Origin of the sequence: Pseudoalteromonas undina (genome assembly GCF_000238275.3) — a bacterium.
In the GTDB taxonomy this organism is placed as follows: domain Bacteria; phylum Pseudomonadota; class Gammaproteobacteria; order Enterobacterales; family Alteromonadaceae; genus Pseudoalteromonas; species Pseudoalteromonas undina.
Genome location: NZ_AHCF03000002.1, coordinates 287,118 through 637,750 on the forward strand (window position 1 = coordinate 287,118; position 350,633 = coordinate 637,750).

The following is a 350,633-nucleotide window of genomic DNA, read 5'->3' on the forward strand; positions in this document are numbered from 1 at the left end:
CGTATTACTCACTTTTGTGACCGAGTAACCTAACAGTGACTCAATAATATTGGCAAGTTTAATTCTGGCTTGTGCGGTTTTGACTGTCATGGCTTTCCATTATTGCTTGTGCATCACTGAGTTGGGCTACCGTCTTTAAGTTATTTAGCCCTAGGGTGACTATATTGCTTAATATATTTTCAGCAAATATAGCAACATAGCCAGATATAAGCGGCACAGTTGCTTGTCCTTCTATATGCCAGGTTACAGTTTTTGCATGGGGGCTAAATAGTAATCGGCTAGTAATAATATGTTCTTGATTAAATAATACATTAAATACAACTTCATTGGCGTTTAATGAAGTGATTGTCATTTCGCCTTGCCCCCACTTTCCTTGCCAAGATTGATAGGCTCCCGCACCAGCACTAGGTTCACCAATACTAAATTCAATATTGGGATCTATTTGCTGCCACGGCGACCATTTGTACCACTGAGTAAAATCTTCCACTAATGACTTTATAACAGGAGGGCGGGCATTTATTTTAATGCTTTTTTGCACGTGATAGTTTTGTGGTAAAAGTAATCCCACAACAACAAACGCCAACAGTAAGATGGCTGAAAACTGCATTAATTGTTTAAGTAGTTTAATAGGTATGCCTCATTGGTTTTAATATTACAGCATCTATGAATTATTAATAATCACAGCTTATTTAATAGTTTAGCCTAGAGTCGATCATTTTTATCTAGTTTATCTACTTTAAATAAATCTAAAAGCAGACATTAGCAGTAATCAGCTTAGATGATTTGTCTGTTTTAGTAATGCGATAAAGGTAAACAATTTTTAATCAGTGCTTTCATTTTGTGCTATATCAACGTGGATGTCGATAGGGTATAATTCGCGCCTTTTGTTATTGAACGGCCAATTTTATGAGCACATTAAAAGCTGATCGCGGCTTATTCTCATACCCTAAGTATTGGGCTGAGTGTTATGGCACAGCCCCATTTTTACCAACAACACGCGAAGAAATGGACGCGCTTGGCTGGGATAGCTGCGATATTATTATTATTAGCGGTGATGCTTATGTAGACCATCCTAGTTTTGGGATGGCCGTAATTGGCCGTGTGCTTGAAGCACAGGGGTTTAGAGTGGGCATTATTGCTCAGCCTGATTGGAACTCGAAAGATGCCTTTATGGCATTGGGTAAGCCTAACTTATTTTTTGGTATTACAGCCGGTAACATGGATTCGATGATCAATCGTTACACCGCTGAAAAACGAATGCGCCATGATGATGCTTACACACCGGGAAATGTAGGTGGCAAACGCCCCGATCGCGCCGTGATCATATACTCGCAACGTTGTCGTGAAGCCTATAAAGATGTGCCGCTCGTGTTAGGGGGCATTGAAGCCAGCTTGCGTCGTATTGCTCATTACGACTATTGGCAAGAAAAAGTACGTCGTAGCGTATTATTTGACGCTAAAGGCGATATTTTAATTTATGGTAATGCCGAACGCCCGTTAGTTGAAGTGGCGCATCGTATCGCTGCGGGTGAAACCATAGATACCATACAAGATGTGAGAGGCACGGCGGTTATTCGTAAAGAGCCTTTACCCGGTTGGCGTGGCAGTGATTCAACAGCCATTGATAAAATTGGTAAAATAGACCCTATTCCTAATCCTTATGGGGCGGATGATGTGGGTTGTGCTAAATCAGAATTTAAGCAAGCGGGTATTGATTTAAAAGCCGAAGCTGCAAAACCAATTACCATACAGCCTGCGCGTCCTAAGCCATGGGAAAAAACTTACGTTAAGTTACCCGCTTTTGAGCAGGTCAGTGTTAATAAACCATTGTATGCCCATGCATCGCGTATTTTACACCAAGAAACCAACCCTGGTTGTGCAAGAGCGTTGTTTCAGCGTCATGGCGATCGCTCTATTTGGGTGAATCCGCCAGCCTATCCACTTGAAACCCAAGAAATGGATGATGTGTTTGGTTTACCGTATCAGCGTATTCCGCACCCAAGTTATGGCGACGACAAAATCCCTGCTTACGATATGATTAAAACGTCGGTAAACATAATGCGCGGTTGTTTTGGCGGCTGTTCGTTCTGTTCTATTACTGAGCATGAAGGGCGAATAATTCAAAGCCGATCTCAAGAATCAATTATTGAAGAGATTGAGCAAATTAGAGATAAAGTGCCAGGCTTTACTGGGGTTATTTCTGATTTAGGCGGACCAACCGCAAATATGTACAAACTGCGTTGTACCAGTAAAAAAGCAGAGAGTACCTGTCGCCGCTTGTCGTGTGTGTATCCTGATATTTGTAAGCATATGGATACTGATCATACCCCGACTATCGATTTATATAAAAAGGCGCGTGAGGTTAAAGGGATCAAAAAGATCTTAATTGCTTCAGGTGTGCGTTATGACCTTGCCGTACGTGATCCTCGTTACGTTAAAGAGTTAGTAACTCATCATGTTGGTGGGTATTTAAAAATTGCACCAGAGCACACTGAAGATGGCCCATTATCTAAGATGATGAAGCCGGGTATGGGTGCTTACGATGAATTTAAAGCGCTATTTGATAAGTACTCTAAAGAAGCGGGTAAAAAGCAGTATTTAATTCCATACTTTATTTCTGCTCACCCAGGGACTAAAGACGAAGACATGGTTAATATGGCTTTGTGGCTGAAATCGAATGACTTTAAGCTTGATCAAGTGCAAAACTTTTATCCGTCACCGATGGCTAATGCGACCACCATTTATCATACTGAAATGAACTCGCTACGCAATATTAAAAATAATACTGAGCAAGTTGCGGTGCCAAAGGGCGCGCGCCAGCGTCGTTTGCATAAAGCAATTTTACGTTACCATGATCCTGCCGGTTGGCCAATGATCCGTGAAGCCCTTCGTAACATGGGCAAAGCTAAACTCATTGGTAAAGGTCCAAATTGCTTAGTGCCAGAAGAAGGCAGAGATGAAAGGCAAGCCAAAGGCGGTAAAGGTAACAAGGGCGGTCGCCCTGCGCTTACTCGTCATACTGGCTTTAGTCAGTTTAAAAAAGCCAACACTAAACCTAAGGTGGGCGGTAATCGCCAGCGCGCAAGGTAAAGTAATTATCGGCTTAAACAAAAACACCGCGTATTGACGCGGTGTTTTTATTTATAAAAAGATTAGAGCCTAAATCAATAACCAAGTTGCAGTGCCTAAAAAGGCAAATATACCAACAATATCAGTTACTGTGGTTAGTACCACACTGCCTGCCAGTGCTGGATCTATTTTCATTTTTTTAAGTAATAGTGGGATACTAGCACCCGCAATACCTGCTGCAACTAAATTCATAAACATAGCAAACGCTAAAACACCACCGAGTTTGAAATCCCATTGCCAAAGCGCAACGACACCGGCAATTAGGATAGACCAAACCATACCGTTAATCGCGCCGATAGCGAGTTCTTTTAATAATAAAAAACGTTGGTTAGTTTGGTTGATATGGCCCACCGCGATACCGCGAATAACCAAAGTTAAGGTTTGGCTGCCTGCAACCCCACCCATTGACGGGACAATGCCATTGAGCACAGCAAGAATTGGTAATATAGCTAAGGTGTTTTCAAAAAAGCTCGCCACAATTGCAGCCAGCAATGCAGTTAGTAAGTTTACACCTAGCCAAATTGAGCGCTTTTTAGAGCTTTTTAAGACCGGCGCAAAGGTATCTTCTTCATCATCAAGACCCGCTAAGCTTAATAAGCTATGCTCTGCATCTTCACGGATAACATCAACGATATCATCTATAGTAATACGACCAAGCAAATGCGCGTTGTCATCGACAACTGGTGCCGATATCCAGTTATGTCGTTCAAATAGTTGCGCTACTTCGCTTTCATCCATTGAAATAGGAATAGATTCACACTCTTCATCCATTAAATCCTGAACAATTTTTTCAGGGGGATTAGTTAATAAAGTGCTCAGCGATAAGGCGCCTAAAAAACAGTTATGTTTATCTACAACGTATAAGTCATCGGTGCCCTCTGGCAGTTCACCGCGTAAGCGAATATAACGTAGTACAACATCTAGAGTTACATCAGGGCGAATAGTTACGGTATCGATATTCATCAAGGCGCCAGCAGAGCGCTCTTGGTAAGATAGAGCTTGTGTTGCACGCTCCCTATCTTGAATATCCATAGCACTAACAACGTCTTTATATACGGTGTCTGGTAGGCTACGTAGTACTTCCCCTAAATCATCATGGCCCATGTCTTCTGTTGCAGCAGCAATGTGCTCAGGTGCCATTTGCGCAATAATACCCAAGCGTACGTCTTCAGAGAGCTCTTCAAGTACATCACCCTGTACATCAGGATCAACCAGTTGCCAGAGCATGCGACGAATTTTATGGGGAGATGATTCTAAAAGAAGTGCGGTATCACAAGGTGCCGTTTTTGCCAGCATGCGCCTAACTTGAACAAATTGACCACTATTTAGTGACTTAGTCACCTGTTTTAGTTGTTGTAGTGGAATATCTTGTTCTAAAGCTTCAGGCATTGGCGTCCTTAATTAAATTTTATTACACGATGATGGGGTATCGCTTTATCTTACTTTATATCAGTAAACTACCTCAACCACTATTAACCTTAGCTTATAAGCAGGATTACTCTTGCTCATTAAATCGTTGGTCAATGAGCTCACCTATTGCATTAAGTGCAGGTTCTGCGTCAGGGCCCTCACATACTACCTTAACTTCTTTGCCTTGACTGCTTTCGAGTAACATAAGTGCTAATACACTGTCGCCAGCGGCTTGTTTATCATCTTGAAATAACGTGATTGAGGCATCAAATTGCACAGAAAGCTGTGCCAGCACCGTAGCCGCTCTGGCATGCAGGCCTAACTTGTTTTTTATTAAAAATGTGTTTTCTAACCGCATTAATATTCTCTCAAGCTTTATTCTTGTTCTCGATGGCGAATTTTTACATTAGGATGACTCATTGCAAAGCTTTCACCTATAGTTTGCGCTAAATAAACTGAGCGGTGTTGCCCTCCGGTACAGCCAATAGCTATGGTCAAATAGCTGCGGTTATTTCTTTCTAAATGAGGCAGCCATGTTTGCACGAATGTTTGAATTTGCCATGTAAATTTTTGTACTATGCTGTGGCTGGCTAGGTAGTCTTTTACTGGTTGATCTAACCCTGTGAGTGGCTTAAGTTCAGGCTCCCAATGCGGGTTTGGTAAAAAGCGAGCGTCAAATACATAATCTGCTTCTTTGGGTATACCGTGCTTAAAACCAAATGACTCAAAGGTAATGATCAGTTGTTTGTCTTTTTTACCGAGTATTTTTTCACGAATAGATTCAGCCAGCTGATGCACACTTAAATCCGTAGTATCAATCATATAATCGGCACGGTTAATGAGTACATCAAGGAGTTGTTTTTCTTTTTTTATTGCTAAATCAAGTGGCAGTGAGTCAATCGAAAGAGGATGAAGACGCCGTGTTTCTGAAAAGCGTTTAATTAAGGTTTGATCGTCACTGTCTAAATAAAACACCGTTGGCTTAGTAAAACCAGGTAAATATTCAATGATTTCATTAAACTGTTGCTGCTCTTTAGGTAAATTACGCACATCAACACTTACGGCTATTTTGTTGTAGCTGTCGGAAACACTACGAACAAGAGATGGCAATAAATTTAAAGGAATATTATCTACACAATAATAACCTAAATCCTCAACAACACGCAGCGCAACAGATTTACCAGAACCTGAGCGACCACTTATAATTATTAATTCCATTTATCACCCTTAATTGTTACTACGGTTGACTTACAATTACTTGATACAGCTCATTGTCGGATTTTGCCGCTCGTAATTGCTTACAAAATTCTTTATCGTTGAGCTTTTCTGCTATAGTGGCTAAGGTTTTTAAATGCTGCTTATTGTCACCATCAGGTACAATTAAGGCAACAAAAATATCGACCGGTCTGTTATCTATCGCATCAAAATTAATAGCCGTTTCGCTCACTAATATAAGTGCAAGAGGCTCTTGTACACCACTCATACGACCATGTGGAATTGCAATTCCTCGACCTATACCTGTACTCCCTAGTTTTTCTCTGGCGGTTAACGCGTTAAGAATATCTTGTTGTGTTAAATAGGGCAGTTTATTGTGAGCCAATTCACTGATAAATTCTAAAATTCTTTTTTTACTATTAAAAAGGACCGCAGCTTTACTGCAGTCCTGACAGATAAGTGAGCTTAATTTCATAGTGTTAGTGTCGAGCAAGTTTCTCTTTGTGTTTAATTACTTGACGATCTAGCTTGTCAATCAGCGAGTCTATAGCGGCATACATATCTTGGTGTTCAGTAGAAGCAAAAATCTCAGCGCCACTAACATGAACGGTTGCTTCGGCTTTTTGGTTTAGTTTTTCTACATCGAGAATAACGTGCACATTCGTTATGTGATCAGTGTGCCTCTGTAACTTCGAAAATTTACTATTTACGTAGTCTCTAAGCGAGTCGGTAATATCTACATGGCGACCAGTTAAATTCAGTTGCATAAACATTTTCCTCTTTGTTGTACGCCTTAAATCAAACTTTTACGTTGATTAGACGGGGGAATAGCTAGAGATTCGCGATACTTTGCAATAGTTCTCCTTGCTACTTTAATTCCTTGCTCAGCCAATATATCTGCAATTTTACTATCACTCAATGGTTTAGCTGAGTTTTCTGCAGCGATTAATTTTTTAATTAATGCGCGTATTGCTGTAGATGAACATTCGCCACCATTTTCAGTGCTTACATGGCTTGAAAAGAAATATTTAAGCTCAAAAATACCGCGTGGTGTGTGCATGTATTTTTGCGTAGTAACACGTGAAATAGTCGATTCGTGCATTTCTACCATTTCGGCCACGTCATTAAGTACCATAGGCTTCATCGCCTCAGGACCATGTTCAAAAAAGGCCTGTTGTTGCTGCACAATACAGTTAGTTACTTTAAGCAGTGTGTCGTTTCTACTTTCTAAGCTTTTTATAAACCATTTAGCTTCTTGTAAGTGTGAGCGAATAAACTGGCTATCGCCGCTTGATTTAACCGTACGCGACATAGCTGCATATTGGCTGTTTACCCTAATTTTAGGCATACTATCTGGGTTTAGTTCAACCACCCAACGGCCTTTTACTTTTTTAACCGACACATCAGGAATAACGTACTCAGACTCTTCTCTAACAATAGTGTCAGCGGGTTTTGGACTCAGCGTGTGAATTAACGTCATGACCTCTTTAAGCTCATCTTCTTTAAGCTTAGTTTTTTTCATTAATGTGCGATAATCACGCGCAGCCAGTAAGTCAATGTGATCAGTTAAGATCATTTTTGTTTCGCTTAAAAAAGGCGTGTCTTGATCAAACTGATTCAATTGAATACACAAACACTCTTGTAAACTACGCGCGGCTATTCCTACCGGATCAAATAACTGAATACGCTTTAATACGGCTTCTATTTCATCAAGTTCAACTTCATCTTCTATGTCGTTTTCTTGATTAAAACTTTCTAATATTTCTTCACAGCTAAGGGTTAAAATACCAGAATCGTCCACGGCTTCTACGATTGCAATCGCGATGGCTTCATCAGTAGGGCTAAACGGTGTCAGTTGCAATTGCCACATTAAATATTCATGTAGCGTTTCAGTTGAAGAGCCTTGATAAATTGATTCATCTTCAGGCATTGGTCCTGATGAAGAGGCCGGTGCTGCGCTCATGTATTCATCCCATGTAACATCCATTGCCATATCATCGCTAATGGTGTCTTTGGTCATGGCTTCGCCGCTATCTTGCTCATATTCGCTAGGTTTTTCATCAGCTGAAGCACTTAGCGTTGATTCATCGGTATCGGCTTTTTGTTCGTTTTTACCCGCAGCATCTTCACTGTAATCTTGTTCTTCAACTTCAAGCAAGGGATTACTATCGAGTGCTTCTTGAATTTCTTGCTGGAGATCCAATGTACTGAGCTGCAATAAGCGAATTGCTTGTTGCAACTGTGGAGTCATTGTAAGTTGCTGGCCCATGCGCAGCTGTAATGATTGCCTCATTTATCTCTAACAATCCTTTTAAATTAGTATGATTAATCTTAGCAGATGCTTAGTGGAATAACACACATATTAGAGCTTGAACTGCTCGCCCAAATAAACATCGCGTACTGTTTTATCGTTTAATACATATTCTGGAGTGCCTGATGCAATTAACTCCCCATGAGAAACTATGTAGGCTTTTTCACAAACATCAAGTGTTTCGCGGACGTTGTGATCTGTGATCAATACGCCAATTCCTCGGTTTTTAAGGTGCTCTATAATCTTTTTAATATCTAATACAGAGATAGGATCAACCCCTGCAAAGGGTTCGTCTAGTAGTATAAATTTAGGATTTGCTGCTAATGCTCGCGCAATTTCAACACGGCGACGCTCACCACCTGACAGAGCCATACCTTGGCTGTCACGAATATGCTGAATACTAAATTCATCAAGTAAATTATTTAAGGTATCTTCACGTTGTTGCTTATTGAGCCCTTTACGTGTTTCTAATATAGCCATTAAGTTTTGATAAACCGTCAGCTTTCTAAAAATAGATGATTCTTGTGGTAAATATCCTATCCCTAGGCGAGCTCGACTGTGCATTGGTAATAAAGTGATATCTTGATCATCGATTGATATTTTACCTTTATCGCTAGGTACAAGGCCTACAATCATGTAAAAGGTCGTAGTTTTACCTGCGCCATTGGGGCCAAGTAAGCCGACAATGCTGCCAGCTTCAACTTCTAGGCCAACGTTTTTCACCACTTCACGGCCTTTATAGCTTTTTGCTAGTAGCTCTGCTTTTAATGTGCTCATGGTTGGCCTTTATCGTCTTCTTTTTTGTTTTCAACAGGCACTAAAATAGTGTGTACACGGTCTGTTGAGTTTTCGTCTTTTTCTGCGCTAATTAACTGCTGCTCTATATCGTAGGTGATACTTTTAGCAGTTATTTTTTGACCTGCTTGAGCAATACTGGCATCGCCGATTAAGGTTAAAAAACGTTGCGAAACATCGTAACGCACTTCATTCGCACTGGCACTCATGATGGTGCCATCTGCTTGTGTTTCTTCAAAATATGCAGGGCTGCCTGTGGCAATTAATAATTGCTTGTTATCGCCTAAGTCATCGCGTTTATGCACTTCTAAACGGTCAGCTGTGATACGGCGATTACCATGAATAATTTCAACATTTTTCTCAAAAATGCCCACGTTTTCTTTTAATTGACCTTCCTGCCTGTCAGCACTAATTGAGATTTGATTAGCCGCAGGGGCTTCAGTGGTTTCCTCTGCATGGCTATGAAATGCAATCAGTAATGAAGGAACAATTAGAATTTTAAATAGGTTATTGGTCATAATATAGGGTTCGCGTATGGTTAATAAGTTTAATCACTTCGGTTTTTAAATCGGCCTCAAGGCCTTTGCCTGTGATTTTTAAATTAGGTCCTGTAATAACGACAGGCTGCTCTGACTGCATAGTGAGTAGTTTTATATCTACATTGATGCTATCGGCTGTGATCGTATCGATCATGGCGTTATCGGCTAAATTTAGCGCTTTTACATTGCCCTCTAATACGAGTTGACGATCGTCGTAGAGGGTGGCCTCATCAGCGTTAATACGCCATGTTTGCTGCTCGTTGTATAACGTAAATATAGGTTTTTCAAAAAAGGTAAAACCAAGTTGTTGGTATAACTCCATTTTTACCGCAGTTACTTTGTGGCTTATTTTACCTTGCTCATTATAAGCGGTTTGTTTTAGCTCAATCGCAGTGTAATCAGGCTTAGCAATAGTTTGAGTTTGTTCATCCGCAATAATATCTACCTGAGAAAAATAAGGATACCAAAGCCAAACCATACAGCTTATGAATAAGATGCTCAGTATAATGCGAGCTACATTCATGAACTGGTTCCTTGGCTAGTAAGTGGCTTATTGTTTTCAAGCATCAGTAAATCTGTTAACTCTCTTACTGCGCCAAAGCCGCCTGGCAACTGAGTGACATAATGCGATAAACGTTTAATCAGTGGGTGGGCGTCGTTTACGGCTACTGCAAACCCGACTTTTTCCATCACTGGCATGTCAGGGCCATCGTCACCAATGTAAGCTATTTGCTCATCGCTGAGCGCTAATTTTTGTTTTAATTCTTGATAGGCAATGAGTTTGTCTTCTTGGCCTTGGTATATATGTTGTACGGTTAAATTGCTCATACGTTGTTGAACTATTTTTGAGTGACGACCTGTGATCACGGCAACTTCAAAACCACTATTAATAAGGGCTTTAATGCCAAACCCGTCTTTGGTATTAAAGGCTTTGAGCTCTTCACCTTGGTTGCCAAGATAAATGCGCCCATCAGAAAACACACCATCAATATCGCAAATTAATAATTTTATTTTTTTTGCGCGCGCTTTTGCATCATCACTTAACGGCTGATAAAGATCTTCAAACTGCATTTATAGCACCCCCGCTTTTAGTAAGTCTTGCATATTTAGTGCGCCAATGGGCTGATTATGCTCATTAATCACAATTAAACCATTAATACGTTTTTGTTCCATAATGTTCAGTGCTTCAGCCGCGAGTATGTCTTGTGTGGCTGTTGTACATGACTTTGTCATCACAACATTAATTTCTGTGCTGTGTATATCAATACGTTGCTCTAAAATACGGCGTAAATCACCATCGGTAAACAACCCCGATAATTGCTGATTACTATTTATAATAGCGGTCATGCCAAGCCCTTTGGCTGACATTTCAATTAAGGCGTCTTTAATGGTTTGCGTTTCATTAATAATAGGCGTGTGAATACCGCTGTGCATTACATCTTTTAAGGTTAAGAGTAAGCGTTTGCCTAAACTGCCACCTGGATGCGACAGTGCAAAATCATCAGCGGTAAAACCACGGGCTTCTAATAATGCTACCGCCATAGCATCGCCCATAGCGAGTGTTGCTGTGGTACTTGCTGTTGGCGCTAAGCCTAATGAGCAGGCTTCTTGTTCAACTTTAATACACACATGCACATTTGCCAATGTTGCCATGGTTGACGTTTCGTTGCCTGTCATAGCAATCATTTTTGCGCCAATGCGTTTTAATACCGGAATAATATTAAGCACTTCACTGGTTTCGCCAGAGTTAGATATAAGCATAACCACATCATTTGATGTAATCATACCTAAATCGCCATGACTCGCTTCACCAGGATGTACAAAAAATGCGGGGCTACCAGTACTCGCTAAAGTGGCTGCTATTTTATTACCGATATGGCCCGACTTACCCATGCCAATAACAATAATACGGCCTGAGCAGTCGTACATTAATTGGCACGCTTGATCAAAGCTTTCATTAACGTATTGTGCGATATCGCTGAGTGCTTGACGTTCTATATCAAGGACGCGCAAGCCTTGTTGAATAAAATTTAGCGTTGCCATGGATCACCCTACTTGACTAAAAATATAACCTTGGTAAATCATAAATGCGACGATGAGTACGCCACCTTCTAGTCTATTGATACGTCTTTGACCTCTAAAGTTCAATGACATAGCAATAAGTGCCAAGGTTGCACCGATCATAATTAAAACATCACGGTTAGCTACTGATGCGTCAATAACTGATGGGTTAATTAATCCTGCCAGCGGTAACACCGCGAGAATATTAAAAATATTTGAGCCAACAATGTTACCCAGTGCTAGATCATCTTCATTTTTAAGAACACCCGCAATGGAAGCTGCAAGTTCAGGTAAGCTGGTGCCTATGGCTATTATGGTTAAACCAATTACTAAGTCGCTTAAGCCAAAATATTTTGCAATATCAACGGCTGAGCCAACTAAAAAGTGTGAGCTAACAGGAAGTAAAATCATTCCGATGACTAACCAAAAAACGGCTTTTTTGGTTGGGACATTATCAGGTACTTCATCACAGGCTTCGCTAACAAAGGGATCGTCTTGGTTTTTTGCTCGCAGTGATACAAAAATAAGTCCACCAATAAAAACAACAAAACCAAAGAGTAAGGCTGCGCCTTCAAAAAACGAAAAGTAGTTATCTGAAAAAATATACCAAGTAGCGATAGACACCAATAATACCAGTGGAATTTCTCGTTTTAATGTACTTGAAGAGACTGAAAGCGGTCTTAAAAGCGCTGTAATACCTAATACTAATAATATGTTAGTGATGTTTGAACCAACTGCATTACCTACGGCTGTATCGGTTTTATTTGCCAAAGCAGCCGAAGCGGATACCATCATTTCAGGGGCCGATGAGCCCATAGCTACCACGGTTAAACCTACAATTAATGTTGGTACGCCAAAGTTTTTAGCCAGTGCCGCCGCACCATAAACAAACCTGTCCGCACTCCATACGAGAGCCGCAAAACCGAGAATTAAAATGACAAACGAGGTAACCATTGTGATAAGCCAGTTAGTGTAAATTCAGATAGCGCGAATAGTAACAAAAGCCACCATAAAAGTATAAGTAAAAGAGTAAGCTGTAATACATTAGGCGGTTATTAAAATAATTATTTAATGGGTTAACTTGCTTGTTTAAGCATCGGTTAAGTCAATTTGTCGCAGTCTTATAGCTGTTTTTACGTGGCTATTACAAAATCTTACGAATTGTTTTTTCCATCTTGACCAAAAAACCCTTAAAATAGAAATATGAGAGAATATTGTTATGGAGAGCGACTTGTCGCAATCAATAGTAGAAGTAAAGGATGTTACCTTTTCTAGAGGCGATAGGGTCATATACAAAAATATGAGCTTTGATGTCCCAGAAGGTAAAATTACTGCCATTATGGGGCCAAGCGGAATTGGCAAAACCACGATGCTGCGCTTAATTGGTGGCCAGCTCAAACCCGACTCCGGTGATATTTTATTTAAAAAAGACAGCATAGTCGCCATGTCCCGTAAAGAGCTCTACGCGGCACGTAAACGTATGAGTATGTTATTTCAAAGCGGTGCTTTATTTACCGATATGTCGGTATTCGACAATATCGCATTTCCTATCCGCGAGCATACACAACTCAGTGAAGACTTAATCCGTTTAGTGGTTTTAATGAAACTACAAGCAGTTGGCTTACGTGGTGCTAAAGATTTAATGCCTTCAGAGTTATCTGGTGGTATGGCACGTCGCGCAGCCTTGGCTCGCTCTATAGCGCTTGATCCTGAGCTAATTATGTATGATGAGCCTTTTGCAGGACAAGATCCCATTTCAATGGGAGTGTTGGTTAAGCTTATTAAATCTTTAAATGAAGTACTTGGTTTATCTTCTTTAATTGTTACGCACGATGTGAGTGAAGTAATGAGCATTGCCGACCACGTTATTATTATTGCCGATCAAGGTGTGATTGGTAGCGGCACGCCAGATGAGATGCGTCAGCACGAATCACCACTTGTGCAACAATTTTTAAAAGGATTATCAGATGGGCCTGTACCATTTCATTATCCAGCACAAACCTATGCAGATGAACTGTTAGGAGAGTCGCAGTAATGTTGGATTTACTACAAAAAATAGGCCATAAAACGCTGGGTCGATTTGCAGCACTCGGGCGTTCAACGCAAATGTTGGCAAGTGCATTATGGCATTTACCCAATTTAAAAAAAGGTACGCCTCTGCTGGTGCGCCAACTCTACATGGTTGGATCACAGTCATTATTGATCATTGTGGTGTCGGGATTATTTATCGGCATGGTTTTAGCGCTGCAAGGTTATACCGTTTTAGTTGATTATGGTGCAGAAGATAGCCTAGGCCCGTTAGTAGCGCTTAGCTTGTTACGTGAGCTTGGACCGGTAGTTACTGCGTTATTATTTGCAGGCAGAGCAGGCAGTGCGTTAACCGCTGAAATCGGCTTAATGAAAGCCACCGAGCAGTTATCGTCGCTAGAGATGATGGCTATTGACCCGCTTAGACGTATTATTGCGCCGCGATTTTGGGCTGGCTTAATTAGTATGCCGTTACTGGCATTAATTTTTTCAGCGGTCGCTATTATTGGTGCTCACTTGGTGGGTGTTGATTGGCTAGGTGTTGATACCGGAAGCTTTTGGTCAATAATGCAAGCTCAGGTGTCGTTTGAAAAAGATATACTAAACGGTTTAATTAAAAGTATCGTATTTGCGATTGTTGTCACTTGGATTGCACTTTATAAAGGGTATGACTGTGTTCCTACATCAGAAGGGATCAGCAAGGCAACAACAGAAACAGTGGTGCATTCATCACTGGCGGTATTAGGTTTTGACTTTATTTTGACAGCGGTAATGTTTACTAGCTAATAGGGTATTAAATAATGAATTCACGGAAATTAGAAATTTTAGTTGGTTTTTTTGTCGCGCTGGGTATCTTGGCATTTTCAATGCTAGCGCTTAAAGTGGCCAATTCAGGTATTAGCGGCTCAGGTGAAACCTACACATTAAACGCCAAGTTTGAAAATATAGGCTCATTAAAAACTCGCGCGCCTATTAAAGTAGGGGGAGTTGTTATTGGTCGTGTCGAGTCAATTTATGTACACCCGCAAGAGTTTTTACCTGTGGTGAACATGAGTATTGATGCGCAGTATTTATGTCGTTTTTCAGATACCAGCTCTATCTCAATTTTAACCTCGGGTATTTTAGGTGAGCAATATTTAGGTATTAACCCTGTGATCGCTTCAGATTCAGCTAAACAACGTTGTTTAGGCGAAGATGTTGCAAACAGTGCACAAGACCAAGCTATTGATGATTTATTTGGGGTGCAAAGCAAAGCATTAGCAAGTGGCGATTCAATTACTGATACCAAATCGGCATTGGTACTTGAAGAATTAATTGGCCAGTTCTTATTCAACCAAGGTAGTGAGTAATTATTATGTTGAAAACATTTTTAGTAAGTATTGCGCTAGTAAGTTTAATGCTATTACAAAGCGTGCAAGCAGCAGAAGTAAAATTAACTGATCCTAATAAAATGGTACGCCAAGTTGCTGACAATACCTTTGCACGAATTACCCAAGATCAACCATTAATAGTAAAAGATAAAGAACATTTACGTGTTATTGTTGAAGAAGAGTTAATGCCGTACATCGACTACAAATATGCGGCACTAAGAGTGTTAGGTAGCGAAGTGTCTAAGGTACGCGCAATTACCGACAAGGCAGAAAAAGCAAAAGCAATTGAAGATATTCAGCGTTTTATTGGTGCATTTAGAGAGTACTTAGTTGCCACCTATGCCGGTGTATTTACCCAATACACTAACCAACAAGTTGAATTTGCTGCCGAGCAACCTTTTAAAGGTAAAGACGTGGTGGTGGTAAAAACCAAAATTGTTGAAGCGGGTAAACCTGATATAAAAATTGATTTTAAAGTACGTGAAGACCGAAGCGGTGAGTGGCGCGCTTACGACATGATTGCTGAAGGTATTAGTTTACTTGATGCAAAACAAAGTGAACTTCAGGGTATTTTACGCCAACAAGGTATTGACCATGTTAGCGGCCTATTAGAGCAAAAAAGTAAGCTGCCGGTTCAGTTTAGAGGCAGCGATACAAATGAGTAAATTGGCAATCAGCCAAGTTGATGAGCAGCATTTACGAGTTACTGGTGAATTGACTCATAACTCAATTGGCAATGAACGGCTTCTGAACACTAAGCGACAAACTAAGCATAAAACCCTTTATTTTGACCTAACTGAGGTCACAAGGGTTGACACAGCCGGCTTAGCTTGGTTAATTCACTCTTTTACAGAATTTAAGCAGCAAGGCATTCGCCTTGAATTGCAAAACCCACCTGAACAACTGCAAAACCTTATGCAGTTGGGTCAGGTTACAACCCTATTTGAGTGAGAGTTATGGAAACGAGTCAAGTCGAAACATTATTACGCGACGAACTTCAGTTAGCTGAAGTACATGTAAAAGCCAATGGCAGTCATTATGAAGTAATTGCAGTTGGTGAATGCTTTGACGGATTAAGTCGTGTTAAAAAGCAACAGTTAGTGTATGGCCCATTAATGAATACTATTTCAGATGGTACCATTCATGCTGTTTCTATCCGCGCTTTTACTCCGACTGAGTGGAAACGTGAGCAAAAATTCATTTTACCGCAATAAATAAGGCCCCTTAGATGGATCAATTTGTAATTCAAGGTGGCACTTCGCTGGCTGGTGAAGTAACTATTTCTGGCGCTAAAAATGCGGCACTTCCTATTTTATTTGCAGCCTTATTGCCCGAGGGTAAAAGTACCTTTACTAATGTACCGCGCCTTCGCGATATTATTACTACAGAAGCTTTATTAAAAACCTTAGGCGCTGATGTTCAGTGGCAAGGTGATTCACTGATTATTGATGGTGCAACGGTAAATAGTACGTTAGCGCCTTATGAATTAGTAAAGCAAATGCGCGCATCAGTGCTCGCACTTGGCCCTTTAGTCGCTCGCTTTGGTGAGGCACAAGTATCCTTGCCAGGTGGCTGTGCTATTGGTGCACGCCCAGTTGATATTCATATTCAAGGTTTAGAGCGCATGGGCGCGCAAATAACGGTGGAAAATGGTTATATTAATGCCAAAGTAGATGGACGCTTAAAAGGCGCTGAAATTTTCATGGAAATGATCAGTGTCGGTGCTACCGAAAACTTACTCATGGCGGCAACGCTTGCAGATGGCAAAACTGTTTTAGAAAATGCAGCGCGCGAGCCTGAAATCATCGACTTAGCTAATTGCTTAATTGCAATGGGCGCTAAAATTACCGGTGCAGGCTCTAGCCGTATTGAGATTGAAGGGGTTGAGCGTTTATCGGGTTGTGAACACCGCATATTACCGGATCGTATTGAAACCGGCACTTTTTTAGTGGCCGCCGCGATGGCCGGTGGTGAAGTACTATGTAAAATGACCGACTTTCATTCACTTGAGCCGGTAATAGAAAAGTTACGTGCAACCAATGCGTTACTAGAAGTGCATGATGACAGTATTTATCTTGATATGCGTGGCCGAGAGCTTAAAGCGGTTAATATTAAAACTATGCCGCATCCAGGTTTTCCAACCGACATGCAAGCTCAATTTACCGCTTTAAATGTAGTAGCTAATGGCAGTGCGACCATTACCGAAACTATTTTTGAAAATCGTTTTATGCATGTACCTGAGCTACAGCGTATGGGCGCTAATATTCGTCTTGAAGGCAATACAGCTTTTTGTGGTGAAACACAAAGCTTATCGGGTGCGCAGGTTATGGCAACCGATTTACGAGCATCAGCAAGCCTTATTTTAACGGGAATTGTGGCTCAAGGTGAAACGGTTGTTGACCGTATTTATCATGTAGATAGAGGCTATCAGCGTATTGAAGATAAACTCAGTGCGCTAGGTGCTAACATTAAACGCAAAAGCAATTAATTAGTCTAATACATAAAAAACGCGATGACCTATCGCGTTTTTTTATGTCTAATGCCAAAGTATAAATAAGCGCTTTATAGTTTGGTTTCAAGCTCCGCAACCGTCACCATTATTTTTTCTATTTCACCATTACGGTATAGCTCAAACTCAATTTCTTTACCTGGCTCGGTCCCACCTATTTTTTTCAATACATTTTGTGGATTAGCCACAGAAAGTCCGGCAATTTTAATCACAATGTCTTGTTCTTCAATGCCCGCTTGCCATGCTGGACCTAAAGGGTCTAAGTTGGTAATACGCATGCCTGCAACGGGCGTTAAGCTATCATTGACCTCTTTGCCTGTACTATCTACTGCGGTGCCTTCAAAGCCCAAATAGCCACGTACAACTCGTCCATGGCGAATAAGTTTACCCATAACTTCTTTAGCAAGGGTGTAAGGTACAGCAAAAAATATTCCCTGAATGTTTAAGTTCTCACGGGTTTTAAATTGGGCAGAAGTTATCCCCACTAAGTCGCCATTAGAATTTACCAGTGCCCCCCCTGAGTTGCCCACGTTAATGGCAGCATCCATTTGCAATAAATTATTGTAGGGGCTGTCAGTAATTTTTTGCTTACCGGTGGCGCTAATGATCCCCTGAGTAATTGTTTGCCCTAAATTTAATGGGTTGCCAATTGCTAACACCAAATCACCGACACTTGTGGTGTAGTTGTCATTAACAGGGATAACGGGGAGGTGGTTGGCATTTATTTTTAATAATGCTAAATCGGTAATGGTATCAAAACCAATAAGTTGCACATCAAAAAAGCGCCTACCATCGGTAAGAATGACCAGTATTTGATCGGCATTATTGATCACATGGTAGTTAGTTAATATATAGCCATCGGGTGACATGATCACGCCAGAACCGAGCTCTTGCACGGTATTTTGGCGCTTATAGCGTGGCTCTTTAGAAATACTCTCTGAAAAAATAGTGACAACCGATGGTGCCGCGCGTTTAACCGCATCCGAAAAGCTTAAATGGCTTGTGGTCATTGCGCTTGGCAGGGGAACATTAGGTAGTAATGCAGTACGCATGTTAGGGCTGAAAAAAACCACTAAAAAAGCAATGCCTAAACCGGCAAACAAAGGAGGAAGTACAAATTTTAGAAGTTTTAGCACGATATTCTTATTGTTAGTGAGCAATCCCTTTATGATGGCACAAAAAAAATAACAGCGGCAAGTGCCGCTGTTACTTTTATTGTATTATTACTGAATTAATACAAAGATAGACTCGCGTCCGCGTTTAACACCTAACACAATATTACCTTGAATATCGTCGATAATTTGGTTCATATCGCGAATGCTTTCTACCCGTTGACGGTTTACTTGCACAATAACATCGCCTTCTTCAAGGCCAACCCGTGCTGATGGTGAACGAGGATCGACAGAGGTTACCTCAATCCCTTTCATTTTGTTTTTCTTCACGTTTTCAAGTGTTGCACCTTGGAATGCTGGGTGTAACTCTTCACCTGCAGCGGTAATTCCTGATGCGCCATCTAGGGTAACTTCAACGTTTTTAACTTTACCGTCACGGTAAATTCCTAGCTGTACTTCACGGCCTTCACCTAAAGTGGCAATTTTGCTTCGCAGTTCATGGAAGCCACTAATTTCACTGCCATTAATGCTAATAATCACATCGCCTGCTTTAATACCGGCTTTGCTGGCAGCTGTATCATCGAGTACCTGCATAACGTAAGCACCTTGTTTAACATCAAGCTGCTGTGCTTTGGCAAGGCCTGCATCAAGAGGGCGGCCTGAAATACCTAGCGAGCCACGGCGTACTTCACCATGTTCTACAATTTGATCAACAAGGTTTTTCATCATGTTTGATGGAATAGCAAAACCAATCCCCACATTACCACCCGATGCACCTAAAATAGCGGTATTAATACCAATTAACTCACCGTTTAAATTAACTAAAGCGCCACCTGAGTTACCTTGGTTAATCGCGGCATCGGTTTGAATGAAATCTTCGTAACCTTCAATATTTAAACCACTACGACCTAATGCGCTAACAATACCAGAGGTAACTGTGTGGCTTAAACCAAAAGGATTACCAATTGCAACGGCAAAATCACCGACACGTAAGTCATCTGAGTTAGCAAGTTTTACAGCGGTTAATTCATCTGCGTCTATTTGTAGTAGCGCAATATCAGATTCTTTATCGCTGCCAATTTTTGTTGCCTCATATTCGCGGCCATCTTCGAGGGTAACCACCATTTTTTCGGCGTCTTGTACTACATGGTTGTTGGTAACCACATAGCCTTTATCGGCATCAATAATAACTCCAGAGCCTAAACCACTAAACTGTCGCTTTTGGCTACGTGGCTGCGGGTTGCCAAAAAAGAAATCGAGTGGGTCACCGCGTCGACGCACTTCTTTAGAGCCTGAAACCTGAATACTCACTACACCTGGCGTGATTTGCTCAAGCATAGGGGCAAGTGTTGGTAATTGTTGACCATTAACGGCAACCGGCAACTTAGCAAACGAGGCGGTTGGACTTAATAATAAGCTAGTAGATAAAATAGCAGCACTGATAAGTGATAATTTCATTTTCATAGTCAGGGTTTACTCCACTTAAAAAGCAAAAGGCTGCAATAAGCAGCCTCAAAAAAGTATATCAGTAAGATAAAACAACAAAGCTGTTATATCTAAAGACTATGGGGTCAAAAAAAAGTTCATCAAGATGCTTTAGAAGTATTCACATCACCTGCAAATAAACCTGATTTACCCGACACATAATCGGCTGGTTGAGCATCGGCGTTTGAGCGGTCTGAGCTACGTTCTTTTAATGACGCTTGTAACTGCTCTGTGGTTTCTTTAGAGAAAAACGGTTCAGCAGGAGCTTTATTTCTGTCTTCAAGTAACAGTTGATTGGTTTCTTCAACATGACTTAATAACTGATCGTAGTTTTCTTTCATTTTGTTTACTAACTTACCAGTACTTGCTAAATGGTCGGCTACATCTTGGCGATACTGCTCTAAAGTATGCTTAGCTTGCTCTGCTTGTTGCTCTAACTCATCTTGTTTAAATTGTTTTTTAGTGACAAAGGCACCAACGAAAAATGCAGCAATAGCAACCACTATCACTAAGCCTACCCATGTAAATGTACCCATAAATTCACCTCTTTGCGAAAATAACTAAAAATATTTAGTTCAATAATAATTCATACTAAGTCTAATATACCCTGAGTATTGATGCGTGTTAATATGCATTACAAATTAAACTGTGTTTTAACTGTAAATAGATATGACTCCTTGGCAAACATACCAGCAAGACCTTCAACGCGATGACTTTGTACATGACGCAGCACAAGAAAATGCAGTTCGTCATTTACAGCGTTTATACGACGATTTAACACAAGCAAAACCGCAATCTAAAGGTTTTTTTGCAAAGCTTTTTAATAAAGCTGAACCCGCACCTATAAAAGGATTGTACTTTTGGGGTGGCGTAGGCCGAGGTAAAACTTACCTAGTTGATACTTTTTACGAAGCTTTGCCTGGCGATAGAAAAATGCGAGTGCATTTTCACCGCTTTATGCACCGAGTGCACGATGAGCTTAAAAAATTAAACAACACAGCAAACCCTTTAGAAACAGTAGCAGATATTTTTAAAGCTGAGACTGACATTATCTGTTTTGATGAATTTTTTGTTCAAGACATTACCGATGCCATGTTACTCGGTGGTTTAATGGAAGCGCTATTCGCTCGCGGTATTGTGCTGGTTGCCACGTCAAATATTGTACCTGACGACTTATACCGCAATGGTTTACAGCGTGCCCGTTTTTTACCGGCTATTGCCTTAGTGAACAAGCATACTGAAATAGTTAATGTGGATTCAGGTGTTGATTACCGATTGCGAACTCTTGAACAAGCAGAAATTTTTCATAGCCCGCTTGATGAACAAGCAGATAAAAACCTATTCGAATATTTTGATAAGCTCTCGCCGGAAGTCGGTAAACTAGACACCCCAATCGAAATAGAAGGGCGAATGATCAAAACTCGTAAGGTGTCTGATTGCATCGTCATGTTTGAATTTAGCGAACTGTGTGAAACGGCCCGTAGCCAAGTTGATTACATGGAAATAAGCCGATTATATAACACGGTGATTTTATCTAACGTGAAACAGCTTGGGCAAAATAATGATGATGCAGCAAGGCGTTTTATTGCGTTGGTAGATGAATTTTATGAGCGTAATGTAACGTTAATTATCTCTGCAGAAAAACCCATTACCGAGCTGTATACACAAGGCAATTTAAACTTTGAATTTAAACGCTGTATTAGTCGTCTGCAAGAAATGCAATCGTTAGAGTATTTAGCCCGAGAGCATTTAGCTTAAAATACGAAGGTTAGAGTTAACGGGCTGCGAGCTTCGGGTCTCGAGCAAAACACCTAACTTCTAAATAAAAAAACCTTGCGATGTTAACCGCAAGGTTTTTTTATTTCTCGAACCTCGAACCTCGAACTTATCTCATGGTAACAAACTCTTCCGACCCCGTAGGGTGTAGTGCAACCACGGCATCAAAATCAGCCTTAGTCGCGCCCATTTTCATGGCGACTGCAAAGCCCTGAATCATTTCATCAACAGTAAAACCAATACCGTGTAAACCTACTACTTTTTCATCATCACCTGCACACACTAACATCATATTACAGGCTTGGCGGTGCTGAGTAACGGCAGTGTACATAGCTGCAAAGCTCGATTTATATACTTTTACATTTTCGCCGCCGTACTGAGAAATAGCTTCTTGCTCAGTTAAGCCAATTGTGCCGATAGGTGGATGGCTAAATACTACGGTTGGTACTAGGCTGTAGTCCATTTTTAAATCGTTCGGCAATTCTTTATTAAATAAACGCTCCGATAGAGTACGACCCGCTTTAACAGCAACCGGTGTAAGCTCAATACCATTTTCGATAATATCACCCACAGCGTATACATTTTCAGCTGTGGTGTTTTGGTATTCATCTACTTTTACATAACCGCTTTCGTTTACTTCTACGCCAGCTGCAGCAAGGTTAATTTTATCAGTTGTTGGCGTGCGGCCTATAGCCCAAATAACCTGATCAACATTTTCGCTGTAACCATTCTCAAAGTGAATTGTTAAGCTGCCATTAGCCTCTTTTACCACTTCTTTTGGCGAACACTCGGTATGTAGAGTAGGGCCTTCTTTAGCCATAATATCAACCAGTGTGTCGATAATGTATGGGTCGAAGGTGCGCAGCGGTTTGCTCTTACGAACAAATAAGTGAGTTTGTGTACCTAGGCTGTGCAAAACACCCGCAATTTCCACGGCAATATAACCGGCACCAACAACAGCAACACGTTTAGGTTGTTCGTTCAGCTCAAAAAAGCCGTTTGAATCAATACCGTGTTCAGCGCCTGGAATGTTAGGAATAGTAGGGCGTCCGCCTACGGCAACTAAAATATGATCAGCTGTATAGTGCTCGCCATTTACTTCAACGGTTTTACTATCAACAAACTTTGCAAAACCTTTGATCACAGTTACGCCATTTTTAGCTAAACCATTATCATAGCCTTTGTGAATACGGCCAATATAGGCTTCACGGCTTTCTACTAGCTTTGACCAGTCAAAGCCTTTAACTTCAACATCAAAACCGTAATCAGGAGCATAAAGATTAATTGCTTCAGCAACTTGAGCGCCATGCCACATTACTTTTTTAGGAACACACCCTACGTTTACGCAGGTGCCACCCATGTGTTTAGCTTCAATTAATGCTACTTTTGCGCCACGCATTGCTGCACGGTTAGCTGATGCAATACCACCACTACCGCCACCAATTGCAATGTAATCAAAATGCTGAGCCATGTTTAATCCTCTAAATATTAATTTAACTTTTCTGTGCCGATGATAGCATATGCGATGAGCAAGTCACTTGTTCGGGGCTGCTAAAATCTATCAAACATCCTTCATCAAACGAAAGATATGCTATTTCAGATCAAGCTGCTAGGTGATCATTTAAAGATACACACTCGTTAACTAGTAAAACAGGTTTCCCCTTGTATTTACGTATTTTGCCCCAACTTCATTTTTATATTTGCACAAACTGAGAATGACTATGAGCAATGCACAAACAAATCCCCTTATTGGGCTTGAAGGACTTCCTCCTTTTTCAAAAATAAAGCCTGAGCATGTAGTACCGGCATTAAAAAAAGGTATTGAGCACTGTCGCAGTGCAATTGATGATGTATTAGCAAAGCAATCATACACCTGGAATGATTTAGTATTACCCCTTGAAGAAGCTGACGATAAACTATCGCGATTGTTTTCACCGGTATCGCATTTGAACTCGGTGATGAACAACGATGAACTTCGCGAAGCTTATGAGCAGTGTTTACCGCTTATTTCTGAATATTCTACTTTTGTTGGCCAACACCAAGGCTTATATGAGGCTTACAGCGCGCTTTATAATAGCGATGAATTTAAAACACTCACTACCGCTCAGCAAAAAACCGTTACCAACGCATTGCGTGACTTTAAGCTTTCAGGCATTGCACTAAATCCTGAGCAGCAAAAACGCTACGGTGAAATTAGTGCGCGTTTATCAGAGCTTGCTTCAAAATTTGGTAATAATGTGATGGATGCCACGCTTGCATGGCATAAGCATATTACCGATGAAAGCCAGCTAGCGGGTTTACCAGAATCAGCACTGGCATTAGCGGCCGATACAGCAAAAAGTAAAGACTTAGAAGGCTGGGTATTCACTCTCGATTTCCCTTCTTACTTACCTATAATGACTTACGCAGACGACCGTGAACTTCGCAAAGAAACATACACCGCGTTTTCTACTCGTGCATCCGATCAAGGGCCAAATGCAGGAGAGTTTGATAACTCGGCGATAATGAGTGAAGAACTGGCACTGCGTCATGAGTTAGCACAGTTACTAGGCTTTAATAATTACGCCGAAAAATCGTTAGCTACAAAAATGGCAGAATCACCTGCACAGGTATTTTCATTTTTAGAAGATTTAGCCGCTAAATCTAAGCCACAAGCAGAGCAAGAGCTTAAAGAGTTGCAACAATATGCAGAGCAACAGCACGGTATTAGTGAACTACAGGCATGGGACTTTGGTTATTACAGCGAAAAGCTAAAGCAAGAAAAATACGCGATTTCAGATGAAGTATTACGCCCATACTTCCCTGCCGATAAAGTGCTTAGTGGTTTGTTTGAAACGGTTAACCGCTTATTTGGTATTACAGTTAAAGAGCAAAAAGACATCGATACTTACCATAAAGATGTGCGCTTTTTTGAAATTTACGATAGCAACAATACTTTACGTGGCCGTTTTTACTTAGATTTATACGCCCGTGACCACAAGCGTGGTGGTGCGTGGATGGATGACTGTATGGGTCGTAAAGTGCGTGCTAATGGTGAACTTCAAACACCAGTTGCTTACTTAGTGTGTAACTTTAATAAAGCGATTGGCGATAAGCCTGCTTTGTTTACCCATAATGAAGTAACCACACTGTTCCATGAGTTTGGTCACGGCATTCACCACATGTTAACTCAAGTAGATGCAGCGCCTGTTGCTGGTATTAATGGTGTGGCATGGGATGCCGTTGAATTGCCAAGTCAGTTTTTAGAAAACTGGTGTTACGAGGAAGAAGCTCTAAGCTTTATTTCAGGCCACTTCGAAACCGGTGAGCCATTACCAAAAGAGCTACTAGATAAACTATTGGCCGCTAAAAATTACAACTCAGGTATGCAAATGCTAAGACAACTTGAGTTCTCGTTATTCGATTTTAAAATTCACCATGACTACGTGGCAGACAAACCATGTAACATTCAAGCTGTACTTGATGATGTACGCAGTCGTACCTCAGTCATTAAGCCGCCAGCGTTTAACCGTTTTCAGCATGGCTTTAGTCATATTTTTGCGGGCGGTTATAGCGCGGGGTATTACTCGTATAAATGGGCTGAAGTACTTTCGGCAGACGCCTACTCTAAATTTGAGGAAGAGGGGATTTTTAATCCACAAACTGGCCAAGCGTTTATGCAGCACATTCTTGAAAAAGGCGGCAGCGAAGAGCCAATGGCACTGTTTAAAAACTTCCGTGGTCGTGAGCCAAGTGTAGATGCACTACTGCGCCACAGCGGCATCGCCGCTTAGGGTCTGTTGACCTTTGCGGATTAAAATATAATTACAAAAGCGCCCCAGAGGCGCTTTTTTATTGCCTAAAACACAGTGCTGTTAAAGAATATTTTGAATAAATTTTAGTAGTTTTAACATGGCGTACTATGCTTTGAACAAAGTACTAAAAGGGACTAACGCATGGCAAAGTTAATACTGGCAATTGATGACGATAAATTAATGCACCATATTATTGAAGAATCTTTAGCTGGGTTTTGCAAAGTGATCCACGCCAAAAATGGTGAAGATGGCATAAGACAAGCGATTAAATATAACCCCGATATTATTTTGCTTGATGTTGAAATGCCGGGCATGTCTGGTTATGAGGTTTGCCAAACTATTAAACAAAATAAAGCCACAACAGATATTCCGGTAATGTTTTTATCATCCAAAGTGGGGCAAGCTGAACGTATTAAAGGGTTTAGTGTTGGCGGGGCTGACTACATTTTGAAGCCTTTTAACGCACAGGAGCTGATGGCACGCATTAAAATTCTTTACCAGTATCGCAAGCAGTGTGCAACACTGCAGTATGATATAGCAAAGGCCAATAAAACAGCTGAAATGGCGATGATTGAGACCGGTGACATGGGGCGCATTATGCGTTTTGTTTGTCAAAGCTATCATGCCGATAATTTAGAATTATTAAGTGAATACTTTTTAGGGTTTTTTACTCCATTACACCTCAATGTAGTGGTTGTTTTTTGGCAAAATAACCAGGGAATGTTTTATAGCCAAGAAACAGGCGTATGCCCATTAGAGCAAGAGCTACTCATACAGCATAAAAATGCAGAACGCTTTGTTGATATTGGTCATAGTACTATTATTAATTACCCTAATATTTCACTATTAATTAAAAATATGCCTGTAGATACGCCATCACTTTATGGCCGCTATAAAGATTTATTTCCGCATATTTTAGAAGTAACTAACGAAAAAGTAGTTACTATACAGCAGCACCAATATCGACTAATGCGCGACAATGAGCTAACCCTTGCTTTTAAAGATATTGTTGCCCAGCTTAAAAATCAAAACGCCATGCAAACGAGTGCAATTAGCCAGCTTACAGAGCAGCTTGAGCAACTCCAATCGCTAATGCAAACACACAACGAGATATCAACTTCGCAATTTAATGAGCAAATAACTCAGCTTAGTCATACATCACAGCAGCTGGTTGCAACCACTAATGATTTAGCCTTTATTAAGCACCAGCTAAAAACAACCACTCAACACCGTGATGACTTAATTACTCAAACACAACTAAGTAAACAACAAACGCAGCCAGAACCTGAGAGTGAAAATAACGATATTGAGTTGTTTTAAACTAGAGATCGTATATTGGCTTTGTTTGGGTATAATAACGGTGAAATTTATCATCGGAGTGTGAAGTGGTTATACAGTGTGCGTTTAAAGAGTGTCGACCTTATTTAAATGAGTTAGAAGCACGCTTTGGGCTTGCTCAATGGGCAGAGCAAAGCAGTGGTTTTAGCTTGCATTACGATGATAAAGGACTAAGCCTGTATAAAACTGACGAGCCAAAATTAGGTGCTATTAACGTAGACTTTGTAACTGGTGCCGTTGCACATAGGCGTAAATTTGGTGGTGGTAAAGGGCAATCTATTGCCAAAGCAGTTGGTCTTAACAAGGGCGCAACGCCAGTGGTACTCGATGCCACAGCAGGCCTTGGGCGTGATGGTTTTGTGTTAGCCTCATTAGGCTGTAAAGTAATTTTACATGAGCGCCATCCCGTGGTTGCTGCACTGTTATATGATGGCTTACAACGTGCTTATAACGATAGTGAAATTGGCCCATGGATGCAGCAAAATATGAGCCTTATCTTTGGCTCAAGCCATACTTTACTTGCTCAATGTGACAGCATGCCCGATGTGGTTTACCTTGATCCTATGTTTCCGCACCGTGAAAAATCAGCACTGGTTAAAAAAGAAATGCGGGTATTCCAAGAGTTAGTGGGTGGCGATACCGACGCCGATGATTTACTCGATTTTGCTTACCCCCTTGCCAGTAAGCGTGTAGTAGTGAAACGCCCCGATTACGCACCATTTTTAAATGATAAAACCCCAAGCATGCAAATCAAAACCAAGAAAAACCGCTTTGATGTGTATGTAAAAGCCGCGATGGTTTAGGTTAAAGACCAGTTTTTAGTCTTCATCTGTCAGTTGTCAGCAAAAGATTAAGCCAAGTACGGTGTTTGGGTTAAACGTAGGCGGGGCTTTACGCCGCGCAGGTAGTTTGACATGTTGTGAAAGTGCGCGAGGTAAACTCTCACCTATAATATAAAAACTGGGCTTGCATAAGGCTCGGTGTTTTATTTTACTACCTGACCGCTGACCGCTGACCGCTGACCGCTGACCGCTGACCGCTGACCGCTGACCGCTGACCGCGAACTGATCTTTAAGATCTCGACTATTGAATATAGGATCTCAGCGCGTTTTCATGCTAGAATTTGCGCAATTTTTTTGTACTCGATAAGTAGCACTGTAATGATCTTAGATGATATCCGCATCGTTTTAGTTAATACCTCACATTCTGGCAATATTGGTTCTGCGGCACGCGCCATGAAAACCATGGGATTATCAAAGTTATACCTTGTAGATCCAGCCTGTGAAATAGATAGTCATGCCAGCGCACTGGCTGCAGGTGCTACAGATGTACTTGGTAATGCGGTTATTGTTGATACGGTTGCCGATGCCATTGCTGATTGTGCATTAACTATTGGTACTAGCGCTCGCTCGCGTACATTATCGTGGCCTATGGTTGAGCCGCGTGAATGTGGTGAAAAGCTTGTTGGCGAAGCTGTAAATGGCCCTGTAGCACTTGTATTTGGTCGTGAAAACAGTGGCTTAACAAACGAAGAATTACAACTGTGTAATTACCATGTATGTATTCCTGCTAACCCAGAATACAGCTCGCTAAATTTAGCGATGGCAGTACAAACCTTATGTTATGAAACGCGTATGGCATTTTTAAATCAACAGCCTAAAGCGGAACAAGAAGAAGACGACACCCTATATCCATCGTCTAAACAAACAGAGCTGTTTTACGAACACCTTGAAGACACCTTGTTTAAAACAGGCTTCATCATTAAGCAGCACCCAGGCATGGTAATGACTAAGCTACGTCGCTTGTTTAATCGTGCTCGCCCTGAAGATGCTGAAATGAACATATTACGAGGTATTCTTACCTCAATTAATAAGTCTATAAAATAGCAATTAGTTATAAATAGCGCCCTTTATTACTCCACTAATACTTGACTAAATTACTCAGGTAATTACAATAGACCCAATACTTGACCAAAACAGTCGGGTATTACAAGTTTATCGGTTGCCGTTTGAGGCTAGCCAATCAGGATAATACTTGACTAATCTACTCTGGTAATTAAAATTTGCACTCTTTTGTGCGGGGGGCGTTATGAAGTTAACATCAAAAGGCAGATATGCCGTTACAGCCATGCTGGATGTTGCACTACATGCAAATATAGGCCCTGTAGCGCTTGCAGATATTTCGCAGCGCCAAGAAATTTCTTTGTCTTATCTTGAGCAGTTATTCGCCCGTTTACGTAAGAATGGGCTAGTGAGTTCTGTTCGAGGTCCTGGTGGGGGCTATTTACTAGGACGTGAGGCCGATGTAATTTCAGTTGGCGATGTTATCAATGCGGTAGATGAATCTGTTGATGCTACACGGTGTCAGCGAAGCAATACTGGTTGTCAAAGTGGCATGCGTTGTTTAACCCATACATTGTGGTCAGACTTAAGCGCACGAATTGAAGAATTTTTAAATAATATTACCTTAGCTGAACTGGTTGAAAAGTCGGACGTTAAAGCGGTCGCTCTTCGCCAAGAAAACAGCGTTAATGATGCAATTAAGCAGTTGGAAAATATTCAAGTAAGCTGTCAACTTTAAGGTTGACCTGCAGCGGAGAGAGAAATGAAGTTACCGATTTATTTAGATTACGCAGCAACTACGCCCGTTGACGAACGAGTTGCCAAAGAAATGATGCAGTGCCTGACTATGGACGGTAATTTTGGTAATCCAGCATCGCGTTCACACCGTTTTGGTTGGCAAGCTGAAGAAGTCGTTGACCAAGCACGTACTGACATTGCCGATTTAATTAATGCAGACCCACGTGAAATTGTATTCACATCGGGTGCAACAGAATCAAATAACCTTGCTATTAAAGGTGCGGCTCAGTTTTACAAGAAAAAAGGTAAGCATGTTATTACCGCTAAAACTGAACACAAAGCAGTTATCGACACATGTCGTGAGCTTGAGCGTCAAGGGTTTGAAGTAACTTATATGGACGTTGAAGAAAACGGCCTACTTGATCTGCAAAAATTAGCAGATACGATGCGTGACGACACTGTGCTTGTAAGCATTATGCATGTAAATAACGAGCTAGGTGTAATCCAAGACATCAACACTATTGGTGAAATGTGTCGCGAACGTAAAATTATGTTCCACGTAGATGCTGCACAAAGCGCAGGTAAAGTTTTAATCGATGTGCAACAAACTAAAGTAGATTTCATGTCATTCTCGGCGCACAAAGTATACGGCCCTAAAGGCGTAGGTGCTTTGTATGTTCGTCGTAAACCACGTGCCCGTTTAGAAGCACAAATGCACGGTGGCGGCCATGAACGTGGTATGCGTTCTGGTACATTAGCAACCCATCAGTTAGTAGGTATGGGCGCAGCATTTAGAATTGCAAAACAAGATTTTGAAAAAGATCACGCACACATCAGTGCGTTACGTAAACGCCTAATCGACGGCATTTTAACAGATATGGACGAAGTGTACTTTAACGGCACACAAGACCAATCAGTACCTGGTATTGTTAATATCAGCTTTAACTTTGTTGAAGGTGAGTCGTTACTAATGGCCGTTAAAGATATTGCGGTATCGTCAGGTTCAGCCTGTACATCTGCAAGTTTAGAACCTTCTTATGTATTGCGTGCATTAGGTCGCAACGACGAATTAGCACATAGTTCAATTCGTTTTAGTATTGGCCGTTTTACCACCGAAGAAGAGATTGATTACACCGTTGAGTTAATGAAAAACTCGATTGGCCGTTTACGTGAAATGTCTCCTCTTTGGGAAATGCACCAAGAAGGTGTTGATTTAGATTCAGTTGAATGGGCGCACCACTAATTAGTGGTGCCCATACCTAGCAGGTAGTGAGGATAGAATTATGGCTTACAGTGATAAAGTAATCGACCACGTAGAAAACCCACGTAACGTAGGTACTCTAGATAAAAACGATCCGTCAGTGGCAACGGGTATGGTAGGCGCACCAGCATGTGGTGACGTAATGAAGCTGCAAATTAAAGTGTCTGCAGAAGGCGTGATTGAAGATGCAAAATTCAAAACGTACGGCTGTGGTAGCGCAATTGCTTCATCTTCGCTGGTAACAGAGTGGGTTAAAGGCAAAACATTAGACGAAGCGTCTACTATCAAAAATACTGATATCAGCGCAGAGCTAGAATTACCACCAGTGAAAATTCACTGTTCAATTTTAGCCGAAGATGCAATTCAAGCAGCAATTGCAGATTACAAAAGCAAACATACAAACTAAGAGATATTCATGGCAGTGACATTGACAGATGCGGCAGCAAACCGCGTACAATCATTTTTAGCAAACCGTGGTAAAGGCATAGGCCTGCGAGTTGGCATTAAAACGACGGGCTGTTCAGGTCTTGCTTATGTATTAGAGTTTGTTGATGAGCTAAACGATGACGATGAAACATTTGCGGCTAAAGGCGTTACCTTAATTGTCGACGCTAAAAGCTTAGTTTATATCGACGGCACTGAGCTCGACTACACAAAAGAAGGCTTAAATGAAGGGTTTAAATTTAACAACCCTAATCAAGCTGATGAGTGTGGTTGTGGCGAAAGCTTTACCGTTTAAGCTCAAACTTGTTTTGAATACTTAGGGTTTGTTAACCTTTGCGGATTAAAATTTGTTTAAACTAGGGACGATTTAATCGCGGCGCGAGGTTTGTAACCTAGTGGGCTAAGTAAAAGCCGAGCAACAAAGAGTAAATCGCCCCTAGGCAGAACCCTTCGGGCAGCGCCTGTTTGGTATTGATGCTGCGTTATCGCCTATTTGTGGGGAATAACCACACCACATAGGCTCTGCCTTGCCTAAACACCAAACAGACTGCTGCAAATTTAACCTTGAAAGGTGAACAGACCCTGAGCTACTTGGGTATAACTAAGCCCTGCCAATTAATGTAGGGCTTTGTCATTTGTGAGAAGTTATGCGTTATTTTGAGTTATTTGCAATTCCCGTTGACTACAATATTGATTTAGCAACGATTAACAAGCACTACTTAGAACTTCAACGTGCTGTTCACCCTGATCGCCATGCTAACGCTAGCAGTCGTGATAAATTAATGGCCGTACAAAGTACTGCCGAAATTAATGATGCACTGCAAACACTTAAGCATCCCGTTAAACGTGCAGAATATATGCTGAGCGAGCTAGGCGTTGATATTCGTGCTGAGCAGCAAACATTGCAAGATCCTATGTTTTTAATGCAGCAAATGGAGCTTCGCGAAGAGCTTGAAGAGTTAGCGACCGCAAGCGATCCTGATTCTGCTATTGATAATTTTGAAAAACAAATAAAGCAGCTTGATCAGCAATACAGTGCGCAATTGGCAGAGCAGTTAGCAAGTAACGATGAGCAGCAATATCAACAAGCAGCAGACAGTATCCGTAAGCTAAAGTTTGTTTATAAGTTACGCGACGAACTTGAACGCATTGAAGACAGTTTATTTGACGATTAATTCACTTGCTGCAAAGCGAGCAACACGAGTTTAAAGAGCATTATGGCATTATTGCAAATTGCTGAGCCGGGGCAGAGCGCGGCACCACATGAACATAAATTAGCAATTGGAATTGACTTAGGCACTACAAATTCATTAGTGGCAACCGTACAAAGCGGCGAAGCACGCACTATTACTGATGAGTCAGGCGAAGCGATGTTACCCTCAGTGGTTCGTTATCAAGCTGGCGGCATTACCGTGGGTAATGATGCAATGCAAGCGGCTACACTCGATCCGGTTAATACGCTTATTTCAGTGAAGCGTTTTTTAGGTAAAACGCAAACCGAAATAGAACAAAGCTATGGTCAACTGCCTTATCAGTTTTGCGATGATGATGGTGCATTGGCTATCGAAACGGCTGCGGGAAAAATCAGCCCAGTTAAAGCCTCAAGTCATATTTTAAATGCATTAAAAGTACGCGCTGAGCAAAGCTTTGGTAATCAAGATATTTTAGGGGCAGTGATTACTGTACCAGCCTATTTTGATGATGCACAGCGTCAAAGCACCAAAGATGCGGCTGAACTTGCCGGCATTAATGTACTGCGTTTATTAAACGAGCCTACTGCCGCTGCCGTTGCTTACGGTTTAGATTCAGGGCAAGAAGGTATTATCGCCGTTTATGATTTAGGAGGCGGTACCTTTGATATTTCTATTCTGCGTCTTAATAAAGGCGTGTTTGAAGTGCTGGCCACCGGTGGCGATTCTAGCCTAGGCGGTGACGACTTTGACTCATTATTAGTTGATTACCTAAAACAAGAAACCGGCGTGACAGGCTTATCTCCTTCGGTATTACGCTTATTCATTAATAAAGCCAAAGCCTGTAAAGAAGCACTAAGCCAATACGAAAAAGTGAATGTTGGCCTTGAGTTTGACGATGAAAAATACATGGTTGAAGTAACGCGAGAAAAATTTAATGAGCTCGCTATGCCACTGGTTAAAAAAACGCTTCGTTCATGTCGTCGTGCAGTGAAAGATGCCGGTATTGAAAACCAGGAAGTATTACAAGTTGTAATGGTTGGCGGTTCAACCCGCATGCCGTTGGTACGTACTCAAGTTGGCGAGTTTTTTGATAAACAACCACTCACTTCAATTGATCCTGATCGTGTTGTTGCACTGGGTGCAGCATTACAAGCTGACGTATTAATTGGTAACAAGCCAGATTCAGACATGTTATTGCTGGATGTGTTACCGTTGTCGCTAGGACTTGAGACCATGGGTGGCTTGGTTGAAAAAATCATTCCACGCAATACCACTATCCCAGTTGCACGTGCGCAAGAATTTACTACGTTTAAAGATGGTCAAACGGCTATGTCGTTGCATGTATTACAAGGTGAGCGTGAACTGGTTGACGATTGTCGATCGCTGGCAAAGTTCAGCTTAAAAGGCATTCCACCTATGGCGGCGGGAGCGGCGCATATTCGCGTTACCTTTAAAGTAGACGCTGATGGTTTACTAAGCGTATCAGCCATGGAAAAATCAACCGGCGTTCAAGCAGAAATACAAGTAAAACCGTCGTTTGGTTTGTCTGACGACCAAGTTGCTAATATGCTTAAAGAGTCGATGAGTAACGCTAAAGGCGACATGCAAGCGCGTATGCTTAAAGAGCAACAAGTTGAAGCGCTTCGTGTAATAGAAGCAATGGAAGCCTCTTTAGCAGCTGATGGCGATTTACTTGAGCCTGAGCAACTAGCGGCGCTAAAAGTGGAAATAAACGAACTTGCAAAAGTACGCGAGAGTGCACAAGAGCCAAGCGAAATTAAAGCAGCCATTGAAAAAATGGACAATGCGAGTAGTGATTTTGCCGCGCGTAGAATGGATGCATCAATTAAAAAAGCCTTAACAGGCCAGTCAGTAGACAATATATAAGAGAGATTAGAATGCCACAAATTGTTTTTCTTCCCCATCCGGAGTTGTGTCCTGACGGTGCTGCAATAGAAGCGCCCGCTGGCGAAACGGTACTTGATATCGCGCTTAAAAATGGCATTAGCATTCCTCATGCCTGTGAAAAATCATGTGCATGTACAACCTGTCACTTAGTGATCCGTGAAGGTTTTGACTCATTAGATGAAAGTGACGACCTAGAAGACGACATGCTAGATAAAGCCTGGGGTTTAGAACCTGAGTCACGTTTAGGTTGCCAAGCAATTATTAGAGATGAAGACTTAGTGGTTGAAATACCTAAGTACAATCTCAATATCGTTAATGAAGAACACTAGTTTTTAATTAACGACTATTATATTAAAAGCCGCTGTTTAATACCGCGGCTTTTTTGTTTGTATTAAGTAGCAGCGGGTTTACCCCGCGTCTTTTTAAAGGTTACGAGCGACGGGCTGCGAGGTGCGGGTAAATTAAAAAACCTTGTAGCGTTAACCACAAGGCTTTTTAATATATCGAAGCCCGAAGCCCGAAGCCCGAAGCCCGAAGCCCGAAGCCCGAAGCCCGAAGCCCGAAGCCCAAAACCCATTTCGGAGGTGTATTTTGAGTGATCTTATTTTTTCAGACTCGTTTATAAACGGTGAATTTTATAAAACCAGCACACGCTTTAGCGTTGATGATCCCGCCACCGAACAAAGTATTGTTGAAGTAAGCGATATTGACGAGCAAGGTGTAAATATAGCTATTAATGCGGCAAAAGGCGCGTTTGTAAAATTAAAAGCAACCAATGCAACCGAGCGAAGTGAAACTCTGATGCGCTGGTATGAGTTGGTGATTAAACATAAACAAACGCTAGCTACACTTATGACCAAAGAGCAGGGTAAGCCGCTTAAAGAATCTCTCGGTGAAATAGATTATGGCGCCGGCTTTATTAAGTGGTTTGCTGAGCAAGCTAAGCGTAGCTATGGGGATGTGATCCCTGCAACCGACAATCAGCATCGCTTAACCAGTTATAAACAACCTATTGGCGTGGTTGCCGGTATAACACCATGGAACTTTCCTGTGGCTATGGTAACTCGAAAAGTAGCCCCTGCTTATGCTGCTGGCTGTAGTTTCATTTTAAAACCTTCTGAACATACACCACTATGTGCTATTGCTTTAGCGTATTTAGCTGATCAGGCTGGCTTTGTGAAAGGCGCATTTAATGTGTTGGTATCACAAAACGCTAAAGACGTTGGTAAAATGTTGACTGACTCAGAGGTGGTACGTAAGTTTACCTTTACTGGCTCTACAGGTGTAGGTAAGCAGTTACTATCACAGTGTGCACAGACAATTAAAAAAACATCAATGGAATTAGGTGGCAATGCGCCGTTCATTATTTTTGATAATGCCGATATTGATGACGCTATTGATGGCCTAATGGCAGCTAAATTTAGAAACAGTGGCCAAGCGTGTGTAGCGGCAAACCGTATATTCATCCAGCGCAGTATATTAAATGAAGTGCTTGAAAAAATTACACCCAAAGTCGCTGCGCTCAACGTTGCAAACGGTTTTGATGAAAATGCCGACATAGGCCCGCTTATTTATCCCAAAGCAAAAGAGAAAGTGCAACAACTGATTAAAGATGCTCTCGATAAAGGCGCTACGCTAATTGGAGATAACAGTAATTTAGGTGGCAGCTTTCAAAACCCATTAATAGTTACTAATGTCACTACACAAATGGATATTTATCACGAAGAAGTGTTTGGCCCTGTATTAACGGTGATCCCATTTGATGAAGAAAGCGAAGTCCTTGCACTTGCTAATGATGTCCCTTATGGATTAGCTGCGTATTTTTATAGCCAAAACATTAAACAAATCTATCGTATAAGCGAAGGGTTAGAGTTTGGCATGATAGGTGTAAATGAGGGGGTTATATCAAACCCTGTAGCACCGTTCGGTGGGGTAAAACAATCAGGTCTTGGAAGAGAGGGGGGTCACCAAGGTTTAGATGAATACCTAGAAGAAAAATACGTATGTATTAGAGTTTAACTCTCTAGACTGTTCCGATGAGTTAACCGTTTAGCGTTTTAAGTTGCTTGAAATGGGTGTAAATGCTACCTTTCAAAAAAATGTTTAAGTAAACAAAAAGTAAAAAATTTCTATAAGTAGAAATACCCCCGTGTGTAAATGCCACCATTTTGGTGGCATTTTTTTGTCCTTTTTTAAGGAGAGGTTTTTGGCTACTTCCTCCTTGTAGGTCTAAACTATTCTTAGTTAGATGCTATTCTGCTTATATCCTTTTTAAAAGTAGGCTTTTATGAAAGAGTAATTCTTTTTAATTCGCGTGAACATTTGTAACTGTATGTTTTTAAATGTATATTTTTGGTGTGTGAATGAGTAGAATAAAGTTTCAGTAGTTTCAATACTATTAACATATAGTAAAAATGTATAATTGTGTTTTATACACTTATAAATTAACATTCCGCAAATTCATCCATTAAAAAATAATGAAGCACCCACTATGAGTAGAAGAAATCAAGCAACGGTAGACCAGGAAGTTTCGTTTGGCATTGACGAAGAGTTAGTTTCTACAACAGATTTACGAGGGGTTATCACCTATGCAAATGATAGCTTTTGTAAAGTTTCAGGGTATACCATTAATGAGTTAAAAGGGAAAAACCATAACATGGTTCGCCACCCAGACATGCCACCTGCGGCATTTGGTGATATGTGGTCTAATTTAAAAAGCGATACCGCATGGCGAGGAGCTGTAAAAAATAGGTGTAAAGATGGGCGTTATTACTGGGTTGATGCATTTGTTACCCCTATTTATGAAAACGGTAAAAAAGTAGGTTATCAATCAGTTCGCCAACAACTCCTTCCAGAATATAAAAACCGCGCAGAAAAGCTTTACCAACGTTTAAACAACGGTCAATCAATTGTCCCTTTAAGTGAAAAATTAGCCGCATTTAAACTTCCTCTATTTATTGGCTGTGCAGCTTTAATTGCTTGGCTAACAAGTTATATGTTCTGGTTATGTTTGCTGTTTGTTCCTCTGCCTTTTGTTATTTTTTATGAAGAGTTAATTCGTTCGCAAAGCAAAATTAAAAAAAACAAAGCAGGTCCAGATAGCGTATCTCGGCATATTTATTCTGGTAGCGACAGCCTCAGCTATAGTGATTTTCAGATTAAATTACTTGAGGGTAAAGTAACGACCATTGTTGGCCGTATTATTGATGGTACTTTAAGCCTGAGTAAAGGTGCTGACTCTCTTAAAGCTTGTGCTGAAGCTGCGCAGGCCGGTGTTGAAAAAGAAGCATCAGAATTACATCAAGTGTCGTCAGCGGTTGAAGAAATGGTACATTCAATTGATGAGGTTGCTAAAAATACCTTAGTAACTAACCAACGAGTGCAACAAGCTCACCAAGACTGCGAAAGCGCAACGCAAGCAATGTCAGGCACCATGCGTGAAGTATCGTTACTCGCCAACGAGGTGGATAACTCGGCAAGTTCAGCGAGCGGGCTAGCAACAGAGGCTGAAAAAATTGGTGGCATAATGCAAGAGATACAAGGGATTGCCGATCAAACAAATTTACTTGCACTTAATGCGGCTATAGAAGCTGCGCGTGCCGGTGAGCATGGTAGAGGATTCTCGGTTGTTGCTGATGAAGTGCGTGCGCTTTCAAGCAGAACGCATACCGCTACAGAGCAAATTCAAGTTTCTATATCTGAAATGCAGTCTACGTTACTCAACTGGTCAAAAACAATGGAAGCTGGTAAGAATGCGGCAGAGAGCTGTGTTAAAGAAACCCGCAATAGCCAAGATATCGTCTCAAAAGTATATGCTGCAATTACTGATATTTCTGATTTAGCAACGCAAATATCAACCGCTGCGGAAGAGCAAAGCATGGTATCGCAAGAAATTAGCCGTAATATTTCAAATATTAGTAGTGCGTCTTCAGAAAACTTAGCCCAAGCGCACAGTGTAGGTATAGAGTCTGATGCGATTGAAAAACACTCTAAAGCATTAGCGTCACTAGGTCTTTCATTTAAAGTAGGTTAACAACTTAAGCAAGGGCAGCAAATATCCAAGTGTATGAGGCGCTGAGAATATAACATGTTCTCAGCGCGCCTAAAGCGTCAAATACGGGCAACGGGCTGTGTGGTGCGGGGAAAACCTGCTACTACTGGTGTTATTTGTAATATTTATTTAGCAGTGACTTCATGTCGCATCAGGCTTTTATCAAAAGCACCAAATAACGATATAAATCAACGCTGGGGAAACCGGCGGCTACAGATAAGAGTGTACTTTTTATTTTATGTTTGGCTTTATGAGAACTAGATATAACTAAAAAATTAACTTTGGATATTACTGAGAGGACTTAGAAAATAGTGGGGCGATTGACGGGGCTCGAACCCGCGACAACCGGAATCACAATCCGGGGCTCTACCAACTGAGCTACAACCGCCACTAGATACACCTTGTTTGGTGTGGCGCGCATAATACATAATATCCCTATGCTTGTGAAGCAAAAAATCAAAAAAAATTAAACTTATTATAAGTATTCTATATTTAAGCTTATTGGTAACGGGTAACGGGTAACGGGTAACGGGTAACGGGTAACGGGTAACGGGTAACGGGCAACGGGCCTAAAAACTCCACAACCGCGGCTCAACCCCCTAACCCCTTAGTAAAACGTTGTTGCAAACACCTATTAAAGATTTACAATACTACAAACAATACCGCTAAACTGCTTAATAACACTATCAGGAGTTAATATGGATTCAATACTCAATTGGCTGAATGAAAATTCAGGCTTAATTTTACACTATGGTATTCAAGCAGTTATAGCGCTTGTTATATTTTTACTCGGTGGCCGAATTGCCAAGTTTTGTGCAAATTTAACCGCTAAAGCATTCGACAAGAAGAAAGTAGATGTAGCGGTTTCATCGTTTGTATCTAGTATTGTGTATGCCATTGTGTTTGCAGCCACTATTTTAATGGCGCTATCACAAATCGGTATCGAAACCACGTCATTCATTGCTATTTTAGGTGCTGCAGGTTTAGCGGTTGGCTTAGCACTGCAAGGGTCGTTATCTAACTTTGCATCTGGTGTGCTAATTATTTTACTACGCCCATTTAAGTCAGGTGACTACGTTGAAGCTGGCGGTAAAGCCGGTACGATTAAAAAAATCGAAATATTTTCAACAGAAATGCGCACTCCTGACAACAAAGTTATTGTAATGCCGAATTCAAAAATAATGTCAGATGCAATTATTAACTACTCGCGCGAAGCAACGCGTCGCGTTGATCTTGTGATTGGTGTTGGCTACGACGCCGATTTACGTAAAGCAAAAGAAGTACTTAAATCAGTACTAGATAACGAATCACGCATTTTAAAAGATCCTGCATACAACGTATCGGTTTCTGAACTTGCCGATTCAAGCGTTAACTTTATCGTACGCCCGTGGGTTAACTCAGAAGATTACTGGCCAACATACTGGTCGTTAATGGAAAATATTAAAATAGCGTTAGACGACGCCGATATTACTATTCCATTCCCACAAATGGATGTGCATTTGCACAAGCAAGACTAATTTTAAAAAGTTATTAAGGTAATGCTCACGTTAGGTTTGCTAACGTGAGCGCTGCTTTAAAGAGCATGAATATTTTTACAGGGTTATTTTTTAATGAAACTTAAGCTTTTATCAATTTTAGTAGCAGCCTCAGCTACAACCAGTGCATTTGCATCAGAAGAAGAACAAAAAACCTGGGAAGTTACCAGCGAAGTGGGTGCTATCATTACCAGTGGTAATACAGAAACAACCACTTTAAAAGGCGGTATTAAAGTATTGCATAACTTAGAAAGTTGGAATAACGAGTATAAGTTAGACGGCATCTACAAAGAAGATGAAGTAGAGAACGACGACGGTACAAAAGAAAAGCAGCGTACTAACGAAAAGTACTCTATTTCAGCGCAGGGTAATTACAAATTAAACGAAAAGCACGCTCATTTATTTATTTATGGGTCGCACGTATCAGACTACTTTGGTGCATACCGAAGTGAATCAGTTATTTCAGCGGGTTATGGTTTACGTTTATTAAACGAGACAAACATGAAGTTAAACGCTGAAATTGGTCCGGGTTATAAGTATTTTAAATATCCAGATATTAGCGAAGAGGTTGATGAAAACGGCAACTCATTAGCGGGTGAATACGAAGGCGAAGTGATTGCCTTAGGTAAAGTAGACTTTAGCTGGAAAATTTCAGACAACGCGCGTTTTACTCAGTTAGTATCTGTGGAATACGGTGATACCAATACTAAAACTCGCTCAGAAACCGCTCTTCTGACTAAAATTAATGGCTCACTACAAATGAAAGTGGCCTACAATATAACCAACAACTCAGACGTGGCTGATGACAAAGAAGCAACTGATACAGAGACCTCATTAACACTTGTTTACAGCTTTTAACATCAAGTAGTAAATAAATTGTAATAAAACTATGAAAGGGGCTAAAGTCCCTTTTTTATTTGCTCGTAAATAATGTATGATACCCACCAATTTTTGGTTGTAGACCTAGGGAAATACCTACTCGTGAACGTTATTAAATATTTATTAAGTACTTTTGTACTTATATGTAGCTTTAGCACATTAGCATTTGCGCCAACAGCCGCTCAACTAGAGCAGTTTCAAAAATTACCTAAGTCACAACAACAGGCTCTGGCAAAGCAGTATGGCGTGGATATTTCAAGCCTTGAAGGTGCTGGTAGCACTAATGGCAAAAATAACGAACAAGACAAGCCCACAGTAGGTGAGCGTAATACCACCGACGAACGAGCTTTTACAGATGAAGAGCGATTCAAGCCAGAAGATAAATCAGTAAAGCCATTCGGTTATGACCTATTTGCAGGCGAACCAACCACATTTATGCCTAATGAAAGCGCTCCCGTTCCTGATACGTATTTAGTAGGGCGTGGCGATCAGCTATTAATTAACTTTTACGGTAAAGAAAGTGAAAGCTTTGAAGTGATTGTTGACCGTGAAGGCCGCATTAATATTCCCGATTTAAGCCCTGTACAAGTAGCGGGTTTAACGTTCGCTGAAGTTAAAGAACTAATTAAAGTAAAAGTAGAGCAAGAAGTTATTGGTGTTAAAGCGTTTGTATCGCTTGGCAAACTTCGCAGTATTCGTATTTTGGTTTTAGGTGAGGCTTACAAGCCCGGTAGTTATAGTGTGTCGTCGCTAACTACTGTTTCACATGCATTATTTGTAAGTGGTGGCGTGTCTGATATTGCCTCACTGCGTAATATTCAAGTAAAGCGCGGTGGTAAACTTGTTGCTAATTTTGACCTATACGATTTACTTATTCGTGGTGATAGCAGCAACGATATTATTTTAAAGCCTGGCGATGTGGTGTTTATTCCATCGGTAGGAGAGCAAGTAACAGTTGACGGTTTAGTAAAGCGTCCTGCTATTTTTGAGCTTAAAAAAGGTGAAACGGCAGAGCATTTATTAAAAATGGCCGGCGGTATTAAACCTAATGCTTATGCCAAAAGTGTGGTTGTTGAGCGCTTTAATAATCAACACAAAGAAGTGCTTTCAGTAGATTTTGGCAAAGAGCAAGTTAACTACATTCCACAAGATGGCGATCGGATTCACTTTAGCGCCATTGGCGAACAATACCAAACTTCAATTAGTTTAATTGGTGCCGTAGTACGACCTGGTAATTACCAGTGGTACAAGGGTAAACGCATTTCAGATATTTTAGGCTCTGTGCGTGGTGATTTATTACCACAGGCCGATTTAGATTATGCATTAGTAGTGCGTGAAACCAACGTAAATGGTGATATTGAGATTCATCAATTCGATTTAGCAAAAGCCATTACAAAAAATACTGAGAACAACTTGCAACTTAGCCCTAACGATAAAATTATTGTATTCAGTCGTTTTGAAGAAAAAACTTTAGAAGATATAGCGCTTGCAAATTTAGCGTTAACTAAAGAGCAGCAAGAACAGCAACGCAAAGCAGAACTATGGCATGAATACCAACAAAAAGAGTTTGAAAAATACGTTGGTGTAATAACTGAAGAGTCAGAGCCAGAAGAAGAAAACCCAAATTTAAGTATGGCTCAAATGCTTGAGAAAAAGCTAAAAGAACAAGAAGAGGATGCTAAAAGCTTTGCACTATTTAGCCGACATAATTTACTTAAGCCTGTAATTGCTAAGTTAGAGCAGCAGGCCGGTGTACTGCAGGCTATGCAGATTGTTGAAATTACTGGCAGTGTAATGTACCCAGGTATTTACCCGTTAATGGAAGGCGGTGAAGTAAAAGACTTAATTACTGCCGCAGGCGGCTTGTTAGAGTCGGCTTACACACAACAAGCAGAAGTAACAAGAATTGCCACTAATGATGTATCAAATATTGAGCATATTAAGTTTGACCTTAAAAGCGCCATGCAAGGTAAAACAGCATCTAATATTTCATTACAAAGTAAAGACAGCGTAAATATATTTGCTATACCAAATTGGCAAGAAAACTTAAAAGTAGAGCTAAAGGGTGAGCTTAAATTTCCGGGCACCTATACTATTCGCCGCGGTGAAACCTTAAGTAACTTATTAAAGCGCGCCGGTGGCTTTTCTGAGTTTGCTGCAACCAATGCCGCTGTATTTACTCGCCAATCAATTAAAGAGCAAGAGCAACAACAGCTAGCGCGTTTATCTACCGAACTTCGTCGAGATATAGCATCTAAAAGCTTTCAAAGTTCAGTAAGTAGCAACACACTTACTTACGATGAAATGAATAAGCTTTTGAAGGACCTTGCTAACGTTGATGCCGTAGGCCGTTTAGTTATAGATTTACCGCTTATTGTTAACAATGAGCAAAACCTAGTACTGCAAGATGGCGATGTACTTTATGTGCCTAGTGAACGCGACTCAATCAGTGTAATAGGTGAGGTTAATTACTCTACCTCGCATCTATATAAAGCAGGCATAAGCGTAGACGAATACATAGACCTAAGCGGTGGTTTAAAAGAGCGCGCAGCGGATGATCGTATTTATATTATAAAAGCCAACGGCTCAGTAAAAATACCAAATACCGGCAACTGGTTTGCAGTTAATAACTCAAACCAACTTGAACCTGGCGATACCATTGTTGTCCCACTAGATGCAGGCCATATGGATAAGCTAACGCTTTGGAGCACCGCAACACAGATTCTATATCAATTAGGTGTAGCAGTAGCAGCCATAAGTGGTATTTAATATAATGCAGTGCGGGTTTATCCCGCAGCTGCTCTAAGGCTCGAGGTTTTAGGAACTAGGTTTTAGACTGAGATTAAACCAAACACAGTATTTGGATTTAAAGAAGTCGGGGCTTTATGCCGCGCAAATGTAGCAGCGACTTTATCTCGCGTTAAAAACAATAGATACATTCACAAAGAGGTTAAGAGAGCGCCCCGCTTAAGAGGAAGACATAAATAAAATGGGTATGTTTTCTCATATTCTCTCATTCACTTCTCTTTGTGCATATTATTTTTAAAGAGTGGCTTTATGTCGCGTAAATGTAGCAGCAGGTTTGGTGTTACGAAGGACGAGCTAAAACTCCTAAAACCTAAAACCTAAAACAATAACTTGACCTAATGTTCTTGTTATACAACTTTTTGATAGCTGATAGCTGATAGCTGATAGCTGATAGCTGATAGCTGATAGCTGATAGCTGATAGCTGAACTTATGAGATTTAAATGGAAAACAACTCAAACAACCAAAATCAGGCAAATACACCATTGCAAAACAACATTGGCGATGACGAAATAGACTTACGCGAGCTCTTTACTGCTATTTGGCAAGGCAAGTGGATTATTATCGCTGTAACTACCTTATTTGCTGTGGCATCTGTTTTTTATGCCATTAACCAACCTAATATATATAAGTCTGAGGCGCTACTTGCCCCTGCTGAGCAAGATAAAGCTGGTGGATTGGGCGCTCTTTCGGGCCAGTTTGGTGGGCTTGCAAGTTTAGCTGGAGTTAACTTAGGTTCAGGTGGTGGGATTGATAAAACACAAATGGCGCTTGAGGTACTTAAATCGCGTAAATTTACCAGTGAATTTATTCAAAAGCACAATATTTTGCCAGATTTAATGGCTGTTAAGTCATGGGAAAGTGAAAAAAACACAATTATTTATAATCAAGAAGTTTATAACAAAGCTGAAAATAAATGGCTACGAAAAGTAAAGTCTCCTTTTAAACCTAAGCCTTCAATGCAGGAAGCTTTTAAAGTGTTTTCACAGGTTGTAAATGCTGATGTAAGTAAAGAGAGCGGAATGGTTTCGATTTCAATTGAGCATTTATCCCCCTATATTGCAAAACAGTGGGTAGATTGGCTAGTCGTTGATTTGAATAAAACAATGAAAGAGCGAGACGTGGTTGAAGCTAATAAAAGTACTGAGTTTTTAATGAACCAATTAGAAAATACTAAAATAGCAGATATTCGTGCAGTACTTTATAAATTGGTAGAAGAGCAAGCTAAAATCATCATGTTTGCCAATGTACGTGATGAATATGTTTTTAAGACTATTGATCCAGCATTAGTACCTGAGGTTAAGTTCAAACCAAAACGCGCAGTAATATGCGTTATAGGCGTTTTACTTGGAATGATGCTGTCACTTATGGTTGTTCTACTTAAGCATTTTTCAAAAAAACATAGTGATAAATAGGTTTTAATAAGCCAAATATTAAAAATATTTACGGGTGTCCTAGTAAATATTTACCAACGCTGAGGAAAATATGAATAGCCGTTTTGAAAATATAAATATAGCAGTCATTGGCTTAGGGTATGTGGGGTTACCACTAGCTGTTGAGTTTGGGAAAAAATATCCAGTTTTAGGGTTCGATATTAATCAATGTCGTATTAAACAATTGCAGGAAGGCCACGATACAACACTTGAAGTAAGTGATGAAGAACTTAAACAATCCCCACAACTTAACTTCTCATATACTATATCAGACCTTGAAAATTATAATGTATATATTGTAACTGTACCAACGCCTATTGATGCACATAAACAACCAGATTTAACACCGCTCATAAAAGCCAGTGAGATGTTAGGAAAGGTAGTAAAAAAAGGCGACGTTATAATTTATGAGTCAACAGTATACCCTGGTGCTACTGAAGAGGCTTGTTTACCGGTAGTTGAGCGGGTATCAGGCCTTGTATTTAATAAAGATTTCTTTGCGGGCTATTCACCAGAGCGTATAAACCCAGGAGATAAAGAGCACCGCGTAACTAACATATTAAAAGTAACTTCAGGTTCAACTCCTGAAATAGCTGAAAAAATTGACCAGCTTTATAAGTCAATTATTACTGCAGGTACTCACAAGGCAAGTTCAATTAAAGTTGCTGAGGCAGCTAAAGTAATTGAAAACACTCAGCGTGATGTGAATATTGCTTTAATTAATGAACTATCAATCATTTTTAATAAATTGGATATTGATACTCTTGAGGTTTTAGAGGCTGCAGGTACAAAGTGGAATTTTTTACCATTTAGACCAGGCTTAGTTGGAGGGCATTGTATAGGTGTGGATCCGTATTACTTAACTCACAAAGCGCAGACTGTAGGCTATCACCCAGAAATGATTTTAGCGGGACGAAGATTAAATGATGGTATGGGTAAGCATGTTGTATCTGAACTTGTAAAAAGCATGCTTAAAAAGCGTATTCATGTAGATGGTGCAAACGTGTTAGTGATGGGACTAACATTTAAGGAAAATTGTCCTGACTTACGTAATACAAAAGTGACAGATATCGTTACAGAGCTAAAAGAATACAATATAAATGTAGATATTGTAGATCCTTGGTGTTCAAACGAGGAAGCACAAAATGAATATGGTTTGAGCTTAACCGATGAGTATAAAAAAAATAACTATGATGCAATAATAATTGCAGTCGGGCATAACGAATTTAAAGAAATGGGGGCTGATAAAATTCGTAGGCTAGGCAAAGTAGATCATGTACTTTACGACTTAAAATACGTACTACCGAAACAAAGTGTAGATATGCGTTTGTAAAGCCATAGGCACTCGGCGCTAGGAAGATAAAGGCACTAGAAGTAAAGCTAGAAAATCTTTGACGGTAAAGTAAATGTTTTAATACTTTTATAGAACCTAGAACCTAGAACCTAGAACCTAGAACCTAATTTTTTAAAGGAAAATCATGACTCGTTACGAACAAATAAAAGCAGAATTATTGGTATCACCGAAAATTTGGCTAGTTACAGGTGTTGCTGGTTTTATTGGCTCAAACCTTTTAGAGCACTTATTAAAATTAAACCAAAAAGTAGTAGGGCTTGATAATTTTGCAACAGGCCATCAGCATAACCTTGATGAAGTAAAAGGTTTGGTTACTTCTGAGCAATGGGAAGGTTTTAGTTTTATTGAAGGTGATATTCGAAATTTTCAAGATTGCGAAATAGTATTAGCTAATAACGGTAATGGCATTGATTATGTATTGCACCAAGCAGCCCTGGGCTCTGTGCCACGTTCAATTGCTGATCCAGTAACAACTAATTCAGCTAACATTACTGGTTTTTTAAATATGTTACAGGCCGCAAAAGAGGCTAAAGTTAAAAGTTTTACTTATGCTGCAAGTAGCTCTACTTATGGTGACCACCCAGCTTTACCTAAGGTAGAAGAAAATATAGGCAATCCACTATCTCCATATGCTGTAACTAAATACGTTAACGAATTATATGCTGGGGTCTATGCGAAGACCTATGGCTTTAAAACAATCGGCTTACGTTACTTTAATGTTTTTGGCCAGAGACAGGAACCAAATGGAGCATATGCAGCAGTAATACCAAAGTGGACTGCTGATATGATAAAAGGTGAAGAGGTTTTTATAAACGGTGATGGTGAAACTAGTCGAGACTTTTGTTTTATAGAAAATACGGTACAAATGAATATTTTAGCTGCTACAGCGCCAGACGATGCTAAAGATAATGTTTATAACGTGGCTGTCGGTGATCGAACTACTTTAAATGATTTATATAAAGCTATTCAAGCAGCCCTGAGTGAATGCTCAATTGATGTTAAAAAAGGTCCTACTTATAGAGATTTTAGAGCTGGTGATGTTCGTCATTCTCAAGCTAATGTGAGTAAGGCTAACTCTAATTTGGGATATGCCCCTGAATATAGAATATTACAAGGTATAAGTAAGGCTATGCCTTGGTATGTTAAGTTTTTGAATGGTAATAAATAGAATTGAAAAGATTATATTTTTTTAGGCCTAATTTAAAAAACCACTTTTATCTTTATTATAGCTGGGTGTCTGCAGCTAAAGAAAAAGGGGTTGATGTAACAATGTTCACGGTTATGTCACGGCAGCAAATAAAAAAACAGATAAATGAATATAAAGAAGTAAGTAAACTTGATGGAGTAAAGGTAATAAAAACTCCACATACGACATTAAATATGCTTTATACAGCCATATACCTCTTTTTTAACATGCTCAAGTATAAAAAAGTGGGGCTTATAGCTAAAAAAGTAGAGTTAAGGCCGTTGAGACTAACAAAGTTTATTTTTGGTAAAAACTTCAAATATTATATTGAGGTCGAAGGTGATGGCCTATCTGAATATAATTATTTACAAAGGAATCCCTATAAAAATGGGTTTTATGATGACTATTTATTCTCTGCTAAAGCTAGTATCGATAGTTTTGCTGAAAAAATAAAAGACGCAGATGGATTGCTTGTTTTGTCAAAAGCATTTAAAGAAGTTTTATTAAAAAGACATAGCTTTCTCAAAGCCGAAAAAGTTCAAGTAACGTCTACTGGATTTGTCAAGGGGCGTTTAACTTTTAGTGCAAAGAACCGTCAAGCATTTAGAAATAAACTTTGCATTAAAAATGAACATGTATTTGTCTATGCAGGAAACGTATATTATTCGTGGCAAAATATAAAAAATACACTTTGTTTTTTTAAGTATTACTTAGAGAATGTAACTTCTAATGCCAAATTTATTATTCTTACACATAAAAGTGATCAGTTCATAGTAAAGGGGTTTATGTCTAAGTTAAGCCTTCCGGATGAAAAGATAGTTCTTAAAGAAGTGCCAAACTCAGAAGTTGTAAATTACTATAATGCAGCAGATATATGCGTTTTATTAAGAGATAATGATTTAATGAACGAGGTAGCATCGCCTGGTAAAATTGGCGAGTATGCTGCTTCAGGCACACCAATACTTACTTCCTCATACATAGGGGATTATGCACAATTATTTCAATCACAAGATTTAGTCGCCCAAGTTGATGATGTTAGAGATTTTGCATTAATGGCAAGGAAGGTACAGGTTTTACTGGAAGCTACAGATAAAGAAAAAACTGCATTTAGTAATTGGAGTAATGATAGATTGTCATCTCAAAATAATGTTAATAGCTTCATTAAAGCTTTTGAAATGTAATGTTTGTTAATTTTAAAATTTTTAGGAGTATTTGTGTTTAAAAATAAAAAACTATTGATTACCGGCGGTACCGGGTCATTTGGTAATGCTGTGTTACGTCGATTTTTAGATACAGATATCAAAGAGATCCGTATATTTTCTCGTGATGAAAAAAAACAAGATGATATGCGAAAAGTTTTTAATAATTCAAAGTTGAAATTTTATATTGGTGATGTCAGAGATGCACAAAGTGTAGCAACTGCAATGAGGGGAGTTGATTATGTATATCATGCTGCTGCATTAAAGCAGGTTCCTTCTTGTGAGTTTTACCCGTTAGAAGCCGTTAAAACTAACGTGTTAGGCACAGAAAACGTGCTAGAAGCAGCTATTGCAAATAACGTACAAAGAGTAGTGTGTTTAAGTACTGACAAAGCGGTTTACCCAATTAACGCCATGGGTATTTCGAAAGCGATGATGGAGAAAGTTATTGTAGCGAAAAGTCGTAATCTAGAAGATACCAATACAACTATTTGCTGTACTCGATATGGTAATGTAATGGCGTCGCGAGGGTCAGTTATTCCTTTGTTTATTAGACAGGTAGTTAATAATCACCCAATTACTATTACTGATCCAACAATGACACGTTTCATGATGACGCTAGATGATGCGGTAGATTTGGTTTTACATGCATTCGAAAATGGTAAAAATGGCGATATCTTTGTACAGAAAGCACCGGCTGCAACTATTGAAGTGTTAGTAAAAGCTTTACTTGAAATGCTTAAAAAGCCCGAGCATGTTGTAAACGTAATTGGTACCCGCCACGGAGAAAAACTATTCGAAGCTTTATGTAGCCGTGAAGAAATGTTTGTCTCACAAGAGCAAGGTGAATACTTTAGAGTACCAGCTGATAACAGAGATTTAAATTATTCAAAGTTCTTTGAAGAAGGTGAGTCTGACCTTTCAAAAGTAGAGGATTATAATTCTCATAATACTGAGCAGTTAGATGTTGAAGGCATGAAGCAACTGTTACGTAAGCTTGATTTTATGCGTGAAATCGAGTCTGGAAACATCATCGTTCCTGAAGGTGTTTAAGTATGAAAATATTAATTTTAGGTGCCACTGGCATGCTTGGCTATAGCCTGTTATGCAACTTAAATGAACACGCTAACTTATCCGTATTTGGCACAGTACGCAGTATTGATGGTAAAGAGTCTTTTTTTAGCGATATAGAGCAGCAATTAATTACTGGTGTTGACGCCTATGACATTAGCTCACTGGAGCTTGCGATCGAAACAGTAGCGCCTGATGTAGTAATTAACTGTGTAGGTTTAATTAAACAGCATGGTATTTCAAAGCAACACATTGATGCTGTTAAAATTAATGCGTTACTTCCTCATGAGCTTGCCGATATTTGCGATCGAGTTAAAGCAAAATTGATTCATTTTTCAACCGACTGTGTATTTACCGGTGACGTAGGTTTATACAGCGAAGATTCATTACCCGATGCGTGCGATTTATATGGTAAATCTAAGTGCCTTGGTGAAGTGAGCTATGGTAAGCACTTAACTTTAAGAACCTCAATTATAGGGCACGAACTTACTACTGCAGTAAGTTTAGTTGACTGGTTTTTATCACAAGGCGAAAGCGCTAAAGGTTTTTCTAAAGCGGTATTTTCTGGTTTGCCCACTTGTTATGTAGCTAAGCTGTTGGTTGAATATATTTTACCACAACCAGAAATCTCGGGGTTATTGCACTTGTCGGTGGATCCCATTGATAAATACACGCTATTAAAATTGATAGCAGAGCAATACCAAAAAAACATAACTATTTCTGAATCGAAAGAACTAGTTATAGATCGCTCTCTAAATTCAGATAAATTTAGACAATTAACTCAGTTTAGCCCACCTGCGTGGAGCAAACTTGTTGAGTATATGCATACAGATTACGAAAAAAGGTATAAAGCATGAAAAAGTTAAAAGTTGTTACTGTTGTAGGTACTCGACCTGAGATCATTAGATTGTCGTGCACCATAGCAAAACTTGATGAATTTTGTGAGCATATACTAGTTCATACTGGGCAAAACTATGATTATGAGCTGAATCAGATATTTTTTGAAGACTTAGAAATTCGAGCGCCAGACATATTTTTAGAGTGTGCAGGAGCTACAGCTGCTGAAACAATGGCACAAGTTATAAGCAAAGCTGATGGAATGTTTGCTGAAGTTAAGCCTGATGCTGTCTTGATATTAGGTGATACAAATAGTGCTATGGCTGCTATTCCAGCTAAGCGTAAGAAAATCCCAATATTTCATATGGAAGCCGGTAATCGCTGTTTTGACATGCGCGTACCAGAAGAGATCAACCGTAAAATAGTGGATCATATTTCTGACGTTAACATGCCTTACACAGATATAGCTCGCGAATACTTACTAGCTGAGGGCTTAAAGCCTGATCTGATAGTTAAAACAGGCAGTCCAATGGATGAGGTACTTAATCGTTACAAGGAAAAAATTACTAATGCTGAAATTTTATCAACACTAGATTTAACAGCTTGCGAATACTTTGTCGTAAGTGTTCATAGAGAAGAAAATGTAGACTCTGAAAAAAATATTCATAGTTACGTACAAGTATTAAATACAATTGCAGAAAAGTATAAATACCCGATAATTGTTTCTACTCACCCACGCACAAGAAAGAAGATTGATCTACTTAATTTAGAATTCCACCCACTTGTTAGATTAATGAAACCTTTAGGTTTTAGTGATTATATAAAGCTTCAAATGGAAGCAAAAGTGGTATTAAGTGATAGCGGTACTATTACCGAAGAGTCATCAATATTAAATTTCCCTGCTATTAACATTCGTGATGCACAAGAGCGGCCTGAAGGCTTCGAAGAGGGGGCTGTCATGTTTACAGGCATGAATGTGGAACGCATACTACAGGCAATAGATATTTTGGAAAATCAACCTAGGGGTAAGGTTAGATTAATCAATAAAGTTAATAATTATATAGCACCTAATGTATCAGATAAGGTTTTAAGAACAATTATTAGTTATACCGATTATGTTAATAAGTTTGTTTGGAAGAAGTCTTGAACTGTAACTTTTTATACTTTTTGGTTAGGAAACTAATTTTTGTCGCGCATTAAAAAAATCATTAAAAGCTCGTTGCTAAAGGAGTCAATCCTATATGGATTGACAGGCGTTATATCAAAGTTTGCTCCTCTTTTGGTTATACCTATTTATATCAATGTAATAGGTATTGAAGGCTTTGGAGTTCTTGACTTATACATAACAATTGGAATGGCTGTGTTTATTATATGTGAAGCACAGGCTGTTTCTGGAGTTATGAGAAGCTATTATGAGTGTAAGAAATCGAATACATTGAAAGATCTCATAAGCTCAGCGATTAAAATATATCTAGTGACTTATGTTTGTCTACTCATACTGTTTCTTATAACATTTCTACTACCTCTCCAAATTTCCGAAATACGCTTTGATTATTTGTTGCCTATTTTATTAGCTATCTTTCCTAGGCAGTTATTTGCATTAAATACAATAATTTTAAGAATGGAGCATCAAGCAAAACAATATGTGGCTCTAAGTTTGTTAAGTGTGCTACTAACAGCTATGTTAGGGATAATATTTATATATTTTTATGAGCCTAACGTCCTATCAGTTTTGTATGGTATTGCTCTTGCTCAGTTTGCTTTAGGAGTTATATCCACACTTTATCTCAAAAAGTTAGTATCTTTGAGTACGCCATCCAATTACCTCAAAGAAATAGTTTATTATGGCGTTCCAATCGCAATATCAAGCTTGGCTGGCTGGTTGCTAGCATCATCTGGCCGTTTGGTTATTGCAGACAAGTCATCTGATTTTGATTTGGGGGTTTATAGCTTATCGCTTAAGGTTGCAATGGTATTTATGGTTTTGTTGCAAGCATTTAGAACAGCTTGGGACCCATACTGTATGAGGCTTTTTGGCGAAAATAATTCCCATTTAATGTTTGCAAAGTCTTTAAATGTTTATTGGGTCTTTGGTAGCCTTATCATTTTACTTATTTATTTATTATCTCCATTCCTAATTTTATTACTAGGAGCTAATGAAGCAGCCTTAAATCGAAATTTAATCTTATTAATTTTATTTGGATATTTATGGCAAGGAGCAATAAACATAATTGCTGTTGGTAATGCTTGGTCAAGAAAAACTTATGTTAACTCATTTGGTACTATTGCCGGTGGAGGAGTGAGTTTATGCTTATCATATATGTTTGTTAGTGAGCTTGGAGTTATTGCTGGCGGTGTGGGTTACCTTTTTGGTATGATAGCAAGCTTTGCTATAATCTATTATCTAGCTCAAAAAAATCAGTATATTCCTTATAATAATTACATTTCAATTTTGTTTTTTCTCATTTCTATGGGTATTAGTTTCTTTGTTATAAATTAGGGGCTAGGGATTAATTAGGAAGTATTAAAATGAGAATAGAGTTAACCGGGAAAGTAAAATTAAAGAACAGACTAGTGAACAGTATCTCAATTTTGGATGACTCGATCTATTATTCAAGCTCTTTGATGAACTCTATATCTAAGTTAAATCTTTCGACTTTAGATGATGAGGTGGTTGTTGGAGAGGGTTGTGGATATGGTAGATATAAATTCAGAGAACCTGTACATGTAAAAGCTATTAAGGAGGGCGAAAAGGTTTGTTTACTAGTAAGTGATTGGCATAATCATAGACTACTGAAGTACAGTAATAATAAATATATTACTGAGCTAGGTTTTTTTGCTTCAACATCATCGAAAATAAAAAATATCGCTAAATTTATAAAGGGAATGAGTGTTTCAGGTTCTTATATAGAAACTCACTTCAAACCAAATAGTGTCAAGCATAATGTAAGAACAAGTTTTTTTCATAATGCTGCCTACTTTTTCTCATCCTCTTTTAGGCTAACTTCGAAAAGATTTTTCAATATTAATAAGCCCAATGGGGTATCGCTGTACAAAAATGGCTTTATATTTACTCAAAAAAATAGAAATGTATTGTCATTTGTAGATGAAAAATTAAACCCTATAAAAGAGTTTACTCCACCGGAAAGTGGTCGTTTAGCAAATGTAACACCTTGTGAGGATGGAGTTATATTTTGTATAGAATCTATAGGTGTCGTATACAGGCTAAACAATTTAGGTACCTTCTCGAAAATCTTATTGAAGCCCTCAAGTGTTAATTTTAAACCATTTTGCGCATGTGTTATTGAAGAGGACTTACTTGCAGTAATATCTATGTTTAACTTACATATTTTTGAAATGTCAAGTGGCCTTGAGAAGGCATGCTATAGCGTCGATGGTGAATTACATGGACTTGACGTGTCCAATAATAATATTTATATCTCGGATCGAGAAAATAGTGAAATATATATTTTGAGACTTAACAATGATTGATATTAATAACCCGCTTTCTATAGGTAGTTTTCTTAATTTTGGTTACGATATTACATACACTCCAAGTATTAAGTTTGATTATTCACAAATATCTTCCAATGCTAAAAAGCCTGATTATAAAACTACAAAAGATATATTTATGTCTTGTTTGGAGGGGTGTATAGGTGATACTAATGATGATATAGTTGTGCCTATAAGTGGAGGTCTCGACAGTAGAGCTTTATTGGCCGGTCTTCTGGAGCTTCGAAGTGCTGATAAAATTAAAACTTATACTTTCGGTACAAAATCCAGTTATGATTTTGAGATAGGCAAAGGTATAAGTAAAAAGTTAGGAGTCACATGTAACTCTTATGAACTATCTGAGTATAGCTTTGATGAAAAATCATTGTTTGATACAGCTTCAATGTTTGATTATCAAACTACACTATTTTATCACCCGCCATATGATGAAATTAAAAATACTTTTAACAGTGATTTGGTGCTTGTTGGTTTTATGGGGGATCCTTTAGCTGGTTCTCATTTGCCAGAAGTGGTGAGTGTAGATAACACACAATTATTACAAAGATTTTTGTCAAAAAACCAAATGGTTAGAAGCTGCTCTTTGCATGATTTGGAAGCATCTAATTTAAATGAGATAGTAAAGTTTCCAGAGCTTATTTTAAGTAAGATTACTAAAGACGAGTACTTAGACTTTGAAGTAAGGCAATTAAGGTATGTTCACCCTCATGTAATGCCAAAACAATTAAATTGTAAGTCTCCATTTATCGAGTCTGACTGGTTTAATCATATGCTTTCTTTACCCACAGAGTGCCGAAGAGAGCAGTCTTATTATAATGAATTCTTAATTAATGCCTTTCCCGCAGCATTTAACTTTCCTTGTAAAAATAACTACGGCCTTAAATTAAATACTCACCCAACTTTGATTAAACTTTGGCGAGGTGCCCATCGATTAAATTCGTTGAGGGATAAAACAATTAACTACCAAAATTTTAATCGCAGAATTTGTGATGATAAAGCACTTTATAAATTATTAGATATGCTTCTTCATAGGTTAGCCAAACGTAATCTAAATTTAAAGTTGGATCCAGTTGAGCTATTAAGAAACCATAAAAACCACAATGCTATTTTTTCAGATGCAATTATTAATTTAGCGTCTTTAGAAGTTAACTTATCCGCTAATAATCAGTAATAATCAGTAATAATCAGTAATAATCAGTAATAATCAGTAATAATCAGTAATAATACAGATTGTTGCTAAATAAAAAGCATAATTTAATCAATTAGGTAAAGTTTCAAGGCGTATTAATGAAAGTAACTTATATCTCTAGTTCTATAATCCCATCTAGGACTGCAAATAGTATTCATGTAATGAAAGTTTGTCAGGCTTTTTCAGAGCTGGGTCACGAAGTAACCTTATTAGCACCAGATGTTAAAGATAATTATGAAAAAGACATAACAGATGTCTATGAGTTTTATGGAACTAGTAATATATTTAATATAGCCAAGTTACCTTGGCTGACTTATTTGAAAGGAACATCACTTTTTTATGGTTTTTTTGCAGCCTTAAAAAGCCACAGAATGAATGCTGATTTAGTTTTTTGTAGGGATTTTCATGGTGCTTTTTTCGCGTCTTTAATGGGGAAAAAGGTTGTTTATGAATCTCACACTCCAATTTGTGATAGCAATGCCAAAGGCTTAAAACCTAGCATGTTTAGAAATATGATATCTAAGAAAAACTTTAAAAATTTAGTAGTCATTACGCATTCGCTTAAAGCATATTACTTAGCTAATTTTCCGCAATTAAAAGGTAAAATTATTGTTGCTGCTGACGGAGCTGACCCTATAGCTCCTGATACAGAGCCTTTTGACTTTGAAAATGATGAAAATCGCATGCAGGTTGGTTATGTTGGACACTTATACCCTGGGAGAGGGGTAGATATAATTATCGAATTAGCCTCTATGTGTGATTGGGCAGACTTTCATATTATTGGGGGGCAAGAGTCAGATATAAACCATTGGAAAGCACTATCCAACGATCTTTCTAATGTCACTTTTCATGGTTTTGTATCTCCGAGTGAGGCTGAAAGAATGCGAATGGGTTGTGAAGTTTTACTAGCTCCATACCAATCGAGTGTTGCCGTATCTGGTGGTGGAGGAAATACAGTCAAGTGGATGTCTCCCTTAAAGGTGTTCGAATATATGGCTGCCGGTAAGGCAATACTTTCATCGGATATCCCTGTATTACATGAAGTATTACAAGATAAAAAAAACTCATTACTTTGCATAGCTGATCAACCGGTTGATTGGGCTGAAAAGTTAATTACTCTCAGAGATGATCCTGTATTAAAAAACACACTAGGTGAATCAGCCCTGAAAGATTTTGTGTCATCTTATTCTTGGTATTCCAGAGTAGAAAATATTCTTAGGTTAATATGATGACCAGCTCACCTATCTGGATTAATTATATGGAGGTTTTGTGAAAGCCAAGGAAAATCCAAAAAAAATTACTTTTATCATTAACTCGCTTTCTGGAGGTGGTGCCGAGGGTGTGTGTGTGAATATAGCTAATGGTCTATCAGAACTAGGTTGGGATGTAACGTTGGTAGTATTGAATATGAATAGTTCTGTTTACCATAAGCGAATAAATAAGAGGGTTAACTTTATTACCTTAGGAGTTGATCATGCTAGGTATGCACTTTTTCCTATATATAAATTTATTAAAAATACCCAGACAACTAAGTTAGTGGCCTTTAGTTATGATATTACTATTTTGCTTGTTTTAATACGTATGTTTTCACCATTAAATTACTTTATTTTTACCCGTAATATGAACTCTTTAACACAAAAGCTAAATGATAGCTCGAAGGGAGTGCGCTCAAGATTATTGAAGTTTTTAATATCAAAGCTTTATAGTAAGGCCGACCATGTTGTAAATCAGTGCAAAGCTATGGAAAGTGATTTATTAAGTGTTTTCCCAGAATTGGATAAAAAAACAAGTGTTATATATAACGCTGTTAATCAAAAAATTGAAAGGGCTGCAAAAAATTATAACTTTCAGGGAGTTCACAAAAAGGAATACCTCCTTTGCGTAGGGCGACTAGAGAAACAAAAAGCTTTCCATAATGCCATTGAGGTATTTAGAAAAATAAGTCACTCTTACCCTAACATGGAATTAAAAATAATCGGAGTGGGAAGCTTAGAGGCTGACTTAAAGAAGCACGCTGATTTTTTAGGTATTATTGATAAAGTTGAATTTGTAGGTTTCACCGAAAATACGATTAGTTACTATTTACATGCAAGAGCAACTTTATTGACATCTTTATATGAAGGCTTCCCGAATGTGTTAGTTGAATCTATTACTCTAGGAACACCTATTGTCGCTTTCGACTGTTCTAGTGGCCCTTCAGAGATTGTGATACCTCATTGTAATGGTATATTGGTTGAAAACCAAAATTTAGATGCTTTTGCTCAAGCTATTAATGTTTTATTAAGTGATAATAATTTACAAGATCCTAAGGTGATAAAAAAAACCTCTAATAGTTTTTCAAATAAGACAATATTGACTGATTGGGAGCGATTACTTATCAAGCCTAACCGGATATGCAAATTATGATGTTAGTAAATCAATGTTTGGATCTAAGGTTTTAAATTGACTTATTACTTATTAAGCTCATTATTCCTATTTTTTTTTACATCCTTTGCTTACGCTTGTGATAATAGAGCTCAGATTAAAATTACTTTCGTAGTAGTTACTTTTTTTGCTATTTTTTGTGGCTTACGTTGGTATTCTGGTAATGACTACGGGGCTTATATAGATATATTTCAACTTGTGCCGAAAATTTCGGGATTCAACTTAACTGATGTTTCACATATACACTCTGAAATAGGCTATAAGTTCATAAATAGCATCTTAAAAACAATATCACTAGAAAGTTATAGTGCGATTTTTGTGATAGCGTTAGTTTCACTATATTTAAAATTCTTCTTCTATTTCAAATTAGTAAAAAATGTGTTTTTTTGCACTTGCTTTTATTTGGCTTTGCATTTTTTTCGAGCTGAGTTTATTCAAGTTAGGATGGCGTTAGGTTTAGCCGTGCTATGTGTAGGCTTAATTTTTTTCTTTAAGGGAGATAAACTTAAGTTTTTTGTAGCTGTTATTTTGGCTACAACAATACACTCTATATGTATTATTTTTCTTATTTTACTTATTACTCGTGATTACAAATTAAGATATTTGCTTTTTTGGGCATTGGCTTTACCTCTTGTTTCTTCTTTTTTTTCTTTACTGAAACCTCTATTGGAGATGCTAACGCAAATATTTAGTAATCCAATATTAACTATTCTATACAATTATGCATTTAGTGGTGTTCATGGGGACAAGGTATTAATATATAATTTAACACCATTGAGGCATCTATTAATGACTATTTGTCTTATAATTTTTTATAATAGCTTTCGTTCTGAAAAAGAGGTAAACCTTCAGATTATAAAGGTTTATTTGGTTGGTATAATTCTTACAAGTTTCTTTATGGATGTAGAGTTAATATATGCAAGAGCGATCTACTTATTCGATATTGTAGAGCCTATAGTGGCATGTATTTTAATAAATAAGATTCGTAATTTTTATTTCAGAAATTTTATGTTCTTTATTGTTAGTATGTTTTCTATTCTTTTAATGAGCAGAAATGCATTTAGTAACCCCAGCTTATTTGAATATGATACTTGGATAAGTTTAATTATTTGATTTTGGTGAGTAATGAAAAATCAGTTAGTTGTAATAGGTAATTTTGGAAGTGGACAGGGTAATTGTGGTCAAACAATTAAAACTAATGTTGTCTATAGCTTGCTAAAAAAAGAGCGGGCAGATGATACCATTGCATTTGATACATCAAATTTAAAAAGTATATCTAAAATTTTCTACTTATTATTCGTAGTGTTTCGTTATGATAAGTTCGTAATCCTTCCCGCTCAAAAAGCTTTGCCGATATTGGCCTGTTTATTTTATATATTTAATAAAAAAGCAGACTATATAGTTATTGGTGGTTGGTTGCCTGAATACTTAATGATTTCTCGTCGGTTTATAAAAAAAGCTATTTCAAGTAACTTTAGAATATTTGTTGAAACTAGGGATATGACAAGTAAGTTAATTAAAATTGGTATAAAGAGCTATGTTCTTCCAAATTTTAAAACTTTTGTTAAATTCAAATTGGAAAGTGTTTTAGAAGAAAAAGAAAAGAACTCTACAAAAGTTAATTATGTATACGTAGGTAGAGTAATTAAGGAAAAAGGCTTAATAGATTCAATTAATGCACTCTATAATGTCGCCTCTAATTTTAAAGATAAGCAATTTAATTTTGACATATATGGTCCTCTGGATAATTGCTTTGAAAGTGAGTTTAAAAACGCAATTAAAAAATTTAAATCTGAAAACCTGATAGTAACCTATAAAGGTTTTGTGTCCCCAAGTGAAATACAAGAAACTTTAGTTAGTTATAACTTTTTTTTATTTCCTACTTATTATGAAGGTGAGGGGTTTCCTGGTTGTCTAATAGATGCTATGGCATCTGGCGTTCCAATTATAGCTAGTGATTGGAAATATAATAAGGAGATTGTGAAAAGCAACGAAAATGGTTATTTATATAAAAGTAAAAGCGTTTCTGATTTAACTAATGTTTTGAGTCATTCGTTTTTATTAAGTCCTAAAGATTATAAAGATTTAGTTAGTAAGTGTTTAATTGATGCTGTTACTTACCATGAGGACAATGTAAAATTAACCATGGAAAAATATAATTTTTTTGTATCATAGCTAAAACACTTTTGATCATTAATCTTCTAATAGCTATTATCAAGGCTACCAAATGAGAATCATATATCTTCATCAATATTACTGTACACCATCTATGAACGGTGGAATTCGTTCTTACGAGTTTGCTAAAAGGTTAGCTAAAGCAGGGCATGATGTCATTGTTGTAACTAGTGATACCGAGAATAAGTTTAAAGGTTGGAAAGTTGAAAAACAGGAAGGTTTCGAGGTCCACTGGATTTCAGTAAGTTATAATAATAACTACGGCTTTTGTATGCGCTTATATGCATTTTTCAAATTCTTAATACTATCAAGTGTTCATATTTGTCGTATAAAAAGCGATAAACTCTATGCCACTAGTACGCCTTTAACCATAGCTATCCCTGCTCTAATTTATAAGTTATTTAAAAAAAAGCCTTTCATTTTTGAGGTAAGAGATGTTTGGCCCGAGGTCCCTGTTGCTTTAGGAGTTATCAAGAATAGAGCCCTAATCAAACTATCATCAATTTTAGAGAGACAAGCCTATAGCAACGCAGAACATATAGTTGCTTTATCTCCAGATATGGAAAAAAGTATCAGTAATGAAAAGATAAAGGGAAAAATAAGTGTTATACCAAATGCTTCTGATTGCCATCTTTTTAACCTCCCATTAAGTGAAAATGACTCGTTTATTAGTAAATTGAAAGTAATTAGAAGGAGGCATAAAAAGGTTGTTTTTTACACCGGTGCCTTAGGTGTTGTAAATAATCTAGAAAGTTTTATAAAGTTAGCCTCTTTTTCTAATGGTGAAGTTGCTTTTGTAGTAATAGGAAAAGGCAGGCAAGAAAGTGATTTAAGAAAATTTGCGGGCAAATTAGGTATTACAGATAAGGTGGTTTACTTTATGCCTAATGTTAATAAAAAGCAGTTATCAGCCGTTCATTCTATTTTTGACATGGCAGCATCTACGGTTTTACCAATTAAAGCGCTATATGCCAACTCAGCTAACAAAGTATTTGATGCTTTTGCTGCAGGAACCCCTCTTTTAATTAATCATGGTGGGTGGATTAAAGATTTAATTGAAAAAACATACTGTGGACTTGTTATAAACAATGATCCAACTGAGTCTGATTATATAGCTTTAAAAGAGTTCTTGTTTAATGATGGCAAATATAAAAATGCATGTAAAGCCTCATTAAATTTAGGTTTAAATGAATTCAATAGAGATAATTTATTTAAAAAATTAAACTCACTTTTTAAAGTTGGTGTTTCATGAAGTTTGTGTTTGATTTACTAGTTTCTGTGATCTTATTGATTGTAACAATGCCTTTAATTTTAATTGTTGCTGCTTTAGTGCGCCTTAAATTAGGCTCCCCTATATTATTTACTCAAAATCGCCCGGGTTTAAATGGCAATACTTTTAAGATGATGAAGTTTAGAACTATGTTAGATGCTAAAGATAAACAGGGAAATTTATTACCTGATGAGCAGCGTATGACTAAGTTAGGCTCTTTTTTACGCTCTACAAGTTTAGACGAGCTTCCTGGATTATTTAATGTACTAAAAGGCGATATGAGCCTAGTAGGTCCTCGGCCGCTACTTGTAGATTATTTACCTTTATACGATAAAGAGCAAGCTCGTAGGCATAATGTACGCCCTGGTATTACTGGGTGGGCACAGGTTAATGGTCGAAATGCTATTAGCTGGGAGCAAAAGTTTGAGCTAGATGTGTGGTATGTTGATAACCAAAGTATATGGTTGGATTTTAAAATTTTATTATTGACCATAAGAAAGGTATTCGTACGCGAAGGTATAAGTGCTGAAGGCGAAGTTACAATGACTCGCTTTAAAGGGAGCTGTAAAAAATGAAAGATTTGATAGTTATTGGTGGTGGAGGCTTTGCTAAGGAAGTTATTTGGCTCGCCAATGATTGCAGTCGCAAGGTTAGAGGCGTTTTAGATGACTCTGCTCAAACGCATAATACACAAGTGCAAGGTGCTACTGTTTTAGGTGATGTTTCTAATTGGATCAATTATAAAGATTGCGAGTTTATTATTGCAATTGGTTCGCCACGAACAAGAAAAAAAGTATTAGATAAGATGCTAACTTTTGGGGAACCTGATTTTGCCATCTTAATTCATCCTAGTGTGAGACTTTCTAATACGGTTAGCATTGGTGAGGGCTCTATTATTTGTGCTGGCTCTATACTCACAGCAGATATATCGCTAGGTAAACATAACATTTTAAATTTGAATGTAACAGTAGGTCATGAATGTGAATTCGCTGATTACGTTACTATTGCACCTATGGTGGCAGTATCAGGTAATGTTAAATTACAGTATCTAGTTGAGGTTGGTACTGGGGCTGTTATTAGGCAAGGTCTTGAACTTGCTGAAGGTTCAATGTTAGGTATGGGTGGTATTCTTACTAAGAATATTCCTGAACGTTTGATTTTTGCGGGTAATCCAGCAAAAAAATTGAAGGAAATTGTTGAATAATGGAAGTATCAATAATTGGTTCTGGAACGATGGCTACAGGCATAACTCAAGTGTTATGTATAAGTAACGAAGTTTCTAAAGTTAATTTAATAGCGAGAACTGAAGAAAAAGCTCTAGCTTCAAAAAATACTTGTGCAAAAAATATCTCTCGTCTTGCTCGAAAAGGCAAAATATCAGAGGAGCAAGCCAGTTTTGCGCTAGAAAAGCTATACTGTTGTTCTGAATTAGCTACTGTTGTTAATTCTGATTTAATTATAGAGGCAATAGTTGAAGATTTTACAGCTAAAATGGTGCTTTTCGCTAAGCTTGCTGAGTTTATAAATGAATCTGTAATTATTGCTTCGAATACATCATCATTATCTATTACTGCTTTTGCTAGCGTTTTACCAAATCCTAAAAATGTAGTTGGCTTACACTTTTTTAACCCAGCTCCGATAATGGAATTAGTTGAAATTATTGTAGGTCACGAAACTGCATTTGCAATAGTTGAGCAGTTACAGACTTTAACAAAAAATCTAGGGAAAGTGCCTGTAGTTGTTCAAGAGGCTCCTGGTTTTGTTGTAAATCGGATGCTTATACCAATGATTAATGAGGCCGTTAGTATTTTGGCCGAAGGTGTTGCTAATGCTGAGGATATTGATAAAGCAATGAAATTTGGAGCTCACCATCCAATGGGGCCATTGGCACTTGCTGATTTAATTGGTAATGATGTAAATCTTTCTATTATGGAAACTCTATATAACGAAACTGGCGATCCTAAGTACAGAGCACACCCTCTTTTAAGAAAAATGGTTCGAGCTAATCATTTAGGTCGTAAAACTAAAAAAGGCTTTTTTGAGTATTAATATATGCTAAATACCCCATTTTCTCCTTGGCCTAGCTTCACTCAACAAGAGGCCGATGCCGTAAGCAGTGTTGTTCTTTCAAATAAAGTTAATTATTGGACAGGTACCGAAGGCCGCGACTTTGAAAAAGAATTCGCTACATGGACTGATAGTGAATATGCAGTTGCACTAGGTAATGGTACATTAGCGCTCGACATAGCCTTAAAGGCGCTCGGTGTAGGTGCTGGCGATGAAATAATAACCACACCCCGTACTTTTTTAGCGTCGGCTTCCAGCATTGTAACGGCTGGAGCTGCGCCTGTATTTGCAGATGTTGATTTAAACAGTCAAGCTATTACGGCAGAGTCAATAAAAGCGGTATTAACACCTAAGACCAAAGCGGTTATTGTGGTGCATTTAGCGGGAATGCCTGCGGAAATGGATGAAATAATGGCGCTTAGTGAAGAGCATGGTTTTTATGTAATAGAAGATTGTGCACAAGCGCATGGTGCTAAATATAAAGGCCGCTCAGTAGGTAGTATAGGCCATATTGGTGCGTGGAGCTTTTGCCAAGATAAAATTATGACTACAGGTGGCGAAGGTGGCATGGTAACTACTAACTCTAAAGAGTTGTGGTCGGCTATGTGGAGTTATAAAGATCACGGCAAGAGCTTTGATGCTATTTATAACCGTGAGCATCCACCAGGCTTTAGATGGTTACATGAAAGTTTTGGCACAAACTGGCGCATGACTGAAATGCAGGCTGTTATAGGTAGAATACAATTAACTCGAATGGATGATTGGACTGCAAAACGCCAAGCTCATGGAGCATTATTAGATCAGGCGGCAAAAGGTTTCAGCTGTATTCGCTTAGTTGAAGTACCTGACTATACTAAACATGCCGAATATAAACATTATATGTTTATTAAACCTCAGCAGCTGGCTGATGGCTGGAGCCGAGATCGCATAGTTAATGAAATTGTTGAACGTGGCGTTCCTTGTTTTCAGGGGAGTTGCTCTGAGGTTTATCTAGAAAAAGCGTTTGATAATACACCATGGCGACCAAATAACCGTTTGCCTAATGCGGTTGAGCTGGGCGAAACATCAATAATGTTTTTAGTTCACCCTACACTAACTGAAACCGAAATGGCTAAAACGGCACAAGTAATAAAAGAAGTATTTGAGCTTGCATCTAAATAGCAATAACAGTTTCAGGTGTAGTTTGTTGTACTTATGATATTAAATAAATTTTGTATAGCTCTAGAGCCTAGAGTCTTGTATTAAAGGAACTTGTTGTGGATAGTTTTATCCGTTCTATTATTAACGCCTCACGTGCAAAGAAGCGAATAATTACATTATGTATTGATTCGCTTTTTATTATGTTGGCTTTTTGGTTGGCGCTTATTGTAAGGCTTGACAGCTTGGAGCCTCTTAAAAGTATAAATAATTGGTTGTTGCTAGCGTTGCTTATCCCAACAAGTTTGATTGCATTTATTAAGTTGGGTTTATACCGCGCAGTACTCAGGTATATGAATTCACAAGCGTTGTGGGCAATTATAGTAGGTACTTTAATAACGACAGTTAGCTTAGTGTTGTTAGCCTTTTTTACTGGTGTAAACATACCTAGAACTATGCCGTTTATATTTGCTTGGTTATGTTTGCTTACAGTAGGTGGTTCACGGATTTTAGTGAGGGCCATTATAGCTAAACTTATGACCAACAATAAAGAGTCAGTCATTATATATGGAGCAGGATCGGCAGGCCGGCAGCTAGCTACTGGCTTAAATGCAGGCCCTGAGTATTTTGTAAGTGCTTTTATAGATGATGATACTGCCAAACATGGCTCTATTGTACAAGGTATCCCTGTAATTGCTTTTAGAGACGTTCAGGAATTAATTGAGAAACGTAATGCCACCAAGGTTCTCTTAGCTATGCCTAGTGTCTCTAGAGCAAGGCGAAAAGAAGTATTAGCCCAATTAGAGCCGCTTTCTATTAAAGTGCTGTCTATTCCTGGTATGGCTGATGTAGTTGAAGGTAAGGCTAAGCTTTCTGAATTTAGAGAAGTTGAAATAGAAGACCTACTTGGTCGTGACCCTGTAACTCCAAAAACAGATTTAATGGCAGCAAATATTACCAATAAAGTGGTTATGGTTACAGGCGCAGGTGGCTCTATTGGGTCTGAGTTGTGTAGACAAATTATTAAACAAAACCCTTTAAAAATAATTTTATTCGAACGCAGCGAAATAGCTTTATACTCAATAGAAAAAGAACTATGTGAATATATTGATCATGGTCAACTTTCGATAGAACTAATACCTATAATGGGTTCCGTGCAGCGTATTAACAGGCTTGAAACTGTAATGATGGCCTTTGGTGTTCAAACGGTATACCACGCTGCTGCTTACAAACACGTGCCACTTGTTGAACATAATGTAGTTGAGGGGGTACGTAATAATGTATTTGGTACTTACTATGCGGCTAAGGCGGCGGTAAATGCCAAAGTAGAAACCTTTGTACTTATATCGACCGACAAAGCTGTTCGCCCAACCAATGTTATGGGAGCAACCAAGCGTATGGCTGAACTTGTTTTACAGGGGTTAGCTCAAGAACAAGGCGCTAAGCATAATACACGTTTTTGCATGGTGCGTTTTGGTAACGTACTAGGCTCAAGTGGATCTGTTGTTCCATTATTTAGACGCCAAATAAAAGAAGGGGGGGCTATAACACTGACTCATCCTGATATTACCCGCTTTTTTATGACCATACCTGAAGCTGCACAGCTTGTTATACAAGCAGGTGCCATGGGTAAAGGGGGGGATGTGTTCGTACTTGATATGGGTGACTCAGTTAAAATAAAAGATTTAGCGACTAAAATGGTTAGGCTATCTGGCTTTGAAATTAAAAGTGAATCTAACCCGCACGGTGATATTGAAATACTTTGTACAGGCTTACGCCCAGGTGAAAAACTATTTGAAGAGCTATTAATAGGTGATAATGTAGGCCAGACTACTCATGAGCGAATTATGACTGCAAATGAAGTGATGTTACCGCTTAGTGAGCTTAACGTGTTTATAGACGCGCTAGATACAGCTTGTCATAACTTTGATCATGAAAAGATTCGTAAATTACTACTTGATGCTCCAACTAGCTTCAACCCTACAGATGGGATTTGTGACTTAGTATGGAATGCTAGAAAAACTGCACCTGCAAATAAGAAAGTAGTTAAGTTAAGAGGTTAAAGGTTTCGGACTGCGGACTGCGGGCAACGAGCTACGAGGTGCGGGTTACTAGCAACTAGCAATGGGCTACGAGCTAAGTGTAATTGGCCTCTCACCTAGAACCTCAAACCCATATTAAGGAATTTAAATGAAAGTTGCCGTAGTAGGCACAGGCTATGTTGGCCTGTCTAATGCAATACTATTAGCACAACATAATGAAGTTGTTGCACTTGATATCGACGAAAAAAAAATAGCACATTTAAATAATAAGAAATCACCTATATTGGATGTTGAAATTAGTGATTTTTTAAAAAAGAAATCATTAAATTTTTCAGCAACTGCAAATAAAAACATTGCATTTACCGGAGTTGAATTCGTTATAATCGCAACCCCAACTGATTACGATCCTGAAACTAATTATTTCAATACTAACAGTGTTGAATCAGTTATTACTGATGTATTAGCGATAAACCCAGATGCCACGATGGTTATTAAGTCAACCGTACCCGTTGGATTTACAGAGTTCTTAAAACAGAAGTTCAATAATGCTAATATTATTTTTTCGCCCGAGTTTTTACGTGAAGGTAAGGCGCTTTACGATAACTTGTATCCGTCGCGTATTGTGGTGGGTGAGCAAAGCGAGCGAGCAGCAACATTTGCTGGCTTGCTTAAGCAAGGTGCCATAAAGCAAGATGTTGAAGTATTATTTACAGATTCAACCGAAGCTGAGGCCATTAAGTTATTTTCTAACACTTACTTAGCTATGCGGGTAGCTTACTTTAATGAGTTAGACAGTTACGCTGAAGCGCATGGCTTAAACAGCAAGCAAATTATACAAGGAGTTGGTTTAGACCCTCGCATAGGCAACCACTACAATAACCCGTCATTTGGCTACGGTGGTTATTGTTTACCGAAAGATACAAAGCAGCTTCGCGCTAATTATGCTAATGTACCCAATAATATCATTGGTGCAATTGTTGACGCTAATACTACACGCAAAGATTTTATTGCAGATTCAATTATTAAACGGAACCCCAAAGTAGTAGGTGTATATCGTTTAGTTATGAAGACGGGTTCTGATAACTTTAGAGCCTCTGCTATTCAAGGTATAATGAAACGCATTAAAGCTAAGGGCATTGAGGTTGTTGTTTATGAACCTGTACTTGAAGAAGATGAATTTTATCATTCGCGTGTAATAAAAAACTTAAACGAATTTAAGCTAATATCAGATGTAGTGGTATCTAACCGTATGGTTGATGAGCTAAGTGATGTTGCAGATAAAGTATATACACGTGATTTATTTGGTAGTGATTAAAATAAAGATTAAAGGTGACGAAATTTGAGCTTCGGGACACGGGCTTAAAACTTCTTTTAAAAGGTTTAAAATGAAATATTTAGTAACAGGCGCAGCTGGCTTTATTGGTAGTGCGGTTGTAGAAAAACTAACCTCTGCTGGTCATGAAGTGGTAGGTATTGATAACTTAAATGATTATTACGATGTAAATTTAAAGCATGCGCGCCTCAAACGTATTGAGCATGGCCAGTTTTTGTTTAAGCAGGTCGATTTGGCTGATCGTGTTGCGATGCAAAGCTTGTTTGAGGAATCACAGTTTGATCGAGTAATTCATTTGGCGGCACAAGCGGGTGTACGGTATTCATTAGAAAACCCCTATGCCTACGCTGACTCAAACTTAACAGGCCATCTAAATATTTTAGAGGGTTGTCGCCAAACGAATGTTAAGCATTTAATTTATGCCTCGTCTAGCTCGGTGTATGGCTTAAACGCCAAAGTGCCATTTGAAACATCTGACTCTGTTGATCATCCTGTATCGTTATATGCGGCAACCAAAAAAGCCAATGAGTTAATGTCACACAGCTACTCACATTTATACGATATACCAACTACAGGGCTGCGCTTTTTTACTGTGTATGGCTCCTGGGGCCGCCCAGATATGGCGCCATTTATTTTTACTAAAAAAATACTTGATGGCGACACCATCGACATTAATAACAATGGCGATATGTGGCGTGATTTTACGCATGTAGATGATATTGTTGAAGGTGTTGTACGCATTGCAGATGTAGTACCTGCTAAAAATGCTGATTGGAGTGTAGAAGCTGGAACGCCTGCCAATAGCTCCGCGCCGTATTCGGTTTATAATATTGGTCATGGTTCACCAATTAGTTTAATGGACTTTGTAAAAGCCATTGAAGATGAGCTAGGTATTGAGGCTAAAAAGAACTTCCGTGAAATGCAGCCCGGTGATGTATACCAAACCTATGCAGATACCCAAGATTTATTTGCGGCAACAGGTTACAAGCCAAAAGTTGGTATTAAAAAAGGTGTTGCCGAATTTATTACTTGGTATAAAGATTTTTATAACAAATAATAAAGCTTAGATTAAGATATAAAAAATAGACGTTATAACTAAACGTTAAAAAAGACCGAGCCTAATTTGAACTCGGTCTTTTTCTTTTTTTGATGATGTTGTTTTACTCAAACATTACTTAAAAAAGATTAAAAATGTTCAGCTTAGATATATTATTTAGCTGGTAATTTACAAAAATATTTAAATGATTTAATTAAAGGACTACCCTTGAAAGCTGTAATCCCCGTTGCCGGTTTAGGCACCCGTATGTTGCCAATGACTAAGGCAATCCCTAAAGAAATGCTCCCCTTGGTTGATAAACCGTTTATTCAATACATTGTAAATGAATGTGTAGCTGCGGGTATTAAAGAAATTGTACTCGTAACACATAGCTCTAAAAATGCCATTGAGAACCACTTTGATACCAGTTTTGAACTAGAGGCCACGCTAGAAAGGCGGGTTAAGCGCGCTTTACTTGAAGAAGTTCGTTCTATTTGCCCTGCAGATGTGACTATTATGCATGTGCGCCAAGGTGAAGCTAAAGGTTTAGGGCATGCCATTTTATGTGCCAAACCAATCGTTGGTGATGATGACTTTGTGGTTGTGCTACCTGATGTAATCCTCGATGCTTATACGGCAAATCAAAAAACTGAAAACTTAGCGGCGATGATTGCTCGTTTTGAGCAAACGAAAGCCAGCCAAATTATGCTAGAACCCGTTGCTCTTGAAGATGTTAGTAAATACGGTATTGCTGATATTAATGGTGTAGAGCTAACCGCTGGTGAAAGTGCAGTAATTAAAAGAATGGTTGAAAAACCAGCCGCAGATTTTTCTCCTTCAAACCTAGCGGTTGTTGGCCGTTATGTTTTAAGTAAAAATATTTGGCCATTACTCGCTAAAACACATGTAGGCGCAGGCGGTGAAATACAGCTTACAGATGCTATTGACTCATTACTTGCTATTGATACGGTAGAAGCGTTTCATATGAGTGGCCGTTCGCATGATTGTGGCGACAAGCTCGGTTATTTAAAAGCAATAGTTGAATATAGCATGCGCGATAAAAGCTTAGGCAATGAGTTTACTGAGCATATGAAAAAGTTGGTTAAAGGGTAACGGGCATCGGGTAACGAGCTACGAGCGACGGGGTATGGGCATCGAGCCTAGAACCTCGAATTAACCAGTTGGGCTAATGGTTTTATTTTCTCATTTACTCCTCATTCACTTCTCTTTGTGAATAAGATCTTAAAATATTTATGCGCAAAGAGTTTAAGAGACGCTGCGCTTTTAGAGGAAGTTACGGGCTGCTGGTTACGAGCGACGAGTTAGGGACCTAAACCTAAGCCCTAAACCCTAAAACCAAATACTGACGCGGGGTGAACCCGCTGCTACAGGCATAAAAAACCTTGCGACACTAACCGCAAGGTTTTTAAATATCTCGAACCTCGAACCTCGAACCTCGAACCTCGAACCTCGAACCTCGAACCTAGCCCTTAAAAGCGTCTTGTAGTGGTGGCACTACTTGCTTTTTACGGCTTAATACGCCGTCTAGCCATACTTTACCGTCTTCTGGTTTTTCACCATAGGCTTGCTCAACTAGGCTAGCATCGTCTGATGAAATTAGCATTTGTGAGCCTTCTTTCATAATGTCGGTCAGAAGTAAAAATACTGAATGACGACCGCCTTCTTCTTTAAGCTTCGCGATGTCGGCTTCAAGGTCGGCTTTAATCTCGTCAAATACCGCAAGGTCAATAACTTCTAACTGACCAATACCAACGAGGTTACCGTTCATGTTAAAGTCTTTAAAGTCACGCATTACTAAGTCGCGTACTGGCGTATCTTCAACGGCTGATTTAACGCGGAACATGTCCATGCCTAGTTCTTTAAAGTCTTCAATGCCTGCAATTTCTGCAAGTGCTTCAACACATTTAATATCGGCCGTAGTACAGGTTGGTGATTTAAAAATAACCGTGTCGCTTAAAATAGCGCAAAGCATAATGCCAGCAATATCTTTAGGGATCTCAACGTTGTAGAAGTCATACATCATTTTAATAATGGTGTTTGAACAACCAACAGGGCGGATCCAACACTCAAGTGGTGTTGATGAGGTTAAATCACCTAGCTTGTGATGATCTACCACGCCAACAACGCGAGCCTGGTCGATATCATCAGGTGCTTGGGTTTTTTCTGTGTGGTCTACAATATAAACGTCTTCGCCAGCGTAGCTAAGTTTTAGCTCAGGTGCTTCAAAACCGAATTTATCTAAAATAAATTGTGTTTCTGGTGAAACTTCACCTAAGCGAGTTGGGATTGCTGGTTCATCAATTTGGTTTTTTAAATAAGCCAGTGCAATTGCACCACATATTGAATCTGAATCTGGGATTTTATGGCCCACTACATACATTGACATGACTAAACTCCTTAAAATTTGCCGATATTCTAGCAAAGTCTTTGGGTTTTAACATATAGACAGTGTAATTAAGTTTTGGTTACACTTTAAATCGATATTATTAATTGGAAGACCCACATGCAACTCGGCCGAAAAGGTTGGAACAATGTTATTATTTTTTCGATGTTGATTATGATCTTCTTTTTAAATGGACTGCATAAAAACATAGGGAATGATGAAACACAGGCGCAACTGCAGCCACTACTTCCTCCTCAAAGTTTTGTATTAACACTTAAATTTATCGACCAAAAAATTGAGCGTATTGGCACTAGTTGGCGAACTACTGCTTTGCAAAAAAATGCACCGCTTAGTTGGCAAGGCTCAGAGCAGCAACTTAGTGAGCTAGTTTATTTATGGCAAAATACCGCGCTGATGACGACTACCACACCTGATGCGCTTGATATGAATAAGCCACTATCGGTAGCCACGCTTGAACTCGCCGGTGAGCCCCTACCTTGGGTGTACTTACTATTTGAGGCGAATGGTCAGTATTATTTATTCGATAAAACCAGTCAGCGGCTATTGTTGCTAGATTTAACCACTGCAAAACAATTATTTCCAAGTTTTACCTTTTCATAAGTGAGTTTTATTAATGCCTGAATTACCAGAAGTAGAAGTTAGCCGTATGGGTATTACCCCCCATGTGCTAAACCAAGTTGTGACTAAGGTAAATATTCATAATGCCAGTATGCGCTGGCCTGTGCCAGATGAGGTGTATCAACTTGAGGGGTTAGTGGTTAGCAGTATTGAACGACGTGCAAAATACTTATTGTTAGAATGCGAGCTAGGCTCGGCTATATTGCATTTAGGTATGTCGGGTAACTTGAGGGTTGTGAACGCCAATGAGCCACTTAAAAAGCATGACCATGTTGAGTTTATTTTAGCGAATAATAAGGCGCTGCGTTTAAATGATCCACGTCGCTTTGGTTGCTGTTTATGGCAAGCCCCCAATGAAGAGCATAAGTTACTTGCTAAATTAGGCCCCGAGCCACTCACCGATGACTTTTTTGCTAAACGTGTTTATGAGCAATCTCGCAATAAAAAAGTGCCTGTTAAACAGTTTATTATGAATAACGCCGTGGTGGTGGGGGTTGGTAATATTTACGCTAACGAATCATTATTTAAAGCAGGTATCGATCCGCGAAAAGAAGCGGGTAAAGTAAGCCTTAAACGCTACCAAGCGTTAATCCCAATTATAAAAGACACCCTAGCCGCAGCAATTACTCAAGGCGGCACAACGTTGAAAGACTTTGCCCAAAGTGACGGTAAGCCAGGCTACTTTGCGCAGCAGCTATTAGTGTATGGCCGAAAAGGCCAGCCTTGTGTAAATTGCGACACAGCACTAACAGAAATTCGTCTAGGCCAACGCAGCACCGTTTTTTGTGAGGTGTGTCAGAAATAATAAAGGTAAAGAGTAAAGTTCTCGGGCTGCGGGTAACAGGTCTCCTACCTCGCCCCCCGTAGCCCGACACTCGAGCCTAAAACTTTTTGCGGAAAAAACAACCGGCCGGTAGCAATGTAGTTTAAGTGCTGGTATACTCCCGCGTCTGCCACGTTGCGTTCTATGTCCTCATATAGTTTAGCCACTTGTGAGCGGCGAAAAAGTCTAAAACTCGAAGGGGTTGTAGCATACTTAGAGCGGTAGTTAATAATAACTACCTGTGGTTTTAATTGAAAAACATTGGATTTTTATAAATGAAAACGTTTGTTGCTAAACCAGAAACAGTAAAACGTGACTGGTACGTAGTTGACGCTGAAGATAAAACTTTAGGTCGCATCGCTACTGAAATCGCTCATCGCCTACGCGGTAAGCACAAAGCTGAGTACACACCACACGTAGATACTGGTGATTACATCATCGTTATCAACGCTGAGAAAGTTACTGTTACTGGTAACAAATTCAAAGATAAAGTGTACTACGCTCACTCTGGTTTCCCAGGTGGTCTTAAGTCTACTACTTTTGATAAACTTCAAGCTGCAAAGCCTGAAATGATCATCGAAAAAGCTGTTAAAGGCATGTTGCCACGTGGTCCTTTAGGCCGCGCTATGTTCCGCAAACTTAAAGTTTACGCGGGTACTGAGCATAACCATGCTGCACAACAGCCTCAGGTTCTAGACATTTAAGGAGCACTATCATGGCAAATCAATACTACGGTACAGGTCGTCGTAAAAGTTCAAGTGCTCGCGTATTCTTACGCCCAGGCACTGGTAACATCGTAATCAACAAGCGCTCTTTAGAAGAGTACTTTGGTCGCGAAACAGCACGCATGGTTGTTCGTCAAGCTCTTGAGCTTGTAGACATGACTGAAAAATTTGACCTTCACATCACCGTTGCCGGTGGTGGTACTACTGGTCAAGCTGGTGCTATCCGTCACGGTATCACTCGTGCACTTATGGAGTTTGACGAGTCACTACGTCCACAACTTCGTAAAGCAGGTTTCGTTACTCGTGATGCACGTAAAGTTGAACGTAAGAAAGTGGGTCTTAAGAAAGCGCGTAAGCGTCCACAGTTCTCAAAACGTTAATTTTTACGTTATCAAGAATTCAAAAACCCAGCTTATGCTGGGTTTTTTGTTTTGTAGCTATAAGATTTTGGTTCAAGGTTCAAGGTTCAAGGTTCAAGGTTCAAGGTTCAAGGTTCAAGACTCAAGGAGCAAGACCCAAGGTTCAAGCTATAAGTTTGATCTAAGCTTTGTGTCTTTCTTATTTTACAGTTATAAGTTAAGCATGTTTTAGCTGACTGGTTATGTTATGAGGTTTGAAGATTTAAGGGTATGGCAACGTTCAGCCGATTTAGCTTGCGAGATTTATTTACATTTTAAGCAGAGTAAAGAGTTTGGTTTAAAAGATCAAATAACACGATCTGCGCTTTCAATTTCTTCAAATATAGCAGAGGGTTATGAACGAGTAACTCCTAAAGATTATATTCGATTTTTATCATATTCTAAGGGGAGCTGTGGAGAATTACGCTCTCAAATTTACATTGCACTAAAAATAGGTGAAGTTGATACGACAAAGGCTAGTGAATGGATTGAAGAGACTCGTGAACTTTCCCGTATGATTTCAGCATTGATGAAATCAATCGATGCTTGGGATTAAGAGGTTCAAAATTAAATATTCATTCAAAAATATATGAGTATGTTTGACCTTTAACCTTTAACCTTTAACCTTTAACCTTTAATTCTCCCCTTACGACTAATGTCGACATTAGCTTGATCAGAATCGGCAAAGCATGCGTATTTATTGAACGAAAGCTTAAAAATGACCGACTAACGCAAAAAAAGTTAAATAATTATCGCAATTAGTTTAAATCCATCAGTTAATTGGTGAATTTTTTTGCTACAATTGGCGGGCAAATAAAGTGAATGAGTTTAATGTCGCCAAATTCAGTTGTTACTGTACTTAGTTGGTGAGATTGTACTTGTTTACAAATTGTTTTTACGGAAGCGATACTATAGTCATTTGGTTTCATACTCGAGCTTACTTAATCAACTATTTGAGCAAGTCAGGTTTATTCGAGCAGGAGGCTGTGAATAACCTTGTTTTAAACAAGGGTTTTAATTATGATCGTTTCTCTTTTAAAATTCGAAAAATTAACCTGCTGTAACTGATGTTCTCAATATAGCAAGTGTTGAGAATCATAGTGGAGATAAGTGGATGAGCAATGCGCCTGTAGACAATGGCCGACGTCGCTTTTTAACCATAGCTACCTCTGTTGTTGGTGGTGTTGGTGCGGCTGGGGCTGCTGTTCCTTTTATTGCGTCTTGGAATCCAAGTGAGCGAGCTAAATCTGCGGGTGCGCCTGTAGAAGTAGATATCAGCAAACTTGAGCCAGGACAATTAATACGTGTCGAGTGGCGTGGTAAACCTGTATGGGTTGTATCACGGACCCCAAAAATGCTTGAGCAGATGAAAGAACATGAAGGTCAACTTCGTGATCCGCAATCGCAAGAGCCACAACAATTAGAATCATCAACCAATGATTTCCGTTCATTACGCCCAGAGATTTTTGTCGCTGTAGGTATTTGTACGCATTTGGGTTGTTCACCTAGCTTTTTACAAGGTGGCTTTGGTGAGAAAGTGGAAGGGACTGATGACGGTTTTTACTGTCCATGTCACGGTTCTAAGTTTGATATGGCTGGCCGTGTATTCCAATCGGTACCTGCACCATTAAATTTAGAAATTCCACCATATACTTTTCTTGATGAGACCACTATTTTAGTGGGCGAAGAACAAGGGGTGGCCTAATGTTTGGTAAAATTGTTGAGTGGATAGACGACCGTATCCCAATGACACGTGTTTGGAACATGCACATTGCACAGTATCCAGCACCGAAAAACTTTAACTTCTGGTACTTCTTCGGCTCTCTAGCTATGTTAGTACTAGTAAACCAAATACTTACAGGTATTTGGTTAACGATGAACTATGTACCATCTGCTGAAGGTGCATTTGCATCAGTAGAATACATCATGCGTGATGTAGAGTACGGTTGGTTATTACGTTATTTGCATTCAACGGGTGCATCTGCGTTTTTCATCGTTGTTTACATGCACATGTTCCGTGGCATGATCTACGGTTCTTACCAAAAACCACGTGAATTACTGTGGTTATTCGGTATGTTCATTTTCTTAGCCCTAATGGCTGAAGCGTTCATGGGTTACTTATTACCATGGGGCCAAATGTCGTTCTGGGGTGCACAGGTAATCATTTCATTATTCGGGGCTATCCCGGTTATTGGTGATGACTTAACACTGTGGATCCGTGGTGACTATGTAATTTCAGGTGCAACGCTTAACCGCTTCTTTGCATTACACGTAATTGCACTGCCATTGGTTATTGTTATCTTAGTATTTTTACACATTGTTGCACTACACGAAGTGGGTTCTAATAACCCAGACGGTATTGATAACAAACGTAAAAAAGGAACTGTGGCTGAAGAAGACAAGCCTAAATTTAAGTTCCATGAATACTACACTGATAAAAAAGACATTATTGATGCGATTCCGTTCCACCCTTATTACACAGTAAAAGATATTGTGGGCGTGGTTGGTTTCTTAATCTTGTTCTGTTGGGTTGTGTTCTTTATGCCTGCTATGGGTGGTTTCTTCTTAGAAGCGCCAAACTTTGAAGCAGCTAACCCACTTAAAACACCAGAGCATATTTTCCCTGTTTGGTACTTCACGCCATTCTATGCAATCTTACGTGCAATCCCTGACAAACTAATGGGTGTTGCTGCAATGGGTGCATCAATTGTCGTGCTAGCATTATTACCTTGGATTGACCGTGGTTCGGTTCGTTCAGTTCGTTACCGTTGTGGTTTCCACAAATGGAACATTGCAGGTTTTGTTGTTACTTTCGTTCTTTTAGGTTGGGTTGGTGCTACACCACAAACTGATTTTAAAACGATTGTTTCGCAAGTCTGTACTGTGACTTACTTTATGTTCTTCGTACTGTTATTTGTTTACAGTAAGAATGAAAAAACTAAGCCATTGCCTGAGAGGTTAACGAAATGATGAAAAAGCTATTAATAGGTTTATTTGCTTTATCAGTAAACGTGTTACCTGCAATGGCGGCAGGCCCGTCAGTTCCTCTAATGGAAGCGGGTAACGATATATCTGATCAACCTTCTTTGCAGCGTGGCGCAAAGTTGTTCATGAACTACTGTCTTGGTTGTCACCAAATGCAGTATCAGCGTTATGAACGTACTTTCCGTGACATTGGTATTCCAACAGAGATTGGTCAAGAACAACTTATTTTTGATGGTTCAAAAGTGGGTGGTCATATCCTTAACGCGATGGCAAAAGAAGATGCTGCAAAATGGTTTGGTGCGGCTCCGCCGGATCTAACCAACGTTGCGCGTGTGCGTGGCAGTGATTGGATTTACACCTATTTAAAATCGTTTTACAAAGATGAATCTCGTCCGTTTGGCGTAAATAATACGTTATTCCCATCGGTGGGTATGCCACATGTTCTTCAAGAGTTGCAAGGTGTTCCTACTGCAATTACTGAAGAAGTAACAGTAGATGGTAAAACAACCACTCATATTACTGGTACAAAAACAGATGGTACGGGCGAATTAAGTGTAGATGAATATGACCAAGCAGTTCGTGATTTAACGAATTTCCTAGAGTATGTAGGTGAACCTACACGTCTCGAGTCGGAAGCGCTAGGTCTTAAGGTAATCGGATTTTTAATTATCCTATTTATCTTGGCATTTATGCTGAAGAAAGAATACTGGAGAGATGTTCATTAAGTTTGAACATATTTAAAGGTAATTTTGCAATAGGGGCTTAAGCCCCTATTGCTGTTTTAGTTATTTAATGGAGGTAGGCATGGCCGTAGCTGCCAATAAGCGCCCTGTAATGACCCTTTTTTCTGGTGCTAACTGTATGTATAGCCACCAAGTACGCATTGTACTTGCTGAAAAAGGTGTAAGTGTAGATATTCATATGGCTGAAAAGGATAACCTGCCAGAAGCACTTCACGAAATTAACCCTTACGGCACAGTGCCAACACTGATTGACCGTGAGCTTGGTTTATATCAGGCAAACATCATCATGGAATACCTTGATGAACGTTTTCCTCATCCTCCACTAATGCCTGTATATCCGGTCATGCGTGGTCGTAGTCGATTAATGATGCACCGTATTGATACTGATTGGTACAGCCTAGCTGAAAAAATCATTAACAACACATCTGATGCCGCGCAAGCTCGTAAAGAGCTGACAGAAGCATTACTTGCAATAGCACCAATCTTTAGTGAAGCGCCTTACTTTATGAGTGAAGAGTTTAGCTTAGTTGATTGTTATTTAGCTCCACTGTTATGGCGTTTACCAGAGTTTGGTATTGAGCTAAATGGTGCAGGCTCTAAAGAACTTAAAGAGTATATGATTCGTTTATTTGAACGTGAATCATTCCAAGCTTCTTTAACTGAAGCAGAGCGTGAGATCCGTTTATAATGACTTCTAACCGTCCTTATTTACTACGCGCTTTTTTTGATTGGATTGTTGATAACGAATGCACGCCACACTTAGTGGTTAATGCTGACTTTCCTGCAGTGCAAGTGCCAACACAGTTTGTCCAAGATGGTCAAATTGTATTGAACATAAGCCCTTCGGCGGTTACGCAGTTTTCGTTAGATAATACTCAGCTTAGCTTTAACGCGCGCTTTGGCGGCCAGCCAATGCAAGTATACGTGCCTTTAGGGGCTGTACTTGCAATATATGCACGTGAAAATGGCGAAGGCACAGTCTTTACTGCAGATGAGTTTTTAGAGGACGAAGACGATTTTGCTCCAGAGCTTGAAAGTGTCGATTCATCACCTGAAATAGTTGATGAAACGCCAGCTCCCAAGCCTGAAAAGAAAAAAGGCTCACATTTACGCGTTATAAAATAGCCCGTAAATGTTAGAAAAAAAAACCGCTTAATAAGCGGTTTTTTTATGTCTGTATGAAAATATTAGGTTAAAGGTTAAAGGTTAAAGGTTAGAAAGGCTCACGAGCGACGAGCTGCGAGAAGCGAGCAACGGGCCTAGAGACTCGAATTAATCAGTTGGGCTAATGGTTACTGTTTTCTCATTTACTCCTCATTCACTTCTCTTTGTTCATATGCTTTTTAAGGCTGGTTTACCCGCGCATTTGATTGGCAATACGTTACGAGCTACAAGTTACGGGCCTAAAACCTAATACAGACGCGGGGTGAATCCGCTGCTACAGGTATAAAAAAACCTTGCGATGTTAACCGCAAGGTTTTTAAATTTCTCGAACCTCGAACCTCGAACCTCGAACCTCGAACCTCGTACCTCGAACCTCGAACCTCGAACCTCGAACCTGATATCTTTACAAATACTCAAATACTTTAACTACCCGCTCTACGCCAGAGATATTACGGGCAATATTAACGGCTTGGTTTGCTTCAGCGTCAGATACTAGCCCCATTAAATATACTTCGGCATTTTCAGTCACTACTTTTATATTATTACTGCTGATGTTTTCAGCCGCTAAAAGCTGCGCTTTTACTTTTGAGGTTAACCATGAGTCGTGAGTTTGCGTGGTGATTCCAATATTAGAGCCAATGCGAAGTTGGTTATGAATTTTGCGAATACCAGATAGATTTTCAATGGTTTTAAACGCTTGGTTTTTCATTTCTTGGTTAGGCACTTGTCCTACCATTAAAACCACGCCATTTACGCTTATAACGCTGATATGAGCAAACTTATTAAGGCGTTCATCTTCGCTAATAGCAATGCTGGCTTTTATTTCAATGTTGTTGTCGTCTATTTGTGAGCCAATGGTTCGTCTATCGTTAGCGGCAGTAACAGCACTGGCTGTACCGGCGACCACAGCAGCGGCACAACCTTGCAATAACACAACAGTGCCTAAAATAATTAGGGAGCGTTTAAACATAATTTTCGTCCTGCGGGAAAAGGGTTAAATCCACCAACTCACTTAAACAGTGAAGGTTCACTAAATGCGATTCAATAATGCGACTCGGGCGTTTAGATGGCGTACGAATTTCTACATCGTTATGGCCAAGCAAGCCAACGAGTTCGCCGCCATCATCGCCTACCATTACTATGACCTTCATATCTTTGGTAAGTGCCGCTTCTACTGCAGAAATTATGTGTTTTTCATTACCATTAATGGCAAGTACCAATAATAAGTCACCTTGCTGAGCAAAGGCACGAACTTGGCGTGCAAATGTATCGTGGTCATCTATTTGATTGCCTTGGCCCAAGTTAATATTTTCTTGTGAGAGAGCGATTGCAGGTAAGCAGGGACGTTCTGTTTCGTAAAAATTAACCAGTACGCCTGCCATGTGTTGTGCCAGCATATGGCAGTTTGCAGTACCGCAACAGATCAATTTATTCCCATTGATCAGGCTTTGTGCAATGGTAAATGCCGCTGATTCTAACGCGCTTGGCAACACTTCGCCTGCAGCTATTTGAACTTGAATACTTTCTTTAAAAATTTCTTTAATTGTATCTTGCATGGGTTACCAACAATTTATCTCTAATTCTGTGTGAGCTCACACCGGCTTTATTAAAAGGTGATTATTTTAGGCGTAAGCTAATGTTTAACTGTATGCTCAACATGAAGCTGTTGTAATCGTCTTATTTTTATACATCAGACATTAAAATACGTTTTTCAGCCAGTTAATATGTAATGACGGTTCGCCTGTTATAGCTACGTAATCAATACGTAATGGCTGGTTTTTTAAGTTTTTAGCACCAAGGTAATGATAAATAGTGCGCTTTAACTTAGCTTGCTTTTGCGGGCTTAGCGCATAATTAGCGCCGCCTTTTATGTTATTTTTACGAAACTTAACTTCAACAAACACTAAGGTGTCACCGTCTTTCATAATGACATCAAGTTCGCCGTAGGGGCAGTAGTAATTACGCTCAATCGCTTTTAAACCTTGCGCTTCTAAATACTTTTGCGCTTGGCGCTCATAATACTGGCCTTTTTCACGACTATTTTGCCACAGCTGTTTAAACCACGACATGTTAACCCCTTAGTTAATTATGGTTATGCCATCGTTTGCTGATTGCATAAATAGCGGCACAGGGCGTTGTGTTTTTAATTCCACAGGTTTTATACGGCGATTGCTGTACTGCGCCCATTGCAGTGATCGTTCAATATCACCGGCACTATTAATGGATAATTTACCGCTTAAGCCTGAAAAGTATTTATCGGGTGTAATGCTCAGCTGCCTAATATCATTCAGCATGGCGACGGCATCGTAAGCCATGGCAAATAAACGTTGGCTAATATCAGCCTGTTCAGGCCATAAATAATTATATTGCTTACGAAGATTATGCTGCGTAATTTGTGAGTCTAACATCCAAGGAAGTTCGGTAAAATAGAGCCCGTCTAAATCGCCTTTGTCAGTGGTATCTATTTGCTTACTATGACTTTTAGAGCTGGCGTAAATAGGGATTCTGTCGGCAAAGGTGCTTACGTTAACATCTAGGTAAGGCTTAATTAATCGGGTCTCTATGGCGTCACCTAATATGTAAATTGCATCAATATCGCCACGTGAGCGGGTTTCACTTTCTACTTCTTTATTAAAGAGTGTTTTAACCGATTTAATACGCTCTTTTGATTTATCAACTTCTAGCAAGCTGGTAATGGTATTGGGCATATCTTTATTATCGTTGTAAAAGCCAACTTGTGTGGTTGTTTCACTATAGCGTTGCCATTGCAGATTAAAGTAGTCAATTAAGCGCTGACCATTGGTATTATTTGGCGCTAGCAACATAGGTTTTTGATAACCTTGCGCTAAAAAGTGCTCTAGAGTTTGTTGTACTTCATGCTCTGGATTAAGCGCAAAAAAGTAGTGTTGCAGAGAGGTTCGTTCGCCATCAAAGGTATTTAAATGTAATGTGGGTATATCGAGTAATGTATTGGTCTTAGCGAGCTTATCTATATTGGCTTTTAATAGCGGGCCAATAACAAAGTCTGGTTGTAATTGCGAAATCTGTGCGCTCAACGCTTCGGTTTCGGTATTTTCACCAATAAACAGCGTTTCGCTAATCTCTTTTTTATCAAGTGCAGCCAGTATGCCGGCTTTTAATGCATCCCCTAAGCGCTTGTTAGCACCTGACTGAGGTAATAGCACAACTAAGCGTTCAATATTTAGTGGTGCTAACTCATTGGCGTAAGTATCTTGTTTTGGTAGAACATTGGTACCAGGGTGCCCAAGGTAACGGCGGCGCCAATTATTAATCGCTTGGTCTAAATCAACAGAGCTGTTGGCATAAACCTGATGATACAAAGCTAAGTTAATCCAGCCTTGTTGAATAACCGAGCCACGATTAAATCGCTCTAATGCATACGAAGAAAGCTGCTTTAAATTATGCCAAAGTGCGTCATTAAGTTTAGGGATAGAAATATTATTTTTTGCTACCGATTCAGAGGCAGCAAAAAAGTAAGGAGCTGCACGTTTTGGTAAGTCTTGCGACGCAAAAATGCTGGCAGTTAAAAATTGGTGCCAAGCAAAATGCTCAGGTTGCTTAAGTTGCCCCTCAAGCGTGTTTAGTACCTCTAGTGCTTGCTGATTTTTATTTTGCTCTTTTTGCGCAAAGGCAATGTATAAACGATTTTGAATTTGATCAACACTGGCGGTAAGTGCAAGTTCAGTGCATATTTTTTCGAGTAGTGGCCAGTTTTCTTCTGTAATTGCGCTATCACGAGCACTATAAAGTAGCTGAATTTTATCAGCGCCATAGCGGTTTTGCGCTAATTGGTAAATAGATTGCGCATTCAGTGCTTCATTTTTCAGCGTATTGGCACTGTTACTTAAGTTATCGCTGGTTTTAGTTGGTTTTTCGGTTGTGCTACACGCCGATAACCCTGACAATATAATTAATAGACTAACTAGTTTAAGTCGCACAATGATTTCCCATACGTTAACGCGATTTGCTTATATTACTGACTGACGCAGGAGACCTCAATGTTAAATGAGGAGAATTCACAGAAAATTGGCACTCTTTACGTTGTTGCCACCCCAATCGGCAATTATGACGACTTAAGTCAGCGTGCAATCGCGACATTATCGCAGGTTGACTTAATCGCGGCTGAAGACACTCGCCATACTGGTAAGCTACTTAGCCACTTTGGTATTAAGGCTAAAACCTTTGCGTTACATGACCATAATGAAAAGCAAAAAGCGCAGCAAATTATCGACCAACTTAATCAAGGGTTAAATATTGCACTGGTCTCTGATGCAGGCACGCCGCTTATAAGCGACCCTGGTTATGCGGTGGTTAACTTATGTCGTGAGCAAGGCGCAAGTGTAACACCCGTACCTGGTGCATGTGCTGCTATTACAGCGGTATGTTGTTCTGGGTTACCTACTGATCGTTTTCAATTTATTGGCTTCACACCTGCCAAAAGTAAAGCGCGCCAAGACTTTTTTATAGATGCGGTTAACTCAAGTATTACCAGTATTATGTATGAAAGTACCCACCGTATTATGGCAAGCCTTGACGATTTAGAAGCAGCGCTAGGTAGTGAGCAGCAGGTGGTATTTGCCAAAGAGCTCACTAAAACCTTTGAAACCTTTTTTAATGGCACAGTGAGTGAGTTAAAGCAGTTTTTAACTGACGATCCAACTAAACAACGCGGCGAAATAGTACTCATGCTGCCGGGTAAAGCTAAGGTAGTTGACGATATTCCGCCAGAAGCCCGTAAAATGTTAGCGTTACTTGAAAACGAAATGCCAATGAAAAAAGCGTGTGGTGTAGTAGCCGATTACTTCGGCATGAAGAAAAACGCGTTGTATAAAACAATTATTGAAGAAAAACAGTAAATGTTTACTGCGTAGTGTTGTGCTCTCATGTATACTGCGCGCCGAGTTAGCCAAGATAATCGCTGCCTGTGACGAAAATGATCAGGGGGAGGAAAGTCCGGGCTCCATAGGGCAGAGTGCCAGTTAACGGCTGGGGGGCGTGAGCCCACGACAAGTGCAGCAGAGAGAAGACCGCCAATCTTCGGATTGGTAAGGGTGAAAGGGTGCGGTAAGAGCGCACCGGGCCGCTAGTAATAGTCGGTTGCAAGGTAAACTCCACTCGGAGCAAGACCAAATAGGGTTCCTTATGGCGTGGCCCACGTTGGAACCGGGTAGGTTGCTTGAGCCATAGAGCGATTTATGGCCTAGACGAATGATTATCACTTTCTTCGGAAAGGACAGAACCCGGCTTATATGGCTAACTCACTCATTCAATAAAAAAGCCCGCAGTTAACGCTGCGGGCTTTTTTGTGTTTGGAATAAGCTGTCAGGTTGCGGGCTTAAAACCTAAACTCGACGCGAGACTAACTATCGCCTTCAGGCATAAAAAACCTTGTAATGTTAACCGCAAGGCTTTTAAATTTCTCGAACCTCGAACCTCGAACCTATCTATATAATATTTTTACCCTGCTCCGGATCGCGCGATTCATCGGCTTGCTCGCGAATATCATCCGTATCACTGCTTACATCATCAATACCGTGTTCATGCTCTGTGGTTTTATGTTTTTGAGTATGTGGTTTCTCTTTAGTTTTTTCTGTTGTCTCTGTTTTAGCTTCGCTTGCTGTGGGGTAAATGTCTTCACCTTGGCTATTGAGCAATACACGTTCTCTGGCATCGTCAGGCATGCTTATATTATGTTGTGTAAAGCTGTTAATTAACTCTCTCATAAGCTGTGAGGCTACTTTTACAACGCTGTATTGTTCGCCATTGACCCAAAAGTAAACGGTAAAGTTAATAGTGGCGGAGCCTAAGTTATCAACCAATACTTGAGGAGGTGGATCGCTAAGCACAGAGTTTTGATTGGTTATAACGCTAATCGCAAGACTTTGAGCGTCGCGAATGTCATTATCGTAGCCAATACCAATTGAGAAATGACCGCGCATTTTTGGATTAGCGGTTAAGTTTTTAATGGTATTTTTATACACAGTCGCATTGGGTATTTGAATATGATTGCCATCGTAGTCAACTAAAGTGGTCGCTCGTGCAGTTACTTTTTTAACTATACCTATTCTGCCATCTACTTCTATTACATCATCAATTTTAAATGGACGTTGTACACTCAAAAGTAAACTGGCAATAAAGTTCTCAGCAATATCCCGAAAGGCAAACCCTAAAATAAGCCCTATTAACCCAGTGCCACTCATAATAGCGACCGCGAATTCAGTCAAGCCAGCCAAACGTAAAAATAGGTAAAACCCGAGTAAAATAATTAAGGTACTAATGCCACGCCTAGCAACTAGGTGTACTAATTTACTGTTGGTCATGTAAGTAACGGGCTTTATTAACAAGCGTGATAATGGGGTGGCGATTAAATAACTAATCACCAAAATAATAATCCCTAAAAACAAAGTGGGCAGTAATTGCACGAATGAGTGTAGTAATTGCACGCTTTGCTCTTTTAAAAAGCCCCATGAAACCGAGTTTGGCTGAACGGTGTCGATTGCGGGAATAGATGCGTTATTAGCGAGTGTTGCAATTAAAGCGCTGAGCATAGGAGCCATCCGTGTTGGGTTGAGTTAATTAGGGTCTGTGTAAAACAATAGCAGCAAGTTTAATACCAAGCAGTATTTGTTTGGTATTAAACTTGCTGTGAATTAAAGCAACAAAGGGGAGTTAACGATGAGTGACTTTAAGCGTGGCCAAAGAGCCAAGCAGCCTAACCATATCCCTCTACGTGGCTGGTGGGATATTGCAAAGCGAATTATAAAACAAATGAGCCGTGATAATTTATCCTTGGTGGCAGCAGGCGTGGCCTTTTATGCACTTCTTGCTATTTTTCCTGCCATTGCGGCGTTGGTGTCTGTGTATGCTTATTTTGCTTCACCGAACGATATTAGTGCGTATTTAAGTCAATTTATGGCGTTATTGCCGCAAAGTACCCAAGAGATTATTTTGTCTCAGGTTTCAAGCCTTGCGCAAAAGTCTCAAACTAGTTTAAGTCTTAGCGCGCTGGGCACTTTACTGCTCACTATTTGGAGTAGCTCTAAGGGCAGCCAAGCTTTGATCACCGCGTGTAATATTAGTTATCACGAATACGAAAAGCGTTCATTTTTTAAGGCGCAACTTGTACGTTTATTATTTTCAGTGGGCGCGATTGTGGTGGCGGTTATAGCATTGGTAATTATAGGTATATTACCGTTAGCACTTAACCTGTTAGGAATAAAAGAGAGTATTGATTTTTTAATCATGCTTATCTCATGGCCATTACTGGCACTAACCTTTAACTTTGCATTGTTAATTTTATATCGTTACGCGCCTCACAGAAAAGCAGCTAAGTGGCGCTGGGTTACCGTAGGCTCATTCACTGCCACAGTATTATGGATTGTGGCATCTTTTGGCTTTTCATTTTATGTATCTCATTTTGCCAGTTACAACGAAACATATGGCTCTTTAGGTGGGGTGGTTATTATGCTTATGTGGCTGTTTATTAGCACTTATATCATTATTTTGGGAGCCTCAATTAATGCTGCGTTAGAGCAGCAAACAGCGCAAGACAGCACAATAGGCCCAGATAAAAAAAGAGGGCAGCGAGGCGCTTATGTTGCAGACCACCTTGATATTAAATAACTCTATTACTTTTATCAGAGCTTAATTACTTGGTTCGTTGTTATCAGCTGCATAAACGAGGTTTTGTGCAGCGGCTTTGAAAACAAATAGCCTTGACCATAATCACAACCTGCCTCAAGTAATAAATCCATTTGTAATTTTGTTTCTATGCCTTCGGCAATTACTTTTAAACCAAGCTGATGAGCCATCATAATAATAGCTTCACATAAGGCCAGCTCCTGGCTGTCTTTTTGAATATTATCAACAAAGCGTTTATCAATTTTTAGGTAGTCGGTATCCATTTCTTGTAAGTAAGCAAGCGATGAGTAACCCGTACCAAAATCATCGAGTGCTAATTGCATCCCTGATTTAACCAAGGCTTTTAGGCGGCTTTGGGTCAGCTCTTCAGGATTAACCATCAAGCCTTCAGTAATTTCTGCCACAATACTCGATGCAGGTAAATTTGCTGTCTCAAGCATGCCATACCAATCGTCTATACCACTGTCTGTGGTTGCGAGCTGCACCGGCGATACGTTAATACTTATTTGAAATTCATCTTGAATGTGTTTTTTAATATCATTAAGTGTTTGCAGTGCTTCAGTAAATACAAATTGACCGAGCGCATTTATTTGTCTGGTTTCTTCAGCTAAGGGAATAAAGTCAGCGGGGCTGATCAGCCCTTTTTCTGGGTGTTGCCATCGAATAAGTCCCTCAGCTTTATGGACGTGTAAATCATCAAGGGACACAATAGGCTGATAATATAACTCAAATTGCTCTAACTCTATGGCTGAGCGAAGCTCTTTGAGCAACTGCATTCTTGCATTTGCATCTTCACGCATATCATGTGAGAAAAATTCAAAGTCATTTCGGCCGCTATTTTTTGCCTTATACATAGCTTGGTCAGCAGCTTTAAGCAGTTGCTCTGGGTTTTGGCCATCATCTGGCGCGCAGGCAATACCAATACTGGCACTGATATACACTTTTTCATCTTCAATAAAAATAGTCGAAGCAAGGCTAAGTAGCAGTGATTTTGCTATTTGTTTGATATTATCGCTACCGCGTAAGTCACTAAATACAATAACAAATTCATCGCCACCAATACGGGCTACAAAGTCAGCCTCTTTGGCTGTTTGCACAATTCGCTCAGATACTAATTTAAGTAATCTATCGCCATAATGATGGCCTAACGTATCATTAATATCTTTAAAGTGATCAATATCTAACAGCATAATGACCAGTTTTTGGTCGTGGTTGTTTACGCTCGTAAATCGTTTGTTCAACCGCTCTTTTAGTTCTAGTCGATTAGGTAAGTCGGTTAAATGATCAAAATGAGCTTGTCGCCAAATTAGCTCGTCAGCTTGTTTTTTCTCGGTTAGATCAGTAAAAATAGCAATACGGCTAGTTGGGGCTTTATTTTTATCGTAAATAGTATCTATGGTTAACCATTCAACATACAGCTCGCCATTTTTACGACGATTGGTTATTTCACCTTGCCAGCGGCCAGTTTTATTTATTGACTGCCACATGTAATCATAAAACTCTTTATCGTGTTTACCCGATGATAAAATACCCACCGTTTTATTGAGTACTTCTTTTCGAGAATACAAAGTTGTTTCACAAAATGCAGGGTTCACATCATAAATAACGCCATTTTCATCTGTGATTGCCATACCTTCACTGCTGTTGTTGTAAACTAATGACGCTAAATGCAAAGACTCTTGATTCTGCTTTCGTTGCGTGATGTTACTAATAACAATTATAAACTCATCCACTTTTTTCATTGGGCTGATTTTCGCTTCAAAGAACTGCTCGTTTTGTTTATGTTCAAGCTCAACAGTGACAGGAGCGCTCAAGGTTGTTAAGTACTCTTCTACTTGTTTTAAATTAGCACTAGAGAATAAACACGATAACTTTTTAGGCGGTGTTGAATGGCTATAATTTAACGATTTAATACGTCCACCGGTATCAAGTATATTGCCATTGGCATCTACACGTAAAAAAGCATCGGGTAGCGCATTAAGCAAGCTATTAAGCTCGTCATGTTTATGTTTAAGGCATGCTTCAGCTGTTAAGCGAGTTTCGGCCATATATTTAAAACGATGATAGAGTCTATTTAGCTCAGGACTATTGGGCTGCTCGTCGTCATGAGGCATATTACCGGCTGCTAAGCGGTTAACGGCCTGCGTTAAACTTTTAATCGGGTTTAAGATGCTTTTATTAACTAATCGTCTAGCCAATACGGCTAAAAGCAAAATGGTAATTAAAAATCCCAAAACCATTTTTACAAAGTTAATATCTATTTGCTCAAGTGTTTCATCTATTGGTTGAGTAATATAAATAGAGAGCTTATTGTTATTGCCATCACGATAGAGTGTTGTTTGATGGAAAACTCTTCGGATACCATCTTTTCCTTTAAAAATAACACCAGCTTGCAAGTTATGCGCTAAATCGAACTTTTCCAATTTGTTGCCTAGTCTATCGGCTGAAAAAGGGTAGTTAGTTAAAATACTACCGTTAGAGTCAGTAATGACAGCTCTGATTTCTGTCGATAAATTTAAAGTATTAAGTGCCGAGCTCCACCAGTCTAAAGCGATTACGGTCACAATAACGCCTTCAATATCATTATTTTCATTTAAGATAGGGTAAGCAAAGTTAATACTTTGCGCTTTGAGGCTGCGATCGTGCTGGAAATGGCCAATACTGAACTCTTTACTGGCGATCGCGTTTTTAAAATAGGGACGGTCACTAATGTTAATATTAGTGTCGCTACTTTTTGAGGTACAAATTAGGTCACCATTTTTATTTACTATACCAATATTCGCGATATTACCATTGAGTGCCTTAACATCTAAAAAATACGCAGGACAATTAGAGGGTAAAGACTTAATGTCTTTTTGTTTTTTTGCTAAAAACTCAGTAACTTTTTTGACATCATCAATCATGCTTTGTTGTTTGATAATTAGTTGCTCAGTGATGGTGCGCACTTTTGTCTCGTGCTCTTTAATGGCTGCGTCACGACTAAACCACAAGGTTACTAAAATAATAGCAGCAACAGGTATGCAAATTAGCATAAGAAGGCGGTAGAGTTGATGTTTTAATGATGAAGTAAAAATAGTCGTATCCAAATTAGTGCAAAGTAGAGTGACGCTTGATAATCCTACTATAAATAACCATTGAAGTACTAAGGTTATATCTAAGATTTTGCAATAAAATAGTGTTGCATATGATTGAAATATATTAATTTACGTATAAAAAACATGATGAAATAATAATTTAATCCCTTATATATTTACATAACATATTAGGCAAAAAATGAAAATAACCAAAGTTTTAACTGCTTATGCTACCCAAGATGGGGATGGCGTCAATATCCGTCGTATTCCAGGATTTGATGGTAAATATTTAGACCCATTTTTAATGATTGATGAGCTTAAATCTGATGATGAGAGTGACTATATTGGTGGTTTTCCTCCTCACCCTCATCGCGGTATCGAAACTTTTACCTATATTTTAAAAGGAGGATTTGAGCATAAAGATCAAATGGGTAACACAGAAGCAATTCGCGCCGGTGACGTGCAATGGATGAGCACCGGTAGTGGTGTTATGCACAGTGAAATGCCACTTGCTGATGCTGAACAAGGCTTACATGGCTTTCAAATTTGGCTCAATATGCCAAGCGCTGACAAAATGCGTGAGCCGCAATACCAGGATACCACAGAGCATCCAGCACCGAGTTTTACTAATCAGCAAGGTATTAGTCTTAAAGCGCTAGCAGGGACATGGCAATTTGAATCACAGCAATTGGCTTCAAGCTTACAAAACTTAGCCGCTAATGGTGCTATAGCCGATGTGGCTTTGCCTGCAGGTAAGGAGCTTTATCTACCAGCACTAAAACAGCAAAAAGTGATGATTTACATACACACTGGGTCATTAGAATCAGCGCAAGGTGAAACCTTTGATTCAGGAAAGTTACTTATTGTTGAGCCATCGAGTGATATTTGCATACGTGCCGAAGCAGCAGCAGGTGTTCTGATTTTAGCAGCTGATCCGCTTAATCAGCCAATTGCACATATGGGACCGTTTGTAATGACCACTGAAGCTGAAATTCGCCAAGCGGTTAGCGATTATCAAAACGGTTATTTTGGCTCACTGTCGTGACGATTTAATGCAGGAGTGAATTTTAAGCGAGTAGTTTTAATAACCAACTGTATTTTTTTACCATGTTGGTGTCTCCTTTTGCCGACTCCACAACCGCGCCTGCGGTAAAAGCACTAACGAGCCCCACTTTTGTTGCGGCAAAACGTTTGGCTCGATATTTTATTGCCGTGAGGTGCTGACGCTTTAGCTCAGAGCGCATCACGACTTCTTTGTGTAGCTGTTGCACTCGAGCATTCGGTGAGTTGATCAAGTAATTAATTAACATAATAGTGTATGCCTTATAATTTAAGTAGCTGCTTTAGACTATTTAGCGTTTTAGTAAAGCCAATTTTTTTGCTTAGATAAACTGCGTTTCGCCACAGCCAAATTAAGCATAAAATTTGTAGGCTGATCACTACAGTAATGCTCAGCCAAATCGAGCTAAATAAGTCAAAAGTCGCAAAGCCTACAATACCTAAAAACCCGACCCACAGTAACACCAAGCCACTGGCAAAACATCCAAGTAGGATGGTGATCAGTGCTAAGGATCTTAACGACAATTTCCATTCAGCTATGGCAAGCTGATGTGTCAACTTTCCTTGTTGATGATAATCATCCTTGAGCTGCGCTGCATAATCAGCAAGCTTAGCAACATGATCTTGCCAGTCATCGGCATGTTTTGCCGATGACTGCGAATCTGTCGATTGTGATTCACTTGATGTTGAATGTAGGTTTTGCATTAGTATTACTTGCGACGAAATAGTGCAGTAACTAACATACCAGCAGCAAATGCAAGACCAGCCGTTGCTAATGGGTTTTCTGATGCGAGTTGACGAGTCTTAGAAGTACATTCTTCTAATTTCTCGCGAGCTGCTAATTGTTTCTCATTAAGTGTTTCTGCTGAGCTGCTTGCTCCTTTACGAACGCCATTTTCAGCTACCGCCGCTTTACTCGATAATGCATCTACTGCGTCATGCGCAGCTGATGTTGCCTTATCTGTTAACGGGGCCTCAATCTCTTGTTTTGCATCGATAGCAGTTTTGCTCTTAGTTGCCGTAGCCATAATCAATCCTTAATAGTTTTTTAAAAGTAATTATTAAGGTGCAATGATTAAACCAGTTTTTAACTCATTGTTTTTTATGGATTGTATTTTATTTACTAATTTTTAGTAGGTTTATAGCTGTAACTATTGCGACAACAGTTTGTAATTTTTACAAACTAAGGCGTTTTGATCATTCGAGGTTGATTTTTCCTTTGCTTACTCGGTTATACATTTCAGGTCACGATTTAGTTGCACCTAGTTCGAATAAACAAAGCCCTACACACCCTAAATAAATTGTAATTATTCACTGTTTATTCATTAAGCAAATAATGCCAGTAAGCTAATAAAAAAAACGATAAAAAATTTTTTACTGGCTGATCAGATTTTTTACTAAACAATTCAACCGCTTTAATCTGAGCCTTATTTTTTCAGGCTTCGCGGGGCGCTAAAGCTGGGTGACTTACTTGACAAAAAGGCTTGTCAAGCCCTAAACTGGAGCACTGTGGTAAAAAGTGGTGTTTAGTGGATCAAACTGGATCGGGTTAATCAAAAAGTTGATTAAAATAATTTTACAATAGGCTTTTTATGTTTCGTGGCGCAAGTTCACTGAGTTTGGATGATAAAGGACGTTTTGCGGTACCAACAAAGTACCGAGACACGCTATTGTCTGAAGATCAGGGAACGGTTATTTGCACTGTTGCACTCAATGAGCCTTGCCTTTGGTTATACCCCCTTGCTGAATGGTTAGAAATAGAAAGCCGTTTAGCAAAAATATCTAATATGAATCCCAGAGCGCGACGGATGCAACGTATGTTGTTAGGTAATGCGACAGAGTATCAGCTTGATAAAAACGGTCGAATTTTGCTGGCGCCTTCTTTGCGCTCACATGCAGAACTTGGCAAAAAAATTATGCTGGTGGGCTTAATGAATAAATTTGAGATTTGGGATGAGGCGCGTTGGCACGAACAAATGCGACAAGACACTGAGCTTGAAAGGCTTGGCGAATTTGAACCGAATGACGATTTAGATAACTTTACCCTCTAGCGGCAAAACAAAAAGGCAAAAAATAGCTAATGACAGCGCAATTTGAACACGTATCCGTATTAATGGACGAAACCATAGATGCACTTGCAATTAAGCCAGACGGCATTTACATGGATGGCACCTTTGGACGTGGCGGGCATTCAGGGCAAATATTAGCGCGCTTGGGCGACGCTGGTCGCTTGCAGGCTATTGATCAGGATCCACAAGCTATAAAGTCAGCAGAAAAGTTTGCCGATGATTCACGTTTTTCGATTGCTCACTCACGGTTCTCAAAGTTATACGAAGTTGCTGAGCAAAACGATCTAATTGGTAAAGTTGATGGCATTTTACTTGATATTGGTGTGTCGTCACCGCAGTTAGATGATGCCGCTCGTGGCTTTAGTTTTATGAAAGACGGCCCGCTTGATATGCGAATGGATCCAAGCACAGGCCGTAGCGCTGCGCAGTGGTTAGCTGAAGCGGAACTAGATGACATTACCCATGTGATCAAAAAGCTAGGTGAAGAAAAGTTTGGTAAGCGCATTGCGCACAAGATATTGGAAGTGCGTGAACATACGCCAATCACTACCACTAAACAGCTCGCAGATTTAGTTGATGAAGCAGTACCTGTTAAAGATAAGTTTAAACATCCTGCAACGCGCACGTTTCAGGCAATTCGTATTTATATCAATAGCGAGTTAGAGGAAATTCAAACCGCACTACAAGCGGCGATTAAAGTTCTTAAGCCGGGTGGTCGCTTAGTTGTAATTTCTTTTCACTCTTTAGAAGATCGCATTGTAAAACAATTTATTAAAAAACAGAGTAAGGGAGAAGCGATACCCAGAGGTCTGCCTTTAACCGACGCACAAATAAATAAAAACCTGACGTTAAAAGCAGTGGGTAAAGCTATTAAACCAAGTGCTGATGAAGTGGCTCGCAATCCACGCTCTCGTAGCTCAGTACTAAGGATTGCACAGAGGTTGGGATGAGTAAAAAAGCGAGTTATCGCCAACCTAATCTATTTATTGAAATAATTAAAGGCCTAGGTGCGAACAAGATCACCTTGGCCTTGTTGGTTGTGATATTCGCGTCAAGTTTGAGCGTGGTGCAGGTAACTCATTTATCTCGTGCGCAATTAATTGAGCAAGATTCGTTACTGCAAGAGCGTGATGAATTGGATTTAGAGTGGCGTTATTTTTTAGTGGAAGAAGAATTTTATTCGCAACATGCACGCATTGAAGAAGTGGCAACGTCACAATTAGAAATGAAGCGGCCAACCAGCCAAGATGAGCAGGTAATTATATTACAATGAGAACGCGAGGCAAAAAACCAGTCAACAACCTAATCGCATGGCGCTTTATTTTAGTGTGTGCGGTGATTTTTTTAGTGTTTGTGACTTTGGTATCGCGCGCCGCATATTTGCAAGTAATTGAACCCGATAAGGCTCGCTCCGAAAGTGACAAGCGTACAGTACGTGTTGAAAAATTGCATGTGCAACGCGGTATGATCTTCGATCGTAACGGTAAAGAGTTAGCTGTTAGTGTGCCTGTAGTCAGTGTGTATGCAGATCCTAAAGCTTTGCATAAATCACTGGTGAGCAAAGTGCTCAGACAAGCCCGTAAAAATGGTGAAGATCAGCAAACTCTGCGTGAAAATGTTGCTGAGCTAAACAAGCGTACCGCCCTGTATTATAAAAACGATTTGCGCTGGCGTGAACTAGCCGATGTACTGCGCATTGAACCGAGCAAAATTAATACCCGACTACTTGATGATCCTACTCGTCGCTTTGTTTACTTAAAACGCCAAGTTACTCCGGCTGTTGCTAATTATATTGGCGATTTACGCCTACCAGGTATTCATTTATTAGATGAATCAAAACGCTATTACCCTGCCGGTGAGGTCAGTGCGCATATCATTGGTTTTACTAATATCGATGGCAAAGGCATTGAAGGCATAGAAAAGCTTTACGAAAATGCACTCACAGGTGAAGAAGGCCGACGTACGATTCGAAAAGATGCTCAAGGACGTGAAGTTGAAGTGCTTGATGAGCGCGAGCGAGTGGAGCCTGAGAGTATTCAACTGAGTATTGATCAGCGTATTCAGGCGATTGCCTACAAAGCGGTTAAATCAGCGGTATTAACTTACAAGGCCACTTCAGGTTCAGCCATGGTGGTTGATGTTAAAACTGGTGAAGTTTTGGCTATGGTAAATAGTCCTTCATTTAATCCTAACAATTTAAGCGGTGCGGCTCCTCATAAGCGTCGTAACCGTGCAATTACCGATTTGTTTGAACCCGGCTCAACCGTTAAGCCTCTAGCCATTTTAGCTGGATTAGACTACGGCACAATCCAACCGGATGACAAAGTTGATACCTACCCAGGCTGGATGCGTTTAGGGGGCAGCTTAGTACAAGATACCCGTAATCATGGTGAAATGACGCTGCGCGAAATTTTAAAGTACTCCAGTAATATGGGCGTAACGAAAATAAGCCAAACCGTGCCCAAAGACTACTTTGTAGGTCTTTACCAAAAGGTGGGTTTTGGTAGTGATAGTGGTACCGGCATGGTCGGGGAAAGCAGTGGTTTATTTTACCCAAACCGTCGTTGGTCAGATCACGAAATTGCCGCACTTTCGTTTGGTTACAATATTGCCGTGAGTACCGCGCAAATGGCTCGTTTTTACGCCATGTTAGGCGCAGGTGGGGTTAACCGCCCACTCACTGTACTAAAGCAAGACTCTATACCTGAAGGTGAACGTGTTTTTCAACAACAAGATGTTGAAGCTGTAGTTCATATGATGGAAAGCGTATTTGAAGAAGGTGGTACCGCACGCCGTATTAAAGTTGATGGTTACCGCGCTGCTGGTAAAACGGGTACTTCTAAAAAGGCCGCTGCAGGTGGTTATGGTGACGAATATGTAGGTTATTTTGCGGGCATTGCCCCAGCAAGTAATCCGCGATTAGCCGTTGTGGTATTAATCAACGAGCCCGGTGGAGATGTTTATTACGGTGGCGCAACGGCAGGTCCGGCGTTTGCAGAAATAATCTCTAATTCATTAAGAATTTTAAACGTTGCCCCAGATAAAGACTCGGTGGCATACGTGAAGGGCAAAGATGATGGTGCGTGATTTACACACAATTTTAAAATATTTAGAAATAGATGCAGCACGTTTAATGGTAAACGAGTTGCGTTTAGACAGCCGCGATGTAAAACCGGGTGATGTGTTTGTGGCAATAAAAGGTCATCAGCTTGATGGCGGACAGTTTATTGATAAAGCAATTGAGAATGGTGCCAGTGCAATTATTGCCGACAGACTGTGTGAGTTTGAAAGTGATTTTGAGCCGCTTTATTTAGTCTCAGAATTAAATAAAAAATTGCCTGTTTTAGCGAGTAAATTTTACCAGCAACCGAGCCTAGAGTTAGACTTAATTGGTGTAACAGGTACTAATGGTAAGTCGACTACTACAGCAATGATTGCTCATTTAGCACAGTTTTGTCGTACCCAAGCCGCAATTATAGGCACGCTCGGTTATGGCCATCCAGATAATTTAACACCGCTACAAAACACCACACCATCAACGGTTGATTTACAGCATATTTTAAGTGACTTAAAAGAGCAGCAACATCGCTTAGTAGCGATGGAAGTATCATCGCATGGTCTAGTGCAGCACCGTGTTGATCAGTGCCATTTCAAAGCGGCGGTTTTTACTAACTTATCTCGCGATCATCTAGATTATCATGGTGACATGGATAGTTACGGTGATGCCAAATTGATGCTGTTTCGTGATTTTGATGCTGCCAATGTCATTCTTAACCAAGATGACGGACAAGCAGAGCAATGGATTGAAAAATATAGCTTTAATAAACTAATTTGTTATGGCCGTAAAAACTTAGCCCCTAAAAACGCTCAGTTTGTGTATTTTTCTGATGTTAGCTATTCGGCAACCGGTATTTCGGCGCAATTAACTACAAGTTGGGGTGATATTGCCATAAAATCACCGTTATATGGTGAATTTAATCTATATAATTTAACCGCTGCTTTAGCCACATTATTAGCGCTAGGTTACCCATTAACGCAATTAGTGGCAGGGTGTGAGTATTTGCAACCTGTAGCAGGCAGAATGCAAGCATTTACAGCGCCAAATATGCCTACTTGCGTAGTTGATTATGCACATACGCCTGATGCACTCGCACTAGCGTTACAAGCGCTGCAACAACATGTACCAGGTGGAGTGAGTTGTGTATTTGGTTGCGGCGGCGACAGAGATAAAGGTAAACGTGTACTAATGGCACAAGCCGCTGAGCAGTTTGCAGACAAAGTGATCATTACCAGTGATAACCCGCGCTCTGAAGATCCCAATGAAATTATTAATGATGTAGCTGCAGGATTAACACACCCACAAAACGCCCATTTAGAGGCCGACCGTGGTGCTGCGATACAATTTGCTATAGATAACGCAAAAGCCGGTGAGGTTATTTTAATTGCCGGTAAAGGGCATGAAGACTATCAAATTATAGGTAACAAACGCATTGATTTTTGCGACCGCCAATTTGTACAACAACAATTAAAACAAGCAGTAAGAGGGTCTCAAGCATGATCCCAATGGATTTTGATTGGCTAGCTAATGTGCTAGCAACCGATTATCAAGGTGATAATCGTCAAGTAATAAATATAAACACCGATACCCGTACTTTATGTGATGGTGAAGTGTTTTTGGCACTTAAGGGCCCTAACTTTGATGGTCATAAGTTTATTGAGCAAGCAAAACAAAAAGGTGCTATTGGAGTCATTGTCGATCACGCTATTGATACCGACATTGCTCAATTTGTAGTTGCCGATACCCGTATTGCATTAGGCACAATTGGAACAGCGGTTATGGCGCAAGTTGCACCTAAAACTATCGCTATTACTGGCAGTGTAGGTAAAACCACAGTTAAAGAAATGTGTGCCGCTATTTTATCAAGTAAAGGGGATGTTTTAGCGACTAAAGGCAACTTCAATAATGATATTGGCGTGCCTCTTACCTTATTGAGATTAGAGCCACAGCATCGTTATGCTGTTATTGAACTCGGTGCAAACCATATTGGTGAAATTGCCTACACTACCGCCATGACCAAACCGGATGTTGCCGTGGTATGTAATGTTGCCGCGGCACATTTAGAAGGTTTTGGTAGCTTACAAGGGGTAGCACAAGCCAAAGGCGAAATTTACGATGGTTTAAAAGACGATGGCATTGCCATTGTTAATTGCGATAGCGAGTTTAGTCAGTATTGGCTTGATAAATTAGCAGCGCGAAAGGTTAAATGTTTTTCTAGCAGTGAAAAACTGGATATTTGGGCTGAGGACATCAGCCTAGATGCACAAGCTCGAGCAAGCTTTATGTTATGTACCAAACAACACAGAGTTCCGGTTACGTTAGCATTGCCAGGCAAGCATAATATTAGCAACGCGCTTATTGCTGCGGCATTAACCAGTGAGTTTGACGTGTCACTTGAAGAAATTGCCAGCGCCCTAGCGACCATGGGTGAAGTTAAAGGGCGGGTTAACCTGATTGAAGCTAGTGATTCACTCACCATTATTGATGATACTTATAATGCCAACGTTAAATCGGTAAAAGCGGCGATTGATTTACTTAGCGATATTCAAGGTCATCGTATTTTGGCTCTCGGTGATATGGGGGAGCTTGGTGAAGATGCTCGTAAGTATCATCAAGAAGTGGGCGAATATGCATTAGCGCAAGGCATTGATGAGCTATTTACACTCGGTGTATTAAGTAAGTCAGCAAGTGATGTATTTGAGCTGCCTAATCGTCACTTTTCAAATCGTGAGCAAATGCTGCAGCAAATTCAAAACAGTATTAGCAAAGTAGATAAAAAAATTACCCTTGTCGTGAAAGGATCACGCAGTTCTCGCATGGAGCTTTTAGTAACCGATTTAGTTAATGGCCAGCAACAAGCCATCAATGGAGTATCATAATGTTAGTTTGGCTGGCTGAGTATTTAACTCAATATTATAGTGGCTTTAATGTTTTTTCGTATTTAACTCTTCGTGCCATTTTAGGTATTTTGACCGCATTAATTATGTCGCTTTATTTGGGGCCAAAGTTAATTCGTGGTTTACAGCGCATGCAAATTGGACAAACAGTACGTGATGATGGTCCGCAATCGCATTTGTCTAAATCGGGTACGCCGACCATGGGTGGCTTACTTATTTTAGCGGCAATATTCACCAGCACTTTATTGTGGGCTGATTTGTCAAATAAATACGTATGGGCCACATTATTTGTGATTGGTTCATTGGGGATTGTTGGCTTTATTGACGATTACCGCAAAGTGATCCGCAAAGATCCTAAAGGACTGATTGCTAAGTGGAAGTATTTTTGGCAATCAGTAATTGCATTGGTTGTAGCAACTGCACTTTACATGACCAGTACCCAAACGACAGAGACATCTCTTGTTGTACCATTTTTTAAAGATGTACTGCCACAGCTAGGACTGTTTTATATCGTAATCACGTATTTTGCATTAGTGGGCACCTCAAACGCGGTAAACTTAACCGACGGACTAGATGGCTTAGCTATTGTGCCAACAATTTTAGTGGCTGCAGCGTTGGCTATTATTGCTTATTTAACCGGTAATATTAACTTTTCAGCTTATTTACATATTCCGCATTTGCCACTTGCCAGTGAATTGGTAGTGGTGTGTACCGCTATTGTGGGTGCAGGGTTAGGCTTTTTATGGTTTAACACCTACCCAGCACAAGTGTTTATGGGCGATGTAGGCTCGTTAGCTCTAGGTGGTGCATTAGGTATTATTGCTGTGCTGGTTCGCCAAGAGTTATTACTTATTATTATGGGGGGCGTGTTTGTAATGGAAGCGCTGTCGGTAATTTTACAAGTTGGCTCTTATAAATTACGCGGCCAACGTATTTTTAAAATGGCGCCGATTCACCACCATTATGAACTTAAAGGATGGCCAGAGCCACGCGTTATTGTGCGCTTTTGGATAATTTCTATTGTGCTAGTGCTCGCTGGCCTTGCGACATTAAAGATCCGATAAATGCAGTATTTAAACGAGATAAAAAATAAAAAAATAACAGTGCTCGGGCTCGGTGTAACCGGCCTGGGCATTGTGCGCTTTTTATTATCTCAAGGAATACAGCCCAATGTAGTCGATAGCCGAGAAAATCCTCCCGGTGTTGATTGGCTCAAGCAACATGCCGCTAATCTAAATACTCACTTTGGTGATTTAAATAACGCGGCGCTCAGTGCTTGCGATATGATCATTATTAGTCCCGGGCTAAGTTTAAAAACCCCTGCGGTTGCACAGGCAATGAATGCAGGTGTAGAAATAATTGGTGATGTTGAGTTATTTGCCCGCATTAACACTAAACCAGTTGTTGCGGTAACAGGTTCAAACGGTAAATCAACGGTAGTAACCCTTGCTTACGAAGTATTAAAAACCGCAGGTTATAAAGTAGCACTGGGCGGCAATATTGGCACAGCTGTACTGGATTTACTTGACGGTGACTTTGATGTATTTGTACTGGAACTATCGAGTTTTCAGCTTGATACCACTGACAGCTTAAAAGCCAGCAGTGCAACTGTGCTTAATATTTCAGAAGATCATCTCGATCGCTATGATAGCTATCAAGCTTATATAGATTCAAAGTTAAGTATTTATAACGGCGCTGAACTTTTAGTTATTAATGCTGACGATAGACAAACCCACCCAGTGAGTCGCACGTTAGCACCACAAGTTAGTTTTGGAGAAACACAAGGTGATTACCACTTAGCACAGCATAATAACGAAGCGCACTTTATGGTAAAGGGCGAAGCTTATTTGCCAGTAAGTACCTTAGCCGTTGTGGGTAAGCATAATTATTTAAATACACTGGCAGTAATGGCGTTACTCAGCCCGTTTGAAATAACTAAAGCGCATTATAAAACTGCGTTAGTTCAATTTAATGGCTTGGCACATCGTTGCCAGTTTGTGGGTGAGTTTAATAGCGTTAAGTATTTTAATGATTCTAAAGCCACCAATGTAGGCGCAACAATTACCGCTATTGATAGTTTAGCGGGTAAGCAACAAAACTTAGTGGTTATTGCTGGTGGCGATGCCAAAGGCGCTGATTTAGAGGCACTTAAACCTTATGTTGAGCAACACGTTAAAGCCCTCATTTGCTTTGGTAAAGATGCAAAAGAGTTAATGGCACTAACTGCTAAAGGTCATTTAACCACTAACATGTCTGAAGCTGTGGCGCTTGCTAAACAATTAAGTACGTCAGGCGATACGGTTTTATTAGCCCCAGCCTGCGCCAGTATAGATATGTATAACAACTATATGCAGCGCGGCGATGATTTTGTGCATTGTGTATTGCAGGAGCTGCCATGATAGCTTTTGCGGATATTAAAGAGGCATTTACTCCTAAACCTTCGGCGCAGCTTTATGATGTGCCGCTCCTTTATTGCATGTTAATGCTAATAGGGGTGGGCTTTGTGATGGTAACTAGTGCTTCAATGCCGACGGCCGATAGGCTGTTTGGCAATATTTATCATTTTACTATCCGCCACGGTATTTTTTTAGGGCTCTCGTTTTGTTTATTTTGCATTAGTACTCAAGTACCTATGTCGTGGTGGAAAAAAGCTAATCCCTACTTATTACTAATCGGCTTAGTGTTGTTATTGGTGGTGCTAATTGTGGGGCGAGAAGTGAATGGTTCGACCCGCTGGATACCTATAGGACCGTTTAATATTCAAGCCTCCGAGCTCGCTAAGTTATTCTTTTTTAGTTATATCGCAGGCTATTTAGTGCGTAAGCGCAGTGAAGTACAAGAAAACATAAAAGGCTTTGCTAAACCCATAGCGGTATTTGCCGTTTATGCGGCACTTATTTTAATGCAGCCCGATTTAGGAACCGTGGTGGTGATGTTTGTTACTACGGTTGGTTTATTGTTTTTAGCTGGTGCTAAGCTTTGGCAATTTTTTGCACTTATTTTAACCGGTATTGCGCTGGTGGTTGGGTTGATTGTGTTTGAGCCCTATCGTATGGCGCGTGTGGTGGGTTTTTTAGAGCCTTGGGACGATCCTTTTGGTAAAGGTTATCAATTAGTACAATCACTGATGGCTTATAGCCAAGGTGATTGGTTTGGCCAAGGCTTAGGTAATAGCGTACAAAAATTACAATATTTACCGGAAGCTCACACCGATTTTATTTTTGCCGTGATTGCTGAAGAACTTGGTTTTATGGGCGTATTGAGTATTTTAATGGTATTAGGGACATTAGTATTTAGAGCGCTACTAATTGGCCAAAATGCGCTTAAAAACGGTAAAGAATATGAAGGCTATTTAGCTTTAGCTATCGGTATTTGGTTTGCATTTCAAACTATGGTTAATGTAGGCGCCAGTGCCGGTATATTACCAACCAAAGGACTAACCCTACCGTTTATTTCCTATGGTGGCTCAAGTTTATTAATGATGACCATAGCCACTGGTATTTTATTACGGGTAGATTTTGAAACGAAGATGGCAACTAAACAGGCCACGTCGGGGGGAGCTAAACGATGAGTAAAAAAATAGTCGTTGTAGCAGGGGGCACAGGTGGACATATTTTCCCGGGGATTGCGGTTGCTGATTATCTCAAACAGCAAGGTTGGCAAGTTAGCTGGATAGGCACTCCTGATAGAATGGAAGCCAGTGTCGTGCCCAAGCACAACATAGAAATTGATTTTATTGATGTAAAAGGCGTGCGAGGTAATGGTTTAAAACGCCTCATTAAAGCGCCATTCATGGTTATTAATGCAATATTGCAGGCGCGTAAAGTATTAAAACAACAACGCCCTGACGTGGTTTTAGCTATGGGCGGCTACGTGACAGGCCCTACGGGTATTGCGGCAAAAAGTCTCGGTATCCCTTTGGTAATTCATGAGCAAAACGCCGTAGCTGGTATGAGCAATAAATGGCTAGCGAAATTTGCGAATCGCGTATTAGCTGCATTTCCAAGTGCTTTTGCCAGTGGTAAAGCTGAGCTGGTGGGTAACCCTGTGCGTCAGAGTGTAGTTGATATACCTAAGCGGGAAATATCAAGTCCAATTAATATGCTTGTAGTGGGTGGCTCACTAGGTGCGCAAGTACTTAACCAAACACTGCCTGAAGCATTTAAGCGCTTAAATGATACCTGTGCCATTAATGTTTGGCACCAAACTGGTAAAGGCCATTTTGCTAGTGTGAGCGAAAGTTACCAGCAGCAACAAATGGGCGATGAACAAGTAACTGTTGCTGAATTTATTGATGATATGGATACCGCTTATAGCTGGGCCGATATTGTGATTTGTCGCGCCGGAGCGCTAACGGTTAGTGAAATTGCTGCAGCAGGTAAAATGGCGGTATTTGTACCGTTTCCACATGCGGTTGATGATCACCAAACAGCAAATGCACAGTATTTAGTAATGGCAGAAGGGGCATTATTAATGCCACAGGGGCAATTTAATCAGCGCAGCATTGTTGAACTTTTAAGTCCCTATTTAGCCGAACCTTTATTAATAACTAAAATGGCTGCTAAAGCAAAGCAGCAGGCTATTTTAGATGCCACAGCCAGCGTCGCTATGCACTGTGAGCAAGTAACAAATAAGAGAATATAAGTGAAACAGACATTAGCAAAAGAAAAATATACACGCCCTGCGATGCGCCGCATTGAAACTATTCATTTTGTAGGAATAGGTGGTGCAGGTATGGGCGGTATTGCAGAAGTATTGGCTTTTGAAGGTTACCGTATTACCGGCTCGGATATAGCGCATAGCGCCATGACCGAGCGTTTAATTCAAGCGGGCGCTGAAGTATTTATTGGCCATCATGAAAATAATGTAAAAGACGCTAATGTGGTGGTGGTTTCAAGTGCAATTGATAAAACAAACCCTGAAATTCAAGCCGCGCAAGCTGCGCGTATTCCGGTGGTTCGCCGTGCAGAAATGTTAGCTGAGCTGATGCGTTTTCGTCATGGTATTGCCATTGCCGGTACCCATGGTAAAACCACAACAACTAGTTTAATTGCCAGCATTTATGCACAAGCAGGGCTCGATCCAACCTTTATTATTGGCGGTTTATTAAATAGTGCTGGCAGCAATGCTAAAGTAGGCAAAAGCGACTTTTTAATCGCTGAAGCGGATGAAAGCGATGCTTCATTTTTGCATTTACAGCCAATGGTATCGGTGATCACTAATATTGAAGAAGATCACATGGAAACTTACGGCGGCAGCTTAGAAAAAATGAAAGATACTTATGTTGAATTCATTCATAACCTGCCGTTTTACGGGCTAGCTGTAGTGTGTATAGATTCAGACGTTGCCGCAGAATTAATACCTCGCTTTGGTCGTCCGGTGATCACTTATGGTGAATCGCAAGATGCTGATTATCGAATGAGTGAATTTAGCCAAACAGCCAATACATGCCAATTTACTGTTACTAATAAACAAGGCGAGAGTTTAACCGCCAAGTTAAATATGCCAGGTAAACACAATGCCCTAAATGCAACCGCAGCGATTGCGGTGGCAAAAGATCAAAACATAGCTAATCATGCAATTTTAGCGGCATTAGGTACTTTTGAAGGCATTGGCCGTCGTTTTCAGCATTATGGTGAATTTGAAAACGAATGCGGTAATGTGATGTTAGTAGATGACTATGGTCATCACCCATCAGAAGTGGCAGCTACCATCACCGCAGCGAGAGAAGGCTGGCCTGATAAGCGTTTAGTGATGGTTTATCAGCCGCATCGCTATACTCGTACTCGCGATTTATACGAAGATTTTGTGAAAGTACTCGCCGAGGTTGATCAGTTGCTATTGCTTGATGTTTACAGTGCAGGCGAAGAGCCGATTGTGGGCGCTGATAGTAAGAGTTTATGCCGCAGTTTACGCCAGCGTGGCAAAGAGCCATTGCATGTAGCTTCAAGCTCAGAGCTTGCAGGTGTACTTGCTAACTGTCTGCAAAATAATGATTTAGTACTTACGCAAGGTGCAGGTAACATAGGTCAGTTAGTTAAAAGTTTAGCAGCAACAAATATGTCGATAGAAAAATTAAAGCAAGGTGAAGTATGACACAGGTAAGTTCCCAGTTTGGTAAAGTAGCGGTGCTGCTAGGTGGAAACTCAGCAGAGCGCGACGTGTCATTAAAATCTGGTCAAGCAGTCCTTAATGCACTTCTTGCCTGTGGCATTGATGCGATTGCGTTTGACCCTCAAAATCGTTCATTGTGGGAATTAAAAGACTTAAACGTTGATCGCGTTTTTATTGCGCTGCATGGTCGAGGTGGTGAAGATGGCACAGTACAAGGTGCTTTAGAGTTTATGAACTTGCCTTACACCGGCAGTAATGTACTGGGTTCAGCATTAGCAATGGATAAAATTCGTTGTAAGCACTTGTTTAAATCGGCAGGCTTAAGCACAGCACCTTATGCGGTAGTTGATGCTAAAAAAGGCTTTGATGCTAAAGCAATTATCGATGAGTTTAAAAAAGTGATGGTAAAACCATCGCACGAAGGCTCAAGTATTGGTATGGCACAAGCAAGCTCTGCAGAAGAGCTTGAAGATGCGCTCAGCAATGCATTTAAGTTCGACAGCCAAGTATTGGTAGAGCAGTGGATCTCGGGGCGCGAATTTACAATTACGGTGCTTGGTGATGAAGTACAACCTGTGATTGAAATGAGCACGCCAAATGGTTTTTATGACTACCAAGCTAAATATCAGTCAAGTACGACACAATATCATTGTCCTGCTGATTTATCACAACCGGATACCCAAAAACTACAAGCAATGGCACTCGATGCGTTTGATTTAGTGGGTGCAAGTGGCTGGGGTCGCGTCGATGCAATGCAAGATCAGCAAGGCCAATTTTACTTGTTGGAAGTAAATACAGTGCCAGGCATGACAGAAAAATCATTGGTGCCAATGGCTGCAAAAGCCAATGGGGCAAGTTTTGAGCAATTAGTTGTTCGCATTTTGGAGCAAACCCTTTAATATGCATCCCTTTTTAGAGAAAGCGCAGCAACTAAAACAGCAACTTAACTGGTCGCTGATTTTTGGAGTGAGCTTTTTTCTGGCTGTGGTGATTGGGTTAATTGAAATAACCAATGGGGTTTCCCATTGGTTAGTTGCAAATAAAGATGCGCAAATTAAGCATCTAACGGTGTTGGGGAGTCCCAAATACACTGATGAAAAAGCAATAACTACCGCGATAAAAAAAGCGGATTTAAGTAGCTTTTTTGAGTTAAACGTAAAGCATGTTCAGCATTTAGTGCAAGAACTACCTTGGGTTGCAACGGTATCGGTAAGAAAGCAATGGCCTGATACTATCCAAGTTTACGTGGTAGAGCATCAAGCAGTCGCTCACTGGAACAGTGATTTATTGATTAACCAAAGCGGCGATGCGTTTGAGGCTAAAAGTGATAAGTTAAGTGCCACATTACCCCAGTTATATGGGCCAGAGGGCAGTGAAAAAGAAGCATGGGTAGCGTTTAAACAATTTGATGAAATGCTTAAAATAAATGCACTAACGCTCACTAGCCTTGCGCTATCTGAGCGGTTTTCGTGGCAACTTTGGTTAGATAATGGCGTGCGTTTAAATTTAGGGCGCAAGGATAAAGCCAAGCGTGTACAGCGTTTTATAGACGTTTATTCACGCATAGAAAAACGTGCTGATGCACAAATAGATGCAATTGATTTACGCTACGATACCGGCCTTGCAGTGAGCTATAAGCCAATGCAAGAACAGCAATTATAATAAAGAGTAAGGCATGACTAAGTCAGCAGAAAGAAACCTAGTGATTGGATTAGACGTAGGCACTTCGAAAGTGGTGGCCACGGTAGGTGAAATCACCACAGATAACAAGCTCAGCATTGTTGGCGTGGGGAGCCAAGTATCTCATGGAATGGATAAAGGCGGCGTTAACGATTTAAATTTAGTGTCTGAGTCTATTCGCCGCGCAATTGATGAAGCCGAATTGATGGCTGATTGTCGTATTAGCTCGGTTTATTTGGGCATTTCTGGCAAACATATTCAATGTCAGAACGAAAGCGGTGTTGTCGCTATTAATAATACTGAAGTAACCGATGAAGACATTGAAAATGTAATCCATATTGCTCGCTCAGTACCAATTTCAGCTGAACGCAAAATGTTGCATGCCTTGCCACAAGAGTACAGCATTGACATGCAAGAGGGGATTAAAAACCCACTTGGCATGAGTGGTGTGCGTATGGAAGCACGTGCGCATATTATTACCTGCTCCAACGATATGGCTAAAAATATAGAAAAATGTGTTGAACGTTGTGGGCTTGAAGTTGACCAACTTATATTCACTGCGCTTGCCTCTTGTTACTCCGTACTGACGGACGATGAAAAAGAGCTAGGTGTTGCGGTGCTAGATATCGGTGGTGGTACTATGGATATCACTATTTATATTAATGGTGCACTGCGTCATTCTGCGGTTATTCCGGTGGCGGGCAACCAAGTAACCGGCGATATTGCAAAAATATTTCGCACACCTATATCACATGCAGAGTCACTCAAAGTACAATATGCCTGTGCAAGTAGCCAAATGGCGAGCAGCGAAGACACGATTGAAGTGCCAAGCGTAGGTGGACGACCAGCAAGACTGATGTCAAGACACACGTTATCAGAAGTGGTTGAGCCACGTTTTAGAGAATTATTTGAACTGGCGATGGAAGAAATTCGTCGCTCAGGATTAGAAGACCAAATTGCAGCAGGTCTCGTCATTACTGGCGGAACTGCTAAAATGGCTGGCGCAATGGAAGTGGCTGAAGATATTTTTCAGATGCCAGTAAGAATAGGTAAACCAATTGGTGTAGTAGGTTTAACTGATTATGTTGATGATCCATCGTACGCAACCGCTGTAGGTTTGTTACAATACGGGCGTACTATGCAGTCGATGAATGCACAAAAGTCGAAAGCGGATGATAATAATAATTGGTGGAATCGCATCACAAAATGGTTTCAAGGCGAGTTTTAGTACTCAAGTCGGAGAGTAAATATGTTTGATATAATGGAACAACACAGCGAAGAAGCTGTAATAAAAGTAATCGGTGTAGGCGGTGGCGGCGGTAACGCAGTTGAGCACATGGTAAAACAACAAATAGAAGGCGTTCGTTTTATCGCAGCCAATACGGATGCGCAAGCATTACGTAATTCAGCCGCTGATGTAACAGTACAATTAGGCACGCAAATAACCTCTGGGTTAGGTGCGGGGGCTAACCCTGAAGTAGGTCGTGAATCGGCTGAAGAAGATGCCGAAACCATTCGTGCTAGCCTTGAAGGTGCCGATATGGTGTTTATTGCGGCAGGTATGGGCGGCGGTACAGGTACCGGTGCTGCGCCAGTCGTGGCTAAAATTGCTAAAGAGCTGGGTATTTTAACTGTTGCTGTGGTAACCCGTCCGTTTGATTTTGAAGGTAAAAAGCGTGCCGCTGCTGCAGAGCAAGGTATTAGCGAATTATCTGAAATTGTGGACTCGTTAATTACTATTCCAAATAACAAGTTACTAAAAGTATTGGGTAAAGGAACAACTTTACTGGATGCATTTGCTAAAGCAAATGACGTATTGTTTGGTGCGGTACAAGGTATTGCTGAGCTAATCACTCGCTCGGGTCTAATTAACGTGGATTTCGCCGACGTACGTACAGTTATGTCTGCAATGGGCACAGCGATGATGGGCACTGCATCTGCGTCGGGTCCTGATCGTGCACAAGAAGCAGCAGAAGCTGCTATTTCAAGCCCGCTTCTAGAAGACGTAGATTTAACCGGTGCTAAAGGCATTTTGGTTAACATTACTGCGGGTATGGATATCGCGATTGAAGAATTTGAAATTGTGGGTAATCACGTTAAGGCGCTAGCGTCTGAAAACGCAACGGTTGTTGTTGGCGCGGTAATTGACCCAGAAATGACGGATGAGCTACGTGTAACCGTGGTTGCAACCGGCTTAGGCGGCGATCGTCGTCCACAGTTTGGTATTGTAGATAACGGTTTCAAAAAAGCGTCAGGCTCTGATGTAACTAGCTCAAGCACACAAACAAGCAGCAGCATGTACGTACCTAGCTTTGCAAGCCAAGGCACAAGCACGACTGAAGAGCCTGCAACGACATCGCAAACTGAATCAAAAGAGCAAAGCAGCACATCGACTAGCTCTTCAAGTTCAGCAACGAATACGTCGTCAAGTAGTGCTAATAAAACAGATAAGTCTGAGGGTGGCGATTATTTCGACATTCCTGCTTTTTTACGTAAACAAGCAGACTAATTAAAAACAGTACTTTTGTGCGAAATGTGAACAAATGTTGTAGTTATACCGTATTTATGTTACACTCCGCCGTCTAACTGTAATATATACTTAAAGTGAGCGAACCTATGATTAAACAGCGTACGATTGCACAAGTAGTCAAAGCCATAGGAATTGGACTTCATAAAGGTGAGAAGGTCACAATAACTCTCCGACCTGCGAGCGCAAATACTGGGATTGTATTTCGTCGTGTCGACCTTGATCCGGTTGTTGATTTTGAAACAACACCTGAAGCCGTTGGTGATACGCAATTGTGTACCTGTTTAATCAACAAAGATGGTGTTCGCTTATCAACTACTGAGCATTTAATTGCAGCTGTTGCGGCCATGGGTATCGACAATCTGATTGTTGAACTTGATAGCTCAGAAGTTCCAATAATGGATGGTAGTGCATTGCCATTCATTTATTTATTACAAAAAGGCGGCATTGAAGAGCAAAATGTTGCAAAACGTTTCATTCGTATTAAAGAAAAAGTACGTATTGAAGAAGGCGACAAATGGGCCGAAGTAGAACCTTACGACGGATTCCATATCGACTTTGAAATTGCCTTTGATCACCCTGCAATTAATGAAAGCCGCCAACGCATTGGCTTAGATATTACCGCACAAAGCTTCACTGAAGAAATTAGCCGTGCGCGTACTTTTGGCTTTATGAAAGATATTGAATACATGCATGCTAATAACCTTGCACTAGGTGGTAGCATGGATAGTGCAGTGGTACTTGATGAATTTAAAGTTTTAAATCCAAACGGTCTGCGTTACCCAGACGAGTTCGTCAAGCATAAGATACTAGACTGTGTAGGTGACATGTTTATGACAGGTCATAACCTTTTAGGTAAAGTAACTGCATTTAAATCAGGTCATGATTTAAATAACAAGTTACTACGCAAAATTATGGCAACCGAGTCAGCATGGGAGTGGGCAACCTTTGAAACGCCTGTTTCGATGCCTGCACCCGGCCTTGAATTAGCAAACGCCTAATCAGTTAATCGCTTACATACAGTTATAAAAAATGACGCTTATTAGCGTCATTTTTTTTGGCTGTTTGTAACCACAACCAGTCAGGTATTACAGACCTAAAATAGTTTGTAACTGTTTTAACTCAGTGACTTGGTACGTTGGCTTAATACCTTCAGGTAAGATTACCCCAGGGTGCTGTAACCAGCAGGTGTCTATGCCTGCATTTCGTCCACCAAGAATATCACTGCTGGCGGTATCACCTACCATTAAAATTTGTTCTTTCGGTGGATTCCCCATTAAATTAAAGGTGTGCTCAAATATCTCTTTTGCAGGCTTAGCAATACCTACTTTTTCAGAGATTACCAGCCAATCGAACATATCTTGCAGCCCCGTATGTGCTAAGCGACGTGCTTGCAGCTGACTAAAGCCATTAGTGATAATACCTAATTTGGCATGAGGTTTAAGGGCGTTTAATAATTCAACCGCACCGGGTAAAGGCATACAAATTTCAGCCATTGCCGATAAAAAGTCATCATTGAGCTGCTGGGCTGGAACATTAAGCTTATTTGCCAGCTCACTAAAGCGAGTTACTTGCAGGTGGTTTGCGGTAATTTCGTTATTTTGATAGGCAATCCATAATGGCTTATTGGTATTTTGGTAATGTTCATAATCTGCTTTGGTAAAATCCATGCCATAAGCTGCCAACATTTTTTGTAAGCCAGCAAAGGCATTAAAGCTAAATAAGGTTTCGTCGGCATCAAATAATACGTAGTTATACTTCATTAAAACATCCGTTATTGATTATATAAAGTGGGATTAAGAAAAGGCGCCATGGCGAGAGTCAGCGCTTGAGTATAGGTACTTTCTCGTGTCGCATGATGATCAGTTAATAAACCAATAGCACCCCCTTGTTGCTTAATATTGGTGGTATTAAAAGCCTTATCCATCACATCTCCGAGCTCTTCACCTTGCAGCAATGCTTTATAAAAAACCGAAGGCAAAGGTAAGTTACTGCTTCGTCCTGTAACTTGCTGTGCGCCGTCATCAATAACAACATAGGCAAAGGTTGCTGCACCATAGCTAAATTGCGCTGCGCCGCCTTCCATCGCTATGTAGTAGTCTGCTTGATGCTGTGCTTTACAGTAGTTAACTCGGTTTTGCGCTCCCAAACACGTTTGTTCTTCGCCTATAGGCTGATCGGGTACATCAGAGGGGGCGTGAACGCCACTACATTCAATTATATGCTCAGGGAAATACATCGCAAAAATGTGTTTAGCGGCATTTACTTTTACTGGGTTTTTAGACCCGACAACAATTTTAATGGCTTGCGACATACTACTCTCATCATACTTAAAATCAGCAGTGTACGTGAGTTAGACTAAACAAAAAAGAGCAGAATGTATTTGCGATCACTTGATAAAAGAAATGATCAGCTCCATAAGATCATCATATGTTGTTAGATCTTCTAAACCAAAAAGCCTCTAACAGATTATCGATACACTTAAATAGGAATTTCAGGTGGGGCTAATTTTGCTAAGGCGCGTTTTTTCAAAATAATATCTTTGATCAGTGGCGTAAGCACTAGCTCCATAGCGAGTCCCATTTTGCCACCGGGTACTACAAGCGTATTGATCCGCGACATAAAGCTGCCTTCAATCATGCGTAAATAATACGGGAAATCAACGTCATCAATGCCCCTAAAGCGAATAACAACAAAGCTTTCATCAAGGGAGGGGATATCTTTTGCGCTAAATGGGTTGGAGGTATCAACGGTGGGTACTCGCTGAAAGTTAATATGAGTACGAGAAAACTGCGGCGTTATATGATTAATGTAGTCATCCATACTGCGTACAATCGAGTCCATTACTTTTTCACGAGAATGGCCGCGTTCTGAGGTATCGCGAATAAGCTTTTGGATCCACTCAAGGTTAATAATTGGCACCATGCCTATGAGTAAATCAACATGCTTAGCAACATCATGATCTTCGTCGACCACGCCGCCATGTAAGCCTTCGTAAAACATTAAATCTGTATTTTGCTCAAGCTCTTGCCAAGGAGTAAATGTTCCAGGTAACTGGTTATAAGGCACGGCCTCATCAAAGGTATGTAAATAACGGCGCAGTTTACCTTCGCCTGTTTCACCATACTTGGTAAATAAGTCTTCTAATGCACCAAAGTCATTGGCTTCTCGGCCAAAATAACTTATGTGTTTACTTTCTTGTTGGGCTTCTCGAATTTTTTTGTCCATTTCAGGACGTGTGTAACGATGAAAGCTATCACCTTCAATAAATGCAGCATTGATATCGAGGCTGCGGAAAATATGCTTCACGGCATTGGTGGTGGTTGTAGTGCCTGCTCCAGATGAGCCGGTGATTGCAATAATAGGGTGTTTAGCTGACATGTTTGTTCTCTTTTTTATGACCCGTTAGTTATAAAGACCTTACTAAGCTAGGTCAAGTGACGTCATCAGTAAATAACGTTATCATGAGGTGCTTAAAATTAAAACGAGAGAAAGCATGAAACTGATCAAACCGTTGTTAGGGCTAATAACAATTAATGCTTTAACATTGGGCGTTGCCCAGGCAAATATGCCTAAAAGTCAAATACTGCTTGCCGATTTAAATACTCCGCATGGCATACGCGTAAGCATTATTAGTGATAAAACCAGCTACAACAATCAGCCTCACTTAACCGATACTGGCCTTTATTATACGCGTGAGGTAATCAGTAATAATCAGAGCCAAACTGATATTGCGCTTTACGATTTATCATCAAAACAAACCTCTATGATCACCAATACAGCTATAAGTGAGTATTCGCCAACAGTAACACCGAGTGGTGATAGTTTATCTGCTATCGTGGTTGAAGAAGATGGCAAACAAAAGTTATGGCAATATCCGCTGAGTACAGAGCAGGCGCCAAGTCGTATTTTTGATTGGATTGAGCCTGTGGGCTACCACGCTTGGGGTAATAACAACGATTTAGTGATGTTTATTTTAGGTGAGCCACATACATTACAATATACCTCGGTTGTTGCGGCTAAAGGTGAAGTTGTTGCAAATAACATTGGTCGCACACTTATTTACGATAAATCGCAAAGTGAATTTTTATTTAGTCATAGTAAAAATGGCCAGCACCAGTTAGCCCGTTTTGATCCTCAAACTAAGCAGGTAAGCAACATCCTTAGGCTGCCAAACCAAGTACAAGACTTCATCTTAAAAGATGAAAATACTATTGCTTACGCAGTTAAAAACCGTATTTATCAACGAAAATTAACAGCTGGATCTGACATATCTCAATGGCTCGATTTAAGCCAATATTGTGATACTGAAATAAGCCGGTTGAGTTATAAAAATCAGCAATTAGCGTTTGTATGTAGTGTTAAATAAGCACTAAATAATAAATTTCGGACTTTCACTCATGCATGAGTTAGTCTGACCCCCTATTAAATAAAAAGGAAAGTCACGTGGCATTTAGCGCAGACGAGTTAACAGAGCAGCTGATAAAACTAGAGTGTAGAAGTAACTTTAAAATAAAAAACATTGCTGAGTATATGCTAGCAAACTCTAAAGAAGCGTTTTACACCCATGCCGAAACGGGGAAAGGTAAAATTGTGATCCGCCCTGCATTTGAAGTGTTTAGTGATGACTTTACTGATATTGATGGGGTTGTGCGTACTCAAGGTTATTTTCATAGCAGTGAAATGACCCGTTTTCCCACTCGTATTTATAAAAGCGCACAGCCTATTCATTATGGTGTCGCTTTTAAAATTAACTCTGAACAAGCGGCAAAAGAGTTTATAGCTAAGCTAACCATGATTATTGGTGGTTAATAGAATGGTGCAGGGCTAAAGGCAAAAGGTGCAAGATAAAATCTTCAACCTTTAACCTTTATAACCCTTAATCTTTGTCTTTAATCACTAGCTCTAAAAGGGCTGCGCCTCTTAATCTCTTTGTGAATAAACTTTTTAAGATTTTATACACAAAGAGAAGACAATGAGAAAACATCAGCCATTAGCCCGAGTTTGAGCTTTTCGGCCCGTTACCCGTCGCCCGCAGCCCCCTATCCTTTGAGCTTTAACTTATTTACTATTCAAAAAGCTATTTACTGATTTGAGTTCACGGTTTTTAAGTGCAATACAGTCATTAGTACTTTCTGCAAGCTTACTTAATGTGCGCGCATAGCCAGGTACGTCATCAAGTTTAGCGTCAAAGAACGTTTGCGTTTTCGCTAAACTTTCAGCATCACAGCTAGCAGTAGTAAAGTAAGGTAAGTTAGGCACAAAAAATGGTGGCAAACTTGCTGTTACTTTATCGTAGTTGCTATATATCCAATCAATAAAGAGTGCTTGGCGTTCATCGGTGTAACTTTGCCCCGATAAAATAGTACGCATATCAGAAGCGGTTACTTCATCGGTTAAGCTATATGCAAGCACTGCTTTTTGGAGTTCAGGTTTACCAAAATAACCCATTGCTGCCAACATATTGGTACGAACTTGTGGATCTTTAGTGGTTTTAAAGGTTGCCATAAACTGATCAAGCAGCGCTTTATCACCATGAAAAGCCGCAAGACGTAAGTAAGTACCCGCTAAATAAGGGTCTACTTTTTGTGGATCTTTTAAGTAGGCAGCTGTTTGCTGCTTAGCTTTATTGATCACATTTTTATCTTCACCATCAAAGCCTAAGCGTGATACCACCGCAGCTCGCAATTGAGCAACAGCGCCATCTTCCCCCATTCTTGCTTCTAGGCCATATTTTTTAGCGGCAGGCATGACTGCATTTTGAATAAATGTAGGCCATAAATCTTTGTTGCTGTCGTCTTTAAAGGTACGCTGCTGAGATGCTAAATAACCTAAAGCAGTGTTAGCTACGCGTGGATGACTATCACTGGCAAATACTTCAAGCGTTTGCATCAGCTTAGCCGCAGAAATTACACCTGCGTCAAGTAAGGCGTCAGTAGCTGATAACAATGCAAGGCGCTCGCGGTCGTTTAATACGCTTGCTGCATTATCAATTAGTGCGTTAAATTGCGCATCGTCCATGACCCAGCGGTAGTAACCTAGCGCACCTTGGTCTGGATATATCCACTCTGGCTCAAAATCTAACTCTAGCGTTTGGTTTTGTTTATTAAGTAATACACTGGCAGTTTTTACTTTATCGCCTTTACCGTACTTAATGGCAACGGGTACATTCCAAAGTTGGGCTGGAGCATCAACACCGGCATTAGCAAAACGGCTTTGCGAAATAGTGATAGTTTTACCTTGCTGATCAACCTTGATTAAAGGAAATGACGATTGTTCAATAAATGATTTTAAAACACTCGCCACATCTTTATTTGAAGCCTTACCGAGTGCTTCCCATAAATCGGCGGCTTCGGCATTTTTATATGAGAACTCTTTTAAGTAATTTTGAATACCAGCTTGAAATGCATCTTCACCAATCCAATTTTCAACCATCGCCAGTACTGAGCTGCCTTTGCTGTATGCAAGGCCTAAACCGTCCATAATATCGGCTTCAGTTTTAATTGGTTTACGAATTGGCTTAGTGCTTAAGCGAGCATCTAACGCCATTACATTGTTTTGTGGTAAATCTAGGTGTGATTCAAACTCAGGGTTAAGTTGCTTAGTAATTTTTGCTGCCATCCAGCTAGCAAACGCTTCGTTTAACCATAAGTCGTTCCACCACTTCATAGTCACTAAGTTACCGTACCATTGGTGAGCTAATTCATGGGCAATAATAGAGACATTACGTTGCTTTTTACTACGCGTTGCAGCTTCTAAATCAACCAGAAGAATATCTTCGCGGTAAGTCACTAAACCTGAGTTTTCCATTGCCCCAAACGGAAACTCTGGAACAGCCACTGAATCTAACTTTTTATATACGTAAGGAATACCAAAGTACTCTTCAAGTGCGCCCAGTACTTTAGGCATATTCTCTTTTGCATACTGTGCTAAATGAATTTTACCCTGTGGAGTAATTACACGGCCAGGAATTGGCATACCCTTAATCTCTAGCTCTTCAAACGGGCCTACAGCCATAGCTACTAAGTATGATGGAATTGGTGGCGTTTTATCAAAGTAATGGGTAGTCATATCGCCATTCACTGTCGTTTTTAACTCAGGTGTATTTGAATACACTTTTTGTGAAGTGGGGGCGGTAATAGTTAACTGAAATGGAATTTTATAGCTTGGTTCGTCAAATACAGGAAACGCTCGACGGGCATCGCTCATTTCAAATTGGGTGAAAAGATAAGGAACGCCTTGATCTAGGGTTTTATATAGCCCCACACTTTGGCGATTATATGGCGCTGAGAAATCAATTTTTAAAGTGTATTTACCCGGCAGAATTTGCTCTTCGCAGCTAAATTTAACTTTACCGGTTTTAAGCATTTCGCTGTTTAAGTCGCAGTTTTGCTCACCCAATAGTTGAACCATTTTGGTTGCGTAATCAACACCATTAAGTTCAATGTAGCGTGTTGGTTTAAGCACCTCCAAACTGATTTCAGTCATTCCTGTAAAAGTATCCTGACTTGGGTCGAGCGTTAAAGCGACTTTTTGTGAACTTGGCTTTGCGAGCTTTTCAATGACGAACTCATTAGCGTTAGCAGCATTTATCGCAAGCGCAACGCTCACGGTTAAGAGGCTTTTAAAAAACATAGTTATCCCTAGATTTTTGTTGTTAGAAGAGTGAGTACACTCCATCCTAACAGCTTTTTTTGCTAGAGTAAGCGAACAACAATAAGGAAAAGAGTAACAAAGTTTGTCAGTGGCTATCTCGTGCTAAAAACCGCTGCCAATGAATGTGGGAATTAATAACCCGGAGCTGTTGCAGCACCTTATTTAACAAGGCTATATCGTTAAAGTTATCATGGGGGTAATCATTAAAGCCCATTAAGTAATTGAAGCAGTCTTTAGAGCCTGCTTGCAGGGCATAAATACGAATTTGCTGTTCAAAGTTAAGCCGCAAACTACTAATCGCGGTTTTCATTCCGAGTTGATCCACGGAAGGAATTGCACATTTTTGCAAATACCCCGCACGTTCGCCCTCGCCTGAAAACCAAATGCGTACTTTTTCACTGTAGCGTCCTGTTTTTGCTGGGAGGTCAAACAGTAAACGTGTGTGTTTTTGCGCTTTTACGTAGGCTAAATAATCATTAAGTCCGGCCTTAATAAGGGCGTTATGTACAGGAATTAAACGGGGTTTAATTTTACCATGAGTATGAAAGCTAAAGCAGAGAATGCTATTTTTAACCACCAAGTCATCTAGGGTTAAATAGCCAATTTCATCACTGTAAGCGCCACTGTAGTACGCAATTAAAGGCAGCCAAAAGTGCCAGTGCTTAGCTTGTTCGCGGGCAAGCCGAGTATCACTATAAATATATCCGGTATAGAGCGTATGCAGCTCCATAGCTGAGAATGGACGACGACCAAGATGGGTTTTCAACGCAGTACCTTGACAGTTTTTATTATTTTATACCCCAACTAATCGTTGTTGTTAATTGGGGGTGTGCCAGCAAATAAACAGTTAAAACTTATTCACTTAAAGCGCGAGCTAAACCAACTGGTTCAATTTCTACACACACTTGATCGTCATTCCAATTTAAACCAACTAATGCATCATCCGATTTAAGGTCTTCAACCCAATCATCTAAAAATTCATCTAGATTGATTTCTACCGGACTATAGTCTTTCCACTCTTCTTTACACTGCTCTTTTGCTGCGTCTTCTGATTCCCACAGTAAAAGTACATCGGTGTCGTCAAACTGATTTGATTCACATACAACAAAGCCACCATCTTGTGCACCCAGTGCCCAGATCTGTTCACTAACACGTACTTTTTCTACAAAGCTAACTAGTTGTGATTCAATTTCGATATCGCTCATGTGTTCACCTTTTAAAATTTGAGTCGAGGGTTGGTATTTTTAGCCGCTTGACGCTGACTAAACGCTTCATAAAACTTAACTAACTGCGATTGCGCGCTAAAATCAGTGAGTTCACGAAAGCAGATCCAATCTAGCAAGCAGTATAAACTGATGTTGAGGCATTCACAGCTTTTAAATTCATCATCGTTTAAATGATCATTTAAATAGTCTAAAGTTTGCGCAATTCGCTCATTTTGCAGATTAAAAAATAGTTTATCAGCTTGCGTGTCAAACCCAGAACGCTGACATATCAATAACTCAACCAATGAATCGTTACAGGCATTGATGCTAGTTAAAAAATGCTCTTGCGGCCAAGTTAGCGGGTTCTGCTGTGTTTTTTCAAGTAAGTAACGCAGTATATTGTTTGAGTCGCTTAAGTTAAGCGAGCCATCAATTAAGATAGGGATTTTAGCTGCCGGGTTGTGCGACATCATTAAAGAGCGGTCATCGCTTGAAAAAATGTCGAGATTTATAAACTCAAACTCACAGTTATTTTGTTGTGCCCAAATTCTGACACGGCGAACATAAGGGGAAGAAATAGAGCCAAGTAATTGCATATTGGGGCTTTTGCCAACTCCACATAAATAAAAAGCCGCTAATGCGGCTTTATTAATAAATCGATTTGCTTACTCTGAGCGGCTGGTTACTTCTAATAAATGGTAACCAAACTGTGTTTGAACAGGACCTTGTACTTGGTTAAGTGGCGCTGAAAAAACCACCTTATCAAACTCAGGAACCATCATACCAGGTCCGAACTCACCTAATGCGCCACCATCTTGACCTGAAGGGCAATTAGAGTGCAATTTAGCTAGCTCAGCAAAGTCTTCGCCTTGCTCAATTTTATCTTTAAGGTCTAAACATTGTGCTTCACTGTCTACGAGTATGTGCCTTGCACTTGCTACTGCCATAAAATCTCCTATTTATAAGTTTAGTTTTCTATCTACTAAGCAACATCTTAGTAAGGTTAAACTGAAAACACAAAATTAAAATGCACTTTTGATGGCGCTTTCTAATTTTGCTGAATCGGGTTTGACGCGGCTGTTAAAGCGAGTCACTGATTGACGATCTGCCGAAACCACGTATTTATAAAAATTCCAGTTAGGTGAACTAGTTTTTGCATTTAAGTGCTTGAAAATAGGGTTGGCATCGCTGCCACGCACTGCGCTGGTGGCTAACATAGGGAAAGTAACGCCGTAATTTACATAACAGACTTTAGCCGTATCTTTTTCGTCATTTTCTTCTTGAAAAAAATCGTCAGATGGAAAACCGAGCACCACTAAGCCTTGCTCTTTATATTTTTTGTATAGCGTTTCTAGCCCTTCAAACTGAGAAGTAAAGCCGCAATTGCTGGCAGTGTTAACAATCAACAGTGGCTTATTTTTAAATTCACATAGATTAAGCGTTTCGGTTGAACGAAGCTTTCTCAGTGACACATTTGTGAAGTCATCGCAGGTATCTGTCTTTGCTGAAGGGCTATTAGTGTCTGCTGCATTGGTGGTTACAGATACACAGCCTAGAGCCAATGTTAATCCGAATATTAATTTTCTTATCATGCGGTTACCTTGAATGCTATTCGATGGGTGTTTATGTAACTTATCATACGCTACTATAGACAAAATTGATCAATTTTACTTATTTTCTATGACTATACGTTTAGCAAAACCTGATGATTTAACTGCTATTGTTGCCATTTACAATGAAACTATCCCTAGTCGAATGGTGACCGCCGATACCGAAGAAGTAACCGTTGCTGACAAACAACCTTGGTTTGATAGCCATACAGCTCAAAGACCTATTTTTGTTTACTGCGAAAATGACCAAGTACTAGCGTGGGTAAGTTATAAATCGTTTTATGGGCGCCCAGCTTACGATGGCACCGTTGAACTAAGCATCTACATTACATCAGCAGCCCAAGGAAAAGGGTTGGGTAAAAAGTTGATGCAATTTGCACAACAACAAGCACAAAAGCTCGATATTGAAGTGTTACTCGGGTTTATTTTTAGCCATAACGAACCAAGCATTAAATTATTTAAGCATTTTGATTTTGCAGTATGGGGAGAGTTGCCCAATGTTGCAAGGATGGATAACCAGCTGTACAGCCTGACTATTTTTGGTAAGCATTTAATGTAATCCCATAACCATAGGCAAGCAAAAATTACATTTATGTAGACGATTATGCCAAACCAAAAATTCTATACTATGCTGAAAAGGTGTTTAATTAATTCTTAAAAGTGTACATAAATGGCGCAAAAAATACTTATTATTGATAGCAGTAGCATGATTGCTATGCGCTTAAAAGTACTGCTTGAGCTAATTGGTTGTGAAGTTGAATTAGTTCATTATTCTATGTTTGATCAAAGCAGCAACATAGATGCGTACGATATGCTTGCCTTTTCACAAGGGACACCAACAAATCTGGTTGCTTCGTTGGTAAAACAAGCAACCCGACAATCATTTTTACTTTTAGCTCCCAAGGCTGAAAGTGGTGAATTGCTTGATGCATTTGGTAAATTAAATGAGCTTGTTCCAGATGCCACTATTATTTATCCATTTTTTTCTAATAAAGAAATCACTTCATTTATTGAAGAACTATTAGAAATAGGCCCTGATCATATTTTTAAACTGCCTACAATTTTGTTGGTTGATCATGTTAGTGAGCGTTTAGAAATGCTAAAAAGTAGTTTAGTGGGTGCACATATAGAGGTATACACAGCTACGAATCATGATGAGGCACTTAATATTGCTAAACTCAGAATGATTGATATTTTAATTAGTGATTTTAGTTTAAAAGAAGGGCTTGGCTTAGATATATTTACCAGCCTTAAGCAGATACAGCCGCATAGCCGCTGCTTATTATTAACCTCGCGTCCTGCTCAGGTTTCTATGATTGAAGCAATTCGCCAAGGTGTTGAAGACGTTTTAATTAAGCCACTCGATGACAACGTTTTATTACAAGCAGTACATAAGTTGTGGCAAACCGAATTGCTAAAACGTCATAACGCAGAGCTAGTTGAAAGGCTACAAGATACAGTCGATGTACTTATTGAAAAAGACAGTTTGCTGCAAGTGATTTTTAAAAATACCCCCGATCCAATCTTACTTTTTGAACGTAAAGGCAAAATAGTAGAGGCTAACGACGCGTGCTTAAAGCTGTTTAATTTACCGTTTAAAAAGCTCATTGCTCACTCGTTATTTCACTTTTTAGATGACGATTCAGTAAAGGCAATAAAAGATAAAATATCGACTTTAAACAGTAATCGGCAATTTAGTTGCGACTTACACCTAGTCAATAAAGATGGGAGTAAAATTCCACTTGTCGGCTCATTTAATGAAATTGATCATCATGGTGAGATAGCATTAGCGGTTATTTTTAAAAACGTAACCCATTTAAAACAAAAAGAAGATTTATTACTTGAGGCCAAAGACCTTCTAGAAGAGCAGGTTAGAGCGCGGACTTCGCAACTTGAGCATGCGAAAAACATTGCTGAAGCAGCTAATTTAAGCAAATCAGAGTTTTTGGCGAATATGTCACATGAGCTAAGAACCCCTATGCATTCTATACTAAGTTTTTCACGCTTTGGTATCGGTAAGCTTCAAGATGATGATTTTAGTAAAGATAAACTTTTAAAATACTTAACCCGAATTGAATCAAGTGGACAAAGGCTGCTTTCTTTACTTAACAATTTACTAGATTTGTCGAAATTAGATGTAGGTAAATTCCCATTTAACCCGCGAGCATGCGATTTAACGACTATTGTTAAAACAAGTATTGATGATGTGTCCGGAATTGCCATAGAAAAAGATATTAAAATTGCATTTAAATCAGATAACCCACCAGTTATAGCGCAATGCGATGAAGAGCAAATTAATCAGGTACTTAGAAACGTATTGAGTAATGCATTAAAATTTAGCGAAGAACATAGCACTATCGAAGTTGCATTGGAAACAGACAGTGGGTGTGCAAATATTGAAGTAATAGATAGCGGAATAGGCATACCAGAAGACGAGCTTGAAACTGTTTTTCAAAAATTTGTGCAAAGCAGCAAAACAAATAGTGGCGCAGGGGGGACAGGATTAGGACTTACGCTGTGCCGTGAATTTGTTTCTTTACATCAAGGAACTATAAAAGCCTGTAATAACGAACTTGGTGGGGCAACCATTAGCATTCAGGTTCCTTTGGAAATAAACCTCGATGAATATTTAGCCGATGAGCAATTAGTGAAAAATGGTAGCTAATAACCGAATTGTTTTAATGAACACGATTTATATGGACGAAAAATTATGGCTTTAACTAAAATTCTTGCAGTCGACGATGAACCATTTAACCTCGAAATAATAGAAGAAATCCTAGAGGAATTAGATTTTGAACTTAAGCTGGCTTCGAGTGGCCCGGAATGCTTGAGCATGGTTGAAGAGTATATGCCGCAGGTTATCTTACTTGATGTAAGCATGCCAAAAATGAATGGTTACGAAGTATGTAAAGAGCTCAAAGCGAACCCTAAAACACAAGATATTATAGTGATGTTTGTATCGGCAAGGGGGACTGTTGAGGAACGTATGGAAGGTTATTCAGTAGGTGCTGAAGACTATATTGTAAAACCGTTTGGGCACGATGAGCTTAAGCAAAAGCTGAATAAGTTAAATCAAGTATTAATAGAAAAACAACAGCTTGAAAAGCAAGTAAAAGAAGCAACCTCAACCGCTTTTAATGCTATGGCAAATAGCAGTGAAATGGGTCAGATAGTTAACTATATTGAAAATATCGGTTTTATCAACGATGTAGAGGAGTTAGGTAAGGCATTAGTGGAGTGCTTACAGACATTTGGTCTACAAAGTAATATTGAATTTAGATGTAACGACACCAAATCGCACTTTGCTTTAAACGGTGTGTGTTCGCCGATTGTGATTGAGTTATTTGAAATGCTTAAAAACAAAGGTAGGTTACATGAGTTTTCTCATCGTATTTTGGTTAATTACGAGTTTGTCAGTTTATTGATTTTGAATATGCCAGAACAAGATGAGCAGAAGCATGGGCGTATACGTGATCATATTTGTTTTATTGTAAGTGTAACCGAACAGCAATTGCGCGCTATTACTACTAAGAAAATGTTGGTTTCGCAGCAAGAGCGATTAAACAAAGTGGCGAGTACTGTTCACAGTAAATTTCATAGTTTAATTGGATTGCTTAACGATAGCCGGATAAATAACGAAAAAGTATTTAAACAACTTCAAGAGGAGTTAGAAGAGCGAATCCCAACCATGGGACTAGATGAAGACCAGGAAGTGTTTATTTACAAAAAGGTCGACGAAACGATTCAAAATTCGGTGGCACGCCAAGAATCTGTTGATCAGGTTAAAAAAGCGTTCGCAGAGATAGAGCAAGATCTCGCTTTATTGTTGAAAGGCTAAAGGTGCGGGCTACGGGCTGCGAGACGCGGGGTAAATTCCTTACTACGATTGGACAAATTAACTTGTAGCAGCGGTTTTATGTCGCGTCTTTTAAAGGTTAAAAACGAAAGGTATGAGTAACAGGTTAACTAAGAGCTGTACTTTAATAGTAGCTTCTTATTTACTCCTCATTCTCTTCTCTGTGTTAAATTAGATGTTAGTAAATTATGCACAAAGAGGGCTAAGAGTTCATAGAGAAAGTGATTACATAAAAAGGTAAAAGGTTTACGCGTCTCTGGGGAGGCCTTTTTCGACAATACGAATTAATCGTGCTGTTTTGCGTAGCTTTTGCCTTTGTTTATCGTGTTGCTGGGCGAGTGCCCAATTTATATGTTCACCCACCAGGTCACTGACCGCTTGGCGCTTATCTTCGAGTGCAGCAATAATTGCCGGGCTAAAATCTGCGTTACCTAAGCCAACGGCTATATTTCGTAGCCAACGTTCATGGCCAATGCGGCGGATTGGACTGCCCTCGGTATTTTTTAAAAAGGTAGTTTCATCCCAAGCAAATAACTCGAGTAAATCTTTGTTTTTTAATTGTGTACGAGGATGAAAGTCAGCCTCATCAGTAATTTTTCCGTAGCGGTTCCATGGGCATACCAATTGGCAATCGTCACAGCCATAAATGCGATTTCCCATTAATGTTCTGTATTGCTCAGGAATAGCGCCTTGATGCTCTATAGTTAAATACGAAATACACTTACGCGCATCAACCACATAAGGTTCTACAATAGCACCAGTGGGGCATAGTGTTATGCAGGCAACGCATTTGCCGCAGCCCTCAAAAGTGTTTTCGTTATCAATAGGTAAAGGTAAGTCGACAAAAAGCTCACCTAAAAAGAACCAAGAACCCGCCTCTTTATTTATTAATAAAGAATGCTTTCCGCGCCAGCCTAATCCCGCTTTTTCAGCGAGTTGACGTTCAAGTACAGGGGCTGAATCAACAAAAGGCCTAAAGCTATAGTCACCCACATATTGTTCAATTTTTTTACCTAACTGTTTGATCCGGTTGCGCATCAACTTATGATAGTCACGGCCAAGGGCATATCGACTGATATAGGCTTTTTCGGTATTTTTAAGGTTTTTGGCAAAGCCAGAATCAGGTGGGAGGTAATTCATTTTAACTGAAATAACCCGCTGTGTTCCGGGTATTAGCTCATTAGGGCGAGCACGCTTCATACCATGGGCTGCCATATAATCCATTGAGCCATGAAAACCCGCATCAAGCCATCGCTGCAGCTGTGCTTCATGCTTAGTTAAATCAATGTCAGTAATACCCACTTCACTAAAGCCAAGTTCTTGACCCCATAGCTTTATTTGCTGGGCTAGCTGTTCATAATTTAGATTGACGTCGCTCACATGCTTCACACAGTTATATTATAAGCCGCGTAATTTAGCATAATCGCGGCTTGGGTAAAACTAGGGTCTGTTGACTTTTGCGGATTGAAATTTGTTCAAACTAGGGGCGATTTAATCGCGGCGCGAGGTTTGTAACCTAGTGGGCTAAGTAAAAACCGAGCAACAAAGAGTTAATTGCCCCTAGGCAGAACCCTTCGGGCAGCGCCTGTTTGGCATTGATGCTGCGTTATCGCCTATTTATGGGGAATAACCACACCACATAGGCCCTGCCTTGCCTAAATATCAAACAGACTGCTGCAAATTTAACCTTGAAAGATCAGCAGACCCTAGCCTACAAAACGCTTTAACTGTTGTTGGGTTTGTTGACTTAGTTTTTGTGATTGCTCAGAGTCATGCAATGCGGTGTCTATTTGTTGTTTTGCTTGTTCGCCAAGCGCCACAATTTGTTCAACCGATTCATGGGTTTGATTTTGTGTATCTTCAAGTAAATGAACTGCGTTAGCTATTTGCTGTAATTGCTGCTGATTATGCTCAAATTCATTGAGCATTTTTCCAAAACCTTCTGAGGTATCGTTGATTGCAGCTTGTGCGTTATTAGAGTGACTAATTAACTGCTGAGACTCTTTATTGGTTTCATTAACCAGCTCATTCATTTGGGTAATAAAATCACTAATTTGGCGGGTTGCATCACTTACTTTAACCGATAGGGTGCGAACTTCATCGGCAACCACGGCAAAACCTCGCCCAGCTTCTCCGGCGCGCGCTGCTTCAATTGCCGCATTAAGCGCTAATAAATTAGTTTGATCAGAAAACTCTTCTACCATTTTTAAAATGCTACGAATGTTTTCACTATTCTCTTTTAAGCCTGCAATCGTTTTAGAAAAACTACCCAGCATTTCATTAATAAGTCTCACCTGTTCAACCAGTTTTGACAGTTCGCTCGCAGAGAGCTTAACAAAACTAAGATGTTCATTATTTACCTGATGTACGCTATCAGTGTTACTTACTATATCTTGTAGGCTTTGGGTAATTTGGTTGCTGGCATTAATTATGGTGTGGCTTAAGTTAATTTGCTGTTCGCTTAGCTGCTCTGTGTGCTGCATTGATTGCGTTACTTGGCTATTACTTTGCACGCTTTCCTGAGCGCTGCTGTAGGTCGTACTTAATAAGCTGTTTAAATGCGTAGTAAACTGATTATATTGTTCACTTAAATCTCTAAATTCATCAAAAGTAAAATGAGGAAGTTTGGCAGCTAAGTTGGCATCTTGTTGATTAATATTAATCAACGTATCGCGCATGGCTTTTACCGGGCGCACAATTAAAAAGCGCATATAAAAAATAGTAAATATAAAACCGGCAACAATCAGCAGGGTTAATGCCCAAAATAGCCCTGTGCTTTGTTGATTTTCAGAGAGGCTACTGTGTAACCAAAATAATGTAATAGCTTGAAATAAAAATACAAAGCTTAAATTACCCACTATTTTTCGGGTTAAAGTAAAAAATAGAGTTTGTTCTAAAAAATTATAAATACGCATGTAGCTACTCATTAAATAGTGACCTACTAAATTATTGTTTTTATAGCATAAATAGCAATTAAATAATTAGTTATAGTTCATTTAATTGCGCCAAAAAATGCTTAGTTCGTTCAGGGTCGTTAGTAAAAATGCCATCAACACCACAGGCAAGCATCAGTTTAATATCTTCAACTTCATCTACGGTGTAGGCAAACACCTGTAAGCCGCGCAGTTTGGCATCGTCAACAAACGACTTGTTCATAAAGTTTTTGTCAACATGAATGCTAAAGGCCTGTAAGTCTTCAGCAAACTTCGCATACTGCAATGGAATTGATGCAGTAAGTGCGCCAATTTTAAGCCAAGGCAAGCGGTTCTTTAGCCAGTGTAGTTGATGATGATTAAATGATGAAACTAAAATATTGTCTGCTGATATCTTATTTGCAGTAATATTCATTTCTAGTTGCGCAGCAAACTTTTCTAGTTCAAAAGTATGTTTTAGCTCTAAATTAAGTAAGGTTTGGTTGCTATTCCAGTCAATTAGTTGTTGTAGGGTAGGCACTTGCTCACCATTTCCCGCATCAAATTGTTGAATTTGCTGAGCGCTTAGGTCGCACACTTTACCTTTACCATTAGTGGTTCTATCTAGGTAGGTATCATGAATAATCACGTAGTCATCAAGTGCGCTTTGTACATCAACCTCAATGCCATCTACATTTGCTTTTAACGCCGCCATAATGGCGCTATGTGTATTTTCAGGAAAGTGTGTGCTTGTGCCTCTATGAGCAAATATTTTCATGGCTGCTTTTTCCGTGAGATTGACCAAGTTTCAAAGCACGCAGCACTAACAATCAGTGCACCACCAATCAGGGTCATCACTGAGGGGCGTTCGTGCAAAATAATTATAGCCAGTATTGTGCCATAAAGGGGCTGTAAGCAAGAAATCAATCCAGCGGTCGCTGCTGATAAATGTTTTAAACTCGCTGCAAATAACGAATGCGGCATCGCAGTAAACACCACACCGGCGATAAGCAACAATATTAAATCAGTATCATTAATTTGTGTTATGGGTACTTCAATAAATGTACATAGCATCAGGCTTGCCACTAACGTTTGATAAAACATGGTTTGCGGTCCACCATACTCACTAAAGTAGCGTTTATGGGTAATATTACGAATAGCAAAAAACAACGCTGATACCACCCCCGTCACCACACCTAAAGTGATGTCATCGCCTAAATTAACGTTAGGGATCAATAAATAAATGCCAATAATCACCACCACAGCGCTTATTATATCTTTTGCTTTGGGCTTACTTTTATTAAATAGGGGCTCTAAAAATACCGTGATCACGGGATAGGTAAAAAAAGCTAACATGCCCACGGTAATTCCTGCCAATTGCATGCCTGCAAAGTAGGTTACCCAGTGAATACCTACGGCAACGCCTAATAAAATGGCAATCACATAATCTTTGGCGTGATGCAGCTTAATTGGTTTTTTTTGCAAAGTCAGTAGCACACAAATTGCCACCCCAGCGATAGCCGCGCGATAAGCGGTAATATCTAATGCATTCAAACCAATTAGCTTTGCGAATAAGGCGGTGCCGCCAAATAAAAGGACAGCAATATGTAAGTAAATTAAGCTTTGTTGTTGGGACTGCATGACGTTTCCTTGCGCTGCTTTTAATGCAGTTTAACATTACTATTAATTACTTAAGATGAAATTTTTAAAAGCCTTAATAATTAATATGCAATTATTTAGGGGATTAATTTTTTAAGTGTAATAGCGATTGTAAAATCAAAACTACGCGTTACTATGCTGTTTATAACTATAAAAGTAACGAAAAGTGCTAAAAGCGCAGCTAAATGCACTCAAAGAGGCTCGAATGACCGCATTAATAAAGATTACCACTGAGCAAAGCGTGGCAATACTTACCATGAATACCGCTGAAAACCGCCATAACCCTAGTTTTATAGCTGAACTTAATCAACACTTAGATAGCATAGAAGCCAATGGCGATATTAACGCCGTAGTATTAACCTCAAGCAGCGATAAAAGCTGGTCATTGGGAATAGATTTACAGTGGATGGCAAGTTCAGATAACACGCCTACAGTTATTGCCGATTTTATGGATTCGATAGGGCAGTTATTTAAACGCATAGTGACGTTTCCTATGCCTATCATTGCTGCATTAAACGGTCACACTTATGGTAATGGCTCGGTGTTGGCATGTGCCTGTGATTTTCGGTTTATGAAATCGGACAAAGGCTTTTTCTGCTTTCCTGAAGTTGATGTACTGGTACCGTTTGTACCGTCTATGTTTCCGATTATTAATAAAGCGATTAATCCTCAATTTTTTAACCGCTTAGCTATGACTGGCGAGCGTGTTGATGCGCAAAAATTGTTACAACAAAATGTGGTAGAAGCAATTTTTGCTGATGAGCAAGCCTTGCAAGCGGGTGTGTTAGAGTTTGCGCAAAGCTTTAATAAAAATCGTTGGATATACGCTCAAAACAAAACCCAAATGAACAAACCAATACTCGATGTTATGGCTGCACAAGACTCGGCTTTTATTGAAAACATCAGCACGCTATTGTGGAAGAAACTACAGCAAAAGTAAGCTGTTTTTATAAAAGTGAGTAAACATAACTACAGTTAATTTACTCACTTTCATGTGCATTAATTAAGTAGGTGTTAAGTGTTATTTAGCTACATTGCTACAAAATGCAAAAGCTAATAACGCTTTATTAAAAGTTTAATGGCTTTTACCTGTCTCATTTCGAGTATATGAGTTAAAATGCTTACATAACCAACTAACAAGATAGTGAATGTCAAACCAAGATCCAAATCTCAGTCGAGAACAAGAAAAGTACGAAAACCCAGTCCCTAGTCGTGAGTTTATACTTACTCACCTTCAAGAGCGTTCAAAACCTGCTAATTACACGCAACTATGCGAAGAACTCGCGGTCAACGATGAAGAACGACAAATAGCATTTAAGCGCCGACTTCGTGCCATGGAGCGCGACGGGCAATTGTATTTTAATAAATTTAAATGTTATGCCCTGATTGACGAAGCCGGTTTAACCAAAGGCAAAGTTGTCGGTCACAGAGACGGTTTTGGCTTTTTAGAAGTTGAAGGCGAGAGCAAAGACTGGTTTATTGCTAAGCATCAAATGAATATGGTGCTACATGGCGACATTGTTCTTGCGAAAGGCACTAAGCGTGGTTCAGGCTCAAAATGCGATGCCCGTATTATTAAAGTGCTTACTAATGAACGAGCGCCTATTGTTGGCCGCTATTTTGTTGAGCATGGTATTGCCGTTGTGGTTGCTGAAGATCCGCGCATTACCCAAGATATTATTATTTTACCGGGTAACGAAAAAGGCGCACGCCACAACCAGATGGTGCAAGTGCAAATAACTCAAAACCCAAGCCGCAATATGAATGCGGTAGGTAAAGTGATTGACGTACTGGGCGAGCATTTAGCGCCGGGTATGGAAATTGAAGTTGCGCTGCGTAATCACGATATTCCACACGTGTGGCCTGAAGAAGTTGAGCAGCAAGTTGCCCACTTAGGTGAATTTGTTGAAGAAGCCGATAAGCAAGGCCGTGTTGATTTACGCGGCTTACCACTTGTCACTATTGATGGCGAAGACGCTCGCGACTTTGATGATGCAGTTTATTGTGAGCCTAAAAAATCAGGTGGCTGGCGTTTATGGGTAGCCATTGCCGATGTATCCCATTATGTAGGTATGAACACGCCGCTTAACAAAGAAGCGATAGAGCGCGGTAATTCAGTGTATTTCCCTGAGCAAGTTATTCCAATGCTGCCAAAAGTATTGTCTAACGGTTTGTGTTCGCTTAACCCTGAGGTTGATCGCTTGTGTATGGTTGCAGAAATGACCGTATCGCAAGAGGGTAAGCTGTCGGGCTATAAGTTTTACGAAGCACTAATGAATTCGCATGCTCGTTTAACCTACACCAAAGTAAATGCCATTTTACAAAATGACGAAAAGCTCCGTAAAGAATACGCAGCTGTAGTGCCACATTTAACTGACTTACAGCAAATGTACATGGCATTAAAAGCAGCACGCCAAGAGCGTGGTGCAATTGAATTTGAAACACTCGAAACCCGTTTTGTATTTAACGCACAGCGTAAAATAGAATCTATTGTGCCAGTTATTCGTAACGATGCGCACAAGCTGATTGAAGAATGTATGATTTTAGCCAATGTATCGGCGGCTAAATTACTTGAGAAACACGAAGCAAGTGCGTTATTTAGGGTGCATGATGAACCTGATAGCGAAAAACTAGGTAACTTTACTCAGTTTTTAACTGAGTTGGGTATTGAGAGCACGCTAAGCGATGAACCTACCCCGAAAGAGATCACTCAAGTGTTGGCTCGTTTAGGGGATCGTCCTGAGGCTGAACTTATTCAAACTATGCTACTGCGCTCAATGAAGCAAGCGGTATATCAGCCAGATAACATAGGTCACTTTGGTTTAGCATTATCAGCTTATGCGCATTTTACCTCGCCAATTCGCCGTTACCCCGATTTAGTGGTACACCGTGCAATTAAAGCGGTGTTAAAAGCGCAAGGCCAACAAACGTCAGGTGAATATGCCTACAGCGATGATGAAGTCGATCAACTTGGTGAGCAGTGTTCTACCACTGAGCGCCGCGCAGATGATGCCACCCGTGAAGTAGCCGATTGGCTAAAATGTGAATACATGCAAGATCATGTAGGCACGGAGTTTAACGGGGTTATTTCATCGGTTACTAATTTTGGTTTATTTATTCGTTTAGATGATTTGCAAATTGATGGATTAATTCATGTTACCAATTTAGGTGATGAATACTTCCAACATGATGCGGCTAAACATTGCTTGGTGGGTGAACACACACATACGGTTTATCGTTTAGGCGATAAAGTAACTGTACAAGTTGCCTCGGTAAGCTTAGATGATCGCCGAATTAACTTAACGTTTAAAGGCGATGTGGCTCAAGATCGTTATGCGCGTCGTCGTGCGCCAAAAAAGAATGCCCCAGCAAGTGTTCGCTCGCAACTTAAAGCCGGTAAAATACCGGGTAAAAAGTCAGCAAGCGACAGTAAAAAACCAAAAGATGGAAAAAAGCCTGCAAGTAAAACTAAAGCAGCGGGTAAATCTAAAGTAACAGCGGATGACACCACCGCGAAGAAAAAAACCAAAAAGAAAGCGGTCAAAAAGCCTAAAAGACCAGGTAAAAATGCCCGTAAACGTAGTAGCCCAGGAGCAAACAATTCGTGAGTAATGAATTAATTTTTGGCTTTCACTCTGTTGAAGCAATTTTAGCAAAAGAGCCAGAGCGCTTTATAGAAATATACGCCCTTAAGGGACGTGATGATAAGCGTTTATCGCCTGTGATTGAGCAAGCGCGTCAGTTTGGTATTTCAGTACAGTTTATGCAACGAAAAGCGCTTGATAACAAAGCGAAAGATGAACAGCATCAAGGTATTATCGCCAACGTAAAAGCGGCGCGAGTGTTTAATGAAAAAGATCTCGATGAGATCATTGAACGCGAAGACACGCCATTTTTACTGGTACTTGATGGCATTACCGATCCGCATAATTTAGGCGCTTGCTTACGTAGTGCCGATGCAGCGGGTGTACATGCGGTGATTGTTCCTAAAGATAAATCAGCAAAGCTTAATGGCACAGCACGTAAAGTGGCCTGTGGCGCAGCAGAAACGGTACCGCTTATTCAGGTAACTAACCTTGCACGTACATTACGTGAAATAAAAGACGCGGGCGTTTGGGTTGTAGGTACTGCCGGTGAAACCGACACACATGTATTTGATGCCAGCTTAACAGGCCCAATGGCGATTGTGATGGGTGCTGAAGGCGAGGGCATGCGCCGCTTAACACGTGAGCATTGTGATGTGCTCGTTAAAATCCCAATGGCAGGCACGGTTTCAAGTTTAAATGTATCGGTAGCAACCGGCATTTGTTTATTTGAAGTGTTACGCCAGCGCGCAGAAACAAATTAAGCCTAAGCCTAACTAGCCTAAGTTCAGGCTAATTACATAGGGATTATAGGCATTAAAAAGCCGAGATTGATTACATCAACCTCGGCTTTTTTGTATTTTTAAGTTAGCGCTTTATTAAAAGCTGTAAGAGTAACCCATTTGTACTGAGCGTGGCTTACCAGGTTGAATACCGCCATTTGCGCGGTTAGCAATGTAGGTTTTATCAAACAGGTTATCAACGCTTAGGTATACTTTTTGATTTTCATCAATTAAGTACTTAGCAGCTAAATCCCATACAACACGGCTATCAATCGCATTTAAACCTGAGTCAGAAAGGTCAGCATGTGCATCCGATACGTAACGTATTTGGCTGTTAACAACAAAGTTATTCACTTCGGCGCCAAATGATAAAGCAACTTGGTTTTCTGGAACGTAAGGCATTGCATCGCCTTTTTCTACAGAGCCCCAAATTTCTGAATCAAATGTGTTTTTAAACTCTGAATCAGTGTAGGTGTAAGTCAGTTTAACTGGGAACGCTACTGATGCAGTATTAAACGTACGACCAGCGCTAAATTCAAAGCCTGATACTTCTACTTCACCGTAGTTGTATTGGTCGCCAATGTTGTCGTCGCTACAACCTACTGATGCGGTACAGTTACCATGCATGTTGTCGTAATCAGAGTAGAATGCAATCACTTCACCGTTAAAGCCGTTTGCATTAAAACGAGAACCAAACTCAATGTTGACGCTTTCTTCTTCGTCTTGGTCAGCATTGCCTGGCGCTGCGGGTGCATAACCTTTTTGAATGCCTGCAAGTAACGTTACGTTGTCGTTAAGTGTGTAAGTAGCACCTAAAGACGGTACTAAAATTTCAGTATCGTTTGAAATGTCTTTCGTTAAGCCTTGGCTACGAGTTGGATCTGATTTAGCCCATTCTTCACGGGTAATAGTAATGTCTTCATAACGCAGACCTGCACTCACTACTAATGCATCCATTGTCCATTCGTCTTGAATAAATAGGGTGCTTGCTTTTGCGCTGTCTAAGCGATTGCTATTAGAGCCAGGTGCGCCTTGCGAAGTAAGAGTCATGCTTAAATCTTGATTAAGCGTGTATTTGTCTTCCCACTGGAAACGATCCATTTCATCTTCGTGGTAACGTACGCCAACTGTAATGTAGTGATCGCCCGCTGGAATGTGTAATTCAGACTGCACACCTTTAGCTTGGTAGTCGCGGTTATTAGCTTTAACACCGATGTTTTCGATACCTTCAGCCGTTGGGTTTGCTTCAAATTCACTGTATTGCTCAAGGTAGCTTTCGCTTACTTTACTGGCTTTGTACCAGTTACGGTGGAAGTCATTTAAGTAAGCGGTTGCTAAAAATTCGTAACCTTCACCAAAGCGGTATGCATAGTTTACCTGGTATGCATTATGACGGGTGTTCATCTCATCATTTTGCGATGCCGCATAACGACGGTTAGGATTTTCTTGGTAATCGGCGTTAGTTAAGCCCATGTACGTTTCGTCTGATGTTTCTTCAGAGTACTTAGCTTTAAACTCAATGTTGTGGGCATCGTTTTCACCAAAGGTATGGCCAAACTTTACCAGTACGTCATTTTTTTCAAAACCAGTGTTGTCATCGCCTACAGGTAATTCTTTAAAACCATCAGCGCCGTAAGAAAACACTTCAATTAAGCCAGCAGTGTTATTTTTTTCTTTAGCGAAGTAAGCGTGACCTTTATAGTAACCATCGCTACCAAGTGCCGCGTCAACCATACCCATAGAGCTATTTGCTTCAGTTGGTAAGCTGCGAGAAAGTAAATTTAATACACCACCGGTAGTGCGCGGGCCATATTTAACTGAGGCAGCACCTTTTAATACTTCAATAGACTCCATACGACCCATAGTTGGGAAGTAATAAGCCGATGGTGCAGAGTAAGGAGCCGGTGCAACGAGTACGCCGTCTTCCATTACTGAAATTTTATCGTTACGGCCAGTACCTGTGCCACGCATACCAATGTTAGGACGCAGACCATAGCCATCTTCTTCTTGAACGTATACACCTGGTACAGATGCTAATACGCGAGAAATATCGGTAAATTCGAATTTTTGCAATTCTTCATCAGAGATAAATGTAGCCGATCCTGGAATATCGTTAATTGCTGCTTGTGAGCCAATAACGGTAATTTGTTCAAAGTTGCGTTCAACGCCGCCGGCATCTTTGGCCATTGCTGTAGCACTTAAAGACAGCGCTACGGCTGCAGTTAACGAGGAAACTAAAAATTTATGTGACATTGATTACCCTAAAAATAGTTCAACTACTAAAATTGGCGTAATTTAAACATGTTAACGAATGAGAATCAATATTATTAAGTTTTAGTTATATTTACATTTGCCGTAAAAATACGCTATTTTTATAACATTTTTAACTAAGTGTTTATTCTAATCTTATAAAATTAGGATAATGTAATGGCTAGTGGCAGTTAATTTAACCTGAACTCTGTGTGGGATAGATTTATTATCCAGAGTTCAGGTTATTTAAGCAGTGGGATAGCCTAAGCGCAGCTTAATAAATTCGGCGAGTTTAAATACCGCGTTTTCAGGTTCGCTGGCGGTTTTTACTAAACTAATACCTATACTGCCAAGCGCAGGTAAATGTTTAGTGTGTAAGTGATAGGCTAAATCGTTAGGTACGGTACTTTTTGCGAGCACTGTTATGCCTAAGCCTTCTTTTAATGCGGCAATTAAACCGGTTAAATCGGCATTACTGTAAACAATACGATATTTAATGCCCGCTTTTTCAAGCGCCTGAGTTGCTCTGCGGCGGTAAATACAGCCTTCAGGTGCGGTCACTAAGGTTACGGTTTCATTTTGTGCCAGTGATAGGTCGCCCACCCACACTAATTGGTCTTGAATAAAAATAGGGAATTTTTCTGAGTCTAGTTGCTCGTTAAGCGCTAACACTAAATCAAATTGATCTTGGCGCTCATCAGAGAGTAGGTGTTTACTTAAACGTGATTTTACTTCAAGTGATACCTCGGGGTAGAGCGCCACAAAATCGCCAATAATGGAGGGCAAAATACGCGCGGCAAATTCGCTAGGGATCCCCAAGCGCACTTTACCGGTTACACTTTCTGAGGTGAACAACTGCAAAATGGCATCGTTATGCTGCACCATTTGCTTTGCCATCGGCAGTAATAACTCGCCATATTGGTTGAGCACTTGTCGTTGCCCCTGCTTTTTAAATAATTTATAGCCGAGTAAGTCTTCTAAGCGTTTTACTTGTAAGCTCACCGCAGGTTGCGAAAGGCCAAGTAAATCGCCTGCTTTGGCAAATCCACCAACCTCAACCACCATAACAAAAGTTCGTAAACTGTCGGTTGAAATATTTTTCATATTTAAAATTACTATTTATATGGCTATATATATAAGTATTATTTATCAATTGATAAGTAATTACAATTTGTTGTTGTAAGGCTTGCGCAATATACTTTTGCTATTAAAGATTGATAGGTATTTGTTATGACTTTTAACCCGATTATGTTTGCCCGCCATAGCAACGCTAACAGCGCGGTTATTAATGCCTTACAAGCCGATAGCAGTCACGTTGTTATTGACTTTAGTGGTAGTGAAGCATCGGTATTTTTAAGTGCTATTTTAGGTCATGACCTCACCAAACTTACTGCTAGTGGCTTTGGCTTTAAAGGCACACTGGATGGCGATTTAAATTCTGATTTTAGCTACGCCGTTTACTACTTTAGCGAAACCGCCTTTCGATTTGTACTTCCAGTTAATGCTAGCCTGCAATTACAAGCGCTCATTAACGAGCAGCAGCTTAGATACGATATAGACTTTGTGGTACGCACCGACTTAGCGACCTTTACTTTAAAAGGCGACAATGCATTTGATACCTTAGTTGAGGCATTTAAACTAACCCCAGGGTTACGCCTTGCTGACGCGCAGCTTTGCTATGGCGCGCAAAGTGGAGACGTGTTTGTTACTGCAGTAGATCAAAACAACGAACAGCAGTTTATTGTTATTGCTAAAACGGCCACCCTTGATAAGTGGCAACAGTATATGCAGCAACAGGGCTTTAGTGTTACCAACACTCAAGCAGCCTAACGGGTAAAAAGTTAAAGATTACAATTTGGTAGGCTTATTAATGGCTACCATGTTATTCCCCCTCATTTAATTGAGGCCACGCCCACACACATGGGTTAATTTAAAAGTGAAGGAATATTATGACTTCTAAAACAGTATTACATGCAAAGCACCTTGAAGCCGGCGCAAAAATGGTTGATTTTCATGGCTGGGAAATGCCAATTAACTACGGCTCACAAATAGAAGAACACAACGCCGTACGTAACGATGCTGGTATGTTCGACGTATCACACATGACCATTGTTGATATTCAAGGTGAGCAAGCACAAGCGTTTTTACGCAAGCTAGTGGCTAATGATGTTGCTAAGTTAACCGTACCAGGTAAAGCGCTTTACACTGGCATGCTTAACGAGCAAGGCGGCGTAATCGACGACTTAATTATTTACTACTTTAGCGAAACATTTTATCGCTTAGTGGTTAACTCAGCGACCCGTGAAAAAGATTTAGCACATTTAGCTAAGGTATCGAGCAATTTTGCTGTAACGGTTACTGAGCGCCCAGAATACGCCATGATTGCAGTTCAAGGCCCTAATGCACGCGCTAAAACAGCCCAGGTATTAAACGCAGACCAGCAAGCTGCAGTAGAAGGCATGAAGCCATTTTTTGGTGTTCAAGCCGGTGATTTATTTATTGCTACAACAGGTTATACTGGCGAAGACGGTTACGAAATTGTAGTACCAAACGAGCAAGCCGCCGATTTATGGCAGCAATTGCTTGATGCCGGTGTGGCGCCTGCGGGCTTAGGTGCGCGCGACACACTGCGTTTAGAAGCAGGTATGAACCTTTACGGCCTAGATATGGACGAAAGCGTATCACCACTGGCAGCTAACATGGCATGGACTATTGCATGGGAGCCAGAAGATCGTGACTTTATTGGTCGTGATGTTTTGGTAAAACAACGTGCAGAAAAAAGTACTCACAAGCAAGTAGGTCTTATTCTTGAGGAAAAAGGCGTACTACGCAGTGGTTCTAAAGTAATTGTTGATGGTGGCGAAGGTGTTATTACATCTGGCACATTCTCACCAACATTGGGCTATAGTGTTGCATTAGCACGTGTACCACGTTCAACCGGCGACACAGCTCAAGTAGAAATGCGTAAAAAATTAGTTAACGTAAAAGTAGTTAAGTCGGGCTTTGTACGTAACGGTAAATCAATAATCTAAATAATTTGGTTATACCAATAAATAAGTTAGCCTTATTCATTGGTATTCTCCCAATCTAAACCAAAGGATGAAAAAAATGAGCAATATCCCTAGCGAGTTAAAATACGCACCTTCACACGAGTGGGTTCGTAACGAAGGCGACGGCACTTACACTGTTGGTATTTCTGAGCATGCACAAGAACTGCTTGGCGACATGGTATTTGTTGAATTACCAGAAGTAGGCGACGAAGTAGATGCTGGCGAAGACTGTGCAGTAGCAGAGTCAGTAAAAGCGGCATCAGACATTTACGCGCCAATCAGTGGTGAAATTGTTGCCATTAACGAAGAGCTAGAAGATGCGCCTGAAACAGTAAACAACGACGCATACGGCGACGGTTGGTTATTCCGTATTAAAGCGTCAGAAGAGTCTGAGTTAGATAACTTATTAGACGCTGAAGGTTACGCGCATACAATTGACGAAGACTAATCGTTAATTAATAAAAGCCCCTCTATGTTAAAACATTGGGGCTTTTATGATTAAAGCGCTTATTTTTCCATACAAAGTAGGCTGCTAAATCATCACATATTTTAATCAATACTAGTTACCCATTAGTATTTGGATCATAGGAATCTGGACACATGTCAAACGCCAAATCTCTTGAACAATTAGAGCAAAAGCAAGATTTTATTCGCCGCCATATTGGGCCAAGCCCAGCGCAAGTAAACGACATGCTTAGCGCTCTTGAAGTATCGAGCGTTGAAGAGCTGATCGGTCAAACTGTACCTGCTGGTATTCGTCTTGAGCAAGGTCTTAATATCGGCGAAAGCCGCACCGAAGTTGAAACACTAAGCTACTTAAAATCAGTAGCAAGCAAAAATAAAGTTTTCAAATCGTATATTGGCCAAGGCTACCACCCAACTCACGTACCGCACGTAATTTTACGTAACGTACTTGAAAACCCGGGTTGGTATACAGCGTACACACCGTATCAGCCAGAGATTGCACAAGGGCGTTTAGAGTCACTATTAAATTTCCAGACTATGACCCTAGATATTACCGGCCTAGATTTAGCAAGTGCCTCACTGCTTGACGAATCAACCGCTGCAGCCGAGGCTATGGGCCTTGCAAAACGTGTATCTAAAGCTAAAAAAGCCAATGCGTTCTTTATTGCCGACGACGTACACACGCAAACCATTGACGTAGTGAGCACCCGTGCAGAGCAATTTGGTTTTGAAATTATTGTAGGTAAAGCAGCCGATGCTGTGAACCACGATATTTTTGGTGCGTTATTCCAATACCCGTCAACATCAGGCGAAATTGTTGACATAACAGACCTAATAGCTGGCGTACAAAGCAAAAAAGCGATTGCCTGTGTAGCAGCCGACATCATGAGCTTATTACTATTAAAAGCACCAGGTAAATTAGGCGCCGACGTAGTACTGGGTTCAGCACAGCGTTTTGGCGTACCTATGGGTTACGGCGGTCCTCATGCAGCATTTTTTGCAACACGTGATGCGTACAAACGTTCATTACCAGGTCGTATTATTGGTGTATCAAAAGACCGTTTAGGTAACGATGCATTACGTATGGCAATGCAAACCCGCGAGCAACACATTCGCCGCGACAAAGCCAACTCAAACATTTGTACTGCGCAAGTATTGCTAGCGAACATGGCTGCGTTTTACGCGGTATACCATGGCCCGCAAGGCTTAAAAACCATTGCACAACGCATTCACCGTTTTGCTGATATTTTAGCAACTGGCTTAAAAGCAAAAGGTGTGGCACTTAAGCACACTACTTGGTTTGACACATTAACAGTGGTTGATGAAAACAAAGCCGACGTGATTGCGCGTGCTGTAGCTAAAGGTGTTAACTTTGCTACTAACCATGCAGGCGAGTATTCAATTTCAGTATCTGAAACCACAACCCGTGCAGACGTTGCTGAGTTATTTGATATTATTTTAGGCGAAGGCCATGGCCTAAGCGTAGATGCGATTGCTGCTGATGTTGAAGCAAATGGCAGCGACTCTATTCCTGCAAGCCTAGTGCGTGATGATGAAATTCTAACGCATCCAAACTTTAACAGCTACCACAGCGAAACAGACATGCTTCGCTATATTAAGCGCCTTGAAAACAAAGATTTAGCGCTTAATCATTCTATGATCTCGTTAGGTTCATGTACCATGAAACTAAACGCGACCGCTGAAATGATCCCAGTTACATGGCCTGAATTTGCTAACCTTCACCCATTCTGCCCGCTAGACCAAGCAGAAGGTTATCAAGTAATGATTAACGAACTACACGATTGGCTAGTTAACATTACCGGTTACGACGCGGTTTCATTGCAACCAAATTCAGGTGCACAAGGTGAATACGCAGGCTTAATCGCCATTCGTAAATACCACGAGTCACGAGGGGATGCGCACCGTAACGTATGTTTAATCCCAAGTTCTGCGCACGGTACTAACCCAGCATCGGCACAAATGGCCAGCATGAAAATTGTGGTTGTTAACTGTGATAAAAACGGCAACATCGATATGGAAGACTTAAAAGCGAAAGCTGAAGAAGTCTCTGAAAACCTATCATGTGCCATGGTAACGTACCCATCTACCCACGGTGTATACGAAGAAACGATTCGTGAGTTATGTGAAATTGTTCACCAGCATGGTGGCCAAGTTTACATGGATGGCGCAAACATGAACGCGCAAGTAGGTGTTACTAGCCCAGGCTTTATTGGCTCAGACGTATCGCACTTAAACTTACACAAAACCTTCTGTATTCCACACGGCGGCGGTGGCCCAGGTGTTGGCCCAATTGGTGTTAAATCGCACCTTGCGCCATTTATGCCAAACCACAGCGTAATTAACGTACCAGGTACTAATGAAGGAAATGGTGCAGTATCGGCAGCGCCTTACGGCTCTGCAGCTATTTTACCTATTTCATGGGCTTACATTGCCATGATGGGCTCTGATGGCTTAAAACAAGCGACAGAAATGGCGATTGTAAATGCTAACTACCTAAGCAATGAGCTTAGCAAGCACTTCCCAATTTTATACCGTGGCCGTAACAATCGCGTTGCCCACGAATGTATTATTGACCTTCGCCCATTAAAAGAAGCCTCAGGCATTACTGAAATGGACGTTGCTAAGCGCTTACAAGATTACGGTTTTCACTCACCAACGATGTCGTTCCCAGTAGCGGGCACATTAATGATTGAGCCAACAGAATCTGAGTCTAAGGGCGAGATTGACCGCTTTATCGAAGCGATGGTATCGATTAAAGGTGAAATTGATAAAATCATTTCAGGTGAATGGTCTATCGAAAATAATCCACTGGTATTTGCACCGCACACACAAGCTGATGTGTTAGGTAATGAATGGGACCGCGCGTATGACCGTTTTTACGCTGCCTTCCCAGTACCAGCGGTTGCTAAAGATAAGTTCTGGCCAACGGTTACACGTATCGATGACGTATACGGCGACCGTAATTTAGTATGTGCATGTCCTCCGATTGAGACATACCGCGACTAATTTTTGAACTTTAATTGGTAGTAAGTTCCACTGTAGAGTGGGATTTATCAAAATTATAAAAGCCGTTGCAGCAATGCAACGGCTTTTTTGTGTGTTTAAACATTACAGACGCAGAGCTTGCTGGCGTGTTGGGCGACAGCCCAAAAGGTGTTTAATTGTTGAAGGCGCATACTTTGCTTGCTTTTGGCTCATTGAGGAATTAGAAACCTTATTCAAGGTTTTATCGCGCTGGCGACGGCAGCCAAAGAAGAATCGATTTTCAAATTGATTCTGCTGCAAGCAATTCATCCCTGAAGCTGGGTTACTGTCGGCATCCATGCCTTCACTTCCTCATACTGCGAAGCTGCGCTTCGGTTATTCGTCACCTCCCAGCGCCACCCGAGCATCACGCTTAATCCTTCAAAACACAATTGATGTGAACGTAAGCGCCGTGTAATCGCCATCCATGGCGAAGTCACGGCTTTCATTTCATCCATGAAATGAATTACTCATCAATTGCTTATTTTCAGGGCGTGAGTTGTTAAACGTGAGATTGGTGTTTGGACTTTGCAGGTGGAATAAATTACCCACGAATTTTAACTTATAAAAGTACTATTTTTATAAATTCTTGTACTATAAGTTCTATGTCAAGTAAAACAGGAAAGCCAACTATGAAAGTTGGCTTTTAATTTTAATTATAAATTTCTTTAATTTATGCCGTAGCAGTTAGACGAAGACTTTCATGATAATCCTCCGCCAAGGCTGTCATTTTAAACTCGGCCTCTATTCCTGAAATTTTATTAACTGCTTCTTGGATTTCTACGAGATCAACATTGAAAAACTCTTTGCGAGTGTTAACGGCATTGACACGTTGCCGATGAAACTCACGATGTAGTGCAGACTCTAGCGCGGGCGCATCGTCGGTAAAAATCATAGCGTGAACATCAAATGAGAACGGAACACTTGCATCTCCAAGTTCTTTAACCCTGTCCATAGGCTCTAATCTACGAGTTAGACCAATTTTATATACATCTTCACCAAATGAACCAATATTACTAATTACATAGACATGACCTTTACGAGTTTGCTCAGCCATGCTTTTTGCTCGTTCTTCTTTCGTTTCGGCTTCTGCTAATTGTTGCTCTAAGATGGCAATTTTTTGCTCCATTTCAATACGCTCTTGATCTGTGGCCTTGGAAAGTTCGCCACGAGCTTTATCAAGAAGATTACGATACATCTTTTCTTCTTTTTCAGCTTCAGCAATTGCCTTTTCGAATTCTTTGATGGCTCGTTGCTCTTCCCGGATCTGTTCCTTAATTAGCTTCTGTTCAATAATTTCTTCTTGTTTCTTTAAGATATATTGATATTGAAGTTTACACTCTTCGAACTTTAATTCGATGTAGTCAATATCAAAACCGCATTCTAAGGTTGCTGCTGATTTTTCAAGGTTGTTAGCTAACTTTTCAATTCGTTCGAGTGTTCGATCAAATGAACTTGGTGATACTTTAGCAATCAACATGTCACATTCAACATTAAATGCTGTAAGCATTAATTTAACCTGACCATTGAGTATTTTCTTATTGAAAGCGTTGTCATTAGAAATGATAGTTGATTCAGGAAAAGTAATAGCTGTTTTTTCTTTGATCATTTCTTTTTGCTGTTGCCTGATATCCTTTATTTCTGATACATAACGGTTTGATGTTTCATATAAGTATTCTGGCATTTCGAAATGGCCATGAGTTGTATACTCATCAAGACGAGAATATAAATCAATACTGCTCATCAATTCGTTTAACTTGTCTTCGTTTTGATCAATGCTTTCAATAAGTTCATTTAAAGAGTTTTGAGCTTTTTGAAAGGATGCTTGTTGCTCTTGAATACTTGTTTTTAGGGAGTCATCTTGTCCTTTTAAAGCTTGTAAATTAGCCGTTTCCGCATTAATTCTACAAAGCTCTTTCTCAGCTGCAGCAATTGCTTCTTTTAATGCTTCTTGCGCTTTTTTGCTCTTTGTTAGCGCTTCATCAATAGACTTATATTGCCCAACTTTTTTATTTACAGATTGTTTTGTCAGTAGATAAGTTACAAAAATAGTGATTAATGATATGCCTGCCAGTATCAGTAAATTATTATCCATATATTACTTTAAAACCTCTTGTATGAATTGCTTTCTTAAGGTTGCTCTTTCATCACAACGTTCTTTATACTCCTCGCTAGCATCTTCCAACGCACTTTTAAAAGCTTGCTTTTCTGCCGACTTTCGCAACCTTGATTGCTTTTGCTGTTCACGTTGGGCTTCACGTACTAACTTATCATGTGCTCTAATAGCTTGAGCTTCTGTGCGCTGGCGAGCTTTTTCCCTTCGCTCACTTTCTCGAATAGCTTGTTTATTGGCTCGGTCTATCGCTTTAACAACTCTTACAGCTGTTTTAAAACCACTTCCTCGTCTGGCCAACTCATACCTCCTTAAATCATCAAGTTTTTCAATAGCTACATTATTAAACCTTTGTACGCTTTAATATCACACAGGCTATCTATAAACTCAATTACATTTGTAAACCAAAGAGTTCATCCATTAGACAGTTCTGCTCAAGCAGGCAGCTGTGTTTTCTTGATCTTTTTATTCAAAAACCAAGTGTTTTATTTTTACCTCAATTTTTTTAAGTGCTTAGTACTGATTAATAAGTACAATAGTTAAAATTTATTTATTTTAATTTTATATTTACAAGGAAGTTGTTTATATGAGTGATGTAACGCCATTTTTATATATTGCTGTTATGGCTTTTTATTTTTTACACAAAAACGAAGAAGGTAAAATACTAGTACCGATCGTTGCTTTTGCAGCAATACCGTTATTTAGTAACGATTACTGGCTGTGGTTTAAAGTGAGTATAGGGCTGAGCATCTATGTTTTAATGGTAGAAAAAGCTAAAGCCGGATATACAGGAGGTGGAGCCGTTTCAGCATTTGCTGCATTTTTTATAGGGGCTTATATAGTCAGTGCCATCATGCATACTGTGATGTTTATTGTAGCTGATATTAGTTTTTGATTATTTAAATCCAGATTACTTACCCATTAGATTTACATTAGCTCAATTCTAAAGTTATGTATTTTAGCTTGCTTTTTGAGCTCGTAAAATATAATTTAGGTACAACATAGACTAAATTAAAAGGAATTAACTATGATAAATCTACCTACATGGAATACTCTACAGAAAAACTATCCTGCACTGCCTGCGCCAGCTGTTTTTAAAAAAATAGGTGGTAAAGTGGAATTAAATCATGATATTGGTGTTTTTAATAACGCATGCGCAACACGAATCTCTCTCGCTTTAAATAGTGCAGACTCTACTCATAAGATTCCTTACTACAAAGCTATCGGTCCCAATGGAAAATTTGAAGGGCAGGTTTCTTCTGGAAAAAATAAAAACTGGTATATTTTTCGAGTAAAAATACTGATTATGTATTTAACAGAGAAGTACGGTAATCCAGATATGTATAAACCAGCAATACATGAAAAAGAGCTAAACGGTCGTAAAGGTATTATTATTTATGAAGTAAATGGTTGGTCTGACGCTACTGGACATGCAGATTTATGGGATGGAAGTAAATGCGTTTATAAAGGTTACGGTAGCCAGTCAAATAACGTTTTATTTTGGGAAGCACCGTGATGTCGAAGTTTAAGGTAATAGGGGTTTTTTTATTATTAACCTTGAGCTTTTCATGCTCATCTATGCCAGAGAGAAGTAAAGAACCACTGATGGATTTTGCTAGTGCAAATTGCTTTTTTTGGTACTTCAAAGATAATAACATTCCTACTAATGATATTAGTAAAATAACGGGTGGAATTGTTGAAATGAGTGGCTATTCGGCTAATAAGTTTCAACAGGTTGCGTTGCTGGTTAAAAATTACTCGCCTCAATTGAAAACCAAGCATGAAGTTGATATTCAACTGGCAAAATGCTTTTTATTAAAAGATGATGCAAGCTTCATAAAAGAGCTTAAAACCATAGGTGAATCTTAATTAACTTTATAAATTTTCCTTTTTTAATATGGAGGTCAGGTCTTAATCTTTAGAATGATCTCCATGAAGAACTAAAAAACGAAATGGGTCACCCATTAGAAACTACTGGTCAAACAGGGCACTTTGATTTCTTAATATTTTTATTCAAAAAGCCAAGCCTCCCTATTTTTTAAACTCAATTTAGCATGCCCCAAAACCTAAAAAGGAAAATCTAATGGGTGACCCCATTTGGTCTTCATTTGGTCTATGACCCCATTTGGTTCTGGTTTTGGTGTTTTTCTATAAACATATCTCAAATAGATTTGATATATGGAAGAAATTGTAGATTGAATCTTGTTAAGATTGGAGCATAATACTACAGCCATTAAGTCTATATTTAACTTGGAGAAAATGTGTTAGGACGCAGCGAAATTATAAAACTTATTGATGAAGAAAATATTTTGAGCGTTGATGGAAGCTCAACAGAGGATATCAAAAATCGAACGCAGGCGTCCTCAGTAGATTTAACTATCAAGTCGATTTATACAGCGGACAAAACAATATCTAATTCAAATATAGATATTGGCAATGCAGGTTTAGATTTGATTGATTTAGAACCCGGTCAAACAATTGTTATTCAAGTAGCTGAAAGGTTCGACTTACCTTCAACGATAGGTGGAATTATTTTTCCTCCAAACTCAATGTCTAAGTCAGGAGTAATAATGACTAACCCCGGTCATATTGATCCTTTGTTTTCTGGGTATATTAGTGTTTATTTGGTTAACATGGGGAAGTCCCCAGTGAGATTGAAAAAGGGTAGCAAGGTAGCTACTTTGCTATTGTATTACATTAATGGGGATGTTGGTGAAAGTAATATTTCAGGTGGAGGTGTTAGTAAGGAGCAAGTTTTAACTTTGAGCAAAGACTTCGCTAATTTGGATACTAGAATGCCTGATTTGCTTAACTCAGTTATTAGAAATAAAGCGTTATTGTGGGGAGGTGTGGTCATTAGCATTGTCGCTTTGTTTTTTACTTTAGTTCCGCTACTTAGTGAGCAAATATTTACAAATAAAGCTATTGATGCTTTCAAGCTGGAGCATGTTAAACCATTAAAACATATCAATAATCAGCAGCAGATAGAAATTGCGGCACTAAAAACTGATTTAGCAGACAAAAATAACCAACTGGAGAACCTCAGATTAAGAATTGATGAAAAGGATTCTCAAATCCAAAATCTTTCATCTGATGTGAAAAAATTATTTAATATTCTAGATAAAGAGTTAACTCCAGAAATTAGCCAAAAGAAAGGAGTTGAAAAAATTGAAAATTAAATGTGCGGACTTTAACGCTGTTGTCATTAGTCGACCAAGTTTTGATGATACTGCTTTAATCAGTTTTCTTGAAAGTCAGGGATTAGATTGGGTTAGAAGTGGTGGAACAGAGGCTGAGGAGATTGTAGAAGTATCAGGTAGAGTGTGCTATCTGTCATTTGGAAAAAATAGGCAGTCACCAAGAGACAATAAATCTTACATAGCGAACCTTATTTCTCAAGGACATGAAAGTGTCTTAGAGCATGTAAATTGGACAGTTTTACTGTCAGGAGTATCTAGAGGTTTCACTCATCAACTCGTTCGACATCGCGTAGGATTTGCATATAGCCAGCTCTCTCAACAATATCATGATGAGTCTGATGCTCTATTTGTAGTGCCTCCATCGATCAAAAAAAATAAAGAGTTATTTACTGAATGGGCTGATGATATATATCGAAGCTTATCCACATATAGAAAAATTATTAATACTGTTGAGAAAAGTCAATTAACAGATAAAGAATCACTGAGGGAGTTAAGAACGGCTGCTAGATCTGCACTACCTAATGCAACTGAAAGTAAAATTATTATTACAGTCAATGCTCGTGCGTTGAGACATTTTTTTGAGGTTAGAGGTTGCTTAGAAGGTGATTGGGAAATGAGACAGGTAGCTTGCAAGCTGTTCGAAATGGTTTGTTGCGATGCACCTTCACTGTTTTATGATTTTAAGAAAGTAGAAATGTTAGATGGTAGTTTTAAGTTAGTGAAGAGATAAAGTAATGTTTACATTTTAAATTGTATTTGTTAATTGAGTTTAAGAATCAAAGTTGAAAGCTATTCACAATTTTAATTGTCGGAATCGGTTTCGTAACTGATTGAATGTTAAGGGCAACTATTCACAAACTTAATTGTATGTAACCATCAAAACTATAAAAGCCGTTGCAGCAATGCAGCGGCTTTTTTGTGTGTGGTGATTAATGTTAATTGTATAAGCGTAGATTGGATAGAGTTAAACGAAACCCAACAAATCACAAATATGCTTATTCGTTCAAAAGCCAAGAGTATGTGTTATTTATTGTAGGCGTAAAGCTTGCTGGCACGCGGGCGCATGCCCTAATAGATGTTTGAGATTACTATTACAGATAATGTGAATGCGTCTCGTATCTTTAGAAATTAGAAACCTTACTCAATTTTTTGTCTTTGTGGTGACGACAGCTAAAACGGGGCTGCTGTGCCCTCTTTATTCGCGAACTTCTTCTTATATTGCGGCACAATACCGAGTTAGACATCGTTGTAATTTAGCCCGATCTTATAATAGAAAGGAATGCTGAAAATACATTTAAATATTATAAAGCAATAATAAGTTATCGTTTTACGATAATTTTAATTGTTTTTTTAGTTTTTGAGTGTCATAGTGATTTTTTAATAGAAGGAACTTAAAATGAAACGCGAGTTACTTACTCTTGCTACTATAGTGTTAGTTGTGCTGCAAACTGCATGCACAACAATTTCGATTGAAGAGTCAAATTTTCTGAACCCAGATCAAAAAGTACAGATTACAAAGCTGCGTAAAATTGAGCAAACAGCTACAACAGAAGATATAACTATAAATGGGTTTGACGATGTGACGTTGAGTGGCACCTTGATAAAGGTTGATGATGCGCAAGCAACTGTCATTTATTTTGGTGGTAATCAATTTCGTGTAAGCGTTGCTGGAGGTAAACCTGCACAACAAATATTGCCAATGAATGTAAATATCTTAATGGTTGATCATCGAGGTTACGGTAATAGTGAGGGCACGCCGACAATTGAAAACTTAAAGCGTGATGCATTGTCAGTTTATGATTATGTTGCAACCCGTACAGATTTAAAAAGCACTCCGACTATTTTACATGGACACTCTTTAGGCAGCATGATTGCAGGGTATGTTGCAAGTGAGCGGCCCGCGGATGCGCTAGTACTTGAAGGAAGTATTACTAATGTAAAGCAAATGACATCGCAACGTATGCCTTGGTTTGTAAAGCCATTTGTAGAGGTTAATTTTAGTGATGAGCTAGCTAGGGTTGATAATTTAAAGGTAGTGGAATCATTTACTGCTCCGCTTTTAATAATTACCGGAGAAGATGATACTCAAACACCTCCTGCTTTAGCTGAAACTTTATACCAACATGCACTTTCAAAGCAAAAGCAATTATATATTGTAAAGGGTAAGCACCATGGTAATGCATTGACTGGTGATAAGTTACAGCTACATTATCAGCGATTAGTAATGCAGTTAAAAGCAAAGAAATCTTAAAATGAAAAGAATAGTAATGATGAGTAACGTAATATTAGCGTTACTTTTTTTGACCCTAACTACTTTATTAATTACCGCCGTTGTATTGTTACTTAATGGCAGTGATGTTTTAAACTTTACTCAAGCTAACGGTACTCACTTGTGGATAGGGCTTGAAGTTACCGGTTCTTGGAAAAGTACTGCAAGCACATTAACGGCAAACAGTTTTAATGCAATGACGTGGTTAGCGTTACCGCAAATGTTGCCATACATTATTGTAAATCTGATTTTAATTCGCTTGTTTATGCTTTACCGTAAAGGATTGTTTTTTAACTTAAAGAATATTCAATGCTTTAAATGGCTTGGTGGCTTATTATTACTGCAATTTATATTTGTGGCTTTTTATCCCGCGTTGTTGGTAACACTGCTCAATATGTTCTCAGGTAGTGAGCTTAAACGAGCTGTAGTGATTCAAGACACCGATATCATAGGCTTTATAGTTGGTCTTATTATTTATGTTATTGCATGGATAATGAAACAGGCGCAACAGCTGCAACAAGAGCAAGAGTTAGTAATTTAATGGCAATAATAATTGATTTAGATGTGATGCTCGCAAAGCGTAAAATGAAGTCGGCAGAGCTTGCCGAAGCAATTGGGATTACCCCACAAAATTTATCTGTATTAAAATCGGGCCGTGCAAAGGCTGTACGATTTACAACGCTCGACGCTATTTGCAAATACTTAGATTGCCAACCTGGTGATATTTTACGCTTTGAAGTTGATATTGACTAAGTCGCATACTGACTAGTAAAAATGCTCCCTTTAGGGTTTGACCCCGTTTCACTCTCCTCTTCTATAACTAATTGTTTAACAGTACCTAATTTAGGATTAGTATTAGTTACTACTTAAAACAATAATAAAATAAGTGCTAGAAATAGCCTTTAATAAAAGAGGTATTCATGGAAGATCTATTTATAGGTTTATTTGCAAATGTCGGCGTTATATTAGTTTTAGTTTTGATATTAAAAGCACTTAAAAAAGTTGATTTAAATCTAATGTGGTCTTTGATTTCGTTAGGTATTTTAGTTTGCTACTTTTTTGCTTTGTTTAAAGGTGGAAAGGTTATTCCCTTGGATATGCTTTTTCCTGATATGTCGTGGAATTGGTCTGGAAAAGTAGCGGCAATAATCCTTTGGTTAGTCGTACTATTGGCTTTAGTTAAATTTAAAGCTAACTTTCGTATTGCGGATGCTGGTTTTACTTTTAGGCAAAATGAAAACTCTATAAAACCCGCTTTTACAGTTATGTGCTTGTTTATCATTTTACAGATAGTTGTATCACTTTTTTGGAGTGGTGAACCTAATTATGATTTAGAAACCTTACTTTATCAGGCAACAATGCCTGGCTTTGATGAAGAGCCAATGTTTAGAGGGATTCTTTTATTTTGTATATCTTTGGCAATCATATCAGAACGCTATAATTTAGGTGGTGCGTCAATTAACATTGCAGGGTTGCTCTTAGTGGTGTTATTTGGACTAGTTCATGGGGTTATGTTTAATGGTGGAGAGTGGCACTTTTCTTTCCCCGCTATTTTATTAACAGGCGGCTACGGCTTTATTTTACTTTGGCTAAGAGAGCGCACAGGGAGTTTGGTGTTTCCTATTTTAGCCCATAATAGTGTTAACTTTGTTGGGCAGCTAATCTAATTAAAAGTTTAATTTAAGAGGGGTAAAATCTTGTGTAAGTTTTTACCTCTTCACCGGCAGCAGTCAAAAGGGCTCGTTTGCAGGTGACCACAAGTCATTCATGCCTGCAATTTGAGCTCCTTTTATTACCTATGCTTTTAGTGGTTTGTACTGCTAAACCTGCTGCCGAACACTACTCAGCTTGAAAGCATGAGAAGCCCAGAACTTACACCTTAAACTGTTGTACCAGTTTTAATAAGTTATTGCCTAGTATTGCCATTTCGTTACTTGCTGTTGATGTTTGCTCAGTTGCAGCTGATGATTGCTCTGTCACTTGTTTAATATTAACAACGTTGCGGCTGATCTCATCTGCGACCACGGCTTGTTGTTCAGCGGCTGAGGCTATTTGCGCGTTCATATCATTAATTGCGCTGCTGTAGTCATTGATTGTTCGCAGGGTTTCACCTGTTTTACTCACTTTTTCAACAACTAAGTCTGTTTGTTGTTGGCTTTTGGTCATTACCTCAATGGCGGTTAATATTCCGGATTGAAACTTATCGATCATTTGTTCTATGTTGGTGGCCGACTCTTTAGTTCGTTGTGCTAAGGTTCGTACTTCATCGGCAACAACTGCAAAACCTCTGCCTTGCTCACCCGCTCTTGCGGCTTCAATGGCGGCATTTAATGCCAATAAGTTTGTTTGTTCAGATACGCCTTTAATAACATCTAATATGGTACTTATATTTTCGCTGTCGGCTTGTAGCTTTTCAATTGCAGAGGCGGATTGGTTAATTTCTTTAGTAAGGTTATCAACCGCGTGAACTGTTTCGTTCACCATGCTTTCACCGGCTTTAGCATTATTATTTGAATCACTTGCTGAACTGGCTGCATTTTCTGCGCTATTTGCAACGTCTTGAATTGTTGCATTCATTTGCGTCATCGCGGTGGCAACTTGTTGCGTTTCATCATGCAGCTTTTTAACTGCTGCACTTGTGGTGTTACTAACTATTGAAAGCTCTTCGGAAGTTGATGCAACCTGAGTGGTTTCGGATGCCACTGAGGTTATTGTGGTGCGAATTTTAGCAACAAATTTATTAAATGCGCGGGCAACGTCGCCGGTTTCATCTTTTGATGAATCGTCGACTGTTACGGTTAAATCACCTTCGCCATCGGCAATATCGTTCATTCTATGTGAAAGGCGATTAAGTGCGCCGGTAATTCTCGAAGAGATAAAAATGGCAATAACAATACCTGCGATTAAGCCTGTAAGGGTAATGACAAGCATTAAGCTATATGCAGAGGAGTGCCGTGCTTGAGCTTCTAACTCGTCATTTGCCATATCTTGTTCGATTGCATTTACTAAATTAGCCATTTGAGAAATGGCTAAATCGTTTAGCCTCCTGCCTTCATTTTTAGATAAGACTATTGCTTTGTCGTTTAAATCAGCTCTTGCTAGGTCTCGAATTTGAAGATTTACCTCAATATATTCATCCCATGTCGCGGCAAATTCATCGAGTAAACGTTTGCCGTTGTCATTGACTAAATTGCGAAGAGTTGCACGTCGCTCTAGCATTTCATCTCGCGTTTGAGCTATGAAGTCGGCGTATTCATCCATGGCTGCTTTTGAGTCTGCCAAAATTATATTTTTTTCAGCTCGAGATACAGCTAAAGCGCCTTGATTGACTCTAGCTGCCAGTTTTACTTTTTCAGCTGAAACATTAATTATTTTACTCATCTGATCATTCATTATGGAAAGGTTATATATACCAATCCCAGCAGTAACAATTAGCATGATGATTATTAGACTAAAACTCGCTAATAATTTTGCTTTAATTGAAGTGAAACCAATCTGATTTAAATTTGAGATCATTTTTAAATTCCTTTTGGCAGTCCATTTATCGACTTGTATCTTTGAAAAATAACAGGTTCGTTGTAGCACCACTAATTAATAAACTGTAGAACAAAAATTTAATAAATAAAGGTTGGTTTTTAATCAGGTTAATTGTGTTATTTTTGATAGACGAGAGAGTTATGAACTTTATTTATTATAATTCCCCGACTTTAATGATTAATATTTTATAAATAAAAGTGTGATGTTTTGGGGTGTTTTTTCTTTTTTATTAAATAGTTAGGTTTCAAGACTACTTTTTAAATTATCACCGCTTAGGGCTAAACAGTGATAATTGAGAATGAAAAGTCAGCCAGCGAGTAAGGAATTGAGCTGACTTGACTGTATTTAACGTTTACTCTGCGGCATGGGGTAAAACAAATGAGAGTGTGGCTAAATGCTCGGTTTTATCAAATACATTTAAATTCGTGCTTTTTTCGTCGTAGATCGCGGCTATTACGTTTAAGCCTTGGTTACGCAATGGCAATGTTACCAAGCCGTCATCATTACTAACTATTGCTTCTTGATCTGGATCGTTTACTAAATCATTGATTACTTTAGCACCTTGAACAGCTTTACTATTGAAAGTTATGCGGTAACTAACCATAGCTCCTTTTTGATCTGAAAATTCTTCGCCTACAGGAAGAATTTGCAATTGCTGATTTTTAAGCGCAGGTACTTGGGCAAGCGGGCCACGTAAATGTACTGCGTACTTTTTAGTATGTTCGCTTAATAGTGCACTGGGGATTGCATCTCGACCTTTAGCAAACCATTCACCTTCCTTTGTTTTACTCCACAACCCATTATCGAGCATGCCAGTAACCGCATAAACGGTTTTATCATTTAGCAGCATCATAGGCCCTGACTCAACAAGCTTTACGTTTTGTTGTTGCCAGTTTTTGTTATAGCCAGTAATGCTTTTAATTTTATTTTGTCGTTTTACGGTATCTAAATCTTGTGCGCCTTCGCCATATATAAAGGCCAACTGTGATGAGCGCTCTGCAAACCATATTGCATGAGCCTGTGTTTGTTCGCTGTATGTGCTTGATATTGATGTGACTAATGCCATGCAGGCGAAAGGTAATATTTTCATTTTTATCTCTAAATTTTAGGAGGTATTTATTTTTCGATGTTGAATACGTTTAATTCAAAAAGAAAAAACAGCCTCTAATAACTTTGTAAAATTTGTTGCTGTAGGGTAGCTCTTTTTACTCTATTTGTATATTATTGCAAATAACAATAATTACCATTTGTATTTCATGTTTATTTAATCGGCCTTACTAAAAAAATTTTAGTAAAAACTTAACCGATTAAGCTTGCATGATATCTAAGAGATAGAATGAACTTAATAAATCGATACCAAATATCTGCCATATCAATTGCTATAAGTACCATTTTAGCGCCTTCTGTATACGCAGCTTCAGCGTCAGCTAACATAGAGAAAATAGCGGTTACGGGTGTTAGACAAGCTTTTCGTGGCGATGTGCCCTTAAGCGAGCAACCACAAAGTATTGAGTTTATATCAGCAGAAAACCTCGATGACGCAGGAGTGACTACACTCACAGATATATTTGATCTAACGCCGAGTATTTCTGAACAAAATGATTTTGGTGGATTGTGGGAAAGCTTTGCAATACGTGGCTTAGTAGGCGATGAGAATATTCCTTCAGGCTTTTTAATTAATGGTTTTTCATCGGGTCGAAGTTTTAGCGGTACCCGCGATACCAGTAATATTGATTATGTAGAAGTGATGAAAGGGCCTGGCTCTGCTCTTTATGGTCGCTCTGAGCCTGGCGGTACTATTAATATCATCACTAAAAAGCCACAGTTTGAAGAACAAGGCTCTTTGAAAGTATCTGCAGGGAGTTGGCAGAGTTATCGCGCTGAAGGTGACTACACTAATGCTATTACCAATGAACTCGCTTTTAGAGTAAATGGTGCAATTGAAGACGGTGAGGGTTTTAGAGACTACCACGAAAATAAAAAAACGGTGATCACACCTTCAATTCTTTGGTTAATATCCGACACAACAAAATTAAATTATGAACTAGAGTATGTTGATCAGAGTGTGACGTTTGACCGTGGCATTGTTGCCCTAGACGGGAAGATAGACGCATTACCTATTGAAACGTTTTTAGGTGAGCCAAGCGATAAACCAACAGAGGTTGATGCGATTTCTCATCAACTGACTTTTGAGCATCAAATAGGGGAATGGTCACTTTTAAATGGGCTTAGCTATAGCGATTCTAAATTTATAAGCGAATCGAGTGATGCTGAACTCGCCCCTAGCAGGCAGGTTTATTTTACTGATGGCGAAACTTTAAGTCGGCAACATAACGAGCGTGATTTTCAAACTAAAAATATTTCAGCCCGCACTGAGCTAAGTGGCAGCGTTACTGCTGCTGGGTTTACCCATCATTTATTAATAGGTGCCGATGCCAGCAAGTTTGATTTTGATAAACTTTGGTATAGATATCGCCCTACGCTTGAGGATACGCGCTATGCCATTAATATGTATAACCCCGTATATGGGCAAACAGCACCTGAGGGATCTCTTTTATACAACAGTACTGAAGTGCAGCACAGCTACGGGATTTATATTCAAGATCAAATCGACGTCACTGAGCAGTGGAAAGTACAAGTAGGCGGTCGTTATGATTGGTTTGATCAGCAAATAGATAATCATATTAATCAAAGTCAGTCTAAAAGCAATCAGAGTACATTTAGCCCACGAGTAGGCTTAGTGTATGCTTACTCAGACGATATACAGTATTACAGCAGTTACTCTGAAGGTTTTAGGCCAAACAGTGGTTACGATATAAATGGTGATGCATTTGAGCCAGAATCAACAACCTCTATTGAGGCGGGTGTTAAATTTAGCACCGATACCCTAAATGGTAGCTTTACTGTATTTAGCGCCGAAAAAAGCAATATGTTGACCACAGATTTGCAAGCAGGCGTGTCGACGGCGTTAGGCGAGGTAACTAGCGAAGGCGTTGAGTTTGATTTACACGGTTATATTACAGAGCACACCTCATTTGATTTGGCCTATACCTACACCGATGCAAAAACAGCAAACGACACGGTTAATACAGATTGGTGGGTAAAATTACCAAAAGGTAGCCCTTTACTTAATATTCCTAAACACAGTGCAAATGCACGTATTAAAAGAGAATTGAATGATTTAATCGATTTAAATGCAAGCGTTGGTATAGCTGTTCAGTATGAGGGGGAGCGCTTAGGTGAAACCATAGACCCTACGTACTACTTACCTTCGTATACACTGGTGAACCTGTTCGCAACTTACAACGTTAATGAAGATGTGATTGTACAACTGAATATTAATAACGTGCTGGATAAAGAATATTACTCAAATTCTTACTCTGCAATTTGGACTCAACCAGGTGAGCCGGTAAATTATAAGCTGAGCTTGAAATATAACTTTTAACTTACCCTTGGGGCAGGCTTAAAGATGCTTGCCCCATCACTTTACTCAGGCTGTGCTTCTGTTCCAAGTAAAGCGTCAATGTAGGCGAGTTCTTCGCTAAAAATACCACTAAAAAATGCATTCTGTTCAATTATTAAGGCGTCATTAGGTTGAGCTTTGTAGCTTTGCTGGCATCTGATAATTTCACGGGTTAACCACGAGCACTCATTGCTTGCAGTGTTTATAGCTGTTTTTAAAAAAGAGGGCCATTTGATTTTTTGTAAATTAAAGCGATAGAGCATTACAGCTATACGCCCATAGGCTTGTTGCTTTTGTGATGGTGGGTTATCACTTGTTACTATCTCACTGTTTAACAGCTTACTGCTAAACAGTGCTTGTTGCAGCGCGACTTGCTGTGGCTTACTTAAAAAAGTCGTTGTCATAATGCGTGAGTAGCCTTGGTTGCAATAGAAAATAGCATTTAGTATTAAAGGCTAAGCAAGGCGTTTTACGACTCAAGCAGCACCGAAAAAATGCAGCAACAGTGATAACAAAGTTGGCCTGACTCTTTACTGAATTATCAAAATACAATTGTAATTGGTTAGATAGTTTTGAAGTGTATTAGCATCAATATTTTAATATTAAGGCAGCCAATAACTGAGTTAGGTAATTGACTAAATAATTATTAAATAGGTTTTTAAAGGAATAAAGATGTTTTTATCATTTTTTAAAAATCTTTTATATTGTCATATCTAATAATTTACTAGGTCAAATCTATCACTCATCCGCAGAGACAGATGTTATTGCTTAAGGTGTTTTATCTGTTGAGTTATCAATCTGCGCTAGGTGTTACTGAGGAATAAGAGTTATTTACTTTGCCAAGTTGTGGGCGTTATGCAGTAAGCCTTTTAAAGAAACTATGCCCAGATAAAGGGAGTAAATTTTCATTATCTAAACTTACATGTGCAAAAGCAGAACGCTATTTTAAACAAGAAAAAAGCTGAGTAGCATTTTGCGTTCAAACCTTTCTTAACCCTCAATACAGACAAAGTTCTCACTAAATCTATCATTGTAAAAATACAGTAATAATGAAAATCAGAACAAGCTGATTGCTTAGTAATTTACTAAAATGATGCTCTGAGGAAAGCTTACATTTGTTGTGTAATTTTTATAGTTTGTATTGGTGAAATATTTTCATTTCTTTCTTAATTATTGATTTTAAAACTATTTATAGGTGGTCTTTTTTTTGCTTGGTTATTGTTTTTTAACCCTATAAAAATATAGCAATCAAAAAATTATTTAAGGAAGAAAAGTTATGGCAGAGTCATTTAAGTATGCAAATAATAAAGGACATGCAGGAGAGCTTCATCAAAAAGCTAATAAAGACCATCCCGTAATGACAACCGCACAAGGTTGCCCTATCAGTGACAATCAAAATTCATTAAAAGCAGGTCAACGCGGACCAGGACTATTGGAAGATCATGTGTTGCGAGAAAAGTTGTTTCACTTTGATCACGAGCGAATTCCTGAGCGAGTTGTTCACGCAAGAGGGTATGGAGCACATGGTTACTTTGAAACGTATGATGCTTTAGATGATTTGACCTCTGCTGATATTTTTCAACGTAAAGGTGAAAAAACACCTGTTTTTGCACGCTTTTCAACAGTGGCGGGTAATCAGGGCTCGCCTGATTTAGCACGTGATGTGCGAGGTTTTGCCGTTAAGTTTTATACGCAGGAAGGTAATTGGGATCTGGTAGGCAATAATATCCCAGTTTTTTTCATTCAAGACGCGATGAAGTTTCCCGACCTTATACATAGCGCAAAAGCAGAACCAGATCGTGGTTTTCCACAAGCGCAAACAGCCCACGATAATTTTTGGGATTTTGTAAGTTTGTCGCCAGAATCCATGCACATGGTTATGTGGGCAATGTCAGATAGAGCTATCCCGCGCTCATTAAGGTTTATGGAAGGGTTTGGCGTTCATACTTTTAAGTTTATTAATGCACAAGGTGAAGAAAAATTTGTTAAGTTCCACTGGAAACCTAAAGGCGGTATGCAGTCAGTGGTTTGGAATGAGGCATTGAAATTAAATGGCGCTGATCCTGATTTTCATCGTCGTGATATGTGGGAATCAATTAATAATGGTGACTATCCGGAATGGGAGCTGGGCATTCAAGTATTTGATCAAAAATTTGCTGAAGAGTTCGAGTTCGATGTTTTTGATGCCACTAAACTGATACCCGAAGAGCAAGTACCAGTTAAAGTTATTGGTAAAATGGTACTCAATCGAGTCGTAGACAACTTCTTCGCAGAAACCGAACAGGTTGCATTTTGTACTCAAAATATAGTGCCTGGGCTTGATTTTACTCCCGATCCTTTATTGCAAGGCCGTAATTTTTCTTACCTAGATACACAAACCAAACGCCTAGGTGGGCCTAATTTCACACAAATTCCTATTAATGCACCAAAATGCCCGATGAGACATTTTCTTCAAGATGGCCACATGGCAATGCAGAACCCCAAAGGCCGGGTTAATTACGAACCTAATTCATTCAGCGGGGGTGAAAACAACCCGCGAGAGTGCCCTGTACACGGATTCAAAAGCTCAGAATCTGAAACTGACGGGGGTAAATTACGCTATCGCTCAGAAACATTTAGTGATCACTATAGCCAAGCGCGCCAATTCTATTTAAGTCAAACTGACATTGAGCAAACGCATATTCAAGATGCTTTGATTTTTGAGTTATCTAAAGTAGAGCATTTACGTATCAGAGAACGCGTGGTTTCTCATCTGTTAAACATTGATAACAAGCTTGCTGAGCAAGTTGCATTGGGTTTAGGTTTACAAACTATGCCAGATGCCGCAGAAGCTGCGCTTGATACCCGTCAAGATTTACCAGTATCTGATGCGCTAAGTATTTTAAAAAATGCGCCAAATACATTTAAAGGCAGGAAGCTTGGTATATTAGTAAGTGATGGTTTTGATGCTGAAACCTTTAATTTATTAACACAAAGCCTTAAAGAGGAAGGTGCAAGTCATGAAGTTATTGCGGCTCAAGTTGGTGGTGCTAAAAACAGTAATGGCGAGGTTGTTGAGGCCGATCAAGTGATTAATGGCGGTCCTTCGGTGCTTTACGACGCAATAGTTCTGCTTACCACTAATGAAGGCGCTAAAAAGTTTGCTGAAATACCGGAGGCGAAAGATTTTGTCAGTGATGCTTATGCACATATGAAGTATATCGGCTTTAGTGATAAAGCAACTCCTTTAATCGAGGCTACGGGTTTAAATGGACAGCTTGATGATGGCTGGTTGGATTTAAATAAAATTTCCGCAAGTGAGTTTGTCTCAAAAATTCGTAATCTTAGGTATTGGAGCCGATAAATCGCATAAATTGGGGCTAGTGAGAACTAGCCCTTGTTATTGATGGCACCGTTTGATTTGAGGATTACAAAAATTTAAAGGAATAAAATGAAACTAATTTATGTCGATGATAACTTGCCGGGTATTACTCGAAAGAGGCATGAAAACCAATGGGTTTATTATGATCCTGCAGGAAAGAAAATACATGATAAAGATGAAATAGAGCGGTTAGACAGTCTCGCTTTTCCCCCCGCATACAAAGATGTATGGTTATGCCCAGAAGAAAATGGGCATATTTTAGCTACTGGCTACGACAACAAAGACCGCAAGCAATACTTTTATCATCCCGAGTTTAGGGAGCAGCAAGAGCTTAAAAAGTTTGAAGCATGTGTTTTATTTGGAAATAAACTGCCTTTGTTAAGAGCAAAACTATCGGAATATTTGCGAGGTAATGAACTTGATTGCCAGCGCACAATTGCAGCCGTTGTACGTTTAATGGACCTTGGAGCTCTGCGCGTTGGTTCTAAAAAAAATGCCAAACATAACAATAGTTTTGGTGCTACGACATTACGTAGCCGGCATGCAAAACTAACGGGTAAAAATATTCGCTTAAAGTATAAAGCAAAATCCGGTAAGCAAAGAGAAGTGAATATAACAGATAAAGTGCTTAGCTCTATCATACAGCAGTTGCAAGATTTGCCTGGGCAGAGCTTATTCCAATATATCGATGAAGGCGAGTGTTGTGATGTTACCTCCAAAGAAGTGAATGAGTTTATTCAAAGTGTTATGGGTGAGCAGTTTAGTGCAAAACATTTTAGAACATGGCGGGCCAGTGTTTTGGCATTTGAAGTCTTACATAAATCAAACGGCCAGCTTTCGCTTAAAGATATGTTAGGTAGCGTTTCAAGTAATTTAGGGAATACCCCAGCAATAGCTCGTAATTCATATATTCATCCAAAGTTGATTGAGCTGTGTAAAGGAGGTAAAGAAGCTCTAAAGGACTTTAATAACTTAGACAAACTACCCCGTAAGACTAAGTATCTAAGTCGCTATGAGCGTGGGTTGTTGATATTTTTAGAAGAACAAAGCTAATAACGTTAATCTCTTTGTAATTCTACTCATATTTCAATAGCTTGAGTTATACCTATGTGTGTGAACTTTTTACAACTTCTAGCAACTTTTACTTTAAAACGTAGAGTTCTACTTTGCTTTTTTTATTTATCTTTCTGATTTTAAAGGATTAAAACTTTGGTTTGAATGTTGCTAATTACTAAGCGTACTTTCTTAAACAAATAAAGGAGTTATTATGAGTACTGTTATTACTGGGTTATTCGATAATGCATCACAAGCAACATTAGCCATTTATAGATTAGAAGCTTTAGGTGTAAGTGAGGCGGATATAAGCATTGTTGCTAACGACTCGTATACAAAGGAAGACTTTGCTGTAGATGAAGGTACCAAAGCTTCAGAGGGCGGTTTGCTGGGCGCTGCATCTGGTGGCGTGTTAGCGGCAATTATTGGTGGTTTTACCGCTGTTGGTGCAGTCGCTTCGGGTGGTGCAGGCTTATTAGTCGCAGGTCCTTTGGTTTCAGCACTTGCAGCTGGTGGCGCCGGTGCTGCCGTTGGTGGGACTCTAGGTGCAGCAATCGGCGCATTTATTCCAGAACATGAAATTAAGTATTATGAAGACGCAATTGAGAAGGGTTCAATACTCGTCGGTGTTAAATATAACAGCGATAACAAAAATAGTATTGAAGAAATTCTTGATAATGCTGGTGCAAGCAAGGTTTCAAAAGCGTAATATTTCAGGATGCACTATAAGTATCTAAAAAGTATAAAGGTGGAACTGCGTTCCATCTTTTTACGCGTTTGATTTTTAAAACTATCTGAGCTTAGTATATTAATCTATATGGAAACCAATGAATTATTTAGCTCACCTTTATTTAGCAAAGCCTACGGCTGATTCTCATTTTGGCAACTTACTGGGAGATTTTGGTGGTCAACGACAGCTAACATACATACCGACAAGTGTTAAAAGTGCGCTAGATAACCATTATTTAGTGGATAAATTTACTGATGCACACCCTTTAGTTAAAGAAGCTAAACAGCTTTTTTCACCCAAGCGCAGGCGCTTTGCAGGCGTGGCTGTTGATGTGGTGTTTGATCATTTTCTGATTCAGCATTGGCAGCAGTTTAATAACCAATCACTGATTGATTTTAAGCAAACCAGTTATGCGCTTTTGGATAAGCGTATACCTGTAATGCCTACACGAATGCAACGTGTAGTAACCAGTATGACACAAAACGATTGGTTTAAAGAGTATGAAAGCGTTGATGGGGTTGGGCGGGCGCTTGATAATATTGCTAAACGGGTTCGCTTTACTAATAATTTTGCAGGCACCGCTGAAGATATAACCCGACATTATAGTGAGCTAGATGGACTGTTTTTAGCGTTTTTTCCTGAGCTAATTGAACACGTTAATAAGTTTAATTTGGAGAGCGCACCAAAGTAGAGTGCGCTTACAAAATAAGTGGTTTAGTCGTCTGGTCCTTTTAAGGTAAATACTAAATGTTTACGCATATCTTTTAAAATTACGCCTTTTTTAAGCATTGCACCGCTTAAGCGCTTTTGCCATTTTAATAACTCAGGCTCTGCCGCAGTTAGTGCCTGTTGGTTTTCAAACTGAAAACACATTAGTAAAGAGCCCGGAAATAAATGATATTCCACATCAAACCAGCACTGCAGCATACCTGGAATTTCAGCACGGCCTTGCTCTTCTATTTTGTCAGCAACATTGAGGACGAGTGCTTGTTGTTTAACTTGCACAGCAGATAGTTTTTTCATGGGAGAAGATCCAATTTAGAGGCTAAGAATACAGCCGGAATAATGCATTATACCCAAGCTTTCAGGGTGATAACAATGTTAGCCATACTTTAAATTAGATGGCTCATAGTGAAGACTGATTGTGGTTAGTTTAGTAGTTCAATCGGTTTGAATACACTATTTATCAAGGGAAATTATGAATCATATAGTTGTTTTTTTAGTTATTATTTTTATGCTGTCAGGGTGCTCTGAAGAGCAAGTTCCTGAGCAAAAATTAAAACCTGTTTCTGCCATTGAGTTAAAAAAAACTAACTCGTTTGATAGTCGTATTTTGTCAGGTGTTATTCAACCTGCAGATACAACGACCTTAACATTTGAGGTTAGCGGAAAGGTTGAAGACGTTTTTTTTGATATTGGTGAAGCTTTTGATAAAGGTGAGCCCCTCGCCAAACTAGAACAAACAAAGTATTTATTGGCAGTGCAGGAGGCCAAAGGACAGGTCTCTAATGCAAAGGCTACGATGCTAAATGTTAAGCAGGATTTTGAACGTAAAGCGTCACTGGTTGATGATGGTGCGGTGTCTGGCGCGCAATACGATGCTGCAAAGTCTCAATATGAGAGCGCCAAGGATAAAGTCGATATTGCTCAAGTGCGATTAGCGATGGCAAAAGAAAAGTTAAAAGATACTACATTGATCGCGCCCTATGCTGGGACTATCTCAAAACGTAATATTGAACCTTCGCAACAAGTTAGCCCTAATATCTCGGCACTTTTAATCCAAGGTAAAGAAAGTTTTGAAGTCTCAGCGCTTGCGCCTGAAGGGCTTCTCTCCTCGTTAACTATTGATAAACCGGCAAAGGTAACTATTTCAGCTTTAGATAAATCGTTGAATGCTAAAATTAAAGAAATTGGCTCAGCTGCTCAAGGAGCGAATGCTTTTCCTATTATTTTAAAAATCTCAGCTAATGATATCGCAGGTATCAGAACGGGTATGAGTGCAGAAGTGCAATTTAAACAACAGCAGGGAGAAAGCGATGGTTTTATGGTGCCTGTAAGTGCAATCATGGCAAAAGAAAATAACCAACAATTTGTTTTTAAACTGATAACAACAGCGCAAGCTGACTCACAACAAGCTGGCTACGTTTTACAAAAAACAACAGTGGATGTAATGAAATTTTTTGCGCAAAAAGCGCAAATTAAAGGAGATTTAAAAGAGGGGGAACAAATTGTTAACGCGGGAATGGCTTTTTTACACGATGGGCAAAAAGTAACGCTTATCGAAGGCGAAATTAAGCGACTTAACCCATAACCCGTGACGGAGATTTAAAACAATGAAGATCCCTACTATTTCAGAGCTTGCTCTTGATCATAATCGCCTTATGTTAGCTATTGTTTTTGGCCTTATGTTATTTGGCGCCTTTAGTTATTATCAACTACCAAAGCAAGAAGACCCTAAAATAAAAATTCGCGAAGCTGTTGTCACAACAGCTTATCCGGGGATGAGCGCGAAAAAAGTAGAGTTGTTGATCACTAAAACACTCGAAGAAGCTATTCGTGAAATGCCCAGTATTGCCGAAATTCGCTCAGTATCTATTCCTGGTCGTTCTATTATTCACGCTGAGCTTAAGCAAAGTGTTGAGCAAAGTGAGTTTAATCAACAATGGGATAAACTGCGCGATCAAATAAACGCAGTGCGTGATGACTTACCCAATGGGACATTGCCTTATGTAGTAAACGATGATTTTGGTGATGTTGCCGTATTAACAGTGGCACTTATTGCTGATCCTGCCTACAGTATGGGCGATCGCCAAGATGTGGCGCAACACATTGCTGATATGCTGCATCAAGTTGAGGGCACTAAAAAAATTGATATTTTGGGCATTCAACAAGAGCGTATTTTTATTGAAATTGAAAATGCTAAGCTCGCTCAACTGGGTATTGCACCTGAACAATTAATTGCCGCTTTGAAAAACCAAAATATTATACGCCCTAGTGGGGTTATTGACGCCAATGGCAAAAACTTTATTATTCAACCTTCAGGAAATTACCAAAACCTTGCCGATATTAGAAATACACTTATCAGTGTGCCTAACCAGCCTGAAACAATATTGTTGCGCGATATTGCTAAAATAAGCCGTAAAGTGGTCGATCCCCCATCAAGAACAAGTTATTACAATAATCGCCAAGCCATTATTTTTGCCATATCTAAGGATGAACAAGCGGATGTGCTTAAGTTCACTCCTAAAATAGAAGCGATGACAGCTCAAATTAACCAAACTATTCCTGCAGGCTATCAATTAAAAAATATTACGCGCCAAGCCGATGTGGTTGAAGATGCAGTATTTGGTGTGACTTTTAGTGTTTTGCAAACCATCGTTATAGTATCAATTGTGGTAGTGATGTTTTTAGGCTTACGCACTGGTCTGATTGTGGGCTCGATTGTGCCAGCAGCGATTTTAATCACGCTTTCAGTTATGAACTTTATGGGTATTCCATTAGAGCGTATGTCGCTAGCTACTTTAATTATTGCGCTTGGTCTTTTGGTTGATGATGGCATAATAATGGCTGAAGATTTTAAAAAGCGTATCGAAGATGGCGAAACGCGTGATGATGCTATTCGTAACACTTCAGGCACTCTTGCGATACCGTCTTTAACTTCATCATTAACAACTATTCTTGTGTTTTTACCTCTTATGTTGGCACAAAGTAGTGCTGGTGAATATACGCGCTCGATCTCCTTGGTGGTGCTAATTGCATTACTTACTTCTTGGGCGCTAAGCCTGACATTTACTACTTATTTATGTCATCGCTTTGTTAAAAAAGAAACGAGGGAAAAGCAAAATATTATTCGCCGCAAGATAAATGGCTTTTTCGACAGCCTTAACCCACTTTATGAAAAAGCGTTACGACAAATTATGCGTGCGCGTATTGCGTTTGTTGTTGTTATTTTAGGACTATTTTTGGCTGGGGGCTGGGCTATGAGTCTAGTGCCTGCAAAATTTTTTCCAGATTCTGACCGAGCACAAATTTTAGTGTACCTTGATATGCCAGCGGGTACTTCAATGCGTAAAACTGACGCAGCGGTGCAGGCTATTTCAAAAAAATTGGATGATAAAGAACACTTTCCACATATTGAAAAATATGCGGCCTATGCTGGATTTGGTGGTCCTCGGTTTGTTTTATCACTTACACCTATCGACCCCGAACCTTCAAAAGCATTTTTTATGATTGATGTAGGTGAACGAAAGTTCGCCGATCCTACATTAAAGAGAGTGCGAGAGATGTTTGCTCAAGATTTCCCTGGTGTGATGGGGCGTGTTACGAAAATGTTCTTAGGGCCATCTGATTCTTCACTAATAGAGATTCAAGTTAAAGGTCCTGATAGTGATTATATTTATTCTGTTAGCGATGAAATTAAAACTTTGTTGCGAAATGTAGGTGGCACGTTTGATATTAAAAGCGATTGGGAAAACCGTATTACGACACTTAAACTTGAGGTTAATCAGCAAAATGCTCGTCGTGCCGGAATTAGCTCAAATGATGTTGCCCAAGCGTTAGAAACCTATTTTTCTGGACGCATAATATCCGAGTTTCGTGAAGGTGATGATATATTCCCTATTGTATTAAGGGCACAAGACAGGGAGCGTTACGATTTAGATCGGATCAATAGTGTAAGTATTTATTCTTCTGCTAGAGGCGTCAGTGTTCCTTTAATGCAAGTGGCCGAGATTCGCTATGAAACGCAGTTTGCCCGCATTGCGCGTGAAAATTTATTTCGTACCGTAACGGTACAAGCTAAAAATCAAATTATGTCGGCGCAAAGTATGGTGCCCTTACTTGAAGAGAAGCTTGCTAAAATAAAAGAAAAATTACCACCTGGATATAAAATTGAATACGACGGGGTGATTGGAGACTCCGCGGAATCGCAAGCTGCTATTTTAGCTAATTTACCGCTGTGTATTGCTATTATGGTGTTTATTATTATTGCGCAGTTTCGCTCTTACCGTGCAACCAGTATTGTATTTTTAACCGTACCCCTAATTATTATTGGTGCTGCTTTTGGTTTGTTGGTTATGCAAGCAAACTTTGGGTTTATGGTTATTTTAGGTTTATATGCGCTTGCCGGTATTATCATTAATAATGCGGTGATTTTAATAGACCGAATAAATATTGAACGTAAACAGATAGAGTACTCAGAGCAACAAACCGCAGAGCAGTCTAATCAACAAAACTTTGAGGCGGTAATCAATGCTTCTTTAAGGCGTTTACGCCCTATTTTGATGTCTACTTGCACAACGATAATAGGCTTAATGCCACTTATTTTATCTAAAGATGTTTTGTTTTATGGTCAAGCAAGCACTATTGCGTTTGGTCTTGCAATGGGAACAATTTTAACATTAGGATTTGTTCCTGTTGTGTATACGTTTTTCTTTAAAATAAAGCCAGTTAAATCAGATAAACATCAAACCCAGCGTGAGTCAGAGCAGGCTTAATATGAAGGGCAGATAATAAGTTTTATCCCTATTTAGTGGCAATTTTAGCCACTAAATAGGCCTGTTTTACTCATGCTTTATTTGTTTAGATAAAAACAAGTTAGTAACGTCTGCGACTTTGATTAACGACTCTTTATCAGCATGACTCCAAGTTACCTTTGAGCCTACACTTTCACAACAAATAACACCTAATGGTTTGCTATCAAGTATATAGATGTAATCAAGTAAAGAATAAATATTGAGCGGCTCAAAGTAAGAGTGAGAGAATGGCTTGGTTACGTCGTTATTTCTGGCGTCGGAGGCGTCGAGTACTTGATTGGTTAAAATATAGTTGAAATAAGCAGGGGAGTTTTCTGTGTATAGAACAGTTCCATTTGAAACAACATCATTTTCATCAAGGCAAGCTAAGCAATTTAATGCACTGTAATCTTTATTAAATAACCACAGACTGACTCGATTAGCATTGGGAATAAGCGCTTTTAACTCTTTGCATATTTGCTTTAGTTTCCTGTTACTAGAAACATTAGGATCGCTAATTTTTACTGCTAAGTTTTTTAAGTTAAGGTTTTTAGGATTATAAACATTGAGTAAGCTATTGAGCTTAGCTTTATCAAACGGTTTAGTTAAGTAGCCATCCATACCAATATCTAAATAATGCTCAATGTCTTGTTTTAGGGTATTTGCTGTCATAGCTATAATTGGAACTGTTTTACCTGCAGGGAGTGCTCTAATAGCCTGTGTGGCTTTTATGCCATCCATTTCAGGCATTTGTATATCCATGAAAATTAAGTCTACCGAGTGCTCTTTGAAGTACTTAACACATTCTTTACCATCCTCTGCGATAATTAAATTAGCATTATGTGCTTTGAGCATTTTAACGATAATAAGCTGATTTATTTTATTATCTTCGGCAATTAATACAGTACAACCTTTCAGGTTTGTTATATCAGAGCCCTGCTTTGCTACTGATGGTAATAAAGCAAGCTCAAAGCTTTGCTCATAGGTAAATGTGGAGCCCTTACCTATTTTGCTGGTAAAGCTAAGCTTCCCTTGCATTAATTCACTCAAGCGAGCACAAATTGATAAGCCTAAACCTGTCCCCCCATATTCTCTTGAAGTTGATGAGTCTGCCTGATGAAACTCTTTAAATAAATGTTCTTGAACAGTCTCATTAATGCCAAGGCCTGTATCAATAACTTCAAATTTGAGTAATTGTGTTTGCAATGTACTGCTTTTAATACTTACTTTCAGTTCGACTTGACCAGTTTTGGTAAATTTAATCGCATTTGAGCATAGGTTATTTAAAATTTGCGAAACCCGAAGAGGATCGCCTTTTAAATTCTCTGCTATTTTAGGATCTATCGACTTAATAAGTTTTATACCTTTAGCAGACGCTTGCTGTAACTGGGGTTTTATTACATCGCTAATAACGTCATTAAGATTGAAGTTGATATGTTCAATCTCTAATTTACCAGCCTCAATTTTAGAAAAGTCTAAAATATCGTTTACAATATTTGATAAGTAATGTGCTGACTTTAATATACTTTTTAAGGTGTTATCTTTTTCCTCTGTTGTGCCTTCTGATATGGCAAACTCAGCTAAATTTAAAATCCCATGTAATGGGGTTCTCAACTCATGAGTCATATTTGCCAAAAATTTACTTTTTGTGTTATTGGCTGTATCAGCTTCTTCTTTTAACTTTTCTAGTTGTTTATTATGTGCTTTTTGTTTTTCTAATGCCATCACTAGCTTTTTATTATTAAGTCTAAGCTCTAATTGCGCAATAACTTCTTTGCTCAAAACCGTGAGTGCATTTATCTGTTTGCTTGAGAGCTTTTTTGGTTTATCGCTAATAACACATAACGTACCAATAGCATTGCCTCTAGGAGTTATAAGAGGTGCACCTGCATAAAAGCGAATATTTGGGTCGTTTGTAACCAAGGGATTATCGTGAAAGCGGGTATCAGTAAGTGCATTTTGAACTTCGAACACTTGGTTTTCTAAAATTGCGTGAGAACAAAACGAGATATCCCGTGCGGTTTCGTCTACATCAATACCTTGCTTTGATTTAAACCATTGCCTGTCGGGATCAACAAGACTTATTAGTGAGATTGGCGTTTCACAAATATCAGATGCAAGCTGGGTTAAGTCGTCAAAGGATTTCTCAGCTTCAGTGTCTAAAACGTCATACTCATATAGGTCTTTTAGCCGTGATAGTTCATCTTCAGGTGTTGACGCTTTTATCATTATGTAACCTTGTTTTTGATATGCCTAACAATGAGTAATTGAATAAAAATAATAATGGATGCGCGAGCGTAAAATGCAATTAAATTATTATGCTCAAGTAGTTAGCTTATATGACCTTAATAGTTTTTGCTAATTGATTTAAAACTGCTCAATCAACAATTCTATTACGGCCTTTCGTTTTTGCCTCGTATAAATAGTCATCAACATATTTCAAGCTGTTTTGTAAGCTGATAGAGCCATCATGAGTAAGTAGCCCAATACTTACCGTAAAGCTAATATTAAAATTGCGATAGTAAACTTTATGTTCATTTACTGCGTGTTTTATTCGCTCAGCGGCTTGCTTAGCTTCTGCTTTGTTTGTGTTGGGCATAATAATTAAAAACTCTTCACCGCCCAGGCGAAATACAAAATCTTGTTTTCTCGTTAAAGCGCGTAATGTATTGGTAAGCTCTTTTAAGCTTAAATCACCAGCTTCGTGACCATAGTTATCATTTATTGCTTTAAAATGGTCTATGTCGAGCATTAATAACGAAATATAGGTATTTTTATTCTGCGTTTTTAATAGCTCATCGCTGAGTGTTCTGTATAAAGTTCGTCTATTTAAACAGCCTGTAAGTGGGTCTATATTGGCTTGTTTTTCTAGCTCTTGATTAAGAGAAGAGAGCTCTTGAGTACGCGCCTGAATACGCTGCTCTAAACTGGTATTAAGCGCGATCAGTTTGTGTTCTATGTTTATTTCTTTGGTTACGTCGTTTTGAACAGCAAAATAATAAGCTACTTTTCCATCTCTAAAAATGGGTGATATGGCCAGTTCATTCCAATAAGGGTCGCCACTTTTTGTGTAGTTTAAAATTCTTGTAGTTATGGGGAGCCCTTTTTTAAGATGAATTTTGAGTTGCTCTATTGTGTTGGCATCAGTTTTTTCACCTTGTAAAATAGAGCCAAGCTTTTTACCTTCTACTTGATTCAGTGGGTAGCCTGTAATTCTTTCAAATGAGCCATTTACCCAAATAACACGCTTGTCTTTATCGGCAATCACCATTCCTACTGTGGTTTCTTTGAGTGCAGTAACTAAAAAGTCCCGCTCCAGAGCTATTTTTTCACTCCCTGATATGTCTTGAAAAATGCCATATAGCTTCGTGATTTCACCGTTTAAATCTCTCGATACATTGCCGCTTGATATTACAGTGCGCTCTTGTAGATCGTCGTCTACAACACGAAGCTTTATACAACTCCATTCTTGTCCGCATGCAAGAGCTTGCTCGACCGCATCTGTTATTTTGGATTTGTCATCTTCATGATAAAAATTTATTGCAGTATCTAGTTGAGGGGAATAGTTACTCGGTGAAACACCATGAATGGTATAAATTTCATCGGTCCAAAATAATTGGTTAGTTTTACAGTCGAGTTGCCAATAGCCTACCTTTAAAACTTCGCCGGCATTTTCTATGATGGTTTGTAATTCGTTATTGCTAATAACAGACGACACTTGGGCAAAGTGCTGGTTAAAAACTAAAACCATATGTTGGTGTTGGTTTTGCTGCACGCTGTGTAAGCAACAATTTAGTTTAATGGAGTAATCGGTTGCTAATGTTAGTTCAATATCAAATTGGTCTAACTCATTATGTTGCGATTTTAGTGCGAGAATTTGTTGTTGTAATAGAGCTTTGCTTTCAGTAGTACAACAGCCATAAAGGCTTTCAATGGTGGGTACTTTTTTAGCTGCAACATTTAGCTCTGACCACCTTGGAGAAAGATAACTAAGCTGATTATTATTATCAAATACCATTAAAAGAAAATTACACTTTTCTAGCAGCGCAATATTTATGTCTTTAATATCCATAAGCTCCCTACATATGAAAAGTATTACAACAATAAGGTTGAGTATAGACACCTTCTTTTATTTTTTCAGTTCAAGACAGTGTTAATAGTGGTCAGAATTCTTACTAAAAGTGTATTTCAGGTTTGTTTTTATCACTTTCCTGATAAGGTATTGGTTGTATAACAATATTTTAACGTTATTTCGTTGTTGTTAACGCAGAACGAATCACTGGAGAGTTTAATGAGCATATTTCGATTGAGTGTTGTTACCTCGTTTTTTTTCGCTGCTAATCTCTGTGCTACTAGTGCACATGCAAATACTAAAGTAATTCATGCAGGAGAGTTATTGGCTATTCCCGGAGAAAAACCACAACAAAAACAAACCGTAGTAATAGAAAATGGCAAAATAGTTTCGGTATCAGCGGGCTTTTTACCCATCACTCGTTTTGGCGAAGATGCTCAGTTAATCGATTTATCGACCCGCTTTGTTATGCCAGGGCTTATGGATATGCATGTGCATTTACAAGGTGAACTTGGCCCTGATAATAAAAAAGAGCTGGTGGAAATGTCTGATGCAGATGTAGCAATGCGCAGTGTGCATTTTGCTAACAAAACTCTTATGGCGGGCTTTACTACTGTGCGTGATGTGGGAAGTCAAAGCGAGCAAATGTATGCATTACGTAAAGGCGTAGAAAATGGTTGGGTTGATGGGCCGCGTATTATTGCTGGTGCTGGCGTTACTATTACTGGCGGACACTTAGATGTTGATGGTATGAGCCCTGATTTACTCACCATAAAAACACCGCCAACAGTGTGTGATGGCGCTATTGAATGCCGTAAAAAAACTCGCTATGCAATTAAATACGGGGCTGATTTAATTAAAGTTGCTTCTACCGGTGGCGTGCTTTCGGATACTACTACGGGCACAGGGCAGCAAATGCAAGACGATGAACTTAAAGCTGTAGTTGATACAGCGCATGGTTTAGGGCGAAAAGTAGCTAGTCATGCGCATGCCGCTCAAGGTATTAATGCAGCATTACGTGCGGGCGTTGATAGCATAGAGCACGGTAGTTACACCGATGATGAAGGCATTAAATTATTTAAAGAAACAGGGGCTTATTTAGTCCCTACTTTGCTTGCAGGACACACCGTAGTTGGGTTAGCAAAAAACAGTGACTTTATGTCTGCGTCAATTAAAAGTAAAGCAATTAGAGTAGGGGGCGATATGCTCAACAATTTTACTAAGGCATATAAGGCCGGGGTAAACATTGCATTTGGTACCGACAGTGGCGTATCTAAGCACGGCATTAACGCAACAGAAGCGGTATTAATGCATCAAGCAGGTATGACTCCTGCTGATATTTTAAAATCGGCAACCGTCAATGCTGCTGATTTAATTGATATGAGCCAGCGCTTGGGCACCATAGAGCCTGGTAAGTTTGCTGATATTATTGCTTTGGACACCAGCCCACTTAGCGATATTAGCGCTTTAATGGATGTCGATTTTGTAATGAAAGAAGGCACGATTTTTAAACACCAATAAATACCCTATTTATTTTATTAATAATGACGCAATAACGCTGGTAGGTCGTATAAAAATTTTTATAAATGGCTACTGGCGTTTTTTGTCATACCGCTTTTAAGGTTATAAAAGGAAGTATTTTATTTTGAAGAGCTTAATAGTTTTATTTTTAGTTGTATGGCCTTTTTTGGTTAATGCCAACGCGCAGATAGTTGAATTTCCTGATGTAAATAATAATGTGGCATACGCAAGTGTGGTTTCATTGGGATTTAACCCTGCGGATGAAGAAATAGCATATGGGGATAATGAATCGCAGTTCGCATTACTTTGGCGCGCAAAACAAATACAGCCGCAAAACCCGTTAGTTATTTTACTTCATGGTGGTTGTTGGCTAAGTGCATACGATATTAAACATACCTATGCGTTAAGTACGGGGCTTGCACAAGCTGGTTTTAATGTATGGTCTTTAGAGTATAGAAGAAGCGGCGCAAGCGGTGGTGGCTGGCCTACAACGTTTAATGATGTAAAAGCCGGAATTTTAGCGGTAAGTAAATATAATAATGGCGAGTTTAAATTAGCTGACTCGGTTGTGGTAGGACACTCCGCTGGTGGGCATTTAGCTCTACTTGCTGGTGGTGAAATTGATCAGCTCAAAGGGGTTATTGGCTTAGCCCCTATTACTGATATAAAAGCGTATGCACGCGGTAATAACAGCTGTCAAAAAGTGACAAAGGATTTTATGCAAGGTATGCCAACTGATAAACCCAAGGCTTACACGCAAGCGAACCCGAGCGAGCAGTCGCTTCATCCACAGAGTATTATTTTACAAGGTGACCGAGATACCATCGTGCCAGCTTTTAATTTAGAGCAGCTTAAACGACCTGTGGTTATGCTAGATGGTGTGGGGCATTTTGATTGGATCCACCCAGGTTCTGAGGCATTTAAGACACTAATACAAAACTTGAATGAGAAGTAATAATGAATTTTAATGAGATTGTAGCGCTTGATAAAGCCGATCCGCTGGCTAATAAACGTGATGAATTTGATTTACCCGCAGACACTATTTATCTCGATGGTAACTCATTAGGGGCTTTGCCTAAAGCCGTAAAATCGCGCGTAGCTGAGGTGGTAAGTCAGCAATGGGGTAGCCATTTAATTAGAAGTTGGAATGATCACCAATGGATTGATTTACCAACTCTGGTAGGAGAGAAAGTAGCGCCGATTATTGGCGCAGCAAAAGGCCAAGTGATTTGTTGTGACTCGATTTCAGTTAACTTATTTAAACTGTTAAGTAGTGCATTATCGTTAAACCCTGAGCGAAATGTGGTGTTATCCACCAAGGATAACTTTCCTACTGACTTATACATGGTACAGGGGCTAAGTGAGCTATTAGGCCCCGACTTATGTCAGCTTAAATTAGTGGCAGAGCAAAGTATTGAGCAAAACCTTAATGATTCAGTGGCTGTGTTGCTATTAACGCAGGTCAACTTTAGAACCGGTCAGTTGCTGGATATGCAAAAGCTTACCCAGTTAGCCCACGAGAAAGGCATTTTGGTGATATGGGATCTAGCCCATAGTGCGGGAGCTTTACCGGTTGAACTTGATAACTGTAATGCTGATTTTGCCGTTGGCTGTGGCTATAAATACTTAAACGGTGGCCCAGGCTCACCTGCATTTTTATATGTGGCTAAACGCCACCAAGCTGCTGTAAAGCAACCCTTATCAGGTTGGATGGGTCATGCCAAACCATTTGCTTTTGATGCAATATATCAAGGTGCTGATACTATAAATCAGTATTTATGCGGTACACCCAGTGTGATTGCGATGAGTGCTTTAGATGCTGCGCTTGATGTATGGCAAGACGTAGACATTTCTCAAGTAAGAGAAAAGTCGATTGCACTTGCTGACGTATTTATTAAATTAGTACAAACACATTCATGCTTAAGTGATTTACGCTTATGTTCCACTGAAAATTCGAGCCAAAGAGGCAGCCAACTAGCATTTTCACATACCGATGCGTTTGCTATATGCCAAGCGTTAATTGAAAAAGGGGTAATTGCAGATTTTCGTGCGCCTAATATTTTACGTTTTGGTTTTACACCTCTTTACACCTCGTTTGAAGAGATTTGGCAGGCAGTAACTATTTTAGCTGAGGTAGTTAAAAGCCAGCTATATACCCAGCCACGTTTTAATTTAGCGGGTAAAGTGACGTAACTTTATGATGAGCCATTATTATAATGGCTCATAGCGTTTCTCAAGTTAAAAAAGGCATAGCGTTAGCAGAATCACTAGCAGCGCCTTTAGGTTATTATTGCTCTTTTTCTAGATGAAAGTAATTAAGTTGTACTCTCATCTCGGTAGCTTGTTCTGCCATTTGACGTGCCGCCGCCATTGTTTCTTCTGTAATCGCTGAGTTAGCCTGAGTTAGCCCCGTTAACCGTTGTACAACAAGATTAACCTCTTTAATTGCTTGCTCTTGTGCGGAGGTTGAGTGCGCTATATGTATTATATTTTTATTAACATCGCTAACAGCTTGCATTATGTGTTTTAGTTTTTTCCCTGAAGTGTCGGCTAATTCAGTTCCAAGTGCTATTTTTTGATTACTATTTACAATAATACTTTTTATCTGCTTCGCAGATTTAGCACTACGCCCCGCTAAATCACCGACTTCATTAGCGACTACAGCAAAGCCTCTTCCGTGGTCGCCAGCCCTAGCTGCTTCTACGGCGGCATTAAGTGATAGCAAGTTAGTTTGAAAAGCGAGGTTGTCAATAACCGAAAGTATTTCGTTAATATCTTTACTGGCTTCATTTACTTCATCAATCGCGCTAACAGTCTGTATTGATAATTGGTTTCCTTCTTCAGCGATTTGCTCTGCATTGCTTGCCAATGCCACGGCACTTTTTGATTGTTCAGATACTTTAGTTAGCTCATCTAGCATTTGCTCAGTACTTGAGCTTGCCTCTTCAAGGTTGGCAGCTTGCTCTTCTGTGCGTTTACTTATTTCAGTATTACTTGAAGCTATTTCACCTGCATTTTGCATAACCTGGCCAGCTGATACTTGAATCTCTTGAATGACATTGGTTAATTTAAAGATGGTCGCGTTGGTGTCGTTTTTTAGGGTGTTGAATACGCCTTGATATTGCCCCTCTATATTTTTGGTAAGGTCACCTTTAGCTAAGTTTGACAAAACGCTACTTACTTCATTTATAGCTAATGAAACTAATGAGGTAGACTCATTAACATTATTTTTTAAATCTTCCAATTGGCCTTGCAATGGTTGTTTTAATTGATGAGAAAAATCGCCATTTGCCATTGCAGCCATTACTTGATTAAGATCATTTATGACATGTTCAAGGTTTGTTACCGAGTGGTTTATATCTGTTTTTAGACTATTTAGCTGGCCTGTCATAGTCGATGAAATAGTATGATCAAAGCGCCCCTGACTAATTGCTAGCATGACTGATGAAATTTCAGTTAGAGCATTATCAATAGCAGTGATTGATGTATTGATGTTACTTTTTAACTGCTCAAGTTGACCGCTGGCTTCACCTTTAATCATTTTTTTAAAGTCACCTTTACTAACAAAGGACATGACTTCACCTATTTCATTCATTACATTATTTAAATTAGCCATACTGGAATTAATATCTTGTTTTAAAATATCAAGCTGTCCAGCTAAGGGGGCATCTAATTGCGCTGAAAACTGGCCCTGTCGTAATGCACTCATAACGTCACTAATACCATCTATGGCAATACTTAAGCTATTCACTGAGTTATTCACGCTGTCTTTTAGCTGGGCAAGTTTTCCTTTAGCTGGATAGGTAATTTGCTCTTTAAAGTTACCTTGCTCTACGTTAGCCATAATATCTACGATACTATTCATTGTGTTGTTTATTGAGGAAAGCGATTGGTTAATATTACTTTTTAAGGTGCCTAATTCGCCTGACATTGAGGCATTAATTTGAATATCAAATTGACCATCAGCCATAGCAATCGCAATGTTATTTAATTCGTTTATTGCCCCGTTTAGTGAACTTGCGCAATCGTTGGTTGCTTGTTTTAACGTATCTAACTCTCCTCGACATGGTGCTTCAATACGTTGATCAAATTTACCCGCAGCCATTTGGTTCATAACGCGATTTGTTTCACTAATAGATAACTGTAGAGCATCAAGAAGAGTGTTAAATGCTTGAGTGCTAACGCCTATTTCATCGCTTGAATAGACTGTTGCTCGTAATGAAAAGTCACCTTGTTGTTCAACTTTTTTCATCGTATCAGCTAGTGCATGTATTGGTTTTGTGAGTGTTTTCGCAAACCAATATGCGGCAATGGTAACAATGAAAATAGTGATGAAAAGTATCACAATGAGTTGTTGGGAAAGTGTGGTTATTGACTCAAAAGCTTCTTGTTCGTCCATTTCTGCTATGAGTGCCCAGCGAACATTAAATACATTTACAGGTGCAAATGCAGAGAGCACCATTTCATTGTTATAGTCATTTATAACATGCTGCCCTTTTTCATTTTTTAGTGCTTTGATTACAGATAAGGTATTCACAGTGCCTTTATTTGGGTTTCTAAACGAGCTTTCTACAGAGTGGTTTTTCGGATCAATATACGAGTCAGAGCGCATTAACCCTTCAGGGCCAACAAGGTAGGTCTCTCCGCTTTCGCCCAACCCGTCACGTTCTTTCATAATTGAATTAATATCTTCAATCGATAATTGGGCAGCTAAAATAGCAACCGTTTTACCATCAACAACAATAGGCTTTCCTATAAAGCTTGCAGGGGCATTATATGAAGGGGAGTACTGTTTATAATCTGCAAAAGCAATTTTTTGTGGGTTGCTGCTGTCTTTTAATTGTCTAAATAGGTTCGCTAAATTACTTTTAGCGTAGGGGCCTGTTTGCAGCGATGTTGCAAAGTCTACCTCTTTATAAACAGAGTAAACAATATTGCCATTTGCTGGGTCGATAATGAAAATATCGTAGAACTTATTTATATCAGTCATATCGCGTAGATAAGGGTGATATTGGCGGTGCGCTTGCTCGTAAGAGTCTGATTGCTCGGTGGTGGTTAGTTTTTGTTTTTCACCAATTGGGTTTGGGTTATTAGCTAGATAACGAGATTGCAGCTCAATACTTTTTGGATTCATTTGCTTTAATAGAGATGAAGAAACTGTATCTGTTGGGTTTAGCTGTTTAAATTTTGGAGCAAAAGACTCTTTATAAAAGCGATTTAGAGACTCTGATGAGGTTGAAGGGGAGGTATTATTAAATCCATCTATAAACTTTGTCGCAATATTGGCCATTTCTGGATTTGCTTGCAGCGCATTAAGCTTTTTTTCAATGTTGTTAAAATAGCGTTTAACAGCGCTTTGTTTTACTTTACTCACAGCGTCTAAACGCGAATAAACCTGTTCTGTCATCGAGTTTGAAGCTGTATTAATTGCGACAATAATAATTATTGTTATTGGCACTAGGGCAACAACTAAAAAGGCGGAGATAAGTTTTTTTGTTAAGTTTAATGAATTAAAAAAGTGGTTAATTATGAGCATTACTATGTCCCTGTAATAAGGTCTGAACCTCAAATGAGCATAGAACACAATTTGTGAAGATCTAGTTAATAATTAAAGTAATGAGTTTTTATTACAAAATAGCCAAAGCTGATACAAAGCACTTTTAATTTTAATGTAATTGCAGCATGCTTTTTTAGCGGTTTAAAAGCAATAAAGCGTAGAAGTACTTAAGTGCTCCTACGCTTTACTATTTAATTGATGTTCTAACGTTAAAAAAGCAAACGATGTTAGAGCGCGACTAAACTGCGCTCTAACATAGCTTGAATTTGCTTAACTATTTTAGCTTCGGTTTCGGGTTCAAACTGGGCAATTCGAGGAGTGTGAATATGCCCAGTCGGAATATCTGAATTTAGCTGATTACGCAGCCGAATACTGCGATACGAAATTTCGTTAGACAGGTAACCACCGCCACCGCCACGTACTGCAGTTGCCTCTTTTAATTCGTCAAAACTGCTAGGCTCAAAGTCTTTTTTGAGGGTAATAACATGATGATTATCATTAATCGCAAAAGGGCCTTTTGCCTTTAGCATAGCGCTAACAGGTAAACTAAATTCTACAAACTCAGTACCGGGTAATGGGCGGTCGTTTAAGCTTGGAATGAGCGGCGCTGTTTTGGTACCTCCATACACTATATTGGCGTTGTCGGGGGCTGTTACACTGCGGCGCTTACCCGGAAAGCGTTCAAGATCAAAGTCTTTACGGCCCATGCTAACGGTAACGACCATATCAACTTTATTAAGAGCGTAATAAGGGGCAAGTAAGGATTCTATAATGCCTTGATCAAAGTCTTCATAACGCACAGGCACCATTACAGTGTTTATTTCAGCACTAATCCCTTTATAGTTTATTACTTGGCCATCAAGAAGCAACGCAGCTACGCCCGATGGGTTACTTTGGTTTATATTTCTATCAAGTAAAAATGGGTCAAACCCAGTTAGTAGTATCTTTTTAGTGGTGTTTTGTGAGTAGCTTAGGTCTGTGCGACCTCGGCTTCCGTTTTCTAGCAATGTTAATAACACTGTTTGCTGCGCGGTGCTCAGCGAAAATGCAGGTTTTGTGGTGCGAATTATTTTACTTGATTGTAAGCGAGCCCAATAAAGCGCGCGATCATCTAAGTTTTGCGTTGTAGCGATGCGTTTTTTTGCACTAAACCATAATCGTTTTGAGTAGTCATTAACGGCATCTACGGCTTGTGCATAGCTTGAGAGTGACTTGAATTGCTGCTCAAATTGATTAACTTCGCTGGCAAAAGCGCTTAGTACGGCTGGCATCGCTTGGCTGGCTTTTTCAATTCGCAATTCTTCTGGGGTTAGCGGTGTGTTTAAATTGGCTAAAGTACTAAAAGAAGAAAATATTAAACTTGTGGCAATCAGTGTTTTTATCATGATGTTCCTATACTAAGTCGTATTTGTTGCCTACTATCCTATGCCTAATATGTGGGTGCAAATAAAATCGTTGGTTGGTTTTATGTTGAAAGCAGTATAAAACAGGCGCTAAATCAAAAACTACGGGTATTTTATTAAAAAAGAGTCTTAACTCTGTGATGGGTTTAGCTACAATGGAGCTGTGTATTTTTTAGTTTTTTACTTTTAGGCAGCTATGCAACTTATTCAAATAGATAAAGCACGTTATCGTAAACATTTAAATCGCGTTATTGTCGGCTGTGCAGCAGGTTTAGCTGTGGGCAGTTTAGCAATTTCACAAACCTTAATTGCATTATTTCCCGATGAAAGTGGCAGTCATTTTCATTGGAACTTATTAGGCGTAATTGTTACGAGTATTGGCATAGGCTGGTTGTTAAATAAATACCGAACACATCCTTTTATGAGTGAGGTGGTGTATGTGTGGGAGCTTAAAAAAGCGCTTAATAAAATCACTCGTAAAATGGCTAAGCTAAAAGCGGCGGGACGAGAAGGTAACCCCGATGCATTATTGGCGATTCAATATAGTTATGCGGGCTCACGATTATTATGGCAGCTTGACGATAACACCATCACTATGGATGATTTAGCGATTAAACAAGCCGAGTTAGATAGCGTTGCGGCCAAGTTCAACTTAACCTTAAATGCTGATGACTACAATGATGCAATTTTAAAGCAGTTTTAAAGTGGTTTTAATTTATAGGAATAACAATGAGCATAATTCTTTATGGTGTCCCGCTTTCTCCTTATGTGCGTAAAGTACGTGTGTGTTTAGCGCTTAAGCAACTGGACTATAAACTCGAAATAGTCTCGCCGTTTAATCAGCCTGACTGGTTTTTAGAAATTAACCCGTTGGGGCGTATTCCGGCGCTAAAAGATGGCGAGTTAAACTTGGCGGATTCTAGCGTTATTTGCCAATATCTTGATGAAAAATACCTTAATTCATCGGCTTTACTCGGTGATACTATAGAGCAACGTGCAGCTGTTCGCTGGCTAGAAAAATACGCAGATTACGAGCTGGCTCCACTGACAACATTTACGGTATTTCAGCAGCGTATTATTGCTCCTACAATGCAAAAGCCAACCGATGAAGCCTTAGTGCAAAGTGCATTAAATGAAAAATTACCGCCTTTATTTGATTATTTAGAAGGTTATTTAGGGAATAACGAATTCTTTGTTGGTAACAGCTTTACTCTTGCCGACATTGCAGTGAGCTGCCAGTTAATGAATATGGAGCATGGCGGTGAGCAACTTGATGAGTCGCGCTGGCCTAAGCTTACTGCTTTACATAGCCGTGTAAAACAGGGGACCGCTATGCAGAGCATGCTTGAAGGCGAACAAAAAATATTAGCTTCATTAAAATAATGTTTATCACCGATTTTTAGCAAAGCTTAGGGAGCCATAAGTGAAAAAAGTACTGATTGTTTGTTTAGGTAATATTTGTCGCTCACCTACCGCAGAGGCGGTATTAAAAGCTCGCGCTAAAAAGTTAGGTATTGATCTGCTAGTGGACTCGGCAGGGACTATTGGTCATCACGAAGGTAATCAACCAGATAGGCGCTCAATGCAGGCTGGTGAAAAACGCGGTTATAGTTTTAAAGGTATTTTTTCGCGCAAGGTGCGTAGTAGTGATTTTAGCGAGTTTGACCTTATTTTAGCAGCCGATAAACAAAACCTGTCGGATTTAACCGCACGTTGCCCTGAACATTTGCAGTACAAGCTTGCGTTGTTTTTAGAGTATGGCGAGCAAGCACAAAGCGCAATTCCCGATCCTTACTATGGCGGTGATGATGGCTTTGAAAAGGTACTTGATTTAATAGAGGCCGCCAGCGATAACATTTTAGCTAAGTTAAAATAGCTATAATGATAAATTAAAAGGCGCATGAAGCGCCTTTGGTATGTTATTAACGGTTTACTTTAAAGTCGAGCTGTACTTTGGAAGTTGCTGCAACCGCTTTTCCATGCTCAAACTTAGGAGCATAGCGCCATTGCGCTAATGCTTCTACTGCTGATTTTTCAAAGGCCACGCCACCCTCAGAACTAATTACTTGCGGATTTTTTACAAAGCCAGACTCATCTACTTGAAACTCCATAACTACACTGCCATCTTTACTAAATCGCGCTTTGTTTTTAGGGTATTTAGGGTTAACGCGATATAGCGGCGTTTGCTCTTGGCTTTCTTTCCACGGCACCATTTTAGCAATCGCGATACAGTGCTTAGTGGCTTCATCGCTTTTGCCTTTTTTTTCATACAAGCCAACTAATCTTGAGTGTGCGGTAAGCTCAGCGCTGTGATCGTAACTTAAGTTTTCATCAAACACCTTTACTACGCGATTAAGCCGTTCAATTGCTTGATCGTATCTTTTTCTACCCTCAGCAAACGACGCCATTAAAAAGTCAGCTTTTATTTGTTCAACCGAGTTTTTAGGTAAGTTAGCCTGGTAATACTCATCGGCCTCTTCCAAGTAGTTTTTAGCTTCACGGTATTTTTCGTAGCTGAATTTATTGGCTAATATGGTTGCCGCTTCTAATTTCATATCGGCCAAAAATTTAGGTTTATTTTCTGTATTTGCTATTGCAATTACTTGATCTAAATAATAGTCCGCTTTTTGAGCAGAGGGGGCAAAATTAGCCATACCAACTAAAGAATCAACGGTTTCTAACGATTTGTTACCATGGTTGTTAACTGAAATAGTGTAGGCTTGTTGATATAGTGAAAAACGTTTTTCAATCCATTTTTTACCATAGCCATTAATTGATTTAGCATAGTTAATAGCTAAGTTTGCGGTGTTATCTGAATTATCACCGTAAACAGCTTTACCTAATGTGTAGGCCTGCTCCGCGGCTTGTTGCATATTTTCCTTGGTTTTAACCGCATTTAAGTAATTTTGATACGCGTCGTTAAAAACGGCTTGAGCGTTACTTGCTTGTTCGGCAAATGACATGGTGCTTAATACAGATAAACTTAAGCCCATCAGTAATACACGTTTATTTAGTTTCATAATGATCCCTATTATTTGTCGGTGGTAAATTAGCAAATCCTTATGTGTATGTCATCATTTTAGGTAAACCAAGGTAAATATTCGTTGCTAATATATTTATGCTTACATATTGAAAATAGCCGCTGTCGTCGCAATATATTTGACATTACTTAGGGTGTACTACGATCCAATTTTGAACTTTTGTGATATTATCACTTTATCGTGTCGTAGTTTTTTAATATTTGGATTGGTCGTGGCGCAAGTAAGAGCAAGAGTCCAGCTTAATGTTGGCAAAAATAGTGATATTCCTGCAGAAATTATCTCGTTTAGTGGCTTAAAAGATGGCCAAGAGCATGTTGCTTTAGTATTTAATAACGCCGATACCCAGCAAGGTGTCCCACTTATTCGTATGCATTCTGAATGTTTAACCGGTGATGTATTTCATTCGTCACGCTGTGATTGTGGTGAGCAGTTAAACGAGTGTATTGAAATGATGCATGAGCAGGGCGGTATTTTACTTTATTTACGCCAAGAAGGGCGTGGTATTGGTTTATATAATAAAATTGATGCGTATGTACTGCAATCACAAGGTATGAATACTTACGAAGCTAATAACCATTTAGGTTTTGCTGATGACTTACGTGACTTTTCAGATGCAGTGTTAATGCTCAATGCGCTTAATTTAAAGCACGTTAAATTAATGACTAATAACCCTAAAAAGCTCAATGCATTAAAAGATGCAGGTATAGAAGTTGATTCTGTTGTGGGTACTCATGCTCACATTAAAGCTGGGCTTTCAGGTAATAAAGCGTATTTAGAGACAAAGATTAAGCATGGCTCTCACATGCTAGATATTAAGAAAATTAAAAAACCTTAGGGTCTGTTGACCTTTCAAGGTTAAATTTGCAGCAGTCTGTTTGGTATTTAGGCAAGGCAGAGCCTATGTGGTGTGGTTATTCCCCATAAATAGGCGATAACGCAGCATCAATGCCAAACAGGCGCAGCCCTTCGGGTTCTACCTAGGGGCGATTTACTCTTTGTTGCTCGGTTTTTACTTAGCCCACTAGGTTACAAACCTCGCGCCGCGATTAAACCGCCCCTAGTTTGAACAAATTTTAATCCGTAAAGGGCAACAGACCCTAATATTAACGGCATTTATCGCCGCCACCTATGTAATACCAACCAGCGCCGAGTTATACTCGGCGTGTTTTGTTTTAATTAAGAGCAAGTATGTCTACACAATTACGAATTTTTAAAGCTGATGCGGCATTAAAATGGTTTAAAGCGGGTTGGCTAATTTTTAAAACTCAGCCATTAACTTTTATTTTTATGCATTTGTTTATTGGCATTGTTGGCTTGTTGTCGTTATTTTTGCCGGTATTACAAATAGCTGCAGCATTGGCTACACCATTTTTAACCGCTGGTTTTTATCAAGCCGTGCTTACCAAGCAGCAGGGCGGCAAAATTATGTTAGCCGATATTTTGAAGCCCTTTTCAGCCAAAGGAAATCGGTTAGGCTTATTTCGCTTAGCGCTTTATCAAATGGGTGCCGGTATTTTAATTGCCTTGCTCGCTAATGGGTTATTTGCTGATGCAATGGCGGTTATGACACAGCCTGGCCTAGATCCAAACACCGCCGTTAGCCAAATGCTTGAGAGTATTTCGCTTGCTAACGTGGCATTGTTTTTAATTGCGCTCTCTATTTACTTTACTTCGTTTGCCTACGCAGTACCGCTGGTTTATTTTAATAAAGAGCAACGTATTTTAAATGCCTTAAAAAGTTCGTTTATGGTGTTTTATTATAATATTTTACCATTAAGTGTTTATGGTATTATTTGCGCATTATTAATGGTGTTGTCGATGTTCTTATCGCTACTACCGCTGTTGATTTTAATGCCAATTTGCTACATTAGTTTCTTTGTATCTTATCAGGCTATTTTTATGCCCGTTGTGCCACCAAGTGATGACAGTAACATTAAGCCTTTAAGTAGCGAGCAAAGCGGACGCTTTGACGCTTAATGGATGATACGTTAAAACAAAAGTTAAAAAACTATGTGCTTTGGTTGCTTGGTCGGCAAGAGTATTCGCGCCGTGAGTTAACCCAAAAGTTACAGCAAAGAGAAGCAACCGACGAGTTCATAGAAAACCTGCTTGATTGGTGTGAAAAGCACAATTTTATTAACGAGCAGCGTTACTGTGAAGGGTTTGTCAGAAAACACATATTTAAATGCCATGGCTTAAAGCGAATTCAAAGTGAGGCCATGAGTAAAGGGATTGATAGAGCACTGCTTGAAACAGTGGTTGATGAGCTGGAAATAGATTGGTTTGAGCTCGCGCAGGAAGCGTACAACAAAAAATATTCAACGACACCGGCAGACCTCGAGTACAAAGAAAAAGCTAAGCGCGTGCGCTACTTAATGTATCGAGGTTTTAGCTATGATCAAATAAATTTTGCAATGCAAGCACAGTAAATACAGGTGAGACTTTCACATGCAGCACATGACTACCGCACAGATTAGGCAACAGTTTTTAGACTTTTTTGCCAGCAAACAACACCAAGTTGTTCCTTCTAGTTCGCTTATACCGGGTAACGATGCCACGTTGTTATTTAATAATGCCGGTATGGTGCAATTTAAAGATGTATTTTTAGGCGCCGAAAGCCGCCCTTATACACGCGCAACTAGCTCTCAGCGTTGTGTGCGTGCTGGTGGTAAACACAACGATTTAGAAAATGTTGGTTACACAGCACGTCACCATACCTTTTTCGAAATGCTAGGTAATTTCAGCTTTGGTGATTACTTTAAGCAAGATGCAATTAAATTTGCGTGGGAGTTTTTAACTGAGGTTGTAAAACTACCAAAAGAAAAGCTGTTAGTGACCATTTACCATGATGACGAAGAAGCCTTTGGCTACTGGGCTAACGATATAGGCTTACCTGAAGATCGTATTATTCGTATTGCAACGAGCGATAATTTTTGGTCTATGGGTGATACCGGCCCTTGTGGTCCATGTTCTGAAATATTTTATGATCACGGTGAGCACATTTGGGGTGGTCCTCCGGGCACTCCTGAAGAAGATGGCGACCGTTTCATTGAAATTTGGAACTTAGTATTTATGCAATACAACCGTCAAAGCGACGGGACTATGGAGCCACTTCCTAAGCAATCTGTTGATACTGGTATGGGCCTTGAGCGTATTTCAGCTATTTTACAAGGTGTGCATTCAAACTACGAAATCGATTTATTCCAAGGCTTAATTGCCGCCGCTGCAAGCGTTACTAATGCACAAGATATGGATGATAAGTCGCTTCGCGTGGTGGCGGATCATATTCGTTCGTGTGCGTTTTTAATTTCAGATGGGGTTATGCCATCAAATGAAGGCCGTGGTTATGTATTGCGTCGTATTATTCGTCGTGCAGTACGTCACGGTAATAAGTTAGGTGCTAAAGGCGCGTTTTTCTATAAATTGGTTGCTGCACTTATTGAGCAAATGGGTCAAGCGTACCCAGAGCTTGCTAAGCAACAAGAAATTATTGAAAAAGTACTGCGTATTGAGGAAGAGCAGTTTGGTAAAACGCTTGAGCGTGGTTTAGCTATTTTAGAAGAAAGCTTGAGTGATTTAACCGGGGATGTGATCCCAGGTGACTTAGTATTTAAACTTTACGATACCTATGGTTTCCCTGCCGATTTAACAGCTGATGTAGCGCGTGAGCGCCAAATGACCATTGACCATCAAGGTTTTGAAGCATGCATGGCAGTGCAACGTAAAACAGCACAGCAAGCGGGCAAATTTGGTGCAGATTATAATGAGCAATTAAAATCAGATAAGCACACTGATTTTAAAGGCTACGATAGCAATCATTATCGTGGCACTGTGATTGAGATTTTTGCCGGTGGCGAATCTGTATCGTTATTAGAAGATGGTCAGCAAGGTATTATTGTTTTAGACCGTACTCCGTTTTACGCTGAATCAGGCGGCCAAATTGGTGATAGCGGAACAATTACTGTTGCCGGTGGTGAGTTTAATGTAACCAATACCACTAAATTGGGTAATGCTTTTGCTCATCATGGAACAGTTCAAGGGCGTATTGGCGTTAACGATAAAGTGGATGCGACAATTGACGATGCGCGTCGTGAAAGCATTAAGAAAAATCACACAGCTACGCACATTTTACATGAAGCATTGCGTCAGCTTTTAGGTGAGCACGTATCGCAAAAAGGCTCACTTGTGCAGCCAGATCGTCTGCGTTTTGACTTCTCACATTTTGAAGCGGTGACCAAACAAGAACTGCGCGAAATTGAACGTGTAGTAAATGACGAAATTCGTCGTAACTTTGCACTTAACACTGAGCTAATGGCAATTGATGATGCTAAAGCAAAAGGTGCTATGGCATTGTTTGGCGAAAAGTACGATGACGAAGTACGTGTAGTAACCATAGGTGATTACTCAATTGAGCTTTGTGGTGGTACACACGTAGAGCGTGCAGGTGACATTGGTTTATTCAAAATTGTATCTGAAAGCGGTATTGCTGCCGGTGTTCGTCGTATTGAAGCGGTAACCGGTGCAGAAGCAATCGCTTATGTTAATGAACAAGAACAGCAATTAGCAGATGTTGCAGCGCTTGTAAAAGGTGACAGTGCGTCAGTACTTGAAAAAGTAACTGCCTTACTTGAAAAGTCGAAAGGACTTGAAAAGCAAGTTGCCCAACTTAACGATAAACTAGCCAGTGCGGCAGGTGCATCGTTACTTGATTCAGTGGTTGAAATTAATGGGGTTAAATTGTTAGTTGCCAACGTTGAAGGAACTGAATCAAAAGCGCTTCGTGGCATGGTTGATGATCTTAAAAATAAGATTGGCTCAGGCGTAATTGCTTTAGGTGTTGCCAGCGGTGATAAAGTAAGCCTAATTGCGGGTGTAACTAAAGACTTAACCGGTAAAGTAAAAGCGGGTGAGTTAGTTAACCACATGGCAGGCCAAGTAGGTGGTAAAGGCGGCGGTCGTCCAGATATGGCGCAAGCGGGTGGTTCTGAGCCACAAAACTTAACTGCAGCACTTGATAGCGTAACAGCTTGGTTAACTGAGCGTACTTAAGCTTAAGTGGCACTTATAGTTCAAAAATTTGGCGGCACTTCGGTAGGCTCAATAGAGCGTATTGAAGCGGTCGCCGACCTTGTTGTTAAAACTAAGCAACAAGGCCACCAAGTGGTGGTGGTGCTTTCGGCAATGTCGGGAGAAACCAATCGCTTAATTAATCTTGCCAAACAAATCGACTCTCGCCCGAGTAGTCGTGAACTCGATGTATTACTCAGTACCGGTGAACAAGTCTCTATAGCTTTATTAGCGATGGCTATTATTAAACGCGGCCATTCTGCGGTAAGCTTGTTAGCCGATCAGGTGAATATATTAACCGATAACATGTTCGGTAAAGCCCGTGTAGAAGACGTGGCTGCAACGCGTTTAAAACATGAACTTGAACATAACCGTATTGCTATTATTGCCGGCTTTCAGGGGCGCGATATTGAGGGCAACGTGACTACGCTTGGGCGTGGTGGCACCGATACCTCTGCGGTTGAAATAGCGGGTGCAATAAAAGCGGATGAATGTCAGATCTATACTGATGTTGATGGCGTATATACAACAGATCCTCGTATTGAACCTAATGCACGACGTTTAAGCCATGTAACCTTTGCCGAAATGCTTGAGCTGGCTAGTTTAGGTGCTAAAGTGCTACATATTCGCTCTGTAGAGTCGGCTGGTAAGCACAATGTACCATTAAGAGTGTTATCTAGCTTTAAACCTGATGAAGGTACATTAATTAGTTTTGAGGAGAGCGATGTGGCGAGTAACGTTGTGTCGGGTATTGCATTTAATCGAGACGAGTGTTTGATTAAGGTACATGGAGTACCGCAAGGCACTAAAGAGCTTGCAAAAATTTTGAAACTTTTTGCAGATAATGGCATCGAAATAGATATGATTAATCAAATTAATCATAAAGTTGAAAAAGTCGACTATGCTTTTACTGTGCATTTAAATGATTATTTAAACGCACTTGATTTGTTAACGGCTGAGCAACAGCAATTTGACGCACAGGCAATTGACGGATTAACTAATGTGGCGAAAGTGTCAGCTGTAGGTATGGGGATGAAATCTCATTCTGGGGTAGCGAGTTTATTTTTTGATTCGTTAGCACAAGAGAACATTGATGTGATGTTTGTTTCAACCTCAGAGATAAAGATTTCAGTTTTAATAGATGAAAAATACCTCGAGCTGGCTGTTCGTGCATTACATAAGACATTTTTAACAGAAAATGAATAGATTGAGAGTTTTTACTTACTTTTTAGTCTAATTTTAATTAAAATGTGTGTGCGGAATCTTATAATTTTATTGGAACATGGGAGCAAGAGAATGCTAATACTAACTCGTAGAGTAGGCGAGACCCTGATGATTGGTGACGAAGTAACCGTTACTGTTCTGGGTGTTAAAGGAAATCAAGTTCGTATCGGTGTTAACGCACCTAAAGACGTATCAGTTCATCGTGAAGAAATTTACATGCGCATACAAGCTGAAAAGTCTAACCCTAATCCGGGCAATGCTTAATCAACATAGTATAAAATGTGCTAGTTAATAACTATGACATTTGTAAAAGCCACTCATTGAGTGGCTTTTTTGTGTATAAAATCAATCGTTTCTTCGTCGAGTATTGCCTTAGAAATGTATTGCATACCGCTTTTACTTTTTAACAATAGGCCGCAATCTGTAGTAATTACTTCATTAATGTCGTGCCAAGCTAACTGGTAATTCTTGTAATGATTGGTTGATTTTATTCCGTCCTCGTCGAAGGTAAGGGTTACTTCAGAGCCTGACGCTCTGCTAAGCATTTGCCTTGTTACCCACCAAGGGCGGCGATAATAAAAAGCAATGCACTCAAGTAAAGCTAACATAAGCAAGAATGTACCAAGGTAATGATCGCCTAAACCATAAATGCCAAATAATCCTAAAACCACAAGTAGCGCCAATAAAAAGTATTTAGGTTGTGCACGCTTACTATAAGGCAGCGATTGGTCGAAGCATTCATAAAAATAAGGTTTATCGAGTTTATAAGTTGTTGTAAAGACCATGTGTTTGCACTTAAAAGCTATTTTTTATTATTTTAGCTTAATGCGAAGCTTAAAAGGGGAAATGACTAGAAACTATTTATATTTTAGGCATAAAAAAACGACCCGTAGGTCGTTTCTTAGCTAAATAAATAATATTAGCAATTTGTCTCTTCGGCATTAACGCCTTCTTTTACTTCTTCACAGGTATCTTCTACCTTGTTTTGAACATCTGTCACGGCTTCGTCAATACGCTCACCGGCTTCTTCTGCATGATTGTCTTCACAACCCATAATAAATGCACTTGCGAATAGACCAATAGCTGCTGCTTTAAGTGTTGATGATTTCATAATGTAATTCCTTGTATATAAATTTAAAAAGAGAGTTCGTTGTTTCTTATCTACCTGGGGCTTTTACCACGTAAAGCGCCAGAGACAAGTGAAATAACCAGTAAAACTAAAAAGATAAAAAATATGATCTTAGCAATTCCTGCTGCGGCTCCTGCAATACCACCAAATCCTAAAACGGCTGCGATTAGTGCGATCACCAAAAATGTAATTGTCCAGCGTAACATTGTCATCTCCTTGATTTATCTAAGTTAAAGTGTTGTTTTTATATAAGCGAGTAATGTGCCAGTATTTTATTTTGTTTTAAATCAATGGTTTATTTCGGTTTTTCGCGATTGGCTTTATATTGAGTTGGTAATTTTTACGATCTTATCGGTAACTTATTCACAGTTGTCTCTGATGAGATAATAAATAGTTGTTGCTGCTCTTTGCTTTGGTAAGACCAATTAACATTTGTTTTGAAGGTTATTAGTGGGTTAGTACAATAGGTTTGTTTTATATGTGTTTTTACAAAGTATTAGTGTTTTTATATATTCTTTGTTTATAACGAACATTTTTAGCATCTATATATCTGGGTTAAATAAGCTATTTTAGGTGGTGTTAACCTTGTTGGTGATATGTTACTTTTAGATTAATTGGTTTTACCAATTTACAACGTGTAGACAAGAGAATAGTTTTTGTTACTATTGGTGAATAGTTATTTAAATAAACCGATTTTTTATGTGTTTGGTTTTAAACAGGGGAGAATTATGGATATAGGGGCTTTACTCACAACTGCAGGCAATTTAATGCTAACAGGCATGGTGGGTGTGTTTGTATTTCTTTCTTTATTGATTGGTGCAGTGACACTCATGTCTAAGCTGGCTAGCAAGTTTTCTCAGCCAGAACTAGAAGCATCACAGAGAACACCATCTTTTAAATCTCAAGGTGTGCCAAATGAGCACATCGCTGCAATTAGTGCTGCCATTGCTCAGTACAAAACAAATAATAATTAGAGGAGCATACCAATGGCTAAATTAAAAATAACAGAACTCGTACTTCGTGACGCACATCAGTCGCTCTTAGCTACCCGCATGCGATTAGACGACATGTTACCTATTGCAAAAAAAATTGATGACGCAGGTTATTGGTCTATAGAATCTTGGGGTGGAGCTACCTTTGATTCATGTATTCGTTATTTAGGTGAAGATCCATGGGAGCGTATTCGCGCGCTTAAAAAAGCGATGCCAAATACACCACAGCAAATGCTACTTCGTGGTCAGAACTTATTGGGATATCGCCATTATGCTGATGATGTGGTTGAGAAGTTTGTTGAGCGCGCTCACAAAAATGGCGTAGACGTATTTCGTATTTTTGATGCCATGAATGATGTACGTAACTTAGAAACTGCCATAAAAGCGGCGGTTAAAGTAGGGGCACATGCACAAGGTACAATTTCTTACACAGTAAGCCCTGTACATACATTAGATATGTGGTTAACACTTGCTAAGCAGCTTGAAGAATTGGGTTGTCATTCAATTTGTATTAAAGATATGGCAGGATTGCTTAAGCCTTACGATGCAGAAGAACTCATTAAAGCGTTAAAAGAAACGGTTTCCATACCTATTGCAATGCAATGCCATGCAACAACGGGTTTAAGCACCGCTACTTATCAAAAAGCGATTGATGCCGGCATTGATATGCTCGACACAGCTGTATCGTCTATGAGTATGACTTATGGTCATTCAGCAACTGAAACAATTGCAGCAATCGTTGAAGGGACCGAGCGTGATACCGGGCTTGATTTAAACCACCTAGAAGAAATTGCCGCTTACTTTAGAGACGTACGTAAAAAGTACGCTGCGTTTGAAGGCAGCTTAAAAGGTGTCGATGGCCGAATTTTATTAGCCCAAGTGCCAGGTGGTATGTTAACTAACATGGAAAACCAGCTTAAAGAGCAAGGTGCTGCTGATAAACTAAACGAAGTGCTACTTGAAATTCCACGAGTACGTGAAGATTTAGGCTTTATTCCACTTGTTACACCTACCTCACAAATTGTTGGTACTCAAGCGGTATTAAATGTACTCACTGGTGAGCGTTATAAAACCATTACCAAAGAAACTGCTGGCGTATTAAAAGGTGAGTATGGTTCAACACCTGCACCAATGAATAAAGAGCTTCAAGAGCGCGTACTTGATGGCAGTGAAGCAATTACCTGTCGCCCTGCAGATATTATTAAACCTGAACTTGAAACTTTAGAAGCTGAGTTAAGCAAGCTTGCGCAGGAGCAAGGGCTAACTTTAGCCGATGAGCAAATTGATGATGTGCTTACCTATGCATTATTTCCACAGATTGGTTTGAAATTTATTAAAAACCGTAACAATCCTGATGCATTTGAGCCTGTTCCTAGCGCTGATGATAACGCCAATAAAGCACCTGAAAAATCAGCGGCAAACAATAAAAGCGTTAAGGCAGAGCAATACAGCGTTAAAGTAGACGGTAAAGTATACGATGTCGTGGTTGCTCAAGGTGGTGAGCTTAAAGAGGTAACGTTAAAAGACTCAGAGCATATTCCACAGTCAGCATCGGTTGCCTCGGGTGAAACTCTAAATGCACCACTGGCCGGTAATATTTTTAAAATTAAAGTAAAACCCGGTCAGGTAGTCAATGAAGGTGATGTGGTAATTATTATGGAAGCCATGAAAATGGAAACCGAAGTACGCGCCATGCATACCGGTACGATTGCTGAGGTGCTTGTTTCTGAGGGCGATTCAGTGTCAACCGGCGATGCAATGATTGCACTAGCTTAAGGAGTAAATAGAGGATGGATGGTATTTTAAACCTCTGGCATGCCACAGGCATTGCTAACTTTACATTTCCTGGGCTGATCATGATTGCCGTTGGTTGTTTGCTATTATTTTTAGCAATTGCCAAAAACTTTGAGCCGTTATTACTACTGCCCATTGGTTTCGGAGCTATTTTAACTAATATTCCAGTAGCTGGTTTATCAGATCCAGGTGGCTTACTTTACTATGTTTATTATGTTGGTATTGATACCGGTATTTTTCCGCTATTAATATTTATGGGAGTGGGGGCCTTAACTGATTTTAGTGCCTTGATTGCCAACCCGCGTATGTTGCTATTAGGTGCGGCAGCGCAGTTTGGTATTTTTGCGACGTTATTTGGCGCTATTTTACTTAACTTTATTCCGGGATTTGAATTTAGCTTACAAGATGCTTCTGCAATTGCGATTATTGGTGGTGCAGATGGGCCAACCGCTATCTTTTTAGCGTCAAAGCTGGCCCCTGATTTACTGGGCGCTATAGCGGTGGCTGCATACTCGTACATGGCGTTGGTTCCTATTATTCAGCCACCTATTATGCGTGCGTTTACAACGCCTGAAGAACGTAAAATTCAAATGCCAGAACTGCGTAAAGTATCTAAAAAGGAAAAAATTATTTTCCCACTGATGGTGCTTACCTTAACTGCTATATTCTTACCTGCGGCAATTCCGCTGGTAGGTATGTTCTGTTTAGGTAACTTAATGCGTGAGTCGGGTGTAGTTGATAGGCTCAGCAACAGTGCGCAAAACGAAATCATTAATATCACCACTATATTTCTAGGACTTGCAGTGGGCTCTAAACTTGCTGCCGAGCAGTTCTTAACAGTAGAAACTATTGGTATTTTGGTACTGGGTGCACTGGCGTTTGCTATTGGTACAGCCTCAGGTGTATTTATGGCTAAAGGCTTAAATAAGATATCAAAAACCCCCATAAACCCATTAATTGGTGCTGCGGGTGTATCCGCTGTGCCTATGGCAGCACGTGTTGTTAATAAGGTTGGGCTTGAAAATAACCCGCATAACTTCTTATTAATGCATGCCATGGGGCCTAATGTTGCAGGGGTGCTTGGTAGTGCTGTTGCGGCAGGTATTTTACTCGCTCTTGTGGGTTAAATATAATTTAGACTCAACCTATTAGCGCAGTTTACTGCGCTTTTTTTTGCATAAAATTCACTGTTTTGACTTAAGCGGTTTCTTGTATAGGGTTTTTTGTTTAAAGTAATCACTCTTCATTTTTTAAAGGGCTGTCAAAATGTTACACACTCCGCTGGCAAAATATCTCCCGAATGTAAGCAAACTTGTTTTTGGCTGTATGGGTTTGGGAGGCGCATGGAATAAAGATGCGATTACCAGTGCGCATTTACAACAAACTCATTCATGCATAGATGCCGCCATTGAAGGCGGAATTAATTTTTTCGATCATGCTGATATTTATACCTTAGGCAAAGCCGAACATGTTTTTGGTCAAGCTCTGGCTGAGCGACCAGAACTTAGAGAGAAAATGTATATTCAGTCTAAGTGTGGTATTCGCTTTGCTGATGATAAAAACCCACAACGTTATGACTTTTCAGCTGATTGGATTGAGCGCTCAGTAGAGGGCTCATTAAAGCGATTAAATACCGAATATTTAGATATACTTATGCTGCATCGCCCAGATCCTTTAATGGAAGTAGAGGAAGTTGCACAAGTATTTAGTTGTTTAAAAGAAAGTGGCAAAGTGCGTCATTTTGCGGTGTCTAATATGTCGCAATATCAAATACGGTTTTTGCAACGCGCTTTAGATATGCCGATTGTGGCAAATCAAATCGAAGCGAGTTTACAAAAACATCAATGGGTTGATGAAGGCGTTTATGTGGGTAATGCCGATGGCAAGGATATTAACTTTACCCCAGGCAATATTGAATATTGCCGTGAGCATGAAATTCAGATTCAAAGTTGGGGCAGTTTATGCCAAGGCTTATACTCTGGTGGTGATTTATCAAAGGCCTCGCCTGCAGATATTAATACCAGTATTTTAGTCAGTAAGCTTGCCATACTTTATGGTACAACAGCAGAAGCTATCGTATTAGCATGGTTGTTGCGCCACCCAGCATCAATTCAACCAATTATTGGCACTACTAATATAGAGCGTATAAAAGCATCCTGTGATGCGGTTAATGTTAACTTAAGTCGTGAGCATTGGTATGAGCTATATATCAGCGCGAAAGGCTGCGCTTTACCATAACCTAGTGTAGGGTGATGATATGAACATATTTGTTATTTTAATTAGCTTAGTCATTGCTTTGGTGATCATTATTCCGTTACTGGAAAAATACCAAAGTAAAATGGGGCTTGAGAGCGCTACTAAATATAGTAAGTATATTTGGCCACTGGTGATGATCTCTTTGGTTGTGCAGCTTATTTATGTACTCGTAAATTAACTCTGAAACTTAGCACCAAGCAGCTTAGATACAATGGGTAATTCGTGAAACTATTCAAATATCTATGCTGGTTGGTATAATCATCACATACAAAAAAGCCTTTGCGGGTTATCCCTGCAAAGGCTTTTTTATTTAATTATTAAACTCTTTATTTAAGTGCCAACTGAAGCTCTCTGTTACGCTCAAGTTGCGCAATAAAGTTATCAGCAATAGGCTTAAACTTAGCAAGCTCTGAGCGTGGTAATGGCTCAGATTTAGGTAGTTTCACAGTTTTGGGATTACGATGAACACCGTTAACTAAAAACTCATAATGTAAATGTGCCCCAGTTACTCGACCTGTTGAGCCTACAGTACCAATTTTCTCACCTTGTTTGATTTTTTGCCCTGTTCTAACTAGGCGTTTGTTAAGGTGCAAGTACTTAGTAACGTATTGTGTACCGTGGCTTATAAATACGTAATTACCGTTATATTTACTGTAGCCCGCTTTGATAACTTTACCATTACCTGATGATACAACAGGCGTGCCTGTACGCGCAGCGTAGTCAATACCTCGGTGTGCTTTTACTTGTCCTGTAACAGGGTGTAAGCGGCGAGGATTAAAGCTTGAGCTAATATATTTAAAGTTAACAGGTGCACGTAAGAAGGCTTTTTTCATACTACGCCCTTCAGGGGTATAAAAATTACCGTCTGTGTGTCGAATTGCTGTGTAACGTTCGCCTTGGTTTATAAATTCTGCGGCAATAATTTTACCGGTGCCAATAAATTCACCGTCAACAAAATGAGATTCATATATTAAGCCAAATTCATCACCTTTACGGATGTCATTTGCAAAATCCACGTCCCAACCAAATATATCGGCAAAGTTCATGATTTGGCGTTCACTTAAACCTGCAGCGATCGCTGACGTCCAAAAACTGCTAGAAATTTCCCCACCGGCGGTTTTGCTCAGTGTTTCTATTTCTTTGCTGTCAATTGAAGTATCGTATTGGCCTTCGTCATTAAGGGTGACATATAAGGTATCTGTTTTAGATATAACGTAACGTAACTGAGCCAACGAACCATCTTTTGCAGTAGCAAAGCTTAGTGTTTCACCTGGATGAATTTTGGTAAGCTTGCGTGTTTCAGCATTTGTGTTAACCAGTTTGTAAAGCGTTTGCGCAGAAAAACCAGCGCGCTTAAAAATGTTCGCTAAATTGTCACCATTTTTAACAAGGTGATCGACAAAATCATATTCTGGAAGTTTTTGCGCTGCATGCTCTGAATTTAAGTCGGTGAGTTTTTCGTTTTCACCTACTTTTATTTGTAATTCGTAACGCTTACCAATTTCTAGCGTGTTCTCGCTATTGTCTTTGGATGCAGTGGCTTTTTCAGAAGGTAAAAAGGCTAAGGCAACAATAGCAGAAACCAAACCTAGAATAAGCATTTTGTGTTTTTTGGGGAGCGTGTTAACCACGTGGACCATAACGTGCCTTTTTCTGCTGTCAAGATAATAAATAGATTATATTGCAGGATATAACGAATAATCTATGAATACTAGTATTTTGTAGATTTAAACTCGCGTTAAATTAAGCTAAAATCATAGGGTATTCAGGCTGTTTGTGTTTAAAGTTGAATAACAGCACTATTTTATATCCTTGGATACTTTGCTTTTTCATCGTAATGTTAAATTAGCTTTTAAAACGATTTAATAGCGAGAAGTGATTAATTTATAAACTGTTTTTTGGGCTTTTATAAACACCTTTAGTGTATTATTAATCGCTCTTTTATATCCCATTTTAGAACGTACGCCCTGCATTTTAGTTGGTGCAGCGATTAGTTAAAAAAGTTGTTCTAATTAAGTGGAAATTTGTTATGTTAGCTAAATAGTTTTATTTGTTTTGTTAAAACGCGCTAGCAATAAATCGTGAGCATATACACCCCCTTCGTTGTCAGAATTTTTTGGAGTAACACACAGTGGATTTACAAACCGCTCTAGCAGAGATAAAACGCGGTGCAGAAGAGATATTAATTGAAGATGAGTTGGTTGAAAAATTAAAGTCGGGGAAAAAGCTAAAAATTAAAGCTGGTTTCGATCCTACGGCTCCAGATTTGCACCTAGGTCACACTGTACTAATTAATAAAATGAAAACCTTTCAAGATTTAGGTCATGAGGTTATTTTCTTAATTGGTGACTTTACCGGTATGATAGGCGATCCAACGGGCAAAAATGTTACCCGTAAGCCACTGACTCGTGATGATGTGCTTGCTAATGCTGAAACCTATAAAGAACAGGTTTTCAAAATTTTAGACCCAGCTAAAACAACTGTTGCTTTTAACTCTACGTGGATGGAGAAGTTGGGCGCGGCTGGAATGATAAAATTGGCAGCACGCCAAACTGTGGCACGCATGCTTGAGCGTGATGACTTTAAAAAGCGCTATGCTGGCGGTCAATCTATCGCAATCCATGAGTTTTTATATCCACTAGTACAGGGTTGGGATTCAGTTGCTCTTGAGTCTGATGTTGAGCTAGGCGGCACCGATCAACGCTTTAACCTATTAATGGGTCGTGAGCTGCAAAAAGATGAAGGTCAAAAACCTCAAACCGTACTAATGATGCCTTTACTTGAAGGGACTGATGGCGTTCAGAAAATGTCAAAGTCACTAGGAAACTACATAGGTATTACTGATACGCCTAGCGACATGTTTGGTAAAATCATGTCAATTAGTGATGTACTAATGTGGCGTTACTATGACTTGCTAAGTAGCCTTTCTATTGAGCAAATTGCAGCGCAAAAACAGCGTGTAGAGCAAGGCACTAACCCTCGCGATATTAAGATTGAATTAGCGAAAGAGTTAATTGCACGTTTCCATAGCGAAGCCGATGCGCAAGCTGCTCATGATGACTTTATTCAGCGTTTTCAGAAAAAAGCACTACCTGATGAAATTCCAGAGCTGACAGTTAACATTGATGAAGACACTATTCTAATTGCTAACTTGCTAAAAGAAGCTGGCTTAGTGGCGAGTACTTCAGAGGCCATGCGTATGATCAAACAAGGTGCAGTAAAGCTTAACGGCGAAGAAAAAATTACCGATACCAAATTGGAAGTAGCAAAAGGAACAACCGCTATTTACCAAGTAGGTAAACGTAAGTTTGCAAATATTACTGTAGCCTAAAGCTACATAGAGTATAAAAACCAGCTTCGGCTGGTTTTTTTATAACTGATCAAAAAGTTAGAACAGCCCTAATAATTTCAACGCTAATAATAATTAGTAGCCAAAAAAAACGGGCTTGATTTAGGGTATTGAGTAGCTTTGGCACATCATCAGCACTTGGCAAGCGTTCTACACCGACCCGCATTTTATTGAAACGCTGCTCAATATAAATAGCAGGCCCACCAAGTTGCACACCTAAAGATGCAGAGCACACACTTAATAACCAACCTGTATTTTTTTGATAAAAATGTCGGCCATAGTGCTTAATATAATGCATGCTTTTTTTACTGGCTTTAAGTGAAGCTATTGTCAGCGCGAGTAACCGAATGGGAATGTATTCAATAATAAAAAGAATCAGTTTAAGCGGCGTCAAAAAAGAACTGTCGGGAGCTATATCAGTGCGCCATGCTTGTTGGATTAAGGTAAGCAAGCGGTAGGCGAGAGTAGCAATGGGGCCCACTAGTAAAAAAATGAAAATTACCACAAAATAATGACGGGCCGTTCTTAGTATGACACTTTCCATAACCGCTTTAATAATCCCTGGGTTTGAAAGTGCCTTAACTTCACGGGCTACTAGTGGTTTTAATAATTCTCGAGCAGTTGATTTTTGATTTTTTTTGGTCAATTTCGCAATACGTATCGCTTTTTTATTTATGCTACTGCTTTCTAGGCACAAGTATAAAATAAGACCGGATAGTAGTTCAGGGTAAAAGGCAAACTCCAGCAGCAAAACGACAATAATCATAATCACAGTTAGAACAAGTGTGCTTGCTAATGAAGCGGCTAAATAATGATATTGTTTGCTGTCTGTTTTTTTATAAACACGCTGGCCAATTGCCTTAAAAATTGCAGAAAGTATATGGTTAGGGTGATACCAGCTAACTAAAGGTAAAAAGCGCTCAGCTAGGAGCGCACAAATAAATACAATAAAGTCCAAATGATTTTGAACAATATTATTGAGCATTTACAGCGTAACCGCCGTTAACTTTTCTAGTAATGCCACAACCATTTTTGATGAATTAATAGAGGCTGTTTCTAAGTACTCTTCAAATGATTGCGGTGACTCTTTGCCAGCAATATCAGACATTGAGCGAATAACAACAAATGGTGTGTTAAGTGCAAAACACGTTTGTGCAATTGACGCACCTTCCATTTCTACTGCTAGCATTGTAGGGAAGTCATTGCGTGCTTTTTCAATGCGAACAGGGTCACACATAAATGAGTCACCAGTACAAATTAAACCAACAAGCGTTTTTACTTCGCTAATTTGTGCAATTGTTTGCTCGGCGGCTTCTACTAGTTTAGGGTGCGCTGCAAAGCCTGCTGGCATTTGTGGTACTTGGCCAATTTCGTAACCAAATGCGGTTACATCTACATCGTGATGACGAACCTCTGATGAAATCACCACGTCGCCAACGTTAAGCGAAGGATCGAAACCACCGGCAGAGCCTGTGTTAATAACACAATCAGGTTTGAAGTTATCGATAAGTAAAGTGGTTGCAATAGTTGAAGCGACTTTACCAATGCCTGATTGCACTAAAGTAACAGTATTACCTGCAAGCTCACCAGTATAAAACGTAAAGCCTGCTTTGGTTAAAACCTGTGGATTTTGCATCGCTTCGCGCAAAATTTTAACTTCTGGCTCCATGGCGCCAATAATACCAACATTCATAATGTTAAATTCCTAAATTTGAATAGGCTGATTATACGTGAAGTCTGCTATAAAAAACAAAAAAGCGAGTCATTTAAAATGCTCGCTTTAATACATCGCTTTAACTCAGTAGTTATATTTCAGCAAGGGCAGTTGAATGTGCTTTTGCTTGAGAAGGTGATAATACCGCAGGCTTATGGACTCTAGTACGAGTCGGGCGCGAAGATTGTGATTTAGCAGGTTTGCCTAATTTAAACATAATGGCATCGCGAACTTCACTCGGGCGGTAGCCTGATTTCACTTTCATACGAATATGTGGAATGCCAGCGGCTTCTAATGCACCGTTAACAAACCAATCACGTTGTGCTTTGTGCCCATCTTTGTTGGCATTATTAACTAAGTCAACTGCTGCCACTATGGTCATTTTTTCTTTGTCGACTAGTACAAAGTCGAGCTGTTTATTTTTTGCTTTAGCCAATGCAGCACGTTTAGATTTGACAGATAGACCTTGTTTGCAGTCAATCACATCGATTAGTTTAACGCGACTAACAATTTTATATTGATCGCCAACAGCGCGTTCTAATAAGCCTAGAAACGCCCCTTCTACTTGGGTAAATACACTTTGCTTACGAGTAAAAGGATAAGGGTTTCCGCCGTCATCATTAAATTTTGACGCAACCACAGATGCCCCAACAACTAGCACTAATATTAATAATAAAGCGAATTCCATACGGTAACTCCATAACAACAAATTGACACTGCTTTTCTAAAGCAATTTATGTGCCCAAATAGTTGTTATGGCTATTTTATTAACGAATGGGGATGAGCGCTATTATGCTTTATAACCGCCTTCAATACCTTTTACGGCAATAGCGACGGCATCATGAGCATGTAAAGACTCATAATGGTTTATTTGCAGGAAGTAATCGCTAAATTCTTTTGACTCTAACGTCGTTTTAATTTTTCGTGCTGCGTCTTCACAAAACATCAGGTTTTGACCATTTAAACGGGCAAACTCTTGTTCGTCTTCACGTTTTACCGCAGCTTGTACTGGTGTTTTAAGCTCATCTTCTAGTAAGTTTATTAAGTTAACTACATCAAACTCTTGAATGTTTTGATCTAGCTTTACTTTAACATTAGCAATAGAGCGCTGTGAGTGCGGGGTTGCTACAATGCCTTGAGTTGTTCCAAGCCACTCTAAAACCTCAGATTGAGTTAGTGTTTCTTGAGCAAACTTTTCGCTAAACGCATTTTGGATAAGTTGACGAGCAAGGGCTGCAGAGCAGGGGCAGGTTGATGAGTAAGTAACATCAACACTGAGTTCAAAACTAATGACGCCTTGATTTATGGTACTGGTAAGTACAACTGGGTAGCTTTTCCAGCCGGCTTTGCCACTAAGTAATGATTTACGGCGCAGTGGTAATTCAAATTTAAATTCGATTTGTGCTTTATCGCTTAAGCCTTCATGGCTGGTGATAAAGGTATCTAATGCTTGTGCTAAGGTGTGCGGGTTGACCTGCTGCTCAGTTGAGAGGTGATCAAGTGCTAAAAACAGACGCGACATGTGGATGCCTTTGGCGTCTTCTTGGTGTAAATTAACAAAAGCGCGTGCTTTTGCATTAACGGTAACTGGAGCTAAATCAAGAGATTCAAAAATAAAAGGCAGCTCTATATCGCCCATTCCTACCCAGTCTAATTTACCTGTTTGTAATGCGGCAGCCGTGTTAGCAATATCTGGCATAGTCGTTTGCATGATACGTTACTCGTTATTTGCAATATTTAAAACGTCACATTTTACACTAAATAAAGAGTTGCTGAAATGCGGCAAATAACGCCAAACATGAAATTTTGTTGTTTTTATCGCACAACATGAAAATCGCTGATAGAAAATGCTAAAATTAGCCTTTAATCATACTTACTTAAGCATTTAGCTAAGAGAAACACTGATATATGACAGATTCTTCTTTGAACCCGTGGGTTCGAGTTCTTTCCAGTTCAATAACTCGTTTTGGTGAGTTTAAAACTGCAGCTATTTGCTATGCATTATTACTGACAGTATCGCTGGTTTTGTCGAGTATGTTTTACTATGTTGCCATTGGGGAAGTGAACTTAGTTGATATATTGGCTGTAGTATTTTTTACCTCAGTTGTTTCCCCTCTGGTGATTAGCGTACTGCTTAACTCTATTCGGCAACTTGATGCCTCTTATGCCTATTTAGATAGTGCCACAAAACAAGAAAAGCTTTTAAATCAAACTCTCAAAGACAATATTAATCGTTTAAACATTGAAATTGATGAACGTAAAATGGCCTTTCATGCTAAGCATAGAGCAATAGAAGAGCTTAGACGTGAAATTGCAGAGCGTAAAAAAACGCAACAAGAACTCGCGCAACAAGGCATGTTATTACGCTCCATTGTAGACTCCTCACCAGATTTATTTTATTACCGCGATAACAACGGGGTGTTTGCCGGTTGTAATAAAATGTTTGAAGAGGTGATGGGCAAAACCAGTGGCGAATTAATTGGCAAAGCCGCAGAAGAAATATTTCCAAGCCACTTTTTATCAGAAGTATTAAGAACCGATGAGCAGGTTGAACGCACTCATCAAGGTTTAACTATTGATGTAGAGTATTCTGTAAATGGTGAAATAAGATGGTTTGAACTGAGAAAACTCCCCTTTATAAATGAGCAGGGCGATTACATTGGTCTACTAGCCTTTGGCCGTGATATTACCAGCCGTAAAGAAGCCGCGCAGGCACTGGAAACTGCTTATAAAGATAAAGGGAAATTTATTGCCACATTGAGCCATGAATTACGCACTCCGCTCAATGGTATCGTCGGTTTAACCCGAATGCTATTGGATACTGAACTTAATAAACAGCAGCGTAGCTGGTGTAATACAGTGTTTTCAAGCGCCGAAACGCTGGGTAATATATTTAACGATATTATAGATTTAGATAAAATTGACCGTGAGCAACTCGATATTGCCGCTAACGAAATTAATGTGTCTGACTTTATCAATGATGTGGTTAACTTTGCAGGCCTTATTGCGGAGCAAAAAGAACTTTCTTTTGAAGTAAAACGCTCTGGAATGCTTGATATATACGCTTTACTTGATCCTACACGTTTACGCCAAGTAGTATGGAACTTAATTAATAATGCGGTTAAATTTACCCAGCACGGTAGTGTCACCTTAGATTGTGCAAGAGAAAACCGCGAAGATGGCCCATGGCTTATTATAAAAATACTCGATACCGGTGAAGGGATTCCGCAAGAACAACTTACCCGTATTTTTGATATGTACTACAAAGCGCCCGACCTTAAAGGGACCAATGCGATTGGTTCAGGTATTGGCTTAGCCGTAACAAAAGCGTTAGTAAGTGCTATGAAAGGCATTATAACTGTTAGTAGTACTCCCGGAGAGGGAAGTTGCTTTACCGTTCAAATTCCGCTGAATTTATGTAGTGCTCCTACCGAACATAGTTATGTAGGGCGTAGCTTATATATTTTATTAGTGGAAGATGTGCCACTTAATGCTGAAATTGCAACTAACCTATTAGAACAACGTGGACATGAAGTACTGTGGGCTGAAACGGGAGAAGATGCTTTATCGTTTGTAGAAACCGAAGATGACCTAGATTTAGTATTACTTGATATGCAGTTGCCTGATATTAATGGTGATGAAGTAGCAAGACAAATTCGCGCACAAAGCCATTTTGACCCGCTTCCTATTGTGGCACTTACCGCCAATGTTCGCAGTGCTGAAGAGGAGCTTGAGGGGATTTCTATTCAAGGGGCGTTAGCTAAACCGATAAACACCAGTAAGTTAGATAATATGCTCGCTGAACTCTTTGGCATTCAACAAGCGCAAGTTGAGGCTCCTCAACGAGTAGTTAATCAAGAGTTATTAAATCAAATTAATACTGACTTGCTAGATGTTGAAACCATTGAAGACTTTGTAAACTCGATGGGCGTTGAAGTATTTAAACGTAGTAGTCAGTTGTTTGCAAAGCTAAATCCGCAATATCAACAAGAACTATTAGGATCATTAAAAGCAGCAGACAGAGAAGAGTACAAATCCGTTGCGCATAAGTTAAAAGGTGCCGCTGGGTCGGTTGGTCTGAATGATGTGCAGTTGCATGCAAAGCAAATGGAACATGGTGCGCTGGAACAAAGTGATGAAGTATTAACAGTCTGGCTTGATGAATTAGCAGACAAAATAAATGAAGGACAACGGGCCCTTCATTTATTTTTACAGCAATTAGAGTAAAAACTAATTAGCTGTCGATTTTACCAATGAAGCGGTAACCTTCACCATGAATGGTGCTGATTAACTCAGACGTTGAGTTGTCGCTTTCAAAGTGCTTACGGATACGACGAATGGTAACATCAACTGTACGGTCGTTAGCGCGAAGCTCACGGCCAGTCATGTGCTTAATTAGTTGCTCACGGCTGAATATACGACCTGGAGAGTCAAGCATTAAACGCAGTGCTCTGTACTCGCCTTTAGGTAGGCGTTTTGCATCTCCATTTGGAGAAGTAAGGCAACGACTGTTTTCGTCAAGTTCCCAACCGTTAAAGGTGATAACGCCATTGGTTTCAATAGCTGATTCTTCACCACCTAATGCAGTACGCGTAATTAAGTTACGTGCACGAATAGTTAATTCTCGTGGGTTGAAAGGCTTAGTAATATAGTCATCAGCACCAATTTCAAGACCTAAAATACGGTCTACATCGTTGTCACGGCCTGTTAAGAAAATAAGACCAACTTTACGTTTTTGGCGTAACTCGCGAGCTAAAATAAGCCCGTTTTTACCTGGCAGGTTGATGTCCATAACTACAAGATTGACGTCATCGTTATTTGTAAGCTTATCATGCATATCATCGCCATCAATGGCTTCAATAACTTTGTAACCTTCAGCTTCAAATAAACTAACGAGGTTTAGTCTAGTTACGTCTTCATCCTCTACGATCAGAATGACTGGCGTTTGCATCTTTAATTAACCTTTTTGGAGTGTGTTTTATTTATAAAATCGGCGTGATCATCAGAGCCGACTACTAGAATTATAGGATTATATCTAAATGTTAACAAGTAAAAACAGATTAGATATAAACAGCTGCGCGCCCAAACCTACTATGACGTATTATTAAAAACCGCGGCTTAATTGATACTTAACGTTGGATGTATAATTTGAATTATAGAGTCGAAGCCATTTCCCTTTAATAATTGATACATCCATCAACCACCTAAAGATACTTAAAATAATCAGACTAATTCAAAACGGAATTATATCACTTTCCAACTTTTCATCAATGTATGTGATATGTTAAACACAATTAAGTTCATTAATTGTGTGGAAATACAGCATTAATGATACAACTGTTTAGTTGGCTATGTATTAGTATGGTCATAAAGTTGTAATTCAAGAGGGGAATAAGAGTTATTTCGCTTTTTAAAAAAGTGTAATAATAAATCGGGCCCCTTGCTGATACTCGGTATCTAACACAATTTCCCCAGCTAAAGCTTGAGTCACTAAATTGTAAACTAAATGCATTCCTAAGCCACTAGCTCCTTGGCCGCGCTTTGACGTTACAAATGGGTCAAATATTTTTGCTCGTATATTGCTTTCAACACCTAGGCCGTTATCTGTGTAGGTAATTTGTGTTTTTGTTTCTGTTGCTACAATATCAATCTGCACTTCATTGTCACCGCCAGCTATAAATCCGTGTAACAGGGAATTTAAAATTAACTGATGAAAAACTTGCTGCAGTGGTCCTTTTTTACTTTCGACGGTTAAATCTGATGGACAATTTATAAGGACTTTAGGGTTTTTAATTTTTAGTTCTTGCCCCATAGACAGTAGAGTATCACTAATTAATTGTTGTATATTAACAGTGCTGGTTATTTCATCATCTTTGATCACTGCAACTTTTTTAAAGTTAGAAATGAGCTCTGCAACGCGGTTTAAGCTGCTATATATTAAGTCTAAGTTTTCGATACCATCGTTAGTAAATTGTTCAAATTGACTCGCAGTTAGTGATTTATTATGAAATTTAACCTGCAGTTCCGCGAGTTTATCCCGCAATAGAGTAGAGCCTGTAATACCAAGTCCAATCGGTGTATTTACCTCATGGGCAACCCCTGCCACCATTTGCCCCAATGAAGCCATTTTTTTGTTTTCGACAATTTGAGTTTGGTATTGGTGCATCTTTTCCAGAGTGGATAACAGCTCTTTATTAGCCTCTCTGAGTGCGATAGTGCGTTGACTTACCTTCTCTTCAAGGTTTGAGTTTAGCTGCTTAATTTCTTGTTTATCTTCTTCATGGCGCTCTATTTGCCTTTGTGTACGTGCAAGCATTACATTTAAACTATTAGAAAGCCGAGTTATTTCAGTTAGGTTCGTTAAAGGCGCACGTGCATAATAATTATGTTTTTTAGCTATGTTTTGCAACAACAAGCTTAAGTTTTCTATTGGACTGGCTATCCTTTTTTGTAGCCTTAAAATAATCAAAGAAATAAAAATAAGTATTAAAGCCATAATAACGATATCGATTATAATCTTTTTAGTTATTAGCTGATTTAAGTTATCTAAGCTGCCTCTAATATATACATAGCCGAGCAGCTGTTCATTATTGAGTATTGGGGTAATGTACTCAATATACTCGTCACTAACCTGTGGTTCAGAAAAATCATTAATATTATCTGTTTTAATGGGGACTGGTGGTGATTTTCGGGCATTAAAGCTGGTAAAGAAGACTGGCTTATTAGATTGCTCATCTAAGGCATAAATATGTAAATTTGTGACGGATGATACTTGTTGAAGCAGCTTTAAGCGCCTTTCTTCTGCAGGCCTATTTTTATTTAGCAATGAGGGCATCGCGTCGAATGCAATGATCTCTGATACCAACACAAGTTTGCTAATGAGCTGTTTTTTTTGCTCTTGCGCACTTAAATAGGTAGAAATTGAAAGCGATAATAACAAACAGATAGCTGTTATAAGCATGATGGTTTTAAACAATATGCTACGAATGCTATTTTGCTCTACAGTTTTGGGCATTGCGAGAAGGTCATCCGTGTCAATTGTGAGTCTAATGATAATAGTTTAGCAAAAACAGAAAAAAGTGAATTAAAAAGATTAGCTTAATTACACTTTTTATTTTTAGCTAATCTACTTATGAAACATAAATATGTGGCTAATATAGCCCATATTTATGTTTTGACAGGATATTAATAACTTATTTTAGCTACTGTATACGGCAAATTTGTTGTTTTTGAACACGGTGTGGTAGCTATCAAATTGGGTTTCTAAAATTGGTGGATATTTCAAAAAGCTATTAGCCACTATGGTCAGTTTGCCTGCCTTAGTTAAATGTTGCTTTGCATGGGTTAAAAAAGATTCCGCAACGCTGTAGTCAGTTGCAATCCCGGTATGAAATGGCGGATTGCTAATAATTAAATCAAACTTGCCAACAATACTATTTAAACCATCACTGAGTATGGCTTCACCGTTTACATTATTTAGCTTAAGCGTTTGCGTTGTTGCATAGGCTGCAAGTGCACTTACGTCACTACAGGTAAATGTCAGTGCTGGATTTTTTAGCCCTAAAAAAGTAGCAATAAGTCCTGCGCCACAACCAAAATCAAGGACTTTCCCATGTTTTAAGTTAGGAGCATTCTCTAATAGAATTTTCGTTCCAGCATCTAGTGCACCATGGTTAAACACACCAGGAATACTGACTGCTGTATACTCAATATCGCTCACACATACCGTAAACTCTTTATGGTAAGTGCTAATATCAAACGCGCTATTAATAGTGAGCTCTGAAAATGAATATAAAACACAGTGTTTTGCTGAGTCTATTTTATTACTAAATTCAGCCTTACCGGCGAGTTGCTTTTCAATTGACTTAACACCGCTCTTGTTTTCGCCAACAACGAGTAGCTCTGCATCTTTGCTTATCACAGCACGTATATTGTCTAACGCCATTAATAGCTCAGGTTTAGATTTAGGGTAATAAAGTATTACCAAATCATAATCGCCCGAATTAATTGTGTGGCTGATGGTTACGTCAATACCCGATATGTTTTTTGCAAATTCACCATTAGCGTGGTTATAACTAAAAGCGGTTATTTTACTTTGTGGATTGAGCGTTTTTAGCTCATTTAAAAAGCCATCTTGAACAAAGTTGACCACCAATATTGATTTACCTTTTAACTCTTCACTGTTACGAAGTAATAGTAGGCTCGGATTGGTTAATACGCTCATAAATGGCTTTACCTTACTTGATTATTTAATTAACGGTTACTTAGTACGTTCGAACATTAAATCCCATACGCCATGACCTAAACGCTGACCACGCTGTTCAAATTTAGTCAAAGGACGTAAATCAGGACGAGGTACATAGTCGTTAGTCTCAGATTGGTTTTTGTAACCTGGAGCTGCTTGCATTACTTCTAACATATGCTCTGCATAGTTTTCCCAATCGGTTGCCATGTGAAATACGCCACCGATTTTTAATTTAGAGCGGAGTTTTTCAGCAAACTCAGTTTGTACTATGCGACGCTTGTGGTGACGCTTTTTGTGCCATGGATCAGGAAAAAATAACTGTAAGGTTGATAAGCTTTCATCGCTTATACAATCAGCAAGAACTTCTACTGCATCGTGTTCAAATACGCGCAGATTAGTAACGCCAGCTTCGTCAGCATCCATTAAACATGCGCCAACGCCTGGGCGATGAACTTCTATGCCGATAAAGTTAAGGTGTGGTGCATTTTTTGCCATTTCAACTAATGACTTACCCATACCAAAACCAATTTCTAGCACTACATCATTGTCATTGCCAAAAACTTCGCTTAAATCAAGTAGGCCGTTTTTATGCTCAAGCCCCATTGTTGGCCAGCATTTTTCGATTGCAGCAGCTTGGCCTTTGGTTAATCGGCCTTCGCGTTTTACAAAACTGCGAATAGTGCGGATATACTTACCTTCTTGCTTAGCTTGCTCAAGGTTGTTGTTACTTGATTCACTCATATTATTGGCCTGACAAAACAATGTGTTTAAAAATGGTTGCGTATTATCCCTGACCAGCGCTAGGTTGACAAGCATTAGGGCGTTATAGCTTGATCTTTTCAGTCACTACAATAGACTGAGCCGCCATTGAGCATTAGTAAAAAATTAAATATGTCGGATTTAAAAAAACAGCAGTCAGCTTGGTTTTCCAACCAAGTAGTTGACTGGTATCACCTTCATGGGCGCAAAACGTTACCATGGCAATTAGCTAAAACGCCTTATAAAGTGTGGGTATCTGAGGTGATGTTACAGCAAACTCAGGTTGTCACTGTTATTCCTTATTTTGAAAAGTTTATGCAAAGCTTTCCCGATATTATTGCTTTAGCAAATGCTGATGAAGATCAGGTTTTGCATCATTGGACAGGTTTAGGTTATTACGCTCGTGCACGCAATTTACATAAAACCGCTAAAATAGTTCGAGATAAATACCAAGGTCAGTTTCCTAGCACGCTTGAAGAAGTAATGGATTTACCCGGAATAGGGCGCTCTACTGCTGGTGCTGTTTTATCATTATCTTTGGGGCAGCATTACCCTATTCTTGATGGTAATGTTAAAAGAGTGCTTGCTCGGTTTTTCATGGTTGAAGGTTGGTATGGAGTCAAAAAGGTAGAAAATCAGCTTTGGCATTTAAGTGAACAACTAACTCCTAAAAATAATGTAACAGAGTTTAATCAAGCTATGATGGATTTAGGTGCAAGCTTATGTTCGCGCAGCCGCTTTGATTGTGAGGCGTGCCCGTTAAATAGTCGTTGTGGTGCGTTTAACGCAGGTAAAGTTAAGGAGTTCCCTCACTCTAAACCTAAAAAAGCAGTGCCTAAAAAAAGTTGCCACCAGTTAATTATTAAACATAACGACAAAGTGCTTATGGAAAAACGCCCAAACAGTGGTATCTGGGGCGGATTGTTTGGATTTTTTGAATTTAATGAGTACAGCGAGCTCGAAACTTTTTTAGCGCAACAAGGGCTTAAAAGTGACCTTAATGAAGTAGCGCCTTTTACTCATGTATTTTCACATTTTGAGCTTACGATTAACCCGCATGTACTTAATATTGAAAAAGCTCCTGATGTTGTTAATGACAAGCAGTTGGTGTGGTATCCACTCGATCAATCAATAGAAGTAGGGTTAGCTGCACCGACTAAAAAGTTGGTTAAACAAATTACGGCAATAGTATAGAATAGCGATATATTTAGCATTAAGGGGAACAATCATGGCACGTACAGTATTTTGTCAAAAGTTACAAAAAGAGGCCGAAGGCCTTGGTTTTCAGTTATACCCTGGTGAACTTGGTGAGAAAATTTTTAATAATATTTCTAAAGAAGCCTGGGGGCAATGGCAGCATAAACAAACTATGCTGATCAATGAAAAGCATTTAAACATGATGGATCCAGAGCATCGTACTTTTTTAGAAGAGCAAATGGTTGGCTTTTTATTTGAAGGTAAAGAAGTTGAGATTGAAGGTTATAAGCCAGTAGAAAAATAAATTAACTGTGCTTAGGTTAATTAATAAAAAAGGGCTCTAAGCCCTTTTTTATTGCGTTAGCAAACGTTCTTAGTAACATATACTATTTAGTTAAATAAGTTCGTTCTGTTCCTCATTATTTTTAATTTGCTCTTTTAAGAACTGCGCTGCTCTTGAGTATTCAATTTCGAGCCCATCTCTCATCTTAATTAACTCATCAGCACTTACTTCATCGCTCTTGCACTTATCTTCAAATGACTGCGCTAAATCAGCAACAATATTAGCTCCTACTGTTTTTGATATAGATTTTAATTGATGGCAGGCAGATAAAATCTCAGCTTTGTTACTTTGCAATACAGCAAAGTTAATCGCTTTAATTTGTTCTTGGCTCTGTTCTAAATACATTTTAAAGAAGCGGATTATTTTAGCATCATCGCCATTTATGTACTTATTCGCTGATTCCATATCTATAGGCATAACAGACTTTTCGGCCGAATTCACCTGTTGTGGTTGTTCGCTGTATAAATCACTCCATTGCTTTAATGTGTCTTCAAGTGCATTAAGCTCAATAGGTTTAGTAATAAAGTCGTTAATACCCACTGCTAAACATCGCTCTCTCTCTCCCTTTAGAGCATTGGCAGTAACAGCAATAATATAAGGTTGTGCGTCAATTGATTCGAGTAATGAAGCTTCTTCTCTAATTTTTTCAACCATGTCGTAGCCAGACATTTTTGGCATATGTAAATCGGTTAAAATGAGCGAGTAGCTATTTTTACGCCACATATCTAAACCTTCTTCACCGTTATTAGCTACCTCTACACTGTAACCTAGTATATGTAGTTGTTCGGTGAGTACCTCTTGGTTCAATCGGTTATCTTCTACCAATAATACCAGCCTATTTGCAGCGAGTGCCTCTTCTGAACTTAGGTAGTGATTCATCGTTCTGGCTTTTTTAATTTGCTTAGGCTTATGTAAGCCGGCAGCCACTAAAATTGAAAGCATAAAGTTAGATTTACACAAAGGGGAGGCGTTAATATAAAAAATATTTTTATGGTTAATAACCGCTTCATCTAACTTACTTAATACCACCATTTGTTGGTTATTATCTTCTAATGAGTAAAGTAAACTTCTTAGTAGGGTACTAATACTACTCATGTCATCAATACCATCAACAACCCAAATAATATCCTTGGTTTCTTGATGAGCTTCTATATCTTGCTGCTCATGAGCATAGGTTATTTTAGCTCCCATAAATGACAAGTAACGGTAAATTACTTTGCCGCGTTCTGCGTTGTTACTAACAACAATGACATGTTTACCATTAAGTGTATTTTTATTGGCAAATTCAATTTTACCTGCGGTAGAAAAGGGCAGTTCAACAGTAAACTCACTACCTATCCCTTCATGACTTGTTACATGAATGGTACCAAGCATTAGCTCAGTTAAGCTTTTACAAATTGAAAGCCCAAGCCCTGTACCACCGAACTCTCGCGTAATTGAGCTTTCTGCTTGGGTGAACGGGTTAAAGATTTTTCTCAACTGAGATTGACTCATTCCTTTACCGTTATCACTTACGCAAAAACGCAATGTAAAGTGATCGGCGGTGTTATGTGCTACTTCTACTGATATTCTTACTTTCCCCTGGGTTGTACCATTGGTGCTGGTAAACTTTATGGCATTACTACATAAGTTATATAGCACTTGGCGCACTCTAACAGAGTCACCCTTAAGGTTGTTGGGTATATCGGGGGCAATTGATAAATCGAGTTCTAGGTGGCGATTTTTAGCAACCGACGATAACACCTTAGCAACTTCTTCTAGCGTATCGGCAACGGAAAACGGAACTGGATCTATATTGAGCTTTCCAGCCTCAATTTTAGAAAAATCTAAAATATCATCTAAAATACTTAATAACGAAAATGCTGATTCACGAATAATAGTACTTAAACGTTGCTGGGCACCATCAAGCTCTGTTTGACGAAGTAAATCAATAGTGCCAATTACGCCATTCATTGGTGTTCTTATTTCATGACTCATAGTGGCTAAAAAGGTGGTTTTAGTTTCGCTGGCTTTTAATGCTTTTTGAGTTTGCTTTTCTAATTCAAATGTTCTGCTTTGTACTTCTGTTTCAAGGCTAGTTTGTAGTTTTTTTAATTCTTTTTGTGCAGCCTGATCGTCAGCTTGAACCGTACTTACTTTTTTTAGCAGCAAGTTAATTTGTTGAGCAACGGTTTCTAATCCGCCTTCGAGTTGCTCATTAAGCGTGCTTTGATAGTTATCATTTTGTGTAATTGCTTTGAGTTCTTGAGTGAGAGAGTCGGTATTTTTATGTAATCGTTTATTAATATGCTTATTAAACGTAATAGCTAACGCAAACAGCACTATCAGAGCAACAATAGCGGCAAGGTACGCATTCATAAATAAGTTTTGTGTAGATGATGCAATTAAAGGTTGTTTTTGCTCAATAATAAGCTCAGCAATTACCTCCCCATTTACTGAAATAACATGATGTAATATGCCTTGCTCCTTTACATACTCATTAATAGCTAAAGGCTCAATTAAGTTACTATTATTGCTATAAACCAACTCGGTTTTATTGTTCGGATTAAAGCGGTGCAGGGTATATTTAAAATTATTATTGAGTAAGCTTGCGGTATCAAGAAGTGATTTGACTTTGTCTTGCTCGTGTATAGTTAGTGCTTCTACTATGGGTTGCTCAAGACGCTCAGCAAGCTTTGTTACCTTGATGGTTGAAACAGGGTTAACTTCTTTGTGCTCAGTATTGCTTTGTGAGTAAAGCGAATAGGCGACTATAAATAATGTGGCAGTTATAAGGTTACTAACTAAAAATAAAGGTAGTAAGCCTTTGATTGCTGGAGAAAACTTACCCTGCATGAATTTTCCTATCGTGGTATTATTAGAACGGTAAGCCTGTACCGAAAGTTATATACCAATCGTAACACCTAAAAAAAATAATTCACTACGTTTTTTAAAGTCTTTTGTTGAATAAATGCACTGTATTAACGAGAAACGTCGCTAGTTGTTTGAAAACCGTTCAAACAGTTGCAAAGGATAAAAAAAAAGTTGACTTGTAAGGGCAAAACTCGTTTAATACGCCGCACGCCCAGATAGCTCACTAAGAAGTGTCTTGTGGGAGTTGCATTAAAAATCAGGTAAGATTTTTAATTAGCACTGTTTAAGTGCCTCGATAGCTCAGTTGGTAGAGCAGAGGATTGAAAATCCTCGTGTCCCTGGTTCGATTCCGGGTCGAGGCACCATTTATTATAGTAATGGTGTTTAAGTAAATAAATTAAACATTTTTACACGTGCCTTATCACACAGTTTTGTGTGCCGACTTAGCTCAGCTGGTAGAGCAACTGACTTGTAATCAGTAGGTCAACCGTTCGACTCGGTTAGTCGGCACCATTTATTTTAATTAAGTGTTTTAATAACATTTAATTAGCACTGTTTAAGTGCCTCGATAGCTCAGTTGGTAGAGCAGAGGATTGAAAATCCTCGTGTCCCTGGTTCGATTCCGGGTCGAGGCACCATTTACAAAAAGTTATCAATCTTTAAAATTGATAAAGTGCCTTAGCACACACAGTTTTGTGTGCCGACTTAGCTCAGCTGGTAGAGCAACTGACTTGTAATCAGTAGGTCAACCGTTCGACTCGGTTAGTCGGCACCATTTATTTTAATTAAGTGTTTTATTAACATTTAATTAGCACTGTTTAAGTGCCTCGATAGCTCAGTTGGTAGAGCAGAGGATTGAAAATCCTCGTGTCCCTGGTTCGATTCCGGGTCGAGGCACCATTTATACAAAGCCTCGCGCATGCGGGGCTTTTTTGTTTCTGAATTTAGCTTAGCCATTGTTCGGCATCGAACTACGTTCGATTATAAAATACATCCTTGTATTTTCCCCTTCGGGCCACCTTTCAGATGTTAAAAATTGTTCCTGACAATTTTTTGCTGGGTCGAGGCACCATTTATACAAAGCCTCGCACATGCGGGGCTTTTTTGTTTCTGAATTTAGCTTAGCCATTGTTCGGCATCGAACTACGTTCGATTATAAAATACATCCTTGTATTTTCCCCTTCGGGCCATCTTTCAGATGTTAAAAATTGTTCCTGACAATTTTTTGCCGCTTTAGCTGGTGTAATGCCAACAGCAAACCCTGCCGTCTTTTCTATATCTACTTTTTAAGAGTTTCAATTAATTCTTTGGTTAAAGGTTAGCTTACTCATTTATTTGTGAATATTACGTTAGTGCTTGGCGTATTAAATACACTTATAAACTAATCGCAAGCTATGTAATGTTATGTAAAGTCAATTGAGCAACGTTTGTTAAAGTGATTGAATAACATTCATAAATAGCACTAATCAGGTTTAAACATGATGTGGCAATATAAGCCATCTTTATTAGCAATAAGCATTATAATGCTAAGCGGTTGTGCGAGTAACTTAAACCCATCGCAGCGCCAACAAGCTCCAAATAATTTACCACAGCAGTGGCAGCAACAGGCAGCAAGTTCGGTATTAAAAGTGGATGATGAATGGTTAACTCAACTGCACACGCCATTACTTAATAAATACGTAAAACAAGCGCTTAAAAACAACCAACAACTATTACAAACCAGCTATGATGTCGCTATTACTAAGCAGCAACTAATAGCAACCGGAGCAGCTCTATGGCCTAGTTTAGATTTATCTTCGCGTACTAGCCGCAGTAAAGGTAACCGGCCTGTTAGCTATAATAATGCCAGCTCTGTCAGCTTAAACTTAAATTACGAAGTTGACTTATGGGGTAAGCTGTCAGATTCAAAACGAGAAGCTAACCTTTCATATTTAGCTCAAAAAGCGCGTTTTGAACAAGCTAAACAGCAACTGGTTTCAGATGTTGTACAAGGCTGGTTTGATGTTGTGTCTGCGCAGCAGCTACTTGATTTATATAAGCGCCGTGAAGAAAATGCTAAGCAAAACCTCGATATAATTGAATCGGGTTACCGCCAAGGTATAAACGAAGCGCTTGATGTTTATTTAGCCCGCAATGAGCTTAATAACGAACGCTCACGCATTGCCACTCAAACAGCGAGTTTATCAAGTGCAGCGCGAGTGCTTGAGCGCTTACTAGGTGAGTACCCAAAAGGAGCTATTGCAGCAAGCACTGACTTACCGGTTGTTGATACCGAAATTCCAGTTGGTATTCCTTCAGAGCTCATTACCCGAAAGCCCGCATTACTTGCCAGTTGGTACGAGTTATTAGCTAGTGATGCGTCATTGGCTTATGCGCATAAACAGCGCTTTCCGAGTTTAAATTTAACTGCAAGCTTAAGTGATAGTACAGATCGAGTGAGTGATTTGTTTTCTCCTTCAAGCCTCGCATGGTCTTTACTCGGAAGTATTTCGGCACCTATTTTTGAGGGAGGGCGTTTACAAGCCAATGAAGAAATAGCGCGTCTGAATACTCAAAAGCAAGAGCAACAATATTTGCAAACTCTGTACGATGCATTTGCTGATGTAGAAAATGCAATATCGCAGCAGCAGTCTTTAAAAGCGCAGTACACCAGTACCCTTGAAGCACAAAAAAATGCACTTGCGGCCGAGCAGTTATCGTTTGAGCAATATCAAAGTGGCTTGGTCACTTACACCACGGTACTTGATGCACAAGGGCGCTCATTCGATGCGCAAAGTTCATTAATACAAATTAAAAAGCAATTAATCGCAAATAGAATTAACCTACATGTTGCCCTTGGTGGTGATTTTGATAAACCGTCAAGCGACTTAAAGAGCAATAACGATGAACACTAAAACAGCTAAAATTATTATTCCAGCCGCGGTTGTTGTTACCGCTCTTTTAATTGTATTTTTTATTAAGAGTAATCCGCCAGAGGCGAGACGCTTTAGTTCAGCACCAAAAGCAGCAATTAGTGTGTCTGTACTTGAGCTTGTGCCTCAAAGTTATCAAGTAATGATAGACAGCTACGGTACGGTAAAACCTCGAACACAAAGCTTACTTGTTGCTCAAGCATCTGGGCAAATAATTGAAGTGAGCGATGAGTTTAGAGAAGGTGGTTTTTTTGAAAAAGGCGACGTGTTATTAAAGCTAGATGATAGAGATCATCAGGCAGAGGTTAAATCTGCTCAAGCTAATTTACTTACAGCAGAGCAAAGCTTATTAGAAGAAAAGGCCCGCGGGCAACAAGCACTGACTGATTGGAAGCGCCTTGGTGGTTCAAGCCAAGCCAGCAGCTTGGTATTACGTGAGCCGCAATTAGCAGCTGCGCAAGCACAAGTGCTATCGGCTCAAGCTGCCCTTGAAAAAGCAGAGCTTGATTTAGAGCGTACAAAGGTTACCGCACCTTATGCTGGGCGCATACTGAGTCGTAGTGTCGATTTAGGTCAAGTAGTAAGTAACAATACCCAACTTGCTACTATTTACGCTATTGATAGTGTTGAAATTCGCTTACCAATAAAAAATAAAGACCTTTCGTTTGTTAACCTGCCAGAGCAATACCGTGATGGTGCTAAAAACCAAGCGGGTTCGTTAGTTAAATTTAGTTCTGATTTAGTGGGGGAGCAAACATGGCAAGGCCAACTGGCACGAACTGAAGGCGCTATTGACGAAAACGCGCAGCAACTTTACGTGGTAGCAAAAATAGACGACCCATATAAATCAACCGCCAGTAATCAGTATCCAATTAAAATAGGGCAATACATTAAGGCGCAAATAGCGGGTAAAACAGTGCAAAATGCGTTGATCATTCCTAACAGCACAATTTATCAAGGTACTTATGTTTATGTGGTTGAAGGTGATGTATTAAAGCGTAAAGACGTAACTTTTGCATGGCAAAACGCCAATCAAGCAATGATCAAAACCGGTTTAAAAGCGAACGATAAATTAGTTGTCACGCCGCTAGGGCAAGTAAGCTCAGGCACTAAAGTGAGTATTTTAGGTGAAGAGCCAAAAGAAAAAGTACCTAAAAATAAGCGCCCGACTCGTGAGCAACTTGAGCAAAAAGCAAAAGAGCTTGGTATCAGTGTTGAAGAGTTAATAAAAAAACGTCGCGCAGCCAAGCAAGGAGATAAAGCATGATTGCTTGGTTTACTAAAAACCATGTTGCTGCCAATTTATTGTTAGTAACTTTGTTGTTGTCGGGACTATTTAGTTTATCGAGTAAAATACCACTTGAGGTGTTTCCGTCTTTCGAAACAGACATGATAAGCGTAGGTGTTAGCCTGCGTGGTGCAACCCCTGAAGATGTAGAGCAGGGCGTAACTATTCGTATTGAAGAAGCGGTGCAAGACTTAGAGGGCATTAAACAAATATTTAGCCGCTCGTCAGAGGGCTCAGGCTCTGTAACCATTGAGGTTGAAAGTGGTTACGATCCTCGTGAACTGTTGGCTGATATTAAAAGCCGAGTAGATGCGATTAATACGTTTCCTGGCGATGCAGAAAAACCGATTGTTGCGCTGGCTGAGCGTAAAAGAGAAGTAATAGCCGTTACCGTATCAAGCGATTACGGCGAAAAAGAAACGCGTGAATATGCAGAAAAAGTGCGAGATCAAATACTTCGCTTACCTAACGTAACACAGGTAGAGCTAAGTGGTGTACGAGACTACGAGTTAGCCATTGAAGTTAGCCAAGACACACTTCGCCAGTACAGCCTAAGCCTTGCGCAAATATCGAGTGCTATTGCTAATTCAAGTTCTGATATTTCTGCTGGTAACTTAAAAACAGAAGGTGGCGATGTACTAATTAGCTCAAAAGGGCAGGCTTATCGTAAAGATGAATTTGCCAGCATAGTAGTAAAAAACCAAGCCGACGGAACGATTATCCGCTTAGGTGATATTGCTACAATTAAAGACGATTTTGAAGAAACGCCAGTACGGACCCGTTTTAATGGTAAGCAAGCGGCGTTTATAGACGTATACCGAATTGGCCCGCAGAGCGCGATAACCGTGGCAGACGATGTTAAAAACTACATTGAAGAACAGCAAGCCACGCTACCACAAGGTTTTAAACTAAGTTATTGGGACGACGATTCAGAGCTAGTTAAAAGCCGTATCGCCACCTTAACCAGTAATGCTTTACAAGGTGGTATTTTAGTACTGGCACTGCTCACGCTATTTTTGCGCCCAGCAATTGCATTTTGGGTGTTTATTGGTATTCCTGTATCGTTTATGGGCGCGTTTATCGCGATGCCAATTTTTGGTGTAACGCTAAATATAATGAGCTTATTCGGCTTTATTTTAGTACTCGGTATTGTAGTTGATGACGCCATAGTAACCGGCGAAAACGTGTATACCCATTTAAAAACGGCAAAATCGGGTGAGCAGGCTGCTATATTGGGTACTCAAGAAGTTGCTACTCCCGTTACCTTTGGTGTACTGACTACTGTTGCTGCCTTTTTACCTTTAGCATTTATTGAAGGGGCGCGCGGCGCCTTATTTGCACAAATTCCGGTAGTGGTTATTCCAGTTTTATTGTTTTCGCTAATTGAATCTAAATTTGTGTTACCAGCACATTTAAAATACATAAAACTACGCCACCAAAAAGGTGAACCATCGAGGCTTGAAGCAATTCAACAACGCTTTGCTGATGGCTTTGAAAGTGCAATTTTAAAATATTACCAACCTATATTAAACACTGCTTTACGCCATAAACTAGCAACGGTTAGTTTATTTGTGGGGGTATTTTTTATTATTTTAACCATGATCACCAGTGGTTGGACTAAGTTTATCTTTTTCCCACGAATTCCTAGCGAAACTGTACGAGTCAATCTAACACTGCCAACAGGTACACCGTTTGAAGTAACCAATAAATACGTGATTGATATGTCCGAAAAAGCGCAGCAATTACAAGACAAATATCGCGATCCTAATACAGGCGAAAGCGTTATTTTAAATATATTAGCCACTACTGGCGGACGCGGTGGCGCGTCTAACTCCGGAGCGGTACGCTTTGAGATTACACCTGCTGAGCAGCGTGAGTCAGATATAGGTTCGCGAGAGCTTGCTAGTGAATGGCGCGATTTAATTGGTGTTATTCCTGGCGCTGAAAGCCTAACATTTAGAGCTGAAATTGGCCGAAGTTCAGACCCAATAGACGTTCAACTAAGTGGTACTTCACTAACAATATTGCAAGATGTAGCTGATAATATTAAAAATCGTTTAGCAACGTACCCAACGGTGTTTGATATTGCTGACAGTATGTCTGACGGTAAAGAAGAGTTGCGTATAGAGCTTACGCAACAAGGTTTGGCGCTTGGTTTAAACCGTGTAAATGTGGCAGGACAAGTGCGTAATTCGTTTTTTGGCTCGCAGGTTCAGCGTATTCAACGCGGACGAGACGACGTGCGTGTAATGGTTCGTTTACCTATTGACGAGCGCCGCTCTGTAGCTGATTTACAAAACATACTAATAAGCACTCCCGATGGCGGCTCTGTGCCATTGTCGCACGTGGCAACACTTACGGCAGGACAAAGCCCATCAACCATAAACCGTATTGATCGTTATCGCACACTAAACGTGACGGCTGATATTGAAAAAAACAACACCAACATGACGGTGCTTCAAGCCGACCTAGCACAATATTTAGACGAGTTAATGCAGCAATACCCAGGTGTTGATTACAAACTCGAAGGTGAAGCCAAAGAGCAAAGAGAGTCGTTTGGCTCATTGGCTTGGGCGTTAGTGTTTGTGTTTTTTATTATTTATGCGCTATTGGCCATTCCGTTTAAGTCATACATGCAACCAATTATTGTTATGAGCGTTATTCCATTTGGCATGATTGGCGCTGTAGTAGGGCACTGGATAATGGGTATGGACTTAACCATTATGAGCTTACTAGGTATGCTTGCGTTAATAGGTGTGGTAGTGAACGATTCGCTCGTATTAGTCGATTTCATTAATAAAAAACGTAGCGAAGGTGGCGATTTAATAGAGGCTGTTAAACTCGCTGGCGCATCGCGCTTTCGCCCGGTTATGCTTACTAGTCTAACCACATTTATAGGCTTAATGCCGCTGCTGTTTGAAAAGGCGACTCAGGCGCAGTTTTTAATACCTATGGCAGTAAGCTTAGGATTTGGGATTATATTTGCGACTTTTATAACCTTATTACTTGTTCCCGTTAACTATATGCTGATGGAGCGCTTTCAAGGTTGGTTTAAGTAGTGTTAGGCATTAAAAAGACAAAGGGATAGGTGTTAGAAATAAGTTTAATATCGGGCTGTGGAAACGCAGTTCGATATATTTAAAGACGAAAGATAGGGAATATTTAGTTATAAAGAAATGCTTGAGAACCTAAGCTATAAAGGAAGGTGTTCCCCGAGAATGCGGTGCCCGGTGTCAGTCCTGAAACCTTGAGGTTTCAGGGCGGAAATCTGCGGTTTACCGTAGGCTTCTCGGTACATGCCGAGCTTGCACAATAGTAAACGAACAAAAATCCTGGTATAAAATTTATCGGCTCAGGGACTTAACCAAGCTCCTGCACCCCAGGGAACAAATTTAGTATATAAGACATATTCCAATCCTTAAACCCCAATCGTAAAAAATTAAACTGTTCGCTCAGTTTTCCTCCACATTTAATCTTGTATTTACTTTTAAGATTGCTTTTTGAACTCAATTTGCTTTTCAATCGCTTGCTTTTGACCTCAGTCATAGAATTCATTGGAGTTGCTTTTTATCGAGTGGTAGCATTGCTTTAATTAGCAAAGCGAAGACGTCATTATGAATAACTTACCAGATTACGAAAAAGCCCAACTTCTTTTAGAGAAAAATGAAATATTTGTATCACCCGCAGAAGCGCATGGCGTTATTAGCGGCTTACTTGCTTGTGGGCTAAGCATTGACGATAAAGAATACTTAGGCTTACTGAGCGATGTATTTAATGATGGCGAGTCGTTTAGTAACGATTTAAAACAGTTTTTTGGCCAAATTTACCAACAAGTAGTTGAAAGTTTTAATAACGAAGAGTTTCAATTTGACTTGTTTTTACCTAGTGATGACGAAACACTCATCGATCAGGCTAACGGGCTCGTATCATGGGTAGCTGGGTTTATGTTGGGTTTTGGCTTAAAGCAAAAAGATTATGGCAAGCTGTCGGCAGATGTAAAAGAAGTGATCAGCGACTTTAGCGAGATTACACGCCTAGATACAACCTTTGAAGAAACCGAAGAAGATAGCCAAGCACTCCATGAAGTGATTGAGTACGTCCGTGTATCGGCGCTATTGTGTTTTGCTGAGCTAGGCAAAGAGCAAAATCCACAAAGCAACAAAAAAACACTGCATTAATTGAGCAACACAATAAAAGTAATGGGTTAGTTATTAATGGTTGAAATACAAAAGTCAGAGTTTAAAGCGCGCCGCGAGCGTTTATTGGCGGCAATGGATAATAACAGTATTGCTATAATTCCCGCTGCAACGGAGCTCACGCGTAGCCGTGATACTCATTATCCGTTTCGACAAGACAGTGACTTTTTTTACTTAACTGGTTTTAACGAACCCGATGCCGTGTTGGTGCTTTGCAAAAACAGTGATACACCCTCACTATTATTTTGTTTAGATAAAGACAAACTTGCAGAGGTATGGCACGGCAGACGCATTGGTTTTGAAAAAGCACAAAGCGAATACTTATTCGACAAAACTTATGCACTTAGTGAGCTAAATGAACAATTATTGAATTTGGTGAACGGCCAACAGATTTTATTTTATGCACAAGGGACGTATCCTGCCTTTGATGGCAAAGTATTTTCAATGCTTAACACTTTGCGCAGTGCCCCTAAAAAAGGGGATACAGCACCGAGTACAATTAAAGATATTCGCCCTTTATTGCATGAAATGCGTTTATTTAAATCGCCAGGCGAAATTAACATTATGCGTGAGGGCTGTGAAATAAGCGCTCGAGCACACATGCGAGCCATGCGTTTTTCCCACGTTGGCGCAACCGAGTTTCAACTAGAGGCAGAGCTTCATCATCACTATGCAATGAACGGTGCGCCACATCCTGCTTATGGCACTATTGTCGGCAGTGGCGATAACGCCAATATTTTGCACTACACCCAAAATAGCGACGTATTAAACAATGGCGACTTAGTACTGATTGATTCAGGCTGTGAGCTACAAGGCTACGCCGCCGATATAACACGTACCTTCCCCGTTAACGGTAAATTTAGCACTGAGCAAGCTGCGCTTTATAATATTGTACTTAAAGCGCAAGAAATCGCATTTAGCGAAATAAAACCCGGAGGTCTTTTATCTCAGGCAAATAAACTCGCTATGCAAGTACTAACCCAAGGGTTACTTGATTTAGGTATTTTAACCGGCGATTTTGATGAGTTAATGGCACAAGGTGCCTGTAAAGAATACTACATGCATGGTCTTGGTCACTGGTTAGGACTTGATGTTCATGATGTGGGCGATTACAAGGTTAATAACCAAGAGCGTGTCTTAGAGCCGGGTATGGTGCTAACCATTGAGCCTGGGCTGTATATTAGTAAAGACTCAAATGCGCCTCAAAAATACCAAGGTATAGGTATTCGTATTGAAGATAACTTATTAGTAACTGATTCAGGTTACGACAACTTAACCATTAGCGTGCCTAAAACAATTAGTGAAATAGAAGCGTTAATGCAAAGCGCTAAAAACGCATAAGCTTGGAGATAAAAGTGGCTAAGCAGTTTGATATTGTAGTAATTGGTGGTGGTTTAGTCGGCGCAAGTTGTGCTCTAAGTATAAGTAAAAAAAATCCCAGCTTAAATATTGCTGTAATTGAAGCAAATCAAGTAACCACAGATTATCACCCAAGCTTTGATGACAGAAGCATCGCACTTGCACAGCAGTCGGTGGAGTATTTACAAAGCCTCAATTTGTTTGAAATAAACGCTCCCTATGCGGCAGCCATAAAAAAAGTAAGTGTGTCAGACAAAGGGCACTTTGGTAAAACCCATATACAGTGTGATGAGTTTGCAAAACCCTCATTAGGTTATGTGGTAGAGGTAAACCCATTTGGCAGAGCGCTGCATCAGCGTTTAATGCAATCAAACATATCGCTTTTTTGCCCAGATAGCGTAACAGCGATAAAACAAAACGCCGATAGTAATGAACTTACATTACAAAGTAGCGAAAAACTCAGTGCTAAGCTGTTGGTGATTGCCGACGGTGCACAGTCGCCAACTCGTAATTTATTGGGGCTCGGCTTCAATACCCAGCCTTATGAACAAGGTGCGATTATTGCCAATATAGAAGTCGCTGGTGGACACCATCATCAGGCGTTTGAGCGGTTTACCCAAAATGGCCCAATGGCTTTATTACCCATGAGTAATAACCGCTATTCGTTAGTATGGTGTATGCGCCAAGAACATATTGAGCAGTATATGTCGCTAAGTGAACCAGACTTTATAAGTGCGCTGCAAACTGCCTTTGGTTATCGTGCAGGACAGTTTATAAAAGCCGGTATGCGCGCTAGTTACCCTTTAGTTTATGGGCAAATAGAGTCATTAACGACGCACCGGGCAGTGGTGATAGGCAACGCGGCACACGCAATTCATCCTATTGCAGGACAAGGCTTTAATTTAGGGTTGCGAGATGTACAAGTGCTGAGTAACTTAATTGCAAACAGTGAACATGATTTAGGTAGCTATGCTTTTACTCGTCAATATTCAATCAAGCGCCGTGATGATATAAAAACCGTAATGACATTGACCGATGCCTTGGTTCGACTTTTTTCAAACTCATCACGTGTGTTAGCGCTTGGTCGAAGTATTGGGCTATTTTCAATGGATTTATTCCCTGCATTAAAAGCCCCATTAGCAAAACAATTAATGGGTCAAGTTAAACAAGGTACACGTTTATGAAACAAGTACAGGTTTGTATAGTGGGTGGTGGCTGCGTTGGGTTAACGCTGGCGCTCGGGCTTGCTAAAGCGAATATTAGCGTGGCTGTGTTAGATGCTGCGCCAACTCAAGCTCCACCTAGCGATGATTATGGCTTACGAGTTAGTGCACTAAGTATAGCCAGCCAAACCTTGCTGGAGCAATTAAATGTATGGCCACACATAATAGCTGGGCGTGCTTGTGCTTATACGCACATGGATGTTCGTGATGCCGACAGCTTTGGTAAAATAGCCTTTAATAACGAGCAACTTGAGCTTGAGCATTTAGGGCACATAGTTGAAAACGACATTATTCGCTTTGCACTAATAAAAGAGCTTGAGCAGCAAAGTAATGCCACAGTGATGTTTGATACCGAGTATCAGCAAATACATCAAAGTGAGTCTGATGTATTTATTAATTTAAAAACTGGCGAACCTATTATTGCTAAGTTGCTGGTGGCGGCTGATGGCGCAAATTCAGCGATTCGTAAACAGTTTAATATGGCGCTGAGCTTTAAAGATTACGATCACCATGCGTTAGTAGCGACAGTTAAAACCAAAGAGTCACATGAAAATACCGCACGCCAAGTGTTTTTACCAACCGGGCCACTAGCGTTTTTACCACTAAGCGATGAGCATACTCATTCAATTGTGTGGTCTACCAGCCCTAATCATTGTGATGAATTGTTAGCAATGGACGACACCACTTTTAATAAAGCAGTTATGGCTGCCATAGATGGCCAATGCGGTTTATGTGAAGTGCAAAGTAAGCGCGTCGCGTTTCCACTTAAAATGCGTTACGCCCAACAATGGGTTAATGGCAAGGTAGTGTTAATGGGCGATGCAGCGCATACCATTCATCCATTGGCAGGGCTGGGTATGAATCTGGGCCTAAAAGACGCCGCTTATTTAATTGAGCTACTAAGTCAAGACGCCAAAGAATTTGCCAGTACACGAACACTGCGTGATTACGAACGTACTCGCAAGCTCGACGCACAAAAACACATCGCCATGATGCAAGGGCTAAAAGAGCTATTTGAAGGTGCAAACCCAGTTAAAAAGCTGATTCGTGGTGTAGGGCTTTCACTCGTTGATAACTTAGGCCCAATCAAACACTTATTCGCCAAAGAAGCGATAGGGAAATGATTAAGGTTGAGAAGAGTGAAACGAAACCCAACGGATGAAGTAGCTAGTTTTTAGCTGCCAGTTATTAGCATTTTTATGGATAGTAATAAGGTTATCAGGAAGATAAATGAGAAAAAAATTTAAATATAATACCTCGAGTTTCCTACTTTTCTGTCTGTTGGTAGTCTCTTGTATAATTATTATCGGGCTTTATATCGCAACTTTTGGAATTGATTTAATAAATAATAAAAATATTTATAATTGGGTTAATACTGCCACTTATCTGAATAATATGCTTCAGCCTATACTCTTAATTACCAGTATTTTTCTTTTATATAAAACTTGGCAGACGAGTAAAAAAGAATTATCAGAAACAAGAACGCTTATGAAAACTCAAACTGACGTTTTACTTTTTGAAAAGGTAAAAGAAACTCTGCCTATGTTTATTGAGTCATTGCAAAACAATAACGTAAAGGATATTCCATCAAAGAATAAAGATGTGAATCAGAGTATTTTTAGATCTAAGCTATCTGATTTTAGCTACCTCATAAAAGACCCTAAACTGATTAATCAAGATGATATTAAGGCTAAATATGGAGTGGGCGTTTTCGAACATCTATCGGCTTATTGTAGTAAAAATTATTGTAAAGAGTTTCAAGCATTTCAATTTGTTATTTTATCTAATGATGAGAGGGATTTGATTAAAACCATCTATAATAAAATGATAGCGTTTATCTATTTAACGGATAATACCTTTCTTAAAAGTTTTGATAGAGACTTTATAAATATTTTTGAGTTTATTTCCTCAGTTACGGACAAAAAACTTCGATTACTCTTATATAAGGAGCTAGTTAAGTCGCTAGGTGGAAACCTAGCTTTAAAGGGGCTTTTCATTTTCTATCAATCTAGATACAAAACTTTGTCAAAGGTTACAGAGAGTGAATTTTTGAAAGAGTGCATACGCGATTTTTATGACAATAACTTTTTAGAAACATATAAGCTGGATTTATATCTAATAGAATTAATAAATAAATCCCACTCTAGCAGTAAAAAGTGTTTTTAATGCGCAAAAAATTTAACTTGAATTAACTGTTAGGTATAAAAGCTACGCTTTCACGCGAGCAAGCTCGGCGCCTACCTAGTAAATATTAAACACTTATCTTTATTTTACTTATTGATATAAAGGGAGCATCCAATAATATCTTCCCGAAACCCGAAACCCGAAACCCGAAACCCGAAACCCGATTCACTTATCTATCAAAGCTTAAAAAACCTGCTTGCTTAATTATCCTACTAAGCGTAAAATGCGCGCTCATTTCGGCTTTTAAACTATTAATTCCTTGCCTTAAACCGACCGGCCGAAACGGTAGAAGGCTCTATTAACCGTAAGGAATATCCATGCGTCATTACGAAATCGTATTCATGGTTCACCCTGATCAGAGTGAGCAAGTATCTGGTATGATCGAACGTTATACTGGTTCTATCACTGAAGCAGGTGGTACTATCCACCGTCTTGAAGACTGGGGCCGTCGTCAACTGGCTTACCCAATCAACAAGCTTCATAAAGCTCATTATGTTCTTATGAACGTTGAAGCACCAACTGAAGTAATCAGCGAGCTAGAAACTACTTTCCGCTACAACGATGCAGTGCTTCGTAACTTAGTTATGCGTACTAAAAACGCTGTAACTGAAGCGTCTCCTCTTGTAAGAGAAGAGAAGAAAGAAGCACCAGCTGCTTAATTGTTTTGAGTCCTAGCATGGCACGTAGTCAGCAGTTACTATAATGGTTAGCCCATATACGAATCAGCTGGTTATATCGGGGGTAGTTTGTAAAACACCCAAGTTTAGCCAAAGCCCCGCGGGCATACCGCATTGTATTTTTGTTGTAGAACATAAATCAATGCAAGTTGAAGCAGATCTTAACCGTAATAGTTATGTTAGGCTTCAGGTGGTTGCCAGTGGTAAGCAAATGCAACAACAGACTCAACATTTGCACGTTGGGCAGGCATTGCAAGTGAGTGGTTTTTTAAATCGCCACGAAGGTCGTAACGGCCTTAGCCAATTGGTTTTGCATGCTCAGCATATAGAAAGAATTATTTGAGGAATTAATCTCATGGCACGTTATTTCAGACGTCGTAAGTTCTGCCGCTTTAAAGCGGAAGGCGTACAACAAATCGATTACAAAGATCTAGCTACTCTTAGAAACTATGTTACAGAAAGTGGCAAAATCGTACCTAGCCGTATCACAGGTACTAGCGCTAAATACCAGCGCCAGCTAGCAACAGCTATTAAGCGTGCTCGCTACTTAGCCCTTCTTCCATACACTGACTTACATAAGTAAGCAGCGGATTAACACGTTTTTAAAAGGTGTAGAAACATGCAAGTTATTCTACTAGATAAGATCGCTAACCTAGGTGGCCTAGGTGACCAGGTTGTTGTTAAATCTGGCTTCGCACGTAACTTCCTTTTCCCACAAGGTAAGGCAGTTCCTGCAACTAAAGCAAACATTGAAACGTTTGACGCACGTCGCGCAGAACTAGAAGCAAAAATCGCTGAACAGTTAACTGCAGCACAAGCACGCGCTGACAAACTTGAAGCATTAGCAGAAGTTACATTAGTATCTAAAGCTGGTGACGAAGGTAAATTATTCGGTTCAATCGGTACTCGTGACATCGCTGACGCTATCTCAGCTGTTGGTGTTGAAGTTGCTAAATCAGAAGTTCGTTTACCTCTAGGTACTATCCGTGAGACTGGCGAATTTGACGTTGCAATCGCAGTACACTCAGACGTAACAGCTACTATTAAAGTAATCGTTATTGCTGAAGCTTAATTTTTAGAATTAAGTTTAAAAAAAACCGTGCTTTGCACGGTTTTTTTGTGTCTAAAATTTATAACCCAAAGCAATAAATTGTTTGTTGTGGGTAAAATTAAGCACGTTTCTAAAATAAAGCTTCATTTTCTACAAATATTTTTTATTTCATTTAAACCTTTCTATTCTTCTGCGCGTCTTATAAGTTAAATTGCAATTACATAATTATAAACAGGAAAAATTTGCGATGTTAATGGACGCTAATCAGCCAATAACTGATCAAGTGCAGCAAATGCTTATTGATCAAGTTAAAAACGGCGACCAGTTAGCTTATAAAGCGCTCTATAACATGCATAAAGCAAAAGTTTATGGCTTATGCCTGAGGCTTATAGCCGATGAGGAGTATGCACAAGATGCTACCCAAGAAGTGTTTGTGCAAGTATGGAACAAAATAGCGCAATTTGATGGACGTTCGCAGTTTTCCACTTGGCTTTATAGTGTCGCCAGTAATATTGCTATTAGTTATGTGCGCAGACAAAAACATTGGCTTAATAAAGTAATTAGCTTTGAGCAAAGCGGAATGGATGAACAAGCTGCACATGACTGTAACGGATTAAATGGGCTAGATAAATTAATTGTTAGACTGCCTGAGCGCGCAAGAATGGTATTTGTGCTTTATGCAGTAGAAGGTTACAGGCATGAGGAAATTGCAACCCTGTTAGGTATGGCGGTAGGCTCTAGTAAGGCGCAATATCATCGTGCAAGGCAATTATTAAAGCAGTGGTATGAAAATGAGTAAAACAAATTTTGATGACTACTTAAATGAGTCTTTAACCCAGTTAGATAAAAATATTCCACCCAAAAAAGAACTGTGGAATGGGATTGAGCGCGCAATAATAGCTAATAATCAGCCCACTATTAATACTAATCAATATTGGCCAAAGCTCACCGCCATTGCTGCATGTTTTACCGCGGTTTTGGTCAGCACAGTATTGTTATTTAAAGTACCAGAGGCAAATACTGCAGTGGCAATGAGTGAGTTTTTTACTAAACAAAAACAAAGTTTACTAGTGCAATATCAAAGCCAAGCAGCATTGACCGACAATTGGCAAGTACAGTTACAAGAACTTGAAGATGCAGAGCAAGCAATAAAGCAAACTCTTGAAAATGAACCGAAAAATAAGGCGCTATTGTCTATGTTAGCGCAAGTTTATCAACAACAACTCGACTTAATTAACAAGGTGCATGCACCGCGTTGGCAACACATCTAGGAGAAATAAATGAAAGCAATAATATTAGGGATCGCTTTATTACCCATGGCCGTATTTGCTGGTGAAAAAATAGATCAGCAAATTGAGGTACCCAATGCTGGGGTGATCCACATTGAAAACCAGCGTGGTGATATTAAAGTGACAGGTTGGGATAAAAATCAATTTAAAGTAACCGGTGAACTTGATGATAAGGCACAAGGCTACACACTTAAAACACAGGGTAATAAAACCCAGTTTATTGTGAAAATGCCTGAACTTTCTAATTGGGATAATAACAACAATGGCTCAACGCTCACTATTTTTATGCCAAAAAGTAGTGCGCTAGAATTTGTGGGTGTTAATGCATCTATAACGGCCAAAGAGTTACAAAAAGGTACTGAAATTGATGTAGTTAATGGGGCTATTACAGTAAACGATCTTAATGGCGATATTAAGCTGACCACTGTAAATGGTGACATCAAGGCAAAAGCACTTAATGGTAAAGTTCAATTTGAAACTGTTAATGGTTCGATTGATGATCAGCAATCTAGCGGTGAAGTTCGTTTTAGTGCGGTTAATGGCGATATTACATCAAACTCGACGGCCAATGATATTCGCTTAGAAAACGTAAATGGCGATATTAACTTTAATTTAGATACAATTAAAGAGTTACAAATAAGCACCGTTAATGGCGAAGTTAAGGTACAAATTAACCGCCTTCTGAGTGATGCTGATGTGAGTTTTGAATCTGTTAGTGGTAACGCTGCGTTTTATTTCCCTGCTGATTTATCAGCACAATTTGAGGTGGAAGCACACGCTGGCGGTAAAATTGACAACCAGTTAACTAACGATCAAGTACAAAAAGCCAAATATGGCCCAGCAAGTGGAATTAAGTTTAATACTAATGGCACTGATGCTAGCGTAGAGATGAATACTATTAGCGGTGTTATCGAACTTAAACGTCAATAATTAGCTATTTTATTTTAAGTAACAAAAAGCAGGAAAAGATTTCCTGCTTTGCTATTTGCACAGCCCCGCCAAGTCGATAGAATAGAGCTATTCAATTTTAGTACTGTGAAGTTATGGCCAAACCAGATAAGCAAGTCGACACTCTTAAAGTTCCTCCCCATTCAATAGAAGCTGAACAATCTGTTTTAGGTGGTTTAATGCTTGATAACCAAGCATTTGATCGCGTAGCTGAACTTGTTGTGGCGCAGGATTTTTATACCCGTACCCATAAGCTTATTTTTGAGGCGATGACAGCTCTTGCTGAAATTGGTGATCCGATTGACTTAATCACAATTTCTGAGAGTTTAGAAAAAAATAACCAGCTGTCAGGTATTGGTGGATTTGCGTATTTAGCCGAAATAGCAAAAAACACCCCAAGTGCTGCCAATATTGACGCTTACGCAAGTATTGTTCGCGAGCGCGCCGTTGTTCGTGAAATGATTGGTGTTGCCAATGAAATAGCCGAAGCGGGCTTTAATCCTGAAGGGCGTACTAGCCACGACTTACTTGATTTTGCTGAAAGTAAAGTATTTAAAATTGCTGAGCAGCGTACAAAAAGTAGTGAAGGCCCACAAAGCATTCACAACATACTTGAAAAAACCGTTGATAAAATAGAAGAGCTTTATCAATCACCACAAGATGGTGTGACCGGTGTGAGCACGGGTTATGCTGATCTTGATAAAATGACTACAGGCTTGCAGCCATCTGATTTAATTATTGTGGCAGCGCGTCCATCAATGGGTAAAACCACTTTTGCGATGAACCTTGCTGAACATGCCGCAATGACTCAAGACAAGCCAGTGCTTATTTACTCACTAGAGATGCCCTCTGAACAAATTATGATGAGGATGCTGGCGTCCCTTGGCCGAATTAACCAAACTAAAGTACGTACTGGTCAGCTAGATGACGATGACTGGGCGCGCCTTTCATCAACCATGGGATTACTCATGGAAAAAGGCAAAATGTACGTTGATGATGCCTCAGGCTTAACACCTACCGATGTTCGCTCACGTGCACGTCGTATAGCACGTGATCATGGTGGTATTAGTATGATCATGGTCGATTACCTGCAATTAATGCGTGTACCTAGCTTGTCAGATAACCGTACCTTAGAAATTGCCGAAATTTCACGCTCACTCAAAGCATTAGCAAAAGAGTTGCAGTGTCCGGTTGTTGCTCTATCGCAGCTTAACCGTACTCTAGAGCAACGTGCTGATAAACGTCCAATTAACTCAGATTTACGTGAGTCGGGCTCTATTGAGCAAGATGCCGATTTGATCATGTTTATTTATCGTGATGAAGTCTATAACGAAGACAGTACTGAAAAAGGCATTGCCGAAATTATTATCGGTAAACAGCGTAACGGTCCGATTGGTAAAGTGCGCCTAACCTTCCAAGGTCAATTCTCTCGCTTTGATAATTACGCAGGGCCTGCTGTAGATGATGATTACTAATGCGCTTAGCCACTGCTGAAATTAATTTAACCGCGCTTGAACATAACCTAGCACAGGTAAAACGCTTTGCGCCCAATAGTAAAGTAATGGCCGTACTTAAAGCGAATGCTTATGGGCATGGTTTAGTCACTATTGCGCAACACTTAAATGAAGCAGATGCATTTGCGGTTGCGCGTATAGATGAAGCGTTAGCGCTGCGTGCAGGTGGCCTTACAAAACCGATTGTGTTGCTAGAAGGCTTTTTTCATCAAGAAGACTTACCTATTTTACTGGCGAATAATTTTCAAACTATTATTCATGACGAGATACAGCTAAAAATGCTGGAAAGTGTGCAGCTAGATGCGCCTTTAAATTGCTGGTTAAAAATAAATACCGGCATGCATCGTTTAGGTATTGCGCCTGAGCAGTTTGATATGTTTTATCAGCGCCTACAAGCCAGCCCAAATGCACAAAACAAAATAAACTTAATGACCCATTTTGCGTGCGCCGATGATGTAAAAAATACTAAAACAGTGCAGCAAATAACTTTGTTCGATAATTTAACCCAAGAGGTTCAGCAAGCTCATTGTTTATCGAACTCTGCGGGAATTATAGCGTGGCCGAGTGGCCATGGTGATTGGGTTAGACCTGGGCTAATGCTTTATGGTGTATCGCCTATGGCTAATCACACAGGTAAAGATCACCAATTAAAGCCTGTAATGCGCTTAACCACTAAAGTGATAGCTGTGCGCGATGTAAGAGCACATGAAAAAGTAGGTTATGGCGGCCGCTGGCAAAGTGATAAACCTACGGTGTTGGCTGTGGTAGCACTGGGCTATGGTGATGGTTATCCGCGTCATGCAAAAGAAGGCACACCCGTGATTATTAATGGGCATCGTTACGGTATTGTGGGTAGTGTAGCTATGGATATGATCACCCTTGATATAGGTAATAACGAGCACAACGTCCAGGTGGGTGATGAAGTGATTATGTGGGGGCCAGAGTTACCAGTAGAAGAGATTGCACAATGTGCTGATACTATTTCTTACGAGTTATTGTGTAATATCACACCGCGTGTAAGTTATGAGTACCAGCGCTAATGTTTATTATTAAAGATATGCAGTAAGTTTACATTGCTGTCATGATCGTGATGCTAGCTTACTGGGTATGGTTACTCTTTTATAAAGTAAATATCGCTAAAGCCCATACGTGCAAACTCTTGGTCGCGAAAATTGCGTACCGCCGATGAACCTTTAGAGGTCATTTCAATTTGGCGTACCATGTTTAAGTAATTAGTTAAATCGATACCCTCAGCAGCCGCAATAGCCTGATACATATCGTGGTATTTATCTTTTGCGAAGTTAATTTCGCGCGGTTGATTTTTAAAAGTATAGGTAATTCTGCGTGCCATAATAAGCTCAGTTATATTGAGTGTTAGTGTAATTTTACACTGTATTTAAGTTGCGTTGAATGATTAGTTGAAATCAAATAATTAAAAAGTTGAGTTTGAAATGAAATTATCAGTAGAGATCAGTAAATACCCGCTTCATCAAGATTATATTCCCTTTATTAAAGGATTTATTGACCGGTTAAATACCTATGATGATTTAAAAGTGATTACAAACACATTGTCGACGCAAATTTTTGGTGACTATGACTTAGTAATGTCGGTACTTAGTACTGAAATAAAACGTTCATACGAAGAGTTTGGCAAGGCTATTTTTGTTTGTAAATTTCTTTCTGGTGATCTTTCTCCTGAATAATGCTTAATAGCTTAGTGAGCCAATAATGGACTTTATTAACCAAACTCTTGCTGGGTTTACTGCGATGTCACACTGGGAATATATTGCAGTGGCTTTGTCTATGACTTACCTTTTATTAGCTATCAAAGAAAACCTTTGGTGCTGGCCTGCGGCATTCTTTAGTACCTTAATTTACACTATTATGTACTGGAATGGCGCTTTATTAATGGAGTCATTGCTGCATTTTTATTATATGTATATGGCAGTCTATGGCTGGCTAGCATGGAGGAGGAGTGGAGTAGGTAAACAGGAATTAGCAATTACATCATGGCGGGTAAGTCAACATATTGGCATTATCAGTATAACGTCCTTAGTTGCGATAATTTTGGGCTATATAATGACTAATTATACCCATGCTGATTTTGCCTATTTAGATAGTTTTACCACTTGTTTTGCTGTTGTTACTACTTATTTAGTGGCCAAAAAAGTGCTGGAGAATTGGTTATATTGGATAGTGATAGATGCCGCTTCGATGTACTTGTATTACGAAAAAGGCTATTACCCAACACTTGCGTTGTTTATCTTCTACACGCTAATGGCAGCATGGGGGTTTAAAACCTGGTATGAAGAGTACGAGCAAGAGCAAGCTAAGCCTCTAGCTCAGCTATAAGAGCCACAATGACCTTTGACAATATAAGCGCTATATTTAGCGCTTTTGACCCGCAACTTAATGTTCTCAGTAGTGAGCGTTTGTATAGTGGTTTAAGTAACGATAATTTCCTTGTCCATACAGCGCAGCAAGCTTACCTATTAAAGAGTTATCGGGAACACTGGCCATCTATAGGCTTAGCAGCGCAAGCAAGCTTTGCAGAGTATAAAGTTTGTCCTGCACCAATGTGGCTCAATGAAGAAAAAAAGTTAGCCATTTTTGAATATATTGACGGTGATATAGCGCAAGACAACTACACATCTGAACTAATAAAAAAATTGGTCAGTTTACACCAACATAATATCGTAACAGAGCCAATGGATATTAAGTTCGAGCTTGATTACTACTCTGACACCGAACTTTATCAGCAATATCAGCAGGGGGTTGAATCAGCTTTAGTCTATATTTATAGCCAACCTAGAGATAACGGTTTTTGCCATAATGATTTAGTTAAAGAAAATATTATTCTCAACACAGAGGGCATGTACTTAATTGACTTTGAATACGCTAAAACTAACGATGTTTACTTTGATTTAGCTGCATTAGCAGTTAGTTTTGAGTTAACACAAATACAAAAAGCGCAGTTACTGAAAACCTATCATTCATATTTACCTCAGCAGTGTAATTTTAGTCCCTCGATAGAAAAGTTAAAGTGTTATCAAGTAGTATTCTTAGTGCTTTGTATTTGTTGGTATTCTGCGCGTGGTGTCAGTGATAAGGTTAAAAAATTGTGTGAGCAGCTGGATTATCTAATTCAATAAATAGCCCAGCTTATCCCCAAGTAGTTATAAGTTTAGCTACAAACCACCAAACCGAGCTGCTAGCTCTTTATATTTAGCTACTTCATCGGCGTCATACTGTGGTTCGCCATTAGCATCTTCACTTTTGGCAATAAGTAAGCTTTCTCGTGTTAAGCGTTTAACTCGCTCGACTTTAACTCCTAAAAACTCAGCAACTTGTTCTGTTGACATTAACTTCATAATTACTTCCTCGTGTTTAATCTTTCCGTCCAGTGACAATAATAGATAATATGTGTCTAAAGCGTTACTGTTTTTTTATAGAATATAAATAAATAGCGCTTTTTTTACCTTTTGTTAAGTGATTAGCTTAAATTATAGACATGTAAACGAATCATGCTGGCATTTATACAAAGATGCCTTTATTATTGCGCATGCTAAAGCATTGATATCGCGAGTTGATGTGGAGGCAACAAATGTGCTCTCGTGGTGAAATGGATATCACGTGGCCCTCCGGAGGCTGAGTTGTAGGTTCGATCCCTACCGAGAGCGCCATTTGCGTTTTACTTTTTACTCCCCTTCAAAACGATCGTAGCTATTTAAATTAACTCACTATTTTTATTCTCCGTTAAATAATAATATTTGTAGCAATCTAATTTACACCGTTAGGCGTATACTCAGTGCTGCGGTTATAGTTTAATATCAACAGTCGTAGGATTTTAGTGTTAATAATTTATTATTACCCTAAACTCAAAAGCTAGACTTTTATAGCTAAATAATGCTATTAAAAGAAAATATTCCTTAATTATAGAAATCCTCACATTTATGTTAGTTACCTTACCTATATCAGAGCTTATTCCCGGCATGTACGTAAATAGCGTGACCAAGCAGCAGGAGAGTGTTGATGGTATAAAAATTAAAACCAGTGGTTTGGTACGTGATAAATCTATAATTCAGCGTTTAATTACCGAAGGAGTACTAGAGCTTCTTATTGATTTTACAAAAAGTGATGTGGCTGTACCGGCTAAATATAAAGTACAAGAAAAACCAAAAGCCGCAGCTACAAATCAAGACAAGCCCGCTAGTAAAAAACGAGTTGTCAGCTTGCAACAAGAGTTTGCCAAAGCCAGTGTTAGTTATGATGCCCACAACAGAAAATTACAAAGTATTTTTGGTGATTTAACCTCAGGTTTGTCACTGAATACTGATGCGCTTAATGAGATAAGTAATGAAATAGTCAGCTCAGTATTTCGTAATGAACATGCAATGACCATTTTAACTCGTATTAAAGATAAGCATAGCTATAACTGGCGTCATATGATCAACTGCACCATTTTTACAGCGGTATTCGCTAAGTATTTAGGGTATAAACGCGATGTTGTTCAGGAGCTTGCTATGGGGGCATTAATGCATGACCTAGGGCAGGCCAAATTACCTCAAGGAATATTCTCTAAACCTGGTAAAGTTACAGGTAACGAGATGACGGCAATAAAAAAGCATGTTGCACAAAGCTTAGGGTTATTAAAAGGTGGGAAAGGTATCACCTCTTTAATGTTAGATATGATTGTAAATCATCATGAGCGCCTTGATGGTTCTGGTTATCCTCGAGGAGTCGATGACAGCAAGATAAGTCGTCCTGCTCGGATTTTAGCGATTGTTGACGTATACGATGCGCTCACCGCAGATAGACCCCATCAAGAAGGGGATGAGCCTATTAATGCACTGCGTTATTTGTTGGCAAATAAACAGCTATTTGATGCAGAGTTAGTACAGCTGTTTATTAAGTGTTTAGGTGTTCACCCGGTGGGTACTATTGTTAAGTTAACCAATGAGCGTTTGGCCTTGGTGCTAGAAGGTAATCATTCAAATCCAATCAAGCCCAAAGTTAAGCTTTTTTATAACGCAAAACACAACCATCATGTTACCGCAAAAGATATTGATTTGAGCTCAAATAATAATGAAATAAAAATACAAGCAAGTGTAAAACCCGCTGATTATAAAATTAACTTGCCTCGACTTTTAAAAGAGCATTTACTGCTTTAGTATTTTTGCATTGTCTTTTTCTGTTTGTTTTAGCAGAAATATACCCACCTAAAAAGCAATTACCCATTAACGTCATCCACAGTAATGTGCCTAATTCTACATGCAGCGCTAAGCAGCAAAAAACCAAAGAAATAATTGCCATGCTAATGGCTGCTAACCAATAGAGATTAACTGGGTTGTCACATTTACCTGCCTGCGTACACGCGCAATAATTTGCTTTATAAAAGAAATAAACACTTAAGCCACAAAAAGTAAGCGCTGTAACAATAAGTAAAATGATCACTGTTTTCTCCCTTGGTGATTTTATTGGCAGTGTAAATTGCAACGCAAGTTAAGTCAATGCAAATGAGAATTAATATCATTAGAGTATATACTCTAATACCATACTTCTGCTCCGATGAGTTTTAAATAGTTGTTAAATTGTCGTTAAAAAACGTGTTTTTTGGCCTTTTTTAACGTTTTAGTAGGGTTTTTTATAAAAAATTAAGGTAGTGTACGCGGGTTTGAAACTCTAATAACAACACACATAGCTATCCAAACAGTAAGTTTGGCTAAGGACACAACAATGAAATTTACTAAAACTCTTATTGCTGCATCGCTGGCATTTGTTTCAGCTGATACCTTTGCAGCGGCTTTTCAACTTGCTGAGCAAAATGTATCTGGTTTAGGTCGTGCATACGCAGGTGAAGCGTCTGTAGCAGATGATGCCTCTGTGGTTGCTCGTAACCCAGCGTTAATGACGTTGTTTAAAGAGAAGCAACTTAGCGTTGCAGCTATGGCTGTCATTCCTGATGTTAGCCTAAAAGGCACAGGTAATGCCTACGGTTTAGATAACAGCGTACTAGATGATGACAGCATCGCACCTAGCGCGATTATTCCTGCTGGTTATTTCACTATGCCAGTAAACGATAAAGTATCGGTTGGTTTTGGTGCATTTTCTAACTTTGGCCTTGCCACTGAGTTTAACGATGATTACGCAGCTGGCCAAATTGCTGGTGAAACTGAAATTGTTACTGTAAACATGAACGCAAGTGTTGCTTATAAAGTATCTGAGCAGTTCAGTTTTGGTATTGGTTTAAATGCAATTTATGCAGAAGCGAAGATTATTCGTAAGTTTGGCGTAGTACCTCCTGTAAACCCTGCTATTGCATCTATTCCTGCAAGTGCTGATGCTGTTCACCTTGAAGGTGATGACATGGGTTACGGCTTAAACGTTGGTTTAATGTACCAATTAGATGAAAATAGCCGCTTTGGTTTTAATTACCGTACAGAAACAGATATTACTTTTGAAGGTGAGTACTCGAATGAACTACCTTCATTTATTCCTGGTGGGTTAAACGGTCAAGTTGAATTACCTGGCTCAGTTGAAATTACACTACCAGCAATTGCTGAGTTCTCAGGTTCTCACCAGTTAGATGAAAAGCTAGGCGTTCACTACAGCGTATTATGGACAGGTTGGAGCAGCTTTGACTCATTAGAAGCACAAGTTACTGCACCTACAGGTGGCAAGTTCAGTGCGTTTGAAAAAACAGAAGATTTCTCTGATGCAATGCGTTACTCAATCGGTACTGATTACCAGTACAGTGAAAATTTAATGCTTCGTGCTGGTTTTGCGTTTGATGAATCACCAGTATCACAACAGCATTTATCAATTTCTATCCCTGATACAGACCGTTTTTGGTTCTCGTTTGGTGGTAACTATGCGATTGATCAAAACTCAAACGTTGATTTAGGTGTGAGCGTATTACGTGGTAAAACACAAAACTTTACTGAAAAAGTAGAAAGTGAAACGCTACCACAGCAATGGTCTTTTGAATCAAAAGGTCATGCAGTATTATTAGGTGCTCAGTACAACTACACATTCTAATTCTGCCTAGAGCCTAGAGCCTAGACACAAAAAAGCCGCTTACAGCAAATGCAGTAAGCGGCTTTTTTTTATACTTATAAATTAACTGGTTACGAATGGCGTAAGCCATCCGTAACAGCTTAATTATAAGCTTTCTATTTTAACTTTTTGCTCTAGTAGCTTAGTTTTAGCATCGGTAAATTCAGCTAGCTTAGCATTTTCTTTAGCGAGTACCGCTTCAGGTGCATTGTTAACAAACTTTTCGTTAGCCAGTTTGTTTTGCACTTGCGCTAGGCCTTTCTCAGCTTTTTCAAGTTGCTTGTTAATACGTGCAAGCTCAGCTTCGACATCAATTAACCCCGCCATTGGGATCATAATCTCAAGGTTGCCAACATAAGAGGTTGCACACGCTGGGGCATCGTCTTTGTTTTCAAGCAGAGTAAATGCTTCAAGCTTAGCGAGTGACGCTAAAAACGATTCATTTTCGTTAATACGGCGCACATCGTCGCTCGATGCATTAGCTAGTAATACCGATAGCGGCTTGCTTGGGCTGATATCCATTTCACCACGAATATTACGAATCGCTAAAATGAATTGCTTAACCCACTCTAAGTCATCCATTGCTTGTGAATCAACATTGGCTTGGTTATAAACAGGGAACCCTTGTACCATAATGCTAGTGCCTGTTGTTTCAAGCCCTGCAAGTGGTGCTACACGTTGCCAAATTGTTTCTGTAATGTAAGGCATCATTGGGTGCATTAAACGCAGTAAGCTTTCAAGTACGGTAATAAGTGTATGACGTGTACCACGTTGCTGAGCTTCATTGCCTTTAAATAGTACCGGCTTAGTAAGCTCTAGGTACCAATCACAGAACTGATTCCAGGTGAATTCATATAATGTATTCGCCGCTAAATCAAAACGGTAGTTATCAAGGTGCTCGGTGTAGGTTTTAACCGTGGCTTCATATTGACCTAAAATCCAGCGGTCAGCTAACGAGTACTGTTTTTCGCTATCGTTAAAGCCACAGTCTTGCTCTTCTGTGTTCATTAATACGTAACGGCTTGCGTTCCATAATTTGTTACAGAAGTTACGGTAACCTTCAAGGCGGTTCATATCCCAGTTAATATCACGACCAGTTGAAGCCATCGCTGCTAAGGTAAAGCGCAGTGCGTCGGTACCGTGTGCTTCAATACCGTTTGCAAATACTTTGCGGGTATCTTTTTCAATTTTAGCGGCAAGTTTTGGCTGCATCATATTACCAGTACGTTTTTGTACTAAGTCTTCAAGGCCAATGCCGTCAATCATATCAAGTGGGTCAAGTACGTTACCTTTAGACTTCGACATTTTATCGCCGTTATCGTCACGTATTAAGCCAGTTACATACACGGTTTTAAAAGGAACTTGTGGTTTGCCGTTTTCATCCTTTATAAAGTGCAGCGTCATCATGATCATACGTGCAACCCAGAAGAAAATGATATCAAAACCGGTTACCAACACGTCAGATGGGTGGAAGGTTTTTAAGTCATCGGTATTTTCTGGCCAACCTTGGGTTGAGAAGGTCCACAGTGCTGATGAGAACCACGTATCAAGAACGTCTTCGTCTTGGCTAAGCGCTACGCTATCTGCAATATTGTTATCGCGGCGTACTTCTGCTTCATCACGACCAACGTATACGTTGCCTTCGCTGTCGTACCAAGCTGGAATACGGTGACCCCACCAAAGCTGGCGTGAAATACACCAATCTTGTACGTCGTTCATCCACGAAAAGTACATGTTTTCGTATTGCTTAGGTACAAATTGGATGTCGCCGTTTTTAACTGCGTCTTTTGCAGGTTCAGCAAGTGGTGCAACACGTACATACCATTGGTCAGTAAGTAGTGGTTCAATAACAACACCAGAGCGATCACCGTAAGGAACAGTTAGGCCATGGTCTTCAATTTTTTCAAGTAGGCCTAGCTCTTCAAATTCAGCAATAATCGCTTTACGTGCGTCAAAACGGTCAAGGCCATGTAAGCGCTCAGGAATTGGCGCATCAAATTCAAGTTCTTTACCATCAAAGGTGTATGTTTCACCTTGGGTTAAAATAGCCGCGTCTTTGTCGAAGATGTTAATCATCGGCATCTTGTGGCGCTTACCAACTTCGTTATCGTTAAAGTCGTGCGCAGGGGTTATTTTTACACAGCCCGTACCTTTGTCTTTATCGGCATGTTCATCGGCAACAATTTTAATACGACGATTAACGATTGGTAGTAAAACCTCTTTACCGATTAAGTCTTGGTAGCGCTCGTCATCTGGGTTTACTGCCACACCTGAGTCACCCAGCATAGTTTCTGGGCGCGTAGTGGCTACAACAATGTAGTCTTTACCGTCTTGCGTTTTTACGCCATCAGCTAGTGGGTAACGTAAGTTCCACATATGGCCTTGTTTGTCTTTATTTTCTACTTCAAGATCAGAAATCGCAGTGTGTAATTTTGGATCCCAGTTTACAAGGCGTTTACCACGGTAAATTAGGTTTTCTTTATGAAGGCGTACAAATACTTCTTTAACAGCTTCTGATAGGCCATCGTCCATGGTAAAACGTTCACGGTCCCAATCAACAGAAGCACCTAAGCGGCGAAGTTGTTTAGTGATTGTGCCACCAGACTCGTTTTTCCATTCCCAAATTTTATCGATAAATGTATCACGGCCTAAATCATGGCGTGTTTTACCCTCTTCTGCCGCAAGCTTTCGCTCTACTAGCATTTGCGTGGCAATACCTGCGTGGTCAGTACCTACTTGCCATAATGTATTGTTACCTTGCATACGTTTAAAGCGCGTTAAGGTATCCATTATGGTATCTTGGAAAGCGTGGCCCATGTGTAAGCTACCCGTGACATTTGGCGGCGGGATCATAATTGAATATGGGGTGCCTTGGCCAGATGGCTTAAAGTAGCCTTTTTGTTCCCAGTCTTGATATAGAGACTGTTCAATATCTTGCGGATTGTAGGTTTTATCCATTACACAGAACCTTAAATAAGTACTTAAATGAGTTAGTTAGCTTTGTACGCAGTGAGCGTTAGCGATTAATATCTTGCGTGGTGATATTGGCACCGAGTTGGCGTAGTTTTTTAAAGCGCTCACGAGCGGCTTGTTTGGCTACGGGCTCTACGGGTACAAAATCAAAAACTTGGTTAAACCGACGAATAAAGTCCGGTAAGTGATTGGCCAAGTTAATTAATACTTTACGATTACCAACAGGTGGTGTTGTGCCAATTTCTACAGGTGCGCCGCCTTTTGGGCCTTCACCTTGTAAATTGTGGGGCACAAAACTGTCGGCATCAAATGTCCAAATAGTTTCGTCAATGCTGTTGGCGGTTGCTTCGCTGTCTACAAAAATAAATACGCGTTGACCAAGCCGATACTGTTGCCCAGCTATTTGAGCTGCTAAAGCAAAGTGATCATCGGCTTTAGCTAATGACTCATCTTGTTGCTTTAAAATGAAAAACTGGGCATTCATGTTCATTGTATCGGGATTTCCCATGACATTGATTGTGCTGTTATTAAATACACACAAATTAAGAAGGGGATTTTGCCATATAACGGGGTTTGCTTCAATTAATACCCAATAAATAAGGCGCTTTAAAAGCGCCTTATTTTATACTCTATATTGGGCTGTGAAGCCTTTTACAGGTTTGTTAGTCTTGGGTTGCTTCGCTAATGCCTGCTCGGTTTAATAAATACTGAGTTAGCATAGGTACAGGGCGACCCGTTGCGCCTTTTTTAGCGCCGCTGCGCCATGCCGTACCGGCAATATCTAAATGTGCCCAGTTATACTTTTTAGTAAATTTAGATAAGAAACAGGCCGCAGTAATAGTACCTGCAGCTCGGCCACCTAAGTTAGTAAAGTCGGCAAATGGGCTTTCTAGTTGATCTTGATAATCATCCCATAATGGCAGTTGCCATGCACGATCGCCACTTTGCTCAGACGCTTTTAATAAATCATGCGCCAGTGGATTATGGTTTGCTAATAAACCCGTAGCGTGGGCACCTAAAGCAACAATACACGCACCGGTTAATGTAGCAACATCAATCACGGTTTCTGGTTCAAAACGCTCAACATAGGTTAGCGCGTCACATAACACTAAGCGGCCTTCGGCATCAGTATTAAGTACTTCAACCGTTTGCCCAGACATAGTGGTTAAAATATCACCTGGGCGATAGGCGTTTGAGCTTGGCATGTTTTCACAACCGGCTAAAACGCCAATTACATTTATAGGTAGCTGCATTTGTGCAAGCGAGCGCATGGCACCAATAACACCAGCAGCACCGCCCATGTCGTATTTCATTTCATCCATGCCTTCGCCTGGTTTTAATGAAATACCGCCTGAGTCAAAGGTTAAGCCTTTACCAACTAATACGATAGGCGCTTGGTCATCGCCTGCGCCTTTGTAGTTAATTACCGACATAACCGATTCGTTATCACTGCCACGACCAACTGCTAGGTATGAGTTCATACCTAGTTCTGCCATTTTATCTTCGCCAATCAGCTCAACAGTGATGTTGTCAAAATTAGTCTCAAGTTCTTTGGCTTGCTCGCCGAGATACGCTGGATTACAAATATTAGGCGGCATATTGGCAATGTCTTTGCACAATTTGCTACCAGCAGCAATCGCTAGGCCATGCTCAATGGCACTTTCACCTATAGTCAGTTCGCGGCGCGTAGGAACGTTAAATACCATTTTACGCAGTGGACGACGTGGGTCTACTTTCTTACTTTTTAGCTGATTGAAGGTGTATAAACAGTCTTGGGTTGTTTCTACCGCTTGACGCACTTTCCAATAGGTATCACGGCCTTTAACGTGTTGCTCAGTTAAAAAGCACACTGCTTCCATCGAGCCTGTTTCATTTAAGGTGTTGATAGTTTTTGAAATAATTTGTTTATATTGTTTATCGTCTAGTTCGCGTTCTTTACCGCAGCCAACGAGTAGAATACGTTCGCTTAAAATATTAGGTACATGGTGTAATAGTAATACTTGCCCTGGCTTACCTTCTAAGTCGCCACGGCGTAATAAATTTGAGATATAACCATCGCTGATTTTATCAAGTTGTTCACCAATGGGGGATAACCTGCGTGGTTCGTATACGCCAACAACAATACATGCACTGCGTTGTTTTTCTGGGCTACCACTTTTTACGTTGAATTCCATTGTCACTCCTGATTTTGAGTCATCTATAGAAGCTAAGTTGGGACTAAAAATGTGTTTTCTAGTCTTTTTACCTAAATTTTTAGGTCTAGCGCTAATATTAGTAGATTTTACTCGACTCTTACTGTGTATTTGAACTTTATATGCTTAAGGGTTACTAATGCAACATTATATCGTGATGTTAGGTAGGATAATTAATATTGATGGCTTATAATATGTGCTTAATACTCATTTAAAATGAGTGAATTAACTAGTTCACTCATTGTTTTTTATTACTAAATTGAAATTCCATGTTTAACAGGGGCGAATGTTGCTAATTTTCCGTTATTTGACCACTGAGGTTTTAAAATCGCAGGTCGCCGTATTTTTAACTTTAATGACCATATTTTTGTCGCAAAAGTTTGTTGTCATTCTTGGTGATGCCTCAGAAGGTAGTATCCCAGCAAAGCTTGTGTTTGCCATGATTGCGCTTAAATTGCCGCAGTTGGCATCGTTAATTTTGCCTCTGAGCTTATTTTTAGGAATTATTTTAGCTTACAGCCGGATTTACGCCGACAGTGAAATGACAGTACTTAAAGCCTGTGGCGTGAGTGAGTGGTATGTAGTGCGTATTACGCTAATTTCAAGTGTCATCTTAGCGTTGTTGGCCGCGGTACTTACTTTGTATATTGCACCGTGGGCAAGCGAACAAGAATATCAACTTAAAGAGCAAGCCAAGGCTGATGCTGGTTTATCTGCACTTCGAGCTGGACGTTTTCAACAAACCGGTAACGAAAAAGCCGTGGTGTTTATTCATAATATTGAAAATGGCGGCAAAGAGCTCAACAAAGTTTTTGTGGCACAACTACCCGATAGTGAAAAAAGTGACCTAGCGCGTTTAGTTTATGCAGAGCAGGGCGTTGTTATTGAAGCGCAAAATGGTGAACAGCAGTTAGTGCTCACTGATGGTAAGCGCTATGAAACTGACGGCGAAGCGCCTTCACTTAACTTGACTGAGTTTGATGGTTACAGCGTACAAATTCGCGAGCAAGAAATAGAACATCAACGTCGTAAGTTAGAAGCCGTGCCAACTCGTGAGTTAATGTCTATTAACACTCCAGAAGCAATTGCACAGTGGCAATGGCGTTTAGCTATTCCGTTATCTATCCCATTATTAACTTTACTAGCAGTACCCCTGAGCGTTGTTAATCCACGCCAAGGTAAATTTGCTAAATTAGTGCCCGCTTTGAGCTTATATTTAGGGTATTTCATTTTACTCAACGCGGCTAAGTTTGCGGTAGAAGATGGGAAAATTCCGCCCTCTATTGGCCTATGGTGGATTCACCTAAGTGCATTATTTATAGGTAGTTTATTAATTATTAAAGGCCGCCCATTAGGTGTTTGGCTCAAGGCTGTCGTGACTAAACGGGAGCAACACATATGATGAAAACGCTTGATTGGTATTTAGGCCGTAGCATTATGCAAACGACTGGATTTGCACTAATGGTGTTGGTGGGGATCAGTACTTTAATAAAATTTATAGAGCAACTTAAATCGGTTGGCCGAGGTAGTTACGATATTATGACCGCCTTGCTATATACCATTTATAGTATGCCCGGCGATTTAGTGGTGTTTTTCCCAATGGCAGCACTTATTGGTGGCTTAACTGGGTTAGGCGCTTTAGCTTCTAATAGTGAGTTGGTAGTAATGCAAGCCGCGGGTATGTCGCGTTTACAAATCATTGGCTCGGTAATGAAAACCGCAATTTTTATGGCGCTGTGCGTAATGGTGCTAGGTGAGTGGGGGGCGCCCGCTGCTCAGCTGCACGCCAAAGAAATGCGTAACCAAGCTATTCATGGCGGGGATGTATTTAATGCACAAAAAGGCGTGTGGGCTAAAGATGGCAGTAACTTTATTAATATTGAAGATGTTGACCAAAATGGCATGCTGCGCGGCGTAAATATGTACCACTTTGATAAGTCGTTGCAACTTACACAAATTACTAAAGCAAAAGAAGCAGTAGGGCGTGATAATGGCTGGCTACTGCGCGATGTGAACAAAGTATTGATCAGTGAAGAGCTAATTACCACGGAGCAAGTTACTGAAGAGTTTTACTCATCTCAGCTGACCGGTGAAAAACTTGGCGTGGTTTCAGTAAAACCAGAGTCACTGTCATTTTCAGGATTGTGGTCATATTTAGCTTATTTACAGCAAAATGAGCAAGATACAAGTACCTATGATTTAGCACTATGGCGTAAATTAATGCAGCCAGTGTCTATTGCTGTGATGTTGTTGGTTGCCTTATCGTTTATATTTGGTCCGCTGCGAACCGTAACTATGGGGGCACGAATTATCATGGGAGTGGTAACGGGGATAGTGTTTCACTTAACTAATGAGATATTTGGCCCTGTGGTAATGGTATATCAAATCCCAGCCATTGTAGGCGCCGTTCTACCGAGCATTTTATTTACTGGGTTTGCAGCTTATTTGATGAATAAGCGGGTGTAGCTAGACTTAAAGCTTAAATAAAAAACGCGGCCTTTTTAAAAGTGCCGCGTTTTTTTATGCTTTAGCTTATACCAATTCACTAGATTAAGTATTAATCTAGTTCGCGATACACGCGTTTATTTTCTTCTTTGGTGAGCGTAACCACTTCGGTTTTTGATAAGTAATCTTGTAGTGCTTTTTTATTTTTAAAGTCGACTAATACCACTAAATTTCCTAAACCAAGGAATGCGCTGATACTGCGGATAATAGCTTGTGGCCAGCTAATTAAACTTCCTTGGTTGGTTTGTACTTTTAAGCGCCATGCTCGCATACCAATTGTTTGCCCACTTTTCGTCCAAAAATAACCAAAAAATACCAAGCCAACAAGCACCAGCAGCGAGCTACGAATACCAGAAAGTAATAGTGAATCTTGAATACGTGCAGATACATCTTCAGCGCCATTGAGGGCAATAACATCAAGGGAAATAAGTCCTTGGATAGCAAATAAATACAATACCACCGTTAGCATCGCAAAAGCGATAATAGCTAATGTGTCGTACACCAATGACGCAAAACGACGCCAAAACCCTGCTCGTGGAAACTCAGCCGACATAAATATACTCTCACTGTTAATGTGCGCGATAGTTTAGCAAATAAGCCGCTAAATACTACCTATTACGCTACGTGCTTAACCAGCTATTGGTTCAAATGTTAATGGTTGCCTAAATGTTAAGCGGTCGATCACGCTTAATACATAAAACGCTTGCCGCTTTGCTCATTGTTTGTATAATGCTAGGCAATGAGATGGAAGAGGGTACATAATCTTTCACTCTTAAGTGGTTTTTCTTTATCTTCTCGTGTTTAGAAGGTTAAAGAAAAATGATGCCAGCGTGATGAAATTGGTATACATGGGGGATTCAAAATCCCCTGCCGCAAGGCGTGCCGGTTCAAGTCCGGCCGCTGGTACCACTTTTTATAGCCCCGACCAAATTGGTTGGGGTTTTTTTATGCCTAAGATTTGAGTTGCCGGATTTTAATTACAAAAAATGTGTCCAACATTGCTACTTTTATAAGCAGTAGGTTTTGATCTAAACTTGGCCTGTAAACGTTTTGGTTTACCTAACCTTAAGCTCTGCTTGAGATAGGTTTCTTATCCAGAACTTAGGTTATATAGTAAACACAGGCCTGACTTTAATCGTATTTTTCATTGATACGGGTGTGCTAAGTTATGCAATGTGTTTTGACTCGGGTATTATATACCTTAACCTCTTGTTGCGAATAAAACATCATGACTCAACTAACCGCAAAACAGAATATTCAAGCCATTGTAAAAGCGATTAAGGCTGAAGAAGCATTACTGCGTAAAAAACACCCGCTATTAATGCATCAAAATACCTTAGGAATGGCTATTTTATTACTTTCTTTGAGTGCATTAATCGGAATTGGCACACTGTATTATTTTGCTATTATTCCCGCTTGGCTATGCATTATTTTAGCGGCCATTGCTACCTCAATTTCCCATGAGCTTGAGCATGACTTAATCCACAAACAGTATTTTAGCAACCAACCATTTTTGCATAATTTTATGATGTTAACCGTGTGGCTGATGCGTCCTAATACCATAAGCCCATGGTACCGTCGCAAGATGCATTTACATCATCATAAAACGTCGGGTACTGAGCAAGATTTAGAAGAGCGTTTGGTAGGTAATGGTATTAAAAATCCGTTTTTACGTGCCTTGGTAATTGTTGATGGATTACTCGGTTTATTAATTAATGCAAAACGTTTTAGTAAAGAAATTAATGGGTTTAGCTTCTTTAAAGTGTTTAATGCAGGTTTTCCCATTACTACTGCGTATTTCGCCATTTTATATAGCGTAATTGTGTTTCACTTAGTTAATTTGTTCACTCCACTGGCTGCTAATTCACCTGTATTGCTGCTTGATGTAATGAATGTGTTTGAATTTCTAATGGTGGTGCTGATTGTGCCTAATATTGTGCGTTCGAGCTCACTTAATTTTGTTACTTCAAGTATGCATTATTATGGCGGTGTGAATAATATGCTTGAACAAACTCACGTAATTACTAGCCGTTTGTTTATGCCATTTAATTTATTTTGTTTTAACTTTGGGCATACTCATACTATCCATCACTTTGTACCAAATCAGCCGTTTTATTTACGACAAATGATCAGTAAAAAAATCCTTGAAGTGATGCGCCAACACGGCGTGCGTTTTAATGATTTTGCCAGTATTAAGCAAGCAAACTTGTATCAGTAATACTCAGTGTAAAATGGCATCATAATGCAGTCGGACTCGCAGCAGCAATTAACTCAGCAAGATGCGTTAGCGCAATGTGTACAAGCTATAAAGGGGACCAGTTTTGCGCAAAAGCTGGTTAATTACATTGCCCTTATTGTTGAGTTTGATTGTGCGGTTGTATTGGCTTGCAGAGTAAATAAGCATCCCATTTATTTATTCGATTCTATCGAGAAACAGCGTGAACTTTTATTTCAGCGCTACCTTACTAACTCGTTTGTAAACGACCCTTTTTATACTGAACTGGTTAGTAAAGCTGAGGAAGGAGTATTTCGGCTCGCTGATATAGCTCGTTATCAAGATGAACTGACCTTTAAGGCATATCAACAGCAGTTTTATACTCACACTGACTGGACTGATGAGCTAAGTATTTGTACTAATATAGGTAACGGTCGCTCGATTGTTATTTACCTTGGTTTATTATCCAATAACCAGCGCTTTAGTGCGTTGCAAAAGCAGCAATTAATAGCACATTTTAATTTAATAAAAGCACTGTGTAGCCAACATTGGGGTAGCCAAAAATTACTATTAAATCAATTTAATAGTTCAGTTACTGGGCAGCTTATAGAAAATGCCCTCACGTCATTTGCTAACCAACAACTCACTCAACGAGAGCATCAGGTTGCTTGTTTAATTGTGCAAGGTTGCGACTCCGCAGATATTGCTTCTCAGCTTGGGATCGCCCTAGGTACAGTTAAAAACCATCGTAAACGTATATATGCACAGTTAAACGTTGCTTCACTGAGTGAATTTTTTCGACTGTTTTTAAACCATTTAATGCTGACAAAATAAAGCGCGTTTATGTCCCTTTAGGGATATAGTGCACATCGCTGAGTTTAATTAGTATTTTTCTTATAGATAATTTTGAGAAATACGATGACAGCACATTTACTTAGCGACATTATGCAGCGTGGTTTAGTCTCTCAAGTGAGTAATATTGAGCAATTAACCCATAAGCTTAAAACTCCACAGGTGGTTTACTGTGGCTTCGATCCTACCGCAGGTAGCTTACACATAGGGCACTTAGTACCATTAATAATGCTAAAGCGTTTTATGGATGCAGGGCATCAAGGTGTGGCATTAATTGGGGGGGCTACAGGGTTGATTGGTGACCCGAGTTTTAAAGCCACTGAGCGTAGCCTAAATACTAAACAAACGGTGTCACAATGGGTGACAGCGCTTGCAAACCAAGTTGAAAGTGTACTTGGTCCGCATTTAAACAAGCCACTGCAGATAAAAAATAACGCTGACTGGTTTAGCTGTATTGATGTATTAGACTTTTTTCGTGATGTAGGTAAACACTTTTCAATTAATACCATGATCAACCGTGAATCAGTAAAACAACGTTTGCAACGTCCAGAGCAAGGATTGTCGTTTACTGAATTTAGTTACTCCTTATTGCAGTCGTATGACTTTGCTAAGCTCAATAGTGAGTTAAATTGTACTTTGCAGATAGGCGGTAACGATCAGTGGGGTAATATTGTCAGTGGAATTGATTTAACCCGCCGTTTAAACCAGCAAACAGTGTTTGGTTTAACACTGCCACTTATTACTAAGTCAGATGGTACAAAATTTGGAAAAACTGAGGGCGGTGCTATTTGGCTCGACCCTAAAAAAACCTCGCCGTATCGCTTTTATCAGTTTTGGTTAAATTGTGAAGATGCTGATGTGTATAACTTTTTGCGTTTTTATACTTTTTTATCAGTTAAAGAAATTGAGGCCATAGAAGCAAACGATAAGATAAGCGGCCAAAAGCCTCAAGCACAGCGCATTTTAGCTGAGCAATTAACCCGTTTTGTTCATGCTGAAGAAGGCTTGGCAAGTGCGCAGCGTATCACTGAGTTGTTATTTAATGGACAAGTACAAACCTTAAATTTAAATGATTTAGCACAATTAGAACAAGATGGCTTACCAGTAATAACCCTTACTGAAATTAATATAACCACCTCCGCGCTATTGGTTCTCAGTGGTTTAGCAAACTCTAAGCGTGCCGCAAGAGAACTGATAGCTGCAAACGCAGTAAAAATTAATGGTGAAACAATTTCGGCTGATCATAGTCAGTTAAATTTGGCATTGCATCAACGTTTTTGGTTAATACAGCGAGGTAAAAAACAATTTAGGTTAATTAAACTCAATTGAATTTCCCTCTAATGGTGATTTTTTATGTGGTTTTAGGGGTTATTCTTAATCCAAACTACTTAAGTTTTTTAAAAGTCTTCATTGTTTTTTCTCATTACAATAACGGTAATTAATAATTTAATTGCCGTTATTAATGTGTTTTGTAGGCATTTGTAAATCACTGTGAAATGCTAAGTTAAAAAGTAACTTTTTTAAGTGGCTGATAATAAAGTAACTTTGCTATCTGTTTTTAATAGCGCTGTGCGCACGAGTTGTTTCTTTGTATTAATCTCTTTACTCACTCAAGCACGTTAATCAAATTGAAATATTTCTGTAATATTTAGGTGTTCTAATGCGCTCTGAAACAAAAACGTCATCAAAATGCCATAATCGGTAAGACAAAAACTGAGATTTAAACATGAGTGAATCAAAGCGCAATACGCTATTAATAAAAACGCTTAACTGGGCTGCTATCGCCTTTTTAGTTTATTTAGTCCTGGTAGCCGTTGGCACTGTCAGTGGTGGTTTTAAATTAGCGTCGGGCGGTACCGAGGGAGCGAAAGAAATTTTTGCATTTGCAACCAACCCGTTTATTGCATTATTATTAGGTGCTTTGGCAACGGCTTTAGTGCAATCGTCATCAACGGTTACCTCAGTAATAGTGGGCCTTGTTGCTGGCGGTTTACCGTTAAGTATTGCTATTCCAATGGTGATGGGTGCAAATATTGGTACTACTATTACTAACACCTTAGTGTCTATTGGTCATATTCGCTCTAAAGAAGAGTTTCAACGTGCGTTTGCAGCATCAACGGTTCATGATTTCTTTAATTTATTTGCCGTTATTATATTTTTACCGCTTGAGATAATGTTTGGTTTGCTGCAAAAAATGTCAGCTGCTTTGTCGCATCTATTTATTGGTGATGCTGACTTATCATTAAAGAGCTACAACTTTATTAAACCACTTGTTAAACCTGCTGTGGGTGTAATAAAAGATGCATTTAGCTTCCTAGACACAAAAATGCTAGGTGCAGCGATGGTTATAGCAGGTATTTGTTTGATTTTATTTGCCGTAACTACATTAGGTAAACTACTTAAAAAAGCATTGGTTGGCACTGCAAAAGATATACTGCATGGTGCAATTGGGCGCGGGCCTATCGCAGGTATAACATCAGGTGCGGCGGTAACAGTTATGGTTCAGTCGTCATCAACTACCACGAGTTTAATGATCCCACTTGCGGGAAGTGGTGTGTTTACTACACGTCAAATATATCCATTTACGCTAGGCGCTAATATTGGTACAACCATTACCGCTTTATTAGCCGCCACATCAATTACAGGGCCTATGGCTGAAGTGGCGCTAACGATTGCTTTAGTACACGTTATGTTTAATGTATTTGCGGTTGCACTAATTTACGGAATTCCTGTACTACGTGAAATTCCGCTTAAGTTAGCCGAAAAGCTAGCCGAAATTGGTACAAAGAATAAATCAGCTGCATTAGGCTATGTGTTAGGGTCGTTCTTTGTGGTGCCAGGTCTAATTGTACTGGCCGTTAGATAAGCAAATAAATGAATAAAAAGAATGCGCTATATAGCTTATATAGCGCATTTTTTGTTTTACCATTGGTAACTTACAGACAGCATGGCATTACGCGGTTTTCCTGGGAAGTAACGATCGCCAGTAAAACTAGTGTAATCTGCGCGCTGTGCGTAAGCCGTGTTGGTTAGATTTATTATTCGCGCGCTGAGTAATAATTGTGGGCTAATTTGCCACTGGCCGCGCAAGCTTAAAATATCGTGCCCTTGATATTCATGTAAGTTTTCAGGGTCGGTAAAGTAGCGACTCACATAGTGCCATTGCAGCGCAAGGCTAATACTCTCGTTGGCTTGCCAATTAAAATCGATATTAGCAACTTTTCGAGGTGCGGTATCAATATCGTTCCCTTTAATATTAATACTGCCAATGATTTGCTCATTCGAATACGTATGCTTGGCATAAGTGCCTGCGAAATTAACCGATAAGTGCTGATTAAAGCTATGCGCTAACTCAAGCTCAATGCCGCGATGTCGAGTTTGGCCGTCATTAACAGTAAAAAAATCACTGTCGCGGTAGATGGTATTGTGCTTGCTCATCGCATAAGCCGACAAACCGTAGCGAGTATTGTTGTACACCCCTTTGATACCTAACTCAGCATTATTTGCTATTTCTGCATCTAAGTCGGCAGTACTTTGCTCGCGTTGTAATTGATAAAGCTCAGCTGCTTGTGGGGCTCTATAGCCTCTTGAAAAGTTAGCGTATAGTGTATTGTTAATATTAAGCTGATAGCTCACACCGAGTTTTGGCGAAAGATTACTAAAGCTGTTTTTAGTGCTCTCGGGGCGACTATAACGACAGCCACCAAAACCACATTTACTGCCATCTTCTTTCGTACGCCCTGTAAGCATATTGTTTTGATAGTTATATTGCATATGCTCATAACGTAGACCTGCAGTTATAAGCCAATTATTTAGCTGCCAATCAATAGCGGCAAATGGGGCATATAAGGTGGCATCGACTTGGTAATCGTAATGTTTACCTTGCGGCACTGTGGCCACTAAAAACGCAGAACCTTGAGTCGGTTTATCTTGGGTTTGTAAAAAATCGGCTTGGGTAAACTCACCATCAAAACCAAGCTTTAAGTTGGTATTGTCGTTCACATAATGCTGATAAAGCGATTGTAGACCAAACCCAGTTTGGCTATTTTTTTCAAGTGGTGTGCCGGGTAAAAAGTGTTTAAAAAAGTCCATACTTTGGTCACGAATATAAGGAGTAACAACTAGAGTGTTCTCTCCTAATTGCCAGCTTGCTTTACTCCAAGCCCTAAACGAGCGAGCTTTTCTAAAGGCGTCGGGATCAAAGTTTTGCTGTGCTATATCTTCATCTTTATAGCTTTGAAAACCGCTAATATAACCAGCAGTTTGTTGATCTAAATTAGTATACGTAAGCCCAGAAACTAAGCTTAAGTTGTCATTATTATAGCGATGGCGCACATTTATTTTTTGTTGCTTTACGCTTTCATCATCTCGATAACCGCTATCATCAGTAAAACTAGCATTAATACCTAGGCCTGAATTATCCATGGCATGGCCTGCACGTAATTTATAGCGAGCATAATCATAAGAGCCATAATCAAAGCCAAGTAAACCACCACCTTGCGTAGTATCAGGGGTAATAACGTTAATTACACCATGCACTGCATTAGAACCATAAAGTGCAGAACCTGGGCCTTTTAATACTTCAATGCGCTCTGCCATTTCGCTATGCGCTTCGAATAGTTCATTGATATTACAAAAACCAGCTGCACGAAGAGCTATGCCATCTTCTGCGGTTAAAACACCACCACAAGCGCCCGTTCCAGAAAGTACTTGCGAGCGCAGAGCCGGTAAATACTCTTGGCCATTCCCACGTTGGACATTGGCACCTGCAACGCGTTGTAGCGCTTCCTCTACATGGGTAGGAGCTATAAGCTCAAGCTGTGATTCACTTAATACACTGATCACCAGTGGTAATGGCGTGGAAAGCGCTTCACTACGCGATGCTGTGGTGGTGATACGTTCAATTGATTGCGCGGTATCTTCAGCACACGCACTATTAATTAAACCTAACTGACTGCATAACAATAACGGGGGTAAATAGTAATATTTCATAAATTCCAGCACATCGGCAATTTGATAAGTTTAGGGTAGGGGATTTTGTGAATTGGTTAAAGCACACTCAACCTATAAACCCGATAAGTAATCGATAAAACAATACAAAAAATGCCCGGAAAAACTAAAGTGAGCACTGAGTAATGTTTAAATAGTAATACACCCACCACTCCGCCGGCTAAAAAACCGGCAATAATTAATACAAAGACCAAGCATTTTCTATTGTCAAAAGCTTCTCCTTTTAGGGCTTTACCAAACATCAAACCCAGATCGGTAAAAATACCGGTTAAGTGAGTGGTTCGCACAACTGCGCCGCTGTAGTTAGTGGCTAAAGCATTTTGTAAGCCGCAGGCTGCAGAAGCGAGTGTAAGTGCGTAAGGGTAAGAATATTGAAGTAGCTGTGCGCTTAACAGCAGTAAAATACCCTCAATAAATAAGAGCGTATCGTAATGGCGGCCTAGCTTAAGTGAACCGCCTGAAAGCATTAAGCCTGTTAATGCCGAGCCAAATATAAAACTCAGTACAATCGCAATTAAAAATAACGCTGCCTTGATGTTGGTAGTAAGTTCAATAGCTAATGAAGTCACCGACCCTGAAACGTGAGAAATTGCTTGCTGTTCAAACCCTAATAAACCTACTGCGTTTACCATACCGGCAATAAAAGCGAGGGTAAACGCACCATATTCGACCCACTTAGGTAGTTTTGTAAACATCCTTTTAGCTCCGGTTTCAGTGTGTAGATTAATCATACACTTAATTAAAGTTAATAAATGAAAAGAGGCTATATTTTTAACATCACAAGCAAGTGATGATCGCTAAATTTAACTTTTGCGTATCAACCAAATTTGGAATTAATATGTTTAACCAAGAACAGCAATCACGCATTATAGAAATGGCATGGGAAGACAGAACGCCATTTGAAGCCATTGAAAATCTGTATGGGCTAAATTACTCTCAATTAGTTAATTTTATGCGGGAGCATATCTCTAGCGGGTCATTTAAAGTATGGCGTAAGCGCCATGCTGGGCGTAAAACTAAACACCTAAAGTTACGCGACCCCGCGATTATGCGCAGTCATTGTAAAACACAGTACAAGCAACGTTAATTTTTCTCATTTCATGTAATGTTCAGGCTTAGCCGTTAATACTCTTCAGTAATGATCACACTGGAGAATCGCCATGAAATCACTAATCAGTATTTTAGTAATGGTTTTTGCGCTAACGGCAACAAACGCATTTGCTGTACCACATAAAGACAAACATGCGAATAAACACGCAAACAAGCATCACTGGAAAAAGCAAAAATATAACCAATACAATAATAAAAAATGGCTTTCTAAGAAACAAGCCAAGCAGTTAATTCGTCAAGGGTGGACTCCACCAGGGTGGCACAGATCTTATCATCAAGGTGATATCCTTGGGCATGACATTTATAAGCGTGCTAGAGTAATAGACCGAGAAAGAGACACAGTGCGAGTTGAAGTTGATCGCACTATTATTCACTTAGTGCACGACACTCGTGAAATACTCTCTATTTTACAGCGCTATTAGGATTTATAAATGCTCACTGTATTGGTCATAGTTACTGGCTTGTTGTTATTAATAACGTTATTACCCCTGTCATACAGTCAGCATTACTTGATACGTAGTTGCGACTTTGTGCGCTTGCAGGTGTGCTACCTAGCAAGCGCTATCGTTATAGCGGCTCTGATAGGTATGTGGCAAAGCGACTATATTACATATCCGTTATTAGTCACTGTCGCTTTAGTTATTTTAGCGCTTCAAGCTAAGTGGATTTATCCCTACACTTGGTTTGCTAAAAAAGAAGTATTAACAGCGCCAAAAAGTAGTGAGCATAGCATCAGAATTTTATCCGCTAATGTACTGATGTCGAATCGACATAGTGAGCAGTTAATTAACTTAGTCGATAAATATCAGCCCGATTTACTTATCACCTTAGAAAGCGATAGTTGGTGGCAAGATAAATTGTCCGTGCTTAAAAAAAACTACCCTTATCAAATACAGTGCCCAAAAGATAACCGCTACGGCATGCATGTATTTAGTAAATTTAACATACTCGATGCACAAATTTGTGCACTTATAGAAGATGACATTCCTTCTATTCATATTTTATTTGAAAACCACCAAGGGTTAAAAATGCAGGGGCATTTTATTCATCCCGCGCCACCAAGCCCAACCGAAGAAGATTCATCACGCCCGCGCGATAGCGAATTAATAATGGTGGCTAAAGCTCTTAAAGATTCAGCTCGCCCTACGATAGTCGCTGGCGATTTAAATGATGTTGCTTGGTCACGCAGTACTCGTTTATTTATGCAAATTAGTGGCTTTTTAGACCCCCGTAAAGGCCGTGGTTTTTTTAATACTTTTCACGCTAATTACTTTTTTATGCGTTGGCCGCTTGATCATTTGTTTCATTCAAAAGGCTTTAGTGTAAAACGGATAAAGCGCCTTGCTAAATATGGCTCGGATCACTTTGCCTTATTAACCGAATTGGTATTTGAAGATGCTAATCAGCAATCCCTTGAAACAAAACCAAGCGAGCAAAAGCAGCAAGATATACAAGAGCTGGCAATGAACAAAGCAGATAAACGCAAAGTACCTATGTTTGAAAAGAGCTAGGTATAGTACAGATATTAGGTTAAAGGTTTTAGACGAAGTTTTTTGTAGCAAACTATTTGGTTTAGCGTTAATTAACAAAGAGATTCATTATGTTTAATAAAATCATCGACTTTTGGTTTAATGAGCTTGATCCTAAACAGTGGTGGCAAAAAGACGATGGGCTTGATGCACAAATTAAAACTCGTTTTGGTGAATTACATCATCAAGCAAGTGTAAGTGAGTTATTTGGGTGGCGTGAAAGTGCGCTAGGTAGTCTTGCTGAAATTATTGTGCTTGATCAGTTCTCACGTAATATTTACCGTGAAAAGCCCGCAGCATTTGCCTGTGATGTATTAGCTCTAGCGTTAGCGCAAGCAGCTATTGCCAAAGGGTTTGATAAGGAATTGACGGATGAGCAACGCGTATTTTTGTATATGCCTTTTATGCACAGCGAATCAAAGCTAATTCATAAGGAAGCAGTGAAGTTATATAAAGCGTTAGGTATTAAAAATAACTTAGATTTTGAGTATCAGCATAAGGCGATTATTGATAGATTTAATCGTTATCCGCATCGTAATAAAATACTAGGACGGGACTCTACAAAAGAAGAGCTTGAGTTTCTAAAACAGCCTAACTCAGGTTTTTAAATTTATTAGACAAAAAAACACCGCGCTTGCTACAAGCGCGGTATTTAATTTTACTAACCTGATACCTGATACCTGATACCTGATACCTGATACCTGATACCTGATACCTGATACTAGCTGTGAATCATAATGCTTTTAACATTCACAAATTCGCGAATCCCAAAGCCGCCGTGCTCTCGGCCATAACCGCTGTCTTTAACACCACCAAATGGTAGGTTTGGTTGTGCCAAACCATAGCCATTAATATTGATCATGCCGGTGTCAAAATACTTTTTGGCCAGTTCAATGGCTTTTTTCTCATCTTTTGAAAATATACCGCCGCCTAGTCCATAGCGCGAATCATTAGCGATACGCATAGCGTCGTCGTTATCTTTGGCTTTAATTAAAGATGCGACAGGACCAAATAGCTCATCGTCATACGCAGGCATACCTGGTGTAAGGTTTTCGAGCACAGTTGGTGGATAGTAATAACCTGTTTGTTGCGGTATTTCGCCACCTACAATTACTTTTGCACCCGCATTGACAGAGTCTTGCACTTGCTGATGAATTTTGTCGCGTAAATCTTCGCGTGCCATAGGACCCAGTTCAGTATCTTCATCCATTGGATCGCCCATTTTTACCGCCTTAAACTGCTGGCTTAGTGCTTCTTTAAAGTCATTGTAGAGTGAATCAACCACCACAAAGCGCTTGGCTGCAACACAGGTTTGGCCGTTGTTGATAATGCGTCCTTGTAAACATGCTTTAACTGCAAGGGCTAAATCAGCGTCGTCAAGTACAACAAAAGCATCGTTACTACCCAGTTCTAGCACGGTTTTTTTAACATGCTTAGCAGCTTGCTCTGCCACTTTTTTACCTGTGCCATCACTTCCAGTAAAGGTTACGCCACTAATCGCTGAGTGTGAAATAAGGGCGCTGGCAGTTTTACCATCAACCAGTAAGTTGCTAAAGCAGTGTTCAGGAAAGCCTGCTTGTAGAAATAATGTTTCAATTTTTTCAGCCATACCAAATACATTACCGGCGTGTTTTAATACCGTGGTATTACCCGCCATAATGTTTGCGGCACTGTATCTAATAACTTGATAAAGTGGGAAGTTCCATGGCTGAATACCCAGCAGCACACCGGTAGGGCGATAGCTTATGATTGCACGACCTCCTTGCATGTCGCGCTCCTCGTCGCTAAGCATATCGGCGCCATGCTCAGCGGTATAACGACAAATGTCAGCACAAAGCTGAACTTCTTGGAAGCCTTGCTCATAGACTTTACCCATTTCTTCGGTCATTAGTTTTGCTAAGGCTTCTTTTTGGCTTTCAAATAAAGAGGCTAATTTATTTAGATGTTGTGCGCGCTCGGTAAACGAGGTTAATCGCCATTTTAAGTATGTTTCATGAGATTTTTCGATCACTTGTTCTGCTTGAGCTTGAGAAAGCAGCGTATAGCTATTAATGACTTGCTCGGTTGCGGGATTGATCGTATCAACTGTGTTACTCATTTTACCTCCTAACAAATTATGTAATAGGATAGGTGCAAAACCAAAGCCAGTTAGTTTCTAGATATTAAAAAGTCATAACTATCTGTTAGTAATGGTTTTTTACATTACTTATGACTAAAATCTAGATGTTGTTTGCTTGTTGTTTTTGCTATGGTTCTGTAAATAGTGCAAGTTGTTGAAAAAGTTACAGGGAGAGTTCAAATGAAGCCATCATTGTTTAATACCGCTTTACCGATAATTCAGGCACCTATGGCGGGTGTTCAAAATGAGCAACTTGCTCTTGCTGTGAGTGAGGCTGGAGGGTTAGGCTCTTTGCCTTGCGCCATGTTATCACCAGCACAATTAATTGAGCAGCTAGAAGTACTTAGCCAAAAAACAACGAAACCTTTTAATCTTAACTTTTTTTGTCATAGGGTTGCTGATTACACGAACGAACAAAAGCAGCTATGGCATAATATGCTGGCACCTTATTTTGCAGAGTATAAAATTAACCCGCAAAGTTTAACTGCAGGGGCTTCCCGTCAACCTATAAATCAATCGGTTGTTGATATTATTGCCCCCTATAGGCCAGCAGTAGTTAGTTTTCATTTTGGTTTACCTAAGCAAGCTATTGTGGCGCAAATAAAAAGCTGGGGCACTAAAGTAATTTCAACGGCTACCACTTTAGATGAAGCTATTTGGCTTAGTGAAAATGGCGCTGATGGGATTATTGCTCAGGGTATAGAAGCTGGTGGCCATCGAGGGCACTTTTTATCAATGGATTTAAGCTTACAACAAACTACTGAGCAGTTAATTAAACGTTGTGTTGAGCATATATCACTGCCTATTATTGCTGCTGGTGGCATTGCTTCAGCCGATGATGTACAGCGGTTTAAAGCGTTAGGAGCGAGTGCTGTACAAGTAGGGAGCGCTTATTTACTATGTAAGGAGGCAACAACATCAGCTTTGCATCAACAGGCTATTTTAGATCAACAACAAGACGAGACTACACTGACTACATTGTTTTCTGGTAGAGCTGCTCGGGGTATTAAAAATCGAGTAATGCAAGAGCTAGGTGCTATACCAAAGGGCGTTCCTGCGTTTCCACATGCCAGCAGTGCAATAACAGCCTTAAGAACTCTAGCTGAAAAAAGTGCTAAAAGTGATTTTTCACCTTTATGGTGTGGCCAAAAATATATTCCTAGGGTGGGTGTATCAGCGGCTGATATTACACATGCTTTAATGAAAAAATGGTAATTTTTAATGTCTGATAATCCACTTTTATCGCTTGGCGACAGTTATGAAGCACTAGTAAACAAGTTTAAAGTGCAATTGGCTGGTAAGTATCCTCAGCAACTAATAGCGCCCAATACCGTATTAGTGCAACAAGGCGATCTGCAAAGTTATGGGTATTTAGTTGTGGACGGGGTTCTAGGCGCTATTCATGACGACATTGACGGCGTGCAAAAGTGTAAAGAGTTTTATTTTAAAAATGAATTTGCTTTGCTGTTTGCCAATTGGATGACCTCAACTCCTGCGTTTTATCAATTAAAAGTGATTAACGAAGCCAATGTAATTAAAGTACCACTAACACTATTTGAGCAAGCACAGTATCAACTGATTAAGCAGCAGCTTATTGCACAGCAACTTATTTTTAAAGAAGCCAAAGAAGCATTTTTATTACTCAATAGTCCCGAGCAACGTTACTGCTATTTACTCAAACATAAACCTCATTGGTTGGCGCAGTTAAGTTTAAGCCAAGTGGCAATGTATATAGGCATTTCGGCTATTTCGTTATCACGAATTCGTAAGCGACTTAACTTAAGTTAAGTGCTGTTTTCATAAAGCACTATACACTCCCCATTTTAAGCCTTAATACCTTGGAGTGTTATGTTTTTAATTACCCAATCGTTAGTAGCAGTCGCTACTTTACTCGACTTAGCTTCATTTCAGTTTAAATCCCGACGAATTATTTTAAGCTGTTTATTTACCTCAGTATTATTAACCTCTGCTCACTTTTTTATATTGGGCTATAACAGTGCCGGCTGCTTAATGTTTATTGCCGCGGTGCGTTATTTTTATTGTATTTACTTTAAGCATACTTGGGCTATGTGTGGGTTTATGGCAGTAAGCTGCTTAGCCGTTTATTTTACTTGGCAAGATTGGTTTAGTATTTTCGCATTGGTGGCGACATTAATACAAACTATCGCTTCATTTCAAAATCGAGATTTGCACTTAAGGTTATGTATGGTGGTGGGAACCTCTTTTTGGATAACACATAATATTTTTGCCGGCTCGCCAGTGGCAATAATCATGGAAAGCCTATTTTTGAGTAGTAACTTATTAGGACTATACCGCTTTTATGTGGGTAAAAAATCGCTGAGCGAACCGCAAACGCAACCCTAAACACTTAGGTAAAAAACTGTGCAGCAATGGCTTTTAGCAGATAGGTTTCGCGAATAATTGATAGCCCTTGCTTGTCACTGTTTGCAAGTGTACGTTCGTTATGGGCTATCGCTTGGAAAATATCAACCCATTTAGCCTGCATGCCATTTTGTTGTTCGTAGTGTTCAAGCTGTGCTTGGCCTAGTTGCTCATCAATTTGGCAGAGGTAGCAGTATGATTGTATATGAATAATATCAAAGTCATCTTTGTACCAAGGGCGGTACTCTTCGTAAAGCCCAAACTCGCTACATACTTTTATATTTTGTGCGCCAGTTTCTTCACTTAGTTCTCTGATCAACCCCTGCTCTATGCTTTCATGTGAGTCAATTCCACCGCCAGGTAAGCTAAAGTCGTCGTAGCGCTGAGTATACATAAGTAAAATTTGTTGTTGCTTAAATGCAATAGCGCGAGCGGTTGGGCGAGAAAATTGACGACCTTGCTCAATATTGATTGAGGGATGAATGTAGGTTTTTAATAAGCGCATAACAACTCCTTTAATAAAAATAAATTATATCAGTTGGTTATATTAATTGCTTTAATAGAGATTTAATAAGCCGCATAAAATAGCGCTATTTCAGCGCCTATACAGCTACTTATGATTAAACTAGTGGATTAAAAATAAAACAGCTGCATTTTGTACCTTAATTATGTATATCTTTCATTTACATTAAAGGGTAAGTAGAATGGTGAAAAAGCACAGGGATTATTCATGTTAAATATACTTTTAGTCGATGACGACGTCGAATTTAGTGATGTTATTTGCCATATTGTTGAGTTTCTTGGCCACAACATTAATACAGCAACCAGTTTAAAAGAAGCGCATCAATGGTTTGAAAATAACACCTTTGATCATGTGCTGCTCGATTTTATGTTACCTGATGGCAGTGGTTTACACTTGCTGGATCACTTAAAAATGATTGGTCAATCGCCTAAAGTCACCCTTATTTCAGGTCACCCTTCGGTTAAAGGTATTTTAGCTGAGATGTGTGAGCCTAATGTGTCGCATCTATTAAAACCGCTGCAACGCGAAGACTTAGAACTGGTTTTAAATGGCCCTAAAAAAACAGTAAAGAAAGCGAAAAGCGCCGCTATTACTCATCATTTTGACACGCTTATTGGCGAGTCTGCGCCCATGCAACAGCTTTATACTATGATAGAGCGTGTAGCTAAAACCAATGCTAATGTTATGCTTATGGGTGAAAGTGGCTCAGGTAAAGAGGTGGTAGCCCAAGCTATTCATAATGCTAGTAAATGCGAAGGTCCACTGGTGGCGAGTAACTGTGGGGCGCTTTCAAAAGAGCTTATTGGCAGTGAATTATTTGGCCACGAAAAAGGCGCATTTACCGGTGCCATTGCTCGTAAAGAGGGCGTGTTTGAACAAGCAGACGGCGGAACGTTATTTCTTGATGAAGTCACCGAAATGCCGATTGATATGCAGCCTAACTTACTGCGTGTACTTGAAACTAAAAAAGTAACACGAGTAGGCGGTAATCGTGAGTTACCAGTAAATTGCCGTGTTATTTCAGCGACTAACCGCTCCCTTACCGATTTAGCGCAGAATAATATTTTACGTGAAGATATTTACTTTAGACTGGCTGTTTTTCCAATTGATATACCGCCACTACGAGAGCGAAAAGAAGATATTCCATTACTCGCAAAAGCGTTTTTAGGTCAGTTGAACGATGAAAATGGTACAGCGTTTGCCTGGGCTAACGAACAGCTTAAAGAGCTACAAACATACGACTGGCCAGGTAACGTACGTGAACTTCGCCATGCTATTCATCGCGCTTTTATTATGAGCGACCCGCAAACAAGCACAATTAGTTTACCTGACAACTTAGAATCGCCTTTTTCAAGGGTTAATACTCAATCTGAGGACAAACAGGTATCAGCAGGGCAAACAATTGAAGAAGTTGAAAAAGAGCTTATTCATGCCACGCTCGATAAGGTACAAGGTAATAAAACATTAGCGGCACAAATGTTAGGCATTAGTACTAAAACCTTATACAACCGTTTAAATGCTTATGGTGGTATTGGCGAGTATAAATAACCAGCATGCAAATTTAATAACAACAAAACGAGGACTTTAATGGCATCACCACAACAGGCAAAACCTTTGAATGAGCTGGTACACGACGCACGTGCGCCGCTAAACCGTATTTCGATGAACGCTGAGCTAATTAAGCTAGTACTTGAAAACGATATGCCAAAAGATAAAGCACTCGCCGCACTGGATAAAATAATTGCTAATTGCCAAGCGTGCAGTGACAGTTTGCAGCTTATTTCAGAGTCGAAGTAACCCTAATTAATTCAGGACGATAAATGATTAAACGCAAACAGCAAGGTAAGGCAAATGTAGTATGGGCGTTATTTATTTCTATAGTGCTGTGTATTATTGTTGGTAATGCTTTTTTAGCCATTAATACTATTCAAGGATTATCGCGTACTCAGCAAAGTTTAGATAACACTAATATGTTAAGCACGGCGATAGAGCAATTGCATCTTTCGGTAGTGCAAGCCGAGTCGGGACAGCGAGGGTATTTATTAACCCAAACTGATGATTATTTAGTGCCTTATTACGATGCTGTTGCGCAAATAAAATCCCAAACCAGTCATGTGAATGCCTTGCATTCTGAAATTGATGGGCAGGCACAGCGTATTGCACAGTTGTTACTACTGGTTGAAGCTAAAATAGCTGAGCTGAAAAAAACGGTTGAATTAGCATTAAACGATAAGGAAAAGCGCGCACTTTTGAGGCTGAATACACATGAAGGGCGTGATCTTTACAGAGAGATTCGGGCGTTGGTTAATGATATTCAAGAGCGTGAATTGTTGTTTAAAGTTAGTCACTTTTCGAAATTAGAACAAATTAAGAAAGAAGCTAAAATCACTTTTGGTATTACTGCAGTTACCAGCGCATTATTGATTTTGGGTATGTTTTTATTGGCGAGGTTGAATTTAAAAAATGCGGCCGAGTATCGTGCCGAGCTTGAAATGCAAAATGAAACTTTAGCCAGTAAAGTGACTGAACGTACTCAAGAGCTTACTTTGTATTCTGATGAATTAAGTCGTAGTAACCGAGAGTTAGAGGAGTTTGCTTTTGTTGCCAGCCATGACTTGCAAGAGCCGCTAAGGAAAATTCAAGCATTTAGTGACCGGCTTGAAAGCATGTTTAAAGACGAATTAGGTGAAAAAGGCGCAGATTATATTGCCCGCATGAAAAATGCCGCACAAAGGATGTCTAATTTAATTAATGATTTATTAGAGTTCTCTCGAGTAACAACCCGAGGTAAAGATTTTACCGATACCGATTTAAACAGCATTCTGAATGATATAAAAGGTGATTTAGAAATAGCGATTAATGAGTGTAATGCACAGGTTGTTACGGTTGATATGCCCATTATTCAGGCAGATCCGAGTCAAATGCATCAGCTGTTTTTAAACTTAATTTCCAATGCAGTGAAGTTCAGAGCGCCTAACGTTGACCCGGTTGTTAATGTTGACTTTGAACGAGTGTGTGAGTTTAGTGAAGATCATAACAGTGAAATATGTTGGCATGTCATTACCGTAAAAGATAATGGTATCGGCTTCTCTGATGAGTACGCGGATAAAATATTTGTACCATTTCAACGTTTGCATGGCCGTTCAGAATATAAAGGAACGGGTATTGGTTTATCTGTATGTCGTCGAATTGTAGAACGACACGGCGGCTCTATTGCTGCGATAAGCACCCTAGGTGAGGGGGCAACTTTCATCATTAAATTACCTGTGGATGCAGAGTTATTCACATTACAAGGAGAGGCATAATATGCCATTAACAAACGTAAAACCGATTACCATTTTGATGGCAGACGATGATGAAGATGATCGTTTATTAACCCAAGATGCGCTTGCTGAAAGTCGCGTTTTAAATGAATTACATTTTGTTGAAGACGGTGTTGAACTTTTAGAGTACCTAGAGCGCAAAGGCAAGTTTGTAGATAAAAGCATCTCGCCAAGACCAGGCTTAATTTTACTTGATTTAAACATGCCGAGAATGGATGGTCGTGAAGCGCTTGAAGCTATTAAGGCAAATCCAAACCTAAAAGGCATTCCAGTGGTAATTTTAACCACATCTAAGCAAGAAGAAGACATGGTTAAAGGTTATAACCTAGGCGCTGCGTCTTACATAACTAAGCCGGTTACGTTTGACGGGTTAGTTGAGTTGATGAAAACGCTGGGTAAATACTGGGTTGAGTTTGTAGAGCTACCAAGCACGTTTAACGATTAAGCATATTATTAAAACAGGAGACGCTATGTTAGCAAAGGCAACGAAACTGCTATTGGTTGAAGACGATGAAGATGATTATATTTTAACTCGTGACTATTTAGAGCAGCTCAGTTCCCATGTGTTTGACATAGACTGGATAAGCTCTCCTGAGCAGGCGGTGGAAGTGTTGAGTAAAAATCAACATGATATTTGCTTGCTTGATTATCGCTTAGGGGCATCTGATGGCTTAAGTGTTTTAAAACAAGCGCTTAAAAATGGTTTTTGTGGGCCTATTATTATGCTTACAGGGCAGTCAAACGATGCCCTCGATTCAGCTGCGCTTGATGCCGGAGCTGTTGATTACTTAGTTAAAAACGAAATGAGTGGTAGCCGGTTTGCTCGCTCTATTCGCTACGCATTAGCGCGCCGTGATGTAGAAGATGAGCGAGTGGAACGCTTAAAAGCCGAGGCTGAAAACCGTTCAAAAGATCGCTTTTTAGCACATTTAAGCCACGAATTGCGAACACCGCTATCTTCTATTTTAGGTTATACCGAGTTGTTGATGCTCAGTGACTTTAACAAGCAGGCTGAAAACGAGCTCGGTGTGATTTATCGTAATGGTAAGCATTTATTAAGCTTACTAAATGATGTTTTAGATTTATCTAAAATTGCTGTCGATAAACTCGAACTGAGTTTAGGGGAGGTTAACCTTGATAGCTTAATGGCCGACGTATTTACATTAATGCGCGTATCGGCACTCGATAAAGGCTTATCACTAAAGTTTGAATCACTGGAGCCTTTACCACTAGTCATTCGTGTAGATGCCACTCGAGTTCGACAAATTCTTATTAACCTGATCAATAACGCGATTAAATTTACTGAGCAAGGCGAGATTGTGGTTAACGCGTGGACTGAAGTAGTCAATGAGCGTGAAATGCTATTTTTTAGTATTAAAGACTCAGGCTTAGGCATTGCTCCAGAAAAACAAGCTCTCATCTTTAAGCCTTTTGAGCAAATAGCTGATGTAGAGTCGCGTTCAGTCGGTGGTGCAGGCTTAGGTTTAGCTATTTGTTCTGAACTACTTAGTCGTATGCAGGGGGATATTTCATTAGACTCTCACGTAGGTAAAGGGTCAACCTTTACCATTTCTTTATATCCTGGTGATATCAGACAGGTAGAGCGCAATTTATTAAAACTTGATTTAACCCCCAATATGCAGCAAAAAGTAGCACCCTGCCAAGTGAGCGGTAAGGTGTTGGTGGTTGATGATTTACGCGATTTACGTGTGTTAGTTGGTCACTTAATCGGTTCAGCAGGCGCTGCGGTCGATTATGCTGATAATGGTAAGCAAGCGCTTGAAAAAGTAAAAAAACAGCTAGCAGACGGGCACGCAACCTACGATATTATATTTTTAGATATCCACATGCCAGTAATGGGCGGAAAAGAAGCTGCTATTGAGCTTAGAAAGCTAGGTTTTAAAGGTTCAATCATAGCCTTAACTGCTGCGACTATGAAAGGCATTCATAGCGAACTCAATGCGTTAGGGTTTGACGATATGATTGCCAAACCTGTCGATTCCAACTTGCTTTATCAATGCTTAGAGTTAAGGCTCGGGCAAAAAGAACAATCAGCTACGCTGGTTCAGCCAGCACCTAAACCAAGTAATGATAAAAAGTGCTTTTTATTAGTAGAAGACGATGCTGATGCCGCGCAAATTACCCAGCTATTACTAGAAAGCTTGGATGTAGATACCGATATAGCAACAAGTGTTAAAGACTGTAAAGCAAGGCTTGAACATAACAGTAATTACGATAAAGTATTGCTCGATATGCATTTGCCAGATGGAACCGGTTTAGAGCTGGCAGGGTTTATTAAGCAGCATTACCCTGATATTAAGCGCGTCATTATTAGTGGTATGGAGCCTGATGCTGTGCATATCAGGCAACTAGAAATAGAGCAAGTATTGCTAAAACCAATAAATTTAGCATTGCTCAATCAGCTTGTTTAACACCCTTTTTGCTTCCCTTTATACTAAAGGTTTTAACCACAGATTGGCGTATAACTAGCTCGGGCTCAAATAACGTTTGAATGGGGTGTACGCTTTTTTGATACACATGGCTAAGTACCCACTGTGCAGCCACTTTTCCCATTTCATCTATAGGGTAATTTATAGTGCTCAACGGAGGGTAAACGTGACGGGTAAAAAACACGTTATCGTAGCCAATAATGGAAAGCTGCGAAGGTAGTTGTATACCATGCTCCCTAGCACTCACCATAGCACCGGTGGCCATTTCGTCATTGGCACACACCAAGGCGGTAAAGGCGGGGTTGTTTTTATACAGTGTAGCGAAGCCTTCGTAGCCACTTTCTTCTACAAAGTCACCTTCAAATAAATTATTTTCATCAAATTTAATGGCGAATTCATCAAGCGCTTGTTTATGCCCATTTAAGCGTTCTTGGGCATCTTTCTTCCAAAGTGGACCGCTAATATAGGCAATGTCTTTATGGCCCGATTCAATAATGTATTTAGTGGCTAAATAGCCGCCTTTAGTATTATCAAGAATAATACAGCGGTCGGCGAGCTCTTCAATATAGCGGTTTAGCAAAACAAACGGGGTTTTGCCTTTACTGAGTTTTATTAAGTATTCATCACTAATAGCTTCAACATGCAAAATAAGTGCGTCGCAGTTACGGCTAATTAAAAATTCGATGCCTTGTTGCTCTCGCTCTGCGTCACTGTGGCCTGCGGTAATAATAACGTGTTTACCTTGATTTCTTAGGGTGTTCTCTATACCGCTCATCATCGGCCCATAAAACGGCCCCTTAAGCTCTGAAACTAACAAGCCCGCACTATTCGAGCAATTAGAAGCCAGTGATTGCGCAATAGAGTTAGGGCGGTAGCCCAGCTCTTCCATGGCTAAGGTGACTTTTTTTCTGGTTGCATCACTTACGTTTGCATTGTTGTTCATTACTCTTGAAACAGTGGCAAGTGACACCCCTGCAAGCTTTGACACTTCATAAATGGTGGCCATACTATTCCTTGCTACAAATTGCTTTTCTGTGTTAAATCGGCAGTGATTTTTTTAATGGTTCTATTGTCTAGGCTGTATTTACTCATTATTAATGCCACAAGTACACTACCAATCGCAGGGTAAAGTGTGAATGAGGTTAAAATACCATTTTTAGTTGCCTCGCTTAATTCCACATTGGCTTGATATTGATAATAAGCAAGTAACCAACCGGCAATCGCTCCGCCTAATGCAAGCCCCAATTTGATAAAAAATACGATGCTTGCGTAAACTAAACCCGTGAGTCGAAGGCCATTTTGCCAGACTCCGTAATCAATAGTATCAGCCATTTTTGCCCATAATAAAGGCGTTGCCATTTGAGTGAAAAAACACCATAAAAAATACACTAAAAACGCTAGTAAAACGTGTTCATTAGGAACAAAAAAGGCAATGCAGCTCAATATGGCGGAAATATATTGCAGATAAACATAAGCCGCTTTCTTATCAAGGCGTTTACTTAAAGGTTGTGCGCAAGCGCAGCCTAAAATATTACCAATCATACCTAAGGTTACAAATTCGGTGATTAAATCTTCTTTGCCAAGAACATATTTTACATAGTAAATAGCCAACGTTGTGCGCAATACCATACTGGTTAATAATACCAGCGCTGCCATACACAAGATTTTAAACGGCTGATTTTGCCATAAAACGTGAAGTTGTGTTTTTAAAGATAATTTATGCGGTGGATTGCTCACTCGCTCTTTGGTGTAACGAAAACAAATTAAAAATAACACCACACCTAGGCAACTCATAACCAGCATAGTGAGTTGATAGCCCATTTCGTTATTACCATTGCCAAACCATTTTACTAAAGGCAAGGTGCAGCTTGTAACCAGTAAACCACCTAACATACCAAATACAAACCGGTATGATTGAATGGAGACACGTTCGTTGGGATTGCCACTTAATACGCCGCCAAGTGCCGAATAAGGAATATTAATTGCGGTGTAAACTAACATTAGCAGGGTGTAGGTAACGAAGGCGTAAATAATTTTGTTGGTGTCATCCATCTCAGGGGTAGTAAAAGTAATCACGCTTATAACGGCAAAAGGGATGGCAAGCCAAAGTAGGTAGGGTCGGTAGCTACCGTATTTAGTATGAGTGGCATCAGTGAGTGCGCCCATTATTGGATCAGTTACTGCATCAATAACTCTAACTACTAAAAAAAGGGTGCCCACAACAGCAGGCGAAATACCAAAAATATCAGTGTAGAAAAAAGTTAAAAACAGCATCACGGTTTGAAAAATAATATTACTGGCCGTGTCACCTAGGCCGTAAGCTATTTTTTCTTTTTTACTCAGCATAAAAGCCACTCGTTATTATTTTTGGCGCTGTTTAAGAAAATCACGATACGCAATTGCGCTTTGTTTTAAGGTACGTTGTTGAGTTTGGTAGTCAACATAGACTAGCCCAAAGCGTTTTTCATAACCATAGGCCCATTCAAAATTATCCATTAAACTCCATGCAAAGTAGCCTTGTACATTAACGCCTTGCTCAACTGCATTATGAACGGCATTAAGATGGGTATGGTAATAATTGATACGTTGTATGTCATCTACTTTACCATTTATTAATATATCAGCCATCGCTGCACCGTTCTCTGTTATATATACCTTAGGTAAAGTGTAACGATCATTTAGTGAAAGCAGTAATTCGCACAATCCCTGCGGGTATATTTCCCAGCCCATATCGGTGGTGGCAACATTCTCTAAAGAAACTTCTCTAAACCAATGATCTGGGGTATTTTTGTAATGAATACGAGTATAGTAATTAACCCCTAAAAAATCGATCTTTTGGCTAATAATTGCCATATCTCCATCACTAATATGGGGCTTTGCATCATTTGCAAGCTCATTAATCACTTCAGGGTAACAGCCCTCTAGTACTGCCCGTATATACCATTGGTTATGATAGTCATCAGCTAATTTAGCAGCGCGTTCATCAGCAGTGGTAAGCGGATAGGATGGGCTAAAGTTAAGTACTATACCGGCTTCTATCGTGGGGCAATTCTTACGTATCACTTGCATTGCGAGTCCATGGGCAAGCAGTAAGTGGTGCGCTGCTTGGCGTCCTGCTTTTTGACTTTTTATGCCTGGTGCATGTACCCCTATTTCATAGCCTAGGTAGGCACTACAAAAAGGCTCATTTAAGGTCGCATAAGAGTCAACTAAGCCCTTTAGTTGTTGAGTTACTATGTGAGTGTAATGAGCAAATTGATACGCGGTATTGCGATTTAGCCAACCACCGTTGTCTTCTAAATGCTGTGGTAAATCCCAATGATATAAAGTGACATAAGTTTTAATGTTACGCGCTTTTAAAGCTTGTAATAGCGATTTATAAAACGACATTCCTTGAATATTCAAGCTGCCATCTTGGTGTAAAACGCGTGGCCAAGAAATCGAAAGACGATAAGCGTCTACAGCTAAATCAGCAATCATTTGTACATCTTGTTGCCAATATTCTATGTGTTTACATGCTTGGTTGCCGTTACTGTTATCTGCAATGGTGTTTGGTTTGTTACAAAAAGTATCCCAAATACAGGGGAGGCGGGTATCGTAACTTCCCTCTATTTGAAAAGAGGCTGTAGCAACCCCAAAAATAAACGGCGGCTTTAAGAGGGCTGACGTGCCTGGTAAGGAGATTGTTTTAAACACAATGAGATACGTCCTTAAGCTTGCAAATAATAATGAGCTTTACAGTAGAGCTAAGCAATATAAATTGCATAATACAACAATGTAAGCGCTTACAATATTTTTGTAAATAAATTGATAAATTTTCTCTATATGCTATAAATGTAAGCGCTTACATTTGGTGTTGCAACTATTATCTGCATTTTAAGTTTTACTAAACGCAATAAAATAGAGGTAACAATCTGATAATTAAAAAATAATTAGAGATTATACTATGGCACATATCACACAGCCACTACCGGCAGCAGAAAACAGCCAAAAACCAGGGTCTACACACACCTTTGCGTTAACATCGCTTACGACCTTGTTTTTTATGTGGGGTTTTCTTACTTGCCTAAACGATATTTTAATTCCGTATTTAAAGGGAATGTTCTCCCTCAATTACACCCAAGCAATGTTGGTACAATTTTGTTTTTTTGGTGCCTACTTTGTTATGTCAATTCCTGCAGGGAAGCTGGTCAGTAAAATAGGTTACCAATTTGGTATTGTTGTTGGTTTGGTTGTTGCTGCGATAGGGTGTGCACTATTTTACCCCGCTGCAGAGGCACATGTTTACGAACTATTTTTACTTGCTTTGTTTGTACTTGCTTCAGGGATCACCATTTTACAAGTCTCTGCCAACCCTTATGTAAGCGTATTAGGGCCTGCAAAAACAGCGTCTTCGCGTTTAACTATGACTCAAGCTTTTAACTCTTTAGGTACAACTGTTGCGCCATTGTTTGGTAGTTGGTTAATTTTGTCAGAAATTAGTCAAGCTACAGCAGAACAAGTTAAGTTTCCTTATTTAATGCTCAGTGCAAGTTTATTAACATTGGCGATTATTTTTGCTTTTTTAAAGCTACCTAAACTAGGTAAAGCGATTGACAGTGAAGCAGAAAACCAAGGTGACACTGAGTTTGTTGATTTAGGCAGTGTATGGAAATATCGTCACCTTATTTTAGGCGCGATTGGTATTTTTGTTTACGTAGGGGCTGAAGTGGCAATAGGTAGTTTTTTAGTTGGCTTTTTAACCCTTGATCATATTGCAGGCTTACCAGAGCAACAAGCAGCACATTACATTAGCTATTATTTTGCAGGTGCAATGATAGGGCGATTTGCTGGTGCTGCGATTATGCAAAAATTAAACGCAGCCAAAGTATTAGCTTGTCATGGTATTTTAGCAGGCTTACTTGTGTTAATTGCTATGACGGGTCAGGGGTCACTGGCTATGTGGGCTATTTTATTAGTTGGATTATGTAACTCAATTATGTTTCCTACTATTTTTAGTTTAGCACTGCAGGGGCTTGGTAAATACACCTCACAGGGGTCGGGTATCTTATGTTTAGCGATTGTTGGCGGTGCTATTATTCCGTTATTACAAGGTATGCTGGCTGATAACATCGGTGTGCAATTAGCTCTTATTCTGCCCATTGGCTGCTATTTATATATTACTTATTTCGCGCTGTTTGGTGCAAAAAAAACAACGTCAACTCCTCTTTGAGTTTTAGGTGAATGCTATGATTATTAAACGCACTTTTTCAATCACTGCGCTGATGCTAGCAGCAATAACCAGCAGCGGTTGTTCGCAACCCTCTAACAGTGCTAGTGATGTTACAAGCCAAAAAGAAATTTGGCCAACAATAGAAACCGGTATTAAAAGCGATGCTCAAATGGAGCAAAAAATCGCTGATATGCTAAAGAATATGACGCTAGAGCAAAAAATAGCGCAAATGATCCAACCTGAAATTCGTAATATCACGGTTGAAGATATGCGTAAGTATGGTTTTGGTTCTTACTTAAATGGCGGTGGTTCTTTTCCAAATAACAATAAACATGCAACCCCTGAAGATTGGGTTGATTTAGCCGAAGAAATGTACCAAGCATCTATTGATGATTCTTTAGATGGCAGCACAATCCCTACAATGTGGGGCACTGATGCGGTACATGGACACAACAATGTTATTGGCGCGACCTTATTTCCGCATAATATTGGTTTAGGTGCTGCAAACAACCCTGCACTTATTGAAAAAATAGCCGCCGCTACTGCGCGAGAAGTAATGGTTACCGGTATAGATTGGGTATTTGCACCTACTGTTGCGGTGGTTCGTGATGACCGCTGGGGCCGTACTTACGAAGGGTACTCTGAGGACCCTGAAATAGTGAAAGCGTATTCCGCTTCTATCGTTAAAGGGTTGCAAGGCGCTGTTGATGAAGACTTTTTGTCAGACACGCGAGTAGTTAGCACCGTTAAGCACTTTTTAGGTGATGGTGGCACTGTCAATGGCGACGATCAAGGTAATAATATCGCCTCTGAAGAAGAGTTATTTGCGCTTCATGCACAAGGTTATGTAGGTGGTTTGAGTGCAGGTGCGCAAACGGTTATGGCTTCGTTTAACAGCTGGCATGGCGATAAAATACACGGTAACAAATACTTATTAACCGATGTATTAAAAGAAAAAATGGGTTTTGATGGCTTTGTTGTTGGCGATTGGAATGGTCATGGACAAGTTAAAGGCTGTTCAAATAGTAACTGTGCTCAAGCTGCTAATGCAGGCTTAGACGTGTACATGGCGCCTGATGAGTGGAAACCGCTATTTAGCAACTTGGTTAACCAAGCTAATAGCGGTGAAATCCCACTAAGCAGAATTAACGATGCGGTAACGCGTATCCTACGCGTTAAAATGCGTGCAGGGTTATTTGATAAACCAAGCCCCGCGAAGCGTCCTCTTTCTGGAAAAACTGAAATTATTGGTAGTAGCGATCACCGTGCAGTGGCTAAACAAGCTGTACGCGAATCTCTAGTATTACTTAAAAATAAGCAGCAGTTACTGCCATTATCGCCTAAGACCAACGTATTAGTCGCAGGCATAGGGGCTGATAACATCGGCATGCAGTCGGGTGGTTGGAGCGTTACGTGGCAAGGAACAGGCAATACCAACAGTGACTTCCCTGGCGGCAGCTCTATTTACGCAGGTATTAAAGATACTGTAGAGCAAGCTGGTGGCAGTGCAATGCTGAGTGTTGAAGGGGAATACAAAGCACGCCCAGATGTAGCCATTGTGGTGTTTGGTGAGCAACCATATGCAGAGGGTAATGGTGATGTTGATAACCTAGAATACCAGCGCGGTAATAAAAGCGACTTAGCGCTACTGAGAAAGTTTAAAGATGCAGGAATCCCTGTTGTATCATTATTTATTAGCGGTCGCCCAATGTGGGTTAATGCTGAGCTAAATGCCAGTGATGCGTTTGTTGCTATTTGGCTTCCAGGCAGTGAAGGTGATGCAATTAGTGATGTATTGTTTAAAAATGCAGACGGTTCAATTAACCACGACTTTAAAGGAAAGTTATCGTTTTCATGGCCGAATAACCCAATCGACAATGAAAACCGCAACGATGAAGCTTATAGCCCATTACTTCCTTATGGTTTTGGCTTAACCTACGGTGATAGCAACGTACTTAAAGATGACTTGGTAGAGCAAACTCAACAGACTGAACAATTGGACGACTTAGTGTTGTTTGAACGTGCTATAAAAGCACCATGGTCGTTGGTATTAAAAAGTGGCGAGCAACAAAAAACGGTGGCGAGCAGTCGCGAGTCATTAGGTGCGGTGAGCATCCAAACATTTGATAAAGAGGTGCAAGAAGATGCACGCGCTATTCGTTTTAATGGCCAAGCGATGGCTGGGGTTAATTTAGCCGCGGCATTCCCATCTGACTTACGCTCATACGTTGAAAACAATGGCCAATTGCAAATGCAAATTAAAGTAGATAAAGCGGCATCAAGCCCGCTGTGGATTGCTATGGGCTGTGGCGAAAGTTGTCAGGGTAAGTTTGATATTACCGATAACCTTGAGCAATCAGGTCAATGGCAAACATTAAACATCAACTTAAGTTGTTTTGCAGAGCAGGGTGTTGATTTAGCACAAGTGTTCATCCCTTGGCAGTTAAGTACGCAAGGTGATTGGCATGTATCTATAGCTAAGCTGGCTATTACAGCGAATACTGCCGAGCAAAGTAGTGTTACTTGTAAGTAGTCAATAATCTATTAATAAGCAGGTACTGAGAGTACCTGCTTATTATTTTAAACGCTTAGTACAAAAACCTACCAAATTAGTCCCTCCTTACTTTTATTCCATTCTATGTGATTGATTATATTCAGCTCAGTAATAGTCACAAAAACATGATAAAACTGCATTCGCTTTTGCATTAATAATTTGAGAGTATGCCAAAATATTAAATGCATTATGTAATTAACAGGTGAGAGAATGAATCAAATAAAGCTGGCTTCGCAGAGCATACAACCTTTAAAAATAGTCTGTGTGGGGCGCAATTACAGTGCGCATATTGCTGAATTAAACAACGAACACCCTGAGCAAATGGTAATTTTTAATAAGCCTAATAGCGCGATCACTAATACCTTACTCTCTTCCCATAACGGTGATACGTTACATTATGAAACTGAATTATGCTTTGTGATAAAAAATAAGCAGCTTGCAGGCGTAGGGATTGGACTCGATTTGACTAAGCGAGCTTTGCAAAGCAGTTTAAAAGAAAAGGGCTTGCCGTGGGAGCGTGCTAAAGCATTCGATGGGTCAGTATTATTTAGTGATTTTATTGAGTTAACGCCAGAAATGACATCATTTATGTTTGAATTACATATTGATGGTAAAGTAATTCAGCACGGGGAAACCCAGCTAATGTTGCACCAACCTGCGCAAATTCTGGCAGAGGTAAATGAGTTTATGGGTTTGGAAGAGGGCGATATTATTATGACCGGCACGCCTGCTGGCGTAGGGATGGTTAGTACTGGACGAGAGTTCAACGTTGCTCTTTATTCTGGTCAGCAGTGTTTATTGGAGCATCATTGGTCTGTGAGTCAAAGTTAATTATGTGTTGATAATATTGTTTATCAAAATTATCGATATGTTCACTTAGCCAGTGTCGCTGGCTTAGTTGATGAGCCGCTGATTCTAGTATGGTACTTTCTAATGCCGCATTAATTTTCTTAATTGCCTGATTAGCAAAATCATTAGGCGCATTAGTCGCACAGCCTACAGCTCCTTTGATTAATGAGCGCGTATTTTGAGCTATGGGTATACTAACGATTTTTATAGGGTGTTGTTGCTGGTTAAAGTAACTGGCCATAAAAGGATAATCGAGCGAGTAGTCTAAAAAGCCATGCCTCAACCTATCGATCACAACGCCACTCTCATTATCACTACTTAAGCTCAAGGACACATTATGATGGCTCAAAGAGTTTTCAATAATCATATTTATGTGTGGTGAAAAACGTCGTGCTGCGGCTTGTCCATAGGTAAATCGTTCATCGCTAAGTAAACTAATTAAATTTATAGGATTACCATGTGCTTTAGTAAGTGTTTCTGCTTTTTGATTAGTTGTAATAATACTAAACTCAGGGTAGATAGAGGTAGGACGTGAGTATGTATAGACTTCGTTGGTGCTCTTTTTATGGATTACGCATGGAAAGCAGACATTTTTGCCTTCTTTGATATATTTATTAATTCGTTTTTGTGGAACAAATAATCGAGTATGTTTTACATCCTTTATACTACTGATTAGTTGCTTAGTTAAATTATCACACAAGCCCATTTGAGTATTCTCTGAGTCTAAGTGAAAAGGTGGTGTGTTGCTTTGTAGCCATAAAATTTCAGTAAGCTGATTTTTAGATTGGCTAATACTGTTACTCGAGAATATTAAAAATAGCAGGCAGAAATAACGAGCTGTATCCATAAAAAGCTGATAATTCTTTATTAAAAGACTGTATTTAATTATACCTTAGCGCTTAAAAAATAAACATAAAGAATAGCAAAGAATCAACATTATTGAATAACATTTACTCTTTGCTTAATTTCATTAGTATGGCATTGGGTTATTTCTGAATATGGTATCAATCGCTAGAAGTACATCGTCGCTAAGAGTTAGCTCAAATGCATCAATGTCTTCTTTTAATTGCGCCATAGTAGTGGCACCAATAATAGATGAGGTAACGCCATCCACTTGATTACACCACGCTAGCGCTAATTGTGCTGGTGTTATGTTGTGTTCATGGGCAAGTTCAACATACTCTTTGGTCGCCTTTTGTGATTGTGGCGTATCTCTAAAAATACCGTTACGCTGCATAAATGTCCAGCGAGAGCCTTCAGGGCGTGCTCCATTTAGATATTTACCCGTTAATAGTCCAGCAGCTAAAGGTGACCAAGGTAAGTAAGCAATATCTTCATGCACACATTGCTCTATTAAATAAGGCCAATCTTTCGCATGCGCTAAACTAAACTCATTTTGAATAGACACCATTTTTGGTAAATTGTGCTCTTTGGCTAAATTTAAAAATTGGCTAATCCCCCACGGGGTGTCGTCAGAAAGTCCACAGTGTTTAATTTTACCCGCTTTAACACACGCATCTAAACCCTCTAAAATATCAAGCATGTCAGCGGTGTGCTGTTTTGCATCGACCTCAGTAAATTTAAGCATGCCAGGCCATTGCCTTGCAAAATGAGGAGTGCGGCGATTTGGCCAATGTAATTGGTATAAGTCAATATAGTCGGTTTGTAGGCGTTTTAGAGACTGATCAACTGCATCAATAACAGCTTGGCGAGTAATATCACCACCATCACGGATCCATGAAAGCCCATTACCGGCAATTTTAGTTGCAATAACAATGTCTTTTCGTTTCTGTGAATTACGTGCAACCCAATTCCCTATAATTTCCTCAGTTTTACCATAAGTATCGGGAGAGGGAGGAACTGCGTACATTTCTGCCGTATCAATAAAGTTAACACCACGGTCAAGAGCATAGGCTATTTGCTCATCAGCATCATGCTGGGTGTTTTGTACTCCCCAAGTCATACTACCTAAACAGACCCTAGAAACACTAATATCACTACTGCCTAATTGACTATATTGCATTACTAATCCTAATTATTCGTTTTCAGAGTTTGCTTTTAAAGCCGATAACAAAGGTTCTGTGATCGTGGCTTTTTGCTCTGTTTTAAAGTCAAACATCACCACTTTTGACATGCCAGTGGTCGTTATCGCATTTTGCGCATGGCTAAATACACTGTAATTCATTATAAATCTGTCTGACTTAATATCACTAATAGTAATACCTACGCTTAATGTGTCAGGAAACGTCACAGGGCGTTTGTAGCGAATATTATTTTCACTGATCACAGGGCCAGTGGCTTTAGCATTGATAGTATCAAATAAATTTAATTTATTTAAAAAGTCGATTCTGGCTATTTCAAAATAACGAAGATAAACACAGTTATTAACATGCTGTAGGGCATCCATATCGCCCCACGCTACAGTAATGTCGGTATGAATAGGGTGTTGTTGTTTAAACGTTTCCATGTATTTATAGCTCTTGGTTTTAAAGTATTTAGATTAGCAACATGGTCGGATGAGCTCAAGGGAATTATAGTTGGCAAAAATTCTAGGGCTAAAATTGTACCTCTTTGAATTCATGACTATAGTAACTAGTAACACACAAGGAGATAACTATGCAGAATATAATTAATTGGTTATTGGCATGCACCGTTTTTATAGCGTCGTTTACTTGTTACGCTATGGGTAATGAGGCAGGAGCAATTATTTTGATTTTATTAGGCTTTTCTTTAGAAATTTTATTTTGGATGTATTGTTTTAATAAGCCCAAGAAAAATAGGCGCTCTTTTTAAATAACAACAAGCTTGCTAATTAGCAGCGATTCCACAATAATGACTGTATAAATGAACAGTTGTTATTGTGTGATGAAAAAGTTTATTCATATAGATATGGACTGCTTTTATGCAGCCGTTGAAATGCGCGACAACCCCAAGCTTGCAAGTGTACCGCTGGCAATTGGCGGTAACAGTCGCCGTGGAGTGCTCTCTACCGCTAACTATCTTGCTAGAGAGTATGGGGTGCGCTCTGCCATGTCTAACTATCATGCCAAACAGCTTTGCCCCGATTTAGTTATTGTGCCGGGTAGAATGGCTGTTTATAAACAAGTATCAACTCAAATCCGCGCTATATTTAACCGCTATACTGATCTTGTTGAGCCTCTTTCACTTGATGAAGCGTACCTAGATGTTACCGACAGTACTGCATTTAAAGGCAGTGCAACGTTAATTGCTGAGCAGATCCGCACCGATATTTTTAATACCACAGGGCTGACCGCTTCTGCGGGGATTGCGCCAATTAAATTTATAGCCAAAATTGCTAGCGATGAAAATAAACCCAATGGCCAATTTGTAGTATTGCCTGAGCAAGTTGACTCGTTTTTAGCCCAATTACCACTAGGTAAAATTCCAGGAGTGGGTAAGGTAACCTTGGAGAAGCTTAATTTAAAAGGGTTGTACACGGGCCAAGATGTTCGCGAAAAAGGGGCTAATTGGATGCAGCAACATGTGGGGAATTTTGGCGTGTCGTTATATCAAAAATGTATGGGGGAGCATATAGGGCGGGTTTCAACTGAGCGGATTCGTAAGTCATTGAGCGTGGAGCATACTTATGAATACAACAAAAATAGTCTTGATGAGTGCTTGGAGCAATTACCGCAGCTGTTAGGTGAGCTCGAGGTTAGATTAAACAAACAGCAGCTACAAAATAAAATTAACAAGTTAAGTGTTAAAGTTAAATTTGCTAATTTTGTTGTGACCTCAGCAGATCAAGCGAATCATCAATTAAACACGGCTATTTTTAAAGAGTTACTCGCCAAAGCCTATCAACGCGGATTACAACAACCTGTGCGTTTATTAGGAATTGGTGTTGGTATTAAAAACCAACCAGAGCATAATTTACAGCTGAGTATTTTAGACGTGTAAAAGGTGTAACTCTAGGTTGCCAGTAAGTATGCAGATTACCGCAGTTTACTGGTTATAAATTGCTAAATAAATAATAATAGGGGCTACGTTTTCTAACAGGATCCTTTTTTATGGCATATCCAAAAGCAGTGCTGGCTCAGCCAGTTAGTGCAAGCCTAGATTGTGCATCACACGATGCACTAATTATTATCAGCGATGACTTTTCTCACATACCAAATACGCCTCTGCGCGATGCAATTTTAAATCAAGCTCAAGTAGACTCTCGCATAGGTAATCAAGTTACCTTGCTAGTAATTGCCGGTAAACGTGTTGTATTAGCCCCAACAGGCCCTTTAAATAGAGATTATGATGATGTACGTCGCTATTTTGATGCGGCTAAATTAGCCATTAACGAGGCTAAAGCGTCAGGCAGTGTTAACCCCGCTATTTACTTACCTGCTTTAAATACCGACAGCCGTTACCAACACGCGCTGGAAGTGGCCTATTTAGGCGCATGCCAAGCATTATGGCAGCCTCTTGAAGCACGTGAATTTCATGGTCATGGTATTGAGCCAATTACTCAAATCGGTTTAATTGATGCCAATGAGCAAACGATTAAAGCAGTCAATGCATTAGCAGCTGGACAATATGCTGCACGTGATTTATGTGGTACCGAGCCTGAACGTATGGCACCACCACGCTTTGCTGATTACTGTAGCGAACTATTTAATAATAGCGCAGTGAGCGTTGATGTGATTGATGACTTGGCTGCCATTGATAAACACTATCCGATGCTAAGTACTGTTGCTCGTGCATCTTATGCAGTAGAGCGTCATCATCCACGCGTTGTTAAACTTGAATATGTACCAGAGGGTGAAGTAACACGCACACTGATGTTTGTTGGTAAAGGCTTAGTTTATGACACAGGCGGTGCAGATTTAAAAGTAGGCGGCTACATGGCAGGTATGAGCCGAGATAAAGGCGGTGCGGCTTCTGTGGCTGGATTTATGAAAGCAGTTGCTGATTACCAACCTAAAGGCGTTAAAGTGATTGCCTTTTTAGCAGTGGTACGTAACTCAATTGGTTCAGATTGTTTTGTTCCTGATGAAATTATTACTAGCCGTGAAGGTGTGCGAGTGCGCATTGGTAATACTGATGCCGAAGGGCGTCTAGCGATGGGTGATTTACTTAGTGAAATGAAAGATTTGGCTGTAAACGAAATAAACCCAACGCTGTTTACTGTGGCTACTTTAACAGGGCATGCTGCACGTGCGATGGGACCATATGGTGCTTATGTAGAAAATGGGCCAGCACGTAGTGCTAATATTTCACGTCAATTAGCTGATTGTGGTGATTTATGGGCTGACGGTGCAGAAGTATCCCGTTCACGTCGTGAAGATTATGACTTTATAAAGCCACGTACTTTAGCCGATGACGTACTCTCTAGTAATAATGCAGCTTCTGCTGTTACAGCGCGCGGCCATCAATTTCCTATGGCATTTTTAGCTGTGGTAGGCGGATTAGATAAACATGGCAGTGAATCAGCACTACCACTTCCTTATGTGCATATGGATATTGCCGGTAGTGGCGTTGAAGGCGGCGATTGGCAACATGGTAAACCAACTGCGGCGTCAGTAAGCAGTTTATTTGCCCGCTACTGTTTATAATTCTCTATATAAACATGTCTAAAAAGCCCTGAAAATCAGGGCTTTTTTAATTGAGTTAACTAAGCTTAAAGCGCGATACCACGCTAGATAATTCAACACTGCTTTGTTTGAGTTTGTCGCTGGCAAGGGTTAAATCCTTTGTATTACCTAATGATTGCTCCGTTGATTGCGAAAGATCGTTAATTCTTAAGTTCACTTCATCTGCGGCCGATGTTTGCTGCTCTGTTGCTCTTGCAATTTGGCCGTTCATATCGGTGATCACCGATACTAACCTGTCTATTTCATCCAGTGATGTATTTGCTGAAGAGGCTTGTTCAACCGTAGAAATAGAAATTTCTTGGCTAGATTTTACCGCCTCAACTGCGGCTTTAGCGCCTTCTTGCAGTTTAGCTATCATGGCTTGAATTTCATCAGTGCTTTTACCCGTTCGACTTGCTAAGGTTCTTACTTCATCGGCTACGACGGCAAAGCCTCTACCATGTTCACCTGCCCGTGCAGCCTCAATGGCTGCATTGAGTGCCAACAGGTTAGTTTGCTCTGCAATACTTCTTATTACATCAAGCACCGAACCAATATTATTACTCTCTTGAGCAAGATCAGCGGTTACTTTGCTTACGGTTTCTATATTACTCGAGAGGGTTTCAATGGCGGTAATCGTTTTAGATACCACATTTTTACCCGTTGATGCATTACTAGCAGTATCATTTGCGGCTTGTTCAGCGGCTTCGGCATTACGGCTAACATCATGAATTTGATGAGTCATTTCCTCCATTGCAGCGGCTACTTGGGTGCTACTGTCGTTTTGAAGCTCAATAAACGACTGGCTGGTTTTGCTAGAATCATCTACAGCATGGGCATGCTCGTTTACATCGTTTGCGCTTTTGGCAACTAGTACTAAAGACTCTCTAATTTTAGAGACAAATAAATTAAATGACCGCGAAAGTTGAGATATTTCATCATTACCATTTTCGTTGAGAGTACGAGTTAAATCCCCCTCACCTTGAGAGATATCTTTCATCATCTGCGCTGCTAAACGAGTCGGCGTTAAAATGCTTCGGCCAATAAAGTAGCTAAATAACACCACCACAATAATCATAATAACAACGTTGATAATGATGATAGTGCGCTGCTGCGAAAAGGCACTGTCTATGGTATCAAGATAAACTCCCGAGCCGATTATCCATTGCCACTGTTCAAAACCTTTAACAAACGCAATTTTATCTACGGGGTTGTCATTACCGGGCTTTGGCCATTTATAAGGCACATAACCTTCGCCGGATTGTTTTACAACGCTAACCATCTCAACAAATAACGGGGTGCCATCAGGGTCTTTATTATTAGTTAAATCTTTTCCCTCAAGAGCTGGTTTTATTGGGTGCATTACCATCGCCGGCTGGTAATTATTGATCCAAAAATAGTTAGTGTCATCGTAGCGCAATGAGCGGATTGAGGCGATTGCTTGAGACTGTGCTTGTTGGCGAGTAAGAGTTTGGTTTTGTTCAAGGGCTGCATAGTGCTTAATAGTACTATATGCAGTTTCTACCACATTTTTAGTTTTAAGGTATTGCTCGTTTTTGAGCGCTTGGTATTGGTTACTCAAGCTCGAAATACTCAATACAATTAAACCAAATATTACAATCCCTACTAAAATGGCTAGACGTTGAAATATAGTAAAACGACGGAGATTTAGCATAAACATGTTCCTGTATAAGAGCATTACTTCTCTTTAATAAGCATAGTTAAAATATAGGCTAATAGAGCTTTATTTTCATAATATTGAATTTTTATATTTAGTTGTTAGCGGTTAATTTAAATACAATACAAGTTGCGCGCTCAGGCTTAGATTTTTAGTTACTCTATGCTTAAATGGATTTGATTATTGTTTGTTGACGTTTCAATATATCTTATTTGCATAAAAAAAGGCTGATACTTGTATTAGCCTTTAGTCGAATAATTAACCTAACGTTAGTTAATTTGTATTAAAATTACGGTTAAAGAAGTTAGTAATAGTTTGATGTAAATGAGTTTGAACTTGTTTACCGCGAAGACTATGTTTTGAGCCTGGGTAAGTCATCATTTCAAACTGTTGATTGTTATCTTGCAGCTGTTTAAACAATTTTGTTGCATGGGTAAACAACACGTTGTCATCGGCCATACCATGGTAAATCATTAATGGGCCTTCAAGGCCTTCAGCATATGGGAAAACAGCACTGTCGGTATAACCTTGCGCATTTGTATCAGGGTGACCCAAGTAACGCTCGGTGTAGTGAGTATCGTATAAGGCCCAGTCAGTTACAGGTGCGCCTGAAACACCAGCACTAAAGTAATCGCCTGCTTTAAACATGGTCATTAGCGCCATATAACCACCGTAGCTGTGACCATAAATACCAATGCGTGCAGGGTCTACGTAATCAAGTGTACGTAAAAACTCAACGCCTTTAATCTGATCAGCTACTTCAACAACACCTAAATTTTTATATATTGCATCTTCAAACTTTTTACCACGATTATAAGAGCCGCGGTTATCTAGTTGAAAAATAACATAACCTTGTTGCGCCATATATTGAAAGTATAAGTTTTTACTACGCCAGCTATTAGTTACTCGCTGAGCATGAGGGCCGCCATACACGTTAACAATAACTGGATGCTTTTTACCCTTAGCCATGTTTGTAGGTTTAAATAAACGGTAATGCATAACTTGGCCGTCTTCAGCGGTAATAGTACCGTACTCAGGCTGTGCTAAATCGGTTAAAAAGGGAGTTAGTGGGTGAGAGTCGTCTAGTTTATTCTCTTCAAGCCACGTAATAAACTCTCCATTGATTTTGCGCAGCGCTGCTGAATTTGGCTTATTCACCGATGAACTAGTGTCAATGAAGGTTTTGTTATCTTTTGCCAATACAACATTGTGGTATTGGCCTTTTTCAGTAATACGCTTAATTGCTCCTTTTTTAAATAAAGGTGCACTGTATAAGTGGCTTTCAAGCGCAGTATCTTTACGCGCTGCAAAGTAAACTATACCATTTTTTTCATCTACGCCTTTTAAGCTATCAACAACCCAGTCACCAGTAGTTATTTGACGAATAAGTTGGCCATTATTAGCATACAAATAAAGGTGCTTAAATCCATCTCGCTCCGAGGCCCACACAAAATGTTTTTTATCTTTTAAAAACTCAAGATCAAAATGTAGGTTTATCCAAGTATCGCTTTTTTCAGTTAATGCGACGGTTTGCTGTTTCGTTTTACTGTTGTAAAAGCGTAATTCTAAATTGTGCTGAGAACGCTTTTGCCACTGGTAAGACAGGGTGTTGCTATCGTTTAACCATTTAGCACGAGCGATATAAATATCTTTATTTTCACCTAAGTCAATCCAGTCAACCATTTGGTCATTAAGCTTTACAACGCCAAGTTGAATGTCAACATTGTTAGTGCCAGTAAATGGGTAGCGCTGATTAAATAGCTTTACTTCATCAGCATAAATTTCGTTACGAATCGCTTCTTGAACAGGGCTTTCATCAACGCGAGTAAAGGCGATTTTAGATTCATCATTTGCCCACCAATAACCGGTCATGCGGCTCATTTCTTCTTGCGCCACAAATTCGGCCATACCGTTTTTAATAACGCCACCGCCATCTTTACTTAATTGAATTTCTTTACCAGATGCCAGTTCTAATGCGAAGAGGTTTTGCTCACGAACAAACGACACAAAATTACCTTTTGGAGAAAAGCGCGCATCGGTTTCAAATGCTTCAGTGTTAGTCAGCTTTTTACTATTTTTTGTTTTTAAGTCGAAGTAATAAAGGTCGCCATTAAGAGGGAATAATAACGCTTTACCATCTTTTGACCATTTGTATTCAAGAATACCTTTACCAAAAATACGCTGGCGTTCACGGCGTGCTTTTTCTTCATCTGACAGGTTTTCTGGGCCTGAAAATAATTGCGCTGAATCAACGAGCAATCGATTGGTGTTATCTTTTAAATTATATTCCCATAAATCATAGCGGTTATAGTCATCTGCTTTACCTTGTAAGTAGGTAACACGGCTACCATCGGGAGAAAACTTAAGTTGTACCGGAGATTTGCCAGCTAGGCTTGGATCATCAAATATACGCTCAAGCGTTAACGGCTTTGCTTGAACGCTTAATGCGCCCGCCATCAGGGGGATTGCCAGTGAGAGGTGTTTTAGTTTTTTTAACACAGGATTGCCTTTACTTACATAAAATTATCCCCGATGGTAAAGCACAAGCGTGTGCAACTGCAACTAAATGCTATAAAGTGTGAAGTAAAATAACCTAAGGATTTAACATGCGCGAAACATCATTTACCTTAGCCCCAGAGCTGACAAGAGATTGTATTGAACTGGCCGATTGGCCTCTTTGTAAGGTATTACTACTAAATGACAGCCAATACCCATGGTTTATATTAGTTCCTAGAATAGCGGGTTTAAAAGAGATAATAGATTTAACCGAGCAGCAACAAATTACTTATTTACAGGAGTCGGCTAAGCTCAGTCATTTATTAATTGAGGTGTTTAATCCTGATAAGTTAAATGTGGCCGCGCTTGGCAATATGGTACCGCAATTACATATTCATCATATAGCGCGTTTTAAAACAGATATTGCATGGCCTGCGCCGGTATGGGGCAAGTTCCCAAGTGTCCCTTATACTAATGAGCAGATAGAGCAATTAAAAACGCATTTTTAAAATCAGAATGGGTTACTTTGAGGAGATAGTATGAAATTAATAAAACAACTCTGCACTAGTGTATTTATAGCAGCCATTGCTGTTTCAACAGTAATAGCGAGCGAGCAGCCGGTAGCTACGGATGTGGTAAATAACGTTAGCATTAAAAACTTTGCAGCACATAACAACCTGGTTTTTTCAGCAGCGCAACCGACTAAAGAGCAGTTTAAGCAATTATCGCAAGCCAAGGTAAAGCATGTTATTAATTTACGTGCAGCAGATGAGCAAGACTGGGATGAAGGCGCGTTAGTCAACTCTTTAGGAATGAGCTACCACGCAATTGAGATTGCGGGTGCAAAAGACGTAAACACTGATAATGCAAAGCAGTTAGCCAATCTTTTAGAGCAACTTAAAGGTGAGTCGGTGGTTGTTCATTGTGCAAGTAGCAACCGTGTTGGCGCGTTAATGGCTATTTCAGCCCACCAGCAAGGTACAGATATAGAGTCTGCGATTGAAATCGGTAAGCAGTGGGGAATGGCAAGCCTTGAGCCGGTTGTACGCAAAGTGGTGAATGACAAATAAGCATACTGATAAGTAATAAAAAAGCGTTACAATGTAACGCTTTTTTATTTAATTAGCTTTTGTTAATCAAGGCCAAGCACATCTTTACCTTGTTTAAAGGTCACATCTACAGGGATGTTCGCTTTGCTTAACTTTTCTAAGTCTTTAGCAAGTTCCGCTTTAATATCGCCATGAGTGGCAATGAGTTGATCTACTTTTTCGTAATCACCGTCACCTTGTAGAGTTAAAATAAGGCGCGATAATTTTGCCATGGCATCACCCATTTTATCCATGTTGATGCTGTATAGCCCATCTTCATTTTTGGAAAAAGCACCTTCTTGAGCAAAAAAGTTAAAGCGGATCATGTTTGCTTTACCATGTGCACTTGAGGCACCGAAACGTACTGAGCGGAAAATACCCGCCATAAAGGTGGTGTAGTAATCTTCTAAAGTCCCTTCAGTGATCTCACCTTTTTTAAGTAACTGTTCAACCATGTATAAACCAAGAATATCGGCTTTACCTTCTTCTAAAGCACTAGCGTGTTCTTGAAGTGATTGGCGAACGGTACCTTTACCCGTTAAGGTGTTTTTAATCCCTAAACCGTGAGCCACTTCATGGAACATGGTATTGGCAAAAAATGCATCAAAGGTAATGTGTTTGCGTTGCTCTGGCACAATTAACTGCTCTGAGATAGGCACTAAAATTTTATCAAACTTCGCACGCATTGCGTTTTTAAGCTGTAAACGACGTGTGCCTTTTTCTAATTGCACCTGCTCATCATTGGGCAAGTTAATTGCAATGGTTTTACTGCCAGCATTTGAGTGCCCAGCATAATAAACAACATCATAGGCATTTAAGTCAGCATCTGATCCTGGTACTTCTTGCTTGTACTTGCTATCAACAGGTAAGCCTTTTTGCAGCTCAGGTAAAAAGGCAGCAAATTTAGCCAGGCGTTCGCTCCATTTTAAATCTTTAATTAGTACATACGATTCATAGGCAGCACGGTAACCAAATAATTGGTCTTCGTAGTTTTCAATTGGGCCAATAACCACATCAATTGGATTATTTTTCATATCCATCCAAGCGAAGTCAGAGGCTTGGAAGTCATCGCTTTGTATTGCGTCAGCTCGTAAGTTTAGGTAGTTGGCGAATTCTTTGTCGTCGGCTAGCTTGCTGGCTTCTCTAAGTAACTCAGCAGCTTGAGCAAGCTCTGAGGCATATTCTTCTGAATAAGGAGTGCTGTATAAGTTGCCTAGTTCATCACGTTTAATCAGTGAGTAAAGCCCTGTTTTATCTTTTACATCAGCGTTATTAAGCTCTTCTTTGGTGATGTCGGCTGGGTAAAAGCCTGCACCAAGCGGCTTTTCTTTATAGCCTGATAAGAATACTTCATCGCCGTTTAAGCGATCCCATGGGCCATAGTTAATATCAGCAAACTGACGTACTTTTTCATCATCTAGTTGTGCTAAAAAGTCTTGCTTATCTTTACCAAATGCTTGCTTCCAGAATAAATCATCCATAATTTTTGAAGCATCAATAAGTTTAGCTACCATAGCTTTTTGATTGTCAGACAAGTGTGATAAGTCACTTTGTAAACTAAAGTCTGTATATATGTCTAAGCGTTGACGGTCAATATTAACAAGCGCTGGCCCAGAAGGCGTTTGAGAAGCCGTTGGCGCTGAGCTTTGCGGCGTATTACTTGAAGACGGTGCTTGCTCAGAGCAGGCACTAAGAAAAACGATGCCAGAGAGCAGTATTGCTTGGCTAATTTTATTTAAGATCATTATATTGCCTTTAAAAAGTCTATTTTATAACTTGTATACTGTAAGTTAAGGTACTGAAGCGTGTTAATGTGCCTTAGCATGTTTGCATTAAAGCAAAACCCACTAGCAAATAGCAAGTATTAGGCGTTAGTGCGCATAAATCAGTGAGGCACTAGTAAATAATCAATAATTATCTACAATTTTTTCTACTTTGGGTATATGTTTAGTACTGCTAAGCTTTGAAATAATTAATAATATAAGACTTGCTGTAAAGTGTAGGTCTTTAAGCAAAGGGATATTTTATGTCTACAGAAAATGCCTTACTCACAATTTTGGTTGACAGAATTAACAACGACACACTGGTGTTACCTACGTTACCAGAGGTAGCGATTAAGGTTCGTCAAGCCGCTGACAATCCAGATGTAAATTTGATGCAAATGTCAGATGCAATAGCACATGACCCTGCACTGTCTGCGCGAATGATTAAAGTAGCAAATAGTGCCATTATGGGTCGTGCTGTAAAGGTGTCTAACTTACATCAAGCAGTGACACGTATTGGCTTAAGGCAAATAAAAAATATAGCTACAGCCATGGCAATGGAGCAGCTGTTTGTATCTAATAATGAGCTAATAAAGGGATACATGGGCAAGGCGTGGCAAAAAACGCTGCATGTGGCCTCGCATTCTATTTCATTGATGGAGTTTTACTTAAAAAGAAATACTCACACTTCGCTTAACCGTGATGCCATTACACTAGCTTCATTGGTTTATAATATTGGGGTGTTACCGATTTTAACTGAGGCTGAGCGACACCCAGAAGTGTTTGCCAATCCGAGTTTTTTAGCGCATGCAATTCAACGTTTAAGCGGTAAAATTGGTGGCTCAATAATGAAAGCATGGGAATTCCCTGATGTGTTTGTAGAGGTTGCACAGCACTGGGCTGATGTTAACTATCGCTCTACTGAAGTGAGTTATATCGACTTTATTCGCATTGGTGCAATCCTTGAGGGAACCCTACAAGTATCAGATAAATCTGCGGCGCTACAAACCTATATTGATAAAGGCATTTTTCCTTCATTAGAAATGTTAGAGAGTGAGGAATACTTGCATATGGTTGAAGACGTAAAAGAAATGTTTAGCTAAATTTTTGAACAATAAAAAGCACGATTAGTATCGTGCTTTTTATTTGTTTAATAAAGCTTTTACGCTAAATCGTCTGCATCACCTAAGCCTTGAGTAAGCTCTTCAAGAAGCTGTTTTATTTCCTCAGATGCAAGAATAAAGTCAGCGTCTAGTTTAACCGCCATATCTTCTTTAGGAATATCGGCATTTTCTTCTTTAAGTGTTTCGCTATAGCTTAAACGTTTAATTGAACCATCGTTTTGTAGCATAAACTTAACGCGCTCTTGCCAATCCAAGGCAAGCTTAGTCACGCGTTTACCACTTTCAAGGTGTGATTTTACTTCGTCACACGCTAAGTCATGGCCTTTAAGCTTAACTTGGGCTCCACTGTCATCCGCTTCTTCAAGCTCAGCATCTGAGCCAATCGCAAAGCCCTCAGGTGTACTAAAGTTAGTAAGCCAGTCAGTTAAAAATACATCTAAATCATAGTTAGCAAACGCAGGAACAACCGGTAATGTGCCTAACGATTTACGTAGTAACGCCAGAAGCTCTTCAGCTTTATTAAAGCTTGCGCTATTAACTACAACCCAACCATTTTCCTGGTCTATGAACGCAAACTGTAAGCTCGACTTTTTAAATGCTTGTGGCAGTAGCGTGTGCAAGATGTTTTCTTTTAATTCATCTTTTTCTTTTTTCTTTACTGGTCGATTTTCTTCAGCTTCAATCTGATCAACCTTCTCTGCAACAAGCTCATTTATTACAGATGCCGGTAACACTTTCTCTTCACGCTTGGCGCAGACTAAAATGCTTTTTTGTGAAAAGTGAGACAAAGTTTCACCATGTTTACCAAATGCTTTTGTCCAGCCAAATGTTGCCAACTCTTGGCCAGTACATGGACGAAATAGATCTTGTTCTAACGCCTTGTCAAAGTCTTCTTGAGTGTACGAAACGTCTTGTTTAAAGCGATAGCATATAAGGTTACTAAACCACATAGGGAAATGATCCATTTAAAAAATTTGTGCAATCATAGCAATAAAAGCCGCTTCTAGAAACGGCTAATCGAGTTTAAAAAGTGGCAGGGGGGATGACATATTTTTAGGGAACGAAATTCGGTAATGTAACCCTTGGTTAGGTCCGCTACTGACTTCAATTTTGCCATTGAGTGTTTGTTTTACAAGGTTAAAAATAATGTGAGCACCTAAGCCGCTGCCACCTTCATCACGCTTTGTGGTGAAGAATGGGTCAAATAAACGCTTAAGTTGAGCTGGTTTTAAACCGATACCATTATCTTGATAATTAATAATTAAGTCGTTTTCATCGGTATTTACATCTATGGTGATTTGACCACTATTTATATTTTCAAAGCCATGCACTAATGAATTCATAATTAAGTTAGTAAATATTTGGCTGATCACCCCAGCAGGTAAATTAATAATTAAATCATCCGGGCAGTGCAGGCGAATACTGTGGGATGTTTTTTTAATTTGCGGATGTAAAGAACGTATAACTTCATTGATGTAATCTTTAAAGTTAATGGTTCTTAGCGCCTCACTGGCTTGATCAACAGCAATTTGTTTAAAGCTGGTGATTAAGTCTGAGGCACGCTCTAAATTGTGAGAGAGTAGCTGAGCGCTTTGTGCTGCATCATTAATAAAGCCTTCCAGTGCCGAGGAAGATAGCGATTTATTTTTAAATGCAGTTTCTATTTCAGTTAAGCGCTCTTGCAAAAATGAGGTCGCGGTTACGCCAATACCAATAGGGGTATTAATTTCATGAGTGATACCAGCGACTAAACCACCTAATACCGCCATTTTTTCTGAGCCAACAAGTTGCTCTTGCGCAAAGCTTAGTTCATCGAGTGAGTTTTGTAGTTGGGTTTGTTTACTTAGCAGCTCTTGCTCTGTTTGCTTTCGTAGGTCAACTTCTTCTGTTAATACTGCTTTTTGGCGTTCGAGTTCATATTTTTGTTGCTGCAGATCGATCATAGCTTGGCTTAGGTTTGATGTTTTTCGCGCAACATCTTGTTCAAGCTGTAAGTTTTGTTGATCTAGTTTTTGATTACTTTCGATTAGGTCATGCTGGGTTTGTTTTAACTCTTTTTTATACTCAACAACTTTAGAGATCAAATTGTTAAAAGAGCGTTCCATTACTTTCAGCTCGTTATTTTCATCAGTGACAATTTTAACGTGCTGGCCATCGAGCTCTTCTAATTCAAGATATTCAATTTGCTCAGTAAGCTGTGTGAGCGGCTCAGTTAGCAGCTTTCTAAATGCGATTAAAAACAAGATGATTAAAAAAGTGGTTTTAATCATGGCGTTGCCAATTAAAAAGTAAATAGAGAGCATGATGCGACTAAAGATCACGTCGCGGCTAGAAAATAAAGTCACATCGCCTACCTGAGTGGCACGGCCTGAAAATTCAAAAATAAGCGGAAATGTATAGCCAAACAAGCCTGCTTTAGTATCCTCTACCATGACGTCTTCTTGGACAAGTTGCTGGCTGTAAAGGTTATGAATGTTTAGTGCACGGCCTAATTGAGAAATAATAGCGCCGTTATCATCACGGATAATAACTCCTTCAACCATAGGTATATCAAGTAATCCTTCTGCGGTTGTTGTGGTTTGCTTTATATTTAGCTCCCAAATTGCTCGGGTTAAACTTCTACCAAATGTTTTTTGCAGTGTGCCGAGCTCATCGCGTATGTAATCTTTGGTATTAACATACTCTGCGAAGATTTGTCCGCAGGTCACCACAAAAGTCAGTATAAAATAAACTGATAAAACTCGTGTGAGTAACTTTGTTGAGAGACTTTTTTGCGGCATGAGGGACTTGTATTTCCTTTAGTTATTCAGCTGTTAATGTACGCTTATAAACATTAGTTAATAAATCATTAAAAATAAACATATATTTTATTATATTGTTATTTTAGGCTCTTAAATAAGGATTCCCTCATGAACTTAACAATAAAGCGTAGTGTGTTAGCCTGCTTGTTTGTAAATTAGGTAGAGTTATTTTGCTAATTTGTATTGTGCATTCATGCATTTTATTGATAACGTTAGTAAAAGATACAGTAAATAACCTGCTCGCTAGTTATGTTGGTTATACTCTTTACTTTTTGCTGACTGAGCAAGCAAATTGATTTTAGCGTGGGTTTAGGTGTTTTATATGAGTTTAATTAAATAGTCATTATGGTGCGTTTTTCTATTTTAGTCTGTGATGACTCAACCGTTGCTCGTAAACAAGTGGTCCGCTGTTTAAATGAGTGCATAGATGCCGATATTCAACAGGCAAAAAATGGTAAGGAAGCCTTGGAGCAGTTGCATCATGGGCAGTTTGATCTTCTATGCCTCGATTTAACCATGCCTGAAGTGGATGGTATTGAAGTACTTGAGCAAGTTAAAGCAAATAAAATAGAAACTTATGTATTGGTAATTTCTGCTGACATTCAACAAAAAATGCGAGAGCGGGTAGCGCAACTTGGTGCAATTGATTTCATTCATAAACCTATTAATAAAATACAACTTAACGACGTTTTGCATAAGTTTGGCATTTATTAATAAAATTCATGATGAAAAAGACTGTTTTATCTTCTAATTTAGGGTTGACAGAATAGCCTTTGTTAAGGCAGTCTTAAGCTTATGAAAACATTTAGTCTTGTAACGACCATTATTATTACAACCACCATTCTTACTGGATAGTGGCATAGGTCGGTGCAACAAATTTAAAGGCCTGTGTTCACTTAGAACACAGGCCTTTTTTCGTTTTATGGAATGAGGAAACATAAAAAATGCGCGTTTTAAAATTTGGTGGCTCATCGCTCGCTGACTTTGCCTGCTTAGAGCAAGTAGCTGCTCTAGCTAAGGCACAATTAAAAGATGAAATGTTACTGGTGCTTTCAGCGCCTGGCGGTATGACAGATTCGCTTGTTGCGTTGGCTAGTGCCGCAGAGCAGGGGCAGGATTTCAACCCGTTGTGGGATGCACTTGTTACCCGCTGCAATGCTTTAAAAGCGGCTGTAGAGGAAAGACAAGGAACAGTTCAAAACTGGCCGGACTTTAACGAATTGAAAAATAAGCTTGATGGGGTTGCACTAATTAAGTGTTGCCCAGATAAAATCAGGGCTTTTATTATTAGCTTTGGTGAACGTGTTAGCGTATCGCTAATGCAAAGCCTACTAGCCGATCATAACGCGCATTATTTACAAGCAACAGACTGTATTGTTTCAACGGGTGGACACATAGACGCTGAAGCCGATTTAGTCGCCAGTAAAGCCCGTTTTCAAGCGGTACTAAAAGAGTCGCCAGCAACGGTTTACATTATGCCTGGCTTTACTGCAAGTAATAATAAAGGTGAGCTCACAACACTTGGTCGAAATGGCTCTGATTATTCAGCGGCGATTGCTGCAGCGTGTTTAGAGGCGCAAGTGTGCCAAATATGGACTGACGTTGATGGTGTATACAGCGCCGATCCGCGTTATATCAAAAAAGCCACTAAGGTTGATTTCCTATCTTACAAAGAGGCGATGGAGCTTTCTTATTTTGGCGCTAAAGTGTTGCACCCTAAAACTATCCTACCGTGTGCAAAAGCTGGAGTGCCATGCGAAATTAAAAACACTCATAACCCAGATGCGCAAGGCTCACTAATTAGTAACGATACGGTATCTGATGAACCAGTAAAAGCACTCTCAAGCCTACAAAACTTAGCTATGTTGACCGTTTCGGGCCCTGGTATGAAGGGCAAAGTGGGCATGGCATCGAAAGTATTTAATGCATTAGCGCATGATAACGTGTCAATCGTACTGATCACTCAATCATCATGTGAATTTAGCATCAGTTTTTGTGTTCATGAAAGTGATTTAAATCTAGCGTTGAATGCGTTGCAAGTGGCCTTTGACTTAGAGTCAAAAGCAGGCTTAATTGAGCCGGTAAATGTGCAACGTAATTTAGCAATTGTAACGCTAGTGGGCGATAACATGCGCGCACATAAAGGCTTAGCTGCTAAGTTTTTTGCATCGCTTGCTCAAGCACAAGTAAACATTGTTGCCATAGCGCAAGATTCAACTGAAAGCGCTATTTCTGCGGTTATTGATGGTGAGTTGTGTAATGACGCGGTTAAAATCTGTCATGAAAACTTTTTCACTCATGTGCCTTCAATCGATGTGTTTTTATTGGGGTGTGGCTTAGTCGGTCAAGAGCTAATAAACCAGCTTGAACGTCAACAAGCATGGCTTGAAAAGCGTAATATTAAATTAAACCTATACGGTGTGGCTAATTCTCGTCAATTACACCTTGATGGTGAAGGCATTGCTTTTGATGATTGGCAACAAAAACTAACGCAATCAGAGCAAGCATTTGATTTAAAATTAGTAGAACAGTTTGTTAAGCAAAATCACTTGGTTAACCCTGTGCTAGTTGATTGTACTTCATCAGATGCCTTGGCTTCGCAATACGTCGATTTTTTAAATGCGGGTTTCCACGTTGTGGCCGCTAACAAAAAAGCGACGACTAGTTCATATACTTATTACCAAGACTTAATTGCAGCAACGCATAAAAATAACCGTAAATTTTTATACGAAACTAACGTAGGTGCGGGTTTGCCTGTAATTGATAACTTGCAATCACTCTTTGGTGCTGGCGATGAATTACTTGAATTTAGTGGTATTTTATCTGGCTCACTTTCGTACATGTTTGGTGCCCTTGAAGATGGTTTATCACTCTCTGAAGCAACAATTAAAGCGAAAGAAAGTGGCTTTACTGAACCCGATCCTCGCGATGACTTATCGGGAACAGACGTAGCACGTAAACTACTTATCATTGCCCGCGAAGCAGGTATGAAATTGGAGCTTAGCGACATAGAAGTGGAGTCTGTACTACCACAAGGCTTCGCCCAAGGTGACAATGTTGATGAGTTTATGGCAAAGCTACCAAGTCTGGATGCTGACTTTAACGACCGTATTCAAAGTGCAGCGAGTGAAGGTAAAGTACTTCGCTATGTAGGCACAATTAAAAATGGACACTGTAAAGTAGGTATTGAAGCGGTAGATTCATCACACGCATTAAGTGTAATTCGTGATGGTGAAAATGCGCTGGCTATTTTAAGCCAATACTATCAGCCAAGTCCGTTTGTTATCCGTGGTTATGGCGCAGGCTCTGCAGTAACTGCTGCGGGTGTATTTGCCGATATTCTTAAAACACTATCACGCTAGGGGGCGGTTATGATTGAAGTTTATGCGCCAGCCTCTATTGGTAATTTTACGGTTGGTTTTGACTCCCTCGGTGCGGCGTTAGCCCCGATTGATGGCAGCTTGCTGGGGGATGTGGTTACTATATGTGAAGCGCCTCGTGATGAGTTTATTTGTAGTGGCGAATACGCCCATAAACTCCCAAGCGATGCGAATGAAAACTTAGCGTATCAATGTTTAGTGCATTTTCGTACACATGTAGCACCGAATATGCCAGCCGTAAAATTAGAGTTGAAGAAAAACCTGCCTATAGGGTCTGGGTTAGGCTCAAGTGCTTGCTCTGTTGTTGCGGCATTTGCAGCGCTGGATAAGTTTGCTCAAACTAATTTAAGCCAAGTTGAGTTAATAGAGCTAATGGCCGATTTTGAAGGCTTGGTAAGCGGTGGACGTCATTATGACAATATCACTCCTTGTTATCTTGGTGGCTTACAATTAACGGGCGACTTAATTCCAAATAAATCAATAGCGTTACCTGTTGATGAAAACTGGTATTACGTTGCCGCATTTCCTGGCTTTTCGCTCAATACCGCAAAGGCACGCTCTGTTTTACCAAAAGAGCTAAGTATGCATGCGGGGGTTGAGTTTGCGCAGCGATTATCGGCTTTTAGCAGTTTATTACTGACTTCACGTTTTGATGAGGCGCTTTGTATTATGCAAGACAATATTGCTGAACCACATCGTGCGCCACTAATAAATGGTTTTGATCAAGCCAAACTTAGTTTGCCAGAACTCGGTGCTGAAGTGGTGAGTATTTCAGGCGCAGGGCCGACCTTGTTTAGTGTATGTAAAACGCTTGAAGCGGCAGAGCAATGCGCGCAGTGGCTAGAGGAAAATTACATCAACGAGCAAGGTTTTTGCCATATTTGTAAATTAGATAACGACGGCACGCGTCAATTAAATGTTTTATAGGATCAAGAGTCATGCAATTACATAATTTAAAAGAATATTCACAAAAAGTGTCGTTTGTTGAAGCTGTAAAAACAGGACTGGGGCGTAATCAAGGGGTGTTTTTTCCTGAGTCGTTAGCGCCATTAAGTGATGTTGATGCATTACTCGATATGGACTTTGTTACTCGCAGCGGCAAAATTTTATCGCACCTTATTGGTGATGAGCTACCAAGTGATACTGTTGCCCAGATGGTTAAGAATGCGTTTAACTTTCCGGTTAAGCTGGTGGAAGTTGAAGACAATACCTATTGCTTAGAGTTATTCCATGGCCCAACACTGGCGTTTAAAGATTTTGGTGGCCGCTTTATGGCGGAGTGTTTAGCGCAGTTTAACCATGGTGAAAAAGTGACAATATTGACAGCAACGTCGGGTGATACCGGTGCCGCTGTCGCGCATGCTTTTTATAATAAGCCAAATATTGATGTGGTTATTTTATACCCTAAGGGCAAAATTTCACTCGCTCAGCAAAAGCTATTTACTACACTCGGTGACAATATTCATTGTTACGCGATAGAAGGCAGTTTTGATGATTGCCAAGAGTTGGTTAAAAAATCATTTTTAGATGAAGAGTTAAAAGCAAAACTTGGTTTAAATTCAGCAAATTCAATCAATATTAGCCGCTTAGTTGCGCAAGTTTGTTATTACTTTGAGGCAATAGCACAGCTGCCAAAAGAAAAGCGTGCTACAGCGCATATTTCAGTACCCAGTGGTAATTTTGGTAATGTGTGTGCGGCTATGATTGGCGCTGTTATTGGTATGCCAGTAGGTAAACTCAGTGCGACTACAAACCAAAATGATACTGTGCCACGTTATATGCTTGATAAGCAGTGGACGCCCAGCGCCACTATTGAGTCACTGTCTAATGCTATGGATGTCAGTAAACCTAATAACTGGCCACGTGTGCAATCAATGTTAGATAATAACTGGTTTAGTTATGACAATTTTTATTCTGTTAGTGTGGATGAGCAAAGCACAAAATCAGTGATGAAAAAAATTCAACAGCTTGGCTATATTGCAGAGCCTCATACCGCGATTGCCTACCAAGGGCTTGTTGAAAATAAAGCAACAGATGCTGCAGGTATCTTTTTAGCGACTGCACACCCAGCTAAATTTAAAGAAAGCGTTGAAGAGGTGCTAAATACCGAAATAGCCATGCCAAAACCGCTAGCAGATGCGCTTGCAAAACCGTGTTTAGCCATTGATATGCACAATGATTACGACGATTTACGCAGCGAGTTATTTGCTAAGCTTGGTTAAAATCACACGTTTAGAAAAAGCGGCTTAGGCCGCTTTTTTGTTTGTTTATGTGTCGCTTTAGGCATAACGCATAAGCTAAATAAATGTAATAAATAAAATTCATTTAAAATTGTTATTAGTTTATAAAAAAATATCATCATCAAAATGCTGTGAAATAGTTTCAATCCCTGTTTAAATATCCTCAACTTAAGAGCGTAGGCAAAGAGTCGTTTTAAGCGTACAATAAAGCCTGTAAAAAATACCCATACACGTTGCCCAGGAGACCCCAATGTTAGAACGTAGCATGAATATTTCGGACTTTGATCCAGAGTTATTTGACGCGATGAGCAAAGAAACATCACGTCAAGAAGAGCACATTGAGTTAATTGCATCTGAAAACTACTGTAGCCCACGCGTACTAGAAGCGCAGGGTTCTCAACTTACTAACAAATATGCTGAAGGCTACCCGGGCAAACGTTACTACGGTGGCTGTGAGCACGTTGATGTGGTTGAGCAGTTAGCGATTGACCGCGCAAATGAATTATTTGGTACAGATTACGCAAACGTGCAACCACATGCGGGTTCACAAGCGAATGCCGCTGTTTTCCAAGCACTATTAAGCCCACTTGATACTGTTTTAGGTATGAGCCTAGCGCACGGTGGTCACTTAACACACGGCTCACACGTAAACTTCTCAGGTAAAACATACAACGCAATTCAGTATGGCCTTAACGAAGAAACTGGCGAAATTGATTACGCACAAGTTGAAGCGTTAGCACTTGAGCACAAACCAAAAATGATCATTGCTGGTTTTTCTGCATACTCAGGTATTGTTGATTGGGCTAAATTCCGTGAAATTGCAGACAAAGTAGGCGCATACTTATTTGTTGATATGGCGCACGTTGCAGGTTTAATTGCTGCGGGTGTTTACCCAAGCCCTGTGCCATTTGCTCACGTTGTAACAACCACAACACACAAAACATTAGCCGGCCCTCGCGGTGGTTTAATCATTTCTGCGTGTGGCGATGAAGATATTTACAAAAAGCTAAACAGCGCTGTTTTCCCAGGTGGCCAAGGTGGTCCTTTATGTCATGTTATTGCTGCTAAAGCGGTGGCATTTAAAGAAGCACTTCAACCTGAATTTAAAACATACCAAACTCAAGTTGTTAAAAATGCTCAAGCAATGGTTGCAGTATTACAAGAGCGCGGCTACAAAGTAGTATCAGGTAAAACTGACAACCACTTATTCTTACTTGATTTAATCGATAAAGATATCACAGGTAAAGATGCAGATGCTGCCCTAGGTAATGCGAATATCACGGTTAACAAAAACTCAGTACCGAACGATCCTCGTTCACCATTTGTTACTTCTGGTTTGCGTATTGGTTCACCAGCAATCACTCGTCGTGGCTTTAAAGAAGCTGAGTCAAAAGAGTTAGCTGGCTGGATCTGTGACGTGCTAGACAACATCGAAGATGAGTCAGTACAAGCGCAAGTAAAAGAAAAAGTGAAAGCAATTTGTGCAAAATTACCTGTTTACGCTTAATCCAAGAGTAAAACAGTAATTTAGATCACAACTGCACACATTTTTGTTATGATAATGGCCGCTATTATAGCGGCCATTTTTTGTTTTTAAAACGGAAACACACAGTTATGCATTGCCCATTTTGCACCGCCAAAGATACTAAAGTTATTGATTCTCGCCTGGTCGGCGGGGGACACCAAGTACGTAGACGTCGTGAATGTAATGAGTGCCACGAACGGTTTACCACCTTTGAAGGGGCTGAATTAGTCATGCCGCGAGTGATTAAGCAAGATGGCAGTCGTGAACCGTTTAATGAAGATAAGTTACTAAATGGCTTAACTCGCGCTCTTGAAAAACGCCCCGTAAGTACCGAACAAGTTGATGAAGTCGTTAATATAATTAAATCCCAGCTGCGAGCCACCGGCGAGCGTGAAGTGTCTAGCCATTTGGTGGGTGAGTGTATTATGGAAGCGCTGAAAAAATTAGATAAAGTAGCCTATGTAAGATTTGCCTCAGTATATCGCTCGTTTGAAGATATACGTGAGTTTGGTGAAGAAATAGCTCGCTTAGGAGAGTAGTAATGACCATGCAAAGCTCGTTTTCAGAGGATGATAAACGTTATATGGCACGTGCCATTGAGCTGGCAAAAAAAGGGCGCTTTACCACCACTCCTAATCCTAATGTAGGCTGTGTACTCGTAAAAAATAATAAAGTAATAGGTGAAGGGTTTCATCAGTTAGCGGGTCAAGGTCACGCAGAGGTAAACGCACTGACTATGGCTGGCGAAAATGCAAAAGGCGCAACCGCTTATGTAACACTTGAGCCTTGCAGTCATTATGGTCGAACACCGCCATGTGCTGAAGGGCTAAAAGCAGCAGGTGTAAAAAAAGTGGTTGCTGCTATGGTTGACAGCAACCCGCAAGTTGCAGGCAAAGGCCTGAAAATTTTAGCGGATGCTGGTATAGAAGTCGCTTACGGATTACTTGAAGAGCAAGCTCGCGCATTAAACCTTGGGTTTTTTAAGCGCATGGAGCAGGGATTACCCTTTGTAACCTGCAAAATGGCCGCCAGTATTGATGGTAAAACAGCGCTTAAAAATGGCCAAAGTAAATGGATAACTGGGCCCGCTGCGCGCCAAGATGTGCAGCTTTATCGTGCTCAGAGTTGTGCAATTTTAACTGGTGCTGATACAGTCTTGATGGATGATGCAAAACTAAATGTACGCCCAGAAGAACTTCCGCACTCTTTACCGACCAATTTACCACTGCGCCAACCTGTTCGCGTTATTATTGATTCCCAAAACAGACTTACCCCTGAACTTGCCTTATTTTCAATTCAAAGTGAGGTGATAATATTCACCACTCGGGTTGATAAATCGCATCAGTGGCCTCATTTTGTTAAACAGATCGAAGTCCCCGAAAAGAACAATAAAGTAGACTTACAAGCAGCGCTGCAAAAGCTAGCGCAATTACAGTTTAATAATGTGTGGTTAGAAGCGGGTGCCACATTGGCCGGAAAAATGGCTGAACTTGATTTAATTGATGAGTTTGTTTTTTATATTGCCCCTAAGTTAATGGGTAGCGATGCAAGAAGTTTACTGAATTTCCCAGAGTTAATGAGTATGCAAAATACCATTAATTTAACTTTTAATGAGTGTGTGCCAATTGGTGATGATTTACGTATCACAGCACACAAAAAAGCTCATTAATCATTTTATATAAAGAGTAGCACTATGTTTACTGGAATAGTTGAAGCGACAGGTAAAATTGCGTTATTACAAAAAAAACAAGGTGATTTAGCTATTCGTATTCAAAGTAAAAACCTTGATATGAGTGATGTTAAGTTAGGTGACAGTATTGCAACCAACGGTGTATGCCTCACTGTTGTTGATAAGCATATAGATGGCTTTAGTGCTGACTTATCAAATGAAACGATTAGCTTAACGGGGTTTGCACATTACGCTTTAGGGCAAACAGTTAACTTAGAAAAGGCGATGCAACCTGTATCGCGCCTCGGGGGGCATTTAGTGTCTGGTCATGTTGATGGTATTGCCACTATCACAGCAATAAATACCAATGCACGAGCAACCGAATATTGGTTAGCCACCGACGAAAATTTAATGAAATACATTCCTTATAAAGGGTCTGTGTGTATTGATGGTATTAGCTTAACGGTCAATGCAGTTGAAGGTAATAAATTTAAACTAACGATTGTGCCACACACCAGCGGGCAAACGACCATAGCCGATTTTCAAGTCGGTACCAAAGTGAATCTAGAGGTCGACCAAATAGCACGTTATTTAGAGCGCCTTGTAAAGGGAGCTGAGCATCCTACTGGTTCAGATATTTCGATGAGCTTACTCGCTAAAGCGGGCTTTATAAAATAACGATATTGACAACTTATACGAGCAACTTATGAATTTAAACAGCGCACAAGAAATAATAGATGACATTAAAGCCGGTAAAATGGTTATTTTAATGGACGATGAAGACAGAGAAAATGAAGGCGATTTAATTATTGCTGCTGAGCACATAAGTGCAGAAGCAATTAACTTTATGGCGACTCATGGCCGTGGGTTAATTTGTTTAACCATGACCCAAGAGCGTTGCTCGCAACTTGATTTACCGCTGATGGTTAAAAATAACGGTGCTGCATTCTCGACCAACTTTACTATGTCTATTGAAGCATCAAAAGGGGTTACGACGGGGATTTCTGCAGCGGATCGTGCTCGCACTGTTCAAGCTGCAATTGCTAAAGGCGCAGTGCCAAGTGATATTGTACAGCCTGGGCATATTTTCCCTATTATGGCGCAACCTGGCGGCGTATTAACGCGCGCAGGGCACACTGAAGCTGGCTGTGATTTAGCGCGTTTAGCGGGACTTGAGCCGTCATCAGTGATTGTAGAAATTCTAAATGAAGATGGCACCATGGCGCGCCGCCCTGATTTAGAAGTATTTGCTAAGCAACATGATATTAAAATTGGCACCATTGCTGATTTAATCGAATACCGTAACTTAAATGAAACCACTATTGAGCAAGTTGCAAAATGTAAATTGCCAACTGAGCATGGCGAATTTGACTTAGTAACTTACAAAGACACCATTGACGGGCAGCTGCACTATGCATTGCTTAAAGGTGAAATAAAACAACAAGAACCAACGTTAGTGCGAGTGCACTTACAAAGTACCTTTAACGATATTTTACTCTCTGATCGTAATGCTGATCGTAGTTGGGGATTATCGCAAGCAATGGCGTATATAGCTGAGCATAATGGCGCTTTAGTCATCTTAGGTAAGCAAGAAAGCACTGACGAATTAGAAGCGACTGTTAAAGCATTCGCTGCAGCTGATGCTGGCGAGAGTGTAACGCCACGCAAATTCCAAGGTACTTCACGTACCGTAGGTGTAGGCTCGCAAATTTTGGCTGATTTAGGTATCCAAAAAATGCGTTTGATGAGTTTACCGAAAAAATATCATGCATTATCAGGCTTCCATTTAGAAGTTGTTGATTACGTAGAGCCACAATAATTACACGCTAGGCTATTATTTTATTTATGTGGTATAATGCGCAGCAATTTTTGCGCAACCGAAATCGCTTAAACTTATTTTTAGGGTTATCAAATGAAAATTATTGAAGGTAATAAATACGCTCCAGGCAAAAAGTTTGCCATTGTCATTTCCCGTTTCAATGACTTTATTGGTAGTAGCTTGCTTGCAGGTGCTGTTGATGAGCTAAAACGTACTGGTGGAGTATCAGAAGATGATATTACCGTAATTTACGTACCAGGTGCGGTTGAATTACCTTTAGCAGCGAAACGCGTTGCAGCAAAAAAAGAATATGATGCAATTATCGCCTTAGGTGTAGTGATCAGAGGGGGCACGCCTCACTTTGATCTCGTCGCTGGCGAGTCAAATAAAGGGCTTGCACAAGTATCACTTGAGTACGATATCCCGGTTGCATTTGGCGTATTAACCACTGAAAGCATTGAGCAAGCAATTGAGCGCGCAGGTACCAAAATGGGTAACAAAGGCGGCGAAGCTGCTTTAGGTGCGCTTGAAATGGTTAATGTGTTAGATAAAATTTAAGTTTAAGGAATTTTTGTGAAACCAGCAGCAAGACGTAAAGCACGTATCTTAGCACTTCAAGCCGTGTATTCATGGCAATTAAGCGGCAATGCAATTGCCGATATCGAACAACAAATGTTGATCGAAAACGATGTGACTAAAATTGATGTTGAATATTTTAAAGATTTAGCGCGTGGAGTTGCAGTAAACCACAAGCAACTAGACGAAGCTGTATCGCCTCATTTAACTCGTCCATTTGATGAATTAGACGAAGTTGAACGTGCAATCTTACGTTTAAGCAGCTACGAGCTTAAATTTCGTGAAGACGTTCCTTACAAAGTGGCTATCAATGAAAGTATTGAATTAGCTAAAATGTTTGGCGCTGAAGATAGCCATAAATTTGTAAACGGTGTACTTGATAAAGCTGTAAAACAGTTACGCAAGTAATAACAACTTTAGCTGATTTTTATTATCAGATGAGTTGTTATAAATAACCGTTAAAAAGGAGAGCCGGCATAGGCCGGCTTTTTTGTGTATGAAGGAATTTGAATTAATTAATCGTTACTTTAAAGGTCGTGGCATTACTCGTCGCGATGTTAATTTAGGGATTGGAGATGACTGTGCGCTTGTCACAGTTCCAGCGAACTGTCAGCTTGCTGTAACCACAGATACCTTAGTTGCTGGGGTGCATTTTTTTCATGATATCTCCCCTCGCGCATTAGGGCATCGAGCTCTTGCTGTTAATTTAAGTGATTTAGCTGCCATGGGCGCAGAGCCTACCTGGGTATCGGTTGCACTTACGTTACCTAGTATCGATCCACAATGGATTGCTGAGCTGACTGATGGCATGCATGAAATTGCTGAGTACTTTAATGTTCAGATCATTGGTGGTGATACCACTCAAGGTCCACTTAGTATTACTATTTGTGCAAAAGGTACAGTTCCTGAAGGCACAGCATTACGTAGAAGTGGTGCAAAAGTGGGTGATTGGATTTTTGTAACCGGTCCGCTTGGTGATGCTGGGTTGGCGATTGAATCGAAAAAACAAGGCTTATCGATTGCACCTGAACACTTAAAAGATATTAATAAACGTTTAAATTTCCCCACGCCACGTGTAGCTGCTGGGCAAGCGTTACGAGGCTTGGCATCGTCGGCCATTGATATTTCCGATGGGTTACTAGCCGACTTAGGGCATGTGCTAAATTTATCACAAGTTAGTGCCACCATTAATATTGAAAATGTCCCCACCTCAGATGCCATGCAAGCGAGTCTTGATTTTGAGCAGCGACTTCCTTTTGTTCTTAACTATGGCGATGATTACGAGTTACTGTATACCGTTGCTGATAGTAACAAGAGTATGCTAGATATTAAGCTGCGCCAATACGGTGTAGAGGCAAGCTGTATCGGGCAAATAAAAAGTGGTGACGGCAATATAGAGTTATTACACCAAGGTGAGAAGTTTGCTTTTGAACATAAAGGTTTTGAGCACTTTTCCAAGGAGCAGGTTTGAATAAAAACCGATTATTTAATTTAAAACGCCCACATCAATTTTTTGGTTTGGGTTTTGGTACTGGGCTTGCACCAAAAGCACCTGGTACATTTGGCACATTGGCAGCATTACCGTTTATTTTTATTACCATGCATTTTCCGCTATGGTTACAAATTGTATTTGCAGTAGTCATAAGTATCTTTGGTATTTGGGCATGTGGAAAAACAGCCGATGACCTTCAAGTACATGATCATCCCTCAATTGTTTGGGACGAAGTTGCTGGTTACTATATTACTATGATTGGCGCAGCACTTAACTGGCAAACATTACTGGTTGGCTTTTTACTGTTTCGCTTTTTTGATATAGCAAAGCCAGGGCCGATTCGCATACTCGATAAACGTGCCCATGGTGGGTTTGGTATTATGGCCGATGATGTACTTGCAGGTATTTTTTCGCTTATTTGTTTGCAAGCATTGATAAAAGTAGGTTTACTACCCTTTTAATTTATTATTTGTTTAACTAGGTGGCAGCACTATGATGCGATTTTTATTGGTTTGTGTACTTATGCTATGTGCCATGCCAAGTACGGCTTCAATTACTGATTACGTAGTTAAACAATGGAATATCAAAGACGGCTTACCCTCACAATCCCTAAAAAGTGTAGTACAAGATAACCAAGGCTATATGTGGCTTGGCACTCAATTTGGATTAAGCCGTTTTGATGGCAATACCTTCACTAATTATAATACCCAAAATAGTTTATTTTTACCCAGCAATGGTATTAATAAGTTATTGATCGATGGCGAAGGATTATTGTGGGTAGGCACTAAGAATGGCCTTGTGGTTATCGATCCTGAAAAGCTAACCGCACAAGAGTTTAATATTAAAGGCCCTGTAAGAGATATTCTTGAAGATTCTCAAGGCAGTATCTGGATAGCAGCTAATGGGCTCTATTATATAGACAGAGGCCAAATAGAACTCCGCGACCAACTAAATAATCCTAGTCCTATTGTAAACGCCACAGCTATCACCCAAATTGTGGGATCGGTCAGTAAAATGGCGCTTTCACCTGAGGGAATTTGGCTGGTTAACGACCGTAATTTATTACGTTTAACGCAAAGCTCGTCTGACTTTTCTAAATTACGCTTAGAACTAACCGCTAAAGTGGCTTTACCCGATCGTTTAGCGCAAACCATTGTTCACGATCTATCGTTTTTAAATGGTAATTTGTACCTAGCTTCTGAGTTAGGGGCTTACTTTTTAGATTTAGATGACGAGCTACGTCCGTTTCCACTGCCCAATGCTAATAACTCAGCTGTGTATAAGTTTATGAGCGATGGTAATGGCGGCTTGTGGATATCAACCTATGGACGTTTATTGTTCAGGGCTAAATCTAATGATTGGCAGTGGGTTGAACCCAGCCAATTAGATCAGAGCATTTGGTTTGCCGATATATTTAGAGATGATGAAAATAACATATGGCTAGCGAGTTTTAGTGAAGGGTTATGGCTTGCTCACGAAGGGCGAATAGAGCGCCATTCAGCCATTTCTAAAATGACCGAAGCGGTGATGGCGATTAGTAAATCACCTGATGGTAAATTATGGATTGCTAATAAAAGTGGCATTGGTTATTTTGATGCCGATAAAACCTTTATCAATGTTATCAATAGTGCCAAGTATGGAAATGCCTCGGTACATGACCTGCAATTTGATGGCGATCGCCTTTATGTTGCTACTGGCAGAGGCTTGTTTTTCTATGAGTCGAACACCTTATATAGTTTCCCTGCTCGTGCGTTGAGCGATAACCCTGTTTTTGCAATTAGCACTTCAACTAAAGGCGGCTTTTGGGTAGGCACCGGACGGGGGTTATATCGTCTAAATTATAATGGCTTAAACCCTTTTGCGTACAATGCGTTCTTAGGTAGTAAGTTTGTTACTTATGTTCTAGATAAACCAAATTTTGGGGTGATTGGTACCAGTAAAGGCGCGTATTACTTTACTGAACGCGGGATAGAAAAAATAGGTGACCAAACCACCTTAGAAAGTGCGTACGTTACTAGCATTTTACACATTAAAGGCGTAGGTATTTTAATTGGTTCGTTGAATGATGGTTTGTTTTATCGCAGTGGACAAGGGCAATGGCAGCAACTAGACGCCGCCAATGGACTGCCATATGGTTCTATATTCAGCTTAGAATACGATGACACCTCAAAGCGAATTTGGGTAAGCACCATGAAAGGGGTTTACCGTATGCCTGTTGAGCAATTTAAAGCCAACATCGAAAGCCTAAAAGTAGAAGAAGTGATCTCTTCATTTGACCGTCAGCTCGATGGTAAAGCCAGCCAATGCTGTAATGGTTTAGGCCATGATGCCGTAGTTGATATGGATAACTCTATTTGGTATCCCAGTTTGCAAGGCGTTGTAGAAATTCCTAAAGACGTAGAGTTATTTGGATTACGCTCACTTAAACCAACTATAGAAACCTTAACGACGCCATCACGAAAGCTCGCAGCTGCTGCGTTAGGTGAAAAACCAGTTCTTGAGACCGATGAGCGTGATGTGACACTTACCTATACCGCGATTGATTATTACGCTCCGGCAAGTATTGAGTTTAGATATAAACTCAATGGACTTGATAACGATTGGCGCTATGCAAATACCCGCAGAGAAGCAATTTATACAAATTTACCCGCCGGTATGTTTTTATTTGAATTAGAAACTAAACGCCAAGGTGAGGATTGGGGTAAAGCGCAATCAGCAGAATATGCGTTTGTGGTACCGGAACGTTTTGGTGAAACTATCTACTTTAGGTTACTGATCACCAGTGGTTTCGTACTGCTGTTTTATTTAGTGTTTTGGGTCTTTAAAGTTCAAGAGCGACGCAAGCAACAGGTACTCGAAGGGCTTATTACTGAACGAACCCTAGAGCTTCGCCAAGCGAATGATAAATTAAACCAAGTAAATTCTCAGCTTAAACTTGTTAGTCACTCTGATGAGCTAACTGGGCTGAGAAGTCGTCGTTTCTTGTTTGATCAACTACCAAAAGATATTGAGCATTTTCAGCGGAACTCGCAGTCATTGCAGGCTCAAGGTAAATCTTTGGTGTTGTTAATTATTAATCTAGATAACTTTAGCCGCATTAACGATGCTTATGGTCCTATTGCTGGAGATAGTTGTTTACAACAAGTAGCGGCGTTACTTAACTCGCGTACTCAAGGTTCTGATTATGTTGCCCGTTGGAGTGGTGATGAGTTTTTACTGTTGTTGCGCGATTTTAAGTGTAATTTAATCGACAGCTATGTATCTGAATTATGCCAAGCTATTGCCGATTATACTTTCCAGCTTCCTAACGGTGAAACAACCAATATAACAGCGTCAGTGGGTTGGTCTTTCTATCCGCTACCCCTGTTAGGTGGGCAAGTTATTAGCTGGGAAACATCGATTAATTTAGCTGACATCGCGTTACATCAAGTTAAAAAACGCGGCGGCGATGGCGTCGCTAATATTACTTTTGACGAGCAATTAGACGCATTTGAGTTTGAGCAAAACCCCAATGTTGAACAGCAAATTGGTTTGTTACAAAGTAATGGCTTAGCCGATATTAAGGTATGGATGCGCTAGAGATTATAAGTGAGCAATAAAAAAGGAGCCAAAGGCTCCTTTTTTATTAAACACTATAAGTATTAGCTCATAAATGCTTTAATTGAAGTTAATATACCTTGTCCACCTAACCCCATTTCATCATGCATTTGCTGTTGTGTACCGTGTTTAATAAATTCATCCGGTATACCTAAGTTAAGTATTTTTACAGCCGCTTTTTGGGTAGCTAAATACTCATTAACCGCCGAACCTGCACCACCAGAAATTGCATTATCTTCAAGTGTTACAATGATATCGTGGTTAGCGACAAGTTCATCAATTAACCCGGTATCAAGTGGTTTGATAAATCGCATATTAACTAAAGTGGCATTGAGCTCATCAGTGGCTAATTGGGCGTTTTCAAGCAAGGTACCAAATGACAATATAGCTACTTTAGCACCTTGTTTAATTACGTTAGCTTTACCAATTTCGAGCTGTTGCATAGCGCTTTGAATTTCTGCTGTGCCCGCACTGCCACGCGGGTAGCGCACAGCGACTGGGCAATTGGCTTGATAGCCAGTGTATAGCATTTGACGGCATTCGTTAGTATCGCTAGGTGCCATAATAACCATGTTAGGAATACAGCGCATAAAGCTTAGGTCATAGGCGCCTTGGTGAGTTTCACCATCGGCTCCGACAATACCTGCGCGGTCAATAGCAAATAATACCGGTAGGTTTTGCAATGCAACGTCGTGAATTAATTGGTCATACGCACGTTGTAAAAAGCTAGAGTAGATAGCCACAACGGGTTTTAACCCTTCACAAGCAAAACCTGCAGCAAGGGTTACAGCGTGTTGCTCAGCAATTGCCACATCAAAATATTGTTCAGGGTGTTCTTTAGAAAAACGCACCATCCCCGAACCTTCACGCATCGCAGGGGTAATTGCCATCAATTTGCTGTCTTGCTCTGCCATATCGCAAAGCCAATCACCAAATACATTTGAGAAAGTGGCCGCACTTGGCTTAGATTTTGGTAAACTTGAAGTTGCAGGATCAAATTTTGGTACACCATGATAACCAATCGGATCGGCTTCTGCGGGCTTGTAACCTTTGCCTTTTTGGGTTTTTATATGTAAAAGTTGTGGGCCTTTTAAGTTACGCATGTTACGCAGCGTATCAACCAGCATGTTCACATCATGGCCATCAATTGGACCAATGTAATTTAGGCCTAATTCTTCAAAAAAAGTACCCGGGATCATCATCCCTTTAATGTGTTCTTCCATACGGCTGGCAAGTTCTTTTACCGGCGGTACACCAGAAAGAAGCTTTTTACTGCCTTCGCGGATGTTGGTATAAAAGCTACCTGATAAAATACGCGCAAAATGATTGGTTAACGCGCCGACGTTTTCAGAAATCGACATTTCGTTATCGTTCAAAATAATCAACATATCTGATTTAACATCACCTAAGTGGTTCATCGCCTCAAAGGCCATACCTGCGGTAATTGCGCCATCGCCTATCACCGCCACGGTTTTACGACCTTTGCCTTCTTTTTGCGCAGCAATAGACATACCCAGCGCCGCTGAAATAGAGGTACTTGAATGGCCAACACTAAACGTATCGTATTCACTTTCGTCTCTAAATGGAAATGGGTGCAATCCATCTTTTTGACGAATGGTGTGCATTTGGTCACGACGTCCCGTCAGTATTTTATGTGGGTAGGCTTGATGACCTACATCCCAAACTAAACGGTCGTCGGGAGTGTTGTACACATAATGTAATGCAACGGTAAGTTCTACGGTTCCTAAACCAGACGCTAAATGGCCGCTACTTTGCGATACTGAATTGAGTAAGTAATCACGCAATTCATGGCTAAATGCAGGAAGCTTATCTTGTGCTAAGTCTCGCAAGTGGGCTGGTTCGTTCACCAAATTAAGTAATGGATACTTGCTGCTATCAAGTGTCATGGTTTTTTATATATCCTTCGCTAATATTAACTTCCCTCAAAAAAGCTAAGTTTAAGAGGCGACTTAATATTTAGTAATAATTTTGTTCTAAGAGTTAATACGTTTTAGCCATGTTTAATGGTCACGTTCAATTAAATAGTTTGCCAGTGCCGCTAAGTCGCTTGTGTCTGCGTCAATATTGGCTAACGCCTCATGGGCTTGCTGTATCAAATTTAGTGCTTTTTGCTTAGCACCTAGCATACCTAATAAAGCGGGATATGTCGCTTTATTCGCAGCAATATCTGACCCTTGAGGCTTACCTAAAGTCAGTGTGTCGCCCTCAACATCTAAAATATCGTCATGAACCTGAAAGGCCAGTCCGATAGCATACCCAAAAGTAGATAAGTTATCTAAAGTGTGTTGGCTAATATTAGGGGCACAAAGTGCGCCCAAAGTAATCGCACAATTTATTAATGCGCCTGTTTTAAGTTTATGAATACGTTCTAATTCATCAACCGTAATAACTTTATCTGTTGCTGCAATATCGCGGCCTTGTCCGGCAACCATTCCTTGCAAGCCTGAAGCATGTGCTAATTCTGCAATCATTTTTAACTGAGCTTCTGTTGAGCATTTAAATGTGTGCTTAGCAATAAGCTCAAACGCTAAGGTTTGCAGTGCGTCACCTGCTAAAATAGCTTGTGCTTCACCATAGACAATATGACATGTAGGACGGCCACGACGTAAATCATCGTCATCCATAGCGGGTAAATCGTCATGCACTAATGAATAACTATGAATGCATTCTATCGCTGCTGCCAGCACATCTAAATCACGTTTTTCAGCACCGAGCATTTTGCCTGTGGTATAAACCAAAAAAGGGCGTAATCTCTTCCCGCCATTCATTAGACTATAATGTGTGGCTTCTTTTATAGTGTTGTCGCTTTCAAGAGGTTGTTCGAAATAAAGGTTGAGTGTATTGGCTACATCATCTTGAGCGAGCTTTATTTGTTCTTTTATGCTCACAATTATTCCAAATCGTTATCAAATTGAGTAAGCGGTGCTTTTTCGTCATTACCCATTAATATCGACACCTTTTGCTCGGCTTGTTGAAGTTTACCGGAAGACGCACTGGCTAATGCAATGCCGCGCTCAAATTGCTTTAAAGACTGTTCAAGCGATAAATCACCTTGTTCCATTTCACTGACAATTGTTGTTAATTCTTCTAGTGCTTGTTCGAAACTTAAATTTTCAGGTTTTTTAGTCGCCATCTTTATTTTCAACTTACATAATAAATTTAGACGCCAATTTTAGGGGGAATGCTAAACTAGGTCAAAGAATGTTATGTTTTTTTGATAGATAAATGCTGTTAATTGGGTTTTACTGCGCTTCAGCGTTATTTTTTAAATTATAAATTCTGATTAGTTAGATTGATTCCCTATGTTGATCTAAAATAGGACTAATCGTAATTTTATCGTTTATCATAAAAATCACTTAAGTATTTCAGTATCTTGCCGATATACATTTAATAACAACGCTTGCGAAGAAAAAATATAAAACCTTTGGAGGGAATGTGGATTTAGCAACCATTATTGGGATCCTTGGCGCAATTGGCTTAATTGTCATGTCCATGTTTATGAGTAGTAGCGGTGAAGTCGGTATGTTTTACAATACCCCTTCAGTGGTTATTGTATTTGGTGGCTCCCTTTTTATCGTTTTATCCAATTTTACTATGTCGCAATTTTTAGGCATTGGTAAGGTTTGTGCTAAAGCGTTTATGTTTAAAATTGAACCCCCTGAAGCGTTAATTGAAAAGGCGGTTGAGCTAGCAGATTCTGCCCGAAAAGGCGGGTTTCTAGCATTGGAAGAGGCTGAAATTCCAAATCCATTTATGCGCAAAGGCGTTGATATGCTCGTGGATGGACATGATGCGGATGTAGTGCGTGCAACATTACAAAAAGATATTTCCCTGACGACGACTCGTCATGAAATGGGCGCAAGCTTATTTAAGTCGCTAGGTGATATTGCTCCCGCAATGGGGATGATTGGTACATTAATCGGCTTGGTGGCTATGTTATCAAATATGGATGATCCAAAAGCAATCGGCCCAGCCATGGCGGTAGCCTTGTTAACAACGTTGTATGGGGCATTTTTGGCGAATGTTGTCGCCATTCCTATTCAGGTCAAACTTGAATTGCGTAAAGATGAAGAAGCAATGAACCAGCGACTTATTTTGGATGCGGTATTAGGCATCCAAGATGGCCAAAATCCTAAAGTAATTGAAGGGATCTTGAAAAATTATTTGGCTGAGTCTAAACGCGCGGTAAACACTGAGGAATAGTTATGTCTGATGAAGAGTGTAAATGCCCACCCCCAGGGTTACCTGCATGGATGGGGACATTTGCCGATTTAATGTCGCTATTAATGTGCTTTTTTGTACTCTTACTCGCGTTTTCTGAAATGGATGTGCTTAAATTTAAGCAAATTGCAGGTTCTATGAAGTTTGCTTTTGGTGTACAAAATAAAATTGAAGTTAAAGATATTCCAAAAGGCACCTCAGTTATTGCGATGGAGTTTACTCCAGGTAAACCTGAGCCAACCCCCATTGAAACTATTCAGCAACAAACAGTTGAAATGACTCAGCAAATGCTAGAGTTTCAGGCGGGCGATGAAAGCTCAGCTGGCGGACGGCAAGAACAACGCGGCGAAAAACGAGGTGGTGAGTCTAGCAGCACCTCTGAGGAAGTTGCTTCAGCGCCTTCAGTTTCTGCTGCCGATCAAGAGCAAATAAATGACTTAGTTAAAAAAATTGCACAACAGCTTGAAAAGCAAATTATTGATGGAGCTATTGAGCTTGAGTCATTAGGTCAGCAAATCATTATTCGTATTAGAGAAAATGGTTCGTTTCCATCGGGCAGTGCGTTTTTACAACCCCAGTTTAAACCTATCATTCAGGATATTGGCCGGTTATTAAAAGATGTGCCAGGTGAAATCACCGTCTCCGGTCACACTGATGACTTTCAAGTTTCTAATGAACTTTATATTAATAACTGGGATTTATCCTCTAAACGAGCTGTTGCGGTAGCAAGTGAACTGCAAAAAGTTGCTGGTTTTGATAAGACCCGAATGATGGTCGTTGGGCGTGCAGAAACCAGACCTTTAGTGCCGAATGATTCCCGAGAAGATCGAAGACGTAACCGCCGGGTAGAAATATCAATTTTACAAGGCAAGGCGAAAGAATCAGATCCTATTGATATTAGATAGAATTTATTGGTTTTGTCCCCTTTTTTAGCATAGAATGCATTTCTCTTAACAGATGTAATTAAAAGTGGAGTGAGCATGTTAAATAAATTTTGTAGTATGCCTGGTAATGGCGATGGTACAGACGAAGATAAAAAAGTTAAGTAAGGTTTTTTAGTTTGCCTGAATGGTTTTTGTACTTCGTCAGTATATTAAGTAAAAGCTGGGTTCTTATTCTGACCCCAGCTATTTTGTTGTTTTTTATCCTTAAGGATTATTTAGCCTTAAGGTTTGCTGCTATTACCGCTGCTTTTTTCTTATTTGGTACTATAACTTACTCAAGTTTAATGGCGTTTGATGATGGTATTTATGTATACCGTTATCTTGTATGGGCATTAACAGATATTACTTGGATGGCACTGATTGCTTATTTGGGTTTGAAAGATAAAGTGCATTTGTGGCAATGTGTACTTGGCCAACTTGTGGTTATTGCTGCCCCTATTCTGCAATTATTTCGTTTAGTAGATCGCCACCTTTGGGATTTGTCGTATAGTACTGTTATGTATCAAACGTTTATGCCCTTAATAAATATCGCTACTGTTGTTATATGTTATCTACCGCTTTTATATATTTTTGTTAATAAGCGAAATAAAGCTTTAAGCTTATAACGACAAAAATACCCCTCGTTTAAAATGATATGCTAGACTACTGTTTATATAAACAGTGTTAGAGCTAGATTATGAAACTTTATATTGCTGAAAAACCCTCTTTGGGTCGCGCTATTGCAGACGCACTTCCTAAACCGCATAAAAAGCATGATGGTTATATTGAAGTGGCAAATGGTGATTGCGTATCTTGGTGCATAGGTCATTTGCTCGAGCAAGCAGAACCCGATGACTATGATGAGCGTTTTAAAAAGTGGCAGTTTGAACATTTACCTATTGTGCCTGAGCATTGGCAACTTAAAGCAAAGCCTAAAACTCGTAAACAACTCACTATTTTAAAAAAGCTAATCAAACAAGCAACAATACTTGTACATGCTGGCGATCCTGACCGTGAAGGCCAGTTATTAGTTGATGAAGTTATAGAACAAGCAAAAATCAACCAAGCAAAAAAACAAAATATTCAGCGTTTATTGATCAGTGACTTAAACTTAACGGCAGTTAAAAAGTCACTAAATAGTATGCGTGCTAACCGTGACTTTATTCCTTTGAGCGTTTCTGCTCTGGCGCGGTCTCGTGCTGATTGGTTGTTTGGCATGAACTTGACGCGTGCATACACATTAGCGGGGCAAAAAGCGGGATTTGGTAATGTATTGTCGGTTGGGCGAGTGCAAACACCCATTTTGGGCCTAGTAGTTAATCGCGATAACGAGATAGCAAATTTTGTATCAAAACCATTTTATGAAGTACTTACTCACCTTGATACACCTAAGGAGCAATCATTTACTGCTAAGTGGATACCAAGTAAAGCGTGTGAACCTTATCAAGATGAAGAGGGCAGAGTGCTTAACAAAGCTTTAGCTGAAAATGTAACTTCACGTATCGCTAATCAACCAGCAAGCGTAACCGCTCTTGAGCAAAAGCAAAAAAAACAAACAGCGCCGCTTCCCTATAATTTGTCTGCTTTACAAATAGATGCCGCTAAAGCGTTCGGAATGCCAGCGCAAAAAGTGCTCGATACTTGCCAGGTTTTATATGAACGTCATAAGTTAATTACTTACCCACGCTCAGATAATCGTTATTTACCAAAAGATCATCACCAAGATGCAGCTGCGATACTAAAAGCGATTGCAGTAAATGGAGGCCAAAAAGCAGAATTTGTTAATGGAGCAGATGCAAAAAAACGAAGTAAATGTTTTAACGATACAAAAGTAGCAGCTCATCACGCGATTGTACCAACAGCTAAACAGTTAAAAACTGTGAGTTTAGCAAGTGATGAAGAAAAAATTTATCAGTTAATAAGTCGACACTATTTAATTCAGTTTTATCCCGATTACATTTATAACGAAACCAAGGTAGAGGTAACTATAGCGGGTGGTTTATTCAAAGCTAATGCAAAACAAGATGTAGACTTGGGTTTTAAATTGCTTATGGGTAAGTCAGAACTTAAAGAAGAAGCAACGTTGCCTTATTTGGAAAAAGGCATGGTACTTACCTGTACTAAAGGTGAGGTGGTGCAGAAGCATACAACTCCTCCTGCTCATTTTACCGATGCAACCTTACTTGCTGCTATGACGGGAATTAGCCGTTATGTAAAAGACTCGCAAATCAAAAAAATATTAAAAGAGACAGATGGCCTTGGTACTGAAGCCACTCGCGCAGGTATCATTGAACTATTATTTAAACGTCGCTTTTTAAAACGTGAAGGAAAAGCAATTAAAGCAACTGAAACAGGTCTGGCACTAATTAGTGTATTACCTGAGGGGTTATCAAGCCCCGATTTAACTGCAAAATGGGAGTCGAGTTTAGGAGATATCGCTCAGCAAGCAATGAGTTATCAGCAATTTATACAGCCTTTGCTAGCTGATTTAACTAATTTTGTAAGCCAAGCAACTAACTGCGATAGTAATGTATTTGCACATTTGCCAAAAACATCGCCTAAGAAGCGTTTTGCTAAACGTACAAAGAAAGCGCCGTATAAAAAGTCGAGTTACAAAAAAAGCCCTGCGGTAAATTAAACTCAGGGCTTGAAAATAACCTTGAAGATTATTGATTGAATAATGCCGCAGCGGCATTGCTCATTGCAGTTATTCCTGTTTGAAGCGCTACTTTATAATCGGGAGCAAATTTACTTGAATGTAATGAAGGGAGTGTTTCGTTATTTTTCATCGCATTTGTATATTGCTGTTGGTTAACTCCGCCTAACCAAAATAAAGTAATGGGGATGTTTTCATCTGTTCTACCATATAGTCCAAAGTCTTCACCAGCCATAACAGCTTTAGTTTCAAGTACATTTTTTACACCAATTGCATCAGCAATGGCACTCCTAACTATATTTGTTTGCTCCGGATTATTGTAAGTAGATGGAATCGATTCACTTTCATGAACATACACTTCTGGGTAGAGCGCTTTTTCTAGACCTGCACTTTGTGCAATACCTGCAGTAATACGTTTAATCGCAGCAATTTGCGCGTTTCTAACTTCCGGGTTATAGCTACGCAGAGTAAGTTGTAGCTTTACTTCATCAGAAATTACATTGTGTTTTGAGCCGCCATGGATAGATCCAACAGTGATCACTGATGGTTCAAGAGGAGATAACTCCCGACTCGTAATTGTTTGTAATGCTAAAATGGTGCGAGCAGCAATAATAACAGGGTCAACAGTCGTATGTGGATAGGCTCCATGGCCTCCTTTACCTTTTATGGAAATATCAACTGAGTCGACGCTTGCCATAGTGTACTCATTTTTCAGAGCAACTTTTCCTGCCGGTACGCTGGCACTAACATGTAAAGCAATAATATGATCAGGTTTTGCGTATTTACTAAATAACCCTTCACTTAGCATTGCTTTTGCACCACCCCCAACTTCTTCAGCTGGTTGCGCAACCATCATTAAAGTACCTTGCCACGACTGTTTATTTTTAATTAGTTGTTGCGCGGTGCCTATAAATGAACTCATATGAATATCATGACCACAACCATGCATAACACCGACTTTGCTACCTTGTTCATTTACTGTGGTAACAGTTGATGCGTATGCTTTTCCTGTTTGTTCTGTGATTGGTAAGCCATCAGTATCAGTTCGAATCATAACGGTGGGGCCTTGGCCATTTCTATATATACCTACAACGCCATAACCGCCAACGCTATTGGTTACATCAAACCCAAGCTTTTGAAGCTGCGAAGCTATTTTTTTACCTGTTTGTTGCTCATGATAAGACAGTTCAGGTGACTGGTGTAAATCTAGATAAAGCTTTTCTATTGCTGGCATACTTTTATTAAGATCCAACTTGAGTGTTTGCGCACTTAATAATGGGCTAACTAATAAACACAGTGCACTCGCATATACTAATTTCATATTTCCCTCGCTACCTTATAATGTATTTAAATGATTTAAATATATGGCTTGTAATTATTATCTTCATCACCATATAAAAACCTAAATAGATGAACATGGCAATAACTCAATGAGCAATAAAGTTAATCTTAACGCACAAAACCTTCAGCAAGTATTAGGTGAAACATCACAACAAAAGTTAGTACTACTGAACTTTTTTTCGCCACAAAGCCCAGAATGTATTAGCCAAGCAGCTATTTTAGATAAGCTAGCCGCCGAATATAATAACTATATAGTTGTTGCAAACTTAGATTGTGATGCAGAGCAAGCTTTGGCCTCGCAACTTGCCCAGCAAGTCGGTTTACAAACTTTGCCTACCTTAGTGTTATTAAAAGACTCAGCTCCAGTTGATGTATTAGCGGGTGCACAAACAGAAAGCCAAGTACGTGATGCCCTATCTAAACACTTACCTGCACAACAAGACCTTTTATTAGAGCAAGCCAAGCAAGCACTGGTTAATAGTGATTTAAATGCCGCGTTTAATTATGCTAAGCAAGCGTATGAATTAGATAGTAGTAATGCGAGAATTAAATTAGTGCTTGCAGATATATGTATACAGATTCACAAACTCGATGAAGCCGCAGCATTAATAGAAACAATAGACGCACAAGATCAAGATGCATACTTTAATAACATTAAAGCTAAATGTGAGGCTGCACTAGAGGCAACTGATTCACCTGAAATAAAAGCATTGCAAGAAAGGGTAGCCAAGCATCCTAATGAGCTTGAATTACAAATGGAGCTAAGTAACCTACTCAATGAAGCAGGAAGGAAAGAAGAAGCATTAGAAGCACTCTTTACTATTCTTAAGAAAGATCTGAATTTTGATGAGGCTAAGCCAAACTTCTTGGCTGTTATTGCGTCTTTACCAGATGGCGATGCGCTAGCTGCTAAATATCGTCGCAAGCTTTATAGCATTTTGTATTAACGATTAAGATAAACTCTCTATAAAAAGCACCTATGTTAAGGTGCTTTTTTGTTTCTGCGTTAGGATAGTAGGGTAAAAGCAAGGTTATCCACAGGGTTTTGTGAGTATCTTGTGTGCCTAGGTGGGGTATCTTTGGGGTAAAAATTAAATGCAAAAAAGCGTTTAAAAACGCTTGCGTTAAAATCGATTAGCCCTATAATGCGACCCCACTGAGACAGGGAACGCCAACGCATAGCGAGGCACGAGCTACTCAGTGAGTCGAGTAAAACTTAGTTCTGAAAACTTTCGAGTTTAACAAAATTAAGTGTTGACAAAAAAATAGGAAAGCGTAATATGCGCAGCCCTAGCGAGATAAAGTTTAACGCTTTAATCGCAACGTTCTTTAACAATATAAAGCAATCATCTGTGTGGGCACTCGTACAGATTGAGTTCTAACAGCCAAGCTTAGTTTACTAAGTGAGGCAAACAAATTTAGAGTCTCAATTGAAACTGAGTGACCAACAGCAATAACTACTTAGGTAGGAATTGCAGCACAGTCAATTCAATATCGAAAGATATTAAATAAATTCAGAATTCATTGAGCTGTCGAAAGACATAAAACTTTTTAATTGAAGAGTTTGATCATGGCTCAGATTGAACGCTGGCGGCAGGCCTAACACATGCAAGTCGAGCGGTAACAGAGAGTAGCTTGCTACTTTGCTGACGAGCGGCGGACGGGTGAGTAATGCTTGGGAACATGCCTTGAGGTGGGGGACAACAGTTGGAAACGACTGCTAATACCGCATAATGTCTACGGACCAAAGGGGGCTTCGGCTCTCGCCTTTAGATTGGCCCAAGTGGGATTAGCTAGTTGGTGAGGTAATGGCTCACCAAGGCGACGATCCCTAGCTGGTTTGAGAGGATGATCAGCCACACTGGGACTGAGACACGGCCCAGACTCCTACGGGAGGCAGCAGTGGGGAATATTGCACAATGGGCGCAAGCCTGATGCAGCCATGCCGCGTGTGTGAAGAAGGCCTTCGGGTTGTAAAGCACTTTCAGTCAGGAGGAAAGGTTAGTAGTTAATACCTGCTAGCTGTGACGTTACTGACAGAAGAAGCACCGGCTAACTCCGTGCCAGCAGCCGCGGTAATACGGAGGGTGCGAGCGTTAATCGGAATTACTGGGCGTAAAGCGTACGCAGGCGGTTTGTTAAGCGAGATGTGAAAGCCCCGGGCTCAACCTGGGAACTGCATTTCGAACTGGCAAACTAGAGTGTGATAGAGGGTGGTAGAATTTCAGGTGTAGCGGTGAAATGCGTAGAGATCTGAAGGAATACCGATGGCGAAGGCAGCCACCTGGGTCAACACTGACGCTCATGTACGAAAGCGTGGGGAGCAAACAGGATTAGATACCCTGGTAGTCCACGCCGTAAACGATGTCTACTAGAAGCTCGGAACCTCGGTTCTGTTTTTCAAAGCTAACGCATTAAGTAGACCGCCTGGGGAGTACGGCCGCAAGGTTAAAACTCAAATGAATTGACGGGGGCCCGCACAAGCGGTGGAGCATGTGGTTTAATTCGATGCAACGCGAAGAACCTTACCTACACTTGACATACAGAGAACTTACCAGAGATGGTTTGGTGCCTTCGGGAACTCTGATACAGGTGCTGCATGGCTGTCGTCAGCTCGTGTTGTGAGATGTTGGGTTAAGTCCCGCAACGAGCGCAACCCCTATCCTTAGTTGCTAGCAGGTAATGCTGAGAACTCTAAGGAGACTGCCGGTGATAAACCGGAGGAAGGTGGGGACGACGTCAAGTCATCATGGCCCTTACGTGTAGGGCTACACACGTGCTACAATGGCGCATACAGAGTGCTGCGAACTCGCGAGAGTAAGCGAATCACTTAAAGTGCGTCGTAGTCCGGATTGGAGTCTGCAACTCGACTCCATGAAGTCGGAATCGCTAGTAATCGCGTATCAGAATGACGCGGTGAATACGTTCCCGGGCCTTGTACACACCGCCCGTCACACCATGGGAGTGGGTTGCTCCAGAAGTAGATAGTCTAACCCTCGGGAGGACGTTTACCACGGAGTGATTCATGACTGGGGTGAAGTCGTAACAAGGTAGCCCTAGGGGAACCTGGGGCTGGATCACCTCCTTATACGATTTAGAACTTATTTGTTCGTAGTGTCCACACAGATGATTGTTAATTGTAAAGAGAACAACACTTATTGTTTGGGTCTGTAGCTCAGCTGGTTAGAGCGCACCCCTGATAAGGGTGAGGTCGGTAGTTCAAATCTACTCAGACCCACCACTTCTTCTTAATACTTCGTTGTAAGCTTCGTTGTTTAGTAAACTAAACGGCCTCAACTTACGCTTTGTCTTAAAAAGAAGTCGGTATACAAACAGTAAGACCAGCATATGTGGGGCTATAGCTCAGCTGGGAGAGCGCCTGCCTTGCACGCAGGAGGTCAGCAGTTCGATCCTGCTTAGCTCCACCACTTTACTTCTTAAAAATAAATATTCTTTTATCGGGTAGCACAATCACCTGAGAATAGAGTGTGTTTAATTTTGAGAAGTTTTTGATTCTCTGCTCTTTAAAAATTTGGAAAAGCTGATAATAAAATTCGTATGAATAACATTGTTATTTGTACAGAGTTTTCAAAAGTAAAAAAGAATGATAGCAGTATCATTCAGTGCCAATTTAATCCTCGGATTAATTGGTATCTACTTTAGTATTCAATATTAACTTCTGGCGAAGTTAAACTGTCACAAAACAAAGACCCGTTTGGGTTGTATGGTTAAGTGACTAAGCGTACACGGTGGATGCCTTGGCAGTTGGAGGCGATGAAGGACGTATTAACTTGCGATAAGCCTAGTCAAGCTAGTAAAAAGCACTTGAGACTAGGATTTCCGAATGGGGAAACCCACCTGCTTGCAGGTATCGTTAACTGAATACATAGGTTAACGAGGCGAACGCGGAGAACTGAAACATCTAAGTACCCGTAGGAAAAGAAATCAACCGAGATTCCGATAGTAGCGGCGAGCGAAATCGGAACAGCCCTTAAGCTTATTATGTGTTAATGGAAGGCTCTGGAAAGTGCCACGATACAGGGTGATAGTCCCGTACATGAAAACGCATTTTAAGTGAAATCGAGTAGGTCGGAGCACGTGAAACTTTGACTGAATATAGGTGGACCATCATCTAAGGCTAAATACTCCCAACTGACCGATAGTGAACCAGTACCGTGAGGGAAAGGCGAAAAGAACCCCTGTGAGGGGAGTGAAATAGAACCTGAAACCGTGTACGTACAAGCAGTAGGAGCCCTTCGAGGGTGACTGCGTACCTTTTGTATAATGGGTCAGCGACTTATATTTTGTAGCGAGGTTAACCGATTAGGGTAGCCGTAGGGAAACCGAGTCTTAACTGGGCGAATAGTTGCAAGGTATAGACCCGAAACCCGGTGATCTAGCCATGGGCAGGTTGAAGGTTGAGTAACATCAACTGGAGGACCGAACCCACTAACGTTGAAAAGTTAGGGGATGACCTGTGGTTAGGAGTGAAAGGCTAATCAAACCGGGAGATAGCTGGTTCTCCCCGAAATCTATTTAGGTAGAGCCTCGGACGAATACTTACGGGGGTAGAGCACTGTTAAGGCTAGGGGGTCATCCCGACTTACCAACCCTTTGCAAACTCCGAATACCGTAAAGTAATATCCGGGAGACACACGGCGGGTGCTAACGTCCGTCGTGAAGAGGGAAACAACCCAGACCGCCAGCTAAGGTCCCAAAGTCATAGTTAAGTGGGAAACGATGTGGAAAGGCCCAGACAGCCAGGAGGTTGGCTTAGAAGCAGCCATCCTTTAAAGAAAGCGTAATAGCTCACTGGTCGAGTCGGTCTGCGCGGAAGATGTAACGGGGCTAAACTATGCACCGAAGCTGCGGATTCAGAATTTATTCTGAGTGGTAGGGGAGCGTTCTGTAAGCGGTTGAAGGTGTACCGGGAGGTATGCTGGACGTATCAGAAGTGCGAATGCTGACATGAGTAACGATAATGCGGGTGAAAAACCCGCACGCCGGAAGACCAAGGGTTCCTATCCCATGTTAATCAGGGTAGGGTAAGTCGACCCCTAAGGCGAGGCCGAAAGGCGTAGTCGATGGGAAACGGATTAATATTTCCGTACTTGGTATAATTGCGATGGGGGGACGGAGCAGGCTAAGCAAGCATGGCGATGGTAGTCCATGTGAAAGTGTGTAGGCTAGCGACTTAGGTAAATCCGGGTTGCTGTTAGGCTGAGACACGAGACGAGTCACTACGGTGATGAAGTTGCTGATGCCATACTTCCAGGAAAAGCCTCTAAGCTTCAGATTATACCGAATCGTACCCCAAACCGACACAGGTGGTCAGGTAGAGAATACTAAGGCGCTTGAGAGAACTCGGGTGAAGGAACTAGGCAAAATCGTACCGTAACTTCGGGAGAAGGTACGCTCCGATTGGTGATGAGACTTGCTCTCTAAGCTGATTGGAGCCGCAGTGACCAGGTGGCTGGGACTGTTTATTAAAAACACAGCACTGTGCAAAATCGCAAGATGACGTATACGGTGTGACACCTGCCCGGTGCCGGAAGGTTAATTGATGGGGTTATCTTCGGAGAAGCTCTTGATCGAAGCCCCGGTAAACGGCGGCCGTAACTATAACGGTCCTAAGGTAGCGAAATTCCTTGTCGGGTAAGTTCCGACCTGCACGAATGGTGTAACCATGGCCACGCTGTCTCCACCCGAGACTCAGTGAAATTGAAATCGCAGTGAAGATGCTGTGTACCCGCGGCTAGACGGAAAGACCCCGTGAACCTTTACTACAGCTTGGCACTGAACATTGAACCTACATGTGTAGGATAGGTGGGAGACTTGAAGCAGAGACGCTAGTTTTGGTGGAGTCGTCCTTGAAATACCACCCTTGTAGTTTTGATGTTCTAACGTTGGCCCCTGAATCGGGGTTACGGACAGTGCCTGGTGGGTAGTTTGACTGGGGCGGTCTCCTCCCAAAGAGTAACGGAGGAGCACGAAGGTTGGCTAAGTACGGTCGGACATCGTACGGTTAGTGTAATGGTAGAAGCCAGCTTAACTGCGAGACAGACACGTCGAGCAGGTACGAAAGTAGGTCATAGTGATCCGGTGGTTCTGAATGGAAGGGCCATCGCTCAACGGATAAAAGGTACTCCGGGGATAACAGGCTGATACCGCCCAAGAGTTCATATCGACGGCGGTGTTTGGCACCTCGATGTCGGCTCATCACATCCTGGGGCTGAAGTCGGTCCCAAGGGTATGGCTGTTCGCCATTTAAAGTGGTACGCGAGCTGGGTTTAGAACGTCGTGAGACAGTTCGGTCCCTATCTGCCGTGGGCGTTTGAGAATTGAGAGGGGTTGCTCCTAGTACGAGAGGACCGGAGTGAACGAACCGCTGGTGTTCGGGTTGTCATGCCAATGGCATTGCCCGGTAGCTACGTTCGGAACTGATAAGCGCTGAAAGCATCTAAGCGCGAAGCAGGCCTCGAGATGAGTTCTCACTAGACTTTTAAAGTCTCTGAAGGGCCGTTGAAGACTACAACGTTGATAGGCAAGATGTGGAAGTGGTGTGAGCCATTAAGCTAACTTGTACTAATTACCCGTGAGGCTTAACCATACAACGCCAAACGCGTTTTATGTGATAGTGAAACAAGCGAAGAAGTTAATAGACTAAAGTAGATACTTGAAGACTTTATTATCAGAAATTCCAAATTTTAGTTAGTACGTAGCGATACGGACTGACACCAAATTTGCTTGGTGACAATAGCGTTTTGGACCCACCTGACCCCATGCCGAACTCAGTAGTGAAACGAAACAGCGCCGATGATAGTGTAGCATTTGTTATGTGAAAGTAGGACATTACCAGGCTCCAAATAAGAGAAAGCCCGATTCGAAAGAGTCGGGCTTTTTTACGTCTGCAGGAAAGTGAAAGTATTAGCCGTCAGCCGTCAGCTGCACAGCGTTAACCTGACCATCGTAGCGTGGGTTGAGTATCACGAAGCCCATGGGCAAAATAGCGTAACGTTAACCTCAGAGCCAATGAAACCCATTAAAAAAATTAAATGTACCTTGCTATGTGGCTCTCTAGCGCTGTAGGCACTACGATATTTTACTGCGCGGTCACTACGAAGTAGCACACTTACTCCAAAAGCAAGCAAGACTCGAATGACTTGAGCCTTCTTGTGATCGTAGGAGTTTACCAGTAATAGCTAGTGTTGTTTGATGTGCTCTAACAGGGTAAAGAGTGAGGTATTGGACAGATATACCCTACAGTATTGTTTCATTGCTGATGACAACCCGTAACTGTACTAATGTGACATAGTTTAATAGCGTTTAATTTGAGATATACAAACTAGTAACTGCTACTTTAAAGCTTAATAGGCACTCGGTGAGCCTTTATTAAGAAATGCACAAAACATAGGGAAACGTTTTAGCTAATAGGTGGCTTATCAGCAATTATTAAAGTAACTACGTTGCTGAAGTAAAATAGATAGGATCAAAAACGCCAACTCAAGGTTGGCGTTTTAATTATCAGGCTAAAGGTGATTTTTAAACTTTAGGGCCTGCGTTTTTAATTTCGTCAGATACGTCGTATTTAGCAAAATTTTCTGTGAAATCAGATGCTAGCTTAGCCGCATACTCTGCGTATTTAGCTTTGTCTTCCCAGGTATTGATTGGGTTAAGAAGCTTGCTATCTACGCCCGGTACTGCAACTGGTACGTCTAGGTTTAGCACGTCAATGTGTTGGGTTTCTACACCGGCTAATTTTCCAGATACGATTGCATCCACAACAGCTCGTGTTGTTGGAATATCAAAACGCTTACCAATACCGTAAGGGCCACCTGTCCATCCAGTGTTAACTAGGTAAACTTTAGCGCCGAATTCACGTACACGCTTCATTAGAAGCTCTGCGTATACACCTGCAGGACGTGGGAAGAAAGGAGCACCAAAACAGGTTGAGAATGTTGATTCAATATCGCTAGTAGAACCAATTTCTGTAGAGCCTACTTTTGCTGTGTAGCCACTTAGGAAGTGAAATGCTGCAGCTTCTTCGGTTAGTACAGATACCGGCGGTAGTACACCACTCACATCACATGTTAGGAAAACAACAGCCTTAGGCTCACCTGCGCGGTTTTCAACTTTACGTTTTTCAACGTGCTCTAGTGGGTAAGCTGCACGGCTATTTTGAGTTAGGCTGGTATCGTTGAAATCAGGCACACGGTTTTCATCAAGTACCACATTCTCTAAAATTGTACCGAATCGAATAGCATCCCAGATAACAGGTTCGTTCTTTTGAGAAAGGTCGATACATTTAGCGTAACAACCACCTTCGATATTAAATACACTACCTGGTGCCCAGCCGTGCTCGTCATCACCGATTAAGAAGCGAGTTGGATCTGCTGATAATGTTGTTTTACCTGTACCAGATAAACCAAAGAATAATGCGGTATCTCCTGCTTCACCTACGTTAGCAGAACAGTGCATTGGTAATACACCTTTCGCTGGTAGTAGGAAGTTTTGCACAGAGAACATCGATTTTTTCATTTCACCCGCGTAGCGCATGCCAGCAAGTAACACTTTACGTTGTGCAAAGTTAATAATAACTGTGCCATCGCTATTGGTACCATCGCGCTCTGGATCACATACAAACGAAGGTACGTTCATTACTTGCCACTGAGGAAAGTCGGCTTTGTTGTATGATTGTGGTTGGATGAACATATTTTTAGCGAAGATATGGTGCCAAGCAGTTTCTGTTGTTACAACCACTGGAAGGTAGTGCTCTGGATCAGCGCCTACTTCAAGGTGAGAGATAAAGTGGTCGTTGCTTTGCACATGTGCTTCTACACGTGCCCATAAGGCGTCAAACTTATCTGCATCGAATGGGCGATTTACATTACCCCATTGGATTTCATTTTCAGTACTTGATTCTTGAACAATAAAACGATCTTTTGGAGAACGACCGGTACGACGACCAGTGTTAGCTACAAAAGCACCATTGGCGGCTAAAGTCCCTTCGCCACGGCTGATAGCGTGTTCGACAAGTTCAGCTGCAGTTAGATCGACAAAACGGGTAGCGCTTGAAGTCATGTTTATACCTAAATTGTGTGAGATTGAACGGGATAGCTCTGGGTCTTAGTAACCTTTAAGCTGCAAATATAGTAACAGATGGATTAAGGATATTCGAGCTTATAAACGCCGTAAAAACATATAAATTAAGGAAAAAACATGAATAATTTCAATGATACCGGTGTCATGAAAAATGCTCAGCTTGTGATACCGGTGTCATTTTTTGGGCACAAAAAAGCCATAAATAATTATGGCTATTTTATAGTGTGTTTTAAAAAGCTAGATTAATTAAATATACTTTTTATATCTTGTTCGTTAAATACATAATCTTTTAAACAGTAATGACAGCTAATTTTAATCTCACCATTTTTTTCGACATCATCCAAAAGCGTTTGTTGACCAACATTAACTAAAGCTGTCATCGTTTTTTCGCGATTACAGCCACATTTAAATTGAATTGGTTGAGGGTCAAATACGCGTGGGTTATCTTCATGATAAAGGCGCGTTAGAATAGTGTTGGCATCAAGCTCTAGTAGCTCCTCATCTTTAATAGTATTGCTGAGTGCTTCTAAGTGAGCAAAATCTTCAATCGATTTTTGTTTATCTACAGGTAGCACTTGTAAAAATAGCCCACATGCTTTGGCGCAGCCTTCTTCAGTATCGGTTGCAAACCAAAGGCGCGTCTTTAATTGCTCAGACTGCTCAAAATAGCTTTCTATACATTCACTTAATGTATCATGCTCTAAAGGTACTATACCTTGGTAACGCTCACCTTGAGTTGGAGTAATCGTGATAACCATGTAGCCTTGGCCAATGAGCTCTTTTACCGTTGAGCCAGTAACTTCATGTTGTAATCGCGCAATACCACGCATATTTTGTTGATCATCACCATTGATCACCGCATATTTTACGGGGCCATCACCTTGTAGTTGAACTGCAATTTCGCCTTCAAACTTTAACGTTGCTGTTAATAAACAGGTTGCAACAAGCAGCTCACCTAATAATGCTTTAACGGGCTCTGGATAATTGTGTTTCGCAATCATTTCATTGTAAGCGTTGTCTATTTGTACGAGTTCGCCACGAACATCGAGGTTGTCAAATAAATAGCGGTGAAGTAAATCTTGTTGCATGAGCGGCTATACCTAACTTGATTTCATTTTTAAAAGTTCGCGCCTTTGCTTTTTATCTGGTTTTTTATCCGGATGAGGAGCAAAGAAACTGTTATTTTTGCGTGCAATACTATTTTCTTCACGCTTAGCAATACTAGCATCAGATTCTTGATACATGGTCTGTGCAATGGGGGCGCTTTGGCGCTTTTCAAGTATATTTAATACTGTGATGGTTTTTTCATCAACGCCTTGAGCTAGCTTTATAACTGCGCCAATTTCTACAATTTTACTAGCCTTACTGCGTTGCCCATTATAATGTACTTTGCCGCCTTGTACCATTTCTCGAGCTATTGCACGCGTTTTATAAAATCGAGCCGCCCATAACCATTTGTCCAACCTCACTTTAAGTGCGTCAGCGTTTTCTGAGCTGTCATTGAGTTTAGTTTTCTTTGTCATAAAACATCCCTAGTAAATTTACTGCCTAGGTAAATTATCACGAAACCGTTACCGCATGTAGCTATTGCTTGATAGCTGATACGATAAATAAATTAATCTGTTTACAAAGTTTAATATTAGCGTGCTTGTTGAATGAAAAATGAAAAGGTACTATGGCTGAGTGATTTCGTTATAAATTAAAATAAGAACACTACCTATGGAACAGCACGTTCAACAATTTAAGCAGTTATTAAACCGTTTACCGCATGCGAAATTAAGCGCAATGGTTATGGTTTTAGTTGTTGTTTATATTGCATTTTTATTATCAAAACTGATGTGGCTATTATGGCCGCAGCCAGTAACATCTCCTCTTGCCCCTATCAGCTATTCTAACCAAGCTGTGGGTGGCAATAACCAGTCTGTAGATTCGATCATTGAGCAATTTTTATTTGGTAAAGTAAATGTAACAAAAAACACCAATACTGCTTCGCAAACTAAAGTCATTAATAATGCCCCTGAAACGCGTCTTAGTATTAATTTAACCGGTATCGTTGCTGTTAGTAATGATGATAAGGCGGGAATGGCTATTATTGAGTCGCAAGGTCGCCAGACGAGTTATTTAGTAGAGGATGTGGTGCAAGGTACACGTGCAAAAGTATCGCAAATACTCCCAGATCGTGTGATTCTAGATGTAAGTGGTCGCTTTGAAACCTTAATGCTTGATGGGCTCGACTTTACTAAAACAGTGTCTATGCCGGTACTCGCTGCGCGAGATGAGTCTGAAATGGGGCCTTTAGCGCCTTCAGCACAAAGCGATGAACAAATTGATGCCACTGCCAACCTTGAGGTGAAAGAAGCATTAATAGAAACTCGCGAAGAGCTTTTAGAAGAACCTGGCAAGCTATTTGATTATATACGTGTTTCTCAAGCGATGAATGATGGGGAACTTATAGGTTATCGTTTGAGTCCAGGTAAAGAGCCCGAACTATTTAAACAAATGGGATTACAAAATAACGATTTAGCCGTGGCAATTAACGGTTATCAATTAACAGATTTAAAACAGGCAATGGCAGCAATGAATGAGCTGCGAAACAGTACAGATGCAACTATCACAATAGAGCGTGATGGTGAGCAAATAGATGTACTATTTAGTCTGCAATAACTTAGCTTTGGAGTTTTAACATAATGGTTCAGGTGCTACACCTCAAAAAAATTAAAAAAGGGTTAGCTAAGTATGCAGCACTTTTTTTAGCGGCAAGTCTTTCTATGTCGGTTGCTGCTGTTGAATACGCTGCTAACTTTAAGGGCACAGATATTAATGAGTTTATTAATATTGTTGGCAAAAACCTTAATAAAACCATCATTATTGATCCTAACGTGCGTGGCAAAGTAAATGTACGTAGTTACGAATTAATGGATGAGGCACTTTACTATCAATTCTTTTTAAATGTTTTAGAAGTTTACGGTTATTCAGCCGTCGAAATGGATAACAACATAATAAAGATAGAAAAAAGCTCAGATGCTAAAAAATCAAACGTGCCATTAATTACTGCTGATAGCCAAGCGCTTGGCGATATGATGATTACACGGGTTGTGCGAGTTAAAAATGTAAGCGTACAAGAGTTAGGCCCTTTAGTTCGCCAATTTAGCGACCAAAAAGACGGCGGTCACGTTGCTAACTTTAATGCGGCCAACGTAATGATGCTAACTGGTCATGCAGCCTCGGTTAACCGCTTAGTAGAAATTATTCGCTCTGTTGACCAAGCGGGTGATAAGCGAGTCGATATCGTTAAGCTTAAGTTCGCAACGGCTGATGATGTTGTCTCTGTAGTAGAGAATATATACAAAGACAGTGGTAAGGGTAGCGTACCTGAGTTTTTAATTCCTAAAGTGGTGGCTGATGGTCGTACTAATAGTGTGATTGTTAGTGGTGAAGGCCAAGCACGGACACGGGCCATTGAGCTCATTAAACGTTTAGATGGCGAACTGGAAAGCCAAGGTAATACTAAAGTGTTTTACCTCAACTACGCAAAGGCCGAAGATTTAGTAAAAGTACTCCAAGGTGTGAGCAAATCGCTAGCAGAGGACACGCAAGGTGGAGCTACTAAATCACGTAGTAGTAATAAAAACGACACTAGCATTGAAGCTCACCCAGATTCAAATTCATTAGTCATTACCGCCCAGCCAGATACTATGCGTTCACTAGAATCTGTTATTGAGCGCTTAGATATTCGCCGCGCACAAGTACTAGTGGAAGCCATTATTATTGAAGTAATGGAAGGCGATGGCGTTAACTTTGGCCTGCAATGGATTTCAGAAGAAGGCGGCATGCTGCAATTTAACAACGGTACAACAGTACCTGTTGGCTCTTTAGCCGTAGCGGCTGAGCAAGCCCGTGATAAAACGGTGACTAAAAACATTATTGGTACTGAATCAGGTACTGTCACCAAATATGATGAAACAACTGAAGGCGATTACGGCCCGCTTGCGTCATTACTTGGTGGTATTAATGGGTTAGCTATGGGTGTAATTAAAAATGACTGGGGTGCAATCGTACAAGCAGTATCTACCGATACTAATTCTAATATCCTAGCGACTCCATCTATTACCACTATGGATAACGAAGAGGCGTCTATTTTAGTTGGTCAAGAAGTGCCTATTATTACCGGTTCACAAACAGGTAGTAACAATGAAAATCCATTTCAAACGGTTGAGCGTCAAGAAGTGGGTATAAAACTTAAAGTGACACCACAAATTAACGATGGTTCTGCAGTGCAATTAACCATTGAGCAAGAAGTTTCCAGTGTAAGTGGTGCAACGGCAGTTGATATTTCAGTCAATAAACGCGCAATTAAAACAACCGTGATGGCCGATGATGGCGGCATGGTGGTATTAGGCGGCTTGATAGATGAAGATGTGCAAGAAAGCGTGTCAAAAGTACCATTACTAGGCGACATCCCTATTTTAGGGCACTTATTTAAGTCAACTAATACAACGAAGCGTAAGCGTAATCTTATTGTATTTATAAGACCGACCATTATTCGCGATGGCGTTAGCATGAATAAACTTAGCTTTAATAAATATAACTTTATTCGCGGCGAGCAATTTAAAAAACGTGAAGATGGTATTAATTTGATGCCAAAGTCAGACACGCCTATTTTACCTGAGTGGAATGACGAACTAGTGCTACCTCCTACGTACGAAGAGCATTTACGCAAACAAAATGCACAAGAGCGTAATGATGACTAATGCGATAGAAGATATTAATCAAGATGTTGTTCATCCAATTACTCACAGTAATGATGAACAGCTTGCTCAAGATGACTTAATTGAACTGCCTGCAAAACGTTTGCCGTTTTCATATGCCAGACGAGTGGGTGCGTTACTTAGTAAACATAAGGATAACCGAGTTGTTTACTACCGTGGCGAGTTGGATGTTGATGTATTATTAGAAGTGCGCCGTATTGCAGGACATGGCTTTACACTTGAGCAACTAGAAGATGATAAGTTTGAGCTATTACTAGAAGCATCGTATCAACGTGATAGCTCAGAAACTCAGCAAATGATGGAAGACATTGGTAATGAGGTTGATTTATTCTCACTAGCTGATGAGCTACCTCAAACTGAAGACTTACTTGCCGGTGACGACGATGCGCCAATTATAAAGCTGATTAATGCCATGCTCAGTGAGGCAATTAAAGAAGGTGCCTCTGATATCCACATTGAAACATTTGAGCAAGAGCTGGTTATTCGTTTTCGAGTGGATGGCGTACTCAAAGAAGTTCTAAAGCCTAATCGTAAACTAGCCTCTTTGCTGGTATCGCGTATTAAAGTAATGGCCAAACTCGATATTGCAGAAAAACGCATACCGCAAGATGGCCGTATTAGTTTACGTATAGCTGGGCGCGCTGTAGATGTGCGTGTGTCGACTATGCCATCGAGCTTTGGTGAGCGCGTGGTACTGCGTTTGCTTGATAAAAACAATGCACGTTTAAACTTAGAAGACTTAGGTATGACAGCTCGAAACCGAGAGCTGTTTGCCGACTTAATTAGCAAGCCTCACGGTATAATCTTAGTAACAGGCCCTACAGGCTCTGGTAAAAGTACCACCCTATATGCAGGTATGAGCCAAATTAACTCGCGGGATCGCAATATTTTAACGGTTGAAGATCCAATCGAGTATGAAATTCCTGGCATTGGCCAAACACAGGTTAATACCAAGGTTGATATGACCTTTGCCCGTGGTCTGCGCGCCATTTTACGTCAAGATCCTGATGTAGTTATGGTCGGTGAAATACGAGATTTAGAAACAGCCCAAATTGGTGTGCAAGCATCACTTACTGGCCACTTAGTTATGTCTACGTTACATACTAATACCGCCTCAGGTGCAATCACTCGTATGGAAGATATGGGCGTTGAGCCGTTTTTATTATCGTCTTCATTACTGGGGGTGTTATCCCAGCGCTTAGTACGTACTCTATGTAATAGCTGTAAAGAAGGTCACGTTGCAGATGAGCGTGAATGTGAATTACTCGGCGTACCGTTTGACAATGCACCGACGATTTACCGCGCGGTAGGATGTGAAGAGTGTAACTTTAATGGCTACCGAGGTCGTACTGGTATTCACGAGTTATTAGTTGTCGACGAAACCATTCGTGAAATGATCCACAGCGGTAAAGGTGAGCAAAGCGTAGAGAAATACATTCGTAAGCACAGCCCAAGCATTCGTCAAGATGGCTGCAGCCGTGTTCTTGCAGGTAAAACAACGCTTGAAGAAGTACTGCGCGTAACGCGTGAGGAAGGCTAGCTATGGCAGCGTTTGAATACCGCGCATTAGATGGCCGGGGAAAAGAAAAAAAAGGTATTTTAGAAGCCGATACAGCTAAGCAAGTTCGTCAGCTTCTGCGCGATCAAAAGCTCACACCACTTGAGGTGGTGCCTGCTGCGCAAGATGACAAACAAGTTAAAGGTCAAAAAGCTCCTTTACTCGGTTCTTTATTTAAACCAACCATATCAACTGCCGATCTCGCTTTGATCACTCGTCAGCTTGCAACCTTAATTCAGTCTGCCCTTCCTGTAGAAGGGGCGGTGATGGCGGTTGCTGAGCAGTGTGAAAAACCACGCTTAAAACGTATGTTAATGTCGGTGCGCTCTAAAGTAGTGGAAGGTTATACCCTGGCTGACGGTATGAGTGAGTTTCCGCATGTATTTGACGATTTATACCGCGCTATGGTGGCGGCAGGTGAAAAGTCAGGTCACTTAGATCAAGTGCTCAACAGGCTAGCTGATTATACTGAGCAGCGCCAACATATGCGCAGTCAAATTACGCAGGCTATGGTGTATCCGATTATTTTGGTGGTGTTTGCTATTGGTATTGTTTCGGTGTTATTAGGTACCGTAGTACCTAAAATATTAAAAACGTTCGAAAAAACCAAACAAGTTTTACCTTGGACTACCGAGTGGGTTATGGCAGGTAGTCATTTTGTGCAAAATTACTGGTTTATAAGTTTACTGGTGATCACCGCTACCGCGGTTGGAATCAAGTATGCGCTTAAAAAACCTAAGGTACGGTTTTGGTGGGATGCAAAAGTATTACATATGCCAGGCATAGGTAAAGTTGCTAGAGGGATTAACACAGCGCGCTTTGCTCGTACTTTAAGTATTTTATCGTCAAGTTCAGTACCGCTACTAGAAGGAATGCGTATTTCTGGTGGGGTATTAGTTAACGAAAAAATCAAACAAGCTGTGGCTGATGCCGCAGAAAGAGTAAGTGAAGGGGCAAGCCTACGTGCTTCACTGCAGCAAACTAAGTTGTTTCCACCAATGATGCTGCATATGATAGCCAGTGGTGAAAAGTCTGGTGAACTTGAGCAAATGTTAGAGCGAGCCGCTAACAATCAAGATCGCGAGTTTGAAAGTATGGTCAATGTGTCATTAAAATTATTAGAACCCGCAATGATTGCCTCTATGGCAGTCATTGTACTGTTTATAGTAATGGCAATTTTGCAGCCAATTATGGCAATGAATAAGGCTGTTGGCCTTTAATTATTTTTTTATATTAATGATTTACTTAAATCATTTTTGTTTAGTGTTTTTAGAATAACGAGGTAATAACGTGAATAAACAATCAGGTTTTTCTTTATTAGAAGTGATGGTGGTATTGGTTATCATCGGGATGATCATGTCGATTGTGGCACCTAATATTATGGGTCAGCAAGAAGAAGCGGCTATTGATAAAGCGCATTTAGATATTCAGCAGTTAGAAGATGCCGTTAGCCTTTACAAGTTAAAAAATAAAAGCTACCCGAGTACAGAGCAAGGGCTTGAGGCGTTGGTAACTAAAACCAGCATTGAGCCTATCCCAAAGCGTTTTCCTGATGGCGGTTTTATTAGTAAATTGCCAGAAGATCCATGGGGCAACCCTTACCAACTTATTTACCCAGGTGAAGTAGGTAAAATTGATATTTTTTCAATGGGGCCTGATGGCGAACCGGCTACTGAGGATGATATTGGTAACTGGGGTGAAGATAAGCAGTAATGGGCATTAACTTAATCATACGCTTAAACTTAGTTGATTGGGGTTTACCATGCGGGTAAACCTTAAGCACCTGAGTGCGAAGCAATATGGTTTTAGTTTAATAGAAATTTTAGTGGTATTGGTGATCATCGCCTTTGCCACCAAAATGGTGGTATACAGCTTAGATGGCGGCGCAGAGGAAGAGCTAGATAAGCAAGCAAGTAGGCTGCATACCACCATTAATGCCGCATCGGAATTTGCCGTACTTAATCAGGTAGAGTTAGGTTTATTAGTTGATCAAAATACGCTTGAGTTTTTAGTGTTTGATGGCGAAAAGTGGACCAGCTTTGAGCGGGAAGAGTTATTTAAACCAATTGAGTTTGACCAGCAATTTAAAGTAACACTTAATCTAGAAGACTTACCTTGGGCACAAGATAACTTATTAGAGCAGTCTAACTGGCGTGAGTTAATGAGTGGCGATAATGAAGATAGTTTATTAGAACTTAAAAAATTAAAAGTTCCTCAAGTACTTCTTTTATCCTCTGCTGATGTAAGTGCATTTCAGCTTATGCTTGAGTTAAAAGATCAGGCGGAGCCGGTATATTTTATTGAAGGTAAATTTGCAGCGCCAGTTGATTTTCGTCGAGAGCCCCAATAATGAAAAAATACCAAGGTTTTACCTTATTAGAAGTCTTAGTTGCGCTAAGTATTTGTGCTATGGCGGGTATTGCTGCAATGCAAGCAACTGGTGAGCATATTCATCACTTATCGAGTATTGAAGAGCAAACGTATGGCTCATGGGTAGCCGAGAATGTATTGGTAGAACAACGAACGAAAGGCGAGAAATGGCAAGGTAAAAATGGTACCCGCGGCACTGAGATGATGGCGGGGATTGAATGGTTTTGGCGCCAAGATGTTGTGCCCACTGCTGATAAGAGCTTTGTAAAGGTCACTATTAATGTGTTTACAGATGATAAGTATGAAAATTCAATTTATGAGTTAAGTACTTACTTAAATAAAGGTAAGCCATAAGTGAAGCAGCGCGGTTTTACATTATTAGAAGTGATGGTGGCACTAGGGGTGTTGGCGTTTGTTATTATGGCCACCCACCAAATACTTGATACCACCACGCGTGCCAAAGAAGCATCAGATGAAAAAATTGCTGAGCTAAATGGGTTACAAACAGCCTTCAGGCTAATGGATCAAGACTTTAGCCAAATGACTAAACGCCAAGTGCGTAATGAAGCAGGGGATTTTCAAGAGAGTTACTTACTTGCAGGGCGCTACATTTTAGAAAGCCAGCTTGATGGCATTGCCTTTGTGCGTGATGGTTGGATGAATCCCATTAATTTGCTTCCTCGCTCAGAGCTGCAAGCTGTTGGTTATCGAGTAATTGATGACAACTTAGAACGAGTATATCGCATTTATGTTGATCAACTTGATAATATGGAGCCTCGTAGCCAAGTTGTTTTAGCTGACGTAGAAGAGCTTAAGTTTGAGTTTTTAGATGGTAACGCAGAGTGGCAAGAAAACTGGCAAATTAAGGCGTTACCTAAAGCGGTAGCTGTAACGTTAAAGCAAATGAACGCAGAACCAATTAGGCGCGTTTTTTTAGTGCCAGGACTCGGTAAAGAGTTACCTAAACCAGTTAATGATGGTACTAACCAATCGCAACCAAATGGCCGAGGAACGCCTTGATGAATCAAAAAACATCACGCGGCGCGGCGTTAGTTATTGTGTTATTTATTGTCGCGCTGGCTGCTATTTTAGCCGTAGAAATGAGTGCGAACTTAATGTTACAGGTTCAAAGAAGTACTAACTTGCAGAGTCAGCAACAGGCTAAATGGTATGCTTATGGCGCTGAAGAATTAGCTATTAAAGGCTTAATTCAAAGTAAAAAAGACGATCCAGAAAAAACCACCTTAGCGCAGCCGTGGGCAAAGCAAGGTGATGTTAAGTATCCAGTTGATAACGGCACGTTAAGCGGTCAGTTAACTGATTTACAAGCCTGTTTAAACTTAAATGCGCTTGGTGCTGAGCCTGACCCAAACAGTACTAATAAAACGAACCCTGCGCATAAAGCGTTGTTTGCCATATTAGAAAATATAGAAGACTTACCCAGTGATGAGTCTGAAGAAGGTATGGCTGATAGTGTTTTTGACTGGTTAGATAAAAATAGTATTACGTATCGCTCAGGAGCTGAAGAAGGCGAGTATTTATCGCGTCAGTTTCCGTATATGACAGCAAATAGCCTATTTGCTTCGGTATCTGAACTGCGTTTAATTAAAGGCTTTAACCCTTTAGTGATGGAAAAGGTGCTGCCTTTTGTCTGTGTGATCCCAGGTAGTACGTTACTTTCAATTAATGTTAATACAGTCACTGAAGAGCAAGCTTTATTGCTCAGTGGCCTAATAGACGAACTGAGTGTTTCGGGTGCTCAAGCGGTAATTGCAGCGCGACCTGAAAATGGCTTTGATAATATTGAAGAGTTTTTTGAGTCTGTTAAACAACAAGGCGGCAAAAATATCAAAGCAGTAGAAAAGCTTTTTAGTTTAAAAAGTGAATATTTTAAATTACAAACGCAGGCAAAATTTGTTGATTTGCGTTTTTCGATGACCACATTACTGTATGCCAGCAATGGCGAGGTAACGATACTGGCGCGAAAATTTGGAGGCGTACAGTGACAGAGATACTGTTGATCCGCACGGGTCAAACCGAGCAAGATTTACTTAACTGGTTAATATACTCACCACAAGAACAAGAAATAATAGCAAGTGGCGAGCTACAAAATGCCAATCAGTTAAGTGAACTAACTGAAAAAGCATTAACCCGAGAACTTGTGGTACTTTTACCATGTGACCAAGTGCAATTAAAAACCGTGACACTGCCAACAAAGTGGAGCCGTAAATTAGAGCAAGCATTGCCCTATATGCTCGAAGAAGATATTGCCTGTGATATAGACGACATTTATATCGCGCTTGGAGAGCCAACTATGGTTGATGAGCAGCATGCCATTAAGATTGCGCTAACGAACCGTGATTGGTTTGAGCACTGGTTAGAAGTATTTGAACAACATCAACTCACCCCGTATCAAATTGCACCGGATGCATTACTATTACCAAGCGCTGAAGAGTCATGTGTTACTGCCATCGAACTTAATAAGCAGTGGCTCTTTAAACAAGGTGACTGGCACATTAGCGCGGTTGAAAGCAGTTGGCTAAACGAGTATTTAGTAGCATTAGGCAACCCTGATATCAAGCATTACAGCCCCGCTGATCAGTTTCCTGAAGCACTTAACTTATATCCGCAAACAAGTGACTATGAGTTACCGTTAGCATTATTTGCTAAACAACTTGATAAACTTAAGTTTAATTTGCGTCAAGGACCTTACACCCTTAAAAAGAAAACTGCGTTATGGTGGGGTTACTGGAAAAGTGCTGCCATTATTAGTGTGGTTGCCTTGGTATCAAGTGTGACTATTAAAGCGGTTGAATTGCATCAGCTTAATTCGCAGCTAGAAGTAGCTAAATCGCAAGTAGTAGAGCGATATCAAAAAGCCTTTCCCGGCACACGAGTACGCCCTCATTTAATTAAAAATCAAATACAGGGTGCATTGAATAAAGTACAAGGTGTTAGCGATGCTGGCTTTTTAGATTTAACCAGTAAATTGGTTAGCGTGTTTTCGCAAGTGAATGAGTTTACGCCACAAACATTACGCTTTGACAAACGCCGTAATGAATTGCGCATTCGAGCGCGTGGTAAAGACTTTCAAACTTTTGGTAAGGTTAAAGCCATTCTCGAGCAGCAAGGGGTTACTGTTGAGCAGGGCTCGTTAAATAATGATGGCGATTTTATCGTCGGCGAAATCAGACTGCGAGGTGCACAATGAAGCAGCAGTTAATGCAATATTGGCGTTCATTAAAAGAGCAAGAGCAACAACTAATTATGGTTGCAGGCGGTGTATTTATCATTTTTGTTTTGGTGATGGGGGTTTTTAGGCCTTTAAATACTGCGATAGAGCGGGCACAGCAATCACAAATAAAACAGCAAGAATTGTTAGCCTGGGTAGACGAGAGTATTGTTAAGCTCAAAGCCGCGGGTAAAACGCAAGCTGTGAGTAATCAAAATCTCAGCCAAATAGTTAATAATACGCGCGGCCGTTACAGCATTAATATTAGTAAAATGCAGCCTAATGATAACTCACTTCGTTTAACGCTCGACTCAGTAGAGTTTAATCTATTAATCCAATGGATTGACGAGCTCGTTAATCAGCATGGTTTAAGCGTAGAAAATCTAGATTTAAGCCAAGATGATAAATCCGGTTATGTACGCGTAAGCCGTTTAGTATTAGAGAAGTAGTTAATGAAAAAAATAATAATATTATCCATCGTTTTTTTAATGAGCTTTATTGTTTTTAGCGTTATTAAATTACCGGCTGCGGTTGCTGTAAATTTAGCTAAACCGTATTTTCCACCGCAGCTAGAAATAGGACAAACTGCTGGCACGTTGTGGCAGGGACAAGTTATGCAGCTGCGCTTTGAAGGTGAGCAATTAAATAATGTACGCTGGGATATATCTGGCTGGGCGTTATTTAAAGCTCAAGTGAATACTAACTTACGCTTTGGTAATCCTCGCGAGCGCAGTGACATATCGGGCTATGCAGATATTAGTTATTCACTAGCAAATGATGAACTTAAAATAACTGATACCGTAGTGCGTTCAACGGTTGAGCGAGCAATGCAGCGAATTGATTTACCGTTACCAGTTACTGCTAAAGGACGTGTAATCTTAGAGCTCGATGAATACGTTTCTGGAGCACCATATTGCCAATCATTACAAGGTGAAATAGCCAGTCCTGATATTGACGTACAAGGTTTAACTGGTTGGTTCAATATTGGTGATCTTAGTGGCAAATTAAGTTGTAAGTCGGGCGATGTTGCTATACTCATCGAGCCAGACAATAGATTAGGGCTAGAAGCAGATGCTACACTAAAGGCTAATTTTGACTTTAAAGTTGCGGGATATGTTAAACCTGATCTAACTTTACCCAAAGAGGTACATGACGCGGTGAAGTTTTTAGGCAGACCAGATAACCAAGGTCGTTACCCACTTAAATTTTAATATTTTATATAAAGAGTTTTAATGCAAATACCTCAGTTTACTGAGCAGCATGCCAAGCTGCTCAGCGAGTTTTTAAATACCCAATCAGGCGCAATGAGCCTTACCCAAAGCCAAGGTTATTTATTTGGCGTTATATGTTCACCTGAGCCGCTAGAAGTTCACCAATGGTTAGAAAATATTCTCCCTGATACAGCAAACGACCTTGATGAAGACATGTTATTTTTGTTAATGGCGTTACATCATCAAGTGAGTGAGCAAGTATTTGAGCTGGGTTATAAGTTACCCGCTGAGTTTGAATATGACTTTTGCCAGCACTGGTCTGCGGGTTTTTTAACCGCAAGCCAAGCGTATACCCATAAGTTATTAGCAAGTGAGCAACTAGACATTCAATACAAGCAAGCGCTTGAAAGCGCACAGGCTACGCTCAGTTTTTTTGCACTCGATAAACCAATCATTAAGCAAATTGCACAGCAAAATAATATTGATGAATTACACTTATGTGAGCAGCAGTACGAGTTAATGGGCGACTTTGCATTAGGTTTTGCTGAACTTATCGAAATTGTAGCGCTTAACAGTGGTTTATATACTGATGAAGGGTGGGAGGAGTAAGTTTTCTAGCGCTTAAACGTTGTTCTTAACACCTAACCGCCAATTTCTAATTCAATATCAGTGCAACCTTGTTTGCACTGTATTACTCCTTTACCGGGTTCGCTGGTGGCTAAGTTAAGGGTTAATACGCCATTACAATGTTCGCATTTTAACGTTTTACCCTGTGCCAATTGCTTAAGCATGGTGCGATGTTTATGAAATGAGTTACTTGCTTTTTTATTTAATCCAGAAAAATCCATTACTTTACTCTCGCTTGCGCTAATGACTCTTTGATAATACGACATACAGTAAGTAATCGTTCTTCGTAAAAATAGAGGTTTAGATCACCTTGGCGACAATAGCGTAGTTCAAATAACTTGACTGATTCATCCGTAGTAAATGTTTTAGCAACATAGTCTTGCTCAGAACGAGAAAGTGCTAACTGTTGATTCACTTTATTTCTCGTCATGGTTGCTACAGGAAAGCGATCTACTTTAGTTGAGCTGCTTAACAAACCGATACCATCACCGAGCAACCGTTCGCGCGGCTCTTTTACCAAAGGATGATCAACGGTAAAAAATGCTAGGATCACAACCACTAGTATAAAAAATTTCTTCATAAATATACAAACCTTGATCCAAACAACACTTTAGTAGCCGGCAAGTGTAATAAAATACACCTTAAAAGCAAGTCACAAATTGAATAAATTATTAGCAATCTAGTCAGTAATTTTAGCTAATATGCGTATAATAAGAGGCAGTAGTTAGATATTTCTGAAATATCTGAAAGTACACAAGTGCGACTTAAAGCGTATTATGTTTAGCATGCAAGTTGTTACACTTAGGCGAAAAGTACAAAAAGATTGCTGAATTTTTATTTCCTAGCGGCGTTGAGGAACTTCAATGGATAAGCAAATTAAAGTAAAAAACATACCAACAGAGGTTAAGATCCAAAAACCTGATCTGAGCCGTCAAGAAGATAGATTTAACCCCCGCAATCGCATTTATGTACGTGCGGTTACAGGGCTTCATCAATTACTAAGACAACGCATTGGCTTTTTAGGCATGCTAGCGTTTATGTTATTGCCTTGGATCAACTTTAATGGCCAGCAAGCTGTGTTGTTTGAGCTAATGGAGCAAAAGTTTAATATTTTTGGTTTAACCCTATGGCCACAAGACTTCACTATTCTTGCATTTATTTTTATGCTTGCGGCGTTTGCTCTATTTTTAGTGACTACTTTTTATGGCCGCGTATGGTGTGGCTATACCTGTCCGCAAACAGTATGGACCTTTATTTTTATTTGGTTTGAAGAAAAGTTTGAGGGCAGTGCTAACCAACGTAAAAAGTTAGACCAACGGCCAATGGATTTTGACAAATTCTGGCGAAAAACCGCAAAGCACACTAGTTGGGTGTTATTTTCTTTGTATACCGCGTTAACTTTTGTTGGTTATTTTACGCCTATTCGCGAACTACTCCCTGAATTTGTTACCTTTAACGTAGGCGGTTATGCCTTAGTTAGTATTATTGTATTTACTATTTGTACTTATGGTAACGCGGGTTGGATGCGCGAGATTATGTGTTTACATATATGCCCATACTCACGTTTTCAGTCAGCAATGTTTGATAAAGACACCTTTACTGTAAGCTACGATGAAGCGCGTGGTGAAAACCGCGGGCCACGTTCGCGTAAACAAGACCCAAAAGAGCTGGGGTTAGGTGATTGTATTGACTGTAACTTGTGTGTGCAGGTTTGCCCAACTGGGATTGATATTCGTAATGGTCTGCAATACGAGTGTATAAACTGTGGCGCGTGTATTGACGCCTGTGACGGCGTAATGGACAAAATGAATTATCCTCGAGGCCTAATCTCTTATACCACCGAGCGTAACTTGGAAACCCCAGAGAATAAAACTCATCCGCTGCGTCCTAAGCTGATTGGTTACAGTATTATTTTAGTCTTACTTACCGGTGCGTTGGTAGCCAATATAGCTATGCGTAAACCTATGGACTTTGATATTATCCGTGATCGCAATCAGTTGTATCGTGTCGATTTTAATGGCTTAGTTGAAAACACCTACACCTTAAAAGTGATTAATAAGGCACAATACGAGCAAACATTCTCTATTGATGTTAAAGGGTTAGATAACTATAAATACATAGGTGATACCACCTTTACGGTGAACGCTGGTGAATCGCATAATGTACCGTTATCATTAGTAATGGACCCTTATGATTTAAAAGCGCCAATGACCGAATTTAACTTTGTACTGTCGCCAATAAACGAACCCGATAACCAAATATCGCAGCAAAGTAACTTTTTTAAAGCGCGATAAAGAGTCTGTATTAAAAAACAAACACTGATATTAACAAAAAAGCGGGATATTCCCGCTTTTCTTTTATATAAGAAGTATATGAGTAAATTTAGCTTTATTGACTTAACCCCAGATCTTATTTTGGATGCCATCGAAAGCGTTGATATTTACGCTGAGTCAGGGTTGCTAGCGCTAAATAGCTACGAAAATCGAGTGTATCAATTTGTAGCTGAGGGTGGAAAACGTTACGTTGTTAAGTTTTATCGACCTGAGCGCTGGAGCAAAGCACAAATTCAAGAGGAACATGATTTTGCCTTTGAGCTGGCAGCTGCAGAAGTGCCAGTGGTTGCGCCAATAAAGCATAATGGGCAAAGCTTATTTGAACACCAAGGGTATTTATTTACTTTATTCCCAAGTGTAGGCGGGCGTTTATTTGAAGTCGATAATTTAGATCAGCTTGACGTACTAGGGCGTTTAATTGGTCGCATGCACCAAGTAGCGAAAACGCAGCCCTTTAGCCAAAGACCAACTGTTAGCTGCGATGAATACCTGCATACAGCTAAAGTTCACTTACAAAAAAGTAATTTAGTCCCTATGGGACTAGAGACTTCCTTTTACACTATTTTAGATTTAGTTATTGCCCAAGCGCAGCTGCAATATAAAAATGTAGACAGTATTCGCTTACACGGAGACTGCCATGCTGGTAATATTTTATGGGCTGGGGATGCGCTGATGTTTGTTGATTTAGACGATAGCCGCCAAGGACCTGCAATTCAAGATTTATGGATGATGCTCAGTGGCGATCGACAAACACAGCTGTTACAGTTAGACACTTTAGTGAATGCGTATGAAGAGTTTTGTGATTTTGATCACTCACAACTGAAGCTGATCGAACCGCTTCGCGCCATGCGTATGATTCATTACATGGGTTGGGTTGCAAAACGTTGGAGCGATCCAGCTTTTGTACGGAACTTTTCATGGTTTGCAGATGACAAATACTGGGAGCAACAAATTTTAGCGCTTAAAGAACAGCTTGCAGCTTTGCAAGAAGCCCCGTTAAAATTATTGCCATAATATTTTTATTTAAAAAAGAAGTATAACGAGATATTCATGCTTAAAAAATTAAAACTAAGTTTACTGATCCTATGTTTACCTTTCGCAGCACTAGCTGCCAACTTTGAAGCAGGTAATCAATATACTGTGATTGACGTTGAAAAGAGTAAAACGCCAAACGTAACCGAATTCTTCTCTTTCTATTGCCCGCACTGTTTTAAATTTGAGCCGGTAGCAAAAGGGATTGCAGAAAACTTACCTGAAGGGGCTGAGTTTGTAAAAAATCATGTTAACTTTTTAGGGGGCGTTTCACCACAAGCACAAAGTAACCTGAGCTTTGCTTACTTAATTGCAAAAAAACATGGTCAAGCCGAAGCAGTAACAGCGAAAATTTTTAAAAGCATCCATATTCAGCGTGCACCATTAACAGAAATTAAAGACGTTAAGAAGTTATTAGAGCTTAACGCAATTGATAACAGCACATTTGATAATGATATTGCTAGTTTGCCTATCATAGCAGCTGAACGTGCCATGCAAGATAAGCAGAATAAATATTCTGAGCTTGGCGCATTAACTGGCGTACCTACATTTATCGTAAATGACAAATATAAAATCAATATTAATACAATCAAGAGCCAACAAGAACTTGATGAGTTAATTAGCTTTTTACTAAAACTATAATTTTTGGAGCACCATAATAATGATCAAATTAGTTAAAGCAGGGTTGCTTGCTGTATTACTCCCTTTAGCTGCAACCAGTTTTGCTGCCACTTACGAAGAGGGCGTACATTATGATGTCGTCTCTGATCGTGCAACTAGAAAGCCAGAAGTAAAAGAGTTTTTCTCTTTTTACTGCCCTGCATGTAATAACATGGAGCCACTGCTTGCTGAGATCAAACCTAAGCTAGACAAAAACGTAAAGTTCAAGAAAAGCCATGTGGATTTCGTGGGCGTTCGTGACCCAGAACATCAAACCATGATCAGCCAAGCACTAGCTACTGCTGAAGTACTACCGCAAAAAGATAAAATTATTTCAGCGATGTTTGACCACATTCACGCAAAGCGTGCTCGTTTTAATGAGCTTGCAGATGTAAAAGATGTATTTTTAGCGCAAGGTGTAGATGGCGACAAATTTGATAAATTATTTGAAAGCTTTTCGGTACGTACACTGAGCTCTAAAATGAAGCGCGACCAAGATTACTTTAAAGGAAAAGGGGCACTGCGTGGCGTTCCAACATTTATTGTTAATGGTAAATATAAGCTTAACTTAGGTGGCGAGTCAGGTATTTCATCGCCAGAAGATGTAAGCGCACTTATTAACTACTTAGCAAATAAATAAGTAGTTTAGTGAAATAAAAAAGCTCCGAAAGGAGCTTTTTTATTTGGAGAAGAAAATTCATTATGGAAAAAATTTTAATCTAAAGTTGTTTGTTAGGTTTGCCAGTTCGTTATGATGGTAAAGGCCAAACAATATTGCACCCTCAACTTAATTTGTGGCAAAAGCAAAATAGATTAATCGTATTTTGTCCTGAGATTGCTGGTGGTTTACTCGTGCCTAGAGCGCCCGCTGAGATAAAGCAAAATCGAGTTATTACAAATACTGCTGAGGATGTAACAAGTGCATTTGAAGCTGGCGCTAGTAAAGCATTAGCCCTTTGTAATAAGCATAATATTCGCTTTGCTTTACTAAAAGAGTCTAGTCCTTCGTGTGGCCGTAATACAATTTATGATGGAAGCCATAGTGGGGTGAAAGTAAAAGGCATGGGGCTGACCGCTAAGTTATTGGTAAAGAATCACGTTAAAGTATTTAGTGAAGAGCAAATACCAGCACTTATCAAGGCGCTGGTATTATAGTATTAGATTTTATTTTTTCTGTAAAAATACACCAGATTCAATATGGTGTGTGTAAGGGAACTGATCAAATATTGCAAAGCGCTTAACCTCATGGGTTTGCGTTAAGTGATCAAGATCACGCTCTAACGTATCTGGGTTACATGATATATAAATAATATTCTCATAGTTAGCCACTAAATCACACGTTAGGGTATCCATGCCAGCACGAGGTGGGTCGACTAGAATGGTTTGGCAGTTGTAACTACTAAGGTCAATACCATCTAAGCGAGAGAAAGTACGCTCGCCTTTCATTGCCTGAGTAAACTCTTCGCTCGACATGCGAATAATATCTAAGTTAGTTACTTTGTTTTGAGCAATATTATATTGCGCTGAATGCACAGACGATTTTGATATTTCTGTTGCCAGCACTTTATTAAATGAGCCCGCAAGTGCAATTGAAAAGTTTCCGTTACCACAATACAGCTCTAGTAAATCATTGTTTAGTGGTTTACATAGCTCTTGTGCCCACTCTAACATTTTAATATTCACCTTCGCATTAGGCTGAGTAAAGCTATTTTCTACCTGTTGATAGATTAGCTCTTGGCCATTTACCACTAAACGCTCAGTAACAAAGTCATCGCCTAATTTTTCTTTTTGCTTACGTGCACGGCCAATAAAGTCAATTTTGTACTGGCTACTTAGCTTTTCCTTTAAGGCATTAATCTCAGTTAACCAGTGTTCATCAAGTGGCTTGTGATAAAGCAAGCTCACTAAAATTTCACCGCTGAGGGTCGATAAATAATCTATTTGGAATAATTTACGACGCAGTACTTCGCAGCCTTTTAAGTTATCAATCATTACCTGCATAACTTCACCTACTAAAGGAGCTGCAGGATCAAAGGTATCGACACGTATTTTATCTTTCGTTTGTTGATCAAACATAATATGAAACAGATCGTCGCCATCGTGCCATACTCTAAATTCTGCACGTTGACGGTAGTTAATAGGCTCAGAGCTAAATACTTCTAACTGTTTTACACCGAAACGTTGAAACTGCTCTGTAATACGCTGCTCTTTTTCATTTAATTGTGCATCGTACTGCGTGGTATCTATATTTATAACTGCCATTAACGGTATAACCTTATCGTTGAGATCTGTTTATCGGCGCTATTGTAGGGAGCGAAGCGTATTTGTCTAGTTTTGATCAAATATAGTGAGCTTTTTTTAAGCATTTTACTACAGTATAGGCTTACTTGGCCGATAAAATAGTAAGTCTAAATAGGAGTCTTCTCATGAAAATAGGTAACTTTAGTTTTGTTCCAAACAGCAATGCCAATAAATACAATACTAAGCAAGCAATGCCACAGCCTAAAATAGACTCCCCACCAACTAGCTATCAGCAACGCGGAAAAGAATTGGCAGCGGCCGTATTGGGTGACAAAATGGCAAAAGAATTAGGCTTGCCGGTTGCTGAAGCGAAAAAAGACAAACCATTGTTTGATTTTAATGAAGTAGTCAAAAATGTTTTAGACTTTGTCACAAGCTCAGTAAAAAAAGCCAAAGCCAATGGTGCCGATGATGACAAGCTACAAGATATACTTAACCAGGCACGTAAAGGCGTGCAAACAGGTGTTGATGAAGCTGTAGATGAATTAAAAGGTATGGGCGTATTTAATCAAGAGCTTGAAGAGGGTATTGATAAATCAAAAGAGGGCATCTTTAATGGCCTTGATAAATTTGAGCAGAACTTATTTAATCCTCAGCCAGCAAGCGTAACGGTTAGTCAATCGCAGTATGTGAACCTTAGTAACAGCGCTGATTACACTTTTACCACCGCAGAAGGTGATGAGGTGAGTATTAGTTTTGCAGACGCTTACCAATCTCAGTCATCTAGTCGCTATCAGCAAACTGAAAGCTCACAAGCATTTAGTACGCAATTTTCTGAATCTCGCGAGTTGTCATTTTCTATGTCAGTAAATGGAGAGCTTAATGAAGACGAACAGCAAGCTATAAATGATTTAATGGCAGAGTTACAAGATGTAAGTAAAACCTTTTTCAGTGGTGACTTAGATAAAGCATTTGAACAAGCCCAAGAACTCAGCTTAGGAAATGAACAGCTGGTGGCATTTTCAATGGACTTACGTCAAAGCAAAACTGTGGCAGCTATTAAAGAGTATGAACAAATTAAGCCAACATCAGAAAAGGCCATTGCCGAAACCGTCGCGCCTTTTAATGATGATCTAAAATCGGCTTACTCTAAAGCGCAAGCACTAGGATTAGAAAGCCAGCTATCAGGTATCATTCAATGGCTAAATCAAGATCAACAAGAAATAGATAAACTGGTTGATTACACTAACACCATGTTTGAAAACTTAGATAAATTAAACACAGCTACTGCAAAACTAGACGCTGAGTAAAACTACTTTCTTTTATAAAAGCCTCATGGCAAACTGCCGTTCTAAGTAAAGAGTAGGAATGGTAGTTTGTCAGCGCACATCATGGTATTTGATTCAGGTATAGGTGGAACCACAGTACTTGAGCATATTCAGCAAAGCATTCCTCACGCTCAATATAGTTACTTCATGGATAATGCATTATTGCCTTATGGTGCACAGTCGCAGCAGACTATAATTAGTCGCTTATGTGGACTGATCCAATTTATCAAAAATGAGTCGCTCAATGTCGACTTAATTGTTATAGCCTGCAATACCGCCTCAACATCTGCATTAAGTGCGGTACGTCAAATAACAGATATTCCCATTGTAGGGGTTGTACCGGCGATTAAGCCCGCAGCACAAATAACACAATCAAAGCATATTGGATTATTGGCAACCCCTGCTACAGTAGCAAGTTCATATACGAATACACTGATTAAAGAGCATGCCTCACTTATAACTACAAGCTTATATAGTAGTGTTGAATTGGTCACCCTGGCAGAAACATTCTTTTTTACCCAACACCTAGATATAGAAAAGCTGCACGCTGAGTTAAACCGATTAAATATTAATAAAGATATCGATGTGCTGGTATTAGGCTGTACTCACTTTCCTATTCTTGCTAAACCAATTAGTGATTACTTTAAAGCACATATAGAGTTGTTAGATTCTGGTGCGGCTATTGCTAAGCGAGTTAGATCTTTACTAAATTTAAGCGATAATCAAGCAGGCATAAAAAAGCCGCTGCGGTATTATGCAACGGCTGATATATGTAGTGATAAACTAGCCGTTAAGCAAGTTACACTGTTTGATCCGACTCTGAGCGATAAGAGTTAGAATCATCTTCTTGTTTTTGTTTTGCTTCACGTACTTTTAAAGTACGTTGTTGGAACTCACTATCATTTAACTTAGCAATTGCGCTATCCGCATCAGCTTGAGCCATTTCAACAAAACCAAAGCCGCGACGTTTGCCAGTATTCTTATCTTTCAATAAACGAACATTAAATACCTTGCCTTGCTCTTCGAACAAAGCACGTACAACGCCTTCATTTGCGCGATAAGGAAGATTGCCAACATAAAGTGTTTTTGTTTTTACTTCGGCTTCTTCTGCACTTACTGATGACATTGCAGCAATGACAAGTCCACCAATTAATAAACCAGCACCAAATAGTAGTGCAGGGTCTAATGCTAGGCTTGCAAGTGCAAACTTAACGATAACAAAACCAACAACAGCAAGAATAACTGCAAAGATAAAAGATTTTTGATCGGGTAATTTCATTTTGATCTACCAATAAACAGGAAATAAACATTAATTTAACATTGTGAACTTGCTATCTTAACGTCTTAATTGAACATAGCAATGAAATTTATAGTAAATAGTTAATAAGAGTGCAAAAAACGACCTAAAGTAAGCTCTTTCCATACCATTTCAATAGTATTTGCTTGAAAGTTGAGCAAACAGTAAAAAGATCTAAAAAAAAGGTTGATCTGTTTTCGGATCTCCCTATAATGCGACCCCACTGAGACGGGGAACGCCAACGCATAGCGAGGCACGAACTACTCAGAGAGTTAAATAAAACTTAAGTTTAAATCATCGTAAGAAAGTTTAAAATTAAGTGTTGACTCGAAAAATAAAGGATGTATTATACGCATCCCTAGCGACAACGTCGCAACGTTCTTTAACAATATAAAGCAATCATCTGTGTGGGCACTCGTACAGATTGAGTTCTAACAGCCAAGCTTAGTTTACTAAGTGAGGCAAACAAATTTAGAGTCTCAATTGAAACTGAGTGACCAACAGCAATAACTACTTAGGTAGGAATTGCAGCACAGTCAATTCAATATCGAAAGATATTAAATAAATTCAGAATTCATTGAGCTGTCGAAAGACATAAAACTTTTTAATTGAAGAGTTTGATCATGGCTCAGATTGAACGCTGGCGGCAGGCCTAACACATGCAAGTCGAGCGGTAACAGAAAGTAGCTTGCTACTTTGCTGACGAGCGGCGGACGGGTGAGTAATGCTTGGGAACATGCCT

General features: G+C 39.8%; 315 protein-coding genes, 10 tRNA genes, 4 rRNA genes and 2 other RNA genes (1 of these 331 only partly in view). 228 read left to right on the plus strand and 103 right to left on the minus strand.

What is annotated here, in order from left to right:
* Positions 1–90 carry the start of a TIGR03899 family protein gene (locus PUND_RS01945; RefSeq protein WP_010390553.1) on the minus strand. Its footprint begins 792 nt before the window's first position, so only the first 90 of its 882 coding nucleotides appear in the window; it begins with the start codon at positions 88–90; the stop codon falls past the left edge of the window.
* Entirely contained in the window at positions 59–607 is a 549-nt protein-coding gene (locus tag PUND_RS01950; protein WP_010390554.1) for an SRPBCC family protein, read from the minus strand. The genes PUND_RS01945 and PUND_RS01950 overlap by 32 nt, the downstream gene beginning before the upstream one ends.
* A gap of 299 nt (positions 608–906) precedes the next feature.
* On the opposite strand from PUND_RS01950, the gene PUND_RS01955 reads away from it, so the two are divergent.
* Entirely contained in the window at positions 907–3,090 is a 2,184-nt protein-coding gene (locus PUND_RS01955) for a YgiQ family radical SAM protein (RefSeq protein WP_010390555.1), read from the plus strand.
* A 69-nt stretch (positions 3,091–3,159) separates the two neighbouring features.
* Here the strand turns inward: PUND_RS01955 and mgtE are convergent, their stop codons facing one another.
* From mgtE to PUND_RS02015, 12 genes are all read right to left on the minus strand, one after another.
* The gene (mgtE, locus tag PUND_RS01960; protein WP_008115512.1) at positions 3,160–4,518 is read right to left on the minus strand and encodes a magnesium transporter; all 1,359 of its coding nucleotides are present in this window, start codon (positions 4,516–4,518) and stop codon (positions 3,160–3,162) included.
* A gap of 106 nt (positions 4,519–4,624) precedes the next feature.
* Positions 4,625–4,897 (minus strand): HPr family phosphocarrier protein, encoded by a 273-nt coding sequence (locus PUND_RS01965; RefSeq protein ID WP_008115514.1) that lies wholly within the window; start codon positions 4,895–4,897, stop codon positions 4,625–4,627.
* Between the two features lie 17 nt (positions 4,898–4,914).
* Positions 4,915–5,757, minus strand: a complete 843-nt coding sequence (gene rapZ, locus PUND_RS01970) for an RNase adapter RapZ (protein WP_010390558.1) — start codon at positions 5,755–5,757, stop codon at positions 4,915–4,917.
* A 19-nt stretch (positions 5,758–5,776) separates the two neighbouring features.
* Complete coding sequence (gene ptsN, locus PUND_RS01975) at positions 5,777–6,229, minus strand: PTS IIA-like nitrogen regulatory protein PtsN (RefSeq protein ID WP_010390560.1); 453 nt, start codon at positions 6,227–6,229, stop codon at positions 5,777–5,779.
* 4 nt (positions 6,230–6,233) lie between these two features.
* Positions 6,234–6,521, minus strand: coding sequence for a ribosome hibernation promoting factor (gene hpf, locus PUND_RS01980; RefSeq protein WP_010390562.1), 288 nt, complete (start codon positions 6,519–6,521; stop codon positions 6,234–6,236).
* Positions 6,522–6,547: 26 nt separating this feature from the next.
* Entirely contained in the window at positions 6,548–8,047 is a 1,500-nt protein-coding gene (locus PUND_RS01985; protein WP_010390564.1) for an RNA polymerase factor sigma-54, read from the minus strand.
* Positions 8,048–8,116: 69 nt separating this feature from the next.
* Complete coding sequence (lptB, locus tag PUND_RS01990; protein WP_010390565.1) at positions 8,117–8,842, minus strand: LPS export ABC transporter ATP-binding protein; 726 nt, start codon at positions 8,840–8,842, stop codon at positions 8,117–8,119.
* Positions 8,839–9,378, minus strand: coding sequence for a lipopolysaccharide transport periplasmic protein LptA (gene lptA, locus PUND_RS01995; RefSeq protein WP_010390566.1), 540 nt, complete (start codon positions 9,376–9,378; stop codon positions 8,839–8,841). Before lptA ends, lptB begins: the two co-directional genes overlap by 4 nt.
* Positions 9,368–9,922, minus strand: coding sequence for an LPS export ABC transporter periplasmic protein LptC (gene lptC, locus PUND_RS02000; protein ID WP_010390567.1), 555 nt, complete (start codon positions 9,920–9,922; stop codon positions 9,368–9,370). Before lptC ends, lptA begins: the two co-directional genes overlap by 11 nt.
* Entirely contained in the window at positions 9,919–10,470 is a 552-nt protein-coding gene (gene kdsC, locus PUND_RS02005; RefSeq protein ID WP_010390568.1) for a 3-deoxy-manno-octulosonate-8-phosphatase KdsC, read from the minus strand. Before kdsC ends, lptC begins: the two co-directional genes overlap by 4 nt.
* Positions 10,471–11,442, minus strand: a complete 972-nt coding sequence (locus PUND_RS02010; protein ID WP_010390569.1) for a KpsF/GutQ family sugar-phosphate isomerase — start codon at positions 11,440–11,442, stop codon at positions 10,471–10,473.
* A 3-nt stretch (positions 11,443–11,445) separates the two neighbouring features.
* A complete protein-coding gene (locus tag PUND_RS02015) occupies positions 11,446–12,414 on the minus strand; it encodes a calcium/sodium antiporter (protein WP_010390570.1) in 969 nt (322 codons plus the stop codon).
* Positions 12,415–12,679: 265 nt separating this feature from the next.
* Here PUND_RS02015 and PUND_RS02020 point away from each other — a divergent pair, with 265 nt between their 5' ends.
* Genes PUND_RS02020 through murA form a run of 7 tightly spaced genes read left to right on the plus strand, consistent with a single transcriptional unit; the run spans position 12,680 to position 17,346 of the window.
* Positions 12,680–13,495, plus strand: coding sequence for an ATP-binding cassette domain-containing protein (locus PUND_RS02020; RefSeq protein WP_084601856.1), 816 nt, complete (start codon positions 12,680–12,682; stop codon positions 13,493–13,495).
* The gene (gene mlaE / locus PUND_RS02025; RefSeq protein WP_010390572.1) at positions 13,495–14,274 is read left to right on the plus strand and encodes a lipid asymmetry maintenance ABC transporter permease subunit MlaE; all 780 of its coding nucleotides are present in this window, start codon (positions 13,495–13,497) and stop codon (positions 14,272–14,274) included. The genes PUND_RS02020 and mlaE overlap by 1 nt, the downstream gene beginning before the upstream one ends.
* Before the next feature lie 14 nt (positions 14,275–14,288).
* Entirely contained in the window at positions 14,289–14,837 is a 549-nt protein-coding gene (gene mlaD / locus PUND_RS02030; RefSeq protein ID WP_008115537.1) for an outer membrane lipid asymmetry maintenance protein MlaD, read from the plus strand.
* A gap of 5 nt (positions 14,838–14,842) precedes the next feature.
* Complete coding sequence (locus PUND_RS02035; protein WP_010390574.1) at positions 14,843–15,523, plus strand: MlaC/ttg2D family ABC transporter substrate-binding protein; 681 nt, start codon at positions 14,843–14,845, stop codon at positions 15,521–15,523.
* The gene (locus PUND_RS02040) at positions 15,516–15,809 is read left to right on the plus strand and encodes an STAS domain-containing protein (RefSeq protein ID WP_010390575.1); all 294 of its coding nucleotides are present in this window, start codon (positions 15,516–15,518) and stop codon (positions 15,807–15,809) included. Before PUND_RS02035 ends, PUND_RS02040 begins: the two co-directional genes overlap by 8 nt.
* A 5-nt stretch (positions 15,810–15,814) precedes the next feature.
* A complete protein-coding gene (locus tag PUND_RS02045; RefSeq protein WP_007378312.1) occupies positions 15,815–16,072 on the plus strand; it encodes a BolA family protein in 258 nt (85 codons plus the stop codon).
* A gap of 14 nt (positions 16,073–16,086) precedes the next feature.
* Positions 16,087–17,346 carry a UDP-N-acetylglucosamine 1-carboxyvinyltransferase gene (gene murA, locus PUND_RS02050; protein WP_010390577.1) on the plus strand — a complete coding sequence of 420 codons (1,260 nt, stop codon included), beginning with the start codon at positions 16,087–16,089 and terminating at the stop codon, positions 17,344–17,346.
* 74 nt (positions 17,347–17,420) lie between these two features.
* Here murA and PUND_RS02055 read toward each other — a convergent pair whose 3' ends face one another.
* From PUND_RS02055 to PUND_RS02065, 3 genes are all read right to left on the minus strand, one after another.
* Entirely contained in the window at positions 17,421–18,503 is a 1,083-nt protein-coding gene (locus tag PUND_RS02055) for a trypsin-like peptidase domain-containing protein (RefSeq protein ID WP_010390578.1), read from the minus strand.
* Positions 18,504–18,590: 87 nt separating this feature from the next.
* Positions 18,591–19,943: a Do family serine endopeptidase gene (locus tag PUND_RS02060; RefSeq protein ID WP_010390579.1), complete on the minus strand. Its 1,353-nt coding sequence runs from the start codon at positions 19,941–19,943 to the stop codon at positions 18,591–18,593.
* Between the two features lie 122 nt (positions 19,944–20,065).
* Positions 20,066–20,500: a Z-ring associated ZapG family protein gene (locus PUND_RS02065; protein WP_010390580.1), complete on the minus strand. Its 435-nt coding sequence runs from the start codon at positions 20,498–20,500 to the stop codon at positions 20,066–20,068.
* 133 nt (positions 20,501–20,633) lie between these two features.
* On the opposite strand from PUND_RS02065, the gene zapE reads away from it, so the two are divergent.
* Entirely contained in the window at positions 20,634–21,722 is a 1,089-nt protein-coding gene (gene zapE / locus PUND_RS02070) for a cell division protein ZapE (RefSeq protein ID WP_010390581.1), read from the plus strand.
* Between the two features lie 127 nt (positions 21,723–21,849).
* On the opposite strand, the gene gorA is transcribed toward zapE, so the two are convergent.
* Positions 21,850–23,211 (minus strand): glutathione-disulfide reductase, encoded by a 1,362-nt coding sequence (gene gorA / locus PUND_RS02075; protein WP_010390583.1) that lies wholly within the window; start codon positions 23,209–23,211, stop codon positions 21,850–21,852.
* Between the two features lie 250 nt (positions 23,212–23,461).
* Between gorA and prlC the strand changes: the two genes are divergently transcribed.
* From prlC to PUND_RS02140, 13 genes are all read left to right on the plus strand, one after another.
* On the plus strand, positions 23,462–25,513 hold the full coding sequence (gene prlC / locus PUND_RS02080) for an oligopeptidase A (protein WP_010390585.1): 2,052 nt from the start codon (positions 23,462–23,464) through the stop codon (positions 25,511–25,513).
* A 162-nt stretch (positions 25,514–25,675) separates the two neighbouring features.
* A complete protein-coding gene (locus tag PUND_RS02085) occupies positions 25,676–26,854 on the plus strand; it encodes a response regulator (protein ID WP_010390587.1) in 1,179 nt (392 codons plus the stop codon).
* 65 nt (positions 26,855–26,919) lie between these two features.
* Positions 26,920–27,675, plus strand: coding sequence for a class I SAM-dependent methyltransferase (locus tag PUND_RS02090; protein ID WP_008467222.1), 756 nt, complete (start codon positions 26,920–26,922; stop codon positions 27,673–27,675).
* A 357-nt stretch (positions 27,676–28,032) separates the two neighbouring features.
* Entirely contained in the window at positions 28,033–28,758 is a 726-nt protein-coding gene (gene trmJ, locus PUND_RS02095) for a tRNA (cytosine(32)/uridine(32)-2'-O)-methyltransferase TrmJ (RefSeq protein WP_010390589.1), read from the plus strand.
* 202 nt (positions 28,759–28,960) lie between these two features.
* Positions 28,961–29,452, plus strand: a complete 492-nt coding sequence (gene iscR / locus PUND_RS02100; RefSeq protein WP_008113921.1) for a Fe-S cluster assembly transcriptional regulator IscR — start codon at positions 28,961–28,963, stop codon at positions 29,450–29,452.
* Positions 29,453–29,476: 24 nt separating this feature from the next.
* Positions 29,477–30,694: an IscS subfamily cysteine desulfurase gene (locus PUND_RS02105; protein ID WP_008113922.1), complete on the plus strand. Its 1,218-nt coding sequence runs from the start codon at positions 29,477–29,479 to the stop codon at positions 30,692–30,694.
* Positions 30,695–30,734: 40 nt separating this feature from the next.
* Positions 30,735–31,118 (plus strand): Fe-S cluster assembly scaffold IscU, encoded by a 384-nt coding sequence (iscU, locus tag PUND_RS02110; protein ID WP_010390590.1) that lies wholly within the window; start codon positions 30,735–30,737, stop codon positions 31,116–31,118.
* A 9-nt stretch (positions 31,119–31,127) separates the two neighbouring features.
* Positions 31,128–31,451: an iron-sulfur cluster assembly protein IscA gene (gene iscA / locus PUND_RS02115; protein WP_008113924.1), complete on the plus strand. Its 324-nt coding sequence runs from the start codon at positions 31,128–31,130 to the stop codon at positions 31,449–31,451.
* Positions 31,452–31,803: 352 nt separating this feature from the next.
* Positions 31,804–32,331 carry a co-chaperone HscB gene (gene hscB / locus PUND_RS02120; RefSeq protein ID WP_010390591.1) on the plus strand — a complete coding sequence of 176 codons (528 nt, stop codon included), beginning with the start codon at positions 31,804–31,806 and terminating at the stop codon, positions 32,329–32,331.
* Positions 32,332–32,373: 42 nt separating this feature from the next.
* Complete coding sequence (hscA, locus tag PUND_RS02125; protein ID WP_010390592.1) at positions 32,374–34,236, plus strand: Fe-S protein assembly chaperone HscA; 1,863 nt, start codon at positions 32,374–32,376, stop codon at positions 34,234–34,236.
* Positions 34,237–34,247: 11 nt separating this feature from the next.
* The gene (gene fdx / locus PUND_RS02130; RefSeq protein WP_008113929.1) at positions 34,248–34,586 is read left to right on the plus strand and encodes an ISC system 2Fe-2S type ferredoxin; all 339 of its coding nucleotides are present in this window, start codon (positions 34,248–34,250) and stop codon (positions 34,584–34,586) included.
* 262 nt (positions 34,587–34,848) lie between these two features.
* Positions 34,849–36,276 carry an NAD-dependent succinate-semialdehyde dehydrogenase gene (locus PUND_RS02135; RefSeq protein WP_010390595.1) on the plus strand — a complete coding sequence of 476 codons (1,428 nt, stop codon included), beginning with the start codon at positions 34,849–34,851 and terminating at the stop codon, positions 36,274–36,276.
* A gap of 472 nt (positions 36,277–36,748) precedes the next feature.
* Positions 36,749–38,290 carry a methyl-accepting chemotaxis protein gene (locus tag PUND_RS02140; RefSeq protein WP_010390597.1) on the plus strand — a complete coding sequence of 514 codons (1,542 nt, stop codon included), beginning with the start codon at positions 36,749–36,751 and terminating at the stop codon, positions 38,288–38,290.
* A gap of 330 nt (positions 38,291–38,620) precedes the next feature.
* Here PUND_RS02140 and PUND_RS02145 read toward each other — a convergent pair.
* Positions 38,621–38,696, minus strand: a tRNA-His gene (locus PUND_RS02145).
* Between the two features lie 310 nt (positions 38,697–39,006).
* Between PUND_RS02145 and PUND_RS02150 the strand changes: the two genes are divergently transcribed.
* The 26 genes from PUND_RS02150 to galU all read left to right on the plus strand — a co-directional run bounded on the left by PUND_RS02150 (position 39,007) and on the right by galU (position 69,904).
* On the plus strand, positions 39,007–39,825 hold the full coding sequence (locus tag PUND_RS02150; RefSeq protein WP_010390598.1) for a mechanosensitive ion channel family protein: 819 nt from the start codon (positions 39,007–39,009) through the stop codon (positions 39,823–39,825).
* 93 nt (positions 39,826–39,918) lie between these two features.
* Positions 39,919–40,701 carry a DUF481 domain-containing protein gene (locus tag PUND_RS02155; RefSeq protein WP_010390599.1) on the plus strand — a complete coding sequence of 261 codons (783 nt, stop codon included), beginning with the start codon at positions 39,919–39,921 and terminating at the stop codon, positions 40,699–40,701.
* Between the two features lie 123 nt (positions 40,702–40,824).
* A complete protein-coding gene (locus PUND_RS02160; protein ID WP_010390600.1) occupies positions 40,825–43,491 on the plus strand; it encodes an SLBB domain-containing protein in 2,667 nt (888 codons plus the stop codon).
* Between the two features lie 480 nt (positions 43,492–43,971).
* The gene (locus tag PUND_RS02165) at positions 43,972–44,943 is read left to right on the plus strand and encodes a Wzz/FepE/Etk N-terminal domain-containing protein (RefSeq protein WP_010390601.1); all 972 of its coding nucleotides are present in this window, start codon (positions 43,972–43,974) and stop codon (positions 44,941–44,943) included.
* Between the two features lie 70 nt (positions 44,944–45,013).
* Positions 45,014–46,294: a Vi polysaccharide biosynthesis UDP-N-acetylglucosamine C-6 dehydrogenase TviB gene (gene tviB / locus PUND_RS02170; RefSeq protein ID WP_010390602.1), complete on the plus strand. Its 1,281-nt coding sequence runs from the start codon at positions 45,014–45,016 to the stop codon at positions 46,292–46,294.
* 145 nt (positions 46,295–46,439) lie between these two features.
* On the plus strand, positions 46,440–47,483 hold the full coding sequence (locus PUND_RS02175) for an NAD-dependent epimerase/dehydratase family protein (protein WP_010390603.1): 1,044 nt from the start codon (positions 46,440–46,442) through the stop codon (positions 47,481–47,483).
* Positions 47,484–47,548: 65 nt separating this feature from the next.
* Positions 47,549–48,682, plus strand: a complete 1,134-nt coding sequence (locus PUND_RS02180) for a glycosyltransferase (protein ID WP_157600336.1) — start codon at positions 47,549–47,551, stop codon at positions 48,680–48,682.
* 33 nt (positions 48,683–48,715) lie between these two features.
* On the plus strand, positions 48,716–49,753 hold the full coding sequence (locus PUND_RS02185) for a polysaccharide biosynthesis protein (protein ID WP_010390606.1): 1,038 nt from the start codon (positions 48,716–48,718) through the stop codon (positions 49,751–49,753).
* 2 nt (positions 49,754–49,755) lie between these two features.
* Positions 49,756–50,628 (plus strand): dTDP-4-dehydrorhamnose reductase family protein, encoded by an 873-nt coding sequence (locus PUND_RS02190; RefSeq protein ID WP_010390616.1) that lies wholly within the window; start codon positions 49,756–49,758, stop codon positions 50,626–50,628.
* Complete coding sequence (gene wecB, locus PUND_RS02195) at positions 50,625–51,755, plus strand: non-hydrolyzing UDP-N-acetylglucosamine 2-epimerase (RefSeq protein WP_010390618.1); 1,131 nt, start codon at positions 50,625–50,627, stop codon at positions 51,753–51,755. The genes PUND_RS02190 and wecB overlap by 4 nt, the downstream gene beginning before the upstream one ends.
* 39 nt (positions 51,756–51,794) lie before the next feature.
* Positions 51,795–53,108 carry a lipopolysaccharide biosynthesis protein gene (locus PUND_RS02200; RefSeq protein WP_010390620.1) on the plus strand — a complete coding sequence of 438 codons (1,314 nt, stop codon included), beginning with the start codon at positions 51,795–51,797 and terminating at the stop codon, positions 53,106–53,108.
* 29 nt (positions 53,109–53,137) lie between these two features.
* Positions 53,138–54,100: a hypothetical protein gene (locus PUND_RS02205; RefSeq protein WP_010390622.1), complete on the plus strand. Its 963-nt coding sequence runs from the start codon at positions 53,138–53,140 to the stop codon at positions 54,098–54,100.
* Positions 54,093–55,289 (plus strand): asparagine synthetase, encoded by a 1,197-nt coding sequence (locus tag PUND_RS02210; protein ID WP_010390624.1) that lies wholly within the window; start codon positions 54,093–54,095, stop codon positions 55,287–55,289. The genes PUND_RS02205 and PUND_RS02210 overlap by 8 nt, the downstream gene beginning before the upstream one ends.
* 116 nt (positions 55,290–55,405) lie before the next feature.
* Positions 55,406–56,536 (plus strand): glycosyltransferase family 4 protein, encoded by a 1,131-nt coding sequence (locus PUND_RS02215; protein WP_010390626.1) that lies wholly within the window; start codon positions 55,406–55,408, stop codon positions 56,534–56,536.
* Positions 56,537–56,576: 40 nt separating this feature from the next.
* Positions 56,577–57,713 (plus strand): glycosyltransferase, encoded by a 1,137-nt coding sequence (locus PUND_RS02220; RefSeq protein WP_010390628.1) that lies wholly within the window; start codon positions 56,577–56,579, stop codon positions 57,711–57,713.
* A 36-nt stretch (positions 57,714–57,749) separates the two neighbouring features.
* Positions 57,750–58,844, plus strand: coding sequence for an EpsG family protein (locus PUND_RS02225; RefSeq protein WP_010390634.1), 1,095 nt, complete (start codon positions 57,750–57,752; stop codon positions 58,842–58,844).
* Positions 58,845–58,856: 12 nt separating this feature from the next.
* Entirely contained in the window at positions 58,857–59,906 is a 1,050-nt protein-coding gene (locus PUND_RS02230) for a glycosyltransferase (RefSeq protein ID WP_010390636.1), read from the plus strand.
* A 52-nt stretch (positions 59,907–59,958) separates the two neighbouring features.
* Positions 59,959–61,158 carry a glycosyltransferase family 4 protein gene (locus tag PUND_RS02235; RefSeq protein WP_041709189.1) on the plus strand — a complete coding sequence of 400 codons (1,200 nt, stop codon included), beginning with the start codon at positions 59,959–59,961 and terminating at the stop codon, positions 61,156–61,158.
* Positions 61,155–61,751, plus strand: a complete 597-nt coding sequence (locus PUND_RS02240; protein WP_010390639.1) for a sugar transferase — start codon at positions 61,155–61,157, stop codon at positions 61,749–61,751. The genes PUND_RS02235 and PUND_RS02240 overlap by 4 nt, the downstream gene beginning before the upstream one ends.
* A complete protein-coding gene (locus PUND_RS02245; RefSeq protein ID WP_010390641.1) occupies positions 61,748–62,380 on the plus strand; it encodes an acetyltransferase in 633 nt (210 codons plus the stop codon). The genes PUND_RS02240 and PUND_RS02245 overlap by 4 nt, the downstream gene beginning before the upstream one ends.
* Positions 62,380–63,225 (plus strand): 3-hydroxyacyl-CoA dehydrogenase family protein, encoded by an 846-nt coding sequence (locus PUND_RS02250; protein WP_010390643.1) that lies wholly within the window; start codon positions 62,380–62,382, stop codon positions 63,223–63,225. Before PUND_RS02245 ends, PUND_RS02250 begins: the two co-directional genes overlap by 1 nt.
* 3 nt (positions 63,226–63,228) lie before the next feature.
* Positions 63,229–64,404, plus strand: coding sequence for a DegT/DnrJ/EryC1/StrS family aminotransferase (locus tag PUND_RS02255; RefSeq protein WP_010390645.1), 1,176 nt, complete (start codon positions 63,229–63,231; stop codon positions 64,402–64,404).
* A 95-nt stretch (positions 64,405–64,499) separates the two neighbouring features.
* A complete protein-coding gene (locus tag PUND_RS02260; RefSeq protein ID WP_010390646.1) occupies positions 64,500–66,443 on the plus strand; it encodes a polysaccharide biosynthesis protein in 1,944 nt (647 codons plus the stop codon).
* A 127-nt stretch (positions 66,444–66,570) separates the two neighbouring features.
* Positions 66,571–67,737 carry a nucleotide sugar dehydrogenase gene (locus PUND_RS02265; RefSeq protein WP_010390647.1) on the plus strand — a complete coding sequence of 389 codons (1,167 nt, stop codon included), beginning with the start codon at positions 66,571–66,573 and terminating at the stop codon, positions 67,735–67,737.
* A 70-nt stretch (positions 67,738–67,807) separates the two neighbouring features.
* Entirely contained in the window at positions 67,808–68,812 is a 1,005-nt protein-coding gene (locus tag PUND_RS02270; protein ID WP_010390648.1) for an NAD-dependent epimerase, read from the plus strand.
* A gap of 207 nt (positions 68,813–69,019) precedes the next feature.
* On the plus strand, positions 69,020–69,904 hold the full coding sequence (galU, locus tag PUND_RS02275; protein ID WP_010390649.1) for a UTP--glucose-1-phosphate uridylyltransferase GalU: 885 nt from the start codon (positions 69,020–69,022) through the stop codon (positions 69,902–69,904).
* A 370-nt stretch (positions 69,905–70,274) separates the two neighbouring features.
* On the opposite strand, the gene PUND_RS02280 is transcribed toward galU, so the two are convergent.
* Positions 70,275–71,198 carry a manganese-dependent inorganic pyrophosphatase gene (locus PUND_RS02280; RefSeq protein WP_010390654.1) on the minus strand — a complete coding sequence of 308 codons (924 nt, stop codon included), beginning with the start codon at positions 71,196–71,198 and terminating at the stop codon, positions 70,275–70,277.
* Positions 71,199–71,315: 117 nt separating this feature from the next.
* Between PUND_RS02280 and PUND_RS02285 the strand changes: the two genes are divergently transcribed.
* The 10 genes from PUND_RS02285 to PUND_RS02330 all read left to right on the plus strand — a co-directional run bounded on the left by PUND_RS02285 (position 71,316) and on the right by PUND_RS02330 (position 78,633).
* Complete coding sequence (locus PUND_RS02285; RefSeq protein WP_010390656.1) at positions 71,316–71,816, plus strand: hypothetical protein; 501 nt, start codon at positions 71,316–71,318, stop codon at positions 71,814–71,816.
* A gap of 13 nt (positions 71,817–71,829) precedes the next feature.
* Entirely contained in the window at positions 71,830–72,639 is an 810-nt protein-coding gene (gene mutM / locus PUND_RS02290) for a bifunctional DNA-formamidopyrimidine glycosylase/DNA-(apurinic or apyrimidinic site) lyase (RefSeq protein ID WP_010390658.1), read from the plus strand.
* Positions 72,640–72,932: 293 nt separating this feature from the next.
* Positions 72,933–73,361 carry a 50S ribosomal protein L13 gene (rplM, locus tag PUND_RS02295; protein ID WP_008110876.1) on the plus strand — a complete coding sequence of 143 codons (429 nt, stop codon included), beginning with the start codon at positions 72,933–72,935 and terminating at the stop codon, positions 73,359–73,361.
* A gap of 8 nt (positions 73,362–73,369) precedes the next feature.
* Positions 73,370–73,762, plus strand: coding sequence for a 30S ribosomal protein S9 (gene rpsI / locus PUND_RS02300; RefSeq protein ID WP_024600778.1), 393 nt, complete (start codon positions 73,370–73,372; stop codon positions 73,760–73,762).
* Positions 73,763–73,988: 226 nt separating this feature from the next.
* Positions 73,989–74,336, plus strand: coding sequence for a four helix bundle protein (locus PUND_RS02305; protein WP_010390660.1), 348 nt, complete (start codon positions 73,989–73,991; stop codon positions 74,334–74,336).
* 558 nt (positions 74,337–74,894) lie between these two features.
* Entirely contained in the window at positions 74,895–75,485 is a 591-nt protein-coding gene (petA, locus tag PUND_RS02310; protein ID WP_010390661.1) for a ubiquinol-cytochrome c reductase iron-sulfur subunit, read from the plus strand.
* Positions 75,485–76,750, plus strand: a complete 1,266-nt coding sequence (locus PUND_RS02315; protein WP_010390662.1) for a cytochrome b — start codon at positions 75,485–75,487, stop codon at positions 76,748–76,750. The genes petA and PUND_RS02315 overlap by 1 nt, the downstream gene beginning before the upstream one ends.
* Complete coding sequence (locus PUND_RS02320) at positions 76,747–77,490, plus strand: cytochrome c1 (RefSeq protein ID WP_041709186.1); 744 nt, start codon at positions 76,747–76,749, stop codon at positions 77,488–77,490. Before PUND_RS02315 ends, PUND_RS02320 begins: the two co-directional genes overlap by 4 nt.
* A gap of 79 nt (positions 77,491–77,569) precedes the next feature.
* Positions 77,570–78,196 (plus strand): stringent starvation protein SspA, encoded by a 627-nt coding sequence (gene sspA, locus PUND_RS02325; protein WP_008110861.1) that lies wholly within the window; start codon positions 77,570–77,572, stop codon positions 78,194–78,196.
* Positions 78,196–78,633: a ClpXP protease specificity-enhancing factor gene (locus PUND_RS02330; protein WP_008110860.1), complete on the plus strand. Its 438-nt coding sequence runs from the start codon at positions 78,196–78,198 to the stop codon at positions 78,631–78,633. The genes sspA and PUND_RS02330 overlap by 1 nt, the downstream gene beginning before the upstream one ends.
* A gap of 442 nt (positions 78,634–79,075) precedes the next feature.
* On the opposite strand, the gene dolP is transcribed toward PUND_RS02330, so the two are convergent.
* The 4 genes from dolP to PUND_RS02350 all read right to left on the minus strand — a co-directional run bounded on the left by dolP (position 79,076) and on the right by PUND_RS02350 (position 82,631).
* The gene (gene dolP, locus PUND_RS02335) at positions 79,076–79,642 is read right to left on the minus strand and encodes a division/outer membrane stress-associated lipid-binding lipoprotein (RefSeq protein ID WP_008468380.1); all 567 of its coding nucleotides are present in this window, start codon (positions 79,640–79,642) and stop codon (positions 79,076–79,078) included.
* The gene (locus tag PUND_RS02340) at positions 79,635–80,228 is read right to left on the minus strand and encodes an SIS domain-containing protein (RefSeq protein WP_008110721.1); all 594 of its coding nucleotides are present in this window, start codon (positions 80,226–80,228) and stop codon (positions 79,635–79,637) included. The genes dolP and PUND_RS02340 overlap by 8 nt, the downstream gene beginning before the upstream one ends.
* Positions 80,229–80,369: 141 nt before the next feature.
* The gene (locus PUND_RS02345) at positions 80,370–80,741 is read right to left on the minus strand and encodes a YraN family protein (protein WP_008110719.1); all 372 of its coding nucleotides are present in this window, start codon (positions 80,739–80,741) and stop codon (positions 80,370–80,372) included.
* Between the two features lie 9 nt (positions 80,742–80,750).
* Positions 80,751–82,631 (minus strand): penicillin-binding protein activator, encoded by a 1,881-nt coding sequence (locus PUND_RS02350; protein ID WP_010390669.1) that lies wholly within the window; start codon positions 82,629–82,631, stop codon positions 80,751–80,753.
* Positions 82,632–82,691: 60 nt separating this feature from the next.
* Between PUND_RS02350 and rsmI the strand changes: the two genes are divergently transcribed.
* Together rsmI and rnpB are read left to right on the plus strand one after the other, a co-directional pair.
* On the plus strand, positions 82,692–83,549 hold the full coding sequence (rsmI, locus tag PUND_RS02355) for a 16S rRNA (cytidine(1402)-2'-O)-methyltransferase (RefSeq protein ID WP_010390670.1): 858 nt from the start codon (positions 82,692–82,694) through the stop codon (positions 83,547–83,549).
* Positions 83,550–83,592: 43 nt separating this feature from the next.
* Positions 83,593–83,957, plus strand: an RNA gene (gene rnpB / locus PUND_RS02360) — RNase P RNA component class A.
* A 180-nt stretch (positions 83,958–84,137) separates the two neighbouring features.
* On the opposite strand, the gene PUND_RS02365 is transcribed toward rnpB, so the two are convergent.
* Positions 84,138–85,241 (minus strand): mechanosensitive ion channel family protein, encoded by a 1,104-nt coding sequence (locus PUND_RS02365; protein ID WP_010390671.1) that lies wholly within the window; start codon positions 85,239–85,241, stop codon positions 84,138–84,140.
* Between the two features lie 127 nt (positions 85,242–85,368).
* On the opposite strand from PUND_RS02365, the gene PUND_RS02370 reads away from it, so the two are divergent.
* The gene (locus tag PUND_RS02370) at positions 85,369–86,316 is read left to right on the plus strand and encodes a YihY/virulence factor BrkB family protein (RefSeq protein WP_010390672.1); all 948 of its coding nucleotides are present in this window, start codon (positions 85,369–85,371) and stop codon (positions 86,314–86,316) included.
* A gap of 14 nt (positions 86,317–86,330) precedes the next feature.
* On the opposite strand, the gene PUND_RS02375 is transcribed toward PUND_RS02370, so the two are convergent.
* Positions 86,331–89,366 carry a bifunctional diguanylate cyclase/phosphodiesterase gene (locus PUND_RS02375; protein ID WP_010390673.1) on the minus strand — a complete coding sequence of 1,012 codons (3,036 nt, stop codon included), beginning with the start codon at positions 89,364–89,366 and terminating at the stop codon, positions 86,331–86,333.
* Positions 89,367–89,607: 241 nt separating this feature from the next.
* Between PUND_RS02375 and PUND_RS02380 the strand changes: the two genes are divergently transcribed.
* On the plus strand, positions 89,608–90,453 hold the full coding sequence (locus tag PUND_RS02380; protein ID WP_010390678.1) for a pirin family protein: 846 nt from the start codon (positions 89,608–89,610) through the stop codon (positions 90,451–90,453).
* A gap of 22 nt (positions 90,454–90,475) precedes the next feature.
* Here PUND_RS02380 and PUND_RS02385 read toward each other — a convergent pair whose 3' ends face one another.
* From PUND_RS02385 to PUND_RS02395, 3 genes are read right to left on the minus strand one after another with little or no spacing between them, the layout of a single operon-like run.
* Positions 90,476–90,718, minus strand: coding sequence for a hypothetical protein (locus PUND_RS02385; RefSeq protein WP_010390679.1), 243 nt, complete (start codon positions 90,716–90,718; stop codon positions 90,476–90,478).
* A 13-nt stretch (positions 90,719–90,731) separates the two neighbouring features.
* The gene (locus PUND_RS02390) at positions 90,732–91,172 is read right to left on the minus strand and encodes a hypothetical protein (RefSeq protein WP_010390680.1); all 441 of its coding nucleotides are present in this window, start codon (positions 91,170–91,172) and stop codon (positions 90,732–90,734) included.
* Positions 91,173–91,177: 5 nt separating this feature from the next.
* Positions 91,178–91,495, minus strand: a complete 318-nt coding sequence (locus PUND_RS02395; RefSeq protein WP_010390681.1) for a hypothetical protein — start codon at positions 91,493–91,495, stop codon at positions 91,178–91,180.
* Between the two features lie 564 nt (positions 91,496–92,059).
* Between PUND_RS02395 and mraZ the strand changes: the two genes are divergently transcribed.
* The 16 genes from mraZ (at position 92,060) to lpxC (ending at position 109,813) form a co-directional block, all read left to right on the plus strand.
* On the plus strand, positions 92,060–92,518 hold the full coding sequence (mraZ, locus tag PUND_RS02400) for a division/cell wall cluster transcriptional repressor MraZ (protein WP_010390682.1): 459 nt from the start codon (positions 92,060–92,062) through the stop codon (positions 92,516–92,518).
* A 29-nt stretch (positions 92,519–92,547) separates the two neighbouring features.
* Positions 92,548–93,486 carry a 16S rRNA (cytosine(1402)-N(4))-methyltransferase RsmH gene (gene rsmH, locus PUND_RS02405; protein WP_010390683.1) on the plus strand — a complete coding sequence of 313 codons (939 nt, stop codon included), beginning with the start codon at positions 92,548–92,550 and terminating at the stop codon, positions 93,484–93,486.
* Positions 93,483–93,809, plus strand: a complete 327-nt coding sequence (gene ftsL / locus PUND_RS02410) for a cell division protein FtsL (RefSeq protein WP_010390691.1) — start codon at positions 93,483–93,485, stop codon at positions 93,807–93,809. Before rsmH ends, ftsL begins: the two co-directional genes overlap by 4 nt.
* Entirely contained in the window at positions 93,806–95,623 is a 1,818-nt protein-coding gene (locus tag PUND_RS02415; protein WP_010390693.1) for a peptidoglycan glycosyltransferase FtsI, read from the plus strand. Before ftsL ends, PUND_RS02415 begins: the two co-directional genes overlap by 4 nt.
* Positions 95,616–97,094 carry a UDP-N-acetylmuramoyl-L-alanyl-D-glutamate--2,6-diaminopimelate ligase gene (gene murE, locus PUND_RS02420; RefSeq protein ID WP_041709199.1) on the plus strand — a complete coding sequence of 493 codons (1,479 nt, stop codon included), beginning with the start codon at positions 95,616–95,618 and terminating at the stop codon, positions 97,092–97,094. Before PUND_RS02415 ends, murE begins: the two co-directional genes overlap by 8 nt.
* Positions 97,091–98,473 carry a UDP-N-acetylmuramoyl-tripeptide--D-alanyl-D-alanine ligase gene (locus tag PUND_RS02425; protein ID WP_010390696.1) on the plus strand — a complete coding sequence of 461 codons (1,383 nt, stop codon included), beginning with the start codon at positions 97,091–97,093 and terminating at the stop codon, positions 98,471–98,473. Before murE ends, PUND_RS02425 begins: the two co-directional genes overlap by 4 nt.
* Positions 98,473–99,555 (plus strand): phospho-N-acetylmuramoyl-pentapeptide-transferase, encoded by a 1,083-nt coding sequence (mraY, locus tag PUND_RS02430; RefSeq protein WP_010390697.1) that lies wholly within the window; start codon positions 98,473–98,475, stop codon positions 99,553–99,555. Before PUND_RS02425 ends, mraY begins: the two co-directional genes overlap by 1 nt.
* On the plus strand, positions 99,556–100,890 hold the full coding sequence (gene murD, locus PUND_RS02435) for a UDP-N-acetylmuramoyl-L-alanine--D-glutamate ligase (RefSeq protein ID WP_010390698.1): 1,335 nt from the start codon (positions 99,556–99,558) through the stop codon (positions 100,888–100,890).
* Entirely contained in the window at positions 100,887–102,062 is a 1,176-nt protein-coding gene (gene ftsW / locus PUND_RS02440) for a cell division protein FtsW (RefSeq protein ID WP_010390699.1), read from the plus strand. Before murD ends, ftsW begins: the two co-directional genes overlap by 4 nt.
* On the plus strand, positions 102,059–103,135 hold the full coding sequence (gene murG / locus PUND_RS02445; RefSeq protein ID WP_010390701.1) for an undecaprenyldiphospho-muramoylpentapeptide beta-N-acetylglucosaminyltransferase: 1,077 nt from the start codon (positions 102,059–102,061) through the stop codon (positions 103,133–103,135). The genes ftsW and murG overlap by 4 nt, the downstream gene beginning before the upstream one ends.
* 42 nt (positions 103,136–103,177) lie before the next feature.
* A complete protein-coding gene (murC, locus tag PUND_RS02450) occupies positions 103,178–104,587 on the plus strand; it encodes a UDP-N-acetylmuramate--L-alanine ligase (protein WP_217697118.1) in 1,410 nt (469 codons plus the stop codon).
* On the plus strand, positions 104,584–105,504 hold the full coding sequence (locus tag PUND_RS02455; protein WP_010390703.1) for a D-alanine--D-alanine ligase: 921 nt from the start codon (positions 104,584–104,586) through the stop codon (positions 105,502–105,504). The genes murC and PUND_RS02455 overlap by 4 nt, the downstream gene beginning before the upstream one ends.
* 1 nt (position 105,505) lies before the next feature.
* The gene (locus PUND_RS02460) at positions 105,506–106,267 is read left to right on the plus strand and encodes a cell division protein FtsQ/DivIB (protein ID WP_010390704.1); all 762 of its coding nucleotides are present in this window, start codon (positions 105,506–105,508) and stop codon (positions 106,265–106,267) included.
* Positions 106,268–106,280: 13 nt separating this feature from the next.
* Positions 106,281–107,513 (plus strand): cell division protein FtsA, encoded by a 1,233-nt coding sequence (ftsA, locus tag PUND_RS02465; protein WP_010390705.1) that lies wholly within the window; start codon positions 106,281–106,283, stop codon positions 107,511–107,513.
* A gap of 21 nt (positions 107,514–107,534) precedes the next feature.
* Positions 107,535–108,794, plus strand: a complete 1,260-nt coding sequence (gene ftsZ / locus PUND_RS02470; RefSeq protein WP_010390706.1) for a cell division protein FtsZ — start codon at positions 107,535–107,537, stop codon at positions 108,792–108,794.
* Positions 108,795–108,901: 107 nt separating this feature from the next.
* Positions 108,902–109,813 carry a UDP-3-O-acyl-N-acetylglucosamine deacetylase gene (lpxC, locus tag PUND_RS02475; protein WP_010390707.1) on the plus strand — a complete coding sequence of 304 codons (912 nt, stop codon included), beginning with the start codon at positions 108,902–108,904 and terminating at the stop codon, positions 109,811–109,813.
* An 87-nt stretch (positions 109,814–109,900) separates the two neighbouring features.
* Here the strand turns inward: lpxC and yjjG are convergent, their stop codons facing one another.
* The 3 genes from yjjG to PUND_RS02490 all read right to left on the minus strand — a co-directional run bounded on the left by yjjG (position 109,901) and on the right by PUND_RS02490 (position 112,193).
* Positions 109,901–110,575 carry a pyrimidine 5'-nucleotidase gene (gene yjjG, locus PUND_RS02480; RefSeq protein ID WP_010390717.1) on the minus strand — a complete coding sequence of 225 codons (675 nt, stop codon included), beginning with the start codon at positions 110,573–110,575 and terminating at the stop codon, positions 109,901–109,903.
* 11 nt (positions 110,576–110,586) lie between these two features.
* Positions 110,587–111,126, minus strand: a complete 540-nt coding sequence (gene yjjX, locus PUND_RS02485) for an inosine/xanthosine triphosphatase (protein ID WP_010390719.1) — start codon at positions 111,124–111,126, stop codon at positions 110,587–110,589.
* Positions 111,127–111,293: 167 nt separating this feature from the next.
* Positions 111,294–112,193 carry a phosphoribulokinase gene (locus PUND_RS02490; RefSeq protein ID WP_008114793.1) on the minus strand — a complete coding sequence of 300 codons (900 nt, stop codon included), beginning with the start codon at positions 112,191–112,193 and terminating at the stop codon, positions 111,294–111,296.
* A gap of 115 nt (positions 112,194–112,308) precedes the next feature.
* Here PUND_RS02490 and PUND_RS02495 point away from each other — a divergent pair, with 115 nt between their 5' ends.
* The gene (locus PUND_RS02495) at positions 112,309–113,181 is read left to right on the plus strand and encodes a TolB-like translocation protein (RefSeq protein ID WP_010390721.1); all 873 of its coding nucleotides are present in this window, start codon (positions 112,309–112,311) and stop codon (positions 113,179–113,181) included.
* Positions 113,182–113,258: 77 nt separating this feature from the next.
* Positions 113,259–113,624 (plus strand): hypothetical protein, encoded by a 366-nt coding sequence (locus PUND_RS02500; protein ID WP_008114788.1) that lies wholly within the window; start codon positions 113,259–113,261, stop codon positions 113,622–113,624.
* 249 nt (positions 113,625–113,873) lie between these two features.
* On the opposite strand, the gene PUND_RS02505 is transcribed toward PUND_RS02500, so the two are convergent.
* From PUND_RS02505 to PUND_RS02530, 6 genes are all read right to left on the minus strand, one after another.
* Positions 113,874–116,447, minus strand: a complete 2,574-nt coding sequence (locus PUND_RS02505) for a M1 family metallopeptidase (protein WP_010390724.1) — start codon at positions 116,445–116,447, stop codon at positions 113,874–113,876.
* A gap of 106 nt (positions 116,448–116,553) precedes the next feature.
* Positions 116,554–117,234 (minus strand): site-specific integrase, encoded by a 681-nt coding sequence (locus tag PUND_RS02510; protein WP_008114784.1) that lies wholly within the window; start codon positions 117,232–117,234, stop codon positions 116,554–116,556.
* Between the two features lie 88 nt (positions 117,235–117,322).
* Complete coding sequence (locus tag PUND_RS02515) at positions 117,323–117,673, minus strand: DUF2750 domain-containing protein (RefSeq protein WP_008114782.1); 351 nt, start codon at positions 117,671–117,673, stop codon at positions 117,323–117,325.
* A gap of 11 nt (positions 117,674–117,684) precedes the next feature.
* Positions 117,685–118,269, minus strand: coding sequence for a glutathione S-transferase family protein (locus PUND_RS02520; RefSeq protein WP_010390728.1), 585 nt, complete (start codon positions 118,267–118,269; stop codon positions 117,685–117,687).
* Positions 118,270–118,338: 69 nt separating this feature from the next.
* Positions 118,339–118,620: a peptidylprolyl isomerase gene (locus PUND_RS02525; RefSeq protein WP_008114778.1), complete on the minus strand. Its 282-nt coding sequence runs from the start codon at positions 118,618–118,620 to the stop codon at positions 118,339–118,341.
* 75 nt (positions 118,621–118,695) lie between these two features.
* Positions 118,696–119,265, minus strand: coding sequence for a glutathione peroxidase (locus tag PUND_RS02530; protein WP_010390729.1), 570 nt, complete (start codon positions 119,263–119,265; stop codon positions 118,696–118,698).
* Between the two features lie 88 nt (positions 119,266–119,353).
* Between PUND_RS02530 and PUND_RS02535 the strand changes: the two genes are divergently transcribed.
* The 3 genes from PUND_RS02535 to PUND_RS02545 all read left to right on the plus strand — a co-directional run bounded on the left by PUND_RS02535 (position 119,354) and on the right by PUND_RS02545 (position 123,121).
* Complete coding sequence (locus PUND_RS02535) at positions 119,354–119,842, plus strand: GNAT family N-acetyltransferase (RefSeq protein WP_041709196.1); 489 nt, start codon at positions 119,354–119,356, stop codon at positions 119,840–119,842.
* A 111-nt stretch (positions 119,843–119,953) separates the two neighbouring features.
* The gene (locus PUND_RS02540) at positions 119,954–121,948 is read left to right on the plus strand and encodes a sensor histidine kinase (RefSeq protein WP_010390731.1); all 1,995 of its coding nucleotides are present in this window, start codon (positions 119,954–119,956) and stop codon (positions 121,946–121,948) included.
* 45 nt (positions 121,949–121,993) lie between these two features.
* Positions 121,994–123,121 carry a response regulator gene (locus PUND_RS02545; protein ID WP_010390732.1) on the plus strand — a complete coding sequence of 376 codons (1,128 nt, stop codon included), beginning with the start codon at positions 121,994–121,996 and terminating at the stop codon, positions 123,119–123,121.
* A gap of 264 nt (positions 123,122–123,385) precedes the next feature.
* On the opposite strand, the gene queG is transcribed toward PUND_RS02545, so the two are convergent.
* The 4 genes from queG to PUND_RS02565 all read right to left on the minus strand — a co-directional run bounded on the left by queG (position 123,386) and on the right by PUND_RS02565 (position 127,692).
* Positions 123,386–124,519: a tRNA epoxyqueuosine(34) reductase QueG gene (gene queG / locus PUND_RS02550; protein WP_010390733.1), complete on the minus strand. Its 1,134-nt coding sequence runs from the start codon at positions 124,517–124,519 to the stop codon at positions 123,386–123,388.
* A gap of 326 nt (positions 124,520–124,845) precedes the next feature.
* Positions 124,846–126,066, minus strand: coding sequence for a methyl-accepting chemotaxis protein (locus tag PUND_RS02555; protein WP_021033114.1), 1,221 nt, complete (start codon positions 126,064–126,066; stop codon positions 124,846–124,848).
* A 58-nt stretch (positions 126,067–126,124) separates the two neighbouring features.
* Positions 126,125–126,829 carry a glycerophosphodiester phosphodiesterase gene (locus PUND_RS02560; RefSeq protein WP_010390735.1) on the minus strand — a complete coding sequence of 235 codons (705 nt, stop codon included), beginning with the start codon at positions 126,827–126,829 and terminating at the stop codon, positions 126,125–126,127.
* Complete coding sequence (locus PUND_RS02565) at positions 126,826–127,692, minus strand: DMT family transporter (protein ID WP_010390736.1); 867 nt, start codon at positions 127,690–127,692, stop codon at positions 126,826–126,828. Before PUND_RS02565 ends, PUND_RS02560 begins: the two co-directional genes overlap by 4 nt.
* Positions 127,693–127,915: 223 nt before the next feature.
* Here PUND_RS02565 and PUND_RS02570 point away from each other — a divergent pair, with 223 nt between their 5' ends.
* The 3 genes from PUND_RS02570 (at position 127,916) to rlmB (ending at position 132,058) form a co-directional block, all read left to right on the plus strand.
* The gene (locus tag PUND_RS02570) at positions 127,916–128,650 is read left to right on the plus strand and encodes an enoyl-CoA hydratase/isomerase family protein (RefSeq protein WP_052024224.1); all 735 of its coding nucleotides are present in this window, start codon (positions 127,916–127,918) and stop codon (positions 128,648–128,650) included.
* 208 nt (positions 128,651–128,858) lie between these two features.
* Complete coding sequence (gene rnr / locus PUND_RS02575) at positions 128,859–131,318, plus strand: ribonuclease R (protein ID WP_010390738.1); 2,460 nt, start codon at positions 128,859–128,861, stop codon at positions 131,316–131,318.
* On the plus strand, positions 131,315–132,058 hold the full coding sequence (gene rlmB / locus PUND_RS02580) for a 23S rRNA (guanosine(2251)-2'-O)-methyltransferase RlmB (protein ID WP_008112440.1): 744 nt from the start codon (positions 131,315–131,317) through the stop codon (positions 132,056–132,058). Before rnr ends, rlmB begins: the two co-directional genes overlap by 4 nt.
* 114 nt (positions 132,059–132,172) lie before the next feature.
* Here the strand turns inward: rlmB and PUND_RS02585 are convergent, their stop codons facing one another.
* Both PUND_RS02585 and PUND_RS02590 read right to left on the minus strand, forming a co-directional pair.
* Positions 132,173–134,329: a TonB-dependent receptor family protein gene (locus PUND_RS02585; RefSeq protein WP_010390740.1), complete on the minus strand. Its 2,157-nt coding sequence runs from the start codon at positions 134,327–134,329 to the stop codon at positions 132,173–132,175.
* Positions 134,330–134,572: 243 nt separating this feature from the next.
* A complete protein-coding gene (locus PUND_RS02590; protein WP_008465324.1) occupies positions 134,573–135,430 on the minus strand; it encodes a LysR family transcriptional regulator in 858 nt (285 codons plus the stop codon).
* Between the two features lie 126 nt (positions 135,431–135,556).
* Between PUND_RS02590 and PUND_RS02595 the strand changes: the two genes are divergently transcribed.
* From PUND_RS02595 to gcvP, 4 genes are all read left to right on the plus strand, one after another.
* Positions 135,557–136,156 (plus strand): hypothetical protein, encoded by a 600-nt coding sequence (locus PUND_RS02595; RefSeq protein WP_008465326.1) that lies wholly within the window; start codon positions 135,557–135,559, stop codon positions 136,154–136,156.
* 119 nt (positions 136,157–136,275) lie between these two features.
* Positions 136,276–137,358 carry a glycine cleavage system aminomethyltransferase GcvT gene (gene gcvT / locus PUND_RS02600; RefSeq protein WP_010390746.1) on the plus strand — a complete coding sequence of 361 codons (1,083 nt, stop codon included), beginning with the start codon at positions 136,276–136,278 and terminating at the stop codon, positions 137,356–137,358.
* 76 nt (positions 137,359–137,434) lie between these two features.
* Positions 137,435–137,824, plus strand: coding sequence for a glycine cleavage system protein GcvH (gene gcvH / locus PUND_RS02605; protein WP_008112430.1), 390 nt, complete (start codon positions 137,435–137,437; stop codon positions 137,822–137,824).
* Positions 137,825–137,976: 152 nt separating this feature from the next.
* Positions 137,977–140,868 carry an aminomethyl-transferring glycine dehydrogenase gene (gene gcvP / locus PUND_RS02610; protein WP_010390749.1) on the plus strand — a complete coding sequence of 964 codons (2,892 nt, stop codon included), beginning with the start codon at positions 137,977–137,979 and terminating at the stop codon, positions 140,866–140,868.
* 102 nt (positions 140,869–140,970) lie between these two features.
* Here gcvP and PUND_RS02615 read toward each other — a convergent pair whose 3' ends face one another.
* From PUND_RS02615 to PUND_RS02625, 3 genes are all read right to left on the minus strand, one after another.
* Positions 140,971–141,186, minus strand: coding sequence for a hypothetical protein (locus tag PUND_RS02615; protein ID WP_010390750.1), 216 nt, complete (start codon positions 141,184–141,186; stop codon positions 140,971–140,973).
* A gap of 373 nt (positions 141,187–141,559) precedes the next feature.
* Positions 141,560–142,981 carry an SNIPE associated domain-containing protein gene (locus tag PUND_RS02620; protein WP_010390751.1) on the minus strand — a complete coding sequence of 474 codons (1,422 nt, stop codon included), beginning with the start codon at positions 142,979–142,981 and terminating at the stop codon, positions 141,560–141,562.
* A 3-nt stretch (positions 142,982–142,984) separates the two neighbouring features.
* Positions 142,985–143,299, minus strand: a complete 315-nt coding sequence (locus tag PUND_RS02625; protein ID WP_010390752.1) for a hypothetical protein — start codon at positions 143,297–143,299, stop codon at positions 142,985–142,987.
* Between the two features lie 286 nt (positions 143,300–143,585).
* On the opposite strand from PUND_RS02625, the gene PUND_RS02630 reads away from it, so the two are divergent.
* From PUND_RS02630 to PUND_RS02670, 9 genes are all read left to right on the plus strand, one after another.
* A complete protein-coding gene (locus PUND_RS02630; RefSeq protein WP_010390756.1) occupies positions 143,586–143,894 on the plus strand; it encodes a hypothetical protein in 309 nt (102 codons plus the stop codon).
* A 132-nt stretch (positions 143,895–144,026) separates the two neighbouring features.
* Positions 144,027–144,515 (plus strand): type VI secretion system amidase effector protein Tae4, encoded by a 489-nt coding sequence (locus PUND_RS02635; RefSeq protein WP_010390758.1) that lies wholly within the window; start codon positions 144,027–144,029, stop codon positions 144,513–144,515.
* Complete coding sequence (locus tag PUND_RS02640; RefSeq protein ID WP_010390760.1) at positions 144,515–144,868, plus strand: hypothetical protein; 354 nt, start codon at positions 144,515–144,517, stop codon at positions 144,866–144,868. The genes PUND_RS02635 and PUND_RS02640 overlap by 1 nt, the downstream gene beginning before the upstream one ends.
* Positions 144,869–145,260: 392 nt before the next feature.
* Positions 145,261–146,178: a dCTP deaminase domain-containing protein gene (locus PUND_RS02645; RefSeq protein WP_010390763.1), complete on the plus strand. Its 918-nt coding sequence runs from the start codon at positions 145,261–145,263 to the stop codon at positions 146,176–146,178.
* A complete protein-coding gene (gene thyX / locus PUND_RS02650) occupies positions 146,159–146,929 on the plus strand; it encodes an FAD-dependent thymidylate synthase (protein ID WP_198501061.1) in 771 nt (256 codons plus the stop codon). The genes PUND_RS02645 and thyX overlap by 20 nt, the downstream gene beginning before the upstream one ends.
* A 666-nt stretch (positions 146,930–147,595) precedes the next feature.
* A complete protein-coding gene (locus PUND_RS02655) occupies positions 147,596–148,450 on the plus strand; it encodes an alpha/beta hydrolase (protein WP_010390767.1) in 855 nt (284 codons plus the stop codon).
* Position 148,451: 1 nt separating this feature from the next.
* Entirely contained in the window at positions 148,452–149,009 is a 558-nt protein-coding gene (locus PUND_RS02660) for a DUF2975 domain-containing protein (RefSeq protein ID WP_036949813.1), read from the plus strand.
* Positions 149,009–149,221, plus strand: coding sequence for a helix-turn-helix domain-containing protein (locus PUND_RS02665; RefSeq protein WP_010390771.1), 213 nt, complete (start codon positions 149,009–149,011; stop codon positions 149,219–149,221). Before PUND_RS02660 ends, PUND_RS02665 begins: the two co-directional genes overlap by 1 nt.
* A gap of 167 nt (positions 149,222–149,388) precedes the next feature.
* Complete coding sequence (locus PUND_RS02670) at positions 149,389–150,135, plus strand: CPBP family glutamic-type intramembrane protease (protein ID WP_010390772.1); 747 nt, start codon at positions 149,389–149,391, stop codon at positions 150,133–150,135.
* Positions 150,136–150,340: 205 nt separating this feature from the next.
* Here the strand turns inward: PUND_RS02670 and PUND_RS02675 are convergent, their stop codons facing one another.
* Complete coding sequence (locus PUND_RS02675) at positions 150,341–151,984, minus strand: methyl-accepting chemotaxis protein (protein ID WP_010390773.1); 1,644 nt, start codon at positions 151,982–151,984, stop codon at positions 150,341–150,343.
* Between the two features lie 373 nt (positions 151,985–152,357).
* Entirely contained in the window at positions 152,358–153,095 is a 738-nt protein-coding gene (locus PUND_RS02680; protein ID WP_010390775.1) for a DUF4198 domain-containing protein, read from the minus strand.
* Positions 153,096–153,341: 246 nt separating this feature from the next.
* Here PUND_RS02680 and PUND_RS02685 point away from each other — a divergent pair, with 246 nt between their 5' ends.
* Positions 153,342–155,450: a TonB-dependent siderophore receptor gene (locus PUND_RS02685; RefSeq protein WP_010390776.1), complete on the plus strand. Its 2,109-nt coding sequence runs from the start codon at positions 153,342–153,344 to the stop codon at positions 155,448–155,450.
* Between the two features lie 41 nt (positions 155,451–155,491).
* Here the strand turns inward: PUND_RS02685 and PUND_RS02690 are convergent, their stop codons facing one another.
* Positions 155,492–155,872: a hypothetical protein gene (locus tag PUND_RS02690; RefSeq protein ID WP_010390777.1), complete on the minus strand. Its 381-nt coding sequence runs from the start codon at positions 155,870–155,872 to the stop codon at positions 155,492–155,494.
* Positions 155,873–156,744: 872 nt separating this feature from the next.
* Between PUND_RS02690 and PUND_RS02695 the strand changes: the two genes are divergently transcribed.
* From PUND_RS02695 to PUND_RS02710, 4 genes are all read left to right on the plus strand, one after another.
* The gene (locus PUND_RS02695) at positions 156,745–158,811 is read left to right on the plus strand and encodes a catalase (protein ID WP_010390778.1); all 2,067 of its coding nucleotides are present in this window, start codon (positions 156,745–156,747) and stop codon (positions 158,809–158,811) included.
* Between the two features lie 87 nt (positions 158,812–158,898).
* Positions 158,899–159,882 (plus strand): DNA topoisomerase IB, encoded by a 984-nt coding sequence (locus tag PUND_RS02700; protein ID WP_010390779.1) that lies wholly within the window; start codon positions 158,899–158,901, stop codon positions 159,880–159,882.
* A gap of 214 nt (positions 159,883–160,096) precedes the next feature.
* Positions 160,097–160,591: a general stress protein gene (locus PUND_RS02705; RefSeq protein ID WP_010390780.1), complete on the plus strand. Its 495-nt coding sequence runs from the start codon at positions 160,097–160,099 to the stop codon at positions 160,589–160,591.
* Positions 160,592–160,709: 118 nt separating this feature from the next.
* Positions 160,710–161,303, plus strand: a complete 594-nt coding sequence (locus PUND_RS02710) for an acyl carrier protein phosphodiesterase (RefSeq protein WP_010390781.1) — start codon at positions 160,710–160,712, stop codon at positions 161,301–161,303.
* A gap of 23 nt (positions 161,304–161,326) precedes the next feature.
* Here PUND_RS02710 and PUND_RS02715 read toward each other — a convergent pair whose 3' ends face one another.
* Positions 161,327–161,635, minus strand: coding sequence for a hypothetical protein (locus PUND_RS02715; protein ID WP_010390782.1), 309 nt, complete (start codon positions 161,633–161,635; stop codon positions 161,327–161,329).
* Between the two features lie 175 nt (positions 161,636–161,810).
* Here PUND_RS02715 and PUND_RS02720 point away from each other — a divergent pair, with 175 nt between their 5' ends.
* Positions 161,811–162,923, plus strand: coding sequence for an efflux RND transporter periplasmic adaptor subunit (locus tag PUND_RS02720; RefSeq protein ID WP_010390784.1), 1,113 nt, complete (start codon positions 161,811–161,813; stop codon positions 162,921–162,923).
* 22 nt (positions 162,924–162,945) lie between these two features.
* On the plus strand, positions 162,946–166,107 hold the full coding sequence (locus tag PUND_RS02725; protein ID WP_010390786.1) for an efflux RND transporter permease subunit: 3,162 nt from the start codon (positions 162,946–162,948) through the stop codon (positions 166,105–166,107).
* A 66-nt stretch (positions 166,108–166,173) separates the two neighbouring features.
* Here the strand turns inward: PUND_RS02725 and PUND_RS02730 are convergent, their stop codons facing one another.
* Positions 166,174–168,354 (minus strand): GAF domain-containing hybrid sensor histidine kinase/response regulator, encoded by a 2,181-nt coding sequence (locus PUND_RS02730; RefSeq protein WP_010390788.1) that lies wholly within the window; start codon positions 168,352–168,354, stop codon positions 166,174–166,176.
* Between the two features lie 148 nt (positions 168,355–168,502).
* Positions 168,503–170,197, minus strand: a complete 1,695-nt coding sequence (locus PUND_RS02735) for a GGDEF domain-containing protein (protein WP_010390789.1) — start codon at positions 170,195–170,197, stop codon at positions 168,503–168,505.
* 219 nt (positions 170,198–170,416) lie between these two features.
* Here PUND_RS02735 and PUND_RS02740 point away from each other — a divergent pair, with 219 nt between their 5' ends.
* The 3 genes from PUND_RS02740 (at position 170,417) to kynU (ending at position 173,911) form a co-directional block, all read left to right on the plus strand.
* A complete protein-coding gene (locus tag PUND_RS02740) occupies positions 170,417–171,718 on the plus strand; it encodes a metal-dependent hydrolase family protein (RefSeq protein WP_010390790.1) in 1,302 nt (433 codons plus the stop codon).
* A 124-nt stretch (positions 171,719–171,842) separates the two neighbouring features.
* Positions 171,843–172,673 carry an alpha/beta hydrolase gene (locus PUND_RS02745; RefSeq protein ID WP_010390791.1) on the plus strand — a complete coding sequence of 277 codons (831 nt, stop codon included), beginning with the start codon at positions 171,843–171,845 and terminating at the stop codon, positions 172,671–172,673.
* Positions 172,674–172,675: 2 nt separating this feature from the next.
* Positions 172,676–173,911: a kynureninase gene (kynU, locus tag PUND_RS02750; protein WP_010390793.1), complete on the plus strand. Its 1,236-nt coding sequence runs from the start codon at positions 172,676–172,678 to the stop codon at positions 173,909–173,911.
* Positions 173,912–174,005: 94 nt separating this feature from the next.
* Here the strand turns inward: kynU and PUND_RS02755 are convergent, their stop codons facing one another.
* Positions 174,006–177,254, minus strand: a complete 3,249-nt coding sequence (locus tag PUND_RS02755; RefSeq protein ID WP_010390794.1) for a methyl-accepting chemotaxis protein — start codon at positions 177,252–177,254, stop codon at positions 174,006–174,008.
* A gap of 248 nt (positions 177,255–177,502) precedes the next feature.
* A complete protein-coding gene (locus PUND_RS02760; protein WP_010390795.1) occupies positions 177,503–178,660 on the minus strand; it encodes a hypothetical protein in 1,158 nt (385 codons plus the stop codon).
* Between the two features lie 214 nt (positions 178,661–178,874).
* Between PUND_RS02760 and PUND_RS02765 the strand changes: the two genes are divergently transcribed.
* From PUND_RS02765 to PUND_RS02775, 3 genes are read left to right on the plus strand one after another with little or no spacing between them, the layout of a single operon-like run.
* Positions 178,875–179,381, plus strand: a complete 507-nt coding sequence (locus tag PUND_RS02765) for a DUF3087 domain-containing protein (RefSeq protein ID WP_010390796.1) — start codon at positions 178,875–178,877, stop codon at positions 179,379–179,381.
* A gap of 26 nt (positions 179,382–179,407) precedes the next feature.
* A complete protein-coding gene (locus tag PUND_RS02770; RefSeq protein ID WP_010390798.1) occupies positions 179,408–180,061 on the plus strand; it encodes a glutathione S-transferase family protein in 654 nt (217 codons plus the stop codon).
* A 40-nt stretch (positions 180,062–180,101) separates the two neighbouring features.
* Complete coding sequence (locus tag PUND_RS02775; protein ID WP_010390800.1) at positions 180,102–180,554, plus strand: low molecular weight protein-tyrosine-phosphatase; 453 nt, start codon at positions 180,102–180,104, stop codon at positions 180,552–180,554.
* Positions 180,555–180,600: 46 nt separating this feature from the next.
* On the opposite strand, the gene PUND_RS02780 is transcribed toward PUND_RS02775, so the two are convergent.
* Positions 180,601–181,698, minus strand: a complete 1,098-nt coding sequence (locus tag PUND_RS02780; RefSeq protein ID WP_010390803.1) for a TonB family protein — start codon at positions 181,696–181,698, stop codon at positions 180,601–180,603.
* Between the two features lie 232 nt (positions 181,699–181,930).
* On the opposite strand from PUND_RS02780, the gene PUND_RS02785 reads away from it, so the two are divergent.
* From PUND_RS02785 to csrA, 6 genes are all read left to right on the plus strand, one after another.
* Positions 181,931–182,554: a GTP cyclohydrolase II gene (locus PUND_RS02785; protein ID WP_010390804.1), complete on the plus strand. Its 624-nt coding sequence runs from the start codon at positions 181,931–181,933 to the stop codon at positions 182,552–182,554.
* A gap of 353 nt (positions 182,555–182,907) precedes the next feature.
* Positions 182,908–183,696, plus strand: coding sequence for a BPSS1780 family membrane protein (locus PUND_RS02790; RefSeq protein ID WP_010390805.1), 789 nt, complete (start codon positions 182,908–182,910; stop codon positions 183,694–183,696).
* Positions 183,696–184,148: a regulatory protein RecX gene (locus PUND_RS02795; RefSeq protein WP_010390806.1), complete on the plus strand. Its 453-nt coding sequence runs from the start codon at positions 183,696–183,698 to the stop codon at positions 184,146–184,148. Before PUND_RS02790 ends, PUND_RS02795 begins: the two co-directional genes overlap by 1 nt.
* A 19-nt stretch (positions 184,149–184,167) precedes the next feature.
* Complete coding sequence (alaS, locus tag PUND_RS02800; RefSeq protein ID WP_041709173.1) at positions 184,168–186,768, plus strand: alanine--tRNA ligase; 2,601 nt, start codon at positions 184,168–184,170, stop codon at positions 186,766–186,768.
* Positions 186,769–186,774: 6 nt separating this feature from the next.
* A complete protein-coding gene (locus PUND_RS02805) occupies positions 186,775–187,992 on the plus strand; it encodes an aspartate kinase (RefSeq protein WP_010390808.1) in 1,218 nt (405 codons plus the stop codon).
* A gap of 90 nt (positions 187,993–188,082) precedes the next feature.
* On the plus strand, positions 188,083–188,274 hold the full coding sequence (csrA, locus tag PUND_RS02810) for a carbon storage regulator CsrA (RefSeq protein WP_004587515.1): 192 nt from the start codon (positions 188,083–188,085) through the stop codon (positions 188,272–188,274).
* A 53-nt stretch (positions 188,275–188,327) separates the two neighbouring features.
* On the opposite strand, the gene PUND_RS02815 is transcribed toward csrA, so the two are convergent.
* The 3 genes from PUND_RS02815 to PUND_RS02825 form a co-directional block, all read right to left on the minus strand.
* Positions 188,328–188,795, minus strand: a complete 468-nt coding sequence (locus PUND_RS02815; protein ID WP_010390812.1) for a YcxB family protein — start codon at positions 188,793–188,795, stop codon at positions 188,328–188,330.
* A 134-nt stretch (positions 188,796–188,929) separates the two neighbouring features.
* Complete coding sequence (locus PUND_RS02820) at positions 188,930–189,121, minus strand: hypothetical protein (protein ID WP_008115136.1); 192 nt, start codon at positions 189,119–189,121, stop codon at positions 188,930–188,932.
* A 50-nt stretch (positions 189,122–189,171) separates the two neighbouring features.
* A complete protein-coding gene (locus PUND_RS02825) occupies positions 189,172–189,345 on the minus strand; it encodes a DUF1328 domain-containing protein (protein ID WP_002961939.1) in 174 nt (57 codons plus the stop codon).
* A 522-nt stretch (positions 189,346–189,867) separates the two neighbouring features.
* Here PUND_RS02825 and PUND_RS02830 point away from each other — a divergent pair.
* The 5 genes from PUND_RS02830 (at position 189,868) to PUND_RS02850 (ending at position 194,359) form a co-directional block, all read left to right on the plus strand.
* Positions 189,868–190,113: an OadG family protein gene (locus PUND_RS02830; RefSeq protein ID WP_010390814.1), complete on the plus strand. Its 246-nt coding sequence runs from the start codon at positions 189,868–189,870 to the stop codon at positions 190,111–190,113.
* Positions 190,114–190,125: 12 nt separating this feature from the next.
* Complete coding sequence (gene oadA / locus PUND_RS02835; RefSeq protein ID WP_010390815.1) at positions 190,126–191,907, plus strand: sodium-extruding oxaloacetate decarboxylase subunit alpha; 1,782 nt, start codon at positions 190,126–190,128, stop codon at positions 191,905–191,907.
* Between the two features lie 14 nt (positions 191,908–191,921).
* Positions 191,922–193,052, plus strand: a complete 1,131-nt coding sequence (locus PUND_RS02840; RefSeq protein WP_008115142.1) for a sodium ion-translocating decarboxylase subunit beta — start codon at positions 191,922–191,924, stop codon at positions 193,050–193,052.
* Between the two features lie 139 nt (positions 193,053–193,191).
* A complete protein-coding gene (locus PUND_RS02845; RefSeq protein WP_010390816.1) occupies positions 193,192–194,163 on the plus strand; it encodes an aldo/keto reductase in 972 nt (323 codons plus the stop codon).
* A 19-nt stretch (positions 194,164–194,182) separates the two neighbouring features.
* Positions 194,183–194,359, plus strand: a complete 177-nt coding sequence (locus PUND_RS02850; RefSeq protein ID WP_010390817.1) for a hypothetical protein — start codon at positions 194,183–194,185, stop codon at positions 194,357–194,359.
* Between the two features lie 148 nt (positions 194,360–194,507).
* Here PUND_RS02850 and PUND_RS02855 read toward each other — a convergent pair whose 3' ends face one another.
* Positions 194,508–195,821, minus strand: a complete 1,314-nt coding sequence (locus PUND_RS02855) for a peptidoglycan DD-metalloendopeptidase family protein (RefSeq protein WP_010390821.1) — start codon at positions 195,819–195,821, stop codon at positions 194,508–194,510.
* Between the two features lie 491 nt (positions 195,822–196,312).
* Here PUND_RS02855 and tyrS (PUND_RS02860) point away from each other — a divergent pair, with 491 nt between their 5' ends.
* Positions 196,313–197,512 (plus strand): tyrosine--tRNA ligase, encoded by a 1,200-nt coding sequence (gene tyrS, locus PUND_RS02860; RefSeq protein ID WP_010390824.1) that lies wholly within the window; start codon positions 196,313–196,315, stop codon positions 197,510–197,512.
* A gap of 49 nt (positions 197,513–197,561) precedes the next feature.
* Here the strand turns inward: tyrS (PUND_RS02860) and PUND_RS02865 are convergent, their stop codons facing one another.
* The 4 genes from PUND_RS02865 to folE2 all read right to left on the minus strand — a co-directional run bounded on the left by PUND_RS02865 (position 197,562) and on the right by folE2 (position 200,955).
* Positions 197,562–198,515, minus strand: coding sequence for a cobalamin biosynthesis protein CobD/CbiB (locus PUND_RS02865; protein WP_010390827.1), 954 nt, complete (start codon positions 198,513–198,515; stop codon positions 197,562–197,564).
* Entirely contained in the window at positions 198,516–199,223 is a 708-nt protein-coding gene (gene mtnN, locus PUND_RS02870) for a 5'-methylthioadenosine/S-adenosylhomocysteine nucleosidase (RefSeq protein WP_010390828.1), read from the minus strand. It abuts the gene before it with no gap.
* 112 nt (positions 199,224–199,335) lie between these two features.
* The gene (locus PUND_RS02875; protein WP_010390829.1) at positions 199,336–199,932 is read right to left on the minus strand and encodes a DUF2726 domain-containing protein; all 597 of its coding nucleotides are present in this window, start codon (positions 199,930–199,932) and stop codon (positions 199,336–199,338) included.
* A 102-nt stretch (positions 199,933–200,034) separates the two neighbouring features.
* Positions 200,035–200,955: a GTP cyclohydrolase FolE2 gene (folE2, locus tag PUND_RS02880; protein WP_010390830.1), complete on the minus strand. Its 921-nt coding sequence runs from the start codon at positions 200,953–200,955 to the stop codon at positions 200,035–200,037.
* 197 nt (positions 200,956–201,152) lie between these two features.
* Here folE2 and arcB point away from each other — a divergent pair, with 197 nt between their 5' ends.
* On the plus strand, positions 201,153–203,471 hold the full coding sequence (gene arcB / locus PUND_RS02885) for an aerobic respiration two-component sensor histidine kinase ArcB (protein ID WP_010390831.1): 2,319 nt from the start codon (positions 201,153–201,155) through the stop codon (positions 203,469–203,471).
* Positions 203,472–203,478: 7 nt separating this feature from the next.
* On the opposite strand, the gene arcA is transcribed toward arcB, so the two are convergent.
* From arcA to trmB, 4 genes are all read right to left on the minus strand, one after another.
* Complete coding sequence (gene arcA / locus PUND_RS02890) at positions 203,479–204,195, minus strand: two-component system response regulator ArcA (RefSeq protein WP_008110444.1); 717 nt, start codon at positions 204,193–204,195, stop codon at positions 203,479–203,481.
* A 459-nt stretch (positions 204,196–204,654) separates the two neighbouring features.
* On the minus strand, positions 204,655–206,259 hold the full coding sequence (locus PUND_RS02895) for an ATP-binding protein (protein ID WP_010390832.1): 1,605 nt from the start codon (positions 206,257–206,259) through the stop codon (positions 204,655–204,657).
* 183 nt (positions 206,260–206,442) lie between these two features.
* A complete protein-coding gene (locus PUND_RS02900) occupies positions 206,443–207,468 on the minus strand; it encodes a methyltransferase (RefSeq protein WP_010390834.1) in 1,026 nt (341 codons plus the stop codon).
* A gap of 36 nt (positions 207,469–207,504) precedes the next feature.
* Positions 207,505–208,230 (minus strand): tRNA (guanosine(46)-N7)-methyltransferase TrmB, encoded by a 726-nt coding sequence (gene trmB / locus PUND_RS02905; protein ID WP_010390835.1) that lies wholly within the window; start codon positions 208,228–208,230, stop codon positions 207,505–207,507.
* 150 nt (positions 208,231–208,380) lie between these two features.
* Here trmB and mutY point away from each other — a divergent pair, with 150 nt between their 5' ends.
* A complete protein-coding gene (mutY, locus tag PUND_RS02910; protein WP_010390837.1) occupies positions 208,381–209,442 on the plus strand; it encodes an A/G-specific adenine glycosylase in 1,062 nt (353 codons plus the stop codon).
* Between the two features lie 34 nt (positions 209,443–209,476).
* Positions 209,477–209,749 carry an oxidative damage protection protein gene (locus tag PUND_RS02915; protein WP_008110439.1) on the plus strand — a complete coding sequence of 91 codons (273 nt, stop codon included), beginning with the start codon at positions 209,477–209,479 and terminating at the stop codon, positions 209,747–209,749.
* A 90-nt stretch (positions 209,750–209,839) separates the two neighbouring features.
* Here the strand turns inward: PUND_RS02915 and PUND_RS02920 are convergent, their stop codons facing one another.
* Positions 209,840–212,623: an ATP-binding protein gene (locus PUND_RS02920; protein WP_010390838.1), complete on the minus strand. Its 2,784-nt coding sequence runs from the start codon at positions 212,621–212,623 to the stop codon at positions 209,840–209,842.
* 307 nt (positions 212,624–212,930) lie between these two features.
* Here PUND_RS02920 and PUND_RS02925 point away from each other — a divergent pair.
* From PUND_RS02925 to PUND_RS02960, 8 genes are all read left to right on the plus strand, one after another.
* Positions 212,931–213,006, plus strand: a tRNA-Phe gene (locus tag PUND_RS02925).
* A 72-nt stretch (positions 213,007–213,078) separates the two neighbouring features.
* Positions 213,079–213,154: transfer RNA gene (locus tag PUND_RS02930), tRNA-Thr, on the plus strand.
* A 49-nt stretch (positions 213,155–213,203) separates the two neighbouring features.
* A tRNA-Phe gene (locus PUND_RS02935) sits at positions 213,204–213,279 on the plus strand.
* A 61-nt stretch (positions 213,280–213,340) separates the two neighbouring features.
* Positions 213,341–213,416, plus strand: a tRNA-Thr gene (locus tag PUND_RS02940).
* 49 nt (positions 213,417–213,465) lie between these two features.
* A tRNA-Phe gene (locus PUND_RS02945) sits at positions 213,466–213,541 on the plus strand.
* Positions 213,542–214,119: 578 nt separating this feature from the next.
* Positions 214,120–215,535: a TolC family protein gene (locus PUND_RS02950; protein WP_041708740.1), complete on the plus strand. Its 1,416-nt coding sequence runs from the start codon at positions 214,120–214,122 to the stop codon at positions 215,533–215,535.
* Positions 215,525–216,820, plus strand: coding sequence for an efflux RND transporter periplasmic adaptor subunit (locus tag PUND_RS02955; protein ID WP_010390842.1), 1,296 nt, complete (start codon positions 215,525–215,527; stop codon positions 216,818–216,820). Before PUND_RS02950 ends, PUND_RS02955 begins: the two co-directional genes overlap by 11 nt.
* Complete coding sequence (locus PUND_RS02960) at positions 216,817–219,900, plus strand: efflux RND transporter permease subunit (protein WP_010390843.1); 3,084 nt, start codon at positions 216,817–216,819, stop codon at positions 219,898–219,900. Before PUND_RS02955 ends, PUND_RS02960 begins: the two co-directional genes overlap by 4 nt.
* Before the next feature lie 146 nt (positions 219,901–220,046).
* Here PUND_RS02960 and ssrS read toward each other — a convergent pair.
* Positions 220,047–220,230, minus strand: a non-coding RNA gene (ssrS, locus tag PUND_RS02965) — 6S RNA.
* A 225-nt stretch (positions 220,231–220,455) separates the two neighbouring features.
* Here ssrS and PUND_RS02970 point away from each other — a divergent pair.
* From PUND_RS02970 to alr, 14 genes are all read left to right on the plus strand, one after another.
* Positions 220,456–221,019 carry a UPF0149 family protein gene (locus PUND_RS02970; protein WP_008110427.1) on the plus strand — a complete coding sequence of 188 codons (564 nt, stop codon included), beginning with the start codon at positions 220,456–220,458 and terminating at the stop codon, positions 221,017–221,019.
* Positions 221,020–221,055: 36 nt separating this feature from the next.
* Entirely contained in the window at positions 221,056–222,378 is a 1,323-nt protein-coding gene (pepP, locus tag PUND_RS02975) for a Xaa-Pro aminopeptidase (RefSeq protein ID WP_010390845.1), read from the plus strand.
* A 14-nt stretch (positions 222,379–222,392) separates the two neighbouring features.
* Positions 222,393–223,580 carry a 2-octaprenyl-6-methoxyphenyl hydroxylase gene (gene ubiH, locus PUND_RS02980; protein WP_010390846.1) on the plus strand — a complete coding sequence of 396 codons (1,188 nt, stop codon included), beginning with the start codon at positions 222,393–222,395 and terminating at the stop codon, positions 223,578–223,580.
* Positions 223,577–224,743, plus strand: coding sequence for an FAD-dependent monooxygenase (locus PUND_RS02985; protein WP_010390848.1), 1,167 nt, complete (start codon positions 223,577–223,579; stop codon positions 224,741–224,743). The genes ubiH and PUND_RS02985 overlap by 4 nt, the downstream gene beginning before the upstream one ends.
* Positions 224,744–224,849: 106 nt before the next feature.
* A complete protein-coding gene (locus tag PUND_RS02990) occupies positions 224,850–225,785 on the plus strand; it encodes a hypothetical protein (protein ID WP_010390849.1) in 936 nt (311 codons plus the stop codon).
* A gap of 335 nt (positions 225,786–226,120) precedes the next feature.
* Positions 226,121–226,462 (plus strand): 30S ribosomal protein S6, encoded by a 342-nt coding sequence (rpsF, locus tag PUND_RS02995; protein WP_008110420.1) that lies wholly within the window; start codon positions 226,121–226,123, stop codon positions 226,460–226,462.
* 43 nt (positions 226,463–226,505) lie between these two features.
* The gene (gene priB, locus PUND_RS03000) at positions 226,506–226,823 is read left to right on the plus strand and encodes a primosomal replication protein N (RefSeq protein WP_008466122.1); all 318 of its coding nucleotides are present in this window, start codon (positions 226,506–226,508) and stop codon (positions 226,821–226,823) included.
* A gap of 12 nt (positions 226,824–226,835) precedes the next feature.
* On the plus strand, positions 226,836–227,063 hold the full coding sequence (gene rpsR, locus PUND_RS03005) for a 30S ribosomal protein S18 (protein WP_002962753.1): 228 nt from the start codon (positions 226,836–226,838) through the stop codon (positions 227,061–227,063).
* A 36-nt stretch (positions 227,064–227,099) separates the two neighbouring features.
* Entirely contained in the window at positions 227,100–227,552 is a 453-nt protein-coding gene (gene rplI / locus PUND_RS03010) for a 50S ribosomal protein L9 (RefSeq protein ID WP_008110407.1), read from the plus strand.
* Positions 227,553–227,778: 226 nt separating this feature from the next.
* Positions 227,779–228,330 (plus strand): RNA polymerase sigma factor, encoded by a 552-nt coding sequence (locus PUND_RS03015; RefSeq protein WP_010390850.1) that lies wholly within the window; start codon positions 227,779–227,781, stop codon positions 228,328–228,330.
* Positions 228,317–228,802 (plus strand): hypothetical protein, encoded by a 486-nt coding sequence (locus PUND_RS03020; RefSeq protein ID WP_010390851.1) that lies wholly within the window; start codon positions 228,317–228,319, stop codon positions 228,800–228,802. Before PUND_RS03015 ends, PUND_RS03020 begins: the two co-directional genes overlap by 14 nt.
* Positions 228,803–228,811: 9 nt before the next feature.
* The gene (locus PUND_RS03025) at positions 228,812–229,750 is read left to right on the plus strand and encodes a DUF4097 family beta strand repeat-containing protein (protein WP_010390853.1); all 939 of its coding nucleotides are present in this window, start codon (positions 228,812–228,814) and stop codon (positions 229,748–229,750) included.
* Between the two features lie 113 nt (positions 229,751–229,863).
* Positions 229,864–231,243: a replicative DNA helicase gene (gene dnaB / locus PUND_RS03030; RefSeq protein WP_010390854.1), complete on the plus strand. Its 1,380-nt coding sequence runs from the start codon at positions 229,864–229,866 to the stop codon at positions 231,241–231,243.
* The gene (gene alr, locus PUND_RS03035; RefSeq protein ID WP_010390855.1) at positions 231,243–232,322 is read left to right on the plus strand and encodes an alanine racemase; all 1,080 of its coding nucleotides are present in this window, start codon (positions 231,243–231,245) and stop codon (positions 232,320–232,322) included. The genes dnaB and alr overlap by 1 nt, the downstream gene beginning before the upstream one ends.
* 71 nt (positions 232,323–232,393) lie before the next feature.
* On the opposite strand, the gene PUND_RS03040 is transcribed toward alr, so the two are convergent.
* On the minus strand, positions 232,394–232,633 hold the full coding sequence (locus PUND_RS03040; protein WP_004588463.1) for a DUF2960 domain-containing protein: 240 nt from the start codon (positions 232,631–232,633) through the stop codon (positions 232,394–232,396).
* 100 nt (positions 232,634–232,733) lie between these two features.
* On the opposite strand from PUND_RS03040, the gene PUND_RS03045 reads away from it, so the two are divergent.
* From PUND_RS03045 to PUND_RS03055, 3 genes are read left to right on the plus strand one after another with little or no spacing between them, the layout of a single operon-like run.
* On the plus strand, positions 232,734–232,985 hold the full coding sequence (locus PUND_RS03045) for a hypothetical protein (protein WP_010390856.1): 252 nt from the start codon (positions 232,734–232,736) through the stop codon (positions 232,983–232,985).
* 25 nt (positions 232,986–233,010) lie between these two features.
* On the plus strand, positions 233,011–233,634 hold the full coding sequence (pnuC, locus tag PUND_RS03050) for a nicotinamide riboside transporter PnuC (RefSeq protein WP_010390857.1): 624 nt from the start codon (positions 233,011–233,013) through the stop codon (positions 233,632–233,634).
* 8 nt (positions 233,635–233,642) lie between these two features.
* Positions 233,643–234,434, plus strand: coding sequence for a phosphotransferase (locus tag PUND_RS03055; protein ID WP_010390858.1), 792 nt, complete (start codon positions 233,643–233,645; stop codon positions 234,432–234,434).
* 36 nt (positions 234,435–234,470) lie between these two features.
* Here the strand turns inward: PUND_RS03055 and PUND_RS03060 are convergent, their stop codons facing one another.
* On the minus strand, positions 234,471–234,653 hold the full coding sequence (locus PUND_RS03060) for a hypothetical protein (RefSeq protein ID WP_010390860.1): 183 nt from the start codon (positions 234,651–234,653) through the stop codon (positions 234,471–234,473).
* A gap of 237 nt (positions 234,654–234,890) precedes the next feature.
* Between PUND_RS03060 and PUND_RS03065 the strand changes: the two genes are divergently transcribed.
* Positions 234,891–234,965: transfer RNA gene (locus PUND_RS03065), tRNA-Arg, on the plus strand.
* 270 nt (positions 234,966–235,235) lie between these two features.
* Positions 235,236–236,453 (plus strand): cyclic di-GMP phosphodiesterase, encoded by a 1,218-nt coding sequence (locus PUND_RS03070; protein ID WP_010390863.1) that lies wholly within the window; start codon positions 235,236–235,238, stop codon positions 236,451–236,453.
* On the opposite strand, the gene PUND_RS03075 is transcribed toward PUND_RS03070, so the two are convergent.
* Entirely contained in the window at positions 236,413–236,736 is a 324-nt protein-coding gene (locus tag PUND_RS03075; RefSeq protein ID WP_041708737.1) for a hypothetical protein, read from the minus strand. The genes PUND_RS03070 and PUND_RS03075 overlap by 41 nt on opposite strands.
* A 282-nt stretch (positions 236,737–237,018) precedes the next feature.
* Here PUND_RS03075 and PUND_RS03080 point away from each other — a divergent pair, with 282 nt between their 5' ends.
* A complete protein-coding gene (locus tag PUND_RS03080) occupies positions 237,019–238,320 on the plus strand; it encodes an outer membrane protein transport protein (protein WP_010390865.1) in 1,302 nt (433 codons plus the stop codon).
* Between the two features lie 123 nt (positions 238,321–238,443).
* Here PUND_RS03080 and PUND_RS03085 read toward each other — a convergent pair whose 3' ends face one another.
* The 3 genes from PUND_RS03085 to pepA all read right to left on the minus strand — a co-directional run bounded on the left by PUND_RS03085 (position 238,444) and on the right by pepA (position 243,485).
* Positions 238,444–241,296: a valine--tRNA ligase gene (locus tag PUND_RS03085; protein ID WP_010390866.1), complete on the minus strand. Its 2,853-nt coding sequence runs from the start codon at positions 241,294–241,296 to the stop codon at positions 238,444–238,446.
* A 58-nt stretch (positions 241,297–241,354) separates the two neighbouring features.
* A complete protein-coding gene (locus PUND_RS03090; RefSeq protein ID WP_008112488.1) occupies positions 241,355–241,801 on the minus strand; it encodes a DNA polymerase III subunit chi in 447 nt (148 codons plus the stop codon).
* A 172-nt stretch (positions 241,802–241,973) separates the two neighbouring features.
* Complete coding sequence (pepA, locus tag PUND_RS03095) at positions 241,974–243,485, minus strand: leucyl aminopeptidase (protein WP_010390867.1); 1,512 nt, start codon at positions 243,483–243,485, stop codon at positions 241,974–241,976.
* Positions 243,486–243,792: 307 nt separating this feature from the next.
* On the opposite strand from pepA, the gene lptF reads away from it, so the two are divergent.
* The gene (gene lptF / locus PUND_RS03100; RefSeq protein WP_036933683.1) at positions 243,793–244,905 is read left to right on the plus strand and encodes an LPS export ABC transporter permease LptF; all 1,113 of its coding nucleotides are present in this window, start codon (positions 243,793–243,795) and stop codon (positions 244,903–244,905) included.
* The gene (lptG, locus tag PUND_RS03105) at positions 244,902–245,969 is read left to right on the plus strand and encodes an LPS export ABC transporter permease LptG (RefSeq protein WP_010390868.1); all 1,068 of its coding nucleotides are present in this window, start codon (positions 244,902–244,904) and stop codon (positions 245,967–245,969) included. The genes lptF and lptG overlap by 4 nt, the downstream gene beginning before the upstream one ends.
* A 91-nt stretch (positions 245,970–246,060) precedes the next feature.
* Here the strand turns inward: lptG and PUND_RS03110 are convergent, their stop codons facing one another.
* A complete protein-coding gene (locus tag PUND_RS03110) occupies positions 246,061–246,561 on the minus strand; it encodes an RDD family protein (protein ID WP_010390869.1) in 501 nt (166 codons plus the stop codon).
* A gap of 271 nt (positions 246,562–246,832) precedes the next feature.
* On the opposite strand from PUND_RS03110, the gene PUND_RS03115 reads away from it, so the two are divergent.
* From PUND_RS03115 to PUND_RS03135, 5 genes are all read left to right on the plus strand, one after another.
* Positions 246,833–246,917 (plus strand) — tRNA-Leu (locus PUND_RS03115).
* Positions 246,918–247,236: 319 nt separating this feature from the next.
* Positions 247,237–248,226 (plus strand): fatty acid desaturase, encoded by a 990-nt coding sequence (locus PUND_RS03120; RefSeq protein WP_010390871.1) that lies wholly within the window; start codon positions 247,237–247,239, stop codon positions 248,224–248,226.
* Between the two features lie 24 nt (positions 248,227–248,250).
* Positions 248,251–249,057: a LuxR C-terminal-related transcriptional regulator gene (locus PUND_RS03125; protein WP_010390873.1), complete on the plus strand. Its 807-nt coding sequence runs from the start codon at positions 248,251–248,253 to the stop codon at positions 249,055–249,057.
* Between the two features lie 84 nt (positions 249,058–249,141).
* Positions 249,142–250,404 carry a tyrosine--tRNA ligase gene (gene tyrS / locus PUND_RS03130; protein ID WP_010390875.1) on the plus strand — a complete coding sequence of 421 codons (1,263 nt, stop codon included), beginning with the start codon at positions 249,142–249,144 and terminating at the stop codon, positions 250,402–250,404.
* 397 nt (positions 250,405–250,801) lie between these two features.
* Positions 250,802–251,941: a Na/Pi symporter gene (locus tag PUND_RS03135; protein ID WP_008114296.1), complete on the plus strand. Its 1,140-nt coding sequence runs from the start codon at positions 250,802–250,804 to the stop codon at positions 251,939–251,941.
* 56 nt (positions 251,942–251,997) lie between these two features.
* On the opposite strand, the gene PUND_RS03140 is transcribed toward PUND_RS03135, so the two are convergent.
* Complete coding sequence (locus PUND_RS03140) at positions 251,998–254,067, minus strand: TonB-dependent receptor (protein WP_010390877.1); 2,070 nt, start codon at positions 254,065–254,067, stop codon at positions 251,998–252,000.
* Between the two features lie 56 nt (positions 254,068–254,123).
* On the minus strand, positions 254,124–254,780 hold the full coding sequence (locus tag PUND_RS03145; protein WP_010390879.1) for a YoaK family protein: 657 nt from the start codon (positions 254,778–254,780) through the stop codon (positions 254,124–254,126).
* 143 nt (positions 254,781–254,923) lie between these two features.
* Between PUND_RS03145 and PUND_RS03150 the strand changes: the two genes are divergently transcribed.
* From PUND_RS03150 to PUND_RS03165, 4 genes are all read left to right on the plus strand, one after another.
* Positions 254,924–255,172: a TIGR03643 family protein gene (locus PUND_RS03150; RefSeq protein ID WP_041708743.1), complete on the plus strand. Its 249-nt coding sequence runs from the start codon at positions 254,924–254,926 to the stop codon at positions 255,170–255,172.
* 73 nt (positions 255,173–255,245) lie between these two features.
* Positions 255,246–255,617: a hypothetical protein gene (locus PUND_RS03155; protein WP_010390881.1), complete on the plus strand. Its 372-nt coding sequence runs from the start codon at positions 255,246–255,248 to the stop codon at positions 255,615–255,617.
* A 9-nt stretch (positions 255,618–255,626) separates the two neighbouring features.
* Positions 255,627–256,706 (plus strand): endonuclease/exonuclease/phosphatase family protein, encoded by a 1,080-nt coding sequence (locus PUND_RS03160; RefSeq protein WP_010390882.1) that lies wholly within the window; start codon positions 255,627–255,629, stop codon positions 256,704–256,706.
* Between the two features lie 89 nt (positions 256,707–256,795).
* Positions 256,796–257,332, plus strand: coding sequence for a DUF924 family protein (locus PUND_RS03165; protein ID WP_010390883.1), 537 nt, complete (start codon positions 256,796–256,798; stop codon positions 257,330–257,332).
* Between the two features lie 113 nt (positions 257,333–257,445).
* On the opposite strand, the gene PUND_RS03170 is transcribed toward PUND_RS03165, so the two are convergent.
* Positions 257,446–258,822, minus strand: a complete 1,377-nt coding sequence (locus PUND_RS03170) for an NAD-dependent succinate-semialdehyde dehydrogenase (protein WP_010390884.1) — start codon at positions 258,820–258,822, stop codon at positions 257,446–257,448.
* 201 nt (positions 258,823–259,023) lie between these two features.
* On the opposite strand from PUND_RS03170, the gene PUND_RS03175 reads away from it, so the two are divergent.
* The 3 genes from PUND_RS03175 to PUND_RS03185 are packed head-to-tail and all read left to right on the plus strand — an operon-like array spanning position 259,024 to position 261,207.
* Entirely contained in the window at positions 259,024–260,058 is a 1,035-nt protein-coding gene (locus tag PUND_RS03175; protein WP_010390886.1) for an NAD(P)H-dependent flavin oxidoreductase, read from the plus strand.
* A gap of 6 nt (positions 260,059–260,064) precedes the next feature.
* Positions 260,065–260,631, plus strand: a complete 567-nt coding sequence (locus PUND_RS03180; protein ID WP_010390887.1) for a Crp/Fnr family transcriptional regulator — start codon at positions 260,065–260,067, stop codon at positions 260,629–260,631.
* Positions 260,632–260,691: 60 nt separating this feature from the next.
* Complete coding sequence (locus PUND_RS03185; protein WP_010390888.1) at positions 260,692–261,207, plus strand: YgjV family protein; 516 nt, start codon at positions 260,692–260,694, stop codon at positions 261,205–261,207.
* A 4-nt stretch (positions 261,208–261,211) separates the two neighbouring features.
* On the opposite strand, the gene PUND_RS03190 is transcribed toward PUND_RS03185, so the two are convergent.
* Positions 261,212–261,730 carry an NUDIX hydrolase gene (locus PUND_RS03190; RefSeq protein ID WP_010390889.1) on the minus strand — a complete coding sequence of 173 codons (519 nt, stop codon included), beginning with the start codon at positions 261,728–261,730 and terminating at the stop codon, positions 261,212–261,214.
* A gap of 225 nt (positions 261,731–261,955) precedes the next feature.
* Between PUND_RS03190 and PUND_RS03195 the strand changes: the two genes are divergently transcribed.
* From PUND_RS03195 to PUND_RS03215, 5 genes are read left to right on the plus strand one after another with little or no spacing between them, the layout of a single operon-like run.
* Entirely contained in the window at positions 261,956–263,296 is a 1,341-nt protein-coding gene (locus tag PUND_RS03195; protein ID WP_010390890.1) for a sigma-54-dependent transcriptional regulator, read from the plus strand.
* A gap of 39 nt (positions 263,297–263,335) precedes the next feature.
* A complete protein-coding gene (locus PUND_RS03200) occupies positions 263,336–263,545 on the plus strand; it encodes a hypothetical protein (RefSeq protein WP_008111968.1) in 210 nt (69 codons plus the stop codon).
* Positions 263,546–263,568: 23 nt separating this feature from the next.
* The gene (locus tag PUND_RS03205; protein WP_010390891.1) at positions 263,569–265,053 is read left to right on the plus strand and encodes a sensor histidine kinase; all 1,485 of its coding nucleotides are present in this window, start codon (positions 263,569–263,571) and stop codon (positions 265,051–265,053) included.
* Position 265,054: 1 nt separating this feature from the next.
* A complete protein-coding gene (locus PUND_RS03210; protein WP_010390893.1) occupies positions 265,055–265,516 on the plus strand; it encodes a response regulator in 462 nt (153 codons plus the stop codon).
* Between the two features lie 25 nt (positions 265,517–265,541).
* On the plus strand, positions 265,542–267,503 hold the full coding sequence (locus tag PUND_RS03215) for an ATP-binding response regulator (RefSeq protein WP_010390895.1): 1,962 nt from the start codon (positions 265,542–265,544) through the stop codon (positions 267,501–267,503).
* Here the strand turns inward: PUND_RS03215 and PUND_RS03220 are convergent.
* From PUND_RS03220 to PUND_RS03230, 3 genes are read right to left on the minus strand one after another with little or no spacing between them, the layout of a single operon-like run.
* On the minus strand, positions 267,487–268,527 hold the full coding sequence (locus tag PUND_RS03220) for a LacI family DNA-binding transcriptional regulator (RefSeq protein ID WP_010390896.1): 1,041 nt from the start codon (positions 268,525–268,527) through the stop codon (positions 267,487–267,489). The genes PUND_RS03215 and PUND_RS03220 overlap by 17 nt on opposite strands.
* An 11-nt stretch (positions 268,528–268,538) precedes the next feature.
* A complete protein-coding gene (locus tag PUND_RS03225) occupies positions 268,539–269,867 on the minus strand; it encodes a glycoside-pentoside-hexuronide (GPH):cation symporter (RefSeq protein ID WP_010390897.1) in 1,329 nt (442 codons plus the stop codon).
* Between the two features lie 15 nt (positions 269,868–269,882).
* A complete protein-coding gene (locus PUND_RS03230) occupies positions 269,883–271,217 on the minus strand; it encodes a GH1 family beta-glucosidase (RefSeq protein WP_010390898.1) in 1,335 nt (444 codons plus the stop codon).
* Between the two features lie 250 nt (positions 271,218–271,467).
* Here PUND_RS03230 and PUND_RS03235 point away from each other — a divergent pair, with 250 nt between their 5' ends.
* The 3 genes from PUND_RS03235 to PUND_RS03245 all read left to right on the plus strand — a co-directional run bounded on the left by PUND_RS03235 (position 271,468) and on the right by PUND_RS03245 (position 276,118).
* The gene (locus tag PUND_RS03235) at positions 271,468–272,733 is read left to right on the plus strand and encodes a sugar MFS transporter (RefSeq protein WP_010390899.1); all 1,266 of its coding nucleotides are present in this window, start codon (positions 271,468–271,470) and stop codon (positions 272,731–272,733) included.
* A 16-nt stretch (positions 272,734–272,749) separates the two neighbouring features.
* Positions 272,750–275,266 (plus strand): glycoside hydrolase family 3 protein, encoded by a 2,517-nt coding sequence (locus PUND_RS03240; protein ID WP_010390901.1) that lies wholly within the window; start codon positions 272,750–272,752, stop codon positions 275,264–275,266.
* 231 nt (positions 275,267–275,497) lie between these two features.
* Positions 275,498–276,118, plus strand: a complete 621-nt coding sequence (locus PUND_RS03245; RefSeq protein ID WP_010390903.1) for a fumarylacetoacetate hydrolase family protein — start codon at positions 275,498–275,500, stop codon at positions 276,116–276,118.
* Here the strand turns inward: PUND_RS03245 and PUND_RS03250 are convergent.
* From PUND_RS03250 to PUND_RS03260, 3 genes are all read right to left on the minus strand, one after another.
* A complete protein-coding gene (locus PUND_RS03250) occupies positions 276,051–276,983 on the minus strand; it encodes an ABC transporter substrate-binding protein (protein ID WP_010390904.1) in 933 nt (310 codons plus the stop codon). The genes PUND_RS03245 and PUND_RS03250 overlap by 68 nt on opposite strands.
* A 123-nt stretch (positions 276,984–277,106) precedes the next feature.
* Positions 277,107–278,159: an aldo/keto reductase gene (locus PUND_RS03255; protein ID WP_010390905.1), complete on the minus strand. Its 1,053-nt coding sequence runs from the start codon at positions 278,157–278,159 to the stop codon at positions 277,107–277,109.
* Between the two features lie 12 nt (positions 278,160–278,171).
* Positions 278,172–278,603: an acyl-CoA thioesterase gene (locus PUND_RS03260; RefSeq protein ID WP_010390906.1), complete on the minus strand. Its 432-nt coding sequence runs from the start codon at positions 278,601–278,603 to the stop codon at positions 278,172–278,174.
* 398 nt (positions 278,604–279,001) lie between these two features.
* Between PUND_RS03260 and dinB the strand changes: the two genes are divergently transcribed.
* A complete protein-coding gene (gene dinB / locus PUND_RS03265) occupies positions 279,002–280,057 on the plus strand; it encodes a DNA polymerase IV (protein ID WP_010390908.1) in 1,056 nt (351 codons plus the stop codon).
* 110 nt (positions 280,058–280,167) lie between these two features.
* Positions 280,168–281,703, plus strand: a complete 1,536-nt coding sequence (locus tag PUND_RS03270; RefSeq protein WP_010390909.1) for a M17 family metallopeptidase — start codon at positions 280,168–280,170, stop codon at positions 281,701–281,703.
* Between the two features lie 55 nt (positions 281,704–281,758).
* Here the strand turns inward: PUND_RS03270 and PUND_RS03275 are convergent, their stop codons facing one another.
* Positions 281,759–283,396 (minus strand): methyl-accepting chemotaxis protein, encoded by a 1,638-nt coding sequence (locus tag PUND_RS03275; RefSeq protein WP_010390910.1) that lies wholly within the window; start codon positions 283,394–283,396, stop codon positions 281,759–281,761.
* Between the two features lie 276 nt (positions 283,397–283,672).
* Positions 283,673–285,898 (minus strand): S9 family peptidase, encoded by a 2,226-nt coding sequence (locus PUND_RS03280; protein ID WP_010390911.1) that lies wholly within the window; start codon positions 285,896–285,898, stop codon positions 283,673–283,675.
* Positions 285,899–286,005: 107 nt separating this feature from the next.
* Between PUND_RS03280 and PUND_RS03285 the strand changes: the two genes are divergently transcribed.
* Both PUND_RS03285 and PUND_RS03290 read left to right on the plus strand, forming a co-directional pair.
* Positions 286,006–286,404, plus strand: coding sequence for an HIT domain-containing protein (locus PUND_RS03285; protein ID WP_010390912.1), 399 nt, complete (start codon positions 286,006–286,008; stop codon positions 286,402–286,404).
* A 30-nt stretch (positions 286,405–286,434) separates the two neighbouring features.
* Positions 286,435–286,965 (plus strand): phosphatase domain-containing putative toxin, encoded by a 531-nt coding sequence (locus PUND_RS03290; RefSeq protein ID WP_010390914.1) that lies wholly within the window; start codon positions 286,435–286,437, stop codon positions 286,963–286,965.
* A gap of 62 nt (positions 286,966–287,027) precedes the next feature.
* Here the strand turns inward: PUND_RS03290 and PUND_RS03295 are convergent, their stop codons facing one another.
* On the minus strand, positions 287,028–288,728 hold the full coding sequence (locus PUND_RS03295) for a dipeptidyl-peptidase 3 family protein (protein WP_010390917.1): 1,701 nt from the start codon (positions 288,726–288,728) through the stop codon (positions 287,028–287,030).
* 281 nt (positions 288,729–289,009) lie between these two features.
* On the opposite strand from PUND_RS03295, the gene PUND_RS03300 reads away from it, so the two are divergent.
* Complete coding sequence (locus tag PUND_RS03300) at positions 289,010–289,849, plus strand: HDOD domain-containing protein (protein WP_010390918.1); 840 nt, start codon at positions 289,010–289,012, stop codon at positions 289,847–289,849.
* Between the two features lie 59 nt (positions 289,850–289,908).
* Here PUND_RS03300 and rdgC read toward each other — a convergent pair whose 3' ends face one another.
* Complete coding sequence (rdgC, locus tag PUND_RS03305) at positions 289,909–290,820, minus strand: recombination-associated protein RdgC (RefSeq protein WP_010390919.1); 912 nt, start codon at positions 290,818–290,820, stop codon at positions 289,909–289,911.
* A 63-nt stretch (positions 290,821–290,883) separates the two neighbouring features.
* The gene (locus tag PUND_RS03310) at positions 290,884–292,650 is read right to left on the minus strand and encodes a sensor histidine kinase (protein WP_010390920.1); all 1,767 of its coding nucleotides are present in this window, start codon (positions 292,648–292,650) and stop codon (positions 290,884–290,886) included.
* Positions 292,651–293,016: 366 nt separating this feature from the next.
* Between PUND_RS03310 and PUND_RS03315 the strand changes: the two genes are divergently transcribed.
* From PUND_RS03315 to PUND_RS03380, 14 genes are all read left to right on the plus strand, one after another.
* Positions 293,017–293,385, plus strand: a complete 369-nt coding sequence (locus tag PUND_RS03315) for a response regulator (protein WP_010390921.1) — start codon at positions 293,017–293,019, stop codon at positions 293,383–293,385.
* A 230-nt stretch (positions 293,386–293,615) separates the two neighbouring features.
* Positions 293,616–296,033: a bifunctional aspartate kinase/homoserine dehydrogenase I gene (gene thrA / locus PUND_RS03320; RefSeq protein ID WP_010390922.1), complete on the plus strand. Its 2,418-nt coding sequence runs from the start codon at positions 293,616–293,618 to the stop codon at positions 296,031–296,033.
* Positions 296,034–296,042: 9 nt separating this feature from the next.
* Positions 296,043–296,978: a homoserine kinase gene (gene thrB / locus PUND_RS03325; RefSeq protein ID WP_008112008.1), complete on the plus strand. Its 936-nt coding sequence runs from the start codon at positions 296,043–296,045 to the stop codon at positions 296,976–296,978.
* An 11-nt stretch (positions 296,979–296,989) separates the two neighbouring features.
* Positions 296,990–298,273 carry a threonine synthase gene (gene thrC / locus PUND_RS03330; protein ID WP_010390924.1) on the plus strand — a complete coding sequence of 428 codons (1,284 nt, stop codon included), beginning with the start codon at positions 296,990–296,992 and terminating at the stop codon, positions 298,271–298,273.
* Positions 298,274–298,541: 268 nt separating this feature from the next.
* Positions 298,542–299,798 (plus strand): serine hydroxymethyltransferase, encoded by a 1,257-nt coding sequence (glyA, locus tag PUND_RS03335; RefSeq protein ID WP_010390926.1) that lies wholly within the window; start codon positions 298,542–298,544, stop codon positions 299,796–299,798.
* Between the two features lie 107 nt (positions 299,799–299,905).
* Entirely contained in the window at positions 299,906–300,355 is a 450-nt protein-coding gene (gene nrdR, locus PUND_RS03340; protein WP_010390928.1) for a transcriptional regulator NrdR, read from the plus strand.
* A gap of 2 nt (positions 300,356–300,357) precedes the next feature.
* Complete coding sequence (ribD, locus tag PUND_RS03345; protein ID WP_010390930.1) at positions 300,358–301,485, plus strand: bifunctional diaminohydroxyphosphoribosylaminopyrimidine deaminase/5-amino-6-(5-phosphoribosylamino)uracil reductase RibD; 1,128 nt, start codon at positions 300,358–300,360, stop codon at positions 301,483–301,485.
* 24 nt (positions 301,486–301,509) lie between these two features.
* Positions 301,510–302,163, plus strand: coding sequence for a riboflavin synthase (locus PUND_RS03350; protein ID WP_010390931.1), 654 nt, complete (start codon positions 301,510–301,512; stop codon positions 302,161–302,163).
* A 28-nt stretch (positions 302,164–302,191) separates the two neighbouring features.
* Positions 302,192–303,304 (plus strand): bifunctional 3,4-dihydroxy-2-butanone-4-phosphate synthase/GTP cyclohydrolase II, encoded by a 1,113-nt coding sequence (ribBA, locus tag PUND_RS03355; RefSeq protein ID WP_010390933.1) that lies wholly within the window; start codon positions 302,192–302,194, stop codon positions 303,302–303,304.
* A 93-nt stretch (positions 303,305–303,397) separates the two neighbouring features.
* Positions 303,398–303,862: a 6,7-dimethyl-8-ribityllumazine synthase gene (gene ribH, locus PUND_RS03360; RefSeq protein WP_008110216.1), complete on the plus strand. Its 465-nt coding sequence runs from the start codon at positions 303,398–303,400 to the stop codon at positions 303,860–303,862.
* Positions 303,863–303,877: 15 nt separating this feature from the next.
* The gene (gene nusB / locus PUND_RS03365; RefSeq protein ID WP_010390936.1) at positions 303,878–304,288 is read left to right on the plus strand and encodes a transcription antitermination factor NusB; all 411 of its coding nucleotides are present in this window, start codon (positions 303,878–303,880) and stop codon (positions 304,286–304,288) included.
* An 88-nt stretch (positions 304,289–304,376) separates the two neighbouring features.
* Positions 304,377–305,351, plus strand: a complete 975-nt coding sequence (thiL, locus tag PUND_RS03370; protein WP_010390938.1) for a thiamine-phosphate kinase — start codon at positions 304,377–304,379, stop codon at positions 305,349–305,351.
* Complete coding sequence (locus PUND_RS03375) at positions 305,348–305,833, plus strand: phosphatidylglycerophosphatase A family protein (protein ID WP_010390940.1); 486 nt, start codon at positions 305,348–305,350, stop codon at positions 305,831–305,833. Before thiL ends, PUND_RS03375 begins: the two co-directional genes overlap by 4 nt.
* A gap of 31 nt (positions 305,834–305,864) precedes the next feature.
* Entirely contained in the window at positions 305,865–308,951 is a 3,087-nt protein-coding gene (locus tag PUND_RS03380; protein ID WP_010390942.1) for a ligand-binding sensor domain-containing diguanylate cyclase, read from the plus strand.
* A 62-nt stretch (positions 308,952–309,013) separates the two neighbouring features.
* Here the strand turns inward: PUND_RS03380 and dxs are convergent, their stop codons facing one another.
* The 3 genes from dxs to xseB all read right to left on the minus strand — a co-directional run bounded on the left by dxs (position 309,014) and on the right by xseB (position 312,123).
* The gene (gene dxs / locus PUND_RS03385) at positions 309,014–310,876 is read right to left on the minus strand and encodes a 1-deoxy-D-xylulose-5-phosphate synthase (protein WP_010390943.1); all 1,863 of its coding nucleotides are present in this window, start codon (positions 310,874–310,876) and stop codon (positions 309,014–309,016) included.
* A 114-nt stretch (positions 310,877–310,990) separates the two neighbouring features.
* Positions 310,991–311,878, minus strand: coding sequence for a (2E,6E)-farnesyl diphosphate synthase (gene ispA / locus PUND_RS03390; RefSeq protein ID WP_010390945.1), 888 nt, complete (start codon positions 311,876–311,878; stop codon positions 310,991–310,993).
* 2 nt (positions 311,879–311,880) lie between these two features.
* The gene (gene xseB, locus PUND_RS03395) at positions 311,881–312,123 is read right to left on the minus strand and encodes an exodeoxyribonuclease VII small subunit (protein ID WP_010390946.1); all 243 of its coding nucleotides are present in this window, start codon (positions 312,121–312,123) and stop codon (positions 311,881–311,883) included.
* 302 nt (positions 312,124–312,425) lie between these two features.
* Between xseB and pomA the strand changes: the two genes are divergently transcribed.
* The 4 genes from pomA to PUND_RS03415 all read left to right on the plus strand — a co-directional run bounded on the left by pomA (position 312,426) and on the right by PUND_RS03415 (position 316,772).
* Entirely contained in the window at positions 312,426–313,193 is a 768-nt protein-coding gene (pomA, locus tag PUND_RS03400; protein ID WP_010390948.1) for a flagellar motor protein PomA, read from the plus strand.
* Positions 313,194–313,195: 2 nt separating this feature from the next.
* Positions 313,196–314,116: a flagellar motor protein MotB gene (locus tag PUND_RS03405; protein WP_010390949.1), complete on the plus strand. Its 921-nt coding sequence runs from the start codon at positions 313,196–313,198 to the stop codon at positions 314,114–314,116.
* 155 nt (positions 314,117–314,271) lie between these two features.
* Positions 314,272–314,760: a hypothetical protein gene (locus tag PUND_RS03410; protein ID WP_010390951.1), complete on the plus strand. Its 489-nt coding sequence runs from the start codon at positions 314,272–314,274 to the stop codon at positions 314,758–314,760.
* 71 nt (positions 314,761–314,831) lie between these two features.
* Positions 314,832–316,772, plus strand: a complete 1,941-nt coding sequence (locus tag PUND_RS03415) for a DNA topoisomerase III (RefSeq protein ID WP_010390952.1) — start codon at positions 314,832–314,834, stop codon at positions 316,770–316,772.
* A gap of 28 nt (positions 316,773–316,800) precedes the next feature.
* Here the strand turns inward: PUND_RS03415 and PUND_RS03420 are convergent, their stop codons facing one another.
* Positions 316,801–318,111, minus strand: a complete 1,311-nt coding sequence (locus tag PUND_RS03420) for a M20 metallopeptidase family protein (protein WP_010390953.1) — start codon at positions 318,109–318,111, stop codon at positions 316,801–316,803.
* A 109-nt stretch (positions 318,112–318,220) separates the two neighbouring features.
* On the opposite strand from PUND_RS03420, the gene PUND_RS03425 reads away from it, so the two are divergent.
* The 6 genes from PUND_RS03425 to rrf all read left to right on the plus strand — a co-directional run bounded on the left by PUND_RS03425 (position 318,221) and on the right by rrf (position 324,992).
* Positions 318,221–319,078, plus strand: a complete 858-nt coding sequence (locus PUND_RS03425) for a tetratricopeptide repeat protein (RefSeq protein WP_010390954.1) — start codon at positions 318,221–318,223, stop codon at positions 319,076–319,078.
* 605 nt (positions 319,079–319,683) lie between these two features.
* A 16S ribosomal RNA gene (locus tag PUND_RS03430) occupies positions 319,684–321,219 on the plus strand.
* 76 nt (positions 321,220–321,295) lie between these two features.
* Positions 321,296–321,372: transfer RNA gene (locus tag PUND_RS03435), tRNA-Ile, on the plus strand.
* Between the two features lie 111 nt (positions 321,373–321,483).
* Positions 321,484–321,559, plus strand: a tRNA-Ala gene (locus tag PUND_RS03440).
* A gap of 298 nt (positions 321,560–321,857) precedes the next feature.
* Positions 321,858–324,741, plus strand: a 23S ribosomal RNA gene (locus PUND_RS03445).
* Between the two features lie 136 nt (positions 324,742–324,877).
* Positions 324,878–324,992 (plus strand): 5S ribosomal RNA (rrf, locus tag PUND_RS03450).
* A gap of 681 nt (positions 324,993–325,673) precedes the next feature.
* On the opposite strand, the gene PUND_RS03455 is transcribed toward rrf, so the two are convergent.
* Positions 325,674–327,212, minus strand: coding sequence for a phosphoenolpyruvate carboxykinase (locus tag PUND_RS03455; RefSeq protein ID WP_010392990.1), 1,539 nt, complete (start codon positions 327,210–327,212; stop codon positions 325,674–325,676).
* Between the two features lie 138 nt (positions 327,213–327,350).
* On the opposite strand from PUND_RS03455, the gene PUND_RS18425 reads away from it, so the two are divergent.
* Positions 327,351–327,479, plus strand: a complete 129-nt coding sequence (locus PUND_RS18425; protein WP_010392991.1) for a hypothetical protein — start codon at positions 327,351–327,353, stop codon at positions 327,477–327,479.
* Here PUND_RS18425 and hslO read toward each other — a convergent pair.
* A complete protein-coding gene (gene hslO, locus PUND_RS03460) occupies positions 327,476–328,321 on the minus strand; it encodes an Hsp33 family molecular chaperone HslO (RefSeq protein ID WP_008113427.1) in 846 nt (281 codons plus the stop codon). The two genes, PUND_RS18425 and hslO, sit on opposite strands and share 4 nt — an antisense overlap.
* 12 nt (positions 328,322–328,333) lie before the next feature.
* A complete protein-coding gene (gene hslR, locus PUND_RS03465) occupies positions 328,334–328,756 on the minus strand; it encodes a ribosome-associated heat shock protein Hsp15 (RefSeq protein ID WP_010392996.1) in 423 nt (140 codons plus the stop codon).
* Between the two features lie 196 nt (positions 328,757–328,952).
* Between hslR and gspC the strand changes: the two genes are divergently transcribed.
* The 13 genes from gspC to PUND_RS03530 all read left to right on the plus strand — a co-directional run bounded on the left by gspC (position 328,953) and on the right by PUND_RS03530 (position 340,982).
* The gene (gene gspC / locus PUND_RS03470; protein ID WP_010392999.1) at positions 328,953–329,897 is read left to right on the plus strand and encodes a type II secretion system protein GspC; all 945 of its coding nucleotides are present in this window, start codon (positions 328,953–328,955) and stop codon (positions 329,895–329,897) included.
* Between the two features lie 23 nt (positions 329,898–329,920).
* Entirely contained in the window at positions 329,921–331,984 is a 2,064-nt protein-coding gene (gene gspD / locus PUND_RS03475; protein ID WP_010393000.1) for a type II secretion system secretin GspD, read from the plus strand.
* Positions 331,977–333,542 (plus strand): type II secretion system ATPase GspE, encoded by a 1,566-nt coding sequence (gspE, locus tag PUND_RS03480; RefSeq protein WP_010393003.1) that lies wholly within the window; start codon positions 331,977–331,979, stop codon positions 333,540–333,542. The genes gspD and gspE overlap by 8 nt, the downstream gene beginning before the upstream one ends.
* 2 nt (positions 333,543–333,544) lie before the next feature.
* Positions 333,545–334,780: a type II secretion system inner membrane protein GspF gene (gene gspF / locus PUND_RS03485; RefSeq protein ID WP_010393005.1), complete on the plus strand. Its 1,236-nt coding sequence runs from the start codon at positions 333,545–333,547 to the stop codon at positions 334,778–334,780.
* 70 nt (positions 334,781–334,850) lie between these two features.
* Positions 334,851–335,273, plus strand: a complete 423-nt coding sequence (gene gspG, locus PUND_RS03490; RefSeq protein WP_010393008.1) for a type II secretion system major pseudopilin GspG — start codon at positions 334,851–334,853, stop codon at positions 335,271–335,273.
* Between the two features lie 49 nt (positions 335,274–335,322).
* Positions 335,323–335,910 carry a type II secretion system minor pseudopilin GspH gene (gspH, locus tag PUND_RS03495; RefSeq protein WP_010393010.1) on the plus strand — a complete coding sequence of 196 codons (588 nt, stop codon included), beginning with the start codon at positions 335,323–335,325 and terminating at the stop codon, positions 335,908–335,910.
* Positions 335,910–336,284: a type II secretion system minor pseudopilin GspI gene (gspI, locus tag PUND_RS03500; protein WP_010393012.1), complete on the plus strand. Its 375-nt coding sequence runs from the start codon at positions 335,910–335,912 to the stop codon at positions 336,282–336,284. Before gspH ends, gspI begins: the two co-directional genes overlap by 1 nt.
* Positions 336,285–336,950 carry a type II secretion system minor pseudopilin GspJ gene (gspJ, locus tag PUND_RS03505; RefSeq protein ID WP_010393015.1) on the plus strand — a complete coding sequence of 222 codons (666 nt, stop codon included), beginning with the start codon at positions 336,285–336,287 and terminating at the stop codon, positions 336,948–336,950. It begins immediately after the preceding gene.
* Complete coding sequence (gspK, locus tag PUND_RS03510; RefSeq protein WP_010393017.1) at positions 336,950–337,936, plus strand: type II secretion system minor pseudopilin GspK; 987 nt, start codon at positions 336,950–336,952, stop codon at positions 337,934–337,936. Before gspJ ends, gspK begins: the two co-directional genes overlap by 1 nt.
* The gene (gene gspL, locus PUND_RS03515; RefSeq protein WP_010393019.1) at positions 337,933–339,141 is read left to right on the plus strand and encodes a type II secretion system protein GspL; all 1,209 of its coding nucleotides are present in this window, start codon (positions 337,933–337,935) and stop codon (positions 339,139–339,141) included. Before gspK ends, gspL begins: the two co-directional genes overlap by 4 nt.
* Positions 339,138–339,611: a type II secretion system protein GspM gene (gene gspM, locus PUND_RS03520; protein WP_010393021.1), complete on the plus strand. Its 474-nt coding sequence runs from the start codon at positions 339,138–339,140 to the stop codon at positions 339,609–339,611. Before gspL ends, gspM begins: the two co-directional genes overlap by 4 nt.
* Before the next feature lie 3 nt (positions 339,612–339,614).
* Complete coding sequence (locus PUND_RS03525) at positions 339,615–340,373, plus strand: type II secretion system protein N (protein ID WP_010393022.1); 759 nt, start codon at positions 339,615–339,617, stop codon at positions 340,371–340,373.
* Positions 340,374–340,394: 21 nt separating this feature from the next.
* Positions 340,395–340,982, plus strand: coding sequence for a UPF0149 family protein (locus tag PUND_RS03530; protein WP_010393024.1), 588 nt, complete (start codon positions 340,395–340,397; stop codon positions 340,980–340,982).
* A 32-nt stretch (positions 340,983–341,014) separates the two neighbouring features.
* Here PUND_RS03530 and PUND_RS03535 read toward each other — a convergent pair whose 3' ends face one another.
* Together PUND_RS03535 and PUND_RS03540 are read right to left on the minus strand one after the other, a co-directional pair.
* Positions 341,015–341,221 (minus strand): hypothetical protein, encoded by a 207-nt coding sequence (locus PUND_RS03535; RefSeq protein WP_010393026.1) that lies wholly within the window; start codon positions 341,219–341,221, stop codon positions 341,015–341,017.
* Positions 341,221–341,580, minus strand: coding sequence for a hypothetical protein (locus PUND_RS03540; RefSeq protein ID WP_010393028.1), 360 nt, complete (start codon positions 341,578–341,580; stop codon positions 341,221–341,223). The genes PUND_RS03535 and PUND_RS03540 overlap by 1 nt, the downstream gene beginning before the upstream one ends.
* 283 nt (positions 341,581–341,863) lie before the next feature.
* Here PUND_RS03540 and ccoG point away from each other — a divergent pair, with 283 nt between their 5' ends.
* The 5 genes from ccoG to PUND_RS03565 all read left to right on the plus strand — a co-directional run bounded on the left by ccoG (position 341,864) and on the right by PUND_RS03565 (position 346,180).
* Positions 341,864–343,294 carry a cytochrome c oxidase accessory protein CcoG gene (ccoG, locus tag PUND_RS03545; RefSeq protein ID WP_010393031.1) on the plus strand — a complete coding sequence of 477 codons (1,431 nt, stop codon included), beginning with the start codon at positions 341,864–341,866 and terminating at the stop codon, positions 343,292–343,294.
* A gap of 78 nt (positions 343,295–343,372) precedes the next feature.
* Entirely contained in the window at positions 343,373–344,347 is a 975-nt protein-coding gene (locus PUND_RS03550) for a serine/threonine protein kinase (protein ID WP_010393034.1), read from the plus strand.
* 36 nt (positions 344,348–344,383) lie between these two features.
* Complete coding sequence (locus tag PUND_RS03555) at positions 344,384–345,007, plus strand: thiol:disulfide interchange protein DsbA/DsbL (protein WP_010393036.1); 624 nt, start codon at positions 344,384–344,386, stop codon at positions 345,005–345,007.
* Between the two features lie 19 nt (positions 345,008–345,026).
* On the plus strand, positions 345,027–345,665 hold the full coding sequence (locus PUND_RS03560; RefSeq protein WP_008113400.1) for a thiol:disulfide interchange protein DsbA/DsbL: 639 nt from the start codon (positions 345,027–345,029) through the stop codon (positions 345,663–345,665).
* 89 nt (positions 345,666–345,754) lie between these two features.
* Complete coding sequence (locus PUND_RS03565) at positions 345,755–346,180, plus strand: 2-thiouracil desulfurase family protein (RefSeq protein WP_010393039.1); 426 nt, start codon at positions 345,755–345,757, stop codon at positions 346,178–346,180.
* A 9-nt stretch (positions 346,181–346,189) separates the two neighbouring features.
* Here the strand turns inward: PUND_RS03565 and trmA are convergent, their stop codons facing one another.
* Positions 346,190–347,287 carry a tRNA (uridine(54)-C5)-methyltransferase TrmA gene (gene trmA / locus PUND_RS03570; RefSeq protein WP_010393041.1) on the minus strand — a complete coding sequence of 366 codons (1,098 nt, stop codon included), beginning with the start codon at positions 347,285–347,287 and terminating at the stop codon, positions 346,190–346,192.
* A gap of 164 nt (positions 347,288–347,451) precedes the next feature.
* Between trmA and PUND_RS03575 the strand changes: the two genes are divergently transcribed.
* Positions 347,452–348,576: a DUF5610 domain-containing protein gene (locus PUND_RS03575; protein WP_010393043.1), complete on the plus strand. Its 1,125-nt coding sequence runs from the start codon at positions 347,452–347,454 to the stop codon at positions 348,574–348,576.
* A 66-nt stretch (positions 348,577–348,642) separates the two neighbouring features.
* Positions 348,643–349,431 (plus strand): glutamate racemase, encoded by a 789-nt coding sequence (murI, locus tag PUND_RS03580; RefSeq protein WP_010393046.1) that lies wholly within the window; start codon positions 348,643–348,645, stop codon positions 349,429–349,431.
* Here the strand turns inward: murI and PUND_RS03585 are convergent.
* On the minus strand, positions 349,394–349,873 hold the full coding sequence (locus PUND_RS03585; RefSeq protein WP_010393049.1) for an RNA recognition motif domain-containing protein: 480 nt from the start codon (positions 349,871–349,873) through the stop codon (positions 349,394–349,396). The genes murI and PUND_RS03585 overlap by 38 nt on opposite strands.
* 623 nt (positions 349,874–350,496) lie before the next feature.
* Between PUND_RS03585 and PUND_RS03590 the strand changes: the two genes are divergently transcribed.
* Positions 350,497–350,633 (plus strand): 16S ribosomal RNA (locus tag PUND_RS03590); the annotation flags it as partial.

What these genes read in the sequence shown, in the direction of transcription:
- PUND_RS01950 (WP_010390554.1), bottom strand. Translation starts at nt 607, where the DNA reads ATGCAGTTTTCAGCCATCTTACTGTTGGCGTTTGTTGTTGTGGGATTA.
- PUND_RS01955 (WP_010390555.1), top strand. Translation starts at nt 907, where the DNA reads ATGAGCACATTAAAAGCTGATCGCGGCTTATTCTCATACCCTAAGTAT.
- mgtE (WP_008115512.1), bottom strand. Translation starts at nt 4,518, where the DNA reads ATGCCTGAAGCTTTAGAACAAGATATTCCACTACAACAACTAAAACAG.
- PUND_RS01965 (WP_008115514.1), bottom strand. Translation starts at nt 4,897, where the DNA reads ATGCGGTTAGAAAACACATTTTTAATAAAAAACAAGTTAGGCCTGCAT.
- rapZ (WP_010390558.1), bottom strand. Translation starts at nt 5,757, where the DNA reads ATGGAATTAATAATTATAAGTGGTCGCTCAGGTTCTGGTAAATCTGTT.
- ptsN (WP_010390560.1), bottom strand. Translation starts at nt 6,229, where the DNA reads ATGAAATTAAGCTCACTTATCTGTCAGGACTGCAGTAAAGCTGCGGTC.
- hpf (WP_010390562.1), bottom strand. Translation starts at nt 6,521, where the DNA reads ATGCAACTGAATTTAACTGGTCGCCATGTAGATATTACCGACTCGCTT.
- PUND_RS01985 (WP_010390564.1), bottom strand. Translation starts at nt 8,047, where the DNA reads ATGAGGCAATCATTACAGCTGCGCATGGGCCAGCAACTTACAATGACT.
- lptB (WP_010390565.1), bottom strand. Translation starts at nt 8,842, where the DNA reads ATGAGCACATTAAAAGCAGAGCTACTAGCAAAAAGCTATAAAGGCCGT.
- lptA (WP_010390566.1), bottom strand. Translation starts at nt 9,378, where the DNA reads ATGACCAATAACCTATTTAAAATTCTAATTGTTCCTTCATTACTGATT.
- lptC (WP_010390567.1), bottom strand. Translation starts at nt 9,922, where the DNA reads ATGAATGTAGCTCGCATTATACTGAGCATCTTATTCATAAGCTGTATG.
- kdsC (WP_010390568.1), bottom strand. Translation starts at nt 10,470, where the DNA reads ATGCAGTTTGAAGATCTTTATCAGCCGTTAAGTGATGATGCAAAAGCG.
- PUND_RS02010 (WP_010390569.1), bottom strand. Translation starts at nt 11,442, where the DNA reads ATGGCAACGCTAAATTTTATTCAACAAGGCTTGCGCGTCCTTGATATA.
- PUND_RS02015 (WP_010390570.1), bottom strand. Translation starts at nt 12,414, where the DNA reads ATGGTTACCTCGTTTGTCATTTTAATTCTCGGTTTTGCGGCTCTCGTA.
- PUND_RS02020 (WP_084601856.1), top strand. Translation starts at nt 12,680, where the DNA reads ATGGAGAGCGACTTGTCGCAATCAATAGTAGAAGTAAAGGATGTTACC.
- mlaE (WP_010390572.1), top strand. Translation starts at nt 13,495, where the DNA reads ATGTTGGATTTACTACAAAAAATAGGCCATAAAACGCTGGGTCGATTT.
- mlaD (WP_008115537.1), top strand. Translation starts at nt 14,289, where the DNA reads ATGAATTCACGGAAATTAGAAATTTTAGTTGGTTTTTTTGTCGCGCTG.
- PUND_RS02035 (WP_010390574.1), top strand. Translation starts at nt 14,843, where the DNA reads ATGTTGAAAACATTTTTAGTAAGTATTGCGCTAGTAAGTTTAATGCTA.
- PUND_RS02040 (WP_010390575.1), top strand. Translation starts at nt 15,516, where the DNA reads ATGAGTAAATTGGCAATCAGCCAAGTTGATGAGCAGCATTTACGAGTT.
- PUND_RS02045 (WP_007378312.1), top strand. Translation starts at nt 15,815, where the DNA reads ATGGAAACGAGTCAAGTCGAAACATTATTACGCGACGAACTTCAGTTA.
- murA (WP_010390577.1), top strand. Translation starts at nt 16,087, where the DNA reads ATGGATCAATTTGTAATTCAAGGTGGCACTTCGCTGGCTGGTGAAGTA.
- PUND_RS02060 (WP_010390579.1), bottom strand. Translation starts at nt 19,943, where the DNA reads ATGAAAATGAAATTATCACTTATCAGTGCTGCTATTTTATCTACTAGC.
- PUND_RS02065 (WP_010390580.1), bottom strand. Translation starts at nt 20,500, where the DNA reads ATGGGTACATTTACATGGGTAGGCTTAGTGATAGTGGTTGCTATTGCT.
- zapE (WP_010390581.1), top strand. Translation starts at nt 20,634, where the DNA reads ATGACTCCTTGGCAAACATACCAGCAAGACCTTCAACGCGATGACTTT.
- gorA (WP_010390583.1), bottom strand. Translation starts at nt 23,211, where the DNA reads ATGGCTCAGCATTTTGATTACATTGCAATTGGTGGCGGTAGTGGTGGT.
- prlC (WP_010390585.1), top strand. Translation starts at nt 23,462, where the DNA reads ATGAGCAATGCACAAACAAATCCCCTTATTGGGCTTGAAGGACTTCCT.
- PUND_RS02085 (WP_010390587.1), top strand. Translation starts at nt 25,676, where the DNA reads ATGGCAAAGTTAATACTGGCAATTGATGACGATAAATTAATGCACCAT.
- trmJ (WP_010390589.1), top strand. Translation starts at nt 28,033, where the DNA reads ATGATCTTAGATGATATCCGCATCGTTTTAGTTAATACCTCACATTCT.
- iscR (WP_008113921.1), top strand. Translation starts at nt 28,961, where the DNA reads ATGAAGTTAACATCAAAAGGCAGATATGCCGTTACAGCCATGCTGGAT.
- PUND_RS02105 (WP_008113922.1), top strand. Translation starts at nt 29,477, where the DNA reads ATGAAGTTACCGATTTATTTAGATTACGCAGCAACTACGCCCGTTGAC.
- iscU (WP_010390590.1), top strand. Translation starts at nt 30,735, where the DNA reads ATGGCTTACAGTGATAAAGTAATCGACCACGTAGAAAACCCACGTAAC.
- iscA (WP_008113924.1), top strand. Translation starts at nt 31,128, where the DNA reads ATGGCAGTGACATTGACAGATGCGGCAGCAAACCGCGTACAATCATTT.
- hscB (WP_010390591.1), top strand. Translation starts at nt 31,804, where the DNA reads ATGCGTTATTTTGAGTTATTTGCAATTCCCGTTGACTACAATATTGAT.
- hscA (WP_010390592.1), top strand. Translation starts at nt 32,374, where the DNA reads ATGGCATTATTGCAAATTGCTGAGCCGGGGCAGAGCGCGGCACCACAT.
- fdx (WP_008113929.1), top strand. Translation starts at nt 34,248, where the DNA reads ATGCCACAAATTGTTTTTCTTCCCCATCCGGAGTTGTGTCCTGACGGT.
- PUND_RS02140 (WP_010390597.1), top strand. Translation starts at nt 36,749, where the DNA reads ATGAGTAGAAGAAATCAAGCAACGGTAGACCAGGAAGTTTCGTTTGGC.
- PUND_RS02150 (WP_010390598.1), top strand. Translation starts at nt 39,007, where the DNA reads ATGGATTCAATACTCAATTGGCTGAATGAAAATTCAGGCTTAATTTTA.
- PUND_RS02155 (WP_010390599.1), top strand. Translation starts at nt 39,919, where the DNA reads ATGAAACTTAAGCTTTTATCAATTTTAGTAGCAGCCTCAGCTACAACC.
- PUND_RS02165 (WP_010390601.1), top strand. Translation starts at nt 43,972, where the DNA reads ATGGAAAACAACTCAAACAACCAAAATCAGGCAAATACACCATTGCAA.
- tviB (WP_010390602.1), top strand. Translation starts at nt 45,014, where the DNA reads ATGAATAGCCGTTTTGAAAATATAAATATAGCAGTCATTGGCTTAGGG.
- PUND_RS02175 (WP_010390603.1), top strand. Translation starts at nt 46,440, where the DNA reads ATGACTCGTTACGAACAAATAAAAGCAGAATTATTGGTATCACCGAAA.
- PUND_RS02190 (WP_010390616.1), top strand. Translation starts at nt 49,756, where the DNA reads ATGAAAATATTAATTTTAGGTGCCACTGGCATGCTTGGCTATAGCCTG.
- wecB (WP_010390618.1), top strand. Translation starts at nt 50,625, where the DNA reads ATGAAAAAGTTAAAAGTTGTTACTGTTGTAGGTACTCGACCTGAGATC.
- PUND_RS02205 (WP_010390622.1), top strand. Translation starts at nt 53,138, where the DNA reads ATGAGAATAGAGTTAACCGGGAAAGTAAAATTAAAGAACAGACTAGTG.
- PUND_RS02210 (WP_010390624.1), top strand. Translation starts at nt 54,093, where the DNA reads ATGATTGATATTAATAACCCGCTTTCTATAGGTAGTTTTCTTAATTTT.
- PUND_RS02215 (WP_010390626.1), top strand. Translation starts at nt 55,406, where the DNA reads ATGAAAGTAACTTATATCTCTAGTTCTATAATCCCATCTAGGACTGCA.
- PUND_RS02230 (WP_010390636.1), top strand. Translation starts at nt 58,857, where the DNA reads ATGAAAAATCAGTTAGTTGTAATAGGTAATTTTGGAAGTGGACAGGGT.
- PUND_RS02235 (WP_041709189.1), top strand. Translation starts at nt 59,959, where the DNA reads ATGAGAATCATATATCTTCATCAATATTACTGTACACCATCTATGAAC.
- PUND_RS02240 (WP_010390639.1), top strand. Translation starts at nt 61,155, where the DNA reads ATGAAGTTTGTGTTTGATTTACTAGTTTCTGTGATCTTATTGATTGTA.
- PUND_RS02245 (WP_010390641.1), top strand. Translation starts at nt 61,748, where the DNA reads ATGAAAGATTTGATAGTTATTGGTGGTGGAGGCTTTGCTAAGGAAGTT.
- PUND_RS02250 (WP_010390643.1), top strand. Translation starts at nt 62,380, where the DNA reads ATGGAAGTATCAATAATTGGTTCTGGAACGATGGCTACAGGCATAACT.
- PUND_RS02255 (WP_010390645.1), top strand. Translation starts at nt 63,229, where the DNA reads ATGCTAAATACCCCATTTTCTCCTTGGCCTAGCTTCACTCAACAAGAG.
- PUND_RS02265 (WP_010390647.1), top strand. Translation starts at nt 66,571, where the DNA reads ATGAAAGTTGCCGTAGTAGGCACAGGCTATGTTGGCCTGTCTAATGCA.
- PUND_RS02270 (WP_010390648.1), top strand. Translation starts at nt 67,808, where the DNA reads ATGAAATATTTAGTAACAGGCGCAGCTGGCTTTATTGGTAGTGCGGTT.
- PUND_RS02280 (WP_010390654.1), bottom strand. Translation starts at nt 71,198, where the DNA reads ATGTCAATGTATGTAGTGGGCCATAAAATCCCAGATTCAGATTCAATA.
- PUND_RS02285 (WP_010390656.1), top strand. Translation starts at nt 71,316, where the DNA reads ATGCAACTCGGCCGAAAAGGTTGGAACAATGTTATTATTTTTTCGATG.
- mutM (WP_010390658.1), top strand. Translation starts at nt 71,830, where the DNA reads ATGCCTGAATTACCAGAAGTAGAAGTTAGCCGTATGGGTATTACCCCC.
- rplM (WP_008110876.1), top strand. Translation starts at nt 72,933, where the DNA reads ATGAAAACGTTTGTTGCTAAACCAGAAACAGTAAAACGTGACTGGTAC.
- PUND_RS02305 (WP_010390660.1), top strand. Translation starts at nt 73,989, where the DNA reads ATGAGGTTTGAAGATTTAAGGGTATGGCAACGTTCAGCCGATTTAGCT.
- petA (WP_010390661.1), top strand. Translation starts at nt 74,895, where the DNA reads ATGAGCAATGCGCCTGTAGACAATGGCCGACGTCGCTTTTTAACCATA.
- PUND_RS02315 (WP_010390662.1), top strand. Translation starts at nt 75,485, where the DNA reads ATGTTTGGTAAAATTGTTGAGTGGATAGACGACCGTATCCCAATGACA.
- PUND_RS02320 (WP_041709186.1), top strand. Translation starts at nt 76,747, where the DNA reads ATGATGAAAAAGCTATTAATAGGTTTATTTGCTTTATCAGTAAACGTG.
- sspA (WP_008110861.1), top strand. Translation starts at nt 77,570, where the DNA reads ATGGCCGTAGCTGCCAATAAGCGCCCTGTAATGACCCTTTTTTCTGGT.
- PUND_RS02330 (WP_008110860.1), top strand. Translation starts at nt 78,196, where the DNA reads ATGACTTCTAACCGTCCTTATTTACTACGCGCTTTTTTTGATTGGATT.
- dolP (WP_008468380.1), bottom strand. Translation starts at nt 79,642, where the DNA reads ATGTTTAAACGCTCCCTAATTATTTTAGGCACTGTTGTGTTATTGCAA.
- PUND_RS02340 (WP_008110721.1), bottom strand. Translation starts at nt 80,228, where the DNA reads ATGCAAGATACAATTAAAGAAATTTTTAAAGAAAGTATTCAAGTTCAA.
- PUND_RS02345 (WP_008110719.1), bottom strand. Translation starts at nt 80,741, where the DNA reads ATGTCGTGGTTTAAACAGCTGTGGCAAAATAGTCGTGAAAAAGGCCAG.
- rsmI (WP_010390670.1), top strand. Translation starts at nt 82,692, where the DNA reads ATGTTAAATGAGGAGAATTCACAGAAAATTGGCACTCTTTACGTTGTT.
- PUND_RS02365 (WP_010390671.1), bottom strand. Translation starts at nt 85,241, where the DNA reads ATGCTCAGCGCTTTAATTGCAACACTCGCTAATAACGCATCTATTCCC.
- PUND_RS02370 (WP_010390672.1), top strand. Translation starts at nt 85,369, where the DNA reads ATGAGTGACTTTAAGCGTGGCCAAAGAGCCAAGCAGCCTAACCATATC.
- PUND_RS02375 (WP_010390673.1), bottom strand. Translation starts at nt 89,366, where the DNA reads ATGCTAATTTGCATACCTGTTGCTGCTATTATTTTAGTAACCTTGTGG.
- PUND_RS02380 (WP_010390678.1), top strand. Translation starts at nt 89,608, where the DNA reads ATGAAAATAACCAAAGTTTTAACTGCTTATGCTACCCAAGATGGGGAT.
- PUND_RS02385 (WP_010390679.1), bottom strand. Translation starts at nt 90,718, where the DNA reads ATGTTAATTAATTACTTGATCAACTCACCGAATGCTCGAGTGCAACAG.
- PUND_RS02390 (WP_010390680.1), bottom strand. Translation starts at nt 91,172, where the DNA reads ATGCAAAACCTACATTCAACATCAAGTGAATCACAATCGACAGATTCG.
- PUND_RS02395 (WP_010390681.1), bottom strand. Translation starts at nt 91,495, where the DNA reads ATGGCTACGGCAACTAAGAGCAAAACTGCTATCGATGCAAAACAAGAG.
- mraZ (WP_010390682.1), top strand. Translation starts at nt 92,060, where the DNA reads ATGTTTCGTGGCGCAAGTTCACTGAGTTTGGATGATAAAGGACGTTTT.
- rsmH (WP_010390683.1), top strand. Translation starts at nt 92,548, where the DNA reads ATGACAGCGCAATTTGAACACGTATCCGTATTAATGGACGAAACCATA.
- ftsL (WP_010390691.1), top strand. Translation starts at nt 93,483, where the DNA reads ATGAGTAAAAAAGCGAGTTATCGCCAACCTAATCTATTTATTGAAATA.
- PUND_RS02415 (WP_010390693.1), top strand. Translation starts at nt 93,806, where the DNA reads ATGAGAACGCGAGGCAAAAAACCAGTCAACAACCTAATCGCATGGCGC.
- PUND_RS02425 (WP_010390696.1), top strand. Translation starts at nt 97,091, where the DNA reads ATGATCCCAATGGATTTTGATTGGCTAGCTAATGTGCTAGCAACCGAT.
- mraY (WP_010390697.1), top strand. Translation starts at nt 98,473, where the DNA reads ATGTTAGTTTGGCTGGCTGAGTATTTAACTCAATATTATAGTGGCTTT.
- murD (WP_010390698.1), top strand. Translation starts at nt 99,556, where the DNA reads ATGCAGTATTTAAACGAGATAAAAAATAAAAAAATAACAGTGCTCGGG.
- ftsW (WP_010390699.1), top strand. Translation starts at nt 100,887, where the DNA reads ATGATAGCTTTTGCGGATATTAAAGAGGCATTTACTCCTAAACCTTCG.
- murG (WP_010390701.1), top strand. Translation starts at nt 102,059, where the DNA reads ATGAGTAAAAAAATAGTCGTTGTAGCAGGGGGCACAGGTGGACATATT.
- murC (WP_217697118.1), top strand. Translation starts at nt 103,178, where the DNA reads ATGCGCCGCATTGAAACTATTCATTTTGTAGGAATAGGTGGTGCAGGT.
- PUND_RS02455 (WP_010390703.1), top strand. Translation starts at nt 104,584, where the DNA reads ATGACACAGGTAAGTTCCCAGTTTGGTAAAGTAGCGGTGCTGCTAGGT.
- PUND_RS02460 (WP_010390704.1), top strand. Translation starts at nt 105,506, where the DNA reads ATGCATCCCTTTTTAGAGAAAGCGCAGCAACTAAAACAGCAACTTAAC.
- ftsA (WP_010390705.1), top strand. Translation starts at nt 106,281, where the DNA reads ATGACTAAGTCAGCAGAAAGAAACCTAGTGATTGGATTAGACGTAGGC.
- ftsZ (WP_010390706.1), top strand. Translation starts at nt 107,535, where the DNA reads ATGTTTGATATAATGGAACAACACAGCGAAGAAGCTGTAATAAAAGTA.
- lpxC (WP_010390707.1), top strand. Translation starts at nt 108,902, where the DNA reads ATGATTAAACAGCGTACGATTGCACAAGTAGTCAAAGCCATAGGAATT.
- yjjG (WP_010390717.1), bottom strand. Translation starts at nt 110,575, where the DNA reads ATGAAGTATAACTACGTATTATTTGATGCCGACGAAACCTTATTTAGC.
- yjjX (WP_010390719.1), bottom strand. Translation starts at nt 111,126, where the DNA reads ATGTCGCAAGCCATTAAAATTGTTGTCGGGTCTAAAAACCCAGTAAAA.
- PUND_RS02490 (WP_008114793.1), bottom strand. Translation starts at nt 112,193, where the DNA reads ATGTCAGCTAAACACCCTATTATTGCAATCACCGGCTCATCTGGAGCA.
- PUND_RS02495 (WP_010390721.1), top strand. Translation starts at nt 112,309, where the DNA reads ATGAAACTGATCAAACCGTTGTTAGGGCTAATAACAATTAATGCTTTA.
- PUND_RS02505 (WP_010390724.1), bottom strand. Translation starts at nt 116,447, where the DNA reads ATGTTTTTTAAAAGCCTCTTAACCGTGAGCGTTGCGCTTGCGATAAAT.
- PUND_RS02515 (WP_008114782.1), bottom strand. Translation starts at nt 117,673, where the DNA reads ATGAGCGATATCGAAATTGAATCACAACTAGTTAGCTTTGTAGAAAAA.
- PUND_RS02520 (WP_010390728.1), bottom strand. Translation starts at nt 118,269, where the DNA reads ATGCAATTACTTGGCTCTATTTCTTCCCCTTATGTTCGCCGTGTCAGA.
- PUND_RS02525 (WP_008114778.1), bottom strand. Translation starts at nt 118,620, where the DNA reads ATGGCAGTAGCAAGTGCAAGGCACATACTCGTAGACAGTGAAGCACAA.
- PUND_RS02530 (WP_010390729.1), bottom strand. Translation starts at nt 119,265, where the DNA reads ATGATAAGAAAATTAATATTCGGATTAACATTGGCTCTAGGCTGTGTA.
- PUND_RS02535 (WP_041709196.1), top strand. Translation starts at nt 119,354, where the DNA reads ATGACTATACGTTTAGCAAAACCTGATGATTTAACTGCTATTGTTGCC.
- PUND_RS02540 (WP_010390731.1), top strand. Translation starts at nt 119,954, where the DNA reads ATGGCGCAAAAAATACTTATTATTGATAGCAGTAGCATGATTGCTATG.
- PUND_RS02545 (WP_010390732.1), top strand. Translation starts at nt 121,994, where the DNA reads ATGGCTTTAACTAAAATTCTTGCAGTCGACGATGAACCATTTAACCTC.
- PUND_RS02555 (WP_021033114.1), bottom strand. Translation starts at nt 126,066, where the DNA reads ATGAGTAGCTACATGCGTATTTATAATTTTTTAGAACAAACTCTATTT.
- PUND_RS02560 (WP_010390735.1), bottom strand. Translation starts at nt 126,829, where the DNA reads ATGAAAATATTTGCTCATAGAGGCACAAGCACACACTTTCCTGAAAAT.
- PUND_RS02565 (WP_010390736.1), bottom strand. Translation starts at nt 127,692, where the DNA reads ATGCAGTCCCAACAACAAAGCTTAATTTACTTACATATTGCTGTCCTT.
- PUND_RS02570 (WP_052024224.1), top strand. Translation starts at nt 127,916, where the DNA reads ATGACCGCATTAATAAAGATTACCACTGAGCAAAGCGTGGCAATACTT.
- rnr (WP_010390738.1), top strand. Translation starts at nt 128,859, where the DNA reads ATGTCAAACCAAGATCCAAATCTCAGTCGAGAACAAGAAAAGTACGAA.
- PUND_RS02585 (WP_010390740.1), bottom strand. Translation starts at nt 134,329, where the DNA reads ATGTCACATAAATTTTTAGTTTCCTCGTTAACTGCAGCCGTAGCGCTG.
- PUND_RS02590 (WP_008465324.1), bottom strand. Translation starts at nt 135,430, where the DNA reads ATGAAAAATATTTCAACCGACAGTTTACGAACTTTTGTTATGGTGGTT.
- PUND_RS02595 (WP_008465326.1), top strand. Translation starts at nt 135,557, where the DNA reads ATGACTTTTAACCCGATTATGTTTGCCCGCCATAGCAACGCTAACAGC.
- gcvT (WP_010390746.1), top strand. Translation starts at nt 136,276, where the DNA reads ATGACTTCTAAAACAGTATTACATGCAAAGCACCTTGAAGCCGGCGCA.
- gcvH (WP_008112430.1), top strand. Translation starts at nt 137,435, where the DNA reads ATGAGCAATATCCCTAGCGAGTTAAAATACGCACCTTCACACGAGTGG.
- gcvP (WP_010390749.1), top strand. Translation starts at nt 137,977, where the DNA reads ATGTCAAACGCCAAATCTCTTGAACAATTAGAGCAAAAGCAAGATTTT.
- PUND_RS02615 (WP_010390750.1), bottom strand. Translation starts at nt 141,186, where the DNA reads ATGGATGCCGACAGTAACCCAGCTTCAGGGATGAATTGCTTGCAGCAG.
- PUND_RS02620 (WP_010390751.1), bottom strand. Translation starts at nt 142,981, where the DNA reads ATGGATAATAATTTACTGATACTGGCAGGCATATCATTAATCACTATT.
- PUND_RS02630 (WP_010390756.1), top strand. Translation starts at nt 143,586, where the DNA reads ATGAGTGATGTAACGCCATTTTTATATATTGCTGTTATGGCTTTTTAT.
- PUND_RS02635 (WP_010390758.1), top strand. Translation starts at nt 144,027, where the DNA reads ATGATAAATCTACCTACATGGAATACTCTACAGAAAAACTATCCTGCA.
- PUND_RS02640 (WP_010390760.1), top strand. Translation starts at nt 144,515, where the DNA reads ATGTCGAAGTTTAAGGTAATAGGGGTTTTTTTATTATTAACCTTGAGC.
- PUND_RS02655 (WP_010390767.1), top strand. Translation starts at nt 147,596, where the DNA reads ATGAAACGCGAGTTACTTACTCTTGCTACTATAGTGTTAGTTGTGCTG.
- PUND_RS02660 (WP_036949813.1), top strand. Translation starts at nt 148,452, where the DNA reads ATGAAAAGAATAGTAATGATGAGTAACGTAATATTAGCGTTACTTTTT.
- PUND_RS02665 (WP_010390771.1), top strand. Translation starts at nt 149,009, where the DNA reads ATGGCAATAATAATTGATTTAGATGTGATGCTCGCAAAGCGTAAAATG.
- PUND_RS02670 (WP_010390772.1), top strand. Translation starts at nt 149,389, where the DNA reads ATGGAAGATCTATTTATAGGTTTATTTGCAAATGTCGGCGTTATATTA.
- PUND_RS02675 (WP_010390773.1), bottom strand. Translation starts at nt 151,984, where the DNA reads ATGATCTCAAATTTAAATCAGATTGGTTTCACTTCAATTAAAGCAAAA.
- PUND_RS02680 (WP_010390775.1), bottom strand. Translation starts at nt 153,095, where the DNA reads ATGAAAATATTACCTTTCGCCTGCATGGCATTAGTCACATCAATATCA.
- PUND_RS02685 (WP_010390776.1), top strand. Translation starts at nt 153,342, where the DNA reads ATGAACTTAATAAATCGATACCAAATATCTGCCATATCAATTGCTATA.
- PUND_RS02690 (WP_010390777.1), bottom strand. Translation starts at nt 155,872, where the DNA reads ATGACAACGACTTTTTTAAGTAAGCCACAGCAAGTCGCGCTGCAACAA.
- PUND_RS02695 (WP_010390778.1), top strand. Translation starts at nt 156,745, where the DNA reads ATGGCAGAGTCATTTAAGTATGCAAATAATAAAGGACATGCAGGAGAG.
- PUND_RS02700 (WP_010390779.1), top strand. Translation starts at nt 158,899, where the DNA reads ATGAAACTAATTTATGTCGATGATAACTTGCCGGGTATTACTCGAAAG.
- PUND_RS02705 (WP_010390780.1), top strand. Translation starts at nt 160,097, where the DNA reads ATGAGTACTGTTATTACTGGGTTATTCGATAATGCATCACAAGCAACA.
- PUND_RS02710 (WP_010390781.1), top strand. Translation starts at nt 160,710, where the DNA reads ATGAATTATTTAGCTCACCTTTATTTAGCAAAGCCTACGGCTGATTCT.
- PUND_RS02715 (WP_010390782.1), bottom strand. Translation starts at nt 161,635, where the DNA reads ATGAAAAAACTATCTGCTGTGCAAGTTAAACAACAAGCACTCGTCCTC.
- PUND_RS02720 (WP_010390784.1), top strand. Translation starts at nt 161,811, where the DNA reads ATGAATCATATAGTTGTTTTTTTAGTTATTATTTTTATGCTGTCAGGG.
- PUND_RS02725 (WP_010390786.1), top strand. Translation starts at nt 162,946, where the DNA reads ATGAAGATCCCTACTATTTCAGAGCTTGCTCTTGATCATAATCGCCTT.
- PUND_RS02730 (WP_010390788.1), bottom strand. Translation starts at nt 168,354, where the DNA reads ATGATAAAAGCGTCAACACCTGAAGATGAACTATCACGGCTAAAAGAC.
- PUND_RS02735 (WP_010390789.1), bottom strand. Translation starts at nt 170,197, where the DNA reads ATGGATATTAAAGACATAAATATTGCGCTGCTAGAAAAGTGTAATTTT.
- PUND_RS02740 (WP_010390790.1), top strand. Translation starts at nt 170,417, where the DNA reads ATGAGCATATTTCGATTGAGTGTTGTTACCTCGTTTTTTTTCGCTGCT.
- kynU (WP_010390793.1), top strand. Translation starts at nt 172,676, where the DNA reads ATGAATTTTAATGAGATTGTAGCGCTTGATAAAGCCGATCCGCTGGCT.
- PUND_RS02755 (WP_010390794.1), bottom strand. Translation starts at nt 177,254, where the DNA reads ATGCTCATAATTAACCACTTTTTTAATTCATTAAACTTAACAAAAAAA.
- PUND_RS02760 (WP_010390795.1), bottom strand. Translation starts at nt 178,660, where the DNA reads ATGATAAAAACACTGATTGCCACAAGTTTAATATTTTCTTCTTTTAGT.
- PUND_RS02765 (WP_010390796.1), top strand. Translation starts at nt 178,875, where the DNA reads ATGCAACTTATTCAAATAGATAAAGCACGTTATCGTAAACATTTAAAT.
- PUND_RS02770 (WP_010390798.1), top strand. Translation starts at nt 179,408, where the DNA reads ATGAGCATAATTCTTTATGGTGTCCCGCTTTCTCCTTATGTGCGTAAA.
- PUND_RS02780 (WP_010390803.1), bottom strand. Translation starts at nt 181,698, where the DNA reads ATGAAACTAAATAAACGTGTATTACTGATGGGCTTAAGTTTATCTGTA.
- PUND_RS02790 (WP_010390805.1), top strand. Translation starts at nt 182,908, where the DNA reads ATGTCTACACAATTACGAATTTTTAAAGCTGATGCGGCATTAAAATGG.
- PUND_RS02795 (WP_010390806.1), top strand. Translation starts at nt 183,696, where the DNA reads ATGGATGATACGTTAAAACAAAAGTTAAAAAACTATGTGCTTTGGTTG.
- alaS (WP_041709173.1), top strand. Translation starts at nt 184,168, where the DNA reads ATGCAGCACATGACTACCGCACAGATTAGGCAACAGTTTTTAGACTTT.
- csrA (WP_004587515.1), top strand. Translation starts at nt 188,083, where the DNA reads ATGCTAATACTAACTCGTAGAGTAGGCGAGACCCTGATGATTGGTGAC.
- PUND_RS02815 (WP_010390812.1), bottom strand. Translation starts at nt 188,795, where the DNA reads ATGGTCTTTACAACAACTTATAAACTCGATAAACCTTATTTTTATGAA.
- PUND_RS02820 (WP_008115136.1), bottom strand. Translation starts at nt 189,121, where the DNA reads ATGAAATCATCAACACTTAAAGCAGCAGCTATTGGTCTATTCGCAAGT.
- PUND_RS02825 (WP_002961939.1), bottom strand. Translation starts at nt 189,345, where the DNA reads ATGTTACGCTGGACAATTACATTTTTGGTGATCGCACTAATCGCAGCC.
- PUND_RS02830 (WP_010390814.1), top strand. Translation starts at nt 189,868, where the DNA reads ATGGATATAGGGGCTTTACTCACAACTGCAGGCAATTTAATGCTAACA.
- oadA (WP_010390815.1), top strand. Translation starts at nt 190,126, where the DNA reads ATGGCTAAATTAAAAATAACAGAACTCGTACTTCGTGACGCACATCAG.
- PUND_RS02840 (WP_008115142.1), top strand. Translation starts at nt 191,922, where the DNA reads ATGGATGGTATTTTAAACCTCTGGCATGCCACAGGCATTGCTAACTTT.
- PUND_RS02845 (WP_010390816.1), top strand. Translation starts at nt 193,192, where the DNA reads ATGTTACACACTCCGCTGGCAAAATATCTCCCGAATGTAAGCAAACTT.
- PUND_RS02850 (WP_010390817.1), top strand. Translation starts at nt 194,183, where the DNA reads ATGAACATATTTGTTATTTTAATTAGCTTAGTCATTGCTTTGGTGATC.
- PUND_RS02855 (WP_010390821.1), bottom strand. Translation starts at nt 195,821, where the DNA reads ATGGTCCACGTGGTTAACACGCTCCCCAAAAAACACAAAATGCTTATT.
- PUND_RS02865 (WP_010390827.1), bottom strand. Translation starts at nt 198,515, where the DNA reads ATGCTCAATAATATTGTTCAAAATCATTTGGACTTTATTGTATTTATT.
- mtnN (WP_010390828.1), bottom strand. Translation starts at nt 199,223, where the DNA reads ATGAATGTTGGTATTATTGGCGCCATGGAGCCAGAAGTTAAAATTTTG.
- PUND_RS02875 (WP_010390829.1), bottom strand. Translation starts at nt 199,932, where the DNA reads ATGGAATTCGCTTTATTATTAATATTAGTGCTAGTTGTTGGGGCATCT.
- folE2 (WP_010390830.1), bottom strand. Translation starts at nt 200,955, where the DNA reads ATGCAAACGACTATGCCAGATATTGCTAACACGGCTGCCGCATTACAA.
- arcB (WP_010390831.1), top strand. Translation starts at nt 201,153, where the DNA reads ATGACAGATTCTTCTTTGAACCCGTGGGTTCGAGTTCTTTCCAGTTCA.
- arcA (WP_008110444.1), bottom strand. Translation starts at nt 204,195, where the DNA reads ATGCAAACGCCAGTCATTCTGATCGTAGAGGATGAAGACGTAACTAGA.
- PUND_RS02895 (WP_010390832.1), bottom strand. Translation starts at nt 206,259, where the DNA reads ATGCCCAAAACTGTAGAGCAAAATAGCATTCGTAGCATATTGTTTAAA.
- PUND_RS02900 (WP_010390834.1), bottom strand. Translation starts at nt 207,468, where the DNA reads ATGAGCGTATTAACCAATCCGAGCCTACTATTACTTCGTAACAGTGAA.
- trmB (WP_010390835.1), bottom strand. Translation starts at nt 208,230, where the DNA reads ATGAGTGAATCAAGTAACAACAACCTTGAGCAAGCTAAGCAAGAAGGT.
- mutY (WP_010390837.1), top strand. Translation starts at nt 208,381, where the DNA reads ATGTCGGATTTAAAAAAACAGCAGTCAGCTTGGTTTTCCAACCAAGTA.
- PUND_RS02915 (WP_008110439.1), top strand. Translation starts at nt 209,477, where the DNA reads ATGGCACGTACAGTATTTTGTCAAAAGTTACAAAAAGAGGCCGAAGGC.
- PUND_RS02920 (WP_010390838.1), bottom strand. Translation starts at nt 212,623, where the DNA reads ATGCAGGGTAAGTTTTCTCCAGCAATCAAAGGCTTACTACCTTTATTT.
- PUND_RS02950 (WP_041708740.1), top strand. Translation starts at nt 214,120, where the DNA reads ATGATGTGGCAATATAAGCCATCTTTATTAGCAATAAGCATTATAATG.
- PUND_RS02955 (WP_010390842.1), top strand. Translation starts at nt 215,525, where the DNA reads ATGAACACTAAAACAGCTAAAATTATTATTCCAGCCGCGGTTGTTGTT.
- PUND_RS02960 (WP_010390843.1), top strand. Translation starts at nt 216,817, where the DNA reads ATGATTGCTTGGTTTACTAAAAACCATGTTGCTGCCAATTTATTGTTA.
- PUND_RS02970 (WP_008110427.1), top strand. Translation starts at nt 220,456, where the DNA reads ATGAATAACTTACCAGATTACGAAAAAGCCCAACTTCTTTTAGAGAAA.
- pepP (WP_010390845.1), top strand. Translation starts at nt 221,056, where the DNA reads ATGGTTGAAATACAAAAGTCAGAGTTTAAAGCGCGCCGCGAGCGTTTA.
- PUND_RS02985 (WP_010390848.1), top strand. Translation starts at nt 223,577, where the DNA reads ATGAAACAAGTACAGGTTTGTATAGTGGGTGGTGGCTGCGTTGGGTTA.
- PUND_RS02990 (WP_010390849.1), top strand. Translation starts at nt 224,850, where the DNA reads ATGAGAAAAAAATTTAAATATAATACCTCGAGTTTCCTACTTTTCTGT.
- rpsF (WP_008110420.1), top strand. Translation starts at nt 226,121, where the DNA reads ATGCGTCATTACGAAATCGTATTCATGGTTCACCCTGATCAGAGTGAG.
- priB (WP_008466122.1), top strand. Translation starts at nt 226,506, where the DNA reads ATGGTTAGCCCATATACGAATCAGCTGGTTATATCGGGGGTAGTTTGT.
- rpsR (WP_002962753.1), top strand. Translation starts at nt 226,836, where the DNA reads ATGGCACGTTATTTCAGACGTCGTAAGTTCTGCCGCTTTAAAGCGGAA.
- rplI (WP_008110407.1), top strand. Translation starts at nt 227,100, where the DNA reads ATGCAAGTTATTCTACTAGATAAGATCGCTAACCTAGGTGGCCTAGGT.
- PUND_RS03015 (WP_010390850.1), top strand. Translation starts at nt 227,779, where the DNA reads ATGTTAATGGACGCTAATCAGCCAATAACTGATCAAGTGCAGCAAATG.
- PUND_RS03020 (WP_010390851.1), top strand. Translation starts at nt 228,317, where the DNA reads ATGAAAATGAGTAAAACAAATTTTGATGACTACTTAAATGAGTCTTTA.
- PUND_RS03025 (WP_010390853.1), top strand. Translation starts at nt 228,812, where the DNA reads ATGAAAGCAATAATATTAGGGATCGCTTTATTACCCATGGCCGTATTT.
- dnaB (WP_010390854.1), top strand. Translation starts at nt 229,864, where the DNA reads ATGGCCAAACCAGATAAGCAAGTCGACACTCTTAAAGTTCCTCCCCAT.
- alr (WP_010390855.1), top strand. Translation starts at nt 231,243, where the DNA reads ATGCGCTTAGCCACTGCTGAAATTAATTTAACCGCGCTTGAACATAAC.
- PUND_RS03040 (WP_004588463.1), bottom strand. Translation starts at nt 232,633, where the DNA reads ATGGCACGCAGAATTACCTATACTTTTAAAAATCAACCGCGCGAAATT.
- PUND_RS03045 (WP_010390856.1), top strand. Translation starts at nt 232,734, where the DNA reads ATGAAATTATCAGTAGAGATCAGTAAATACCCGCTTCATCAAGATTAT.
- pnuC (WP_010390857.1), top strand. Translation starts at nt 233,011, where the DNA reads ATGGACTTTATTAACCAAACTCTTGCTGGGTTTACTGCGATGTCACAC.
- PUND_RS03055 (WP_010390858.1), top strand. Translation starts at nt 233,643, where the DNA reads ATGACCTTTGACAATATAAGCGCTATATTTAGCGCTTTTGACCCGCAA.
- PUND_RS03060 (WP_010390860.1), bottom strand. Translation starts at nt 234,653, where the DNA reads ATGAAGTTAATGTCAACAGAACAAGTTGCTGAGTTTTTAGGAGTTAAA.
- PUND_RS03070 (WP_010390863.1), top strand. Translation starts at nt 235,236, where the DNA reads ATGTTAGTTACCTTACCTATATCAGAGCTTATTCCCGGCATGTACGTA.
- PUND_RS03080 (WP_010390865.1), top strand. Translation starts at nt 237,019, where the DNA reads ATGAAATTTACTAAAACTCTTATTGCTGCATCGCTGGCATTTGTTTCA.
- PUND_RS03085 (WP_010390866.1), bottom strand. Translation starts at nt 241,296, where the DNA reads ATGGATAAAACCTACAATCCGCAAGATATTGAACAGTCTCTATATCAA.
- PUND_RS03090 (WP_008112488.1), bottom strand. Translation starts at nt 241,801, where the DNA reads ATGAACATGAATGCCCAGTTTTTCATTTTAAAGCAACAAGATGAGTCA.
- pepA (WP_010390867.1), bottom strand. Translation starts at nt 243,485, where the DNA reads ATGGAATTCAACGTAAAAAGTGGTAGCCCAGAAAAACAACGCAGTGCA.
- lptG (WP_010390868.1), top strand. Translation starts at nt 244,902, where the DNA reads ATGATGAAAACGCTTGATTGGTATTTAGGCCGTAGCATTATGCAAACG.
- PUND_RS03110 (WP_010390869.1), bottom strand. Translation starts at nt 246,561, where the DNA reads ATGTCGGCTGAGTTTCCACGAGCAGGGTTTTGGCGTCGTTTTGCGTCA.
- PUND_RS03120 (WP_010390871.1), top strand. Translation starts at nt 247,237, where the DNA reads ATGACTCAACTAACCGCAAAACAGAATATTCAAGCCATTGTAAAAGCG.
- PUND_RS03125 (WP_010390873.1), top strand. Translation starts at nt 248,251, where the DNA reads ATGCAGTCGGACTCGCAGCAGCAATTAACTCAGCAAGATGCGTTAGCG.
- tyrS (WP_010390875.1), top strand. Translation starts at nt 249,142, where the DNA reads ATGACAGCACATTTACTTAGCGACATTATGCAGCGTGGTTTAGTCTCT.
- PUND_RS03135 (WP_008114296.1), top strand. Translation starts at nt 250,802, where the DNA reads ATGAGTGAATCAAAGCGCAATACGCTATTAATAAAAACGCTTAACTGG.
- PUND_RS03140 (WP_010390877.1), bottom strand. Translation starts at nt 254,067, where the DNA reads ATGAAATATTACTATTTACCCCCGTTATTGTTATGCAGTCAGTTAGGT.
- PUND_RS03145 (WP_010390879.1), bottom strand. Translation starts at nt 254,780, where the DNA reads ATGTTTACAAAACTACCTAAGTGGGTCGAATATGGTGCGTTTACCCTC.
- PUND_RS03150 (WP_041708743.1), top strand. Translation starts at nt 254,924, where the DNA reads ATGTTTAACCAAGAACAGCAATCACGCATTATAGAAATGGCATGGGAA.
- PUND_RS03155 (WP_010390881.1), top strand. Translation starts at nt 255,246, where the DNA reads ATGAAATCACTAATCAGTATTTTAGTAATGGTTTTTGCGCTAACGGCA.
- PUND_RS03160 (WP_010390882.1), top strand. Translation starts at nt 255,627, where the DNA reads ATGCTCACTGTATTGGTCATAGTTACTGGCTTGTTGTTATTAATAACG.
- PUND_RS03165 (WP_010390883.1), top strand. Translation starts at nt 256,796, where the DNA reads ATGTTTAATAAAATCATCGACTTTTGGTTTAATGAGCTTGATCCTAAA.
- PUND_RS03170 (WP_010390884.1), bottom strand. Translation starts at nt 258,822, where the DNA reads ATGAGTAACACAGTTGATACGATCAATCCCGCAACCGAGCAAGTCATT.
- PUND_RS03175 (WP_010390886.1), top strand. Translation starts at nt 259,024, where the DNA reads ATGAAGCCATCATTGTTTAATACCGCTTTACCGATAATTCAGGCACCT.
- PUND_RS03180 (WP_010390887.1), top strand. Translation starts at nt 260,065, where the DNA reads ATGTCTGATAATCCACTTTTATCGCTTGGCGACAGTTATGAAGCACTA.
- PUND_RS03185 (WP_010390888.1), top strand. Translation starts at nt 260,692, where the DNA reads ATGTTTTTAATTACCCAATCGTTAGTAGCAGTCGCTACTTTACTCGAC.
- PUND_RS03190 (WP_010390889.1), bottom strand. Translation starts at nt 261,730, where the DNA reads ATGCGCTTATTAAAAACCTACATTCATCCCTCAATCAATATTGAGCAA.
- PUND_RS03195 (WP_010390890.1), top strand. Translation starts at nt 261,956, where the DNA reads ATGTTAAATATACTTTTAGTCGATGACGACGTCGAATTTAGTGATGTT.
- PUND_RS03200 (WP_008111968.1), top strand. Translation starts at nt 263,336, where the DNA reads ATGGCATCACCACAACAGGCAAAACCTTTGAATGAGCTGGTACACGAC.
- PUND_RS03205 (WP_010390891.1), top strand. Translation starts at nt 263,569, where the DNA reads ATGATTAAACGCAAACAGCAAGGTAAGGCAAATGTAGTATGGGCGTTA.
- PUND_RS03210 (WP_010390893.1), top strand. Translation starts at nt 265,055, where the DNA reads ATGCCATTAACAAACGTAAAACCGATTACCATTTTGATGGCAGACGAT.
- PUND_RS03215 (WP_010390895.1), top strand. Translation starts at nt 265,542, where the DNA reads ATGTTAGCAAAGGCAACGAAACTGCTATTGGTTGAAGACGATGAAGAT.
- PUND_RS03220 (WP_010390896.1), bottom strand. Translation starts at nt 268,527, where the DNA reads ATGGCCACCATTTATGAAGTGTCAAAGCTTGCAGGGGTGTCACTTGCC.
- PUND_RS03225 (WP_010390897.1), bottom strand. Translation starts at nt 269,867, where the DNA reads ATGCTGAGTAAAAAAGAAAAAATAGCTTACGGCCTAGGTGACACGGCC.
- PUND_RS03235 (WP_010390899.1), top strand. Translation starts at nt 271,468, where the DNA reads ATGGCACATATCACACAGCCACTACCGGCAGCAGAAAACAGCCAAAAA.
- PUND_RS03240 (WP_010390901.1), top strand. Translation starts at nt 272,750, where the DNA reads ATGATTATTAAACGCACTTTTTCAATCACTGCGCTGATGCTAGCAGCA.
- PUND_RS03245 (WP_010390903.1), top strand. Translation starts at nt 275,498, where the DNA reads ATGAATCAAATAAAGCTGGCTTCGCAGAGCATACAACCTTTAAAAATA.
- PUND_RS03250 (WP_010390904.1), bottom strand. Translation starts at nt 276,983, where the DNA reads ATGGATACAGCTCGTTATTTCTGCCTGCTATTTTTAATATTCTCGAGT.
- PUND_RS03255 (WP_010390905.1), bottom strand. Translation starts at nt 278,159, where the DNA reads ATGCAATATAGTCAATTAGGCAGTAGTGATATTAGTGTTTCTAGGGTC.
- PUND_RS03260 (WP_010390906.1), bottom strand. Translation starts at nt 278,603, where the DNA reads ATGGAAACGTTTAAACAACAACACCCTATTCATACCGACATTACTGTA.
- dinB (WP_010390908.1), top strand. Translation starts at nt 279,002, where the DNA reads ATGAAAAAGTTTATTCATATAGATATGGACTGCTTTTATGCAGCCGTT.
- PUND_RS03270 (WP_010390909.1), top strand. Translation starts at nt 280,168, where the DNA reads ATGGCATATCCAAAAGCAGTGCTGGCTCAGCCAGTTAGTGCAAGCCTA.
- PUND_RS03275 (WP_010390910.1), bottom strand. Translation starts at nt 283,396, where the DNA reads ATGCTAAATCTCCGTCGTTTTACTATATTTCAACGTCTAGCCATTTTA.
- PUND_RS03285 (WP_010390912.1), top strand. Translation starts at nt 286,006, where the DNA reads ATGCGCGAAACATCATTTACCTTAGCCCCAGAGCTGACAAGAGATTGT.
- PUND_RS03290 (WP_010390914.1), top strand. Translation starts at nt 286,435, where the DNA reads ATGAAATTAATAAAACAACTCTGCACTAGTGTATTTATAGCAGCCATT.
- PUND_RS03295 (WP_010390917.1), bottom strand. Translation starts at nt 288,728, where the DNA reads ATGATCTTAAATAAAATTAGCCAAGCAATACTGCTCTCTGGCATCGTT.
- PUND_RS03300 (WP_010390918.1), top strand. Translation starts at nt 289,010, where the DNA reads ATGTCTACAGAAAATGCCTTACTCACAATTTTGGTTGACAGAATTAAC.
- rdgC (WP_010390919.1), bottom strand. Translation starts at nt 290,820, where the DNA reads ATGTGGTTTAGTAACCTTATATGCTATCGCTTTAAACAAGACGTTTCG.
- PUND_RS03310 (WP_010390920.1), bottom strand. Translation starts at nt 292,650, where the DNA reads ATGCCGCAAAAAAGTCTCTCAACAAAGTTACTCACACGAGTTTTATCA.
- PUND_RS03315 (WP_010390921.1), top strand. Translation starts at nt 293,017, where the DNA reads ATGGTGCGTTTTTCTATTTTAGTCTGTGATGACTCAACCGTTGCTCGT.
- thrA (WP_010390922.1), top strand. Translation starts at nt 293,616, where the DNA reads ATGCGCGTTTTAAAATTTGGTGGCTCATCGCTCGCTGACTTTGCCTGC.
- thrB (WP_008112008.1), top strand. Translation starts at nt 296,043, where the DNA reads ATGATTGAAGTTTATGCGCCAGCCTCTATTGGTAATTTTACGGTTGGT.
- thrC (WP_010390924.1), top strand. Translation starts at nt 296,990, where the DNA reads ATGCAATTACATAATTTAAAAGAATATTCACAAAAAGTGTCGTTTGTT.
- glyA (WP_010390926.1), top strand. Translation starts at nt 298,542, where the DNA reads ATGTTAGAACGTAGCATGAATATTTCGGACTTTGATCCAGAGTTATTT.
- nrdR (WP_010390928.1), top strand. Translation starts at nt 299,906, where the DNA reads ATGCATTGCCCATTTTGCACCGCCAAAGATACTAAAGTTATTGATTCT.
- ribD (WP_010390930.1), top strand. Translation starts at nt 300,358, where the DNA reads ATGACCATGCAAAGCTCGTTTTCAGAGGATGATAAACGTTATATGGCA.
- PUND_RS03350 (WP_010390931.1), top strand. Translation starts at nt 301,510, where the DNA reads ATGTTTACTGGAATAGTTGAAGCGACAGGTAAAATTGCGTTATTACAA.
- ribBA (WP_010390933.1), top strand. Translation starts at nt 302,192, where the DNA reads ATGAATTTAAACAGCGCACAAGAAATAATAGATGACATTAAAGCCGGT.
- ribH (WP_008110216.1), top strand. Translation starts at nt 303,398, where the DNA reads ATGAAAATTATTGAAGGTAATAAATACGCTCCAGGCAAAAAGTTTGCC.
- thiL (WP_010390938.1), top strand. Translation starts at nt 304,377, where the DNA reads ATGAAGGAATTTGAATTAATTAATCGTTACTTTAAAGGTCGTGGCATT.
- PUND_RS03380 (WP_010390942.1), top strand. Translation starts at nt 305,865, where the DNA reads ATGATGCGATTTTTATTGGTTTGTGTACTTATGCTATGTGCCATGCCA.
- dxs (WP_010390943.1), bottom strand. Translation starts at nt 310,876, where the DNA reads ATGACACTTGATAGCAGCAAGTATCCATTACTTAATTTGGTGAACGAA.
- xseB (WP_010390946.1), bottom strand. Translation starts at nt 312,123, where the DNA reads ATGGCGACTAAAAAACCTGAAAATTTAAGTTTCGAACAAGCACTAGAA.
- PUND_RS03405 (WP_010390949.1), top strand. Translation starts at nt 313,196, where the DNA reads ATGTCTGATGAAGAGTGTAAATGCCCACCCCCAGGGTTACCTGCATGG.
- PUND_RS03415 (WP_010390952.1), top strand. Translation starts at nt 314,832, where the DNA reads ATGAAACTTTATATTGCTGAAAAACCCTCTTTGGGTCGCGCTATTGCA.
- PUND_RS03420 (WP_010390953.1), bottom strand. Translation starts at nt 318,111, where the DNA reads ATGAAATTAGTATATGCGAGTGCACTGTGTTTATTAGTTAGCCCATTA.
- PUND_RS03425 (WP_010390954.1), top strand. Translation starts at nt 318,221, where the DNA reads ATGAGCAATAAAGTTAATCTTAACGCACAAAACCTTCAGCAAGTATTA.
- PUND_RS03455 (WP_010392990.1), bottom strand. Translation starts at nt 327,212, where the DNA reads ATGACTTCAAGCGCTACCCGTTTTGTCGATCTAACTGCAGCTGAACTT.
- PUND_RS18425 (WP_010392991.1), top strand. Translation starts at nt 327,351, where the DNA reads ATGAATAATTTCAATGATACCGGTGTCATGAAAAATGCTCAGCTTGTG.
- hslO (WP_008113427.1), bottom strand. Translation starts at nt 328,321, where the DNA reads ATGCAACAAGATTTACTTCACCGCTATTTATTTGACAACCTCGATGTT.
- hslR (WP_010392996.1), bottom strand. Translation starts at nt 328,756, where the DNA reads ATGACAAAGAAAACTAAACTCAATGACAGCTCAGAAAACGCTGACGCA.
- gspC (WP_010392999.1), top strand. Translation starts at nt 328,953, where the DNA reads ATGGAACAGCACGTTCAACAATTTAAGCAGTTATTAAACCGTTTACCG.
- gspD (WP_010393000.1), top strand. Translation starts at nt 329,921, where the DNA reads ATGGTTCAGGTGCTACACCTCAAAAAAATTAAAAAAGGGTTAGCTAAG.
- gspE (WP_010393003.1), top strand. Translation starts at nt 331,977, where the DNA reads ATGACTAATGCGATAGAAGATATTAATCAAGATGTTGTTCATCCAATT.
- gspF (WP_010393005.1), top strand. Translation starts at nt 333,545, where the DNA reads ATGGCAGCGTTTGAATACCGCGCATTAGATGGCCGGGGAAAAGAAAAA.
- gspH (WP_010393010.1), top strand. Translation starts at nt 335,323, where the DNA reads ATGCGGGTAAACCTTAAGCACCTGAGTGCGAAGCAATATGGTTTTAGT.
- gspI (WP_010393012.1), top strand. Translation starts at nt 335,910, where the DNA reads ATGAAAAAATACCAAGGTTTTACCTTATTAGAAGTCTTAGTTGCGCTA.
- gspK (WP_010393017.1), top strand. Translation starts at nt 336,950, where the DNA reads ATGAATCAAAAAACATCACGCGGCGCGGCGTTAGTTATTGTGTTATTT.
- gspM (WP_010393021.1), top strand. Translation starts at nt 339,138, where the DNA reads ATGAAGCAGCAGTTAATGCAATATTGGCGTTCATTAAAAGAGCAAGAG.
- PUND_RS03525 (WP_010393022.1), top strand. Translation starts at nt 339,615, where the DNA reads ATGAAAAAAATAATAATATTATCCATCGTTTTTTTAATGAGCTTTATT.
- PUND_RS03530 (WP_010393024.1), top strand. Translation starts at nt 340,395, where the DNA reads ATGCAAATACCTCAGTTTACTGAGCAGCATGCCAAGCTGCTCAGCGAG.
- PUND_RS03535 (WP_010393026.1), bottom strand. Translation starts at nt 341,221, where the DNA reads ATGGATTTTTCTGGATTAAATAAAAAAGCAAGTAACTCATTTCATAAA.
- PUND_RS03540 (WP_010393028.1), bottom strand. Translation starts at nt 341,580, where the DNA reads ATGAAGAAATTTTTTATACTAGTGGTTGTGATCCTAGCATTTTTTACC.
- ccoG (WP_010393031.1), top strand. Translation starts at nt 341,864, where the DNA reads ATGGATAAGCAAATTAAAGTAAAAAACATACCAACAGAGGTTAAGATC.
- PUND_RS03550 (WP_010393034.1), top strand. Translation starts at nt 343,373, where the DNA reads ATGAGTAAATTTAGCTTTATTGACTTAACCCCAGATCTTATTTTGGAT.
- PUND_RS03555 (WP_010393036.1), top strand. Translation starts at nt 344,384, where the DNA reads ATGCTTAAAAAATTAAAACTAAGTTTACTGATCCTATGTTTACCTTTC.
- PUND_RS03560 (WP_008113400.1), top strand. Translation starts at nt 345,027, where the DNA reads ATGATCAAATTAGTTAAAGCAGGGTTGCTTGCTGTATTACTCCCTTTA.
- trmA (WP_010393041.1), bottom strand. Translation starts at nt 347,287, where the DNA reads ATGGCAGTTATAAATATAGATACCACGCAGTACGATGCACAATTAAAT.
- PUND_RS03575 (WP_010393043.1), top strand. Translation starts at nt 347,452, where the DNA reads ATGAAAATAGGTAACTTTAGTTTTGTTCCAAACAGCAATGCCAATAAA.
- PUND_RS03585 (WP_010393049.1), bottom strand. Translation starts at nt 349,873, where the DNA reads ATGAAATTACCCGATCAAAAATCTTTTATCTTTGCAGTTATTCTTGCT.